Raw genomic sequence first — 461,373 nt, 5'->3', positions numbered from 1 at the left:
CACCCCTGGGGTCAGGCCCTGTTCTTCGATGGCGCACTTGAGGAATGCCGCCCGGACGCCGGTGTCGGCGATGCCTTCGGTCAGGTCCCGGGTGAACAGGGTCACCAGGGGTTCGGGGATGTCGAACAGCAGGCCGGGGCCGCTGTAGTGGAACTGGAACGGGATCTCGTTGTAGGTGTACAGCCCGGTGGCGACGACGATGTTGAGCTCGGTCCGCGCGGCGATTTTCTGGATTCGGGGGATGTAGCGTCCCAGGCCGATGACGGTGGGGTCGAAGATGGTGTCGATGCCCAGGCCCTTGAGTTCGTCGAGGTCTCGCACGGCGGCGGCGATCTTCTCATCTTCGTCCCAGTCGTCCTGGTAGTTCTGCCGGTACTCCTCGCCGAGCACGAAGATGTGTTCGTGGACCAGTGTCCTGCCCAACTCGGCGGAATCGATGGGGCCGGTGACTGTTTGTACGGTGCTCATGGGTTGGCGAACCCTCCACGTGATCGGCGACAGTGCCAGAGTGCGAGTGAGGTGGATCACTCGTTAGGCTGTGATGGTAGTTGAGGTCGAGTTCAAGTTCAAGGGCCCGGCGGTGGCGGACGGCCACCATCAGGGTCGGGAATCGAGGTACACGGATGTCGCGAGTACTGGTGGCCAATCGGGGCGAGATCGCCCTGCGCATCATCGCCACCGCCACCGAACTGGGGATGGAGACGATCGCCGTGTACGCGGCGGACGACGCACACATGCCCCATGTGAGGGCGGCGTCGACCGCTGTGGCGCTGGACGGTTCGGGTCCGTCGGCCTATCTCGACCGGGCCGCCGTGGTTGCCGCGGGCCGAGATCACGGCGCCGACCTGGTTCATCCCGGATACGGGTTCCTCAGCGAGGACGCCGATTTCGCCGCCGACTGCGCCGCCGCCGGACTCACCTTCGTGGGCCCCGATCCGCGGGTACTGCGCACTTTCGGCGACAAGGTGAGCGCCCGCGCCGCCGCCGTCGCCGCCGGGGTGCCGGTACCGGCGGCTACCGCATCCGCGATCGACGAGGCCGGCGCGGCGGAGTTCCTGGCCGGACATCCCGGCGGCGTCATGATCAAGGCCGTCGCCGGCGGCGGTGGTCGCGGCATCCGTCCGGTCACCACCGCGCGGCAGCTGTCGCAGGTGTTCGGGATATGTGCCGCCGAGGCCCGCGCGGCCTTCGGCAACGGCGACCTGTTCGTCGAGGAACTGTTGCCCGCCGCCCGGCACATCGAGGTGCAGGTGGTTGCGGCACCCGACAATGACGGTGGCACAACCGCTCTGGCGATAGGTGACCGTGATTGCAGCGTGCAGCGCGGGCGGCAGAAGCTCATCGAGGTCGCGCCCGCGCAATGGCTCGACGACGACCTGCGCGCCGCACTGCACCGCGCGGCCGTCGAACTGATCGCCGGCGGCGGCTACCGGGGCCTGGCCACCGTCGAATTCCTCGTCACCGCCGACAGGTTCGTCTTCCTGGAGGTCAATCCGCGGATCCAGGTGGAGCATACGGTCACCGAGGAGGTGACCGGCGTGGATCTCGTGGAGGTGGGTCTGCGTATCGCGCAGGGCGCCACGATCGCCGAACTGCTCCTGCCGCAGGGGATGGCGGCGAACGGCGGGATCGTCTCGGGGGCGTGCGCACGGGCCTGCGGCGTCGCGATACAGACGCGGGTGAACACCGAGACCGTGGCCGCGGACGGCGCGCGGATCGGCGCGGTGGGCACGCTCACCGAATTCGTCCCGCCGACCGGACCGGGGGTCCGGGTGGACACCTTCGGCAGGCCGGGCCTGGAGATCGGCGCCCGCTATGATTCGCTGCTGGCCAAGGTCATCGCGCATACGCGGGCCGGGGACATCGCCGCATGCTGCCGCAAGGCCGCGGCGGCGCTCGATGCCTTCACGATCGCCGGAGTCGACACGAACGCCGCCGCACTGCGCGCGATTCTCCGGGACGAGGAGTTCGTCTCCGGGCCGGTGACCACGACCTATCTGCAGGGGCGGTCGACGGAAGGGGCCGCGACCGCGCCGGCGACACCCGCTGAGCCGGTCCCCGACCCCGACACCGACCCCGGGGAACAGGTGGTGCGGGCACACCTGACCGGGATCGTGGTCGAGGCCCCGGTCACCGGCGCCGCCGTGGCCGCCGGTGCGCCGTTGGCGGTGCTCGAGGCCATGAAGATGCAGCACGTGGTCTCCGCCGACCATCCGGTGACGGTGGCGCGATCGCTTGTCGAGGCCGGTCGCACGGTAGGTGTCGGTGACCCGCTCGCGGTGGTCCGCCGCACCGGCGGCGCCGGAGTGGATGAGGTGGCCACCGAGGTCGACCCCGATCACGTTCGCGCCGACCTCGCCGAGGTGCTGGCCCGGCGCGCACGGACCGCCGACGCGGCCCGGCCCGAGGCCGTGGCCAGACGGCACGATGCCGGTCGCCGGACCGCACGCGAGAACATCGACGACCTGATCGACGCGGGGAGCTTCGTGGAGTATGGCGCCCTGACGCTGGCCGCCCAGCGCGGTCGCAGATCGGAGGCGGACCTGATCGCGAACACGCCCGCCGACGGGTTCGTCGCCGGACTCGCGACGATCGGCGCCGACGTCCACGGCGCTGCGGCCGCCACCGCCGCGGTCATGTCATACGACTACACGGTGCTGGCGGGTACACAGGGGATGCGCAACCACGCCAAGACCGACCGGCTGCTGGAGGTGGTGCGCCGTAAGCGGATTCCGCTGGTGCTGTTCGCCGAAGGTGGTGGGGGCCGGCCCGGGGACACCGACGCCAACGGCGCGTTCGGCCTGGAATTGGGCACCTTCCGGGCTCTGGCCGGGCTCCGGGGCCGGGTGCCGACCGTGGCCGTGGTGTCCGGGCGCTGCTTCGCCGGGAACGCCGCGCTCGCCGGGGCGTGCGACGTGCTGATCGCCACGCCCGAGGCGAACATCGGGATGGGTGGGCCGGCGATGGTCGAGGGCGGCGGCCTCGGCGTGTACCGGCCCGAGGAGATCGGCCCCATCGACGTGCAGACGCGCAACGGTGTGGTGCATGTGGTGGCCGGCGACGAGGCAGAGGCCGTCGACATCGCCCGCCGGTATCTGTCGTACTTCCAGGGGCCGGTGGCCGACTGGACCGCACCCGACCCGGGTCATGCCCGGCACGTGGTGCCCGAGAACCGGTTGCGGTCCTACGATGTGCGTGCCGCGATCGACGCGCTCGCCGACGTCGGCTCCGTGCTCGAGCTTCGTCGTGACTTCGGGGCCGGGGTGGTGACCGCGCTGATCCGGGTCGAGGGAGTGGCTTACGGGGTGGTGGCCAATTCGAGTCTGCACCTGGGCGGGGCGATCGACGCCGAGGCGTCCGACAAGGCCGCGGACTTTCTCAACCTGTGTGAAAGTCATCAGGTTCCGCTGGTGATGCTCTGTGACACACCGGGATTCATGGTCGGTCCGGATTCGGAGACCGAGGCGACGGTGCGCCGCTTCGCTAATCTGTTCGTCGCCGGGGCGCGGCTGACGGTGCCGTTCGGGATGATCATCCTGCGCAAGGCCTACGGGCTCGGCGCGATGGCGATGGGTGGCGGATCATTCCACGCCCCCGAGTTCACCGTTGCCTGGCCGACCGGCGAGGTGGGGCCGATGGGTCTGGAAGGTGCTGTGCGGCTGGGCTTCCGAAAAGAACTCGAATCCGCCGACCCGGCCGCGCGCGAGGAGTTGTTCGCCAATCTGGTGGCCCTGGCCTACGAACGCGGCAAAGCGCTGTACGCCGCCACCACCTACGAGATCGACGACGTCATCGACCCCGCCGCATCGCGGGAGTGGATACGGCAGCTGGGCCGACACGGCGATCGGTAGCGGCCGGCTCGAGCGAACCGGCGGCGTTGTCGCCGGTCACCAGTTGGGGGTCCGCCAGCCCCGGCGGATCCCCCGTGAGTCGGGGCCGGGTGCGGCGGGCCTGGTCTCGGCCCCTGGCGGCGCGGCCGGGCGCGGCGGACGCACCACCGGGCCGGTGTCGGCCTCACGCATCTGCTGTTCGACCGGACCGGCCGCCGGGTCGAAGGTATCCAGGTCGAGCATCCGGGCGTGGATCACATTCCGGTTCCGCAGCGCCGACCGCACCGCGCGATGCAATCCGTCCTCCAGGTACAACTCGCCCCGCCACCTGACCACATGCGCGAACAGATCGCCGTAGAACGTCGAATCCTCGCTGAGCAGCCGGTCCAGGGCCAGCACGGTGGTGGTCGTCGACAACTCGTCGAGGCGGAACTGGCGGGGCGGGATCGTCGCCCAGGTACGTCCGGACACGTCGTGGTCGGGATAGGGCTTGCCGTCCTGAACCCGTTTGAAGATCATCGTCTCCCAGCTCCTCGGTCGTGTCGGTAGGGGCCGACCACAATTGTGTCCGGTGGACATCCTCCCGGTCGGGGCCGCCCGGCGCAGCCCGGACGGCGGTGACCGACCACAGGTTCGCCGATGCGGGGTGGCCGGTGGCTCCGGGGATCACGCTACTGTCAGCGCGCCGAACCGGGGGGCTCCCACGCGCCGGGAGTGTGGGTCATCGTGCCCGGCGACACCGTTTCGTAGAATGGTGCTCTGTCCGCGATCGGGAAGGCGTGAGGAGGTGGGTGCGGTGTCGGTGACCGACGACCGGCGATTCGCTATCCTGCGCGCGATCGTCACCGACTACGTGTCCACCCAGGAACCGGTCGGCTCGAAGAATCTGGTCGAACGGCACAAGCTCGGCGTGTCCAGCGCCACCGTACGCAACGACATGGCCGTGCTCGAGGCCGAGGGCTACATCGCCCAACCGCACACCAGCTCCGGCCGGGTGCCCACCGACAAGGGCTACCGGCTGTTCGTCGACCGCATCAGCGAGGTCAAGCCGCTCTCGCCGGCCGAACGGCGCGCGATCCTGTCGGTGCTCGACTCGGGGGTCGACCTCGACGACGTGCTCCGGCGGTCGGTGAAACTGCTCGCCCAGCTCACCAGGCAGGTCGCGATCATCCAGTATCCGGTCCTGTCCGCGGCGACGGTCCGTCACCTCGAGGTGGTGTCCCTGTCGCCGTCGCGGTTGCTGCTGGTGGTGATCACCGACAACGGGCGCGTCGAGCAGCGGATGGTGTCCCTGTCGGCCGACATCGACGACGACGACAGCGCCCGGCTGCGCGACATGTTCTCCACGGCCCTGCACGGTCAGCGCCTGGAGGCGGCGTCGGCGGCGGTCGCCGAACTGGCCAACCAGGCACCTGATGACATCCGGCACCATGTGGTGCGGGTGGCCACCGTGCTGGTGGAGACGCTGGTCGAACGCGGCGACGACAGGCTCATTCTCGGCGGTACCTCCAACCTTGCGCGGTCGGCATCGGACTTCACCCCGTTGCTCGGCGGGATGGACTCGGTTCTGGAAGCGCTCGAAGAGCAGGTGGTGGTGCTCAAACTGCTCGCGCACACCCAGCAGGTGGGCGGGGTCACCGTGCAGATCGGCGAGGAGACACAAACGGCGAACCTGCGGGGCACCGCCGTCGTGTCCACCGGGTACGGTGCATCGGGAACCGTGTTCGGCGGCGTCGGTGTGGTCGGGCCCACCCGGATGGACTATCCGGGAACCATCGCGTCGGTCGCAGCCGTTGCCAAGTACGTCGGCGAGGTGCTCGCCGAAAGGTGAACAGGTGCTCCGGGCCTGAGGATTTCGAGCCGCCGGACACGAAAATTGGTCAAGAACTGAGGACGAAGACAACCGTGGCACGTGACTACTACGGAATCCTGGGCGTTTCCAGAGATGCGAGCGATCAGGAGATCAAGCGCGCCTATCGCAAGAAGGCCCGCGAGCTGCATCCCGATGTCAATCCGGGCCAGGAGGAACAGTTCAAGGAGGTCAGCACCGCGTATGAGGTGCTCAGTGACCCCGACAAACGCCGTATCGTCGACGCCGGTGGCGACCCGCTGGCCGGTCCTGGTGCCGGTGGCGGCGGTTTCGCCGGCGGCGGCCTGGGCGATGTGTTCGATGCGTTCTTCGGTGGCGGCGGTGGCGGTTTCGGCGGCGGCCGCGGGCCCAAGAGCAGGGTACGGCCCGGCGAACGCGCCTTCGTCAGCGTCCAGCTCGACCTCGCCGAGTGCGCCACCGGTGCGCAGAAGGAGATCACCGTCGACACGGCGATCCTGTGCGATCAGTGCAAGGGAGCCGGTACGGCGGGCGAGTCCAAGCCGGTGACCTGTGGAATCTGCCACGGTGCCGGTGAGATCCAGGCCGTGCAGCGTTCGTTCCTCGGCCAGGTGATGACCGTGCGCGAATGCCCCACCTGCCACGGTGTCGGCGAGGTGATCTCCGACCCGTGCGGCAAGTGCGGCGGCGACGGGCGTGTCAAGTCCCGGCGCACCATGAGTGTCAAGATCCCGGCCGGTGTCGAAGCCGGAATGCAGGTGCGGCTCACCGGCCAGGGCGAGGTGGGCCCGGGCGGGGGACCCGCGGGCGACCTGTACGTGGAGATCACCGAGAAGCGTCACGACATCTTCGTCCGCGACAAGGACGACCTGCACTGCACCGTCACCGTCCCGATCGCCGACGCCGCGCTCGGCGGTGAGGTGGTCGTCGACTCGATCCTCGGCGATCCGGTGACGATCGCCATCCCGCAGGGCACTCAGCCAGGTCAGGTCGTCAAGGTTCGCGGCCAGGGCATGCCGCACCTCAACACCGGCGTACGCGGTACCCTGCATGCGCATCTCGACGTGGTGGTACCTACCAAGCTGGATCCGGCACAGACGGATTCGCTCCGTGCTTTCCAGGGGTTGAGCGGTGTGTCGCCCGCCGTCGTCGACGCGTCGGTGGCAACCGCGCCGGGTGGTTTCTTCTCCCGGCTGCGCAACGCGTTCGCGACCCGCTGACCAGATGAGCGCGCCACTGTTCTGGGTGGAGTCGGTACCCTCGGCGGGCTCGGAGGTACTCGTGAGCGGACCCGAGGGCCGACATGCGGTGACCGTGGTGCGCGTCCGCGCCGGGGAGATGATCCGTATCGGTGACGGCCACGGATCGGTGGCCGAATGCGAAGTCGTCGAGGTACTGGGCAAGGACCGGCTACGTGCGAAGGTCCGGACGTTCACCTACACCGACCGGCCGCGACCCTCGGTGACCGTGGTGCAGGCACTGCCTAAGGCCGAACGTTCCGAACTGGCCGTCGACCTGGCCACCCAGGCCGGTGCCGACCGTATCGTGCCGTGGCAGGCGGCGCGGTGTGTGTCGCGGTGGGCGGGCAAGTCCGACAAAGGCGTCCGCAAATGGGAGCAGGCGGCCGAGGCGGCCGCCAAACAGGCCCGTCGCGCCTGGGTCCCGGAGGTCACCGCCCTGGCCGGCACCACCGATGTGCGGGCCCGGTGCGCGGCCGTGGTCGCCGCCGGCGGCGTCGTCGCGGTGCTGCACGAGGAGGCCACCACCGGCTTCGCGACGCTGCCGCTCGCACACGCCACGGAGATCGTGCTGGTGGTCGGGCCCGAGGGCGGGATCGACGAGACCGAACTGGCCGACCTGACCGCCCTGGGCGCCAGGGCCGTGCTGCTCGGTCCGGAGGTGCTGCGCACCGCCACGGCGGCGGCGGTAGCGCTGGGTGCGATCGGTGCGCTGACATCGCGGTGGCCCCGATGACGGCCGCCCGGACTCCGGTCAACCGGATCACGGTGACCTACGGTGATTCGCCGTCGACGTTCGGCCACATCTACCACGCGACGTCGGCCCCGGCCGGCACGATCCCCGGCGGCCGGATGCGGCCCGTCGTGCTGATCCACGGCGGATACTGGTCGGACGAGTTCTCCCTGACGATCCAGTCGGCGATCGCCCGGCAGTACGCGCAATCCGGTGCGCTGGTGTGGAACATCGAATATCGCCGCGTGGGTCAGGCCGGCGGCGGCTGGCCCGGCACCGGCCGCGATGTTCTCGCCGCGATCCGGGCACTCGACGATCTCGTACCGGCGGCCCTCGATCCACAGGTGGCGCACCGGGTGGACTGGTCGCAGGTGGCGGTGGTGGGCCACTCGGCCGGCGGACAGCTCGCCGTGTGGGCGACGGCGCAGCTGCGTGCGCGTACCAGGCACTGCGTCATCAGCACGGTGATCGCCCAATCGGCGGCCCTGAACCTGGAGGCGGCGGCCCGCGCCGGCAGTGAATCGGTACGCCGGCTGATCGGCCGCCCCTACGAGGAGGCGCCGCACCTGTACCGGGAGGCATCGCCGTCGGCGCAGGAGCCGTTCGACGCGCACGTGGTGGCGGTGCACACCGCCGACGACGAGGCGATCCCGCTCGTCGTCAGCCGCCGCTACGTGGAACTGATGACCGAGCGCGGCCAGTCGGCCGAGCTGGTGGTGGTACCGGGTGAGGGACACAGTGCGTTCTGCGATCCGCGCAGCCGGGCGAACCGCGAAACCGCACGTCTGCTCGGCATCTGAGCGCCCCGATATCGACTCCTGGTTGTGCGCCGTCGCGGGTTAGACTGACTTTCGCCCCTCAGTATCCGTTTCGAGCAGTATCAAGGAGTGATCCAGTACGTGAGTGACGACAACCCCGATTCGTCCGGACATCACGACCGGCCGTCTGCGGTCACGTCGACCACCGACATTGCTCCTGACGTGGTTTTCGCTCTGCTCGGCACACACGACGAGAACCTGCGCGCACTCGAGAGCCTGTTGCCCGCCGACATCCACGTGCGCGGCAACCGCGTCACCATGAGCGGGGCGCCCGAGGACGTCGCCGGTTCCGAACGCGTCCTGGGTGAGCTGCTCGATCTGGTGCACCGTGGTACCCCGCTCACCCCTGATCTGGTGCGCAACAGTGTGTCGATGCTTTCGCAGAACACCGGCGACTCACCGGCCGAGGTGCTCTCGCTCGACATCCTGTCCCGTCGCGGCAAGACCATCCGGCCCAAGACACTGAACCAGAAGCGCTACGTCGATGCCATCGACAAGCACACCATCGTGTTCGGGCTCGGACCGGCCGGTACCGGCAAGACGTACCTGGCGATGGCCAAGGCCGTGCAGGCGCTGCAGGCCAAGGCGGTCACCCGCATCATCCTGACCCGGCCGGCCGTCGAGGCGGGCGAGCGCCTGGGCTTTCTGCCCGGCACCCTCAGCGAGAAGATCGACCCGTATCTGCGTCCGCTGTACGACGCGCTGCACGACATGATGGATCCGGAGAACATCCCCAAACTGATGGAAGCCGGGGTGATCGAGGTGGCCCCACTGGCGTTCATGCGCGGGCGCACCCTCAACGACTCGTTCATCATTCTCGACGAGGCGCAGAACACCACCGGTGAGCAGATGAAGATGTTCCTGACCCGGCTGGGTTTCGGTTCCAAGATCGTTGTCACCGGCGACATCAGCCAGGTCGACCTGCCCGGTGCCTCGCAGAGCGGCCTGGCGGCGGCCACCCGCATCCTCGAGGGCGTCGATGACATCCATTTCGCACAACTCACCAGCGCCGACGTCGTGCGGCACCGGCTCGTCGCCGACATCGTGGACGCCTACGGGCGCGCGGAGTCGCAACTGTCGGGCAATCGTGCGACGCGGCGTGCCTCGGCCCAGGGACGGCGTTCATGACCATCGAATTCGCGAACGAGTCGGGCGTCGACGTCCCCGACCAGCTGATCATGGACTCGGCGCGTTTCGCGATCGCCGCTCTGGACGTGAACCCGGCGGCCGAACTGTCGGTGCTGTGCGTCGACCTGGACACGATGGCCGACATGCACGTGCAGTGGATGGATCTGCCCGGGCCCACCGACGTGATGAGTTTCCCGATGGACGAACTGGTGCCCGGCAGCCGGCCGGACAGTTCCGAACCCGGACCGGCGTTGCTCGGCGACATCGTGCTGTGCCCGGAGTTCGCGGCGCGCCAGGCCAAGGAGGCGCGGCATTCGTTCGAGCACGAGCTGTCGGTGCTCACCGTGCACGGCGTGCTGCATCTGCTCGGCTACGACCATGCCGAACCCGATGAGGAACGTGAGATGTTCGGGCTGCAGGCCAAGATCATCGACGAGTTCTACGCCGATCGCCATCGCACCGCACAGCGTGCGCGGCAGTCGGCCAAGGACGACAGACTGCTGAGCAACATCGGTTTCACCGAAGCCGGTGACGCCCGGCCCACCACCCCGCGAGCCGAGGAAGAGGACGGGCGGTGAGCACACCCGGCGACCTGTGGATGATTTTCGCCGCGGCGGTCGCCATGGGTGTGGGCGGGTTGTTCGCCGCCATCGACGCCGCCGTCTCCACGGTGTCCGCGGCCCGGGTCGAGGACCTGGTCAAGGACAGACGGGCCGGGGCCGCGCGACTGGAGAAGATCCTCGATGTGCGCGGCGTCTACGTCGGTCTGGCCGTGCTGCTGCGAGTGGCGTGCGAGACGACGGCGATCGCTCTGGTCGCGGTGGTTCTCACCGATTCGGCACTCGGCGTGGGCTGGGGGCTGGTGGTCACGGTGGCCGCGATGGCGGTGATCTCCTACATCGCGGTCGGGGTGGGGCCGCGCACGCTCGGCCGCCAGCACGCCTACTCCATCGCACTGGGATCGGTGTTCCTGTTGCAGACACTCGGTGTGCTGTTCACACCGCTGACCCGGTTGCTGATCCTGCTCGGTAACGCGGTCACACCGGGCAAGGGTTTCCGCAACGGGCCGTTCGCCACGGAAGTGGAGTTGCGTGAGGTCGTCGACCTGGCCGAGGCGAGTGGGGTGGTGGCCGCCGACGAACGCCGGATGATCCAGTCGGTGTTCGATCTCGGCGACACCAACGCCCGGGAGGTGATGGTGCCGCGCCCGGAGATGATCTGGATCGAGGCCGATAAGACCGTCACCCAGGCCGCCAATCTCGCTGTGCGTTCCGGCCATTCGCGGATACCGGTGATCGGGGAGAACCCCGATGACATCCTGGGCGTGGTGTATCTGAAAGACCTGGTCGCCCATTCGCTGACCGCTTCCGGTGGGCCGGCCGCGGTTCGTGCGACCGATCGGACCGTTACGGATTCGGCGGTTCCCGTGTCCGCGGTTCCGGTGTCGGCGCTGATGCGGCCCGCCGAGTTCATCCCCGACTCCAAACCGCTCGACAAGGTGCTGGCCGACATGCAGCGCACCCGTAACCACATGGCACTGCTGGTGGACGAGTACGGCGGCATCGCGGGCCTGGTCACCATCGAGGATGTGCTGGAGGAGATCGTCGGCGAGATCACCGACGAGTACGACACCGATGAGGTGGCACCGGTCGAGGAACTCGGGGACGGCGGCTATCGGGTGTCGGCGCGGCTGCCGGTGGAGGATCTCGGTGAACTGTTCGATCTCGACATCGATGACGACGAGGTGGAGACGGTCGGCGGGCTTGTCGGCCTGAAGCTGGGCAGGGTGCCGCTGCCGGGTGCGCAGGTGGAGGCCGAAGGGCTGTTGCTGACCGCCGAGGGCGGTCCCAATCATCAAGGTCGGCAACGGATCACCACGATACTCGTGCGGCGGGCGGTCGAACCCGACGCGGCGTCCGACGACCCGGATTCCGGGGACGCCGCCGACCGCCACCGGCGCAAGGAACCGCACGGCCGCAAAGAACCGCATAAGGAACAGTGATGAGCACACCCGCCCCTGAGGACGACAAACTGATCGTGCTGGCCCGCGGCGCACTTGCCCGTGCCGAAGCCGCCACCGGTGCTTCGGTGCGCGACGGCGACGGCCGCACCTACGCCGGTGCGCCGGTGGTCACCCGGGCGCTGACGCTGACCGCGCTGCAGGTGGCGGCGGCCACCGCGCTGTCGAGCGGTGCGCGGTCGATCGAGGCGGCGGTGATCGTCGGAGGCGACGGGCTTGATCCCGGGATCGGGCTGGTCACCGAGATCAGTCCGGACGCATACACACTGATCACCGACCTGAAGGGATCTGTGGTGTCGAAGGTGGTTTCCCGATGAGCGGCGCATCGCCCGCGGCGGAGTTCCGTTCGGGTTTCATCTGTTTCGTCGGCCGGCCCAATACCGGCAAGTCGACGCTGACCAATGCGCTCGTCGGCGAGAAGATCGCCATCACCTCCAACCGTCCGCAGACCACCCGGCACACCATCCGCGGCATCGTCAACCGTGACGACGCGCAGCTGATACTGGTGGACACACCCGGTCTGCACCGGCCCCGGACCCTGCTCGGGCAGCGGCTCAACGACCTCGTGCGCGACACCTATTCGGAGGTCGACGTGATCGGGGTATGCATCCCGGCAGACGAGGCGATCGGTCCCGGCGACCGCTGGATCGTGAAACAGGTCCGCGAGATGGCGCCGCGCACAACGGTCCTCGGCGTGGTCACGAAGATCGATCGGGTCACCCCGGACAAGGTGGGCGAACAGCTGATCGCGCTGGCCCAGCTCCTCGGCCCCGACAGCGAGGTGATCCCGGTGTCGGCGAAGTCGGGTAAACAGCTCGACGTGCTCGCCGACCTGCTGGTCTCGCTCGTCGAGCCGGGCCCGGCGTTCTATCCCGACGGGGAGCTGACCGACGAGCCCGAACAGGTGCTGATGGCCGAGTTCATCCGCGAGGCCGCGCTCGAAGGCGTCCGCGACGAACTCCCGCATTCGCTGGCGGTGGTGATCGAGGAGGTCATCGACCGTGAGGACCGCCGCGACGATCAGCCTCCCATGGTGGATGTGCATGCGATCCTGTACGTCGAACGGGACAGCCAGAAGGGCATCATCATCGGCAAGAAGGGTGCCCGGCTCAAAGAGGTGGGCACCACGGCGCGCACCCAGATCGAGAAGCTGCTCGGCACCAAGGTGTATCTCGACCTGCACGTGAAGGTGGCCAAGGACTGGCAGCGCGATCCCAAGCAGCTGCGGCGGATGGGGTTCTGAGGCCGGTTGTGCGCCCACTGGTCCGCGCGCACCGCATAATGGCACGGTGCGGGTGTATCGGGACGAGGCGGTGGTGCTGCGGCAGCATAAGCTGGGTGAGGCCGACCGCATCATCACCCTGCTGACCCGCGATCACGGTCTGGTGCGGGCCGTCGCCAAGGGCGTGCGGCGTACCCGATCCAAGTTCGGTGCCCGGCTCGAACCATTCGCGCACGTGGACGTGCAGCTGTACCCGGGCCGCAACCTGGACACCATCACCCAGGCGCACACCATCGACGCGTTCTGTGATCTGATCGCCGCCGACTACGGCCGGTACACCACCGGTTGCGCGATCGTGGAGACCGCCGAACGGCTCGCCGGTGAAGAACGCGCTCCCGCCGCCCGGCTGCATCAGCTGACGGTGGGCGCGTTGGCCGCACTCGCCGAGGACCGGCGGCCCAGGGAGCTGATCCTGGACGCGTTCCTGTTGCGGGCCATGTCGTACGCGGGGTGGATGCCCTCGCTGTGCGAGTGCGCCCGGTGTGGGCGTCCCGGGCCGCACCGGGCCTTTCACGTGGCCGCCGGTGGTGCGGTGTGCCTGCTGTGCCGACCGACCGGCGCCGCGACACCGGCGCCCGGCGTGCTGGAGCTGATGGACGCGCTGTATCGCGGTGATTGGGCCGCCACCGAGGGGGTGGGCGAATCGGTGGGCCGGCAGGCCAGCGGGCTGACCGCGGCCCATCTGCAATGGCATCTGGAGCGGCAGCTGCGAACCCTGCCGCTCATCGAACGTTCGGCGCCGCATAGTGTGGGGTCCTGAGCCGGTATGGACCCCACCGGTGCGGCCCGGCGCGTGCATCGTCGCGAGGGCGGCCGATCTCGGCGGGGTCGGAGTCAGGGCCGGCGTGCGGAGAGGAGCCGATGGAGATGGCGTTACGTCCGGGGCGGCGGGTGACCGAGCCCGTCAGGCAGGTCCGTCCGCCCGACCCGCATCCCAGTGGCGCCGTAGCGCCGGCGATCCCCGCCCAATTCGTGCCCAGGCATGTGGCGCTCGTGATGGACGGTAACGGCCGGTGGGCACAGGAGCGGGGTCTGCCGCGCACCGAAGGGCACAAACGCGGTGAGGCAGTGCTCATGGACGCGGTGTGCGGCTGTATCGAGCTGGGTGTGCAATGGCTTTCGGCGTATGCCTTTTCGACGGAGAACTGGTCGCGCAGCCCGGAGGAGGTGAAGTTCCTGATGGGCTTCAACCGGGATGTGATCCGCCGCCGCCGCGACGAGATGAACGAGATGGGGGTGCGGGTGCGCTGGGCCGGACGTCGGCCCCGGTTGTGGCGCAGCGTGATCCGCGAACTCGAGGTGGCCGAGGAACTCACCGCCGACAATACCGTGATGACGCTCACGATGTGCGTCAACTACGGTGGACGTGCCGAAATCGCGGATGCGGCAAAGGAAATCGCCCGGCGTGCGGCGCGGGGTGAGATCGACCCCGAGCGCATCACCGAGGCGTCGTTCGCGAAATACCTCGATGAGCCCGACATGCCGGACGTCGACCTGTTCCTGCGCCCGTCGGGGGAGCAGCGCATCTCCAACTTCCTGCTGTGGCAGTCGGCCTACGCCGAGATGGTGTACCAGGAGAAGCTGTTTCCCGACTTCGACCGTCGCGACCTGTGGGCGGCGTGCCTGGAGTACGCCGAGCGGGACCGGCGTTTCGGTGGTGTGACACAGTGACGGGCGGGACCGATCCCGTCGACCTGGTACGACGGATCGCCGGGATCGTCGGTCAGCTCGGCGAGGTGGTGAGCGTCGACGAAGAGTCGGTGGTGGTCACCGTCGGCGCCACCCGGGCATCGCTGCGGGTGCTCGCGCTGGCCCCCGGCCTGGACGTGGTGAGCGTGATCCAGTTGGTGGCCGACCGGGTCACCAACTCGGAGGCGTTGCGGGACATGATCGAAACCGCCGGTAGTGGCCTCAGTTTCGGGTCGCTGCGGCGTTCGGATCCCGAACACCCGATCACCGATGTGCTGCTCTACTACACCTTCCCGGCCGGAACACTGGCCGACGACGCACTGCTCACGTTGCTGCACATCGTGCTGTCGTCGGGCGCCGATCTCGCCGAGGCGGTGGGATAGCGGCGGTGTCCGGTGACATCGGTTGTCGCACGGGGTTTCGAGGCTCATCGCCTAGCGGCTCTTCGCGCCTCAACCGGCGTGGGGTCGGCTTGCCTGGGCGGGGAGACGGCGACGTTTCAGCCGGTTGCGATGGTGCAGGTGGGGCAGTAGCCGAACACCTCGACGGTGTGGTTGATGCCGGTGAAGCCGTGCTCGGCGGCGACCCGCGCCGCCCATTCCTCGACCGGCTCGGCCTGAACCTCGACGGTGGTCCCGCAGGTACGGCACACCAGGTGGTGGTGGTGGCCGGCCGAACAGTGGCGGTAGCGGGTCTCCCCGGAGCCGTCCCACAGTGCGTCGATCTGTCCGTCCTGGCTGAGTGCCTGCAGGTTGCGGTAGACGGTGGTCAGGCCGATCGATTCGCCGCGCTGCTTGAGCTGATCGTGTAGTTCCTGGGCCGACAGGAAGTCGTCCGAGGCGGAGAGGGCGTCGGCGATGGCGGTCCGCTGGCGGGTCGAACGGACACCGGTGACGGGTCGGGCCTTGCCGGTGCCGTCGGGGTCGGTCACCGGTGTGCCCGTGGGGTGCCGGCGATTCCGGGGACGGCCGCGGACCTGTTCGACTCGGACCTGTTCGACTCGGACCTGTTCGACTCGGACCTGTTCGACTCGGACCTGTTCGACTCGGACCTGTTCGGCTCGGGCTCGTTCGGCTCGGACGCGTGGACCAGGGCGTCGGTGACGATGTGGGCGAGGTGGTCATCGACCAGCTCGTACATGATCTCGCGCCCGTTGCGGCGGCCGCGGACCACGTCGGCATCCTTGAGGACCCGCAGGTGCTGGCTGACCAGCGGCTGGCTCAGGCCGAGCTCACCGACGAGTTCGTGGACACACCGCGAACCCGAACGCAGGCTCAGCACGATCCCGATACGGGTGGGCGATGCCAGCGCGCGCAGCAGTTCGCTCGCCGCCTCGCGGGCGGCAGGGCCATCCGGGGTGACCGGTGTGCTCATCGCGATCCTTTCGGGGCTTGGGTTGTGACCAGTTTAAAGGAAATCGTTTTCAACCGGGACGGCACAGGTCGGGGCCCGAGTTTCGGGCGGTACCCTGTATGGGTTGCCGTTCACCCCACTACTCATCGGAGATCAGTTAGCCGTGGCCCCGCAGTCGAAAGTCGATGCCGTCGTCAACCTCGCCAAACGCCGAGGTCTGGTGTTCCCGTGCGGGGAGATCTACGGCGGAACACGCTCCGCCTGGGACTACGGCCCACTCGGTGTGGAGCTCAAGGAGAACATCAAACGGCAGTGGTGGCGGTCGATGGTGACCAGCCGCGATGACGTCGTCGGCCTGGACTCGTCGGTGATCCTGCCGCGCGCGGTGTGGGAGGCGTCGGGCCACGTCGAAGTGTTCACCGATCCGCTCGTCGAATCGCTGTACACCCATAAGCGCTACCGTGCCGACCACCTCATCGAGGCGTACGAGGCCAAGCACGGCCACCCACCGGCCAACGGCCTCGCCGACATCAAGGACCCGGAGACCGGCCAGCCCGGCAACTGGACCGAACCCAAGGCGTTCAGCGGCCTGATGAAGACCTACCTCGGTCCCGTCGACGACGAGGAGGGGCTGCACTATCTGCGGCCGGAGACCGCGCAGGGCATCTTCGTCAACTTCAAGAACGTGATGACCACCGCCCGCAAGAAGCCGCCGTTCGGTATCGCGCAGATCGGCAAGAGCTTCCGCAACGAGATCACCCCCGGCAACTTCATCTTCCGCACCCGCGAGTTCGAACAGATGGAGATGGAATTCTTCGTCAAGCCGGGTGAGGACGAGCAGTGGCATCAGTACTGGATCGATCAGCGATTCGCCTGGTACACCGGCCTCGGAATCGACGCCGACAATCTGCGCCTGTACGACCACCCCAAAGAGAAGCTGTCGCACTACTCCAAGCGAACCGTCGACGTGGAGTACAAGTTCGGTTTCTCGGGCAACCCGTGGGGAGAGCTCGAAGGTGTGGCCAACCGGACCGATTTCGACCTCAGGACGCACACCGAACACTCCGGCGAGGACCTGTCGTTCTTCGACCAGGCCTCGGGGGACCGGTACACCCCGTTCGTCATCGAGCCGGCGGCCGGGCTGACCCGTTCACTGATGGCCTTCCTGTGCGATGCGCTCACCGAGGAGGAGGTGCCGAACGCGAAGGGCGGCACCGATACCCGAACGGTACTCAAACTCGACCGGCGGTTGGCGCCGATCAAGGCCGCGGTGCTTCCGCTCTCGCGCAACGAGCAGCTCTCGCCCAAGGCCCGCGATCTGGCGGCCGAACTGCGTAAGCACTGGAACGTCGAATTCGACGACGCGCAGGGTATCGGCAAGCGTTACCGCCGCCAGGACGAGATCGGCACGCCGTTCTGTGTGACCGTCGACTTCGACACCCTCGACGACCAGGCGGTCACGGTGCGCGAGCGCGACACCATGGGGCAGGAGCGGGTGGCCCTGGACAAGGTCGTCGAGTATCTGGGCGGCAAGCTCGTCGGCATGTGACGGGTCCGGTCGTCACCGGTTCGGCCGGGTCGCCGTGCGGTATGTGGGCCTGTGAGTCGCCGCGACCGGTGGTGTTCTGTCATAGTTGACCAATCAAGGTGATCGTCGCGGGCAATGGCGAGGACGAGGGGTCCACGATGCCACGACGGAGTGAGAGCGAGTAAGTCATGGCCGAGAGCGGCAAGGTTGTCCACTACGACCCGAATCGGGGATTCGGGTTCCTCGCGCCGGACTCCGGTGGCGCCGATGTGTTCTTGCACATCAACGACATCGACATCGATGAGGGTCTGCTCAAGCCGGGCGCCAAGGTGTCCTTCGACGTGGAGGACACCGACCGCGGTTCCAAGGCGACCAATGTGGCCGTGACCGAACCGGCCGCCGACGACGGACCGAGCGGCCGGCCGAACCGCCGGGACGACCGCGACGGCGGCCATCGTGGGCACGACCGCGGTCACGACCGTGACCGTGGACACGACAGGGGTCATGACCGTGGCCCGCGTCGGCCACGCGGCGGGTCCGGCTCACTCGACGCGGCGGTCTTCTCCGAGGAGATCACCGAACTGCTTCTGGACTCGGCCGACGACCTGACCGCGGCACAGATCGTGGCCATCCGCCGGCGGGTCACCGACTTCGCCGTGGCCCGCGGCTGGGTGCTCGACTGAGCACACGCGATACTGGGCCCATGCTCAACCCGGCACTCGCACCCGGTGCACCGGCGACCGCCTACTACGGCGAGGAAGCGGTCGAACGGATCGTTCCCGAGGCCGCCAAGGTGGCCGGTCTGCCCGGCACCCGCACCGATCACCGCAGCGACCACGCCCGTGACCGGGCGCGGGTGCTGCACTGCGCCGCCCTGCGCCGTCTCGCCGACAAGACGCAGGTGGTGGGTCCGCGCGAAGGTGACACGCCGCGTACCCGGCTCACGCATTCGCTGGAGGTCGGCCAGATCGGCCGGGGCATCGCGATCGGGCTCGGCTGCGAACCCGACCTCGTCGAACTCGCGGGCCTGGCCCACGACATCGGGCACCCGCCGTACGGGCACAACGGCGAACGCGCCCTCAACGCCTTTGCCGCCGACCACGGCGGATTCGAGGGAAACGCGCAGAACCTGCGGATCCTGACCCGGCTCGAACCGAAGATCGTGTATGCCGACGGCAGCAGCGCCGGGCTCAATCTGACGCGTGCGTCGCTGGACGCCACACTCAAGTATCCGTGGACGCGTCGTCCGCCGAAAGTAAAGTTCGGTGCCTACGACGACGACAAGCACATCCTGGACTGGATTCGCCGCGACGCCCCGGAGAACACCAAATGCCTTGAGGCGCAGGTGATGGACTGGTCCGACGATGTCGCGTACTCGGTCCACGACCTCGAGGACGGGGTGATCTCCAACCGCATCGACCTGCGTACCCTGGCCGACCCGAGCGACCAGCGTGCGCTGGCCGAGATCGGGATGATGGAGTTCGACGGTCTGGAGGAGAACGCACTCATCGACGCCTCGCAGCGGTTGTCGAGGATGGAGATCGTCAAGGCGGTCGGCGCCTTCGACGGCACGCTCGACGCGTCGGTGGCGCTCAAGCGGCTCACGAGCGAGCTGATCGGCCGGTTCGCGTCGGCCGCCATCGAGGGCACCCGCGACGCGGTGGACCGGCGGCCGGTGAGCCGTTATGACGCCGATCTCGTTGTCGATCCGCTGGTGGCAGCGGAGGTGGCGACGCTGAAAACGCTTGCGCTGCGCTATATTTTCTCCAACGAGCGGCACAAGGCCAACCAGGCCCGCCAGCGCGAGCGTATCCATCGGGTCGCTGAATGGCTGACCGTCGCCGCGCCCGGCGGGCTCGACCCGATCCTGGTGCCGATGTGGGAGGCCGCGGACACCGACACCGCCCGGATGCGGGTGATCGTCGACCAGATCGCGTCGATGACCGAGGGGCGCCTGGAGCGTACAGACAAACAGAACTCGGGTGCTCAGGCGCACCTGGGATAGCCCCGCCCCGCCTACCCGGCGTGGGCGAGGTCGACGACCAGTCGCGTCGGATTGGTCAGCGAGGTGACCCGCACCGCCGGCTTGTCGGCGTCGACGCCGATGAAACCGACTGCCTCACCTTCAAATACGCCGGTCAGGTGCACCTGCTCCACGGTGTGGACCCCGTCGACCGGGTTGGGGCCGGTGTACTCGTCGACGCCGGTGTCCATCGGGTAGCCGAGGCCGATGAGCACCACCTGCAGCACGCTCCGCCCGCGCACGGTGATCGGCGCACCGCTGCCGGGTCGGGTGGGCTCGTCGGTGTAGTCGACCCGCCAGCCAGGGGTTCCCGATCCGCCCAGGTCGAACACGACCCGGTCGAAACCGTCGTGGTGACCGACACGGATGCCGGTCACGCTCAGCGCCGCACCGTCCGATGCCCGGTGGGTCGTGGGGACGGTTCCGGTGGGGGCCGCATCCCCGGTCGTGCCCGCGTTGCCGGCGGAGCCCGTGTTCCCGGTGCTGTCGGCCGGAGGTGGATCCGACGGTGTGACGGTGTGGGTGGCGGTCACTGTGGCCGGTGACCGGTCACCGCCGTCGTCGCAACCGGCCGCCAGCAGGACGGCGGCGGTACCCAGAGCGATCACCCATCGTGTGCTGTACATATCTCCGCTATACGCCCGAATCGGGCGCGGCGACAGGGATGTCATTCGCCTGATCGGGCCCGTCGGTACTGTTGTTCGCCTGGTCCGTGTTGTTCGCCTGTTCGAGGATGCTCTGCAGGTACTCCCGTGGCAACCGGCCGCCGGAGAAGTCGACCAGACGCCCGAGCGGGACCGATGCCATCATCGCGGCCACGTCGGTGCCCAGCGATCCGCCGGATGTGTCCTGGTCGCCCTGTGCGTCCTCGCGCGTCCCGCCGAACAGTGCGTCGGTGAGCGGCTTGACGGCCTCGGCCGCCGCCGGATCGGCGGTCACCTCGGCGATGGTCGACTCGAGCGTCAGCGGGAGGCGGACCGCGTCGCCGGTGACCTCGACACCTGCGGTGAGCCGGATATCTCGACTCGATGATCCGACATACACTGTATAAGAACCTGATTCGACTATGAAATCGTGAATGCGGGTGTCCCAGTAGGCGATGTCCCCGCGGGTAAGCAGGATCGACACCGGTACCGACTCGCCCGCGGCGACACCGACATTGGCAAATCCTTTCAGCTCGCGTGGCGGACGGGCCACCGACGACGTGTCGGCACCGAGATACACCTGGACGATCTCCCGGCCGTCGCGGTCCCCGGTGTTTGTGAGCCGCAACGTGACCCGGATGCCATCGGCTCCGGACTCGACGGCCAGGCCGTCGTACCCGAAGGTGGTGTACGACAATCCGTGCCCGAACGGGTAGGTGACGTCGAGTCCGCGTGCGTCGTACCAGCGATATCCGATGAACAGGCCCTCGCCGTAGCTGACATGACCGTGCTCGCCCGGGAAGTTGAGGAACGCCGGGGTGTCCTCGATCCGGCGGGGCAGGGTCTCGGCGAGTCGCCCGGACGGGTTGATGTCACCGAACAGGACGTCGGCCAGAGCGGAGCCCACAGCCTGCCCGAGCAGCGCGGCGTCCAGGACGGCGGGAGCATCGATCACCGAAACCTGAACCGCACCACCGTGACACAGTATTACAACGGTCCTCGGGTTGGCGGCGAGCACTCGCACCGCGAGAGCGATCTGGTCGTCGGGCAGGTCGATGGTGGTGCGGTCGAAACCCTCCGATTCCTGGGCTTCGGCCAGACCGAGGAACAGTACGATGGTGCTCGCCGACCCGGCCAGGGCGATCGCCTCGTCGGCCAGCAGCGGCGCAGCCTCACGGCCGGTGCTGTATCCGGCGGCGAACCGAACCTCGCGGCCGGTCCGGGCGCGGATCGCCGCCAGCGGGGCATCGACACCGGTGGCGTTCACATGCGACGACCCGCCGCCCTGATAACGCGGCTCGACGGCCAGTGCCCCGATGACCGCGATATCGTCCTCCGGGGTGAGGGGGAGCAGGTTCTCGTCGTTGCGCAGCAGTACCACCGCCTGCGCCGCGATCTCGCGGGCCAGGGCGTGATGGGCGTCGAGGTCGACTGGGCCCGTGTCGGGTACGGCGGCGGCGGCCGCACCGGCCCTGACCGCCAGATCGATCACCCGGCCGGCGGAGGTGAGCAGATCGGCGGCCTCGAGGGTGCCGTCGGCCACCGCCTCGGCGACCAGGTCGTCGCCGGCCGGGCCGCCGAACGGCATCGTCAGATCGAGTCCGGCGGCGACGGCGCTCACCCGGTCGGCGACAGCGCCCCAGTCGCTGACGACGAGTCCGGTGAAACCCCACGCCTCGCGCAGGATTGTGGTGAGCAACTCGCGGTTCTCGAACGAGTAGACACCGTTGATCTTGTTGTATGAGCACATCACCGTCCACGGCGACGCGGTGCGCACGACATGCCGGAAAGCCCGCAGATACAACTCGTGGAGGGTGCGCTCGTCGACGTCGGCACTCACCCGCATCCGGTCGGTCTCCTGGTTGTTGGCGGCGAAATGTTTGAGCGAGGTGCCCACGCCGCGGCTCTGCACACCGTCGACGAAGGCGGCCGCCATCTGCCCGGTCAGCAGCGGATCCTCGGAGAAATATTCGAAATTGCGGCCCCCGAGCGGGGAGCGCTTCAGGTTGATGCCGGGGCCGAGCAGCACCGATACCCGCTGGGCGCGGGCCTCGTCGGCGATGGCACCACCGGCGCGGCGGGCCAGATCGGGATTCCAGGTCTGCGCCAGCGCCACCGCCGGCGGGAAGCAGGTGGCGGGCACGCTGCCTGCGACACCGAGATGGTCGGCGGGACCGTCCTGTTTGCGTAGCCCGTGCGGGCCGTCGGTCAGCATGATAGACGGCACACCGGCCACGCTCTTGGTGGTCCAGAAATCCTGCCCGCTGGTCAGCTGGGCCTGTTGTTCGATGGTGAGATCGGCTGCGTTCGGAGTGTTGTCGGCCACGGATACGACCGTATCGCGTGATGCGGTCCGCCGGGCCCGGTTGTGCGCGGCCGGTCGCCGGACCGGAGGGAGCCGGTCCGCCGGCGCGGGTCCTACAATGGCTGCGTGCCAGGACGAATCCCCGATCGTGATATCGCCGCGATCCGCGAGCGGACACACATCGAGGAGATCATCGGCGACTACGTGGCCCTGCGGCGTGCAGGCGCCGACTCCATGAAGGGTCTGTGCCCGTTCCACGACGAGAAGTCGCCGTCGTTTCACGTTCGGCCCAACCGGGGACTCTTTCACTGCTTCGGCTGCGGGGAGGGCGGCGACGTCTTCTCGTTTCTGCAGAAGCAGGAACACGTCTCGTTCGTCGAGGCCGTCGAGCAACTGGCCGACCGGATCGGCTACCGCATCAACTACGAGGGGGGCGGCACCGCGATCGCGGTCAGCCGCGGCACCCGGGCCCGCTTGGTGGCCGCCAACACCGCGGCGCAGAAGTTCTACGCCGAGCAGTTGCAGAGCCCGGCGGCGCAGAAAGCCCGCGACTACCTGACCGAGCGTGACTTCGACGCCGCCGCGGCCCGCGGTTTCGGGTGCGGATATGCCCCCGACGGCTGGGATGTGATGACCAAAGCCCTTCTTTCGCAAGGGTTCACATTCGAGGAGCTCAAAGAGGCCGGGCTCTCCACCGAAGGGCGCAGGGGCCCCGTCGACAGGTTCCGTCGTCGGCTGCTCTGGCCGATCCGCAACCTCGGCGGAGACGTGATCGGGTTCGGGGCCCGGAAACTGTTCGACGACGACAACCTCGGCAAATACATGAACACGCCGGAAACCATGCTGTACAAGAAGTCTCAGGTGCTGTTCGGTCTCGATCACGCCAAGAAGAACATCGCCAAGGGACACCAGGTGGTGGTCGTCGAGGGATACACCGACGTGATGGCGATGCACCTGGCCGGAGTGACCACCGCGGTGGCCTCGTGCGGCACCGCATTCGGCGAGGAACACCTGTCGCTGATCCGCCGACTGATGATGGACGACTCGTACTTCCGTGGTGAGGTGATCTACACCTTCGACGGCGACGACGCGGGAAAGGCCGCCGCACTCAAGGCCTTCGAAGGCGAACAGAGCATTTCCGGACAGACGTTCGTGGCGATCGCCCCCGACGGCATGGACCCGTGCGAGCTGCGCCAGCGCGGCGGGGACGGGGCGGTACGCGATCTGATCGCGCGCCGGGTACCGATGTTCGAGTTCGCCATCAAGGCGCTGCTGTCCGAACATGACCTGGACACCGCCGAGGGCCGCGTCCACGCGCTGCGCGACGCGGTGCCGGTGGTGGCACGTATCAAGGACGTGAGCCTGCGCGATGAGTACGCGCGCCAGCTCTCGGGCTGGGTGGGCTGGGAAGACGTGGCGCAGGTGCTCGGCAGAGTGCGCCGGGAAAGCGCGGCTCACGGCAAGGGAGCCGGACGCAAGGGCCAGCGTCCCACCCGTGGCCGCGCCGCCGTGCCGGAGGCGGCCACCCCGCCGATGGGTGTCACCCCGCGTGCCGACGACCCCGCGCTGTGGCCGCAGCGCGAAGGACTCAAAGCGGCCCTGCAATACCCGGGAATCGCCGGCACCATCTTCGATTCACTGCCCGAGGACTGCTTCACCGACCCGTCGTACGCTCTGATCCGGGCGGCGATCGCGCAGGCGGGCGGATGTGCGGTGGGCCTGAGCGGGGTGGGGTGGACCGACGCGGTCACCCAGCACATCGATGACCCGGTGGTCGCGTCGTTGGTGACCGAGCTGGCGGTGGAGTCGATGGCGGTCGAGGAATCGGCCGTACCGCGCTATGTCACCAGCGTGCTCGCCCGGCTGCAGGAGGTATGGGTGGGCGCGCAGATCGCCGACATCAAGTCACGGCTGCGGCGGATGTCACCGGGGGACGACCCCGACGGATACAACGCCGTCTTCGGTGATCTGGTGGCCCTCGAGTCGTACCGGCGCAGCCTGCTCGACCAGGACTGACCCGCCGCCGGGCATCTCCGGGACACGCGCCGGTGTTCCGGGGACACGCGCCGGTATTCCGGGGACACCCGACGGGCTCGTCGCCCGAGGGGCGGACCGGGCGGGATCAGAACGGGCGGAAGCTGACCGGCGCCTTGGTGTCCTGAGTGCGGTCGGGCACGCCGTGGGCGGACAGGGTGCGGATCGAGCAGCGGTTGACCTTACAGTTGATCTTGCCCGACACGGCCTTCACCTTGATACGGGTGCTGAACTTGCCGCCGCGGATCTCGTTCGGGCGCAGCCACTTGGTCTCACCGAACGAATCCTGCTTGGTGGGACCGTACTTGTTGTCCTGTGCCAGGCCGACGTAGATGCCGAAGTTCTTGCCGGAGAAGTTCTTGCCGCTGACCGTGATCCACTCGCCGTTCGGGTTGAGGTTGCGCGTCTTGGACACGGTGATGGCGGCGTGCGGAGCGGCATCGGCGACCGATTCGACGGCGATTGTCCCGCCGAGGGCGATACCCGCGGCGAGAACGGCTGCGCCCGCCCGGCGGGCGGAAGTGAGGGAAGTGTGCATGACGCGAAGGCTACGCTTACCGATTCCGCCTTTTCCAGCCGGTTGACCGAACTCACAGGAAGTGTGCCGGACTTGCCGGAGTCGCGCCGAAAGCGGTGCGGATCGAAGGCATTACGCACCGGTGGGGGCCGGTGCCGCCGGTAGGGTCCGGCCCGGCGGGAACCCGGATCAGGCCGCCTGTGACGACCGGATGCCCGGGCGGATCTCCTCCGGGAACATCGGGCGATGCGGATCGTCGGAGTTGTACACGCAGCCGCCGGCGTAGGTGTGCCGTCCCGTGCAGCGATCGGGTGTCGGGCGGACTTTCCCCCAGATGTATGTGATCGGTCCCGTCATCGTGTCTCCCTCCTGAACCGGGCGCCCGGGCCGGGGCGTCGCCGGTTCTGTCAGTGTGCGGCGTCGGCGATGTTTGTGCAGGTCCCGACGTGTGAAATCACGTGCGAGGGGCTGGTGAGACCGGCGTCACCGTGACGGCCGTGGAGGCGAGGGGTTGTGCTTTCGGCCATATCGACAGCCTCGACGGATGGGTACCGCGACAGCTGATCGACATCGCACCCGACCATCCGATCACCAAACACCTGAGCGTCGGCCAATGGAAGGGCAGCGGCTGACCCGATGGTGCGGGGGTGCGGGGTAGGAGGCGTGGTCGTCGGGTAATGTGTCGATGCCTGGGGAGTTAGCTCAGTTGGTCAGAGCCGTCGACTCATAATCGATTGGTCGCGGGTTCAAGCCCCGCACTCCCCACCATCTTTCCCGCGTCGACGCGGGCGTGAGCTCCGCAGCCCTGCGGGACGACACCGTCATCCCGCAGGGCTTTGCGCAACCTCGCCGCAGCACCTTGCCGACCGCGGCGGCGGAGCGGTCGGGGCGGGGCCCCAGCTGCGGTGCGGGGTCCTCAAAATCGGTATTGAGCAGGCGTTTTGTTGTCCAGAGTGTTCATAGGCTAGAGTCATCTCTCGGTTCGGGTGACACCGGCGAGAGTCGGAGCCACCGGGATCAAAACAATCCCCCATAGCTCAATTGGCAGAGCATTCGACTGTTAATCGAACGGTTACTGGTTCGAGTCCAGTTGGGGGAGCATGAGAAAGCCCCTCACCTGCATACACAGGTGAGGGGCTTTCTCGTTCTCGGGGCTGACTCACGGTTTACCCACTGACAACGACATGGACCGTCAGCTTGGATGAACATCGATGTAGGTGCGGTCCGTGGCGCGTGCTGAGGATCCGGCCGCGCCTTGCGCTGTTGCTACAGGTCCACTTCCGGCTTCACGGCATCAGAATCGGTGCGGTGATCCCCGCGATGGACTCCGACAGCGCGTCAGTCCCCGTGCGTCTCGTCGTTGGTATACTTGGTTGGATCCGGTCCGGCGACCGGCTACCCACTCATGTCGGCATTTCCTCGTAGGTGTCAGCGACGATCGCGTCGACTTCCTGGCACACGTTGTTCTCGGCCAGGGACACGATGCCGTCGGTGAGCGCATCACCCCAGGCGAGTCCGATCCGGTTGTGGATCGCGGCGGTCAGGTTCTGAATGTCGTTGTACACAGCATCCACGAGCACCGACGCCAGAGTGCCACCATTGCGGGCGAACTCGATCTGCCGGCGCTCGTACTCGCCCTGCGACAGCCCACCACCGAGCGGGAGGATTTTGACCCCGCTTGTCGGCGCCCGCATCGCGGCCGAGGATGACCGGCGGGCGGAGCATCCCAATTGCGGAACTTCACCGTCCGGTTGGTGTGCACGAGGGTCGCGAAATTCAACCTCGTCGGTATCGACGAACTTCTTCGGAAACAGCTGCGTAAGCTGCGTGTTCGACGGCGACGGAACATTCTGCGCGAACGTGGTGATCGCATCGAGCGGGACGGGCCCGTCGAAAAACAGTGCCATGATTCATACCCTCCCTAGGAACCCGAAACGAGGTTCTCGAACCGGATCTGGACCAGGTCGGCGGCGCCGGCCGCGTCGATCGGGAACGGCAGCTTGGCCGCGTCGACGAACCCGTGCACCAGCACCCCGGAACCGACATGGGTGGCGGTGGTGCCGTTTGACCGGATCACCCGGCAATCGGCGAACAGAATCCCGGCCGCGTCCTCGGTGCCGTTGGATGCGCCCGGATCGTAGGGGCCGGCCTTACCGGTCGCCTCGACGATCCCGACCACGGTCCCGGACCGGATGTACCCGTTCGGGTAGTGCGTTGCCGGAGTCGGAACTTGTCAAGGGGTTTGAGACCAGCGGGTGTTAAGCGGCTGCCGGATTTGTCGGTTCTCGGTCCTCCTGTTCGGGTTGGTTGATCCATGCTGCTTCGGGCATCTCGAGGATCTTCGGGGCGGGGTCGTTTGCACCGCTGAATCGTGCGGGCGTGGTTTGGCGGGCCTGGGCGAGAGTGTCCGAGCGTAGCGCGGCAACGGTCGGTGCATGGCCGTAGTGCACGTCGGCGGGCGTGTGCAGACCGATACCGCTGTGGTGGTGGGCGTGGTTGTACCACTCCACGAACTCGGCCATGAACTTTCGCGCGTGTTGGAGCGACCCGAATCGGGTCGGGAATACCGGCGCGTATTTCATTGTCTTGAACCAGGCTTCGCTGTACGGGTTGTCATTGGACACGTGCGGTCGGGAATGCGATTTGGTGACGTGCAGGTCGGCGAGCAACTCGGGCACCGTCTTCGAGGTCATCGAGGTCCCGCGATCGGCGTGCACCACCTGCGGGATGCCTTGGATGGCAAACACCTCTTGCATCATTTCCTTCGCCAGCGGACCGGATTCATGGGCGTGGACGTGCACTCCGACGATGTAGTGGGAGTAGATGTCGATCATCACGTACGCGTCGTAGTACACCCCGTGTGCCGGGCCGGCCAGTTTGGTGATGTCCCAGGTGTAGACCTGCTGCGGCGCGGTCGCCACCAGTTCCGGGATCGCCGTCGACCGATGCGTGGCCAACCGGCGGCGTTCTTTGACCTGCTTGTTCTCACCCAAGATGCGATACATCGTGGAGATCGAACACAGGTAGCGGCCCTCGCCGAGCAGGGTGGCATACACCTGGGTGGGTGTCGCGTCGACGAAACGGTCACTGTTGGGCACCGCCACCACCGCCGCACGTTCGACCTCATCGAGTCTGTTCACCGGCTCCACACGGTCGCGAACCCGTTGTGCCACAGCATCACAGAGCTCATCGCTGGCGACGGGTGTGGAGGCGCGGCGGGACATGGTGACTCGCGACAGGCCCGTCAACCGGGCAGCGGTACGCCCGGTGGTGCCGGCGGCGATCAGGTCGGCGAACGCGGTCATCACCGCTTGCCGCGTTTGGGTTCGGAATCCGCGCTCTTGGAGATCTGCTCCAAGAGCGCGTGCGCTCTTCCCATGATATCGAGGGCTGTCTGGGTGGTCTCCAACTTGGCGTTAGCCTCAAAATTTTGTGGGGTGGCGGTCGGTTGCCGATGGCCCGATTGGGTGGTCTGGGGACCTGACTTCGGGCCGAGGCCGTGAGGAGTGTGCCGAGGCGTCGGTGGGCGTTGGGGTTCACGGCCCCGAAATGTGGTCCTTTCGGTGTTGGTTGGTCGGGTTGGTTGGGTGGTCAGCGGGGGTTGGGTAGGGTGTCCAGCCGGGTGAGTGCGGCCAGTAGTAGGTGTATGCCGGGTGCGTGTGTGGCGAGTTTGAGTCGGGTGCGTCGGGCGTGTCGGGTGGTCTTGGCGGCGATGGAGAACAGGTGCAGTCGTAGTTTTTTCGGTTCCCAACGGCGTGCGGTGGTGCCGTCGAATCCGAGGAGTTGGGTCCAGGCGATCAGTTCGCAGGCGAGCATGACTATGGCGCACCAGATGCGGTTCTGGTCGAAGCCGTGCAATGGAAGGTTTGTCAGGCCACAGTCTTTCGCGTTGCGGATGCGGTCCTCGCAGCGGGCACGACGACGGTGGCGCAGTTCCAGTGCGGCGAGCTGACCTGTGGTGGTGTTCGTGGCGAAAGCGGTCAACCGCATTCCGTCGGAGTCGGTGTAGCGCAGTTGCGCCCCTGGATGCGGGTGTTCTTTGCGTACGATCACGCGTATACCGTCGGGCCAACCCGACAGGTCGAGCACGCCGGTCAGCTCAGCCACCCACGCCCCGTCGCGTTCGGTGCCGTCGCTGTCATAGGCCGGTGTCCACGCCGCAGGTTGGAGGCGGTCGATGACGGTGGCGATGGTCTCGGTCAGCCCGAACCCGACCGAATAGGACAGGCGCCGACGGGTCAGGTAGTCCAGGAAATCGTGTGTGCCACCAGCGGAATCGGTGCGGATCAACACGCTTTTACCCACCCGATACCCGCCGGTGCCCCGGATCTGTGTCAACGCTTGTTCGACGACGGTGATGTGGTCGGCGGCGGTGTTGGAACCAGCGTTGCCCGGGCGTAGCTCGATTGCCAGGGGTTCACCGGTACCCTCGCCCTGGTGGTCGACGAACGCGCACAACGGGTGGAACCCGAATCCTTTCTTCCACGTCGCGGTGGCCTGCTGCTTCTCCGAATGGGCGGTCACCAACGTGGCATCGAGATCGATGATCAGCGGTGCACGGGCATCACGGCCATGATCAGGGGCACCCTCACCGGCAGCGGACCACGCCGTCGCACGCGCGGCTGCGCGTGCGGTGTTGATCGCCGCCAAAGCTGTGGTGGCATCGGCGGCCAACGTCGAGACCAGCCGTGACACCGTCGGATCGGAGGCCACCGGCCCGAACACACCCGGATCGGTGCGGACCTGGTTGATGTCGGCCAGGCAGTCCCCACCGATCGCGACCGCCACGGCCAGATCAGCGATGATCTTGCCCGGATCATGGGTTGCCATCGGCGCACGCCACGGCGCCAATGCCTGTGACAGTGTGCTGGTCAGACCAGTTTTGTGCGCCGTACGCAGCAACACCACAGCCCCCGCATGCGACACGACACCGGTTCCTGAACCATCTACCGACACTGACGGGTACGGCGACGTAGACTTACTCACCTGAATGGTGCTCCTCGATCTGGTCTGTTTGGAACCTTCGCAAGTTCAATCATCCCAGGTCAGGGCACCATTCTTTGTTAACGACACGGAATTACCGTGAAAGGCCCAGGCTAGGTTCCGCGCCATCGCTGCTTGACTCGCCGAGTCGAGCGTCTTGATCTCCGCAGGAATCCATCCCACACCGTCGTGGAGAATTGAATCAGGGCGACGGATGTCGTTGTCGCGCTCTACCGAGATGATCCGGTGATTGCCGGTGTCGCGCAGCCAATCGGCAGCAACCTTCTCCTTGGGCAGGAAGTGTCTGTCGGGCGAGCTTTCGGGTGCCAAAAACGGCGCCAGTTGCCGGTCAAGTCCCGCGTAGTGGTGTAGCTGATTGTGGTCCTTCGTAGGTGGTCAGGCAGGTAGTTGGATCAGCGGGTCGGTGTTCACCTCCGGCGTGTGGTCGGTGTCGGTGACGGTCAGCCGACAGCGGCTGAGCACTTCGAGGCCGAGGTAGCGGCGGCCTTCGGCCCATTCGTCGGTCTGCTCGGCCAGCACGGCGCCAATGAGACGGACGATGGCATCGTGGTTCGGGAAGATGCCTACGACGTCGGTGCGGCGCCGGATCTCGCGGTTGAGTCGTTCTGTGGGGTTGTTGGACCAGATCTGGCACCACACGTCATCAGGAAACGCGGCGAATGCCAGGAGATCTTCGCGGGCGTCACCGAGGTGTTCGGCCACTTCGGGTAGGCGGTCTTCGGTGTATTCGAGCAGCCGGTCGAACTGGGCGTTCACCGCCCCTGCCGTGGGCTGGTCATAGACGCTGTGGAGCATCGCTTTGACCGCTGGCCACATCGACTTCGGACACACCGCCATCAGATTCGCCGCGTAATGGGTGCGGCAGCGTTGCCAGGCAGCTCCGGGCAGGTTCGCCGCGATCGCCTCGACCAACCCGGCATGGGCATCAGAAGTCACCAGGCGGACCCCACCCAGGCCGCGGGCGACCAGGTCAGCGAAGAAGGTGTTCCACGACGCCTTGGTTTCGCTGGTGGCGACCTGCATGCCAAGCACTTCACGGTGCCCGTCACCATTGACTCCGGTGGCCAGCAGAACGACGGCTTTGACGACCTGCTTGTTCTCCCGGACCTTGATCGTCAGCGCATCAGCGGTGACGAACGTGAACGGGCCGGCCTCGTCCAGTCGGCGATGACAGAACGCTGCGACTTGTTCGTCGAGATCCTCGGCCATGCGCGAGACCTGCGACTTCGACAACGAATCGATGCCCAAAGTCTTGACCAGCTTGTCCATCCGGCGGGTCGAGACCCCGGCCAGGTAGCAGTCGGCCACGACGGTGATCAGCGCCGACTCGGCGCGCTTGCGGCGTTCGAGCAACCACTCGGGAAAATAGGTGCCAGAGCGCAGCTTCGGCACGGCGACGTCGATCGTGCCCACACGGGTATCGAGAGGCCGGTGCCGGTATCCGTTCCGGTGATTGATGCGTTCTTCGGACCGGCGGCCCCACTCGGCGCCGCACACAGCGTCAGCATCGGCGGACAGCAGGGCATTGATCATCGTCTGCAACAGCTCACGCATCAGATCGGGCGAGGCCTCAGCCAGGGCTTGGCCAAGCAAGCCAGCAGGGTCGACAATGTGGGGTGCGGTCATCGTGATGACTCCGTTCGAGGATTCTGTGGAAGGTTGACTCGAAGGATCACACGGTGACCGCTTCCCTGCCCGACAGCTACACGCTGTCAGTTACGGTCCTGGTCACCGAGTTACACCACTCTATGGAGCACTACTTCAGTTGATCGCACGGGCAATTTCATGGGCCCCAAACAATCGGTTCTGGCTCCTGCCGGTTATCTCCACCAAGACCCCGTGGCTTACTAGCTTTGCTATCGCTTGATTGGCCGCTTCGAACGTCTTGCCTATTAGAATGCTTGCGGTTCGTACATCTATTACCGGGTATCCGATCAGGATCTCAGCAATCTCAATCGCTGAACCACGCATCCCGGCGGCGCGCAGCTCGGAAATCATACGATCACGAATCGCCATCAGATGCTGTATCTTATGCAAACCCTCGCGGGCTTGTACAGCTACCGCGTGCGCAAATAGCTCAACCCATGGACTGAAGTCGCCGGTAAGGGTCACATCCATCAACCCCCCTTGGTATTGATCGCGTCGGCTTTCAAACCATGGCGCAATGTTGAGAACGGGCCAGCGCAGCTCGCCCGCTTTCATGAGCTGAAGCATCGACACCAACCGACCCAGGCGCCCATTTCCGTCACCGAACGGGTGTAATGTCTCAAACTGGTAGTGAGCTATTGCTACTTTTGCGACGACCAATAGATCAGTTTCTGCGGCGACCCAGTCTTCCCACGCGCTCACGCCTGCCACCAACTGATCACCGGGCGGGCATGGAACGAATCTGGCCTGTTCGATTGGCCGGTTGTCGGCACCGATAGCGACCTGGTGTGGGCGAATATCGCCAGAGTCAGCAGTTTCACCGCGCGTTCCGCGAACAATCATGTGCTGAAGTGCGCCCAGGTACGCGCGACTGATACGACGGTCAGTGATCTGAGCGCAGGCGGCTTCTGTGGCTGCGACGTAGTTCCGAATCTCACGTTGCTCGGAAGACATCTGACGATCCTCTAGGAAGTCCGCTTCTAGCACATCGTCGAACGACGCGTAGGTACCTTCAAGGGCAGAGGTGCTGGCAGCCTCCTTGCGGATGATCGGACGAACCAGGATCTCGGGTCGTAGTAACTGAGCCACAGCTTCATCCAGTCGAGCGACAGCCGCACCGGCGGCGGCCGCCTTGGAGATGGCACGTGGCGTCAAGGAGGGCATCTCGGGGAGATCGTTAGGTAAGTAGGCCCAGTACTTCCACTCCTGCATCGTTCGTGGATCTATCCCCGAGATGGGCACCAGCTCGCCAATGGGAGACTCTCCGATCGCCTTCACGTCCATAATTCAAGATTAACTCAATTTGCTTGAATCACTCGCGCGGGGTGCAACGTAGCTTGAACGGTAGCCCGTCACGTTCAAGATATGTAACACTTGCTTGAATCACGCCCGTGCATGTTCGAGCATCTGATCGATTGCCCGAGTAGGAAGCGGCCTCGCTCGTTGACCCAGTAGAACCATCCACCAGGAGAGATTCCCATGTCACAGCACCATCCATCACGATCCTGGCGCGGTTGCGCCATGTGCAAACCACACAAGCGCCGTGGTGTCGGCCGCGCCGGACGTGACCCGTTCGCTGTTCGCCGGCGACTCGGTATCGCACGCCGCTACTCGCGTCACCACTGACCGTGGCCCGGCCGCCGCTGCCCCTGGGCACCTGGGGCAAGATCACCCGCACCGAGGTCGGACCCCGGCGGTGGCGGGCCCGCGCGAGCTACCGCGACTACGACGGCCGCACTCGCGTAGTCGAGCGCTTCGACACCAGCGGCGCCCGCGCCGAACGTAAACTCCTGGCCGCGCTCACCGACCGCGCCACGCCCGCGTCGAGACGCGGTATCACTCGGGACACCACCATCGTCGACCTCGCCGACGCATGGATCGCGGCACGCGAGGCCGAAGGAAACACTGAGACCGCAAACGATCACCATGTACCGGCAGTCCATCGACCGGCACGTCCTTCCAGCCCTCGCCGACGTGCGCGTCGGGGAAGCCACCACCGGCCTGCTCGACGCGGTCATCCGCGCCATCGCATCCACCTCGCAGGGCAAGACCGCGCGTGTCGTGCTCACCGGCATGCTCAGTATGGCCGCACGCCACGACGCCGTCGACCATAATCCAGTCCGCGAAACCACACCGCGGACCGTCGCGCCCGCGGCGGCGCGGGCGCTGACCGTCGACGAGGTCGCGCATCTGCGCCGCAATGTCACCTCGTGGGCCGGATCCAACCGCGCCGGACCCGCACGCGGAATGGATCTACCCGAGATCGTCGACCTGTTGCTGGGAACCGGCGCGCGCATCGGAGAGATCCTCGCGCTGCGTATCCCGGACTGCGCGCTCGGGGGCGACCCACCGACCGTCGAGATCACCGGCACTATCGTCGAAGGGAAGCGCCAGCCGGCGCCGAAAACCGACTACAGCTACCGCCGTTTGGTGTTGCCGGGGTTCGCCGCGACGGCGCTGCGCCGGCAGATCGGGCGCGGGCTGCCGACCGACGCCGACGAGCTGGTGTTCCCCTCACGCGTCGGCGGGCCGCGCACCCCGGCCAACGTGCGCAGGCAGCTGCGCGAAGCGCGCAAGGACCGGCCCGGCGACCCCACGGACACCACGTTCGACTGGGTGAGCCCAAAGGCGTTCCGCAAGACGGTGGCAACCGCGCTCGCCCGCGCGGAAGACATCGACACTGCGGCCGCGAGCTCGGGCACTCCGGGTCGGCCGTCACGCGCCGGCACTACCTGGAACGCGCCAGGCTCGGACCGGACGCCCGCGCGGCCCTCAGCGAGTTCTCGCCGGTGGTGGACGCGGGCTGAAAAACCCACCGAAAACCCACGGTTTACCCACTGAAAATGAATGAGAATCACCGCAAAAACTGCACACCTGCGAACAGCCGTACCTGTTTAGAACTTCTGTGACCTGCGCTGATGAGAATAATGGGAACGGTGAACGCCGCAGTACCCTGGCGAGGTTCTCGAACCGGATCTGGACCAGGTCGGCGGCGCCGGCCGCGTCGATCGGGAACGGCAGCTTGGCCGCGTCGACGAACCCGTGCACCAGCACCCCGGAACCGACATGGGTGGCGGTGGTGCCGTTTGACCGGATCACCCGGCAATCGGCGAACAGAATCCCGGCCGCGTCCTCGGTGCCGTTGGATGCGCCCGGATCGTAGGGGCCGGCCTTACCGGTCGCCTCGACGATCCCGACCACGGTCCCGGACCGGATGTACCCGTTCGGGTAGTGCGTTGCCGGAGTCGGAACTTGTCAAGGGGTTTGAGACCAGCGGGTGTTAAGCGGCTGCCGGATTTGTCGGTTCTCGGTCCTCCTGTTCGGGTTGGTTGATCCATGCTGCTTCGGGCATCTCGAGGATCTTCGGGGCGGGGTCGTTTGCACCGCTGAATCGTGCGGGCGTGGTTTGGCGGGCCTGGGCGAGAGTGTCCGAGCGTAGCGCGGCAACGGTCGGTGCATGGCCGTAGTGCACGTCGGCGGGCGTGTGCAGACCGATACCGCTGTGGTGGTGGGCGTGGTTGTACCACTCCACGAACTCGGCCATGAACTTTCGCGCGTGTTGGAGCGACCCGAATCGGGTCGGGAATACCGGCGCGTATTTCATTGTCTTGAACCAGGCTTCGCTGTACGGGTTGTCATTGGACACGTGCGGTCGGGAATGCGATTTGGTGACGTGCAGGTCGGCGAGCAACTCGGGCACCGTCTTCGAGGTCATCGAGGTCCCGCGATCGGCGTGCACCACCTGCGGGATGCCTTGGATGGCAAACACCTCTTGCATCATTTCCTTCGCCAGCGGACCGGATTCATGGGCGTGGACGTGCACTCCGACGATGTAGTGGGAGTAGATGTCGATCATCACGTACGCGTCGTAGTACACCCCGTGTGCCGGGCCGGCCAGTTTGGTGATGTCCCAGGTGTAGACCTGCTGCGGCGCGGTCGCCACCAGTTCCGGGATCGCCGTCGACCGATGCGTGGCCAACCGGCGGCGTTCTTTGACCTGCTTGTTCTCACCCAAGATGCGATACATCGTGGAGATCGAACACAGGTAGCGGCCCTCGCCGAGCAGGGTGGCATACACCTGGGTGGGTGTCGCGTCGACGAAACGGTCACTGTTGGGCACCGCCACCACCGCCGCACGTTCGACCTCATCGAGTCTGTTCACCGGCTCCACACGGTCGCGAACCCGTTGTGCCACAGCATCACAGAGCTCATCGCTGGCGACGGGTGTGGAGGCGCGGCGGGACATGGTGACTCGCGACAGGCCCGTCAACCGGGCAGCGGTACGCCCGGTGGTGCCGGCGGCGATCAGGTCGGCGAACGCGGTCATCACCGCTTGCCGCGTTTGGGTTCGGAATCCGCGCTCTTGGAGATCTGCTCCAAGAGCGCGTGCGCTCTTCCCATGATATCGAGGGCTGTCTGGGTGGTCTCCAACTTGGCGTTAGAGTGGGCCAGTTCCTTTTTCAACCGTGCGATCTCGGCCTGCTCGGCAGTCAACCCCGACCGGCGAGGCGCCCGCGACACCGCAAACATCATCAGCGCCTGAGGACCCCGGCATCACGCAGCCGCCGCCACTCACTCATCAACGACGAATACAGGCCCTCACGCCGTAGGTAGGCGCCGCCCTCGCCGGTCTCACACGCCTTCTCATAGGCCGCGAGGTAGCGCAGCTTGTCCTCGGCGGTGAAGCTGCGGCGCCGCCGCGGCCCGCCGTCCCCGCCCGGGGACTGTTCACTACTACTGCTCATCACCCCATTATCCGGGCCGGTGATAGTGGAAACAGATATCGATACTCATCCTGATCTCGCCCTGCCAAAACGAAGACTTGCTACCAAGCGTTGGTCTCAACTCACCCTGACAGACAGGGAACCCAGCGCCGCGCCGTCTGAGGGCGGCGGCTGGTTGTTGTTGCTCTGACCCCACTGCCGGGAGGGCCCGGGCTGCGCGCCCACGAAGGTCGCCAGATGCGCCCGCAGGCCCGCAGTGTCGAACGTGCCGTCCGAACCGAGGAACTTCGACGCATCGGTCATCGCCAGCACCGCCTTCTGCTGCTCCGGCGACAACCCCGAACCGGCGACCGTGGCCTCGAGCAGTTGCCCGGCCATCTCTCCGCGTATCTTCGTCTCCGTCGCAGCAGTCGCCTCGGCGGTGGCCAGCTCACGCGCGTCGGCGATCGCCTTGTCCGCGGCCGAGAGCTGCTCACGTTCGAGCTCTGCCACCCGATCGGCTGCCGCTTTCGCCGCCTCCGGGGTGATCCCGCCGAACTTCTTGAGCTGCTCGGCCTTACGCCGATCGTGATGCTTGAAGTAGGCGAGCTGCTGCTCGACCGTCATCTCCGCGATCGGCGTGTTCTCCGGAAACCCACGATCCACCGGCGGCTGCTCGCCGCCCTGGTCGCCGGCGGCCGGCGGTGCGCCACCGTCGTGGTCACCGCTGGCGCCGATGACGGGCCAGATAGGACCACGCTTGGAGAAACCAATCGCCCGAACACCGGTGATCGGGTGCAGTGGCAATTCTTGGGGCATGACAACAACCCCTCATGTCGAGGGGAATGAACAAACGAGATGCCCGATGACGGGCGAAACCCCTCACCCCGGACCGAGGGAGGGGAAGACCTGTAGATATAAAAGAACCCCGCACCCAATGGGTTACGAGGTTCTCGGTGCGCCTTGTGTGGTTCCTATGATGCGACCGCGTGACGGTCGCGCAAGGTGCGAATCGCCGCCAGGGTCTCCTGCGTTGATCGTGCACCGGGTCGGAGCATCCGCCGGGCCAGGTCCTCAATACTGTCGACGGCGCTATCGCTAAGGGTCACTTCATTCTGAACTGCGGTGTTCACCGCAGCGAGAAATTCCAGAAGACTGTCGCGATAGTCGGGGACTTCATCGACGCCGACTGCGGCATACAGAACGCGTGTGGCTTCGAAACAGTCCATACGAGTCATCCTACCCCTCGTCCGGTTCCCACGCGTTCAGGAAGCGCAGGTCGAGCGGCACCAGCCCTCCATCTCGTCCGTCAGCGTCGTTGCGACGAACTTCATCCCCGTTTACCGGGTGGACAGTGCGCGGGGTGCCCCAGCGGTCAACTGCTACGTCGGCAATCACTCGATTGCTGCCAATATTCACGAGCCCGCGGAAAACGTATGACTGGTGCACTTCATCCAATCTGACCATTGCGTAGTTCGCCAGCACCGCGTCATGGACCTCTTGCAGGTCCGCCAGCGAATCAACGGCAACTGGAAACTTGGTAGCGCGAGGGACCCTTGAATCGTGACGGTGCCCGCCGCCCGAATGCCCGGTGCCTCTGAAGTGCTCCTCATCCCACTCTCCGAGCTCCGCGATGTCGTCGCGGCGGAACGGTACCCAATCGGGGAACTCGCGGCCACCCGGATCACCAAAACCTGTCCGGCCTCCGCCAGTCCCGTCATCACCGCCACCACCACCGCCTGCGGTCTGCCCGCTGCGACGATTGGCGTCTTCATCTCGCGCTGGCCGCTGTGGCGGCACGCTCGACTTCCGAGGCATCGCCCCGGGCGACGGGCGGCTGGCGCCAACCCCCGCGGCCTCTAGGTGTACTTCCCCGTGAGGTTGTGAACGCGGTCTGAGGGGACTTGGCCTCCGATTCCGGTGTGGGGTCGGTGGTGATTGTAGTGGTGCAGCCACGCGGTGTAGGCGGTGGTGCGTTCGGCTTCGCTGGTGTAGGGGCGGGCGTAGGCCCACTCGGCGGCCAGGGTTCGGTTGAAACGTTCGACCTTCCCGTTCGTCTGCGGCCGATACGGCTTGGTCTTCTTGTGCTTGATCCCGGTCTCGGCCAGTGCCTGGGCGAACGCGTTGGAGCGGTAGCAGGAACCGTTGTCGGTCATTACCGCGGTCACTTCGACGCCGCGCTCGGCGAAGAACGTGTTGGCGCGCCGCCAGAATCTGGCCGCGGTCTCTTTCCGTTCGTCGTCGAGGATCTCCGAATACGCCACCCGGGAGTGGTCGTCGACGGCATGGTGCAGGTAGCGGTAGCCCCGCGAGTGCGGTGCTCCCGAGCGTGCTGCCCGGCCACGGGCCACACCGGCAGTACGGTCCGCGGCCGATCCGCGACCATGAGCACGCCAGCCACCACCGTCGGGGATTCGGCCTTGCTTCTTGATGTCGACGTGCACGAGTCGTCCGGGCCGGTCGACCTCGTACCGTTTCGGTTTCGGTCTGCGCACCGGTAGTCCGGTGGCCTGGTCGATGTTCGACAGCAGCGGCATCCGGTAGCGCTCCAGGACCCGACCGACCGTCGAACGCGCGATACCCAGGTGATAGGAGATCCGGTGCGGTCCCCACCGGCGGGAGTAACGCAGGCAGATGATTCGTCGTTCGGTGCGTCGGGGCAGCCGGGCCGGTGAGCGGGCGGGGCGGGAACTGCGGTCGGTCAGGCACTGGCCGGCGCGGTAACGGTCGGCCCACCGCTTGGCCGTGGCCGGCGAACACTGGAACCGTTCGGCAGCGCGCCGCAAAGACCAGCCCTCATCGATGATCAGGGAAGCAAGACGGCGACGCCCCTCGGGCGTCAACGGTGCGTTAGCGTGAGTCACGAAGACCTCCGTGGCTAGATGGTGAGTGTGGTAACCCACATCCTGCCCGGAGGTCTTCGCCTTACCTCAGATGTTCACAACGTGTCGGGGAAGTACATCTAGGTCGTTGCGGACGGTCTGGTCCGACACTCCGAGCGTCTCTGCGATCTCGGCAGTCGACGCTCCGTCCCGATGCATCTTGGCGGCGAGCTTGCGTCGAGCTGAGGTGGCCCGGGCGCGTTCCTCGCGGGTCTTGTGCGCGGCCTTGGGCACCAAGACCGCGCCGAGCTCGCCGTGCTCGTCGACCTGGTAGCGGGTACGCACCAGCGCCCGCCGGTAGTTGCCCTGTGCGTCGCCGTACAGGCGGGCCAGATCCTCATCGTTGACCATCTTCGGGTCGAAGTCGGCGGTGATCGCCGCGACCGTGCAATGGCACCCCGAGTGGATCGGTTTCAGGTCGCCGATGTTGTAGCGGCGGTTCGCCGCGACCAGACATATTCCGCACGAGCCCCCCTTGGCCAGCTCCGGGTGCACGATGCGCCGGTACCCGAGGACCTTGTCGTCGAGGTCGGCAGCCTGCGCGAGGGCCTCATGCTCGGCGATCCGCTGAGCGAGCATCAGGTTGTCGTCGATGACGCGCGCCAGGCGTTCCTCGGCGGCGGTGTTCGCCTCCACTTCTCACCGGTGGTCGACGCGGTCTGAAAGACCCGCCGAAAGCCCACGGTTTACCCACTGAAAACGAATGAGAATCACGGCGAGAACCGCGTCGCGTATGACACAGTGTGGCGTGGATGTTGACGCACTCAGGGACTCTGATCCGGTGACCGCCGCGAGTCGGGTGCTCGGTGCGATCCTCACCGTCGGTGAGGTTGTCGCGCGGATCGTCGAGGTGGAGGCGTACGGGTCGCCTGCGAACGGTCCGTGGCCCGATCCTGCCGCACATTCGTACCCCGGACCGACACCGCGCAACAGGGTGATGTTCGGGCCGCCCGGAGTGCTGTACGTGTACCTGAGCTATGGCATTCATCGCTGTATGAATGTCGTGTGCGGGCCCGAGGACACCGCGTGCGCGGTACTGCTCAGATCGGCGGAGATCATCGAGGGAGCCGACGTGGTCACCGCCCGGCGGCCGGGTGCACGCCGGGCCGCCGACCTTGCGCGGGGACCGGGAAATCTGGGACGGGCACTCGGAATCGAGCTGTCCGACAACGGGACCGAACTCTTCGATCCGGCGTCGCCGATCAGGCTGGAGTTGCGGGGTGTTCCTTCATGGGCGGCAGGGCCCCGCGTCGGTATCAGCGAGGCGGCCGACCGCCCCTGGCGTCTCTGGTTCCCCGACTCGCCCGCTGTCTCCACCTACCGTCGCAGCCCCCGCGCTACTCCGCCCGACACCGGTGTTCCCGCGTAGCCGCTTTCTATATGAGCCAAACGGATCCCATTGGCGTTCAAGGAAGTCGTTGCGCGCGAACGGGGCAGATGTGACGGGGTAGGTTTGGCGTGTGGAGGATGAGCTGATCGCGTTGGTGAATGTGGCTCGGGGGGCGGACGGGCTGGGGTGGGTGCGGGCCCATGCGGGGCTGGCCGGGTTCGCGAGTTCGCACGCCGAGCGGCTGGCCGACGAGCTGAATCTGTACCACCAGGATCTGACGCCGGTGCTGGAGTCCACCGACCTGAACTGGGCCGCCGAGAACATCGCGTGCGGTCAGCCCGACGCCGCCACCGCACACCTGGCGTGGTGGAACTCGCCCGGGCATCGGGTGAACATCATGAACCCGGAGTTCGACCGGATCGGTGTGGGTGTGTCCCAGGGGCGCAACGGTACGTACTTCTACGTCCAACTGTTCGGTCGGGCGGCCCCGGCTTGATCGTCGTGACAGCCGGTCGTCGTGACAGCTAGTGGTCATCTCCGTTAGTTCGTCGGGGGTCACGCCGCTTGGCGGAGGGTGCCGTCGTTGTTGAGTCGGTTGAGGTGGCGGTTGAGGTGGTCGCGGGTGTATTTCCAGCCGAAGGGTTCAGCGTTCTGGTTGTAGCGGTCCTCGAAGGCGAGGATTCGTTGCGCGAGGTCATCGAGGTCGGTGAAGTCGCCGGTGGTGATGGCTTTGCGTTGCAGGATCGAGAAGTAGATCTCGACTTGGTTGAGCCACGAAGCGTGTACGGGCAGGTGCACCAGGACCGCGCTGGGGAACGCCTCACGCATCCGGTCGATCGATGCCTGCCCGGCGTGGGAGGAACCGTTGTCGACGATCCAGAACACCCGCTTCGCTGAGGCATACGGTTCCTGGGTCATCACTTGTTTCACGAGGTGGGTGAACGGCACGATCCCGGTCTTCGGTGCTGTCATTCCATGCACCTGGGCGTGGTGGACGTCGTAGGCAGCGAAGTAGGCCAGCGTGCCACCGCGGCGGTACTCGAACTCGACTCTGCGTGGTTGCCCTGGTGCCGCGGGTGTTTCGGGGTGACGCCGCCTGAGGGCTTGCAGCTGGGACTTCTCATCGGCGCTGATCACGTATTCATCAGCGCCGAGCTCGACACCGTTGTACTGCCGTTGGTACAGGTCCAGCACCGGACTTGCTTTGACCGCGAAGTCGGGGTCGCGGGGAAAGATCCAGGACCGATGCTGCCACGGCTTGATCGCATCGGCGGCCAACCACCGGCCGATCGTGGACGGCGAGACTGGCCGCACCAGCCCGGCCGCAACCGCGTGTGTGCTGAGTTCGGCGGTCGACCACCTCGTTAACGGCAGATCGTGGTCGGCCGGTCGCGTGCACGCGAGTGCTTTGACCTCGGCAACCTCGACCGGGGTGAACACCGGTGGCCGCCCTGATCGGGGCCGGTCCTTAAGCCCGTCAAGACGCTGCACGCAGAAGCGATGTCGCCAGCGGCGGGCGGTGTCCTCGCAGACCCCCACGTCGCGGGCAATCTGGGCGTTCGCGACACCGTCAGCAGCAGCGAGCACGATCCGGGCACGCAGCAGATCGCGATGGGGGCATTTCGCGGCGTTCGCGCGGCGTGTCAGGACATGTCGTTCTTCATCGGTGAGGACCACGACGTCAGCACTGGTGAGAGTCACATCCATTTCTGACGCTCCGAGCCGCCGGAGGCCAAGACGCCACGCCGACACCGAACAGATCAAGGCAGCACATGACGATGCCACGATGATGAGAATCATGGCGAAGATCCCCGACTCGACCCAGACCTCGCTACGGCAAAAGCTCCTGGCCCGCGCCGCCGAACGCTGGCCCCAGATCCAGACCCTGCACACCCGCTACCGTGCGGGGTTCGCCTACATCGACGCCACCCTCACCGACGGCGAGGAGGTGAAGCTATGCCGGCTGCGCTACGCCGGATCGGCCAACCAATGGGGCTTCGCGATCTACCGCGCCAGCCACAACGACTACGAACAAGCCGTCCTCCCCACCGGCTGGCCCTCAGGCACCCCCGAGCAAGCCCTCGACACCGCCTGCGGCCTCTACCTCAACGACCCCACCACCTGGCTCCCAGACCCCCGACGAACTAACGGCGATACCCACTAGTCCCAGATTCCGGTGGCCTCCAGATGTCTGGTGAGACGGGCAGCGCCATCGGTGAACTGGCGGCGGGTCTGTTCGATGATCTGCTCGCGGTCGCCCGCGCGGTAGGCGGCGATGAGTTTGGCGTGTGAATCCACCGCGACCTCACCCCACTCCGGGTCGGTCGCATACAGCTGAGCGGGGGTGTAGCGGGTGGCGCTGAGCAGGAACCAGGACAGCTTGTCGCTGTCGGCGACCAGGTTGTGGATGCGGTGGAACTCGAACTCGGCGTCGGCCACCTCCGGTCCATCACCCGCGCGGACCGCGGCGGACAGCTTCTGGTTGCACCATTCGAGCTCACCGATTTGCTCGGGGGTGATCGCCGCGGCGGTACGCAGCGCCAGGCGCACCGCGATCTCGCACTGCAGCCAGAACAGATCTTCGACATCGACACGGCTCAGGTCGGCCACGATGTAGCCGCGGTGAGGGGCGAGGTTGACCATGCCCTCCCCGCGCAGGGTGAGCAGGGCCTCGCGGACCGGGGTGACGCTCACCCCGAGCCGCGAGGCCATGTCGTCCATCCTGACGAACTCGCCGGGCCGGATCTCGGCGGTCATGATCGCGTGACGCAGGTGGGCGGCGACCTCCTCGGACAGCTGTGGGCGTTTGCGGATCTTGCCCGCCGATGTCCGGCTGCCGGAGATCTGAGCCGATGCCGTGGGTTGTGCCGTCCCCTGACCCGGCGCGCCTCGACGCGGTGCCACCTTCATGTGCCTACTTCCCATGCGTTCGCGACCCGGCGGTCACCCGGTCTACAGGCCGAAGGTCTTGCCGATGATGTCGCGCTGAATCTCGTTGGTACCACCGTAGACAGTAGAGATGATCGAGGCACGCATCATCGCCTCGGCGTCGAACTCCGTGGCGTAGCCGTAGCCGCCCATCATCTGCATCGCGTCGATGGTCATCTTCTTGGACGTCTCGGTCGCCTTGAGCTTGGCCATCGATGCCTCACGCGGGAGCAGCTTGTCCGGGTTGTCGTCGGCCTTGCGGGCCACCGAGTACACGAGCAGTCTGGTGCACTCGATCTCGGTGGCCAGATCGGCCATCCGGTGGCGCAGTGCTTGGAAGGTGCCGATGGGCCGTCCGAACTGTTTGCGTTCAGTGATGAACTGCAGCGTCTGCGCGAACGAGCGTTCGGCCAGACCGAGCTGCATCGCGGCCAGGATGAGCCGTTCGGTGTTGAGGCCGGCCATCAGCTGGTTCCAGCCGTTGCCGACCTGTCCGACGACGGCCGAATCCGGCAGGAAGCAGTCGGTGAAATACAGGTCGTTGACCTCCCGGCCACCGAGGGTGTCGATGCCACGGATCTCCAGGCCGGCGGTGCCCGCGGGGACGTGGAACTGGGTCAGTCCCTCATGCTTCCGACCGCTCTTGTCGGTGCGGGCGATGAGCAGGATGGACCGGGCGAAGTGCGCATTGGAACACCACGTCTTCTGCCCGTTGATCAGCCAGCCACCGTCCACTTTATCGGCGCGGCAGGTCAGCGCGGCCACATCGGAACCGGCTTCGGGCTCCGACATCGACACCGACAGCGAGTCGCCGGCCACGACGCCGGCGAGCACCTCGCGCTTGAGGTCCTCGGCGGCGAACTTCTGATAGCCGGCCGCGGTGATCAGGGTGGGACCGATACCGCCGATCGGGGCGCCGCCGCGCAGACATTCCTCCAGCAGAATGCACAGCTCGACGTTGCCCGCACCCGCTCCGCCGTACTCCTCGGGCACGACGATCCCGGTCCAGCCGAGTTCGGCCATCTTCTTGTACAGGTCCTGTGAGTGCAGCTCGGCGCCGTGATTTGTCAGCACATCGCGCTGGGCTCGGGTGCCGGTCTCGCGTTGGCAGAAGTCGGCGACGGAGTCGGCGAACGCGCGTTGTTCGGCGGTGAACGCAACCATGGGGGTCCTTCCGGGACAGACGGTGCGGCCTCAGTGGCCGCGGATGATCGTGAGGCTGACTGTAGAACATATATCGTATATGTTCTACCCGGAAAGAGTGTTCCACATCTCATGGACCACGTACCGTGAACCGAACGAATCAGACACACGAGGAGATGCGATGACTTCCACAGACCTGTCGGGTGATGCCCAGCGCCGTATGATCGACGGCCGTGCGGCCGAGCCACTGCGCTCGCGGCGCAACAACTGGAACAATCAGGTCCGCCGACATGCACTGACCACGCCCGACGGGCCCGCCCTCAAGTACGCGGGCAAGGTGACAACCTGGTCCGAGCTCGACGCCCGCTCGCATGCGTTCGCCGCCGCCCTGCACCGGCGCGGTGTCGGCTTCGGTGACCGGGTGCTTCTGCTCATGCTCAATCGCTCCGAGTACGTCGAGGCGATCTTCGGTGCCAACATTCTGGGTGCGATCGCGGTGCCGGTGAACATCCGGATGGCACCCGCCGAGATCGCGTTCCTGGTCGCCGACAGCGGGGCCAAGACGGTGGTCACCGAGACGCTGCTCGCGCCGCTGGCCGGAGCGGTCCAGGCCGCCGCGGGTCTGGAGCAGATCATCGTCGTCGGTGGATCGGAGTCGCCCGATCACCTCGACTACGAGGAACTGCTGGCGGAGGGGGCCGACGATCTGCCGGAGATCGACGTGCCCGAGGAGTCGGTCGCGCTCATCATGTACACCTCGGGAACCACCGGAAAACCCAAGGGTGCCATGCTGACCCATCAGAACATGCAGGCGCAGGCGGTGACCTGCCTGCGGGTACTGCAAACCAGCTCCGACGATATCGGCTCGATGGTGGTGCCGATGTTCCACATCGCCGCGATCGGTGCGATGTCGGCGTTGTTCTACATGGGTGCGCTGTCGGTGATCCACCCGCTCGGTGCCTTCGACCCGGACGAACTGCTCGACGCCCTCGAAGCCGAACGCACCACCTCGATCTTCCTGGTGCCGGTGCAATGGCAGGCCGTGTGCGCGGCACAGCAGGCCAGGCCGCGTGATCTGGCGTTGCGCATCATCAGCTGGGGTGCCGCCCCGGCGTCGGATACCGTGCTCAAGGCGATGGATGCGACCTTCCCGCAGGCGCTCAACGTCGCGGTGTTCGGCCAGACCGAGATGTCGCCGATCACCTGTGTGCTCGAGGGCAAGGACGCGCTGGCCAGGCTCGGTTCGGTGGGCAAAGTGATTCCATCGGTGACCGCGCGCATCGTCGACTCGGCGATGAACGACGTCGCCGACGGTGAGGTCGGTGAGATCGTGTATCGCGGACCGAATCTGATGCTCGGCTATTGGCAGAACCCCGAGGGCACCGCCGATGCGTTCCATGACGGTTGGTTCCACTCCGGTGACCTGGTGCGGCGGGACTCGGAGGGATTCATCTACGTGGTCGACCGTGCCAAGGACATGATCATCTCCGGCGGTGAGAACATCTACTGCGCCGAGGTTGAGAACGTGCTGTACTCACACCCGCGGATCCTCGAGGCGGCCGTGATCGGGCGGGCCGATCCCAAGTGGGGCGAGGTCCCGGTGGCGGTGGTGGTCGCCAACGACGGTGGCGATCTGACTCTCGCGGACCTGGAGGAGCATCTGAATGCCAACCTGGCCCGCTACAAGCATCCGAAGGATCTCGTGCTGGTCGCGGAGCTGCCGCGCAACGCCAGCGGCAAGATCGTCAAACCGGCGCTGCGCACGTCGTACGGAAGCAAGGACGCGGGGTTGGCGGACCACGCGGTGTAGGGAAGTTCCCGGCCGGTGCATCGACAACTAGAACACGTTCCATTTCCGTCGAATAGTGGCTAGGGTCTTCCTATGTCACCCGCCGACGTCGGCGGGGCGCGGCGCGGGTGCCGCGTTATCGATGTGGAGGTAAGTAGTGAAGACCAAAGGTGCGCTGATCCGGGCACACAACGAGCCCTGGGAGATCGAAGAACTCGACCTGGGCGATCCGCGTCCGCACGAGATCAAGATCCGCATGGAAGCCGCGGGCATGTGCCACTCCGACCATCATCTGATGACCGGCGGCATTCCGATGGGCGGCTTTCCGATCCTCGGAGGCCACGAGGGCGCCGGCGTGGTCGTCGAACTCGGCGAGGGGGTCACCGACTTCGAGGTCGGTGACCACGTCGTGCTCTCGTTCATCCCGTCGTGCGGCAAATGTTCCTCGTGCAAGCGCGGGTTGGCCAACCTGTGCGACATGGGGGCGCTCCTCCTCCAGGGGGAGGCCGTGTCGGACAATACGTTCCGCATTCACACCGCGAAGGGTGAGAATGTGTACCCGATGACACTGCTGGGTACCTTCTCGCCGTACATGGTGGTGCACGAGGCGTCGGCGGTGAAGATCGACAAGGACATCCCGTTCGAGGTGGCCGCGCTCGTGGGTTGCGGCATACCCACCGGCTACGGATCGTCGACGCGTAGCGGCGACGTCCGGCCCGGTGAGGATGTCGCGATCGTCGGCGTCGGGGGTGTGGGTACCGCCGCACTGCAGGGTGCCGTCATCGCCGGTGCCCGGTACGTGTTCGCGATCGACCCGGTGCCGTGGAAGCGTGAGCAGGCGCTCAAATTCGGTGCCACGCACGCGTTCGAGTCGGTTGCCGAGGCATCGGCGAAAATCGCCGAACTCACCTGGGGGCACATGTGTCACAAGGTGATCGTCACCGTCGGCGAGGTGCACGGCAAGGATGTGGACACCTGGATGGGCATCACCGCCAAGGCGGGTACCTGTGTGCTGACCGGGATGGGCAACATGATGGACAGTGAGGTGACGCTGAATCTGGCCATGTTGACGCTCCTGCAGAAGAACCTGCAGGGCACCATCTTCGGTGGGGCCAACCCCAAGCTCGACATCCCACAGCTGCTGTCGATGTACAAGGTGGGCAAACTGAACATCGAGGACATGATCACCCGGCAGTACCGACTTGACCAGATTAACCAGGGTTACCAGGACATGCTCGACGGGAAGAACATCAGAGGTGTGATCCGGTACACTGAAGAAGATTGGTGATCGTATATCCGGTACGCTCACTGATGTGCCAAGTCTGGAATCGCTGAGCACCTGGCCCGTCGGCTCGGTATCGGCGGCGATCATCACGGCCGACGGCGTTGTCGAGGAGTACGGCAACACGTCGGCCGTTTTCTCGCTCGCCTCGGTCACCAAGCTACTCGTCGCGCAGGCCGTACTCGTCGCGGTGGAGGAGGGGGCGATCGAACTCGACTCCCAGGCGGGACCGCCCGGGTCCACGGTCGCCCATCTGCTGGCGCACGCATCCGGGCTGGCCTTTGCCACGCGGGATATCGAGGCGCCGGTCGGAACCAGGCGTATCTATTCGAGTGCCGGCTTCGAGGTCCTCGCCGACACCGTGCAGGAGGCCACCGGTATCGAATTCGCCGAATACCTGCGGCAGGCGGTCTGCGAGCCGCTCGGGATGGCCTCGACGCAACTCGCCGGGCCGGCCGGGCACGGGGCGCGGTCGAACGTCGACGATCTGGCGCGGTTCACCCGCGATCTGCTGAGTCCTTCGGTGCTGTCCGGGAAACTCGCCGGACAGGCGCGCCGGGTGTGGTTTGCTGGTTTGGACGGGTTTGTGCCCGGCTACGGCAAGCATCGGCCCAACGACTGGGGATTGGGGTGCGAGATTCGATCACACAAGGCGCCACACTGGACCGGTCGGCACAACTCGCCGGATACTTTTGGGCATTTTGGACAATCTGGCACTTTCTTGTGGGTCGATCCTGCGCTGGGTGCCGGATGCGTGGTACTCACAGATCGTGACTTCGGATCGTGGGCCAAGCCGCTGTGGGGAGACTTCAACGATAGTGTTGTCAGGAGTCTCACTGAAAACTAGCGCAACACACGCCACTTGAGGCACAATAGGCAACAGTAGTAGTTCCGGGGTATCGACGAGGTGTGTTGGGGAAGACGTTCCTCGTCGAAACCCGGAGGTGAAACCAGTGCGCAATCTGAATCAGTTTGCGGAACTGACGACAGGAGTGGTGTACATCCACTCCGCGCCCGTCGCGCTGTGCCCGCATGTGGAGTGGGCCTTGTCGTCGACGCTGAATGCGCGCGCGAACCTCAAGTGGGGGGCGCAGGAAGCGGAAGTAGGTCTGCAGCGGGCCACGGTCGATTGGACCGGACCCGTCGGCACGGCCGCACGACTTACCGTCGCGTTGCGTGAATGGTCCGCGCTGCGCTTCGAAGTCACCGAAGACGCCAGCGAAGGCGTGGACGGTGAACGGTACAGCTACGTACCCGGCCTCGGCCTGTGGCGTGGTTCCATGAGCGCCAATGGCGACGTGGTCCTCGGCGAGATGCAGCTGCGTACTCTTCTCGACTCCCAGCCCGACGGCTCCGGTCTTGCCGGCGCCATCGAAGCCGCCCTCGGCACCGCATGGGACGTCGCCCTGGAGCCCTACCGCATCGGGGGAGCGGGTGCCGAAGTCACCTGGCTCACCCAGAGAGTTGGATAGGTGGTGGGCCTCTCCGCTGCGCTTATCACCACTCTTCCCTCGTCGCACTCGGTAGCAAGCTCCCTCGCACTCCTCAATCCAGAGCGGCGACGCTCTGAACCCAACACCGCGACCGAGATCGTGACCAATAATGTAGGGCCTCTCACCAGCTGGTGAGAGGCCCTGCATCACTTGCGCCGCATCTTGGCCGCGTGTTGTGGGTCGGAGGCGGAGCGTCGCCGCTCTGGACCGAGGAGAGCGCCGGGGGAGCTTGCGAGCCCGCACGAACGACGAGGAAGAGCGGTGGTAGGCGCAGCCGGAGAGCCCACAACACAATTACAAGGGTATGTTCTTGTGGCGGCCGCGGCGGGCGGGGGCGGCGGCCAGCGCTTCGGCGATGATGCTGCGGGTCCTGGCGGGGTCGATGATCTCGTCGACGACGCCGATGGACTGGGCGCGGCCGACACCGCCCGCGATGGCCTCGTGTTCGGCGGCGAGGCGGTCGTGGAGGACTTCGCGTTCGTCGTCGGGGGCGGCGGCGAGGGCCTTCTTGTGCAGGATGCCGACGGCGGCCTTGGCACCCATGACGGCGACTTCGGAGCCGGGCCAGGCGAATACGGCGGTGGCGCCGAGCGCACGGGAGTTCATGGCGATATAGGCGCCGCCGTAGATCTTGCGGGTGACGAGGGTGACGCGGGGAACGGTGCACTCGGCGAACGCGTGCAGCAGTTTGGCTCCGCGGCGCACGACACCGTCCCATTCCTGACCCACGCCGGGCAGATAGCCGGGTACGTCGGTGAGGACGATCAGGGGGATGCCGAAGGCGTCGCACAGCCGGACGAAACGCGATGCCTTCTCGGCGCTTTCGGAGTTGAGGCAGCCGCCCATGCGCAGTGGGTTGTTGGCGATGACGCCGACGCTGCGGCCGGCGAGCCTGCCGAATCCGACGACGATGTTGGGCGCCCATTTGGCCTGGATCTCCTCGAACGAGGAGATCGTGGTGTCGCGGTCGGAGTCGAGCTGAGTGTCGAGAAGTTGCTCGATGATGGGGTGCACGTCGTAGGCGCGGCGTGGTGATTCGGGGAGCAGTGCGCGCAGATCGCTGTCGCCGGCGGCGGCGTGGGCGGAGTTGAAATTGCCCTGCCGGCTGAAGGTGGACACGAGACGGCGTGCGCGCCGGTAGGCGTCGGGTTCGGAGTCGGCGACGATATGGCAGACACCGGACTTCTTGCCGTGGGTTAGTGGACCGCCGAGCGATTCCATGTCGACATCCTCGCCGGTCACGCTCTTGACGACGTCGGGTCCGGTGACGAAGACCCGGCCGGCGGGGGCCATGATGACCACGTCGGTGAGCGCGGGCCCGTAGGCGGCGCCACCGGCGGCGAAGCCGACGACGACGGAGATCTGCGGGATGTAACCCGATGCGCGCACCATCGCCTCGAAGACGCCGCCGACCGCGTGTAGCGCCTCGACGCCCTCGGCCAGCCGAGCACCACCGGAGTGCCAGATCCCGATGACCGGGGCCTGCTCGGCGATGGCGGTGTCGATGGCGTTGACGATGTGCTTGCACCCGACGATCCCCATGGCACCGCCCATCACGGTGCCGTCGGTGCAGTAGGAGACGGTGCGCACACCGTTGACCAGGCCGACGGCCGCCTGCACTCCCGATCTGTCGCGCGGGTGAAGCAGCGACATGGTGCCTTCGTCGAAGAAGTTGGTGAGGCGCAGCAGCGGATCGCGAGGATCCGCTGAGTCTTCACGGCCGTGGATGGGAGCCAATGTGGTCATCGGTGTCTCCTGGGGGATGTCGGGTGTGGGTGCGGCCCTCAGTAGCGGCCGAAGGCGATCGCCACGTTGTGGCCGCCGAAACCGAACGAGTTGTTGAGGGCGTACTCGATCTGGAGAGACCGGGGCTCGCCGTGCACCACGTCGAGGTCGATCTCGGGGTCCTGGTTGTCCAGGTTGAGGGTGGGCGGAATGACGCCTTCCTCGATGGATTTGACCGTCAGCGCCGATTCGAGCGCCCCGACTGCGCCGATCGAGTGGCCGAGGGCCGATTTGGGTGCGTAGATCGCGGCGTGGTTTCCGATTGCCGAGTGGATGCCGACGGCTTCGGCGGTGTCGCCGATGGGCGTGGCGGTGGCGTGCGCGTTGACGTGGGTGATGTCCGATTTGGTCAGGCCCGCTGTCTGCAGGGCCCTGACCATCGCGCGGGCGTTGCCCTGACCGCTGGGGTCGGGGGCGACGAGATGGAAACCGTCGGAGGTGATTCCGGCGCCGAGGACGCGGGCATGGATGTGTGCGCCGCGGGCCTTGGCGTGGTCCTCGCGTTCGATGATCAGCAGCGAGGCCGCCTCGCCGAACACGAACCCGTCGCGATCCTTGTCGAACGGCCGCGATGCCGCTGCCGGGTCGTCGTTGCGGGTGCTCAGCGCCCGCATCATCGAGAACGCGGCGATCGGCAGGGCCTCGATGCGACCCTCGACGCCGCCGCACATGACCATGTCGGCGTCGCCCATGACGATGTGCCGCCACGCGTGTGCGATGGCCTCGGCGCCCGACGAACATGCGGACACGGGCGTGATGGCCCCTGCGCGGGCTCCGATATTGAGCGCTGCCACCGCAGCCGGCCCGTTGGGCATACCCATCTGTACCGCCAGCGGCGATACCTTGCGGTAGTTCTTGGTCTCCCGCATCAGGACGGTGTTCTCGACCATCGAGTCGCTGCCGCCTTGGCCCGTGCCGATGATGACCGCGAGGCGTTCGGGGTCGACGTCGGGGGTGCCGGCCTGTTCCCACAGGCGTTTGCTCATGACGTGCGCGACGCGCTCGACGTAGGCCATCCGGCGTGCCTCGACCCTGCTGACCTCGTCGGCCGGATCTTGCACGAGGCGGCCACCGATGCGGACCGGCAGGTTGTATTCCTCGATGAACGGGTCGGTGAGTTCGCGGATGCCGCTCTCACCCGCCAGCAGGTTCTTCCAGGTGGAGTCGAGATCTTCCCCGAGGCTGGTGGTGGCCACCATCGAGGTGACCACCACGCTCGGAAAGTTCCCACCCAGAGTGGAGTACTCGCGCAGGGAACCGCTCACTTGTCAGGCGTCCTTTTTGTCCGCGTCGAGGGTCGCTGCGATGGCGGCTGCGGCTTCGGGGTTCTCGGACTCGAGCTTCTGGATGTAGGCGACGGCGTCGCCGACGGTGCGCAGTCCGGCGAGGTCCTCGTCGGGGATCTTCACGCCGTACTTGTCCTCGGTCTGGACGGCGATCTCGACCATGGACAGCGAATCGATGTCGAGGTCGTCGACGAACGACTTCTCGATCGTCACCTCGGACGGCTCGATGCCGGTCACCTCCTCGACGATCTCGGCGATGCCGGCAATGAGTTCTTCCTGGGTGGCGGCCACTATGTGGCTCCCTTCTGGTGGGTGTTGCTGGTTGTTTGGTCCGGAGCAACCCGCGCCCACGCGTCATCGGCGGGGACGGGCGCTTGGATGACCGGGGACCGGTCTCCGGGTGATCACGGCCGGCGGAGGCCGCGATCAACTATCCAAGTTCGGTGAGGGTATCGAGATCCTCGGGCGTCTTGAGTGCGCGACCGGGAATCCCTTTCAGTTCTCGTCGGGCGATACCGACCAATGTCCCGGCGGGCGGCAACTCGACGATGGCGGTGGTGCCGAGTTCACGTAGTCGGGCCGAGCACAGGTCCCACCGCACCGGGCGGGTGACCTGCCCCACGAGTTTGTTCAGCGCGTCGGCGCCGTTCGTTACAGGTAGGCCGTCGGAGTTGGACAGCAGGGTGGTGGCCGGGTCGGACGGGGTGATCGCCGCGGCGGCCTCGGCGACGGCCTCGCGGGCCGAGGCCATGTACTCGGTGTGGAACGCGCCGGCGACGGCGATCGGGCGGACGCGGGCCCTTTCCGGCGGGTTGGCGACGAGTTCGTCGATCGCCTCGACGGCACCGGCGGCGACGATCTGGCCGGCGGCGTTGCGGTTGGCCGGAATGAGGCTGAGCTCGTCGAGGCGGGCCAGGACGGCCTCCTCGGCGCCGCCCAGCACCGCGGCCATCGTGGTGGGTTCGGTAGCGCAGGCCTGCGCCATGGCGTCGCCGCGCACTGCGGCCAGGGTGACGGCCTCGTCGGCGCTGATCACGCCCGCGATGGCGGCCGCGGTGAGCTCACCCACGGAGTGGCCGGCGACGACGGTGTCGGCGGGCAGGGTGCCGCGTTTGGAGAGTTCGTCGTAGGCCAGCAGCGATGCGGCGACGATCAGGGGCTGCGTGACGGCAGTGTCGGTGATCTCGTCGGCGGTGGCGGTGGTGCCGAGCCGTTCGAGGTCCAGGCCCGCGAGTTTGGACCAGGTGGCGAGCTGATCGCGGACTCCCGGCAGCTCGAGCCATGGGGCGAGCATTCCGGGCGTTTGTGAGCCCTGTCCGGGCGCGAGGATCGAAAGCACGTGACCAGAGAACACCTTCGTGACGGGATTTGTGGGTGCTGTTGAGCATGAACCTTACCGCATCGTTTTGTAGGAACTCTACAAAACGCCTTGTTGCGGACTCTTCTCGTCATAGGCCTGTGATGTGTTACTCAGTCGTGCCTTCATCTATAGTGCTGCGGCAAAGGCATGACAGGACTGTGACATGTGTTACTTATGTGGTTATTGTGGTGGATTTGTTTCCTAAGCGTGTCAAACGTCCTACTGTGCTCGCGACCCGCAGGACGTAGGCGTCGCGGGCGTTGGTCGGGTCACGTCCTGTGATGTCTGCAATTTTCTTTAGGCGATATCGGACAGTATTCGGGTGGATGTATAGACCCCGCGCGCAGGCCTCGATCGACCCACCCGAGTCGAGATACGCGTCGAGGGTCGGCACCAGCGTCTCACCACCCCTGACCAGCGGCTCGATCAACATGGCGGTCATGGTCTCGATGGCCATCGGGTCGCCGTTGAGGGCACGCTCGGGCAGCAACTCGGAACTGTGCACCGGCCGCGGTGCGTTGGGCCAGCCCGGCACCGCACTGATCGCCGCCATCGCCTCCAGGGCACTCGCGTGGGCGCTGCCGAGATTGGGGGCGGTCGGTCCGATCACCACCGCGCCGTCGGCGAAATGACGGAGCAACGCCACCGCGAACCGCTCGGTCGGATACAACGGCCCACTGATGATTGTCACCAGCAGCGAACCCTGCACCACCGACAGCGCCGACCGGTTGAACGACTTGGCCGTCGAATGAATGGACAACGGCACCGAGACGTTCTGCTCCGGTGGTGGGGCACCCACGATCACCGTCGCGGGGGCGTCCGAGGCCCAACTCAGCGCCGCGGCGCGCGAGAGCAGCTCCGGGCCGCTGTCACCGCGGACCACGGCGTCGACCACCAGCGCCTCCAATCGCGAATCCCACGCGCCGCGGGACTCCGCCGCCGACGCGTAGATGGCCGCCGCGGCGAATCCGATCTCGCGGCCGTACCGCAGAATGGCCTCCGTCAGCGCCCGCAGCTGGGCGTCGTTGCGGGCCAGGGCGGGCAGCCAGGTCTCGAAGAACTCCATCGCCACCCGGACCATCTCGACCGTCTGCAACAGCGAGATGCGTCTGGCCAGATCCTGTGGCACCTCCTGGAATGCTTCCACGGTGAACTTCACATCACCCTCGGAGTCCTGCAACCACTCCACGAAGTTCACAACAGCGGTCTGGACCACCAACTGAACACTGGCCCGCTGGGCGGCGTCGAGTTCGGCGAAATACGGCAACTGCTCCTGCATCGAACCGATCGCCTCGGTCGCCAGCCGGCCGCTGTACTGCTTGAGACGGCGCAGCAGTCCGTCCGCGAACGCCTCGTGCAGGGTGTCGTGCGCGTCGGTGGTGGTGACGAAGCGGTTGCTGCGGATACGCGGCGCCGCCGATCGAGGGCCGGACTTCTCGGGCATGTTCCCAATGTAGGTCGTGCGCAAGGCTGTGCGTCGGGCATCGGCCGGTGGGCCCGAAGACGGTTCCGGGCCCACCGGACGATGCCGGACGGGTTACGCGCTGCCGGGGTCGCTGGTCTGTGCCGGAGCGGCCGTGACGTCGGTGATCCGGTACTTGTCGGCCGCTGCGGCGGCCACCGAGACGTCGAGGTGTCCGTCCCGGGCGAGAGCGACGAGCACCGCCACCACGATCGACTCGGCGTCGACGTTGAAGAACCGGCGGGCGGCGGGCCGGGTGTCGGAGAATCCGAACCCGTCGGTGCCCAAGGTGAGATAGGTGCCGGGCACGTACGCCCGGATCTGATCGGTCACCCCGCGTTCGTAGTCGCTGACTCCGACGAACGGGCCCTCGGCGGACGAGAGCGCCGTGGTCAGGAACGGCTGCGCCACCTCGGACCCGGGTTCGCGTACCGAGTCGCGGTCCAGGGCCCGGCCGTCACGGGCCAGTTCGTTCCACGACGTCACCGAATACACGGCGGCGCCCACATCCCACTCGTCGGCCAGGATCTGCGCGGCGCGCAGCGCTTCGGGCATCGTCACCCCGGACACCAGGATGTTGGCCGGATGCTTCTTGCCGACCGGGGCCGACATATACCGGTAGATGCCCTTGAGCAGGCTTTCGACGTCCACGTCGTCGGGCTGCGACGGTTGCAGGATCGGCTCGTTGTAGACGGTGATGTAGTAGTAGATGTTCTCCGGGTTGTCGCCGAACATGCGCTTGAGTCCGTCGGCGATGATGTGGCCGAGCTCATAGGCGAAGGCCGGGTCGTAGGCGACCACCGACGGGTTGGTCGCGGCCAGCAGATGCGAGTGGCCGTCGGCGTGCTGCAGACCCTCACCGGTGAGCGTGGTACGCCCGGCGGTGGCGCCGATGACGAAACCGCGCGCCATCTGATCGGCCGCCGCCCAGAAGTTGTCGCCGGTGCGCTGGAAGCCGAACATCGAATAGAAGATGTACAGCGGGATCATCGGCTCGTCATGGGTGGCGTAGGAGGTGCCGACGGCGACGAATGAGGCCGTCGAACCGTCCTCGTTGATGCCCTCGTGCAGGATCTGGCCCTGAGCGCTCTCCTTGTAGGCGAGCATCAGATCGGCGTCGACCGAGGTGTAGAGCTGCCCGTTGCGGTTGTAGATCTTGAGTGTCGGGAACCAGCTGTCCATACCGAAGGTGCGTGCCTCGTCGGGGACGATCGGTACGATGCGGTGGCCGATCTCCTTGTCGCGCAACAGGTCCTTGAAGATGCGGACCAGTGCCATGGTGGTGGCCACCTGCTGTTTGCCCGAGCCCTTGGCCGCGGTCTTGAGCGCCCGCGACACATCGGGGTGCAGCGGCTTGGCGGTGGTGCGCCGACTCGGCAGGAAACCGCCGAGCGACTTGCGCCGATCGAGCATGTACTGGATCTCGGGAGCATCCGGCCCCGGGTGGTAGTACGGCGGCAGGTACGGATTCTCCTCGAGCTGGGCATCGGTGATCGGGATCCGGGTGCTGTCGCGGAAGTCCTTGAGATCGTTGAGCGTCAGCTTCTTCATCTGGTGGGTCGCGTTGCGGCCCTCGAAGTGTTTGCCGAGCGTGTAGCCCTTGATGGTCTTGGCCAGGATCACCGTCGGCTGCCCCTTGTGGGCCATCGCCTTGGCGTAGGCGGCGTACACCTTGCGATAGTCGTGGCCACCGCGTTTGAGGTTCCAGATCTGCTGGTCGGTGAGGTCCTTGACCAGGTTCTTGGTGCGCGGGTCACGTCCGAAGAAGTGCTCCCGCACGAATGCGCCGTCGTTGGCCTTGTAGGTTTGGTAGTCGCCGTCGGGGGTGGTGTTCATCAGGTTGACCAGTGCGCCGTCACGGTCGGCGTGCAGCAGGGCGTCCCATTCGCGGCCCCAGACCACCTTGATCACGTTCCAGCCGGCCCCGCGGAAGTACGCTTCGAGTTCCTGGATGATCTTGCCGTTGCCGCGTACCGGGCCGTCGAGGCGTTGCAGGTTGCAGTTGACGACGAAGGTCAGATTGTCCAGACCCTCCAGCGCGGCCATGCTGGCGTACGCGCGCGACTCCGGCTCGTCCATCTCGCCGTCACCGAGGAACGCCCACACGTGCTGGTCGGAGGTGTCCTTGATACCGCGGTCGTGCAGGTAGTGGTTGAACCTGGCCTGGTAGATGGCGTTCATCGGGCCCAGACCCATCGACACCGTGGGGAACTCCCAGAACTCCGGCATCAGGTGCGGGTGCGGATACGAGGGCAGGCCGCCGCCGAGCCCGGCGTGGCTGCGTTCCTGCCGGAAACCGTCCAGGCGGTGCGCGTCGAGGCGGCCCTCCAGGAAGGCGCGGGCGTAGATGCCGGGGGAGGCGTGTCCCTGGACGAAGATCTGGTCACCGCCGCCGGGGTGGTCCTTGCCGCGGAAGAAGTGGTTGAAACCGACCTCGTACAGCGACGCCGACGAGGCGTACGTAGAGATATGACCGCCGACGCCGACCCCGGGACGCTGGGCCCGGTGCACCATGATGGCCGCGTTCCAGCGGATGAACTGCCGGAATTTGCGTTCGAGATCCTCGTCGCCGGGGAACCACGGCTCGTTTTCGGTGGGGATGGTGTTGACGTAGTCGGTGGAGGTCAGGGCGGGGATCGAGACGTTCTTCTCGTTCGCACGCTCGAGCATGCGCAGCAGCAGATAGCGGGCACGGCCCGGGCCCGCGGCGGTGAGGAGCTGGTCGAACGAATCGAGCCATTCGCCGGTCTCTTCCGGGTCGATGTCCGGCAGATACGACGCGACACCTTCGCGGATGACCCGCACGCGGTTCTTCGCGGCTTCGGTGGTGGGCATCGACTGATTCAACTGGTCGGTCACGTTGCTGACAGCTCCTCGTTTCTCGGCCGGCGCATCTGGTGGTCGCCGGCGACTCGGATCACCCGGCCCGGTGGAACCGGTGCCGACCGATCGTGCTGTGGGTTGATCGTGTTGTGGTCGATCAATGGAACCGGCGTCGTGATGTGGGCCACGCCGGTTCCATCCAATATCGTGCCCCATTTCGTTCGGAACGTCGTTGTTACCGTGCGGTACGCGAGGTTGGTCACGACGAAAGGCCCAAATTCGTCCGCAGGTCGCCCGTGCGTCTTGCCCCGGCGACCTCTAGGCTGTTCCTATTGTCAGATATCGCCGGGAGAATGTCCCGGTGGATACCGAACATCGAGAACTTGGGAGGTCGCGCGCGGTGGTTGCCGCCACAGAGTCCGGTAATACCGAAGGGGAGAGCCCGGCACAGGTCGGACGCAAGCTGGGTTTCACTCTCGGCCTGGTCGTCCAGGAACGCGGCTGGGACGAGGACACCGACGACAAACTCCGTATCGCCATCGAGGACGCGATCGACGCCGAGATGCTCGACGAGGATTCCGACGACGTCGCCGACGTCGTGGTCCTGTGGTGGCGCGATGACGACGGAGACCTGGTCGACGGCCTGATCAATGCCATCGCCCCGCTCGCGGACGACGGGTTCGTGTGGGTGTTCACGCCGAAGACAGGCCAGGACGGCTACGTCGACCCGGCCGACATCTCCGAGGCCGCCTCGACGGCCGGCCTCACGCAGACGAGCGTGGTCAATTTCGGCACCTGGTCGGGTTCGCGGCTGGTGCAGCCTAAATCGCGGACCGGCAAACGAGCATGAGCGGTCCGCTCGCGGTGGGTGGGCAGGCACCGGAATTCGAACTGCGCGACCAGAACATGCGGAAGGTGTCGCTGTCCGCGTTACGCGCGGACCGCCGCGTCCTGCTGGTGTTCTTCCCGCTCGCGTTCACCGGCACCTGTCAGGGCGAGCTCGGCCATATCCGGGACAACCTCGACTCGTTCAGCAACGACGAGGTGACCACCGTCGCCATCTCCGTCGGACCCCCGCCCACCCACAAGGTGTGGGCGTCGGCGCAGGGTTTCCTGTTCCCGATCCTGTCGGACTTCTGGCCGCACGGGGAGGTGGCCCGGGCCTACGGGGTGTTCAACGAGACCAGCGGATACGCCAACCGCGGCACCTTCCTCGTCGAGCGTGACGGCACCATCGCCTTCGCCGACGTCATCGGCCCGGGGGAGTCCCGCGATGAGGCGGTCTGGACCAAGGTCCTGGCCGCCGTCTGATCGCCGGACCACGCGCTTGGTCCCGCCCGGCGAGACGGACGGGTCTCCACCACCATCGTCGCGGGGCGATCGACATCCCATGGGTCAGGGTCGCCGAGTCGTCGGCAATGGATGTGACGTCGACTCCGACGGTATGCTAGAAGACTCGCCGACTCACCTCACGTCCGGCTGACCGGCGGGTGCATTCCGGGCAAGCTGTCGATGTCCGCCGCTCGTGGTGATTGCCGGTGCCCCGGACGGGCACAGCCGACGCGGCGGCTCAGCCGACGTCGGTTTCGGTTCCGGGGGTGACCCGGAGCAGGCCGCGGTAGGCCTGGGCGGGGGTCATCTGGCCCTGTACGACGGCGGCGACGGTCTCGGCGATCGGCATCGCGACGTTGAACTCGGTGGCCAGTTCCAGCACCGTCGGCGCGGTTTTGGCGCCCTCGGCGACCTGGCCGAGTTCGGTGACGGCCTCCTCGGTGGTGCGTCCCTGGGCGAGCAGTTCGCCGAGGCGGCGGTTGCGGGAGCGGGGGCTGGTGCAGGTGGCGATGAGGTCGCCCATGCCGGTGAGCCCGGCGAACGATCGGGGATTGGCGCCCATCGCCTCACCCAGACGGGTCATCTCGGCCAAGCCGCGGGACAGGACCATGGCCCGCGTGTTGTCGCCGACGTCGAGACCTTCGGCCATGCCGCTGGCGATGGCGACGATGTTCTTGAGGATGCCGCCGAGTTCGCAGCCCAGGACGTCGTCGTTGCGGTACACACGAAAGACCTTCGAGGTGAACAGCGGTTGCAGCGCGGTGGCCACCCGCTCGTCCTCGGTGGCGATGACGGCGGCCGCCGCCTTGCCCTCGGCGATCTCGCCCGCGATATTGGGGCCGGCCAGCAATCCCACCGGATGACCGGGCAGGCATTCGGCGATCACCTCGGTCGGCCGGCGCCGCGTTCCCGGTTCCAGTCCCTTGGCCAGGGAGATCGCCGGCACCCACGGTCGCAGTTCGGGGGCGAGCGGTCCGAGGGTTTCGCGCATCGCATGCGAGGGGATACCGACGGCCAGCACATCGGCGAAGTCGGCGAGTTCGGCCAGGTCGGTGGTGGCACGCAGCGAGTCGGGCAGTGGTATGTCACCGAGGTACCGGCTGTTGCGTTGCCGGGTGTTGATGTCGTCGGCTGTGGCGCTGTCTCGGGCCCAGACGAGGGTGGGGGTGTTGCGGGCGGCCAGCGCGGCGACCGAGGTTCCCCACGACCCTCCGCCGAGCACGGCCACTCTCAATGAACGGGACAACCTTCGACTCCTTCGTTGGGGGTTCGTCGAGTCATTGAACCGCACGGGACGCCCGATCACGGCCGGTTTCGGAGATCACGTGGGCGTCGGCGAGATCACGCCGCCGACGCGTGCGAGCGGGCGGGCGGGGGCGCCACCGGATGGGGACGGCCGGTGTCGTCGCTCCCGGTGAATGTGGCCTGCACCTGAAGCCACATCGCCAACGTCTGGCAGCCGGTCACCTCGGCGTCGGTGAGCGGGGTTTGCCCGTACGGCGTGGCCGCGTACGAGGTATGTTGTCCGCCTTCGGTGTTGGCCAGTCGAACCCGATGCCAGCCGAGTGTGCGTGGCAGATAGCCACGAACCTCGCGCCAGGCGGTGGCGATCCGCCCAGGATCGCGGCGCCACTGTTCCGGTGATACCGAGGTGGCATCGGCGTTCTGAAGGTCGTTGTGAGACAATCGTTCCCGTATCTGCGACCACCATCTCAGAGGGTGATGCAAGGACATGGTGCCGGTGAGATCGGCGATATCGCGCAGCAAGGAATCCGGGCTCGCGTTGCAGATCATGTCGTTGCGGGCACCGATCCAGAACACCGGGACCGAGGCGGGCAGCGGCTCGCCGGGGCCCGCCACACCCCAGCCGTGGCAGCCGGGAACACCACCGGGCGGCTGGTGCGGGTCGGCGACCAGGCCCATGCCGATGATCGGCTCGCACTGCCCGGCGGTCAGGGCGGCGGCGAATCGCCGCACCACGACCGCGCCCTGCGAATAGCCGAGCAGCGCGACATCCCCGGCGCACTCGCCGAACGCGGCGGCCAGGTTGGCGACGCCGCCGTCGACGCTCTCGGCATAGCTGAGGCCGTCGCGCTGCGGAACCGGACCGTAGCTGGCGGCATACGGCACCCATTGCGCGGTGAACCGGTCGTCGAGGCAGTCGGTGACCGCCGACAGCAGACCGATGACCTCGGTGCGCGAATCTCCCGCAAACGACTCGCCGGTGCCGCCGACGGCCAGGACCGTGATACCCATGAAGCCGATGGTGCGCCCGCATCCGTGGAAGGGGGCAAGACCAGGCTGAGCTTTCACTGTGAATGGTGATGGCCGCAGGCATCGTGCGGGGCGGCCCCGGACCTCCGACAGGTGCCGGGGCATCGGTACGCCGAGGGTGACAGCTCTCCCGATCGTCCGTTTTCACAGTATCGGGTAGGCGTCGGATCAACGAGTCAGGGCCGGTCCCCCCGTAGTGGAAAACCGGCCCTGACCTGCGAAGTCGGTGCGCGCAAAGGGATTTGAACCCCTGACCGCTGGTGTGTAAAACCAGTGGTAATCGTGTTTTCGCAGGCTGAGAGCGTTTTCTCAGCGGGGAGTGGCGGTACCCACCAGGGGGTTTCGTGAGAATCGGCGCAGGGTTGTGTCAACTCTGTGTCACATCGGGGCGGTGACACAGAGGACGTGACGCCTGTTCAGGCGGCAGTTGGCGCGGCGGGTGGTGCGCGATTCGGTGGGCGGTAGAGCATGGAGGCATGACCGATGACACCGCAGCCTCCCGCCCTTCTGCTCTCGACATCGTGAGGGCCTTTGCCGACGACGGCGGCGATCTCATCGCGCTCCATCGGCTCGCGCGGGCGCGAGCTGGCGGTGCCGTCGAGCTGAGCGGGCCGGGGAGTGCGGTGAGCCTCGTATGGGGGCAAGGGCGGGACGAGGCGGCGCTGACGCAGCTCGCGAGGGCGGCGAGGATCGAGGCTGTCGAGAGGGCTGCGCTGGCGGCTGAGCGGGCGTCTGACGAGGAGCTGGACTGAATGAGTGAGGCCCCCGGGAAGGTGTTCCCCGGGGGCCTTACTGGTGGGTGGGTCAGCCCACTTGGCACGCGTGCCTGTCGAGCCTGTCGCCGAACGCCTGTGCCTCGGCGGGCAGCTCCGCAAGCGGAACGCACGCCGAGCAACGCAGGCCGCTGAATAGCGACGCGCCCCGGTACTTGCAGCAGCTACACCGCTCCTGCCAAATCTGGTCGGCCTTGTCTGTCACCCGACCGCTGCGCAACATCATCTGAATCACCCCCTCCCCTCAATCCTTGGCGACCCACCGGGGGCCGAGCAGCGAGCCCTCCGCCGGGATGGGCACGCCCATCACTTCGCTACGCATAGTCTCCACCAGCCGGTCGAGCAGTTCCTCGGCGCGGTCCTCGGGCACTTGCAGCAGCAGCTCGTCGTGGATCGGCATGACGAGGTACTGGCCGAGTCCGGCGTCCTCGCACCGGAGGATCGCGTGGACCAGTACGTCGCGGCTGAGCCCCTGGATCACCACGTTGAGCGCCTTCCAGGCGTCGCCGGGGTCGATAGCTTGAATCCGTCCGGACGGCAGCCGCCAGATCGGGCGTCCGAGGTCGGTGGTCTGCGGAGTCAGGGTCTCACGCGCCCAGGTGCTGAGCGCCGGGTACATGCGCCCGTACGCGTCCAGTGCCGCGTTCACCGCGTCCAGGGGCAGCCCGGCCTGCTCGGCGAGGGCTTCGCCCGCTCCGCCGTACATGCGCCCCAGCACCACGCTCTTGACCGCGCCCCGGTCGGCCTTGGACGCCTGGGGGCCGTGCAGATCCCAGGCCATGAGCCAGTAGGGGCACCGGGTCCGGGGGTCCTCGCCGCCGGCCAGCGGGGCGGTGTAGAGCGGGAGGAGGCCGGGATCGCGGGTGATCGCGGCGGCGACGCGCATCTCGATGGACGAGAAGTCGGCGCTGATGAACGCCATGCCGGGGTCGGCAATGAAGCACTCGCGCACCTGCGCGGCTGCGCTGCGGCTGGGCAGGTTCTGGAAGTTGGGGTCGCTGCTGGACATGCGCCCGGTGCGCGCCTTGATGGTGTCCACCGTCGGGTGGATGCGCTCTCCGCCGGAGCGCAGGTAGCGGGTGAAGTACGTTTTGAGCAGCTTGTCGGCGGTGCGCCAGGCGAGCAGCGGCTCGGCCAGCCGGGACCCGAGCGCGGCGTACTCCGCGAGCGTCACGCTGCCGGTGGAGCGTCCGCCCTTGTCGGTGAAGTGCGGGGGCATGGCCTCGCCGTCGAGGAACGTCACAATGTCGGCGGCGCGGGAGGGGATACCGGTGAACCCGGCGGCGCGCATCTCGGCCAGCGCGGCGTCCTTCCCGCGTTGGCAGTCGTCCCGCCGAGCGACGGTAAAGTCGCGGTCGAGCCGGACTCCCCGCAGCGTCATCTCGGCGGCGATCCGGGCGACCCGATGCTCGGTGTCCACGACCTCGCCCAGCGCCAGACGGGCGATGGGTTCCAGCACCGCGACCAAGCGCGCGCTGTCGGCGATGTCAGCGGCGGCGTACGCGATGAACGCGATGTCAGCGAGGTCGATCTGCGCCCAACCGTTGTCCCCCGCCGTCGGGTCGGGGTTGTCGTAGACCTTCCACTGTTGGCTGAGGCCCTTCCACTTGTGCGCCGCGAAGGCGGCGTCGAGGTCGGCTTTCGCGTCCGCCGACACGGCAGAAGCACCGCACCAGGCCCTCGTCTGCGACTTCAAGTCCCGGTATCCGAGATCGGAGGTGGGCGGCTCGATGAGACTGGTCAGGATGTAGGTGTCGGCCATGCGGTCCCAGATCGACGGCAGGGAGTCGATGACCCCGACGCGGGCCAGGCGCACGGTGTCGTACGCCGCATTGTGGGCGGTCCACCGGACCGCCTCGTCGTTAAGCAGGTCGGCGGCGGCGTCCAGGGCGTTCGCGTCGGAAGCGTCGAGCACCAGGATCACGCGGGAGGTACCGAGCTGGATCGTGCGGACCGCTTCGCGCGGGTCACCGAGGTCGAGTGCGTTGGTCTCGATGTCCACGGCGGCACGCTCCCTGGGGTGCGCGGCCAGGTCTGCGCGCAGAAGCACGACTGCCTCGGACAGGTCGTCGCCAGTCGGGTACGCGTACACGTCGGCGTTGTGCAGGCTCAGGGGCTTCAAGTCAGGCTCCAATCAGGGCGGTGAGGGTGGCAGGGTCCAGGACGCTGCTGTAGGCGGTCAGGTCGGGGGCGAGGGTGAAAAGGTCGCGGTAACGAACGGCGACGTGCTCGTGCGATACCAAAACGCGCGCGAGGTGCTGCTCGGCGCGGGCAAGGTTCTGTTCGGCGTCGGAGAGGGCTATCTGCTCGGCAACGCCCGTCGCCTTCTTCGCCGCCGCACGGGTGGCGGCGGCTACGGCGGTCGTCGCGGTCTTGACCGCCGTCTTGGCCGTCCGCAGCTCCCGGTCCGCCGCGTCCTTCTCCCTGCGGCGTTCGGCGCGCTCCGGCTTCGGGACGAACACCCCGCCGTAGGGTGCCCAGTGCTCGACCGTCGGCACCACGTCGCCGCGTTCCAGCCGGTGCTCGCGCAGGGAGATACCGAGCGCATCGAGCGGGACGATCATCTGCCGGAGATATGCCCGGTACCGCTCCGGGGCGACTCCCGCCGCCTTGGCGGCGTCGGTCAGCCTCCACAGGGGGCGTGCCTCGGCTGCGGCCTGCGGAGCGGTCATACCGGGTGGCACAGCCGGGCTGATACGGATGATCGTCGGCAGCACCGGGGCCAGCAGCGCGAAGCCGGGGTGCTGGGCGCAGATCGCGTCAGCGGCGGTCTGCGCCAGCTCCAACGCGGCGGCGGTCATGGGGTAGCTCCTTCGTGCGGGAACAGGATGGGTCGCAGGTGGGCGTACGGGTCGGTCGCGCCGGTGTTCCAGTCCCGGTGCGGAAGCACCCGGACATTCAGGGCGCGGGTGCGCTGAGCACCGACGCGGATTTCCTGCACGGCGGGGAGCTGGGTCAGCCGCGACGCGAACTTGTTGCGCCCCATCGGCGTACGGGCCCCCTCGTCCCGGCACCAACGCTCGAACGCGAAGTAGAGGTGGCTCAGCGTGGCTGATCCGGGCGTGCCGGGGTCGTCCATAGCCCCAGGTGCGGGGGCCGACCGTCGGCGTCGAGAGCGGTCTCGGTGGTGCATGGCACGGTGACCGATGCGACGAAACGGGCGACCCGATCCGCGCCTGAGCGGAAGGTCTCGACGACTTCCGGGTGCGGTACCGGCGGGGTCCCTGGGTGCCGCACGAACCGGTTGAAGATGCCCGACATCTCGGCCAGCAGCCGGGCTTCCAGGGTCATGTCCTCAGAACCCAGGAAGCTCTTGACGAAAGCCACGGGGATCATGCGTGCGAACGCGGCCCCGCCCTCTGGGAGCGACGGAATCTCGTTAGACGAGAAGGCGAGCGTGGCCGTGTTTCGGAACCCGAACATGTCCTTGTTCTTCGGGTTGGCCTGAATCTGGTCACCACCCGTGAGCTGCTTGAACACGCCCAGGTCGTCGGTGTCCGCGCCCGGGAGGTCCGCGCACGAGTTCAGTAGCTTGCCGTACAGATTCACGCTGTAGTGCTCGCGGTGGAGCTGCTGCAAAGCCACGGACGACGTGCGTTCGGGGCCGGCGATCTCGGTGAGCAGTTTGAGCAGCATGCTCTTGGCCGTGCGCGGCGGCCCGACCAGCATGAGGGCGAAGCGCGGCATGGCCGACGGGTCGATCATCTGCCGACCGATGGCGTCGATCACCGCCGCCTGTTCCGGCCCGGCGCGGTCGATGATCCACTCGTCGTAGAGCGGGCACGTCGCCGCCGGGTCGTACTCGATCGGGAGTTGGATCGAGGATCGGTACTTCGGGTCGTGCGGCAGGAGCTGACCGGTGTGCAAGTCCACCATGCCGTTGCGGACGTTCACCAACGGCTCCGGCATGAGCCCGTCGGGGAGGACGACTCCCCGCACTTCGGCGTACGACCGGCACTGATCCTCGACCGCCTGCACACGGCCCGGCGTCTGGTCATCGAGCAAGGTGAGCCGGACGACAGTGCGCAGCGGGGATAGGTCGTCCAGATAGACGCCCTGCTTGGAGTACATGGCGACCGGCGAGCGCACCCCCTGGATCAGGTGGTACTGCTCCATCGCGGCGCGGGCGAGATAGTCAGGCCGGATCGCCCCGTCGGCCCAGTAGGGCTCGGTCAGCAGGAGCGCGCGGCGGGTACCGTCCGCCCCCGCACGGGCCGGAGCATTGGTCGTCTTGGCCCTCGGCTTGACCGGGGCGGGGGCGCTGATCGCGTACTCGCCGAGCGTTTCCAGCTCCCGGCCACGCCGCTCGCGGGGGTGCCCGGCGAGGTAGTCGTCCAGGCCCTCGGTGCCGGTGACGGGGAGCTGGACGAACCGCACCGACCTCGCACCCGCGCCCTTGACGTTCTTCCCCAGCAGCTCGGAGGCGGCGTACACACGCGCGTTGGTGCGGGCGTCGGCGTCGGGGATCACGATGACTTCGCGGCCCCGGAAGCGGGCGAACAGCTCCACCGGGACACCGCGCGTCCAGGAGTCGATACCGGGAATACCGATGACCGTCGCGTACCCTGCCCCGGATGGACGGGCCGCGAGCGCGGCAGCGGCGGCGCGAGACTGCTTGGTGCCCTCCACCAGCCAGACCGGGTGCAAGCGCCGACCGGTGTCGGCGATGATCCCGTACGACAGCACTCCCGGGGCGTCGGCTACCTCGGCGTCGCCCTCCGCGTCCGGGCGGCGGGGGCCGATGTACTTCATCGGTCGCCCGGTCGAGTCTGTCGGCGGGGTATGCGGGTTGAGCTGCCAGATCGCGGTGCCGTCGGCCTGCGTCCAGATGAACACCAGCCCGGTGCTCGAAGCATCCTCGCGCGCCCGGACCCACTGCAAACCCTCGGGGAACTCGGTGTCGGCGTCGTAAGAGAACGCCGCGCCGGGATGGGCGTCGAGCCAGTCGCCGTCTACGGCGTGCGCGACCAGGTGGTCGCGGTCGGCGTCGGTGAGGATTCCGGTCTCGGACACGGGAACCGCCTCTCAATCAGTAGGAATCGCGGGATCAGTGCCGGTCGGCGGCGTCGGCCTGCTCGTAGGCGTCCACGGCGTCGGACACCTGGTCGGCCAGGTCGTCGAGGCGCGAAAAGTCGGGGGCGACGGCTTCCGCGACGGTGCGGAGAGCGTCGGGCAGGTGGTCGGCGACGCGCGGGAGGGCATCGTCCACGCGTCCCAGCTCGGCCTCAGCCCGGTCGCCGGACACGGCGATCTCGCTGAGCACGTCGCGCAGTTCGTCGGCGGCGTCGCGGAGCCGGTCGGCGAGAGCGGTCCACTCCTCGGCGCTCGGCACGGAGTCGTCGCCGGTCTGTGCCCCGCGATCCTGGTCGAGCTGCGGGGCGCGGCTGATCGGCTTGCCGACGAACCGGACGCACTCGGACCAGAGGAAGCCGTGACGAGTACCCGGGGCGGTGAGCATGGGCCGGGGGTGCGCCGGGATGATCCCGGCTTCGACGCCCTCTCGGATGGTGTTCTCGCGGACACCGAGACGTGCGGCCAACTCGGCGACGGTCAGGTACGCCTCGTATTCGGTATTCATGGCGCTTGCTCCTCCTGGGGCTTCGGTAGCTGCCGCCTCGGTGGCGGTACCTACATCTTGTGCCCGTTCATCGCCCAACGCCACTAGCAGAATTACACGGAGTATCTACAATGTTTGACGTTTTACCAGCAGGAATAGACAACTTCGCGAAGTTGAATCGCCTCGTCAGGGGTGTTTCCCCGACCACAAGATGTAGTGCTGGAGGCGCACTAGCCTGGGCCTTTCACGGTAATTCCGTGTCGTTAACAAAGAATGGTGCCCTGACCTGGGATGATTGAACTTGCGAAGGTTCCAAACAGACCAGATCGAGGAGCACCATTCAGGTGAGTAAGTCTACGTCGCCGTACCCGTCAGTGTCGGTAGATGGTTCAGGAACCGGTGTCGTGTCGCATGCGGGGGCTGTGGTGTTGCTGCGTACGGCGCACAAAACTGGTCTGACCAGCACACTGTCACAGGCATTGGCGCCGTGGCGTGCGCCGATGGCAACCCATGATCCGGGCAAGATCATCGCTGATCTGGCCGTGGCGGTCGCGATCGGTGGGGACTGCCTGGCCGACATCAACCAGGTCCGCACCGATCCGGGTGTGTTCGGGCCGGTGGCCTCCGATCCGACGGTGTCACGGCTGGTCTCGACGTTGGCCGCCGATGCCACCACAGCTTTGGCGGCGATCAACACCGCACGCGCAGCCGCGCGTGCGACGGCGTGGTCCGCTGCCGGTGAGGGTGCCCCTGATCATGGCCGTGATGCCCGTGCACCGCTGATCATCGATCTCGATGCCACGTTGGTGACCGCCCATTCGGAGAAGCAGCAGGCCACCGCGACGTGGAAGAAAGGATTCGGGTTCCACCCGTTGTGCGCGTTCGTCGACCACCAGGGCGAGGGTACCGGTGAACCCCTGGCAATCGAGCTACGCCCGGGCAACGCTGGTTCCAACACCGCCGCCGACCACATCACCGTCGTCGAACAAGCGTTGACACAGATCCGGGGCACCGGCGGGTATCGGGTGGGTAAAAGCGTGTTGATCCGCACCGATTCCGCTGGTGGCACACACGATTTCCTGGACTACCTGACCCGTCGGCGCCTGTCCTATTCGGTCGGGTTCGGGCTGACCGAGACCATCGCCACCGTCATCGACCGCCTCCAACCTGCGGCGTGGACACCGGCCTATGACAGCGACGGCACCGAACGCGACGGGGCGTGGGTGGCTGAGCTGACCGGCGTGCTCGACCTGTCGGGTTGGCCCGACGGTATACGCGTGATCGTACGCAAAGAACACCCGCATCCAGGGGCGCAACTGCGCTACACCGACTCCGACGGAATGCGGTTGACCGCTTTCGCCACGAACACCACCACAGGTCAGCTCGCCGCACTGGAACTGCGCCACCGTCGTCGTGCCCGCTGCGAGGACCGCATCCGCAACGCGAAAGACTGTGGCCTGACAAACCTTCCATTGCACGGCTTCGACCAGAACCGCATCTGGTGCGCCATAGTCATGCTCGCCTGCGAACTGATCGCCTGGACCCAACTCCTCGGATTCGACGGCACCACCGCACGCCGTTGGGAACCGAAAAAACTACGACTGCACCTGTTCTCCATCGCCGCCAAGACCACCCGACACGCCCGACGCACCCGACTCAAACTCGCCACACACGCACCCGGCATACACCTACTACTGGCCGCACTCACCCGGCTGGACACCCTACCCAACCCCCGCTGACCACCCAACCAACCCGACCAACCAACACCGAAAGGACCACATTTCGGGGCCGTGAACCCCAACGCCCACCGACGCCTCGGCACACTCCTCACGGCCTCGGCCCGAAGTCAGGTCCCCAGACCACCCAATCGGGCCATCGGCAACCGACCGCCACCCCACGAAATTTTGAGGCTAGATGGTTGATTCCTTGAAGGTGCCGTCGGCAACGAGGTAGGCGGAGGGCTTCAAGATCAATGTGTGACGAAAGAACTCGAAACCCTCCTGACTGAACTCTATGTCCTCATCGACGACCACGTCGTCGAACCCCGCTCGGGACGCGGCCGGCGCCCGCTGCTCTCCGATGCCGAACTGCTCACGCTCGCGGTAGCGCAGGTGTTGCTCGGGTTCGACAGTGAACGGCGTTGGATCCGGCACGTCCACGGCAACGAGCAACTGCGCGCACTGTTCCCGTATCTGCCGGGCCAGTCCGACTACAACAAGCGTGTCAGGGCTGCACGAGGGTTGCTGTGCAAGACAATTCAGGCGGTGGCACGGCTCTCACCGTCGTGGTTCGACGACCTGTGGATCACCGACGCCACCCCGGTTCCGTGTGGCATGTCAAGGGAAACGGTCAAGCGGTCCGGCCTGGCCGGGCACGCCGGATACGGCTACTGCGCGTCACACTCGCGTTTCTACTGGGGCTTGAAGTTGTATCTGGTGTGCGCCGGCGACGGGATGCCGATCATGTGGTGCCTGGCGCATCCGAAGATCGGTGAACGCGAGGTGGTGACCGCGCTGCTCGAACGCGATCACCACCTCATCCGCTCCGGGCAGGTGCTGCTCGCCGACAAGGGCTTCTCCGGAAAGACGTTCGCTGCCACAACCGCCGCGATGGGCCTGCGGTTGCTGCGCCCGGACCGCAAGGACGAGACCTACCGCAACGGCAACCTCGGCGGGGTGCGGCAGTGGATCGAATCGGTCAACCAGACCCTCAAAGGGCAGCTCGGCCTGGAGAAACACGGCGGCCGGACCACCCACGGAGTGTTCGCCCGAGTGAGTCAACGCCTCCTGGCGATGTCCGCCGGCATCTGGCACAACTGGACCACCGGCATCACCACCAAACGATCCCTGATCGCGTACGACCACTGACCGCGTCCAAGGAATCAACCATCTAGTGGACTTGGCCACAGTTTGATAACGGCGACAGGTTCTGCGGCTCGCGTCACCAGTTGCCCCAGAAGGAGCCGCACAGACGGGCGGACGAGGACTCGGCGGGAAAGTTGCCCGGACGTTTCCGCAGGTCAGAGCCCTTATTCACTACCTTCCGGGCAACTCTGCAAAATAGTTGCCCTACTAGTTTGCCCGCACATTTCCGCAGGTCAGAGCTCCTATTGACTACCTTCCGGGCAACTAGGGCAACTATTCCTATACCTATGTGTGCGGGAAAGAATGTTCGTGTGGCGCGACGAGAAACGCGTTCCCGTATATAGCCGGTAGTGCCGAAAAGTTGCCCGCTGCCCGGAACACCCACTTTCGCCCGGATTCTGTACTCTGACCTGCACAAATCGCCCGGGCAGCTTTGGTGCCTCAAACGGGCCGAAAATCAAGAGTTGCCCGGAAAGCGGTGCACGCCGACGTGGCTTCGATCCTCCGCGTGGGGCGCGAGGCCCGAATCCACCTGGTGATCGCCACGCAGAACTCCGGGTCCAGGCGGATGATCGTGGACGCCGACACCGGTCAGGCCCGCAGCTTCCAGTCGTACTGGCAGTACAGCCCCGGTACGACCGAGCTGGCCGACGCCCCCGACTCGGCCATCCGCGAGGCGTGGGCCGCGACCGCCCAGGTGCTCGGCACCCGTGGCCGGACCGCGCCCCGGGTCGCCCCGCAGGTGGACGGCCAGGAGTTCCGCGACCTCGACGTGGAGGAGCTGCGGGACCTCGCCCCGGTGCTGCTGGACACCCCGACCGGACCGGACCCCGATGCCGCCCAGTACGGCCCGTCCTCGCCCTCGTGGCTCGGTGCCGCCGCCCTCGACGCGGGCTCCGGCATGGACTGGGACACCGGCGGCACGCCGCCCACCCCCACCACTTCCTTGACGCCCGACGCCGTACCCCGCACCCCGGCCCCGCCGGAGCCGAGCGCCGAGGGACTGGGGGGCGCTCGTGACGCAAATGCGCCCGAGACGATCTCGCCTCTGCCGCGCTGGCGAGCCTGATGCTGGGCCCCCGGCTGAGGGCACTAGCAGCCGCCGAGCTGACGAGCCTGCTGCGGGATTCCACCAACGATGAGCCGGTGGCCGGGGGCGACGCGGCACCCGCTTCCGCAGCCGATGACGACGGCTTCACCGACCTCCTGGCCGGACTCGATGACCTCCTGAAAGGGGACCACTGATGACTACCCACACCCCGCCGCCGAGCTACGTCGGCGTCTCGATGACGGCCACTCAGGCGGTCATCGCCACCGTGACCCCGGGCCTGGCACGCGACGGCGGGGGACTGCTGGCACAGGCTGTCGATCCCGCCGCTGTGATCCCGCGCACCGAACGCGGGCGTCGGCCCCACGTCGCCCGCGCGCTCGATCTGGGCGGGCGGATCGGCGCAGCCCTGGCCGCAGCCCTCGACACCGCCGGGATCGGCTGGGACTGCGTGGACCGTCGCACGCTCGCCGCTGCGGTCCACGGCGACGCCGGTGCAGGCGAGAGCACTCTGTCGCTGCACTCGGCGGCGATGTACGGGGAGGTCGCCGCCGGCGGGAAGGGCCGCGCCGGACAGGCACTCGATCTCGCCGTGCTGGCCGCGTACGCCGCCGGAGCACTCGATGAGCAGTCGTGGTCGCTGCTGAGCACCGCCGACTGGCCGGGCTTCGAGGGCGTGGAGGCTGCGGAGACCGGGGACTCGACACCCCCAGCCACAACCGAGCCGGAGCAGTCGGTGGACGAGCTGATCGCTGCCATCGTCGCCCGGCCCGAGGCTCCCCGCGAGCAGGTGGAGGCCGCAGCCAAGCTCCTGGACACCGACGCCCTGGACCGGGTGCTCGACAAGGCGGCGGGAGGTGGTCGCCGGGCCGCACTGGTCGCGGCCATCGAGTCCATCGGCGAGCCCCGGCTGGGAAGCTCTGGAGCCATCGCAGGTGCGCTGCTCATGGCCGCGCAGGGCACGACACGCGAGAGTGCGATCCGGGCGGCACTCGGCCTCTGACCGGGGCAGACCCCCGGCACCTGATCGCAGGGGCCGGGGTTCTAGCTAGTTGTACTTCCCCGACACGTTGTGAACATCTGAGGTAAGGCGAAGACCTCCGGGCAGGATGTGGGTTACCACACTCACCATCTAGCCACGGAGGTCTTCGTGACTCACGCTAACGCACCGTTGACGCCCGAGGGGCGTCGCCGTCTTGCTTCCCTGATCATCGATGAGGGCTGGTCTTTGCGGCGCGCTGCCGAACGGTTCCAGTGTTCGCCGGCCACGGCCAAGCGGTGGGCCGACCGTTACCGCGCCGGCCAGTGCCTGACCGACCGCAGTTCCCGCCCCGCCCGCTCACCGGCCCGGCTGCCCCGACGCACCGAACGACGAATCATCTGCCTGCGTTACTCCCGCCGGTGGGGACCGCACCGGATCTCCTATCACCTGGGTATCGCGCGTTCGACGGTCGGTCGGGTCCTGGAGCGCTACCGGATGCCGCTGCTGTCGAACATCGACCAGGCCACCGGACTACCGGTGCGCAGACCGAAACCGAAACGGTACGAGGTCGACCGGCCCGGACGACTCGTGCACGTCGACATCAAGAAGCAAGGCCGAATCCCCGACGGTGGTGGCTGGCGTGCTCATGGTCGCGGATCGGCCGCGGACCGTACTGCCGGTGTGGCCCGTGGCCGGGCAGCACGCTCGGGAGCACCGCACTCGCGGGGCTACCGCTACCTGCACCATGCCGTCGACGACCACTCCCGGGTGGCGTATTCGGAGATCCTCGACGACGAACGGAAAGAGACCGCGGCCAGATTCTGGCGGCGCGCCAACACGTTCTTCGCCGAGCGCGGCGTCGAAGTGACCGCGGTAATGACCGACAACGGTTCCTGCTACCGCTCCAACGCGTTCGCCCAGGCACTGGCCGAGACCGGGATCAAGCACAAGAAGACCAAGCCGTATCGGCCGCAGACGAACGGGAAGGTCGAACGTTTCAACCGAACCCTGGCCGCCGAGTGGGCCTACGCCCGCCCCTACACCAGCGAAGCCGAACGCACCACCGCCTACACCGCGTGGCTGCACCACTACAATCACCACCGACCCCACACCGGAATCGGAGGCCAAGTCCCCTCAGACCGCGTTCACAACCTCACGGGGAAGTACAGCTAGTTGGCTAGATCACGTCATCGGTTGACGTTGCAGTCTGTAGGCGGTGGAGAGAGACATATCGCTGTTTCCGAACAAAAGCCGAACCGAGCCCCTTACTGCGATTGGGAATCGCGGCAGGCAACGTCCGGTGGTCCTGTGCGCCAGGCCCACTCAGAAGAAAGACCTGGTACTCGCCAGATTGCTTCCACCCCTGTGCCCGGCTCGTTTGAATGACCGAGGCGATCTTGCGGTCGTTCTTATCGTTGGACTGCGCGAGGCGAGCTGCCTCGTGGTCGGTCCAGGTCACGTTGTCACGCCGGTGTCTGATCTTGGGCACCTCTGGCTGGATCGCCCTGTCCGCATAGAAGGCCAGGCGCTCGGTCTCCTGGAACGCGCGATTTGGCTGACAAACGTATGCCTGGACCATTTGGTAGAGGGGCCATGCGTCATTGGCCGGGACCACCAACGTGTCGATGACGCTGTGGGGGCGCGCCCGATACACCGCGTCGGTGCGGTCCACACTTTCGATCCACTCGACGGCTGCCGTTCCAAGAAACGATGCCACGCGGTGCATACGTCGAACCTCGAAAGGAACATCAACGTTGAGCATCGAGTCGTGGTGCGCGATCCTATTCCGCAGCTTCCTTAATGCCTCCAGTTCCCTCGAAACATCCGCTCGCCGCCCACTCGACCCGGGGAACGCCTTGAACAGCGCGGTACGCCAGAGGTCGTCGTACTTGTTCCCAGTCATCTGCGTCCAGAACCCGAAGCTCATTGCAGCGACGATCTGGTGCCGCGTGTCCTTACCGTTTGGACGCAGCCTACTGCGTTCCGTTTCAATCAGGCCTGCCATCGCGGCTGATGCCGGTGGTTTGCGGAGGAACCAAGGGATGCCGACTGCCTCATCCTTGAAGTGTTGTGCCAGGGTGCGGTCTATCGAGTTCCGTATCATCACTTCAAGGTGGGAGAACAGCTCGAACATCGCCATCGACATCGAAGCACTCCACTCATAGAGCAGGAGGGCGTCGTCGGGATCGTCGCCAGAGTGCCGAAGGTATGGGGCGAACCTCCCCGGCGAGAGCAGCACCACGACATCATCAGTTGAGAACGACATGGCGCGATGGTAGCTTGGTTGATGAACGCCCCGGACCCGCCTCTGATTCATTGCGAATCATGCGCCCGGGGCTTTGTACTTCCCCCCATCTCCCTCCCACAAACCACCGGATAGAGGACTGGTGACCAGCGACCGGGTGCCCGCAGCATCGGCCCAGCTCGCCCGGTCCCGGTTCCCCGTCCCGATTCCTCCTCCGTCCCGCTACTCGATGTCGTACCCATACGGGACGATCCCGGCATGACCACCACCTCGGCTCCCGTCTCCGGCCAGCTCCTCGGCTACGCCCGCGTCTCGACCACAGCGCAGGACGAGTCACTACAGCTCGACGCCCTGGCCGCAGCCGGGGCCGAGCGCGTGTTCACCGACCGGATCACCGGGTCGGTGCTCGACCGGCCCGGCCTGGACGAGCTGCTGGCCTACTGCCGCAGCGGCGACACCATCGTCGTCTACTCCCTGTCGCGACTCTCGCGCTCGACCCGTGACCTGCTCCGGCTGGCCGACGAACTGGCCGCGCGCGGCGTGGGGCTACGCAGCCTCACCGAGCCCGTAGACACGAGCACGTCGAGCCCCTACGGGCAGTTCACGCTGAGCCTCCTCGGTGCGCTCGCGGAGCTGGAACGCGGCATCCTGCGTGAGCGGACGCGGGACGGCGTGGCTGCCGCCCGAGCCCGTGGCCGCGTCGGTGGTCGCCGTCCCGTCGATCCATCCAAGGTCTCCGCAGCCGCCGACCTCGTGGCCGCTGGAAGGTCGGTGGCCGAGGCGGCGAAGATCGTCGGGCTTGGACGATCCACCCTTTACCGCGCACTCCGGGACGACCGCCACGAGACGGTCCCGACGTAACCGTCGGGGTCTCTCTGCCCGGCTCCGGCACCCCCGGAGCGGATGTACTCAGTCCGCGTGAATCGTCCAGCCGGCTCCGTCACATCCCCTCCAAACTCCGGGTGATCCGCAGCCTCGACACCCCGGCCCGAGGGAGTCGGGTGTGCGGTGCACAATGGGCTGCCGCGACGGTGGACCATCAAAGCGGAGACGCCAGGCATAGGTTGGTAAGGAAGTATAGGTAGATAAGGAATCGGATATAGCGCCCCTACGGCTGCCCTGCCGCAGCTCATCTGGGCTGCTTTTCCCCGCCCTACGGCACTCGGTGCAGGAGGGTGGCGGAAACCTTCTGCCCGAGGACTCCGCTCCGCGAGCGATCTCGCAATTGGTCAGGCTCACAGCGCTATTCGCGGAAATGGTGGCGAGTCCAGCCGCTCGCGGCGTGGCCCTACGAGCCCCCCTACGGTCGTTCCTACGGCGATTCCTACGAGCCCCCCTACGGTCGTTCCTACGGCGATTCCTACGAGCCCCCCTACGGTCGTTCCTACGGCAATTCCTACAGACTGGCCTGGCCTCAGAAGTGGATGGGCATCGGACAGGCAAGCGCAGATCGTAGCGAACCTCGTGCGCGACAGGCACCCGATTGCGCGCTGGGTTGATGCTGACCCGCTCTGGCGCGACGCGAGTGGGCAGCGGGTGAACAGGCACTGAGGGTTCGGTCAGGTGGCGCGGTGAACGGTCACGGTATCGAGCCGCCGGTGAACCAAGGACACGGTGCCCAGCACGTCGAGAGCGTCGTGCTCGGACAGCGCCCACTCAACCCTCGGCTCATGCGCCGAGGGGTTCAGGCGCGAAGGCGGGTGCTGCGCTGCCTCAGAGTCGGTGGTGGTGCGCGTTGTGCGCGACACCCGGCCATCGTTGAGCACCTTCAGTCCAGAGAGGGAAAGCACCTGCTTCAGACTGTCCCGCGCCGTCGCGGCTTCGGCGCGGTGAGCGAGGGTGCGGTCGGGCTTCATCGCCTCCTTCACCAGAGCCACTAGCGGGCGACCATCACCCTGCCGGTTCTGCTTGATCCGCCGCGAGGCATCGATCCGCCGCCACTTGGTGCCGTCAGCAATCGGCAGCGGCAGACCGGTGTCGATGAGGAGCTGGTTCACCTCGGTACCGGTGTAGAGGTCGCCGATGGCGCGTGAGACCGCCTCGATGGTTCCTGCCGGGAACGGCGGGATGTGTGTACGGTCAGTCATCGCCGAGGAGCCGCCTGATGGTCTCGTTGATCTCCGCGCTGACTCCCTGCTCCGCTATGCCAGCGGCCACGAGCTTCCGTGCTGCCTGGAACGTACGCGCACCTGTCACGTCCACGGCTGCGGCCACCTCAGCAGCATCTACTCCGAGCGCGGCAATGCGCTGGTGTAGTTCACTCGTTGGGTCGAACTTCGGGAACGGCACGAGGAACACATACTTGTCGAAGTGACGGGCACCGAACAACCCGAGAGTCTGTAACGGCTTCACCCTCGCCAGAAGTTCAGCCGAGTTCAGGACCGCGCACAAGTAGTTCGCTTCGGCTTCTGAGGCCACAGACGACCAGTAGAGCGACGTGTCGATCACGGCCCTCGGGTCCTCGATGACCGTTGCGGCCAAGGTGTTACCGGCCTTCGTGTAGACGACCCGCCGGTGCGCGAGCGGGAACTGCGCGGAGAGCTGCCCGTGGTAGTCGATCCGGTCCAGCAGCCGCGACCGATCCTGAGATGGCTTGTCCTTCTCCCAGGCTGCTTCTGCGGGCTCCCACCACGAGAGGAGGCCCGGGGACTGTTCGATCTCCTCTGCACTCATCAGTTCATCCATCACCGGGAGTACCGCTTTTCGAGGTCTCACCGAGCGGAAGGGCAGGATCGTCTCACCGAGATAGACGGGGCGGACGAATCGACTCTCGACACGAGCTTGGAGCGAGGGCAGCGATTTCCACGGTTCCTTCTCCAACGTCGAGCGATGCGACACCACTGCGACGCGGCCCGCACCCGCACCGAGCGGCCCGGCCGAAGTCTCCGTGACGAACAGACATACTCGCGGCGCGAGTACCGCGCCCTGACGGAATAGGTTCTTGTACGGCGACGTGGGAACCTCAGCCCCGGCGGCGTGCGCCACGATTCTCCCCGGCGCAGTGGTGATCTTCGCGCTCGCTTCCGCCCAAGGAACGTCAGCACGCGGCAGGCGACCAGTCCAACAGACTGTCTCGGACGGCAGAGGTGCCGGTATCGCTGACCGGTCGCCAAACACGACACAGGAGACCATCGGGAATCCCGTGGTCGCGTTCGCCAGGTCCCAGCTCTCCGCGAATCGCACCGCAAGAGGCTCTGACGTGCGGGTCTCCCACTCACCCGTACGGAAGCCTGTATGCGGCTTGCGGGTGAGTATCCCGTGGGGCATGACGAAGGCGAACCGGCCTCCGGCCCGTAGATACAGCTCTACTGCGCGGACGACGAACAGTGTTGAGAGGTCCCGGCTAGAAGCGCCGAGGCCACCGGTGAGCAGGTTCCTCGGCTTCGCCAGGTTCTTGTAACGCTCCTGCATGTTGGCCGTCATCTTGGAGTACCGCAGCCAGGGCGGGTTGCCGACCATCACGTCAACTCGGTTGGCTGGCTCGGAGAGCCACAACGGGCGAATGAGGTTGCGGACGTAATAGCCCCAGATGTGGTTGCGCCCGGTGCGGTGGAGCGCGCGCATGGTCGAGAACGTCGTCGTCAGCACCTTGCCTTCGTCCTCGGTCACCCCGAAGTTCTTCAACACCGGGTCGATCAGTTCCACGTCGGTGCGCATGAGCTTCCCGTTCTTGAACACGCGAACGTCGAGTGCCCGGTCGGCCATTTCGGTGACCAGGCGGTCGAACCTTCCGGCATCGGCGAGCACGCTGCGAGGGAACACGAGGTCGTCGCCGAACAGGACGCCGCCGCCTTCGACCAGCTCATCGCCCTCGGTCGCCACGGTGACCAGTTCCCCGCCGTCGATCAGGTCGCGGCGCTGCTCCCATTGCATTGAGTCGCCGAGGTAGACGGGGATCGTGAGGGGGCCGCGATCCGGGTGCTGAATCCGGTCCAGGCCAATCGCCAGCAGGTAGGTGACGCGGGCTAGGGTCACTGCAACCGGGTGTACGTCCATCCCGACGACCTGTGCCGTCACATGGTCGAGGGCCTTGTTCGGAGGCGCGCCTCCGGCCTCGGCGGCGTCGAGGTACCGGCGGATCGCATGGAACAGGAACGTGCCCGAACCGCAGCTAGGGTCCGCGACCCTCATGTTCAACGGGTCGGTAACTGTCTCGTGGACCACGCGGTCCGCCAGCCAGTCCGGGGTGTAGTACTCGCCCAGTCGCTCGCGTTCCTGCGTCGGTATTACCGACTCGTACAGGATTTTCAGAACGTCGTGTTCGACCTCGTTCCAGTTGAACCGGGACAGCCGACGGCCCAGCTCAGAGACGAACGTGCCACCGCCTTCGACCTGGGTTACCCAGTCGAAGAAGTCGGCCTCGATGACGCCGTGAATCTGGGATGCCTGGAACTCCGAGCCCGAGATGAGCTGAACGGGGCTGAGCGGTCCATGCGGGGAGATGTCCCAGCCGATAGCGGCGTGGGCGATCAGCTCGGCGGTGACCACCAGCAGCGTGTGGTTGATGAACAGGTCAGGGTCGTCGGTGAACTGCTTGCCGAACGCCGTGCGCAGGAGCTTGGCCCACAGCTCGCGCTTCAACTTCACTTCGGGATGGTCCTTGTTCGCCTCGTAGAGCGCGGCGAGCGAGGCGTGGTCGAGGTGGTGGCCGGGAGAGTCCGCGCCGAGGCGTTCCTCGATCTCAGCCGGGGTGGGCTTGATCTGCTCGCGCGTCGCCATGACCGATTCGAGCCAGACCAGCAGTCGCTCGGCGTCGGGGCGCTGCGGGGTCAGGGCCAGGTCGGAAACGTAGGCCAGCTCCCCGTCAAGGAGGTGATAGAGCCGCCAAGTCGTGCCGTCGGTCAGGATTCCGACGTACCGGCTGGCGAGTTCGGTGGTGCGCTGCTGGACGTACCCGGCGAGCTGACTCTCGTACTCGGCCAAGTTCCCGACTCGCAGGTCCTTCTTCACCTCGATGACGACGTGCCCGGCTTCCACGTCGATCCGGCGGCGAGTGCCGTCGGCGACCGGCGACTCCATCTTCCGCGCGTCGGACTCGTCCAGGCCGAGGGGCGCGAGCGTCAGCAGGGAGTAGATGTCGGCTTGGATTTCCGCTTCGGGGCGCACGGGCTTGCGGGAGGCAAGGCGCGAGACGATCCCCTCGATCACTTCACTAGGCACTACGTCACCGTATGCGAGGTGGCTGGTCCCCTCCGGGACGCGAGCCGTGGCGGTGTCGGCGAAGGTCTGTCGTGTCCAGGGCCGCGCATAGGCTGGGGACATGGCCCGATCCGTCCTTTCGCAGTCCAACGGTGAGTTCTGGCTGGCCGACGGGATCGGCGAGCACATGCGGGGGCAGTTGGAGCTACCCGTAGGCGACCGAGCGTCGGTGGTCCTCGACGGGGTGATCCCCGACGATCCAACAGTCACCGTAGAGCGGACCGGCCCCACGACGACCACGACGACACTCTCTGCTGACCCGGAGAAGCACGTCCAGGCGTTCGCGCCGCGCGATCTGCACGGGGTCCTCGACACGAGCGAGCAAGTGAGTCTGGTCGAGGCCCGCAACCACGGAGGGTCCGGGCACTTCGGTGCGCCCTTCTTCGAGCCGGACGCGGCGATCTTCGGAGCCCACGTCACCCGTGACCAGCCCTACACTGCGATCCGCTTCCGGCTCGATGATCCCTCCTGGCTGGTACACCTGACCGACGGCGACAGCGCCGTGGTGCCCGACGATCACTCGATACTGCGGGCCGAGGTCACCGACGGAACCGCCTGGCTCGTCTACGAGTCGGCGCAACCAAGCGACCTCGACCAGCTCATGCGCCGGGCCGTCTCTGGCTGTCGGGCTCTCGCGTGGCTGGTCCTGGACAGGCAGCTCGTCGTCATGCGGACCCAGGTGCGAATCAGCGACGGCCCGTGGCTGCGCGTCCACGGCGCGAACTTCGAGCACGAAGAACCTGTCGAGTGGAAGAAGCCCCTGCTCGACCCAGCGCTGCTCACCGTCGAGAAGTTCGCCGAGTGGATCGCCATGCACTCTCGCCTGGACGGACTCGACTGGGCGGTGATGGAGCTGGATTCCGATCGCCCGGTAGAGGTCCGCGCGATGCTGGGAACCACGCTCATCGAGGGCTTCCACCGGCGGCTCCCGTTCCCTCAGAAGCGGTTCCCCGAAGCGTCCAAGAACGCGCTTCGGGCGATCAGGAGTGCGGCTACCGCTGCCGCTGAGGCCGAGGCGCGTAAACACCAGGGCGTGGACCCCGAGGCCGTTCGGGAGGCCGTACGCGCCGCCGTAGGACACCTGGGCGATGTCGGATTCAGCGCCCGGGTCCGGGACATGCAAGCCGAGGTCGCCGACGTGGTGCCGGACCTGATCGCGGCGGTGCCTGACATCGCGCAGCTCTACAAGAACGCGCGGAACGATCTGGCCCATCATCTCCGGCCTCGGGACGGAGTACATGGCGCGTCGTTCCTGCGGTGGGCGGCGTCGGCTCACTCGCTGCCGTGGTTCCTCCGCGCGTTCCTACTGACGCGTGCCGGGTACGACCACGCTGCACTCGCAGAGGCCATCGACAAACGCGACCGATACCAGTACGAGTGCGCGAACACCCGGGCGTTCCTCCGTGAGTTGCAGCGTGTGGAAGCCGAGACACAGTGATGCCTGGCGACGACGACGAACGCCCCGAGTACGCCGAGGATTTCCCGGACGGCACCGGGGCGTTGCCCGAGGCCGTGCGCGAGTTCCTGGCCGGGGAGCGTGCGTACTGGCGGCAGGTGCGCGGGGACCCCGGGCCGGAGCAGCCGGACCACGCCGAGGCGCTGCGGGAGATCGAGAAGCGAGTCGCACTTGAAACGGGGTACGGCGATTGGGTCGGCATGGACCCGACGCCGCGCCTCGACCTGTCAGAGCTGGACGAGCGGCCAGAGTAGATCACCTGCCTCGGTGTGGCACGGGTACCCCTGCTCTCCGCAGCGCGCTCGCCGCGTTCAGGGGTCCCCGGCGGTCGCTGCCGGTACACGGGATCACGAGCGGCCTGACCGGCTCGCCGCAGCGGTCGGTCCATCCGGGCGGGGGTACCAGGCGCGGGTGCCGCCGCCCGTGCTGCACAGTCCAGCCGTGAGCCTCGGCGGCGCGGACGAGCGGGCGGAGGTCCGGGTCCACGCGGCGGGTCACATCGTCTCCCAGCGCTGCGCGGGGTCCCCGATTTGGGTCCATCCGCAGCAGTCACAGTCCCAGTAGCCAGCCTCGTCCTGCTCGCCGACGAGGGCCAGGAGGCCCGCCGCTTCGAGGAACGCAGTGACCCGCAGCTCGTCCTCGGCATCGAGGTGGCTGGTGTCCGCGTTCGCCGCGACCACGGAGCATGAGAGGCAGAGGCGGTAGATCATCAGCGGACCCGCTTCCCGCGCTTAGTGATGAGGCCGAGGCGGCGCAGGAGGCCGTGGGCGGTGCGGGGGTGCCCGGCGATGATGAGGCCCTGACCGAGCAGCCAGGGGTCGAGCGGATCGGCGTCATCCTCGGTCAGCTCGCGGCAAAGGGCGTAGACGGGGCCGAGGCCGAGGTGTCCGGCGGCTACGTCGGCGAGGAGGGTGAGGACGGGCTGCTCAGGGCCGAGGGCGTCGGCTACCCAGGCGGACAGCTCGGCTTCGTCGTCGGTGGCCGGAGGGTCGCCCCAGAGCGCAGCGCCGGTGCTCACAGGATCACCGGCTCGGCTTGCAGAGTCGCCGAGAGGATGTGCTGCATCTTGGAGGCCAGGAACTCGTCGCTGATCCCGTCGGTGATGGTCCGCTGCCGGGCGTTGTAGAGGTCGATCACGTCGGGGCGGGCGTCGAGGAGGACGGCGCGGTACTGGTCGATCACGGCGGCGACGGCGGACCCGGAGCATGTGCCGAAGGTGCTTCCGGCAACGGACATGGAGAGATGGTCAGCGATCAGTCCGTCGGCGAGGGCCGTGGCGCACTGGATGAGTGCGGGAGGGCGGCAGGTGTGGTGCTCGGTCATGGGCTCATAGTGCCGCCGAGCGGTGACAAACTGGGCCGTCAGCGAGGGCAGCGGGCGTCACGTCCTAGCCCTGGTCAGACGGCGCGCGGGGCGGGTACCGTGGGGCTGTCCTCTCGTAGCAAAGCGGACGACTGAGCCCCGCAGACACCCCCTGGTTGCGGGGCTCAGTCATGCGGCGGCGATACGCTGAGCGAGCTACGAGAGGGAGGGACGATGCCTCGGCTGCCTGCGCACATCGAGCGAGTCGCGCTGCCCTCGGGGGCCGTGCGCTTCGAGGTCCGGCCCGCCGGGCTCGATCCGGCGACGGGTCGCCGTCGCCAGTTCCGGCGGCGGTTCCGCACGGTGGACGAGGCCCACGCGTTCTACGTCGAGATCGCTGGGGACCCGGTGCAGGCGACCGTCCGCGCCGACCGGGGGCGCGGCTCCCGCACGTTTGTGCAGGAGGCCGAGGACTGGCTGCTCACGCTGCGGAAGCGAGCACGCTCGACGGTGGACGGCTACGGGTACGACTTGAAGCGTGCCTACCCGTACCTGGGTGACAAAAGGGTCCGCGACATCACCGACCGCGACGTAGAGGAGATGGTCACCGCGCTGCTGGATCGCGGCCTGGTGGAGACCACGGTGGACGCGACGCTGACGCGAGTGCGCCAGGTCCTCCGCTGGCTGGTGCAGCGACACCAGCTCACCTACAACGCGGCGGAGCACGTCGAGGGGCCGAAGGTCTCACGGGATCACTACGAGGGGCTGCGCGACGCGATACCCGACGCCGACCTCGCCGCGATCTATGAGGTGATCGACGGCGACCGGTTCGGGCACCTGTGGCGGCTGGCGCTCCTCGGCCTGCGCCGGTCGGAGCTGGCAGGTCTGCGGTGGCGGGACATAGACCTCGACGCCGACCCCGCCACGGTGTCGGTAGCGGTGCCGCGTACCGCCGTGCGTGGCGGCGCGGATGAGAGCGACGGCAAGAACGAGACTTCGATCAGGACCCTCCCACTACCGCAGGAGGAGGCCGAGGCGCTGAGGGCCGCGTGGGACCGCAAGCTGCGGGACATCGAGCGGCAGGGACGCCGCTACCGTCCGACGGACCTGCTGGCCGTGTCCGTCGGCGGAGTGCCCCGGAATCCTTCGACGTTGAGCAAGGACTGGGCCGCGATGCTGCGGAACGCGGGGCTGCCGCACGTCCGGCTGCACGACGCCCGGCACACCGCAGCCTCGTCCATGCTGGCCCGGGGGATCGACCCGGCCACGGTGGCGGCGTGGCTCGGCCATGCGAACGCACGGGTGACATTGGGCGTGTACGCGCACTCGAACCCGGGCCGTCTCGTAGTGGTGGCCGAGGGTTTCCACGACAAGCCGGAGCCCGAGAAGAAGCCAAAGAAGCGCAAGCCATGAAGGCTGATTGACGAGTGACACGCGAGTGTCACCGCAGGTCGTTAGGTCGCTGATTGTGTCAACTTGTGTCAACTTCACCGCTCCGGGCGCTCGGCCCGGTTGCATATCCGCTGGTCAGATGGTGCGCGCAGTAGGGATCGAACCTACGACCGCTGGTGTGTAAGACCAGAGCTCTACCGCTGAGCTATACGCGCGGGCGGCACGCACAGATGCGCGCACCAACGTAAGAATCTAGCGGTTCTCGCGCCACGGCCCAAACCGGCAGGTCGGACACGAGAGCGATCAGGCACTTGTGATCGACCTGCGGTAGCGTTCGGCCAGGCGGTCGTGCTCCTCGGCGAGGGCGGCGCATTCGACGCGCAGCGCCTCGGGTTCGAGGATGTCGAAGTCGGCGTTGAAGGCACGCAGCCAACGGGCGATCGAGGTCAGGGATTTGCTGTAGACCCGGAGTTCGCACGCGGAGTCGTCGCCGGATTCGATGGTGGCCCATTCGTCGGAGACCATCGCGGCGATGTCGGTCAGAGGTGCGTGGACGCGCACCCTGGCCGTCGCCGCGCGGTGCACGGCGCCGATGCTGCGGGCCAGGTAGGCGCCCGCGCCGCCCTCGGGAAGTTCGCGGGGCGAGAACCGGGGGCCGGTGGGCGTCTTGGGTTCCATCCGGTCGATACGGAACGATCGCCAGTCCGCCCGCGCGAGATCCCAGCCGATCAGATACCAGCGTGAACCGTTGCGGACCACCCGATACGGTTCGATGTCGCGGCGGCTTTCGGTGCCGTCGGCCTTGCGATAGTCGAAACGCAGCCGTTCGTGGCGGTGGCAGGTGGTGGCGATGTCGGTGAGCCGGTCCGCCGGGATCGACGTCCACGACGCGTTGCGGGGCACCGAATCCACCGACAGTGCGTCGAGGCGGTGCCGCAGCCGCGACGGCATCACCTGGCGCAGCTTGGTCAGCGCCCCCGCCGAGGCGTCCTGGATACCGGCGATACCGCCCGCCGCCACCGTGTTCAGGCCGACGGCGACGGCCAGCACCTCCTGGTCGTCGAGCAGCAGTGGCGGCATCTCGGCACCCGCGCCGAGCCGGTAGCCTCCGCCGACACCGACATTGGCCTCCACCGGATAGCCGAGGTCGCGCAGTTTGTCGATGTCGCGGCGGACGGTGCGGGTAGTGATGTTCAGCCTGTTCGCGAGCTCGGGGCCCGTCCACTCCTGCCGCATCTGCAGCAGGGACAGCAGGCGCAGTAGTCGTGCCGACGTTTCCAACATGCGGTCATCCTGCACCACCGGGCGGACGATTACTGTCCGCAATCGGCGGCAGACCGGAATGTACCCGCGATGGTTCCGGATCCCGCAGAACCGGGCGTGAGCCGAAGGCACGGACCTGTTCCCCGACGACCAACGACGACGGGAGGGCGTCGGACAGGAGTCTGCGCACCAGGGCCGGGTCGGCGTCGAGGGGGCCGTCGGAACCGACGATGACGACGTTGCCCGTGCGCCGCCCCTTCAGCATCGACGGATCGGCGATGATCGCGGTGTTGGCGAAGGTGTCGGCGACTGTGGCGACCTCGGCGCGGGCCCGGCGCAGGGTGCGGTCGTCGCCGCAGTTGGCCAGATACAGCCCGCCCGGGGCGAGGACCCGGTGGGCGTGGCCGGTGAACTCGCGGGTGGTCAGGTGGTCGGGGGTGACGGCGTCGCTGAACGCATCGCGCACAATGACGTCACGGGAGTCGTCGTGCGCGGCTTCGAGAACCTCGCGGGCGTCGCCGACGCGGATGCGCAGCAGCGGCGACCGGGGCAGGGCGAACCATTCGCGGACCAGCCGGGCGAGTGTGGCGTCGACCTCCACCGCCACCTGCCGGGCGTTCGGGTAGCGGGCGGCGAGGTAACGGGGCAACGAGCAGGCCGCACCGCCCAGGTGCAACACCCGCAGGGGCGCCGGCGGTTCGTGTCGTTGCTCGATGACCGCGACCATCTGCCGCATGTAGTCGAAGTCGAGCAGCAGCGGATCGTCGGGGTCGATGTGGGAGCTGTGCGCGCCGTTGATGGTGAGCAGCCAGCCGCCCGCGATCAGGTCGGGGGCCAGTTCGCAGGTACCCGAATCGATCTGGTGAACGCCGGTCACCGGGGCCGGCTGGGTCTTGGACATCCGGGTCAGTGTAGTGGCGGGGTGGCCGGTGTTACGCTCACGCCCCGTGGGCGTACGGATGGATTCTGTTGCGGTGGGTGTCGTCGCGGGCTACGCCGCCGACCGGATACTCGGCGATCCGCGGCGCTACCACCCTGTCGCCGGACTCGGCCGGGTGCTCGGCGGCCTGGAGCGCGCGCTGTACCGGGACTCGCGGAGCGCGGGCCTGGCGCACGTCGCGCTGGCCGTCGGCGGTGTGGCCGTGACCTCGGCGCTGCTGACCGGGCGGCTGCGGCGGACAGAACCCCTGCTGGTGGCGGCCGCGACATGGGCAGTGCTCGGCGGTACCACGTTGGCCGCTGTCGGCGAGCAGATGGCCGACAGTCTTGACGCCGGCGATCTGGAGGCGGCCCGCGCGTTGATCCCGAGCCTGTGCGGGCGTGACCCGAACTCCCTGGATGCCGACGGCATGTGCCGGGCCGCGGTGGAGTCGATCGCCGAGAACACCTCCGACGCCACGGTCGCCCCCGTCCTGTGGGGTGCAGTCGCCGGTGTCCCCGGCCTGCTGGCCTATCGCACCGTCAACACCCTTGACGCGATGGTCGGCTACCGGTCGCCCCGGTACGAACGATTCGGGTGGGCGAGCGCCCGGCTCGACGACCTGGCCAACTTCGTTCCCGCGCGCGTCGGCGGCGTGCTGGCGGTGGTGCTGGGACCGGATCCCGCGGCGTCGTGGGCGGCGTGGCACCGCGATGCGCACAACCATCCGAGCCCCAACGCCGGAGTCGTGGAGGCCTCGTTCGCCGGTGCGCTCGGTATCGGGCTCGGTGGGCGCACCGTGTACGCGCACGGGGTGGAGATGCGCCCGGAACTGGGTCGCGGGCACGCACCCGGACCCGTCGACCTGCGGGCGGCCGTGCGGTTGTCACGCCGGGTGCAGACCGGTGCCGTGGCGGTCGCCGTCGGCTACCGGGTGGTGCGGGCGGTGTTCAGCCGCCGTAGCGCCGGCTGAGTTTCTCGCGGACCGCCGCCGCCGAATGCTGCGTGTCGGGGCCGTGCCCGATGCCGGTGCTCTCGCCGGTGTGCGCATCGGCCGGCACCTCGGCACCCGAGGCGGCCCGACGCATGTCGGCGCGGGCCCGGGCCCGTTTGGAGGCGACCCGCTCCGGATCGTCGCCGGAGTCACCGGAGTCGCCGGAGACGGGGGCCGCGGCGCGACGGCGGTGTTTGAGCTCGGACCAGATGAAATAGCCCAGACCCAGCGGTGCCATGATCCCGAACGCGAGCCACTGCAGGCCGTACGACAGGTACGGTCCCGAGTCGAGTTGCGGCAACGCGATGGTGCCGAGCGATCCGGGCATGCCGGCCGACAGTTGCAGGTAGAACGGATCGAAGGTCAGCGCGGCGGCGGCACCAACCTCGGCGGGGTCGATGGTGTACACCGCCGGGGCGCCCGCCTCCTGGTGGGCGCCGCGTCCCGGTGAGGTGCCCTCGGAGGCGCGGATACGTCCGGTGATGGTGGTCCGGCCGGACGGCGCGGCGGGTACGTCGGTGACGGCCCGGGTCTGTTCGGGCCGCACGTAGCCGCGATTGACAAGCACCACCCGGTCCGACCCCGCCACCGCGAACGGGGTGAGAACCTCGATCGCCGGCCGCTCCTCGGCCGACCGCAGCCGCACCAGTACCTGCTTGCCGGGCAGGTAGTTGCCGGTGACGGTGACCGCCCGCCACTCGGTGTCCTTGTCGAAGGGGGCACCGGCGCGGGCGACCTCGTCGAGAGGGACGGCGTCGGTGGCCACCGCCTGCTTGATGAGGTCGTTGCGATGTTCGGTATTCGAGTTCTTGCCGAGTTGCCACGGTGCCAGCAGCATGAAGCAGGCGGCGGCGAAGGCGATCACCACCACGCCCAGGACCAGCCATCCGGGCCGAAGGAATGTTCGCAGCACATGCACCCCTCAACGGTACCGACCGGACGAGGGTGGGTGTCGAGGGTGTCGGGACACGGTCGTTCGCGTTCCGCACCGGATCGCGGTATCGGCGGTAGCGTCTTCCTCGTGCGTGACTTCCTTTGCCGCGAATGCGGCCAGCGGCTCTCCTTCGAGAACAGCCTGTGCCTACATTGCCAGTCGCCGCTCGGCTTCTGGCTCGAGACCAGGAGCATCTACACCCTCGACGATTCCGGGAAGGTTGAGGTTGACGACATACTTCTGGACAAATGCGCCAATGCGGTGGTGGCGCAGTGTAACTGGCTCATCGAATGGACCGGTCACCCCGAACTGTGCCCGTCGTGCGCGCTGACCCGCACCCGGCCCTCCGACGCCGATCAGGAGGCACTCAAGGCGTTCGGGCAGGCCGAGTCGGCCAAACGCAGACTGGTGCTCGAACTCACCGAACTCGGCCTGCCGATCTCCGGCTTCGAGGGCAACCCGGTCAACGGCCTGGCCTTCGACCTGCTCTCCAGCGCATCGGAGTCGGTAGTCACCGGCCATGCGAACGGGGTGATCACCCTCGACCTCGCCGAAGGCGATGACGTGCACCGCGAGCAGATGCGCGTCGAGCTCGCCGAACCGTACCGCACGGTGCTCGGGCACTTCCGGCACGAGATCGGTCACTACTTCCAGATGGTGTTGGTCGACGACGCGGCACGCCCGGGTTTCGAGGCGCTGTTCGGCAATCCGGACGAGGACTATCAGGCAGCGATCGACCGGCACTACTCGGAGGGCGCGCCGCAGGGGTGGGAGCAGAATTACGTGTCGTCGTACGCGACGATGCATCCGGCAGAGGATTTCGCCGAGACGTTCGCGCACTACCTGCACATCCGCGACACCCTCGACACCGCGGCCGCGTTCGCGATGGCGCCGGCCGGTTCGACCCTCGACAGCGATCTGCCGGGCGATGTGGGCTTCGACCGGATCATCGAATGGTGGCTGCCGTTGTCCTGGGCGCTCAACCAGATCAACCGGTCGATGGGGCATCCGGACATGTACCCGTTCGTGCTCGCCGGTCCGGTGCTGGACAAGATCCGGTTCGTACACAGCCTGATCAGCTCGGACTAGCCGGGCAACCGGCCCCGGTCGCGGGCCCTGACGGCCGGGCCGGGAGCCTGAGATGGCCCGCGGCTACAGTTCGTCGAGCGCAGTGGTGGTCCAGTCGATGAGACCGGGGATCGCGGCCTCGATCTGCGCCCGGGTGTCGGCGAAGTCGGCGGGCGTGCCGTAGTAGGGATCGCTCAGGTCGAGGTCGGCGGGGTCCGCGGTCGGGTCGAAGCTGCGTAGCAGACGTACCCGGTCACCGAGGCGCTTGCGTTCCAGATCACGGACATGCCCGTGATCGGCGGCCACGAACAGATCGGCGTCGAAGTGTTCGGGCGAGAGTTGGGCGGCGACGTGATCGTCGGGGTAGCCGTGCGCGAGCAGTTCGGTGCGCGCCCGGTTGTCGGCGGGTTCGCCGGTGTGGAATCCGCTGGTCCCGCAGCTGCTGACGCGGACCCGGTGGTTGAGGCCCGCGTTCAGGAGTGCGGCCCGGAAGATGTTTTGGGCCATCGCCGACCGGCAGATGTTGCCGGTGCAGACAAAGCAGATATGGAGGTCGTCGTCAGACACTGTGCATTTCCTCTGGCAGTTCGCAATCGCTGGCAGGTTATGGACATAACACGCGCACTATTTAGTACAACAACTGAAGTTTCATATGAGAAATTACCGGCCGGGGGCGCGGATCCCCGCGCGACTGGACCATGGTGTCGGGCGTCACACTCCGAGTAGGGTACGGAGTTCGGGAACCGAACGCACACCCCAGGCCGCGGCCCCGGCCTCGCCGTCGAGCGCGTAACCCCAACCGACCTGGATCGTCGCGATGCCGAAACCCGCCGCGCCCTCGATGTCATGGAACCGATCGCCGATCATCACCACCGGCGCGTCCACGGCCCCCGTGCCGTCGACGGTCACACCCAGGCCGGCGAGCGCGTACGCGATCACATCCGACTTGTGGCGGCGCGCACCGTCGTCGGAGGCACCCGCGATCAGCTCGAAATGCTGCGCGAGGCCGAAATGATCAAGGATCTTGACGGCTGTCGCCTGATTCTTGGACGTGGCCACCGCCATCCGGCGACCGGCCGCCGACAGATCCGCCAACAGCTGGGCCATCCCGGCGAATACCGCGTTCTCCAGATATCCGACACTGGTGTAGCGCTCACGATAGGCGGCCATGGCCGCGGCCGCCACCGGTTCGTCCAGCCCCAGGGTGCGCAAGGTGTCGAGCATCGGTGGCCCGGCGATCCCCGCCACGACCTCCTCCGCCGCCGGCGGCAGCCCGACGGCGGCGAGCGCATGGGCGAAGCTGTTCGCGATCCCGGCGAAACTGTCGGTGATGGTGCCGTCGAGGTCGAGCAGGAGCGTCGTCGCGACATCGTGCGGCGGCGCGGCCCGGTCGGGAGTGACCCCGTCGGGTGTGATGCGGTCCGATGGGCTTTTCTGCACGCCCTCTATCGTGCACGTGTGGAACGGCTCAGGCACATCGAGGGCACCGAATCAGGACATCTCTGTGGATACGGTATGGTATGGCACCGCCGCTTCCGGCCGCCGGCCACACGGCCGCACCGGTGGAAAACGGCGGGGCACGGTCGATGAACGGACGGTCGATGAACGGACGGTCGATGAACGGGGAACTGTTCGCGCTCGACCGGCACGGCGACAGCGACAGTGAGGCGGGGCTGACCGACTTCGCGGTGAACGTCCGGCCGGGGCCGCCGCGGTTCGTTCTGGACGCCCTCACCGCGCGCCTGCCCGACCTGGCGCGGTATCCGACCGCCGGTGACGACGCGCGTGCCGTCGACGCCGTCGCACGGGCGCACCGCCGGACCCCCGGCGAGATCCTGCTGCTCTCGGGTGCGGCCGAGGGTTTCGAATTGCTGCCGAGGCTGGGGGCGCGCCATGCCGCGCTCATCCAGCCGTCGTTCACCGAACCGGAACTCGCCTTGCGGTCCGCCGGAATCCCGATCACCCAGGTGGTACTCGACCGTCCATGGCGACTCGACGCCGACGGTATCGCCCGGCTGATTCCCGCCGACGCCGACCTGGTGGTGATCGGCAATCCGACCAACCCGACGTCGGTGCTGCATCCGGCCGACGTCATCGAGGCCCTGCGGGCACCGGGGCGGCTGGTCGTCGTCGACGAGGCGTTCGCCGACCTCACCCTCGACCCGGTGTCGGGGGAGCGGGAGCCGCAGTCGGTTGCCTCGCGGCGATGGCCGGATGTGATCGTGCTGCGCAGCATCACCAAGACGTTCGGCCTGGCCGGTCTGCGCGCGGGGTATCTGCTGGCCGACCCCGCGATCATCGACCGGCTGTCGATGGGGCGGCGTCCGTGGGCACTGGGCACACTGTCGCTGGTCGCGCTCGCCGAATGCGTCGGCCCGCGAGGTGAGCGGTACTGCCGGAAGGTGGCCGCGGAGGTCGCCGAGCAGCGCTCCGATCTGATCGCGGGTCTGCGTGAGCTCGGTATCGAGCCCGCCACCACACCCGAGGCGTCGTTCGTGCTGATCGAGGTCGACGACGGGCTGGGGGTGAAGCGGCGGCTGTTCGAGCAGGGGATCGCGGTGCGCAGTGCCGCCAACTTCGTCGGCCTGGGGCCGGGGTTCCTGCGATTGGCGGTCCGCGACCGGCCGACGACCGCCCGGCTGATCGAGTCGCTGCGGGCCGGTGGGTGAGGTTGTCTGGCGGGTGACGTTGTGAACCATCCGGGTCGGTGACAGGGTGAGGAACCATGAGTGAGAACACGGTCCGGACGCTCGCCGACGTCATCGGCGTCCTCGACGAGGCCTATCCGCGCCGGCTCGCCGAATCCTGGGACTCGGTGGGACTGGTGTGCGGAGACCCCGCGGAATCGGTGACGCGGGCACTGGTCTGCGTCGATGTCACCGATCGGGTCGTCGACGCGGCCGTCGCGTCCGGGGCGGACCTGATTCTCGCTCATCATCCGCTGCTGCTGCGCGGCGTCGACTCGGTGGCCGCCGACACCCCGAAGGGCCGCGTCATCCACCGGCTCGTACGGGCCGGGATCGCGCTGTTCACCGCCCACACCAACGCCGACAGCGCCCGCCCAGGGGTGTCCGACGCGCTCGCCGCCCGGTTCGGCCTGCTCGACACCGTGCCTTTGCGGCCGCTGCCGGCCCGCCCGATGGACAAATGGGTGGTGATGGTTCCCGAAGGCAGCAGCGACCAGGTGAGCGAGGCGATGTTCGCCGCCGGTGCCGGTGCGATCGGTGAGTACCGGGACTGTTCGTGGTCGGTGACCGGCATCGGCCAGTTCGAGCCGCAGGCGGCGGCCAACCCGGCGATCGGGGTCATCGGGAGACGCGAACGCGTCGACGAGGCGCGCGTGGAGATGGTCGCCGAGCGGGGGCTGCGCAACCGGGTGCTCGCCGCGCTGCGCGCCGCGCACCCGTACGAGGAACCGGCCTTCGACATCCTCGAACTCGCCGAGGTCGACAGCGAACTGGGTCTGGGACGCATCGGGCGGCTACCCGGACCGGTGACGGCCGCCGAGTTCGTGGCGCTGGCCCAACGAGAGCTGCGCGGGCCGTGGGGAGTGCGTGCCGCCGGTGATCCGGCGACCGTGATCGAGGCCGTCGCGGTGTGCGGCGGCGCCGGCGACTCACTGCTCGGTGCGGCTGCCGCCGCCGGCGTCGACCTGTATCTGACGGGCGATCTGCGTCATCACCCGGCCGACGAGGCCATCCGTGCCGGCGGGCCGGTGCTCGTCGACGCCGGGCACTGGGCGACCGAGTTCCCGTGGTGCCGGGGTGCCGCCGACCTGTTGCGTGGGCGCGCGGGGATCGTTGCGCAGGTGTACCCCGAACCCACCGATCCGTTCGGGATGTACTGCGGCCCCGGGCTGTGATCGCGGTGGACCGGGCGCGCGATGTGCCCGGTGAACGGCAGGTGACACAATCGATCAGTTGACCGTTGACTTCCGACAAGAAAGCAGGCCCCGATGAAGGCTGGTTCCGGCGCACAAAGGCAGCTCCTCGATCTGGCTGATCTTGATGCTGAGCTGGCTCGCATCGCACACCGCGCGCGGACGCTGCCCGAGGAGGCCGAGCTCGCCGTACTGGCCGAACAGCGCGACGCCGCGCGCGGCGACCTCGTCCGCGCCGAGATCGCCGCAGAGGACCTGGACCGCGAGTACCGGCGCATCGATTCCGAGGTCACCGGGATGAGCGCGCGCGAGGCGAAGGACACGGCCCTGCTGCAATCGGGAAAGCTGGCACCCAAGGCGCTCACCGAACTGCAGCACGAACTCGCCGGCCTGGGCCGGCGGCGGTCGGTGCTGGAGGACGAACTGCTGGCGGTGATGGAACAGCAGGAGGCCCTCGGCGCCGAGGCCGAACGTGCGCAGGCCACGGTCCTCGACATCGAGGCCAAGGTCGCCGAGGCCACCGGCCGCCGCGACGCGGCTCTGGCCGGGCTCGACGGCGAACGTGAGGTGAAGGCACAACGCCGCGCCGAGGTGGTGGCGCTCGTCGACGAGGCTCTGCTGGCCGTGTACGACCGGCAGCGCGCGCAGGGCCGGGCCGGTGCGGCGTTGCTGCGGGCCCGCCGGTGCGGGGGCTGCGGCATGGAACTCGACCGTGGTCTCATCGGGCAGATCAGCGCGGCCGCCGACGACGAGGTGGTGCGGTGTGACGAGTGCGGCGCGGTCTTGGTGCGCACACCCGAGTCGGGGCTGTAGATGGCCGGGCCGAAGTCGACGCCGACCTGGCAGGGGCAGCGGCAGGAGCCGACACGTCTGGTGCTGTTGCGGCACGGGCAGACTCCGCTGTCGGTGGAGCGGCGCTATTCCGGTCGCGGCAACCCCGAACTGACCGAGCTGGGCCGCGCGCAGGCAGCCGCGGCGGGTCGGCGGCTCGGTGCCGACAGTTCCATCTCGGCCATCGTGTCGTCGCCGTTGGCGCGGGCGACCGCCACGGCTCGCGCCGTCGCCGACGTCAACGGGCTCGATGTGGAGGTTGTCGACGGCCTCACCGAAACCGACTTCGGTGAGTGGGAGGGGCTGACTTTTCTCGAGGCCGCCGGGCGCGACCCGCAGGTGCACCGCGAATGGCTGGGCGATGTGACGCTGCCGCCGCCGGGCGGGGAGAGCTTCGCCGCCGTGGCCGGGCGGATCGGGGACGTCAAACAGTCCCTGCTGCAAAGGTTTCCGGGCCGGACAGTGCTTGTCGTCTCGCACGTGACGCCGATCAAGACACTGCTGCGGGATGCCTTGCGAGCCGGGCCCGAGGTGCTTTACAGCATCCATCTGGATCTGGCATCGGTATCGATCGTCGAGTTCTACCCGGACGGTGGTTCGGTGGTGCGACTCGTCAACGACACGAGCCACCTCTAGGGCGTGCTCCGGTCTCCGGCGGCCCGTCGCGGTGGTCTATCCTTGCAGGGCGAACGAGTCGGCCGGGCGGCCGCGGCGCACGGAACGACCGGTCACCGGGGATGCCGAGCGCCGAGGAAAGTCCGGACTCCACGGAGCAGGGTGGTTGTTAACGGCAACCCGGGGTGACCCGCGGGACAGTGCCACAGAAAACAGACCGCCGCCGGCACCTCGGTGCCGTCGGTAAGGGTGAAACGGTGCGGTAAGAGCGCACCAGCGACGCGGGTGACCGCGCCGGCTCGGTAAACCCCACCCGGAGCAAGGCTGAAGCCCGCACCACCCGGTGCGGGTGCGCAGGTGTTCGAGGGCTGCTCGCCCGAGCCTGCGGGTGGGCCGCTTGAGGTACCCGGTGACGGTGTGCCCAGATGGATGGTCGCCGCCCACGCCTGGCGTGGGCACAGGATCCGGCTTACAGGCCGACTCGTTCGCTCTGGCGCCGCCCGCCGCACCCGGTAGGGTGGGGCAATGTCTGGATTCGCTGTCGTCGCCGCCGAATGCGTTGCGCTGACCCGTCCGGTGACGTGAGCGGGCAGCAGGTATCCATCGTTCCTAGCGAACTGCTGCGGAAGTTCGGCAGCGGAGCGATGAGCAAGGGCACCCGGTATTCCAACACCGACATGATCATCGACTACGGCTGGAACGCGCGCGGTGAGCTGACCGGCCGGTGCCGCGGCTCGGGTCGGGAGATCTATCAGGTGACTGTCGCGTTCACCGGGGCGCCGTCGTCGCGGACGGTGCGGATGGCGATGTGTTCGTGTCCTGTCGGGCTGAACTGCAAACACGCGGTGGCGCTCCTGCTGGTGGCGGGCCGAGCCGGGGTGCGTACATCGGTACCCGAGGTGTCCTGGCGGACGATGCTGTCGGCGGTGCTCGACGACGCTTCGCCGGGCTCACCGGCCGTGCCCGAGACCCGGCCGCTGGCGTTGCACATAGGGATGACTGCCGCGCCGCGGTACGCCACCCGCATGTCGGGAGACACCGCTCCGACGTTGACGATGGCGCCGATGACCATGGGTAAACGAGGGCGGTGGATCAAGACCGGTGCGTCGTGGAGCAACGTCCTCGATGCCTATAACCGGGACTTCGCGCCCGCCCAGAAGGCCGCGATGTCGGCGTTGTACCGCGAGTTCGTCGGCAACGCCTACAGTCACGGTGCCATCGACACACTTCGGCTGACCGGTGCACCCGCCACGATATGGCCTCTGCTGGACGCCGTGGTGGAGGCCGGCGTGTCGCTGACCGTCGACGGCGGGCTCACGGCGAACGCCGTGCGTCTGGCCACGGGACGACTGCGGTACACCCTGGCCGCCCACGAATCGGGTGCTCGGCTCACCGCGGCATTCGAGATCGATCCGCCGTCGAGCGGCGGAGCGGAACAACAACTTTCACCCGGCGACGTCGGTGGCTATCTCGGCCCCGACGCCCGCCGGTCGCATGGGCTGTGGACCGTGGACGGCGGCACCCTCGTCCTCGCCGGATTCGATCCGGTGCCCAGCCCCGCCGAACTCGACGCCGTCCGCTCCGACGCACAGGTGTTGATCCCACAGGAAGACCTGCCCGAATTCGCCGCGCAGGTGCTGCCTCGACTGTCCCACGTGCGCAGCATCGAGGTGCGCGACGCCGAGCTGTTCGCGCCACCGCGAATCGAGGGTCCGTTCGTGACGCTGACATTGACGGCGGAGTCGGCCGGCGGTGCGCGACTGTCGTGGAGCACCGGCTACCGGGTCAACGACACCACGCACCTGTTCGATCCCGCGGAGCGAGTCGGCACGGGATACCGGGATCAGGCCGAGGAAGACGCACTGTGGCAGTCGGTCCGGCCCGAACTGTCGGCGACGGCGTGGGTGTGCCGCGGCTGGGTAGCCGATGCGACGGCGCACTGGCAGCGTCGGCAGCATCGCGAGCACTCCGCGCTGATCGTGGGGGAACTGGGCCTGCTGCGCAGCGGCCGACCACTCGCCGACGTGATCACCGATGCCGACATCGAAAGTCTGCGATTGCCGGTGTCGTTGTCGGAGGTCGAGGCGGCGGTGCTGTGCGTGGAGGCGCTGCCCGAACTCGAGGCGCATCCCGACATCGTCGTCGACAATCGGCTCGGTGTCGATTATCGGGCGGCACCGACCCCGCCCAGCATCGAATTCTTCGCCGACGCCGGCGAATCGGGCGATGACGGGAATCTCGGCAATGACTGGTTCGGTCTCGGGATCACGGTGACCGTCGGACCTGTGCCGGTGCCGGTCGCCGACATCATCCGCGAGATCGTGTCGGGCGCGACGCACATGCTCGTCGGTGACGGCGTGTACTTCCCGCTCGACACCCCCGAACTGATGAAGCTGTCCGAATTGCTCGCCGAGGCGCGAGCACTCGGCGAGATCGAATCGGGCAAAGTGCACACCGCCAGCCTGAACGCGACATTCTGGGAGGAACTGCTCGCGCTAGGCGTGGTCGACGAACAACTCGCCCGGTGGCACAAACGGATGGCCATGCTCGCCGACGCCGTGCCGCCGCACCCGGTCGACCCACCCACTGAACTGTGCGCGCAGCTCCGCGACTACCAACAAGCCGGGTTCGACTGGTTGAATTTCCTGTGGGACAACGGACTCGGCGGCATCCTCGCCGACGACATGGGTTTGGGCAAGACCGTGCAGACCCTCGCGCTCATAGCCCGTGCCGTGGCCGAGGACGCCGATGCGAGCTTCCTGGTGATCGCCCCCACCAGCGTGGTGGCCAACTGGGCGGCCGAATGTCGCAAATTCGTTCCGGACCTGCGGACGGTCGCGGTGACGGGCACCGAGGCCAAGACCGGGCTGAGTTTCGCCGACCAGGCCACCGGTGCGAACCTGGTGGTCACCTCGTACACGCTCCTGCGGCTGATGTTCGATGAGATCAACGAATTCCACTGGAGCGGAGCGATATTCGACGAAGCTCAATTCATCAAGAACCATGCCGGAAAAACGCATCAGTGTGCTCGGCGCATCGACGCCGGCTTCAAACTCGCCATCACCGGCACTCCGATGGAGAACAACCTGATGGAACTGTGGTCGCTGCTGTCGGTGACGGCCCCCGGGCTGTTCCCGTCACCGACCGCTTTCACGGACTACTTCCGCAAACCCATCGAATCGCATTCGGCACCTGAGCGATTGGGAGTGTTACGCCGACGGATCAAGCCGGTCATGTTGCGTCGCACCAAGGATCAGGTGGCCATCGACCTGCCGCCCAAGCAGGAGCAGGTGCTGACTCTGGAGCTGTCGGCTCGGCACCGCAAGATCTACGACACCCGGCTCGCCCGGGAGCGGCAGAAAGTCCTCGGGCTGCTCGGTGACTGGGAGAAAAACCGGTTCCAGGTGTTCCGTTCGCTCAGCGTGCTGCGCCAGCTCAGCCTGCACGCCATGCTCGTCGACGACACCCACCACGGTGTTTCATCGGCGAAGGTCGAATATCTCACCGAACAATTGCCCGAACTGATCGCCGAGGGACACACCGCACTCGTCTTCAGTCAGTTCACCCGGTTCTTGCACATCCTCACCACGCACCTGGACAAGGTGGGCATCGCCTACAGCTACCTCGACGGGTCGATGAACGCCGCTCAGCGCGCCGACGCCGTGGCACGGTTCACCGGCGGCCGGACGCAGGTGTTCCTGATCAGCCTCAAGGCCGGCGGTTTCGGACTCAACCTCACCGAGGCCGACTACTGCTTCGTCTGCGATCCGTGGTGGAATCCGGCCGCCGAGGCGCAGGCCGTTGACCGGGCACATCGCCTCGGGCAGCAACGCCCGGTCACCGTCTACCGGATGGTGTCGGCCGACACCATCGAAGAACGGGTAGTGGCCCTGCAGGAACGCAAACGAGCCCTGTTCGACGCGGTTGTCGACGACGGTGAACTGTTCGGGACCACGATCAGCGCCAACGACATCCGGGACATGATCGGCTGACGTCGGCTGCAGGATTCGTGTCCCGCGTTCAGAACTGTGTCCCGCGTAGTGGTTGTCGCGATATCCGATACGCGGGACGTATATCGGGACGCGAGAACTCAGGCGTCGGATGGCAACGGCGCTGTTCGGCTGAGTGTGAGCCAGGTGGTTGCGAGCTGCTCTGGTGGGCATGGCTTCTCGCCGGACCCTCGTGCCCCTCGCTCGCTCGTCGCTTCGGCCTCGGGGATCACGTGGACCCGCACGACACCATTATCGGCGGGCGAGCCCGGGGCGGTGCTGCGGCGCGGATGTAAGACTGGTAACCATGACGGTGGTTGACGAATTGCAGGCTGACCGGTTCCGAACGGAGTTGATCGGGTACTGCTACCGGTATTTCGCCTCATACGCCGAAGCCGAGGACGCGGTACAGGAAACGTTGACTCGGGCCTGGCAGCACGCCGATGAGTTCCGTGACGAATCGTCGCTGCGGACCTGGCTGTACCGCATCGCCACCAACATCTGCCTGGACATGGCCAAGGCCCCGCAGCGGCGGACACTGCCGATGGATCTGTCGGGACCCGGCGCCATCCCCGACGATCCGACGGCCCTCACGACCCTGCCCGAAGCCACCTGGGTGGGACCGATCGCCGACGCCGCGCTCACCACCGACCCGGCCGATGCGACCATCGTCGGCGAGTCGATCCGATTGGCTTTCATCACCGCGCTGCAGGTGCTGCCACCACGCCAGCGGGTCGTTCTTATTCTGCGGGATGTGCTTGGGTGGTCGGCCCAAGAAAGTGCGAAGCTGCTCGGATTTTCCGTTGCTTCGGTGAATTCGGCCTTGGCTCGCGCCCGCAAGACGTTATCCGACGCATCCGGGTCCGACGCATCCGGCGGCACCCGCCCGGTCAGTGCCCGGGACCCGGCCCAGCGCCGCCGTGACCAGGAACTGCTGACCGCGTACGTCGCCGCCTTCCGGGCGTACGACGTAGACCGTCTGGTCGAACTGCTCGCCGAGGACGCCACCTTCTCCATGCCGCCGTTCGAACTATGGCTGCACGGCATCGACAACATCGAAAGGTGGTGGCGCGGACCGGGCCAGGTGTGCCGAAACTCACGCACCATCGTCACCGCCGCCAATGGTCAGCCCGCTGTCGCCGTCTACCACGACAACGGGACCGGGCTCTGGTTACCGTTCGCGATCCACGTGCTCGACACCTCCGACGACGCGATCACCGGCATCACCCATTTCATGGGCATCGAGGTGTTCGACCAGTTCGGGCTACCCGAGAGCGTCGTCGAAGAATAATTCCCGCCCGTCACCGATCAGATGTGCGGTGCCGCGTCGTCTACATCTATGAGACGGGTAACTGACCCGCTCCCGACGACAAGGAACTCTCATGGCACGCACAGTGAGCGCCCACCTCTTTCACTCGATCAACGGTGTGGTCGAAAGCCCCGACCAGTGGCAGTTCGACTGCTTCGGAGCCGAAGAAGGCCAGGCAATGGGCGCAGCGATCGGCGACGTCACCGACGTGATCATCGGCCGCAAACTCTGGGACGAATGGCGTGAATACTGGCCCTGCGCCGACGACCCGTTCGGCGCCTGGATCAACCCCGTCCGCAAGCACGTCCTATCGCGCACACTGACCGGCGAAGTGCCGTGGAACAGTGTCGCCATCGACGGTGATCCGATCGACTATGTGAAGGCGCTCCGCGCACAAGGTGATGGCGGAATCTCGGTAGCGGGCGGCATCGACACCGTGCGGTTGCTGTTCCTCGGCGGCGTCGTGGACACGCTGACCCTCACCACTCATCCGGTGGTCGCGGGCGTCGGACGGCAGCTCTTCGACGATTCGGTGCCGACGACCCGCCTCGCCCTGGTGGACGCCGTCCCCACGGCCGCCGGAAATGTGATGCACACTTACACGTTGCGCGCGGACAACTGATCGAGGACGAGACAACCATGGCCACCTATACTTTCGACGCGTTCTGCACCGTCGACGGATTCGGCTCGTACAACGAGGACGGCGACTGGGGCGGGTACTGGGGTAAGCAGACCCAGGAGTTCCTGGACCACCGCCTGGCCCAGTACCGCGAGAGTGTCCGACTTGTGCTTGGCGCCAACACTTTCCGATCGTTTCAGCGGTACCTGGGTGGCATCACCCCGGAATCGGCGGGCGATGACCCGGTGAACGCCGCGATGAAGTTTCTGCCGACAACGGTGTTATCAACCACTCTCACCGGCCCGCTCGACTGGCCCGACGCGACGCTCGTCGCGGGTGATGTGGTCGACGCCGTCGCGCGATTGAAGGAGCAGTCGAGCGTGTCATTGCGGTCTCATGGCAGTCTCCGATTGAACCGTGCCCTGATGGCCGCCGGTCTGGTCGACATCGTTCAGTTGACCGTCTTTCCGGTGATCTCCGGAACCACCGGCTCCGAACCGATTTTCGCCGGTGCCGCAGACTTCGACCTCGAACTGCTCGGCAGCACCACATTCGACGGCGGCATCGCCGAACTCATCTACCGCCCCACGCGACGTTCGTGAAGGAACGCTCCCACGGAACTCATGATCGGCTTCAGTACCGCACTCGACCGCGATCGCCGCCGGGCTCGCAGACCGCTTCCGGTGATGGTGTTCCCGGTGATCACCGGCAAGACCTGTCCGTACCGCGTCATCTGATCAGTCAGCGCCGTGATCGACCGGGGGTATGCCCGCGACTGGGCCGAACTTGTTACCGTAGCTTGGGTGAACCCCGATCCGGTGGAGGTGTACAACGAGGTGGAGGACACCGACGAATCACGGTCGACCGCCATCCTGCTCGACGCAATGCTCGCCGAGGCACAGAAGTCCGCATCCGAACGTGCCCTCGACCGATTGCGCATGGCTTTCGCGGGTACCCGGAAGACTCAGGCAGAGGTAGCCGACCGGCTTGGCACCTCACGTACCCGACTCAACTCCTACCTTCCCGGAAATGTCACGCCGCCGGTGGACGTTCTTGTCGCGGTAGAGGAGCTGGCTTCCGAACGGCGCGCACCGTCGTCGGCCGCGATGCCGGTGCCGCGTTGACGAGCCACGACCGGTCCGGTGCGCCGACGGTGCCACTCGCCGAACAGGAGCGGCTATCCGGCGACAGCGTGCGCCGGGTGGCGATGCCGATGATCTACCACTATCTGGGGGACAAGCGATTCACGTACGCGCTGCCGCGGGCCCTCGCGCTGCAGATCCTGCACCCGGGCAATGCGGCCGGCCTGGTCCAGCATGTGCACGGCGGTTTGTGGGCGCACAAGCAGCGCTCGGTGGGTCAAATGGTGTACATCGCCTACAGCAACCGGGATCTGCGGTCGGTGATGCGCAGTGCCCACGTGCACGTCAAGGGCAAGGACTCGTCGGGAGCCCGCTATCATGCGCTGAATCCGGAACTGTTCCATTTTCAGCACGCCACCTACGTCGACGCACTGTTCTTCTCGATCGAGCATTTCCACCATCGGCTCAGCGCCGGGGAGAAAGAGGAACTCTATCGGCAGTGCTGTCTGTGGTACGGCAAGTACGACATCTCCGACCGGGCGGTACCGGCAACGTACGGCGAATTCCAGGACTACCTCGAGGATTACTGTGCGCGCGAGCTCCGGCTGAGCCCGGAGGCCGCACAGTTGCGCGAACAGGTACTCAATCCGAATACCTGGTATCCGCGGAAGGTGCCGACCGCCGCGATCCGGGCCATGCTGCATCCGCGTGCCGCCGAATTGCTCGACATCGCACCGTCCGGGCGAGACCGCGCCTCGCTCGCCGCGTTTGCGGCAAAGGCCAAGACCCAGGCGGCATTGAGCAGCGCACACCGACGTCTCATACCGCCGGCCCGGCATGATCCCGACAGCTGACCGGTGCCGAGGCAGCGCATGACGGCGTTCCCACCGACTTGATCTCTTCGTACAAGTACTGAGCGGTAGCTCTCGCCAACGATGGAACGGTGCTGAAGAAGACCACAACTGTCCGTCGGGGCTACCTCGCCACGGTCGCGGTAGCGATCATGCTCGCAGTCGCCGGCATCGTCTTGCTGCCCTCCACCCAAACCCGGTTGCTCACCGACGGGATGACGGCCGATTCCGCCGAATCGGTGCGCGCGGCGGCGCAATTGACGGAGCATTTCCCGTCGGCACGGCCCGATATCGTGCTGGTCCTGACGCCGGGGCGATCGGGCGCCGACGCGGTCGGCGGCGTTCTCGACGACGTGCGATCGGTGACCGGCGTACGCGAGGTCCACGCCGTACCGGCCGACGGCCCGGTGGGCAGCAGTCTGGCCTTGGTGAGCCTGACACCGGGCCTGCCCACGCACGACGTCGCCGACATCGCCGATACCGTTCGCGACATCGGTGACCGTGCCGGCGTGCGGGTCGCCGCGACCGGCGACGGGGTGATCGACGGATCCATCGACGTACTCGCCGAGGACAGCCTCGTACGCGCCGAACTGTTCGCCGCGCCGATCGTCGCGCTCATCCTGCTCGCCGTCTTCGGATCGTTCTGGGCCGCCGTCATACCGCTGCTCGCCGGCGGCATCGCGGTGGCCATCGCCATGCTCGGCCTCAACCTGCTCACCCGGATCACCGATGTGTCGACGTTCGCGCTCAACCTGGCCACCGCCATCGGCTTCGGTCTGGCCATCGACTACAGCCTGTTCCTGGTCGTCCGCTGGCGCGAGGGCAGACAACGCGGGCTCTCACCCGAGGCCGCCCGTGCGCTGGCCGTGCGGACCTCCGGGCGCACCATCGTCTTCTCCGGGATGACCGTGGTGATCGCGATGGCCGCGCTGCTGGTGTTCCCCGGATACTTCCTGCCGTCGCTGGCCTACTCCGGCATTCTCACCGTCACCGCGGTCATGGCGGTGACCATCTGCATCGTGCCCAGATTGCTGGTACTGCTCGGTGATCGCGCGACCCGGCGGTACACGTGGAGCCGCTGGGCCAGTGTCGAACGCGAACCGGAGACCGCGTCGGGATCGCCGTCGATCACGCGGTCGTGGGCGACGGCAATCGTGGTGACCGCTGCCCTGGTGGCGGTGGCGGCGCCGTTCCTCGGTGCGCACTTCATCCTGAGCGACTACCGGGAGCTGCCACCGGGCGAGCCCGCCCGCGTTGCGGCCGAACAGATCCGAACCGATTTTCCGGAGGTGGGGCAGGGTTCGATGGATGTGGTGTTCGATCGGGCCCCGGGCGCCCGGAGATCGGCCGAAGCCGCCGAGCGGATCGCCTCGCTCGACCACGTGGCCGCCGTCGCGTGGAGTGGCGGCACCGCGCGCCGGTCCGGCGACGGTCCGGTACGGCTCACGCCCGCCGACGCGCGGCATCGACACACCTTCGTATCGCCGGACGGCGCGGAGTGGATGCGGGTCGATCTCACCGTCGACCCGGGATCACCGGAGGCGGGCGCGCTGCTGCGGCGGGTCCGGGAAGAAGTCGCCGGGTCCGGCGGCCTGGTCGGCGGACCCACCGCCGAGGTTGTCGACACCACCGACGGGCTGCGCTCGCGTCTTCCGTATGCGATCACCGCGATCGTCCTGGTCACCGCGGTGCTGCTGTTCCTGCTCACCGGTTCACTCGTGCTGCCGCTGCTCGGCGTCGTACTGTCGGTGCTGTCGCTGGGCGCCACGTTCGGGCTGCTCGTGCACATCTTCCAGGACGGGAACTTTGCCGGACTCCTCGGCGGGTTCACCGCCTTCGGCGCGATCAACGTCTCCGCGCCGATCCTGTTGTTCTGCATCGCCTACGGGCTGTCGATGGACTACCAGATGTTCATCATGGCCCGGATCGCCGAAGAACACGAGTCCGGCCGGTCGGCCGACGAATCGGTCCGGGTCGGCATCGCCGTGACCCGCCGGGTCATCGGTGCGGCGGCGATCCTGATCTCGGTGGTGCTCGCGGCGATGGCCACCTCGGGGCTCACCTACCTCAAGATGCTCGGGCTCGGACTGGCCGTGGCGGTGCTGGTCGACGCGTTCGTGGTGCGGCTGTTTCTGCTGCCCGCGGTGATGCGGATCTGCGGGGAGGCCGTCTGGTACCGGCCACGGCTGCTCGACGGTGTGTACGGTCGGATGCGGCTGTCGCACGAGAGCTGACGGCGGTGAGGTGTCTGCGTGGCCGTGGACGGCACGGCACCGGTGAACGGGGGTCGATGTCCGAGGCACAGCGCTTCAGCGGCGACTACTTCGACTTCGGTGCGAGCGCCGTGGTCTATCGCGGCACCTTCACGCCGACCGCGCCCCATCGGCACTACGCCATCCAGTTGATCGACTGCCCGCAGGGGATCGACCTGCATCGGGGTGAGGACGCGCTGACCGGGGTGACAGGTGTCGTGATCGGCTCCGGTGTGCCGCACCAATTGCTCTCGTACGGCCGTGCGACGGTCACCTACGTCGCACCGCACACCGCCGCCGGGCGCCGGATCGGCGAATGGATCGAGCGCCACGACGATCCTCGTGCCGGAGAGCGCCCGGCGCTCGGCGCGGCGCGGTCGGTGGACGTCGCCGCCGATTCGGTGGCCGACGAGATGGTGCTGTGGATCGGGCGGCGCATCAGTGACAGCCCGACCACAGCGCTGCAACTGTCCGAGGTCGCCGCGGAATTCCACCGGTCGGCGCCCTCGGTGCGCCGTATGCTGGCCACCGGCCTGGGCGTGAGCTATTCCCAGATCGTGCAGTGGGAACGACTGCGGCTGGCGATAGATCTCATCGCGGCGGGCAGCGGATGCACCGACGCCGCCACGGGCGCCGGGTTCTACGACGGTCCGCATTTCAGCCGGGTCTGCAAGGCGATGCTCGGCATCGCGCCGAGGTTGATCGAACTGCGTCACGTCCGGCCGGCGCCTTTTGCCATCCGGGCCTGGGACGACCTGCCCGATCCGCGGATCGGCCGGATCGACGGCCGGGGGCACTAAGGTCGGTGATTATGCATCGTCGTTTCTGGGCACCCGACATCGACTTCGACGCCATCCGCACCGAACTCGGGGTGGTCGAGGACTACGGCGACGACGCGCTCGCCGAGGCGCGGGGCGCCGTCGACCGGCATGCGGGGGAGCGTGAGGACCGCACCGATCTGCCGGTGGTGACCATCGACCCGCCGACGTCGATGGACCTCGACCAGGCCGTGCACATCGCCCGGGACGGCGATGACTTCGTCATCGACTACGCCATCGCCGATGTCGCCGCGCTCATCGAACCAGAAGGCGCGCTCGATGCGGAAAGCAGGCGGCGCGGCACCACCGTGTACTTTCCGGACGGATCGGTTCCGCTGCATCCGCGGGACCTGTCCGAAGGCGCCGGATCGCTGCTCCCCGAGCAGATCCGGCCGTGTGTGCTGTGGACCATCCGGGTGTCGGCGGCGGGGGAGCCGGTGCAGGTGCGGGTGCGCCGCGCCACGGTGCGGTCGGTGGCCAAGCTCACCTACGCCGGTGTGTACGCCGACGCCTGCGCCGGGCGGCTGCACCCGTCGATCGCGGCGTTACCCGACTTCGGCGAACTCCGCGCCCGGGTGGCACTCGACCGCGGGGCCGTCGACCTCAACCTGCCCGACCAGGAGGTGGTGCGCGGGGACGGCGGCTGGTCGGTGCAGCTGGCCCCGCGTACCCCCGCCGACGGCTGGAACTCGCAGTTGTCGCTGCTCACGGGAATGTGTGCGGGAAGGATCATGGCCGATGCCGGCGCCGGGCTGCTGCGCACCCTGCCTCCGGGCACACCGGAGGCGGTCGGCACGCTCCGGGCCACCGCGGCGGCGCTCGGTGTGCCCTGGCCGGACGGCCACTCGCCCGGCCGGTTCCTCGCCGGCCTGGCCGCCGACGAGCCGTCGACGCCGGCGCTGATGAACGCGGCGACCTCACTGATGCGGGGTGCGGACTATCTGGTGCTCGGCCGCAGCGCCGACGGTGTGCTGATCGACGCGATACGTGACGAGCCGGTCACCGACGAGGACACCCGGCACGCGGCGATCGCCGGACAGTACGCACACGTCACCGCCCCGCTGCGCCGTCTCGGCGACAGGTTCGCCACCGAGGTGTGTCTGTCGGTGACCGCGGGAAAACCGGTGCCGGATTGGGTGGATCGCGCGCTGCCGTCGCTGCCGAAGGCGTTGCGGTCCGCGGACTCGCTGAATTCGGCGGCGGACCGGGCCAGTGTCGACCTGGCCGAGTCGATAGTTCTGGAAGGCCTGATCGGGCAACGCTTCTCGGCGGTCACCATCCGGGCGGCGAACGGAAAGAGGCCGGCCGAGGTGTACATCGACACCCCGGCCGTCATCGCGCCGTGCGACGGCGAACCCGAGCCCGGCCGCCGCCTGGACGTCGAACTGTCGGCGGCTGACCCGGTGCGGCGTCAGGTGCGGTTGCGTCCCGTCACAAATCCTTGAGGACCGAGCTGTAGGTGCCGATGGCGCGCTGCATCGCCGCGGCCTGCCGGGTGTCGACGCGGCCGAGAACGAACAGATCCCTCGGCTCGAGCCGGAGTTCGCCCGACTGGGCCTGGGCCACCAACTCGGCGATGCGCTGCCGGTTGATGAGCGCGTCGTTGACATCGCCGAGCGCCGTCTGGATCACCTTGGCCACCTTGCCCGCCCGATGATGGTGCTTCTTGCCCAGCGGTGCGACCGCGTCGACCCGGTAGCGCAGCCGTTTGGCCTTCTTGCGCACCACATGCAACTGTTCGAGCCACTCGTCCGAGCCTTCGGGCAGGGCGGCCAGCCGGTTCTGTTCCTGCCGGATCCGCTTGCGGCTGCGGCCGATCGACTTGTCGGCGGCCGCCTCGGCGGTCGCCTCGGCGAGCGGGCCGGTGGGCGGATCGGCGATCAGTTCGTCGATGTCGTCGAGCAATGCGAAATAGCGGTCGGAGTTCATCGCCGCGTGCGCCACGCGCAGGGCCCGCTCGTGACCGATCTCCTCCTGACCGACCAGTGCCGCCCGCAGCGCGTCGGACACGTCCTCACCCTCCAGCAGTGAGATGTCGATGTCGATCTGCACCTCGCTGTCGCGGGCGTCGCCGAGAATGCGGGCCAGCAACCGGAGTTCGCCGTCGAGGTGGGTGGTCTTCTCGTCGTCGAGCACACCCTTGAATCCGGTGAGCACACTGCGCAGCCGCCGCGAGGACACCCGCATCTGGTGTACCGCGTCGTAGGCGTCGACCCGCACCTGCGGGTCCCACGCGAGGAGCGCGTTGCGGTGGGTTGCCAGGTCGGTGAGCACCAGGTCCAGTGCGGTCGGGTTCTTTCCGAGTCCGGGCACCGTGTTGGACACCGCCGGGGTGGCGCCGATGGCCCGGGCCAGCTTCGAGGCGCTCGACGGCTCGCGGCCACCGGCGCGGGTCAGCATCCGCGACGCGGCCTTGAGGAGACGATTGTTCCCGGTGTCGCCGAGCAACTCGAACTCCCACTCCGCCCACTGGCTGCTGTGCCCGCCGGGAAGCAGCGACTGGGCGGTGACCAGATCGGCGGCGAGTTCGGCGATCGGCTCGTCGCCCGCACCGAGCAGCGTGGTGACGGTGCGCTGTGTGGAGATCACGGCCACCGGGATCAGCGGTCGGCTGCGGATGAGCACACGCACCGGATCGGTGAGCGCGGTGGGTGGGGTCACCTCGTCGGGAGCCTCGTCGAAGCCGACCTGGAGTTCGCGGCGGGCTCCGGCGATCGCGGTGGGACGCTTGAGATGCCAACCCGAATCGTGGCCGCCGGTGCGTCGCCGCATGGTGATCTTGTTGCTCGCCAGGTCGAGGTTCTCGGTGTCGAAGTAGGTGGCGTCGAGCTGGAAGGTCTCGGGTTCGCGGGCGCCGACCACACCCGGCAGGACTCGGAGGTCGGGGGCGTCGGTACTCGCGTCCACATCAAACTTGAGTTCGACTTCGATCTGTTCGGATGCTGCCACCGCGACTCCTTTGTGCTGACCCCACCGCCGGCGACGGAGAGTGGGATTGTGTGGCGCGACCGCGAACCGGCCACGTTGTCCGATTCTAACCGGTGCGGGGTGGCGTCCCGGGCAAGCGCCGACCGATGGTCAGCGGTCGGCGAACCGGTCGGTGGCCTCGATGAGCTGGTGTTTGATGCCTGGTTCGTAGGAGGCGTGCCCGGCGTCGTCGACGATGTACAGTTGCGCCGCCGGCCACGCCCGGTGCAGATCCCACGCGCTGCGCGCCGGGCACACCACGTCGTAGCGGCCCTGCACGATGACGCCGGGGATGTGGCTGATGCGGTCGATGTCGGCCAGCAGCTGTCCGTCGGTGAGGAATCCGCCGTGGGTGAAGTAGTGGTTCTCGATGGTCGCGAACGCGAGATCGAACCGGGACCCATCGGCGCCGGAATCAGATTGGGGGAGAAGGTGACTGGTTGACTGCTCCCATGCCGTCCACGCCGACGCCGCCCGCCGCGCCAGCTCGCGGTCGTCGGAGGTCAGCAGCCGGTGATAGGCGGCCACCAGGTCGCCGTCGCGTTCGGCCTCCGGGACGGGCGCCAGGTACTCCTCCCACCGGTCGGGGTAGATGTTGGCGGCGCCGCCGTTGTAGTACCAGTCGATCTCGCTGCGGCGCAGCAGGAAAATGCCGCGCAACACCAGTTCGGTGACCCGTTCGGGATATGTCTGGGCATAGGCCAGCCCCAGCGTCGAACCCCATGACCCGCCGAACACCTGCCACCGTTCGATGCCCAGATGCGCACGCAGGGCTTCCATATCGGCGATCAGGTGGTCGGTGGTGTTGACCGACAGATCGGCCCCGTCGGCGATGTGTGGACGGGACTGTCCGCAGCCGCGTTGATCGAACAGCACTATCCGGTACCGGTCGGGGTTGAAGAAGCGGCGCTGGTCGGGGCCCGTGCCGCCGCCCGGCCCGCCGTGCACGAAGACGACCGGTTTGCCCTCGGGCGATCCCGAGGTCTCCCAGTACATGAGCTGACCATCGCCGACATCGAGGAGCCCGGAGTCGTAGGGTTCGATCGTAGGGTAGAAGTCGCGCATGATCAGTCTCATCTGTGCGTGGTTGGCGGGGAGTGGGGGTGTACCCGAATTCGCAGGTGAACGTTACCGCATCTGTCCGAATCCGAAAGGGCCCTGCCGCAGGGTGCGTCCGGTCGGACGACACAGTTTCGGACCGGCGACGGCGGCGCCGACGGTGGCGGGCAGACGATCGCTTGCCGCACGGATCGGCCGGTCGGGCTCCCCAGCATTGTCCGGTATGTCATACCGTGGGCGGTGCGGGTGCGCACCGGACGGTTCGCGCCCGACCGGATCACCGGCGGCGAAAGGATGAGCGTGACCTTTGAGACTCGCGGTGCGCCGCGGCGCGCCGCCTGGGGCGGCCGGGGACAGCCGGAGGATCCGCGTTCGCAGATCATCGAGGCCGCCGTTCGCTCGCTCGCCTCGCACGGTCTGGAACGGATCTCGCTGACCGTCATAGCGCGCGAGGCCAGGGTGTCACGGCAGACGGTGTACAACTACTTCTCCACCAAGGAGGAGATTGTCGAGATCGCACTGGAACGGGCGGTCACCGACGCAGGCGATCGTCTGGTCGCCCTGGCCCGCGCGGCCGGCACCGCCGGCGATTTCGTCGTCGAGTTGTGTCTGTCGGTGGTCCGCGAGTTCACCGCCAACCCCGCCATCTCCCCGATGATCACCGTCCTGGAACAGCCGGACGCCCGGCGCCGGCTGCTGGCGCCGGAGGCGCTGGCCATGGCGCGTGGCTACCTCGAGCCGGTGCTGGAACATCGCCCCGACCGTGCCGGCGACCTGGATGAGATGACCGAGACCTTTTTGCGTTTCGTGGTTTCGCTGATGACCTTCGAGGGCCCGTCGGGCCGCAGCGAGGACGGGCTGCGCGGATACCTACGCCGGGTGCTGGTCCCGGCCATGGGGCTCGGTGACGGGGCCGACCCTTATCGACCGGGTGTGATTGACCGAGCATGATTGACAACTAAGACTGCAAGTGTCAATCTCGTCGCTGTAGGTGTTCTGAATCACAAGCAGGGGGCGGTCGATGACGGCGCTGGAAGTACGCAGGATTCCGTTCGACTTCGGCGACGACCTGCCGTTCGTATGGAATCCGCGCAATGTCGCCTTCTCCACGTTCATGAACGTCGTGTCGGTGTACGCGGTGGCGTTCGAGAAGATGATCGTCGCCGCGGTCCGCGAGGCCATCCCGCTCATCGACGACGAGGGGGCGGCGCAGGAGGCCAAGGACTTTCTCCGGCAGGAGGCGCAGCATTCGGCGTGCCACCGTCGGCACCTCAAGGCGCTGGTGCGGCACTATCCGGGTCTGGAGCAGACCTTCGACGCCGTGATCGCCTCCTTCGACGAGATCACCGAGACCCGCTCGCTCGAGTACCGCCTGGCCTACATTGCCGACCTGGAGGCGACGTTCACCCCCTTCTTCAAACTGCTACTGGACAACGAGGACGTGCTGTTCCGCCCCGGTGACGACAGGGTGTCCTCACTTCTGTTGTGGCACTTCGTGGAAGAGGTGGAGCATCGCAGTTCGGCACTGGTCATCTATGGCGCCGTCGTCGACAGTGACTGGTACCGGGTGCGGGTGCTGCCGTCGGTGCTGCGGCATCTGCTGGCCGCCGCGCGGATCGTCGCCGACGGAATGAACGAACACGTACCCTTCGCCGAACGCGGGATGGACGCGCACGACATCAAACCGGCGCTGAGTATGCGGACCGCGCTGCTGTCGCGGATTCCCGGCGTCACGCCCAAGACCGCGCCGGTGCTCCCGGCGCTCGGCGAGGTGCCATGGCGGGAGAAACTCGTCAGCGGATTTCGGATCATGCTGAGCCAGACCCCGTTTCACGATCCGGCCACAGAGCCGCTGCCCGATTTCGCCGACATCTGGTTCGAACGCTACCGGCGCGGCGGCGACGTCGCGCACTGGTACGGCGCGTCCGACGCGGCGGCCGACCGCCGTGGGGATGCCTAGATGGCCGGTCCCTGTCCCGACGACTTCGCCGCGATGGCCGACGAACTCGGATTCTCCTGTGCCGACGTGCAACCGCTGGTGAATGTGCGCAACCCGCTCGGGCTCGAGAACTGGACGCTGCCTGTCGTCGAGGCGCTGTTGGTGTCGTTGGCGATCGCCGCCGCGGTGCACGCCGTCCGGCGGTGGCGGGCCGGCGATGTGACGCCTTCCGCGCTATGGCTCGGCTCGGTGGTCTACCTGCTGGTGATGGAGCCGCCGGTGTACTTCCCCGCGCAGTTCGGTATCGCCGATCACCTGAAAACAGCGTTCGTGCACAACGTGTTCACCGTCGAGTTCATGTTCGACCGGATGCCGCTCTACATACTCTGCCTGTACCCGGCGATGGCGGTGCTCAGCTATGAGTCGGTGCGCAGTCTCGGGGTGTTCCGCAGGCGGGGTGTGCTCATCGGCGCGGTCTGCGTCGGTTTCGTGCACCACTGTTTCTACGAGATCTTCGACCAGCTCGGCCCGCAGCTGAGGTGGTGGGCGTGGAATCCCGATGAGAAGAACATCGCGGCGGTGATCGGATCGGCGCCGGTGTCGAGTGTGTTCATGTTCGCCACCGTCGGTCCGGCCGCGCTCACCTACCTGGTCCGCACGCTCGTCACCGACCGGCCGGCGCGCGGGGGGCTCGGCGTGCTCGGGGGTGTGGTGCTCAGTGGTGTGCTGACGACGGTCGTCGTGCTGATCGCCGGGATCCCGGGAATCGTCGCGGGCATGATCGGTGGCGACCCCGACACCACCGCGCAGACTGTGGTCATGATGGCGTTGGTGGCCGTCTTCGCGGCCGTCGCGTTGAGCGTGCTGCCCACCGAATGGCGGCGCAATCGGTCCGCCGGCGCGGGACCCGGTGAGGGCGGGCATTCCGAGGATGACACCGCACGCCCTTACGCGGTTGCCGCGGCGGTTGCGTACTGCGTGGTCTTCGCCGTCCTGTGGGCTTCGGAACTTCCCGGCCTGCTGTCGGGTTCGGTGGACGAGCGGCTCGCCGCGAACGTGCCGTACACGCTGGCCTGCTTCGTGCTGGTGATCGTGTTCACCGCCGCCGTGGCGACCGGCGGCCGGGTGGACGCCCCGCGCGAACCGGCCGTGGAGAGCGAGACGGTGTGACGGCCGAGCCCGAGGCCCTTGAGATCACGGGTGCGGTGGGAGACGCCGAGGCATGTTCACAGTCGTATCGGCGGCGATCCGGCGATACGATCGCCAGGTGACCAAACGGCTGACTGTGGTGCTGTTGTGTTGGGTGACCGTGTTGTCGATGGGTGTGATCGCCGGTCAGGGACGCGCGGACGCGGCCCGCTGTCCCGACGTCGAGGTGATATTCGCCCGCGGAACCGCCGAGACGGCGCCGCCCGTCGGACTGACCGGGCTCGCGTTCAGTACTGAACTGCGCCGGCTGCTGCCGGGCAGGAGTGTGAACGTCTGGGGAGTGCCCTACAAGGCCAGCGCCCGGTTCAGTGACCGGCGGTACGTGGCGCAGACCGCGATCGACGGCATCAACATGATCCAGCGGCGGATGGAGCGGATCGCCTCGGCATGCCCCAGGACGAAGATCGTGCTCGGCGGCTACTCGCAGGGGGCGGTGATCACCACCTACGCGACGTCGTCGACACCGGTGCGGCTGCCCGCGAGGTACGAACGCGAGCTGACCGGACTGCCACCGGTGCTGCCCACATCCGTGGCCGGACACGTCGCGGCGGTGGTGCTGCTCGGTGCTCCGTCGGACCGGTGGATGCGTGACATCGGCACTCCGCCGCTGCGCGTCGGCACCGCGTACCGGGGCAAGACCTACCGGTACTGCATCCCCGGCGACACCATCTGCAACGGCACCAAGGTCGGTCAGCCCAACGCGCTGCACGTGCTGTACGGGCCGGGACCGGTGAGCGTGGCGGCCGCCCGTTACGCGGCGCAACGCATCAGGTAGTACCGCCGCCCGCGCCCGGCGCGGCGCGGGTTCGTCCGGCGCCGGGGGTCGGGGTGCGTAGCGAACCGAGCCTGCTGAGCGTTCGTGCGACGTCGGGCGGTGGGGCCGGGGCGTCCAGAATGCGGCCGGGTGGTCCCGCAGAGTGGACGTCGAGCCGGATGTTGCGGTCATGCAGGATGTCGACGAGGTTGGCCAACCGCATCAGCGGGTCCCGTTCGGCCGAGGCGAGGTCGGGCACCCCGGTGATGGTGATGGACTCGAAAGAGTCTGCGAGCCAGAGGTATTGGTGCGATCCCACCGGACGTTCGCAGAGTTCGGCGAAGGTGAGGTGTGCTGCCCGGCCGGTCACTCGCAGCGCCATCAGCTTGATCCCGCCGGCGCACAGCGGTACCGGTGTCGCCGGGGTGCCGGTGTTCTCCGGCGGACCGCAGATCCAGGAGCCGGAACCGAACCCACGTTCCGGAGGTCCCGCGAGCGTGCGATAGTCGGGTCCGCCGGCGATGTCGACCACGGTCATCGACCCGGTGATGATGGTGATGGCCGGGGCGAAGCGACTGTGGAACAACGGGTTCGGCATGAGATCGGCGGGGGAGTAGTTGCTGGTCGCGATCACCAGCGTGCGGCCGTTGCACAGGTTGCCGAGCATCTCGGTCAGGTAGATCGCGTCGGCGACATCATGGACATGAAACTCGTCGAAGAAGACGGCGTCCGTTGGTCCGATGACCGATCGTATCGCCTCGGAATGCGATCGCCCCGAGTGCGCGATATGTGACTGGACCCCGGCCAGGAAATCGTGGAAGTGGACGCGAGTCTTGTGTTGCGTCGGGATCGCGTCGAAATACAGGGTGGCGAGCGCGGTTTTGCCGCGACCGGTGGTGCCGTGCAGATAGTAGCCGCAGTCGGTCGGCCCGCTGAGGCGGTCAATGGCGTGGCGCTGGGCGTCGTCGAAGCCGATGCCCGCGTGGGCGAGGGCATCGCGGAACCGAGGTGCGGTCCGGGCGGCCAATGATGTGACCGGAGAACCGCGGAATCGTCGGCGTCGATGCATGACACCACCTCCATTACTCTATATTTGTAGAGTAATGGAACGATGGCAGTTGAGACGAGGAGGGTGCGATGCCACGACCGGGGGACAGGCGCCCGCTCATCACCGACCATGCGATCGCGGTTCTGGCCGACGGTGGCGCGAGGGTGCTGACCCATCAGGCCGTCGACCGGCACGCCGGGCTGGCCGCGGGTTCGACGTCGTACTACTTCCGGACCCGGCAGGCGTTGGTCGAAGCCGTCGTCGAACGGATCCGGCATCACTCACGTGCGGCATTCGAGGATGCGCGGTCGCAGGCGGAGGAACCGGTCACGGTGGAGGGGGCGGCGGAGCTGATCGCCGGGCAGTTGGGGCATCTCGCCGACGGCCGGCGCGATCAGGCACTCGCGGTGTTCGCGCTGCTCGGCGAGGTGCGTGAACACCGGGAGCTGCGACAGTCGCTGATGCGCTGCCTGTTCTCGGTCGAATTGGCCGCCGGGCTGTTCCGGTCCTTGGGCAGTGATTCACCCCAGGCCGACGCCGCCGATCTCGTCGACCTGCTGACGGGACGGCTAGTAGGAATGCTGTTCGGCGACGGTGACCTCTTGCCCGAGCAGGTGCGGGAAACGGTTGCCAGGTTCGTGCGGCGGTGCGCCGGCGGCTATGCGGGTGCGACCACGTGAATCCCGGCAGTGGTTGCCGCCGGTGCGAGTTCGGAATCGTAGGTGAACACTCGTCGACCCCCCTTGTGCGGGCCGGGCGAGCGGCACCGGCGGCGTCGATCACATCGTTGCCGCCGGTGCACGTCGTGCGGTTGGCCGCGACCGACAGCAAACCTTGCTGTTTGCTGTCGGATTTCGGAGCAAACAGCAAGGTTTGGGGACTGGAACTCAGTAGGAGTGTTCGGGGCCGGGGAAGGCGCCCCGGCGGACCTCGTCGGCGTACTGTTCGGCGGCCTTGCGCAGGTCGCCGCCGACATCGGCGAAGCGTTTGACGAACTTGGCGGTCTTGCCGTGGGTGAAACCGGCCATGTCCTGCCAGACGAGGACCTGGGCGTCGGTCTCGTTGCCCGCGCCGATCCCGACGGTGGGGATGGTGAGTTTGCGGGTGATCTGGCCGGCGAGGTCGGCGGGAACCATCTCCATGACGACGGCGATCGCGCCGGCCTCCTGGACTGCGATGGCGTCGGCGATGAGCTGATCACCGGCGTCGCCACGGCCCTGGACGCGGAAGCCGCCGAGGCCGTTGACGGACTGCGGGGTGAACCCGATGTGTGCGACGACGGGAATTCCGGCGGCGGTGAGCGTGGCGATCTGATCGGCGACGCGTTCGCCGCCTTCGATCTTCACCGCATGCGCGCCGGTCTCCTTGAAGACGCGCGTGGCCGATTCGAGGGCCTGCCGCGGGCCCGCCTCATAGCTGCCGAAGGTGAGGTCGGCGACGACCAGGGCGTGCGGGGCGCCGCGTACGACGCCGCGGATCAGTGGGATCATCTCGTCGAGCGTGACGGGGATGGTGGTGTCGTAGCCGTAGACGACGTTGGCGGCCGAGTCGCCGACGAGCAACACCGGAATGCCTGCCTCATCGAAAATGCGGGCGGTGGAATAGTCGTAGGCGGTGAGCATCGACCACTTCTCGCCGTCGGCCTTCATCTGCGCGAGGTGGTGTACGCGCATCGCGCGACGGGGCTTGGCCGAATCGGTGGGGGTGGCACCGTAAACCGAGGTTTCGGACATCGCTGTCTCATTTCGTTCCTCGAGTCCTGCGTCGAGCAGGTACCCGGGCGGGTAGGACACCACGTATTGTCCACCTGCCGAACGCTCGTTCACACCCGTCGGAGCTGTGGTTTTACTCACATCACCGGCCCGGTTCCTGCGTGGCCGTAGACCTGCGCGCCGACCGCGCGATCACGCCGCGAGACACCCGCCCGTGGGGCGAAACGCCATTGCGAACCGGTTGATCCGGCGCCCTGCGGTGTCTCACACCGACGCTTCGCACCGGTGAGACGGGCATGGCGAAGTTGTCCTATATGGTGAGATCTCTTTAGCAAAGTTGCAGGTTATCGCATCGGAATTGTGAATGTAACACGGATTTAACAGGTGACTCCTAGTGTCCGATGGCATGGATCGCCAAAAGGAATTCGTGCTCCGGACCCTCGAAGAGCGTGACATCCGATTCGTTCGATTGTGGTTCACCGACGTCCTCGGATATCTGAAGTCAGTGGCGATCGCCCCCGCCGAACTTGAGGGTGCCTTCACCGAGGGCATCGGCTTCGACGGCTCCGCCATCGAAGGGTTCTCGCGCGTCTCCGAAGCGGACACCGTCCTCAAACCCGACCCGTCCAGTTTTCAGATCCTGCCCTGGACCACCTCCAACGGTCGCCACCATTCGGCCCGCATGTTCTGCGACGTGGCCATGCCCGACGGCACGCCCAGCTGGGCCGACTCCCGCCACGTCCTGCGCCGTGGACTCAACCGCGCCGCCGACCTCGGCTTCAGCTGCTACGTCCACCCCGAGATCGAGTTCTTCCTCCTCAAGGACGCGCCCCTGGACGGCACACCGCCGACCCCCGCCGACCGCGGTGGCTACTTCGACCAGGCCGTGCACGACGCCGCACCGCACTTTCGCCGGCATGCCATCGAGGCATTGGAGTCGATGGGCATCTCCGTCGAGTTCTCCCACCACGAGGGCGCGCCCGGCCAGCAGGAGATCGACCTCCGGTACGCCGACGCCCTCTCCATGGCCGACAACGTGATGACCTTCCGCTACGTCATCAAGGAAGTGGCCATCTCCGAAGGCAGCACCGCCACCTTCATGCCCAAACCGTTCAGCGAACATCCCGGCTCGGCCATGCACACCCACATGAGCCTGTTCGAAGGCGACACCAACGCCTTCCACAACCCCGACGATCCGATGCAGCTCTCGGACACCGGCAAGAAGTTCATCGCGGGCATCCTGCACCATGCCAACGAGATCAGCGCCGTCACCAACCAGTGGGTCAACAGCTACAAGCGCCTCATCCACGGCGGTGAGGCGCCCACCGCCGCCAGCTGGGGACGCGCCAACCGGTCCGCCCTCGTCCGGCTGCCGCTGTACACGCCCAACAAGGTGTCCTCGCGGCGCGTCGAGATCCGCAGCGTCGATTCGGCCTGCAATCCCTACCTGGCCTTCTCCGTACTCCTGGCGGCCGGCCTCAAGGGCGTCACCGAGGACTACGAACTACCCGACGAAGCCGAGGACGATGTGTGGGCGCTGACCCCCGCCGAACGACGCGCGATGGGTTACAAGGAGCTCCCCGGCAGCCTCGCGGAGGCGCTGGTCGCGATGGAGGAGTCCGAACTCGTCGCTGAAACCCTCGGCGAACACGTCTTCGACTACTTCCTGCGCAACAAGTGGACCGAGTGGAACAACTATCGCAGCCACGTCACCCCGTTCGAGCTCCGCAACTACCTGCCGCTGTAATTGTCGGTGGATAAACATGTGGTCGTCTCGGGGACGGCCTGGTGCGGTGACTGCGTGTAACCAGATCGCAACGGGTTGGGGGGACCGGCTACGGTTTTGGGTGTGAGTACCTTGTACGGACGTGGCAGTGTGCCCAGCGCCGGACGTCTCGGGCTGCTCGACAGTTCCGCGGCGGCCAACCTCGCGATGCTGGGGTGGAGCAACGAGAAGTCGGTCGATGTCTTGTGGTCGTTGTCCCGGGCCCCCGACGCCGACCTGGCATTGCGGGCGTTGATCCGGCTGCAGGACGCGGCCGGCGCCGAATGGGCCGATATCGATGCCGAACTGCGCACCGACAAGGGGTTCCGCGGCCGGTTGTTCGGTGTTCTCGGGTCCTCCGATGCGATCGGTGACCATCTGGTGGCGGAGACGTCGAGCTGGCGCCGGCTCCTGTCGGCGGATCTGCCCGACCGCGACGAACTGTTCCGGCAGATGCTGGCGTCGGTCGGCGCCGAACCCGAACCCGGCGAGTTGGAGAAGGGCAACCTGGTCTACCGGTCCGCCATCACCGGTCCCAAAGCTGTTGTCGCGCTGCGTACCGCCTACCGCAGTCTGCTGCTCGAACTCGCCGCGCACGACGTCGCCTCGACCGTCGAGGACGAACCGGTCATGTGGTTCCCGCAGGTGGGCGCCTACCTCGCCGACCTTGCCGACGCCGCGCTGACCGCGGCCCTGGCCGTCGCCCACCGGGAGGTGTTCGGCGACAAGCCGATCACGGTGCGCCTGGCGGTGATCGCGATGGGCAAATGTGGTGCCCGCGAGCTCAACTACGTCAGTGACGTCGACGTCGTGTTCGTCAGCGAACCCGCCGACGGCAAGACCGCGCGGGTGGCCGGTGAGATGATGCGGGTGGGTACGCTCGCGTTTTTCGAGGTCGATGCCGCGCTGCGGCCCGAGGGCAAGGCCGGCGCACTCACCCGGACCCTCGAATCGCATCTGGCCTACTACAAGCGCTGGGCCAAGACCTGGGAGTTCCAGGCGCTGCTCAAGGCCCGGCCGATGACCGGCGACATGGAACTGGCCCGCGAATACTACGAGGCCGTCAACCCGATGGTGTGGCAGGCCGCCGAACGCGACGACTTCGTCCCCGAAGTGCAGGCGATGCGTCGACGCGTGGAATTCCTCGTCCCCGAAGAACTGCGCGACCGCAACCTCAAACTGGGCAGGGGCAGCCTGCGCGATGTGGAGTTCGCGGTGCAACTGCTGCAGATGGTGCACGGACGCGTCGACGAGAGCCTGCGTGTGCAGGCCACCGTCGACGCGCTCGCCGCACTCACCGCCGGCGGCTACGTCGGACGCGACGACGGCGCCAACCTGAATGCGTCGTACCAGTTCCTGCGGCTGCTCGAACACCGGTTGCAGTTGCAGAAGCTGAGCCGCACGCATCTGCTGCCCGAATTCGACGACGACGCCAACATGCGCTGGCTCGCCCGGGCGGCGCACATCCGCCGTGAAGGCGACAAAACCCCGACCGACGTGCTGCGGGCCGAGATCCGGCACCAGAGCCTGCGGATCCGCCGGCTGCACGAGAAGCTGTTCTACCGTCCGCTGCTCGAATCGGTCATCCACTTCAACGCCGACGAACTGACCCTGAGCAGCACCGCGGCGCAGCGGCGACTGGCCGCGCTGGGATACGCCAAACCCGACCGGGCGCTCAGTCACATCAGGGCGCTCGCCTCTGGGGCGGGCCGCCGCGGGCAGATCCAGCTGTTGATCCTGCCTCAGCTGCTCGAACTGATCGGCCGTACCCCCGACCCCGATGCCGGTCTGCTCAACTACCGCAAACTGTGCGACGAACTCGTCGACCAGGACTGGTTCCTGCGACTGCTGCGCGACGACGGCGTGGTCGCCGAGCGGCTCATGAAGCTGCTCGGCACCTCCGAGTACATCGCCAACCTGCTGATGCGCTCACCCGAGACGATCCGCCTGTACTCAGACGGCTCGGACGGACCCAAACTGTGTGAACAGCAACCCGAGGACGTGGCGAAGGGGCTGATCGCCTCCACGGTGCGCCAGGCCGACCTCAAACGCGCGGTGGCCGTCGCGCGCTCGCACCGGCGCGCCGAACTGGCCCGTGTCGCCTCCGCCGACATCCTGGGCATGATGGACGTGCCGCAGGTGTGCCGTGCGCTGTCCTCGGTATGGGCTGCGGTGCTCAACGCCGCGCTCACCGTCGTCATCGACGAATCCGTCCGCCAATCGGGCACACCGGCGCCCGCCCGGATGGCCGTCATCGGAATGGGCCGGCTCGGCGGGGGTGAGCTGGGCTACGGCTCCGACGCCGACGTCCTGTTCGTCTGCGATCCCGACCCGGGCGTCGACGAGGAGACCGCCGTCAAATGGGCCCGGACCATCGCCGAGAACGTGCGCACCATGCTCGGCTCGCCCAGCCAGGACCCACCGCTGGAGGTGGACACCGGGTTGCGCCCGGAGGGACGCAACGGCCCGATCGTGCGCACCCTGGCCTCCTATGCCGCCTACTACGAACAGTGGGCCCAGCCCTGGGAGATCCAGGCGCTGCTGCGCGCCCACCAGGTGGCCGGCGACGACGAGCTCGGTATCGCCTTCCTGCACATGGCCGACCGCATCCGCTACCCCGAGGGCGGGGTGTCCGGTGACGCGGTCAAGGAGATCAGGCGCATCAAGGCGCGTGTCGATTCCGAACGGCTGCCGCGGGGCGCCGACCCGATGACACACACCAAACTCGGCCGCGGCGGACTCGCCGACGTCGAATGGACCGTGCAGCTGCTGCAGCTCAAGTACGCGCACCGCTACCCGGCCCTGCACAACACCTCCACACTCGAATCGCTTGATGTCATCGGTGCGGTCGAACTGCTGGCCGAAAACGATGTCGCCATGCTCAAGGAGGCGTGGCTGACCGCGACCAAGGCACGCAACGCGCTGGTCCTGGTGCGCGGAAAGCCCGTCGACCAGCTGCCCGGACCCGGCCAGCAACTACGGCAGATCGCGTTCGCGGCAGGCTGGGCCGAGGATGAGGGGGCCGAGTTCCTGGAGCACTACCTGCGGGTCACCCGCCGGGCAAAGGTCGTCGTCCGCAAGGTGTTCGGTGCCTGACGACGCCCGGGGGGTGCTGTGGCGCGGGCTACGCGTCGCGGTGCTCGTCGCGGGTGCGGTGATGGTCGCGGCCACCCTGTTCGCGATCCTGCTGCACTATGTGCCGTTCACGCGGCCGACGCTGATCGCGCTCACCAGCGGGGTGCCGTTCTTCCTCGGCACCGCCGTCGTCTCGATCGTGATCTTCGCCGGACTCAAGCAGTGGATCGCCACCGGTGTGGCCGCCGTCGTCGCGGCGGTACTCGTCCAGACCCAGGTTCCGCTCTTCGTGGGCACCGATGCCCCCGACGGACCGACCATCACCGTGGTCTCGGTCAACCTGCTCAAGGGCAACGGCGACCTGAGCGCGGTGGAAAAGCTGGTCCGCGACAGCGGCGCCGACATCCTGTCGCTGCAGGAGGTCACCACCGAATGGCTCGACAAGGCGCGGGTCAGCGGCCTGGCGCAGCGCCTGCCGTTCGAACAGTCCGAGGTAGTCCCGTTCGCCGCCGCGGCCGGGTCGGCGCTGCTGAGCCGCACTCCGCTGCGCGACCGCGACATCATCGATGACACCGCGTTCAAGAATCTGCGCGGGGTCACCGACCTGCCCGGCGCTCGCGCCACCCGGGTATTGGCGATCCATCCCGCCGCACCCACCGGCGACGGCCGGGACTGGGTACACGACACCGACACCATCAAGGCCTACCTGCACGAGCTCGGCGACGGGCCGGTCATCGCGGCCGGTGACTACAACGCCACCTGGGATCAGGCGCGCTTCCGCGGATTCCTGCGCCATGGGTTCGCCGACGCCGGCGAACAATCCGGGTCCGGCTTCCTGCCGACCTATCCCACCAACGGCCGACTCGGGAACCGGCCGGTCGTGGCCATCGACCATGTCGTCATCAAGGGTTTCGTGGCGACCTCGGTGCGCACGCACTTCGTGAAGGGCTCCGACCATCGGGCCATCGTGGTGAAGCTCGTCGCGGCCTGATATCCGGGCACCCGGGGTGGGGGATATTCCCGACGGCGGGGCACCTGACACCGGGCACCGGCCTGTGAGGTTCCGTTCAGTTCGGGCCCCGGGGTTTCGGGAGACGCCGGTGCCTGGTATTTCTTGTCACATCATGAGCACTGTTTCCCTGGGCGAACGGCCATCCATCTCCACGAGCCTGCGCGATGCGACCGCGACGGCGCACGAACGCGCCGAGCGCTCCGATTTCATTGACGACCTCATGGCCGGCCGCCTCGACGTGCGGGCCTACAGCACCCTCGCGGCCCAGCTGTACTTCGTCTACCGTGCGCTCGAAGAGGTGGGTGACGATCTCAACGCCGCTGACGACACCAAACCCGTCGTCGCACCCATCTTCGACGAGCGCCTGCGCCGGCTGCCGCGCCTGGCCGCCGATCTCGACGTGCTCGGTGTGGACATCAGCACGGTGGAACCGCTCCCGGCGGTCACCCGCTACGTCGCGGCGATCGACGCCACCCGCGCTGATCCCGCGCGATACGTGGCACACCACTACACGCGCTACCTCGGTGATCTCAGCGGCGGTCAGGTGATCAAAAGCCGGATGATCTCGCACTACGGCATCGACAAGGACGCGCTGACCTTCTACGCCTTCGACGGTATTGACAAGCTCAAGCGCTACAAGGACGGCTACCGCGACGCACTCGACGGCCTGCCCATCGACGAGGCCGCCCACGGTCGCCTGCTTGACGAGGCCGTGCGCGCGTTCGAGTTCAACGAGGCGCTCTTCGCGGAACTGACCGCCTGATCGGAGAGGTCAGAGAACCTCGACGACCTCGCCCGCCTTCAGCACGATCTGATTGCGGTCATCGGAACTGAGCACCAGTTCGATCAGTCGGTCGTTGGTGCCGTGTGGATGATTCGTCCGGACTGTTCCGTGCCAGCCCGCGATGGCGATGCGGTCTCCGGGAGCCAGGTCGTCGGCGAAACGTGTGCGGTACATAACTTGATATTTGCTTGTGTGATCTGGGTGCGGCAGGGCACAAGGTCCCCTGCTGACCAGGAAAAACACCCCTACCCTGCGGTACGGAACGGCCGACGGTACAGAACGGTACGCGGCGCGGGACTGTCCGGGGCACGCAACGACAAAGCCCGCCCAGCAGATGTGCTGGGCGGGCCCTGTGCTGTACTGCGCGCGGAAAGACCGTGCGATCAGCAGCCCGTACGACTCAGTGCTCAGCAGTCGTAGTAGAGCGCGAACTCGTAGGGGTGCGGACGGATCTGCACCGGCTCGATCTCGTTCTCACGCTTGAGCGCGATCCAGGTCTCGATCAGGTCCTCGGTGAAGACACCACCTGCGGTGAGGTATTCGTGATCCTCTTCGAGCTTGTCGATGACCGCGGCCAGCGAGGTGGGGGCCTGCGGGATACCCTTGGCCTCCTCCGGCGGGAGCTCGTAGAGGTCCTTGTCGACGGGCTCGTGCGGCTCGATCTTGTTCTTGATACCGTCCAGGCCGGCCATCATCATCGCCGCGAACGCCAGGTACGGGTTGCCCGAGCTGTCCGGGCAACGGAACTCCAGGCGCTTGGCCTTCGGGTTGTTGCCGGTGATCGGGATACGCACACAGGCCGACCGGTTGCGCTGGCTGTAGACCAAATTGATCGGTGCCTCGTAGCCGGGGACCAGACGCTTGTACGAGTTGATGGTCGGGTTGGTGAACGCCAGCAGCGACGGAGCGTGGTGCAGGATGCCGCCGATGTAGTAGCGCGCCAGATCCGACAGGCCCGCGTAGCCCGACTCGTCGTGGAACAGCGGCTTGCCGTCCTTCCACAGCGACTGGTGGGCGTGCATACCCGAACCGTTGTCACCGAACAGCGGCTTGGGCATGAACGTGACGGTCTTGCCGGCCTGGTAGGCGGTGTTCTTGATGATGTACTTGAACAGCAGCACATCGTCGGCCGCGTGCAGCAGGGTGTTGAACTTGTAGTTGATCTCGGCCTGGCCGCCGGTGCCGACCTCGTGGTGACCGCGCTCCAGGGTGAACCCGGCATTGGTGAGGTTGGTGGACATCTCGTCGCGCAGATCCACATAGTGGTCGTACGGCGCGACCGGGAAGTAGCCGCCCTTCGGGCGGACCTTGTAGCCCAGGTTGGGGCTGCCGTCGGGATCGGTCGGCGAACCGGTGTTCCACCAGCCCGACTCCGACTCGATCTCGTAGAACGTGCCGTTCATCTGCGAGTCGAAGGACACCGAGTCGAAGATGTAGAACTCGGCCTCGGCGCCGAAGAAGCAGGTGTCGGCGATGCCGGTGGAGGCCAGGTAGTCCTCGGCCTTGCGGGCGACGTTACGGGGGTCGCGGGAGTAGGCCTCACGGGTGAACGGGTCGTGGACGAAGAAGCTCAGGTTCATCGTCTTGGCCTTGCGGAACGGATCGATCCGCGCGGTTGCCGGGTCGGGCAGCAGCATCATGTCGGACTCGTCGATCGACTGGAAGCCGCGCACCGAGGAGCCGTCGAACGCCAGGCCTTCCTCGAACACGTCCGCGGTGAACGCCGATGCGGGGATCGAGAAATGCTGCATCACGCCGGGCACGTCGCAGAAGCGGATGTCGACGTACTCGACGCCCTCCTTCTTGATGCCCTCTAGTAGTTCTTCGTTGCTGCTGTACACCGTCCGGTGACTCCTTCGTGATCGGTTGCCGGGTTGCCGGCGCCGGGAGCGAAACGCGCGTGCACCCCGGTCTCAGCGGTCCGCTGCGACCGTGGCGCCCACTCGCCTCATCCGCCACCGAGCTTCCAGCAGCGGATCTCAAGTCAGAACGCTATGGAGCCGAGGTTGCCCAGGAGTCAAGCCTATGTTTCCCCTGTGTTACGTCGGCGGGCTCTGGTTCTGGCGCTGTCAACACTATTCCTCCGGGCGCTCCGATGTGGTGCCGATCGCCGGTCTGTCGCGGGGGTGAGCGGACACCCGGTCGGCCTCTACTATGGACGCCATGGGTCGAGTAACCGGATCATGGCTGTCGGGTCCCCAGATCGGCAGCCCCGAAGACGTCGAGTACCGGGGAGCTGATCTGGGTCTGCCCGAGTCCGGCCCGGGATCGCTGGCCACCGGCTGGACGCGGGTTCTCGGCCTGCTCGTCGACTGGATCCTCGCCTACGGGGTGAGTCTGCTGTTCGTCCCGCTCGACTCGGCCTACCTGGGTACCGCGGTGCTGGGCGTCTGGTTCGTGATCGGGGTGGTGGCCGTGTCGATCTTCGGTTTCACCCCCGGCCAGTTCGTCGTCGGGATGCGCGTGATGCGCGTCGACCTCGGCACCGAACGCGCCACCGCCGAGGTGACCGGCACCACCGCGCCTGCCGCCGTCGGGATCGTCCGGGCGATCGCCCGGCAGGTACTCATCGTGTTTCTGGTACCCGCGCTGATCAACGACTACAACGGCCGCGCGCTGCACGACCGGGGCACCGGCACCGCGCTGATCCGCACCCGCTGACCCGCGGGTGGCGCAACCGCGACGGCGGGTGCCGTTGGCACCGCACCCATGTGATGTGCTTGGGTAGCACGAATGGGGAGAATCGCAGGTTTTACGCTGTTCGGCCTCGGCGTCGTCAGCGCTCTCGTCATGGCGCTCATCGCGGCCGTGGCGGTGCCGGTCCAGCTGAACGGCACCTCATCGAGGATCACGCTCAAACAGGTGGAGGCGGGCGAGTCCATCACACTCACGTCGATGCCCGCGCAGCCGGACAACCGCTGGGAGAACGACGCCACCACGCTGTTCGGACAGTCACGCAGCGTGAAGTACCTGATGATCCGCACGGCCGACGCCGACATGGCGATCGTCGCCGGGTTGTCGAGCGACCAGGGGCCCGCGCCTATCATGGCCGTCGACCCCACCGACGGGAAGCCGCTGTGGGACGCACCCAGTCCGGTCCTGGCCACATGGTGCGCCATCAGCCGGGACAAGAAGCTGGCGTGCCTGCGGAACGACAGCAACTCCGCGAGCTCCACCCAGGTCGCGTTCATCGACCCGGCCGACGGCTCCGAACTACGCACCGTCACCGTCACGGCACCCGGAAGTGCCAAGATCCAGCGCGCCGGCAACGGATTCGTGGTGTGGACCAGAAAATACGACTCCGACGGCAACAAGTCGCAGGCCTCGATCGCCTGGGTCAGCTCCGACGGCGCAAAGCAGTGGAACAGGCAGCCGCGGATCGGCCAGGACGACCTGACCCTGTCCGAAGCCGGCAATGTGGTCGCCGTCCGCGAAGACACAAAGTCGGCGTCGGTGTATCAGATGGACACCGGCGCGCTGCTGTACGACTCCACCGACGACAAGTTCGCCTTCACAGAGGAATCGGACAAGAAGAGCCGCATCGGCAGCGTGGATGTGTACATGAGCGCGGTACCGCACGCCGGGGGATTCGCGGTCAGCTACCGCTCGATATATCAGTCGGTGATCAAGTTCTACGACAGCAACGGCATCCACATCAAGGACATCGACGACATCCAGCTCCCGTCCTACGCCGACGGCACCGAAAGCGCGGCCGTGGTGTTCCAGCGGGAGGGCAAGAGCTCCGACTACACCACCGGCGTGATCAGGACGACGGACCATTCGGTGCTGTGGGAGGACTCGGCGGGGTTCACCTATTCCACTGACGTCGAGACCGTCGCCGGTACCTTCGTGGTCGAAAGCGATTACGAGAACGACGAGAAGAAGTGGCAGGTGTACAAGCTCGCCGACGGTGCCCGTCTGGCGACCTTCACCACCAGCATCTATCAGAAGATCGTCGGCAGTGACGGAGAACGGATCGTGTTCGACGGAGACCGCACCTCGGACGAACCCGGTCCCGGCGCGATAACCGCGTACGACAGCGTCACCGGAAAAGAGGTGTGGCGCGTCAAGTCGACCGAAAGCGCAGACGACGTCAACCTGCGGATGGTCGGCCCGTACCTGTTCTGGTACAACGCGAGCACCGGCACCCGTCAGGCATCCCTGATCCGCTACGGATAGCCGATCCACCGCGCGCGGTGATGCCTACGATGTCGCCGGTTACGTCAGTCGATGCTGACGATGTCGCCGTCGACGACCTTGCCGAGCAGGTCGACGGACGGCGGACCGGTTTCGGCTCCGTTCGCCGAGTCGTCACCGCCGCCCTGTGCGTAACTGGCGTGGACCGCCACACACCTGTCGCCGGCCTTGCCGCGGACCTCACCGGACTGCACGCCGCTGCTGGTACGCACCGTGGTGCTCCACAACCAGGAGCCGTCGCCGCCGCACCGCCCGACCGTGGTGATGGTCAGGAAGTTGGCCCCACGCGAGGACGAGCCGAGTTGCGCGGAGGTGAGGGCGTCGGTCAGTCCGGCGAGGTCGCGGTCATCGCCCTTCGGGGTGAGCAGAACCGTACCGTCGGCCTCGCGCGCCTGCCAGCCGCTCGGTGGTTGCACCTGCACCGTCGTGCCGCCGGCGAGGGTGAACTCCTCGCCGGCCGGATCGGACATACAGGCGGTCAGTGCGCCCGCGCAAACCAGGATCACCCCGACCGCGCCGGCCGTTGTCCTGCACGAGTCGGTGATGTGCATGCGCGGTCCTCAGCTGCGCCGACGGGCGGTACGTTGCATACCGCGCATCTTGGCGCCGGTGGGCAACGGACCCTTCGGCATACCGGCCGCACCCGACTTTCCGCCCAGCGCCTGCAACCTGCCCTCGAGTGCGTCGATACGTTTGCCGTCGATGTTGCGGGGCAGCTTGTTGATATGCCGTTCCAGCTTGGACAACGGCACCTGACCCTCGTCGTTGCCGACGATGATCTCGTAGATGGGGGTGTCGCCGACGATGCGGGCGGCCTTCTTCTTCTCCTGTGCGAGCAGTTGTTTGATGCGGCCCGAGTTGCCTTCGGCGACGAAGATCACCCCCGGTTTACCGATCACCCGGTGCACGGCGTCCAGGTGCGAGGTGCCCACCACTGCCTGCTTGACCCGCCACTGACCACGCATGTTGCCCAGCGCCCACCCGGCGGCACCGGGTTGTCCCTCGGCCTTCTTATACACCGAGCTCTGTACGCGGCGGCCGAACAGGATGAACGCGGCGAGCACACCGAGCACGATGCTCAGCGGGATGAACAGCCACGGTGCGCCGATCAGGAAGCCCACCAGGACACCGAGCGCGACGACCAGCAGGAATGCCCCGACCATGTACGGGATGAGGCGCTTGTCGTCCTTGCGTTGCATCTGGAACGCCTGCCAGAGCTGCTGACGCCGTTCTTTCGACGCCTGCTTACGTGCCTGTTTGGCCGCGGCCTTCGCTTCTTTGCTGACCGCCGACTTCGCCTTTGCCATGGTGGTCAGTTTACGTGGTGGGCCCGGCTCCGGGTGGCCGGGTTCGCCCGCTGCGAACGGTCCGTCAGCGAGCCATGCGGGCGAGCACGCTCGATGCCTCCTGGCTGGCCGTACCCTCGGCGGCCAGATGCACCAGCGACTCGGACAGCTCCCGCCCGTGCCGGGCCATCGCCTGCGCGTACAGGCGACCGGCGCGGTAGGACGAGCGCACCAGCGGCCCGGCCATCACCCCGGCGAAGCCGAGTTCCTCGGCGAACCGCGAGTGTTCGACGAACTCCTCCGGCTTGACCCAGCGTTCCACCGGATGATGCCGGGGAGAAGGGCGCAGGTACTGGGTGATGGTGACGATGTCACAGCCGGCCTCGTACAGATCGGTGAGGGCCTCGCGGACCTCCTCCGGGGTCTCACCCATCCCCAGGATCAGATTCGACTTGGTGACGAGACCGACATCACGTGCCGCGGTGAGCACGTCGAGGGACCGTTCGTAGCGGAAGGCCGGCCGGATGCGTTTGAAGATGCGCGGCACCGTCTCCAGATTGTGCGCCAGCACCTCCGGGCGGGCGTCGAACACCTCCGCCAGCAGATCGGGTTTGGCGTGGAAGTCGGGGATCAGGTTCTCCACACCCGTACCCGGGTTGAGCCGGTGGATTGCGCGGACCGTCTCGGCGTACAGCCAGGCGCCCTCGTCGGGCAGGTCATCGCGGGCCACGCCGGTGATCGTCGAATAGCGAAGCCCCATCGCCTGCACGCTTTCGGCGACGCGGCGCGGTTCGTCGAGGTCGAGTGCGGCCGGTTTGCCCGTGTCGATCTGGCAGAAGTCGCAACGCCTGGTGCACTGCTCCCCGCCGATCAGGAACGTCGCCTCGCGATCCTCCCAACATTCGTAGATGTTGGGGCAGCCCGCCTCCTCGCACACCGTGTGCAGGCCCTCCCGCTTCACCAGACCCTTGAGCTCGCTGTACTCCGGGCCCATCGTGGCCCGGGTCCTGATCCACTTGGGTTTGCGCTCGATGGGGGTCTGGGCGTTGCGGATCTCCAGGCGCAGCAGCTTGCGGCCGTCCTTGGGTGCGGGGGATGCGGGTGCGGGGGATGCGGGTGCGGGGGATGCGGTCGCGGCGGCGGCGGTCTCGGGCGCGGTGGGACCGCAGCCGCCGGAACCGCAGCAGCCACCCGCGTCGGATGACGACCGGCCCGGGCCGACATCATGCAGGGGGAGTGGACGGATGTCGGGGGTGGCTGTCACTGTGCTGATCCTACGCGCGTCGGGGACATCGGGCCCGGGGCCGCGGTGCCGTGGATATCTGGGTCGGGGGTGGGCCGGATGTCGGTGGCAGCGGGGTTGCCGACCCGACCGGGGGAGGAAGGACGCGGAGCGTCCAGCGCCTCGGCGATCCGGGCACACACGTCGTCGATGACATCGGTCACCGAGAGCGGCCGGTGCAGTTCACGGGCGAGTGAGGTGACGCCGGCATCGGCGATGCCGCAGGGGACGATCGCGGCGAACGCCGACATGTCCGGGTCCACGTTGAGCGCGAAACCGTGCAGCGCCACACCCCGGGCCACGCGGATACCGATCTGACCGAGCTTCCGCTCGCCGGCATCGTCGCTGATCCACACCCCGGACCGGCCGTCGACACGTCCGGTGACGACGCCGAGACCGGCGCACACCGCGATGAGCGCCGACTCCAGCCGGCGCACGTACTCGACCACGTCGAGCGGTTCGGCGAGCCGGATGATCGGGTAGCCGACGAGCTGACCGGGGCCGTGCCAGGTGATGCGGCCGCCGCGGTCGACGTCGATGACCGGCGAGCCGTCGGTGGGACGGTCGGAGTCCTCGGTGCGTTTGCCCGCGGTGTAGGTGGACGGGTGCTCGAGCAGCAGCAGCACGTCGTGATCGAGGATGCCGTCGGCCCGCTCGGCCGCGAGCCGGTGCTGCAGGTCGTAGGCCTCACGGTAGTCCACGACGCCGAGCCGGCGGATCTCGACGGGGCCGGCGCTCATACGCACGCCGCTGCCCAAGTACGTGTCGGGGTCAGGCACCGGCGTACTCCAATGCCGCGTCGATGTCGGGATGGGCGAAGGTGAAACCGCTGTTGGTGAGCACCTGCGGTACAACGCGCTGGGAATACAGAATCATTTCCTCGGCCATTTCACCGCCGAGTCCGCGCACCACGAAACCCGGCACGGCCAGCCGTGCCGGGCGGTGCAGCGCTGAGCCCAGCGCCTTGGCGAAAACGGTGAACCGCACCGGATTGGGCGCGCACAGGTTGACCGGACCGGTGATGTTGTTCTCCAGGATCGTCACGATCGCCGCGATCTCGTCGGGCAGCGTGATCCAGGAGAAGTACTGGTCGCCGCCACCCACGGTGGCACCCAGACCCATCCGGAACAGCGGCTTGAGCCTGCCGAGGAGCCCGCCGCGCGCCGAGAGCACCGGGGCGGTGCGCAGCAGGGTGACGCCGGCCGAACCGGTGGCCGAGGTGGCCGCGTCCTCCCAGTCCCGCACCACCTCGGCCAGGAAACCCGTTCCGGCCTGGTCTGTTTCGACCGCGGCACGCGATCCGGTGTCGCCGTAGTATCCGGTGGCGCTGGCGTTGATGAACCTCGGTACCCCGGCCGTGGCGACTGCCTCGGCCAGCACCTCGGTGGGGGTGATCCGGGAGTCGCGGATCTCCTGCTTGAAGCGGCCCGACCAGCGGTGATCGCCGATCCCGACGCCACCGAGCCCGATCACGGCCTCGACCCCGGTCAGGGCTTGCGGGTCGACCCCGAACGTCTCCGGATCCCAGTGGTGTTCGTCGGCCTCCCGCGCCTGCCTGCGTACCAGGCGGGTCACGGTGTGGCCGGAGCCGCGCAGGGTGTCGACGAGAGCTGAACCGATCAGCCCCGCCGACCCTGCGACGGCAATCCTCATGGCCGCTACAGACCCAGATCCGCGGCGAACGACCCGCTCTCGAGTCGCTTCTTGACAGTGGTCAGGAAACGTCCGGCGTCGGCGCCGTCGATCAGCCGGTGATCGTAGGTCAGCGGCAGGTACGACATTGAGCGGATGGCGATCACATCGGAACCGTCGGGTTCGGTGACGACCACCGGGCGTTTGACGATCGCGCCGGTGCCGAGCATGGCCGCCTGCGGCGGAACCAGGATCGGGGTGTCGAACAGCGCGCCCTGGCTGCCGATGTTGGTGATGGTGAACGTGCCACCGGCCAGTTCGTCGGGCTTGAGCCCGCCCGAACGGGCGCGGGCGGCGATGTCGGCGATCGCCCGGGCCAGGCCGGCGATCGACAGATCGTCGGCGTTGTGGATGACCGGGGACAGCAGACCCTGCTCGGTGTCAACGGCGATACCGAGGTGCACGTTGCCGTAGTAGGTGATCTCCTTGGCGGCCTCGTCGATGGACGCGTTCACATTCGGATGCGCCTTGAGCGCCTCCACAATCGCCTTGGCGATGAACGGCAGGAACGTCAGGTTGACACCTTCGGACGCCTTGAAGGACTCCTTGGCGGCCTTGCGCAGGGCGACGATCTTGCTCATGTCGACCTCGAAAACCTGCGTCAGCTGCGCGCTCTCCTGCAGCGATTCGCGGGTCTTCTTGGCGGTGATCTGGCGGATCCGGTTGACCTTCTGGGTCGTTCCGCGCAGCGCTGCGAGTTCGGGCTTGACCTCGGGGGCCGCGGCCGACTCGGTCGGTGTGCCCGCCGCGGGTGCGGCGGCGGGTGCGGCCGGGGCCGGAGCCGGGGCCTTGGCGGCCTCGGCCGCCGCCAGCACGTCCTGCTTGCGGATGCGACCACCCACACCGGTGCCCTTGAGCGAGTTCAGGTCGATGTTGTTCTCCGCGGCCAGCTTGCGCACCAGCGGGGTCACATACGGTGTCGACTCGATCGTCGGCGGGTCGGCCTTGACGACGGTCGCCGACTCGGCCGGTGCCGACACAGTGGGTGCCGGTGCCGGTGCCGGTGCCGGCTCGGGTGCGGTTGCCACTGGCTCGGGTTCGGGCTCGGGGGCCGGGGCCGCGGGTGCGGCGGCCGGGACGGCACCGGCCGCACCGATGATCGCCAGCTTGCCGCCGACCTCGACTACGTCGTCCTCCTCGGCGAAGATCGCCAGCAGGGTGCCTGAGACGGGCGCGGGGATCTCGGTGTCGACTTTGTCGGTGGAGACCTCAAGCAGCGGCTCGTCCGCGGACACCTCGTCGCCGACGGCCTTGAGCCAGGTGGTGACGGTGCCCTCGGTGACCGATTCGCCGAGCGCCGGCATGACGACCTCGGTGCCCTCGGTGCCCTCGGTGCCCTCGGCGTCCGAGGCCGGTGCGGCGGGCGCGGCTGCGGGTTCGGCTGCCGGTTCGGGTTCGGGTGCGGCGGGTTCCTCGGCGGCGGGCGCGGCGGGAGCGGGTGCGTCGCCGGCGGACTCGGACGGATCGCCGATCAGCGCCAGCTCACCGCCGATCTCCACCACATCGTCCTCCTGTGCGACGATCTTGATCAGCACACCGGACGCGGGAGCCGGGATCTCGGTGTCAACCTTGTCGGTCGATACTTCGAGCAATGGCTCGTCGGCCTCGACCGTGTCTCCCTCCTCCTTGAGCCACCTGGTCACTGTTCCTTCGGTGACACTTTCACCCAGGGCGGGCATCTGGACGGAGAAGGCCATCGTTGTTGACTCCTCAAACTCAAAACTTGACACGTTGTTGACGGGCAAATTGTGTGCGGGTCGGCATCGGCGGGTGGTCGACACCTCGGGATAGAACCCTACCCGTGTTCGCTTATGGACATGTGATGTGCGGTACTTACCGCCCGGGCAGTTCGGCAGCCGGCCACTCGGTTGCACACCTCACCGCCGGGCGGCGACCGGTGAACAGAGCTCAGCCGTTGGCGGCGACGTCCTCGAGAACGGCCAGGATCGTGCGGACCGGTACGCCCGTACCGCCCTTGGGGTTGTAGCCCCACGGACCGCCGGTGTTGAACGCGGGACCGGCGATGTCGATGTGTGCCCACTGCACGTCGGCGGGCACGAACTCCTTGAGGAACACACCCGCCAGCAGCATCCCGCCCCAGCGCTGGGAGCCGGCGTTCACCAGATCGGCAACCCGCGAATTGAGCTCGGCGCGCAACTCTCCCGGCAGCGGCATCGGCCAGGCGTTCTCGCCGATCTCGGTGGACAGGCGTGCCACCCGGTCGCGGAACTCGTCGGTGCCCATCACGCCGGGGGTGCGGGTGCCCAGGGCCACCATCTGCGCACCGGTGAGTGTGGCGGTGTCGATGAGGTAGTCGGGGTTGTCCTCACCCGCCCGGACGATCGCGTCGGCCAGGATCAGCCTGCCCTCGGCGTCGGTGTTGATGATTTCGACGGTGGTGCCGCCGTACTGCGTGAGCACGTCACCCGGCCGCTGCGCGGTGTGCGAGGGCATGTTCTCGGCCATCGGCACGGTGGCGATGACGTTCACGTCCAGCTTGAGTCTGGCGGCCAGGATCGTCGAGGCGATCACGGCGGCGGCGCCACCCATGTCGGAGGTCATGTTCTCCATGCCGGCGGGCGGCTTGAGCGAGATGCCGCCGGTGTCGAAGGTGATGCCCTTGCCCACCAGCGCGACCGTCTTGGCGTCCTTGCCGGCGTTGTGGGTCAGCCGGACCAGCCGGGGCAGGCGGGAGGACCCCTTGCCGACGCCGACGATGCCGCCGTAGCCGTTCTTCTCCAGCTCGGTGTCGTCGAGGATCTCGACCTTCAGTCCGGCACCGCCGGCCAGGATGCGGGCCCGGTCGGCGAACTCCTGCGGGTAGAGATGGCTCGGCGGGGTGTTGACGAAATCACGCGCCAGCGCCACGCAGTCGGCGACGGCGGCGGCGTGGGCGAGTTCGGCCCTGGCCTCCTTGCTCCGCTCCTCCACGAGCAGGGTGACCGACGACAGCGGCGCCTTCTTCGACCGCGACTTGTCGGAGCGGAACTCCTCGAACCGGTAGGCGCCGAGGAAGAATCCTTCAGCGGCCGCGGCCAGGTTCGCATCCGAGAGTGTGGTGGCCACCGAGTCCCGGCCGTCGAGGGAGCGCGCGACGATGCCCGCGGCCTGTCGTACCTTGTCGGCGTCGTCGAGATCGGTTGCCGCGCCCAGGCCGACGGTGACGATCAGCTCGACCGGAACCGAGGCCGGGGCGGGGAAGCGGTGCACCTCACCGTGTTTGCCGGTCGCGCCGAGTGCCGCCAGCGATGCCGAGATCTGTTCGGCGGCGGCGTCGTCGAGGATTCCGTCGACGGTGACGAGGGTGGGTTCGCCCGTATCGCCGTCACCGTCGCCGTCGGTGGATTCGGGGCCGATCAGGCCGAGAACGAGGACCGTGTCGTCGGCGTCGATGGTGGCGGACAGGTGCAGTTCGGGGCCGCGGACGCGGTCGAAGGAGTCGTTCTTGCTCACCCGGTCAACTCTGCCACAGCGGACACACCGAGCGTCGAGGTTGCGGCCGTCGCCGGTCCGGGTGGGCGGAACGGCACGGGAGATCGGATGGACCCAGTAGCCTAGAGCGCCATGAGTGAACTTCTGGACGGGCCGATCGCCGACCGGCACATCGCGCTGGGTGCGAGTTTCGCCGAGTTCGGCGGCTGGAACATGCCGGTGTCGTACGCGGGCACCGTCGCCGAGCACACCGCCGTCCGTGAGGCGGCGGGTGTCTTCGACGTCAGTCACCTCGGCAAGGCTCTGGTCGCCGGTCCGGGGGCCGCTGACTTCGTGAACTCGACGCTGACCAACGACCTGGGCAAGATCGCCCCGGGCAAGGCCCAATACACGTTGTGCTGCACTGAGTCCGGGGGTGTCGTCGACGACCTGATCGCCTACCTGGTCGGCCCGGACGAGGTGTTCCTGGTGCCGAACGCGGCCAACACGGCGACCGTCGTCGAGGCACTGCGCGCCGTCGCACCCGGGTCGATCACGATCACCGACCAGCATCGCGAGTACGCGGTGTTCGCGGTGCAGGGCCCCCGTGCGCCCGAGGTCCTGGAAAATCTCGGACTGCCCGCGGACATGGAGTACATGGCGTTCGCCGACGCCGAACTGTCCCTGCCCGCCGGCGCGGTACCGGTACGCGTGTGCCGGACCGGCTATACCGGCGAACGTGGCTTCGAGATCCTGCCGCGCTGGTCCGACGCCGGCCCGGTCTTCGACGCGCTTGCCGAGCAGGTCGGCGCAGTCGGCGGACAACCCGCCGGACTCGGCGCCCGCGACACCCTGCGCACCGAGATGGGCTACGCGCTGCACGGGCACGAACTGTCCACCGCGATCACCCCCGTACAGACGCGGGTGGGCTGGGCCGTCGGCTGGGACAAGCCCGCCTTCTTCGGCCGCGACGCCCTGCTCGCCGAGAAGGCCGCGGGTCCCTCGCGGCGCCTGTACGGGCTGCGCGCCACCGGACGCGGCATCCCGCGCGAGGGTTGCTCGGTGACCGCGGCCGACGGAACGCCGATCGGCACCTGTACCTCGGGTACGTTTTCGCCGACCCTCAAACACGGCATCGCGCTGGCGCTGCTCGACACCGCGTCGGGCGTGCGCACGGGCGACGAGGTGGCGATCGACGTCCGGGGACGTGCGCTGGCCTGCGAAGTGGTGATCCCGCCGTTCGTCACATCACACGTCTGAACCGGACAGCGCCGATCGTGTATGCGGGTCGGCGGAAATCAGTTGGCCCGCGGCGATAAGATGGTCCGATGACCTTGCAGTTCAGCCGTACCGAACATCCGCACCCCGTCTCGGAGGGGCGGCGCTCGGAAATTCTCGCCGCACCGGGATTCGGGCAGTTCTTCACCGACAACATGGTGATGGTCGACTACGACGTCGACCGGGGATGGCACAACGCGCAGGTAAAGCCGTACGGCCCGATCGCCCTCGATCCGTCGGCGATGGTCCTGCACTACGGCCAGGAGATCTTCGAGGGTCTCAAGGCCTACCGCCAGCCGGACGGTTCGATCGCCGCCTTCCGCCCCGAGGCCAACGGCGCGCGTCTGCAGCGTTCGGCCGAGCGCCTGGCCATGCCGGCGCTGCCCATCGACGACTTCATCGGCTCGCTCAAGGCGCTGCTCGACGCCGACAACGCGTGGGTGCCCGAGGCCGGTGGCGAGGAGTCGCTGTACCTGCGCCCGTTCATGTTCGCCTCGCAGGCCGGTCTCGGCGTCAACGCGCCGTCCGGGTCGTACCTGTACTCGGTGATCGCCTCCCCGGCCGGTGCCTACTTCGCCGGCGGCATCAAGCCGGTGAGCGTGTGGCTGTGCACCGAATATGTGCGCGCGGCCCCGGGTGGTACCGGTTTCGCCAAGTGCGGCGGCAACTACGCCGCCGCGTTCCTCGCCCAGCAGCAGGCCACCGCGCAGGGCTGCGATCAGGTGATCTGGCTCGACGCCATCGAGCGCCGCTACATCGAGGAGATGGGCGGCATGAACCTGTTCTTCGTGTTCGGGTCGGGTTCGGACGCACGCCTGGTCACCCCGGAGCTGAGCGGTTCGCTGCTGCCCGGGATCACCCGTGACTCACTGCTCACCCTGGCCGCCGACGCCGGATTCGGTGTCGAGGAGCGCAAGATCAGCACCGAGGAACTCCGCAAGGGGGCGGCCTCGGGCGACATCACCGAGGTGTTCGCCTGTGGCACCGCCGCGGTCATCACGCCCGTCGGCCGGGTTCGCGGGGTCGGTGAGGATTACACCATCGCCGACGGACAGCCGGGTGAGGTCACCATGGCGCTGCGCGACACCCTCACCGGCATCCAGCGCGGCACCTTCGCCGACACCCACGGCTGGATGACCCGCCTGCACTGACGACGTATCGAGGTCGCTGTCGATGCCGGCATACGGGATCGACGGCGGCCTCACTGCGACCGGCTACCGACCCGCTTCGGGTGACTTACGACTGAAAGCCGCCGAACGGGGTGACCCAGAGCGTCGTCGAGCGTACGAAGCTGAACGGCGACGCGCCGTTCAGGTCCGCGAAGCAGTGCACGAAAGTGTAGTAGCGGTACGGCAACGGGTGAAGCTGCGGAACCGCCGCGAGCGTGACGGACCCGGTTCTGACCGTGCGTTGTTTCACGATGCGGTTGGTGTCGAAGCCCCAGGGCAGGGGATCAGGGATCCACAGTTGGCATTGGATCGGGCGGCGGGGGAGATTGTGGACGTGTACGACGACCGCCCCGTTCGACACCTCGAATCCGGCCTGGGGAGGGGTTGCGGCGTCGGCGCGAGAGGGTACCGACACGAGTAGCGCTCCTACGAGCGCCACCAACAGCGCGGGGGCCTGGGCCCGGCATATCGTGAGGGGAGTCCTTGCCATCATGCCTCCTGGAAGGTCTGTGACGCCGCGAAGCCGCCGACGGGGGTTTGCTATCGGATGAGGATACCGACGAGAGTCATCGCCAGGCCCAGTTCGATGGCCGCGCCCAGAACATCGCCGGTGATGCCGCCGATGCGGCGGGCACAGTGCCGCGACAGCAGCAGTATCGATGCCGCCACGACCACGAAAGTCGTTGCCGCGGCCACAGCGTGGGCCGCGTCGTAGCCGCCGGGCCCGGCGGCGCCGAGCGTGGCGGCGCCGGCCAGGAGGATGATCGGCCAGACGATCAGCGACCGTCGCTGTGTACCGGCGACGATCGCGCCGAATCCGGTGGCGGCGGCCGGGCCCAGCCCGCGCCGACACGCGAGGACTGCGGCGAAACGGCCCACCACGACCGCGAAAACGATGTCGTACCAACGATGCTGGTCGGTGAGCGCGGCGAAGCCGACGGCCTGCACCGCACCCGCCGCGACAATCGCCGCCGCACCGAACGGCCCGACCGAACCCGACTTCATCACCTCGGCGACCCGCTCGGGAGGTCCGTAACAGCCCAGTCCGTCGACGGTGTCGGCCAGGCCGTCGACGTGCATGCCGCGGGTGATCAGGGCCAGACCCACCACCAACAGCACCCCGATCAGCGCCGTCGGCAGCGCGGTGTGGGACAGGCCGAACGCCGATGCGGCGGCGACGGTTCCGAGGAGGGCGCCGACGACGGGGACGGCCGTGATCACCGCGCCGCCGGTGCACCGATCCATCTCGACGGTAGGGGTGGGCACCGGCACGACCGTCAGCCAGCTGACGGCGACATGGATGGCGCGGACGGGGGAGTGGTGCTTCATCGGAGTGGCCTCAGCCGCCCGAGACACCCGCCTCGCCGAACGTCGCCATCGAGGTGAGTACGTCGATCGCCGACTGCACCACCGGCAACGCCAGCATGGCCCCGGTGCCCTCGCCGAGCCGCATCGACATCTCCAGGATCGGATCCAGATCGAGATGTTCGAGCGCGAGCGAATGGGCGGGTTCGGCCGAACGGTGCCCGGCCACCCACCACTGTGCGGCACCCGGCGCCAACTGCTCGGCGACCAGCGCCGTCGCGGTGACGATGACCCCGTCGACGATGACCGGCGTCTTGCGGACCGCGGCCTGCGCGAGGAACCCCGCCATCGCGGTCAGGTCGGCACCCGCGACGGCGGCGAGCATCGCGAGCGGGTCGTGCCGGTGTCTGCGCACCCGGCGCATCCCGTCGCGGATCGCGGCGGTCTTGCGGATCCAGCCGGCGTCGTCGATACCCGAACCCCGGCCGACGACCTCCACCGGTTCGCGGGAGGCGATCGTGCCGACCAGGATGGCGGCCGGGGTGGTGTTGCCGATCCCCATCTCACCGGCGATGAGCAGGTCGGCGCCGGAGTCGACGAGACTGTCGGCGATGGCCCGGCCGGCCGCGAGCGCCCGGCGCGCCTCGTCGAGGCTGAGCGTGTCGGTGATCCGCAGATCATCGCTGCTGCGCCGCACCTTGAAGGCGGAGATCGCCGGGTCGGTGTCGGCGTCGACGGAGATGTCGGCCACATGCACCGTCGCGCCGGCCCGCCGGGCCAGCACGTTGATAGCGGCACCGCCGTCGCAGATGTTGGCCACCATCTGTGCGGTGACCTCCGGCGGATACGCCGACACGCCGTCGCGGGCGACGCCGTGGTCGCCCGCGAACACCACGACCCTGGGCGCGCGCAGCGGATGCGGCGGGCACATCCCCTGGCACGCGGCGATCCAGGTGCCCAGATCTTCGAGCCGGCCGAGCGATCGCGGCGGTTTGGTGAGGGTGAGCTGCCGGGCGCGGGCAGCCTCGGCCGCGTCGTGATCGGGCGCGTCGATCGGGGGGAAGATCTCGGCGTCGGCGGGGTCGACGGGCCGCGCGGGTACCGGCAGGGCGCCCGTCCGCTCCGCCCCGTACCTCTGATGGTCCGGCCCCTGATCGGGGTGCCGGTCCGCGTTGTCGGTGCGGGCGGGGCCCGCGGTGACCGTCGGCCCGCCGTCGACCGGCAGTGTCACGGTGGGTACAGGAACGGCGGGCACAGGAATGGCGGGCACAGGAACGGTGGGCACAGGAACGGTGGGCACAGGAATGGCGGGCACAGGAACGGTGGGCACAGGAACGGTGGGCACAGGAATGGCGGGCACAGGAACGGGCGCCGCGTGAACAATGTCCGCCGCGTCGGCGGCGGGAAGCGCGCCGTCGACGGTCGCACCCGGCAGTTCCAGCACCCGGCCGGCCACCACCAGCAGCACCCGGTCGCAGACCCGGGCGATCCGCGCGTTGAGTGCACCCAGATCGTCCTGGAAGCGGCGCCCGGCAGGGGTCATCGGCACCGGGGCCAGACCCACTTCCGGACTGATCAGCACCAGGTCCCCGGTGAAGGCGGCCACCGCCGCCGCGAACGCCGCCGCCGCGTCCTCGATGTCGCGGGCGGGATCGTCCCAGCCGGAGACGGAGTCGACCTGCGCGGCGACCCAGTTGCCGAGGTCGTCGACGAGCGTCGGCGTGGCCGGATCGTCGGCGAGCGCGCGCGCCACATCGGAGGTCTCGACGGTCCGGTAGCGCTCGCCGCGGCGTTCGCGGTGTGCGCGCACCCGGGCCACCCATTCGGTGTCCGACGACGTGGTCGGGCCGGTGGCCAGATAGCGGACCCGCGGGTGGGCGGCCAGGAGTGCCTCCCCGTGGGCCGACTTACCCGACCGCACCCCGCCCAGGATGAGGGTTCGTGTTCCGGTCATGCGCTCAGACCGGGTCACCGGCCGACACGCGCGGTCGCGGCGCGCGCATCCGGCGCAGCTGCATCGCCCGGCTGAACGAATACCAGCCCAGCTTGAAACCGCCGTCGGCGCTGTCGGGGAAGCGCTCGCGGACCCGACGATTGACCAGGCGGCCCAGGATCACCGCGTCGACCACCATCAAGATCACGAACAGCAGCAGCACGATGTTCATGATCATCGGATAGTTGACCGAGATCGGCGTGAACATGAAGAAGATCAGCACGATCGCGAACGGCATGAACAGACCGGCCAGGTTGCGCCGCGAGTCGACGACGTCGCGGGTGAATCCGCGCACCGGACCCTGGTCACGGGGCATCAGGTAGCGCTCGTCGCCGGCCATCATCTTCTCGCGCTGTTCGACCCGCCGGGCCCTGCGCTCGTCGGACGCGGCGCGCTTCTCCTCGCGCGTCATCGTCGACTTGAGTTCCTTCTTGCGGGCCCGCGCCTCGGCCCTGGTCGTCGGTGCCGGGGTCACCGGGCCACGCCTGCGGCCCTGCGCCTCCCGCCGCGACGGGGTCGGGCGGCCCTTGCCGGGTGTATAGGCACTGCCCTTGCCGGTGGCGGACTCGTCCGCCTCGGCGGTGTCCGCCGCCGCCTGTTCGTCGTCGGTTGGCGAAGGGGCGTCGTCGTCCTTTTTCCATGGCAGTTTCACGCGTTCGAGAGTAGGCGATTCTGTCCTGCCGATGTGCGCGGACCTCCCTATACTCCGGCTATGACTCAGCCCATGCCCGAGCCCATGACCGTGCTGGTGGCACCGGACTCCTTCGGCGATACGCTCACCGCCGTCGCCGCCGCCGAATGTATCGCCGCCGGCTGGCTGGCGGCCCGCGCAGCCGACACCGTGCTGCTGGCGCCCCAGTCCGACGGCGGGCCCGGTTTCGTGGAGGTGCTCGCGTCCCGGTTCGGCACGGTCCGCACCACCAGGGTGTGCGGCCCGCTCGGCGCCGGAGTCGACGCGCGGTGGCTGCTGGATACCGGACCGCACGTCGCGACCGCTTATCTGGAATCCGCGCAGTGCTGCGGCCTGCACCAGCTCGGCGGCGCGCCGACCCCGCGCACCGCGCTCGCCGCCGGCACCGAGGGGCTGGGCGAACTGATCGCGGCCGCCCTCGCCGCCGGGGCACGGCGGCTGGTTATCGGGCTCGGCGGCAGTGCCACCAGCGACGGCGGAGCCGGCCTGATCGGCGCGCTCGGCGGGCCCGGTGCCGCCCGGGAACTGCTGGCCGACACCGAGATCGTGGTGGCCTCCGACGTGGAGAACCCCCTGCTCGGACCGCTCGGCGCGGCATCGGTGTTCGGACCGCAGAAGGGGGCCGATCCGGCCACCGTCACCGAGATCGAGGACCGGTTGACCTCGTGGTCGCGGGTGCTCGCCGAGATCGCCGGGCGCGATGTCGGCGAACTTCCCGGGGCCGGGGCCGCGGGTGGGCTGGGCGCGGCACTGCTGGCGCTGGGCGGTCACCGGGTGTCCGGGGCGACCGTCGTCGCGCAGGCCACCGGCCAGGCCGAGGTGCTGGCCGCGGCCGACCTGGTGATCACCGGCGAGGGCAAGTTCGACTCGCAGACGTTGCGCGGCAAGGTCGTCGCCGCGCTCACCTCGGCCGCCATCGGCCGCGGAGTACCCGCGGTCGTCTTCGCCGGGCAGGTCGTGCTCGCGGCCGACGAGATCGCCGACGCCGGGATCACCGGGGCCTACGCGATCGTTGACCGAGCCGGTTCGGTCGAGCTGGCGATGTCGGATGCGGCCGCTCAGCTGACGGGCCTGGCCACCGATGTCGCCGCCCGGTGGAGCGCGCCGGGGGAGCAGGACCGGGACAGCAGGACCGGGCCGGGCGGGTGGGAATAGCCGGGGAGGGGGAATAGCCGGGGAAAGGGTACCGTTGACGCTGAAGACCCCCGCTCGAATGCACGAGGAGCAGAGCACATGACCGTTGCAAACGAATCCGGCGCCGTCACGTCGACCGGCGTCATCCTGACCGAGGCGGCCGCGGGTAAGGCCAAGGCACTGCTCGATCAGGAGGGCCGTGACGACCTGTCGCTGCGCATCGCCGTCCAGCCGGGTGGTTGCGCTGGACTGCGCTACCAGCTGTTTTTCGACGACCGCGCCATGGACGGTGACCTGACCGCCGACTTCGGCGGCGTCACGCTGTCCGTCGACCGGATGAGCGCGCCGTACGTGCAGGGCGCCACCATCGACTTCGTCGACACCATCGAGAAGCAGGGTTTCACCATCGATAACCCCAACGCCACCGGCAGCTGCGCCTGCGGCGACTCGTTCAACTGACGTCCCGCTGCACCGGCCGCACCCCCGTGCCACGGGGGTGCGGCCGGTGCAGCGTCACGGGCGGGTAGCGTGGGATGCCGTGACTATCGTCGTATGTGGGTCCATCGCGACCGACCACCTGATGACCTTTCCCGGCAAGTTCTCCGAGCAGTTGCTGCGTGATCAGCTCGAACACATCTCGCTGAGTTTCCTCGTCGACGATCTGGTCGTCCGGCGCGGCGGGGTGGGCGGCAACATCGCCTACGCCATGGGCCAGCTCGGCGGTTCGCCCGTGCTGGTGGGCGCTGCCGGAGCCGACTTCGACGACTACCGCCGGTGGCTCGAGGGCAGCGGTGTCGACTGCGGTGCCGTGCGGATCTCGCAGGCCCACCACACCGCGCGATTCACCTGTACCACCGACGAGACGATGGCGCAGTTGGCCACCTTCTACCCGGGCGCGATGAGCGAGGCCCGCGAGATCTCGCTGCGCGAGCTGTTCGCCGGGCGCGGCACCCCCGAACTGGTGCTGATCGGCGCCGACGATCCCGATGCGATGCTGCGGCACACCCGCGAATGCCGTGAGGCGGGCGTGCCGTTCGCCGCCGACCCGTCCCAGCAGCTGGCCCGGCTCGACGGCGAGCAGGCCCGCGAACTCATCGACGGTGCGCGGTACCTGTTCACCAACGAATACGAATGGGGTCTGCTGCAGCAGAAGACCGGTCTGTCCGAGGCGCAGGTCGCCGGGCTGGTCGGCACCCGCATCACCACCCTCGGCGGCAACGGCGTCGACATCGTCGACGGGCAGAGTGTGCACGTGGCCGTCGTCCCGGAGATCGAGAAGGTCGACCCGACAGGTGTCGGCGACGGATTCCGTGCCGGTTTCCTCCTGGGTATCAGCAAGGGCCTGTCGTACGAGCGGGCCGCCCAACTCGGCTCGATGGTCGCGGTGCTGGTCCTCGAAGCGGTCTCGACGCAGGACTGGTCGTGGGACCGCGACGCCGCCCTCACCCGGATCAAGGGAGCCTACGGCGAGGACGCTTCCGGTGAGATCGGTGCCGTCATCTGACTCGTCCGGTACCTCATGAACGAGTCCGGGACCGTCCGTCGCAATGTGCGACGGGCGGTCCCTGACTTATGCGCGGTCAGAGACGGACCGGATAGTCGTGGTCGGTGATCGCCGGCACCAGCGTCTTCTCGACGAAGATGGCATGCCACACCATGAAGATCAGGATCGTCCACAGGCGGCGGCTGTTGTCGACGGTTCCGGCGCGATGCTCGCCGAGCATCGCCACGACCACGCTCTTGTCGAAGATGTGGTCGGTCTGCGAGGCGGCGATCGTCTCGTGCGCCCAGTCGTACATCTCGGTACCGGCGAGCCAATGCCGGATCGGCACCGGGAAGCCGAGCTTGCGGCGGTGCAGCACATGCGGCGGAACGATCTGCTCGAGCGCTTTGCGCAAGGCGTACTTGGTGGTGCCATGGGCGATCTTCTCGTCGAAGGGAAGCGTCTCGGCGACCTTGTACACCTCCGCGTCCAGGAACGGCACGCGCAGTTCCAGTGAATTGGCCATGGTGATCTTGTCGGCCTTGACCAGGATGTCGCCGCGCAACCAGGTGAACAGGTCGATATGCTGCATCCGGGCCACCGGATCCCACCCCTGCGACTGGGCGTAGATCGGCGCGGTGACATCGGTGTGCGTCCACTCGGGACGGTAGTCGCGCAGCACGGCGCGTAGCCGGGCGTCGTCGAAGCTGCGGGCGTTGCCGTAGTAGCGGTCCTCCAGCGTGAGCGAGCCACGGTGCAGCAGACTCTTGCCCCGCGTGCCCTCGGGGATACGGTCGGAGACCTTGCCGGCCAGCCGTCGCAGGGCGGTGGGCAGTTTGTCGAAGGCACTCAGCGACAGCGGTTCCTTGTAGATGGTGTAGCCGCCGAACAACTCGTCGGCGCCCTCACCGGACAGCACCACCTTGACGTGTTTGCGCGCTTCCTTCGCCACGAAATACAGCGGCACCAGGGCCGGATCGGCCACCGGGTCGTCGAGATACCAGACGATCTCGGGGATGGCCGCGATGAACTCGTCCGGACCGACGACCTTGACCACATGCCGGGCACCGATCGCCTCCGCCGACTCGGCCGCGACATCGACCTCCGAATAGCCCTCCCGCTGAAAACCGGTGGTGAAGGTGATCAGGTCCGGATTGTGCTGGATGGCCAGCGCCGCGATGGCGGTGGAGTCGATACCGCCGGACAGGAACGAGCCGACGGTCACGTCGGCGCGCATGTGCTTGGCCACCGAATCACGCAGCACCTGGGCGATCTCGTCGTAGCGCGACTGCCGGGTCGCCTCGGTGACCGGCCGCACCGCGAACTGCGGTGCGAAGTAACGCCGCGCCGACGGTGCCGAACCGGGTGTGAGTGTCGCGTACGTTCCCGATTCGAGCCGGCGGATCGAACGGTGCAGGGTCTCCGGTTCGGGAACGTACTGCAGCACCGTGTAGTGCTCGGTGGCGCGCGGATCGAGATCGGGGGACAGGCCGATCCTGTCGATCAGCTCCAGCAGGCTCTTCTTCTCGCTGCCGAATACCGTCCCACCCGGTCCGGTTGCCAGGAACATCGGCTTGATGCCGAACGGGTCGCGCGCCAGGAACAGTGACCGATTGTCGGTGTCCCAGATGGCGAAGGCGAACATGCCGCGGAGCCTGCGGACCGAATCGGGTCCCCAATGGTGGAATGCGGCGACGATCGCCTCGCCGTCGCCCTCGGTCCGGAACACCGCGCCCTCGTCGCGGGCCAATTCGGCGCGCAGCTCGAGATAGTTGTAGATCTCGCCGTTGAAGACCAGTGCATAGCGCTCGGGATTGTCGGGCGGGCCCCAGCGCAGCGGCTGATGTGATGCCTCGATGTCGATGATCGAGAGGCGGTTGAAGCCCAGGACGATGTGCTCGTCATGCCATGTGCCGGGTTCGTCCGGGCCGCGGTGGCGCATGCAGTGCGAGGCCGCCGCCACGAGGCCGACCGCGTCCGAGGGGGTGCCGTCGGCGTTGCGTGCGGCGGAGCCGTCGGAGGTCAGAAGGCCGAGCAGTCCACACATTGAAGGCAATTCCTCACGTCAGGTCGGGTGTCGGGGTGATAGGACGGGGCCCGGCGCCGTGGTCGGCCGGGTGAATCCGACGGGTCGAGTATGCCGCAGTCGGCGCCGCACCCGCGTGTCGGCCACGCGCTCGCCCGTGCCGGGACAGCCGCGCGAGCCGTCCCGGATGGGCCCGGGCCGCGGCGCCGGGAGTGTCGGCCGCTCCCGCCGCACGTGGCCGGATCGGCCTGGTCATGCGCCATACCCGCCCCAATCACGAAAGGTTCGCCGGGTTGGTCTACGCTGCGTAGTACTAGGTGCGAGAATTGTGGTGTGCCGAGAGCCCATTACTCGGCGCAGCGCGGGAGTTTTCGCACCGCGCGGGTCATGTGGCACGGCAACTCGGACGGCTGGAACAGCCTTTCCGAGCGAGCAGGAAGGCGTGAAATTGGCACACGGTGGACGGCCCCGGACGAGGCATGTCTCATCTGCGGCTCCGAATGCACAGCAGCCGCAGAGCGCGAAGCGGCCCCGGATCGTGAAGCAGATCGGTCTGGTGGTTGCGCTGGGTCTCGGCGCGCTGTTGATGTCGGGGTGTGATGCCCACGACGCGATGCGTTTCGGTTGGCCGGAGGGCGTGACCTCCGAGGCGAAGGACATGGAGCACCTGTGGACGTGGTCGGTCATCGCCGCCCTTGTCATGGGCATCATCGTCTGGGCCCTGATCTTCTGGACCATCACCTTCCACCGTCATAAGGACGGGGAGGATGAGTTCCCCAAGCAGTTCGGTTACAACGTTCCGCTGGAACTGGCGTACACCGCGATTCCGTTCGTCATCATCGCAGTGCTGTTCTACTTCACCGTCGTCGTGCAGAACGACGTCGAGAAGAAGCAGGACAATCCGACCGTCGTCGTCGACGTGACGGCGTTCCAGTGGAATTGGAAGTTCGGCTATCAGCAGGTCACCCTCGCCAGCGGCGAAAAGCTCGATCTGCTCGAGCGCAAGGGCAACCCCGACGAGATCGAGAAGGGTTCGGCCGGCGGCGACAACAAGACCCCGTTCGACGTCCAGGTGCCCGAGAAGCTCGAACACGACGGCCATGAGACCGACGAGGACAAGCCGGGACCGGCCGGTGGACGTGACGACGACGTCCGCAACTACCTGAACTTCGACACGATCGAGACAGTCGGTAGCTCGACGGAGATCCCGGTGCTGGTCCTGCCGGTGGGTGAGCGTATCGAGTTCGACGTCAAATCCGCCGACGTCGTCCACTCGTTCTGGGTTCCCCAGTTCCTGTTCAAGCGCGACGTGATGCCGTTCCCCAAGCAGAACCATTCCGACAGCCGCTTCCAGGTGTCCAAGATCGAGCGCGAGGGCGCATTCGTGGGACGCTGCGCGGAAATGTGCGGCACGTTCCACTCGATGATGAACTTCGAGGTCCGTGCGGTGCAGCGGGACGTCTTCGACCGCTACATCCAAGCTCGCCAGAGCAATCCGGAGTGGACCAACGGCCAGGCACTGGAGTACGTGTGCCAGCAGCCGGAGTCGGTCACGACGGTGCCCTTCGAGACCCGGCGCAAGACCGGCGGTGACACCCCCAAGGATCTTGGTGACGCGGACAACACCACGCTCGCCAACTGCACGATCGGAGCCAACAGGTGAAAATCGAAGCCAGGCTTTTTGAGCTCCTGACCGCGTTCTTCTTCCTCGCGGCGATCGTCTACACGATCTGCACGGCGTTCTCCAGCCGCGATGTGGAGTGGGCCGGTGTCACGGCGTTGTTCTTCAGTGGTGGCCTGACCCTGCTCGCGGGCACCTACTTCCGGTTCGTCGCACGCCGCGTCGAGATCCGGCCCGAGGACTACGAAGAGGCCGAGATCGAGGACGGCGCCGGCGAGCTCGGGTTCTTCAGCCCGCACAGCTGGTGGCCGATCGCGTTGGCGGGCGGTGCCGCACTGTTCGCCGTCGGCTTCGCCACGGGTAACTTCTGGTTCTCCATCTTCTCGGCGCTCATCATCATCGGCACCTCCGCGGGCATGGTTTTCGAGTACCACGTCGGTCCCGAGAAGCACTGACACCAGACCTGTCGCCGGCATACCGGCACAACTGAACAACTCCGGCTCACACCGCCCCAGATGAGTTCTGTGGGGCGGTGTGAGCTTTATATCCGTCCATTGTGCTGCTCAGGGTCCCTTGTAGGGTCCTCCTGGGGATTCTTTCTCGCGGGCGAGGGCGCGGCCAGGCCCGTCGTCGTCCGGCTCCGACCATGTGCGACCGGCCTCGGGGAGTGCGGGGCTCGACGGGTACGGAAATCTCATATCCGTATCGGCGAATAGGCTTTCCGTGGCGGTGGTTGAATATGGGTATGACGCACGACGCCGAACAGACCCAGCCCGAACTCAGCCCCCCCGAACTCAGCCCCACTGAGTGGGTGCGCAAGCAGACTGAGGAGATCCTCAAGGCCGGCACCACAGCGGCCGTCGACATCATCAACCGCCCTGTCGTACTGTTCACCACCACGGGAGCCAAGTCGGGAAAGAAGCGGTATGTGCCCCTCATGCGGGTCACCGACGGCGACAAGTACGCGATGGTGGCCTCCAAGGGCGGCGCATCGACACACCCGTCGTGGTACTTCAACGTCAAGACGCACCCGCGGGTCACTGTGCAGGACGGCGACACCGTCGTCGAGAAGACCGCGCGCGAGGTATCGGGCGACGAGCGTGCCCACTGGTGGGAGCTCGCTGTGAAGGCCTATCTGCCCTATGCGGAGTACCAGACCAAGACCGACCGGCTCATCCCGGTGTTCGTACTGGAGTAGGTCCGTACCGGAGCCGAATCCGCCAGTGCCCGAATCCGCCAGTGCCCGAATCAGTTGGCGCCGAATCGGTGTGCGCCGAATCAGCCGTGATCTCGGGGGAGCGGACAACAACACCGGGGCGGTCCGATGATCTCGGACCGCCCCGGTTTCTTGTTGCGTTGAGGGAGAGCTAGCTGAGCGGATTCCCGCCCTTGGCCTGCAGCTCCTGCAGCGCCTTCTTCTCCTCGTGCTCGTGCTCGTGCTCGCGCTCGATGTTGCGCCGCTGCTCCTCGATCGGGTCGGGCGACAGGATCGACCCCGTACCGGGCGCACCCGCGGATCCGAGCTTGTTCATCCGCTTCGGCAGGGCCGCACCCTGGTAGGGGAGCGGGATCGGGTGACCGTGGCTGTCGACCGGGCCGAGCGGCTGATGCAGCTCGATGTACTCGCCCTTGGGCAGGCGGGTGATGATGCCGGTCTCGATGCCGTGGGCCAGAACCTCGCGGTCGCTGCGCTGCAGCGAGAGCGCCCAGCGGTAGGCGATGAAGTAGGCGATCGGCGGCACGATGATCAGGCCGATACGTCCCATCCAAGTGGTCGCGTTGAGCGAGACATGGAACTTCAGCGCGATCACGTCGTTCATACAGGACAGCGTGAGGATCGCGTAGAACGACAGGGCCATCGCGCCGATACCGGTACGCACCGGGGTATCACGCGGACGCTGCAGCAGGTTGTGGTGCGCGGTGTCGCCGGTCAGCTTCGACTCGATCCACGGATAGCCGAACAGACCCACGAACAGGACGCCGATCACCACGACCACCCAGAAGATCGCCGGGATGGTGTAGTTGCCGAGATACAGCTCCCAGGCCGGCATCAATCGAGCCAGACCGTCCGTCCACATCATGTATATGTCCGGCTGCGAGCCGGCCGACACATGCGCCGGATTGTATGGACCGATCGTCCACACCGGGTTGATCTGGAACGCACCCGCCATGATGGCCAGCACACCGGTGACGATCGCGAACATCGCACCGCCCTTGGCGGCGAACACCGGGAGGATCCGGACACCGACGACATTGGTCTCGGTGCGGCCGGGGCCGGGGAACTGGGTGTGCTTCTGGTACCAGACCAGCGCCAGGTGAACACCGATCAGCGCCAGGATGATGCCGGGGAACAACAGGATGTGCAGCACGTACATACGCGGGATCACGATGTCGCCGGGGAACTGGCCGCCGAACAGAGCCCAGTGAATCCAGGTGCCCACCAGCGGGATACCGAGCACGATGCCCGACATGGCGGCGCGGACACCGGTGCCCGAGAGCAGGTCGTCGGGGAGCGAGTAACCGAAGAAGCCCTCGAACATCGCCAGCAGCAGCAGCACACAGCCGATGACCCAGTTGGCCTCACGCGGGCGGCGGAACGCGCCGGTGAAGAAGATGCGGGCCATGTGGATGATGATCGACGCCGCGAACAGCAGAGCCGCCCAGTGGTGGATCTGGCGCACGAACAGGCCGCCACGCACCTCGAACGAGATGTCCAGGGTGGTCTCGTACGCGCGGGTCATCGTCACACCCTTGAGCGGGGTGTACGCGCCGTCGTAGATCACGTGTGCCATCGACGGATCGAAGAACAGGGTCAGGTAGATACCCGAGATCAACAGGATGACGAAGCTGTACAGCGCCACCTCACCCAGCATGAACGACCAGTGCGTGGGGAAGACCTTGTTGATCTGCCGACGGATACCGGGCGCCATATGGTAGCGCTGGTCCATTTCGTTGGCCTGTGCGGCCAGGCGGTTGCTCATGATCGACGCTCCCAGAAGGCCGGTCCGACAGGTTCTGCAAAGTCTCCCGCGGCAACCAGGTAGCCCTGGTCATTGACCGTCAGCGGCAGCTGGGCCAGGGCACGGGCGGCCGGTCCGAAGATCGGCTTGCCGTACTCCAGTGCGTCGAACTGCGACTGATGGCACGGGCATAGAATGCGATTGGTGCGCTGCTCGTACAGCGAGGTGGGGCAGCCGAGGTGGCTGCACACCTTGGTGTAGGCGAAGTAGTCGCCGTAGTTGAAGTTCTCCTGGCCCTTGCGCTTGGTCGCCCTGGCCGCGTCCTCGGGACGCAGGCGGATCAGCATGACCGGGTTGCTCACGTAGCGAACGCCTTCGAGCAGCAGGTGGCGGGAGTGTTCGGTCTCGCCGAGGCCGTCGGACACACGCCACGGGAACACCGTCTCCATGCCGCCGGCGTCGAGATCCTCCGGGCGGACCAGGGTCACCTGGTAGGGGTTGCCGGTGTCGCGGCGCAGGAAGACCGTCTCGGTCGGGTCGGCCTCGTTGTACTCCGGTGCCCAGTGGGTCATCCACAGCGGCGACCGCTTGCCGTCGGCCCACGGGTTCTTGATGAAGCCGCCCAGACCCGCGACCACACCGGTCAGTGCGAGCGAGCCGAAGGCGAACAGGCCCGAACCGATGATCATCTTGCGGCGGGGGAGGGTGGAACTCTCCAGGGAGTCGCTCAGTTCGGCGCCGATGGTCTTGCGATCGACCTCCGACGAACCCGCGCCCTCACCGTCGTGACGGTCCTGGACCGAGATCTCGGCGGGGATGAACTTCTTGGTGAACACCACCATCGCGATACCGATCGCCAGGATCGACACACCGAAGGTGATTCCCAGCAGCGGGGTGTTCAGGGTGTAGCGCCAGTAGTTGTCGGAGCCGGGGAGTGCGAACTCCCAGTGGTTCCAGATGAAGATGACGAAGCACGCCAGGGCGGAGATGCCCGAGACTGTCAGCCAGATCGCCACCTGACGCTCGGCCCGCTTCTCCACGCCGGTGCCGGGCTCGGGATACCGGTCGGCCCGGTGGATGATTTCGACGCCGTCGAGGTTGGTGCCGAGTGTGACCAGTTCTTCCTTGCTCATCTGGTCCAGCTCGTCCTGCGATGGCAGGTCCTTGTCGTTTGATCCACTCATGAGCGCGATCCCATCCACATTGCGCCGATGACGATGGCGACGACACCGATGGCCCACATGACCATGCCTTCGCTCACCGGGCCGAAGCCGCCGATGCCCAGGCCGCCTTGCTGCTTGGTCTCGGTCACGTACTTGACGAATCCGATGATGTCTTTCTTGTCCTCGACCGAGAGCTGCCGGTTGGAGAACCGGGGCATGTTTTGCGGTCCGGTGAGCATTGCCGTGTACAGCTGCTGCTCACTGACACCATCGAGGGTCGGTGCGAACTTGCCCGAGGACAGGGCGCCGCCGCGACCGGTGAAGTTGTGGCACGAGGCGCAGTTCAGCCGGAACAGCTCGCTGCCTCGGCCGAGGTTCTCGCCGCGCAGGGACTTCTGCGCGATGACGGGCAGGCCGGCCTCGTCCTTCTTGATGTTGCCGTCGGCGTCACGCTCGTAGATAACTTGCGGGCCGCCACCGTTGGACTGGATGTACGCACCGAGCTGGTCGATCTGCGCCTTGGTGAACTTCGCCGGCTTGCGCAGCGCCTGTGCCTCACCACGTGCGGCGGGCATACGGCCCGAGGACACCTGGAAGTACACGGCTGCGTCGCCGACGCCGACCAGCGAGGGTCCGCGATCGCTGACGCCCTGCAGGTTGGCACCGTGGCAGGTGATGCAGGAGGTCTCATAGAGCTTCTTGCCGTCGGCGATGAGCGCCGCGCTGGACTCGTCGGCCGTGGCCACCTGCGGCTTGGGTGAAAGCACCGCGGCGATGAGTCCCGCGAGCACGAGGCCGGCGAGCAGAAGGATGGTGCCGCCTGCGCGACGGCGGAGTTTACGACGGGACTTGGCTTTACGTGCCGCCGACGGAGTGGACCCGGCATCGGCGGTCGACGTGGCTGCGCCGGCCCCTGCTGCGCCGAAGTCCACGTCGTCGTTATCCGACGGTCGCGGTGGAGATGAACTCATCTGTGACTCTCTACTTAAGCGGACGGACTGTTTTTCTCTGTGTCCGGGATGTGGCTGACGGTGTTGGCTGCGCAGCCGGCCCGGGCTGAACTACCGGATGAAGTAAATGGTGACGAACAGGCCGATCCAGACGATGTCGACGAAGTGCCAGTAGTACGACACGACGATCGCGGCGGTGGCCTGAGCCGGTGTGAACTTCGAGAGCTTGGTCCGGATCAGCAGGAAGACAAACGCGACCAGACCACCGATGACATGCAGGCCGTGGAAGCCGGTGGCCATGTAGAAGACCGAACCGTAGGCGCTGGAGGAGAGCGTCGTGCCGTGCTCGACGAGGTGGTAGTACTCGTAGGCCTGACCGGCGACGAAGAAGGTGCCCATCGCCAGGGTCAGTACGTACCAGCGGCGCAGGCCGAAGACATCGCCGCGCTCTGCGGCGAACACGCCCATCTGGCAGGTCACCGACGACAGGATGAGGACCGTGGTCACCGGGATTGCCAGACCGAGATTGAGCTCGGTGGGCTCTGGCGGCCAGCCCGATGCCGAATTGGCTCGCGCGACAAAGTACATCGCGAACAAGCCGGCGAAAAACATGAGCTCACTCGACAGCCACACGATAGTGCCGACACTGACCATGTTGGGTCGGTTCAGTGAGTGCACGCGCGAGGTGATGGCTGTCCCTTGGGTACCTACGGCGCTAGTCACAAGTGAAGTATGACGGTTCGTAGTAAGCGCTGACCACTCGGGTCATCAAATTGCCCAAAGAATTTGTTCCCGTGCTGGTCCGGGCCCGGATCGGGGGTGCGATCGGCGTGTCCGGCCGGGCGTGATTTGCTTCCTGGTATGACCGAGCTTCCTGAGCCCAGCAGATGGCATCGGCTGCGGGCACTGTTCCGCCGTGGCAACGATACGGACGCGCTGACGTCGGTCGACGACGAGCGGATCGTGGTGGTCGCCGAATCCGCCGACGAGGCGGTGGCCAGTTCCGAGGTGCTCGGCCCGTCGCCGTGGCGCTCCGGCCGGCCCGCGGTGCTGCGACACTTCCTGGTCGTGGCGGTCGGCCGGGAGGAGGACGCGGTCCGGATCGCCACACTCAACGGCTACGTGGTCGTTGACGGCGCGGCCGCACCCCCGGGCACGACGGCGGTGGCCGGACCGCCGGCGTCGGTCACGCTGGCGGTGGCCAAACTGGAGGTGTTCACCGCCGTGGACGTGTCCCGCGAACGCGCGCGGATGGCGAGCCTGGCGTCGCGGCACCAGGGGAGCGTGCTCGGCTGGCAGGTGTTGCAACTGCCCGGGTGAGGTGCGGCTGCCGCCGCCGACGGGGCCCCACTACTGTGGACACCTGTGAGCGCCACAACCCATACCTGGCCGCAGATCCTCGGCCGCGTCACCGACGGCATCGACCTGTCCGCGGAGGAGGCGGCATGGGCGATGAACGAAATCATGACCGACTCGGCCACCGGCGCGCAGATCGCCGCCTTCGGCGTCGGCGTCAAGATGAAGGGCGCCGCGGCCGCCGAGCTGAGCGGATTGGCCTCGGCGATGCTGTCGCACGCCAGCCGCGTCGATGTGCCGCAACGCGCCGTCGACATCGTCGGGACCGGCGGCGACCGATCGCACACCGTCAACATCTCCACGATGACCTCCATCGTGGTGGCCGCGGCCGGCATTCCGGTGGTCAAGCACGGAAACCGCGCCGCCTCGTCCAAGAGCGGCGGAGCGGACGTCCTCGAAGCGCTCGGTGTCACCATCTCGCTCGGGCCGGACGCCGTCGCCCGCTGCGTGGCCGAGGTGGGGGTGGGCTTCTGCTTCGCACCGGTGTTTCACCCCGCGTTCCGTTTCACCGGCCCGCCGCGCAAGGAGATCGGGATCCCGACGGTCTTCAACGTGCTGGGGCCGCTGACCAATCCGGCGGCCCCGTCGGCCGGTCTGATCGGCTGCGCCTTCGCCGATCTGGCACCGGTGCTGGCGCAGACGTTCGCCGGGCGCGGGACGTCGGCGCTCGTGGTGCGCGGCGACGACGGGCTCGACGAACTGACCACCACCACCACCTCACACGTATGGCAGGTGGTGGGCGGAACGGTCACCGAGCTGTCGGTCGATCCCGGGGCACTGGGTATCGCGACGGTGGAACTGTCGGCGCTCCAGGGCGGCGACGCACAGGTGAACGCCGGGATCGCCCGCGAACTGCTCGACGGCCGGACCGGTCCGGTGCGCGAGGCCGTTCTGCTCAACGCGGCGGCCGCGATCGTCGCGTTCGAACAGACCGAACCGTTCACCGACGACACCCTGACCTCGGCGCTGTCCGGCGCCCTGGATCGGGCCGCGTCCGTCATCGACTCGGGTGCCGCCCGCGAGCTGCTCGGGCGCTGGGTGCGGTTGACCGCCGAGCTGGGCAGCGCCCACTAGGGTTGGCAGCATGATCACCGCCATCGTCCTCATCTCCGCCGACGTGCACCGGATCCCGGAAACCGCGCAGGCGGTCGCCGACATCCCGGGTGTGAGCGAGGTGTATTCGTGCGCGGGCGACGTCGATCTGATCGCCAAGATCAGGGTGCGTGACCACGAGCAGATCGCCGAGGTTGTCACCGCGAGGATCAACCGCCTGCCCGGCGTGACCCGCAGTGCCACCCACATCGCGTTCCGCAGCTACTCCAGCTCCGAGGTCGAGGGCGGATTCTCGATCGGCGAGCAGTAGTCGCGGCGCACCGCCGCCGGATCCTCATCGCCGGGCCTGTCGGGCCAGTCGCGCCCAGTGGAGGCTGCGCGCGGCGCCGAACGCCGGAAGTGCGATGGCGTCGGTCGCGGACACGATCCGGGCACCCGGATCGGTGATCCATCGATAGATCAGTCCCGCCTCCTCCGGCGGTGCGCCGCACAACGGGCCGGGATCGGGTGCCACGGTCTCCGCCGCCGCCACCAGCGCCTGCACCACCGGCATCGGGGGTACCCCACGACGGGCCACGCCCGCGCCGGCCAGCCGGCCGTGCCGGATCACGCTCAGCTCCCAGCCACCGCACTCGTGTGGTCTGGCGACGACGAGCTCTCCCACCACGCACAGCGCGCGCAGTCGCTGACACAGGGCCAGCGTATGGATCATCGCAGCCGTGCGGTCCCGCTGCCTGGCCGCCGACTCGAACATCTCGGCCGCCGCCAGCCGCGTCACCTCCGCCACGGCCGCGGTCACGATGTCGTCGCTCTCGCCGAACATCACCGCGCGCGCCCGCATGACGCGAGCGGCGTAGTCGGTCGGCGTCAGCGGTGCCGGTGAGGCGGCCCGGCAGCCGCCGATCATCCGTCCCGACGAGTCGGTGCGGCACCAGTGGTGGGTGGCGCCGCGACGCAGCGCGGTGCAGGTCCGCAGGCCCGCACCCGCCGAGATCAGATCCGCGACGGCGGCGGCCACGGATCTGTCGGAGAACGGACCGACCGCGTCGTCGGTAGGCGCGCGGCGCACCGTGAGCCGTGGGAAGCGGTCGTCCGACAGCACCAGCCACCAGCCGCGCCGCGGCTGCGTCGAACGTCGGTTGTAGGCCGGTGCGTGGGCGGCGAGCAGCCGCAGCTCACGCACCCCGGCCTCCAGTCCGTGCGCGCACTCCACGTGGTCGACACGCACGGCCAGCCGCACCATCTCGTCGATCCGGCGCCGGGGGTCGGTTCCGGCGAAGTACGACAGCACGCGGCGGCGCAGGTTGACCGCGGTCCCCACGTACAGCACCTCATCGGCGGGGCCGCGGAACAGGTAGACACCGGGACGGGTGGGCAGGGCGTCGGCCAGATGCCGTTTGGCGGCCAGACGGGTCGCGGTCTGCGAGCGGTAGGCGGTGAGTTGCCCGATCGTGCGCACCCCCTGATTGCCGACCCGCTCCAGGAGCCGGTGCAACACCTCCACGGTCGCGCGGGCGTCGTCGAGCGCACGGTGGGTCGGTCGCACCGTCACGTCGAACAGCTCGGCCAGTGCCGACAGGCGCACCGACGGGGCCTCGTCCCGGCTCAGGATGCGGCGGGCCAGCGTGACCGTGCACAGGGGTGCGGGAAATGTCCATGGAACCTGCAACCGCTCGGTGCCCCGGCGCAGGAAGCCTATGTCGAACCGGGCGTTGTGGGCGACGAGGACGGCGCCGCGGGCAAACTCCAGGAACGACAGCAGTGCCTCGCTCTCGCACGGCGCATCATGCACCATCGCCTCGGTGATCCCGGTGAGCGAGACGATGTGCGGTGGGATCGGCATACCGGGATCGACGAGGGTCGCGAACTCGCCGACCACCTCGCCGCCCCGGATTTTCACCGCGCCGATCTCGGTGATCCGGTCGTCGACCGGGCTGCCGCCGGTGGTCTCCAGGTCGACCACCACGAGCGTGGCCTCGAACAGGGACAGATCCTCGTCGTCCGGGCGCACCTGGCCGTCGGCGCCGAAGAACGAATCCGGGTCGTCGAGATCGGCGAAGCTCAGCTGCTGGTGCACCGTTCGTACATTAGTTCGGCCCTGCGACATGTCCGGTCCGTGCCCAAGCGCCCTGGGTGTGGAGACGGACCCGGGTGTGGAGACGGACCGGGTGTGGAGACGGACCGGGTGTGGAGACGGACCGGGGCGCTGCCGGGGTGGCACGGAGGTGATGTGCGGGCGGCCGACCGTGTCGTACCTATGTTCTAGTGTCTCGGTCAATCGCCGGTCCGGGACCGGCGGTGCGGGGGTACCGACGGCGAAAATGAGACGGAGATTACATATGCTGATCGATTGCAACGGGTGCCCGGGGCATCCGGCCGCGTGTGAGGGATGCATGATGCAGGTGCTGTTACCCACTCCTATCAGCGGAGACGTCGGCGGGTCGGGTCAAGCGCGGGTAACGGATCGTGTGTCGTCCGCCGACCGTGAGATCTCATCGGCCATCGAAGTTTTCTCGCTGGCTGCAATGGTGGCACCTATGTCTGCACGATCTGCAAGAGAATGTATCTCGCCAGTTCAAGGCCATAATTCGACCGGAATCCAGAAAGCGCTGCGGGCCGGCTGATGGACGTGAAAAAATTTGTTCGTCCGACCAGTGGACAGAAGGCCGTTTGATTTCGTAACCTTTCTGAGACATTTGCGGAGCGTCATACTCCACTCGGAGTGGTCCGCGAAGGTCACCGCTTAGTCATCCACCAGGATGAACCGGGGACCCACCGGTTTCGGATCGTCGTTCACGGCGGCCCGAATTGGGGTGAATCGCCACTGTCCACCCGGACGGGGCGTAGGGCAATTTCTTCCGCCCGAACCCGACAGCTAACTCGGTAGGCGGTTCAGGGAGAAATAAGAAGGAGAACGTTCTTCGTGGCCAAACATCGTTTGGAACAGCCTGCACGGACCGGCAAGCTCGCCAAGTCGGCACTGATCGCCGGGTCGCTTTCGATCGGCTCACTCGGTGTTGCCGCGGGCGCGGCGGAAGCCGCACCGGTAACCATCCCGAACCTCGGGACCTTCGAGATTCCGGGTATCAACGAGAAACAGATCCCCAAGGAACTGCGCGAGTTGTCGGCCAAGATCGCGCCCAAGGTCGCGCCGAACACCCACGGCAAGATCCGCCCGCGCACCGTCCTCGCCCCGAGTGAGTCCACCGGCGAGAAGGCCGTCCGCTACGCCTCGACCAAGATCGGCTCGCCGTACTCGTACGGCGCCGCGGGCCCGAGCGCGTTCGACTGCTCCGGCCTCGTGTACTGGTCCTACCAGCAGGCCGGCAAGGTCATTCCGCGCGACAGCTACGGACAGCTCGGCGGCGGTCACGCCGTCAACTACGCCGACGCCCAGCCCGGCGACGTCCTGATCTTCAACGGTGGCGGCCACGCCGGCATCTACGAGGGCAACGGCATCTTCATCCACTCCTCGACCTACGGTGTCCCCGTGCAGCGCGACAGCGTCAAGGAATGGAACCTGGTCGGGGTCCGGCGCTACTGAGACTACGCTCGTACCGGCGGGCCCCGTGCCCGCCGGTGATGAGCATTCCGGCGATGACTCGTCCGGTGTCGGATCGGTTTCTGACAGGTGATCGGCCTGCAACCCGTCGTTGAGAAGAGTCGGGCGAGGAGAGTGGCAATAGTGGTACCGGAGGGGGCACGGCCGACATCGGTCGGGTGTCGCGATCGCCTCGCCATGTGGACAACAGCCCAGGAAGCGATCCGCCCGGCCGTGCCGCGGCTGTTGGCCGCCGTCACGGCCCTGATGGTGGCGGCCGTCACGATGACGATGACGGCCGCACCTGGCCGCACCGAACCCACCAGTTCGGCCGAGCAACTGCTCGTGCGCTACAAGAAGCTCGCGCGCGAGTCGGAGCAGTCCGCCGAGGCGATGCACAATGCGCAGATCGAGTACGACAAGCAGCGCAAGATCGCCCGTGACGCACGAGCCCGGTCCACACAGGCCGATCGTGTCCGCAACGACGCCGTGCGTGAGTTGGCCCGGTATCAACAGACCGTCAACGTGCTCGCCCGCGCCGGTTCCAAGGGGGCGCGCGTCAACCGCCTGTACGCGGTGCTCGTCAGCGACTCGCCGCAGTCGCTGCTCGACCAGATGTCCGGTCTTGAGGTCCTGTCGCGGCAGACCGCGGCCAACCTGCGCGGGCTGACCAAGGCCAAGCGGGAGGCGAGCTCCACCAAGGACGCGGCCGACCGCAAGGCGGCGGACGCCGACAAGGCGATGGCCAAGGTGTCCAAGACCAAGGGCGACCTCCAGTCGAAGCAGAGCACCCTGCAACTGCAGGCGATCCAGGTGCGCACCATCTACGAGTCGATGACCGGAAAGCAGCTGGCGGCGCTGCGCGGTCCGCGATTCACCTTCGACCCCCGGCTGCTGCCCAAGGGGACCGCCTACACGCTGGCCGCGGTCCAGTCGGCACTCACCAGGATCGGCGATCCTTACGTCTGGGGTGCGACCGGGCCCGATCAGTTCGACTGCTCGGGTCTGATGGTGTGGGCCTATCGGCAGGTCGGAAAGACGCTGCCGCGGTCGAGTCAGGCGCAGATGGGCGGCGGGACACCGGTGGACCGGTCCCAATTGGAGCCCGGCGACCTGATCATCTACTACCCGGACGCCTCGCACGTCGGGATGTATGTGGGCAACGGGTATGTGATCCACGCCTCGACGTTCGGTATCCCCGTCAAGGTCGTGCCGGTCGACGACGCGGGCCCGTACAACACCGCCCGCCGGTACTGAACGCCCAGACGTGCCCGACAATCCGGACGTGCCGAAAAGTGCCGATATACCCGATAACACGCACGTGCTTCACGCCGATCTCAGCCGTCGCAACCGGCTGACCGCGGCGGTGGCCGCGCTGCTGGTGGGGGCCGCGCTGGTCACCGGATGCTCAGGCGACGATGATGCGCTGCCGATTCCGTCGGGTGAGGTGACAACCACCACCAACCCCAACGTGTACGAACAGAACCGCGCAGAGGGTGTCAGCGCGTTGCTCGACGACCTCTCCGCGGCTCTCACCGCAGGCGACTCCGCCGCGTTGGCCCGGCTGATCGACCCCAGCGCCACCACGGTCTTCCGGACGAGACTGGAGACAGCGGCGGCGAACTTCGGGGCACCGGCGCCTCGCCCCACCAGTTCGTCCCGAACCCCTGAACCCCGAACCACTGAACCCCGAACCACCCCGCCCCAAACCACTACGCGATCGCGGGGGACGGGCGCCCCCAGTACCAGCGGCGGGTCGGCGGCACCGGAACCGGTCCGGACCTCCGCACCGGTCACCACGCCCGGCCCGTCCACGACAGCTCCGCTGCCCGACGACTCGCGGGGATCGGCGTTGCGCCCGGCGACCCTGCGGTATCAGCTCGTCCTTTCCGACGAGGCGGAAACCCAGGCGCCCGAGGCCGTCACCGACAAGCTGACCGATCAGGGCAGCTCCGATGTGTGGGTGGCCCCCGTCGACCTGCACTACGCACTCGGCGGCGCACGGGCCCCGGGCATCGACGAACCCGAGCTCGTGAGCTCCGAACAACTGGTGGTCGCCCGGTACGACGACAGCTGGAAGGTGGTGGGCGATGCCACCCTCGTCGGTGGGAGCGCGCCGCCGACGATGCTCTGGGAGCTGGCCGGCCTGCGCGTCGACGATGTGCCGACCAGCGGGGGCACGTCGGTGATCGCGTCGTATCAGGGCACCGCCGACACCGTCGAGCGGGTACGCGGCCTGCTGCCCGCGGCGGTGTTCGCCGTCCAATCGTTCTGGGGGACCGACTGGCCCCGCAAGGCGGTGATCGTCGTGACCCGGACACCCCGACAGTTCACCACGGTCTCGGGAGCGCCCGAGGCCGACGGCGCGGCCGCCGCGGCGACGGTGTTCGCCGGAATCGACGCCGACGGGACCGTCCGCGGGCAGCGCGTGGTGCTCACCCCGAATGCCCAGCGGATCCCGGCACCGGCCCTCGGCGTGGTGCTGCGGCACGAGCTCTCCCATGTCGCCACCCGGTCGATCACCTCCACCAAGGCGCCTCTGTGGGTCACCGAGGGGTTCGCCGAGTACGTCGGACGCAAGCAGACCTACCGGCGGATCGCCGACGCCGCCCCCGATCTGGCCGCCGAGGTGCGTTCGGGGTCGGTGCCGCGCACCCTGCCCGTCGACGCGGACTTCGCGGTCTCCGGTCTGCGGGCCGGTGTGGCCTATCAGACGGCCTGGTCATTGTGGGCGTTCGTGGCAGGCCGTTTCGGGGAGGGCACGCTCAAGAAGCTCTATCGCACCGCCGCCGCGGGCGATGCGTCCGCCAGTACCGGCGCGATCGCCTCGGTACTGAAGATCGACCCCGGTGACTTCGTCGCGCAGTGGCGGCGCTGGCTCGTCGCGGAAACCCGCTGATGCGCCGGACCCTGCTGGTCACCAACGACTTTCCCCCCCGGCCGGGTGGTATCCAGTCCTACCTGGAGAATCTGGTGGACCGCCTGCCGCCCGATCAGGTGGTGGTGTACGCCCCGCGCTGGCGTGGCTGCGAGGAATTCGACGCGCGCGTCCCGTACACCGTTATCCGGCACCGCACCACACTCATGCTGCCCTCGCCGTTCGTGGCGTTCCGTGCGGCGGCACTCATCCGTGCCCACGACATCCACACGGTGTGGTTCGGCGCGGCCGCGCCCCTGGCCGTGCTGTCGCCCGCGCTGCGCAGGGCCGGCGCCCGCCGGATCATCGCCTCCACGCACGGACATGAGGTGGGCTGGTCGATGCTGCCGGCCGCCCGGCAGGTCCTGCGGTTCATCGGCACCCACACCGATGTGATCACCTACGTCAGCAAGTACACCCGTAGCCGCTTTTCGGCGGCACTGGGTGCGCAGGCGGCCCTGGAGTACCTGCCGCCCGGTGTCGACATCGACCGCTTCACCCCTGATCCGGTTGCCCGGCACCGGATCAGGCAGCAATTGGGGATCGTGGACCGGCCGACCGTCCTGTGTCTGTCCCGACTGGTTCCCCGCAAGGGTCAGGACTCGCTGATCCGTGCGTTGCCGGCGATCGTGCGTGAGATCCCCGACGCGGTACTGGTGATCGCCGGCGGCGGACCCTACGCCGAGAAACTGCACGAGTTGGCCCGGACGAGTGGGGTCGACGACCACGTCGTATTCGCCGGATCGGTGCCCGTCGCCGATCTCGCGGCGTTTCACGCGATGCCCGATGTCTTCGCGATGCCCTGCCGCACCCGGGGCCGGGGGCTGGATGTGGAGGGTCTGGGCATCGTCTTCCTGGAGGCGTCCGCCTCGGGAATCCCGGTGGTGGCCGGTGATTCCGGCGGTGCGCCCGAGACGGTGGTCGACGGGGTCACCGGCCATGTCGTCAACGGACGTGACATCGACCGGCTCGCCGCCACCCTCGTGGCGATCCTGCGCGATGCCGACAAGGCCCGCGAGATGGGTCGCGCGGGAAGGCAGTTCGCGGTCGACCGCTGGCAGTGGCGGCACATGGCCGCGCGCCTGGACCAACTGCTGTGAGGGTGACATGGCGCCCGCTCGCAGGCGTCCCCTACTTCTGGTAGATCGCCTCGATGTCGGCGCTGAACTTCTCGGTGACCACGTTGCGCTTGACCTTCAGTGTGGGGGTCATCTCGCCGGACTCCTCGCTGAAGTCGGTCGAGAGGATGCGGAACTTCTTGATCGCCTCGGCGTGCGAGACCGTCAGGTTGGCCTCGTCGACCGCGCTCTGGATCTCGGCGTGCAGGTCCGGATCGTCGGCGAGATCGGCCACGGTGGCGTCGGCGGGTTTGCCGGCGCGTTCCTTCCACGACGGGAACGCCTCGGCGTCGATGGTGATCAGCGCGCCGACGAACGGCTTGGCCTCACCCACCACGAGGGCCTGCGACACCAGTGCCGAGGCGCGGATCACGTCCTCCAGGCCGGACGGGGAGACATTCTTGCCGCCGGCGGTGACGATCAGTTCCTTCTTACGGCCGGTGATCTTGAGGAAGCCCTCGTCGTCGATGGTGCCGATGTCGCCGGTGTGGAACCAGCGTTCGGTCTCATTCCCCGTCGGCGCGCTCGCGGTCGCATCTCCCGTCGCTGCGCCGCTCGCCCGGGTCTCGATTGCGGCGTCGGTGGCGGTGGGGTTGTTCCAGTAGCCGCCGAACACGACGCCGCCGTGCAGCATGATCTCGCCGTCCTCGGCGATGCGGGCACTGTTGCCGGGCAGCGGCCGCCCGACGGTGCCGATCTTGACCGCGCCGGGGGTGTTGACGCTGAACGCGGCGGTGGTCTCGGTCAGGCCGTAGCCCTCGTACACCGGGATCCCGACGCCGCTGAAGAAGTGACCGAGGCGGGCCCCGAGCGGCGCCCCGCCGGAGATGGCCATCTCGCACTGTCCGCCGAGCGCGGTGCGGAGCTTGCCGTAGACGAGCTTGTCGAAGAGCAGATGCTTGCCCTTGAGCACGATCCCCGCGCCACCGTCCTGCTGCGCCTGCGAGTAGGCGATCGCCGTGTCGGCGGCGGCGTCGAAGATCTTGCCCTTACCGCTGTCGTGGGCACCCTGGCGGGCGGTGTTGAACACCTTCTCGAACACGCGCGGCACCGACAGGATCGCGGACGGACGGAAGTTGCCGAACTCGGGGACCAAGTTCTTGATGTCGGAGGTGAAGCCGACCGAGGCGCCGCCGTCGATCGCCACGAGGGTGATGGCGTGCGCCAGGACGTGGGCGAGCGGCAGGAACATCAGCAGCCGCTTGCCCGGTTCGAGCTTCTGTCCGATACCGGTGGACAGCGCGGCCCGGCACTCGGAGAGCAGATTGGCGTGCGTGAGCACACATCCCTTGGGGCGGCCGGTGGTGCCGGAGGTGTAGATGAGCACGCCCGGATCGCTCGAGCGCAGCGATGCCCGGCGGGCCGCGACCTCGTCGTCGCCGATGCGGGCACCGAGCTCGGTGAGTTCGGCGATCGCGCCGAGGCCGTCGCCGGCGTCGATCTGGAATGCCCGCACGCCCGCGGCCGAGGGGGCGGCGTCGAACTCGGCCCGGTGACCGGCATCCTCCAGCACGATGGTGGTGGCACCGGAGTCGGTGAGGATCCATTCGATCTGGGTGGTCGAGGACGAGTCGTAGATCGGTACGGGCACCGCACCGGCGGCCCAGACGGCGACGTCGATGAGCATCCATTCCAGGCGGGTGCGACACAGGATCGCCACCCGGTCGCCGGGCTGGACACCCGAGGCGATGAACCCTTTGGCCAGCGCGGTGACCTGTGTCACGACATCGGCCGCCGAGACCGGTAGCCACTGAGTGTCGCGCTTGTCGAGGAATACCGCCTGGCCGGGGGAACGAGCAGCGATGTCGAAGATGATGTCGGTGCAGTTCGCGTCGTCTGCGATCGTGAAATCGGCGGGAACGCTGTATTCGGTGGTCAAGGTCGGCCTTTCGTCGCGGCGCTGTCGGTAGGCGTCCATCCGGGTGATCCGTGCTGGTCATCACGAATCGTAGCCTTATGATGCACGTCACTGAACGAACTTTGTACTTGCGAGTAGATCTGCGGAGTCCGCGTTCCGGACGAACAGGACATGAACCTCAAACTGCCGAGGTGTCTATCGGGTGCGCGGCGGGATATGTGAAGCTATGGGGTGTGACGAGCATTCAGGTGGCGGACCAGACCTTTGTCGCCGCAGCCCCCGAATTGGCGGCCGACGTCGTCGGCGACCGGGCGTCGTGGCGACGCTGGTGGCCGGACCTGCGGCTGGAGGTCGTGGAGGACCGAGGCGCGCAAGGCGTGCGGTGGAAGGTCTCGGGACCGTTGACCGGCACCATGGAGATCTGGTGCGAGGCGGTGCTCGACGGGTTCGTGCTGCACTACTTCCTGCACGCGGAACCCGTCGCCGCGCCACCCGCCGAACCGCGGGAGCTCACCCGTGTGCTCGCCGACAGCAACAAGGCCCTGCGGGTCGCCGGCAAGGTGATGTCGTTCGAGGTCAAGGACCGACTCGAACGGGGCAGGGCGGTCGGGGCCCCGGCCACCGCCCGGTCCGGGACCGCGTGATGGCCGACAGGACACAACGATCCGTCGTCATCGGTGCCGATCCCGGGCAGATCATGGCGGTGATCGCCGATTTCCCGCGCTATCCCGAATGGGTGTCGGCGGCGCGCGCGGTCGAGGTGCTTGAGCGCCTGCCCGACGGGCGTGCCACGCAGGTGCGTTTCGAGCTCGACGCCGGCGTCCTGCAGGACAGCTACGTCCTGGCCTACGAGTGGGGCTCCGGCGGCACCGAGGTGTCCTGGCGGCTGGTGAGCAGCGACCTGCAACGCGATCAACGCGGGCGCTACGTGCTCAGTCAGCAGGTCCCCGGTTCCACCAAGGTGACCTACGAGCTGATGGTCGACCTGCTGGTGCCGATGATCGGTCAGCTCAAACGCAGGGCCGAGAAGGCGATCACCGACATCGCGCTCAACGAATTGAAGAAGAGGGTCGAAGGCTGATCGATCTGACGCCCATCCACATCATCCTGGGGCCCGGGGGTGCGGGAGTGTCGTCGGTCGCCGCCGCCGCCGCCCTGCGGGTGGCCCGATCCCACCGTTCCTCCCGATCACCGGTCGTACGGCCCGCCACCGGCGACAACGACACCCTGCTGATCACCGTCGACCGCCTGTCGAAGACCGCTGGCAGGCTCGGGGTGTTCCGGCGTGACGGAGAGGCCGTCCAGGTCTCCGAAGGGCTGTATCTGCTGTCCTTGGACCGGCTCTCGCTGCTGGAGGAGACCTGGGCACAGTTCAGCTCGATCCTGGCCGAGGCGACGGCCCGGTCATCGGTCCGGCTTCCGGGCATGGGTGCGGTCACCGGGGTCGCCTCGGGCGAGTTGATCCACTTTCCCGGGATCGAGGACTTTCTGCTGCTGCGACGTGTGCGCGACGAGGCGACGCGCGGGCGCTGGCGCCGGATCGTGCTGGACTGCTCCGGTGGCGGCGACGCGATGGCACTGCTGCGGGCGCCCACGGTGCTGCATCAGATGATCAACCGCCTCTGGCCGAGGCATCTGCGGATCGCCGCGGCCGCCGAACGTCCGGTGCTGGCGCAGGTGTCGGCCGCGGTCGACACGATCGACACCGACTGTCTGGACGTGGCCGAACTGATCCGCGACCCGGCGATCGCGGCGGTGACGCTGGTGGTGACCGCCGACGATCGCGGTGCCGGACTGCTGGAGTCCGTCCTCGCCACGATCGACCTGATGGGTGTGGCCCTGCGGTCGGTGGTGCTCAACCACGCCGGACCCCCGCCGGGCGATCTCCACACGCTCCCGGACGACCCCCACACGCTCCCGGACGACGACGAGACGGCCGGGGACGCGACGGCCGGGGACGCGGCAACGGCAGCACCCGATCGGGTGCTGCGACAGATGCGGTCCGTGCTCGCACCCGACGAGGCCGACGGCGTGCGGGTCCACGAAGTGGGCACCCGGCCGCACGCGCTGGACAAGCCGGCCCGGCTGCGCAAACTGGACATCGGCCTCGACGAGCCGTCCGGGCACGGCCACGGATCGTCGTTGGTGCGGGTGCGCACACTGTCGGGCAGCGGAGTGGACTCCCGGTTCGAGATGGCCTGGCGCCAGCGGCTGCCCGACCCGGATTCGTTCGGGCTCGGCCGTGCCGGGGATGACCTGCTGGTGACCGTCGACGGATTCCGGCATCCGGTGCGGCTGCCGTCGGTGCTGCGCCGTTGCGAAGCCATCGACGCGCACTGGGACGGCGAGCGGCTGCGGGTGGTGTTCGCGCCGGATCCGGCCGTGTGGCCGGTCAGGTAGCGGCCCGCCGCCGGTGCGCCGACAGAACCGGAAACCGAGCGCTACTTCGTCCACGCACGACGGTCGGGGTAGCGTGATCACACCGGCCGGGGGCACATGATCACCACGATCGTCCGGAACGGTTGTCGGGGGACTCCGAATCCGGTCGGCGCGCGCCGACCGCCGCAGGACTCGGCCCGGCACGCCGATCCGACCCGGCACATGATTCTCAAGGCCCGGGAACACCGGCCGGACACGTGAGGACTCGGCACACGACGATGAGCAGCAACGGCGAGGACACCCGGGACGCCCACGAGAGCTCCTCGGCCGCGGGTGCGGCAGGAGGCACGGACATCGTCCGGGACCTGCTACTGGGCCTGGCGGCCAACATCGACACCATCGCGGCGATGTTCGCCCCGTCGGGACACCCCGCATCGCGCCCACCCGTGCGCGATCGCGCCACCCACGGTACGTCGTCCGGGCCGATCGCTGGAGCCGCGGCATCATCGACACCGGGATCATTCGGTGCCGCGCCCTCCGGGGGCCACGGTGGGCAGGTGCCGATCGGCGACTATCTCGCCGAGGCATCCGGGGAGATCGCCTCGCTCCTGGCCGAACTCGGTGATCTGCTCGCACGGCTGCTGTCGGCGTTGATCGCGGTCCTGGAGGCGGTGGTCCGGGCATTGCAGTCGGCGCCCGCACAACCGGCCGGGCCGCGACCCCAATCCGCGTACTCGCCGATCTCGGTGCGCATCGACCGCGGATCGGCAGCGCACGGCGCGCGCGGGACGTACGGTTTCCATGACACGGCGGGCGGCCGCGCGCATCCGGAGCCCGGCGTCATCGGAGTCGACCCGGACGAGGAGACGTGATGGGGACTTTGACGATCGGCATCGATATCGGCGGCACCAGTGTCCGGGCCTCCGTCGTCGACGACCGCGGTGCGATGCTCGACACGCTGCGCGCAGCCACCCCGCGGACCGCCGCCGCGCTCGAACACTGCCTGGATCGGCTTGTCGGCGAACTGGTGTCGCGGTGGGCGGTCAAGGCGGTGGGATTGGCGATCGCGGGCTTTCTGACAAGGGACCGGCAGATCGTCCGGTTCGCACCGCACCTGCCCTGGCGTGAGGCGTCGGTGGCGGCGGACATGTCGGCGCGGATCGGTCTGCCGGTGTTCACCGAACACGACGCCAACGCCGCGGCCGTCGCCGAATTCCGGTACGGCGCAGCCGCGCGCGGACACAATTCGCTGGTGCTGGCCATCGGAACCGGCATCGGTGCCGGACTCATCCTCGACGGCGAGATCTATCGCGGCAGTTTCGGCGTCGCCCCCGAACTCGGACATCTGACGATCGTGCCGGGCGGCCGCCGGTGCTCGTGCGGCAAGGCCGGCTGCTGGGAACGCTATTGCAGCGGAACGGCACTGGTCGACACTGTCATCGAATTGCTGGCCGACGGCGACTGGGGACGCAGCGCGCTGGCCGCCGACGTCGCCGCCGACCCGGGATCACTCACCGGCCGCCGGGTCGCCCGCGCCGCCGCCGACGGAGACGCCGTCGCCGTCGCCGCCTACTCGCAGCTCGCGCTGTCGCTGGGGCAGGGGCTGGCCATGATCGCCGACATCTTCGACCCGGACCTGATCGTGCTGGCCGGTGGTGTGGGTGCCTCCTCGGGGCTGTTCCTCGATGAGGCCCGCGAACACTACGCCAGGCTGGTCACCGGCTCCGGCTACCGGCAGCTGGCCCGGATCAGGGGCACCCAGCTGGGTGAGGCCGCGGGTGTGATCGGCGCGGCGGAAGTGGCGCGGCAGGGGATCGGGGCCACCGACCCGCGGTTTGTCACTGTTGCCGCGCCCACCCCCATCCGTGCGCTCGGGGAGCCGGGCCGTCGGTGATCAGGTCGGTCGGCGATCGGGGCCGACACCGCCGGGTGCCCCGGCGCGAGGCCGGGTAATGTTTCTCGGGAGTTGAAACGGCGCGGCGACAGGGAGCACGGGGATGTGGTACTACCTCTTCAAATACGTTTTGCTGGGCCCGATTCTGCGAGTCATCGGGAGGCCGCGCATCGAGGGCCTGGAGAACATTCCCGACACCGGGGCGGCCATCCTGGCCAGCAATCACCTCGCGGTGATGGACAGTTTCTTTCTGCCGCTGATGGTTCGGCGGCGCATCTACTTCCTCGCCAAGAGCGAGTACTTCACCGGAACAGGGCTCAAGGGCGGCTTTCAGCGGTGGTTCTTCACCGCGGTGGGACAGATCCCGATCGACAGGTCCGGCGCGCAGGCCGCGGCGGGTGCGCTGACGGCCGCGCGATCTCAGCTCGACAAGGGTGAACTGATGGGGATGTACCCCGAGGGCACCCGGTCGCCCGACGGCCGTCTCTACAAGGGCAAGACGGGCCTGGCCCGGATCGCGCTCGACGCCGGTGTGCCGGTGATCCCGGTCGCGATGATCAATACCCACAAACTGAACCCGCCTGGTTCCGTGCTGCCCAGGCCCGCCAAGATCGTGGTGAAAGTGGGTAAGCCGCTCGACTTCTCGCGGTACGACGGATTGCAGGGCAACCGGTTCATCGAGCGGGCCATCACCGACGAGATCATGTACAGTCTGATGGAGCTGTCCGGGCAGCAGTACGTCGATGTGTATGCGGCGTCGCTGAAAAACAAGCCGGCACAGTCGGATTCGCCGTCCGATGGCGGCAGCACCCCGGCCGCCGCGTGACGGTCGCCGCATGAAGTTCTTCTACGACACCGAGTTCATCGAGAACGGTTCCACCATCGACCTGGTGTCGGTGGGCGTCGTCAGCGCCGACGGACGCGAGTTCTACGCGGTATCAACCGAGTTCAACCCGGATCGGGCCGGTGACTGGGTACGCGCCAATGTGCTGCCCAAGCTGCCCTCACCGTCCTCGCGGGCCTGGCGATCGCGCAGCGCCATTCGTGATGACCTGCTCGAGTTCCTCACCGCCGACGGATCCGACATCGAACTCTGGGCCTGGATCGGCGCCTACGACCACGTGGCCATCTGCCAGCTGTGGGGCACCATGACCGCGCTGCCGCGGCCCATGCCGAGATTCACCCGCGAACTCAAACAGCACTGGGAATCATCGGGCAAACCGCCGCTGCCCCCGGCACCCGACGACGCGCACGACGCCCTCAGCGACGCCCGCCACAATCTGCGCCGCTGGGAGGCGATCGAGGCGGCCGGATTCATCACCCGCTGACATCGGGTGCCCGGCGACCGTCCGGTCGGCCCGGTGACCGGACCCACCGATCAGGTCGTCTACCCTGGTCTGGTGGTGAACTGGACCGTAGACGTTCCGATTGACGAGCTTCCCGAACTGCCCCCGCTTCCTGGTGACCTGCAGGCACGGTTCGACGACGCGCTGAGCCGACCCGCCCTGCAGCAGCCGAGCTGGCCGCAGGACGAGGCACGTAAAATGCGCACGGTACTCGAGAGCGCGCCCCCGATCTGCATGCCCGCCGAGGTCGAATCGCTGTCCGCGCAGCTCGCCGAGGTCGCCGAAGGCCGGGCGTTCCTACTGCAGGGCGGTGACTGCGCCGAAACGTTCGCCGCAAACACCGAACCCCACATCAAGGCCAACATCCGGACTCTGCTGCAGATGGCGGTCGCGCTCACCTACGGTGCCAGCGTGCCCGTGGTCAAGGTGGCCCGCATCGCCGGCCAGTACGCCAAACCGCGCTCGGCCAACACCGACTCGCTCGGCCTGCTGTCCTACCGGGGCGACATGGTCAACGCCTTCGAACCCGACGAGCAGGCCCGCGTACACGACCCGTCCCGACTGGTGCGCGCCTACGCCAACGCGGCCGCCGCGATGAACCTGGTGCGCGCGCTCACCAGCTCCGAAGCCGACCTCTACCGCGTCCACGACTGGAACCGGGAGTTCGTCCGGACCTCGCCCGCCGGAGCACGCTACGAGGCGCTCGCCGCCGAGATCGACCGCGGCCTGCGGTTCATGGACGCCTGCGGGGTCAACGACTCCAGCCTCAAGAGCGCGGCGATCTTCGCCTCGCACGAAGCGCTGGTCATCGACTACGAACGGGCCATGCTGCGGCTGGCCGACCACCCCACCGGCGGCGATGACAAACGACTCTACGACCTGTCGGCGCACTTCCTGTGGATCGGCGAACGCACCCGCCAACTCGACGGCGCCCACATCGCCTTCGCCGAACTCATCGCCAACCCCATCGGCGTGAAGATCGGCCCCACCACGACCCCCGACGAGGCCGTCCAGTACGTCAAGAAGCTCGATCCGCACAACACGCCCGGCCGCCTCACCCTCGTCGCCCGGATGGGCAACGGCAAAGTGCGCGAAGTCCTGCCCGCCATCGTCGCCGCCGTCGAAGCCACCGGTCACAAGGTGATCTGGCAGTGCGACCCCATGCACGGCAACACCCACGAATCGTCCACCGGATACAAGACCCGGCACTTCGACCGCATCGTCGACGAGGTGCAGGGATTCTTCGAAGTCCACCGCGCCCTCGGCAGCCACCCCGGCGGAGTCCACGTCGAACTGACCGGTGAGGACGTCACCGAATGCCTCGGCGGTGCGCAGGACATCTCCGACCTCGACCTCGCCGGCCGCTACGAGACGGCCTGCGATCCGCGACTGAACACCCAGCAGTCGCTGGAGCTGGCATTCCTCGTCGCCGAGATGCTCCGCGGCTGACCTCACGGCACCGGCACTCCCGCCCGCGCACAACGCCCGGGAGGTGACCGCCGGTGCTGGCCCGGCCGGTCAGTGGAACAGGCCGCCGCCCACCCACCAGCCGAGACCGCCGACCGCCAGCGCCACGAGCACCACGGTCAACAACCACATCACCGTCGTCAACGTCGACGCGGCCGCCTTGAACGTCGGCAACTCGACATCGGCGACGACATCGGCGTCAGCCGACCCGGACACGTCCGGCTCCCACACGGCCGACCCCGACATGTCCTGACCCTCCCCTGACACAACCGCCGACCCCCGGCGATCGGCGTCAGGCCCGCCCGGCGCACCAACCGGATCGGCCGGCATGCTCAGCGCAACCGGCGCCGGCGGACCCACCGGCCTCCGCACCCCGGCACCACCCGAACGATCCGCCAGACCCGACGGAACATGCGGTTGCGTCTGCACCGCACGATTGCGGGCGACCATCATCCGCTCCGCCGACCGGCGCGGCGCCGGAACCGTGAACGCGGGCAAACCCAACTCGTCAGCCGCCCGCACAATCGCCTCCTGCATCGCGAACCCATCCGGATAACGCAGAGCAGGATTGCGCTCGGTCGCCCGCAACACCACCTCGTCCAACTCCTCCGGCACCCCCGCGATCACATCACCAGGAGCGGGCACGTCATAACTGAGCCGCTGATAGGCCAGCGATAGCGGCGTATCACCCCGGAACGGCGTACGGCCGGTCAGCATCTCGAAAAGCAACACCCCGGTCGAATACACATCACTGCGCGCATCCGCCGTCGTCGACTCCACCTGCTCCGGCGACAAATACGCCGCAGTCCCCAAAATCACACTCGCCGACGTGACACCGGCCTCCGCCACCGCCCGCACCAAACCGAAATCGGCGACCTTCACCTCACCGTCATCAGAGATCAGCACATTCTCCGGCTTCACATCCCGATGCACCAGACCCGCCCGATGCGCGGTCCCCAACGCGCCCAACACCGGATCGGCCACCGCCACCACCGCATGCGGCGGCATCGGACCACGCTCACGCAACAACTCGCGCAAACTGCCGCCCTCGACCAACTCCATCACCAAAAACGCGATACCGTCATCGACACTCTGGTCGTACACCGCCACCAGCCCCGGATGACGCAGACCGGCAACCGCACGCGCCTCGAACTCGAAACGGCGCAAAAACAGCGAATCCATCCCATAGCGGGCATCCATCACCTTGATCGCGACCGCACGAGCCAACCGCAGATCCATACCCAGATACACCGCCGACATGCCACCCCGGGCAATCAACGCGTCAATCCGGTACCGGCCCTCCAGGGCCGTGCCGATAAGTGGATCAGCGGAAGCGGTCACGCAACAAGAATCTACCGGTGCCACGGTATCCTTATTCGGTGGCATCACTACCGCTGTCCCCGGGCACCACCCTGCCCGACGGAACCGACACCCTCACCGTCGACCAGGTCGCCGGACACCTCGGAGTCTCCGCCAACCGGGTACGTACACTCATCCGCGACCACAACCTCTTCGCCGTCTCCGCATCCGGCCAACCCGCGATCCCCGCACTCTTCTTCGACGACGACGGCATCGCCAAGCACTACACCGGCCTCGTCGACGTCCTCCTCGACGGCGGATTCACCCGCGACGAAGCACTCCGCTGGATGTTCACCACGCTCGACGACCTCGGCATCCACCCCGCCGAAGCCATCCACACCCACTCAGCCCGCGAAGTGATACGGCGCGCCCAAGCCCTGGCGCTGTAATATGGCGCCCCCTCGCAGGCTCGGGGATCGCGGGTCCTGCGGGCCCGGAGTCGTGTTCTTCCCTCCTCGTTCGCGCGGGCTCGTTCCTCACCCGGCTCACTCGTCAGTCCAGAACACGACGGCCCGCCGTGACATGGCGCCCGCTCGCGGGCTCGCGGATCGCGGGTCCGGCGGGCCCGAGGTCGTGTTCTTCCCTCCTCGTTCGCGCGGGCTCGTTCCTCACCCGGCTCACTCGTCAGTCCAGAACACGACGGCCCGCCGGACGGTGTAGGTGGCACCCGCTCGCCCGCTCGCCGATCGCGGGTCCGGCGGGCCCGAGGTCGTGTTCTTCCCTCCTCGTTCGCGCGGGCTCGTTCCTCACCCGGCTCACTCGTCAGTCGTGGTGGTCAGCAGGGCGGCTGTGGCTACGGTGAGTTTGCGGGGGGTGGACACGACGGCGCGGGTGGACATCACGGCGTAGCCGGAACGTTCGATCTCGCACAGGATCTCGGCATAGGTGGCGGCCGCGACGGCGATCGCCGGCCGGGTTCGGCGGGGGAGCGCGGCGATCCCGAACTCCGCCTTCCGATAGATGTCCCGGTTGACGGCGATCAGATGCGCCAGTGCCCGGCGCAGCGGCGCCGACGTGGAGCCGGCGGCCCGGCAGCACCGCAGATGCGCCTCGTCGACACCGAACGCCGCCAACTCGTCGAGCGGCAGATAGATGCGGTCACGGTCGAGGTCCTCGGCCACATCACGCAGAAAGTTGGTCAGCTGGAAGGCGTCACCCAGTGCTCGTGCCGACGCCCGCACCCGGGCATCCGGGGCGGTGACCCCGAGGATCGGCAGCATCTGCTCACCGATGATCGCTGCCGAACCGTCGGTATATCCGGCCAGCTCGGCCAGAGTGCGATAGCGATTGCAAAACACCTCGGACCCTGGTGCGTCCATTCGCATCGACCGCAGAAAGGCGTCGAAAGTCCGCACCGGGATGTCGAACCGCCGAACCGTGTCTGCCAGCGCGGCCAGGATCTCCGACAGCGGATCATCCGGATCCGGACCGTCCGACAACGGCTCGCCACCAGTGCCGATCACCGAATCGAGCAGCATCGCGATCCTGTCGAGCTCGGCGAGCCGGACATCGTCGGGGACATGGCCGCCGGACACGTCGACGATGTCGTCGACGTAACGGGCGAAGCCATACAGCGCGTATGCCGCGAACCTGTTCTCGTGCGGCAACAGTGACGCCGCCAGGTGGTAGGTGCGGCCGTGCCGGGCGATCAGGTCGGCCGCGCGGTGATATCCGCGCGCCGCCTGCGCCGACGGACGCGGGACGATCATGTCGCGTCCGCGCGCCGGCACGGACCGGTCAACCGGCCCAGGCGCAACGGATCACGACGGGTCAGCGACACCGCAGCCAATGCCGAAAGAGACAGCGCTACAATCAGATACGGCGGACGATAGAACCAGATCGAGTCGTCGGGCTGGAACACCACCAGCATGAACGTCGAGACCCCCACCACGACCGTCCGCACCAGGTCGGTCAGGGTGAACGCGGCCGCCAGACACAGCGCCCAGGTGTAATACCAGGGCAGTGTCGACGGTTCCAGAAGCAGCACGGCCACCATCGCCCACACCATGCCGACCACCGCGGACCGCTCGTCCCGGCGGCCCCACCACCACAGCCCGACCAGGATCAGTGCCAGACACACCGCGCCCACACCGCGGGTCACCGGCAGCACCTCCTGCAGATTGAGGGCGGTGAACGGGGCGGCCGCCCAGGTGACGAGATGGGCGACGGCGGTGGGGACGGTGAACCAGTTGATGATCCGGTCGGCCCAGCCCAAACCGTGCAACCAGCCGAACCCGAGCCCCAGAAGTACCGTCCACACCCCGAACACCGCACCCGGGATCGCGGCGACGAGTGCGAACACCCGCAGCCGCACACCCATCGGCAGCCGCACATCACCAGGTAGGTGCACCCCCAAAGGCGCCGCGGGCCCGGTGATCGCGCCGGCGGCGGCCTCACGATCCGAACGCAGGTGCGAGAGCCAGATCCACACCACGAACGGGATCGCGATACCCGCGGTGATCTTGATCGACGCCGCCACCCCCAGCATCGCAAGCCCCGCCACGTGCCGGCGCCGCAGCGTCAGCACCACGCCGGCGACCAGCACCCCCATCATCAGCAGTTCCACGTGCGGCCCGCCCACCAGATGGATCAGCACCATCGGATTCAGCAGCGCCAGCCACAATCCGGCCTGCGGGGAAGCGCCGAAATGTGTTGCCAGCCGCGGGATCGCCCACAACGAGAGGAACAGGCCCGGCAACAGCACCAGCCGCATCGCCAGCACGCCGAGGATCACATGGTCGCCGGTGACCTCCACGACCGCCCGGCCCAGACCCATGAACAGCGGTCCGTACGGGGCGGTGGTGGCCGTCCACACCTGCGCCATGCTGTCGAGCAACGGACCCGGATAGTGCGCGGGACCGTCGGTGTATGGGTCGAAACCCTCACGCAGCACCGCCGATTGGGCGAGGTAGGCGTACACGTCGCGGCTGTACAGCGGTGCGGTCACCACCAGCGGTGCCGCCCACAGCAGCACCGCGCGCCGCAGCGACGACACGCTCAGCGACTCGTCGTCGGCGTCGGCGGCGTCACCGACGCGCGCGATACGTCTGCCCAGCCGGACCCAGGCGTACGCCATCGCGGCCACCCCGCACCAGAACACGATGGCCGACAACGTCTTCCCGTGACCGTAGGACACCCAGGCCAGTCCGGAATCGGTCACCACCGGTGAGTTGCGGGGCAGATCGCCCATCCCGAACCCACCCAGGCACACCAGCAGCGCACCCACGGCGCCCAGACGCAGGTCCCGCCGGGTGGCCGACGCACCGGATTCGGGGCGCGGCGACCGAACGCAGTTCGCGGAAGTCATGATCCGAGAACCCGGGCGGCGGCGAGGCGACCCGAGATCAGTACCGGCGGAATGCCCACACCCGGGATCGTGCCGGCACCGGCCAGAAACAGATTCGGCAGCGACGGCCATCGGTTGGGGGTGCGCAGCGGACCGGTCTGGGTGAGGGTGTGCGCGGCCCCGAAGGGGGTGCCGGCGGGCAGCCCGGCGCTCGCCCATGTGCGTGGCGTATCGACCCGGGCGATCCGCAGACCGCCGGCGATGCCGTGGAAGCCACGGGATTCGAGGGTGCGCAGACATTCGGTCACATACGGGTCGGTGATCGACTCCCACGCCAGGTCGGCGGTGTGCAGGTTGGGACACGGCGCGAGCACCGACACCGCCTCCACCAGAACCGAATCGGCGTCGGCGGCGATGTACCGGTCCGGGTCGGAGAAGGCGGGCCGGGTGATGAGGAACGACGGATCGCGCATCAACCGGCCGGACTTGCCGATCAGGTCGTCGAACGTCTCGGCCCATGCCGCACCGAAGCTGATGGTGTGGTGGTGTCCCGGCCAGCCGGCGGTCATCGCACGCGGCGCGGTGCCGTGTACGACGACGGCGCTGGGGGAGTACCGCACTCCGCGCCACCGCGGCCCCCTCGGCAGGGGCCGTCCGAGCAGATCCGCCACGGCCGGCGGCGGCACGGTCGCGATCACCGCATCGGCCGGAAGTCTCTCGCCGCCGGCGACGGTCACCCCGCGTACCAGGCCACCCTCGCGCACGATCCGGGTCGCGGCCGTGCGCAGGCGCAGCCGCCCGCCCGAGTTGACGAGCGCGTCGGCCAGCACGGCACCGATCCGGCCGATCCCGCCGCGCGGATGACTCAGTCCGCGCCCGATGTCCATCTGCGCGATGACCTCGTAGATCGCGGCGGCACGCTGTGGGGGCACCCCCGCGTACAGCGCCTGGAAGCTGAACATCCGTTGCAGCCGTTCGTCGTCGATGAACGAGGCCACCTTCGACGACATGCTGGTCAGCCCACCCAGGCGGATCAGGGCGGCGGCATCGGTGAGGGTCCGGCGGTCGGCCAGGTCGCTCGGCCGGTGGAAGTTCCGGTCGATGAAGGTGTCGAACTCGGCGTCGTAGAGGTCACCGAGCCAGCCGAACAGCCTTCGTACCCCGGCGCCTTCGCGTCCCCCGAGCTGCGCCGAGACGGCGTCCCCGGCGGCGGCGGCGCCGCGCGGCAGGGTCAGTTCGGTGCCGTCGGCGAATGTGGCCACATAGGTGGGGTCGACCGGCACCAGATCCAGCCGCCGCCATGCCTCGTCCGGCGCCACCCCCACCTCGCCGAGCGCCTCGACGATGAGTTCGGGCATCGTCAACACCGTCGCACCCGTGTCGCACAGTGGTCCCGGCCCACCGCCGGTCAGGATCCCACCGGACAGGGGACCGGGGGTCAGCGTCTCCGTGCGGACCAGGCCTCCGGGTACGTCCTCACGTTCGACGACGGTGACCTGGCAGCCCGCGCCCCGCAGCCGCAGGGCCGCGGTCAGCCCCGACAAGCCGGCGCCGATCACCACCACCCGCCGGGTCCGGTGCGGGCTCACCGTTGGCGGTGCCCGAGACGATGCCCGAGGGCGGACAGTTCGGACCGGACCGAGCCGTCGACGTTCAGCGCGGCGATCGTGGCCTGGGCGCGTTCGTCGAGACGGTCGATGCGCTGCTCCATGTCGGCGACCGCGCCGACATCGACCAGGATGGACCGGGCCCGGACCAGTTCGTCGGTCGACAGCTCACGGCCGATGAGACCGCGCAGCTCGCCGCCGGTGGCCGCCCCCGCCCGGTTCAGTCCGACCGCGATCAGCGCGGTCCGCTTACCGGCGACCAGATCGTCGCCCGACGGTTTGCCCGTCTGCTCGGGATCACCGAACACCCCGAGCAGGTCGTCGCACAGCTGGAAGGCGATACCGAGATCGTGGCCGACACTGCGCAGGGCGTTGATCAGCGCCGGCGAACCACCCGCCAGAGTGGCGCCGAGCTCGAGCGGGCGGGCCACGGTATACGCGGCGGTCTTGAACTCCATCACCCGGTAGGCCGCGCTCACCGACTCGTTCCCGCGGCTCTCGTTGACGATGTCGAGGATCTGGCCGCCGAGGACTTCCGTGCGCATCGCCGCCCACACCGCGCCCGCCCGGCGGGCCGCACCCCGGCGCAATGCCCCCGCCGGGAGTTCCTCGGCGACACCGACACCGTGGAACAGGTCGTCGGCCCACGACAGTGCCAGATCACCGATCAGGATCGCCCCGGCCATCCCGAACGCCGAAGGGTCACCGGACCAGGCCGCGTCGGTGTGCGCGGTCTCGACGGCGCGATGGATGGTGGGACGGCCGCGCCGGGTGTCGGAGCGGTCGATGATGTCGTCGTGGATGAGTGCGCAGGCCTGGATCAACTCGATCGCCGCCCCGGCCCGCAGCGCTTCCGCCGGATTGTCGCCGTCGCCGGGAGCGGGCGAGCGGCCCACCTCGGACACCCCGCAGCGCCAGCCCGCGTACAGCAGGGTGGGCCGGATGCGTTTGCCACCGTTCATCGTGAACTCGCGCAGCATCGTCGCCGCCTCGCCGACCACCGGGTCGATGGCCGCCGCGTGCGGGATCACCCGGTCGAAGAAGTCGCTGAGCACACCCCCGACAGAGTCCGGTACGTCATCGAGTCCTGCGGGTGCGGCGAATTGATCGACCGGGCGTGCGGATGTCACGGCTACAGGCTAGCGGTCCGCCTCGGTGGAGGTGCCGGACCATTCCGTATGATGTGCCGGTGACCACCAACTCGACGTCTCTGTCGATCGTGGACAGGTTGTCGGCGCCGCACCGCGGCCCGATCCCGTTCTCGGTCGAGTTCATGCCGCCGCGTGATGCCGAGGGCGAAGAACGGCTGTGGCGTACGGTCCGCACGTTCGAGCGCCTGGGTCCGGCCTTCGTGTCGATGACTTACGGCGCCGGTGGATCGACCCGTGATCGCACGGTTCGCATCACCGGCCAGCTCGCCTCCCAGACCACCCTGCTGCCGGTGGCCCATCTCACCGCCGTCAATCACAGCATCGACGAGCTGCGTTCGCTGGTCGGGGCGTACGCGGCCCAGGGCATCACCAACATCCTCGCGCTGCGCGGTGATCCGCCCGGAGATCCGTTGGGTGAGTGGGTCAGGCATCCGCGGGGGCTGACCTACGCCGAGGAATTGGTGCGGCTGATCCGCGACCTCGGTGACTTCCACGTGGGCGTCGCCTCCTTCCCGGAAGGCCACCACCGCGCCCCCGATCTCGAACAGGACACCCGGGCGCTGGTCGACAAGCTGCGGGCGGGGGCCGAGTACTCGATCACCCAGGTCTTCTTCGACGTCGAGCACTATCTGCGTCTGCGTGATCGCCTGGCCGCGGCCGATTCGGAGCAGGCGGCCAAGCCGCTCATCCCGGGCATCATGCCCATCACCTCCCTGGCCAGCGTCCGCAAGATGGTGTCGCTGTCGGGGTCGGTGATACCGGTCGACGTGGAGGCACGGCTCGCGGCAGCCGCCGGCACCGGCGATCAGGAGGACCGCGCCGCGGTTCGTGCGGTCGGGATCGACCTGGCCACCGAATGGGCGCAGCGGCTCATCGCCGAAGGTGCGCCCTGCCTGCACTTCTGCAGCCTCAACTTCGCCAAGGCCAGCACCGAGGTCCTGGCCCGTCTGGGAGTCGACATCACCTCGGCCGTGCCCGTGGTAGCTGGATAACAAGCCCGCGGGCGCGAGCTTGCGAGTGGGCGCCATGTCATGATCGGAACGGCTTGTGGCCCACGATCCGCGAGCTTGCGAGTGGGCGCCATGTGACACCGTAGACGGCCAGGCCGACGATCAGCGCCCAGAACGACGAGCTGATCCCGGCGATGGTGGTTCCGGAGGCCGCGACGACGAAGGTGATCACCGCCGCGGTGCGGCAGTCGGCCGGCCGGCTCACCGACTCGTCGACGAGCGCGGCGCGCAGTGATGACCCCAGCGTGCCCAGCAGTCCCAGACCTGCCACGGTGGCGATGATCTCGGCGGGTGCGACCGCCAGAAAACTGATCAGCGCGCTGGTGGTGACGGCGAGCGTCAGATATGCGATGCCCAGGGTCGCCGACGTACGCCACCGCTGCGCGGGATCGGGATGCGATTCGTCCGATGCCGGCAGTGCGGCGGTGATGGCGGCGAGGTTGACCGCGTGCGCACCGAACGGGGCGGCCACCGCCGAACCCAGGCCGGTCGCGGTGAGCGCGGCACGCCACGGGACGGTGAATCCGTACGAGCTCATGATGGCGACACCGGGAACGTTCTGCGCCGCCATCGTGACTATGTACAGGGGGAGCGCGATGCTCACGACGGCCGACCAGGTCAGTGACGGCATCGTGGCCGCGGCCTCGGGCAGCCAGTGGATACTCGGGGCGTCCCCGGTGATCGCGTCGTGGGCGACCACCACCAGCGCGGTCACGAAGGCTGCGACGATGGCCCACCGGGGTGAGAGCACGAATGCGGCCAGCCACACGATCAGGATCGGGGCGACCTGCGCCGGATATTCGGCGACCGCCGACACCGGAGTCAGGCACAGGTCGAGCAGAATGCCCGCGAGCATCGCCTGCGCGATCGGTGCGGGGATGGCCGCCACGAGCCGGCCCAGTCCGGGCCACAGTCCGGTGACCACCACCAGCAGCGCGGCGACGATGAACGCACCGACCGCCGCCGCCCAGCCGCCGGTGATCTGGCCCGCGCTTACCAGCACCGCCGCGCCGGGCGTCGACCACGCAATCGTCAGCGGCATGCGGTATCGCCTGCTCAACCACAGACTGACCACTCCGATGGCGAAACACAGCGCGACCAGGCCGGTGGTGGCCTGTCGGCGGTCGGCGCCGACGGTCTGCAGTCCGGTCAGCACCACGGCGAATGTGCTGGTGTAGCCGATGAGGGCCGCGGCCACACCGGTGATGACCGAATGTGCGGTGTGGGAGCGGGATCCCTGCGCGCTCAACGGGCGGCCCGGCTATCGGGTACGTGATCCGATCGATTTTCCGGAGGGCGGCGCCGGCCTGCCGGGACGCGGGGCGGTGCTTTTCGACTGGTAGGCGAGCACGATCACCGCACCGACGGCGAGCAGACAGATGGCGCCGAAGAACACCGACCAGCTCGGCAGTGCCGCGGTGGCCGGGTCCGCGTATTCGGCGTCCGCGGTGAAATCGGCGCCCTTGCCCATGGTCGGGGACCAGGACACCGAGGTGTCGCTGATCTGTTCCCCGTTGGTGGCGCTGATCGGCCCGCCGAAGGTGATATTGACCTCCAGATAGTCGCGGTTGGTCAGCAGACCTGTCAGGTCGGCCGCGCCCCGGAAACGCACGATGTCATCGCGGCGGGTCGCCGACAGATCCACGCTGACGCCCGTGTCGCCGAACGAGTCGGCGATGACATCGCCGAGCTGGGCCAGTTGTCCCATGGTCAGGTCGGCGAACGATGCCGTGGTGCCGGCCAGCCGCAGCCGTGCCGCCGGGTTCTTGTCGCCGTCGGCGGACGGTGCTGTGGTGGTGTTCTGCTCGGGTTCCTGGGTGAACTCGGACACGCTGACCTGGTCGGTCATCGAATCGGGAATGTCGAACTGGGGCGTGCCCGCCGGATTGTCGGGCGACGAGGCGGCCACGATGGATCCGGAGAACCGGTCTCCGACGGTGGTGGAACGCTCCAGACAGCCGGTCAGCAGGGGCGAGCACAGCATCAGCGCGGCGAGCGCGAGCAGTGCCACCGAGGGCCTGGACACCGAGGGCCTGAACCCCGAACGGCCGACGGTGACACGGGGTGTGGTGACGGGACCGGAGGACGAGTGCACCCGATCATCGTGCCAGATGTGCCACCACCGGCGTACCGTGCGCCGCACCGGTTTTGTGTGCCCGGGCGAGCGGAAGAGGCGCGGGGCGGTCATTGCGCCGTCGTGGCGGTGCTGGCAGCATCGTCGGCTGTGGCACGTGTGTTCGCGCATCGGGGTGGCTCCGATCACGGCGGTCGGGAGAACTCACCGCCCGCTTTCGCGCGGGCATTGCGCGCGGGTGTGGACCTGGAATCCGACATCCGGCTCTCGAGGGACGGCGATCCGGTGCTGATCCACGACGTGTTCACGGTGATCGGCACGGTCCCGGTGGTGCCGGCCGTGCTCTCGGCCGATGCCCTCGGCACCGTCGGGGTGCTGCGGATGGCTGATCTCTATCGCGTGTTCGGCACCGATTTTGACCTGAGTGTCGACGTGAAGGTGGCGGGTGCGGCGCTGCCCGCGATCGAGGTGGCGCGCGCGGCGGGCGCGGTGGAGCGCCTGTGGCTGGTGCATGAGGACCTGAACCTGCTGCGGGCCGTCCGCGCCCGGGAACCCGCGGTTCGGCTGGTGCACGAGGCGACCGCGACGACCCGTGAGGCGCCCGGCTTCGACCACGAGAAGTACCTGGACTCGCTGGCCGCGGACCGGATCGATGCGCAGAACTCGCCGCCGGAGGCATGGACGGCCCACGGCGTGGCCGCCGCACACGCACGCGGGGTCGCGGCCTTCGGATCGTTGCTCAACGATCCCGTACGACTGGCCCGTGCCGTGGAATTGGGCTTGGATGCGGTCTACACCGATGACATCGGCATGGCCACGGAGATCCTCCGATGATACCGGCGATCATTCCGGCTCGGTGAGCGATTTCTCGATCAACGCGATCTGCTCGTCGGGGTCGGCCGCGTCGGCGTCGGAGGCGTTGGCGAGCATGTCCACGTGGGGCCTGATCCGTCCGGTGCCGTCGACGATGTCGGCGACCTGTGTCCGGATCGGCCTGGGCAGTCGTCCCACCTGCAGTGCGTAGGTGTATCCCAGGTCGCGCGTGTCGGCGGAGGTGACGTCGAACTTCGGCTTGACCGTGGGCGGGTTGAGTTTGCCCAGCACGGTCCGGACGGCAGAGACGGCCTTGCCGCATTTGGGGTCCCGGGGCTCAGCGGCCTGCTGATCATCGTTGGAGACCGCCGCGACGACCACCGAGTCGTCGGAGTAGGTGACGGCGGCGCACGCGTCCGCGTTGAGGAAGCGGTACTTGTCGACGTTGGAGCCCTGATCGTTGCCGACCCATTCGGCGATGGTCCGCGGGTAGAGCACCTGTGGCGCGGCATCGAGCACCAGGAGCGTCAGGGTTTCCTTCTCGTTGGTGGCCCGGCAACCGCGAGGTCCCGCACCACTCATGGAGACATCGGTCCATGTCCTCGAATCGAATCCGAGGTCGCGCACACCGGCGGCGTTGAGTCCGGTGCACGGCTCGAAGTCGGTACCGTCGTTGCTCGCGCTGATCCGCTTGTCGACCGGGTTGGGGATGGCGTCGGTCTCGTCCGAGCATCCTGTCAGCACACCGGCACCGAGTGCGGTCACGGCAAGGGCACATACGGCGACCTGTCGGCGACGACGCGACATCGACGTGGCTCGAAGCGATGTGATCTCACCAGGCATCGGTTTCGACCGTCTTTCATGAACGCTCGGGGTGGAGCTGGGGGCATGCGGGAACAACAAGTGAGGCTAGCATTACCTAGCTATCGGGCCGACGGGTGCCGGGTAAGTGCCTGCCCGGGGTCATCGCCGGTCGGTCGCCACCGCCGCCTCCACCGGCGGCAACGGTAGGGGCAACGGTCTGCCGAGGAAGGCGAACGGCCGCGGGTCGCCGGCGAAGGTGAAATGCCGCAGGACGTCGGCAAAGCCCATCCGCCGGTACAGTGACCACGCCCGATTGGGGCCCGCAGGGTTCTCCGGGGTGGACAGCAGGACCGATGCCTCGGGTCGGTCGGCCAGTAGCCGGGTGAGCAGATGGCGGCCGATGCCCCGGCCCTGCGCGGTGGGGTGCACGTGGAGTTCGGTCAGCTCGAAGTAGTCGGCGGTGACCCGTTCGATGTAGTCGCCGGGGGCTCCCGCATGCCGCAGTCCGTACCGCAACTGCTGGTTCCACCACTGGTCGGGCGCGCCGCGGTAACCGTAGGCGATGCCGACCAGGAGTTCGTCCTCGGCGAGTGCGACGGGCGGGGCCAGCCGCCGCGCGGCGGCCCACGGGGCCGAAGCGTCCCGGTGGCCGACGCGTGCGACGGCTCCGACGGCCCGCCAGCCCGGCCGGGTGATGTGTTCGCGCCACAGCGGTGCGCGGTGCGCCTGGGTCCCGCCCGGGTAGTTCATGGCGGTGACGTACACGTCGAGAGCGGGGTCGAGCCAGATCCGGGAATCCTGCCCGAGAAGGTCGACGAGACGGATCGTCACGGTGTGGGCGTCCTCTCCGGTCTGATCGTTGCCGCCACGCCTTGCCGACGTGCGGATGTCTGGCTATTATTGAATACGTCGAACGGATGTTCGATGTCCTGGCCTCCGCAAGCCGCACATCAACTCCTCGACATCACCGCGCGCAGGTGCGCCGGCCGCAAGGCCGACCACGTGCGCGGTGAACGTGGCGTGCGGTGCGGCGATGGGCGAGGGAAGCGCGCATCCCCGCACCGCACCCCGGCGTCGCGCCGGTGCGGCGACCGGTCATGGCGTTCCCGGCCGGAGTGCTTTCGCGGTCGGAGTGCTTTCGCGGTCGGAATGTCGTACCCCCGGAGCGACGATGGCCTTGCGTCGGCGGTTGAACGCCGATCGTGCCGGTTCGGTATCGAGGGAGGTGTGGACATGACTGGTCGGCAGGTGGTCATCGACCCCGTGATCGTCGATCGTGCGCGAGGCATGCTCGAGCGGGCGCACGTGCTTCGCGACAACGCCGACGGCGTGCCTGACGATGCCGAACGGTTCCGGCAGTATTACCTGGCGGCTCTGCGCGCGGCGGGGGCGGCCCTGGCGGTGTACGAGCCCCGGGTGATCCCGGTCCGCTCGCGGCGCGGTTCGCGGAGTGCGTGGAAGCGGATCGGCCTGCTGATCCCGGAACTCGCCGAGTCCGCGCGGCGCATGGACGAGAGGTCATCCACGCGGATGAACATCGAAGCGGGGCTTACGCGGACCGTCCCGCCCGGCGATCTCCATGCGCTCAGGGGCGAGCTGCTCGATCTGCTCGACAGGGCCGAAAGTCTCGTTGTGGCATACGAGCAGGGCAAGCTGGCGCATCAACGGCCCGCGGGCATATATACTGCATGACAACCGTGTTACATCAGTCGGTTTCGTCCCTGCCCGTTACACTCGATCTGTGGTTCCGTCATGATCGTCGGCTCTGCCGTGATCGGCATCGGCACCGCGCGATGGGTGCGTGCTCCGGGTGTCGATGAATACGTCTGATGTACTGGTGGTCGCGGGGGCCTTCACCTCGTATCATGAACAGTAGGGCTGCGTACGCCAGGGCGCGGCAACGGTAATTCGTCCCGCGGCAGCTGTGACGGACGATCAGCAGGAGTAAGGAGGGTCGGTGCCACTCTCGGAGCACGAGCAGCGGATGCTCGAAGAGATCGAGAACGCTCTGTATGCCGAAGACCCGAAGTTCGCGTCGAGCGTCAAGAGCCGACGGCTCGGAAAGGCCGACGGACGACGTCGACTGCAAGCGTTCGCCGTTTTCGTGATCGGCCTCGTCCTGCTTGTCGGAGGCCTCGCGATCGGCCTCAAGATCGGTGGTTTCCCCATCGTCAGCCTCATCGGCTTCCTCGTCATGTTCAGTGGCGGTCTCCTCGCACTATGGGGAGGAGCTCGGCCCACTCGTGGTGCGGCAGGTGCGGCCACGGACACGAATGCCGGAGGAGCCAGGTCCGCGAGTCCGGCCAAGCGAAGTCTTTCCGATCGCATGGAAGAACGCTTCAACCGGCGGTTCGAACAGGACTAGCCTGCGCGGTGAGCGCATACATAACGTCGGCGAGAGCCGCACATCCACCGGATGTGCGGCTCTCGCCGTTCGGCGTTCCATCGAGGTCTCCCGCCCCACCCGGCATTCCCCACCCCGCCCCACTGAAACGCCCCACTTCTCCCCACCTGGCCGATAGGACGGGCAATCAAGGCGATTTCGGTGTCACTTTCAGCCCTCTAGACACATTCACCACACCTGTATCGGAATTTTCGTCATCGGCGTGTCGCTGTCGAGGGCTACATTTTGCCGCCCTGAACTGCGAGTTTCTGATCGGTGGAGGCGGAACGGGGGGTCAGCGGGGTGGAAAGTGGGGCAAAGTGGGGTACAGTGGCAGCTACCGAGCACGAGTGACCTTGTTGCCCGAACTTGGTGGGTGTGTGAGGAGGCGGCATGTCTGCGCGACTTGTCGGCACCTACACGCCAAAGATGGACGACAAGGGGCGACTGACGTTGCCGGCAAAGTTTCGCGAAGCACTGGCAGGAGGGGTGATGGTCACACGAGGCCAGGACCGCAGCCTGTCGGTGTACCGGCTGGAGGACTTCGACATCGTCGCGGACCGACTGCGGGAAGCATCGCGAAACGATCCTGAGGCCAGAGCCTTCCAGCGCTACTTCTTCGCCAGTTCCGATGAGCAACGTCCCGATGCCCAAGGGCGGATCTCGCTGTCCGCCGGTCATCGGGAGTATGCCGGCCTGGTGAAGGAATGCGTGGTGATCGGTGGTTTCGATCATCTGGAGATCTGGGATGCCCACACATGGAACAACTACCAAGGACAACACGAAGAGAACTTCTCGGCCGCAAACTCCGCGGCGCTGGATTCACTGTTGTAGTCGGCTCACCCGCACATCACGAATAGGTGTCACCGACTGGGCAGGGTCTGCCGGTGCGGTGAGGCCTCGGCCCGGAGCGACCCTGGCGTACTTCCCCAACGCCAGGTGCGTGTCCGGACCGAGACCTCTTCGCGCCGGGCCCCTCGTCGAGAACACATCACGCGGACGTTCGCGGCGCCCTGTGTCCGCGGCCTGCCCTCGACCGTGCCCACGAGATCCGATTCCGGTAAGGCCGAAGGGGGCGCCGAATGACCGATCAGCCTCCACACCCGTCCGCGGACCACGGTCACGTCCCGGTGATGGTCCAGCAGATGATCGACCTGCTGGGACCGGCGCTGCCCGTGGGTGGAGCCGGTTCGGACTCGTCACCGGTCCTTGTCGACGCGACCCTCGGCGCCGGGGGACATGCCGAACTCGCCCTGCGCACCTATCCCCACGTCACGGTGATCGGCATCGACCGCGACGAGTCGGCGCTGGCGATCGCCCGTGCCCGGCTGGCCGACTTCGGTGACCGGATCTCCTTCCACCACGCGCGATTCGACGAACTGCCCGAGGTGGTCGCGGCCGGCGGACACACCCGGATCGACGCCGCGCTGTTCGATCTGGGCGTGTCGTCGATGCAACTCGACCGACCGGACCGGGGGTTCGCCTACGCCGTCGACGCCCCGCTGGACATGCGGATGGATCCGTCCGGCACGCTCACCGCCGCCGACATCCTGAACACCTACTCCCACGGTGAACTCGCCCGCGTCCTGCACGAGTACGGCGAGGAGCGCTTCGCCGGAAAGATAGCCTCGGCGGTGCTGCGTGAGCGGGAACGCGAACCGTTCACCAACAGCGCCAGGCTCGTCGCGCTGCTGTACGAGACGATTCCCGCGGCCACCCGGCGGACGGGCGGGCATCCGGCCAAGCGGACGTTCCAGGCGTTGCGGATCGAGGTCAACAGTGAGCTCGCCGCATTGTCGGAGGCGTTGCCGGCGGCTCTGGACCTGGTGCGTGTCGGCGGCCGGGTCGCGGTGATGAGCTATCAGTCGCTCGAGGACAAGATCGTCAAGCGTGAGTTCGCCGTGCGGACGGCCTCGCGCACCCCGCCCGGGTTGCCCGTCGAATTGCCGGGCAGCGGACCGGAGTTCGCGCTCATCACGCGCGGTGCGGTCCGACCGGACGATGACGAACTGCACACCAATCCACGTTCGGCCCCGGTACGTGTCCGGGTGATCGAGCGAATCGAGGAGAAGGGCTGACCCTATGACCCTCCTGCACGACAAGGCGACCAGAACCCGGGGTGCGGCCACGGCGGCGACCACGACGACCGGCCGCAGGGCAGGCCGGACGGCCGGTGGTGAGCGGGCGAGCAGGTCGGCACTGGCACAGCGTGCGATCGACCGTCGCAGCCGCCGGATCGCCCGCGGTGGCGATGCGGCGGCCTCGCGCACCGGCCGCGTCCGTCGCATCCCCTTCGTGGTTCCGATCGTGATCGTGCTGGTCGCGGGACTGGGGCTGAGTCTGTGGCTGTCGACCAAGGCGGCGCAGGACTCCTATCGCCTCGGCGTGGCGCGCAACGAGAATCAGAGCCTGTCCGATCGGGTGGATACCCTCAAGCAGACCTTCGAATCCGGAGATTCGGCGACGGCGCTCTCGGACAAGGCCGGCAAGCTCGGGATGATCCCGTCGGACAATCCGCCGCGGATGATCGTCGAGGGCAACGGAACGCGCCGGGTGGTGGGGCAGCTGTCGCCCGCGCAGGGGCGGTCGCTGCCGTCCATCAACGACACCGCCAAGACCGAGGACCCCCTCGACAAGATCGACAAGACCAAGGTCGACGACTCGAACGGACTGGACGGCAACGACAACCCGTCCGCATCGTCACAGACCCCGGCGGCCGATACCAACTCCTCCGGTGCACAGTCGAATTCGCCGTCCACCCGGACGCCGGAGACGTCGGGCACCACCCTCGCGCCCAACGTTCTGCCGACGGCTGTGAGCAACCCGCCGGGCGGAAATTCGGGGCAGTCGGGGTAAACCGATGGACAATTGCCAACCATGACACGAACCACCTCTGATCGGTCGGGTAGCCGATCGGCCGGCGGCTGGGGCAGTGGTTCGGCCGTGCTGTCGGGCAGGCGGGAAGCCCGGTCCGATCCCGCCGCACCCCGCGCGCGCGGCGGTGCGTCGGGCACGGGCGGACCGGCCGGGCCGCGATCGGACGACGATTCCACGGGCACAGGAGGATTCGCCTTCCGCGCCAAGATCGCCGGAGCCGCCATCATCCTCGCGGTGATCGTGGTGGCCGTGCGGATGGTGTTCGTGCATGTCATCGATGCCGGATCGTTGTCGGCCGAGGCCGCCCAGCAGCGTGAATACACTCAGGTCCTGTCGGCCAAGCGCGGGGCCATCCTCGATCGCAACGGCCGACCGATCGCCTACACCGACGAGGCCCGGTCGCTGACGTTCCTGCCCAACGCGGTCCGCAAGAGCATCGCCGACGCACATGCCAAGGATTCGACCGCGCCCGAGGTGAAGACGCGGCTGGCCGAGATCGCCAAGGGCGTGTCCTCGGCCCTGGGCGGATCGATCAGCGAGGCCGATCTGTTGGCAAAGCTCAACAGCACCAATGACTTCGAGTACCTGGCCAGGTCGGTGAGTTCGGAGGTCAGTGCCCGTATCACCGAGGAGTTCCCCGAGGTGGGCGCCGACCCGCAGCAGATCCGCCTGTACCCCGGTGGCTCGCTGGCCGCCAACATCGTCGGCGACGTCGACTACGACGGTCAGGGCTTGCTCGGCCTGGAGGCATCCATGGAGCCGGTGCTCGGTGGCACCGACGGGTCACGCACCTACGACCGGGGTTCGGACGGCGCGGTGATCCCGGGCAGCACTCGCAACGCGCACCCGGCTATCGACGGCAAGACCGTGCGGCTCACCATCGACTCCGATGTGCAGTGGTACGTGCAGACGGCGGTGGCACAGGCCAAGGATGCCTCCGGCGCCAAGAACGCCTCGGCGGTGGTCCTCGACGCGCGCACCGGTGAGGTGCTGGCAATGGCCAACGACAGCACCTTCAACGCCTCCGAACCGCTGTCCGAACAGGAGAACGCCAACCTCGGCAACCCGTCGGTCACCTCGCCGTTCGAGCCCGGATCGGTGGGCAAGCTGGTGACCGCGGCGGCGGCCATCGAATACGGGCTGACCACGCCCGACCAGGTGCACCGGGTTCCCGGTTCCATTCAGCTGGCCGGTGTCACGGTCAACGACGCCTGGGCGCACGGACCCGAGCCGTACACCACCACCGGAATCTTCGGGAAGTCGTCGAACGTCGGCACCCTGATGCTGGCCAAACAGGTCGGTGAGAAGCGTTTCGCCGACCTGCTCGCCAAATTCGGCCTCGGCACCCGGACCGATGTGGGGCTGCCGGGCGAGAGCGCCGGCACCGTACCCGCCCTGAGCCAGTGGTCCGGCGGCTCGTTCGCCAACCTGCCGATCGGTCAGGGCCTGTCGATGACGCTGCTGCAGATGACGGCGATGTATCAGGCCATCGCCAACGACGGCCTCCGCATCCCGCCGCGGATCATCATCGACGAGGGCACCGGCGCGCACAATTCGTCCGGCGCCGACGACACCCATCCGCGGGGTGTGCGGGTGGTGAGCCCGGCGACCGCCAAGACGGTCCGGAACATGTTCCGCGCGGTCGTCCAGGACGATCCGATGGGCGTGCAGGTGGGCACCGGCACCAAGGCCGCAGTTCCCGGCTACCAGGTCTCGGGCAAGACCGGAACCGCGCAGCAGGTCAATCCCGATTGTGGCTGCTACTCCAACGACTCCTACAACATCACCTTCGCCGGCATCGCGCCCGCCGACAACCCGCGGTACGTCATCGGGATCATGCTCGACAACCCCAAGCGCAGTTCTGACGGGTCCGGCGGACAGTCGGCGGCACCGCTGTTCGCCGGCATCGCCTCGTGGATGCTGCAACGCGACAGGGTGCCGCTGTCCGCGCATCCGGCGCCGCGACTGGTGCTGCGGGCGGACTAGGGACACGCACTCTGCCCGGCCGCGCATCCGGGAACTGTCAGCGAGAATGCGCCCCGCCGGTGGGGGTGCGGATGGGAGCCGTGGGGTGTCGGTATCGTGAGTTGTCCGTCGGCGGCGGAACGGCGGTTCACCGCACACCACGGGCGCTCGTCGGCGATCCCCGGCATGTGCGGGCCCGACGCCCGGCCGGGTGCCGCGAAACGTCCATCACCAGCAAGACAGCCACCAGCAAAACAGCCACCAACAGAACAGCCGACACCAACAGCGACCACCCGCCGGACCGCGAGCTCCGGTGCGGGAAAGAGTGCGGAGAGGAGATCGCATGGCCTCGAATCGCCGTCCGCGTAACCAGGGCGCCCAGGGCAAGGCCCGCTCCGGCGGACCGCGCAGGCCACGCGTCGTCGCGCCGACCGAGGTATCGGTACTGTCCGCGGCGACCGGTGCGCGACTCGACCTGATCGGCGCCGACGGCCACGACGCGCAGGTCACCGGCGTGACCCTGCGTGGCCAGGATGTTCAGCCCGGAGACCTGTTCGCGGCACTTCCCGGTGCCAACACCCACGGCGCCAGGTTCGCGGCCGCGGCAGTGGAGGCGGGTGCGACCGCCATCCTCACCGACCCGGCGGGCAGGGCCGAACTGTCCCGGACGCTGCCACCGGACGCCCGCTGCGCGGTGCTCATCCACCCGGACCCACGGCGCATCCTGGGGGCGGTCAGCGCCCGCATCTACGCCCACCCCTCGCAACGTCTGAAACTGATCGGGATCACCGGTACATCGGGCAAGACCACCACGGCCTACATGGTGGAGGCAGCCCTGCTGGCCGCCGGCCGATCGGTGGGGTTGATCGGTACCGTCGGGACCCGGATCAACGGTGTGGCCGTGCCCAGTTCGCTGACCACCCCCGAGGCACCCACCCTGCAGGCGGTCCTGGCCGCGATGGTCGAGGACGGGGTCGACTCTGTGGTGATGGAGGTGTCCAGCCATGCGCTGGCGCTCGGCCGGGTCGACGGCGCACATTTCGCGATCGGCGCCTTCACCAATCTGTCGCAGGACCATCTCGACTTCCACGAGACGATGCAGGCGTACTTCGACGCGAAGGCGCGGTTGTTCGCCGCGGGCTCGCCCACACACGCGTCGCGCGCGGTGATCTGCGTCGACGACGAGTGGGGCCGGCGGATGGCCGAGGTCGCGCGCGGTGCGGCGACCGGGTCACGACCGGATCCGGTGACCGTCTCCACCACCGGCGTGGGCGCACATTGGGGTGCCGGTGCGCCGCGGGTGGCAGCCGACGGCAAACAGGTGGTGACGGTGACCGGTCCGCGCGGCGTGCGGTACGAGCTGACCGTGCCGCTGCCGGGCGGGTACAACATCGCCAACGCACTCACCGCGCTCGCCATCGCCACCGGCGCCGGTGTGGCGACCCCCGTGGCGATCGGGGGGATCGCGGAAACCCGCGTGCCGGGTCGGCTGGAGCGTGTGGAGCGGGGGCAGGGGTTTCTGGCGCTCGTCGACTACGCGCATAAGCCCGGCGCGGTCGAGGCGATGCTGGCCACCTTGCGCGCCCAAGTGAACGCCGGTGGCCGGGAGTCCGGTGTGCCCATCGGCGGCCGCGTCGCGGTGGTGCTCGGCGCCGGTGGCGACCGCGACACCGGCAAGCGTGCGTTGATGGGTGCCGCCGCGGCCCGCGGTGCCGAACTGGTGGTGATCACCGACGACAATCCGCGCAGCGAGGAGCCGGCGGCGATCCGGTCCGCGGTGATGGCCGGTGCCCGGGGGGTCCCGGCCGCCGATCGCCCCGCAGGTGCCGTCGACATCCTGGAGGTCGGTGATCGGCGCGCCGCCATCGCCACCGCCGTCGAGTGGGCCCGACCGGGCGACATCGTGGTGGTGGCCGGAAAAGGACACGAGACCGGTCAGGAGATCGACGGCGTGAAGCATCCCTTTGACGACCGGGTCGAACTCGCCGCCGCAGTCGACGCGCTGGGGGCCGCCCGATGAGCACGGTGACGATCCTGTCGGTCGACGCCCCGGCCGGCGTCGCCGAGATCAGGGAGCTGCTGCGGACCGCCGCCCAACTACGTGCCGGTGCCGTGCCGGTGGACGGGCCGGTGCGGATCTGGGCGTTGATCGGTGAGCTGGAACTGCCCGCCGATACGTCCGCACCCGATGGTCGCAGTGAGAACGAACGCGTCGTCGAGCACGATCTCGTGGGTCGGCTGGTGGTGCGTCTGGCCATCGACAAGACCCTGTGCGTCGGCGGCTCCCGATCGGTGCGCGCGCTGTACCAGGGCGCGATCATGGAGGGTTCGTGGGGCGACGAGGTACGGATCGTACCGGATGCCGCGCAGGCGCTGGAGATGACGGCAGATGAGGATGACGAGTCGTGGCGCCCCCGGGCCGGTGACATCGTGGTGGTCGCCGGACCCGCAGAACTGGTTGATGTGGTGCGGCAGTGGCCGACGGTGCTGGGATACGAGCTGGACTGGGCGGCCGGCGGTGCGTCTGGGCCCGGTGATGAGTAGATGGAGTACGACGTGACGAGCTGTGCGGGCGAGAATGACCGCCTGGGACCGATGCGGCTGCCCGGTCGGCCGGAACGACTGACGGGCGGGGAGCTGCTGTGACACAGATTCTGATCGCCGGAGGCATCGCGCTCGCGGTGTCCATCCTGTTGACGCCGGTCCTGATCCGGCTGTTCTCGCACCGCGGCTTCGGACAGGAGATCCGGGTCGAGGGCCCGCAGAGTCACCAGACCAAACGCGGCACGCCGTCGATGGGCGGGGTGGCGATCATCGCCGCCCTGTGGGCCGGATATTTCGGATCGCACCTGGTGGCGTGGGTGACCGACAGGGAAGGGCCCACCGCCTCGGGTCTGCTGGTGCTGGGTCTGGCCACGGTACTCGGTGGTGTCGGTTTCCTCGACGACATCATCAAGATCCGCAAACATCGCAACCTCGGCCTGAACAAGACGGCCAAGTCGGTCGGACAGTTCGTGGCCGCGATCCTGTTCGGCGTCCTGGTGCTGCAGTTCCGCAACGACGCCGGATACGCCCCGGCCAGCACCACGCTGTCGTACGTGCGCGACATCGACGTCATGAAGATGGGTTCGGTCGCGTTCGTGGTGTTCTGCTGGCTCGTGGTGGCGGCCTGGTCCAATGCGGTCAACTTCACCGACGGTCTTGACGGTCTCGCCGCCGGCTCGATGGCGATGGTCCTGGGATCGTACGTGCTGGTCACGTTCTGGCAGTACCGCAACGCCTGCGCGGGCGGGCCGAAGTCGACGGCGGAGATCACCTCGGGCTGCTATCAGGTGCGTGACCCGCTGGATCTGGCGGTGGTGGCGGTCGCCGGCGGCGGAGCGTGTCTGGGATTCCTGTGGTGGAACGCGGCACCGGCGAAGATCTTCATGGGCGATACGGGTTCGCTCGCGCTCGGCGGCATGCTGGCCGGGCTGTCCATCACCACCCGCACCGAACTACTGGCCGTGATCATCGGCGCGCTGTTCGTCGCCGAGATCATGTCGGTGGTCATCCAGATCGCATTCTTCCGCACCACGGGGCGCCGGGTGTTCCGGATGGCGCCGTTCCATCACCACTTCGAGCTCGGCGGCTGGGCGGAGACGACCGTGATCATCAGGTTCTGGCTGCTCACGGCCATCGCCTGCGCACTGGGCCTGTCGCTGTTCTACAGCGAGTTCGTCACGGGCGGCTGACATGTCGTCCGGAATGCGGAGGACACCGATCGTGGAGCTGACCGTCGGCGAGGTCGTCGTCGGCGGCGCGGGGGTCGCCGGCTCGTCGGCGGCCCGGCACCTGCTGGCGGCCGATGTGCCGGTGGTCGTCGCGGACACCAGGTTCGCCGACGCGCAGGATGCCGGTGTTCCGGTCGCGGCGGAGCTGCGGGCGGCGGGTGCCCGGTGCGTCGGGATCGATGAACTGCTCGCCGACCCGGGGTGGACCGACCGCACCGGTCTGGTGGTCGTCTCGCCGGGTTTCGCGCCGACGCATCAGCTGGTCGTGGCCGCCGCCGCGGCCGGCGTACCGGTGTGGGGTGAGGTGGAACTGGCCTGGCGGATCGATCGGGCCGGCTGGTTCGGCACGCCGCGCACCTGGCTGGTGGTGACCGGTACCAACGGCAAGACCACCACCACCTCGATGCTGGAATCCATCGTCTCGGCGGACGGCCGGGTGGCCGCGGCCTGCGGGAACATCGGTCTGCCGGTGCTGGACGCGTTGGCCGCCGAACCCCGCGCCGAGGTGCTCTGCGCCGAATTATCGTCCTTTCAGCTGCACTGGGCGCCGTCGATCGTGCCGGATGCCGGTGTGGTCCTCAACGTCGCCGAGGACCATCTCGACTGGCACGGCTCATTCGGCGCCTATCGGGACGCCAAGGCGACCGCCCTGCACGGGCGGGTCGGCGTCGTCGGCCTCGACGACGCGGTGGCGTCGGGGATCGAGACCGGAACCGCCACCCGCCGCGTCGGCTTCACGCTGGCGGCACCCGATGCCGGACAACTCGGCGTCGACGACGGGGTACTCGTCGATCGGGCGTTCGGGGCGGGCCGGCTGATCCCGGCGGCACAGGTGCGCCCGGCGGGCCCGTCCGGCTGCTCGGATGCCCTGGCCGCCGCGGCACTGGCATTGGCGGTGGGCGTCGCGCCGTTGTCGGTGACGGCCGGACTGACCGACTTCACCCCGGCCGCACATCGCGGCGAGGTCGTCGAGACCATCGACGGAATCGATTTCGTCGATGATTCGAAGGCCACCAACCCGCATGCGGCGCGGGCGGCGATCGCCGCCCACGACCGGGTGGTGCTCATCGCGGGTGGACTGCTCAAGGGTGCCTCGGTCGATGATCTGTTCGTCGAGATGCGTGATCGGCTCGCCGGGGCGGTGGCGATCGGCACGGATCGGGACGTCATCATCGACTCGATTGCACGACACGCCCCAGATGTCCCAGCTGTCACAGTGTTCACAGGTGACGATGGTGCGGTGAATGTGCAGCGATTCGTCGCCGGAGTCCCGGTTGCCGAGAACCCCGGTCCCGCCGGGGCTGAGTCCCCGGCCGATCTGGTGATGCGGCACGCGGTGCGCCAGGCGTGGCGTCTGGCGGTCGAGGCGAACAGCGCTCCGGGCTCAGAACCGGTCGAGGCGGTCCTGCTCGCCCCTGCCGCGGCCTCGCTCGACATGTTCGCCGGCTACGGCCGTCGCGGCGATTCGTTCGCCGTCGCGGCCCGAGGGCTGCGGGGTACGGACGTATCGGCGTCGCGATGACGTCCGCGTCGTCGGCGCAGCGGGGTGTCCGCGCACAGGTCACCTCGGTGACCATCGCGGTACGGGAGGTTGTCGGCAGCCTGTTGAGCCGGCCGCTGGCCTCGTACCATCTCGTGCTGGCACTGGCCGGAACGCTCACCACGATCGGCCTGGTGATGGTCCTGTCCGCATCCTCGGTGGAGGGCTACTCCAAGGAAGGGTCGGCGTACGGGCTGTTCACCACCCAGCTGGTGTTCGCGCTCATGGGTGTGGTGGTGTTCTACCTCACCCTGTGGATGCCGGTGCGCATGTTCCGCAGGCTGGCCGCGGTGATGATCACCGTGACCACAGTGCTGCTGGTGCTGGTACTGATCCCGGGCATCGGCATCGAGAGCTACGGTGCGCGCCGGTGGTTCACCGTGGCGGGGCTGTCGGTGCAGCCGTCCGAGTTGGTCAAGGTCGCGCTCTGCGTGTGGGGCGCGCATGTGCTGGCCGCCCGCCGCAAGGAGAACGCGGGCCTGAAGGAACTGCTGATTCCGCTGCTGCCGATGGCAGTGCTGATCTGCGTCCTGATCATGCTCGAACCCAACCTGAGCACCACCATCACCATCGCCATCATCGTCGCGGCACTGCTGTGGTTCTCCGGGCTGTCGCTGGCCGCGTTCGGGTCGTTCGCCGTGATCGGTGCCGCGCTGGCGGTGCTGCTGTCCCTCGTCGCCGGCTACCGGTCCCAGCGCGTCATGAGCTTTCTCGGGCATATCGACGATCCGCAGGGTGCCGGCTACCAGTCCAGGCAGGCCGGGTACGCGCTGGCCAACGGTGGGGTCTTCGGTGAGGGCCTGGGTCAGAGCCGGGCCAAATGGAACTACCTGCCCAACGCGCACAACGACTTCATCTTCGCGATCATCGGCGAGGAGCTGGGATTGCTCGGCGGGCTGATGGTGGTCGGGCTGTTCGGGCTGTTCGCCTATGTCGGATTCCGCATCGCGTCGAGATCGGTCGACCCGTTCCTGCGGCTGTTGACCTCCACCATCACGGTGCTCATCGTCGCCCAGGCATTCATCAACATCGGGTATGTGATCGGGATCCTGCCGGTCACCGGTATCCAGTTGCCGTTGGTGTCGGCGGGCGGTACGTCGGCGCTCACCGTGCTGGCGATGCTGGGGCTGATGGCGAACGCCGCCCGCCACGAACCCGACGCGGTCGCCGCGCTGGCCGTAGGCAGGCGCACCGGACGCACCCGCTGGGCGCGGTTGCCCGCACCGGTGCCGTACCGGGCGGCGCGGGTTCCCACCCAGCGCGGGAAATCGCAGCGCACCCAGGACACCCACAGACGCGAGGGCGGACAGGTTCCGTCGGCACCGGCCAACCGTCCGTCCGCCGCACGTGGCGGCTGGTCGTTGGGCCGGGGCGGGACACCCCGGTCGGCCGAGCGCACCACCGGCACCCGCGGCGCGGCAACGCGCCGGGCGCGGGGGGCGACGGGCCGGGCGCGGGGGGCGACGGGCCGGATGAATGTGGGCACCGGCACAGATGGCGCGAGCGGATGGGAGCGGACCGCGCGGCTGCGGATCGACTACCGTACGGGGTACAGCGCCAACCTCCGGGCAGACCCGGCCCCACGCACACAAGGCCGGGAGCGCCGGGGCGGTGGACGCTACTCCGCGTGACCGGTCTCACCGGGCAGGCACCACAGCAACCGGAAATGGAGCGGTAGTTCAGTGACGAGTTCGGGAACGGGTCCGACCGGATCAGGATCGATCGGCCCGAGCGAGCGAAGCGACGGGGGAATGTCGAGCGAGCGAAGCGACGGGGGAATGTCGAGCGAGCGAAGCGACGGGGGAATGCCGCGCGAGCGAAGCGACGGCGCCGGCGGGTTGTCGGTGGTCGTGGCCGGCGGCGGCACCGCCGGCCATATCGAACCCGCGCTCGCGGTGGCCGACGCCGTTCGCCGACTCGATCCGTCTGCCACGATCACCGCGCTGGGCACCACCCGTGGTCTGGAGACCACCCTGGTACCCGAGCGGGGGTACACGCTGAAACTGATTCCGCCGGTGCCGTTGCCGCGTAAGCTGAACAAGGACCTGATCGGGCTGCCGGTGCGGTTGGTGCGTTCGGTGGCGGCGACCCGGGCGGTGCTCAAGGAGGTCCGCGCCGATGTCGTGATCGGATTCGGCGGCTATGTGTCGTTGCCCGCTTATCTGGCCGCGCGCATGTATGTGCGATCCGGCCGGCGGATTCCCATCGTCATCCATGAGGCCAACGCCAGCGCCGGAGTGGCCAACAAGGTCGGCGCGCGGTTCGCCGACAAGGTGTTGGCCGCGGTGCCCGATTCGGGACTCGACGCGCAGGTCGTGGGTATGCCGGTGCGCGGTGCGCTCGTCGAACTCGACCGTGCGGCGCTGCGTGCGCAGGCCCGGCACTATTTCGGGCTGGACGATGTGCCGACGCTGTTGGTCTTCGGTGGCTCGCAGGGTGCCCAACGGATCAATGACGCGGTGGCCGGTGCCGCAGAGGCGCTCGGTGCCGCCGGGATCGGGGTGCTGCACGCCTACGGGCCCAAGAACTCGATCGAGCCGAAGTCCCCGGACGGCGCCCCGCCGTATCGCGGTGTGGGGTATCTCAAGCGTATGGATCTGGCCTATGCGGCGGCAGATCTGGTGATCTGCCGGTCCGGGGCGATGACGGTGGCGGAGGTTTCGGCCACCGGTCTGCCCGCCGTCTATGTGCCGTTGCCACACGGGAACGGCGAGCAGCGGCTCAACGCTGTCCCGGTGGTCGAGGCCGGTGGCGGGGTGCTGGTCGATGATGCCGACATGACCGTCGAGTGGGTGGCCGAGCACGTTCCGGCGATGATGGCCGACAGCGGTGCGCTGGCGGCGATGTCGGCGGCGGCGTCGGCGACGGGTTCGCGCGACGCCGCGGAGGCCGTGGCCACGGCGGCGCTGGAGCTGGCACGGGGCAGGCGATGACCGGCGGGGAGTCCGGCGGCGTCCACCGGGACCGGCCGCTGCCCGTCGGATTGCGGCGTGTGCACATGGTCGGTATCGGCGGGGCGGGCATGTCGGGTCTGGCGCGCATCCTGCTGGCCCGCGGCGGCCAGGTGTCGGGGTCCGACGCGAAGAACAGCCGCGCCATCCTGGGGCTGCGCACCCGGGGTGCGCGGGTGCAGATCGGGCACGATCAGTCGGCGCTCGATCAGCTTCCGGGCGGACCGACGGCGGTCGTCACCACGTACGCGGCCATCCCCAAGACCAATCCCGAGCTCGTCGCGGCCCGTTCGCGGGGCATCCCGGTGTTGCTGCGGCCGGTGGTGCTGGCCGAGTTGATGGCCGGTTTCCGCACGCTGCTGATCGCCGGCACCCACGGCAAGACCTCCACCACATCGATGTCGGTGGTCGCTCTGCAGCACTGTGGGCTCGATCCGTCGTTCGCGGTGGGCGGTGAGCTGAACGAGTCGGGCACCAACGCCCACCACGGCACCGGCGATGTGTTCGTCGCCGAGGCGGACGAGAGCGACGGTTCGTTGCTCGAATACCGGCCCGACGTGGTGGTGGTGACCAATATCGAGGCCGATCATCTCGATCATTTCGGCACCCGCGAGGCGTACGTCGAGATCTTCGACCGGTTCACCGAATGTATCGCCGACGGGGGCACTCTCATCGTCTGTCTGGATGATCCGGGGGCGGCGGCATTGGGCGGACGGTGTGCGCGAACGTTGCGTGCGCGCGGCGTCGAGGTCGTCGGATACGGCGAGGGCACCTATGCCGAGTCGGCGGCCGAGGTGCCCAATGTGGCTGTTCTGGAGGAGTACACGCCACGTGTCTCGGGGGGAGCGGCACGGGTGCGGTTCGCGGAGACGATTGCCGGAGATGAGCGGCGGACACTGCCACTGTCGGTGACGCTTCCGGGAAAGCATATGGCGCTCAACGGAATCGGTGCGGTTCTGGGCTGTGTCCTGGTCGGCGGCGGCCTCGGGGCGGTACTGGCGGGCATCGCCGCGTTCGGCGGTGTGCACCGGCGGTTCGAGGTGCGCGGGATTGTTGACGACGTGGCCGTGGTCGACGACTATGCCCACCATCCCACGGAGGTGCGTGCGGTGTTGACGGCGGCGCGTGACGTGGTGGCCGCCGCGGCTGAGGCGGCGGCCCGCGATCGCGGGCCGGGTGCCCGCCCGCCCGGCCGTGTCCTGGCGGTCTTCCAACCGCATCTGTATTCGCGGACGGTTGATTTCGCGCATGAGTTCGCCGCCGCTCTCGATCTGGCCGACGAGGTGTTCGTGGCCGACGTCTACGGTGCGCGTGAGGCACCGCAGCCGGGTGTCAGCGGTGCGACGATCAGTGATCTGCTCAGTGTTCCGGGCCGGTTCGTCGCCGACCTGTCGGCCTTGCCTGAGTTGGTGGCGCAGCGGGCGCGTCCGGGTGACATTGTGTTGACGATCGGCGCCGGGGACATCACGATGCAGGGTCCGGAGATCCTGGCCGCGTTGGCCGACCGGCCGGACGGGTCACGGACGCAGGTGGGGGAGCCGGCGGGATGATCGGCCGCACGGCGCTGCGCCGGCGGGGACTGATTTGGACGGTGCTCGCCGTCGTGGTGGTTGTCGGTGGCGCGGTGGTCGCCTACTACACGCCGCTCATGTCGGTGCGCAGCACCGAGGTTCTCGACAACCGGGTAGTCTCCGAGAGTGAGATTCTCGCGGTCGCCGATGTCACGCAGGGGACGCCGCTGTTGCGGGTGGACACCGCGGCGGTGGCGCGGCGGGTCGCGGCGATCGAATCCATCGAGTCGGCGCGGGTGCAGCGTTCGTATCCGTCGACGCTGACCATCTCGGTCGTCGAGCGACGACCCGTGGTCCGCATCGTCGACGGTGGGACCACGCAGATCCTGGACCGTCTCGGAGTGGCGTATCTGACATTCGGCGAGGGCACGACGATCCCCGCGGAGTTCGCGGCGCTGCCGCGGTTCACCACCGCACATCCGGGTCCCACCGACCCGACGACCAAGGCGGCGGTGTCGGTGGTGGCAGACCTGCCGGCGTATCTCACCCGGCTCCTGGTGTCGGTGGCGGCGACCTCTCCGGTCGACATCGAGCTCGCCCTCAAGGGCGAGCGCACCGTGGTCTGGGGCGACAGCGATCGGGGAGAGGAAAAGGCCAGGGCACTCAAGAACTTGTTGACACGTAAGGGAACGCTCTATAACGTATCGAGCCCTGACTTCCCGGCCTTCAAGTGACCCTGGTCTCAGGTAGCCGTGTTCGCGGTGTCCGACAAGGCGAAACGGGCACCGTTGAGGCGAATTCGTTGAGCAACTTCGCGACACGCCGCGCCGTTACTGGCTCATCGGCCGCGACGTGCCTAGCGTCGTGACCAACACGGAACTACTTGACATAACTCTAAGTCTATGGTTGAGGTTTAGGGTTTACCGGAGGGTTATCCAGATCCCGCCGTCACGGAACCTCCGTCCGCAGCTGCAGCTACAACACCGATGAGGAAGGCGATGGATATGACGCCACCGCACAACTACCTGGCCGTGATCAAGGTCGTCGGCATCGGCGGCGGCGGCGTCAACGCCGTCAACCGGATGATCGAACAAGGACTCAAAGGAGTCGAGTTCATCGCGATCAACACCGACGCCCAGGCGCTCCTGATGAGCGATGCCGACGTCAAGCTCGACGTCGGCCGTGACTCCACGCGCGGACTCGGCGCGGGTGCCGATCCGGAGGTGGGCCGTCGTGCTGCCGAGGACGCGCGCGACGAGATCGAGGAGCTGCTCAAAGGCGCCGACATGGTGTTTGTGACCGCGGGCGAGGGTGGTGGCACCGGCACGGGCGGTGCGCCCGTCGTGGCCCAGATCGCGCGCAAGCTCGGCGCGCTGACTGTCGGGGTCGTCACCCGACCCTTCTCCTTCGAGGGCAAGCGCCGCGGCAACCAGGCCGAGAACGGCATCGTGGCGCTGCGCGAATCCTGCGACACCCTCATCGTGATCCCCAACGACAGACTGCTCCAGCTCGGCGACGCCCAGGTGACCCTGATGGACGCCTTCCGCAGCGCGGACGAGGTGCTGCTCAACGGCGTTCAGGGCATCACCGATCTGATCACCACCCCGGGTCTGATCAACGTCGACTTCGCCGACGTCAAGGGCGTCATGAGCGATGCCGGCAGCGCGTTGATGGGCATCGGCTCGGCCAGGGGAGAGGACCGGGCCAAGAAGGCCGCCGGATCGGCCATCAACTCGCCGCTGCTGGAGGCATCGATGGAAGGTGCCCGGGGCGTCCTGATCTCGATCGCCGGCGGCAGCGATCTCGGCCTGTTCGAGATCCATAACGCCGCCACGCAGGTGCAGGAGGCCGCGCACGAAGATGCCAACATCATCTTCGGAACGGTCATCGACGACAACCTCGGCGACGAGGTGCGGGTCACCGTGATCGCAGCCGGTTTCGACGGCGGGCCGCGTCAGCGGACCGAGACCCCGGCGGCTCCGGCCAAGGCGGCGACCACCACGGCCACCACGACGCGGACCGGAGTGGTCGGCGCGGGGCAGGCCGGCAGCGTCGGCCGGGCCCCGGCCACCGATCCGCTCTTCGGTAAGGCGCCGACATCCGGCGATCCCTTCAGCACCAACGAGGAGGCACCCCGCGCCAACAGTGTGCGGATCGACGACGACGACGTCGATGTGCCGTCTTTCATGAAGCGCTGAGGCCCGTCCGACCCCGATGATGAACGGCATGTCCGGATCCACCACAGGTGCCAGGTCCGGGAGATCGACTCCCGGACCCGCCACCGTGCGGCGTGTCGTCACCACTCGTGCCGGAGGCGTGTCACGGCCTCCCTACGACTCCTTCAATCTCGGTGACCACGTCGGAGACAATCCGGCGGCGGTCGCGGCCAACAGGCGCAGGCTGGCCGACCACATCGGTCTGCCGCCGTCGTCGATGGTATGGATGGAGCAGATTCACAGCAGGAACGTCACCATCGTCCGCGAGCCGACCGCCTCCGCGGTGCCCGCCACCGACGCCCTGGTGACCACCGCCGCGGGGCTCGCGCTGGTCGTGTTGACCGCCGACTGCGTGCCGGTCCTGCTCAGCGACGACGAGGCGGGTGTGATCGCCGCCGTCCACGCGGGCCGGGTGGGTGCCCGGATCGGCATCATCGGCGAGGTGTTGCGCGCGATGATCGAACTCGGCGCGCGCCCCGATCGTATGGGTGCGCTGCTCGGACCCGCAGCCTCCGGTGCCCGATATGAGGTGCCACTGCCGATGCAGCGCGATGTGGAGGCACATCTGCCGGGCAGCGCCTGCACCACCACCCGCAACACTCCCGGACTCGACATCCGTGCCGGGGTGCACCGGCAACTTCTCGACGCGGGCGTCGGGGCGGTGGCGGTCGATCCGCGGTGCACGATCGCCGATTCCAGCCTCTTCAGTCACCGCGGGGGCGCGCCCACTGGCCGGCTCGCGTCGGTCATCTGGATGGAGGGCTGACGTCGATGAAGGCCGGTCAGCCGCTCTGCCCGATCTGGGCCGGTGATCGTCCTGACCGGCAGTTCCGCTCCCGCGCAACAACAATCGGTGCTGCGACCGCATGTGTCGGGATCGTGAATACCGGATCGAAGATCGTTGGTGATGCCTGCGTGTCGGTCGCCGCTCCGGCGGTGAGACGGCGCTAGTCTCTCATTAATCACATCGGTCACATAAGAACCATCAAGCACTGTGACAACAGCTTCAACTTGTGTCGCGACGATCGGAGACCCGCAATGACCACAATGCAGAAGTTCAAGGCATATTTCGGCATGGTGCCTCCGAGCGAGTACGAAGACGACTACCTCGAAGAGCCCGGCGCGCCCCTGCGTGCCGTTCGTGACCGCGGCTACGACGACTACGACGATTACCGCGACTCCGACTACCGCGACTCCGGATACCGCGACAGCGACTACCGGGAACCCGACTACGCCGACGGCGGCTACCGCGACAGCGGCTACCGCGACGCCGACTACCGCAGCGGCGCATTCGCCGACGGAGCCCGCGGCGCCGACTACGGCTACGATGACGACCGCCGCCACGACGAGCGTGGCTACGACAAGCCCGAATACGCCTATGCCGGAGGACGGCACATCAACGAACCGAACGAGCGCCTGCGCCAGCCCGCGCGCCTCGAACCGCTCCAGCGCAGCGCCTCCGCCACCCTCCGCACCACCAACACCCGCCCCGGCGTCGGTGACCAGCACGAACTCGACCGGATCTTCGCCGACGGGCCACTGCACAAGATCACCACCCTGCGGCCCTCCGACTACAGCGAAGCCCGCACCATCGGCGAACGCTACCGCGACGGCAGCCCGGTCATCATGGACCTGGTCAACATGAGCAACGACGACGCCAAACGACTCGTCGACTTCGCCGCCGGTCTGGCCTTCGCGCTCCGCGGCTCCTTCGACAAGGTCGCCACCAAGGTCTTCCTGCTCTCACCCGCCGACGTCGACGTCACCCCCGAGGACCGGCGCAAGATCGCCGAAACCGGCTTCTACAACCACTGAATTGCTGGTTGGTCTGCTGACAGGCCGGGCCCGTGCATCGTCTTCCCTCGTCGCTCACCGGTCGCAGGCTCCCGCTCGCTCCTCGGTCCGTCGCCCGACCGACCCGCCCGACCGACCCGCCGGAACTCCGCAAAATCGGCACCGCGTTGAGACGTGTACCGACCGATCAGGCAACCTTGTGTTGTGACCACCTTCTATCTGGTTCTCTACTACATCCTGTTCGTGTACTGGCTCCTGCTCCTGGGCCGTCTCGTGGTCGAGCTGGTGCGTTCGTTCGCACGTGAGTGGCGGCCCACCGGAATAACGGTGGTGATCATCGAGGCCGTCTTCACCGCCACCGACCCGCCCATCAAACTTCTCCGGCGGCTGATCCCGCCGATCCCGCTCGGTCCCGTGCGCCTGGACCTCTCGTTGATGATCGTCATGATTGTTGTCATCATCGGGATGCGAATCGCGCAAGGTGCCGCGAACTCGTCCGGGACCGCACTCGCGCTCGTCCTCTGACGTCCTCTGACCGGTGACCGGTCGCCCAATTGCGCGTTCATCGCGACCCACCGAACCCGAAACTGGGCAACTGGCACTATAGATGTCATGATCGAGTCACTATTGTATTTCGAGACTGCATCGATCCGATGTGACAGATGGGGTGGGTGTGACAGTATGGCGCCGGAGTGACAAATTTTGACTGATATGAATTGCTAGTAGTGTCAAACTGTAGGGGTGGCGTTTGGCCGAGGATGTGGACCTGACCGGGTCCCGTTCCTGCGGGTCGCTCACCCGGTGGCCCGGACTCCGATAGCCTGGACCACGAGAACATCGAGATACTTACGAACGAACTCGAGACGACAAGCGGCCTCGAGACGAGAATGAGGGGACCGACATGCGGCTGACACCAGCTGATGTGCATAACGTCGCGTTCAGTAAACCGCCGATCGGTAAACGCGGCTACAACGAGGACGAGGTCGATCAGTTCCTCGATTTCGTCGAGCAGGAACTGGCCCGGCTGATCGAAGAGAACTCCGATCTCAAACAGCGGGTCGAAGAACTCGAAGCCGATCTCGCCGCCGGTGGCGGCGCCGCCGACGACCAGGCGGGCGACGAGCAGACGCAGGTCCTCAAGGTTGCACCCCCGGTACCCACGGAGGTGGCCCCGGTCGCGGCGGCGGCGGCACGGCCCGGCGCCGTCGACCAGGACGCCAGCCTGCGTGCGGCCAAGGTTCTCGCCCTGGCCCAGGACACCGCCGATCGAGTGGCCGGCAGCGCCCGGGCCGAGGCGGACACGCTTCTCGGTGACGCGCGCACGCGGTCGGACACCATGGTCAACGAAGCCCAGGCCAAGGCCGACGCCCTTCTCTCCGATGCCCGTCAGCGCTCCGAGGCCATTCTCGCCGACTCGCAGACCCGATCGGAAACCCAGCTACGCCAGGCGCAGGAACGCGCGGATGCACTGCAGGCCGACGCCGAGCGCAAGCATTCCGAGATCATGGGCACCATCAACCAGCAGCGCACCGTTCTCGAAGGCCGCATCGAACAGCTCAAGACGTTCGAACGCGAATACCGCACCCGCCTCAAGACCTATCTCGAATCGCAGCTCGAGGAGCTCCAGCAGCGGGGTAGCGCAGCACCGGTCGAGAGCGGCTATCCCGCCGAACAGCAGAATTCCGGCGGATACTCCGCGGGTTACACGAACTGACCGGGAGAACAAGGTAAGGCATACATCGTGCTCGCATTGGCACTTGCCGCCACACTGATCGCGTTCGTCCTGCTGATTCTGGGACTGGTGACCGGCACGGTCTGGCTCGCTATCACTTGTATCCTCGTGTGTCTGGGCGGTCTGGGATTCCTGATCGCCGACGTCATCGGATCGGCTCGTCGCGCGCCCTCACGCAGCGTCGAGCAGATGGTCGGGGCATCGGTCGGCGGTCGTCGGGCGGCCTCCACCAGCGCCCTCACCGATGACGGTTCCCTCGACGACGAGGCGGAGGAGGTCGGTGGCACACCCGTGCGTCACCGGCCGGGCGGACCCCGCGGGGCCACCCGCTCGGGCTCGATCCCGGCTCAGCCGCGTTCTGTCGTCGTGCCCACCGCGGCCCCGGCGTGGAACGATGCGGCCGCATCGGGTCCTCGGGCGTTCGCCGACGTCGAAGAACCAGCCGCTCGTGAACCAGGCGTTCGGGCATCGGGGCCGGGGAATGCCTCGACGCAACGCCTCGGGGCACCGACGGCCGGACCATCCGCTGTCGGTGGCGCCGGCCAGGGCTCGATACCGGCCGGCCTGAACGGCCCGGTACTGGGCAAGCAACCGGACGTGGCCGGCTATGGCCAGCCCGCACCGACACCGCCGCGACCGCAGTCCGCGCCCCCGTCGGGTCGGCAGCCCGCACCTTCGCCGGGTCGCCCGGCCGGTGGCTACGACGACTACCTCAGGTCGGTCGGCGGTCTGCCGGAGGCCCCGCCACAACGGCTGGTGCCCCCGCAGAATCCGCAGCCGCACAACCTGCGGCCGACAAGCCCGCAGCAGCAGAACCCGCAGGACGGCCGTACCGACACATGGGGTGGCCAGCCCACGACCGGTGGTGTTCCGCAGCCACCGCGACCGCAGTACCCGGCGCCCGGCGCCCGGCGTGGACAGTTCGGTCCGGTCGACGGTCCGAGCACCAACTCGCAGGAGACCCCACGTCCCTGGTTGCCCTCGGCCGCATCCGAGCAGCCCGGCCGGCCGGACAGTGACACCGCGGGTGCGCCCCCGGTGACCGGTCGTCGTCGCAAGATCGACCCGCTCGATCCGGAGTGGCGTCCTGGTACCTGAACCGGCTGCGGCGACAGCGCCGCAGCAACGAACCCTGACCAGGGAAACCGCCTGAACAGGGAAAACCGATTGTGTAGCGCTGCTCGGCGGCGCTACACTGTCGTTTGCACCGAAGGGCCCGGCACAGGGCACGCAGCGGTGCGCGCGTCGATCCGGCCATCACCGGGGAGCACCTGGAAGAACGGGACCGCCCACCGCAGTCCTCACTAGACCCAGGCGGGTAGCGGCCCGTCACAGCCGCAGGTGTGTGCATCGCCGACCACAGATGCGCAGACCGTGGAGGGGTGTCGCCGTGTGCGACGCAAGCGGGGTGGTACCGCGCCCGGTGTCGGGAGACGACACCGATGCGTCCCCGTGCAAGCACTCTCGCGAAGAGCCGACAACCGATGCGGCACTTCGAGAGTTCGGCACGAGGAGGCACTGTGACAGACACACCCGGGGACAACGCACACCCCCAGCACAACACCGCTGTCGGCGGCGTCGGACGCACCTACCCGCTCGTCGACCTCACCGGCGGAACCGGCCGCACCGCGCCCAGTTTCCCCGACGTCGAAAAGCTCGTCCTGGACTACTGGCAGGCCGACGGCACCTTCGCGGCGTCCATCGACAACCGCGCCGACGCCGACGAGTTCGTGTTCTACGACGGACCGCCGTTCGCCAACGGTCTTCCGCACTACGGTCACCTGCTCACCGGCTATGTCAAGGACGTGGTGCCCCGTTATCAGACGTTGCGCGGCAAGAAGGTCGAGCGCCGCTTCGGCTGGGACACACACGGTCTGCCCGCCGAACTCGAAGCAGAACGGCAACTCGGCATCACCGACAAGTCCGAGATCGAGACGATGGGCGTGGAGAAGTTCAACGACTTCTGCCGCGATTCGGTTCTGCGGTACACCGGCGAATGGCGCAACTACGTGACCCGCCAGGCTCGGTGGGTCGACTTCGACAACGACTACAAGACGCTTGACCTCGACTTCATGGAGTCGGTGATGTGGGCGTTCAAACGCCTGCACGACAAGGGGCTGATCTACCAGGGCTACCGGGTGCTGCCGTACTCCTGGTACGAGCAGACCCCGCTGAGCAACCAGGAATCCAAACTCGACGATGCCTACCGGATGCGGCAGGATCCGGCGCTCACCGTGCGGATGCCAATCGTCGCCCCCGGAAACCCGCTCGACGGTGTGAACGCGCTCATCTGGACCACCACGCCGTGGACCCTGCCGTCCAACCTGGCCGTCGCGGTCCATCCCGACGTCGAGTACGTCCATGTCAAGGCCGCGGACGGCCAGGACTACCTGCTCGCCAAGGCACGGCTGGGGGTGTACGCCAAGGAGTTCGGTGAGGTCACCGAAGTGGCGACCCATCTGGGTCGCGACCTGGAAAACCTCTCGTACACACCGCCGTTCGACTTTTTCGTCGGGCATCCGAACGCGCACCGGGTGCTGTTGGCCGACTACGTCACCACCGACAGCGGTACCGGCGTCGTGCACCTGGCACCCGCGTTCGGTGAAGAGGATATGGACGTGGCCGCCGCCAACGGCATCGAGGTGGTCCAGCCCCTCGACCAGGGTGGCAGGTTCACCTCGCAGGTGCCGCCGTATGACGGCCTGATGGTCTTCGACGCCAACCCGGTCATCATCAAGGACCTCAAAGCCGCAGGAAAGGTGTTGCGGCACGAGACCATCGAGCACTCCTACCCGCACTCGTGGCGGTCGGGACAGCCTCTCATCTACATGGCGGTGCCGTCCTGGTTTGTGGCGGTCACCCCGATCAAGGCGCGCATGCTGGAACTGAACCAGGAGATCACCTGGGCACCCTCGCATATCCGCGACGGCCAGTTCGGCAAATGGCTTGAGGGAGCACGTGACTGGAACATCAGCCGCAACCGGTACTGGGGTGCGCCCATCCCGGTGTGGGTGTCGGACGCCCCCGAGTTCCCGCGCGTGGACGTGTATGGCTCGCTCGATGAGCTCGAACGCGACTTCGGCGTGCGCCCGACCAACCTGCACCGTCCGTACATCGACGAGCTGACTCGACCCAATCCCGATGACCCGTCCGGTCATTCGACGATGCGTCGGGTGCCGGAGGTGCTCGATTGCTGGTTCGAGTCGGGATCGATGCCCTACGCGCAGGTGCACTACCCGTTCGAGAACAAGGGCTGGTTCGACGGGGGGTCGGCAGGGGATGGATCGCACGAAACCGCGCACAATCCAGGTGATTTCATCGTCGAATACAACGGGCAGACCCGCGGCTGGTTCTACAACCTGCACGTGCTGGCCACCGCCCTGTTCGACAGGCCCGCGTTCAAGAGTGTGATCGCGCACGGCATCGTGCTCGGCGACGACGGTCAGAAGATGTCCAAGTCCAAGCGCAACTACCCGGATGTCAACGAGGTCTTCGACCGCGACGGCTCCGACGCGATGCGCTGGTTCCTGATGGCATCGCCGGTGCTGCGCGGCGGTAACCTCATCGTCACCGAACGGGGTATCCGCGAAGGTGTGCGTCAGGCGCTGCTGCCGCTGTGGAATGCCTACAGCTTCCTGCAGCTCTACGCCGACCGTCCGGCCGCCTGGCGCACCGACTCCGAGCATGTGCTCGACCGGTACATCCTGGCCAAGCTCGCCGCCACGCGGGAGACGATGACCGAGGCACTCGACGTGTACGACATCGCCGGTGCGTGCGAGGCGTTCCGCGAGTTCGTCGAGTCGTTGACCAACTGGTATGTGCGCCGGTCGCGGTCGCGGTTCTGGGCCGGGCAGGACACCGAAGGTGACGCCTTCGACACCCTGTACACGGTGCTGGAGGTGGCGTGCCGGCTCGCCTCGCCGCTGCTGCCGCTGGCCACCGAGGCCATCTGGCGGGGCCTGACCGGGGAACGCTCGGTGCACCTGACGGATTGGCCGTCTGCCGACGAGGTGCCCGCCGACGCGGATTTGGTGGCCGCGATGGACGAGGTGCAGGCGGTGTGTTCCACGGCGTCGAGTGTGCGCAAGGCAAACAAACTGCGCGTGCGCCTGCCGCTGCCCGGACTGACCGTGGCATCGCCCACCGCCGAGCGGTTGCGTCCGTTCACCGATCTGATCGCCGACGAGATGAACGTCAAGTCGGTGACCCTGGCGACCGACGCCGACAGGTTCGGCCGGTACGAGCTGACCGTCAACGCCCGGGCCGCCGGACCGCGTCTGGGCAAGCAGGTGCAGCAGGTGATCAAGGCGGTCAAGGCCGGGAACTGGTCGGTACGAACAGAACCGGACGGCACCGAGGTGGTATCGGCGGGTGGCGTCGACCTGGTCGAGGGCGAGTTTTCCCGCAAACTCGTCGCGGTCGAACCGGATTCGACGGCGGAGTTGCCGGGCGGCGGCGGTCTGGTGGTGCTCGACACCGCAGTCACCGAGGAACTGGAGGCCGAGGGGTGGGCGAAGGATCGGGTACGTGAGCTCCAGGATGCCCGTCGCTCACTGGGTCTCGATGTCTCCGACCGCATCGAGGTGCGGCTGGTGGTGCCCGCCGAACGGCTCGAGTGGGCACAGCGGCACGCCGGGCTGATCGCCGGCGAGGTCCTCGCCGTCGTCTTCGACGTGGTATCCGCCGAATCGGATTCCGGTGCCATCGAACTCGGTGACGGCGTCACCGCCGACATCACCAAGGCCGACGCCTGACAGGTGCGCCTGTTCGGGCAGCGGTGCCGCAGTGGGGCTTTCCCCCGGCGGCACCGCTGCCTCGTCCTCAGCTACCGCAGAATCCGGGACAGCAGGAGGCAGATCTGCGCGTCGAACAACGTCTCCGGGTGCCGGAACGTATCGGTTCCGTACTGCCCGAACACTTCCAGGCTGACCGCTCCGATCAGGATGGCCCACAGTGCCGATCCGGCGGCGACCACCGGATCGGGCAATTCGAGGTCGAATTCGTCCCGGATCACATCGAGATCCACCGACAGTTCGGTGGACGCGGCCGGTAGATCCTCGGACACCAGCCCGCGTTCATACGCGCCGCCGAGCTCACGTAACAGGGTCGCGACCACCCGCGTGCCGGGGAGTACGGTTCGTTCGGCGGGCGCCGCGTAGCCGGGCACCGGGCTGCCGTACAGTAGGGCCCAGCGCGCCGGATCATCGACGGCCCAGAGTCGTACCGCCGTCGCCACAGTCAAGAGCCGCGCCCGCGGATCGTCGCGGACCTGCGTGAGCGCCGCGTCGACGGTGTCGGCGAGGTCGGTGTACCCGTCCACCAGCAATAGGGTGAGCAGATCGTCCCGGCTGGGCACGTATCGGTACACCGCCGACGACACGATGCCCAATTCCCGGGCGATCGCCCGCAGCGACAGTCCCGCCGCTCCGTGTGTGCGCAGGTGGCTGCGGCCGAGGTCACGGATCTGCCGTTCCATCGCCTCCCGGTTGGCCGCCCGGCCGCGGCCGGGCTTCGGCGTGTCGTTCGTGGTCACTTCCCGATCATGCCAGAAACGAGAGCGGTGCTCTTGCAATTGCCGGAGTCGGGGCGCACACTCATAGCGAGAGCAGCGCTCTCGAACATCCCGAACCGGATCAGCACCTGAGGAGGACCGCATGAACACCGCCGCCCACTACGTCCCGCCGACCCGAACCGACCGAGTCTTCAATGCCGTCGTCGGCCGGCTCGCCGCGTTCGGCATCAACCTCGCCGGTGCCCGGACGCTGACCGTCACCGGGCGGACAACCGGACGGCCACAACAGATCCCGGTGAATCCACTGACATTTGACGGCGCCGAGTACCTGGTCGCCGTCCGCGGCGAGACGCAGTGGGTCCGCAACGTGCGAGCCACCCCGATGGCCCAACTGGGCCGGGGGCGCACGGTGCGCCACATTGTGCTGACCGAAACTCCGGTGGCCGACCGCGCCCCGATTATCGAGGCATACCTCGGCAAGTGGGGCTGGGAGGTGGGCCGGTTCCTGCCCGACGGTCTGGCCCCTGGTGCGACGGTCGACGAGATCGCCGCCCACGCCCACAAACTCCCCGTGTTCATCGTGTGCCCCGCCGACTGACGGGGGACCGACCCCGCACCGAATCATGCGTGCACCGAACTACGATGGCGCTGTGCCCTATTCATCCGATGACGAACGCGGCGCGCGCTGGGTGATGCACCTGGACATGGATGCGTTCTTCGCCTCCGTCGAACAGTTGACCCGCCCGACGCTGCGCGGACGCCCGGTTCTGGTCGGCGGGCTCGGCGGTCGGGGAGTGGTCGCCGGGGCGAGCTACGAGGCGCGCGCGTTCGGTGCCCGTTCGGCGATGCCGATGCATCAGGCCCGGCGCCTGATAGGGGCGGGCGCGGTGGTCCTGCCGCCGCGCGGGTCGGTGTACCGCAAGGCCAGCGAGCGTACATTTTCTATTGTGCGCGAGGCGATTCCGGTGATAGAGATGCTCTCATTCGACGAGGCGTTCGGCGAGCCGGTCGAACTGGTCGGCGCTTCGGTCGCCGAGGCCACCGCGTTCGCCGAGACCATCCGCACCCGGATCAGGTCCGACACGGGCCTGACCGCGTCGGTGGGATTCGGCAGCGGTAAGCAGATCGCCAAGATCGCCTCCGGCATGGCCAAACCCGACGGCGTACTGGCTTTGGCACCGAGCGCCGAACTCGGCTTCCTGCACGCACTCCCGGTTCGCAAACTGTGGGGGATCGGCCCGGTGTCGGGGGACAAGCTGACCCGGCTCGGCGTCGACACCATCGGCGACTTCGCCGCGCTCTCCGATCTGGAGGTGTCCTCGGTTCTGGGCGTCACCCTCGGTCCTACGCTGCACCGCCTCGCCCAGGGCATCGACGACCGGCCGGTTGCCGAACGCGCCTCCGCCAAACAGATCAGTGCCGAATCGACGTTCCCGGAAGACATCACGGTGCTGTCGGGACTGCGGGCCGCCCTTTCCAGAGCTGCCGCCGACGCTCATCGCAGACTGCTCGCCGACGGCCGCGGCGCCCGCACCGTGGTGCTCAAACTCAAACGCGCCGACATGTCGATTCTCACGCGGTCGGCAACCCTCGGATCGGGCACCACCGACCTCGACGTCCTGACCGCGACAGCCCAGCGTCTGGCCCTCGACCCGGTGGAGATCGGCCCGATCCGCCTGGTCGGCGTGAGCTTTTCGGGTCTCACCGACACCGAGCAATACGCCCTGTTCGACGACCTCACCACCCCGGCCGGTCCGGAGGCGTCCACCACGGCAACCGAACCGGTATCCGAAGGGGTGGTGAGTGTGCAGAAGGGCGATCCGGGCACGACCGAATGGGTGACGGGCGCCGATGTCGTCCACGCCGAACACGGCCACGGCTGGGTGCAGGGCGCCGGCCACGGCGTCGTCACGGTCCGCTTCGAAACCAGCGCAACCGGCCCCGGCCGCGCCGTCACCTTCTCGTCCGCCACCTCCGAACTTCGCCGGGCCGACCCGCTCGACAGCCTGGTGTGGGTGTAGGTCCGATCGGGTTTGTGCGCGCCTCTCGGTCGCGGAACCAATGGACCACGTGGCGGTCGAACGTATTCGACCCACTCCGATGCCGTTGTGCCGGACGGCGGCCCGGCTACTCCGGGTCACTGGCCCGGAAGAACTCGGCAATGTCGGCGGCGTCGTAGCCGGCGCCCAGCAGTACGGCCAGGGCGATGCGGGCCTGCGGCGCACGGAGCCAGCGGGAGATGATGGCGCCGGCCCGTTCGAGATCGACGGCGCCACCGCCACCGCCGTAGGTGGGGACGATGGGGCCGTACGGGACGCGACTGGTCACCACCACCACCACGCCGTCGTGGACGGCCCGGGCCACCTGTGCGGTCACATCGGGGTGGGTGTTGCCCGAACCTGTTGCGGCGAGCACGATTCCGGCGGCGTTCTGCGAAACGGCCGCGGCGATGATGCCGGGCGACACCCCCGGATACAGTGTGAAGGCGTCGACCCGCGCGTGACCCACCGCGGCCACGTCGGCCTCCACCAGCGGCCGCGGCAGATCGGGATGGGCGGTGTCGAAGGCGATCGGATTGTCGGTGGACACCTTGAAGATGCCTCGGGCCGACCACATCCGGCCGCCGAGGACCACCAGGGTGCCTTTGCCCCGCGAGGACGGGTCGGCCGCCACCCGCAGCGCGTCCTCGATATTGCGTGGCCCGTCGGCCTCGGGCGTGTCGGCCGGAAACTGGGCACCGGTGAACACCACGGGCCGTTCGTCGGCGTGGAACAGGTCGGCGAGGTAGGCGGTCTCCTCCATCGTGTCGGTCCCGTGCGTCACCACGACGGCGGTCACGGCCGGGTCCGAGAGCGCGGCACCGATCGCCCCGACGATGGCGAACCGGTCGGCCGAGGTCATCGCCGAACTGTCCACCGACATCAGGTCGACGGGCGAGACGGCGATGTCGGGCAGGGGTTCGCCGTGCGGCGCGGACAGGTCCGGCACAAGATCGGCGGCGGCGAGTGCGGGGACCGCGCCGTCTGCGGTGGTGGTGGCGGCCACGGTGCCGCCGGTGGTGAGCAAGACGATCGTCGACGCTGCCATGAATCCACCCTGTCGGCTGCGGGCGGCGCCGTCAACAGCAACCCGGACGATCGGGATACACCGAAGCAACCCGGACGATCGGGATACACCGACCTTCGGTGGTGCCGTTCACTCCTTCAGATACCCTCAGCATCGTTTGGCATAGTGGTGTGAGCTCAGGAGCCGGGGGACAGTCGCTGACGGCTGGCTGCCCCGCCCGTGCCGCAACGATCGAAGGACAGTGAGGGAGATTCGGTGAAGTATCCGAAGTTGATTACGGCAGCAGTCATTGCGGGATCCATAGCGTTGGTGTCAACCGGTTGTGGTTCCGACGACGATGACGCGCCACTGCCCACCACGACCGCGGCCCAGACGTCGGCGTCGACTGACACGAGCGGCACCGACGCCGGTGGTTCCGATGCCGGCGACGTGACCGATGCCACCGTGAAGCCGTCGGTCGCGACTCTGAACACGATGCTCTCGACGGCGCTGGACCCCGACGTCGACAGCTCCGAGAAGGTCGACCTGGTCGAGGGCGGTGAGAAGGATCCGGCCATCTTCGACGCGCTGGTCAAGCTCGTCGAGGAGAACCCCGACGTCACCTACAAGATCGTGCCGCCGGTGACTTCGGCCGGACCCAACAAGGCCACCGTCAAGGTGCAGGTGAAGCTGCCCGACAACCCGGCCACCAAGATCGACGCGGGCATCACCTATATCGACGGCCGCTGGAAGCTGGCGCAGTCCACCGTGTGCGGTCTGGTCGGCATGAGCGGGGACGTCACCACAAAACTCTGCCCGGCAGCGAGCTGATCAGGGTCTTCGAATAGCCGCGACCCCGGCAGTGGTGGGTCGCATGGGCCGCCGTCGAACCGGTGGGTACACCGAGCGATCAGCGTGCCCGCCAGTTCACGGTGGCCCCCGTGCGTTGCACGATGGGCGCCGACTCGTCTGAGCCGACCAGTTCGCGCGCCCCGGTGAGGGTGAGGGCGGCGTGGTCGGGCAGGGCGCGCCCGAGATCGACGGTGACCGTCCCGGTGCCCTCGTTGGAGTAGCGCCGCAGCGTGATGGTCTCGCTGGTGCCCGGGACCGCGAACACCGAGTTGATCGGCGTCTCCTCCAGGGTCACGCCGAGCACCACCCGGTTTCCCGTCCACGATGTCAGCGTGATCGTCATCACCTGCGTGACGGTCACCGCCCCGCTGATCGAACGCTGTGAGGTCCACACCGCACCGACCCCGACGGGCACGGTGGGCAGTGCGACCGACACCTGCAAGGCCTGCACCAGTGACTGCTCGATGGCGTGCCGGGCCTCGGGCCCCGACGACCCGGTGGGCAGCAGACGCAACGAGATGGGCATGATGCCCGGGCCGACGGCCATCCCGGCCCGGCCGCCTTCGGCTTCGGCGAGTTGTTCGTCGAGTGTTGGATCGGGTGAGGTCGGTGTCGCCAGCGTCATCTCGACGTCGGTGGAGTCCTGACAGCCGAATCGGGCGGTCAGTGGAATGTTGACGGTCTGGCGGCGATCGTCGATCCCGTCCTGGACGGTCCGCGACACGGCGGTGGAGGTGACCGACACCGTGGTGGTCTGTGGGGTGGCGCGCTCGGGGGCGGCCGCCGGAATCTTCCGGGGCTGTGCTCCGGGGTCGGTGACGGTGATCTTGGCCGGTGCGACCGGGATCGGATCGACGTCGGAGCGGCCGGAGGTCGATTCGGCGGCGCAGCCGGTGGCCGAGGTTTCGGTCGCGGCGGTGTCGTCGTCCTCGTCCGAGCCGCACGCGGAGAGCGCGAGGGTCAGCGCACACGCGGTGGCGGCCGCGATCGCCGGCACGGCCGCCCGCCGACGGGTCCGTGCGGCGGGCGCGTCGGTGGCTGACACGGAACGGAGCGACACACGCGCAATCGGGGGCACGGGGCCAGACTATTGCAGGACTACACTATTGCAGGACTACGGGATGATGGACAGGTGGATGAGGACCCGATGAGCGAATCGCCCGGTAGCCCGGCCAGAGAAGCGGCGCCCAAGCTCGAAGCGCCCAGACAAGACGCACCCGGTGACACCGACACCGACACCGGCGGCATCGACGACAACAGCACCGACGACAACAGCACCGACGACAACAGCACCGACGACAACAACACCGGCTACAACAGCACCGACGACAACGACACCGGCTACAACAGCACCGACGACGGCGGGAGCACCGACGGCGGTCGCGCCCGGCGCACCCTGGCGATGCTGGCGGCCATCGCGCTGACCGTCATCGGTCTCGACCAGGTGACCAAGGCGCTGGCGGTGGCCAACATCGACCCGCGCGATCCGATCAGGGTTGTCGGCGACACCGTCACACTGACCCTGGTCCGCAATAGCGGCGCCGCCTTCTCGATGGCCACCGGCTACACCTGGGTGCTTACCCTCGTCGCGCTCGTGGTGGTCATCGGCATCCTGCGGTACGCCTCCCGACTGGTCTCGACGTGGTGGATCGTCGGCATCGCGCTCGTCCTGGGCGGCGCGATCGGCAACCTCATCGACCGCATGCTGCGCTCTCCGGGCCCGCTGCGCGGTCACGTCGTCGATTTCGTGTCGGTCGGCTGGTGGCCGGTGTTCAATGTTGCGGACTCGGCCGTCGTGTGCGGTGCGATCCTACTGGTGGTGCTGTCGCTGCTGGGCTACGAGTACGACGGATCGCGCACCGGATTCGCCGCCCGTGGCCTGTCGGAAACCGGTACCCATGCCGAGAACGGTGAGAACGATGCGTGAGTCCCGGATGTTGCCCGTCCCCGACGGGGTCGACGGGATGCGGGTGGACGCCGGTCTGGCCCGCATCCTGGGTCTGTCGCGTACCGTCACCGCAGGTCTGGCCGACGCCGGTGATGTGACCGTCGACGGCGTGGAGGTGGGCAAATCGCACAAGCTGGCCGCGGGGTCGCTGTTGCATGTGGTGTTGCCGGCGCCCGCCGAACCGCTGCGCGTCGAGCCGACCCCGGTCGAGGATCTCGATGTCATCTACCACGACTCGGACATCGTGGTCGTCGACAAACCGGTCGGCGTCGCCGCGCATCCGTCTCTGGGCTGGAGCGGGCCGACGGTTATCGGTGCGCTGGAGGCCGCGGGCTTCCGCATCTCCACCTCCGGCGCCCACGAACGGCAGGGGATCGTGCACCGCCTCGACGTCGGCACCTCCGGTGTGATGGTGGTCGCCGTCTCCGAACGCGCGTACACACTGCTCAAACGGGCGTTCAAACAGCGCACCGTCGACAAGGGCTATCACGCCGTGGTGCAGGGGCACCTCGATCCGCCGATCGGCACCATCGACGCCCCGATCGGCCGTCACCGCGGCAACGACTGGAAGTTCGCGGTCACCGCGAGCGGCAAGCCCAGCATCACCCACTACGAGACGCTGGAGATGTTCGCCTCAGCGTCGCTGCTCGACGTGCATCTGGAGACCGGGCGCACCCATCAGATCCGGGTGCACTTCTCGGCCCTGCACCACCCGTGCTGCGGCGATCCCACCTACGGTGCCGACCCGACGCTGGCCGCCAGACTCGGCCTCGAACGGCAGTGGCTGCACGCCAAGACCCTCGGCTTCGCCCATCCCGCCGACGGCCGCCGCGTCGAGTTCAGCAGCGACTATCCCGACGACCTGCAGCACGCCCTCGACGTTCTGCGCGGCAGTTGAATCGCGTCCCGGCCGTGGGCGATCGCATGTCCACCCAGCCCCAACCATCACCCTGGCGTGCCCGTCGTGCGATGTCGCAGCAGGCGCCTAGAGTGGGTGAAGCCCCGACGCACGACCGCGTGCGGTACCCGACTGGTGAGGTGACCTGACTCCGTGACCGATTCCTTCGTTCACCTGCATAATCACACCGAGTATTCGATGCTCGACGGGGCGGCCAAGGTGTCGCCGTTGTTCGCCGAGGCCACGCGGTTGGGGATGTCGGCGATCGGGATGACCGATCACGGCAATATGTTCGGGGCGTCGGAGTTCTACAATTCGGCGGTCAAACATGATGTGAAGCCGATCATCGGGATCGAGGCGTACATCGCGCCGGGTTCGCGGTTCGACACCAAACGGGTGTTGTGGGGTACCCGCGATCAGAAGTCCGATGACGTGTCGGGTTCGGGTGCCTACACCCATATGACGATGGTCGCGGCCAATGCGACGGGTCTGCGGAATCTGTTTCAGCTCTCCTCGTTGGCCTCGATCGAGGGCCAACTCGGCAAGTGGGCGCGGATGGATGAGGATCTGATCGCCGCCCACGCCGAGGGGATCATCGCCACGACGGGGTGTCCGTCGGGTGAGGTGCAGACCCGGCTGCGCCTGGGCCATGACCGCGAAGCTCTCGAAGCCGCCGCGAAGTGGCAGGAGATCTTCGGGCCCGAGAACTTCTATCTGGAGTTGATGGAACACGGTATCGAGATCGAATCGCGGGTGCGTGAGGGTCTGCTCGATGTCGGCCGCAAACTCGGCATCAAACCCCTTGCGACCAATGACTGCCACTACGTGACCCGGGAGCACGCCTCCTCGCACGAGGCGTTGCTGTGTGTGCAGACCGGTAAGACGCTGTCGGATCCCACCCGGTTCAAGTTCGACGGTGACGGTTACTACCTCAAGTCGGCGCAGGAGATGCGGGAGTTGTGGGACTCCCAGGTGCCGGGGGCGTGTGATTCGACGTTGGAGATCGGTGAGCGTGTCGAATCCTATAAGGATGTGTTCACTCATCGGGATCGGATGCCGATCTTCCCGGTTCCGGACGGCTATACGCAGGAATCGTGGCTGAGCCGGGAGGTGTTCGCGGGGCTGGAGCAGCGCCGGTTCGCCGGGCGCAGTGTGCCGCAAGAGTACTTGGATCGTGCCGAGTACGAGTTGCGGGTGATCAACCAGATGGGGTTCCCCGCCTACTTCCTGGTGGTCGGTGACCTGATCCGGCATGCCCTGGAGGTGGGGATCCGGGTGGGTCCGGGTCGTGGTTCGGCTGCTGGGTCGTTGGTGGCGTGGGCGTTGGGTATCACCAATATCGATCCGATTCCGCATGGTCTGCTGTTCGAGCGGTTCCTCAACCCCGAGCGGGTGTCGATGCCCGATATCGATATCGACTTCGACGATCGTCGCCGCGGTGAGATGGTGCGTTATGCCACCGATCGGTGGGGTTCTGACAAGGTCGCCCAGGTGATCACGTTCGGCACGATCAAAACGAAGGCGGCGATCAAGGATTCGGCGCGGGTTCAGTTCGGGCAGCCGGGTTTTGCTATCGCGGACAAGATCACCAAGGCGTTGCCGCCGCCGATCATGGCCAAGGACATTCCGGTGTGGGGTATCACCGACCCCGATCATGAGCGGTTCTCCGAGGCAGCCGAGGTGCGGACGCTGATCGAGACCGACCCGGATGTGAAGAAGATCTACGACACCGCGCTCGGGCTGGAAGGTCTGATCCGTAACGCGGGTGTGCACGCGTGTGCGGTGATCATGTCGTCCGAGCCGCTCACCGATGCGATTCCGGTGTGGAAGCGGGCCCAGGACGGTGCGATCATCACCGGCTGGGACTACCCCTCGTGTGAGGCCATCGGTCTGTTGAAGATGGACTTCTTGGGTCTGCGGAACCTGACGGTGATCGGTGACGCGCTGGAGAACATCAAACTCAACCGCGGAATCGACCTGGACCTCGACAAGCTGCCCCTTGAGGACGACAAAACCTACGAACTCCTCGCCCGCGGCGATACCCTCGGCGTCTTCCAGCTCGACGGTGCGGCTATGCGTGATCTTCTGAAACTGATGCAACCCACCGGTTTCGAGGATATCGTCGCCGTCCTCGCGCTGTACCGGCCCGGGCCGATGGGTGTGAACGCCCACACCGACTACGCCAAACGCAAGAACGGCCTGCAGGACATCAAGCCGATCCACCCCGAACTCGAAGAACCGCTCCGGGAGATCCTCTCCGAGACGTTCGGCCTGATCGTCTACCAGGAGCAGATCATGCAGATCGCGCAGAAGGTCGCCGGGTATTCGCTCGGCCAGGCTGACCTGCTTCGTCGCGCGATGGGCAAGAAGAAGAAGGAGATTCTCGACGAGGCGTACGGCGGATTCGCCGACGGCATGCGCGGCAACGGATTCTCCCAGGCTGCGATCACCGCGCTGTGGGATACGGTGCTGCCCTTCGCCGGCTACGCGTTCAACAAGTCGCACGCCGCCGGATACGGCCTGGTTTCGTTCTGGACCGCCTACCTCAAGGCCAACTATCCGGCCGAGTACATGGCGGGTCTGCTGACCTCGGTCGGCGACGACAAGGACAAGGCCGCGATCTATCTCGCCGACTGCCGCAAGCTCGGAATCACCGTGCTGCCACCGGATGTCAACGAATCCCAGCGCAACTTCGCCGCCGTCGGCGCCGACATCCGGTTCGGTCTCGCCGCGATCCGCAACGTCGGCACCGGTGTGGTGTCGTCAATCCTGTCCGCCCGCGAGGAGAAGGGGAAATACACGAGTTTCTCCGACTACCTCAACAAGATCGACGTGGTGGCCTGCAACAAGAAGGTCACCGAATCACTGGTGAAGGCGGGTGCCTTCGACTCGCTGGGTCATCCGCGCAAGGGTCTGTTCCTGGTTCACAGTGACGCCATCGAATCGGTTCTCGGCACCAAGAAGGCCGAGGCCGTCGGGCAGTTCGATCTGTTCGGCGACGCCGGCGGCGGCGCCGATGATTCGATGGCCGATGTGTTCGCGGTCAAGGTGCCCGATGAGGAATGGGACACCAAACACAAGCTGGCCCTCGAGCGGGAGATGCTCGGGCTGTACGTGTCCGGCCATCCGCTCGCGGGTGTCGAGCACGCCATCGCCCAGCACACCGACACCTCGATCACCTCGCTGCTGGAAGGCAACATTTCCGACGGCGCGCAGATCACCATCGGTGGCATCATCTCGTCGGTCACCCGCCGCGTGAACAAGAAGGGCGAGCCGTGGGCGGCTGTCACCCTTGAGGACATGGTCGGCGGTGTGGAGGTGTACTTCTTCCCGCGTGCCTTCCAGACGTACGGGCTCGACATCGTCGCCGACAACATCGTGCTCATCAAGGCGCGCGTCAACATGCGTGACGACTCCATGATGATCAGCGCCAACGACCTGGTCGTACCCGACCTGGCCACTGCCGGAGCCACCAAACCGGTCAGTCTCACCCTGCCTGCCCGCATATGTACCCCCGACCGGGTGCAACAGCTCAAACAGGTCCTCACCAGGCATCCCGGTATGGCCGATGTGCATGTCACCCTCGTCAGCGATCAGCGGCAGACCCTGCTGCGATTGACCGAGAGCCTGCGGGTCACGCCCAGTTCGGCACTGATGGGCGATTTGAAGGCGCTGTTGGGACCGAGCTGCCTCACTTCCTAGCGAGGTGCCTGCGGTTTCAGTCACACCTGTCCAGAAAGTTCGGCTAACCGAAGATTTGTGTCCTAGAATGATGGGACCCGATTCTGGAGGCCCGCCATGACCACGATCATCGAGGTGATCGATACCGCCCGGAGTCCTCGCGTGTACGAGACCGTCGACATCGCGGGCGTGGCGTGGCCGGTGTATAAGGTGCGTGCGCTGGTCGTGGCCGTGATCGCCGCGCTGATCGCGTTCGTGCTCACCGGATCGGGCGAGGTCACCATGTGGGCCTCGGCCCTGTCCCTCACCACCCTCTGGTGGGTCGGCCGCCGCACCTGATCCCGCCCCCTGCCGCCCACCCGCACACCGACGGTGAGACCATGTAACCCGTGAGTGTGCAGCGATCGGCAGACGTCGACCTTTCGTCGGCATTGGGTGTGGCGAACGTGGAAGCGGCCGCGATGCGAATCGCCGGCGCGGTGGCCCGCACACCGCTGGAGGCCTGCCCACGCCTGAGCGCCGACACCGGTGCGCAGGTCTATCTCAAACGCGAGGATCTGCAGACGGTGCGGTCCTACAAGATCCGCGGCGCGTACAACGTGATGGCCCAGCTGTCCGAGGAGGAACTGGCCAAAGGCGTCGTCGCTGCGAGTGCCGGCAACCATGCCCAGGGCGTCGCGTACGCCTGTCGGTCGATGAAGGTGCGTGGCCGGATCTACGTCCCTACCACCACCCCTAAACAGAAGCGCGACAGAATCCGCTGGCACGGCGGTGAATTCGTCGAATTACTGGCGGTCGGCGACACCTACGATGCCGCCGCCGCGGCGGCGCAGGCCGATGTGATGAGCTCGGGCACCACCTGGATTCATGCATTCGACGATGTCCGCACCGCGGCGGGGCAGGGCACGATTGCCCTTGAGATCGTCAAACAGCTCGGCAGGGTTCCCGACTACGTGATCACCCCGGTCGGTGGCGGCGGGTGCCTGGCCGGTATCGCCTCGTACCTGCGCACGATCAGCGACGAGGTGACGATCGTCGGCGTCGAGCCGACCGGCGCGGTGTCGCTGGCGGCGGCGCTGGCCACCGGCGGCCCGTACACGCTCGAGACGATCGACTCGTTCGTCGACGGCGCCGCGGTCAAACGCATCGGCAGTCTGGGCTACCGGGTGATGTCGGGGATGGGGGCCGCGGTCAGCGAGCATCCGGTCCTCGACGCGATCGGCATCACCTCCGGAGTCGAGGTGAAGCCGGCCGGTCCGGTGACACTGGCGGCCGGTGCGGCGTATGTCACCCACGTCGATGAGGGTGCGATCTGTTCGGCGATGCTCGACCTGTACCAGCACGAGGGCATCATCGCCGAACCCGCGGGTGCCCTGGCGGTGACAGGACTGAGTGAGATCAACATCCCGGCGGGCGCCACCGTCGTGTGCCTGGTGTCCGGCGGCAACAACGACATCTCCCGCTACGGCGAGATCATCGAACGTTCCCTGGTCCATCAGGGGCTGAAACACTATTTCCTGGTGCATTTCCCGCAGGAACCGGGTGCGTTGCGCCGTTTCCTCGACGAGGTACTCGGCCCCGACGACGACGTCACCCTGTTTGAGTACGTCAAACGCAACAACCGCGAGACAGGGGCGGCTCTGGTGGGTATCCAGCTCGGCGAACCCGCCGGGCTGGCAGGTGTGATGGACCGGATGTCGCGTTCCCGGCTGAACTGCGAACGCCTCGAACCCGGCACCCCCGCCTACGACTACCTCACCTGATAAGTGAGGATAAGCGATCCCATGTCCTCACTTATCCGATAACTGAGGATATGGTGGATTGATGTCCTCACTTACCGGTGATCTTTCACCCTGGCCGACGGTGACCTGGGCCGAGGTCGAGTGGCGGCCGACAATCCCGCGCGATCTCCTGACCCGTGCGCAGCGCGAGCGCTACCGCGGACCGTATCGGGCGGCGGTCGTACCGCCGATTGCCGACAAGGTGCCCGTCGTTGCTCCGGACATCGTCGCGGCGGCCCTCGAAGCGTCGGCAATGGTGTCCCGGTTCGACGCCGATCTGGGCGACGAGGTCGCACCGTTCTCCTCGATCCTGCTGCGGTCGGAGTCGGCATCGTCCTCGCAGATCGAGAATCTGTCGTCGGGTGCCAAGCAGATCGCGCTGGCCGAACTGGGAAGCCGGGACAAGCGCAACGCCACCGCCGTCGTCGGCACTGTGGCGGCGATGCGCGCCGCGATCGGCCTGGCCGACAGGCTTGACGGTGACGCGATCCTGGCCATGCACCATGCGCTCATGGAAGATCAGGACCCTGACATCGCGGGGCGGTGGCGATCGGATGCGGTGTGGATCGGCGGCACAAGCATCGGACCGCACGATGCCGATTTCGTGGCGCCGCAGGCAGAATCGGTCCCCGGACTCGTCGGTGACCTCGTGGCCTTCGCCCGGCGGACCGATGTGGCCCCGCTGATCCTCATCGCCGTCGCCCACGCGCAGTTCGAAGCCATCCACCCGTTTCCCGATGGCAACGGACGCACCGGGCGCGCGCTGATCCAGTCGATGATGCGCCACTACGGCCTCACCACGAACGTGACCGTTCCAGTCTCTGCCGGGCTACTGCAGAACACGCAACGCTACTTCGATGCCTTGGATGCGTACCGGCACGGCGACGTCACGCCCATCGTCAGCGCCGTCGCCGGGGCTGCGCAGGTGGCTGTCGGCAACGGTCGCCTCCTGGTTGCCGATCTCCGTGGCGTGGCGGACTCGTGGGCGGCGCGGTTGCCATCGCGGCAGGGCTCGGCATCGCGGCGACTGCTTGACGTGCTGCTACGCCGGCCGGTCATCGATTCGGACACCGTCGCAGCCGAATTGGGAATCAACATCGGCAATGTCGGCCGCACCGTACAACCGCTCGTCGAGGCCGGAATCTTGCGCGAGTTCACCGGTTTCAACCGCAACCGGATGTGGCACGTCAAGGAAGTCACCGACGCACTCGACGCTTTCGCGGACCGCGCCGCTCGTCGCCTGAGCTGATCAGCCATATGAGGAGGGCCGATGAGGTGTACCAGCGATGATGTCGACGACGAACTGATCGAGAGCATACGTTCGCGCTTGGGTGAGGGACTGTCCACGCGAGCGATTGTCGATCGGGCGCTCAGGGAACTCGACCGTCGGCTCAAACAGGACGAACTCGCGGACATGACAGCGGACGGAGGGTTCGCGAGAACGGACGCACTTCTCGATCCGTCGGTGCGGGCGCGTGCCAGAAGGCGAGTGGCGTTTGACCCGGATGCCGCCACTTTCAGGGGTGGCTTGGCGTCTGTAAGAGTGGCTACGTGAGCTGGACCGGTCGGGTGAGAACACTGACCGCGTAGGCGTCGGGTTCGGCGCTCGCGCGGGCCGGCGGCGTCCCCGTACGGGACCAGACAGCGGACCGGCCCGCCGTCACCGAGTAGCCCTCACCTGTGGCTCCGGCGAAGCTCGCCATCACCACCGGTACGCCGCATTCGGCTGCGATTGCTCGTGCACGACGTTCTTGCTCGTCGAGTTCGTGCTCGTGGTGGACGACGCCGCACGCGTACACGTCGATTTCGGCGACCGCCAGCGAGTGGGTATACACGTCGTCACCGGTCCTTACCTTTCTAGATGGGGTGACCGGAGACCTGTGGTTTCGTAGGCTGTGAGTTGCCCTGGGGCTCCGGGTATGGCTGTCATCGTGTTGCTGGTGGGTACAGCTGAAGGAGAATGGCCGCCCGGTGTCCTGCGACGACTCGACCGCTGATTGAGAGACGCGATGCGATCGCTGTGTAAGGACACGCCGGGGATGTCGTCTGCAGGGATTCCTACTGTTCACCAACGACTCCGGAGGTAGGCACGAATGGCGAGACAAGTATGGGCCGGTGTCGACGCCGGTAAGACCGCGCATCACTGCGTTGTAATCGATACCGATGGGGAGCAACTTTTGTCGCGGCGGATCGACAACGACGAACCCGCCTTGACTGACCTGATCGCCACGGTCGGCGACATTGCCGCCGGTGGCGAGGTCACCTGGGCGATGGACCTCAACGCCGGCGGCGGGGCACTGCTGATCGCTTTGCTGATCGACGCGCAACAGAGGCTGCTTTATCTGCCCGGCAGGACCGTGCACCACGCATCGAAGGGCTACCGAGGTGACGGTAAGTCCGACGCTAAGGATGCGGCAGTCATCGCCGATCAGGCGCGGATGCGCCGCGACCTGCAACCCCTGCGCCCGGGTGACGACATCGCGGTCGACCTCAGGATCCTGACCGCCCGCCGGGCAGACCTGGTCGCCGACCGCACCCGTGCAATCAACCGGATGCGCGCCACCTTGCTGGAGTTCTTCCCTGCGCTCGAGCGAGCCATCGACTACAGCAGTTCCAAGGCCGGGTTGACCTTGTTGACCGGCTACCAGACCCCCGATTCGATTCGCCGTATGGGCCACGCACGACTGGAGGCCTGGTTGCGTAACCGCAAGGTGCGCAATGCAGCCGCGGTCGCGCAGACCGCCATGGACGCGGCGCATCAGCAGCACGTCACGGTCCGCGGTCAGCAGGTCGCCGCGCAGATCGTGGCTCGGTTGGCCAAGGAGGTGATGACCCTCAACAGCGAAATCAGCGACACCGAAGCGCTGATCGAGGACCGATTTCGCCGCCACCCGCACGCCGAAATCCTGACCAGCATGCCCGGCTTCGGGACCATCCTGGCCGCAGAGTTCCTCGCCGCCACCGGCGGCGACATGACCGTCTTCGGCACCGTCGACCGCCTCGCTGGCGTCGCGGGCCTGGCACCAGTTCCCCGCGACTCCGGCCGGATCAGCGGCAACCTGCACCGGCCGCGGCACTACAGCCGCCGACTGCTGCGTTCCTGTTATCTCTCCGCGCAGGTTGCAGTACACCGCGATCCCGTCTCGCAGGTCTACTACCAACGCAAACGCCGCGAGGGCAAGACACACGTGCAAGCAGTCATCGCGCTCGCACGCCGTCGTCTCAACGTTCAATGGGCCATGCTCCGCGACCAGAAGCCCTACACCACAACCGATTCCGCAACCCACGTCCACGGCGCGGCCGCCTGACAACACCCTCCGATTCTCACCCCCTCTGGGGCTTGACAACTTCATTGAGATTCTCCTTGCAGATCGCCAACCCGACCCGCCAACCTTTGACATCGATGACAGATGGTCCTGCACCGGGGGTGAAGTGCGCGGATTCGACACCGCCCAGAGCGGACTTGATGTGGGCAATCGAGGTGCCCGTGGCGTCAATCCTCAGCATCGCGATTGCTTTCGCTCCTTGATAAGTCACCGGTGCCCCGACGATCGCGACACCGTCGGTTCGGGCGCACGCGGACACGATCGGTTCCAGCGCGTCGGCATCATGATCCGGCGAGAGGGCTAACGCATCGTAGCGGTACCCGGTCAATGAGAGTTCCGGAAAGACAACCAGATCCGGTGTAGCTACGTCGATGACGTGTGCGTGTGCCCGCACCGTCGACGCGAGATCGGCAACGTGTGGCTGGGCGGCGACAACGCGCAGCCGCGACTGTGGCGAGGTCATCTGCCCAGTGTGCCCTGCCTGAACGGAAGTTTCGTAGACCGTGTGTTCCCGCGTCGTGAACTTCGTCCTGCGAATTGGATATCGCGACATTTGATCAGCGGGACGAAATCGACGACGCGGGAAGGTGATCAGTCTTCTACGTAGCTGGTCCAGGTGATGGGGTCGGGGTTGTTGCGTGGGCGGGTGCGGTTACGTGTCGGCCCCCCGCCGGGGTCTCGCTTCGCGTTGGCGGCCGATCACGTAGCGGCCGGGGGCGATCCCGGTGGCGCCGTGTTCGGGGTGGATGAGGTAGGCGACGGTGCCCGCGTCGAGAATGCCGAGTGCGAGGGTGCGCCGATCGTGGACGTGCGAATACCAGGTGCAACAACCTTGGTCGGCGACCAGGCTGTGCGGGTTGCCGCCGCCGGCGCTGCGGAGCAGTTCGATACCGGACGTCGGGACGGTGACGGCACGAGACGAGGGACCGGCAGTGACGGTGTCGGCGAGCAGGTGTTCGGGGACGACGATCAGATCGCCTTGTGCCTGGAGGCCGTCGATGACGGGGATCGACACACTGGTGTCGAGATAGTCCAGAACGTCGAGTCCGGAGAGCTCGGTCAAGGTGGCCAGAGTCAGTGCATTCATGTGGGTACCTGTGGTTGTCGGGAGTAGGTGATCAGGTGCGGCGGACGAGACGGGCGTAGTCGGCGCCGCTGATGCCGTACGTCCAGCCCGCCGCGGAGGGCGCATCGGAGATATCAGATGGCACGTGCAGTCCGTAGCGGCGACGATGACCGTCTCGTTCGAGAGAACCGTTCTCCACCAGCAGAAGTCGTTCGCCATTGAGCCAGACGAGCGGGGTGGAGTACAGGGTGAGCGACTGTCCGGGGTTGCCCGGATCGGGAGCGCTGCTGATGAGGGCGAGGTCGGCGGCGGCGAGGAAGTCGTCCCAGTCAAGTCGTTCGATGGCACACCGCCGTCAATCAGGGTGGTCTGCAACGATTCCCAGACAGTTGCCTCGATGATGTGTCCGGGCGGGGCGCCGGATCGTGCGGCGTCATCGGGCTTCTGGCGACGAAAGCGTGGTGGGGTCAGTCGGTGACTCGGCGGCCGATAGCTACGGTGTGCGCGGCCAGGGCCAGGCCACTGCCAGTCTCGTGGTAGTCGCCCCAGGCCAGGGCAACCGCGACGTTCAGCGGCACGCCGACCGGCTTGGTGCCGAGGTTGCAGACGATGCTCCATGATCGGCGATGCATCGCGAACCAGCCGGCGTCGGCGTCGTAGGTGACGGTCACCGATGCGAAGCTGCCGTCCGATAGCTCGGATTCACTGCTGCGCAAGGAGATCAGCGAACGGTAAAAGTCGAGCATCGCGGCGTGCTCGGGCTGCGCTGGTTCCGACCAATCGAGCGTCGACCGCCGAAAGGTTTCGGGGTCCTGTGGGTCGGGGACGTCCTCGGTGTGCCAGCCGTGTTCGGCGAACTCGGCGCGACGACCGGTGCGCACCGCATCGGCGAGTTCGGGTTCGGGGTGGGAGGTGAAGTACTGGAACGGAGTTCGTGCCGCCCACTCCTCACCCTGGAACAGCATCGGGGTGAATGGTGAGAGCACCACCAGTGCCGCTGTGATGGCGATCTGTCCGGAGTCGAGATAGGCGGTCGGGCGGTCACCGATGGCGCGGTTGCCGATCTGGTCGTGATTGCAGGTGAAGACCACGAGCCGGGACGCGGGCACGTGATCGACCGGGATCGGCCGGCCGTGATGCCGTCGCCGGAACGACGAATAGGTACCATCATGGAAGAAGCCGCCGCACAGCACTTTTGCCAAGCACGCGAACGACCCGAAATCGGCGTAGTAGCCCTGTCGTTCACCCGACACCGCAGCGTGGATGGCGTGGTGCACGTCGTCGTCCCACTGTGCGTCGAGACCGAAACCGCCGGCGGTCCACGAGGTGATGAGTCGTGGATCATTCAGGTCGCTTTCGGCGATCAACGACAGCGGCCGGCCGAGTTCGTGTGACAGCTCGGCGACCCGCACCGACAGTTCTTCCAGAATGTGGACGGCACGATGGTCGACGAGCGCGTGCACTGCATCCAGACGCAGCGCGTCGGCTCCGAAGTCGTGAAACCACCGCAATACACTCGCCATGATGTAGGCACGCACCTCGTCCGAATCGGCTTCGGCGAGGTTGATCGTCGAACCCCAATTATTCGCTCCGCCGGTAAAATACGGGCCGAACTCCGGCAGGTGGTTTCCGGATGGGCCGAGATGGTTGTAGACGGCGTCGACGATCACCCCGAGACCACGGGCATGGCAGGCATCGACGAACCGGATCAGACCATCGGGGCCACCGTACGGTTCGTGCACCGCGAACCAGCCGACACCGTCGTAACCCCAGCCGTGTTCACCGTTGAATGCGTTGACCGGCAACACCTCCACGAACCCCACACCCAGTTCGACGAGATGATCGAGGCGGTCGACCGCAGAATCGAATGTGCCGCCCGGTGTGAAGGTGCCGATGTGCAGTTCGTAGATGACATCACCGTCCAGTGCCCGACCCGACCATGGCGCCGGAGCCGGGGGAGTGTGCACCTGCGACCAGCCGTGCACGCCTTCCGGCAGGCGCAGTGAACGGGGATCGGGCACCGGATCACCGCCGTCGACGGCAAACGCGTATCGCACGCCATCGGCCGGGGAACCGAGCTCGCCCGCCGTCTTTGCGGGAACCGACCACCAGTCGTCGTCGTCGCGAACCAGGCCCACTACTCGAACCCCATCGGGCAGCTCGACGTGTAGGTCGACATGCTGCGCGAGAGGCCCCCACACGGCGATGTCGGCGATGGTCGTGGGTGCCAGCGGATGCCAGGAAGAAGAACTCACTCCCTCACGCTATGCCCACGTGGCGTCGGGTGCACGGCTTCGCGGCGGCGCCTCTGGTCTGAAGCTATCGCCCGCCGGGTACTACGTGGATAACCGCACCCGACCGGGCGAGTCCGTCGGATATGAATCCGTCTGCCGGTGGTCCGTCCGAGTGAGGTTTCGTATCCACTGGTTCACGTGCGTTCCAGGATGGCGACGGGGGATTGTGCGCGCAGGTCGGCCAGGAGTGCCTGGCCGGTGAACGTTCTGCCGGTGGTGGGGTCTGTCCAGGTGCCTGCCGGCAGTTGAACCGTGGTTCCCGACGGATCGAGCCGGTGGGTACAGCGAGCCGTTACCACCACCACCGATCCGTCGCCGGAGCCGCGGGCGAATGCGACCACGTGGGTCGCGGCGGGACCGTCTGCGGTGAGCGGCGTGTAGCTGCCGCCGGGGGCGAACGACGATGGATGCCGGCCACGTATCGACAGCGCCAGTCGCACCAGCTCCGTCTTCTGATCCGGGGCGCGCGAATAGTCGACGGGGCGGCGGTTGTCGGGGTCGACCAGCGAATCGTCCCACCATTGGGTGCCTTGATAGATGTCCGGAACACCGGGGCCGAGTATGGCGATCGCCTTGCGGGCCAAGGACTCCCGAATCCAGGTGGGAGCGATGAGGCCGACGAAGGTGCTGATTGCCGTGGCGACGGATCCGGTGGTGACGGTATTGATCCAGACGCTCAGCTCGGTCTCGAACGTCGCATCGACGGCGGTCCACGTCGTACCGATACCGCCTTCCCGGGCGGCCTTCCGGGCGTAGTCGTGCAGCCGGCGACGTAATGGAGCCTCGAGAGCGTCGTCGGGTATTCCGTCGGCGTCGACCGGCCACACACCGATGATGTTCTGCAGCAGGAAATATCCGGTCAACGGTTCCGGCGGCGGGGCGTCGCGCCAGACGCGGCGAACCAGAATGCTCCACCGCTCCGGCACCTGCGCGATCGTCGCGATTCGGGCGCGCACATCCTCGCCGCGTTTGGTGTCGTGGGTCGATGTCGCCGTCAGCGCCGCCGGCCAGTCGCGCGCACGTGCGATGTTGATGTCATGGAACTGGCCGGGGGACATCGCCGGCCCGGCCGGATCGCCACCGACCTCCTGCGCCGACACCAGCCGCGCGGTCCGGTAGAAAATACTGTCCTCCACGCTCTTCGCGGTCACCGCACCGCAGGTCTGCGCCAGCCGCGAGGACACCCGCCCCGGCTGCGCCGTCAGTTCGGCGATGGCCGCGAGCGCGTCGGCGAGGTGCGGCCGGTCGGCGATCACCCGGTCGGCGGCGTACAACAGCCGTCGCCGCAGCGACGGATAGTCGGCCCGGTACACACCCAGTTCGGCGATCAGATGGGCCGAGGCCTCGGCGATCCGGGCCTCGGGCAGGCCCTGGCCCGTCGGCAGCGACGAGGCGATCGCCCGGACCAATCGGCGATGCTCGGACGGGAACATCTCGGTGAGGGTGAGCAGCTTACGGGACTGTTCGGCCTCGGTGATCCACACGGCGTCACCGGGATTGCCGACGATCCGGTCGTGGATCTCGGCCAGCTCCACCACACCGGCCGACGGTGTGAACACCGCGTCGATGACCCGTAACTGCTCGTAGCCGGTGGTACCGTTCACCGGCAGCGTCGGTTCCAGCGCCTCGTCGGTGGCCAGGATTTTCTCGATGTAGATCAATCGTTCGTCGCCGAGCAGCTCGCGCAGGTTGCGCAGGTAGTCCTGCGGATCCCACAGCCCGTCCGGATGATCGACCCGCACACCGTCGATAAGGTCGGCCATCAACAGGTGGGCGATCCACTCGTGCGTGGCGGCGAACACCCGCGGATCCTCCTGCCGCAGACCGGCGAGCTCGTTGACGGTGAAGAACCGCCGATAGCCGACGAGTCCGGAGTTCCACGGCACCAGCCGGTAATGCTGCCGGTCATGGACCTGCGCCGCGGTGCCTCCCGCCGTAGCCTCGGCGACCGGAAACGCGTGATCGAAGTACCGCAGAACCGAACCATCGTCGTCGGTGGTCAGATCCTCCGGCCCGGCATCGGTGCCGAGCACCGGCAACGCGATCTTGCCGTCGGCGCCGTTGTCCACGGAGAAGTCGACATCGAAGAAGTCGGCGAACTCCGAACCGGCTCCCTTGGCCAGCAGATCGGCGAACCACGGATTGGCCATCGCATCGGCCACCCCGGTGTGGTTGGGGACGATATCGATGATGATCCCCAGACCGAGTTCGGTTGCGGCGCCGCGCAGCCGGGTCAAGCCATCGATGCCGCCGAGAACCTCCGCCACCCGCGGCGGCGGCACCCAGTCGTAGCCGTGCGTCGAGCCTGGCATCGCGGTCCCGATCGGCGACAGATACAGATGGGACACACCGAGATCGGCGATATGCGGCAGAACCGCGATCACATCGTCGAACCCGAAATCAGGCGTCAACTGGATTCGGTAGGTCGCCACCGGGTGTCGCAGCACCATCAGGATGTCTTCCGCAGCACCAGCACCGACCTGCCGCGCACCGGCAGCGCCTCCTCCGCGGCCGCCGACACCTCGGTGTCGCCGGTGGGGTGCGCCGTATCGAGCACACCCTCCCAGGTCAGCCCGTACCACGACGGTGGTAGATGAAAGTCGATCATGTCGTGGTGGGCGTTGAAGCAGATGAAGAAACTGTCGTCGGTGATCGTGCGGCCGCGGGTGTCGGTTTCGCCGATGCCGTCGCCGTTGAGGAACACCGCCAGCGACTTGCCGAACCCGCTGTGCCAGTCGTCGGTGGTCATCTCCTGCCCCGCAGGCGTCAGCCACGCGATGTCGAGGGTCTGGTCGCCCCACCGGATCGGATTGCCCGCGAAGAACCGGCGCCGGCGCAGGACCGGATGCCTTGTCCGCAACGCGATCGCCTTGCGCGTGAACGTCAGCAGATCGGCGTTCTTGTCCGTCAGTGACCAGTCCATCCACGCCAGCGGCGAATCCTGGCAGTACACATTGTTGTTGCCCTGCTGCGTGCGGCCGATCTCGTCGCCGTGCGCGAGCATCGGGGTGCCCTGCGACAGGAACAGGGTGGCCAGGATGTTGCGCTGCTGGCGCCCGCGCAGATCCAGGATCTCCGGATCGTCGGTGGGGCCCTCCACACCGCAGTTCCACGACCGGTTGTGACTTTCGCCGTCCCGGTTGTCCTCGCCGTTCGCCTCGTTGTGCTTTTCGTTGTACGACACCAGATCCCGCAGCGTGAAACCGTCGTGCGCGGTCACGAAGTTGATGCTCGCCAACGGCCGCCGGCCGGTGGCCTCGTACAGATCCGACGACCCGGTCAGCCGGGATGCGAACTCGCCCAGCGTCGACGGCTCGCCACGCCAGTAATCACGCACCGTGTCGCGGTACTTGCCGTTCCACTCCGTCCACTGCGGCGGGAAATTACCCACCTGGTATCCGCCCTCGCCGATGTCCCACGGCTCGGCGATCAACTTCACCTGACTGATCACCGGATCCTGTTGCACGATGTCGAAGAACGCCGAAAGCCGGTCCACATCATGCAGTTCACGCGCCAATGTCGATGCGAGGTCGAACCGGAAACCGTCGACGTGCATCTCCAGGATCCAGTACCGCAATGAATCCATGATCAGCTGCAACACATGGGGATGCCGGGCGTTGAGGCTGTTGCCGGTGCCCGTGTAATCCATGTACATCTCGCGGTTGTCGTCGACGAGCCGGTAGTAGGCATGGTTGTCGATGCCGCGGAAGTTGATGGTCGGGCCCATGTGGTTGCCCTCGGCGGTGTGGTTGTACACCACATCGAGGATCACTTCGATTCCCGCCTTGTGGAATTCGCGGACCATCGCCTTGAACTCGGTGACCGCCGCCGCCGGGCGATCCGGGTCGGACGCGTACTCGATGTGCGGAGCCAGAAAGCCGAACGTGTTATAACCCCAGTAGTTTCGAAGGCCCTGTTCGCGCAGCACGGTGTCCTGCATGAACTGGTGTACCGGCATCAGTTCGATCGCCGTGATGCCCAGCTCCGTCAGATGGTCGATGATCGCCGGATGGCACAGCCCCGCGTACGTGCCGCGCAATTCCTCCGGAACCTCCGGATGGGTGGCGGTCATTCCCTTGACGTGGGCCTCGTAGATGATCGTCTGATGGTACGGATGTCCCGGGGTGTGATCGTTCTGCCAGTCGAAATACGGATTGATCACCACTGACAGCATCGTGTGGCCCAGCGAATTGAGCTGTGGCATGGCCGGATCCGATGATGCCGGCGCCGCCGCATCGTCGGCCGCGGGCTCGGTATCGTCGTCGCCGGAATCGGGGACCGGTGTGGCGTCTTCCACCGCATCGACCAGGACATCGGTGCTCGGCTCCGGTGCGAAGTCGGCCACCGCACCGGAATCCGAGGTCACCGGATCATCCTGGGTCGGGTCGTCCGGAGTCGGGGCGTCCATAGTCGGATCGTTGTGGTCCGGATCTGTTGCGGCAGAATCAGTCACGGTCCGGGTGTCGCCCGGGTCCGCGGAACCGGAATCGGGATCGGTGACGTCGGGTGAGGACTTATCGGCCGCGTCGGGTGAGAACACCTGCGGCACCGGCACCTCCGGTGTGGCGTCCCCGTCCGGTGTGGCTCGGTCTTCGATACCGGGTTCGGCCTTCTGGGCCAACCTGTACGAGAACAACGAGGCGTCCCCGTCGAATTCACCGTGAAAGGCCTTGCCGTACGGATCGAGCAGCAACTTGCTCGGGTCGCACCGCAGACCCGCCGACGGATCGTACGGTCCGTGCACGCGGAAACCATAGAACTGGCCGGGGCCAACATTCGGCAGATAGCCGTGCCAGCAGTAGCCGTCGACCTCCTCGAGCCTGATCCGGCGCTCATTGCCGGCGTCGTCGATCAGGCACAGGTCCACCGCCGTGGCCACCTCGGAGAACAACGAGAAATTGGTGCCCGCACCGTCGTATGTGGCACCCAGCGGGTACGGCGTACCCGGCCACACCTGAACAGGCGGGGGTTTCGGACTGACGGTATCGGCCGGTCCGCCGGGCTGTGCGGGCTCGGTCGATTCCGCGCTCGGTGCATCCATGGGAGAACCCTATCGGTGATGACCGCACCGGTCATCTCGACCAGCACATCTCACCCGCCGCCCGGTGTCACCGACCCGCCCAGTCGAGGGCCAGGCCCATCTGGCGTTCGACTTCGTCGGTCAGGCTGCGCACATACGTGGCGCTCAGATGATGCCAGTCCTTGTACACGATGATGTTGCCGATGATCGCCGGACAGAGCGGGTCCGGGACACTGCCCGGCCGCTGACACACCCCGTCGGACACGTCGAGCGGATGGAACAGGGGACGGGTCGCCGCCACCGCCCGCGCCGGATCGACATCCAGTAGCGCCGAGACGCGGCGGGTCGCGCAGTCGGTGGCCGAACCTCCGTCCGCCAGGCATGTCGGTGTGTCGATCCCGCCGTGACTGTTGTGCGGCCACGGCGTGTCACGCATCCCGAAGATGGGGATGCCGGCATCGAGGAAGGTATCGAAGATGGGCAGATAGTCCGGCGGCACCCAGTCGCCGAACGCGGTGTCGTGGGGGCGGGTCGAGGTGGTGAACACCGCGTCCGGCCGGTCTTCGAGGACCCGCTTCACGACCCGCTGCCCCCACTCGTAGCACTGCGGATACGGCACACCGCGCTGCTTGGGTTCGGGATCGGTCGACAGCGGGCAGCCCATCTTCAGGTACGTCTTGACCGTGAAGTCGTTGCGTTTGCCGATGATGTTGAGCGCGGTGATCCACATCTCCGAATGCGAACCGCCGACCAGTGCGATCGTCTTGCTGCCGTTCGGTGCGCCATAGGTGCCGACGTGGATCTCGCCGTCGGTGAAGTCGCTCATGAATCCGTCGGTGGAGGTCTCCGGATAGTCGTGCAACACCTTGAGCGGCGACGGCTGCGGGGCGACCGCGGGTACGGGTACGCCGTGCAGAAATGCCCGCGCACCCGGATACACGGCCGGATCCAGATCGCGGGTGTCGACGACGGTCGCGGACACGTGATGCTCCCACGCCTTGATGCCCACGCCCGCCACCATCGTCAGCAGTACCAGGACCGCCGACACCACCGCCCGATAGGAGAGCCAGGCGACACGGCGCGATGCGTGCCGCGGTCCGGCCCCACCACGCAACGGATCTTCGACATACCGTTTGGTGAGCCAGGCCAGGGCGATCGAGACGGCCAGCAGGCCGACCCCTTCGAGCACACCGGCCTCGTCCGCACCACGCCAGGACAGGTAGAAGATCAGCAACGGCCAATGCCACAGGTACAGCGAATAGGCGATCGATCCCACCCATACCGGCCACCGCCCGGCCAGTAGCCGATTGACCTCCGGCATCGGTCGGGGTCCCTCACCCGGACGGCTCGTCTCCTGGGCGACGGCCCCCGCCCAGATGATCGCCAGCGTCGCCCCGACCGGCACCAGCGCCATCGGCCCCGGATACTCATCGACGCCGTCGATCCACCACCCGCACGAGACGATCAGTGCCAGTGCCGCAACGGTGACAACATTGCGCACCATCCGGTGCACGCGCATCGTCGGCAGCCAGATCGCGAGCAGACCGCCGGCCAGTGGTTCCCACACCCGGGCGAAGGTGTCGAAGTAGTTGAACGGCTGGTTGATCGCCATCCGGTGCTGCGCCCAGGCGAATGAGGCGGCAGCCACCGCGAGCACGGTCGCGCCGATGATCGTGCGGATCACCGTGGGCCGCGCCCGCGGCGCGAGCACCCTGGCGCCCACCTTGAGCAGGCCGGCCAGAGCAAGTGCCGTCACCAGCGTGACCAGGAAGAACTGACCCTGTACCGCCATTGACCACACGTGCTGCAGCGGGCTGTTCGCCGAACTCGCGGCCAGGTAGTCCTGCGAGTTCCAGGCCAGATACCAGTTCTGGTAGTACAGCGCACTCGCGATGACCTCGCGGCCGACGTTCACCCAGCGTGTCTGGGGAAAGATCAGCACCGTCAGTACCGTGACCGCCAGCAACATCGTGAACAGCGCGGGAAGCAGTCTGCGTAGCAGCCGTGACAACCGGGGCCAGGGATTCAGTGTGGCCCCGAGGCTGACGCGCGGCGCGTGCGCGCCGATCGCGTGCCGCAGCAACGACCCGAGGAAGAAGTACCCCGACAGCGCCAAGAAGACGTCGACACCGCCCGATACCCGGCCGAACCAGATGTGGAAGCACGCGACCAGCATGATCGCCAGCCCGCGCAGTCCGTCCAGATCGGTTCGGTGGGCGGGCACAGCCTTCGGGGCCGGCACCTGGGCGCCGGTTTCCACAGCGTTGGGGGCTGCCACGTTGTGCCTCAGTCCTCGGTATGTTCGGGTGCCGACGGCCGGGTCGGCCCGGACCCGAGGGGTGCGCGTGCCGACCCCTATCAACCTACCGGGCGAACGTGCCCGAGCAACGGCGGGACATGCCCCGAACACACCTGGACCCCGGCGTCGTCCGTGTGATTCTCACCCCGCCGATGTCGCATTCGCCCGTGTGCGGGCACCGTCGATGATCACCCCGAGCGCGTCGGTGAACTCCGTGGTGAAGTCCCGGCCCGACGGTCCGGTCACCGCCAGCCGTTCCATCTGGGCGCGGGTCTGTTCCTCGATCGTCAGGCCCAGCACCAACTGGCACAGGGCTGTCGACACGCCCCGCGCATCCCGCTCGGCCAGGCCGGCCCGTCGTGCGGCCGCCGCGATCTCGTCGGCCACCTCGGTCGTCGACAGGCCGCTGGCCCAGCTCGACGACACCACCTCGGCGCTGTCCGGCACGGCCAGCAGCGCCGCGCGCATCCCGGTGGCCAGCCACGCCAGGCGTTCGTCCCACGGCAACGATTCCGGTGCCGGGGCGATGTCGCCGAGAATGTCGTCGGCGAGGGCGGCCAGCAGCGTCTGTTTGTCGGTGAAATGCCAGTACAGCGCGTTCGGCCGAACACCGAGTTCGGTGGCCAGTCGGCGCATCGACAGGTCGGCGAGGCTGTGCTCGGTCAGGATGCCGCGGGCCGCGAAGAGGATGTCGCCGCGCGTGTTGCTCACGGGTACAGGGTAGGGGATCGGGACCGCCTCCTGTACGCCGTACAGGTATCGCCTGTACAGTGTTCAGGACGCCGGTACGGCAGCCCCGCACCCGGCCCCGGCCCCGGCCCCGAATCTCCCCGATTCCCGATCCCGTACGAAGTGAGGCACCACCCGTGGACGAGGCCACGATCAGCAGGATCGACGCCGAGCACATCTGGCACCCCTACGGTGCCGTGCCCGCGGCGTCGGTCCCGCTCGTCGTCGACCACGCCGAAGGTGTGCGACTACACCTCGCCGACGGCCGTACCGTCATCGACGGCATGAGCTCGTGGTGGGCGGCCATCCACGGCTACCGCCATCCCGTCCTCGATGCCGCCGTCACCGCCCAGCTCGACTCGATGTCGCACGTCATGTTCGGCGGTCTCACCCACCGGCCGGCGGCGGAGCTGGCGCGGCGGCTCGTCGAGCACACCCCCGCCGGGCTCGACCGGGTGTTTTTCTGCGACTCCGGTTCGGTCTCGGTGGAGGTGGCCGCCAAGATGGCCATTCAGTACTGGCGCAGCCGCGGTCGCGGTGAACGCACCAAGCTGCTCACCTGGCGCGGCGGCTATCACGGCGACACGCTGACGCCGATGAGCGTCTGCGACCCCGACGGCGGCATGCACGCCATGTGGCGGTCGGTGCTCCCGGCGCAGGTCTTCGTACCCGAACCGCCGGCGCTCGGCGGCACTGACGCCGACGCGGACGCCTATGTCGCACTACTCGACGAGGAGATCGGTTCGCATGCGGCGGAACTGGCCGCCGTCATCATCGAGCCCGTGGTGCAGGGCGCCGGCGGCATGCGCTTTCACGATCCTCGGCTGCTGCGCGCGCTGCGCGAGATCTGCGACCACCACGACGTGCTGCTGATCTTCGATGAGATCGCCACCGGATTCGGCCGCACCGGAGAGCTTTTCGCCGCCGATCACGCAGGCGTGGCCCCCGACGTCATGTGCGTCGGCAAGGCACTCACCGGCGGCTACCTCACCCTCGCCGCCACCCTGTGCAGCGCCCGGATCGCCGAGACCATCAGTGCCGGTGAGGCCGGCGGCCTCGCGCACGGCCCCACCTTCATGGCCAACCCGCTGGCCTGCGCCGTCGCGGTCGCCTCCATCGACCTGCTGCTGGATTCGCCGTGGCGCCACCGGGTCGCGCAGATCTCGGCCGGACTCACCGCAGGCCTCGACCCGTTGCGCGGCGTGCCCGGCGTACGTGATGTCCGGGTGCTCGGCGCCATCGGCGTCGTCCAACTCGACGCGCCCGTCGACATGACCGCCGCGACGGGGGCCGCCGTCGACGCCGGTGTCTGGTTGCGCCCCTTCCGCGACCTCATCTACACCATGCCGCCGTTCCTGTGCACCGACGGCGATATCGCCGCGATCTGCGCGGGTGTCACCTCGGCGGCCACGGCGCGGCATCTCGTGTCGCCGTCCCCGGGAGAGAATCGATGACCACTGCCATACCCGGCCCCGTACACACCGACGAGGCGTTGTCCTGGCTCGTCGACGCCGGAATCGCGCGCGCCGAGGCGGGCCTGCACCGCGAACCGTACGTCCGTGACGCGGACCGCCCGCTGATCAACCTCGCCTCCAACGACTACCTGGGGCTGAGCACCCACCCGGATGTCATCGCCGGGGCGCACGCGGCGATAGACCTGTGGGGCACCGGGTCCACGTCGTCGCGGCTGGTGTGTGGCACCACCCGTCTGCACTCCGATCTGGAGAACGAGCTCGCCGACTTCCTCGGTGCGCCCGCCGCGCTCGTGTTCTCCTCGGGCTACCTCGCCAACATCGGCGCCATCACCGCGCTCGCCGGTCGGGGTGGTCTGATCGTCAGCGACACCGGCACCCACGCCTCGCTCATCGACGGCTGTCGGCTCTCGCGCGCACGGGTCGTCGTCGTCGACCGGGGCGACCACGAGGCGGTCCGCTCGGTGCTCGCCGAACGCACCGAGACCCGAGCCCTCGTCGTCACCGACTCGATCTATTCCGTCGACGGTGAACCCGCACCGATCCGTGAACTGTACGCCGCCGCCCGCGATCACGGCGCCGCGCTGCTCGTCGATGAGGCGCACGCGCTCGGTGTCCGGGGTCCCGGCGGGTCGGGTCTGGTCGCCGAATCCGGCGTGGCCGGTGCGCCCGACCTCGTCGTCACCGGGGTGTTGTCCAAATCGTTCGGTGCGCAGGGTGGCCTCGTCGCCGGCAGCGCCGTGCTGCGTGGGCATCTCATCGACACGGCCCGCACCTTCATCTTCGACACCGGCCTCAACCCGGCCGCCGCCGGAGCGGCACTGGCCGCGCTGCGTCTGCTGCGGGCCCGGCCCGACTATCCGCAACGGTTGCGTGCCAACGCGGTCCGGCTCGCCGAACGGTGTGGCGCGCCCACCCCGTCGGCGGCGGTGATCTCGCTGATCGTCGGCGATCCGCACAAGGCGGTCGCCGCCGCGCTGGCCTGCCGGGAACGCGGTGTGCTCGTGGGCTGCTTCCGTCCGCCGTCGGTCGAGCCGGGCACCTCCCGGTTGCGGCTGACCGTCCGGGCCGACCTGGACGACGCCACCCTCGACCACGTCGGTGACGTGGTCCTGGAGGCGTTGCGCGAGGTAGGGGCGACGGTTCGGTGAGCGGGCGGATCCTGGCCGTCACCGGAACCTCCACCGACGTCGGCAAGACCATTGCGACCGCGGCACTGGCAGCGGCCTTCGCGGATGGTTCGGTAGCGGTCTGCAAACCGGTCCAGACCGGGATGCGGCCCGGCGAACCGGGCGACCTCGCCGTGATCGACCACCTTGCGGGGCCGGTGGCGACGGCTGAATGCGCCCGCTACCCGGAGCCGCTCGCGCCCGAGACCGCGGCGCGGCGTGCCGGAGCAGAACCGGTGGACCTGCCCACGATCATCCGTACCGTCTTCGGGCTGTCCGCCGCGCACGACCTGACCCTCGTCGAAGGCGCGGGCGGGATCCTGGTGCGGCTCGCCGAGAACCTGACGCTGCTCGATGTCGCCGGCGCAGTCGACGCCGAGGTGATCGTGGTGGTCCATCCGGGTCTCGGCGCGCTCAATCACGCCGAACTGACCGTCAGCGCGATCCGCGCCTGCGGACTCACCGTCGCCGGACTCATCATCGGTTCGTGGTCGGCCGAACCCGACCTGGCCATGATCTGCAACCGTGACGACCTGCCCCGGCTCACCGGTGTGCCGGTGATCGCGGTCATCCCCGGCGGTGCCGGCGCGCTGAACCCCGCAGACTTCCGGCACGCCGCACCCACCTGGTTCGATCCCCGCTGGCTCGACCGGCACACAGCTTTCCCCACATCAACAGACCACCCCATGACAGGAGTTCTTTCGTGACCCAGGCACCCGTCCGCCCCGGCGACATCAGCGACGACATCGCGACTCGCGACATTCTCGACGTAGCCCGCGAGCAGGTGCTCGAACGCGGCGAAGCGCTCGACTACGACCAGGTACTGCAGGTGCTGCGCCTGCCCGACGAGCGGCTCACCGAACTGCTGCAGCTCGCCCACGACGTGCGCATGCAGTGGTGTGGTCCCGAGGTCGAGGTCGAGGGCATCATCTCGCTCAAGACCGGTGGCTGCCCCGAGGACTGCCACTTCTGTTCGCAGTCGGGTCTGTTCGAGTCGCCGGTGCGCACCGCCTGGATCGACATCCCGTCGCTGGTGGAGGCCGCCAAGCAGACCGCCAAGACCGGGGCGACCGAGTTCTGCATCGTGGCCGCGGTTCGCGGTCCCGACAAGCGCCTGCTCAGCCAGGTGGCCGCAGGTATCGAGGCCATCCGCAACGAGGTCGACATCCAGATCGCGTGCAGCCTGGGCATGCTCACCCAGGAGCAGGTCGACCAGCTGGCCGCGATGGGTGTGCACCGCTACAACCACAATCTGGAGACCGCCAAGTCGCACTTCACCAAGGTCGTCACGACCCACACCTACGAGGAGCGCTGGGACACGCTGCGGATGGTGCGCGAGGCCGGTATGGAGGTGTGTTGCGGCGGCATCCTCGGTATGGGGGAAAGCATCGAGCAGCGTGCCGAGTTCGCCACCCAGCTCGCCCAGCTCGAACCCGACGAGGTGCCGCTGAACTTCCTCAACCCGCGCCCGGGTACCCCGTTCGGCGATCTGGATGTGTTGCCCGCATCCGAGGCGCTCAAGGCCGTGGCCGCGTTCCGTCTCGCGCTGCCGCGCACCATCCTGCGGTTCGCCGGCGGGCGCGAGATCACCCTCGGTGACCTCGGCGCCAAGCAGGGCATCCTCGGCGGCATCAACGCCGTCATCGTCGGCAACTACCTGACCACGCTCGGCCGTCCCGCCGAGGACGATCTGGATCTGCTCGTCGATCTGTCGATGCCGATCAAGACGCTGAACGACACCCTCTGATGGCGGTCGATCCGGTGGGTGTGGCCGCCGGCGGGGGAGCGGCTCCGGCGGGCGGCACTAGAGTGGCGGACATGGTCGACACGCCACGCCGCAGGCGCACGGTCCCACCTGGGTCGTCCGCCGCCGGCGTCACCACCCCGGAGCACCACATCCCGGGTCCGCTCGCCGAGCCGTGCAGGTTCGGCGTCTTCACCGGCATCGAGCTGGAGTTGCAGTCACCCGATGCGATCCCGCCCGCCGCGCGGCTCGGGCTCGAACCCCCGCGCTTCTGTGGTCAGTGCGGTCGCCGGATGGTGGTGCAGGTGCGTCCGGACGGGTGGTCGGCGCGGTGTTCCCGGCACGGCGACGTCGATTCGACGGAAATGTATCACCGATGACCGGTGCGCCGACCGTGGTGGGAATCGCGGCCCGGTCGGGTGTTCACCGGCCTCCGCGATCGGCGCTGGTCGCGGTGATGTGTGCGATCGCGTTGCTGGGGGCGGCCGTTGGTGCGGTATGGGCGATGATCACCCCGACCGTCACCGGCCGGGTGCTCTCGGCGCAGTACGCGGAGATCATCGGCGGCGGCGACTCCGCCGAATACGAGTCGATGGCGTGGCTGGCGGTGCTGCTGTTCGTGTTCGGGCTGGTGGCCGCAGTGATCGCCTGGCTGGCCGCGCGGCCCTGGCGCGGTCCGGTCGGATATCTGGCGCTCGGTGTGGCCACGGTCGCCGGGTCGGTGATCGCCGCCGTGGTCGGTGATCGGCTGACGGCATGGCGATTCGACGACCCGAAGACGTTGCCGGTCGGGGCCACCTACGAGTTCGGCGCCGAGCTGTTCGCCGAACACTGGTGGACTCTCATCCCGTCTCCGTGGGTGCTGCTGATCTGCGCGCCGTTCACCGCGACACTGCTGTATCTCGTGTTCGCCCTGTCCAGTGCCGACCCGGATCTGGGGGTCGGCGATCTGCCGGTGGAGGCCGGGGACCTCACCCCGGCATCCTGATCCCGGTTGTCGGGCCGGGTGTGCACGTCCCTGGTCTGTGTGTCCCCCGGGGACGCACCGTCCGGTCACATCGGCGGTCGCAGCGCCGCGAACTCGTCGGTGACCCTCAGTTCGGAATCGGCGAACCGATACAGCGCGGGCGGTCGGCCCCCGCTGCGGCCGGTCTTGCCGACGGTGCCGGTGGCCACCACGACCGCCCGCCGGGACAGTACCCGCAGCAGATTCGTCGTGTCGACCATGTAACCCATTGCCGCACAGTATATTTCAGACAGCTCCGACATCGCGAACCGCTCCGGCGCGAGGGCGAAGGCGATGTTGGTGTAGGAGAGTTTCGCGGCGAGCCGGTGGCGGGCGGCATCGATGATCTCGCCGTGGTCGTAGATCAGTGCCGAGGCCGCCCGGTCGGGGGTGTCCACCTGTGCCCATACCGCGCCGTCGGGCAATGTGGTCTCGGCGTCGCTGGGCAGCAGGCCCAGATAGGTTGAGGCGATGGTCCGGGTATCCGGGATCCGGTGCGGCGCCGAGAACACCGACAACTGTTCGAGGTGGGCCAGTCCCGCGACATCGAGATCATCGGCCAGATGACGTCTGGCGCTCTGGGCGAGGGTTTCCTCCGGCCCGACGTCGCCGCCGGGGAGCGCCCACGGGCCGCCCGGCGCGCCGGTGGCGCGGGATCCGCCGTTGTCGTTGTCGCGGGCGCCGTTGACATCGTGCAGCAGCACGCACAGTCGGGGTGTGCCGTCGTCGCCGATCGTGCGCACCTGGAACACCGCGCTGAGCACCTCCACGCGCAACGGCTGACGGTCGGGGGCCTGCGGCGCCGGCCGATCGCCGGCCGGCGGATGGGCGGGCTCATGCGGCATGGCGTCGATTCTAAGGTGCGATGCCCGATTCGCGGCGACGTGCCGGCGGGTCGGGTCGCACGTGGTCACGCGCCGATGGCGCGCGCGATCCGCGGCCACGACAACCGCATGTCGGCGGCGAACAGACCCCATGAATGCGAGCCCTGGGCCCGCGCCGAGAACGTGTGCGCGATCCCGAGTCCGGTCAGGCGCGCCGACATGTCGGCGGTGCACCGGCGGGTCACCGCCTCGATGATGCCGCCGCCGGCCAGGCCCGCGAGCCGGTCGCCGACCCTGCCGTCGATCCGGCCGGGAACTCCTGACGCTGCCGAGAGGAAGATCGTCTTGCCCCGCAGCGCGGCGGCGTTGCGGGTCGGATCGTGTGCCGCCCACCGCGGGCCGGGAGGCCCCCACATGTTGCCGATGTTGCCGCCCTGGCGGGTCACCATCGCCACCACGGCCGCACCGCCGAGTGGCCCGGTGGTGCCGGGGCAGCCGCTGTAGGAGGCGACCGCCCGATACAGGTGCGGTGCCTGGATGGCCAGGTCGAGGGCCGGGCCGCCCGACATGGACACCCCGCTGATGGCGTTGACGCGTGTGGTGCGCAGTGCGCCGTCGACGATCGGCGGGAGTTCGCGGGTCAGGTATGTCTGCCACTTGTTGCGGCCCAGAACGGGGTCGTCGTGGTCCCAGTCGGTGAACAGGCTGCCGCGCCCGCCGATCGGCATCACCACGTTGACCCGTTTGTGGGCGAAGAATCCCGGGATGTCGGTGTTGTCGTACCAGGAGATGCCGTCCTCGGCGCCGCCGAGTCCGGGCAGCATGTAGAACGTCGGGGCGCTCGGTGTGCCGGGCATATGCAGGACCCGGTTGTGGATCACCTTTCCCATCGACGGCGAGTACACCGCGAGCATCGACTCGCGCGGGGTGTGCTCGGTCAGCGACATCAGCCGCGCGGCGTTCGCGTCGCCGGGGGTCGCGACCAGTCCCGTGGCGGCCACCAGCAGCGCGATGACCAGCGTGAGAGGACGGGTGACGGGATACCCCGGCCGGGGCCTGCGCCGACTGCCGGGCGTCCGGTCGCCGGTGTTTCCCGGACCGGTGGGCGGTTCACCGCGGTGCCGTGGTGCGGGTGGGGCAGGAGTGGGCGGTTCCATACTCACCAGTGTCGTTACGCACGTGGCAGAAGTTAGCGAAGCTATCGATTTGTTAGTGATCCGTTATCCCGGTATTCCGGATGTGCTACCTGCCGGGAATGGTCTGTCTGTGAGCGGTGTTACGATGAGCAGAGTTTTCGACCATGAGTCGAAAACCCTCGGCGATTCGACACCGATGAGCCGAACACCGGGTCGGCGGCCATACGGCCAGGACGGTCGAACGAAGGGCCGGCCCGCACAACAGCCCTTGCTCGTGAGGAGTGACGATGAGCATCACCAGCGACCGCCCGGCGACAACGCCCGGAATCGGATTGATCGATGCCGAATGGGTGGACGGACCCGGCGGCTACACCGGCGTCGAGCCCACCGCCGAATGGGCCGAAGAGGTACGCAGGCTCGCCCGCGCCCGCAACGCCACACTGCTCGCCCACAACTACGAACTGCCCGAGATCCAGGACGTCGCCGATCACGTGGGCGACTCGCTGGCGCTGTCGCGGATCGCCGCCGAGGTCGACTCCGACGAGATCGTGTTCTGCGGCGTGCACTTCATGGCCGAGACCGCCAAGATCCTCAGCCCAGACAAGCGGGTGCTGATCCCCGACGCGCGCGCCGGCTGCTCGCTCGCCGACTCCATCACCGCCGACGAACTGCGCGAATGGAAGGCCGAGTTCCCCGACGCCGTCGTCGTGTCGTATGTCAACACCACCGCGGCGGTCAAGGGGCTCACCGACATCTGCTGCACGTCGTCCAATGCCGTCGAGGTCGTCGCCTCGATCGACCCCGACAAGGACGTGCTGTTCCTGCCGGACCAGTTCCTCGGCGCGCACGTCAAGCGCAAGACCGGCCGCGACAACATCCACATCTGGGCCGGTGAATGCCACGTCCACGCCGGCATCAACGGTGACGAACTGACCGAACAGGCCGAGAGTCACCCCGACGCGGACCTGTTCATCCACCCCGAATGCGGTTGCGCCACATCGGCTCTGTACCTGGCGGGGGAGGGCTTCGTGCCCGCGGAGAAGGTCAAGATCCTCTCCACCGGCGGCATGATCGACGCCGCCCGTGAGACCAACGCCAAGCAGGTTCTGGTGGCCACCGAGATCGGCATGCTGCACCAGCTGCGCAAGGCCGCCCCCGGCATCGATTTCCAGCCGGTCAACGGCCGCGCCGCATGCCCCTACATGAAGATGATCACCCCGGCCGCGTTGCTGCGGGCGCTGCGCGAGGGCAAGGACGAGGTGTTCGTGCCCGACGACGTCGCCGCCAAGGCACGGCAGAGCGTCGAGCGGATGATCGCCATCGGCAACCCGGGATCCGGGGAGTGACGGTGGCCGGTGCCTTCATCGGCCAGGTGGCGGCGGCCGAGCTCGGAGACCCGGTCACCGACGAGGTGCGCGCGCTGATCCGTACGGCCCTCGACGAGGACCTGCGATACGGGCCCGACGTCACCTCGATGGCCACGGTCGCGGCCGACGCCGTGACCGACGCCGCAGTCGTCAGCCGCGGCGACGGTGTAATCGCCGGTGTGCCGGTGGTCCTCGCGGTATTCGACGAGGTGATCGGGGTGGGCGAGTACACGGTGACCGCGCAGGTAGCCGACGGTACGCGCGTGGGGCGCGGCGACGTGGCACTCGCCGTGCACGCGCCCACCCGGGCGCTGCTCACCGCCGAACGGACCGCACTCAACCTGATCTGCCATCTGTCCGGGATCGCGACCACCACGGCGCACTGGGTGGACGAGCTCGACGGCACCGCGGCCCAGGTGCGTGATTCCCGAAAGACGTTGCCGGGGTTGCGCTCTCTGCAGAAGTACGCGGTGCGCGCCGGTGGCGGCGTCAACCACCGGCTCGGACTCGGCGATGCGGCCCTGATCAAGGACAACCACGTCGCCGCGGCCGGTTCGGTCACCGCCGCGCTGAACGCGGTCCGCGCCGCCGCACCCGACATCCCGGTCGAGGTGGAGGTCGACTCGCTGGCGCAACTCGACGAGGTGCTGGAGCTGACGCCGCAGCTGGTCCTGCTGGACAACTTCGAGCCGTGGGCCACCCAGATGGCGGTGCAGCGTCGTGACACCCGCTCGCCGGAGACAAAACTGGAGAGCTCGGGCGGCCTCACCCTCGACGTCGCACGTGACTACGCCCGTACCGGTGTCGACTACATCGCCGTGGGTGGCCTGACCCATTCGGTCACCGTGCTCGATCTGGGCCTGGACATCCCTGTCTGACCCGCGTGCGGCGCGGTGTGCCGGCGTGAACCGCTATTGGTATGTGGCACAGCCGTAGGTTAGGGTTGCCTAATCATTCGGACGAGTGCGGGGGTGGCGAGAATGTTCAAGCGTCTTGGTCGACGGGTCGTGGTGCCGGTCGCGGTCGCGGCGACGGTCGCCGGGGGACTTCTGGTGGCCCCGGACGCCGACGCGGCTCCGCAGCGCGATGCCGCGGCGCGCTACTGGGAATCGCTTCCGGCCCCGACGGTGCCCCAGCAGCCCGGATATCGCATCACCGGCTACAATATCGGCAAGGGCAACTATCGCGGTGCCTTCGACCAGGAGACCGGGCATCTGTGGCTGACGAACGTCTCGCCGATGGACGGCGCCTCCGAATCGGCGATCCTCGAAGTCGACCCCGCCACGATGCGACTCGAACGGCGCATCCAGATCACCCAGAAGGCCAAGAACACAGCACACGGCACGATCGCCGCACAGTACGAGATCGGTGTCCCGAAAACCGGCAACACGGTGTGGACCACCGCCGCGGCGGTCGGCGAGGTCAACGTGTGGGACAAGACCAGCGGCCAGCGACTCAAAAACATCACCGGCGTGCCCCACGCCCACGGGGTCGTGTTCGCCGAACATCTCGGCGTCGCGATCGTGTCGCAGAACAATCCCGGCGGCCTCAAGTTCTATGACCTGAAGACCTTCGAGTATCTGGGTCAGGCGGTCATGCCGCGCGGCGACGCCAAGCAGGATGAGATGGGTGCCGGGCTCGAGATCAGCGACGACTCGGCAACCGGGGCCACGGTCACGGTCACCTCCTACTATTCGAGCCTCACCCAGTTCCGGATCACCCGACCCGGCGGCAAGGTCGTGAGCAAGATCAACTGGAACACCAGGCAGCCCGGCCCCGAGGGGCATGGCAGCGTCGCGCTCGACACCCGCCGCCACCGCGTCTACGTCAACCATCTGTATCTCGGCCTGGTCCAGGTCTACGACCTGCGCACCGGCCGGCACCTGCGTGACGTGCTCACCGGCACCGGCACCAATTCGATGGTGGTCAGCGGCGGCACACTGTACGCCGCCAACTACTTCGCCGGATACATCTCGGTCATCGACCAGAAGACCTACGGCGTGACCCGGCTGATCACCACCGGTCTGCTGCCGAACCAGCTCCTCGCGTGGAAGCCGAACACCTTCCTGGTGATCGACAAGTCCAGCGCCGTCCTCGACGGTGGATATGCGCAGAACCGCGGCGTCGACCGGATCTGGAAGGTGCGCCGGATCTGATCCGCGCACACCGGACGGGTGGCGAGGCGACTGTCCGCGCACCGGTACGCTCGCACACATGACCTTCGAGGGTTTTCCGGAAGCCGCACTCGACTTCTACGACGATCTGGAGATCGACAACTCGAAGGTCTTCTGGGACGCGCACAAGGACACCTACCGCGACGCGGTCGCCGCGCCGATGACCGAACTGACCGGTGCACTGGCCGCCGAGTTCGGTGAGGTCAAGGTGTTCCGCCCGTACCGGGACGTCCGCTTCTCCACGGACAAGACGCCCTACAAGACCCACCAGGGGGCGTTCGTGGCGGTGGCCCCGGCCACCGGCTACTACGTGGAGATCTCGGCACCGGGTGTCCGGGTCGCCGCAGGCTTCTACCACGCCGAGGCCGAGGTCCTGGCCGCCGTCCGGCAGGCCATCGACAGCGACCTGTTCGGCCCCGAATTGGAGACGATTCTGGCGACACTGACGAAAGCAGGCTGGGAGGTCGGCGGCGACCAACTGAAAACCGCACCGCGCGGCTGGCCGAAGGATCACCCCCGCATCGGCCTGCTCCGGCACAAATCCATCACCGTGGCAAAGGATTACGGTTTTGATCCGGTCATCCACACGGCCGGTCTCATCGATCGGGTCCGCAAGGATTGGCGTCAGACTCGGCCGCTGGTCGACTGGATTCTCGCCCACGCCGCCTGACCGGTGTCGGGACCCGGGAATGTGCCCATCCCAGATCCCGGCTTCGATATCGGCCGGATCGTCGACGGGCCCCCCGGCCCGCTGCTTCATCGACGCCTCTATCAGCGGCACCGCCAGAACCGCTGTTGCCGCAAGTTCTTTCCGGGTGACGGGAGAAGTGCACCCGATTATCTGGAGTGCCGCTATGGTGCCGGATCGGATCGGTGTCCGGGTCGGTTACGAGATAGCACTCGTTGACGATCAGGTTGAGCACCGCGAGCACCCAGATTGTCGACGACAGTCGCCGCCTCGGTACCGCACAGCCCGCCGTCGAACACCTGGTGACGCCCTTCTAACCCTGATCGGTCAATGCTCGGCCGATCATGCCGGACGCGGCGCAGTACCGACCGCCAGCTATGTGCTTGATCAGTGATCGGGTCGCCTCTTGTCCTACGGGCTGCCGTCGTGATTGCGGTCGACACCAACCTTCTCGTCAGGCCCGAAGCGGCAAACAACAACGACGACTGTTCCCGTGGGGGTGTTGAGCGCCGCACCTGACTGTTCGACACAGCCAAAGGCTGTGATCCAGTGCTACGCTGATTCACATGGCTAATCGGAATATCACGCTCTCACTGCCCGAGGAGCTGGTGCGCAAGGCGAAGGTGCTCGCGGCGGAGCGTGATACGTCGGTGTCGGCATTAGTTGCCGAGTTGGTCGAACACATGGCCGGTGGCGTCGATGACTATGACTCCATGTGGGAGAAGGAAATCGAGCGCATGTCCGGTGGGACGGCCATGAAGGTCGGGGATATCACCTGGACGCGTGACGAGTTGCACAGGCGATGACCCACGAGTTCGTCGACACGAATGTTCTGCTCTACGCCTACGATCAGGGTGGCGATCGACGGCACGGTGTGGCGTCGGCTCTGATTGCGGAGTTGGGTCGTGCACGTGCAGGCGTGCTCAGTGTCCAGGTCTTGCAGGAGTTCTATGTCAACGTCACACGCAAGGTCGAGGTCCCGCTGAGTGCTGCCGACGCGCAGGAGACTCTGCGGGCGCTGACCCGTTGGCCGGTGCATTCGCCGCTGGCCCACGATGTCATCGCTGCGGCCGAGATCGCCGACTCCACGCGGATCTCGTTCTGGGACGCGATGGTGATCCGAAGCGCGAGCCAGATGGGCTGCCGGGTTCTCTGGAGCGAAGACCTCAACAGCGGTCAGTCGATCGCCGGTGTCGAAGTCCGCAACCCGTTCGGAACGCGGTAGGACCAACGTTCCCGCTCAACCGCATCGTTGCGCGGGAACGCCCCGTCATCGCCCGTATGCGTGCGGACGCACGCAGATCGTGTGCCGACGCTCAACGTCGCTCAGGTCAGGGTGGTGCGGATCAGGTCGAGGTTGGCCCGCATGCCCTCGCGCCACGTGGCCATGCGGTTGGCGATGATGCGGGACTCCTTGGCCGGGGCGGCCGCGATAAACTCCGACAGGCGGGACGGGCCGGGGCCCAGGCGGGCCCATTGGCGGATAATCGTGCCCTTGCCCGACGGCTCGACCTCGAATGCCCATGTCGCCCACGGCCTGCCGCCACCGGCGGGGCCCACCACCCACGCCCAGCGCCGGCCGGGGTCGACCTCGACGATCTCGCATTCGCCGATCCAGGTGCCCAGACCGTCGGTGGTGTTGGTGCCGCGGAACCTGGCACCCACCGCCACTCCGGGATCGCCGATCCATTCCGCGGACGCCAGTTCGCCGGCGGCGCGGGTGGGCAGGCCGATGTCGGTCACCAATTCCCACACCTGGTCGGCGGTGGCGCCTTCGATGAGTGTGGATACCTCGACGGTCGGTGCGTCCCGGTACAGCATGTGTCCTCCTCGTGGGTGCTGATCGTCGGTGCCTGCCCGGCGGTGCGCTGTGTGGCGCCCCGACGGCTCCCGCGCCGCGATCGCGGTACCGCAACCGTAGCCAACGCGGACATCCCCCTCTGTGACGGCGGTCATGGTCGGACTACGGTGCGAGTATGGCGAAGAAGAAGTGGAAGGACCTGACCAGTCGGCAGAAGGGGGTGGTCGTGGCGACCACGACGATCGACACCGGGTTGCGCACCTGGGCCGGGCGTGACCTCGCGAGCCGCACACAGGAGGAGGTCAACGGCCCGAAGTGGGCGTGGGGGCTTGGGCTGGCGATGGTGAATTCCGTCGGAATCCTGCCCGCCGTCTATCTGATCTGGGGGCGTAAGCGAGTGTCGCAGTAGGACGGCCGGGAGTCGTCGGCATCGACGTTCAGACGATGCCGACGACGATCGGCGGGGTCGGTGACGGTGTCCGCGGGGGCACCGGGGTGGGCGCATTCGAAAACGGGTAGCCGCACCACATATCCTGGGAAAGTCAACCCCGTCCAGCCAGGAGATCCCATGCTCGCCCGAACCGACCTGCGCGGTAGCACCCCGACGCTCGCCGAATTGCGTCGCGCCCTGCCGCGCGGTGGCACCGATGTCAACGCCGTCCTCGACGTGGTGACGCCGGTGGTCCATCAGGTCGCCGAACGCGGCGCGCGAGCAGCGCTCGACTACGGGGCCAGGTTCGACGGCATCGCGCCGGGCTCGGTGCGGGTGCCGGCCGATGTCATCGCGAAGGCCGCCGCCGACCTCGACGACTCGGTGGGCGAGGCGCTGCGCGAATCGATCCTGCGCGCCCGCAAGGTGCACGCCGACCAGCGCCGGGCCACCACCCGCACCGACGTCGTCGACGGCGGCACCGTCAGCGAGAAGTGGATTCCGGTGCGCCGGGTCGGGCTGTACGTGCCCGGCGGTAACGCCGTCTACCCGTCGAGCGTCATCATGAACGTCGTCCCCGCCCAGGAGGCCGGTGTCGGGTCGCTCGTGGTGGCCTCGCCGCCGCAGAAGGACTTCGGCGGCTGGCCGCACCCCACCATCCTCGCCGCGTGTGCGCTGCTGGGCGTCGACGAGGTGTGGGCGGTCGGCGGCGCACAGGGCGTGGCGCTGCTCACCTACGGCGGTGTCGACACCACCGGTGAGGTGCTCGACCCGGTCGACCTCATCACCGGTCCCGGCAACATCTACGTCACCGCTGCCAAACGCCTGTGCCGGGGTGTGGTCGGCATCGATTCGGAGGCCGGACCCACCGAGATCGCGATCCTGGCCGACAGCTCCGCCGACGCCGGGATCGTCGCCTCCGACATGATCTCGCAGGCCGAACACGACGTCCTCGCCGCATCGGTGCTGGTCACCGACAGCGTCGAACTGGCCGACGCCGTCGATGCCGCACTGGAGGTCCAGGTCGCGGCCACCAAACACCGTGAACGGGTCACCACGGCGCTGAGCGGCAAGCAGTCCGGCATCGTCCTGGTCGACGACCTCGACGCCGGGATCGCCGTCGTCGACGCGTACGCCGCCGAACACCTGGAGATCCAGACCCGCGACGCCGCGGCCGTCGCCGATCGCATCACCAACGCGGGCGCCATCTTCGTCGGCCCGTACGCGCCGGTCAGCCTCGGCGACTACTGCGCCGGCTCCAACCACGTGCTCCCGACGTCCGGCTCGGCGCGGTTCGCCTCGGGCCTGTCGGTGCAGACCTTCCTCAAGGGTGTGCACGTCATCGACTACGACGAGGCCGCGCTGCGTGAGGTGGCCGCCAAGGTCGTCACCCTCGCCGATGCCGAGGATTTGCCCGGCCACGGCGATGCCGTCAAGCAACGCTTCGCCCCGACGGGTGTCATAACAGAGGTGCGCGCGTGAGCACACCGACGATCCCGGGATCGCGGATCACTGTCGAGGATCTGCCGATCCGCGACAATCTGCGCGGCAAGAGCGCCTACGGCGCCCCGCAGCTGAAGGTTCCGGTGGTGCTCAACACCAACGAGAATCCGCACCCGCCCTCGCGCGCACTGATCGACGACGTCGCCGAATCGGTGCGCGCGGCCGCCGCCGAACTGCACCGCTACCCGGACCGCGACGCGGTCGCCCTGCGCACCGATCTCGCCGACTACCTGTCGAAGGCCACCGGCACCGCGCTCGGCACCGACAACCTGTGGGCGGCCAACGGCTCCAACGAGATCCTGCAGCAACTGCTGCAGGCGTTCGCCGGGCCGGGCCGCACCGCGATGGGATTCGTGCCGTCGTACTCGATGCACCCGATCATCTCCGCCGGCACCGACACCACCTGGGTGCCGGCCACACGCGCCGACGACTTCGGCCTCGACATCGAGGACGCGCTCGCCGAGATCGAGACGCACAAGCCCGACGTCGTGTTCGTCACCTCACCGAACAACCCGACGGGCGGGTCGACGGGCATCGACGACCTGCGCCGCATCATCGAGGCCGCCCCCGGCATCGTGATCGTCGACGAGGCGTACGCCGAGTTCTCCGGGCAGTCCAGCGCGGTCACGCTCATCGACGAGTTTCCGGCCAAGGTGGTGGTGAGCCGCACCATGAGCAAGGCGTTCGCCTTCGCCGGTGGTCGGCTCGGCTACCTCGCCGCATCGCCGGCGATCATCGAGGCGATTCTGCTGGTGCGGCTGCCGTACCACCTGTCGGTGGTCACCCAGGCCGCCGCCCGCGCGGCGCTGCGCCACGCCGACGACACCCTGGCCGGGGTGGCCGCGATCATCGCCGAACGCACACGTGTCGCGGCGGCACTGACCGGTCTCGGCTACGACGTCGTCGACTCCGACGCCAACTTCGTCCTGTTCGGGCGGTTTGCGGACGCACCGGCAAGCTGGCAGCGTTACCTCGATCGTGGCGTCCTGATCCGCGACGTCGGCATCCCCGGCCGGCTGCGTGCGACGATCGGGTTGGCCGAGGAGAACGACGCCTTCCTCGACGTGAGTCGGGAGCTGGCGGCAACAGATCTGGAGAATGTTTAGGTGTCCGCGACACAGCCCACGCCCGGCCCACAGCCCGCATCCACCACCCAGGCGCGTGAGCCGCGCATCGCACGGGTCGAGCGCACCACACGCGAGTCGTCGATCACCGTCGAACTGAACCTCGACGGCACCGGTGTCACCGACATCTCCACCGGGATCGCCTTCTTCGACCACATGCTCACCGCGTTCGGCCAGCACGGCAGCTTCGACCTCACGGTCAAGGCCGAGGGCGATATCGAGGTCGAGGGCCACCACACCATCGAGGACACCTCGATCGTGCTCGGGCAGGCACTCGGGCAGGCGCTCGGCGACAAGAAGGGAATCCGGCGGTTCGGTGACTGCTGGATCCCGATGGACGAGAGCCTGGCCCACGCCGCGGTCGACGTCTCCGGCCGTCCGTACTGCGTGCACACCGGCGAACCCGACCACATGCTCGGCGCCGTCATCGGTGGCTACCCGGGCGTCCCATATTCGACGGTCATCAACCGGCACGTCTTCGAGGCGCTCGCCATGAACGCGCGGATCGCGCTGCACGTGCGGGTGTTGTACGGCCGTGACCAGCATCACATCACCGAGGCCGAGTTCAAGGCGGTGGCGCGCGCACTGCGGGCGGCCACCGAATACGACGCACGAGTGACGGGCATCCCGTCGACGAAGGGAGCTCTGTGACAGCCGCTGTCGCGATCCTCGACTACGGTTCGGGCAATCTGCGTTCGGCGCAGCGTGCGCTCGAACGTACCGGTGCCGACGTCACCGTCACCTCGGACATGCGGGAGGCGCTCGACTGCGACGGTCTGGTGGTGCCCGGCGTGGGCGCCTACGAGGCGTGCATGAAGGGCCTGCATGAGGTGCGCGGGGAGCGGATCATCGGCCGCCGACTGGCCGGTGGCCGGCCGGTCCTGGGAATCTGTGTCGGCATGCAGATCCTGTTCGAGCGCGGCGTCGAGTTCGGGGTGGAGACGAAGGGCTGCGCCGAATGGCCCGGTGCGGTCACCCGGCTTCCGGCCGCGGTGCTGCCGCATATGGGCTGGAACACGGTGCGCGCCCCGCAGGATTCGGTCCTGTTCGACGGAGTCGACGCCGACACCCGCTTCTACTTCGTACACTCCTATGCCGCGCAGACCTGGGAAATGGACAACGATGGCACCGCGCTGGCCGCGCCCGCACTGACCTGGGCCGAACACGGCGGACCGTTTCTGGCGGCCGTGGAGAACGGTCCGCTGTCGGCAACCCAGTTCCACCCGGAGAAGTCCGGCGACGCGGGCGCGCAACTGCTGCTCAACTGGGTGCGGAGCCTGCGATGAACACGCAGGGCAGATCGCGGGGATCGGGTACGACGGGGCGAGCGCAGCGACGGGAGACGACCGACGCGCCCGGGTTCTCCTTCGCCAAACTCGCCCTCTACTCCCTGGGCTCGGGGGTGCTGGTCCTGCTGGTGTCCATCCCGATCATCATGGTGCTGACCCGGGTGTCGTCGGTCGCGGCGCTCGTTGTCGGCCTGCTCGCGCTGGTCCTGATGGTGGCCGTGATCGGCCTGGTGTCGCACCGGATGATCTCGGCCGTCGAACGTCAGGTCCGCGGCGAATCCGGCGCCGACGGCTTGGGAGACACGCCCTAATCGTCGGTGCCCGGCCCTCCCGGGCAGATTGTCTTTCCGCTCTCACCCCTCACAGAACAGGAACACCACAACCGATGGGCACAACCCTCGAACTCCTCCCCGCAGTCGACGTCGCCGACGGGCAGGCCGTCCGGTTGGTGCAGGGTGCGGCAGGCACCGAAACGTCGTACGGATCGCCCCGCGAGGCGGCGCTGGCGTGGCAGCGCGACGGAGCCGAGTGGATTCATCTGGTTGATCTCGATGCCGCATTCGGCAAGGGCAACAACCGTGAACTGCTCGCCGGTGTGGTCGCCGAACTCGACGTCAAGGTGGAGCTGTCCGGCGGTATCCGTGACGACGATTCGCTGGCCGCGGCGATGGCCACCGGCTGCACCCGCGTCAACCTGGGCACCGCCGCGCTGGAGAATCCGGACTGGTGTCGCACGGCGATCGCCGAATACGGCGACCGGATCGCGGTGGGCCTCGACGTGGTCGCCGAGGGCGACTCGTGGCGGCTGCGCGGGCGTGGCTGGGTCACCGACGGCGGCGACCTGTGGGAGGTCCTGGACCGTCTCAACGCCGACGGCTGCGCCCGCTACGTGGTCACCGACGTGTCCAAGGACGGCACCCTCAAAGGCCCCAACCTGGCACTGCTCGCCGAGGTCGCGGCCAAGACGTCCGCGCCGATCGTCGCCTCCGGAGGTGTATCGGCTGTGGAGGATCTGGTGGCGATCGCCGGGCTCGTGCCGCAGGGTGTGGAAGGCGCGATCGTCGGCAAGGCCCTGTACGCGGGCCGCTTCACGCTGCCCGAGGCGCTCGGGGCGGTGGCCAGGGCGTGACGGCCGACCTGGACTATTCGCGGCTTCTGCACGTCGCCGGATCGATCCTCGACGGTGCCGTCGGGGAATTCCGCGACGGGGTGGGCGCGCCCAGCGCGGTGGCCAAGAGTGCCACCGACTTCGCCACCCAGGTCGATCTGGATCTCGAACGCCGCCTGACCGCAGAACTGGCCGAGCGTACCCAGATCCCGGTGCACGGCGAGGAGTTCGGCGGCCCCGACCTCGACACGGGCGCGGTGTGGGTACTCGACCCGGTCGACGGCACGTACAACTACTCCACCGGCGTGCCGCTGACGGGCATCCTGCTGGGGCTGCTCGTCGACGGCGACCCGGTTCTCGGGTTGACGTGGCTGCCGCTGCAGGATCGCCGCTACGCCGCACATGTGGACGGTCCGTTGCTCGTCGACGGCGAGCCGGCGCCGTCCCTGACCGGCACCGCGCTGGCGACATCGGTGCTCGCCTACGGGCCGTTCAACGCCGCGCACGGCGGCCGGTTCGCCGGCGCCGTGCGCGCGGATGTGGTGCGGGCCCTGAGTTCGCGGGCGGCGCGCCTGCGGATGACCGGCAGCACCGGCGTCGATCTGTCGTTCACCGCCGCAGGCATCTTCGGTGGCGCCGTCATCTTTGGTCGGCACGCCTGGGACAACGCGCCCGGAGCGGCACTGGTGCGGGCCGCCGGTGGTGTGGCCACCGACCTGGCCGGGCGGCCGTGGACGGTGAACTCGTCGTCGCTGGTGGTGGGTGCGCCCGGCCTGCACGCCGAACTGATGGAGGTCATCACGGACGCGTCCGGTGGCCGATGGAACGAGGACGCGGAATGAGAAGAGTGGTCACATGCCAGTAGCTGTCCGGGTCATTCCCTGCCTCGACGTCGACGACGGTCGTGTCGTCAAGGGTGTCAACTTCCAGAACCTGCGCGATGCCGGCGACCCCGTCGAACTGGCCGAACGCTACGACCGCGAAGGCGCCGACGAACTGACGTTCCTCGATGTCACGGCGTCGAGTTCGGGCCGCGCCACCATGGTGGACGTGGTCAAACGCACCGCCGACCAGGTGTTCATCCCGCTCACCGTGGGCGGTGGTATCCGCACCGTCGACGACGTCGACACGATGCTGCGCGCCGGCGCCGACAAGGTGAGCGTCAACACCGCCGCCATCGCCCGGCCGGAGGTGCTCGACGAGATGAGCCGGCGGTTCGGGTCGCAGTGCATCGTGCTGTCGGTGGACGCGCGCACCGTGCCCGACGGACAGCCCCCGACCCCGTCGGGCTGGGAGGTCACCACCCACGGCGGCCGCAAGGGCACCGGCATCGACGCCGTCGAATGGGCCCGGCGCGGCCAGGACCTCGGGGTGGGGGAGATCCTGCTCAACTCGATGGACGCCGACGGCACCAAGGCGGGTTTCGACCTGCGGATGCTCAGGGCGGTGCGCGCGGCGGTCACCGTCCCGGTCATCGCCAGCGGCGGTGCGGGCAAGGTGGAGGACTTCGCCCCGGCCGTGCACGCCGGTGCCGATGCCGTGCTCGCCGCATCGGTGTTCCATTTCGGTGAACTCACCATCGGCCAGGTCAAGGACGCGATGCGCGCCGACGGCATCACGGTCCGATAGGAGGAGAATCCCGATGGCACTCGATCCGGAGCTGAGCACCAGGCTCACCCGAAACGACGACGGCCTGTTCGCGGCGATCGCGCAGGAACGCGGCACCGGCGTCGTACTGATGATGGCGTGGATGGATGACACGGCCCTCGAACGCACCCTCGACACCCGGCGTGCCACCTACTGGTCGCGGTCTCGTCAGCAGTACTGGGTGAAGGGCGAGACGAGCGGCCACTTCCAGACTGTGCACGACGTGCGTGTGGACTGCGACGGCGACACTCTGCTACTGATCGTCGACCAGGACGGCGCGGCCTGCCATACCGGCAGCCACAGCTGTTTCGACACGTCTTCTCTCCTTCCCGGAGTCACCGCCCCACAACCGACGTTCACCCCAGAGAGCGCAGGAGCAGACCCATGCCCTTGATCCAGATCTCCCAAACACCCGGCATGTCCGATCGCATCAAGCGTGAGACGATCGCGGCGGTGACCGAGGCGTACGCCCGCGCCACCGGCAAGAATCCCGACTCGGTGTGGGTGACGATCAACGAGATCCCGCGCACCCAGTGGGGCGTCGGCGGCGAGCCGCTCGGATGAGCGCGCCCGCTGAGACGACGTTCGAGGAGTTCGCCGACCTGGCCCGCGATCATCGGGTGGTCCCGGTGGTCCGCAAGGTGCTCGCCGACGCCGAGACACCGCTGTCGGCGTATCAGAAGCTGGCCGGTGACCGTCCCGGCACGTTCCTGCTCGAGTCCGCGGAGAACGGCCGGTCGTGGTCGCGGTGGTCGTTCATCGGTGCCGGTGCGCCGTCGGCGCTGACCGTCGCCGACGGTGAGGCGCACTGGTGGGGAAGTGTGCCCGAGGGCGCACCCACCGGCGGCGATCCGCTGCAGGTGCTGGGCGCGGCCCTGGAACTGCTGGCGACCGACCCGTTGCCCGGTTTGCCGCCGCTGACCGGCGGGTTCGTCGGTTTCATGGCCTACGACATGGTGCGCCGACTGGAGAATCTGCCCTCGACCACCACCGACGATCTGGGTCTGCCCGACCTGGTGATGTTGCTGGCCACCGACATCGCCGCCGTCGACCACCACGAGGGCACCATCACGCTCATCGCCAACGCCGTCAACTGGGACGGCACCGACGATCGGGTGCACGAGGCGTACGACGACGCGATCGCCCGGCTCGACAGGATGACCGGGGCGCTGGCCGCGCCGCTGGCGTCGACGGTCGCGCAGTACGACCGGCCGGCGCCCGAGTACGTGGCCCAGCGCGATGTCGACGAGTTCGGCGCGGTGGTCCGGTCGCTGGTCGGTGAGATCGAGGCCGGCGAGGCGTTCCAGGTGGTGCCGTCGGTGCGGTTCGAGATGGAGACGACGGCCGACCCGCTGGATGTGTACCGGGTGCTGCGCGCCTCCAATCCGAGTCCGTACATGTATCTGCTGCGCATGCCCGGCGGGACGGGCGCGTCGGCGGGCACCGGTCAGGGCATCGCCCAGGAGCCGTTCACCATCGTCGGCAGCTCACCCGAGGCACTGGTGACGGTTGCCGACCGGGTCGTCACCACCCACCCGATCGCCGGTACCCGTTGGCGCGGTGCCACCGAGGAGGAGGACCTGCTGCTGGGCAAGGGTCTGCTGGAGGACCCGAAGGAGAACGCCGAACATCTGATGCTCGTCGATCTGGCCCGCAACGACATTGGCCGGGTGTGCAGGCCCGGGACGGTGAAGGTGTCCGACTACTGCCACATCGAGCGATACAGCCACGTCATGCATCTGGTGTCGACGGTGTCGGGCACCCTGGCCGAGGACCGGGCCGCGCTGGACGCGGTGACGGCGTGTTTCCCGGCGGGCACTCTCAGCGGTGCGCCGAAGGTGCGGGCGATGGAACTGATCGAGGAACATGAGCTGACCCGGCGTGGCCTCTACGGCGGCATCGTCGGCTATCTCGACTTCGCGGGCAACGCCGATACCGCGATCGCGATCCGTACCGCGATCCTGTCGGGGGACCGGGCGTTCGTGCAGGCCGGTGCGGGTGTGGTCGCCGACAGTGACCCGGCGTACGAGTACACCGAGGCCAAGAACAAGGCGATGGCGGTGCTGAACGCGATCGCGGCGGCGGGCACGATGCGCCGGGTGGGAAACCCCTCGTGAGTGCCGGCGACACCGATCCGTCCGCGGCGGACCCCACCGCAGACCCGGACCCCACTGCAGACCCGGACCCCACTGCGGACCCGGACACCACTGCGGACACGTCTCCCGCCACGGCGGGGGGCACGACCGATCCCGGACCCGCCCCCGACGCCCAGCGCCGGACCCGCCGGACCAAGATGATCGCGGCCTTGTTGCTCGCCGTCGCCGCCGCCGTGTTCTGGGCCGCCGCGCAGCTGCACTGGTGCCGGGTGGAGGCCGAACCGTTCGACGGGTTGACCGACCAGCGCGCGTTCGAGGTGAAGGGTTCGGCGTGGAGTCCGTGGCTGACACCGCTCGCCCTCGTGTTGCTGGCGGCGATCGCCGCGGCCCTGTCGGTAAGGGGCTGGGGCCTGCGGCTGATCGCGATCCTGGTGGCTGCGGGCGGAGTGGTGGCGGCCGTCCCGGTGATCTCGTTGCTCACCGACGGTGCCGACGCCGGCTATGCCGGTGACGTGGCCGACATGCCCGATCGCTATCAGGTGTTGTTCGTCGACGTCAACGAGTGGGCGGTGTCGACCGTGCTGGTCGGTGCCGCCGTATGCGTGGCGGCGGGTGTGTTCCTGCTGCGAGCGGCCCGCGGCGGCGTTGCGCCGGCGTCGAAGTACCGGACCCCGGCGGCCCGCCGCGACGACGCCGAACGGGAGATCTTCCGTCAGTACGAGGAACGTAAGGCGGCACAGAACCGGACTCCCGCTGACCGGGACCCCGACGGGCCGGAGCCCGCCGAACCCACGCCCGGCGGTGCCAGCGAGCGGATGCTGTGGGACGCCCTCGACACCGGTCTGGATCCGACGGAGCTGGACGTCGGTGGCGATCCGCGCCCGGACTCGGGCGGCCGTTAGATGACCTCGTATACCCGCGCTCACCCGGAATTTCCGGTGCGTCTACCCTTAACCCACATGCACCAGGCGAAAGGGGTCGAGCACTCGTGAGCACGCCGACCGTCCTCGACTCGATTATCGAGGGAGTCAAGGCTGACGTCGCCGCCCGCGAAGCCGTGATCGACTTCGCGGCGATCAAGGCGGCCTCGGAGAAAGCCGCACCACCCAAGGACGCCGCTGCGGCGCTGCGGCTACCCGGCATCGGGGTGATCGCCGAGGTCAAACGCGCCTCACCGTCGAAGGGGGAGTTGGCCTCCATCGGCGACCCCGCTCAGCTGGCCAAGGCCTACGAGGACGGCGGTGCCCGCATCATCAGCGTCCTGACCGAGCAGCGGCGGTTCCGTGGCTCGCTGGCCGACCTGGACGCGGTCCGCGCCGCGGTGTCCATCCCCGTCCTGCGCAAGGACTTCATCGTCGGCCCGTACCAGATCCACGAGGCCCGCGCGCACGGCGCCGATGTGATCCTGCTGATCGTGGCCGCACTGGAGCAGAATGTGCTCGCCTCGCTGCTCGACCGCACCGAAAGCCTCGGCATGACCGCCCTGGTGGAGGTGCACACCGAGGAAGAGGCCGACCGGGCTCTGCAGGCAGGGGCGTCGGTCGTCGGCGTCAACGCACGCAACCTCAAGACCCTGGAGGTCGACAGGGACTGCTTCGGCCGGATCGCGCCGGGACTGCCCACCGAGGTGATCCGGATCGCCGAGTCGGGTGTGCGCGGTACCGCCGACCTGCTGGCGTACGCCGGGGCGGGCGCCGATGCCGTGCTGGTCGGCGAGGGCCTGGTCACCAGTGGTGATCCGCGGGCCGCGGTCAGTGAACTGGTGACCGCCGGAACGCACCCGTCGTGCCCCAAACCGGTTCGCTGAAACCGGTTTTCACGTCCACCCAGTTTTATTAGTTTGTGCCCCAGGTAGTTCTAGGGTGTGATCAGTCGTACCGGGGGCGATGTCGCCGGTGTGACGATGAGGAGTCCGCGAGGTCATGACCGGTAACGATGAGACGGCCGATTTTCCCACCGCCAGCACGGGATTGACCACACGAACCAGCATCGAGCCCGACGCCGGCGGTCATTTCGGCGTGTACGGCGGCCGGCACGTGCCCGAGGCGCTGATGGCCGTGATCGACGAGGTCACCGCCACCTACGACAAGGTGCGCTCGGACGACACCTTCCTCGCCGAACTCGACCGGCTGCAACGGCACTACACCGGACGGCCCTCACCCCTGTACGAGGCGACCCGGCTCGCCGAACACGCCGGCGGTGCCCGGATCTTCCTCAAACGAGAAGACCTCAACCACACCGGATCCCACAAGATCAACAACGTGCTGGGTCAGGTGCTGCTCGCGCACCGCATGGGCAAGACCCGGGTCATCGCCGAGACCGGCGCCGGTCAGCACGGCGTCGCCACCGCCACCGCCTGCGCGCTGCTGGGCATCGGATGCGTCATCTACATGGGCCGCGTCGACACCGACCGGCAGGCCCTGAACGTGGCCCGGATGCGGCTGCTCGGCGCTGAGGTGATCGCCGTCGACAACGGCTCGGCCACCCTCAAGGACGCCATCAACGAGGCGCTGCGAGACTGGGTCACCAACGCCCACAACACCTACTACTGCTTCGGCACCGCCGCCGGCCCCCACCCGTTCCCGGCAATGGTGCGCGACCTGCAGCGCATCGTCGGCCTCGAAGCGCGGGTGCAGATCCTCGAACAGGCGGGCAGGCTGCCCGACGCCGTCGTCGCCTGCGTCGGCGGCGGATCCAACGCGATAGGCATCTTCCACCCGTTCATCGACGATGCCGCGGTACGCCTGGTCGGCTACGAGGCAGCCGGTGACGGTGTGGAGACCGGGCGGCACGCGGCCACCTTCACCGGCGGCTCACCCGGCGCGTTCCAGGGCGCCTACTCGTACCTGCTGCAGGACGACGACGGGCAGACCATCGAATCGCACTCCAGCTCCGCGGGCCTGGACTACCCCGGGGTAGGCCCCGAACACGCCTACCTCAAGGACATCGGCCGCACCGAGTACCGGCCCATCACCGACACCGAGGCGATGGACGCGCTCGCGCTGCTGTCCCGCCGCGAAGGCATCATTCCGGCGATCGAATCCGCGCACGCGGTCGCCGGCGCGCTGCAACTGGGCCAGGAACTCGGCGAAGGCACCATCATCGTGGTCAGCCTGTCCGGCCGCGGCGACAAGGACGTCGACACCGCGGGCCGATGGTTCAACCTGTTTGAGCCGCCGCCGTCGGAGAACGACGCACACGCCGTCAGCAACGCAAGAAAGCAGTCATGAGCACCGAACCAGGCACCTTCGCGCCGGCCCCCGCGTCCACACTCGCGTCGGTGTTCGCCCGCTGCAAGGCCGAGGGCCGCAGCGCCCTCATCGGATACCTGCCCGTCGGCTACCCGACGGTTGAGGGATCCCTCGAATCGTTCCGGACAATGGTCGAGGCCGGATGCGACATCATCGAGGTCGGTGTCCCGTACTCGGACCCGGTGATGGACGGGCCCACCATCCAGGAGGCCGCCGAACTCGCCCTCACCAACGGCGTGCGGGTCCGCGACGTGTTCACCGCCGTCAAGGCCATCACCGACGCCGGTGGTGCCGCCGTGGTCATGAGCTACTGGAACCCCGTCCTCAAATACGGGGTGGACCGGTTCGCCCACGACCTCGCCGAGGCCGGCGGCGCGGGTCTGATCACGCCCAACCTCATCCCCGAGGAAGGCGCGGCATGGCACGAGGCCTCCGACAAATACGGCCTCGACCGCATCTACCTGGTCGCGCCGTCGTCGACGACCGAACGGATCGCGCTCACCGTCGACGCCTCCCGAGGCTTCGTGTACGCGGCCTCGACGATGGGCGTGACCGGAGCACGCGACAACGTCTCCAACGCCGCCCCCGAACTGTGTGCGCGGGTGCGCGACTATTCGGAGATCCCGATCGGGGTCGGTCTCGGTGTCCGCAACCGTGAGCAGGCAGCGGAAATCGCCGCCTACTCCGACGGCGTGATCGTCGGATCGGCACTGGTGACCGCCGCTCACGCGGGCCAGGACCGGCTACGTGAACTCGTCGCCGACCTCGCCGAAGGGGTACGCGGCCACCACAGTGTCTAATCGCCGCTGTGTCTCATCGCCGCTGTGTCTCATCGCCGCTGACGGCCCTCGGGTCCCCGTTCTTCCTCCGTCACTCGCGCGGGCTCCTTCGTCCAGAACGGGGCCGGGCCGTCACCGGCATGCCGTCCATTAGTGTTGGCAGGCGTGACAGTCACACCCCTGGCCTACATTCCCAGCCCCGCGCAGGGCGTATGGCATCTCGGCCCCGTACCGCTGCGTGCCTATGCCCTGTTCATCGTTCTCGGCATCGTGATCGCGGTGTGGTGGGGTGGCCGCCGCTGGGTGGCCCGCGGTGGCCGTGAGGGTGACATTCTCGACATCGCTATCTGGGCGGTGCCGTTCGGACTGATCGGTGGTCGGCTCTACCACGTCATCACCGATTGGAAAACGTACTTCGGTGACACCCCGGGCGACGGCAAGAGCGCCGTCGACGCCCTGCGTGTGTGGGAGGGTGGGCTCGGCATCTGGGGCGCGGTGGCCCTGGGGGCGGTCGGTGCCTGGATCGGCGCCCGCCAGTACGGCATCAAACTGCCTGCCTTCGGCGACGCGATCGCCCCGCCGATCCTGCTGGCGCAGGCCATCGGCCGTCTCGGCAACTACTTCAACCAGGAACTGTACGGCCGCGAAACGGACGTGCCGTGGGGCCTGAAGATCTACGAACGCGTCGACGAGTTCGGCAACCGCGACGCCATGAACGGGGTGTCCACCGGCGTCGTCGAGAAGATCGTACATCCCACGTTCCTGTACGAACTGCTGTGGAACCTGCTGGTGGTGGTGATCCTGGTGATCATCGACCGCTATGCCCGCATCGGGCACGGCAGGCTCTTCGCCCTGTACGTCGCCCTGTATTGCGTCGGCCGGCTCGGGGTGGAACTGATGCGTTCGGATCCGGCGACCGAGATCGCCGGGATCCGCATCAACGTGTTCACCGCCTGCATTATCTTCGCGATCGCCGCCGCGTACTTCGTGATCGCCCCGAAGGGGCGTGAACAGGGCCTGAGCATGTACCGCGAGGCCAAGGCGGCCGAGCTTGAGGAACTGGGCCACGTCGGCTATGTCGACGAGTTCGAGTACTACGACAACGAAGACGAGGCCGACCGCGAAGACCACGGTAAGGACGACGACGAGGGTGGCGCGCGGGAACCGTCGCAGTCCGGCGTCGACCCGCACGATGCCCTCACCGAGGCCATCGCCCGCCACACCGGCAACACCGGTGCGACCCCGGTGATCACCGACGCACCCGAGGACGACGCCGACCCGGAGACGGAGGCCGCCGCCACGGACGCGACACCGGACCCCGAAGAGGAACCGGACCCCGAAGAAGAACCGGACGACACCGACCCGGCGGAACCCGATGCGGAACCGGACGACACCGACCCGGCGGAACCCGATGCGGAACCGGACGACACCGAGCCCGGATCCGAGGATAAAGCGCCCCCATCCGCAGGCTGAGGTGCGACGAGGCGTCGGCCGATGAGTCCCGAAGCCACGTGAGATGGCGGTGTGGCGGGTTTCGGGGTTCTCCCGCCGGACCTGCGGCGACGGGGCGGCGTCGTGTGGTTCACACCCGAAGCGACCGACGCATCGGCCGACATTGGGTTAGAGTTGAGAACGCTACTCGACCACGGTATTTGACCAGCCCTCACATACCCTCTTGTGGTTGGCGAGTGGTGCTCATGCTCCACCGGACAGTGTTGTCCAGAGGATGCCGGTACATATCGGCGTCGGCGACACGGTGCGTCGCCGACGCGCTCGAGTGTGGAGGTCTCGATGCTATTTTCTGCGCTCCCCGAGAAACAGGGTCTGTACGACCCGGCTCAGGAAGTCGATTCGTGTGGTGTCGCGATGGTCACCGACATCTACGGCCGCCGCACCCATTCGATCGTCGCCGACGGCCTGTTGGCGCTGGAGAACCTCGAACACCGGGGCGCGGCCGGAGCCGAGCCGAACAGTGGTGACGGCGCGGGCATCCTGATCCAGTTGCCCGACGAATTGTTCCGTGCGGTAACCGATTTCGACTTGCCCGCGCCGAGTGCGACGGGGCAGAACACGTATGCGGCGGGCGTGTGTTTCCTTCCCGCCGACCCGGAGCTGCGGAGGATCGCGGTGCAGCGGGTCACCGATCTGGCCGCCGCGGAGGGCATCACCGTGCTCGGCTGGCGTGACCTGCCGGTGGACCCGCGCCGAGCCGATGTCGGGGCCACCGCGCTGGCGTGCATGCCGCACATGGCGCAGCTGTTCGTCACCGTCGATCCGTCGTTGGGCCATGACCGGCTCGCCGGAATCGACCTGGACCGGGCGATCTATCCGTTCCGCAAGCAGGCCGAGCGGGTTACCTCCGAGATCGAGGACGCCGGAACCGGACTGTATTTCCCGTCGCTGTCGAGCCGGACGATCGTGTACAAGGGCATGCTCACCACGATGCAGTTGCCACTGTTCTACGACGACCTGCGCGACAAGCGGTGCACCAGTGCGATCGCGATCGTGCATTCACGGTTCTCCACCAACACCTTCCCGTCGTGGCCGCTGGCGCATCCGTTCCGGTTCGTCGCGCACAACGGTGAGATCAACACGGTGCGCGGCAACCGCAACCGGATGCGGGCGCGGGAGGCGATGCTGGCCACCGACCTCATTCCCGGCGATTTGTCGCGGGCGTTCCCGGTCTGCACGCCGGAGGCGTCGGATTCGGCGTCCCTGGACGAGGTGCTCGAACTGTTGCACCTCGGTGGCCGGAGCATCCCGCACGCGGTGATGCTGATGGTGCCGGAGGCGTGGGAGAACGTCACCGACATGGATCCCCGGCGCCGGGCGTTCCTGCAGTTCAACTCCTCGATCATGGAGGCCTGGGACGGTCCGGCATGTGTGACCTTCACCGACGGAACGCTGGTGGGGGCGGTGCTCGACCGCAACGGTCTGCGTCCGGGCCGCTGGTGGCAGACCCGTGACGGCCGCATCATCCTGGCGTCCGAGGCCGGTGTGCTCGACGTGCCCGTCGATGACGTGGTGGCCAAGGGCCGGCTTGAGCCGGGAAAGATGTTCCTCATCGACACCGCGCACGCCCGGATAATTCCGGACGAGGAGATCAAGGGCGACCTGATGAACGCGGAGGCGTACGGCGAGTGGTTGCACGCCGGTCTGCTCGACCTCGCGACGCTCCCGCAGCGCCCGGTGTATCAGCCGAACCATGACACGGTGGTGCGCAGGCAGGTGTCGTTCGGCTACACCGAAGAAGATCTGCGGGTGCTGCTCACGCCGATGGCGTCGTCGGGGTACGAGCCGCTCGGGTCGATGGGCACCGACACCCCGGTGGCGGTGCTCAGCAAGCGTTCGCGGCTGTTGTACGACTATTTCGTCGAGCTGTTCGCACAGGTCACCAACCCGCCGCTGGATGCGATCCGGGAGGAGATCGTCACGTCGATGGCGCGGGTGATGGGGCCCGAGCAGAACACGCTGCAACCGTCGGCGGCGTCGTGCCGGCAGATCTTGGTGCACGGCCCGGTCCTGGACAATGTGGGGCTGGCCAAGATCGTGCACATCAACGACGACGGCGAGCATCCCGGGCTGGCCGCCACCGTGCTTCACGGCCTGTACGAGGTGGACAAGGGCGGCGCGGGGCTGGCGGCGGCGCTGGCGGATCTGCGCGAGCGGGCGAGCGCGGCCATCGCGCAGGGCTATCGGACACTGGTGATCTCGGACCGGCACACCGACCGCGAGCATGCGCCCATCCCGTCGCTGCTGGCGACGGCCGCCGTTCACCACCATCTGGTGCGTACCAAGGAACGCACGAAGGTGGCGCTGGTGGTGGAGTCCGGTGACGCCCGCGAGGTTCACCACATCGCGCTGCTGGTGGGGTTCGGTGCGGCCGCGGTCAACCCGTATCTGGCGATGGAGTCGATCGAGGATCTGATCAGCGAGGGTGAGCTGATCGGGGTGCGTCCGGCCAAGGCGGTGCGCAACTATGTCGAGGCGCTCGACAAGGGTGTGTTGAAGGTGATGAGCAAGATGGGTATCTCCACCATCAGCTCGTACACCGGCGCGCAGGCGTTCGAGGCCGTCGGCCTCTCGTCGGAGTTGGTGCGTGAGTACTTCACCCGGACCGTGTCCCGGATCGAGGGCGTGGGCCTGGACGAACTCGCCGAGGAGGTGCGGATCCGCCATCATCGGGCGTTCCCGGAGAACCCGACCGAGCAGGTGTATCGCCGCCTCGACGTGGGCGGGGAGTACCAGTACCGGCGGGAGGGTGAGCTACATGTGTTCACCCCCGAAACGGTCTTCCTGTTGCAGCACGCCACCCGGACCGGGCAGGCGGAGGTCTTTGCGCAGTATTCCGACGAGGTGGACCGGCTTTCGCGTGCCGGTGGCACCCTGCGCGGGCTGTTCGAGTTCGATCTGAGCGAGCGGGAACCGATTCCGCTCGATGAGGTGGAGCCGGCATCGGAGATCATGAAGCGGTTCAACACCGGTGCGATGAGCTATGGATCCATCTCGGCGGAGGCGCACGAGACGATCGCGATCGCGATGAATCGGATCGGGGCGCGCTCCAATTCGGGTGAGGGTGGCGAGGACACCGACAGGCTCTACGATCCGCAGCGGCGCAGCGCGGTCAAGCAGGTCGCCTCGGGCCGGTTCGGGGTGACCAGCGACTATCTGATCAACGCCACCGATATCCAGATCAAGATGGCGCAGGGCGCCAAACCGGGTGAGGGCGGGCAGCTTCCGGCGTACAAGGTGTACCCGTGGATCGCCAAGACCCGGCACTCCACGCCCGGTGTGGCGTTGATCTCGCCGCCGCCGCATCACGACATCTATTCGATCGAGGATCTGGCGCAGCTGATACATGATCTCAAGAACGCCAACGCGCAGGCCAGGATTCACGTGAAGCTGGTCAGCGCGGTGGGTGTGGGTACGGTGGCCACCGGGGTGTCCAAGGCGCACGCCGATGTGGTGCTGATCTCCGGTCACGACGGCGGTACGGGCGCCTCGCCGCTCACCTCGCTCAAACACGCGGGCACACCATGGGAGATCGGTTTGGCCGATGCCCAGCAGACGTTGATGCTCAACGGTTTACGTGACCGGATCACGGTGCAGTGCGATGGTGCGCTGCGTACCGGCCGCGATGTGATCATGGCGGCACTGCTCGGTGCCGAGGAGTACGGATTCTCCACCGCCCCACTGGTGGTCAGCGGCTGCATCATGATGCGGGTCTGCCATCTCGACACCTGCCCGGTGGGGGTGGCCACGCAGAACCCCACGTTGCGGGCCCGGTTCACCGGGCAGGCAGAACACATCGTCAATTTCTTCCGGTTCATCGCCGAGGATGTGCGTAAACATCTGGCGCGGTTGGGGTACCGCACTCTCGACGAGGCGATCGGGCAGTCCCAGCGGCTGCATACGGATGCGGCGTTGGCACATTGGAAGAGCCAGGGGCTGGATTTGTCGCCGATCTTCCGCCGGGTGCCCGACGCCGGTTCGCCGCGCCGGATCACCGGCCAGGATCACGGTATCGACCGGGCGCTCGACAACACCATCGTGCAACTGGCCGAGGGCGCGCTCAGCGATGCCCGGCCGGTGACCGTCGAGCTGCCGGTGCGTAACGTCAACAGGACTGTCGGCACCCTGCTCGGTTCGGAGGTGACGCGGCGTTACGGTGCCAAGGGTCTGCCCGAAGATACGATCACCGTCAACCTCATCGGTTCGGCCGGTCAGTCGCTGGGTGCTTTCCTGCCGCCCGGTATCATCATCAACCTGGCGGGCGATGCCAACGACTACGTCGGCAAGGGCTTATGTGGCGGGCGTATAGTTGTTGCACCGCATCAGGATTCATGGTTCGTGGCCGAGGATCAGGTGATCGCCGGCAATACCATCCTGTACGGGGCCACCTCGGGTGAGGTGTACCTGCGTGGCCGGGTGGGTGAACGGTTCTCCGTGCGCAACTCGGGTGCGTGTGCGGTGGTCGAGGGTGTGGGCGATCATGCCTGCGAGTACATGACCGGCGGGCGGGTGGTGATCCTCGGCCCGACCGGCCGCAATCTGGCGGCGGGCATGTCGGGCGGTATCGCCTTCGTCTACGATCTCGATGCCGACAAGGTCAACAAGGCACTGGTGACGCTGATGCGGCCGGACCCCGACGACCTGCTGTGGCTGTACGACACCATCGCCACCCACACCAAGCTCACCGATTCGTCGGTCGGGGCGTCGATGCTGGCCGACTGGCCGCGCCGGTGCCTAGGTTTCACCAAGGTCATGCCCAGCGACTACAAGCGGGTTCTCGACGCGGCCCAGATCGCCGAGGCCGAGGGGCGTGACGTCGATTCAGCGATCATGGAGGCGGCACGTGGCTGATCCGCGCGGATTTCTCGAAGTTGCCAAGCACGAGGCCGGGTACCGGCCGGCGGATCAGCGGATCCACGACTGGGGCGACGTGTACGCGCACCCGGCCGATCCGGCATTGGAGTTGACCGATGTCTCCGACCAGGCGCGGCGTTGTATGGATTGCGGAATTCCGTTCTGCCATTCGGGAAGTGCGGGATGCCCACTGGGTAACCTGATTCCCGAATGGAATGATCTGGTGCGCCGCGGCCGGTGGGATGCGGCCAGTGCCCGGCTGCACGCCACCAACAACTTTCCCGAGTTCACCGGCATGGTGTGTCCGGCGCCGTGCGAGGCGGCGTGCGTGCTGTCGATCTCGGAGCCGGCCACCGGTGGCAGCGTCACCATCAAACGCATCGAGAAGACCATCGCGCACCGGTCGTGGGACGACGGCTTCATCCGCCCGGAACCGCCCGCGGCCCTCACCGGCCGGACGGTGGCGGTGGTCGGTTCCGGCCCGGCCGGTCTGGCCGTGGCGCAACAGCTGACCCGGGCCGGTCACGAGGTGACCGTGTACGAACGCGACGACCGGATCGGCGGGTTGCTGCGGTACGGCATCCCCGAATACAAGCTGCCGAAGTCCGACATCGACCGCCGGGTGGCGCAGATGGAGGCCGAAGGCACCACGTTTGTCGTCAATTGTGATGTGGGAACGGATATCTCGGTCGACGACCTGCGTGGTGGGCACGATGCGGTGGTGCTGGCGATCGGTGCGATGGCCGCCCGCGACAACCCGGTGCCCGGACGTGAGCTGGACGGTGTCCATCTGGCGATGGAACATCTGGTACCGGCCAACCGCGAATGCGAGGGCGATGGCCCGAGCCCGATCTCGGCGGCCGGCAGGCATGTGGTGATCATCGGCGGCGGCGACACCGGAGCCGACTGCCTGGGCACCGCGCACCGGCAGGGCGCCGCATCGGTGGTGCAACTGGACTACAACCCCGCACTGCCCCTCGACCGCGATGATTCGCGCTCGCCGTGGCCCACGTGGCCGTTGGTGATGCGAACCTCGTCGGCACACGCGGAGGGTGGCGAGCGCAAGTATCAGGTCGCGGTGCAGCGGTTCACCGGCGACGCCGACGGCAAGGTGACCACGATGGTGCTGGCCGAGGTTGCCGTCACCCGCGACGCCGACGGCAGCAGATCGATCACCCCGGTGGGCGAGGAGTTCGAGATCCCTTGTGAGTTGGCATTGTTCGCGATCGGATTCGAGGGCGTGGAGAAGGGTCCGCTGCTCGCCGGGCTCGGGGTGGCGCCCAACCGGCGTGGCGCCCTCTCGTGCGGCAGCGACTGGCAGACCGACGCACCCGGCGTATTCGTGTGCGGAGACGCGCACCGGGGCGCCTCGCTCGTGGTGTGGGCGATCGCCGAGGGACGCTCGACGGCTCGTGCGGTGGACCGGTTTCTGATGGGCGCCTCCGACCTCCCGTCGCCGGTGAAACCCGCCGCGCTGCCGCTGAGCGTGCGATAGCGGGGTCCGGTGACGGCGTGCGGATGAACAACAGCTGAATCCTCCGGGCGACTGCGGCCGCGGCGATGCGATCGCGTGGAGATGCCCATCCGACGGGACTAAGGTAGCCAAGGTGACGATGCGACGAACGAAAATTGTCTGCACGATGGGGCCGGCCACCGACTCCGACGAACGGATTGTGGACCTGGTGCGGGCCGGCATGGATGTGGCCCGGCTCAACATGAGTCACGGCAGGCACGAGGACCACGCGCAGATGTACGCGCGTATCCGCAGGGCCACCGACATCACCGAGAAGGCGGTCGGCATCCTGGCCGACCTGCAGGGACCCAAGATCCGCCTGGGCCGATTCGACGGCTGCGACGGAAAGACCGTGTGGGAGAACGGCGAACAGGTCCGGATCACCGTCGAGGACGTTGACGGCACCCATGACCGGGTCTCCACCACCTACAAGGGACTCGCACGCGACGCCGTGGTCGGGGACCGGCTCCTCGTCGACGACGGCAAGGTGGGGCTGATCGTGGCCGGTATCGACGGAAACGACGTGATCTGTACGGTCACCGAGGGTGGCCCGGTCAGCAACAACAAAGGCATCTCGCTGCCCGGCATGAACGTGTCGGTGCCGGCGCTGTCGGAGAAGGACATCGCCGACCTGGAGTTCGCACTGCAACTGGGCGTCGACATGGTCGCCCTCTCGTTCGTGCGCAGCCCGTCCGACATCGAGCTGGTCCACGACGTGATGGACCGGGTGGGCCGCCGGGTGCCGGTGATCGCCAAGCTGGAGAAGCCCGAGGCCATCGACAACCTGGAGGCGGTGGTCCTGGCGTTCGACGCGATCATGGTCGCCCGCGGCGATCTCGGCGTCGAGTTGCCGCTGGAGGAGGTCCCGCTGGTGCAGAAGCGGGCCATCCAGATGGCCCGTGAGAACGCCAAGCCGGTGATCGTGGCCACCCAGATGCTCGATTCGATGATCGAGAACTCACGCCCGACCCGCGCCGAGGCCTCGGATGTGGCCAACGCGGTACTCGACGGCGCCGACGCGGTGATGCTGTCCGGTGAGACGTCGGTGGGCAAGTGGCCGGTGGAGGCGGTGGCCACGATGGACAGGATCGCCAAGGCCGTCGAGGGTGGTTCGCGCGAAGTGCCGCCGCTCTCACACGTGCCGCGCACCAAGCGGGGCGTGATCTCGTTCGCCGCCCGCGACATCGGCGAACGTCTGGAGGTGAAGGCGCTCGTCGCGTTCACCCAGTCCGGTGACACCGTCCGGCGTCTGGCCCGGCTGCATTCGCGACTGCCGCTGCTTGCGTTCACCCCGTTGCAGGCGGTCCGTAGCCAGCTCGCCCTGAGCTGGGGCACCGAGACGTTCATCGTCAATCATGTGGAGAACACCGACAAGATGGTCGAGGAGGTCGACATGCAACTGATGCGGATCGGCCGCCTCAAGGACGGCGACGTGGTGGTCGTGGTGGCGGGCGCTCCGCCGGGGACGGTCGGCTCCACCAACATGATCCATGTCCACAAGATCGGCGAGAAGGACCACTGAGTCAAGGACCACTGAGTTGTTGCGGTGGGTTCGACCCTGGTGACCCGTGCTGTCCCTGTTCGCCGATAGGCTGACGGCATGTCAGTGGAGCAGTCCGACGACCTTGGGCAATTGCTGTCGATCCTCGATCTGGAGCGTCGGGGCGACGATCTGTTCATCGGCCGGAATCCGCCCCGGGTGAGTACCCCGCGGACCTTCGGCGGGCAGATGCTGTCGCAATCGGCGGTGGCCGCCGCACGGTCGCTGACCCGCGGCGCACCGCCGGTACACGCCCTGCACGCCCACTTCATCCGTGGCGGCGATGTGCACAAGCCGATTGAGTATCACGTGCAGCGTTTCCGCGACGGCAAGTCGTTCGCCAACCGGCAGGTCACCGCCGTGCAGGACGATGAGGAACTGTTCACGGTGCTGGTCGCGTTCCAGGACACGCTGGCGGGCCTCGAGCATGCGGTGGACATCCCGCAGGCGCCGCACCCGGACGAACTGCCGACGATGGGCGAGCAGTTCGCAGGCTATGAGGACAAGATCACGACCTTCGTCGACGCCCTGCACCCGATCGACGTGCGCTTCGCCAACGACCCGAGCTGGAAGCTGCACACCGCCGGACGCAGCCTCGACCACAATCGGGTGTGGATGAGGACCGACGGTCCGCTGCCCGACGATCCGGTCCTGCATGTGGCGGCGATGTGCTACGCCTCCGACACCACGGTGCTCGACTCGATCATCACCACGCACGGCCTCTCGTGGGGATTCGACAGATTGTTCGCCGCCACCGTCAACCATTCGATGTGGTTCCATCGCGCGTTCCGGTTCGACGACTGGCTGTTGTACGCCACCGAATCCCCGGTCGCGGCCGGCGGCAGGGGACTGGGTTCGGGCCGCTTCTGGACGCGGGAGGGCGCACTGGTGGCCTCGGTGACGCAGGAGGCATTGGTCCGGCACTTCCCGCGCAAGTCCTGACGACGCCGATCCGCTGCCGCGACAGGGATACTACTGCGACAGGGATGCTAGCGCGACAGGGATACTACTGCGACAGGGATACTACTGCGGCGGGGATTTCAGTGCGGCAAGGCTTTCCGGGTCGGGTCCGGGGTCACCCCAGGTGGATCGGATCAGTGTCCACGGGTCCGCGTAGCGTCCGGGTTTGCCACGGTAGGGTGAGCGGTGCTTGAGCACCGCCCGGATGATCGGGGTGCTCGCGGTCATCGCCAGACGCTTGGCGCCGCCCAGTCTGCCCCGGGCCATCAGTTCACCGAAGGTGGTGTTCTGAAACTCCAGTACCCGCTGGGACTCGGTGCAGTCCATCCAGTCGGTGGCGAACCAGGCCGTGTCGTCGGCGGGATCGCCCGGACGACCGTGGCTGCCCATCGCGCCGCCGATGCCCAGCGAATCACCGGCGGCCTTCACCAGCGGGCCCTGCACATGCCGGTGCGTGTCGTCGCCGCCGATCAGATACTCCCGGCGCGTCTGGGTGGTGGTGACGGCGTTGGCGAACGCGGTCGCCACGTCCGAGGCCGCCACCGACTGCACATGGCCGTCATTGGGCAGCACCGCGTCGAGTTCGGCGAGCCGGGGGTTGGCGGTCAGCAGGCTGTCGGGCAGCACACCGCCCAGCCGCAGGATCACCCATTCCAGTCCCGAGTTGCGCACGATCGTGTCCGCTTCGGCCTTGTGCCCGCCGTACAGGTCGCCCGGCGCGATCGGGGTGTCGGGGCGCAGCATGCCGCGCCCGGCGTACGGATTGCGCGGACCGTAGACCGCGATGCTCGATGTCTGCACGAAGCGCGGGGGATCGGCCACACCGGTGGCCGCCTCGACCAGGTTGCGGGTGCCGCCGACGTTGACGGCCCGGGCGAGTTCGCGGTTCTCGTAGCAGAACGGCGGAATGACGGCGGCCAGGTGCACGATCGCGTCGGGTGCGGTGCGGGTGACCAGCGCGTTGACGGCATCGGCATCGGTCAGGTTCACCCATTCGACGGCCAGGGTGCCCGGCGCGTCGTAGGTGTCGGCGGAGAGTTGCCTGATCGTCTTGCGGCCCGCCGGGGTGTCGAGGTCGGTGGCGGTCACATGGTGGCCCCGCGAGCGCAGCGTGGCGACCGTCGCCTTCCCCACTAGTCCACACGCGCCGGTGACGAGGACACGGATGCCGGTCGGTGCCATACAGTTCTCCTACTTCGCTGCGTCGTCCCGGGCCGGGACGGCTGTCGCTGACCACCCTATCGGGGCGCTCAGACCCGCAACACGGCCTTTCCACCCAGTGCTACTCGCCGGCGCGGCGCGAGGTCGAGGCGATACAGCGTCGCCCAGAACGCCAGCAGCGCCAGCACAGTCGTGGCGGCGGCGAGCAGCTGCGAGCCCAGCAGGAACCTGTCCGAGGACACCCAGTCCAGTGGTGTCCGGTTCCATCCGTCGTAGATCACCAGCACCCCGGCCGCGAATACGGCGATCGCACCGGTGGCGAGTGCCGCGAGCGCGGTGTTGCGCAGGACCGTGTTGCCGTCGCCGGGGGCGACCACCTGCAGCCGGATCGCGCCGCAGGCGGTGAAGACGATCAGCACCACACACGCGACGGCCACCGCGACCATGTTGGCGCCGACCGTGTCGGAGAACCGGTGCCATTTGGCGACGACGGTGTAGGTGCTGATCGCGGTGGCCCCGATCACCCCTGCGATTCCTACGATGCCGCGCAGCCGGTAGGGCACCACCAGCAGTAGCGCGCACACGATGCTGGCGGCGATGGCGCTGTGCCCACTGGGGAAGCTGTTGTGATCGGGTGCTCCGGTCGCCGTGAGCAGACCGGGCCGGGTCAGTTCCGATTTGAGCGGCTGGGCCACGACCTGACCACCCACGACGATGGCGGCACCGGCGAGCGCGAGCAGGGGACGCCCGCGCAGCAGGGCGATGGCGGTGACGACGATCGTGGTGATGATCAACGACCCGATCGACATCTGGGAGAGGAAGTCACCGGCCCGCAGCCGGGCGTTGCTGCCGATCTGATCGGCGCCGGCCAGTGCGTAGTCCTCGATCGTCTGGCCGCGTTGGGTGCGCACCATCAGGTAGTAGGTGCCCGCGCACACGGATACGGCGACCACCAGCAGCACACCCCACCGGATACAGGCGCGCATCGACCCGTTCTCCACGTCGTGGGGGTGCGGGGGGTCGTAACGCATCGGGATCCCTTCTCGGGTCACTGCCGTGCGGGGCACCGCATCGGCGCGGCGTGCGGCCGCGGCGGGTGATCGCCCCAATGGGCATTGCTTCAGTGGGTATTGCTTGGGGGTATTGCTGGGGACTCCGGCGGGTGGCCGGTGATTCCCGACATTGAAGGATAGTCGGCGCAAGGGTAGTCGGCGCCGCCCGCACCGCACACGGCGTGCACCTGCCGGGCGACACGCCCTAGTCTGGACGGGTGCCGTCGACGCAGGTGGTCCCACTGTCCGAGCTGGTGCCGCTGCCCGGCGGCGTGTTCGGGATGGGGTCGGACAGGCACTATCCGGAGGAACGGCCCCGGCACGATCGCCGGGTCGCGCCGTTCGCCATCGAACGACACCCCGTGACCAACGCCCGGTTCGCGCGGTTCGTGGCCGAGACGGGTTACCGGACCGTTGCCGAGGAACCCATCGACCCCGAGGATTTTCCCGGCGCCGATCGGGCACAGCTGGTGCCCGGCGCACTGGTGTTCACCCCGACGGACGGTCCCGTCGACCTGGGCGACTGGAGCCGATGGTGGCGGTGGGTGCCGGGTGCGTGCTGGCGTTCGCCGCGGGGCCCGGGCAGCGGCGTCGACGATCTGCCCGGGCACCCGGTGGTGCAGATCGCCTATCGCGACGCGCAGGCCTATGCCCGGTGGGCGGGCCGGCGTCTGCCCACCGAGGCCGAGTGGGAGTACGCGGCATGGGGTGGGCGCAGCACCGAGTACGCCTGGGGTGCGGAGCTGCGGCCGGGTGGCCGCGCGATGGCCAACACCTGGCAGGGTCGATTTCCCTATCTCAACGAGGGCTGGGGGTCGACGTCGCCGGTCGGCACGTATCCGGCCAACGGTTTCGGTCTGTACGACATGATCGGCAACGTCTGGGAGCGGGTCGTCGACGTGTTTGTGCCGCGCCATCCTGTGGCCGACGGTCCGATCGTCGATGCCGGTGGACGCCCGGACCTGCTGGCACCCACCACCTCGCCCCGGGTGATGCGGGTGACCAAGGGTGGATCGTTTCTGTGTGCGCCCGAGTACTGCAGGCGCTACCGTCCGGCGGCGCGTTCGGCTCAGTCCGACGATTCGGCCACCGGGCATCTCGGGTTCCGGTGCGCCGCAGATCTGTGACGACCCAGATCTGTGACGACCCAGATCTGTGACGGGCCAGGTCGCGGTGTCGATCCTGATGTATGAAACCGGTTGGTGTGACCGCGATCGTACGCGCTACCGTGAATGACGTGTCAGGGATAGCGGATTGGCTCGAAGGCATCATCGCCGACGTGCCGTCGTGGGCGGTGTACCTGATCGCTTGCGCCATTGTCTACGTCGAAACAGCGACGCTGGTGATGGGTTTCATCCTGCCGTCGTCGGGGATAGTGCTGGCGGCGGGCGTCGCGGCCGCCGTCGGGCCCACCAACATCGGGTGGCTCGTGGTCTCCCTGTGCGTGGCGGCGTTCGCCGGCGATCTCACCGGCTATTGGATCGGCCGGGTCAGCGGACCCCGCATCATGTCGTCGACGGCGGGCCGCCGATTCGGCGGTGAACGCTGGGTCAGGGCGCAGAATCGGGTGAACGAGCGGGGGATGGTCGCAGTCGCGACCGGGCGCTGGTTCGGCTTCGTGCGTACGCTGATGCCGCCGGTGGCGGGTATCGTGCGGATGCGGACCGCCAACTTCGTGATCGCCGACGTCATCGGTGTGGTCTCCTGGGGCACCACCATCTCACTCGTCGGCTACTTCGCCGGCGCCCAGCTCGGCGCCACTCTGATGTTGTCCATCGGGGTGACGATCGTGGTGGGGCTGGCGATCTGGTGGACGGTCAACCGGCTCCGGCGATCGGGGCCGGTTCTGCCGGAGGGGGTCGGGGATTTGTCCCAGGAGCGTCCGGTCAGCCGCTGACACCCGCGCCGGCCGCACCCAGATAGCGGTGCAGCAGTTCGCCGCCGGCCCGCGCGGACGAGCCCGACCATGCCACCGCGCCACGCTGCAGGATCAGGCAGTGATCGGCGAATGCGATGGCCTTGGCCGCGAACTGTTCGATCATGATCACCGCCACACCCGCGTCGAGCGCGGCTCGCAGGCCGTCGAAGACCGCGTCGACCAGCATCGGCGCCAGTCCCAGCGACATCTCGTCGGCGATCACCAGTCGCGGATTCACCATCAGCGCCCGCGAGAGCGACAGCATCTGCTGTTCGCCGCCCGACAGGGTGCCCGCGGTCTGCTTGCGCCGTTCGGCCAGCGCGGGGAAGAACCCGAACGCGCGGTCGAAGGCCTCGGCGGGGTCGATCTTGTCGACGGACAGCGCCAGCCGCAGATTCTCCTGCACGGTCAGTCCGGGGAAGATGCCACGCCCTTCGGGCAGATGCACCAGGCCCGCGCGCCGGATGGCGGTGGCAGAGGCGCCGGTGATGGTGCGTCCGGCGAACTCGACGCTGCCGCCGGTGGTCGGGATCAGCCCGGACAGCGCCCGGGCCAGCGTCGACTTGCCCGCACCGTTGGGGCCGAGGACCGCCACCGCGGATCGGGCCGGTACGTCCAGGGATACCCCGAACAGTGCCTGCGCCGGACCGTAGCCGGCGGTCAGGTTGTGGACCCGCAGGAGTGGGGCGGTGTCCGGCTGGGTGTCGGTCATGACTGTGCCTCCTGTGCGGGGGTGACGTCGGCGCCGAGATAGGCGGCACGTACGGCGGGATCCTCGCGGATCTGATCGGGTGTGCCGGCGGCGATCTTCACGCCGAAGTCCAGGACGTGCACCGAGTCGCAGATGCGCAGCACCAGCTCCACGTCGTGTTCGACGAACAGCAACGACACGTCGTGGGTGGCCACCACCTGCTGCAGCACGTCGGCGAGTTCGGCCGTTTCGGTCACGTCCAGTCCCGAGGACGGTTCGTCGAGCAACACGAGCCTGGGCCGCACCGCCAGTGCGCGCGCCACTTCTACCAGCCGGCATGAGCCGAGCGGGAGGTCGCCGATCCTGCGGTGCGCGATCGGTCCGAGCCCGAGGGCGTCGATGAGGGAGTCGACGCGGGCGGTCTCGTCGGCCGGTGGGCGGCGCAGACCCCGGCCGGTGATGGCGTCGGTCCACAGTCGTGCCCCCGAGTGCCGGACCCGGTCGGCCAGGACGACGTGCTCGCGCACGGTCAGCGTGGTGAAGAGTTCGGGATGCTGGAATGTGCGTGCCATGCCGCGCCGTGCGCGGGCGCGGGCGGAGGTCCGGGTGATATCGGTGCCGTCGAGTGTCACCGTGCCCGCACTGGGGGTGAGCAGTCCCGACAGCACTCCGAACAGAGTGCTCTTGCCGGCACCGTTGGGTCCGACGAGGCCGACGACGGAGCGTGGCGGGACATCGATCGACACGTTGTCGAGTGCGACGAGGCCGCCGAAACGCATCGTCACATCGCGGGCGGACAGTCGTGCCGGGAGCGATACATCGGTGGTTGCGCTCATGCTGACGTGCCTCCGATCACCTTGTTCGGGGAAGAATCCGGGTCCGCCGCATCCGGCGGTGGGGCGGAGCGCCGGAGCCGTTCGACCACACCTGTCGCGGCGTCGCCGAATTGGGCGATGACCCCTTCGGGGTTGCGGGCCACCATGATCGCGCCGAGACCGAACAGGATGGTGGGTACCTCCGCCAGATCCGAGGGCAGATAGTTGTCGAAGACGGCGGGCATCAGGTAGAAGAGCACGCCGGCCACCAGTGCGGCGACGATCGACCGCGATCCGACGGTGACCAGGACGGCGAGCCACACCAGGCCGTGGAACGGGCTGAAGCTGTCGGGCAGGGTGGAGCCGAAGTTCATGGCCAGGAAGCCGCCGCCGACGGCTGCGACGAAGGTGGCCGGTGCGGTCAGCAGGATCTTGACCGTGGCGATGCTCAGGCCGATGGTGCGCGCACCGTTCTCGCTCCACCGCACGGCGCTGATCGCCAGGCCGGTGGTGGAGCGGCGCAGATTGGCCACGAGGATCGCGGTCACCGCGAACACCACAAGTGCCAGATATGCGAATGATGTGCTGTCGGAGACGACGTCGGGACGCAGCAGCGCCACGCCCATGCCGTAGTTGGCGATGCTGTCGGTGGTGAACACGAGTGTGGTGACGAGCAGGCCGAAACTGAGGGTGACCAGCGCGACATACAGGTCGCCGAGCCTGATGGTGAGGATGCCGATGAGCACGCCGACGGGCGTGACGAGCAGGGCGGCCACGACGATCGCGAGCAGGGCGGGCAGACCGTGGTCGGTGGCGAGTTCGGCGGCGATGATCGCACCGAGTCCGGCGAAGGTGATCTGCGAGAGCCACACCATGCCTCCCTCACCGACCAGCAGTGTGTAGGAGAGCATGGCGATGGCCAGACAGATGCCGGCGGTGACCCGGGCCGTCCAGTACTCGTCGAGGCCCAGCGGTGCGATCGCGACCACCACGAACACCACGGCCGCGGCGATCACACCGGGCTGGCGCCACACCGGTACGGCGGTGAGGTCTCTTGTCGTGGTGGAGTTCTCATCAGCCTGGGTACTGATCGACCGGTCCAGTCCGCCGCCGCTGACCAGATCACCCGCCTGCCCGCGGAAGGCGTGATAGATCAGGAACAGCAGCATCAGCACGAACGGCACGCCGGGTACCAGTTTGGCCGCCACATCGCTGTCGGCGTTGACGAACTTCTGCACCACGCCGGTGACCACGCCGATCATCAGCGCCACCCCGATCGCCACACCCAGGTGGCGCAGCCGGGCCGCCACGACCGCCGCGAAGGCGGTCGCCATCAGGCCGGTCATCGCCTCGGCGGACAGGCCCGCGGTGGGGGCCACCAGGATGCCGGCGAGTCCGGCCAGCACGCTGCTGGCCGCCCACACCCCGACGGAGACCCGGCCGGGGCTGATGCCATTGAGGGCGGTCATCGCCTCCGAGTCGACCAGGGCCCGCACCTTCAGTCCCACCGAGGTGAACCGCAGGAGGCCGATGCCGGCGACCAGCACCACCACCAGCCCGAGGTAGGTGGCGATCTGATCGCCGTTGACGGCGGTGTCGAAGACGGTGATCACCCCCAGCGGGCGCGGTGCGAGGCCGGGTGCGGTGGGGTTGGTGAGGGTGCCGAAGATCAGGTTCACCAGCGGCGGCAACGCCACCGACAGGCCGATCGTCGCGACCAGCTTGACCGGTGTGGAGCGCAGCCGCAGGTGCCGGAACAGCACCGCGTAGAGCACGATCCCGAGCAGCGGCGCGAAGACGCCGAGGCTGACCACCGCCGAGGCGAGGATGCCCCAGCCCTGCTCGGTGTTGAGGAAGTAGTAGCAGCGGGCCACGGTGTAGGCCATCGCCGCGAACGACAGGTTGAAGATCCCCGAGGCCACATAGGTGATCACCAGTGATCCGGCGGCGATCGCGTAGATCGCGCCGAGTGAGAGACCTACCAGCACGTACGAGAGCACACGTACCCCTCCGCAATGTCGTCGACGGTCCGATCGGGGTCTGGTCCGCCGGATACTGGTGGTTTCCCGATCGCTGCATGTTAACGTGACGGATGACACAACAGTTGTCAACTCCGAAAGGGCAACAGTAAGGGTCTTCCAGACTGGTGGCCACTGTGGGTTCCGATGTCGGAGGCACGTGTTTTCGTTGAAGGCTGGTGAGGGTTTTGCGAAAGACTGCTGTTCGGGCCGCCGGTGTGCTCGCCGCGGTGACGATGATCGCGACGGCGTGCGGCGGCGGTGACGACGGCACGTCCGCCGGTGAGTCGGTCAGGGTCGGTCTGCTGATGTCGCAGAGCGGTCCGGCCAGCGCCGCGTTCAAGGGCGTCGACCAGGCCATGCAGGCGCGGTTCAAGGCATACCGGGATTCCGGCGGCGCATGCTCGTCCACCGAGTTCAACCTCGTCACCGCCGACGACCAGTCCGGTCCGCAGGGCGCGCTCGCCGGTGCGCAGAAGCTGATCCAGCAGGACAAGGTGTACGCGATGGTCGGCATCTCGTCGTACTTTTTCGGCGCCGCGCAGTTCGTCACCACCACGGGCGCATCCACTCCGGTGATCGGCGGTGCCTTCGACGCCGCGCCGCAGTGGCTGCAGTCCGGCAACAACCTGTTCGCCGCCGCGCCGAAGGTCCCTGACTATGACAAGACCTACTCGACGATCGGGGAGTACTGGAAGAAGCTCGGCGTCACCAAGGTGGCGGCGGTCTCCTACGACACCGAATCCTCTCGCAAGGGCGCCGAGCAGATCCTGCGCTCGGCGGACAAGGCCGGTCTGAGCCGTGGCCTGTTCTACGACAAACTCGCCCTCGGTTCCAGCGATGTGGGCTCGATCGTGCTGGGTATCAAGAATTCCGGGGCACAGGCGGTGTTCCTGCCGGTCAACCCGGAGACCTCGATGGCCATCATCGCCGGTCTCAGGCAGTCCGGGGTCACCCTCAAGAGCGTGATGTCGGCGTCGGGTTACGGCGGTGACCTACTGGCGTCGGCACCCGCGGTCAAGGGGGCCCAGGGGATGACCTTCATGCCGCAGTTCACTCCCGTCGAGTTGAACACCCCTGCCACGCAGAAGTATTCGGAAGCACTGAAGAAGTACGCCGGATCGGCCACCGGCATACCCACCTTCGGTCAGACCTACGGCTGGTGGGCGGCCGATCTGCTGATCTACGGCCTGGAGAAGGCGGGCTGTGATGCCTCGCAGGCCGACTTCATGACCACACTGCGCGCCGACGAGAACTGGGACGCCGGTGGTCTGTTCCCGCTCAAGCGCAGCTTCACCGACATCTCGCCCGACCGTGAGTGCTACTTCCTGATAGACCTGGAGGGCGAGGCCTTCGTGCCGCGCAAGGATGCCTCACCGGTCTGCGGTGATGTCATCGGGTAAGCGCCGTGATCGCCTGATCGCCTGATCGCCTGATCGCCTGAGCGGCGACCGGATCGGCCCGCTGCCCCCACTTCACGAATCGGGGGCGGCGGGCCGATTCCGTTGTCCCGTCCGTGTGGTGGCCGGCGGGGCGGCCACCACACGGACGGGACAACAGGGGGCCGGTGCCGCTATGCGGCCCGGGTCGTGGTGCGGCCCGATGTCAGGAAGGCGATGACGGCGATGACGGCCGATATGCCCATCACGACGGCCATCGGGGCGGCGGTGTCCTCGCCCCCGAGTCCGACCAGCGGGGAGACGACGGCGGCCAGCCCGAACTGTAGGGCGCCGAGCACGGCCGATGCGCTGCCGGCGGCGGCCGGCACGGCGCCGAGCGCCAGCGCGGTGGCGTTGCCGAGGATCAGGCCGAGGGAGGCGATGGCGAAGAACAGTGGAACGCTGAGCCAGATGGGGTCGACACCGGCGGCCACGAGCAGGGCCAGGGCCGCGACTCCGGTGGCCATGGCTGCGACGCCGGTGGCGAGCATGCCGCGCGCCGAGCGGACCGCGGCGAGCCGGGCCGCGACACCGCTGACGATCATCAATGCGAAAGCGTTGCAGCCAAACATGATTCCGTACCATATGCTGCTCAGGCCCATCATGTCCTGATAGACGAACGGCGAGGCGGAGATGTATGCCATCATGACCGCGAAGGAGAACCCGAAGGTCAGGGTGTAGGAGAGGAACTCGCGCGAGCGCAGCGCTTCGTACGGTGAATCACTCTGTGCTCGGAGCGCTTTCAGTTCCGCACGGCGTGCGGCCGGGAGGGTTTCCCTGATTCCGAATAAGACGCACACCACCATGATCACGGCCAGCCCGAGAACCACGGTGAGAATACCGCGCCAGCCCAGCGGATCGACCAGGAATCCGCCGATCATCGGCGCGATCACCGGGGCGATGCCGCCGACGATCATCATCAGGCTGAATGCCCGTGCCGCGGCCTTGCCGCGGGCCACGTCCGAGATGACGGCGCGGCCGATGACCATGCCCGCGGCACCTCCGATGCCCTGAAACAGCCGGGCCGCCACCAGGATCGAGATACTCGGGGCGATGACCGCGACGATGCTCGCGACCACGCACAGCACCGCTCCGATCAGCAGTGGCCGTAGCCTGCCGAACCTGTCGGAGAGGGGTCCGAAGATCAACTGCCCGATGGTGATTCCGACGAGAAAGGCGGTGAGGGTGAGCTGGACCGCGGATGTAGAGGTGGATAGGTCCTCGGCCATCGAGGGGAAGGCCGGCAGGTACAGGTCGATCGACAGAGGGGCCACCGCGGAGAGCAGGGCGAGGATGAGGAGAAGTCTGGTCGTCAGTGCGCTGTCGGTACCGGACGGGCGGTCGGGGATCGATGGTGTGTCCGTCGTGGACTCGGTGGGTGTCTGCTGCATGTGCCGTCGATTCTTGGGGAGGGGGTCGGTGGTGATATAGTTATTAAAACATAACTACTTGCCGGATGTAAAGCATTCAGGTACGCGAGGATCTGGTGTACCCGACCTGATGTGTAGGTGACCTGATGTGTAGACGGCCCGATGTACAGTTCCGGAGATGGCGATGCCCGATGCGACAACACCGGTGACAACCCCGAGCGGCCCGGCCGGGGCCACGGCACTCGGATCACCCACGCCGGACGTCGGCACAACCGATTCGGTGCCGGCCGAACTGGCCGACGCGATCTTGCGGGTGGCACGAGAACTCGAGCCGCGATCGCTGGCCGTGTCCGGTCTACCGCCGCTGACCGGTACCGAGGCGACGGTGATGCGGTGGGTGCACCGCAACCCCGGCTGCACACCGACCGAGGTCGCCGAGGCGACCGGACTGCAGCGCAGCAACATCAGCACGGCGCTGCGCAGCCTGACCGCCAAAGCCCTGGTGGAGCGCCGCCGCCGCGGTACCGATTCCCGTCAGGTCAGCCTCGACGTGACCGACACCGCGCGCGCGGGGATCGCGATGCTGTACGCCACCTGGTCGGAGATCGTGGGCGAGGCGCTGGGCGAGCGCTCCGGCCAGGCGGGTGCCGCCCTGGCCGTACTCGAACTGGTCGAGGACCATCTGCGCCGTTCGCGATGAACTACTTGCCGGGCTCGGCGCTTGAGATCCGCTGCGTGCGGTTGTACAGCCACGCCAGCGAACCGGCGAACACGATCACCCCGAGTGCCTGGGCCCACTTGTCGAATCCGTCGCCCACGATCTGCAACACGCCGTCGTCGCTGGTCGCGGCGACGATCCCGGCGAAGACCACACCGAAGAGTGCCTCGCCGACGATCAGGCCGGTGGCCAGCAGCGTGCCCATCCGCTTCTTGTGCTCCACGTTGCCGCCCGAACGCTCGGCCCACCTGTTGTAGAACGCGCCCAGGAACGCGCCGACCGGGATGATCAGCGTCACCGCCATCGGCAGGTACATGCCCATGCCCACGGCCAGGGGCGGCAGCCGGAACCGTGTCGTGCGGGCCAGGACCTCGTCGATCACGATGACCCCGGCCCCGATGAGCGCGCCCACACCGATGAGCGCCCAGTCCAGGTCGCCGCCCAGAACGCCCTGGGTCAGATCCTTGAGCAGACCCGCCTGCGGGGCGGCCAGCGAGTCCTCGGTTTCGCCGGGGGCGCCGACGAAACCGAAAGCGTCGTACATCAGGCTCAGGATCGGCGGGATCACCGCGGATCCGAACAACACCCTGATCACCAGTGCCACCTGCTGTTTCCACGGGGTGGCGCCCACGAGCTGACCTGTCTTGAGGTCTTGCAGGTTGTCGTTGGAGATGGTGGCCACACCGAACACAATGGCGGCGGTGAATAGGGTGAACGCGACGAGTGCCTGGATGTGGGTCTCGTCGGTGTCGCCGAAGGTCGCCTTGATCAGGATGGCGGCGATCAGCACCACCAGGATGCCCACACCCGAGATGGGGCTGTTCGACGATCCGATGAGCCCGGCCATGTAGCCGCAGACGGCGGCCACGGCCAGACCGATCACGAAAACGAAGACGACGCTGACCGTGATGATTCCGGCCGAACCGCCACTCAGGACCGTGTCGTGGGCGAAGTCCCACAGCATGAACGCGATCGGGATGAGCAACACCAGAATGGTGCCGCCGACGATGGTGACCGGGATATCCCGTTCGGTGACGTCCACGCTGGCGCCCTCGCGCCGTGCCCGGGTCGACTGCATCGCCGAGGTCATGCCTTGGACGATCGGGCCCATGATCTTGGCCAGGGTCCAGATCGCGGCGATCGCGATGGCGCCCGCACCGATGAGCCGCACTTCCTGGCTGAACACCGAACCGATCACATCCGACAGCAGGTCTCCGGGCGTGGCCTTGTCCTGTGACTTGATCGGCAGCAGCACCGCGTACGAGATCAGCAGACCCACCAGCATCGCGATGCCGACGGCGACACCCACCAGGTGGCCGATTCCGATGAGCGACATCAGGATTCCGGCGTTGAACAGGGTGCCGCCGGTGCCGATCTTCAGCGTGCCCGACACGGTGTCGCTGATCACCTTGAGCTTGGTGAGCAGTGAATATGCCGCCGACGCGACGGCGCCGAGCAGGATCACCCGCAACCCGGCCTTGTTCTCCGCGGCACCGGTCGTCGAATCGCCGACCTTGAGTACCTCGGCCGCCGCCACACCCTCGGGGTAGGGCAGATCCGATCCGGTGACCAATGCCCGCCGCAGCGGGATCGAGTACATGACGCCCAGGATGCCGCCGATCGCGCAGACCGCGACCGTCGTCCAGTACGGGAAGCCCGTCCACCAGCCGATCATCACCAGGCCCGGGATCACGAAGATGATCGCCGAGAGCGTGCCGGCGGCCGATGCGATGGTCTGCACGATATTGTTCTCGATCACCGAGTGATCGGCGAAGTAGCGCAGGATCGCCATCGACACCACGGCGGCGGGAATGGCGGTGGCGAAGGTCAATCCGACACGCAGACCGAGATAGACGTTGGCGGCGGTGAACACCAGGGTGATGACGCCGCCGAGGACGATTCCGCGAAGGGTCATCTCCTTGACGGTGGTCGTCGCGGGGATTCCGGTCCCGGGTGTTTCGGTTGAGGACATGGAGGTCCGTCCTTCGGGCTCTCGGGCCGTTGTCCGGCCGGCAGGTGAGGCACTGCGTCATTCCGTGTCCTCACACTAGGGCCGAAGAGGCCCGGACGTACGGCAAACACCCCGGGAACGACGGAAGCCGCCCGAGGTGGCGGCTTCCGTTTCCGATTTGTCCAAAAATTATTGCGGTGAGTGCTTTCCGGCACCGGGCACCGTTCCCGGCGGATCCAATGGCCGCAGATTCCACGCGCCTCCACCGGTCAATTCGAGCAACTGGGTGTGGTGCTGGTCGGTGGTGCTGCGGTGGCTGACGGAGATCAGCACCGTGTCGGGTCGTTCGCGCCGGATCAGTGAGTACAACTCGAACTCCAGGCCCTCGTCGATCGCCGAGGTGGCCTCGTCGAGGAATGCGACCGCGGGCTTATTGAGCAGAATGCGGGCGAACGCGACACGTTGCTGTTCGCCGGGTGACAGGACCGCGGCCCAGTCGGCCTCCTCGTCGAGCCTGCCGACCAGATGCGACAGGAAGACCTGTTCCAGCACCGCCCGGATGGAATCGTCGCCCACCGATTCCGGTGACGCCGGGTAGGCGACGGCGGTGCGCAGATCGCCGAGCGGAATGTAGGGGATCTGCGACAGGAACAGCGTCGACTCGCCGGGACGGGCGAACTCGCCGGAGACGAACGGCCACAGACCGGCCAGGCCGCGCAGCAGGGTGGTCTTGCCCGAACCGGACCGTCCCTTGATGACCAGCGCGTCGCCCGGATGTAGTGACAGGTCCAGCTCACTCACCAGCTCCACGCCATCCGGGGTGGAGGTGGTCACCTTGCGCACTTCGACGCCGCGTTCGGTGTCCACGGTGGCGATCTGGGGGAGCTCGCGAGACTCGTGGTTGGCCTGTTCGAGGCCGTCGAGACGGTACAGTGACGCCCGCAGGTCGGCGAACGAGTCGAATGCCTCGCGGAAGAACGACAGCGAGTCGTGCACGTTGCCGAACGCCGATGCCGTCTGCGTCATCTCGCCGAGCTTGATCTCGCCGGCGAAGAATCGCGGTGCCTGAATGATGTAGGGGAAGACCGCCGACGCCTGATTCACCACGAAGTTCCAGCCGTTGAACTTGAGTGAGCGGAACACGACCTGCCAGAAGTTGACGACGATCGACGCGAACCGGTCGAGCAGGCCGCGCTGCTCGGTGTCGGCGCCCCGGTACAGCGCCACTTTCTCGGCGCCGTCGCGAAGCCGGACCAGTGAGTAGCGGAAGTTGGCCGCGAGGCGTTCGCGCAGGAAGTACAGCCTGATCAACGGGTGGCCGAGCCAGAACGCGACAATCGTCGACACCAGGACGAACAGGTACACCATCCACACCATGGCGTGCGGTACCTCGGTGCCGAAGATGTCCATGGGGCCGGACAGTTCCCACAAGATCTTGGTGAATGTGCAGATGGTGATGATGGCGGGTATCACGCCGTTGGTCGACGATCCGCCGGACCCGAACACCAGCCTGCGGCTCGAGGCCGACACGTTGTCGATATCGATCTCGATACGCTGGTCGGGGTTGTCGACGCCGGGCTGGATCTTGGCATCGTCGCCGTCGATACCGGTGTTGACGAACCGGTTGCGGTAGAACGCCAGTCCGGTGAGCCAGTCGGTGGTGACACGGGTGGTCATGAACTGCCGCAGCCGTACCTCGAACATGCTGCCCAGGTACAGCTCGACCAACGTGCGGACCACGTGAATGGTCGCCAGCAGCCCGAACAGCCACAGCGAGTTCCAGAACATGTCCTCGGCCTGGTCGAGGGCGGTGCCGTCGCCGTTCGATATCGCCTCGGCCGCGCCTTGCAGGGCGTTGAACATGTCGCGGCCCTGGTAGGACAGCACCACGGTCAATCGGACACCGATCACCATGAGCAGCATCAGCACCACCACCAGCACCCACGCACTCACCCGGGTGTCGCGGCCGGTGAAGAATCCACCGGCCGCGCGCCAGTACTGACGGCCCCAGAGCGTCGTCCGGGACAGGACGAAACCGGCCACGAGCAGGCCGATCATCGAGTAGCTGAACATAATGGCGATCCAGCGGAGCGACGTCAGAAACTCCGATCCCCAGTCGATGCTGTATTCCACGCGTTCCCCATCTGTCCGGTCGGGCGGTTGACGGCTGCCGAACCGGCAGATGGCGGGAATCTTAACCCGGCCACGGCGCGCGCTACCGGGCAAAGGGCCCATTGCGCCGGTGGGTGCGAAAAAGGAGCGTGCAACGACCGGTGCCGTCGACATCGTGTGTCACGACGTCGACGGCACCGGCGGGCTGCAGAGAAAGGTCTTTTGGAATTATTCGGCGAACCGTGTTTGTCCTGGTCACCATTGCGTTGTACCCGAGAGTAGACCGCCCTCGACCAGCGCGCCAGCAAGCTAAGTCTTACCTAACTTTGCTGGTGAGGATGGGTAACGGCCGTCTGTGTGCGGCCCGGGCGATCGGCGGGCGGGCGATCGGTGGGTGAGGGGCTCTCGATCGCGTCGGAATTCATCACGAGCTCGGGGTCCGGCTCCCGGCGCGAGGTGTCCTTGAGGTCGACGCCCGAACGGCCCAGCGTGCGCGCTCCGGCCAGCAGCGCGGCGGTGACCGCGGCCGCCGCGGCGTAGCCGAGCCCGTCCGGCGGGTGGATGTTGGAGACGCAGTTGCGGTCGGCGTCGGTACGGCCCACCCGCGGCCGGTGCGTGAGGTAGATGCCGAGGCTGTCGGCCACCGACAGTCCGGGACGCTCGCCGATGATCATGATCAGCGTGGTCACCCCGAGAGCCGAGCCGATGTGGTCGCCGAGCGCAACGCGCGCCTGGGTCGCGATGACCGGCGGCGCGATCGTGTACCGGCCGCCGAAGGTCTCGAGCAGGGCTGCGACGAGTGCGTGACCGTGGTCGGCGAGTGCGCGCGGCGACAGTCCGTCGGCCAGCACGACGCCGACATCGGCTGCCGCCGAGGGGAGTTCGGTGCCGTCGGCGGGTTGTCGACCGAGGTCAGGGCGGCGCAGATACTCCCCGCGTGAGCGCGCTTTGCTGGCCACGAGAAGCGGTTCGCCCAGCCCCAGGCCGGTGAGTGAAGCCGCGAATCGGTCGGCGTCGAGAGGGTCGTGGACGGCGTCACGGGCGGCCGCGTGCGCCGCGGTGAACTCGAGCACCCGGGAGGTGGGCAGCGAGTTGCCCGCGCGGCCGAGACCGATCCGGGCCCGGGTCGTCAGCCGCAGGTCGGTCCACACGTCGGGTGCGCCCGCTGCCGGGGGGCCCGTGTGCGGCGTGGTCACGGTGCCGCCGCCAGGGCCAGCAGGGGTGAGGTGGCCGGGTCCACCGGCAGGATCCGGCCGTTGCTGTCGGCCATACCCAGACCGGCCAGCCACTGTTCGAACTCTGGTGCCGGCCGCAGGTTCAGTGCCCGACGCACGTACAGCGCGTCGTGGAAGGACAGGCTCTGGTATCCGAGCATCACGTCGTCGGCGCCGGGGACCGCGATCACGAATGCGGTCCCGGCCACCCCGAGCAGGGTGAGCAGGGTGTCCATGTCGTCCTGGTCGGCCTCGGCGTGGTTGGTGTAGCAGACGTCCACCCCCATCGGCAGCCCGAGCAGTTTGCCGCAGAAGTGGTCTTCGAGACCGGCCCGGATGATCTGTTTGCCGTCGTAGAGGTACTCCGGCCCGATGAATCCGACGACGGTGTTGATCAGCAGCGGCTCCAGCGCGCGGGCCAGGCCGTAGGCGCGGGTCTCCAGCGTCTGCTGATCGACGGGTCTGCCACCGGTGCCCAGGTGTGCCCCGGCCGACAGCGCCGACCCCTGGCCCGTTTCCAGATACATGACGTTGTCGCCGACGGTGCCCCGGTTGAGTGAGCGCCCGGCCTCGTTGGCCTCGGTCAGCATCGGCACGCTTACCCCGAAAGCGCGGTTGGCCGACTCGGTTCCGGCGATCGACTGAAACACCAGATCCACCGGCACGCCCCGTTCGATCAGTTCGACGGTGGTGGTGACGTGTGAGAGCACGCACGACTGCATCGGGATGGAGAAGCGTTGCCGGATGTCGTCGAGCAGGTGCAGCAGATCGGCGGTGGCCTGCGGTGAGTCAGTGGCCGGATTGATGCCGATGACCGCGTCGCCACAGCCCATCAGCAGCCCGTCGAGGGTGGCGGCGGCGATGCCGCGCGGGTCGTCGGTGGGATGATTGGGTTGCAGTCGCGTCGCGATCCGGCCGGGTAGGCCGATGGTGGTGCGGAACGCGGACCGCACCCGGGCCGCCGAGGCCACCAGGATCAGGTCCTGGTTGCGCATGAGCTTGCTTGTGGCCGCCACCATTTCGGGCGTCAGACCTGGTGCGACGGCGGCATAGCGTTCGGCGGCGTCCTCCCGGGCCGCCGTCTCCAGCAGCCAGTCGCGGAATCCGCCGACGGTCAGATGCGACACCGCGGCGAACGCGTCGCGGTCGTAGGTGTCGATGATCAGCCGCGTCACCTCGTCGGTTTCGTACGGCACCACCGGCTCTTCGAGGAGTGTGGCCAGCGGAACATCTGCCAATTGCCAAGCGGCGGCGGCCCGTTCGGCATCCGAGGTGGCCGCGCAACCGGCGAGCTGATCACCGGAGCGCAGCGGCGTGGCCTTGGCCAGGAGTTCGACGATGCCGTCGAACTCATACGTCGTCCCCGCGATGGTCTGGACAAATCTCATCGAAGGCCACCTTCCGGGACTACCGATGCCGGAAGTCTACGTGCGCCGAGGCATCCTCGCAGCCCAAGACCGCCCCTCCTGCTGGTGGAGGTGTGCGGAGCCGCCGGCTTCGAGCGGTGTCGGCCGCCCCCTTTTCGCCGGTTGGGGTGTGAGGAGCAGCCAGGCGGCGAGCCTCGAAACCCGGTGAGACGACGGTGTTCGCGGGCTCATCAACCGATCTCACCCGTCGATCCGCCGCCGACCCACGGCAACAGCGACACCCGCCACCACGACGACAAGCACGATCACGCCGACGACGAGCAGGAACGGCCCGGCCATCATGCCCGCGATGGTGACGTCGGAGTCTGTGTACACGACCCGCCGGTAGGGCGAATCATCGGCGGCCGTGGCGAACACGAAATCGGACGAAATAGATTGCGGAGCGGTGACTGTCGTCCGGACCGTGGTGAGGTGCCGGCCGTCGGCGAGTCGACCGGAGTACAGGGTGCGCACCTGTTGCCGCGCGGTGTCGGCGTCGGTCCGGTCCTGGCGGTGATCGGCGAGCACGTACAGGTCGACCGTCTGGGTTCCGGTGGCCGCGGCCGACATCCGCATCGGGTACACGAGCTGATCGGTGTCGAACTCCATGCGGATCGGGTCCAGCGGCCCGGACAGCGCGGTGGGGGAGGTCAGTGCGATGGCCACGAACGACCACCGTTCGGCCACATACGGTGCCAATGCCGAGATCACGGCGGGCTTGAGTTGGTAGCCGTTGTCCGACAACCATTTCCGCAGGCCGTCCAGGTCGCCGCCGGTGAGTGTGGTGATGTCGAGGGGGCCGAGCCGGACGCGGGCGACGACCTGCGGATCGGCGGCTCCGGCGGCACTCGCGGGCGCCCGGGCACCGGCGGTGGCACCGTCGTCGTCGGTCGACCGCGACCACCAGTGCCGTCGGGTTTCGGTGCGGGGCGCGCTGATCTTCTCGTAGTCGTCGAACAGTGCGCCATCGCCGGCCGATACGGTGGCGGGTGTCGGTGTGGGGACGATCAGCGCGGCGTCCGATCGCACCGATCGCATCGACAGCCGCATGTCGATGGTTTCACGGTTTCCGGTCTTCGACACGATCGCCGTCTCCCGGTTGACCTGAGCGGCGGCGTCGTTGCTGGCGATCGCGCCGCAGGCGCACGCCGCCGCCGGTGATGCGATCAGCAGTCCCGGAATCGCGAAGAGAAACGCGAGGGTGAGACGTAGCAGATGGGTTGGCATTGCTGGTCCTTCGTCCGGCGGCTGCGTCCCATCCCAGCAGAGGCGGCGCTCCCGGTCACGCCGCCCGAACGGAATTCATTCGGTCGGCGCACCGGGAGCACCGGTCACTTCAGGACCGGCGAACCCATCGGCAGTGTGGGGCCGCCGGCCGCGGTCGACACGACGTCGACGAACAGGTATACGCCGATCGCGGCGGGGAGGACGTGGCACAGGGGACACGGCGCGGTAAGGCATAGTTGTACGCGTGTATTTTGTCGGACTCGACCTGGCGTGGGGGCAGCGCAAGCCCACAGGTGTCGCGATCGTCGACGACGCCGGGTCGCTGGTGTCCGCGACCACGGCCGGTGATGACGCGAGTATCCGAAAGGCCGTGGAACCGTATGTCGCCGGTGACTGCCTGGTCGCCATCGACGCGCCGCTGATCGTCGTCAACCCCAAGGGGCAGCGTGAGGCGGAGCGGCGACTCAATGTCGATTTCGGCAGATTTCAGGCCGGCGCGCATCCGTCCAATACCGGCAAGAAGGAGTTCGCCGGTATTCCTCGCGCGGCGGCCATCGCCGAGTCTCTCGGTCTGGACCCGGATCCGGAGTCGACAGCGGCCAGGCGTGCGATCGAGGTCTACCCGCATCCGGCGACGGTGGTGCTGTTCCGCCTCGGACGAACCCTGAAATACAAGGCGAAGACCGGTCGGAGTTTCTCACAGCTGCGGGCCGAGCTGTTACGGCTGATCGAGCACGTCGAGGCCCTCGCTCATGCGAATCCGCCGCTGCGGGTGAGTGATTGCGAGGACTGGTCGCAACTGCGGGAGACTGTCGAATCCGCGCGGCGCAAGAGTGACCTGCGGCGCGCCGAGGATCCGGTGGATGCGGTTGTCTGCGCGTATGTGGCGCTCCTGGCCACGCGCAGACCCGATGACGTGACCATCTACGGCGACTTCGAGACCGGCTATATCCTCACCCCGACCTTGCCGCACGATCTGTTGCCCGCACCGGCGGAGACCACCCCGGGTGCGATCGCCGATGCGGTCGTGGCCTACACCGAGCGTCGGCCGGCGCTGGAACAGTCGACGGCGCGCTACCTGGCCAGGTTGATCAACCTGCTCGACGACGCCGGCATCAACTATGTGACGGTGTCCGGTCGCACCAAAACCGTTGCGTCCTTCGCGGGTAAGGCTGACCGGCACGTCGACGGCCGGCACGTGTACACCGATCCGCTGTCGGAGATCACCGATCAGATCGGTGTCCGGGTCATCACCTACCTGTACGACGATGTCGCCGTCGTCGCCAATCTTCTCGCCGACGAGATGCGGCTTCTCGATGATCGTGACATGGGGCAGCAAACGGCGAGCGAGGGTCGTTGGGGGTATGCGAGCCGGCACCTGCTGGTTGCGCTCGAAGGCGAGCAGCTTCCGGCGTCGGTACAGGTGCGGACGATCCTGCAGCACGCGTGGGCCGAGTTCGAACACGACATTCGCTACAAGGGGTCGGTGTCCGAGGACGACGCGCCCGACCTCAACCGGCGTTTCGCGTTGGCGGCGGGCCTGCTGGAACTCGCCGACCGGGAGTTCTCGGCGATCCGGGAGCGGTTGCTGTCGGCCGAACCGTCCGAGCCGGGCATCGAGGTCACCGACGACCCGCGGATCCCGACCCCGGTGCTGGCAACGTATCTGGGTACCCGGTTTCCCGACGCGGGTTGGTCACGTACCGACCATTACGCCTGGATCTCCGGGCTGCTGCTCGATCTGGGAATCGATTCGCTGGAGGCGCTGGAAGGGGAGCTGGCCGGGGTCGACACCGACGCCGTCGACGCGGCGATGGGTTACCGCTATCCCGCGGGTGCGGTGCGCCGTCTCGACGATGCGCTCCTGGCCGCATTCGGCGACCGGTACGTCCGGTTGGACGGCAACGCGCACCGAATCCTCTTGTTGGAGAACCGATTGGTGAAGCTGAGCGGATCCGACAGCTGATCGCGGACCGGCCGGGCCGGGGAGCCGTGCGGCTGATCAGGCGGCCGATGGTGTGCACCGGATGTCCCACACGCCGATCGCGGCGACCGAGATCACCGAGAAGACGGTGAACAGCGCCAGTCCGACCGCCGCGATGATCGGTACGGCAGCGTGGTGATCAGTCCGCCGCCGAGTAGCGGCTCGTAGCCAACGGTGTCCGCGACCGAAGGGGTCTTGTGGACCGAATCCGAGAGGTCTTGTTGTCGGGCGGGGCTATTCGATGTCGACGCCGCGATTCTTGAGCCACACCTGCGGGTTGATCTTGGTGCCGTCCTTGTCCCAGACCTCGTAGTGCAGGTGCGGGCCGGTGGACTGTCCGCGGTTGCCGACGGTCGCGATCTGTTCGCCGGCCTTGACCTCCTGGCCCGCCGTCACGAAGCTCTGGTCGACATGGCCGAAGACCCCGATGGTGCCGTCGTCCTGCTGGACCCGTACCCACTGGCCGAAGCCGGAGGCGGGACCGGATTCGAGGACGGTGCCGTCGGTGACCGCGTAGACCGGCGTGCCGATCTCGTTGGCGATGTCGACGCCGTAGTGCTGGACGCCCCAGCGGGCGCCGTAGCCGGAGGTCACCGTGCCGTGGACGGGCCGCACTGCGGTGTGCTTGTGGGGAGTCGGGAGCTTCCGGGGCAGCAGGTCCTGCAGGGCCTTGTCGATCGAGGCCGACAGATCCGCGTGGGTGGCCAGGTCTTGCGCGTGGGCCGTCAGATCCTCCACGCCCGGCAGTGTGGCCAGCGATCGGAGTGTCGACAGCGCGGGGTCCGTCTTGTAGTCGGTCGTCGGGGTCGACGGATGTGCGGCCGCCTGTGCCGCACCGCCCGCGGCCAGCCCGATCGCTCCGGCCAGTGCCACGGTCGCGCCGGCGACGGTGGTCGCGGACGCCGACGAGTTCTTGGCGGCGCGGTGCTGTCCGGCCCGGCGGCCGCTCGACGAGGCGCCGCAGAGCAGCAGGTCGGCCGGGAGGATCTTCGCGTCCGGGATGGCGGCGGGGGAGTTCGGTCGGTGTTGTAGCACTGTATCGGTCCGCTCGTCGTAGATAACATTTTGATCTCGTCATGGACACGGTGAGGTTACTACACATCACGGATGGAAGGAAAGGGCTTTGAGCGTGCCCGTGAACTCGAGGCATTCGGGTTCCTGTAACTCACCCTCGCAAGCTCTGGGAAGATCAGCTGGACAGCGGGTTTCGCTGTGGTCGAGTGATGTGACCGCATATCCGGACGCGCCCGATCAGTCGACGCCGATTCGCCCATTCCAGATCCTGTTTGCGGCGTCTGCGGCCGTGGATGTGGAAGGTGGCCCGCCGTCGCACCGCAGTCCGACTCCGTCCCCGGGAGCCGAGAGGTGCCGATACGAACTGAGTTTGCTGCCGAACCCGGTTTCCGGGATCAACAGCAACCTCAGAGGAAGTTGTGCCCTCGGTGAGACTCGAACTCACACTGGACGGGTTTTGAATCCGTTGCCTCTGCCAATTGGGCTACGAGGGCATCCTCGCGGCCCCGGTGTGCGGCGCCGCGGTTGTCCACATTAGACGATGAGCCGGATGCGTCGCCAACCGGTACTCTGCTCGCCATGGCCAGGGTGGCCACCTGGGGTGATCGGCACGTCTGGGGAGGCGGCCGGCGCCGTGAACCGGGGCTGGGTGAGGAGGAGAAGTGACGGTGACGCAAGAGACTGCGACGGGTGGCGATACCCCCGCGACCACGCATCGGGTGCTGGTGGCCGAGGACGACTCCCTGATCCGGATGGATCTGATCGAGATGCTCCGCGAAGAAGGCTATGACGTGGTGGGGGAGGCACCCAACGGCCAGGTGGCCGTCGAACTCACCGAATCACTCCATCCGGATCTGGTCATCATGGACATCAAGATGCCGGTCCGCGACGGTATCGACGCGGCCAGCGAGATCGCCGCGAAACGTCTTGCTCCGGTGGTTATGCTGACGGCTTTCAGTCAGCGTGATTTTGTGGAGAAGGCTCGCGACGCGGGTGCGATGGCGTATCTGGTCAAGCCGTTCACCAAGGCCGATCTGGTGCCGGCGATCGAGGTGGCGGTCAGTCGCTATCAGGAGGTCAAGTCGCTGGAGTCCGAGGTCGCGTCCATGCAGGACCGGCTGGAGACCCGGAAACTGGTCGAACGCGCCAAAGGGCTGCTGATGGAGAAACAGAACCTCAGCGAACCCGAGGCGTTCAAGTGGATCCAGCGGGCGGCGATGGACCGTCGCACGACGATGAGGGCCGTCGCGCAGGTGGTGGTCGAAACGCTGGGTGCCCCGGGCTGACGCCGCCGCTGCGTCCCTGACCGGGCCGGGCATCCGGCGCGGCGTTAAATCTGTGCAACACGCCGCCGTCGGCTGCGACTTTGCGCGCAGAACCTGCGCGGGAGGCGGAGTTTCGGGTTAAGTTTTCCGTCAGGTCTCTTCCGGACCTCACGACGTTCGCGTCGTGCGGCAGAATTGAGAGGTGTGAAACATGCATCGTCGGATGACGACGGGTGCTCTCGCGGTGACGATGGCAGCTGTCCTCGCCCTGTCCGCGTGTAGTTCCAAGGACGACTCGGATTCGGATTCGGGCACGAGCACCTCGGCGGGTACGAGCTCAGGTCTGATGATCGCGCCGCTCGCGCAGATCGACACCAGTGGCAACGAGGTGGAGGCGGCGGCCGAGTCGGACGCGCTGAGTCCGGCCGGTGATGGTAAGGCCACATGCGACCCGACCACCATCGCGATGGCCGGAGCGCTGACGGGCGCCGACGCCGCGCTCGGCATCAACATCCGCAACGGCGCCCAACTCGCCGTCGACGAGCACAACAGCGCCAACCCGGACTGCACGATCACGCTCAAGACCTACGACACCGAGGGTGACCCGCAGAAGGCGACTCAGGTCGCGCCGCAGATTGTCAACAACAAGGACGTCGTCGGCCTCATCGGACCGGCGTTCTCCGGTGAGACCAAGGCCACCGGCGGCATCTTCAGCCAGGCGGGTCTGGTGTCGGTGACCGCATCGGCCACCAACCCGGCGCTCACCGACAATGGCTGGAAGACGTTCTTCCGCGGTCTGGCCAACGACGACGTGCAGGGCCCGGCGGTCGCCAAGTACCTGACCGGCACGGCAGGCAAGGAAAAGGTGTGCGTGGTCAAGGACGACACCGAGTACGGTGCGGGCCTGGCCAAGGCGGTGATCGCGTCCCTCGGTGATGCGAGCATCAAGAGTTGCGAGGGCGATGTGAAGAAGGGCGAGCGCGACTTCTCGGCGATCATCTCGACCATCACCGGTGCCGAGCCCGACGCGGTGTTCTACGCCGGCTACTACTCGGAGGCCGCCCCGCTCGCCGAGCAGCTCAAGCGCGCCGATTCCTCGATCACGTTCGTCTCCGGCGACGGCGCGAACGACCCGCAGTTCACCGCGCTGGCCGGCAGCTCCGCCAAGGGTGCGCTGCTCACCTGCCCGTGCGGTCCGGCCCCCGACAAGTTCAAGGAAGCCTACGAGTCGAAGTTCAAGCAGGCGCCGGGCGTGTACTCGGTCGAGGCCTACGATCTGGCGACGATCCTGATGAAGGGCATCGCCGAGGGCAAGACCACCCGTGCCGACCTGCTGGCGTTCGTCAAGGACTACCAGGGCAGCGGTCTGGCCCGCGAGTATTCGTGGACCTCGACCGGCGAACTCAAGTCGTCGCTGATCTGGGTTTACGAAGTCAAGTAACGACCAGAGGTAGGTGTACATCGGTGCACCCGGGTGCGAGTATCTCGTCCCGGGTGCACCTGTGTGCGGACCACGATATTTCGGCTGAAAGGTACGCATGATCGCGTATTCGTTGGCCGAGTCGACGTCGGTGGTGGCTTCGACCATCGGCTTCGATCTCGGTGCGTTGCGAGACGGATTCTGGACACTCACGATTCAGGGACTTGCCTACGGTTCGATCTACGCCCTCGTCGCGGTGGGCTACACGCTCGTCTACGGCGTGCTCAGACTGATCAACTTCGCGCATTCGGAAGTGTTCATGCTCGGCATGTTCGGCCAGTACATCGGCCTGATGCTGCTGGGTTTCCGGCCTCAGGGCGATGTGTGGAGCGAAGGCACGCTGATGACCATCGCCTATCTGTTGCTGGCCGGGCTGATCGGTATGGCCGTCTCGGGCACCACCGCGGTCGGTCTGGAGTTCGTCGCGTACCGGCCGCTGCGAAAACGCAACGCCAAACCGCTCGCCTTCCTGATCACGGCGATCGGCATGTCGTTCGTGCTGCAGGAGTTTGTCCACTACGTGTTGCCGAAGGTGCCGACAGATCCGCGTCTGGGCGGGTCGAGCCCCCAGCCGGCGATCAAGCTGGTCCAGCCGACCGAGCAGTTCACCGTTTTCGGCGCATCGGTCACCAATGTCATCCTGATCATCGTGATCGCGGCGATCGGATTGGCCGTGGGCGTCGACTTTCTCATCAACCGGACCCGGCTGGGACGTGGCATCCGTTCGGTCGCACAGGATCCGGAGGCGGCGCTGCTGATGGGTGTCTCGCGCGAACGCATCATCATGGTGACGTTCCTGATCGGCGGTCTGCTCGCCGGTGCCGCGGCGTTGCTGTATACCCTGCACGTCCCGTCGAATGTCGTCTACTACGGCGGTTTCATCCTGGGCATCAAGGCGTTCTGCGCGGCGGTGCTCGGTGGTATCGGCAATGTGCGCGGAGCGTTGCTCGGCGGCCTGTTGCTCGGTGTGATGGAGAACTACGGATCGGTCGTCTTCGGTAATCAGTGGAAGGATGTGGTGGCGTTCGCGCTGCTCATCCTGGTGTTGATGTTCCGGCCGACGGGCATCCTCGGTGAGAAACTCGGGAAGGCACGCGTATGACGAATTCGGACCCGACCGTTCCCGTGGCCGCCGCCGCACCGCGCCGCGGCGTGGGCGATGCGATCCGCAGCTGGTGGGACAGGCAGTCACGGCCGGCCCAGTGGGGTGTCGGCGTCGTCGCATTCGCCGCGCTGGCCCTGCTCCCGGTGCTCGACCCGCCGCTCATCTCCACCACCGCGACCGACTTCGGCGCCACGATGGCGCAGTTCGCGATGGTCGCACTCATCGCGATCGGCCTGAACGTGGTGGTCGGGCAGGCGGGTCTGCTTGATCTCGGGTATGTGGGTTTCTACGCGGTGGGCGCCTATGTGGTGGCGCTGCTGACCAGCCCGGCCAGCCCGGTGTGGAACAGCGTCGACCACGGCATCTTTTCCGGGCCGTGGGCGTGGCTGGCGTGTATCCCGCTGGCCATTGTCATCACCGGCATCACCGGCGTCATCCTGGGCACGCCGACGCTGCGGGTGCGCGGGGACTACCTGGCCATCGTCACCCTGGGTTTCGGTGAGATCGTGCGGCTGCTGGCCGACAACCTCAAGGAGGTCACCAACGGTCCCGCCGGTCTGCAGGGGGTGCTGTTCCCGGAACTGGGTACCAGCGCCGACAAACCCGACGGCGTGTTCTCGGTGCAGAACAACGACCGGATCAACTCGGGCATCTGGTGGTACTGGCTGGCGCTGCTGCTGGTGGTGATCGTGTTGCTGTTCGTCGGCAACCTCGAACGCAGCCGCGTCGGACGATCCTGGATCGCGATCCGCGAGGATGAGGACGCCGCCGAGATCATGGGTGTACCCACGTTCAAGTACAAGCTGTGGGCGTTCGTCATCGGTGCCGGCATCGGCGGCCTGTCCGGCGCCGTCTACGCCGGGCAGGTGCAGTACGTCGATCCCAAGGCGTTCACCGTCATCAATTCGATGCTGTTTCTGTGCGCGGTGGTCATCGGCGGTCAGGGCAACAAACTCGGCGTGATCGTCGGCGCCTTCATCATTGTGTACATTCCCGCGCGGGTGCAGGGCATCGAGGTGGGCGGACAGTCGCTCGGTGACTTCAAGTACCTGTTCTTCGGTTTGGCACTGGTGGCGCTGATGATCTTCCGTCCGCAGGGGCTGTTCCCCGCCCGCGCCCGGCTGATCACGTTCGGACGGCAGGTGTACGCGGCGGCGCAACGTGTCGGCGATGCCGCCCGACGGGACCCCGGTCCGCCGGGGGAGGGCGGGGACCCGGTCGTGGGCGCGCAGAAGGAGGTCACATCGTGACGCACCGCTTCCCCGACGATCCGCGCGAGCCGGCCCGCCCCGTGTGGCAACCGCCCGGTACCGGGTCCGGCGCCGACGGTGTGGCTGACGGAATCCATCAGGTCGTCGAGTCGCCGACCGAGCAGGTGGCCGAGGTGCTCGCCGATCCGCTCGCGACGACGGTGGTGGATCCGGTGGCGATAGACCCCGCCCTGGCCGACCCCGAACTGGTTGCCGAGGTCGTCGCACCGCAACGCGACATCGTGACGGCCGAAGGCGATGCGCTGCTGCAGGTGCGGGACCTGACCGTGGAGTTCGGTGGCCTGGCGGCACTGAGCGATGTCTCGTTCGACATCCGGCGGGGCGAGATTCTGGGTCTGATCGGGCCGAACGGGGCGGGAAAGACGACCTGCTTCAACGCGATCACCGGGGTGTACACACCCACCCGCGGTACCGTGTCGTTCGACGGAGAACCGCTCCGGAAGCTCAAGCGGCACAAAATCACCCGCAAAGGCATCGCGCGCACGTTCCAGAACGTGCGGCTGTGGGGCGAGATGACGGCGCTGGAGAACGTGTGCGTGGGCACCGACGCCCGGCACAAGACGTCGGTATGGGGGGCGACGTTCCGCACCCCCCGGCACTACCGGGAGGAACGCGACGCCGTCGACCGCGGCATGGCGCTGCTGGAGTTCGTGGGGATCGCCGCGCGGGCCACGGAGAAGGCCGCCAACCTGCCCTACGGCGACCAGCGCCGCCTGGAGATCGCGCGGGCGTTGGCCACCGAACCGAAACTGCTGTGCCTGGACGAGCCGGCGGCCGGATTCAACCCCAGTGAGAAGTCGGCACTGATGGGATTGATCAAGAAGATCCGCGACGACGGGTACACCGTGCTGCTGATCGAACACGACATGCGTCTGGTGATGGGAGTGACCGACCGCATCGTCGTCCTCGAATTCGGCCGCAAGATCGCCGAGGGCACACCGCGTGAGGTCCGAGACAATCCGGCGGTGATCGCCGCCTACCTGGGAGTGCCCGATGACGAAATCGTTTGATGCCGGATCCCGAGAGGCGGTACCCGGTGATGATGGGACACCCGGCGGTCCCGGGCCGAAGGCGCCGGTGCTGGAGTTGCGCGATGTGGTGATCCACTACGGGCGGATCAAAGCGCTGCACGGGATCTCGCTGAGCGTGCAGGCCGGTGAACTGGTCACTCTGCTCGGCGCCAACGGCGCGGGCAAATCGACCACCATGCGTGGCATTTCGGGGCTCAACAAACCCACCGAGGGGTCGATCCGCTTCAACGGCGAGGACATCACGACACTCAAGCCGCACGAGCGGGTGGCCCGCGGCATCATCCAGGTGCCCGAGGGGCGCCGGATCTTCCCCGGCATGACGGTGCTGGAGAACCTCGACATGGGTTGCTACGGAAGGAAGTTCGAATCCAAAGCGGCTTACGCCGAGGCGCTCGACGAGGTCTTCGGGTTGTTCCCGCGCCTGGGCGAACGCCAGAAGCAGTACGGCGGAACGATGTCCGGCGGCGAGCAGCAGATGCTGGCCATCGGCCGCGCCCTGATGGCCCGGCCCAGCCTGCTGCTCCTGGATGAGCCGTCGATGGGGCTGGCGCCCATGGTGATTCGGCAGATCTTCGAGATCATCGCGAAGATCAACGCCACCGGTACCACGATTCTGCTCGTCGAGCAGAACGCGCAGCAGGCGCTCAGTCGCTCCACGCGCGGCTACATCCTGGAGACCGGGTCGATCACCAAGGAGGGCCCGGGCCGGGAACTGCTGCACGACGACGCCGTCCGGGAGGCCTATCTGGGCGTGGCGTAGGGTCTGTCGGCACGGCGGGTCAATCACAAAGTCTCCCAGTAAGTCACCGCTTTCGGCATCGGTGGTGCGGGTCCAACGGCCCTGCATCACGGTGCGGCCGGTGAGCACACTGAGAAGTGCGTAACCCGCCCTCATCAGGAGACGACGATGACCATCACCACACGTGAGAACCACACAGTTCAACCGCTTGCCGCCCTCGGCGCGTTCATCGCGATGATCGGTTTCTCCGCGGCACCGTTCGCGGTGACCGCATTGGCATTCGGCGAACCGGCGACGGCGTGGATCGCCGCGGCCATCGCGGTGGCCGGTCTTCTCGTCGGCGGTGTGCTCATCACCAGGACCACCCGCGCGGTGCATCATCTCGCGCTGATCCCCGACGTCACCGACGAGGAGGCTGCGCAGTACCGCAGACTGCATCCGCACCCGGCGGTCTGATCCCGCCGTACGGCACACCACAGACCACCACGAGCGCAGCCCGTCGGAGACACCGTCCCGGCGGGCTGCTGTGTATCTGGCCCGGCCCACACGTCCTAGACTGGTCCGGGTGAGTCCCGCCAAGAGTGCCGCACCCGCCCAGAGTTCGTCCGCCCGCACCGCGTCGGGCAAACCGGTTCTGATGCTGCTCGACGGCCATTCGCTGGCCTACCGGGCGTTTTTCGCGCTGCCCGCGGAAAATTTCACGACCAACACAGGGCAGACCACCAACGCGGTGTACGGCTTCACCTCGATGCTCATCAACCTGCTGCGCGACGAACAACCCACCCACGTCGCGGCTGCCTTCGACGTATCCCGCAAGACCTTCCGTTCGGAACTGTTTCCCGAATACAAGGCGCAGCGGGCCAAGTCGCCGGAGGAGTTCGGCGGGCAGGTCGAACTCACCAAAGAGGTGCTCGGTGCGCTGGGGATCCCGGTGATGGCGATCGAGGGCTATGAGGCCGACGACATCATCGCCACGCTCGCCACGCAGGCCGCCGAACGCGGTTTCGACGTTCTCGTCGTGACCGGCGACCGGGATTCGCTGCAACTGGTCGACGACTCGGTGACCGTCCTCTACCCGAAGCGAGGGGTGTCGGAGTTGACCCGGTTCACCCCCGAAGAGGTGGAGAAGAAGTACGGCGTCACCCCCGCCCAGTACCCCGACATCGCGGCGTTGCGCGGCGACAACAGCGACAACCTGCCCGGCGTGCCCGGCGTCGGTGACAAGACCGCCGCCAAATGGATCCGCCAGTACGGCTCGCTGACAGCGCTCGTCGACCACGTCGACGAGATCAAGGGCAAGGTGGGTGACTCGCTGCGCGCCAACCTCGCCTCGGTGCAGACCAACCGGCATCTCACACAGCTGGTGCGCGACATGCAATTGCCCGCCGGCCCCGACGAACTGGCGCTGGTCGGGTGGGATCGTGAACGCATCCACACCCTGTTCGACGAGCTGGAGTTCCGGGTGTTGCGCGACCGCCTGTTCAACACACTCGCGTCGGCGGAGCCGGAGGCCGAGGCCGGGTTCGACCTGGACGGATCGGTCCTGGGTGAGGGCGAGGTGGGTCCCTGGCTCGACGCGCACGCCCGCACCGGACGCACCGGCATCGCCGTGTCGGCGCCGCGCCGGGTCGTCGACGCAGACCCGTCCGGTATCGCCATCGCCGCCGCCGACGGCGCATCGGCGTATATCGCGATCCCCGCGATCGGGCAGGCCGACGAACAGGACCTGGCGCGGTGGCTCGTGGACGAGGACGCGCCCAAGGCCTGTCACGAGGCCAAGTGGGCGATCCACGCGCTGCGGGTGCGCGGCTGGACGTTGCGGGGGGTCACCAGCGACACCGCGCTCGCCGCCTACCTGGTACGCCCCGGTCAGCGCAGCTTCGAACTCGATGACCTGTCGTTGCGGTATCTGCGCCGCGAACTCAAGGCCGAGGGAACCGACGGTGACGGTCAGCTGACGTTGCTCGACGCCGATGGACTCGACGCCGACGGACAGGACGAGACCAAGGTATTCGAGCATCAGATGCTGCAGGCGCGGGCGGTGGCCGAACTGGCCGACGCGCTCGACACCGAGTTGGACCAGATCGATTCACGGTCGCTGCTCACCGACATGGAGCTGCCGCTCACCGTTGTCCTGGCGGATCTGGAGTCGGCGGGAATCGCGGTGGACACCAAGCATTTCCAGGAACTCGAGCAGCAATTCGCCGATCGGGTCCGGGCCGCCGCGGACGCGGCCTACGAGGTGATCGGGGAACAGATCAATCTGGGTTCGCCCAAGCAGTTGCAGACGGTGCTGTTCGACAAGCTCGACATGCCCAAGACCAAGAAGACCAAGACCGGCTACACCACCGACGCCGACGCCCTGCAGAGTTTGTTCGAGAAGACCGAACATCCGTTCCTGGCGCACCTGCTCGAGCATCGTGACGCCACCCGGCTGCGGGTCACGGTCGAGGGTCTGCTCAAGTCGGTGGCCGACGACGACCGCATTCACACCACCTTCAATCAGACGGTCGCGGCCACCGGACGGTTGTCCTCGACCGACCCGAACCTGCAGAACATCCCGGTGCGCACCGAGGCCGGTCGGCAGATCCGGCACGGTTTCGTGGTCGGGCCCAACGCCCGCGGCACCGAGTTCGAGACCCTGATGACGGCCGACTACAGCCAGATCGAGATGCGGATCATGGCGCACCTGTCGGGCGACGAGGGTCTGATCGAGGCCTTCAACACGGGTGAGGACCTGCACAACTTCGTCGGTTCGCGGGCGTTCGGCGTGCCGATCGACGAGGTGACCACCGAGATGCGGCACCGGGTCAAGGCCATGTCGTACGGACTCGCGTACGGCTTGAGCGCCTTCGGTCTCGCCGCGCAGCTCAAGATCAGCAGGGACGAGGCCAAGGCCCAGATGGACCAGTACTTCGCCCGGTTCGGCGGGGTTCGCGACTATCTGCGGCATGTGGTCGAGGAGGCCCGCACCAACGAGTACACCGCGACGTTGTTCGGTCGCCGACGGTATCTGCCCGACCTCAACAGCGACAACTGGCAGCGCAGGCAGTCGGCCGAACGGATGGCGCTCAACGCGCCCATCCAGGGCACCGCCGCCGACATCATCAAGGTCGCCATGATCAACGTCCATAAACGTCTTGCCGCAGAAGGTTTGTCGTCGCGAATGCTGTTGCAGGTACACGACGAACTGGTGGTGGAGGTGGCTGCCGGGGAACGCGACGCCGTGGAGACGCTGGTGCGTGAGGAGATGGGTTCGGCGATCACCCTGTCGGTGCCACTGGAGGTGTCTGTCGGTTTCGGCAGGTCCTGGGACGACGCGGCCCACTGATGGCCATCGTTGAATCATCCTTGGGTACAGCGTCTTCCGACGGCGGTCTGCAGATCGGAGTGATGAACGGTGACGGCATCGGCCCGGAAATCGTGCCCGCGGCCGTCGCTGTCGCCGACGCGGCGGCCGCGCGCGCCGGAATCCGGATCGACTGGGTGGAACTGCCTTTCGGCGCCCGGGCCATCGAATCCCACGGCACGCCGATCCCGGACGAGACACTCGAGGCACTGTCCGGGCTCGACCTGTGGGTGCTCGGCCCGCATGACTCGGCCGCCTACCCGGCAGGTTTCGCCGCCGACCTCACCCCGGGCGGGGTGATCCGCAAGCGATTCGACCTGTTCGCCAACCTGCGTCCCGCACGGGCGCTGCCCGGCGTCGCCGCCACCGCCCCCGGCATCGACGTGCTGATCGCCCGGGAGAATTCCGAGGGTCTGTACGCCGACCGCAACATGGCCGTGGGCAGCGGCGAGTTCATGCCCACCCCCGACGTCGCGCTGTCGGTGGGGGTGATCACGCGGGCGGCGACCGAACGGATCGCCGCCGAGGCGTTCCGGGCAGCACGCGGCCGTTCGGGACATGTGACGATCGTGCACAAGGCCAACGTGCTGCGGCTGACCACCGGCCTGTTCCGTGATGTGTGTCGTGAGGTGGCCGTCCGGTACCCGGACGTGCGGGTCGACGACTTCCATGTCGACGCGATGGCCGCGATGCTGGTACGCCGGCCGGAGCAGTTCGATGTGGTGGTCACGGAGAATCTGTTCGGCGACATCCTGTCGGATCTGGCCGGTGAACTCGCCGGTTCACTGGGTATCGCGGCGTCGGTGAACTGTTCGTCGAGCCGGGCGATGGCGCAGGCGGCGCATGGGGCGGCCCCCGACATCGCCGGGCAGGGGATCGCCAACCCCGTAGCGATCATCGGGTCCACCGCGATGCTGCTGCGGTGGTACGCCGATCGCACCGGCCGGGCCGATGTGCGCGCGGCCGCCGACCGGATCGACACCGCGGTGGCGACGACGCTGGCGGCCGGGGTGTGCACCCGGGACCTCGGAGGGGTGGCGACGACCGCGGGATTCACCGAACGGGTGCTCGCCGACATCGCGACCTCGTAGGTCTCGCGATTACCGCCACCGTGGTCGTCGGATGGCCGGCGGCCAGGACGTGGGCCCGCCGGATCGCGCCGCGCGCGTTCAGGCGATAGGGCGGCGGGCCGAGTACTCCGCCGACGTAGTGTTGAGTGTAGGCTGCCCTTACTATGCTGTTGCCTGTAGTGCGGTCCACCGCACGTGCCGTCCGTCGGCCGACCGCGGTCCTGGCCGGAGTGCTCACCGCTCTGCTCACCCTGTCGGTGTTCGTCTCCTCACCCGCCACGGCCGACCCCCGCAGCGACGCCGCACCCCGAAACCATGCCGTGCCCGGAAGCGATGACGGACGGCTGCACTCGCTCACCCACATCGGCGACAACCTGTGGCAGGCCACCGCGTATTCGGCGGCGATGGACGCCGAGATTCCGCTGAGTATCATCCGGCCGGCGGGCACCCCCGCCGGTGCGCCCACGTTTTATCTGCTCAACGGTGCCGGCGGCGGCGAGGACGGGGCCAACTGGCTGGCCCAGACCGACATCCTGAAGCTCTTCGCCGACAAGCGGGTCAACGTGGTCATCCCGCAGAAGGGCATCGGCACCTACTACACCGACTGGATCCGCCGAGACCCGGTGATCGGGCAGCCGATGTGGCAGACATTCCTGACCCGGGAACTGCCGCGCGCGGTCAACACCTCCCTGCGCACCAACGGCGTCAATGCCATCGGCGGCATGTCGATGTCGGCCACTTCCGTGCTGAATCTGGCGATCGCCGCGCCCGCGCTGTATCAGGGTGTGGCCGCCTACAGCGGTTGCGCGCGCACCAGCACCCTCGACGGATACTCGGCGGTACGCGGCACCGTGTACATGGCCAACAAGGCCAACACCGACAACATGTGGGGGCCGTTCGGATCACCGCTGTGGACGAAGTACGACCCGTATGTCAACGCGCACAAGCTACGTGGCCTGTCGCTGTACCTGTCCAGTGGCACGGGGACGGCCGGGCGGTACGACAAGCCGGGTTTGCAGGCGCCGGGTGCGCCCTCGCTCGGCGAACAGGTGGTGGTCGGCGGCTTACTGGAGGCGGCGGCGCACAACTGCACCTCGGCGATGGCCGCCAGACTCAGGCAGTTGGGGATTCCGGCGACCGTCCATCTCTCGGACAGCGGCACCCACTCGTGGCGTTACTGGCAGGACGAATTGCACCGGTCGTGGCCCACTGTCGCCGCGGCTCTGCGTCGCTGAGTGGTGATGGTGATGAGTACACGCCGTGCCGGTGATGACACCCGACCCACAATGTCCGGTTCAGGATTTATGTACGAAGATCATGCTGGCGCAGGAGATGTCACCGCGGCGCAGATCTGGCGGGCGGTGGCCGCCCGGCGCGCGGACGAGATCGCGGTGCGCACACCGGACGAATCGGTGACCTTCTGCGGTGCGCTGACCGTCGCCGACAGACGAGCGGGTCTGATCGCGGCGGCGGTACCCGAGAGATCCCGGCCGGTCGCGATCGATGTCGAGTCCGATGTGGATTCGGTGTTGTCCGTGCTCGCCGTCCTCTGTTCGGGACATCCGGTGATCGTCCTAGATCCGTTCCTGCCCGAGGCCCGGCGTGAGCGCATCCTCGCGCTGTCGGGCGCCCACCTGCTCACCGCCGACGACCTGCGTGCCCCGCTACTCCAGAACGACACAGCACCCCCGAACGACACAGCATCCCCGAACAACACAGGTCACCCGGAACACACAGGTCACCCGGAACACACAGGTCACCCGGAAGACACAGATCACCCGGACAGCACCGGGATCGAACTACCGGTGGACATCGGGCCCGATGACCCCGCCACGCTCATCTTCACCTCCGGTTCCACCGGCGAACCCAAAGGTGTCGTCCACGCGCAGCGCTTCTGGGTCAATCAGGCCACCGACGGCCGCGTGTTCCTGGGTCTGGGACCCGACGACAGCGCGGCGACACTGCTGCCGCTGAGCTTCGGCGCCGGATTCGACTGCGTGATGATGACCTTGCTGAACGGGGCGCGGCTGCTGTTGTGGGACGTGCGCCGGCGAGGTGTCGACGGTCTGCGCGACTGGCTCGACGAGCAACAGGCCACCACGGTGCACTGCACCCCCTCGCTGCTGCGGTCCTGGCTGCCCGACGCCCGCGCGGACACATCCGCGGACCAGGCCGATCCGGGCGCGATGCGCGCCGTCGACTCCGTGCGGTTGCTGACGACCTGTGGTGAACCGGTGCACAGCGGCGACGTCGACCGAGTACGCGCCCATCTCATGCCCGGCGGCGTGTTCTGCAGTTGGTCGGGGTCCTCGGAGACCGGAAATCTGGCGTTCAACCGTTTGCCCGCGAACCGCGCCCATCCTCCGGGTGTCATCGCGGTGGGCACCCCCGCTTCGGACAAGCATGTGCGGATCGTCGGCGAGGACGGCGCTGATCTGCCCGCCGGGTCCGCGGGGGAGGTGGTCATCGAATCGGCTCACATCGCCCTCGGCTACCACGGCGCACCCGAACTCACCGCCGCCCGGTTCACCGACCTCGGTGCCGGACGACGGCGCTACCGAACCGGTGACCTGGGCAGGTTAGACGACGAGGGGCGGCTGCATCTGCTCGGCCGTAAGGACGACGCGGTCAAGATCCGGGGCTATCTCGTCGAGCCGATCGAGGTGGAGGTGGCCATCCGGGCACTGCCGTGGACGGCGGATGCGGTGGTGACCGCCGACCGCTCGGCACACACGCTCGTCGCCCACGTGGCCGTCGATCCCGACCTGTGGTCGCCGTCGCCGGCCGAGATTCGTACCGAAATGTCGAAGACGGTGCCGCCCTGGATGATTCCCCGCGATGTGGTGGTGCTGGCCGAACTGCCGCGCAACGAACGAGGCAAGGTCGACAGGGCCGCACTGCCGCCGCCGCCCGAGCGTGTGCCTGAGCCGGTGCGCGGGCTGACCGAGGCCGATCTGGCCAACCTGTGGCAGGAGATCCTGGCCCTCGACGTGGTCGGCCGCAACGAGGATTTCGTGGCCCTCGGCGGTGACTCGCTGGCGGCGGCCACTATGCTGCGGCGGGTCGCCGATCGCTGGCTGGTCGAGATCGCCACCGCGGATTTCGCCGCCGAACCGACGATCGCGGCACTGGGCGCGCTCCTGGACGCCGCCAGCGAGACCCGCGCCCGCACCGAAGGCGTCGGATCGATCACCCGCCTGCGTTCGGGCACGGGACGTCCGCTGTTCATCGCGGCGGGTGCGGGCAGTCCGGCGGCCGGGCTGCTGCCGCTGGTTCGTGAGCTCGCCGGGGACTATCCGGTGTACGGGCTGCAGGCGCACGGACTCGAGCGCCGAGGCCGGGCCGACCGGTCCATCCGGGCCGCGGCCCGGCGGGCGGTGCGCGACATCCTGGCCGTGGAGCCCGCCGGACCCTATCGGCTGTGCGGCTATTCCTATGGCGGCTTCGTCATGCTTGAGGCGGCCACGATCCTTGCCGGGCGCGGCGCCGAGTGTGAATCAGTGGTACTGCTGGACCCGATCTTCGAACCCGAACTCCTCGCACGGGTGACCGGCGGGGCGGTCGATCCGGCCGCTACGGCCCCGGAGCGGGAGGCGCTGCCGGACCGCACCGGTACGGGCGAGGCCGACCGCGAGCCGCCGGGACCGCGTGAACGGGTGTCGATCCTGTGGAACCGGGCGCTCATGAGTGCGCTGGTGGCCACCGCTGGTCTCGTGCGCCTGCCGACGGCCGTGCAGTGGACGGTGTTCTGGGACCTGGGCAGGCAGCAGATCAAGCGTCACAGGCCCGCCGTGTACCCGGGTTCTGCGGTGGTGGTGATGGCCGACGCCAACTCCGGTGACGCCGCCACCTGGGACCGGCTGGTGGCCGGTGGGCCGATCGTGGTGCGGGTATCGGGAGACCATCATTCGATGCTGCGCCCGCCATTGGTGCGCGAAACCGCGAAGGTACTCGCCGAGGCCGTCGCGACCGGACACGAGGGTGCCCGGGGAGAGGACACACAGGGGGAGGACTCGGTATGAGCAGAACGGTGATCGCGGTGGTCACCGCGTTCGAACCGAGCACGGAGATCATCGACGTGATCGACCGTGTGATCGGGCAGGTCGACTCGGTGATCGTCGTCGACGACGGATCGCCGTCGCTGCTCGCCGGCGCCGACGATCGGGTCCGCACCATCCTCGACACCCTCGCCGGCCGGGGCGCGACGGTCATCGAGAGTCCGGAGAACAGCGGCATCGCACACGCGCTGAACGCGGGTGTGCGCCGAGCGCTCGATCGCGGTGCCGATGCGGTGCTGACCCTCGACCAGGACACGTTGATCGAATCGGACTACATCGAGAAGGTGCTCGCGCATCTCGCGCTCGCCGACTCGCTCGCGGTGCGGCCGGCGATGGCCTCGCCGAGCCTGATCAACGACGACGTGGCGCCGTTCTGGTTCGCGGAGCGGGGTTTGACACTGGCATTCGAACCGATCCAGTCCGGACTCGTCATCACCCGCGAAACCTTTGACGAGGTAGGACTTTTCGAGGATGAGCTGTTTATCGACTGCGTCGAGACCGAGTTCTATCTGCGGGCGCGGGCGCACGGTGCGCACGCGCTGATCGTGCCGGGCACGCGGATAGCGCACAAGCTCGGAAAGTCGGTGGTGTGGACGCCGCCCCGGTTGCTGCGACCGCTGTTGCGCGGGCCCGGCAGCACACCGGCGCCGTTGGAGTTCTCGGTGGATGCGCCGTTCCGGCACTACTACATCGCCCGGAACCGCCTGGTCCTGTATCGCCGCTACTGGCGCACCGAACCATTGTGGTGTGTGGTGTCGGTGGCAAAGGACATGCTCAGCCGCGGTCGGGCGATGCTGATCGGTGATGCCCGACGGTCCCGGATCTATCTGTCGCTGTCCGGGGTGTGGGCCGCGCTGGGCGGGCAGACGGGCCGGGTTCCCGAGCGCACGCTGCGGCGGGCGGCGCGTCTGTGAGCCGGCGTCCGGCGGGCCCGCCGGCGGTCGAGCGTCGGTCGCGACGGAACCGGGGTATACCGGTCCTGGTGTCGGTGGTGATCCCGGTGCACAACGGTGTCGATGTGATCGATGAACAGTTGGCGGCACTCGCTGCGCAGACCTACCGACACCCCTTCGAGGTGGTCGTCGCAGACAACGGTTCGACCGACGGGCTGCGCGCTCATCTCGACGATCACCCGCTGGCCGGCAGGTTGCGGCTGCGCCGGGTGGATGCCTCGGGCATCGCCGGTGCGTCGTACGCGCGCAATATCGGGGTGGACGCGGCCGACGGGGACTTCATCGCCTTCTGCGACGGTGACGACCGCGTCTACCCGCAGTGGCTCGACGAGTTGACCGCTGTCGCCGCGTACAGCGATGCGGTCGGGGGAGCGGTTGAGATCCATTCGCTCAATTCGTCGGCGGTGCAGAGCTGGCGGCAGATGCTGCCGCCGGAGGTGCCGTACGAGATCCCCGGGTTCCTGCGGGTCTCGCCCACCTGCAATCTGGGGGTCTGGAAGGACAGCTTCGGTAAGGTCGGCGGTTTCGACATCTCCTACAACCGCGGCGGTGAGGATGCCGATCTGGCGATCCGGGTGCAGCTGGCCGGCGGCGTGCTGGGTCACGCGCCCAAGGCGCTGGTCGCCTATCGTCTGCGCGAGACCCTGCGCGGTATCTGGGATCAGTCGGTGATGTGCGGAGAAGGTGATGTGCGGCTGTACGCGGACTACCGGCACTACGGGATGCCGCGGCGCAAATGGTATGCCACGGTCGACGTGGTGCTGTACGTGATCATCCGCAACCCGCTGCTGCCGACGGTCCTCACACGGGTGCCCACCGGCCGTTGGCTCTTTCAGGCGGGCAACCTGCTGGGCCGGATCAAGGGCAGCATCGCGCACCGCTGCTACTACGTGTGACCGGATGCCGCGCGCGGGCGGGGCGGCCGGTCGGTTCGCGTCCCCGTTCAGGGTTGAATTCAGTTCAGGGTTGAGGCCTTCCGGTACCCGGCCAGTGTGGGGCCGGTGAAGACGATCAGCAGCGCCGCCGACCACAGCAGCGTCAGGACCAGTGGCCGCAGCACCTCACCCTCGGTCGCCAGGGCACGGATGGTGTCGATGGTGCAGCTCATCGGCTGATACTCGACGATGGGCCGCAACCATGACGGGTAGGCATCGGCGGGCACGAATCCGGTGTTGAAGAACATCGCCAGCTGTGTGCCCACCGCTGTCCATTCGACGATGTGCGAATCGCGGCTCAACAACGCCAGTGCGGTGACCATCATCGAGAACGACAGTCCGAACGTCAGTGCCACCGCGATGATCGCGACGAATCCCACGGGGCCGCTGTGGATCCGGAAGCCGACAGCGGTACCCATCAGCAGGACGGCACTCACGGTGATGACGATGCGGACCGATTCGGCGATCAGTCGGCCAAGCATCGCCGACGCCCGGTGTGCCGGGAGCGTCCACATTTTGCTGAGCAGGCCGGTGCTCTGTTCGCGGCGCAGACCCAGACCGCTGATCGAGGCCCCGCTCATCGCGCCGACCAGCGCCACCATCGGGACCATCCCGAACGCGCTGGAGACGCCCGAGTGCGCGCTGACCGAACGATCGAGCACCAGCCAGAACAGCAGCACCATCAGCGCCGGAAACAACAACGACTGCAGGAGTGTGACCGGGTCGCGGGACCACTTGACGAGGATGCGCCGAGCCTGGATCACCGCACCATGCCACAGTGCGCGCGCGGTCGGTTCGGCGGTCCAGGCGTCGCGTTCGGGGAAGCTCAGTGCCGAGGTGTCGGCGATGACGTCGGTCAGCTCACCGCCCGGGTCGGCGGTTCCGGCGTCCCCGGGGGCCGGCTGTGCGCCGCTCACAGGTAGGTCCGTCGGCGGGTCTGGATGTGGTGGGACCACACGACGAACACGGCGCCGAGCGCGCCCAGCCAGATCAGGGCGGGTACGGCCGTATGCAGGGTGGGCACTCCGTCGGCCAGTTCACGCATGGTGGAGGAGAAATGGGACACCGGCTGGTTGCGGGCGAACGGCCGGGCCCACTCGGGGAACCCGGATTCGGGGGCGAAACCGGTGGACACGAGCCCGAGTACCAGCTGTGGCAGCACCAGCAGCTGGGAGGTGGATTCGGCGTTCTTGGCGGTCATTCCCAGGCAGTCGGCCCCGATAGCCAGCACCAGTCCCACGAGCATGCTGAAGGCGATGAACATGATCGTGTCGAGCGCGTCGCCGTTGAACGAGAATCCGAGTAGCGTCCCGAAGGTCAGGGCGGCGGCGATGGACACCACCGCGCGGATCGCCGAGGTGCTCATGCGGGCGGACAGGGGGACCAGCGGGTGCACCGGCATTGCCGCCAGCCGCCGCGTCATACCCCGCATCTTGTCGAGGGTGGCCCGCTGCGCGGCCGCGACAGCGGTGAATGCGACGGCCTGCAGGACGATGATCGGCATGATGAACTGCGCGTAGTCGATACCCTGGCCGGCCATGATCAGCCGCAGCGGCAGGTAGAAGCCCAGGGCGAACACCAGCGGCATGATGATCGCGACGAGGAACTCGCCCTGCGACCATGCCGAGCGCAGCGCCCGGGCGGTCATGGCACGCAACTGCCGCCAGAACGGCCCGCTGTTTTCCCAGGCGCTTGGGTCGGCCCGGTCGGGCCAACCCAAGCGTTCACCGCTGACCGCGGTGGCCGTGGAGCGGACGATCACCGGCTACCGCCGGTGTGCGGGTCTGCGGTCAGGGTGAGGAACACGTCGTCCAGCGATGGGCTGCGCAGGCCCACGTCGAGCAGTTCGATCCTGGCCTCGCGTGCGATATCGATCACCTGTCCCATGGTGTCGACGCGGTCGGGTGCGGTGAGGGTGACCGTGCCCGTGTCGCTGACGGTGCACCGGTGATCGGTGCCGAACCGGGCGACCAGCAGATCGCGCAGAGCCGGTGCGCCGGACGCGTCGGCCGGCACGGCCTCGCAGTAGGTGCCGCCCACCTTCTCCTTGAGCTCGGCGGCGGTGCCCTCGGCGACGATTCGGCCGTGGTCGATCACGATGATGTTGTCGGCGAGTTGGTCGGCCTCGTCGAGGTACTGGGTGGTCAGCAGGGTGGTGATGCCGTCATTGCGCAGCGCCGCCACGAGCGACCACACCGCCTGACGGCTGCGCGGATCGAGGCCGGTCGTGGGTTCGTCGAGAAACACGACCTCGGGTTTCACGACGAGACCGCAGGCGATGTCGAGGCGCCGGCGCATACCGCCGGAGTAGGTGTCCACCGGCCGCCGGCCCGCGGCCACCAGTCCGAACCTGTCGAGCAGATAGTCGGCGCGCGTCTGCGCGCTCTGCCGGCGCAGTCCCTGCATCCGGCCGAAGAAGATGAGGTTGTCGCGGCCGCCGAGGGTCTCGTCCAGCGCGGCGTACTGGCCGGTCATCGAGATCGATGCCCGCACCCCCGCGGCATCGGAGAGCAGATCGTGACCCGCGATGACGGCGGTACCCGAATCCGGGGTGATCAACGTGCCCAACGTCGAGACGAGGGTGGACTTGCCCGCCCCATTGGGACCGAGAATGCCCAGGATGGCACCGCGGGCCACGTCGAAGGTGATATCGCGCAGTGCGGTGACCTCACCGAACGACTTGGTCAAACCCACGACCCGCACCGCGGGTTGCTCCCCCGCGTCCTCGGGAGGGCGGACGGCGACAGTCATCACACCTCGTCTTTCCATTGAGCCGGCGGCCGTGCGGGAGGCGAACGGGGTCGCGATCGCGCCGCGCGGAGCATGTATCATGTACAGCTATGCTTTAGGTTAGCCTGTGCTAAAACAGGCCATCCGATGCCCCTAGAGGTCGCCGACCGACCACTGTAACCGAACATCCTCCACTCCTGTTGGGAAAAGCTGGACTACGTTGACGCGCAATGAGCTTGGTGCACAACCACACGACAATCGTGTACCGGGGGACGCGGAGTCTGCGGCCCGGTGCATGGTGCCGCTGTCCGCGGCGCAGCGCAGTATCTGGTTCGCGCAGCAACTCACTCCCGGCACACCGTTCACGATCGCGCAGTACATTGACGTCAGTGGCGACCTCGATGTCAGTGTGCTCTCCGCGGCCGGTCGTCGGGTCGCCCGGGAGTTCGGTACGACGATGGTGCGGTTGGTGCCCGCCGCCGACCCGGCGGACGCCCCGGTGCAGTTGATCGACGATTCGCTCCATGCCGACACCACGCATCTGGACTTTCGCGGACACATGGATCCGGAGGCCGTGGCCCGGGCCTGGATGGATGCGGAGTTCCGGCGCCCGCTGGATATGTTCACCGACCGGCTCATCAAGTCGGCCACATTGCGGATCGCCGATGGGCGCTACTTCTGGTACACCCGTGTCCACCACATCCTGCTCGACGGGTACGGGGCGGCCGCGTTCACCGAACGGGTCGCCGAGGTGTACACGGCGCTGGCGTCGGGGACAGACGTGGCGCCGTCGCGTGCGGGCACGTTGACGGACCTGTACGAGGATGATCTGAAGTATCAGTCGTCGTCGCGATTCGAACGTGACCGCGAACACTGGGTTGAGCGGGTGGCCGATCTGCCCGCGCCGATCCGGTTGGGCGGTGCGGCGACCGGACCGCGCTCACGCACCGTGGGTGACTGCCTCGACCCCGATCTGCAGCGCGATGTGACGGCATTCTGCACCGACAACGAGGTGACTGTCGCGGCCGTGGTGACTGCAGCGGCAGCCCTGTACATCGCCCGGATGAGCGGTCACGACGATGTGGTCCTCAGTCTTCCGGTCTCCGCGCGGACCAATGCGCTGCTCCGTAGGTCCGGTGGCATGGTGTCCAATGTGGTGCCCATCCGCACCACGATCGATGCGCATACGACGGTGGCCGGGTTCGTCGCGCGGGTCACCCATGAGCTCAGCGGTGCGTTGCGCCACCAGAGGTTCCGGGTGGAGGACATGCGACCCGGGCAGTCGCGTGGCTCGTCGGCCGAACCCGGCGGTACCCGTGGCTTTTTCGGACCCGCGATCAACATCATGATGTTCCGCAGCGCGATCGGGCTGGGTGAGTTGGTGGGAAGCGGCTACGTCCTCAGTACCGGGCCGATAGATGATCTGTCCTTCCTGGCGTACACCGGCGGCGGCGAACTGCGCGTCGACCTCGAAGTCAACGCCACGGCATATTCGATTGCCGAGCAGGAGGCGCACCACCGACGTTTCCTCACCGTGCTGGCCCGACTGGTGCGATCCGCACCGCACGCCCGGGTGCGCGGACTGGACGTGGTCGCACCACAGGATCGGACGTGGACGGTGCCCGCCCGCGGTCCGGAGGCGACCACGGCCCGGCCGCTACCGGAAATACTGCGTCGGGTCGCCGACGCCCATCCGGCGGCAACCGCACTGGTCAGCGGTGATATCAGTTTGCGCTACGACGAACTTGCCCAGCGGGTACGCAGACTGGCGAGGGTGCTCATCGCACAGGGGGTGGGCCCCGGAGTGGGTGTTGCGGTCCTGCTGCCACGCGGCACCGGTTCGGTGACCAGCACGTTGGCGGTCCTGCTGGCCGGCGGGGTGTTTGTGCCGATCGATCCGGCCCTGCCCGACGACCGCATCGGCTATCTACTCGACAACAGTGCGGCCGGGTTCGGAATCACCGGTGCGGACGGCATATCCCGGCTGGCCGCCGCGTCACTCACCGGAGCCGTGCGGTGGCTGGATCTGGACGACGACACCGTGCGCGCGGCATATCGGGCCGCCTCGTCCGACCCGGTGACCGACGCCGACCGGCTCCGGCCGCTACACGCCGACGATCCGGCCTATGTGATCTACACATCCGGGTCGACAGGGTTGCCGAAGGGCGTGGTGGTCGCCCACCGCGGCCTGGTGTCGCTGGCGACCGAACAGGCCCGGCGGTGCGGCGCGGTGCCGGGTTCGCGTATCACTCATTTCGCATCTCCGAGCTTTGACGCCTCGGTGTTCGAACTGCTGCTCGCCTTCACCTCCGGCGCGGCCCTGGTGGTGGTGCCGCCGGACATATACGGCGGTGCGGAACTGGCCCGGATGTTGCGGACCGAACGCATCACCCACATTGTCATGACGCCGACGGCACTCGCCTCGGTGCCGAGCGCCAGTGATTCCGCCCCCGGCTTTCCCGACCTTGAGGCGGTGATCGTCGGCGGCGAGGCATGCCCTGCCGAATTGGTGACGCGGTGGGGGACCACCCACCGGATGTTCAACTGCTACGGCCCTACGGAGACGACGGTGATCGTCACGGTGGCGGGCCCGCTGGAGCCTGCGCGCGCGGTGACCATCGGATCACCGATCACCGGGACAACCGCTGTGGTGCTTGATCATTGGTTGCAGCCGGTCCCGGTGGGGGCCACCGGTGAACTGTATATCGGTGGTGCGGGTGTCGCGATGGGCTATCACCGCAGACATGCGCTGACCGCTACTCGATTTATCGCCGATCCGTTCGGCCCGGCCGGTGCGCGCATCTATCGCACCGGCGACCTGGTGCAATGGGGTGCCGATGGTGAGTTGATCTACCGTGGTCGCGCCGACCGGCAGGTCAAGATCCGTGGCTTCCGTATCGAACTGGGTGAGATCGATGCGGTGATGGGCGCCGTCGCCGGCGTGGACCATGCGTTCACCGAACCCAAAACCATCGGTGGCACATCAGAATCCGGCGCCCGCAGCGTCCTTGTCGGGTATTTCACCGGGACGGCGCGGCCGGAGTCGATCCGGGAGAGGCTACGGGCGGCGTTGCCGGCGCATATGGTGCCCGCGGCAGTTGTGCACCTCGACTCGGTGCCGTTGACGTCGGCCGGCAAGCTCGATGTCGAGGCGCTGCCGGTGCCGACGATGCAGGCGGCGCAGTATGTGCCGCCGCGATCGACCGCGGAGGAATCGGTGGCCGCGGCCTTCGCCGTCTGCACCGGAGCCGGGCGGGTGGGGCGCGACGACGACTTCTTCGTACTCGGTGGTGACTCGTTGATGGCCACCCGGCTGGTGTCGATGCTGGCCGGTGAATTGGGCGTCGACGTGCCGGTGCGCTGGGTTTTCGAATCCCCGACGGTCGCCGAGCTGGCCCGCAGGCTCGTGGACTCGGGTGCCCGTACGGTGCCGGATCTGCGCCCGGTCACGACCGACGCCGACCTGGTGCCGGTCTCACCGCAGCAGAAGCGCATGTGGATCATCAACCAGTTCGACGTCGATTCCGCGATGTTCAACATCCCGCTGGTCGTGCGGTTGCGCGGTCCGCTCGATGTTGCGGCGCTGTCGGCGGCGGTGGCCGATGTGGTCGAGCGGCACGATACGTTACGCACCAGCTATCCGGACGGACCGGACGGGCCGATCCAGCAGGTCCTGCCCGCGGCGAGCGCCGGGCACATCCACGCCGGTGTCCGGACACCCGAGCAGGTCGCCGCAGGTGACCTGGATCATCGGATAACCATGTTGGCCACCAGGGGATTCGACGTTTCCGCGCAGGTACCGCTGGCCATCACCATGCTGCGGACCGCCGCGGACGACCACACCTTCGTCTGTGTGGCCAACCACATCGCGGCAGACGGATCATCGACGGCGCCGTTGGCGCGCGACCTTGCCGTGGCCTATCATTCCCGAACCCGGGGCAGGGCGCCGGACTGGCCGCCGTTGCCGGTGAATTACCGCGACTACACGCGCTGGCATCACGAGATGATGGGCGACGAGTCCGATCCCGAGTCGGTTGCCGCCCGGCAATTGGAGTACTGGCGGAGACAGCTGCAGGGGCTGCCCGATGTGCTGGCCCTGCCGACCGATCGCCCGCGGCCGGCTCATGCCGGCAACAGCGGTGGTCACCTGCGGTCGGCCATCGAGGCACGGGTTGCCGAGCGGCTGCGTGGCGTGGCGGTGTCGACGGGCACCACTCCGTTCATGGTCGCGCACGCGGTGCTCGCCGTGATGCTATCCCGGCTTACCGGGTCCGGCGACATCGCCGTGGGCACCCCCGTTGCCGGCCGAGGCCATCGGCATCTGGCCGATCTGGTCGGAATGTTCGCGGGCACAGTCGTACTGCGCACGGAGGTGCGCGGCGGACAGAGTTTCGCCGAACTCCTGGCCGTGGTGCGCGACACCGACCTCGCCGCCTTCGAGCACGCCGACATCCCGTTCGACCGGCTGGTGGATCTGATCAAACCGCACCGCTCGGCCGCATACCACCCGCTGTTCCAGGTCGGCTTCTCCTACCAGAACCTCGGGCCCGCAAGCTTTTCGCTCGACGGCATCGAAGCCGAGATCATCGAGCCGGAACTCGGTGTCGCGAAATCGGATCTGCACCTGACTCTCGTCGAGGACGGTGTGTTGGGGTCCGCCACCGGTGGCGGCATGGTGGTGCAGTGGGACTACAACCGGGATCTGTTCGACCACACCACCATCGAACGCTGGAATCGGTTCTGGGCCGAATTGCTGACAGCCGCACTCGATGCCGTCGACACCCCGGTCGGGGATCTCGCGACGGCCGGGGACAATTCCGCCGGCGTCCTCACCGGCGCGGTCAGTGGCCGCCGCGCGACGACGCTGACCGCACTGCTGGCGCAGTCGGTCACCCGGAACGCTTCCGCACCCGCCATCTGGGTCGACCGGACCGGTTCCGAGATCACCTATCGCGACCTTGGCCGGCGGGTAGATCTACTGGCCCGGCAACTGGTTGCCCTGGGGGTGGGACCCGAGGTCAGGGTGGCGGTGGCCATCGAACGGTCGGCCGAATTGATCGACGCCGTGCTTGCCGTCGTCGGTGCGGGCGGCGCCTATGTGCCGATGGATCCAGGCGCTCCCGCCGACCGTAACGCGCTGGTGTTGCGGTCCGCCCGCCCGGCGCTGCTCCTGGTGGCGGGCGGGATTCCGGACGGTTTCCCGGACGGTTCGGTCCCGACGCTGGACGTGACCGAGGTGACGGACCCGGGTCCGGCCGGGGGCCATCTCACCGCGCCGAGTCCGCAGAACACGGCATACGTCATCTACACCTCGGGATCCACGGGCATCCCGAAGGGGGTGGCGGTGTCCCACGGTGCGATCGCCGCCCAGCTGTCGTGGAAGGCCGGCGCCTTTCCGGTGGGTCCCGGCGACACCCTCGTTCTCAAGACCGCCCTCACCTTCGACCTGTCGGTGTGGGAACTGTTCTGGCCGTTGCTCAGTGGCGCCCGACTGGTGGTGGCCGCACCGGACGGTCACCGGGACCCACGGTACATCGCGGACCTGATGGTCCGGACCGGTACGACCGCCGCCCACTTTGTGCCGTCCCTGCTCGACGCCCACCTCGACGCCCTGGACGACATGGGAGCGCCTGCGCACCGGCTGGACCGGGTGCTGTGCATCGGCGAGGCGCTGACCCCGGCGACGGCCGGCCGGGCGCGGGATGCGCTGCGGGCGCGGGTGTTCAACCTGTACGGTCCCACCGAGGCCGCAGTGGGCATCACCTGTCACGAATGGGGTTCGGCGGCAACGGTCTCCGGGTCCGGTGCGGTCGCGACCTGGGCCACGGTTCCCATCGGTGCGCCGGTCGATGATTCGGACCTGCTGATCCTGGACGACCGCCTCCATCGGACCCCCGTCGGGGTTGCGGGAGAACTATATCTGCGTGGCGTGCAGTTGGCCGTGGCCTATGAGGGGCGCCCCGACCTGACCGCTGCACGGTTCATCGCCGATCCACACGGGAGCGGCGGCCGACTGTACCGCACCGGAGATCTGGCGCGTATTCGTGTAGATGGATCGTTGGAGTATCTGGGCCGCAACGATTTTCATGTCAAGATTCGCGGCCAGCGGATTGAGCTGGGGGAGATCGAAGCCGCGCTCGCCGCCCACCCCGCGGTGTCGGCGGCGGCAGTCACGGCACACGACAACGAACTCGTGGCCTACCTTGTGCCGACCGACACCACGGCGTGGGACGGTGAGAGGATCCTGCGCGACCTTGCCGCGCGTGTCCCGTCGTATATGGTGCCTGTCACGGTGGTGACCCTCGAGGAACTGCCGCGCGGTATCCACGGAAAGGTCGATCGGTCGGCGTTGCCACAGCCGCCGCGCAGGAACCACGCCTATATGGCGCCACGAACCGGCACCGAACAAGCACTGGTGGCGTTGCTGTCGGATCTGGTCGGTGGCGGAGCAGCCGGAGCCGAACCGTTGGGCATAGGTGACGACTTCTTCGACAGAGGAGGCAACTCCCTTCTTGCCGCACGGCTTTCGGCCCGCATCACCGACACCTTCGGGGTGTCCGTACCCGTCCGGACGATCTTCGAGGTTTCGGTGATCGGTGACCTGGCGGCCCGGATCGACGGCCTGGTGGCCGATGACCGTCCACTCCTGAGCCGGCGGGACCGGCCGGCGCGGATCCCGTTGTCGCGGGCCCAGCGCCGGATGTGGGTGCTCGACCAACTGGAACCGGGCAGCGGCCTGTACAACCTGCCGATGGCGTTGCGTGTCGACGGCCCGATCGACCTCGCGGCGCTCGATGCCGCGGTGCGCCGCCTGCTCGATCGGCATGAGGTGCTCCGCACGATCTACCCCGCGGCCGACGGTGTGCCCTATCAGCGGATACTCACCACCGACGACGCGCTCGCGGGTGTGGATCTGCTGACGCACCGCACCGTGACGTCTGCGGACGTGCCCGCACAGATCGCCCGTATCGCCGCCCGAGGATTCGATCTGGAGCATGCGATACCGTTGCGTATCAGTGTGCTTCGCGTATCGGACGACCGGCATGTGGTGGTCGGCGTCGTCCACCACATCGCCGCCGACGGGTGGTCGATCCGGCTGCTGATCGCGGATCTGCTCGCCGGATACGCGGGGGCGGGCGGTGCCGCGGCCGCACTGCCCGTCGACTACGCCGACTATGCGCTATGGCAGGCGGCACTACTCGGTGACGACCGAAGTCCGCGCCATCACAGCATCGAACGACAGCATCTGCATTGGCGCCGTACCCTTGCCGGGTTGCCGGGGCCGCTCGAGCTGCCGTTCGACCGGCCCCGGCCGGCGCACCCCACCCGGCACGGCGCAACCGTCGAGTTCACTGTCGACAAGGCATTGGTGACCGTCGCCGACGCGTTCGCGCGGGAACGGCGCGCCACCCTGTTCCACCTGATACACACCGCTTTCGCAATTCTGCTGTCGCGACTGTCGGGGTCGTCCGACATCGTGATCGGCACACCGGTGTCGGGGCGGGCGAGCGGCCTGCTCGATGACGTCGTCGGGATGTTCGTCGAAACGGTGGTGTTGCGCACCCGGCTGGACGTCGACGGCACCGTCGAGGCGGCGCTGGCCGATGTCTGCGCGGTGGATATCGCGGCTCAGGAGAACTCGGAGATCCCGTTCGACGATATCGCGGGCGAATTCGAATCCGATCCGGGCGGTGCACATCACCCGGTCTTCCAGGTGATGCTGGCCGCGGGTGATCCGGTACCCGAAACACTGTCCGTGGGGGACGCGGCGACGGGGGATGAATTGACCGCGACCCCGCTGGCCGCCGACATCCCGCTGGCCCGTTTCGACCTGCAGCTGACCGTGGACATGCCCGCCGATCCCACGGTCGTGAACGGGATGCGGGGACGGTGGACGTACGCCACCGACCTGTTCGACGGCGCCACGATCGCCGGACTGTCCGACATGTTCATACGCGTACTCGGTGCCCTGATCGACGCGCCGCAGGCACCGGTGCACAGCGTCGACATCCTGTCCCGGGAGCGGATCACCGACATCCTGACGCGGTGGTCCGTGGGTCCGGCACCCGTCGCCGACCCGTGTCACCGCACCGTGCCGGATCTGCTGGCGGCGGCGCAGTCGCGTACCGCCGCGGCCACCGTCACCGATGCGGCGGGCACCATCGCGGCCTCCGAGTTCCGGCAGCGGGTCGCACGCACCGCACGTGCTCTGATCGGTCGGGGAGTTGCGCCCGAAGATGCTGTTGTGGTGGCTGTGCCACGGTCGGTCGACATGTTGGTGGCGATCCACGCGGTGGTCGCGGCGGGCGGTGCCTATGTGCCGGTCGACCTGTCACAGCCGGCGGCCCGGGTGGCGGCGACGCTTGCCGTCGTCGACCCGAAAGTGGTTCTGGTTCCGTCCGCAGACGCGGTGAAGCTACCCGCACCGTGGGCGGGGCGAGTGGTGGATTCAGGCGACCGGCATCTCGCGTTCGATGACGCGGTGGTCGCCGACATCGACCGCAGGGCACCACTGTTGCCGACGCATCCGGCCTACATACTGTTCACCTCCGGGTCGACCGGAACCCCGAAAGCGGTGAGCATCACCCACGAGGCGATGGTCAACCGCCTCGACTGGATGCAGCGCCGCCACCCGATCGGCACACCCGATACGGTCCTGCAGAAGACCCCCGTCACATTCGACGTCTCGATGTGGGAGTTGTTCTGGCCATTTACATCCGGAGCGTCAACGGTCCTTGCCCCGCCGGACGCGCACAGGGACCCGGTGGTGTTGGCGGACCTGATCGCGGCTCACCGGATCACGGTGATCCACTTTGTCCCGGCGATGCTCGACGCGCTTCTCGCCGCACATCTCGACGACGGTGACCTGACCACGTTGCGCCTGGTCTTCACCAGCGGTGAGGCACTCGGGGCGCGCTCGGCAGCCGAGTTGCTGCACCGGACGTCGGCGCATCTGCACAATCTGTACGGCCCGACGGAGGCTGCCGTCGACGTCACCGCGGTCCAGCTGTATTCCGATGACCTCGTGTCCCGGCCGGTGCCGATCGGCCGGCCCACCGCGGGCAACCGGGTTTACGTACTCGACGCCCGATTGCGCCCGGTCGCTGCCGGGGTGAGCGGTGAACTGTACCTCGGCGGTGTGCAACTCGCCCGCGGGTATCACTCCCGACCGGACCTGACCGCCGCCCGGTTCGTGGCCGCCCCGTGGGGTGACGGGGAACGCCTCTATCGGACCGGCGATGTGGTCCGCTGGCGGCGTGGACCGTCACCGCTCGGCGGTCCGGTGCTGGACTATGTGGGCCGCAGTGACTTTCAGGTCAAGATCCGCGGCCAGCGGGTCGAACTGGGTGAGATCGAGGCCGCGGTGCTGACCCACCCGGATGTCGCGTCCACGGCGGCCGTCGTGCACCAGACACCTGTCGGGCCCACGCTTGTCGCCTACGTGGTGGTACCCGGCCCCGACGCGCAGGCACAGGCTGCCGGTATCCGTACCCACGTCGCGGGTGTCCTCCCGGACCATATGGTGCCCACCCACGTCGTACTGCTGCCGCGGCTCCCCGTCACGGTCAGTGGCAAAGTGGACCGCCGGGCGTTGCCCGCGCCGCCCGCCGCAACGATCACCCGGCGCACCGGTGGCGGCACTTCCGCCCGCTCCGCAACAGAGGCCGCCGTTCTCGGAATCGTCCGGGGACTGCTCGGCGCGGAGGTCGATGTCGACGACGACTTCTTCGACATCGGCGGCAACTCGCTGATCGCCACCCGCTTGGTCGCGGGAATCCACACCGCTTTCGGTGTCCGGATGCCGGTCCGGACGGTTTTCGACGCCCGCACCAGTGCGGCGATCGCCGCCGCAGTGGACGCCGCGGACGTTGCCGTCGCTGTTGAACGCAGGCCACGTCCAGAGCGGATTCCTTTGTCGCCCGCACAATCCCAGATGTGGTTGCACAACCGGATCGACCCGGACTCGACCGCCTTTTTGATCGTGGCGCCCCTGCGGCTGCCCGTCCGCCTCGAATCGGTGGTACTGCGCGCGGCGATCGGGGACGTGCTGGCCCGGCACGAGATCCTGCGGACCGTGTATCCCGAGACCGCCGACGGCCCGGTGCAACGCATCCTCGCTGTGGACGACTACGCACTCGACGATGTGCTGCGGGTCCTTGACCCGCGGACGCCGGTAGGGCAAACCCGGCCGTCGCCCGACGAATGTGTGCGGGCCGCACTCGGAACTCGCTTCGACCTCACCACCGACCTGCCGTTGCGGGTGATCGTGCAGCCGGCGGGCGAACACACGCATCTGGTGCTCGCGATCCATCACGTCGCCGCCGACGGCTGGTCGCTCCGCATCCTGGCCACCGATCTGACCAGTGCCTACCAGGCGCGACTCGGCGGCGGGGCACCGGCATGGACGCCGCTGCCGGTGCAGTACGCCGATCATGTGCTCGCCCGGGCCGCGGACCTCGGTGACCCCACCGATCCCGATTCGGCGCTGGCGCACCATCTGCGCTACTGGCGGGACGTACTCGCCGACGCGCCCGGACGCGGCGCCCCGGAACCGGACGGCACCGGCGGTCCGGCCCACGTCCACCGGCTGCACATCGACGACAAGACACTGACCGCGGCCGACCGGCTTGCCGCGCGTCACGACACCACCCGCTTTGCCGTGCTGCACGCCGCGCTTGCGGTCACGCTCAGCCGGTCGGGTGCCGGCCGTGACGTCATCATCGGTACCCCCGTCGCCGGCCGGTCCGACGGGGACGTCGCCGACCTCGTCGGCATGTTCGTCACGATGGTCGCGTTGCGCTCCGATGTCGACCCCTTGCACGGTTTCGGTGCGCTGGTGGCGCGGTCCCGCGATACCGTCATCGACGCGCTCGACCATGCGGACGTCGACGTCGAGGACGTGATCGATCATCTCGCGATACCGCGGGACGGCACGCGACATCCGCTGATCGGGGCCACCCTCACGGTGACCGGTGACCGGCATCCGGCCACCGGATCGGACACCGCAACGGTGGTGGAGTCGGTGACGCGGCTGGACCTGCCGGTGGCCCGCTTCGATCTTGAGTTCACGGTCACCGAGACGGCGGACGGTGGCATGGAGATCAGTGTCGTCCACCGATCGGCGGCCTACCGCAGCGAGACCGCCGCTCTTCTGCTCGATCGGCTTGGCCATATCTTGCCGACGGTCTGCGCCGCCGCGGACCTGCCGTTGCGGGAACTGGATATGCTGACTCCGGCCGAACATGCTGCGGTGAAATCACTTTCCGGGTCCGCGCCCGCGCGGCCGCGGTTGCTCGGCGATGTACTCGGTACGCCCGGATACCGACTCGCCGGCGCCACCCGGTCGGGTGAATGGGTGACCTGGGATCATCGCACTCTCGATACGTTCACGTGCCGCCTCGCCCGGATTCTGGCCGGCCGCGGCGCGGGTCCGGAAACCGTTGTGGCGCTGTGTATGGCGCGATCGGTCGAATCTGTCGCGGCGATGCGGGCGGTGGCCGTCACAGGCGCCGCGTTCGTACCCGTCGACCCCGCCTATCCGGCCGACCGGATCGCGTTCATGCTCGCCGATTCCGGTGCCATGATCATCGTCACCACCGCTGCCGATCAGGCCCGGCTGGCCGGCGCGGCCGGTGAGTTGCTCGACACCGCAATCCTTGCCGACGATCCGGCGTTGTCTGTCCCGGAACGTTCCGAACGTCCCCACCCGGTCGTGGTGCCGGGTGTCGCGCACATCGACCAATTGGCGTACCTCATCTACACGTCGGGGTCGACGGGTACGCCCAAGGCGGTGGCGGTCACCCACCGCGGCATCGCGTCGTTCGTGGCCGAGCAACGTCGCTACGGTGTCGGTCCGGACAGCCGCGTCCTGCATTTCGCCTCGCCGAGCTTCGATGCCGCGCTCCTGGAGGTACTGCTGGCCGCGGATGCGGGCGCGACCACTGTCGTCGCGCCCGGTGACATCTACGGTTCGGACGAACTGACCGAGTTGCTGCGCCGTGAGGCGGTCACCCACGCCTTCCTCACACCCGGGGTGCTGGGCACCATCACGCCGTCGGCACCGACCACCGACCCGCTACCGGCGTTGCGGACCGTCATCGTCGGTGGCGACGCCTGCCCACCGCAGACCGCCCGGCAATGGATCGCGTTGGGCAAGCACTTCTTCAACGCCTTCGGACCTACCGAGGCGACGGTGATGGCCACCGTGTGCGGTCCGCTCGCAGCGGACGACACCGAGCCGATGACTATTGGGCGCGGCATCGTCGGCACCGGAATCCGGGTGCTCGACGACGTGCTGACGGACCACTCACCGGGGGTCGGCGGTGAACTGTACATTTCCGGGCCGGGCCTGGCCCGCGGCTACCACCGGCAACCCGCGCTCACCGCCGCCACCTTTGTCGCCGATCCAGACGGTCCGCCCGGATCGCGTCGCTACCGCACGGGCGACCTGGTGCGGCAACTCATCGATCATCGTGGCGAGGTCACACTCACGCATCTGGGCAGAGCCGACCAGCAACTGAAGATTCGCGGTCACCGCATCGAAACCGGTGAGGTCGAGACAGCCGTACGTGGCTACCCGGGTGTCGGTGGCGTGGTGGTGACGGGTGTGCCCGGTCCCGACGGGACGCTGGTGTTGGCCGGCTATGTGGCACCCACCCGGCCGCACAGCGGTTCCGGCGCGGCCGGTGTACTCGACCGGGACGCATTGCGTACCTATCTCCGCGGCCGGCTGCCCGCGTATGCGGTGCCGACGGTGATCGTCCTGGTCGATACCATCCCGCTCACCACGTCGGGCAAAGTCGACCGACGGTCGTTGCCCGCACCGGAGTTCGCCGAATCCGCCTACACGGCACCGACCACCGCAGCCGAGTCCGTGATCGTGCATGTCTTCGCCGACGTCCTTGACCGCGACCGGATCGGGGTGCACGATAGCTTCTTCGATATCGGCGGTACGTCATTGTCGGCGGCTCAGGCGGTCGCCCGGATCAGATCCGAGTCGGGCCGCGAGATTTCCGTACCCGACCTCTTCGACGCGCCGACACCTGCCGAACTCGCCGCCCGGCTGGCGGCGTCGGTTCAGGTCGACGGTCCGGTTCTCGGCGCGCTCGCACGGTCCGGGCCGATCCCGTTGTCGCCCGCCCAGCAACGAATGTGGTTCCTCAACAGATTCGACCCCGGCGCGCTCACCGAGAACATCCCGGTGGTGCTCCGGATATCCGGCGACCTGGATGTGGACGCGTTGCGCGCGGCATTGGCCACGCTGGTGCATCGGCATGAGGCGTTGCGCACGATCTACCCTGATTCCCCGGACGGGCCGCATCAGCAGATTCTCGACACCGGACGGGCCGGGGTGGAACTCGACGTCGTGCACGTGGATCCGGGAACGATGGGCGACGCCGTCCGCGCCATCACCGGCACCTGTTTCGATGTCACCGCTCAGGTACCCGTCCGGGCGGCCCTGCTCGCCGACCGCGACCTCGCCGAAGGTGACCGTGGCGACGTCATGTTCGTGCTGGTGCTGCATCACATCTGTGCCGACGGACTGTCCGTGGTGACCCTGGCGGCCCAACTCGCCGACGCCTACGCGGCACTGCGTGCCGGTCGGGAACCAGACCGCACGCCGCCGCCGGTCCAGTACGCCGACTTCGCGATCTGGCAGCGCGCACTGCTCGACGATCCGGCCGGGGGATCGGCGACCGCGCTGGCAGACTGGCGTGACAGGCTCGCCGGGGCGCCGCCGGTGGCAGACCTGCCCGCCGACCGACCTCGGCCGATCCGCCCCACCGGCGCCGGCCGGCGCATCGATTTCGCCGTCGATGCCGACCTGTACGCACGCGTCAGGGATTTCGCGACACAACGCGGTGTAACCCCGTTCATGGTGGCGCACACCGCATTGGCGATCCTGCTCGGCCGGATCGGCGACAACCGCGACGTGGTGATCGGCACCCCGATCGCGGGCCGCGGTGAACAACACCTCGACGGGGTGGTCGGGATGTTCGTCAACATGCTGGCCCTGCGCACCGTGATCGACAGCGGCGCCACCGGCGAGGAGGCGCTCGCGCAGGCACGGGCCGCGGCCCTGCACGGATTCGCCCGCGCGGCCATCCCGTTCGACCGGATCGTCGAATCATTGGATCTGCCGCGGACCGCGGGCCATCATCCGGTCTTCCAGGTGGCGTTCTCCTTCCAGAACCTCGGCCCGGTCACCATGGCGTTACCGGGCGCGCACGTCGAGGTGGTCGACGACGACCAGGAGATCGCTGAATTCGATCTGCATCTGACGCTGGCCGAGAACTGGGCGGGGGCCGGTCAGTCCGACGGTCTTGCCGGCCAATTAGTCTATGCGACAGATATTTTCGATGAGATAACGGCGGCTGGGCTGGTCCGTCGGTACGTCCGGCTACTCGATGCGCTGCTTGAGCGGCCGGACCGTGCGGTCGGTGAGCTGCCGCTCCTCGATGCCGATGAACTCCGTCGCCTGACCACCTCGGCGCCCGCGCCTGATCACCTCGAATCGGGACTCGCCGACGCCTTCCACGCGCAGGCACAACGTACCCCCGACGCCGATGCGGTGGTGGCAGCCGGGCAGGTGGTGAGTTACCGGGCCCTCGCGGAGCGGGTCACCGCACTCGCGGACACCCTGACGCGTCACGGCGTGGGGCCCGAGGACCGCGTCGCCATCACCGCACCCCGTGGCCTGCACCAGATTGTCGCGATGTACGCCGTCGCGACCGTCGGCGCCGCCTACGTTCCGGTGGACCTGACAGCGGCGGCGCGCGCGAGTCTGATCCTCGACGCCGCCGACCCGACACTGATCCTGGGCGTCGGACCGGTGGACGTCGCCGACCGCCGGTATCTGGACCTGGCAGCGCCCATGTCGGAGCAACCGCCGTCGACGGCGTCCCCGGCAGGCAGCCGACCCGACAACACCGCCTATGTGTTGTTCACCTCCGGGTCCACCGGAGTACCCAAAGGCGTGAACGTCGGTATCGCCGCGGTCACCGAACAACTCCGGTGGATGCAGCAGCGGTACCCGATGGGAGAGGGTGACACGGTCCTGCTCAAGACGGCAGCAGGATTCGACCTGTCGGTGTGGGAGTACTGGTGGCCGCTGCGGACCGGCGCCCGGATCGTGGTGGCCGATGCGGGCACCGAACGGGACGGGCGTGCGGTTCTGGCCGACCTCGTCGGGCACCGGGTGAGTGTGCTGCCGACGGTGCCGTCCGGGTTGGCGATGGTGCTCGACGCGGGCGCCCTGCCCGACACCCTGCGGACGGTCCTGTGCATCGGCGAGGAACTGCCCGGTGATCTGGTATCCAGATTCCGTGACACCGGATCGGTTGCGACGCTGCATAATCTGTACGGTCCTACCGAGGCGGCCGTGAGCGTCACCGGTCATGCGGTCACCGGGCCGGACGCGGCAGACGGAGGGCCGGTGCCGATCGGCGGTCCGCAGCCGTCGGTGACGATCAGGGTGCTCGACAGCAGACTGCAACTCGTACCCGACGGTGTCGCCGGTGAGTTGTACCTCGGCGGGGTGCAGGTGGCGCGTGGTTACCACGGTGATCCCGCCCGGACCGCCGCCGCCTTCGTGGCCGACCCGATCGACGGTTCCCGGATGTACCGCACCGGCGATCTGGTGCGTCGGCTGAGCGACGGCAACCTCGTCTACCTCGGCCGCACCGACCGGCAGTTCAAAATCCGTGGTTTCCGGATCGAACCGGGGGAGATCGAGGCGGCGCTGCGCAGCTGCGCCGGAGTCACCGACGCGGTGGTGACCACCGTGCCCGGCGCCGGTGGATCGGATCGGCTGATCGGATTCGTCACCGCATCCGGTGCGCCGGATGTGTCCACCGGCTTCGCCGATGCGGTTGCGCGCGCGGTCGCCCACCGGTTGCCAGGCTACCTTCGACCAGAAGTACATGTGCTCGAACGACTTCCGTACACCAGTACCGGCAAGGTGGACCGGAATCGGCTGCCCCGGCCGGCACCTGTCCGGCGGGCGTACCAGGCCCCGGCGACCGAGCTGGAACACCGGGTGGTGGGCGTGGTCGCCGAGGTCACCGGAGCCGACCGCGTCGGCCTGGCCGACAACTTCTTCGCTCTCGGTGGCAACTCGCTGTCGGCGACCCGCGCCGCTGCCCGGCTGGAAGCCGAACTGGCCTGCCCGATACCGGTGCGGGCGCTGTTCGACGCGGCCGACATCGCCGACTTGGTGGCAGCCGTCGCCGCACTCGTCGACACCGGCGGCCCGGACGCTGCGCCACTGGCCCGGACAGCTGATGACAGTCCGGCCCCGCTCGCACCGGCACAACGGCGGCTGTGGGAATCGGTCCGGGCAGGGTCGGGCGGCGACTGGAACGTCCCGATGGCGATCCGATTCACCGGCGACCTGGACATCGCGGCCGTCGAAGCCGCCGTATTCGACCTGGTCGACCGGCACGAGGCGCTGCGCACCCGGTACCGCGACGAGGGGACCGGGCCGCAACTGGTCGTCCTGCCGACCGCGGAGATCATCGACACCGTGCGGCAGGGGTTGATCCCGGTCGACATCGCCGAGGACAGACCGGCCGATGCGCTGGCCGATGCCGCGTCGTTGCCGCTCGACGTCGAGAACGGGGTTCCGATCGGAATCCGGTTGCTGCGCCTGCGGTCCGACGTCCACATTCTGGTTCTGGTGATTCATCACCTGAGCTTCGACGGGCAGTCGATGGCGCCGCTGGCCCGCGACGTGCTGACCGCGTACGCGGCCCGCCGGGACGGGACGGCACCCGAGCTGCCCGAACCCACGGTCAGATACGTCGACTACGCGCGGTGGCGCAACGCACTCCTGGGTACACCCGCCGCACGCACCGACGAATTCCGGCGCCAGTTGGCGTACTGGGCCGGCATCTTCGGTGACGGCGGTACGGGCGCGACACCCGCTCCGGCACTGCCCACCGACCGGCCGCGCCCCGACGTCTGGGACGCCGACGGCGCGACGGTGCGGTTCACCATCGGTACCGACCTGCACAACGCGATCGACCGTTATGCCCGCGATCGGTCGGTCGGTGTTTTCGCCGTCCTCCAGGCGGCGTTCGCGATCGTGCTCGCCGATCTCGGCGGCAACCCCGACGTCCGCGTCGCCACTTCCAGTGGCAACCGCGCGCATCCGGCTCTCGCCGGTGTGGTCGGCAACTTCGCCGAAGACGTCCCGATGCGATTGGACGCCGGTGACGCACGCCGATTCACCGATCTGGTCCGGGACGTCCGCGACCAATTGCTCGGCGGCCTCGCACACCCCGACATCTCGATCTTCGACCTGATCGATGCCTGCGGACTCACCCGAATCCCCGGCGGATCGGTGGGAAATCCGTTCTTCTCATCGACACTGATCCTGCAACATGCCGATCTCGGGGATGCGGCGCTACTCCAACTCGATCTGGGAGGTGTACGCGTGGCTCGTGAGGAGATCCCGAAGATCACGGCGAAGCACGACCTTGAATTCACCCTGCTCGAACTGAGTGACAACGAGCTGCCGGCAGGTATCGAGGGCACGATCATCTATCCGGTAGCCCTGTTCGACCGGCCGACCGTCGACGATGCGGCGCGACGGCTGCTGGCCGTCCTGGAGGCGGCGGTGGCCGGTGACGTACCGGACAGCACGGTCGCGCGGTTGCGGTCGCTGCTGTGAGGGGCGTGTCGGTGGTGATCGCCTACTATCGGGGCCTGCCGGATCTCGACGTGCAACTCGACGCACTGGCCGCACAGGACTACGACGGCGACTTCGAGGTCATCGTCAGCGACAACGAGGGCAGCGACGCCCTGTGCGGTCATATCGACTCCCACCCGCTACGCGGACGGCTCCGGCTGCGCCGCGTCGACTCATCGGGTGTGCCCGGGACATCTCATGCGCGCAACGTGGGAACGCGCAGCGCAGCATACGATTTCATCGCCTACTGTGATCAGGACGACGCCGTGTGTCCGTCCTGGCTGCGGGCGATGACGGCGGCTGCGGCCGATGCCGATCTGGTTGGCGGCCCCGTCGAATCGGCCACCCTCAACGACCCGGTGGTGGCGTCCTGGCGAGTGCTGCCCGGCCCCGAAGAGCCGTTCGTCGCCGCCCGATTCCTGCCCATCACATTCGGTTGCAATCTCGGTATCCACCGCGCGGTTTTCGACGCCGTCGGCGGCTGGGATGAGAGCTATCCCACCGCCGGCAGCGACGTCGAGTTGTGCTGGCGGATACAGACATCGGGCTACCGGTTCGGCTATGCCCAGGACGCGATGGTGGCCTACCGGTTTCGCACCAGTATGCGGGAATCGTGGCGGCAGACGGTGGAATACGGACGCGAAGATGCCCGGGTAGCCAAACAATACGGTGCGCCGGGCCGGCAGTGGTGGTGGTTGCCGGCCCATGCGGCCGTGGTGGTCGGGCTATGCCCGGTGTGGCCGTGGGCGTGGTCGCGCCGGCGCCGCGGCGAATGGGTGTGGATCACCGGCAATCTCGTCGGGCGGCTGTGGGGCAGCGTCAAATACCGCGTCGTGTACATCTGACCGTTCACCCCGGTTTGTGGGAACAGAAGATTGCGGTACCCGGAAAGTAGCTACCGCGCAACGGACTCCACTGTCCCCATGTTTCGGTGAATCCGTCGGGCCACTCGGGTTCGACGATGTCGTCCAGGATCAGTCCGGCGGCACCGATTTCCCGGACCCGGTCACCGATCGTGCGGTGGTGTTCCACATACGTGACGTGCCCGTCGTCGTCGGTCTCCCGGTACGGCGTCCGGCTGAAATAGGGGATCGACACGGTCAGCCCCGCCGGGCCGGGGTCGTCGGGAAACATCCACCGCATCGGATGGTTGATCGAGAACACCCAGCGGCCGCCCGGCCGGAGCACCCGTGCCACCTCGGCCATCACCCGTGCGGAGTCGGCGACGAACGGGATCGCGCCGAACGAGGAGAACGCGATGTCGAAGGAGTCGTTGGCGAACGGCAGCGCTTCGGCGGTCGCCTGGATCAGGGGAGTGGGTGAGTCGTCGCCGGCGATGGCCCGCAGCCCGTGCCGCAGCATCTCCCGCGACAGGTCGAGGCCGATCACGTGCGCACCGTGGGCGGTGAGCCAGCGCGCGCACGGCGCGGAGCCGCAGCCCACCTCCAGGACCGTCCTGCCCTCGACCGGGCCGAGCAGTCCCGCTTCGGCCTCGGTGAGGCCCTCCGGGCACCAGCGGAACTCGCCTCCGGGCCGGGCGGCGCCCAGAAACTCGCCGTGCTCGTCGTGGTAGTCGTCGGCGTCCTGATCCCACCACCGGCGGGAGGCCTGCTCGCTGACCGTCGAGTCGATGTCCTGGAGGGGGCCCGGCAGACGGGCCGGCGGGTCGGCCTGCGCGTCGGTTGCCGGGTGTTGCTGCTGGTGGGTGGGCTGATCGGGGTTCATGGCGACTATCAGTGTAGGAGTCCGTACCGGGCCGAGGCCCGGTGGCGCGGCGTATCGGCGATAGTCGCTGGTCGTGGCCGGTGGAGGGCGCATTTGCCCAGGACAATACGCCTGGAGTAGCCTTGATTGCGCGCGCGTACGTTTTTGCGCGTGGTTCGGAGCGTTCTCACCACCGGTCCGGTCGCATGACCGTCGGGGGCGTGGCGCCGCGAGCAACATCAGACATTTCAGTACCTACTACAACCCTGTCCGGAGCAACTCAACATATGTCGTCCCCCACGATTTCCTCGCCGCAAGTAGCCGTCAACGATATCGGCTCGGCCGAGGACTTCCTCGCCGCCATCGACTCCACGATCAAGTACTTCAACGATGGCGACATCGTGGAAGGCACCATCGTCAAGGTGGACCGTGACGAGGTTCTGCTCGACATCGGTTACAAGACCGAAGGCGTCATCCCGTCCCGCGAACTGTCGATCAAGCACGACGTCGATCCCTCCGAGGTCGTCAACGTCGGTGACGAGGTCGAGGCGCTGGTCCTCACCAAGGAGGACAAAGAAGGCCGCCTGATCCTGTCCAAGAAGCGCGCTCAGTACGAGCGGGCCTGGGGCACCATCGAAGAGCTCAAGGAGAAGGACGAGGCCGTCAAGGGCACCGTCATCGAGGTCGTCAAGGGCGGCCTGATCCTCGACATCGGTCTGCGTGGCTTCCTTCCCGCCTCGCTGGTGGAGATGCGTCGTGTCCGCGATCTGCAGCCGTACATCGGCAAGGAGATCGAGGCCAAGATCATCGAGCTCGACAAGAACCGCAACAACGTGGTCCTGTCGCGGCGCGCCTGGCTCGAGCAGACCCAGTCCGAGGTCCGCAGCGAGTTCCTGCATCAGCTGCAGAAGGGCCAGGTCCGCAAGGGCGTCGTGTCCTCGATCGTCAACTTCGGCGCGTTCGTCGATCTCGGCGGTGTCGACGGCCTGGTGCACGTCTCCGAACTGTCCTGGAAGCATATCGATCACCCGTCCGAGGTTGTCGCCGTGGGCGACGAGGTCACCGTCGAGGTTCTCGACGTCGATCTCGACCGCGAGCGTGTGTCGCTGTCGCTCAAGGCGACTCAGGAAGATCCGTGGCGTCAGTTCGCCCGTACCCATGCCATCGGCCAGATCGTGCCGGGCAAGGTCACCAAGCTCGTGCCGTTCGGTGCGTTCGTCCGCGTCGACGAGGGCATCGAGGGTCTGGTCCACATCTCCGAGCTGGCCGAGCGTCACGTCGAGGTGCCGGATCAGGTTGTCGCCGTCGGTGACGACGCCATGGTCAAGGTCATCGACATCGACCTGGAGCGTCGCCGGATCTCGCTGAGCCTCAAGCAGGCCAACGAGGACTACACCGAAGAGTTCGACCCGTCGAAGTACGGCATGGCCGACAGCTACGACGAGCAGGGCAACTACATCTTCCCCGAGGGCTTCGATCCCGAGACCAACGAATGGCTCGAAGGCTTCGAAACCCAGCAGAAGGAATGGGAAGCCCGCTACGCCGAGGCCGAGCGTCGTCACAAGATGCACACCACCCAGATGGAGAAGTTCGCCGCCGCTGCCGCCGAGGCCGCAGCCGCACCGTCGGACTACTCGTCGTCGTCCTCCGAGGGCAGCCGCGGCGGTTCGTCGTCGTCCTCGACCGGCGCATCGTCGGGTGGGTCGCTGGCCAGCGACGAGCAGCTTGCCGCTCTGCGCGAGAAGCTGTCCGGCAACGCCTGATAGGCTCCGCCACAACACCAACAGCGCCCCGGCTCCTCCGAGCCGGGGCGCTGTTGGTGTTGCCCGGGCCATCGTTGCCGGGGTGATCGCTGTGCGGGTGATCGTTGCCCGGGGTGATTGTCGATCAGGGCACGGGCACCGAGACGTCGTCGTGGACGACGTACCAGGCGCCGACGACGCGGCAGCCGGCCGCGGGCCGGTCCACGCGCGGCGGGTCGAGCCCGGCCGGGCGTGTCTCGCGGCCCCACAGCGGCTCCTGGCCGGGGCCGGGCCAGATCGCGGTGATCGTCGAACCCAGGGAGGCACCGTCGGCGTCGAAGCGTTCCACCCACGCCCACACGTTCCAGGCGGGTCCGTGCGGATTGCGGAACTCGACCGCATGATCGCCGTCGCACCCGGTGAGCCGGATGTTGGTCGGGGCCAGGACGGTTCCGCGATATCCGGAGTATCGCTTGAGCTTCTGCGTCCAATCCTCCGGGTCGCCGATGACCGGGGTGCACCGGGGATCTGTCGCGTCGTTGTGTTCGCGCACCAGGGTTTCGGTGTGCCGCTGCCGGTACCCGGCCCCGATCGGTCCGATGTGCCCGAGTCCGGAATCCGCGAACGGGCGGCCGGCACCGTCGGCGACGCGGACATGTCCGGAGAACTGGGCGGGCGTCGGGTACGGGTTGATCATGTCGACCACGAGTTCCACGGTGTGGGGGCCGGTTTGCTCGCACCGGACCACATCGACGAGCGGTCCGGACACCTTTACCGGGATGTCGCCGCGAGAGAGGTTCGACTCGTCGGCCCGGTCGTTGTCGCAGCCCCCGAGCAGCGCACTCGCACCCATCAGCAGGCACGCGCCGACCCGTGATGCCGCAGATGCCGGGGAGGCGGTGGTGCGGTGCGCTCGGCGCCCGGTCCGCGCGGGGACGGTCATCACCCCAACGTAACGCGATCGTCACGACAGGCATCGGGTGGCCGAATGACCGGCGTCACGACATATGTTCTGTTGACAATAATTTTCAGTAACGGGTTGAATGTCGTGCGTGTCCAATTTACGAACAATGACCTTCCGAAGTGCCACGCTGGCGGTTGCTCTGGTCTGCGGCCTGGCCGCCTGCGGTTCTGCTGACTCCGAGGACGGTGGGCCTTCGTCGTCGGCCAAGGCCAAGGCCACTGAACAGTCCGGTCCCACCCCGCGACTGGCGCTCAGTTATGACGGTGGCGTCCTGGTGCTCGACGCCGGGTCGCTGAAGCAGGTCGCCGATCTGCCGGTGGAGGGTTTTATCCGGCTCAACAGCGCAGGTAACGGCCGTAACGTCTTTATCTCCGAGGCGAGCGGGTTCGGGGTTGTCGACATGGGTACCTGGACCGATCAACACGGTGACCACGGACACTCCTACACCGCAGCCCCGGCAATCACGGACCTACGATTCGGTGGGGATGAGGCCGGACACGTGGTTCCGCATGACTCCAGAATTACCCTGTTCAGTGATGGCACCGGCGAGGTGAACGTGGTCGAGCCCGCCGAACTGCTCGAGGGTAAGGCGAAGTCGACCAGCTTCACGGTCCCCGAGCCACACCACGGGGTGGCCGTGTCGCGTGCGGACGGCAGTCTCGTCATCAGTGTCGGCAACGAGGACTCGCGCAGCGGCGTCGCCATCCTGGACAAGGATCGCAAGGAGATCGCGTCGAATGACCAGTGCCCGGGTATCCACGGTGAGGCAGCGGCCGCCGACGGCGTGCTGGTGTTCGGGTGTGAGGACGGGCTGCTCATCGTCACAGGCAACGACATCCGCAAGGTGAAGAGCCCCGACTCTTATGGGCGCATCGGCAATCAGGCCGGAAGCGAAGAGTCCCCGGTGGTTCTCGGTGACTACAAGACCGACAAGGACGCGGAGAAGGAGCGACCCAACCGGTTCACCTTGACCGACACCCGAACCGGTCAGTTGCGCGTGGTGCCGTTCTCGGCCAGCTACAGTTTCCGCGGACTTAAGCGCGGACCCGATGGCGAGGCACTGATTCTCGGTACCGATGGCGCGTTGCACGTCATCGACCCGTCGACCGGCCAGGTGTCGGCGACGATTCCGGTGATCGATGAGTGGCGCGAACCGGACAAGTGGCAGGATCCGATGCCGAATCTGTACGTCCTGGGTTCGACTGCCTACATTTCCGATCCGGCTGCCAAGACGATTCACGCGGTGGATCTCACCACACGCACGGTGGTCGCCGATGCCGACCTCCCGCAGCCCACAATCGAACTGACCGGCGTCACCGGCTGACTTCGTTCACGATACGCTCCGCCGCAGTGCGCGCATCCCGAGACAATCGGGGGCACTCACGGTTTCGGTGCTATCGGCATCTGCCAGACTGGACGATGTGATCAGAGTGGGATTGACCGGTGGGATCGGGGCAGGCAAGTCGACGGTGGCGGCCACTTTCGCCGAACGGGGTGGTTACCTCATCGATGCGGACAAGATCGCACGTGAGGTGGTCGCTGTGGGGTCGGACGGCCTCCGGCAACTCGTCGAGGCGTTCGGTGCGGACATCCTGGCCGCCGACGGTTCGCTCGACCGTCCCGCACTCGCGGCCAAGGCCTTCTCCGACGACGAACAGCGGCAGAAGCTGAACTCGATCACCCATCCGTTGATCGGTGCGCGTACCCAAGAACTACTCGATGCCGCGGGCGCCGATGCGATCGTGGTGCAGGACATCCCGCTGCTGGTGGAGAACCATTCGGCGCCGTTCTTCCACATCGTCGTCATCGTCGGCGCCGACGCGGAACTGAGGGTGCACAGGCTGACCACCTCGCGTGGACTCGACGAGCAGGACGCGCGGGCACGGATCGCGGCCCAGGCGACCGACGAACAGCGGCGTGCGGTGGCCGACGCCTGGCTGGACAACTCCAGCACCCCCGATCGGCTTGCCGAGGCGGCGGCGCGGCTGTGGGATGAGCGGCTGGTGCCGCTGGAGGCGGGCGTTCGTCTGGGCGTGCCGGCCACTCCCGTCGCCGCGCTGGTCTCCCAGGATCCGAACCCGGCATCCCTCGGGACACGGCTCACCAACCGGCTGTGGGCCTTGTGTGGCGCGAATGCTACGGCGGTGGAGGTGATATCGTCCGAGCCGGTCACGAGGTTGCGGGTGACGGCCCGCGCGGGGGCCGAGCCGGAATTGGAACAGGCACTCCCGCCGGGTGGATTCGTTGCGACGGCGCCCGGCGAGTACGCCTCGGCAGACCCGGGCCGCCCGGCCGTCGTCACGATCGGCGACTGACCTGCTGTCGGCGGGCGTGTGACGGTGGTTCACCCCGAACCCGCCGACGGACACCGCTGACCGAGAGCGCGTCCGCGCGTCCGCGATGACGCATCCGGAGCTGTTCGGTTCGCCGAAGGTTCGGCCGGAGAACGGGCGTGATTCGCTCAGATCGGCACCGCCGTCCGGGTCGTCCTCAGGCCCCACTGCGGATCGGCCAGGGTGCGGATGTTGCGGTCACGGCTGTGGTGTCACCGGGGCACGACAGCGCGGTGTACGAACTGTCCGGACCGGATCCGCTGTCCTTCGATGAGGCTGTGCGACTGGTCGGGGCGTGTCGGTCAGCTCCTGTCGAGCCAGGCCAGTGGCTCGCCGGCCTGGGCGTCGAGCCAGTCCTGGATCCGATGGCCGTGTTCGGCGGCACCCACCAGCGCCCTGGACGCGGCGAACACGGCTGCTTCGGCGTCCGCGACGGTCACCAGCCCCGCCGAGCAGGCGTCGAAGAGCTCGTCCACATCGATCAGCCGCAAGTGGTGCGGCGGAACGTCGATGAGGTCGAGATACCAGTCGACGGCGTGCCATCGACCGGCGGCGTCGGGTCCGTGGAACCGGCCGACGTCCAGATAGAGCCGCTGACCGGCGCGATACCCCTCGGTGAAGTGGAATATGTTGGCCCGCAGGCCGAGCGCGGGAAGCAGCCAGCTCTCCAGGTGGGAGAATCGGGTGTGGTCGGCGGTCCGTGACATATACAGCCCGTAGTCGGTTTCACGATATTCCAGCACCGGGCGCACAAACCCCTTGTTGTCGGTGTTGGTCATCGCCGGAACGTCGAAGATCTCGTACTTGGGTGGGTGTGGTGCGTCGGTCATGGCTGCGACAGTATCGGTAAGCATCTGATCGGGGAGTGTCCGAAGCGGCGGTGGTGTGCGCTCGGACGACCGGCCCCGTTGTGTTGGGTGGTCCGGTGAGATCTCATCGACCTATTGAGGAACGGAATCGTCCGTGTTCGGGTCTACGCTTGCCTCATGGCCTTTGCAGCAGAGCGTCCGGTGATCGCACATTCGGAGTTCCGGCCCGTCGGTGAGATCGAACGCATCGGCGGCGAGTTCGAGGTGGTCAGCCCGTACGACCCGTCCGGTGATCAGCCGCAGGCGATCGACGACCTCGAACGCCGACTGAAGGCGGGGGAGAAGGACATCGTGCTGCTCGGTGCCACGGGTACCGGGAAATCGGCCACCACGGCCTGGCTCATCGAGCGGGTGCAGCGGCCCACGCTGGTGATGGCGCCGAACAAGACCCTCGCCGCCCAGCTGGCCAATGAGTTGCGAGAGATGTTGCCGGGCAACGCTGTCGAGTATTTCGTCTCATACTACGACTACTATCAGCCCGAGGCGTACATTGCCCAGACCGACACCTACATCGAGAAGGACTCCTCGATCAACGACGATGTGGAGCGGTTGCGGCATTCGGCCACCTCCAACCTGCTCTCGCGCCGCGACGTGGTGGTGGTGGCGTCGGTGTCGTGCATCTACGGCCTCGGCACGCCGCAGTCCTATCTGGACCGCTCGGTCGAACTGGCGGTGGGTCAGGAGGTGGACCGTGACGCGCTGCTGCGCCTGCTGGTGGACGTGCAGTACACGCGCAACGACACGTCGTTCACCCGGGGCGGATTCCGGGTGCGCGGCGACACGGTCGAGATCATCCCGTCGTATGAGGAACTCGCGGTGCGGATCGAGTTCTTCGGCGACGAGGTGGAGTCGCTGTACTACCTGCATCCCTTGACCGGGGACGTTGTGCGCGAGGTGGATTCGCTGCGAATCTTTCCCGCCACCCACTATGTCGCGGGGCCGGAGCGGATGGAGAAGGCGATGGCCGGGATCGAGGCCGAACTTGAGGAGCGCCTCGCCGATCTGGAGGCCAAGGGCAAACTGCTGGAGGCGCAACGGCTGCGGATGCGCACCACCTATGACCTGGAGATGATGCGTCAGGTGGGGTTCTGCTCGGGTATCGAGAACTACTCGCGGCATATCGACGGTCGGCCGGCGGGCAGTGCCCCAGCGACGCTCATCGACTACTTTCCTGACGATTTTCTGCTGGTCATCGACGAATCGCATGTGACGGTGCCGCAGATCGGGGCAATGTACGAAGGCGATATGTCCCGTAAGCGCAATCTCGTGGAGTATGGTTTCCGGCTGCCGTCGGCTGTCGACAATCGGCCGCTTACCTGGGACGAGTTCGTCGATCGAATCGGGCAGACGGTGTACCTGTCGGCCACGCCGGGCGCGTACGAACTCGGGCAGGCGCAAGGGGAGTTCGTCGAGCAGGTGATCCGGCCGACGGGCCTGGTCGACCCGGAGGTCATCGTCAAGCCGACCAAGGGGCAGATCGACGATTTGCTGCACGAGATCCGGCTGCGCACCGAACGTGACGAACGAGTCCTGGTGACCACGCTCACCAAGAAGATGTCCGAGGATCTGACCGACTACCTGCTCGAACTGGGTATCCGGGTCCGCTACCTGCATTCGGAAGTCGACACATTGCGCCGTGTCGAACTGCTGCGTCAACTGCGTACCGGTGAGTACGACGTCCTGGTCGGCATCAACCTCCTGCGTGAGGGCCTGGATCTGCCGGAGGTTTCGCTGGTGGCGATCCTCGACGCCGACAAGGAAGGATTCCTGCGGAGCACCACCTCGCTGATCCAGACGATCGGCCGGGCCGCGCGCAACGTGTCCGGGCAGGTCCACATGTACGCCGACAAGATCACCGACTCGATGCGCCATGCGATCGACGAGACCGAACGTCGCCGCGAGAAGCAGATCGCCTACAACACGGCGCACGGGATCGACCCGCAACCCTTGCGCAAGAAGATCGCCGACATCCTCGACCAGGTATATCGGGAGGCCGACGACACGGTGGAGATCGGCGGATCCGGGCGCAACGCCAGCCGGGGCCGGCGCGCCCAGGGTGAGGTGTCCAAGGCCAAAGGCAGCTCCGGGGTGATCGAGAAGCGCGACACGTCGACGATGCCCCGGGCCGAACTGGCCGATCTGGTGGGTCAGCTCACCGAGCAGATGATGAGCGCGGCCCGTGACCTGCAGTTCGAGCTGGCCGGGCGGTTGCGCGATGAGATCGCCGATCTGAAGAAGGAACTGCGAGGCATGGACGCCGCCGGTATCCGGTGATCGGCCCGGCGGGCCCGGTGGGCCGATCCGGTCCGTGCGACACACACGACGCGCCGCTGTGCTGATCACCACGAATTGACGACAAAACTGTTGCGCACCCGCTAATGTCGCGGATCAAGGGGTTTTGCGGGGCCGTGTGCCCTCGTGTACCCGGTCGGCCCGTGGGCCGGCAGCTCGCTGACTGATGGAGGAATGGATGAGCGCATACCAAACGATCGTCGTAGGCACCGACGGTTCGGAGTCGTCTTTGAAGGCGGTGGAACGTGCGGGTGCTCTGGCCGGAAACGGCACGCTGGTGATCGCATGTGCCTACCTTCCCAACGACAAGGGCCCGGGTGAGGCGGCCGACATCCTCAAGGGTGACGCCTACCAGATCCAGGGTTCCACGCCCACCGAAGAGGTGCTGCGGACCGCCAAGGAACGCGCAGTCAAGGCCGGTGCCTCCGATGTGGTGCTGCGCCCGATCAAGGGTGCCCCGGTCGACGCGCTCCTGCAACTGGTCACCGACGTGTCGGCGGACCTGCTGGTGGTGGGCAACCGTGGCCTCAACTCGATCGCGGGACGCCTGCTGGGCTCCGTGCCGTCCGATGTCGCACGCAAGTCGGCATCGGACGTGCTGATCGTGCACACCACCTAGACACCAGATGTCCCGGCAGGTCGCATACCTGCCAGTTCTTCGGGCAGCGGCTCGTCGTGCACCACGACGAGCCGCTGTGTCGCGCGGGTGAGGGCCACATAGAGATCGCTGTGGCCACGCGGGGACTGCCGCAGGATCGCGGCCGGTTCCACCACCACCACATTGTCGAATTCGAGGCCCTTGCAGGCCAACACGGTCAGCACCCGCACCGAGTCCGGGTGTTGCCCGGTGAGCGCCTCGGCGATGGCGGCGCACTCGTCGTCGGGTGCGATGATCGCGGTGAGTCCCGGCCAGTCCGGGTCGATTGCCGCGACCGCCGCCGACAAGCTCCCGGCGGCGATCGCATAGGGCTCTATCCCGTTGCTGCGCAATGATGTCGGCGGCGAATGCTCCGGATTGATGTGGTGCAGCACGCGATTGGCGTACCGGGTGATCTCCGCGGGCGTCCGGTAGTTGACCGTGAGCTCCCGCAACTGCCAGCGTTTGGCCACATACGGTTCGAGTACGGCCTGCCACGATCGGGTACCGGCGAGGTCGCCGGTCTGCGCGGTGTCACCGATGATCGTCATCCACCGGTTGGGGATACGGCGCATCACCATGCGCCACGCCATCGCCGACAGTTCCTGCGCCTCGTCGACGATGACATGCCCGAACGCCCACTGCCGGTCGCCGACGGCACGTTCGGCGGTGGTCAGGTTACGGCGCCGCGTCTGACGTTCGGCGAGTTGTTCGGCGTCGATCAGGTCGTAGGCCATCAGAATCTCCGGATCGAGGTCGTCCTCCAGATCCTGGGGTGCCGAACCGGTGAGGATGTCGAGCGCCTCCTGTGCCTCGGCGAGCCGCCGCCGCCACTGGGCGCGCTGCTCGCGCTCGTCGTCCTCGGTGCCGAAGCCGATCAGCTCGGCGATCTCGTCGAGCAAGGGGACGTCGGCGGGGGACAGGTCGGCCCCCTCCGGTAGCGGCGCCGTGGTCCGGTGCAGTGCCCGGCGGTCGTCGTCGGACCAGCCGGGTGTCGCCCGGCGGATCGCGGCCGGGTCGGCATACAGGTCGCGCAACACATCCAGCGGTGTCAGCGTCGGCCAGAATCGCAGTAGTTCCCGGCGGATGTCGGGGTCCTGGGCCATCTCGTCCCGGATGTCGGCGATGTCGCCGGGGCTCAGCAACTGTGAGCCGTCGAGCAGGCTCGCGCCGATGGTGCGGGCATGGGCCTGGGCCAGGCCGTCGAGTCCGGCCCGCAGGAAGATGCGCTGTCCCTGGTTGTGTGCCTTGCGCGAGCCGCGCGCCTTGGCGCGGGCCTCCTTCACCAGATCGGAGGTGATGCGCACCTGGTAGGTGTCGAAGGTGACCGGCACCGGCCTGGTGGGCAGGGACTGGTAGCCGCGCACCGCCCGCTTGATCACATCGACCATGCGCGGATCGCCCTTGACCGCCATCGTCTCGCGACTGTCACCGGCGCCGGCGCGCACACCGGGGAACAGGTCGCCGACCGTCGAGAGCAGCACCCCGGACTCGCCCAGCGACGGCAGCACCTGGCCGATGTAGTTGAGGAAGTCGTCGTTGGGGCCGACGATCAGGATTCCGCTGCGCGAGAGGGTGTCGCGGTGCGTGTACAGCAGGTAGGCGGCGCGGTGCAATGCGACCGCCGTCTTGCCCGTGCCGGGCCCGCCCTGGATGACGGTCACCCCGCGGTGGGTCGACCGGATGATGATGTCCTGTTCGCGCTGGATGGTTTCGACGATGTCGGTCATCTCGCCGGTGCGTGCCGCGTTCAGGGCGGCCACCAGCGCCGACTCGTTGACCACGTCGCCGTGCGCGGTGACGGTGTCGGTGGCGCGCTCACCGGTCAGGTATTCGTCGTTGATCGCGCGCACCATGCGATTGCGCGTACGGATGTGGCGGCGCAGCTCCACCGACTCCGGGGCCGCGGGGGTGGCGAGATAGAACGGACGCGACAGCGGGGCCCGCCAGTCGAGCAGCAGCGTGCTGTCGGCGGCATCGTCGTCGAGGATGCCGATCCGGCCGATCCGGCGGATTTCGCCGTCGTCCAGGTCGAGCCGACCGAAATACAGATTGTGCTCGGCGGCATCGAACTTGGTCAGATCGTCGGTGTAGAGGCGCTCGTACGACTCGCGTTCGGACAGTGCCTGCGGGTTGTCCTCGGTCTCCCGCAGCGCCTCCGACAACCGCCGACGCGTGTTGGCGCGCATACGGTCCAGTCGTGCGTAGGTGAGGTCCAGATGTGCCTGTTCCTCACCGACCGGGTCGTCGGCTCCCACACGTGCGGCGGCGCCGGATGCTTCGCGATGGGTCGGCCCTGCGTCGGGGGCCGTCCGTGATTGTTCGAGTGTCACCGGTCGTTCGAGTGTCACTGTCGATCTGAACCGCTCGTGGCCACGGCCTCGGCGCCGGCCGCACGGGCCTTGCGCCACAGTCGCCGTCCGTCCTGGGCCTTGTCCGCCGCTGCCTCGGCGACCGTCGTGGCGAGCCCGCGTGCGGCCTGCGTCACCTCCGGAGCCCGATCGCGGGCGGCCTGAGCGACCTCGGGAGCCCGTTCGCGGGCCTTGGCCGCCACGTCCGCGGCATCGGAGACAAGTCCGCGCGCGGCCCGGGCGATCTGGGGTGCGTGGTCGCGTGCCTTGGCCGCGACGTCGGCTCCGCGCTCTTCGAGGGCGTGCACGGCGTCGTGGACGAGCACGGAGGTGTCGGCCGACCGGTCGGCCACCGTCTCGACGCCCGCGGCGGTCTTCGCGCGCAGGGAGTCCCAGGCGGAGACCGTGCCGCTCGCGCCCACCGGGAGGGCCGCGACCACCGTTTCGGCGGTGCGGCGTCCGCGCCAGGCGAGCGAGGGCTTGCCCTCGGTGTCGGCGGCGGCGATCAGCAGACCACCGAGCAGGCTCACGTTTTTGACGAACTGGGTGCGCTGTTGCGCCTTGAGCGCCGGATCGGTCTCGTTCCAGAAAGCGTGGCCGGCGACGGTGGTGGGGACCAGCGAGCCCGCCAGGATCGCTGCGGCCGGACGGGGAAATCTGCCGCTCGCGAACAACAGGCCGGCGGCGATCTGTACGGCGCCGTTGATCCGGATGAGGGTTTCGGCGTCGGTCGGCACCTTGGCGGTCATCGCGCCGGGCAGGGCCTGGACGGATCCGTCGATGAACCCTTGCGCCACGGCGGCCTTGCCCGCGGGATTGCGGAGGGCGTCGACACCTCCGGCGACGAATATGGATGCGAGCATCGGCCGAGCGATACGGCGGAGAATCATGCGATCACGACCTTCGTTGGGTGAACTTCGTGTGTCACATCCGTGCCCGGTTGCCGGACGCGGATTCGATCCACTTTACCCGCGTTCGGGCGCGCGCCACCGGGACGATGGTCGTGATCGGCCCACCGGGCGCTCACCAACCGCGACTGCGCCACTCGTCCAGGTGCGGTCGTTCGGCGCCCAGGGTGGTGTCCTTTCCGTGGCCCGGATAGACCACGGTGCTGTCGGCGTAACGGTCGAAGACCTTGGTCGAGACGTCGCCCAGAAGGATCTCGAAATCACCGTCCTTCCAGGTCTTCCCGACCCCGCCGGGGAACAGGCAGTCACCGGTGAACAGGTGCACGGTGTCGCCGTCGGTCAGGGCCAGCGCGATGGAACCGGGGGTGTGCCCGACCAGATGGATCGCGTCGAAGGTGAGATCACCCACGATGATCCGGTCACCGTCGTCGACCAGCCTGTCCGGTACGACCGGCAGTTCGGCGGCGTCGAGGCGACCTGCCGCAGTCGGCACCCGCAACGCGGCGGTGACCTCGGCCAACGCCTGCCAGTGGTCGAAATGGTGATGTGTGGTGAACAGGAGCGTCGGATGCCCATCGGTGGCGGCGACGGTCGCCAGGATCCGGTCGGCGTCGTTGGCGGCGTCGATGATGAGCTGATCGCCGGTGGCCCTGCTGGTGACCAGGTACACGTTGTTGTCCATCGGACCGACGGACAGTTTCACGATCGTCGCCGAACCCAGTGTGCGACGTTGCGGTTCGGGCGATCCGGACAGGTCGCCGGTGTAGGTGTCGGAGATGCTGGCGGGCTGCGAGGTCATGCCGAAAGGTTATCGCGCGGCACACCCCGGCAGGCGGGGTACAGTGGAGAGCCGATCGCACGTCTGTTCGCCTGATGAGTTGAGGAAGTGCCAGTGGTAGACCGGCTGATCGTTCGCGGGGCGCGCGAGCACAACTTGCGCGGAATCGACGTGGACCTGCCACGCGACAGTCTGATCGTCTTCACCGGATTGTCCGGTTCGGGGAAATCGTCGCTGGCCTTCGACACGATCTTCGCCGAAGGACAGCGCCGCTATGTCGAATCGCTGTCGGCGTACGCGCGGCAGTTCCTCGGGCAGATGGACAAACCCGACGTCGACTTCATCGAGGGGCTTTCGCCCGCGGTGTCGATCGACCAGAAGTCCACCAACCGCAATCCGCGCTCCACCGTCGGCACCATCACCGAGGTGTACGACTATCTGCGTCTGCTGTACGCGCGGGCGGGCCGGGCGCACTGTCCCGAGTGCGGCGAACCGATCGCCAAACAGACGCCGCAGCAGATCGTCGACCAGGTGCTGGACATGGGTGAGGGCACCCGTTTCCAGGTGCTCGCGCCGGTGGTGCGCACCCGCAAGGGCGAGTTCGTCGACCTGTTCGCCGAACTCCAGACCCAGGGCTTTTCGCGTGCGCGCGTCGACGGGGTGGTACATCAGCTCACCAGTCCACCCACGCTGAAGAAGCAGGAGAAGCACGACATCGAGGTGGTCGTCGACCGCCTCGTGGTCAAGTCGTCGGCCAAGCAGCGGCTCACCGACTCGGTGGAGACCGCGCTGCGCCTGGCCGACGGGATCGTGGTCCTGGACTTCGTCGACCGTGAGGACGACGACCCGGAGCGCGAGCGGCGGTTCTCCGAGCGGATGGCCTGCCCCAACGGGCACCCCATCGCGATCGACGATCTTGAGCCGCGGTCATTCTCGTTCAACTCGCCCTACGGCGCGTGCCCGGACTGCGACGGCCTGGGTGTGCGCAAGGAGATCGACGAGGATCTGGTGGTGCCCGACCCGGACCTGACGTTGAGTGAGGGCGCGATCGCGCCGTGGTCGAGCGGACACAACGCCGACTACTTCCTGCGGCTGCTGTCCGGACTCGCCGTCGAGATGGGTTTCGACGTCGACACCCCGTGGAAGAAGCTGCCGGTCAAGGCGCGCCGGGCCATCCTGAGCGGCAGCGACCACCAGGTGCACGTCAAGTTCCGCAATCGCTACGGCCGCACCCGCTCGTACTACACCGAATTCGAGGGGGTGATGTCGTTCCTGAGTCGCCGGATGGATCAGACCGAGTCCGAGCAGATGAAGGAACGCTACGAGGGGTACATGCGGGACGTGCCGTGCCCGGCCTGTTCCGGTGCCCGGCTGCGGCCCGAGATCCTGTCGGTGACCCTCGACCATCCGACGCTGGGTGAGAAGTCGATCGCCGACGTGTGCGCACTGTCGGTGGCCGATTGTGCCGACTATCTCGACAGTCTCGCCCTCGACGAGCGGCAGCGGGCCATCGCCGGACGTGTCCTCAAGGAGGTGCAGGCGCGCATCCGGTTCCTGCTCGACGTCGGCCTCGAATACCTGTCGCTGGCACGTGCCGCGGGTTCGCTGTCCGGTGGCGAGGCCCAGCGCATCCGGCTGGCCACGCAGATCGGTTCAGGCCTGGCCGGTGTGCTGTACGTGCTCGACGAGCCGTCCATCGGGCTGCATCAGCGCGACAATCGCCGGCTCATCGAAACCCTCACGCGTCTACGCGATCTGGGCAACACACTGATCGTCGTCGAACACGACGAGGACACCATCCGCGCCGCCGACTGGATCGTCGACATCGGCCCGCTGGCCGGCGAGCACGGCGGTCAGGTGGTCCATTCGGGCAGCTACAAGGATCTGCTGAAGAACCGCGCATCGCTGACCGGGGCATATCTGTCGGGTCGCGACACACTGCCGGTGCCCGAGATCCGGCGGCCGCGCGACCGCAAGAAGCAACTCACCGTGGTCGGTGCCCGTGAACACAACCTGCGCGGCATCGAGGTGTCCTTTCCGCTGGGGGTGCTGACCGCGGTCACCGGGGTTTCCGGGTCCGGTAAGTCGACCCTGGTCAACGACATCCTGGCGACGGTGCTGGCCAACAAGCTCAACGGTGCCCGGCAGGTGCCCGGCCGGCACACCCGTGTGAAGGGGCTCGAGCACCTCGACAAACTGGTGCAGGTCGACCAGTCGCCGATCGGCCGCACCCCGCGGTCCAACCCGGCCACCTACACCGGGGTGTTCGATAAGATCCGAACCCTGTTCGCCGCCACCACCGAGGCCAAGGTGCGTGGCTATCAGCCGGGCCGCTTCTCGTTCAACGTCAAGGGCGGCCGGTGCGAGGCGTGTGCCGGCGAGGGCACCATCAAGATCGAGATGAACTTCCTGCCCGATGTGTACGTGCCGTGCGAGGTGTGTCACGGCGCCCGGTACAACCGCGAAACCCTCGAGGTGCACTACAAGGGCAAGACGATCTCCGAGGTGCTCGACATGCCCATCGAGGAGGCTGCCGAGTTCTTCGAACCGGTCACCTCCATCCACCGGTACCTGCGCACGCTGGTCGACGTCGGTCTGGGTTATGTGCGACTCGGGCAGCCGGCGCCCACCCTGTCCGGTGGTGAGGCGCAGCGCGTGAAGCTGGCCGCCGAACTGCAGAAGCGATCCACCGGCCGCACCGTGTACATCCTCGACGAACCGACCACCGGACTGCATTTCGAGGACATCAAGAAGCTCCTCACAGTGATCAACGGTCTTGTCGACAAGGGGAATTCGGTGATCGTCATCGAACACAACCTCGATGTCATCAAGACCGCCGACTGGATCATCGACATGGGGCCCGAAGGTGGTGTCGGCGGTGGCACGGTGGTCGCCGAAGGCGAACCCGAGGACATCGCCGGTGTCTCCGAAAGCTACACCGGCAAGTTCCTCGCCGAGATCCTGAAGGTGCCGGCCGTCGGCGCCGGCCGCTGAGTGGATCGTCGACGGTGGTCAGCGCGCGTTCGCGCCGGTGCGGCGCAGGAGGACGACCCCGTCCTTGACCGATGCGGTCTGGTGGCCGTCGGGGCCGGTGGCCTCGCGGGTGCGGACCTGCTGCGTCACCACCTCCCACCCGTGCTCCTCGAGGGCCAGCTCGGCGAGTTCCTGGGCGGGTGTCAGCAGATGCCGGATCCGGTCGCCGAATGCGGTGTCGTCGTTCTCGGCGCCGTGGTGGTGGCCCGCCCACGGCGGGATGTCGCCGGGGTTCTCGAAGACATGGGAGATGATCAGCATGTGGCCGCCGGGACGAATCCGGTCGGCGGCCCGGCGCAGGATCCGGGTGCGCGGCAGCGCGACGGCGGAATGGAAGAAGGTGGCCGTCACCAGATCGAAGGTGTCGTCGGTGGTCCAGGTGGTCAGATCGTCGGTGACCCAGGTGATCCTGTCGCCGACACCCTTCTCCGCGGCGCCGGCCGCGGCCCGGGTCGTCGCACTCGCGGAGATGTCGACCGCGGTGACCCGCCAACCGTGTTCGGCCAGCCACACCGCGTCGCCGCCCTCACCGCACCCGAGTTCCAGCACGTCGCCGCGTGAACCGTCCGGCAACGCGGACACGACCTCTGTCATCGTCGGGTTGGCCCGGCCCGACCAGCGGCGTTCACGCTCGGCGTACTGATTTTCCCAGTGGTCGGCGGCGGACTCCTCCGGTTCGGCCCCGCCCGCGACGGCGAGATCGAAGTCCTCTGTGACCAGCGCCATGTTGACCGCGCCGCCGGTCATCGCCCCGGCCCCGATGCTGATGGGGACGTTGGCAAACGGGCTGACGACATTGCCGATCGCCCAGATCCGTGGGTGGCTGGTCTGCCCGGTGGCGTCCACGTCGATAAAGCTGCCCACCGGGTTGCCGGCACGCCTGAGACCGAGATCGTCGAGGAACCCGTCGTGTGGACATGGTCGGGGGGAGACGAACATCGCGTCCAGCTCGAGCAGGCGACCGTCGGCCAGGCGCACGCCCGTCAGTCCGTCGCCGTCGCCGACGACCTCGGTGACCGGCACATCGATCAGTTCGACGCCCCGGGACCGTAGCCGTGCCTGTGCTTGCGGTTCGATCGCACCCAGTGCGGCCGTGAGGAAGACCACATGATGACTCCACTGCCGGATCAGTTCAGCCTGGTGCAGCGACATCGGTGAGGTGCCGAGTACGGCCAGCCGCCGGTCGCGGACCTCCCAGCCGTGACAGTACGGGCAGTGCAGGACCCGGGTTCCCCACTGGGCATCGATTCCGGGGATGTCGGGCAGTCTGTCGGTGAGGCCGGTGGCCACGATCAGTGCCCGGGTGGTCGGTGTGTCGCCGTCGGCCAGGGAGACGCGCAGGCCCAGGTCGTCGTCGACGACCCCGGTCACCGACCCGTCGCGGACGGTCACGTCGCAGTCGCTCACCTCATCCCTGCCCCGGCGTATCAACTCGGCGGGGTCGGTCCCTTCCTGTCCGAGGACCCCGTGCATGTGTGCCGCGAAGCGGTTGCGGTGACTGCCCGCGTCGACCACCAGCACGCGCCGGCGGGCACGTCCCAGCAGGAGAGCCGCGGAGAGCCCGGCGACCCCGCCGCCGACGATGATGACATCCCAATGTTTGCTCATGGGACCAGTCCACCCGGCAGTATGGAACAATTGCAAACGTATTTGCTGAATTGGCAAAGGAGTGCCGGATGTCGGTAGACGTCAAGCAGATCGGGGCCCGGCTGCGTGTGCTGCGGCGTGGCCGGGGATGGACGCTGGAGGAACTCGCGGCGAAGGCGGAGATGTCGACCAGCACGCTGTCGCGGCTGGAGTCGGGCAAGCGGCAGGCCGGCCTCGAGCTGTTGGTACCGCTGACCCGGGAGCTCGGCATCAGTCTCGATGACCTGGTCACACCGGTTGTCCGCGACCCACGGATCCGCCGGCCGGTGATCCACCGGGACGGCCTGGTCATCGCGCCGCTCGCGCCGGAGGGAGCACCGGTCGGGACGTACAAGATCACCTACCCACCCGTTCGCGACGCGCCCGAGCCGCGGGTGCACGACGGCTACGAATGGCTCTACGTCCTGTCCGGCAGGCTTCGTCTGCTGCTGGGCGACCAGGACCTGATCCTCACCAGGGGGGAGGCGGCCGAGTTCGACACCCGCGTTCCGCACAGTATGTCCGCCGCGGGTGGCAGGCCCGCGCAGGTGTTGAGCATCTTCAACAACGACGGGGTGCGGATGCATACGCACACCGCGCCCGGCCAACAAGCGTGAGCCTCGATGTCGTTTCCGGTGCGGATCGTTCCGCAGGAGTTGCCCGGCAGATGTGCCTGACGTGACGGCGATCGGTGGGACGCTCCCACGACGCATCCCCACCGATCGCCGGTATCGCGGTGGCTACGGGCGCCAGGACCCGGCCTGGCCGTGCACCGCATGATTCATCCGGTTCCACGAATTAATCTGTGCGACAGCGATGATCAGGCCGGCGAGCTGCCCCTCGGAGAACTCGGCCGCCGCCCGGTCCCATAGCTCGTCGCCGAGCGCCTCCGGGTGCCCGGGCAACAGGGTCAGTTCCTCGGTGATCTCCAGTGCGATCCGTTCGGCGCCGGAGTAGTACGGCGCGTGCCGCCACACACCGACGGCGAACAGCTTCTCCTCGCTCGCGCCGAACCTGCGGGCAAGTCGCCAGTGGCCGTCGACGCACACACTGCAGTAGTTGAGCCGGCTCGCGTGCAGATGGACGAGTTCGAGGAGTTCGGGGGACAGGCCGGTGGCCTCGACGGCCTTGCCGATCGCTTGCATGGCGTCGGCGACGCCCGGTAGGACGTAGGCGGGGGCGGTCATACGGGGTGCGGACATCTCGGGTTTCCTTCGGATCGTGTGCGGGGCTGTCACACCTGGTTCGGTCGCCCCGTCATATCTGTGACGGATGACCGCGTGCAGTTGTGACACGAAGGAATGGGAGATCGATGGAGCCGGCAGTTTTCGAGAACGCGCGCCCCCGGCTGGTGGCGCTGGCAACCAGGATGCTGGGGTCCGGTGACGACGCGCTCGACGCCGTTCAGGAGGCGTGGCTGAAGGCGGCGCGCGCCGATTCGGCGGACATCGACAACGTCGAGGCCTGGCTGAGCACCGTGACCTCGCGGGTGTGTCTGGACATGCTGCGGGCCCGGCGTGTCGTGACCGACGTGGCCGAGGTGGAGGTGGCCGCGGCGGGTCCGGGGCCCGAGGAGCTGGCCGCGCTCGCCGACAGTGTGGGGGCCGCCCTGAGTGCCGTCCTCGATGAGCTGGGGACCGCCGAGCGGGTGGCCTTCGTCCTGCACGATGTGTTCGCGGTGCCATTCGGGGAGATCGCCTCGGTGATCGGCAGGTCGCCTGCCTCGACGCGGCAGCTCGCGAGCAGGGCGCGGCGCCGGCTGGCCGGACACGGGGACCCGACCGGAGTCGTCTCCGCCGACCGGGGGCCGGCGGTGAGGGCGTTCATCGCGGCCTCACGTGACGGAGACTTCGATGCCCTCGTCGAGTTGCTCGACCCGGACGCGATCTTTCGCACCCACTCCGACGAGGCCGATCCGGCGGTGATCGTCGGCGGTACCGCGATCGCCGAGGCGTTCCGCGGGCGCGCCGTCACCGCCTACGCGGCGCTGCTCGACGGTGTCGTGGGTATCGCGGTGCCGATCGGCGGTCCGGTGCTGCTGGTCACCGAATTCACCTTCGGTGCGGGCGGCCACATCGCGGCGATCGACACCACCCTGCGCCGAGCGGAACTGGAGGTGATGGACATCCGCGCGCTCGGGGACTGAACCGGGTCAGGCTCCGCCCATGGACCTGCGGATCTCGTCGAGTTTCTTCTTCGCGGCCTCGTTGCGTCTGCGCAACGCGTCGTCGGCCTGGTGTCCTTCCGCGGACGCCTCGGCGAGTACCTCCGAACCGATGGCGGTGGCGACGCGTTTCTCGATCTTGTCGCGGACGAAGTCGAACGAGGGCACCCCGGCCTCCGAGTAGTCGGGGTCGGGCAGTGTCGGCGCGGCGCCCGCGTAGGGGGATACCGGGGCCGGGGATGCCGGGGAGGTGACCGGCGGTTGCTCGACGACCTCGGCGTCGACGATCCCGGGATCGGTGCCGCCGGGCGATTCAGGTGTGCTCACACCGACCAGCGTACGTGCGCCGCGAACGGCCGCGGGGCTATCCGCGAACCGGTCCGGTGTACTTCTCTCCCGGGCCGTCGCCGGGGGCGTCGGGGTAGGCGCTCTTCTCGCGGAAGGCGAGCTGCAAGCCCTTGAGTCCGTCGCGGACGGGGGCCGCGTGCAGGCCGAGATCGGCCTTGGCGGCATCGACCAGACCGGCGAGCGCGGTGATCAGCTTGCGGGCCTCGTCGAGGTCGACGGTGTCGTCGGCGGCGCCCTCGGCCAGGCCGAGCTTTTCCGCGGCGGCGCTCATCAGCATGACGATGGACTTGGTGATGACCTCGATGGATGGAATATCGGCGAGGTCGCGGACGTTGTCACGATCGGTCTGCTGCCGTTCGTCTCCGGCGCCGATGACGTCGCCGTCGGGTGTATCCCCAGGTGACGAATAGGAGTTTGAGGTCATGGCTGCTAGACTCCCACAGTACGACCGCCCCGGTTCTTGCCGGGGTCGCAAGTGGAGTTCCGCTCCCACCGTCACGACACGGCGATTCTCGCCGAAGTTGTACGGTCCGGTTCCCAGCCGAACCTCGTCGCATCGCAGTCGATGCACGGGTTCGGGCCGACACACGTGTCGGTGAACCGGTCGGTATCGGAGCCCTGTGGACCATTCGTCCCGGGGCTCTTGTGCTGAGTGCCTCGCTCCCGCGGCCCTGTCGAGCAGCCCCCGGTGGTCACCATGAAAGTTTTGATCAAGGAGGCCCCATCAGCACTGAGACCCGCATCAACGAGCGCATCCGCGTACCGGAGGTCCGTCTTGTCGGGCCCAATTCGGAGCAGGTGGGCATCGTGCGTGTTGAAGATGCGCTTCGTCTGGCCTACGAGGCCGACCTGGACTTGGTAGAGGTCGCGCCGGACGCCCGTCCGCCGGTCTGCAAGATCATGGACTACGGCAAGTTCAAGTACGAAGCGGCCCAGAAGCAGCGCGAGGCGCGCCGCAACCAGCAGATGACCGTCATCAAGGAGCAGAAGCTCCGCCCGAAGATCGACGACCACGACTACGAGACCAAGAAGGGTCACGTCGTCCGGTTCCTGAAGGACGGGTCCAAGGTGAAGGTCACCATCATGTTCCGCGGACGTGAGCAGTCCCGTCCCGAACTCGGATTCCGTCTGTTGCAGCGTCTGGGCAACGACGTCGCCGAATACGGGTTCGTCGAGACCTCAGCCAAGCAGGACGGCCGGAACATGACCATGGTGCTGGCCCCGCACAAGGGCGCCAAGACCCGCGTCAAGGCCCAGCAGGAGCGCGGCGCCAAGCCGCAGCCGGGCCCGGACGGCGACGCACCGACCAGCTAGCCACATCAGCGCGTCGGCGGCGGTATCGCCGACGTCATACGCAGTCCCTGCGAACGAGAACGCACCGCGTGACCGGCGCGTGTTCCCGCTCGCTCGAATGAAGGAAGATTCATGCCGAAGAGCAAGACCCACAAGGGCACCGCGAAGCGATTCAAGGTGACCGGCAGCGGCAAGATCGTGCGCCAGAAGGCCAACCGCCGCCACCTGCTGGAGCACAAGTCGTCGCGCCGCACCCGCCGTCTCGACGGTGTCGCCGTCGTCAGTGAGAACGACGCCCCCCGCATCAAGCGCCTGCTCAACCGCTGACCCGCGGCCCGCTTGAGACCAGATTTCTGACGAACTAGAAGGATTTAAGACATGGCACGCGTGAAAAGGGCCGTCAACGCCCAGAAGAAGCGCCGGACAACCCTTGAGGCCTCCAAGGGCTACCGCGGTCAGCGGTCGCGGCTGTACCGCAAGGCCAAGGAACAGCAGCTCCACTCGCTGACCTACGCCTACCGGGACCGCCGTGCCCGCAAGGGCGAGTTCCGCAAGCTGTGGATCGCGCGCATCAACGCCGCCGCCCGCGCCAACGACATCACCTACAACCGCTTCATCCAGGGCCTCAAGGCCGCCGGAGTCGAGGTGGACCGCAAGGTGCTCGCCGACATCGCCGTCACCGACCCCGCCGCCTTCACGGGCCTGGTCGAGGTCGCCCGCAAGGCGCTGCCGGCCGACGTCAACGCACCGGCCGCCTGATCGGCCGGTTGTCATAGACGACAACGTTTCCCGACCCGCGACGGATGTTCTCAGCGAACGTTCGTCGCGGGTCGTCGCGTATGCGAAGCTGCACCGTCCGTCGGTACGCCGCGACGAGGGGCGCTTCCTGGTGGAGGGCGCCAACTCGGTGGCCGCCGCGCTGGCTGTCGGCCGTGCTCTGGTCGTGCTGGTGCGGTCCGGGGACGCCGAACGTCACCACGGTGTGCTGGCCGACGCCGCATCGCGGGGTGTGGACGTCGTGCAACTCACCGACAAGGCCGTCACCAAACTGTCCGAGGCCACGACGCCGCCGGGCATCTTCGCGGTGTGTGAGCTCCTGGACGCCGATCTGACCGAGGTCCTGGCCGCCCAACCGCGACTGCTGGCCGTCGCCGTCGAGGCCCGCGAACCCGGCAATGCCGGTACCATCATCCGCTGCGCCGACGCGATGGGCGCCGATGCCGTTGTCCTGCTGGGTGATTCGGTAGACCCGCACAACGGAAAATGTGTCCGGTCCAGTGCTGGCAGCGTGTTCCATCTGCCGATCATCCGGGAACGGTCGATCGCCGACGGCCTGAACCGGATTAGCGTCGCCGGCATCACCACCCTGGCAACGGCCGCCGACGGCGAACTGTCCCTCGATGATGCCGAGGGCGTGCTGTCCCGGCCCACCGCATGGTTGCTCGGCAACGAGGCGCACGGACTCGCCGACGAGGTGCTGGCCGCCGCCGACCATCGCGTCTCCATCCCCATCCGTGGCCGCGCCGAAAGCCTCAATATCGCCGCGGCGGCCGCCATCTGCCTCTATGAAAGCGCTCGTGTCCTGGCACGACGGTCGGCCTGAATGTTGTAGGGGTCGTATGGGGACGCCATGGCTCGGACCGCTTCGTCGGCCTGCGGCCTGGCCGTTGTCGTCGGTCGACTAGTCTTTATGGGGTCCAATCGGGCACACCCAGCGACAACACGAGGAGATCGCCGACCGTGGCCAACTCTGACGCCCCCACCGCCGACGGAACGTGGACGTTCCCGGAACCGGCCGAGCTCGACGCCGCCGCGTCGGCTGCGATCGAGGCGTTTGCCGCTGCCGCCGATCTCGACGCCCTCGCCGAGGCGAAGACCGCCCATCTGGGCGACAGGTCGCCGATCGCGCTCGCCCGCCGCGCCCTGGGCAGCATTCCCAAGGACCAGCGATCCGCCGGCGGCAAACTCGTCAACGAGGTGCGCGGCAAGGTGAGCGCCGCCCTCGACGCGCGCACCGAGGTGCTGCACGCCGAACGCGACGCCGCGGTGCTGGTCGCGGAGTCGGTCGACGTGACACTGCCGAGCGGCCGTCGCCGCGTCGGCGCCCGGCATCCCATCACGGTGATCGCCGAGCAGGTGGCCGACGTGTTCATCGGCATGGGCTGGGAGATCGCCGAAGGCCCCGAGGTGGAGACCGAGCACCACAACTTCGACGCCCTCAACTTCCTGCCCGACCATCCGGCCCGTTCGATGCAGGACACCTTCTACATCGCACCCGAAGGCTCCCGGCAGGTATTGCGCACCCACACCTCACCTGTACAGGTGCGCTCGATGCTAACCCGCGAACTGCCGATCTACGTGGCCTGCCCGGGCCGCACGTTCCGTACCGACGAACTCGACGCCACCCACACCCCGGTGTTCCATCAGATCGAGGGCCTGGCCGTCGACAAGGGGCTGACGCTGGCCAACCTGCGCGGAACACTGGAGGTGTTCGCCAAGGCGCTGTTCGGTCCCGACACCACCACCCGGATGCGGCCGAGCTACTTCCCGTTCACCGAGCCGTCCGCCGAGGTCGACGTGTGGTTCCCCGGCAAGAAGGGCGGCGCCGGCTGGGTGGAGTGGGGCGGCTGCGGCATGGTCAACCCGAACGTGTTGCGGGCCAGTGGAATCGACCCCGACGTGTATTCCGGGTTCGCGTTCGGTATGGGCCTGGAACGTACTCTGCAGTTCCGCAACGACCTGCCCGACATGCGCGACATGGTCGAGGGCGACGTCCGCTTCACCCAGCCGTTCGGCCCCGCAGTCTGACCACGACCACCACTTTTCGACGAAAGTAGCTGACTTCACGTGCGTGCTCCACTGTCTTGGTTCACCGACGTTCTCCGGCAGGGCGACCCGGCCTGGTCGGCCACCGCGGAGGAGGTCGACGCCGGTTTCGTGCGCGTCGGTTTCGAGATCGAGGACATCGAACCGTTCCCGGAGATCACCGGCCCGCTGGTCGTCGGCCGGGTCGAATCGATCGAGGAACTGACCGAGTTCAAGAAGCCCATCCGGTTCTGCCAGGTCGACGTGGGCGAGGAGCAGCCGCGCGGCATCGTGTGCGGCGCCCGCAACTTCGCCGAGGGTGATCTGATCGTGGCGGCGCTGCCCGGTGTGGTGCTCCCGGGTCCCTTCGAGATCGCCGCCCGCAAGACGTACGGGAAAACCTCCGACGGCATGATCTGCTCGGTCGCCGAGATGGGAATCGGTGCCGACGCGTCGGGCATCCTCGTGCTCGCCCCGGGCACCGCCGCGCCGGGCGCAGACGCCCGCGAAGTGCTGGGCCTGGCCGACACCGCCATCGACATCAATGTCACCCCCGACCGCGGTTACGCGTTCTCGGTGCGTGGCCTGGGCCGGGAGCTCGCGGGCAGCTTCGGGGTACCGTTCGTCGATCCGGGCGCCGATCGCCCGGCACTCGCCCATATACCGGACGGGCAGGACGGCAGCCGCGCCGCGTGGCCGGTGGTGATCGAACCCGATTCGTCGGCCACCCGGTACACCGCCCGTGTCATCACCGGTGTCGACGCGACGGCCGTGTCGCCGTGGTGGATGCAGAAGCGTCTGCTGGTGGCCGGGATCCGCCCGATCTCGGCAATCGTCGACATCACCAACTACGTGATGATCGAACTCGGTCAGCCGCTGCACGCCTTCGACGCCGACAAGATCACCGGCACCGTCACGGTCCGGTCGGCGGCACCGGGGGAGAAGCTGACCACCCTCGACGGTGCCGAACGCGCGCTCGATCCCGAAGATGTGGTGATCGCCGATGAGTCCGGGCCGATCGCCCTGGCCGGTGTGATGGGTGGTGGCTCCACCGAGGTGTCCGGCGAGACCACCACGGTGCTGCTGGAGTCGGCGACGTTTGATCAGGTGCGGGTGTTCCGCACCGGCAAGCGGCACAAGCTGACCTCGGAGGCATCCAAGCGGTTCGAGCGGATCGTCGACCCCGAGATCACCGTCGCGGCCTCCGATCGTGCCGCCGAGTTGATCGTCGAGATCGCGGGCGGGAAGATCGCCTCCCCGCTGGCCGGTGTGCGCGTCGACACCGAGCCCGCCGTCCCGATCACCATCGCCGCCGACGAACCCGACCGGGTTGCCGGTATCACGTACGCGCCGGGCACCACCGCCAACCGCCTGGCCGAAGTGGGTTGCGCCGTGTCCGGCACCGATCCGCTGACCGTCACCCCCGCGTCGTGGCGTCCCGATCTGCGTCAGCGCGCCGATCTGGTCGAAGAGGTGCTGCGGCTGGAGGGCCTGGAACTGATTCCGGCCATCCCGCCGCGGGCGCCCGCCGGAACCGGGCTCACCGCCGCCCAGCGGCGCCGTCGCGGCATCGGGAAGGTGTTGGCTGTCGACGGTTTCACCGAGGTGCTGCCGTACCCGTTCATGCCGGCCGGGGTGTTCGATCAGTGGGGTCTGGCTGCCGACGACGATCGCCGTCGCACCGTCAAGGTGCTCAACCCGCTCGAACGGGACCGGCCCGAACTCAACACGACGCTGCTGCCGGGTCTGCTGGAGATGACGACCCGCAATATCGCTCGCGGACAACGGGATCTGGCGCTGTTCACTATCGGTCAGGTAGTCATCGCCGGCGACAACGTGGCTGCCGTCGATGCCCTCGACGTCACAAAGCGCCCCGACGACACCCAGATCGCCGCCCTCGACGCATCGTTGCCGCACCAGCCGCTGTATGTGGCCGGTGTGCTCACCGGCCTGCGTGACCCGGCGGGCCCGTGGGGTGCCGGCCGCGCCGCCGACTACCTCGACGCCTTCGAAGCGGTCCGCACCGCCGCCGGTGCCGCCGGTGTCGAGATCGAACTGTCGGCCGTCGACTTCGCGCCGTGGCATCCGGGCCGTTGCACCGCCGTCATCGTCGACGGTGTGACCGTCGGCCATGCCGGTGAACTCCACCCAGCGATCCTGGAACGTGCGGGGCTACCGAAACGGTTGTGCGCCTTTGAGATCGATATCGACGCGCTGCCCCTCACCACGGTGCTGCCCTCGCCCAAGGTGTCGGTTTTCCCGGCAGTCCTGCAAGACCTCGCCGTCGTGGTCGAGGCATCGGTGCCGTCTGCCGATGTCGCCGACGCCCTACGCGACGGTGCCGGCGAACTCCTCGAGTCACTCGAACTGTTCGACGTCTTCACCGGCGACCAGGTCGGCCAGGGCAACAAATCCCTCGCCTTCGCACTGCGCTTCCGCGCCGGTGACCGCACCCTCACCGAGGACGAGGCTAACACTGCCAAACTCGCCGCCGTCGAAGAAGCGGACCGGCGGATCGGCGCTCGGCTGCGCTGAGTACTCGCACGAGCCTTCGTGGCCGGATCGCAGACCGTAGCGGCCTGTCTTGACGAACTTCCTCAGTAGGCGAATCGCCGAACGGCAATGTAGCCGGAAAATGTCAGAGGCATCTGCATTCCTTGTATGTCACAGAACTCGCTGGTGCCGATCCCAACGCTGGGGCATCCTCCCGCAGGACAAGTGGTCACGGACACTTCAGAGGCCGGAACTCGCCGGTGATAGACGACGCGACTTCATGGACGGATTCAGGCCAGCCGATCTTCGGGTACCTGTCAAGGCAACTTCGTCTGCTAGGTGTACTTCCCCGTGAGGTTGTGAACGCGGCCTGAGGGGACTTGGCCTCCGATTCCGGTGTGGGGTCGGTGGTGATTGTAGTGGTGCAGCCACGCGGTGTAGGCGGTGGTGCGTTCGGCTTCGCTGGTGTAGGGGCGGGCGTAGGCCCACTCGGCGGCCAGGGTTCGGTTGAAACGTTCGACCTTCCCGTTCGTCTGCGGCCGATACGGCTTGGTCTTCTTGTGCTTGATCCCGGTCTCGGCCAGTGCCTGGGCGAACGCGTTGGAGCGGTAGCAGGAACCGTTGTCGGTCATTACCGCGGTCACTTCGACGCCGCGCTCGGCGAAGAACGTGTTGGCGCGCCGCCAGAATCTGGCCGCGGTCTCTTTCCGTTCGTCGTCGAGGATCTCCGAATACGCCACCCGGGAGTGGTCGTCGACGGCATGGTGCAGGTAGCGGTAGCCCCGCGAGTGCGGTGCTCCCGAGCGTGCTGCCCGGCCACGGGCCACACCGGCAGTACGGTCCGCGGCCGATCCGCGACCATGAGCACGCCAGCCACCACCGTCGGGGATTCGGCCTTGCTTCTTGATGTCGACGTGCACGAGTCGTCCGGGCCGGTCGACCTCGTACCGTTTCGGTTTCGGTCTGCGCACCGGTAGTCCGGTGGCCTGGTCGATGTTCGACAGCAGCGGCATCCGGTAGCGCTCCAGGACCCGACCGACCGTCGAACGCGCGATACCCAGGTGATAGGAGATCCGGTGCGGTCCCCACCGGCGGGAGTAACGCAGGCAGATGATTCGTCGTTCGGTGCGTCGGGGCAGCCGGGCCGGTGAGCGGGCGGGGCGGGAACTGCGGTCGGTCAGGCACTGGCCGGCGCGGTAACGGTCGGCCCACCGCTTGGCCGTGGCCGGCGAACACTGGAACCGTTCGGCAGCGCGCCGCAAAGACCAGCCCTCATCGATGATCAGGGAAGCAAGACGGCGACGCCCCTCGGGCGTCAAAGGTGCGTTAGCGTGAGTCACGAAGACCTCCGTGGCTAGATGGTGAGTGTGGTAACCCACATCCTGCCCGGAGGTCTTCGCCTTACCTCAGATGTTCACAACGTGTCGGGGAAGTACAGCTAGGCGGTCCGGATGCTGGGCGTCGTATTGCTGCATCACGGTTGCATCACTTAAGATGCACAGATGAGGACCACTGTTGAGCTGTCCCCGGAACTTCATCAGCGGGTTGTCGAGTTGGCCCGGTCCAGGGGGCAGTCGCTGTCGACGACGCTCGCGGAGTTGACGGTGCGCGGATTGTCGCACCTGGATGAACCGCTCCGCATAACTACCGACGAGCGGTCGGGGTTTCCTGTGGTCAGCATCGGCAGGAGGGTCTCCTCGCGGGATGTCGCGGACGCATTGGACGACGAGTGACGACGTATCTTCTCGATGCGAATGTGCTGATAGCGCTCACGATCGTCGAACACGAGCACCACGCGCGGGCATCGGTGTGGGCAGCGGGCGTGGAGCGGTTTGCAGTCTGTCCGATCGTGGAGGGTGCCTTGGCTCGGTTCCTGGTGCGGATCGGCGAAAAGCCGGATACTGCCGTCGCGATCCTGCGTCAGGTGCGCATGAGGTCCGGATTCGAGTTCTGGCCCGACTCGCTGTCGTACGCCGACGCCTCCCTTGGTCATGTCCGTGGTCACCGCCAGGTCACCGATGCCTACCTCGTATCGTTGGCCGCTGAGCGTGGTGGAGTGCTCGCAACCATGGACGAGGCGTTGGTGAGGGTTGTGCCACAAGGTGCAGTTCGGGTCCCACCTCTCTGAGAGCTACGCGGTGTGGGCGGTGAGGCGGAGGGCGTCGATCAGGTAGTCGGTGGTTCGGGAGTTGGTGACGGTGAGCCGGAAACCGTAGGTGCCGCACTCCTTGCCGATGACGCCGATGCTGCGCAGTAGGCGACCGACAGCGATGCCGTCAGCGCCGGGCAGGTATACGAAGTTCGCGTGACTGGGCAGGACGAGGCAGCCGAGATCGGTCAGGGCCACGGTCAGCCGGTCGCGTTCGGCGCGCATGGCCTCGACCCGCTGCCGTAGCTGCGGCTGGGCGGCGAGCGCGACCGGGACCGCGTATTCGGCGGCCGCGTTCACGGCGAACGGTACTTCGTGGTCGCGTGGCTCGGCGATGGTTTCCGGAATGCCGAAGGCATAGCCCGCGCGTAGTCCGGCGAGGCCATATGCCTTCGAGAATGTGCGTAGCACAACGACATTCGGATTCACCTCGAACAGGGACGTGGTGTCCGGCGGGTTTTCCTGGTATTCGACATAAGCCTGATCGAGGATCACCCGCACACCCGACGGGACGGCCCGAAGGAACGCGCGCAGCTCTGTGTCGTCGACGATGGCGCCGGTGGGATTGTGCGGTGAACACAGGATCACCGCGACGGTATCGGGGCCGATGCGCGAGCGTAGCGCGTCCAGGTCCGGGACACCTGATGGGGTGAGCGGCGACGGGTCGAGCGTCGCGCCCAGCATCCGGGCGAGAATCGCGAAACCGTCGAAAGTCGGCATCGGGGTGGCGATCCGGGGCGCGGCCGTCTCAGCTCGGGTCACACAGTCCTGCAAGATCGCGAACGCCACCGCGGTTCCGCCCGCGCCGACCGTCACCGCCGCCCGGTCAAGTCCGAGATGGGTTGCGATCGTTGCCCGTAGACCGTCGGGCAGGAACTCCGGGTATCGGTGGGCGTTCGACGCGTGTTCGGCCAGCGCCGCCGCCACCTCAGGCAGTGGCGGATATGCCGATTCGTTGAGGTCACAACGGGCCACCACTGGCGCAGCGGCGGGCCGGAGAACCACAGCGGTCACGACCGCCCGGCCCAGCGCACCGCACCGGCTGCGGCAAAGTCACCTGCATGCGCGAACGCCGCCATCAGCACCACATTTCCGTCGGTGATGCGCCCGTCGTTGACGGCGGCGTCGAGGGTCATCGGGATGCCGACGGCGAACAGGTTGCCGCACTCGTCGAAGGTGTCCGGATGCCGCTCCTCGGGAAGTTCCAGCGCGTCGCGCCAGTTGCGGAGGAAAATGCGGTTGGGCTGATTGGTGATGAACGCATCCAAGTCAGCGGTCTTGACCCCGATGTGGTCGGCGACCTCATACGCTACCTCGGGCACCAGACGGTTCCCTCGGGCCAGCACTTTCGCGATCTTCGCCTCGGTGAATCCGACGTGGATCTGGCCGGGTCCGGCCTCCCAATACTTGCGTTCGGGTGAACTGACTGCCGTCATATCGGCCGAATACTGGCCGTAGGAACGGCACACCGTGTCCAGCACGGGGCTGCCCTCATCGGACAGGGTGAGGACGGCGACCGCCGCGCCGTCACCGGGAATCGACGCCTGCGCTTTGCCACGTACCTGTTCCTGGACGAAGATCTGTCCGGCACTGTTCTGTGCCAACCCGATCAGTGCCTTACGCGCTCCGCGCGCTCGGAGCAGGTCACCGGCCAGCTCGAGGAGAAGGATGAATGCGGCGCAACCGCCGTTGTGGACGTCGAGCACCGCTTGCGGGCGCAACCCGAGCCGGTGCGCCACCTCGCCGACGCAGCCGCGCACCGGAACCTCCGGTAGCTGACTGTGGGTGAGTACCACGTCCACGTCGGCGAGATAGTCGCTGCCATGTCTGTCGGTGAGAACCTTTGCGGCCGTGACGATCATATCCGCCGACGTTTCGCCGTCGGCGGCGTGATGACGGAACGACGGCGACCGGAACATCACGTTGCCGGCCAGTTCGTCGGTCTCCGCGTACTGGGCGAAAAACTCTGCCGGGACCCGATTCTCGGGTCGATAGGTGGCCAGGTCGGCGAGCCGGAGGGTGGGGGCGGTGCTCACGAGCGCATCCAATCAGGGGTCAGCGGAAGGCCATTGCGGTGGCGATATTCGGCGATTGCGGTCAGGTTGTCGAGCTCGATCTGGTGTCCCGCCCAGAACATGTCCCACAGGTCGCCGACCCATTCCTCACGGCCCGCCGGTGCGGTCTCGGGGAACGGATTGTCGTCATAGAAGGGGTGTCGGCAGTTGTTCCACAACACCACCGAACCCGGCTTGTTCAGGACTGTCCGGGCGTCGACGACGCGCATCAGGTAGATCATCCACAGGTGTTCGCCCTGATCCCACGCGCAGTGGTAGTCGACGGTCATCGCCTCCGGGTTGGCCTCGGTGCGCACATAGATCTTGGTGTCGGCATTGAGCATGTCGTAGCCCGCCCACACGTCGGGACGTTCGGTCCGGGTGAACCCCCTGGTGCTGTAGGTCCATTCCTCCAGCGATCGGGTGTCGGAGAGCCATTCGTAGAGTTCGCGCGGCGGCGCGTCGACGTATCCCTGGACGGGGCAGAACTTTCCGTAGATCTGCTGATGCGGGTACACCGAGCGGATCTTGTCCACCACCAGCGCGGTGTTGGCGGCCCGGGGATGGGTTTCCACCCGGAACACGCCGTCGAGTGGTTCGGAGATGTCGGCCAGTGCCGGGTGGGAAGAGGCGGCGGGCTCGGGTGGCGGGGACATATCGGTGGGGGATTCTTCTGTCATGGGGTGTGTGCTTTCTCAGAGAAACGGTGCGAACGGGGGGATTTCGTCGGGGTCTACGTCGATGACGAGGCAGGTGGGGCCCGCGGCGGTGAGCGCGTCGGGGCAGGCCGCGGCCAATCCCGCGGCGTCGGTGGCGTGAAAGACTTTGATGGCGGGGAACATCGCCGCGGCGCCGGCGGCGATGTCGGCCGGGCCGAAGCGGTTGAGGCCGGGGGTATCGGGGAAGTAGAGGCGTTCGCGGGTCACGCACATCGCGTGTGCGTTGTTGTTGAGCACCACCAGGGTCAGCGGTGCGTCGTATTCGGCGGCGGTGTGCAACTCCATGCCGTGCATGAAGAACGAACCATCGCCGGTGATAACCACGGTTCGGGTGCCCGTGTCCAGTGCGGTGCCCAGTCCGGCACCGATCGCGTGCCCCATCCCTCCCATGCCCAGCGCCACCTCGAACCGGTGGTCACCGAACGGCAGGTAGTGGATGGATGCCGCGCCCGTGTTGCCCGCGTCGGCGAAGACCGCACAGCCGGGCGGCAGGTGGGCGCCGATCGTGTCGATCACGGTGCGCATGTCGAGGGGGTGGGCGGTGGCCGGGGTCGACAGGTGCTCGAGCCTTACCGTCGGCCGCGGCGGTGGTGCGGTGAGCAGGCAGGCGGTGCGTTCGATCACCGAATCGAGGAACCCGCGCAGATCGTCGCAGGGGACGTGGTCGGTGACCCCGGGGGTGCGGGGCGGCCACGACCCCACGTGAACCGTCTCCGTGTCGGCGATGAGGGCGTCGAGCCCGGCGCGGTCGGTCAGCGACATGCGGCAGCCCAGCACCAGCCACAGGTCGGCGGCGGCGAGGGCCCGGTGTGCCGACGGATGGCCCATCACCCCGGTGACCCCGGCGCACCGGCCGGGTACGGCGAGGTCGCGTCCTCCGGGTGCGACGACGACCGTGGCCCCCACCAGGGCGGCGAGCGCCTCGACCCGGTCCCGTAACCGCAGGCGGGATGCTTCCTCGCCGGCCCAGACGCAGATCCGGCCGGCGCCGGCCAGTTCGGCCAGTCGTTCGGCCAGGTCGTCCGGTGCCGGTTCGGCCGCCCGCCGGGGGTGCGGCGGTGACGTGGTGGCGACATCGGGGGCCGGTGCGGCCTGCACGTCCTTCGGAATCACCAGTGCCGCGGGCAGCCCGCGACGCAGCGCGTCGGTCACGGCGGTGAACGCGCCGTCGAGCGCGCCCGGGTCGTCGACGACGGCGTACGCGCCGACCACTCCAGAGAGCACCGCCGCGAGATCGATGGTGTCCGGTGGGGTCAGCATGTCCTGGAACCCGCCACGGCCGACCGTGGGGCGGGGTGCGGTGCCCAGCAGGGCGAGCACCGGCACCCGGCTGTCGTAGGCCTCGGCGAGTGCGGGGACCACGTTGAGGGCACCGCCACCGGAGGTGGTGAGTACGGCCGAGACACCGCCGCCGATGCGCGCGGCACCGTCGGCCATCGCGCCGGCGGCGAACTCATGCTTGGCGATCACCGGGGTGATCCCGGGGTGGCGGACGGTGGCGTCGAAGATGTCTTCGGCGTTGGCGCCGTGCACACCGAACAGCGTGGAGATACCGAGCTGTCGCAGTCGCTCGACCACCCGGTCGGCGACGGTGGGCGACAGCCCGTGGAGCACCGTGTTCACGCGCGGCTAGTGCGTCGCCACGAAACGGTCCATCGTGCGTTCGGCGATCGCCGCGATGGTCAGCGAGGGGTTGACCAGACCGACCTCACCCGGCATGAACGAGCCGTCGACGACGTACAGGTTGTCGTAGCCGTGGACGGAGCCGTTGAGGTCGGCCGCCTTGTTGATGACCACACCACCGAGTCCGTGATAGGTGCTGGCGGAACCGAAGCCGGCGAGCCGGGACACGATCGGAACCCCGCCGGCGCGCCGCGCGAAGTGGTTCGCGAAGGCGTTGCCGCGGCGGTCGAGGATGCTGCTGTGTTCGGCGAACGGATAATTCAGCACGGCACTGCCCGTCGACCGGTTGTAGTCGATGGTGCCGCGTTCGGGGCTGAACACCTGGATGAGGTTGGTGGTCAACAGTTTTCCGCCGGGTGCGGGTAGTGGGGTGGAGTGGTAGACCATCGACACCGGACCGCCGGAGAAGTCGTCGTCGTAGAACCGGCCGTAGCCGGGACCGCCCTGGACCGGTCCGTAGTCGTCGGTCAGCCCGGTGCGGGCGGTGAGGAAGTCGCCGTTGGCGCCGAATCCGTCGCCGATCTTGCCGGACAGTTTGGGCAGGTGCCCTTTCGCCCGTGCCTCGACGAGCAGGCGGGTGGTGTGGAACGAGCCGGCGCCGAGGAATAGGTAGTCGACGTCGGCGGTGACCACGCGCACGGTGCGGTTCTGGTTGTCGATCTGGCGGGCCTTGACGATGAAGCCGGGCCGGTTGCCGCGGGGCCGGATCTCGAATACCTCGTGCATCGGTTTGATTGTGACGTTGCCGGTGCGTTCGGCGGCGGGCAGGTAGTTGTGGTCGGTGGAGTTCTTGGCGCCGCTGTTGGCGCCGAAGCCCATCTCGCCGATGCTGAACGACGGGGTGGCCCGGCCGGCGAGTTCGGCGCGCACGATGTCCCAGTCGACGGCGTACTCGAAGGTGCGTAGTTGTGCGCCGTAGCGGCGGACGGTCTTGGCCCATGAGCGTGCGCCCACATAGTTGGGGTGGGCGAGGATGTCGGCGGGCAGCTTGCTCGCGTTGAGCATCTTGAGGACTCGCGGGTAGTACTCGCGCAGCAGTCCGTCGTAGTCGGTGCCGCCCGGGAAGACGTGCTCGAAGTCCTGTTTGCGGGGGGTGGAGGTGAATGCGCCGAAGACGAGCGAGCCGCCGCCCACGCCGGCCCCGTACACCGAGTCGATGCCGTTGCCCTTGACCTGGTCGAGCAGGCCCGGATATTTGGCCACGGGCACACCGGCCGGTCCGCCCAGGCTCACCTGGCCGGCGAACCAGGAGGCGCGGCCGTCGAGATTGCGGATGCTGGGGAAGGTGTTGCCGTCCTTGCGGATGTCCCAGCGCCGTCCGCGCTCGAAGACGGTGGTACGGAACCCGGCCTGGCCGAGTCGGAGGGCGGCGACGGAGCCGCCGAATCCGGTGCCGATGACGGCGGCGGTCCTGCCCTGCTCGTCGGGTGCCGCGAATGCGGAGGTGCGTGTGGCGCCGAGGGCACCGAGTGCGCCGAGTCCCGCGGTTGCCTGTAGGACACGTCGACGGGATACCGGTGTCACCGGAAAACGATCTGAAGTCACCAGGAGAAACTACCGGGATGACGGCGAGTTAGGAAGACCTAAGTTGTGCTCAGGTGTGCAATGAGCAAAGGAAGTTGCGACCGGTTGATGAATTGATTTGCATCGTTGTGCATAATGATTTCATGACGATCAGAGTGGCTGTCGCCGGTGCCAGTGGCTACGCGGGCGGGGAGATCCTGCGCCTGCTCCTCGGACACCCGCGTCTGCGATCGGGTGACCTGGAGATCGGCGCCCTCACGGCGGGCGGCAACGCCGGCAGCTCGCTGGGCACCCAGCATCCTCATCTGCTTCCGCTGGCCGACCGGATCCTGCAGGAAACCACTCCCGAGACCCTGGCCGGGCACGACGTCGTTTTCCTGGGGCTGCCGCACGGACAGTCGGCCGAGATCGCCAACGCCCTACCGCCTACGACCATCGTCGTCGACTGCGGTGCCGATTTTCGGCTGCACGACGCCGCCGACTGGGCGCAGTACTACGGCGGTGAGCACGCCGGCACCTGGCCGTACGGTTTGCCCGAACTGCCCGGCAACCGGGAGGTCCTCGCCGCCGCCGCGCGGATCGCGGTGCCCGGGTGCTACCCGACGGTGTCGATTCTGGCGCTGCGGCCCGCCATGGCCGCCGGCCTCATCGAACCGCACGTCACCGTCGTCGCGGTCAGTGGCACCTCCGGTGCGGGCCGCTCACCCAAGGTGGACCTGCTGGCATCGGAGGTCATCGGCTCGGCGCGGGCCTACGGTGTCGGGGGGGTGCACCGGCACACCCCGGAGATCTCGCAGGCGCTTTCGGTGGCGGCGAACCTGCCCGTGACCGTGTCGTTCACGCCGGTGCTCGTACCCACCTCGCGGGGCATCCTGGCCACCTGCACGGCCAAGACCACCGCATCCGCCGACGAGGTGCGGGCCGTCTACGACAAGGCCTACGCCGACGAGCCGTTCGTCCACCTGCTGCCCGAAGGTCAACTGCCCGCCACCGGCACCGTCATCGGTTCCAACGCGGTGACCCTGCAGGTGGCCGTCGATGAACGCGCCGGAACGCTCGTGGTGGTCGGTGCCATCGACAACCTGGCCAAGGGCACCGGTGGTGCCGCGGTGCAATCAATGAACCTCGCCCTCGGTTGGGATGAGACCGAAGGGCTGTCAACCGTGGGAGTGGCGCCGTGACCGACAGTGAGAATGTGACAGACAGCGAGAATGTGACAGACAGCGAGAATGTGACAGACAGCGAGAATGTGACAGACAGCGACAATGCGACCGACAGTGGCAACATCGATGTGAGCAGTGGCGCCGCGGCGGATCGGATCGAAGGGGGAGCGCCCCTCGATGCGCCCCGCATCGTCCGCGGCCAGGGTGTGACCGCACCCCTGGGCTTTCGGGCCGCTGGGTTGGCCGCGGGTATCAAGAAGTCCGGAAAGCCCGATCTCGCACTGGTTTTCAATGAAGGGCCGGAGTACGCGGCGGCCGGCGTGTTCACGCGCAATCAGGTGAAGGCCGCGCCGGTCCTCTGGAGCAGGCAGGTACTCACCGGCGGGCGGCTCCGCGCGGTGATCCTCAACTCGGGCGGTGCCAACGCGTGTACCGGACCGGGCGGTTTCCAGGACACTCACCACACGGCCGAGGCGGTTGCCCGGACCCTCAGCAACTGGGGCACCGAAACCGGGGCCGTCGAGGTCGCGGTCTGCTCCACCGGTCTCATCGGGGACCGTCTGCCGATGGACAAGGTGCTGGCCGGGGTGACCGAGATCGTCCACGACATGGGCGGCGGACTGTCCGGCGGCACCGATGCCGCGCACGCGATCATGACCACCGACACCGTCCCCAAACAGGTTGCGCTGCACCATCCGCAGGGCTGGAACGTAGGGGCGATGGGCAAGGGCGCGGGCATGATGGCCCCGTCGCTGGCGACGATGCTGGTGGTGCTCACCACCGACGCGGTGGCCACCGCCGACCAGCTCGACTCCGCGCTGCGAGGCGCCGCCGGCAAGACCTTCGACCGGCTCGACATAGACGGCTCCACCTCCACCAATGACACCGTGCTGCTTCTTAGTTCGGGTGCGAGCGGGATTCCCGTCGAACAGACCGACCTCGACGCCGCGGTGTTCGCGGTGTGCGACGATCTGGCCGCGCAGATGCAGGCCGACGCCGAGGGCGTGACCAAACGCGTCGTCATCACCGTGACCGGTGCTGTCACCGAGGACGACGCGGTGACGGTGGCGCGGGCGGTGGCCCGCGATTCGCTGGTAAAGACCGCGCTGTTCGGTTCCGATCCCAACTGGGGCCGGGTACTGGCGGCCGTGGGTATCTCCCCGGTCACCGTCGACCCGGACGTCATCGCCGTCTCATTCAACGGACAGGCGGTGTGCCGCAACGGATACGGCGTCGACGGCGCCCGCGACGTGGACCTGTCGGGGCAGGATATCGACGTGATCGTCGATCTCGGGCTCGGCGACGCGACGGCCTGGGTGCGCACCACCGACCTGTCGCACGCGTACGTCGAAGAGAACTCGGCGTACTCCTCATGAGCGACAGCGGATTCACCGCCATCGACAAGGCCGCGGTTCTCGCCGAATCCCTTCCCGCACTGCAGGAGTTGCATGGCGCCACCGTCGTGGTCAAATACGGTGGCAATGCCATGGTCGACGAGCGGCTCAAAGCGGCCTTCGCCGCCGACATGGTGTTCCTGCGCGCCTGCGGCATGCATCCGATCGTGGTGCACGGCGGCGGCCCGCAGATCTCGGCGATGCTCAAACGCCTTGGCCTGCAAGGAGAGTTTCGCGGCGGATTTCGTGTCACCACCCCCGAGGTGATGGATGTGGCGCGGATGGTGCTGTTCGGTCAGGTCGGCCGCGAACTGGTCGGCCTCATCAACACCTACGGGCCGTACGCGGTCGGCATCACAGGTGAGGACGCGCACCTGTTCACCGCGACCCGGCGCACCGTCCAAGTCGACGGGGTCACCACCGACATCGGACTGGTCGGCGACATCACCTCCGTCAACACCTCGGCGGTCCTCGATCTGGTCGCCGCCGGGCGGATCCCCGTCGTCTCGACGATCGCTCCCGACAAGGACGGGGTAGTGCACAACATCAACGCCGACACCGCCGCCGGAGCACTCGCCGAGGCACTGGGCGCGGCCCGGTTGGTGATGCTGACCGACGTCGAAGGTTTGTACACCGACTGGCCGGACCGCTCGTCGCTGGTGTCCTCGATCAGCACCGCGGACCTCGCCGAACTGTTGCCGACACTCGATTCGGGCATGATTCCGAAAATGGAGGCCTGTCTGCGCGCCGTCGACGGCGGCGTCCGGCGGGCCCACGTCGTCGACGGACGGGTCCCGCACGCCGTGCTCGCCGAACTGCTCACCTCCAGCTCGGCCGGAACCCGCGTGGTTCCCGGCACCCCCGTGTAACGGTCACCCATATCGCTCCGAACGGAACAACTCATGACAACTCTGCGGCAGCGGTGGTCGGCATCGCTGATGAACAACTACGGAACCCCGCCGCTCGCGCTGGTCGGGGGACAGGGTGCGGTGGTCACCGACGCCGACGGACGCGAGTACCTCGACCTTCTCGGCGGTATCGCGGTCAACGCCCTCGGCCACGCGCACCCGGCGATCATCGCGGCGGTCACCGACCAGCTCGGCATCCTCGGCCACGTGTCCAACCTGTACGTCAATCCGCGCGTCGTCGAACTCGCCGAGCGGCTGCTCGACAAGTTCGGACACCCGGGCCGCGCCTTCTTCTGCAATTCGGGTACCGAGGCCAACGAGGCCGCGTTCAAGCTCGCCCGGCTCACCGGCCGGTCCGAGATCATCGCCGCCGACAGGGGATTCCACGGCCGGACCATGGGCTCGCTGGCCATGACCGGGCAGCCCGGCAAGCGGGCGCCGTTCGAGCCGATGCCGCCGGGAGTGCGGTTCGTGCCGTTCGGTGACCACGACGCGCTCGACGCCGCGGTCACCGATCGCACCGCCGCGGTCATTCTCGAACCGATCCAGGGCGAGGCCGGCGTCATCGTCCCGCCCGCCGATTATCTCGCCCACGCCCGGCGGATCACCGCGGAGCGGGGTGCCCTGCTCATCCTCGACGAGGTGCAGACCGGGGTGGCCCGCACCGGGCCGTTCTTCGCCCACCAGGGCGTAGGCATCGTCCCCGACGTACTCACGCTGGCCAAGGGGCTCGGCGGTGGGCTGCCGATCGGGGCGGTCCTGGCCACGGGCCCGGCCGCCGACCTGTTCGGCCCCGGCCAGCACGGCACCACCTTCGGCGGAAACCCGGTGGCCGCCGCCGCCGCGCTCGCGGTCATCGGGGTGATCGATGACGAAGGACTCTGCGAGCATGTCGCGTCGGTGGGCAAAACCATCGCGGCCGGTATCGAGGAACTCGGCCACCCGCTGGTGACCGGTGTCCGCGGAGCCGGACTGCTGCTGGGTGTCACCCTGGCGCAACCCATCTCGTCGGCGGTCGAGGTGGCGGCGCGCGATGCGGGCTACCTGATCAACGCACCCGCACCCGACGTGCTGCGGCTCGCCCCGCCACTGATCCTCACCGAGGACCAGGGCACACGCTTCGTCGGTGCACTGCCGGCGATACTCGACGCCGCACAGCAGGCGACCGGTGACAAGGAGGCAGGGCAGTGACCCGGCACTTTCTGCGTGACGACGACGTCACCCCCGACGAGCAGGCGCGGATCCTAGAGCTGGCGGCCACCGTCAAGGCCGACCCGTTCGGTATGCGGCCACTGGAGGGCCCGCGCGGGGTCGGGGTGATCTTCGACAAGAACTCCACCCGGACCCGGTTCTCGTTCGAGCTCGGCGTGGCCCAGCTCGGCGGTCACGCCGTGGTCGTCGACGGCACCACCACCCAACTCGGCCGCGACGAGACCATCGAGGACACCGCTCGCGTGCTGTCCCGGTTCGTCGAGGCGATCGTATGGCGCACCTCCGGACATGAGCGGCTCGAGGCGATGGCCTCGCAGGCGACCGTTCCGGTGGTCAACGCGCTCTCGGACATGTGGCATCCATGTCAGGTACTCGCGGATCTGCAGACCATCATCGAGCACAAGGGCAGAACCGCGGGCCTGTCGATGACCTATCTCGGTGACGGCGCCAACAACATGGCGCATTCGCTGGCGCTCGGCGGGGTGACCGCCGGAATGCATGTGACGATCTCGGCGCCCGAGGGCTTCGACCCCCACCCGGCGGTCATCGAGGCGACCCGCGACCGCGCCGCGGCGACCGGCGGATCGGTCGCCGTCGAACGCGATCCGCGTACCGCGGTGGCCGGGGCCGACGTGCTCGTCACCGACACCTGGGTGTCGATGGGGCAGGAGAGCGACGGCAAGGACCGGCGCGCGCCGTTCCGGCCGTACCAGATCAACGCCGACCTGCTGGCCCTGGCCGACCCGGAAGCGATCGTGCTGCACTGCCTTCCGGCCCATCGTGGCGACGAGATCACCGACGAGGTGATCGACGGGCCCGCCAGCGTCGTCTTCGACGAGGCCGAGAATCGGCTGCACGCGCAGAAGGCCCTGCTGATCTGGTTGCTGGGGCAGTAGTGACAGCCGCCGACACCTCAGAGGGAGCACCGGCCGGGCGCCTGCCCGAATCGCGGCTCGCGCACACCCGGGCGGGCAGGCACGCACTGATCGTCACGCTCCTGTCGTCCAGACAGGTCCGCAGCCAGTCGGCCTTGCAGAAACTACTGGCCGCCGAGGGCGTGGACGCGACGCAGGCGACCCTCTCGCGTGATCTGGACGAGCTGGGCGCGGTCAAACTGCGCGCCGCAGACGGAGGGGCCGGCATCTACGTCGTTCCCGAGGACGGTTCCCCGGTCCGCGGGGTTGCCGGTGGAACCGACCGATTGGCCCGACTGCTGTCGGAATTGCTGGTATCCACCGACGCCAGTGGCAATCTTGCTGTCCTGCGCACCCCGCCGGGCGCCGCGCATTACCTGGCCAGTGCCATCGACCGGGCGAGTCTGCCCGACATCGTCGGCACCATCGCCGGCGACGACACGATCCTCGTGGTCGCCCGCGAACCACTCGACGGCGCCGAACTGGCGCGGCGAATCGAGGGTCTGGTGTAAAGCCGAACCCGAACCGATCGCCCGCCGCCGGCCGGCCCGGTGACCACTGCCTGGGGGACGGCGTCCCCCGAACACTCACTAGACTTCTCCCGACACCTAAGGAGCGCACAGACCATGACCGAACGCGTTGTTCTCGCCTACTCCGGCGGCCTCGACACCTCCGTCGCCATCAGCTGGATCCAGAAGGAGACCGGCAAGGAGGTCGTCGCCGTGGCGCTCGACCTCGGCCAGGGCGGCGAGGACATGGAGGTTGTCCGGCAGCGTGCCCTCGACTGCGGTGCTGTCGAGGCCGTCGTCGTGGATGCCCGCGACGAGTTCGCCGACGACTACTGCCTGCCCGCGATCACCTCCAACGCCCTCTACATGGACCGCTACCCGCTGGTGTCGGCACTCTCGCGCCCGCTGATCGCCAAGCACCTGGTGCAGGCCGCCCGCGCTCACGGCGGCACCGTCGTCGCCCACGGCTGCACCGGCAAGGGCAACGACCAGGTGCGGTTCGAGGTCGGCTTCGCCACCCTCGCACCCGACCTCGAAGTTCTTGCACCGGTTCGTGATTACGCCTGGACCCGGGAGAAGGCGATCGCCTTCGCCGAGGAGAACGCGATCCCGATCAACGTCACCAAGAAGTCGCCGTTCTCCATCGACCAGAACGTGTGGGGACGCGCCGTGGAGACCGGCTTCCTCGAAGACCTGTGGAACGCGCCCACCAAGGACGTCTACGACTACACCGACGACCCGACGCTCAACTGGCAGTCGCCCGACGAGGTCATCATCAGCTTCGACAAGGGTCGTCCCGTCGCCATCGACGGCCGCCCGGTCAGTGTGCTGGAGGCGATCGTCGAACTGAATCGTCGTGCGGGCGCTCAGGGCGTCGGTCGCCTCGACGTGGTCGAGGACCGGCTCGTGGGCATCAAGAGCCGCGAGGTATACGAGGCGCCCGGCGCCATGGTGCTGATCCGGGCACACGAGGAACTCGAGCACGTCACCCTCGAACGCGAGCTGGGCCGGTACAAGCGGCACACCGATCAGAAGTGGGCCGAGCTGGTGTACGACGGCCTGTGGTTCTCGCCGCTGCGACGTTCGCTGGAGGCCTTCGTCGACGCCACCCAGACTCACGTCAGCGGCGACATCCGGCTGGTGCTGCACGGCGGCCACATCGCGGCCACCGGCCGGCGCAGCAGCGAGTCGCTGTACGACTTCAACCTCGCCACCTACGACGAGGGCGACAGCTTCGACCAGTCCGCCGCCCGTGGTTTCGTTGAGCTGCACGGGCTTTCGTCAAAGATCTCGGCCAAGCGGGACCTGGGGCTGTGACCGGGAACGCGGCGTCCGGCGGTTCCACCAACGAGGGTTCGCTGTGGGGTGGCCGGTTCGCCGACGGACCGGCCGCGGCCATGGCCGCGCTGAGCAAGTCGACGCAGTTCGACTGGGCGCTGGCCCCGTATGACATCGAGGCGTCGAAGGCGCACGCCCGGGTACTCAACAAGGCCGGACTGCTCGTCGACGACGACCTGACCGCGATGCTGGCCGGCCTCGACCGGCTCGCGGCCGATGTCGCCGACGGTACGTTCGCGCCCGCCGACTCCGATGAGGACGTGCACGGGGCGCTCGAACGCGGACTCATCGACCGCGTCGGCGCAGAACTCGGCGGCCGCCTGCGGGCCGGTCGGTCACGAAACGATCAGGTGGCCACACTGTTCCGGATGTGGCTGCGCGACGCGATGCGCCGCGTGGGTGCCGGGGTGCTCGACGTGGTGGAGGCGCTCACCGCCCAGGCGGCCGCGCACCCCGACGTGGTGATGCCGGGCAAGACCCACCTGCAGGCCGCTCAGCCGGTGTTGCTGGCGCATCACCTGCTCGCGCACGCCCAGCCGTTGCTGCGTGATGTCGACAGACTTGCCGACGCCGACCGCCGTACCTCGGTGTCCCCGTACGGGTCCGGGGCGCTGGCCGGATCCTCGCTCGGACTGGACCCCGCGGCGATCGCAGCCGATCTCGGGTTCTCGGCGGCCGCCGAGAACTCGATCGACGCCACCTCGGCGCGCGATTTCGCCGCTGAGGCGTTGTTCGTGTTCACGATGATCGCGGTCGATCTGTCTCGGCTCAGCGAGGAGGTGATCATCTGGAGCACACCGGAATTCGGGTACATCACTCTTGCTGATGCCTGGTCCACCGGCAGTTCGATCATGCCGCAGAAAAAGAATCCCGACGTCGCCGAGCTGATGAGGGGCAAGACGGGACGTCTCATCGGTGACCTGACCGGTCTGCTGGCCACGCTCAAGGCGCAGCCGCTGGCCTACAACCGGGATCTGCAGGAGGACAAGGAACCGGTTTTCGACGCGGTGGCCCAGCTCGAACTGTTGCTGCCCGCGATCACCGGGCTGGTCGCCACCCTGGTGTTCCACGCCGACCGGATGGCCGAATTGGCGCCCGCCGGCTTCACTCTCGCCACTGATATCGCCGAATGGCTTGTCCGGCAGGGTGTCCCGTTCCGGGTGGCGCATGAGGTCGCCGGTGCCTGTGTGCGTGAGGCCGAGTCGCGTGGTGTCGGGCTCGACGAACTCGACGACGAGGTGCTGGCCTCGATCAACCCGGCACTGACCCCGGACGTGCGGGACGTGCTGACGGTGCGTGGGTCGATCGAGTCTCGGAATGCGCTCGGTGGAACCTCGTCGACGCAGGTCAGGCGGCAGTTGGAGGTCATCGGCGCTGCCCTGCCGGACCTGCGTTCCCGGTGGTCGGGAGCCGGTCGGCCGTAGTTGCCCGGACACGGTGCGCGGTGGGCTACAGTGAGCCGGACGCCCGTCTCGTGTGGGTCGCTTGAGCAAGTAGGGAGCCAGTGAATATGGTCGGATTCGGGATACCAGGTGTCGGCGCGGCCATCGACAAAGTGCTCGCCACCGCCCAGAACGGGCTCGAAGTGCTGCGCTTCGGGGCACTCGACACCGGAATCGAACCGACCCCTTTCGTCGTCGTGGAAAACGAGCCGATGTTCCGGCTGCGGCGCTACTTCCCCGACGAACCGGGCACCGGGCCGCACGCGCTGCTGATCCCGCCGCTGATGGTGGCGGCCAACGTGTACGACGTCACCGAGGACAACGGTGCGGTGTCGATCCTGCACCAGAGCGGGATCACCCCGTGGGTCATCGACTTCGGGTCGCCGGACGTCGAGGAGGGCGGTCTCGAACGCAACCTCGCCGACCATGTGCTGGCGGTGAGTCGGGCCATCGACCTGATCGTCGAGACGACCGGCCGGGACATCCATCTGTGCGGCTACTCGCAGGGCGGGATGTTCGCCTATCAGGCCGCGTCGTACCGCGATTCCAAGAACATCCTCAGCATCAGCACCTACGGCAGTCCGGTCGACGTGCTGGCGGGGCTGCCCGTCCCGCCGGCCATCGTCGCGCCGCTGTCGGAGTTCCTCGCCGACAACGTGGTCGGCAGGCTCTGGATCCCAGGATGGATGTCGCGCACCGGGTTCCAGATGCTCGACCCGGTGAAGACGATCAAGGGCCGCATCGAGTTCATGCGCAAGCTGCACGACCGGGACGCCCTGCTGCCGCGTGAGGAACAACGCAGATTCCTCGAGGTCGACGGGTGGGTGGCCTGGTCGGGGCCCGCGATCGCCGAGTTGCTGCGACAGTTCGTCGCGCACAATCGGATGCTGTCCGGCGGGTTCGTGATCAACGGCGAACTCGTCTCCCTCACCGAACTCACGATGCCGATCCTGGCCTTTGTCGGCACCGCCGACGACATCGGGCAGCCGGCCTCGGTCCGGGGTATCGTGCGTGCCGCATCCCGCGCCGACGTGTACGAATCGACCATGCCCGTCGGTCATTTCGGATTGGTCGTCGGTACCGCCGCCGGTGCCCACTCGTGGCCGACCACCGCCGCCTGGATCAACTGGAACGAGGGAGTGGGCCCGAAGCCCGACGGCATCGAGCCCATGGCCGAACCCGCCGAGCGCGGGCACGGTTCCGGCGTCAGTCTGTCGTCGCGGGTGACCCACGGTGTGGGGTCGGTGGCGATGGCCGGTGCGCACCTCACCAAGGACCTCGCGGGGGTGGCCACCTCGCTGCAGCGGACAACGGTCGCGTTGGCACGGGAATCGGCGCGCAGCGTGCCGATCATGCTCAGCAGGATGGACGACATCCGGCCCGATACGCGGGTGTCGCTGGGCAAACTGATGTCGGAGAACACCAGACGCGGCGGCGCCAAGGAACTGTTCCTGTTCGAGAACCGCGTGCTGACCCGGGCTCAGGTGAACACCCGCATCAACAATGTGGTCGCCGGACTCATCCAGTGCGGGGTCCGGCCGGGCGCACCCGTCGGTGTGCTCATGGAGACCAGGCCGAGCGCGCTCGTCGTCGTCGCGGCACTGTCGCGCCTGGGGGCGGTCGCGGTGATGCTCTCACCCGACGGTGACATGGGCGAGATGTTGCGGGTGGCGCACTGCGCGGCCATCGTCGCCGATCCGGACAACCTGGCGACGGCACGTGAGCACTGTGGTCATGTGCTGGTGCTGGGTGGCGGCAGTGGCCAATCGCGCATTGTCATCGAGACCGATGACGACACGGTGATCGACATGGAGCAGATCGACCCGGACGCGGTCGAGATCCCGGCCTGGTACCGCCCGGATCCGGGAGTGGCCGGCGATGTGGCGTTCATCCTGTTCACCAGGTCGGACGGCAAACTCAATCCCTGGCGGGTCACCAACCGTCGGTTCGCGATCTCCGCCTTCGGGGCGGCGTCCGCGGCGGCGCTGACCGAACGCGACACCGTGTACTGCCTGCCGCCGCTGCATCACGCCTCGGGCCTGCTCACCACGCTCGGTGCGACTGTGGCCGGTCGGTCGAGGATCGCCCTGTCGAACGCGATCGAACCGGAGACGTTCGCCACGGAGGTACAGCGCTACGGCGTGACTGTGGTGTCGTACACGTGGTCGATGTTGCGTGAGGTGATCCGCGCCGACAATCTGGAGATCAACCGGTACAACCCGATCCGGCTGTTCATGGGTTCGGGGATGCCAGGAGGTCTCTGGGACGACGTCACCGAGGCATTCCCGAGGGCCCGGGTGCTCGAATTCTTCGCCACCGCCGACGGTTCGGTGATGCTGGCCAACGTTGCCGGCGATAAGGCCGGCGCGATGGGGCGACCGCTTCCGGGCACCAACGAGGTCGAACTGGCCGCCTACGACGTCCTCGATGACCGGCTGGTCATCGAGGATTCGGGCTTCGTACGCAGGGCCGACCCCGGCATGCCGGGACTCTTGCTCTCACGGGCGTCGCACCGTTTCGACACCAACGGCACCGTGTTGCGGGGCGTGTTCGCCCCTGGTGACCGGTGGGAGGTGTCGGGTCAGTTGTTCGTGCGCGACGTCGACAACGATCTGTGGCTGGTGTCGGCGCTCGACAGAGTGATCCGCAGTGCCGACGGCCCGATGTTCGGTCCGCCGGTCGAGCATCATCTGTCGCAGGTCGCCGGGGTCGATCAGGTGGCCGCGTACGCCGTCGGGAGGCCGGGGACCCAAGTCATGGTGGCGGCGTTGACATTGCGGCCGGGCGCCTCGCCGGACTCGCTGACAGCCACGTCGTTGCGGATGGGGCTCGGCGAGATGCCGGCGTTCCTGCGGCCGCATCTCATCGTCGTGGTCGATGAGATCCCGCTGTCGAGTTCGTACCGGCCGCTGACCGCCGCCCTCGGCGCCCGGGGACTTCCCGAGCCGGATTCCCCGAAATCGCCCGGAAAGGTCTGGTTCCGCGACGAGGTGGGCCGGTATCGGCGGTACACCAGCAGTGCGGCGGCCGAACTCGACTGGTCGCAACCCACACTGCGCCGCCCGGACCAGGTGTCCGTGGCACACTGACCGCGTGACCGATCACGACAGCAGATCGAATTCAATGAGAGGAATCGGGTGAGTACACGAGCGCAGCAGATCCCGCAGGTGGTCCGGGAACGACTGGTGTGTCCGCAGGACCACGGGCAACTGCTCGATGCCGGTGATGAGCTCTACAATCCGCGTCTGCGCCTCGCCTATCCGATCGACGCCGACGGCATCCCGGACATGCTGGTCAGCGACGCGCGCGCGGTCACCGACGACGCCGAGCACGAGCGCCTCACCGCATCCGCATGACCCGCAGCCCGGTGTCGGGGGACATCGGGTCCGGTGACTTCGGCGCGGATGGCAGGATTGACCCGTGACGACAGAGCAGATCCAGCCCTCCGAGAACACCACCGCGCCCGCCCCGGCCGGCCTCGACGGTGGGACCGACAGCATCATCGACGAGCTCACCTGGCGCGGGCTGATCGCCCAGTCGACGGATCTCGATGAGCTTCGATCCGTGCTCGCGGCACCGATTTCGCTGTACGCCGGATTCGACCCGACCGCGTCGAGTCTGCACGCGGGGCACCTGGTCCCGCTGCTCACATTGCGGCGGTTCCAGCTCGCGGGCCACCGTCCCGTGGTCCTCGCGGGCGGTGCGACCGGCCTTATCGGCGATCCGCGTGAGGTTGGGGAGCGGACCATGAACTCGGCCGACACGGTCGCGGACTGGGCCGGCCGCATCGGTGACCAGCTGCGCAGATTCGTCACTATCGACGACTCGGCCACCAGCGCGGTGCTGGTGGACAACATGGAGTGGACCTCGCAGCTCAGTGCGGTCGACTTCTTGCGTGACCTCGGCAAGCACTTCTCCGTCAACGTGATGCTCGCGCGCGAGACCGTCCGTCGTCGGCTGGAATCGGACGGCATCAGCTACACCGAGTTCAGCTACGTGCTGCTGCAGTCCAACGACTTCCTCGAACTGCGTCGCCGGTACGGCTGCGTGCTGCAGATCGGTGGATCGGATCAATGGGGGAACATCGTCGGCGGCGTCGACCTGATCCGACGCGTGGACGGGGCCGGAGCGCATGCGATCACCGTGCCGCTGGTGACCTCGGCCGACGGGAAGAAGTTCGGCAAGTCCACGGGCGGGGGAAGTCTGTGGCTCGATCCCGAACTCACCAGCCCGTACGTCTGGTACCAGTACTTCGTGAATACCGCGGACGCCGATGTGGTGCGCTACCTGCGGTGGTTCACCTTCCTGAGCCGCGACGAGATCAACGAGCTCGAGCGTGCCACCACGCAGACGCCGCACCTGCGTCTGGCGCAGAAGACGCTCGCCGCCGAGATGACCACGCTCATCCACGGTGCCGAACATACGGCGGCAGTCGAGCTCGCGAGCCAGGCGCTGTTCGGTCGCGCCGAACTCACCGATCTCGACGAGGGCACACTCGCCGCGGCTGTGGGGGAGACCCGGGTGGCCGAGTTCGCCGGCGAACGTCCGACGATCATCGAGCTGCTCGTCGCCACCGGATTGTCGGAGAGCAACAAGGCCGCGCGCCGGGCAGTGGACGAAGGCGGTGCGTACGTGAACAACCAGAAGATCGTCGACGCGGACTGGCGACCACAGAACCCGGACCTGCTGCACGGTCGATGGCTGGTGGTACGTCGCGGCAAGAAGAGCTTCGCCGGCGCACGGTTTACCTCCTGACCAGGCGATTTGACCTCTCGTTCGCGTCTGTGTAACTTAGTTGAAGCATCGCCGAGAGCAACCGCCCCGGAATCAAGCGAAACCGGGCGAGCTTGGCTGTCTGAGACCGAAAGGTTCGGACGGGTCCTGCCGGACGTGATCACCAGAACCGAACAACCGTGACTTGCGAAGCGGAGATCGGGTCTGTTAGGCTGGAGTGGTTGCCCCGGAGTGGGTGGCGGTTTCCAAGTGTTTGTGAGCAGTGCTTGCTGATGGTTGCCTCTTTGTGGGGTGGTGTTGGTGGGTGTGTGTTCTTTGAGAACTCGATAGTGTGTGACAAACTTTGTTTGATGCCAAATTTTTTTGGTAGTCAAAATTTTTTTGAATGCCAGTTTGTTTTTTTGAGGATTTTTTGGTCAGGTTTTTCTCTCTGGTCTGAAGAATTGTGTTGAAACTGTTTGGTTTCAGTGTTTTTTCATGGAGAGTTTGATCCTGGCTCAGGACGAACGCTGGCGGCGTGCTTAACACATGCAAGTCGAACGGAAAGGCTCCTTCGGGGGTACTCGAGTGGCGAACGGGTGAGTAACACGTGGGTGATCTGCCCCTGACTTTGGGATAAGCCTGGGAAACTGGGTCTAATACCGGATATGACCTGCCCTTGCATGGGGGTTGGTGGAAAGCTTTTGCGGTCAGGGATGGGCCCGCGGCCTATCAGCTTGTTGGTGGGGTAATGGCCTACCAAGGCGACGACGGGTAGCCGACCTGAGAGGGTGATCGGCCACACTGGGACTGAGACACGGCCCAGACTCCTACGGGAGGCAGCAGTGGGGAATATTGCACAATGGGCGCAAGCCTGATGCAGCGACGCCGCGTGAGGGATGACGGCCTTCGGGTTGTAAACCTCTTTCACCAGGGACGAAGCGCGAGTGACGGTACCTGGAGAAGAAGCACCGGCCAACTACGTGCCAGCAGCCGCGGTAATACGTAGGGTGCGAGCGTTGTCCGGAATTACTGGGCGTAAAGAGCTCGTAGGCGGTTTGTCGCGTCGTCTGTGAAATTCTGCAACTCAATTGTAGGCGTGCAGGCGATACGGGCAGACTTGAGTACTACAGGGGAGACTGGAATTCCTGGTGTAGCGGTGAAATGCGCAGATATCAGGAGGAACACCGGTGGCGAAGGCGGGTCTCTGGGTAGTAACTGACGCTGAGGAGCGAAAGCGTGGGTAGCGAACAGGATTAGATACCCTGGTAGTCCACGCCGTAAACGGTGGGTACTAGGTGTGGGTTCCTTTTCACGGGATCCGTGCCGTAGCTAACGCATTAAGTACCCCGCCTGGGGAGTACGGCCGCAAGGCTAAAACTCAAAGGAATTGACGGGGGCCCGCACAAGCGGCGGAGCATGTGGATTAATTCGATGCAACGCGAAGAACCTTACCTGGGTTTGACATACACCAGACGCTGGCAGAGATGTCGGTTCCCTTGTGGTTGGTGTACAGGTGGTGCATGGCTGTCGTCAGCTCGTGTCGTGAGATGTTGGGTTAAGTCCCGCAACGAGCGCAACCCTTGTCCTGTATTGCCAGCGGGTTATGCCGGGGACTTGCAGGAGACTGCCGGGGTCAACTCGGAGGAAGGTGGGGATGACGTCAAGTCATCATGCCCCTTATGTCCAGGGCTTCACACATGCTACAATGGCGCGTACAGAGGGCTGCGAGACCGTGAGGTGGAGCGAATCCCTTAAAGCGCGTCTCAGTTCGGATTGGGGTCTGCAACTCGACCCCATGAAGTCGGAGTCGCTAGTAATCGCAGATCAGCAACGCTGCGGTGAATACGTTCCCGGGCCTTGTACACACCGCCCGTCACGTCATGAAAGTCGGTAACACCCGAAGCCGGTGGCCTAACCCCTGTGTGGGAGGGAGCTGTCGAAGGTGGGATCGGCGATTGGGACGAAGTCGTAACAAGGTAGCCGTACCGGAAGGTGCGGCTGGATCACCTCCTTTCTAAGGAGCATTGGCACTGTCGTGGATCATGCCCGAATGTGGTGTGCCGCGGTCATGTTCATGGGTGAAACATCAAACACATCCTGTTATGCCGGCTGTGCACTAGACGTGTGTGGTGGGTGGGGTGAGTGTTCTGGGTGACTGGGATGCTGGTTGTTGCACACTATCGGGGTTCTGAGGGAACACGCAGTGATGCGGGTTGTCTTGGCCTGCTGTTGGGTTGCTGGTGGTGAGGGTTCCTGTGATGGGGGCCGGAGTTGGTGGCTGGTGGTGGGTGTGTGTTGTTTGAGAAGTGCATAGTGGATGCGAGCATCTCATCAGTGATGATCGATGTGCCCTGTGAGGGGTTGTTGGTTGTTGTTGATGGTATGAATATTGCAATTTCATTTTTTGAGATAGTGCTTTTTTGGCGTCTACATTCGTGTCTTTGCCGGCAGTCTTCGGGTTGTGTGGTGGGGGTGTGTTTGTAGGTGTTGTTGTAAGTGTTTTAGGGCGTTCGGTGGATGCCTTGGCACCAGGGGCCGATGAAGGACGTGGTAGGCCGCGATAGTCCTCGGGGAGTTGTCAAACGAGCTGTGATCCGAGGGTGTCCGAATGAGGAAACTCAGCACCAGTTATGTGGTGTTACCCGCCCGTGAATGTATAGCGGGTGTGGAGGGAACGTGGGGAAGTGAAACATCTCAGTACCCATAGGAAGAGAAAACAAGTGTGATTCCGTGAGTAGTGGCGAGCGAAAGCGGATGAGGCTAAACCATGCGCATGTGTAACCGGGTAGGGGTTGTGTGTGTGGGGTTGTGGGGTTCATCTTCCCGGATCTACCTGTCCGGGCGTGAGTGATAAAATCATGGGTTAGGTGAAGTGGCCTGGAATGGTCCGCCGTAGACGGTGAGAGTCCGGTAGTCGAAAGCCTGTGGTCTTGCGTGATGGATGCCCAAGTAGCAGCGGGCTCGTGGAATCTGCTGTGAATCTGCCGGGACCACCCGGTAAGCCTGAATACTTCCTGGTGACCGATAGCGGACTAGTACCGTGAGGGAAAGGTGAAAAGTACCCCGGGAGGGGAGTGAAATAGTACCTGAAACCGGACGCTTACAATCCGTCAAAGCCTGTGAGTTCTTGAGTGGACTGTGGGTGATGGCGTGCCTTTTGAAGAATGAGCCTGCGAGTTAGTGCTCGGTGGCAAGGTTAACCCGTGTGGGGTAGCCGTAGCGAAAGCGAGTCTGAATAGGGCGCAATGTCGGAGACATTATGTCTTGTGACTGTAGTCGCCGGGTCTAGACCCGAAGCGGAGTGATCTACCCATGGCCAGGGTGAAGCAGCAGTAAGATGTTGTGGAGGCCCGAACCCACTTCAGTTGAAAATGGAGGGGATGAGCTGTGGGTAGGGGTGAAAGGCCAATCAAACTCCGTGATAGCTGGTTCTCCCCGAAATGCATTTAGGTGCAGCGTCACATGTTTCTTGCTGGAGGTAGAGCTACTGGATGGCCGATGGGCCCTATCAGGTTACTGACGTCAGCCAAACTCCGAATGCCGGTAAGTGAGAGTGTGGCAGTGAGACTGCGGGCGATAAGGTTCGTAGTCGAGAGGGAAACAGCCCAGATCGCCGGCTAAGGCCCCTAAGCGTGTACTAAGTGGAAAAGGATGTGGGGTCGCGAAGACAACCAGGAGGTTGGCTTAGAAGCAGCCACCCTTGAAAGAGTGCGTAATAGCTCACTGGTCAAGTGATCCTGCGCCGACAATGTAGCGGGGCTCAAGTACACCGCCGAAGCCGCGGCACTCACACAAGTCATCGGCACATCCTTGCGGGGGTGTGTGTAGTGGTGTGGGTGGGTAGGGGAGCGTCCTGCATCCGTGGAAGCGCCGGAGTGATCCAGGTGTGGAGGGTGTGGGAGTGAGAATGCAGGCATGAGTAGCGAAAGACAAGTGAGAAACTTGTCCGCCGGATGACCAAGGGTTCCTGGGGCAGGTTAATCCGCCCAGGGTGAGTCGGGACCTAAGGCGAGGCCGACAGGCGTAGTCGATGGACAACGGGTTGATATTCCCGTACCCGTGTATCCGCGCCCAATAGCGAGGCAATTGTACTAAGTGCCCAAATCCCAAGAGACCGCCTTCGGGTGGCTGGCGGGTGCTGCGCACGACCTTGGTTGTAGTAGTTAAGCGATGGGGTGACGCAGGAAGGTAGTGGGGCCAGTGAGTGGTTGTACTGGTGTAAGCCTGTAGGGCGAGACATAGGCAAATCCGTGTCTTGTGTGCCTGAGAGGTGATGCGTAGCCGGTGAGGCGAATTCCATGATCCTATGCTGCCGAGAAAAGCCTCTAGTGAGTTGGTACATGGCCCGTACCCCAAACCAACACAGGTGGTCAGGTAGAGAATACTAAGGCGATCGAGTGAACTGTGGTTAAGGAACTCGGCAAAATACCCCCGTAACTTCGGGAGAAGGGGGACCACTGCTGGTGAACACTGTTCGGTGGGAGCTGGTGGTGGTCGCAGAGACCAGAGAGAAGCGACTGTTTATTAAAAACACAGGTCCGTGCGAAGTCGTAAGACGATGTATACGGACTGACGCCTGCCCGGTGCTGGAAGGTTAAGAGGACCGGTTAGTGCCCCTTGTGGGTGCGAAGCTGAGAATTTAAGCCCCAGTAAACGGCGGTGGTAACTATAACCATCCTAAGGTAGCGAAATTCCTTGTCGGGTAAGTTCCGACCTGCACGAATGGCGTAACGACTTCTCTGCTGTCTCAACCACAGACTCGGCGAAATTGCAGTACGAGTAAAGATGCTCGTTACGCGCGGCAGGACGAAAAGACCCCGGGACCTTCACTATAGCTTGGTATTGGTGTTCGGTTCGGTTTGTGTAGGATAGGTGGGAGACTGTGAAGCGGTCACGCCAGTGGTCGTGGAGTCGTTGTTGAAATACCACTCTGATCGTATTGGACTTCTAACCTCGGACCCTGATCGGGTTCAGGGACAGTGCCTGGTGGGTAGTTTAACTGGGGCGGTTGCCTCCCAAAATGTAACGGAGGCGCCCAAAGGTTCCCTCAGCCTGGTTGGCAATCAGGTGTTGAGTGTAAGTGCACAAGGGAGCTTGACTGTGAGACGTACATGTCGAGCAGGGACGAAAGTCGGGACTAGTGATCCGGCACCTACGAGTGGAAGTGGTGTCGCTCAACGGATAAAAGGTACCCCGGGGATAACAGGCTGATCTTCCCCAAGAGTCCATATCGACGGGATGGTTTGGCACCTCGATGTCGGCTCGTCGCATCCTGGGGCTGGAGTAGGTCCCAAGGGTTGGGCTGTTCGCCCATTAAAGCGGCACGCGAGCTGGGTTTAGAACGTCGTGAGACAGTTCGGTCTCTATCCGCCGCGCGCGTTAGAAACTTGAGGAAACCTGTCCCTAGTACGAGAGGACCGGGACGGACGAACCTCTGGTGTGCCAGTTGTTCCGCCAGGAGCACTGCTGGTTAGCTACGTTCGGAAGGGATAACCGCTGAAAGCATCTAAGCGGGAAGCCTGTTCCAAGATGAGGTTTCTCACCCCCTTAGAGGGGTTAAGGCCCCCCACAGACCATGGGGTTGATAGGCCAGAACTGTAAGCACAGTAATGTGTTCAGGTGACTGGTACTAATCGGCCGAGGACTTACAACAACACCCACACACAGTGTGGGCCATAATGACCATGTAACGCATCCACTATGCACCTCTGAAACAACACACAACACACACAAGTGTGTGTGTGACAATTTCACAAATTTTGCGGCGGCTATAGCGGTGGGGAAACGCCCGGACCCATTCCGAACCCGGAAGCTAAGCCCACCAGCGCCGATGGTACTGCACCCTAACCAGTGTGGGAGAGTAGGACACCGCCGCAATCACACCCCATTGAGGCCCCAACACACTCGTGTTGGGGCCTCAATGCATGTGTCCTGACCCGAGCACACCGTCCCCCACCGGAGTGGGTGCCCCCTCCGGTGGAGCTGACGTTGAGAGAGCATAGATTATCAACCATGAGTGACCGCAAGCCCCAACGTCGTGACGATCGAGGTCGTAGTTCGCGAGGCCGAGACACCCGGGGTCGAGATTCGCGAGGTGGAACCAAGCGTCCCGCAGCCCACACCGAACGACCCGACGAGCCGGCGCTACCCGATGACGTGGCGGCGAGTGATCTCGACGCGTCCGTACGTCAGGATCTGCTCTCGCTCGACAAAGCGAACGCGGAAAGCGTCGCCCGACATCTGGTGATGGTGACGCGACTGCTCGAAGAGGCCCCGGTGCTCGCCCTCGAACACGCCAGAGCGGCGCGTCGGCGCGGAGGCCGGGTCGGACTCGTCCGCGAGACCGCAGGTATCGCGGCATACAACGCCGGGGAATGGCAGGAAGCGGTCTCCGAACTGCGGACCGCCAAGCGGATCACCGGAAATTCGGCACTGCTGCCGCTCATCGCGGACGCCGAACGAGGTCTCGGTCGAGCTGATCGTGCGATTGAGATCGCCCGGAGCGAGGAAGGCCGGTCGCTGACGGGTGAGGAGGCGACCGAGATGCGGATCGTCGAAGCCGGTGCACGAATGGACCTGGGTGAACCGGAGAAGGCTCTGGTGACGCTGCAGCTGGAGAATCTGTCGGTCGGACAGGCCGGAACCGGGCCTGCCCGACTGTTCTACGCGTACGCTTCGGCACTCCTGGCGGCCGGACGCCGGGACGACGCGGTCACCTGGTTCATGAATGCCTCGGCGGCCGATGTCGATGACGTGACCGACGCCGAGATGCGTCTGGTCGAACTCGCCGACCCCGACTTCGACCCCGATCTCGGGTATCAGGAGGGCGTCGATGGCAGTAGTGCGGCGGACGACGGCGCCGACGGCGATCCTGTGACGGCCGATGCGGACCGGCGGGTTCCCCACAACCCGGCCCCCGAAACCCCGGCCGGCGATGTCGCCCCGGCCGCGCCCGCTGCCGGACCCTCCGTGCGGGAGCAGGTTGCAGAGGTTCCGGCCGCGGACCCCCCGGTAGCCGAGGAACCCCCGCTCGCGGCGGTGTCGGCGACAACAGGGGTGGCCGAGTCGTCACCGGTCGTGGCCGACACCGAGGTCGTGCCCGTCGGCGGATCAGCGGCGCAGGTCGACGGCGACGAGTCGCCGGAAGAACCCGAGAGCGGTGAGCCCGCGCCGGAAACGGTGATGGCCTCGTACGACGCGCTGCTGCTGGATCTGGACGGAACCGTGTTCGGTGGTCACGCGCCCATCGTCGGTGCCCGTGAGACCTTGGCGCGTGCCGAGATTCCGCAGCTCTTCGTCACCAACAACGCCAGTCGCCGTCCGGCAGAGGTCGCCGAGCATCTGAACGAGCTCGGCTTCGAGGCCGGACCCGAGCAGGTGGTCACCAGCGCGCAGAGCGGTGCGCAGCTGCTCGCCGAGCATCTGGAGCCGGGCTCGCGGGCACTGGTCATCGGGTCGGACGGCCTGGCGCAAGAAGTGCGCGAAGTGGGGATCGGCGTGGCGCGGAGTGCCGACGACAAGCCGGACGCGGTGATCCAGGGCTATTCCGCCCACATCGGCTGGGCCGAACTGTCGGAGGCGGCGCTGGCCATTCGCGCCGGTGCGCTGTGGGTGGCCACCAACATCGACGCCACGTTGCCGTCGGAACGGGGCCTGCTCGTCGGCAACGGATCGCTGGTCGCGGCGGTGGCCAATGCCACCGGCAAGACTCCGCTGGTGGCCGGTAAACCGGCGGCGCCGCTGATGATCGATGCGATCCGGCGCAGCGGTGTCAATAATCCGCTGGTCGTCGGCGACCGACTGGACACGGACATCGAGGGTGCGCACACCGTCGGGCTCGACAGCGTGCTCGTGCTGACCGGCGTCAGCACGGCCCGTGACCTGCTGGCCGCGCCGCCCGAGCAGCGCCCCACATATGTGGTTGCCGACCTGCGCGGACTGTACCTGCCGGTCGACCTGGTGCGGATCGTCGCACACGAGGGCTGGCAGATCCGGATCGACGGCCATGCGGTAACCGTCGTCTCGGCGGGCGGACCGGTGGAAAGTCTGCTGCCGAGCCTGGCGGCGGCCGTATGGGCGTCCGGCGAGAGCATTGACCACGAGGAGCTCACGGTCTCCGGGGCCGACGGCACGGCGAGCGAGATGCTCCACCGACTCGGTTTCGGCGTGGTGGGTTAACGAGAACCGACGATGAGCGACTTCACCGAACATTCCGAGCACCCGGTCGTGGACCGGGTGCGCGACCTGCTCAACCAGGTGGATTCCTTGCAGCAGACCGGCGGCGAGGCGTTCGACCTGGTGGGGCTGGCCCGGCAGGGCGCGCTGCTCGAACGCGCCCATGAAGAACTGACCGAGGCGCTCGAAGGCGTCGAGCGTCGATGAACCGAGCAGGGTCGATGAACCGATCGGGGTGCCGCGTACCACGTCCGGCGAGGTGGGTCTGAATGGCCGCCCGCGCCCGGCTCGACGCCGAACTGGTCCGCCGCGGGCTCGCGCGTTCGCGTGAGCAGGCGCGCGAGTTCATAGCGGCCGGAACGGTCAAGGTCAATGGCGTGGTGGCCGCCAAACCCGCCACCAATGTCGCCCGCGACACCCCGATCGTCGTCGTCGACGCACCGTCGGACGACTGGGCCTCGCGTGGGGCGCACAAACTGATCGGTGCTCTGGATGCGTACACCCCGGATGGCTTGACGGTCGCGGGGCGTCGCTGTCTCGACGCCGGAGCCTCCACGGGTGGCTTCACCGACGTGCTGCTGCGGCGCGAGGCCCGCGAGGTCGTCGCGGTCGACGTCGGCTACGGACAGCTGATCTGGCGTCTGCAGAACGACGAACGCGTCGACGTGCACGACAGGACGAACGTGCGGGCCCTGACACCCGACCAGATCGGCGGCCGGGTCGAACTGGTGGTGGCGGATCTGTCTTTCATCTCGTTGTCGCTGGTTCTGCCTGCGCTCGCCGACTGTGTCGAGCCGGGCGGCGACCTGCTGCCGATGGTCAAGCCGCAGTTTCAGGTCGGGAAGGACCGCGTCGGCGCGGGCGGTGTCGTGCGAGATCCCGCGTTGCGCATCGAGGCCGTCGCCGAGGTGGCACGCGATGCCGCGGCCCTGGGGTTACGTACCCGCGGCGTGGTCGCCAGTCCGCTGCCCGGCCCCGCCGGCAACGTGGAGTACTTCATCTGGTTGCACAAGCCCGACATCGCGCTGCACAAGCCCGACATCGCGCTGCCCGAGTCCGACATCGCGCTGCCCACTCCAAGGGAGGCAACCCGCACCGGCGACATGTCGTCGTCGGCCGATAGGGTCGGAGACCGGAGTGCTTCGGCGCGCGAGATGCGGGTCGATCCTGAGATCATGGCGATGATCGTGGCCGCGGTCGAGGCCGGGCCTCGCTGATCACGTACCGGCCTGTCAGCGAGCGTGAGGTTGTCGACGAGCGTGAGATGTCGATGAGCATGTGGTGCCGGCGGGCACGGAGTACAGACGAGCACGGCCGCACCGGCGGAGCGTCCCGCCCGGACGCGTCACCGACACGGCCGTGCATCATGGCGAACGGAAGGACAACAGTGGACGGTGACAGGTCCGGTGGCACTCATCGGGAATTCCTGGTGGTCGCGCATACGGGGCGCGCGATCGTCACCGAAACCACCGCCGCCATCGCCCGGCATTGTGCCGCGGCCGGAGTGACGCTGCGGGTGATCGACCACGAGACCCGCAGCTTCGTGCCGGGTGTCGACTTTCCGACGGGCGTCGTCGAACTCGGGCCCGAACTGCCCGAAAGCTATCCGGTGGACCCGGCCGATCTGCGTGACCTCGGCGCCGACGTGGAGGTGACCAGCGGCGATCAGGGCTCGGCGGAGGGCTGCGAGGTGGTGATCGTGCTCGGCGGGGACGGCACCTTCCTGCGTGCCGCGGAATTGGCGTACGCCGCCGACGTTCCGGTCCTGGGCATCAATCTGGGGCGCATCGGGTTCCTGGCCGAGGCCGAGGCCAACAGCATCGACGAGGTGATGGTCCGGCTGGTCAACCGTGACTACCGGGTGGAAGACCGGATGACCCTGGACGTCACGCTTTCCGATCCGGCCGGCCCGGAGCGGGTTCTGGGGCAGAGCTGGGCGCTCAACGAGGTCGCGCTGCAGAATCGCACCAACCACGGTGTTCTGGAATTGGTGACCGAGGTCGACGGCCGCCCGGTGTCGGCGTTCGGTGCCGACGGTGTGCTGGTGTCCACGCCGACGGGCTCCACCGCGTACGCCTTCTCCGCGGGCGGCCCGGTGATGTGGCCGGATCTGGAGGCGATCCTGGTGGTGCCGAACAATGCGCACGCCCTGTTCGCCAGGCCGATGGTGACCAGTCCGCGCTCACGGATCGCCTTCGAGATCGACAAGGCGGGCCGTTCGGCGATCGTGCTGTGCGACGGCCGCCGGCAGTTCCAGGTACCGCCGGGCGCCCGGATCGAGATCGTGCGCAGTTCACGGGCGCTGAAGTGGGTGCGAATCAACGCCGAACCGTTCGCCGATCGGTTGGTGACCAAGTTCAAACTCCCGGTCGAGGGCTGGCGGGGGAGGCAAAGATAAGCATGCTCGAAGAGCTGACCATCGAAGGTCTCGGCGTCATCGAACGCGCCTCGGCCCGGCTGCATCCGGGTTTCACGGTGCTGACGGGCGAGACGGGCGCGGGCAAGACGATGATCGTGACCAGTCTGCACCTGTTGTCCGGCGCCCGGGCCGACGCGGGCCGGGTGCGCACCGGCAGCGCCAAGGCGATCGTCGAGGGACGGTTCCGGTTGCCGTCCGGTGCCGGCGAGATCGTGGAACTGGTGTCCTCGGCGGGCGGTGAGGTCGATGACGACGACTCGGTGATCGCGGTGCGCACCGTCACGGCCGACGGCCGTTCGCGGGCCCATGTGGGGGGCCGGTCGGTACCGGTGGGCGTGCTGGGGCAGGTCACCACGAGTCTGCTGACCATCCACGGCCAGAACGATCAGCTGCGGCTGCTCAAACCCGAACACCAGCGCAGCGCCCTCGACACATTCGCGGGCGCGCCGGCGGTCAAGGCGCTGGCAGCCTACCGTGCGGCGCGGGAACGCTGGACGGGAATCCTTGACGAACTCGAACGCCGGCGCAACAGTGCGCGTGAACTCGCCCAGGAAGCGGACCGGCTGCTGTTCGGTGTCGGGGAGATCGATGCGGTCGGTCCGTCGCCGGGGGAGGACATGGAGCTCACCGCGACGATCCGGCGACTGACCGACCTGGAGATGATCCGCACCACCGCGGCCACCGCGCACGGCATCGTGGCCGCCGAGGGGCAGTCGGTGATCGACGGCCTCGGGCAGGTGCGCTCGCTGCTGGAGTCGTCCTCCGACGACACTCTGCGTGGCCTGCTGCCGCGGGTCGCGGAGGCACTGACCGTGGTCACCGATGTGGGTGGCGAGCTGACCGGATTTCTGTCGGATCTGCCGACCGATGCCGAATCGCTCGACCACTTGCTCACCCGCCAGGCCGAACTGAAGGCACTGGTGCGTAAGTACGCGCCGGACATCGACGGTGTGATCGCCTGGCGCGATGACGCGCGGGCAAGACTGGCCGAGATCGAGGATCCGGCGGGTTCGGTCGAAGAACTCGAGGCCGCGCTGGCCGGTGCCACGGACACACTGGCACAGGCGGCCGGCAAGCTCACGGCGATTCGGCTGAAGGCCGCCGATTCGATGGGCAAGAAGGTCTCGCGTGAACTCGCCGGGCTGGCGATGGGCGAGTCGATCATCACGGTGGCGGTGACCGGCGATCCGGCGTCGGCCGAGGACCGGCTGGCGATCGACTGCGGGGGCCGGATGCTGCACGCGGGGCCCAGCGGCACCGACCGTGTCGAGTTCTCGCTGGTGGCCCACCGGGACGCCCAGCCCCTGCCGATCGCCAGGTCGGCGTCGGGTGGTGAGTTGTCGCGGGTGATGCTGGCGCTCGAGGTGGTGCTGGCCGAGCCGACCAGCGGATCGATCATGGTGTTCGACGAGGTCGACGCCGGGGTCGGCGGTGCGGCCGCGGTGGAGATCGGGCGCAGGCTCTCGCGGCTGGCCCGCGCCCACCAGGTGATCGTGGTGACCCATCTGCCGCAGGTGGCGGCCTTCGCCGACAACCATGTCGTGATCGGTAAGCAGGTCCGTTCCACCGGATCCGGCAAGAATGGCGCCTCCGGCAAGGTGACCAGTACGGTGCGCACTCTGGACCGGTCGCAGCGGGTGGCGGAGCTGGCCCGGATGCTCGCCGGGCTCGGTGATTCCGACACCGGCCGGGCACATGCCGAGGAGTTGCTGGCCACCGCGGAGTCCGAACGCGGCACCGGGGCGCAGGACGGTCGCGAACGCGCCGGGTAGTGGCCCCCGAGTGTGGGCGAGGCCGCAACAGATGGTGTTGATGTGACAAAAGTTGCAAAAGTTGCGGCGCGCCTCCACGTCGGATGCGTCATGCGGGGCAATCATTGCCCACATGAAGATGCCTGCTCTGCTCACGCGTTCGACCGAAGCTCTTCCTGGTGTGATCGGAATCGCCAGGATCGATACGAATACCCGGCGGCTCCTCGGCCGCGTCGGCCCCGGCGACATCGCCATCCTCGACGAGGTCGATCTCGACCGGGCCACCGCCGACCGGCTGGTCGCGGCCGGTGTCGTCGCCGTGGTCAACGCCTCCGAATCCATCAGCGGCCGCTACCCCAACCTGGGGCCCGAGGTACTGGTGGCCTCGGGCATCGTCCTGCTCGACAACACCGGACCGGAGGTGTTCAAGCGGGTCAAGGACGGCGCCAAACTGCGTGTCGACGACGACCACCTGTACATCGACGACGACCACCTGTACATCGGTGACAAGCGCCTGGCACACGGCACCCAGCTCGACGAGACCGAGATCGCCGACATGATGATCGACGCCAAGCTGGGCATGGTCGATCACCTGGAGGCATTCTCCGGCAACACCATCGAGTTCATTCGCAGTGAGTCGCCGCTGCTCATCGACGGCGTGGGGGTTCCCGACCTCGACGTGGACCTGGCGGGTCGCCATGTGGTGATCGTCGCCGACGGCCTCGACCACGCCGCGGATCTGCGTTCGCTCAAACCGTTCATCAAGGAGTATCAGCCGGTACTCATCGGTGTGGGGGCCGGTGCCGACACGCTGGTGAAGGCGGGCTACTCGCCGGCGGTCATCGTCGCCGACCCCGACGACCTCAAGACCCAGACCCTCAAATCCGGTGCACAGCTGGTGCTTCCGGCCGACACCGACGGCCATGCACCGGGCCTGGAACGTATCCAGGACCTCGGGATCGGCGCGACCACGTTCCCGGCCGTCGGTTCGGGGGCCGACCTCGCGCTCCTGCTCGCCGATCACCACGGCGCTGATCTGATCGTCACCGCGGGCTGCGGCGGTGATCTCGACGACTTCTTCGACCGGTCGCGCAGGGAGAGCAATCCGTCGATGTTCCTGACCCGGATGAAGGTCGGGGCCAAGCTGGTCGACGCCAAGGCCGTCGCCACGCTGTACCGCAGCCGGGTGACGGGAACGGCGATCGCCTTCGTGGTGCTGGCCGCGCTCATCGCCATCATCGCCGCGATCGTGCTGTCCAGCACCGGCGGCGAGTTCTGGGACTGGACCGTCACACAGTGGGATCAGCTGGTCGAGTGGGCGCGGGGAGTCTGGAACCGTTAGCGCATGATCTCATTGCGTCAGCACGCGATATCCCTGGTCGCGGTGTTCCTCGCCCTGGCCCTGGGCCTGTTCCTCGGCTCGGGATTCGTCGGTGATCGCGTCAACTCGTTGACCGGCACCACCCGTGACCGCATCGGCGACCTGGAGGACGAACGCGACCAGCTGAACGAGAAGCTCAACTCGGCCGACAGTTTCGACCAGGCGATGGCGCCCAGGCTGATCGACGGCACGCTCGAACGGCGGTCGGTACTGGTGGTGACGGTCCCCGGCGTGGTCGATTCCGATGTCGACACTCTCAAGGAATCGGTCGCCGATGCCGGCGCCACGTTCGCCGGTCAGATCCAGATCTCCGACCGTCTGGTCGGCGACACCGAGTCGGCCAAACTGCGCACCATCGTCGACCAGACGATTCCGGCGGGAGCCCAGTTGCGCGCCGACTTCGTCGACTCGGGGTCCAGGGTCGGTGATCTGCTGGGCACCCTGACCCTGCACTCGGACCAGTCGCGGGCGGTCTCGGTCAACGATTCGCGTATTGGGCTGCAGGCCCTTCGCGAAGCCGGGTTCATCGGCTATGTCGACAACGCGATCACACCCGCCGACCTGGTGCTGGTGATCACCGGCGGCGCGTACGGCAAAGATTCGGGAGCGCGGGGACAACTTGTCGGCAGGCTCGCCGCGGCGATGGCCGCGCGCGGTCAGGGCGGCGCACTCGTCGGCCGCACCGGGTCCGCGACCGGTGGATCGCCGATCGCGGTCGTGCGTTCGGATCCGGCGCTGCGCAATGCGATCTCCACCGTCGACAACGCCGATGTGCCCACCGGAAAGATCACCACTGTGCTCGCGCTCGCCGAGGAGGGCCAGGCGCGCACCGGCGCCTACGGCATCGGCCCCGGCGCGGTGGCCGTCACCGTCGGGGTGCGGCAGTGACCGGCCGCGCAGGGGGACCGGCCGCGCATTGCCTCCGGGTGCTCCGCGGGTACCGACCGGAATACGTGGGCCCGCACTGGTGCTACTGTGAAGTCCCGTAGGTAAGCAGGTTTCGAGCCTGATTCATCCTGACGGGAGACGCATTGCGACCACTGCGCCACGTGCACGCGGGCACCAAACATATCTTTGTGACGGGTGGTGTCGCCTCATCGCTCGGTAAGGGACTCACCGCTTCCAGCCTCGGCCAACTGCTGACCGCCCGCGGTCTGCGGGTGACGATGCAGAAGCTGGACCCGTACCTGAATGTCGACCCCGGCACGATGAACCCCTTCCAGCACGGCGAGGTCTTCGTCACCGAGGACGGCGCCGAGACCGACCTCGACGTCGGTCACTACGAGCGGTTCCTCGACCGAAACCTGTCCCAGTCGGCGAATGTGACCACCGGGCAGGTGTATTCGACCGTCATCGCCAAGGAACGGCGCGGCGAGTATCTCGGTGAGACCGTGCAGGTGATCCCGCACATCACCGACGAACTCAAGTCCCGGGTCCTGGCGATGCGGGCACCCGACGAGAACGGCGATGTTCCCGACGTGGTGATCACCGAGATCGGTGGAACCGTCGGCGACATCGAGTCGTTGCCCTTCATCGAGGCCGCCCGGCAGATCCGGCACGACGTGGGCCGCGACAACGTGTTCTTCCTGCACGTCTCGCTCGTCCCGTACCTCGCGCCGTCGGGTGAGCTCAAGACCAAACCAACCCAGCACTCGGTGGCCGCGCTGCGCAACGTGGGCATTCAGCCCGATGCGCTCATCCTGCGCTGTGACCGTGACGTTCCCGAGGGACTCAAGGCGAAGATCGCGCTGATGTGCGACGTGGACGTGGAGGGCTGCATCTCCACTCCCGACGCGCCGTCGATCTACGACATCCCGAAGGTGCTGCACGCCGAAGGGCTCGATGCCTACGTGGTGCGCAAACTCGATCTGCCGTTCCGCGACGTCGACTGGACGGTGTGGGGCGAGTTGCTCAAGCGGGTGCATGAACCGCGCGAAACCGTCCGGATCGCGCTCGTCGGCAAGTACGTCGACCTGCCCGACGCCTATCTGTCGGTGACGGAGGCGATCCGCGCGGGCGGGTTCGCCTGCCGGGCCAAGACGGAAATCAAGTGGGTGCCGTCGGACGAGTGCGCGACCGCTGAAGGTGCGCAGGCCGCACTCGGCGATGTCGACGGGATCCTGGTGCCGGGTGGTTTCGGGATCAGGGGCATCGAGGGCAAACTCGGTACGATCGAGTACAGCCGCCGCCGGGGTGTCCCGCTGCTCGGACTGTGTTTGGGGTTGCAATGCGTGGTGATCGAGGCGGCGCGCTCGGTGGGGCTCGATGAGGCCAGTTCCACCGAATTCGACCCCGACACAAAGTATCCGGTGATCTCGACGATGGCCGACCAGGAACAGATCGTGGCCGGTGAGGCCGACCTGGGCGGCACCATGCGGCTCGGCTCGTACCCGGCGAAGCTTGTCCGCGGTTCGATCACCGCCGAATCCTACGGTGCGCTCGAGGTCACCGAACGGCACCGGCATCGATTCGAGGTCAACAACGCCTACCGCGACAAGATCGCGCAGTCGGGGCTGGTGTTCTCGGGCACCTCACCCGACGGCCACCTGGTGGAGTTCGTGGAGTATCCGCGAGCGCAGCATCCGTTCCTGGTGGCCACCCAGGCGCACCCCGAACTCAAGAGCCGGCCGACGCGTCCGCATCCGCTGTTCCGGTCGCTGATCGAGGCGGCGCTGAAATACAAAGCGGCCGAGCGACTTCCCGTCGACTTGGGGGACTACGACGCGGGTGAGCCGGAGCGGGCCGAACAGGCCGGCACCGACGCCGCCGGCGGTAGCGAGGACACACAGGGATGACCGAGCCGGGATCGCATGATTTCGCGGTGCGCGGGCAGCGCACCGTCTACTCCGGTGCGATCCTCGCCCTGCGGGTCGATCAGGTCGAGATGCCGGGTGGGCGCATCGCCGAACGCGAGGTCGTCGAGCATCACGGTGCCGTCGCCGTGGTGGCTCTCGATGACCGCGGCCGGATGGCGATGGTGCGCCAGTACCGTCACCCGGTCGGCCGTCGGCTGCTCGAACTGCCCGCCGGGCTGCTCGACGGCGGTCCGGCCGAGGACCCGCTGACGGCGGCGCAACGTGAACTCGCCGAAGAGGTGGACCTGGCCGCCGATTCGTGGCAGGTTCTCACCGATCTGGTGCTGTCGCCGGGATTCACCGACGAGGCGTTGCGGGTGTATCTGGCGCGGTCGCTGCACGCGCTGAGCCCGGCCGAGCGTCGCGACGAAGAGGCCGACATGGCAGTGGAATGGGTTGCCCTCGACGACGCCGTGGCTCGGGTGCTGGCCGGGGACATCGTCAACGCGACCGCGGTGGCGGGGATTCTCGCGGCATCGGCGGCGGTCACCGGCGGCGCGGCCCTGCGCGGTACATCGGCGGCCTGGACCGATCAGCCCACCGCGCTGCAATCCCGCAAAGCAGACCACCCCTGACAGTCATGAGCCTGTCCGACGATATCGGCCGCTACCTCGATCACCTGACGGTAGAGCGGGGCGCGGCGGCCAACACGGTCAGCTCGTACCGGCGAGATCTGCAGCGCTATGCCGACTACCTCGCCGGCCGGCGGACCGACCGGCTCGCGGACGTCACCGGCGGCGATGTCCGCGAGTTCCTCGTCGACCTTCGCCGCGGCGACGCCGAACGTGGAGTGGTGCCACTGGCCGACAGTTCCATCGCACGCACCCTGGTGGCCGTTCGCGGTCTGCACAGGTTCGCGGTCGCCGAGGGTTGGGTCGATGTGGATGTGGCCCACGAGGTGTCCCCGCCCCGCACCGCCAGACGGCTGCCGAGGTCGTTGCCGATCGATCAGGTCGCGGCGATCCTGGAGGCCGTCGGAACCGACGGCACCCCGCGGTCGCTGCGTGACCGTGCGCTGCTGGAGTTGTTGTACAGCTGCGGCGCGCGGATATCGGAGGCGATCGGTCTCGACGTCGACGACCTCGACACCGATTCGCGTGCGGTCCGGCTGCGCGGCAAGGGCGGCAAGGAACGGATCGTCCCGATCGGCGGTCCGGCGGTCGAGGCACTCGAGGCGTACCTGGTGCGGGGGCGTCCGGCGCTGGCGATCGCCGGGCGCGGCGGCGTGGGTCCGGGCGTGTTTCTCAACGCCCGAGGGGGCCGGTTGTCGCGGCAGAGTGCTTGGCAGGTGCTGGTATCGGCCGCGGAACGGGCGGGGATCGGCGAAACCGTGTCGCCGCACACACTGCGGCACAGCTTCGCCACACATCTTCTCGACGGCGGTGCCGATGTACGTGTGGTTCAGGAACTACTCGGGCACGCCTCGGTCACCACCACGCAGGTGTACACACTGGTGACGGTGAACACGATGCGTGAGGTGTACGCGACAGCACATCCGCGTGCCCGATGATTCGCGAGAGTCGTTCGCGGCGATTGTCGGCGATACGTGAAGATCAGTCGTCGTGAACCTATTAGGCTGGACAATCGGAGCTACCAAGTACTTCATGTCGCGCCATGCCGACCCGAGCCATGCCGACCCAACCGACGAAGGGAGCGCGGGGGACGTGACAATTGACAGCGGGAACCTGGACGGAGCCTCAACGCCGTCGGTGCCCGCACCGGAACCGTCCGTACCGCAACCCGCACCGGAGCAGCCCGCACTCGACTCGATCCTCGCCGACGAGCCCACGGCGGACACCGCCGACACCACCGACACGGCCGGGCCACCAGAGGTTCCGCTCGGCCCGACCGGCCGCCCCTACCGGCAGATCCCCGATCCGGCACCTCTGGACAAGCACGGTCCGGCGACGGTGATCGCCATCTGCAATCAGAAGGGCGGCGTCGGCAAGACCACCACCACCATCAACCTCGGCGCGGCGCTGGCCGAATGTGGTCGTCGGGTGCTGCTCGTCGACCTCGACCCGCAGGGTGCGCTGTCGGCGGGTCTCGGGGTGCCCCATCACGAACTCGACGCGACCGTGCACAACCTGCTGGTGCCGCCGCAGATGCCGATCGACGAGGTGCTGATGCGCACCCGGGTCGACGGCCTCGACCTGCTGCCCAGCAACATCGACCTGTCGGCGGCGGAGATCCAGCTCGTCACCGAGGTGGGACGCGAGCAGTCCCTGGCCCGTGCGCTGCACCCGGTCCTCGACCGCTACGACTTCGTGCTCATCGACTGCCAGCCGTCGCTGGGTCTGCTCACCGTCAACGCGCTGGCCTGCGCCGACAGCGTGCTGATCCCGATGGAATGCGCGTACTTCAGCCTGCGCGGGCTGGCGTTGCTCAACGACACCGTCAACAAGGTCCGCGACCGGCTCAACCCCAAACTGAAACTCAGCGGCATCCTGGTGACGATGTTCGACTCGCGCACACTGCATGCGCGTGAGGTGATGGAACGTGTGGTCGAGGTGTTCGGCGATGTCGTGTTCGACAGCGTCGTCAACCGCACCGTGCGGTTCCCCGAGACCAGCGTCGCGGGTGAGCCGATCATCTCGTGGGCACCCAAGTCCGCGGGGGCCGCGGCATATCGCGCGCTGGCACGCGAGGTCATCGCCCGCGATGTCGGCCTCGTCTGACCACGCCCCGGTGCGCGAGAACCCGGCGCTAGAGAACCCCGAGCTCGACAACCCCGAGCTCCAGAACGAGACACCCGAGAACGCGGCAGGGGGGTTCGGGCCAGGTGGGTTCGGGCCAGGTGGGTTCCGGGTGCGGCTGGCCAACTTCGAGGGGCCGTTCGATCTGCTGCTGAACCTGATCAGCCAGCATCGGCTCGACGTCACCCAGGTGGCGTTGCACGCGGTGACCGACGACTTCATCGCCTACACCCGCACACTCGGCGAGCAGTTGACGCTGGAGCAGACCACCGAGTTCCTGGTGGTGGCCGCGACGCTCCTGGACCTGAAGGCCGCCCGCCTGCTGCCGGCCGGCGAGGTGGACGACGCCGAGGATCTGGCGCTGCTCGAGGCACGTGACCTGCTGTTCGCCAGGCTGCTGCAGTACCGCGCCTACAAGCAGGTGGCCCAACTGTTCGGTGAGCTCGAAGCTGCTGCGTTGCAACGCTATCCGCGGGCGGTGTCGCTGGAGGATAGATTCAACGGGCTGTTGCCGGAGGTCACGCTCGGCGTCGACGCGGCACGGTTCGCCGAGATCGCGGCGGCAGCTCTGACACCGCGTCCCGTACCGACCGTCGGACTCGGCCATCTGCATGTGCCGAAGGTGTCGGTGCCGGCTCAGGCCCGGGTGGTGATGGCGATGCTGATCGTCGAACCAGGAACGTGGCTGACATTCGGCGAGATCGTCTCCGGCTGTGATGGCCCGTACGAGGTGATCGGGCGGTTCCTGGGTCTGCTGGAACTGTTCCGGGAGCGCGCTATCGCCTTCGAGCAGCCCGAGGCGCTCGGCGAACTCAAGGTCAGCTGGACCGGTGAACGCGCGCCGGACGAGGTAAATCTCAGTCGGGGAGAGGAAGACTACGAGTGAGCGACGATTCCGACAGCAACGACGGCCTGAGTGGTGGCGGCCTGAGTGGTGACGATCTGGGCAGGGACGATCTGGGCAGGGGCGGACCGGGCGGCGATACCCCGGCCGGGGACGCTCAAGGCCGGGACACCGGCGCGCTCGACCTGGGCGTCGACCAGGACACCGTCGAAGAGGCGGAGGTGAGGCTCGACGACAACGAGCTGCGGGCCGCGCTGGAGGCGGTCCTGCTGGTTGTGGACACCCCCGCACCGGTCGCGGACCTGGCTCGCGCCGTCGACGAGGACCAGGACCGGGTCGCCGCGCTGCTGCAGCAGATGTCCGCCGACTTCGGTGTCGCGCGCAGCGGATTCGACCTGCGGTTCGCCGGCGACGGCTGGCGGTTCTACAGCCGCGCCGACTACGCGCCCTACGTCGAACGTCTTCTGCTCGACGGGGCACGGTCCAAGTTGACGCGCGCGGCGCTGGAGACGTTGGCGGTGATCGCCTACCGGCAGCCGGTGAGCCGGGCCCGGGTGAGCGCCATCCGCGGCGTGAACGTCGACGGGGTGGTCCGCACACTGCTGGCGCGCGGCCTGATCAACGAGGTCGGCACCGACCCGACGACCTCGGCCACCACCTACGGCACCACCGAGATGTTCCTGGAACGACTGGGCCTGGCATCGTTGACCGAACTGCCCGATCTGGCGCCGCTGCTGCCGGACGTGGACGTGATCGATTCGCTCGATGAGGAACTGCTCACCGATCCTCGATTCGCCAAACTCGATGCCAAGGGGTCACACTCGTCAGGAGAGAAAACACCGGACGACGGCCTGTCGTCGTCCACAGAATGAGAGATTCATATGGCATCCGCTAGCCGAGACGGCACACCGGGCCCGCGTAAACGCGCTGGTCGTTCCACATCTTCATCCACCGGGGGACAGCCCGCGCGGGGGTCGCGCAAGACGGGGCAAGGCAAGTCGGGCAAGGCCGGTTCCGGGTTCCCCAAGGGTGCCAAGGGCGCCGCAGACGCCGGTCGGTCCACCAAGAAAACCCACCGCAAGGGCACATCGAAGCCCGATGTCGCATCGGGCAAGGTGCGTTTGAACAATGCCCGACTGGCCCGGCACCAGATCGCCGAAGGCGGGGGTGACGGCGGCGCGTCGTATGTCTCCGACGGGGTGCGGCTCCAGAAGGTGCTCGCACAGGCCGGTGTCGCCTCGCGGCGCGGCGCCGAGGAACTGATCGCGGCCGGCCGGGTCAGCGTCGACGGTGAGATCGTGATCGAGCAGGGCCTGCGGATCGACCCGAACACCGCGGTGGTGCGTGTCGACGGCTCGCGCGTCATCCTCGACGAGGACAAGCTGTATCTGGCGCTGAACAAGCCGCGCGGCATGCAGTCGACGATGGCCGACGATCAGGGCCGCCCGTGTATCGGTGACATCGTCGCTGAACGGGTGATGGCCGGTCAGCGCATGTTCCACGTGGGTCGCCTCGACGCCGACACCGAGGGTCTGCTGTTGCTGACCAACGACGGCGAGCTGGCGCACCGCCTCATGCACCCGTCGTACGAGGTGCCCAAGACCTACATGGCGACGGTGAAGGGCGAGGTGCCGCGCACTCTGGCCCGTACGCTGCGCGCCGGTGTCGAACTCGACGACGGTCCGGTGAAGGTGGACTCGTTCACCATCGTCGACGTCAACAACGGTGCGTCGCTGGTGGAGATCGTGCTGCATGAGGGCCGCAACCGCATCGTCCGGCGCCTCATGGAGGAGGTCGGGTTCCCGGTGCGCCGACTGCTGCGCACCCACGTCGGCGAGGTCGCGCTCGGCGATCAGCGTCCCGGCAGCCTGCGGGTGCTCGGCCGCGATGAGATCGGCGGTCTGTACAAGGCGGTCGGCCTGTGAGCGCGGCGCCGGAGGCGTCCGCATCGGCCGGCGCGGCGGAGGCGGACGTGACTCGCGTCGTGGCCATTGACGGGCCCGCGGGTACCGGAAAGTCCACCGTCTCCAAGCTTCTCGCGAACCGGGTGGGCGCGCAGTGCCTCGACACCGGCGCGATGTACCGCGCGGTGACACTCGCGGTGCTCGACCGTGGTGTGCCGCTCGATGATCCGAAGGCGATCGCCGAGGTCATGCCCGGCGTCGACGTCGACGTACTCGTGGATGCGGACGGGACCAATCGGGTGTTCCTGGACGGCACCGACGTCTCGGACAGGATCCGCACGGCGCAGGTGTCCGCGGCGGTGTCGGCGGTGTCGGCGGTGCCGGCGGTGCGCACCACTCTGGTGGCACTGCAACGAAAGGTGTCGCAGGGACGGTTCGTCGTCGTCGAGGGCCGCGACGTGGGGACCGTGGTGTTCCCCGACGCCGGGCTCAAGGTGTTCCTGACCGCCACCGCCCAGGCGCGTGCGCAGCGTCGGCACCTGCAGAACCTCGACCTCGGGCAGTCCAGCGATTACGACGAGGTGCTGGCGGCGGTCAACCGACGCGATCACCTCGACTCGACCCGTGCGGTGTCGCCGCTGCGGGCGGCCGACGACGCGGTCCTGATGGACACCAGCGACCTCACCCTCGACCAGGTGCTCGACGAACTGACCCGCCTGGTTCAACAGCGGATCGGAGCACCGCAGTGACCGACAATCTTGACACCGACCTGGCACAGGTAGCCGGTGACGGCACGTGGTCGGATGAAACCGACTGGGAAATAGGGGAGTTCGCCGACGGTGAGGAGTCCGGTGCCGGTGGTCCGGTGCCGGTCGTGGCCATCGTCGGCCGCCCGAACGTGGGCAAGTCGACTCTCGTGAACCGTATTCTCGGCCGCCGCGAGGCCGTTGTGGAGGATATTCCGGGCGTCACCCGCGACCGGGTGTCGTACGCGGCGAGCTGGTCGGGTAAACGGTTCACCGTCGTCGACACCGGCGGTTGGGAGCCCGACGCGAAGGGCCTGCAACAGGCCGTCGCCGCGCAGGCCGAGCTGGCGATGAAGACCGCCGACGCGATCGTCGTGGTTGTCGATGCCACTGTTGGCGCCACCGCCACCGACGAGGCCGTCGCGAAGGTACTGCGCCGGTCCAAGACCCCGGTCCTGCTGGTGGCCAACAAGATCGACAGCGAACGGCAGGAGGCCGAGGCGGCCGCGCTGTGGTCGCTGGGGCTGGGGGAGCCGTATCCGGTGTCGGCGGCGCACGGCCGCGGAGCCGGCGACGTGCTCGACAAGATCCTTGAGGTGCTGCCCGAAAGCCCCCGCGAGGGACCTGCATTGGGCGGTCCGCGGCGCGTCGCGCTCGTCGGCAAACCGAATGTGGGCAAGAGTTCGCTGCTGAACAAGCTGGCCGGGTCCGAACGGTCGGTGGTGGACAATGTGGCCGGTACCACCGTCGACCCGGTGGATGAGCTTGTCGAATTGGGCGGCAAGACCTGGCAGTTCATCGACACGGCCGGTCTGCGCCGCAAGGTGCGAACCGCGTCGGGTCACGAATACTATGCCTCGCTCCGTACCCGTTCGGCGCTCGACGCCGCCGAGGTGGCGATCCTGCTGATCGACGCGTCGGAGCCGATCACCGAACAGGATCTGCGGGTGCTGTCGATGATCATCGACAGCGGCCGAGCGCTCGTCATCGCGTTCAACAAGTGGGATCTGGTCGACGAGGACCGGCGCTACCAGCTGGACAAGGAGATCGACCGCGAGCTCGCTCGGGTGCCGTGGGCGCGGCGGGTGAACATCTCCGCCAGCACCGGCAGGTCCGTGCAGAAGCTCGTCCCGGCCATCGAGGGTGCACTCGAATCGTGGGACAAGCGGGTGTCGACCGGCCAGCTCAACAACTGGCTCAAGGACATCATCGCCGCCACCCCGCCGCCGCTGCGCGGTGGCAGACAGCCGCGAGTGCTGTTCGCCACCCAGGCCGCGACCCGTCCGCCGACCTTCGTGCTGTTCACCACGGGCTTCCTGGAGGCCGGCTACCGCCGCTTCCTGGAGCGGCGCCTGCGGGAGGAGTTCAACTTCGACGGATCGCCCGTGCGGATCAACGTCCGCGTACGCGACAAGCGGGAGCAGCGCCGGCGGAAATGACGTCCCCGCACTAGGTGCTAAGCCCTGATCAGGCGACACCGTAGCCGGTTGTGTCAGGTCGAATTGCGGTGTAGCGCCAGCGGAGTCACTTTGCTGATGAACTGGAAATCCCTGTCACGCTCGAAAAGTATAGTGCTGGTCCGAACGGCGATCGCTGCGATGAGACAGTCATTGAGGCTACGTAGTGGGTGCCCGATCCGTCGAACGGACGCGAAGATCTGGGCTGCTGCCCGATAGTCGACCAGCGGCTCCACCGGAAGGGTGGGGAAGCTATTGGTGAGTTGGGATATCAACGCATCCCGGCGCGGATTGTCCGCACCGGCGAGCAGTTCCATCGCAATCGGTTCGGTCATCCTCAGGTCGGCACCGGAATCAATAAGAGATGAGAGTTCGGTGACGACGGGGTCGTCGGTGTCGCGGAGGTACTCAATCCACACCGACGTGTCGACAAGGATCACCGGCCTTTCCACGGGTCCTCGGCGGCGCGTAGTTCATCGAGGTCACCCTTCCATCCGATTCCCCGAAGTTCATGCAGAAACTGTGTGGTCAGGGGCACGCCGACGAGGCGGCGCAGGGCAAGGTCGACGGCCTCCTTCTTTGTGGAGACATTGAACCTCTTGATGACCTCGGCGACGAGGTCATCATCAAGATCGATGTTTGTGCGTGTCATACACAAATCGTACACATCACATGTGTTTCCACGAGGACGTGAGAAGTGACTCTGTGGTTCTCTGCATGCGTCCGCGTCAGGAGTGGGTTGTATAGGGGTGGTGCGCGAGGCTCTGACCAGGCGATTAGTTGTTTTCGGCGCGGTGGGCTAATGTCTTTAACGCCTCGTGAGAACGATGGCAACGGGCTGTGGCGCAGCTTGGTAGCGCACTTGACTGGGGGTCAAGTGGTCGCAGGTTCAAATCCTGTCAGCCCGACAACTGAATTAGCACGTCAGAGGCGGTTTCCGAGAAAGTCGGGGACCGCCTCGACTGGTCTCTCGGCCCTCAAGTTGCCAAGAACTTGCCAACGGCCGGGAAGGTTGCCACCGGATCACCCGTAAAGGGCGGTGCCAGCGGCCCGCAAGTCGTCCGGCTGCGCGTCGCTGTAGATCGAGAGCGAGACCGCCGGGTCGTGACCGTGCCACCCCGCCGTGATGTGAACCGGGATACCCGACGCGAGCATGAGGCTCACGCTGGTGTTGCGCAGACCCTTGAGCGGGATACGGCGCAGCCCGGCCCGCTCACGCAGCCGCCCGAACTCATCCGAGTACCACTCGGGCCGGACCGGCGAACCGTCCTCATGGGTCGCGACGAGCTGGTCGTCGGACCAGGGCAGACCGAGCGCCAACGCCTCGGCACGCTGCCGAGTCTTGAGCGTGCGCAGCGCCTCGGCGAGTTCGGCGGGCATGGGCAGGTCTCGACGGCTGCGCCGCGACTTGGGTAATCCTTCCTCGGTCCCGTTGCCGATCGCCACGCGACCCCGTCGCACCTTGAGCACGTCGCCGTCGATGTTCGACCAGCGCAGCCCTAGAACCTCGCTGCGCCTCATGCCGTAGCAACTCAGCAGCCAGCACGCGAACAGCCGATGATCGGCGACCGAGGCACGAAACGCCGCGACCTCGGCGACGGTCCACGAGCGAGCAGCGGGGTCGTCGTCGTGCTCGGTGATCGGGTCGGCGGGCCGCTCGACCAGCGCGATCACGTTGCGCGGTAGTGCGCCCTGATCGACGTAGCTCTGTACCACCGAGGTCAGAGCCTTGAGCGTCGCGCGAACGCTCACCGGCTTGACCCCGCGCGGCGCAGCGTCCGAGGTAGCGGCGTCAGCGAGCACGTACACCGCTCGGCGCGGCCGAGTGACCCGACCGGCGCGAATGAGGCCCGATAGGCAGGTGTGGACGTCCTCACCGGGAAACGTTGCCTTGAGCGTCGCCGCTGAGACACCCTCGGGGTGCTCAGCGATCACGTCGACCACTCGGCCCATGAGGGAGCCGGGCCGGGCGTGCTTCGGCGAGGTCCGGCCCTCGGTGAGCAGCCACTCGACCAGCGCGTCGCCGTCGCGCTTGGTGAGCTGCGCGAGCTTCTTACCGCCCATGTGTCGACATACCGGCTTGAGGTCGTTCCGGTAGCCCTCAAGGGTGATCCGGCGGATACCGCGACGCCCGTCGAGCCATGCGTCGCACGCCTCGGCGACGGTGAGGTCGGTCTGTCGCGAGTAGCGCCCGGCGGCGACCTCGCTGGTAATCCGGCGGTACTCGCGCTGCGCCTCGGCCTTGGTCCGGTAGGTGAATCGCTGCCGATCTCGGGAGCCGTCGGGCTTCACCCCGACGTCGGCCTGAAACCAGTAGCTCACCCGGCCGTTCTTCGCGGTGTGCTTGTTGATCGGCTCGCCACGGCGTGCTTTGCGCTGCGTGTCGGCGGTGGTCATCGTTCGGTCTCCTTGGTTGTGGTGTCGGTGGTCGCGCGTGGCCCGGCGTAAAGGCCGAGCTTGCGAGCTTGTTTGAGCCAGCGTTCGACAGTCGAGAGTGGCGGCGGGCCGTCACACTCGGGCCAGCTCGCGGCGCGTGCCTGGACACCGCGCGCGATACTGCGCCGCTCGGGGTCGGTGCCCGCGTCGCGAGCTGCGGCGGCGACACGGGCATAGAACGCGGCTGACTTCGGCGGTCGACCTCGCCGCCGCTTCGGCGGTGCGGGCACGAGCAGCGCGTCGGGTGCCTCGCGGCTCGACAGGGTGAGGTCGACGTCGGCCGGGTCGAGGCCGAACCGCTCGGCGAGGGCTGCGCGCATACGGTCGGCGGCTGCGCGGTCGTGCGCCGTGCCGTCTCTCCGGTCGTGCTTGGCTGCGATCCTCGCGAGCCGGTCGACGGGCGCGGCCATGAGATCGCGGGTTTCGACCGGCGTGCCGGGCTCGATAGCTGCGAGGCGTAGGTCGGCGAGTTCGGGCGGGTCGCTGCCGTCGAGCAACGCGACGTCATAGGCGAAACGGTGCTCGGCGAGGGTGACGCGATACGGGCGCGGCGAGTCCGGCTGTGTCTCAACGGAAACGACGTCACCCCGTACGGACCCCAATTCATCGGGCGGCATTTAATGACCGTTCTCTGAGTGTTCTGGACAGTACGTAATCAGAGTACAACGGACGTATGACCAAGCACCAGACAGACACGAGCGCAGCTCTCGACCGGATCGCCAGCAGCCCGACGGCCGACGTCGAGGACGTCGCCGCTGTGTTCGGTGTGGGCCGGTCGACCGCCTACGCGGCCGTCAAGGCGGGCGAGTGGCCCGCGATCCGAGTTCGCGGTCGCGTGCGAATCCCGACCGCGTGGGTTCGGGGGCAACTGCACCTCGACGTTGCCGAGCCTGCGACGGCGTAACAGACCACCAAGCGCACGGCGGGCGATCGACGGGGCCGGGGTCTGGCTTCGGGCCGCTTGGCCCCGTCGATCCCAATTATCAAGCGAGGGAATGACTTTGAGTACCAATGAAAGCGGCCGCCCGAAGTGGACTAAGGGCGGCCGCGACGAACCCGAGGGCGGGGTCGACGTCGATTCTACCGCGCTCACGGGCGATCACGAGAGTCCGTTCCCGGCCGATCCGCCGACCGCACGCGCAACCGCCGAGCGTGAAGCGGCGACCGAGGCACGCCTCAAGCGGTGGGCCGGTTGCCGGTTCGCGGTCGCCGATCTGCCGACGTCGGCGCACCTGTGGGCACGCAAGCTCGCCGACAAGGTCGAGCGCGCGACAACGCGTTCGGGACCGGGAGCAAACCGCCGACCCTGTTCGTCGCGGGCGACAAGGCGGTGACCGCCGGTGCGACCGACTCACAGCTCGCCGCACTGACGCCACTCGACACCGACGCGCTACGTGCGCTCCAGCTCCAGGCCGCCGGAATCGCCGCCGACGTGCGCAATCAGGTGGCCGAGGTTGCGCGAAAGCTCGCGGTCGAGCGCAGCGCTGCCGACGTCCAGATCGTCGGCCGGGTCAACCTCGCCGAGTACGAACCGGAATCTACGCGGTGGGTCGTGGCCGACCTGCTCGCGCGCGGCGCAGCTCTCGGGGTGTTTGCCGAGCGGAAGGCCGGAAAGACAACCGTGGTCGAGGAACTGGTGCACGCTGCCCTCGATGGCCTGCCGTTCCTCGGCAAGTACCCGGTGACGCTGCCTGAGGGCTGCGGCGTCGTCCTATTCGACACCGAAATGCCCACGGCCACCTTGCACACCCACTACCGGCAACGCGGCGTGGTCAACCTCGACCGCCTCGACCTGCGCCCGCTGCGCGGCCGTGAACGCGCCCTCGACGTGCGCAGCGACGCCGTACGCGCCCGCTGGTGCGACGAGATCGAACCGGGCTCGCTGATGGTGGTCGATTGCCTCTACACCCTGTTCGGCGCGCTCGGCGTGAGCGAGAACAGCGACGAGGTGGTCGAGATACTGGCAGGGCTGCGCGCCCTGGCAACCGAGGCTGACGCGGCGGCGCTGGTGTTGGTGCACCACCTTGGCAAAGACACCGAGCGTGGCGCACGCGGACACAGCTCGATCGAGGGCTTTCCCGACGCGATCGTGAATATCGAACTCGACGGCCCGCCTGCCTCGGATACGCCGCGCGTGCTGCGGGCGTTCGGTCGCGACGTCGAGATCGAACCCGGTGTTCTGACACTCGGTGACGACCACCGCCTGACCATCGGCGGTAACCCACGGGTCGAGCGCGTTGCCGCCGGGCACCGCGCCGACGACAACGCGACGTGGTCGCTCATCGAGGCTCACCCCGGGCTATCGGTGCGTGGTCTGTCGACGTTGCCCATCGAGGCGCGCGGGAAGCTTTCGCGCGATCGAATCCGCACCGCCGTCGACCGCCTCGCGCTGACAAACCGGGTCACGAACAAAGGCACTCCCGCCGCGCCGGAGTGGCACGCAATCACGCCGCTCGACCCGTTCGAGCTGCCCTCGATCGAGGGGGCATGAGCGGTGTCTTATCGACGGCTCGAACGCGAGAACCCGCCCGCGCACCCCGCGCACCCTCTGACCTGCGCAAACGAAACAACACCTCCCGTGTCGGTGTTGGTCTGCGCGGAGTGCGCGGGCGTGCGCGGATCGGAAGGCCGCGCACCTGTTTGCCCTGTTCACAGCCTATTTCCCCTGGTCAGTGAGCGGCGGTGCGCGGCGCTGCGTGCGAGGGGTGCGCGGGGTGTACGGCCCCCCTAGGGGGCCGCGCACCCGGCCACCCCGGCGCGCACCCCTGCCAGACGTCCACCAATCACTACCGATTAGAGAGCTGCGAACCCATGACCTGACCCCGACGACTCACCCGACACACAGCCCGCCATACCCGAGGGAGCAAACCGAAATGAACGACCTGCACGAGCAAGGCCGAGAGCGGCGGCGGCGAGAAGCTGCGGCCGAGCTTGGTCTCACCGTCGACGGCGAGCCGCTACCGCCGAGAGCGTCGCTCGACCGAGCACGCGACGCGGCCGACGTTGTCGACGGCTACCGAGATGCCGCCGAGATCGCCTCGACGTTGGCAGCGGTGTCGACCGCTGAGAGCTGCGAGCGAACCGCTGACGCTCTGGAGTCGATCGCCCGATCGCTGGCCGTGCTCGCCGAGGCGACGACCCGATGAGCGCGCCGACGACCGACGAGGTGTTCGACCTCGGTCGCGAGTTCGGAGCGGCGGTGCTCGCCCAACCGGGCGACCTTGACCACGACGCACTCACTGCACGCCTTGCGACCATCGTCGGCTACGTCGCCGCCGGTCGCCTCGACCTCGCCCGCTCGGCTGTCCGCTCTGGCCCGTCCGAACTACCCCCGATGGAAGGAACCACCAATGTCTGACCCCACGCAACAGCGCCCCGACGCCGAGGAACGCACCAAGGCCGTCGAGGCTGTGACGCTGCGACGAACTGGCTTGTCGTGGCGCGAGATCGCCGACCAGCTCGGCTATCGCGATGAGTCCGGCGCACGGAAGGCCGCGACCCGCCTACTCGGCCGGGTCGAGGTCGAGGCCGTCGGCGAGCTGCGCGAACTGGAAGGGCAGCGCCTCGACGCGCTACAGGCGGCGCACTGGAACGCGGCGCTCGCCGGTGACGTCGACTCGACCAAGGTCGTGCTCGGCGTGATCGACCGCCGGTGCCGCCTGTTCGGCCTCAACGCGCCCGATCGTGTCGAGGTCGGCTCGACCGTCACCGACGCCGAGTTCGCCGAGGCGGCGGTCGGCCTCATTGCGGCGCTGCGCCCCGATATGGCGGCGGCGTTGGCGGGCACGCTGCCCGGTGCCGCCCGTTCGGCGGTGCCCGAGGGAAACGGGACCGGCGAGACGGTTTTGCCCGCGAGCGTGGCGCACAGCGCCGGGAACGACGATGAGCCCGAGCCGTGGGCCGACGTCGATGGACCCACCGAACCCGTTGTGTCGCAACAGAACACCGACACCGACGGCGTTGTCGAGCCCGAGCCCGAACCCGCGCCGGTCATTCCGCCCGCTGGTCGTCCTGATCTCGCGCGTCGCGCTCCCGAGCGGTACGGGCCGCCGGTTGCTCTCGGCGGTTTCAGCCAGCGCCTCGGCGGTTCGCGACCCGTCACCGTCGTGCATAACCAGCCGTAAGGCACTGGACAACAACGAATTAGGAGGAATCATGCTCACACTTCGCCGAGGCGGTTCGACAGCGCCGACGACCCCGCGACCCGACCGAATCACGCCGCCGAGCCCTGCTCGACCCGGTCGGCTGACCCCGCCGAAACCGCCCACGCCGAACCGACCGAAAGGGCAGCACATGAACCAGGACGAACAGCGCGAACGGCGGCGGCGACACGTCACCGTCGAGTACGGCGGCGAGTTCTCGCTCGCCGACGAGGTGCGCGAGATCACCGCCCCGCTGGCCGAGCAGATCGTTGCCGCGCCCGCCCCGGCCACGTTCCGTCTCGCGGTCGACCGCCTGGTCGCCGAGGTCGAGGCGACCGTGTGGGTCGCGACGCAGATGGTGGCCGAGGTCGACGCCGCGCGCCGCACGCGGCATATCGAGCGAGTAGAGGATCGCCAGCGAGCAATGACGATCCTCGCTGAGCAGGTGCAGCGTCCGGCTGCGCCCGAGATCACGGCGACCGACGTAGTGAGCGGTACGTGGTCCGCGCAGCTCACCGCCTACGCCGAGACCGTGACCGACGATCTCGGGGCGCTGCTCGGCCGGGCGGTGCGACCTGGCTACACCCGAGGCCGCTTGTCGGCCAGCGAGCGCCTGGTCGAGGCACTGCGCGGCGTCGATCGCGAGGCGGCGGCGATCTTGCGCAAGATCGAGCGACCGATCGAAACGACCCGACCGGCTACGCCGTCGGGTATGTCGGCCGCCGACGAACTGCGGGCGCTCGGGGTCAAGCTGTGAGCGCCGAGTACCTACGCGCCTGCTCTGGCTGTGGGACGCCGACGATCCGCTATCGCGGCACCGTTCATGGCTTCACCTGCGATAAGTGCATGTCGGCACGGATCGGCCTCGACCGGCCGCCGACCCGCCAGCAGCGCAAGGCCACTCACTACCTCGAAGGACACAGGCGATGACCAAACACACTGTTGACCGAGCACAGCTTGCGGTCGCGATCCACGAGAGTGCTCACGCCGTCGTCGGCCGGGTGATGGGCTTGACCGTGCGGCGCGCCGTGATTCATGAGCCCGACGAGCACGGCCACGCCGGACGCTGCGAGTTCAGCCGCGCGCCCCTCGGGACGCCCGACGTTGTCGATCTCGCCGGTACGGTCGCCGAGCTGCGGTTCGAGCACGGCCCGAGGTTCAGCGCCTACGCCGTGACCGACCGCCTCGGCGTTCATCGCGACGACCGCCGCGCGCTGGTCGCGAGCGGCGACCCTGGCACGCTCGACCGCACCCGTCGCCTGATCGAGACGACGTGGTCGCCGATCGCCGAGCTTGCCGCAACCCTCTACGGCTTTGGCGAGGTCAGCGGCGAGCAGGTCGACGCTGCGCTCAAGCTGAGCGAGTACGACGACGAGAGCACCATGCAGCTCTCGGCGATCCGCGCGGGTACCTGGCCCGCCGCCCGGCCGATCGTGCCCGGCGGCGGCGAGCTGTGGCGGCTGCACCAGAGCTGAGCCACGAACCCACACCGACCCCGTCGAGGCGATCTCGACGGGGTCGGTTCGTTTGTGGGCCAGCGTGCCGAGAGCTTGCCAAGAGGGCTACGCACGAGCGGGACGGGCCAACACGAGCGGGACGGCTAACCGGCTCTGACCTGGAGTACATGAGACGAGATGGACTGTGTAACAGGCAATCCGGCTCCCTGGGGGTCAAGTGGTCGCAGGTTCAAATCCTGTCAGCCCGACGTCGTGACCAGCACTTATGTGCTGGATCAGGGGTATCGCGCAATCGCGGTCCGGTTCTCCACTTGGGGCACCGGACCGTTTCGCGTTCTCGGCGGCTTCTGCGAACGACTCGGCACCGACGTCGGCCGGGATCGGCCGGGGGTCGGGTAGTGCCACGCGGCCGTGAGCGTGCGGGGGTCGAACTCCACGCCGATACCCTACGGAGCGCCGCTTGTCTGTCTGGGTGTGCGCTCAGGTTCAAAAGTCATGTCAGGTCGACATCTGCCACGACGCTTCCGGTGTCCCCGGTGACGGGCGGTCACGTCACGGGTGTCCGCGGCTTCGCATCTGACACATCGGTGGACTCGTCGGTGCCTGCTGCGGAGCGGTTCACGCTGGCGAACTGGGGCCTGCTGGGTTTCGCGATGCTCAGCAGCCCGACCGCCGGTGAGGCACTTCACGTCGCACTACGAACTTTGCAGATCGGCAATCGATTCATCGATATCACCGCCGGATTCACCCAGTCATCAGCGCGGATAACGTTCCGGCACAAGCACCTTCCTCCCGACGTGCGAGACTTCCTGCTCGAACGCGATATCGTCATCGTCTTTGGCGTCATCGTGTTGCGGTGTATGAGTCCGCAACTGCTCGACCGACTCGGAGACTCACGCTTGGAACTGGCGCTCCCCGGCGACCGTGCGGCGAAGATGACCGACGGAATGACGGCGATGCTTGCCGATCTCGCGCACAATCCGATGCGGCATTTCCGGTTCACCGCAGACCGCCCGGCCACCGAACTCACGTTTCCGCTCGACCTGCTTGCCGAACCGATGGCGATGCCCGATCCGGCGACCGCGGCCCTGTGCGAACAGCATTGTCTGGACCTCGTACAGAATCGGCTCAACCGCGGGCAGCTCGCCACCAGGGTCCGTGCGATTCTTCTGCAGGAGATCCGCGCCGCGACCACCGCCGGCGAGATCGCGGCCAGACTGAACATGGACGGGCGCACCATGCGCCGCCGACTTGCCGAAGAGGGAATCACCTTCCGCACCCTGCAAGAGGAGACACGCTGCGCGTTGGCGATCGATATGCTCGATGTTCTCGATCTGACTGTCACCGAGACCGCGACCCGCCTCGGATACACCAGTTCGGCGGCGTTCAGCAGATCGTTCACCCGATGGACCGGCGTTCCGCCCAGTGCATATCGCCGGTCGTGATGAGGTCCCAGGTGTAAAGTCCCGCAGGCCTGCCGGTCGGCAACAGCGCACAAGCGTGTCGGCTCGTCGGTAGTCTCAGGTGTGTGCCACGCGAGGGTGAACCGCTGAACAAGCTCGGATTTCTGACCATCGGACGATTCGCTGAGAATGACCCGCGTGCCGGACATCTGGAGACGCTGAACATCATCGAGCGGGCCGAGCGGCTCGGATTCGACAGTGTCTGGTTGCGCGATCGGCACCTGCAGTTCGGGATCTCCTCGCCGGTGGTGATGCTGGCCGCGGCGGCGGTGCGGACCAGCCGCATCGAGTTGGGGACGGCGGTGATTCCGCTCGGACTCGAGAATCCGTTGCGCCTGGCCGAAGATCTCGCGACGGTCGATCTGCTCAGCGGCGGCCGGCTCAATCCCGGTGTGTCGGTGGGAACCCCGATGCGTTACGACGATTTCAAGGCGGCGCTGTACCCCGACTCCCACGACGTGGAGGATTTCTCCAAACGACGGGTGATCAGACTGTTGGACTGTCTGCGTGGTGAGCCGGTCAGTGACTTCGAGGGGACGGTCGGGATCGAGGTGTTCTCGCGCCGGGTCCAGCCGCACGCGCCCGGGCTCGTCGACCGGGTCTGGTACGGGGGCGGCCGGGACTCCGCCGAGTGGGCCGCCCGGAACGGGCTGAACTATCTGACATCGTCGGTGGTGACCATCGAGGGCACCCACTCCCGCGACTTCGCGACCATCCAGGGCGAACACATCGACGCCTACCTCGGGCAGGTGCCGGACCCGTCGTCGGCGCGGGTATCGCAAGGGTTGGTGGTGATTCCGACGGATTCGGCAATCCCTGACCAGGTGCGCCGCTACCGGGCGTACGCCGAGTCACGACGCGAACGGACACTGTCGCCACAGGGTCCGCGCGGCGTCCTGTTCTCCCCGGACTATGTGGGGACCTCCGCAGAATTGGCCGAGCAGTTGTATGCGCACGCGGGGTTCCGGCGCGCCTCCGAGGTGGCCTTCGCACTGCCCTTCAGCTTCGAACCGGACGACTACGAGCAGATCGTCGAAGATCTTGCCGGCGCGCTCGGGCCGGCGTTGGGATGGACTCCGAAGACCGCCTGACAGGTTGGTGACCGGAGCAGCCGCCGAACCATCATCGGCCCTGGTCGGCGCCGAAATCACGCTCGTCCGACGTCCCCGTGAGGTCAGACAAGAGTGACAAACAACACTGTAGGTACGCCTTACCTAAGTACGTGGACTGGTCTAGCCTGCGTTCAGGGAGTTGCCAGCTTATACACAGAACACCGTCAGCAAACTGTCGATGTTGCCCCATGTGTGCCGGCGAGGAGGGGTTGGGCTCGATGTCTGCTGTGATCAACAAGCCGAGCGATGGTGCGGTGCTCGGCAGGGCAACAGCACGACGGCTCGACATTCAAGGTCTGCGCGCGGTCGCGGTGCTGGTCGTTGTGCTCAATCACATCGGCGTCACCGGTTTCGGCGGCGGCTTCGTCGGCGTGGACGTGTTCTTCGTGATCTCCGGGTACGTCATCACCCGCATGCTGCTGCGGGACGGCCAACAGCACGGCAGGGTTCGCTTTCTGGACTTCTACGCCAAGCGCGCCCGCCGGATCGTTCCCGCCGCAACGCTGATCATCGTGCTCACGGTCATCGCGGTCTTCGAGCTGACCAACTTCCTGCGCGGCGCGCGCGTGCTGCCCGACGCGACGGCGGCGTCGTTGTTCCTGGCCAATCTGCACTTCATCGCCAGCGGCAGTGAGTACGCGATGCTCGGTGCCGATCCGTCTCCGCTGCAGCACTATTGGTCACTCGCGGTGGAGGAGCAGTTCTATCTGGTCTGGCCTGTGGCGATCGCCCTGACCACGGTGCTGGTCGCCCGGACCAAACTCACCCTGCGGCCGGTGCTGCTGGTGGTGTTGGTCGTCGTCACTGCCGCAAGCTACCTCCACTCCATCGTGCTGACCGCCGACAACGCCACCGCGGCCTTCTACTCGCCGTTGACCCGATTTTGGGAGCTCGCCATCGGGTGCGTCGTCGCGGTCGTCGCGCCGTATCTCGCGCCCAGGATCCCGGTCCACATCGCCGCCGCCGTCGGCTGGGCGGGCATCATCGCCATCGCCGTCTCGGTGGTCACCATGTCGGAGGACGGATTCCCGGGGGCGATCGCGGCGATTCCCGTGCTCGGAGCGGCGGCAGTTATCGTCGCCGGGATCGTGCCCACGCAGGTGGGGCCGGCGGGCGTCCTGGGGATGGCTGTTCCGCGTTACATCGGCGACATCTCGTACTCGCTCTATCTGGTCCACTGGCCGATCTGCGCCATTGTGGCGGCCCGCTACGGCGCGGACTTCTCCGCGCTCACGCAGGTGCTTCTGCTCGTCGCCACTTTCGCCGGTTCCGCCGCGATGTATCACGCCTTCGAGGATCCGATCAGGCGTTCGCGGTTTCTCGCGGCCCGGCCGTGGGCGAGCCTGGCGATCATTCCCGCGTGCATCGCGATCGTTTTCGCGGTAGCGGCATTTGAACGTTACCGGTGGGCCATCGACGTGCCCCTGGTTCAGCACCTGTTCTGAGATCTCGGCCTTTTTTCGGCCGTGGAACTTGATTGGAAGGATTCAGTGGTACCGGTGACTGTTTTTACCCGGAGATTTGTGGTGGCCACAGCGCTGTGCGCCGCACTGGGATTGTCGTTGACGGCCTGTCAGGCGGAGAAGTCCGAGCCTCAGGGCTGGGATTCGAGCGAGGTGACCAGCTGGGCGATCGACGAGCCCGTCACCGAGGCCGACGTACTCGCCTCGGTCGAGGCCGCGACGACGCTCAAGGAGCTGCCGAATAAGGTACGCAAAGCGGACCTGGTAGCGGCCAGTGGTGACGACCAAAAGGCATGGGCGCTACCGAATTGCACGCCGACGATCGATCAGACCAAGCTCGATGACCTCGGTCCGTGCACCATCGGCGACCTGGAGAGCGAACGCAAGATTTTTGTCGTCGGCGATTCGGCGGCGGCGATGTGGTACGGCGCGTTCGATCTGCTCGGTAAGCGCACAGGCTGGAAAGTCGTCATGCTCACCAAGAACAACTGCGGGCCCGCTTCGCTGACCTACTACCAGTGGCAGCGTGGGCGCACATTCACCGAGTGCACCGAATGGCAGAAGTGGCGCACCGGGGTGATGCAGACCGAACAACCGGAGATCGTTGTGCTGACCGGCTGGTACGGCGGAAACCTCGGGCCGGGCAAGGAGGAGACCCCGCAGGTGTGGCGGGAGGGTCTGGTGAAGACCGTCAAGCTGCTCCCCGAAACCAGCAAGGTGGTCATGCTCGGGAATACGCCGCATCCGGCGACGCCGCCGGCCGAGTGCGTGGCGAGCAACCCGAACGACCTTCCCACGTGCGCTTCGGACCCGGCACAGGCAGTTCCGGATCAGACTGGCTGGTCGGGTGCGGCGAAGGACGTGGACGCGACCTTCATCGACGTCACTCCCTGGTTCTGCGCCGACAGCTGCCCCGCGATCATCGGCGATCAGATCGTGTACGCGGGCAAGAACCACATCACCCAGAAGTACGGGCGCTACGTGTCGGGGTCCATCGAGGCGAAGATGGCGCCGCTCCTGGGCAAGCAAGCGTAGCCCGGACGCCGCCGGAGTGGTCGACTACGCGGGAGCAGCCCGCGTCGCCCGCTCCGGCGGTCGCCGAACGAGTGCGGTGACCAGGACGAAACTCAGACTCACCAGCAGGATCCACGAGCTGAACTTGCCGATGTGGACCAGCTGTCAGCTGCGGGTCAGCAACGGCACCAGTGCCGCGGTCTTCTCCGGGGTCCAGCCGGGCGGCTGCAGGATCTGCGCCCACGCGTAGGGGATCGCGGAAAGGAAGTGGTGGCCGTGGCCGTCAGGGACATCGGTGGAGATCGCCATGTCGGCGGACACCTGCAGGAAAGTAACGAACGGAATCCAGCGGGTGGACGCCAGCACGTCGCGGCCGCGCTTCTCCTTGAGCCAGTCGGGCTTGTTCAGAATGAGCCGCGGTGACCACCAGGTGATCGGGTCGGAGGCGTGCTGCAGGTAGACCACGCGCGCGTCGGACCACGGCGCGTCGGGCCGGGCCAGGTCCTCGGGGTCGGCGATGAATCGGACCTTGGAACCGTCACGGTAGATCGGCAGCCACTGCGGGCTGCCGTCATCGCGATTGGCGGTGGCATCGTTCCACACGGTGTTGCTGAACGTCGGACCGACGAACAGTGCGCCGTCGGCGCGCGCGGTGATCGACGGTATGGTGCCGAACGCCGCCTCGCCGGCGAACGAGCCCAGGCTTTCGCCGAACACCACGATCCGGGGCCGCTCATTCAGCGGCAGTGCACGGATCCGTTCGTCGACGGCCTCGAACAGGGCCAGGCCCGCCTTGCGTGCCCGATCCTGGTCGGCCAGGAATGACAGCCAGCTCGGCAGGAACGAGTACTGCATGCTGACGGTGGCGATGTTGCCGTTGTACATGTACTCGATGGAGTCGACGGTGGCCCGGTTGATCCAGCCGCTGCCGGTGGTGGAGCCGATGGCCACCACCGCGCGTTTGAGGCCGCCGGTGCGCTCGAGTTCGCGGGCGGCGAGTTCGGCACGGTCGTACACGTCGTCGGCGGAGTCCAGGCCCGCGAACACCCGGATCGGTTCGACCGCGGGAGTCTTGTTGAACTCGGCCAACTGTTCGGTGGTGGGTCCGCTGCCGATGAAGGTGCGGCCCTGCCTGCCCAGCGAATCCCAACTCATCAGCGATTCGGGTCCACCCGAACGCAGCCGTGAGGTGGTGGGTTGGGTGTCGGCCTGCGTCTCGTTGTTGGCGGCGGCGAACGCACCGTTGAGCGCACGCATCGAATAATCGACGATCACGCCGTTCACCAGGAATACGGTGATCAGGACGACGATCGCCGCGGCGACGGTGCGGGCCACGCGCGGCGGCAGGAAGCGCCGACTGAACGTGCCCAGCCATCGGATCAGCGCCGCCCAACCACGGCCGAGGGCCATCAGGAAAACGAAGACGATGATCGCGATGACGGCGATCGTCGGATAATTCCAGCCGCGGAGGTGATCGACCCCCATGATGTCCCGGATCTCACTTTGCCAGTCGGAGAACCAGATACCCATCGCGATGGTGCCGATGACGGCGACGATGCCGAAGCCTGCCCACACCCGAACGCCGGGGGACGGCCAGCGGGTTTCGCGCGAGATCATGTACCGGACCACCCAGGCGCCGAAGACGCCGAGACTGTAGCCGAGCGCCGCCGACGCCCCGGTGACGATGCCCTGGAACAGGGGGCCGCGCGGCAGCAGCGACGGGGTGGCCGACAGCCACGCGAAGATCATGGCGACGACCACACCGGTGAACTCGAAGCCGGCCGCCCGTTCCATCCATCGGCGTGGCGGGGTCTGAGCGGCCGCGCCCTCACCGGTATCGGTCCGGTCCTGCTCATTGCTGTCCGGCTTCGGGCTGTCCGGTTTCAGGCTGTTCGGGTCGGTGCTGTCCGGGTCGTCGGCGTGGTCCCGCTGCTCGGTCGTGGGCATGTGGTGAATTCTCTCCCTATGGGATGTGTCCCACACCGATGTACCAAGTGCGGCTGTGTGAATGAAGCAGGAGGAAACAGTATTGCACGGCATTTGACGCTGGTAGAGGCCGAACGGCGGAACCGTGACGGCACCGATACGGGTGCGCCCGCCCTTGCCCGATTGTTCGCGGAATGCCGGGCGCACTCCGGTAGCGTACGTCCTGATGCCTAACGACGATACGACGCCAGCGCAGTTGTCCTATGAGCAGTTCGGGCGACGCTTTTTCGAGATCGCCGTGACCGAGAACCGTATCGGCGCGGCGTTCACACCGCTGGCCGGTGAAGACCTGGAGATCGGGCCACTGGCCACCGGACCCGGCGGTGTGGTGAAAGTTCAGGCCAACGTGGCTGTCGGCCGGCCGGTGATCACCCGCTACGTCAACGAACTGATCACATTCAAGGTGCGGTTGCCGCTGTCGGTGAACCTGGTGGTGGATCTGCGGGTCGATCGCCTTCGGTACGACGTGACCGGGGTGGTTCCGCTCGACCTCACGGTCCGTGCGGTCGACCCGCTGGCCATCCATATCGACGTCGTCCCGCCCCGCGCGCGTGATGTCCGGGTGGGGGTGGCCTCGCACGGTACCCGCGCCGAGGTGATTCGTTTCGTCGCCCAGGTCGACGACGAGATCAAGCGCGTCATCGCCAAGCATGTGGCGGAGCAGGTCAAGTCGCCGCAGATCCGCCAGGCGTGCACCATCGACATCGCGCACGAACTCGACAAGGTGACGCTGGCCTGACCGCCGCGGGGCGGCGGCCGGTCACAGCGCGAACAGCTGATTCTGCCGGGGAACGGTCGCGGTCCAGCCGAGTTCGCGGTCCAGTCTGGTTCGCAGGGTGTCGGCGGCCTGCGGTTCCCCGTGCACCACGAACGTGCGACGGGGAGGTTGCCGGAAGCCCGATGCCCAGCGGATGAGTTCGTCGGCGTCGGCGTGTGCCGACAGCATTCGTAGATTGGCCACCTCGGCATGGATGGGTATCCATTCGCCGTGGATCTTCACGTATCGGGCACCGGAGGCGATCGTCCGCCCGCGCGTGCCCGGCGCCTGGTAGCCGGTGATCATGATGGTGTTGCGGCGGTCGGGGGCGAACGCCTTGAGATGATGCAGCACCCGCCCACCGGTGGCCATCCCGCTCGCCGACAGGATGATCTTGGGGGAGCGGTCGGCACTGATCCGCATCGACTCCTCGACCTCACGGGTGTAGACGGCGATGGCGCACATGTCCTCGTACACGTCGGGGTGCAGCCGGTGATCGGCGTGATGAGTGCGCAGCAGGTCACTGGCGTTGATCGCCATTGGGCTGTCGAGGTAGACGGGAACATCGGCAAGTCTTCCGGCGCAACGCAATTGCCACAGGTAGTACAGCAGGGTCTGTGCCCGCCCGACAGCGAAGGCCGGTACCACGACGGTGCCGCCGCGCTCGACGGTACGGTCGATCACCCCGGCCAGCACGTCGAGGGGGTCGGACGGCTCGTGCAGACGGTCGCCGTATGTCGACTCGATCAGCAGATAGTCGGCGGCCCGAACCGGTTCTGGGTCGAACATGAGCGGATCGTCGTAGCGGCCGAGGTCACCGCTGAACACGATCCGCCGCCCGTGCCAGGAAAGCTCGACGGTCGCCGCGCCGAGGATATGTCCGGCGCGACGGAAGGTGATCGTGGGATCACCCTTCGTGCCAACCGATTTGGCCAGGGAGACACTCTTGCCGAAAGGCTGCGGGCGAAAGCGCTGCACGGTGCGTTCGCAATCCTTGCTGTCGTACAGCGGCAGCGCGGGCGCATGTCTGGTTGCCTTGTGCTTGTTGAGGAACGCGGCGTCCTTCTCCTGAAGGTAGGCACTGTCGCGCAGGATGATCCCGCTCACCGACGCGGTGGCCGCGGTGCAGAACACCGGGCCGCCGAAGCCGTCGCGGACCAGACGCGGCAGGTATCCGGTGTGGTCGAGGTGCGCGTGGGTGATCACCACCGCGTCAATACTCGACGGCTCGACCGGCAGCGGCGCCCAGTTGAGTTCTCGGAGGTTCTTCACTCCCTGAAACAGACCGCAGTCCACCAGGATCCGGTGCCCGCCCGCCTCAAGCAGATGCTTGGACCCGGTGACCGTGCTCGCCGCGCCGAGGCTGGACAGGGACAGTTCCGCTGGGGATGGGGTAGCGCCGCCGGTGGCCATCACTCCAGTGTCGCAGAACCCGGCGTCGCCGTGCCCACGGGTGCGTCGCCGATCGGCAACGATCGGTGGTCACACCCGGATCCGTGTTCGCATTCGGATCGGTGTTCGCACCCGGATTGTTGTTGGGAACTGCCGGTCCGGGCGCCGACGGCGGCGGGCGGGCTCGTCCGGGCACGCACTGCCGCGAGTGCGAAGCCGATGATCGCGATCGCGCCGACGGTGGTGCCCCAGGTGAGGTGCTCGCCCAACAGGACTGCGGCCCAGGCGATGCTCAGCACGGGCTGGACGAGCTGAATCTGACTGACCCGCGTCATCGGGCCGATCGCCAGGCCCCGGTACCAGGCGAAGAAGCCCAGGAACATGCTGACCGCACCCAGGTAGCCGAATGCCGCCCACTCGGTGGGTGCGGCCGACGGCGGGTGATCGAGCGCTGACCAGGCGGTCAGCGACACCATCACCGGCGAGGCGAGCACGAGCGCCCACGAGATCGTCTGCCAGGCGCCGATCCGGGTGGCCAGCAGTCCGCCCTCGGCGTAGCCGACGGCCGCGGCGATCACCGCGCCCAGCAGCAGCAGATCCGAGGTGCCCGGTGAACCGGCACCCGCGTGGGCGACGGCGAAGGCGACGGTCGCGCCCGCGCCCAGTGCGGCACAGACCCAGAACCGGCGGGGCGGGTGCTCGCGTGTGCGCGCCACGGCGACCAGTGCTGTCACGGCGGGCAGCAGTGCGATCACCACGGCGCCGTGACCCGCCGACGCCGTCGACAGTGCGAAGGTCGTCATCAGCGGAAAGCCGAGCACCACACCGGCGGCGACGACGGCGATGCGTCGCCATTGCCCGGGTGAGGGAATGGGGGTCCTGGTGACCGCGAGAAGAAGGGCTGCCAGCGTCGCGGCGAGCACCGCGCGCCCGGCACCGACGAACAGCGGTGACATCGCGTCGTGCCGGACGGCGATCCGGGTGAGCGGGACGGTCAGGGAGAAGGCCGCGACCCCGACGAATCCCCACAAGGGTCCACCGGTGCGGCGGGGTAATCCACCCGACGATAGCGGTGCGGTCAGTTGAACAGTAGTGCTACTCGAATACTTCACCTCTGACGATATCACTGAGGGGACTGGTTGAGCAGCCCCCGCAGTGCCGTACCGATGACCCGCGTCGCATCCGGTAGCCGGGCGGGATCGGGCGCGGCGAAGTTCAGCCGGACGAACGGCCCGGACGGCTCCGACGGAAACCACTCGTCCCCGGCGGCGATGACCACCGCGTGCCGCTCGCACTCGCGCACCAGCGCACCCGCGTCGACCTGGTAAGGCAGGCGTGCCCAGATGTTGAGCCCGCCCCGCGGCGGGCGGTCGACGGTCAGTTCGGGGACATGATCGTGCAGGCAGTCCATCAGCAGGTCCCGCCGTATGCGCAAGGCCTCGGTGAGATGCCTGCGGTGGGTGCGCCATGCGGGGGACAGGACCACGTCCAGCGTCGCCGCCTGCAGGATCGGGCTGACATACATCGCGTCGGCGCCGTGGTAACCGGCGATGCGTTCGCGGACCGGGCCGCGCGCGATGATCGCGGCCACCCGTAGCGCGGGCGAGACGCTCTTGGTGAGTGAGCGCACGTAGATGATGGTGCCGGTGTCGTCGGCGGACGCCAGCGGAATCGCCGGAACGTCGATACCGAAATCGTGGGCCCAGTCGTCCTCGATCATGAACGCGCCCCGCTTCCGCAGAACCGCAAGAACGCGGTCGCGGGCATCGGCCGACCACAGCGCGCCGGTCGGGTTGGCGAAGTTCGGCTGGGCGTAGAAGACGGTGGCACCCGAGCTGTCCAGGGCCCTGGACAGGTCGTCGGGATCGGGGCCCTCGGGTCGCGAGGGGATCGGGACGATTGTCGATCCGGCCTGGGCGGCGGCCGCCATCGCACCCCAGTACGTCGGTGATTCCATGACCACCGGGCGGCCCGGGCCGACCAGGGAACGCAGCACCGCGCATACCCCGCTCTGGCTGCCGGGGACGACGATGACATCGCGTGCGGCCGCGGCGGTGACGTCGTGCGGGGTGGTCTCGGACAATTCGGCGGCGAACCAGGTCTGCAGATCGGGCAGGCCGGCGGCCGGTGCCCGGCGCAGCGCCGCCTCGCCGCGGGAGGCCCGCACCAGCGCTGCCCGGACAGCGCGTTCGGGCAGCAACTCGCGTGCCGGATACCCCGAATGCAGGCCGACCGCGTCGGTGGGAATGTCACGCAGGGGCGTTGACAGTGTCGGTATCCGCTCGGCGGGTGCACCCAATGTGTTGGTCTGCCAGCCGAAGTCCGGCGGGCCGGGTCGCGATGGTCGTTGCCTGACGAAGGTTCCGGACCCGGGTCTGGCCTCCACCAGGCCCATCCCGGCCAAGGTGTGCAGCGCCTTCTGTACGGTCACCGGGCTCGCCGAATGCCGGGCCGCCAGTTCCCGGCTCGACGGCAGCTGGGTACCCGGCGCGACCGTGCCCATCCAGGTCCGCAGGTCGGCGACGATGCGGTCAGCGCTACTGATTGTCACACGAGGAAACGATACCGCTATCGTGCGGCTCGGACGGTCAGGACTCGTGGCGGGGCTCCACGGTCACCTTGATGGCCTCACCCTTCTTGACGATCTGGAAGGCGTCGAGTACGTCGTCGAGGGGGATGTGCCGGGTGATCAGATCCTTGACCGGCACCTGCCCGGTGGAGATGTACTCCAGCGCGCGCTTGTTGTGCTCGGGCGCCGAACCGTTGGCGCCGTGAATGTGGAGCTGACGGTAGTGCACCAGGTTGGAGTCGCAGGTGATGGTGGGGTCGGTCTTGGGCAGGCCGCCGAAGAACGAGATGCGCCCGTTCCTGGCGGCCATCGAGATAGCCTGCTCCTGAGCCACATTCGCCGCGGTCGCGGTGATCACCACGTCGGCCCCGCGGCCGCCGGTCAGTTCCATGACCCGTTCGACGACATCGACCTGGGAGCCGTTGATGACTTCGTCGGGCTGCACGGCGTCGGCGGACATCTGCAGGCGTTCGGCGTTGACGTCGACGAGATAGACCGGTCCGGCCTTGTGGACCCCGCGCGCGATGCGGATGTGCATGCAGCCGATGGGGCCCGCGCCGAACACCACCACGGTGTCGCCCTCCTCGATACCGAGCAGTTCCTGGGCGTTGATGGCGCACGCGAACGGTTCGGCGGCCGAGGCCTCGTCGAAGCCGACGTTGTCGGGGATGCGGTTGAGTCCGTCGACCTTGAGGACCTGGCGCGGAACGATCATGTACTCGGCGAATCCGCCGTCGTACTGGTATCCCACCGAGGTCTGGTTCTGGCACACCGCCATCCACCCTTTGCGGCATTCGTGGCAGTCGCCGCACGGTACCGCGGCGATGACCTGCACCCGGTCGCCGACCTGCCAGTCGCTGCCGTAGGCGGCGTTGACCTCGACGCCGATCTCGACGATCTCGCCGGCGACCTCGTGCCCGGTGATACGCGGCGGGGTGAGGTTCTGGTGGCCGTTGTAGAAGATTTTCACGTCGGTGCCGCAGGTGGAGCAGTTGCGCACCTTGATCTTGACCTCATCGGGTGCGCAGACGGGCTCGGGAACGTCCTCTAGCCGGACGTCTTCGGGTGCGTAGAAGCGCAGTGCCTTCATCTGGGTCGGTCCTCTCGTGTTGCCGATGGCTGGCATGCGGAAGCGTGTATGTGTTCTTGACCACTGTAAACCCAAGACGGGCATAAAGCCACCGATCTTCACGCCCAAACATGCCCGACTGCTTGTATCTGGCGGGCTATATGGGCATACTTGGTCGTATGTGACTGGCATCACGTTGATGAGAACATACGTTGATGAGAACAGAGGAGTAGAAAGTGTCAGCAACCACCACGGCCTCTGGGTCCCCGAGCCCGGGATCCGCGCCGCGGCCCGGACTGCGCGTACGTGTGCAGAAGCTCGGAACCGCGCTGTCGAACATGGTCATGCCCAACATCGGTGCCTTCATCGCCTGGGGCCTGCTCACCGCGCTGTTCATCGAAACCGGCTGGCTGACCGGCATCTTCGGCTCACTCGACCAACCCGACAGCTGGGTCGCCCACATCGGCGGGTGGGGTGAGTACTCCGACGGCGGCATCGTCAGCCCGATGATCACCTACCTGCTGCCGCTGCTGATCGGCTACACCGGCGGCAAAATGGTCTACGACGTGCGCGGCGGCGTGGTCGGGGCCATCGCCACCATGGGTGTGGTCGCCGGCGCCGACGTCCCGATGTTCCTCGGTGCGATGATCATGGGCCCGCTCGGCGGCTGGACCATCAAACGCCTGGACGGATTGTGGGAGGGCAAGATCCGACCGGGCTTCGAGATGCTGGTCGACAACTTCGCCGCCGGCATCGACGGCCTGATCCTGGCGGTCGTCGGCTTCTTCGGAATCGGGCCGATCGTGGAGAACCTCACCGACTGGGCGGGCGATGCCGTCGACTTCCTCGTCGACCACGACCTGCTGCCGTTGACCTCGATCCTCATCGAGCCGGCCAAGGTGCTGTTCCTCAACAACGCGATCAACCACGGGGTACTGACTCCGCTCGGCACCAACCAGGCACTCGAGGATGGCAAGTCCATCCTGTTCCTGCTCGAGGCGAATCCCGGACCCGGTCTCGGACTTCTGCTGGCGTTCACCGTGTTCGGCAAAGGCATGGCCAAGTCGTCGGCCCCCGGTGCGGCCATCATTCACTTCTTCGGCGGCATTCACGAGATCTACTTCCCCTACGTGCTGATGAAGCCCAAGCTGATCGCCGCGACACTGCTCGGCGGTATGGCCGGGGTGTTCACCAACGTCATCTTCAACTCGGGTCTGCGTGCTCCGGCCGCCCCCGGGTCGATCATCTCGGTATATGCGCAGACCGCGGGTGACAGCTACCTCGGGGTGACACTGTCGGTCGTGATCGCCACCGCAGTCTCGTTCGCGGTCGCCGCGTTCCTGCTCAAGACCGACAGTGCCACCGACGACGGTGACCTGTCGGCGGCCACGGCCTCGATGGAATCGATGAAAGGCAAGAAGTCGTCGGTGGCCTCGGCGCTCACCGGTGGTGCTGCCGGTGCGCGCGGCCCGATCAAGAACATCGTGTTCGCCTGCGACGCGGGTATGGGGTCATCGGCGATGGGTGCCTCGGTGCTGCGCAAGAAGGTTCAGCAGGCCGGGTTCACCGACGTCACGGTGGTCAACAAGGCGATCGCCAATCTCACCGACACCTTCGATCTGGTGGTCACCCACCGTGACCTGACCGAACGTGCTGAGCAACGCACACCGTCGGCGATCCACGTGTCGGTGGACAATTTCATGGGCAGCCCGCGGTACGACGAGATCGTGGAAACGCTCACCGAAACCAACTCGGCCGCGCCGGCATCCATAGCGGTTCCGGCACCGGGCGCCGCACCCGTGTCCGGCGAACCGGAGCCGGTGCACGCGGCCGGCAGACACGCCGCGGCGGCGGGCGATGCGACCGCGACGCGCAACGACATCCTGGCACTGAATTCGATCGTGCTGCGGGGGACGTCGAGGACTGCCGACGAGGCCATCGAGGAGGCGGGCCGGTTGCTGGTGGCTGCCGGTGCGGTGGAGGAATCCTACGTGGCGGCGATGCACGACCGCGAACGTTCGGTTTCGACGTTCATGGGCAACGGACTGGCGATCCCGCACGGCACCAACGAGGCCAAGGGCGCGATCAACCGGACGGCGATGTCGTTCGTGCGCTACGACGAGCCCATCGACTGGAACGGCAAGGAAGCCGAGTTCGTCGTCGGTATCGCCGGCGCGGGCAAGGATCATCTGGCGTTGCTCAACAAGATCGCGCAGGTATTCCTGAACAAGGAAGACGTGGCCCGCCTGCGCGCGGCGCGGAGCCCGGAGGAGATCCGGGCGGTCCTGGCCGACGGTGACGACTGATCGGGTGAACGTGGGGTGATCAAGGGGTCGGTCCTGTGACCGTGCGGCCCGCTGCGACGCGGCATCGGCGAGTACCGTGACGTCGGTGGATTCCGAGACACGACAGAACCGGATCATCGAACTGGCCCGCGCGCGGGGCCGGGTCGAGGTGGTCTCGCTCGCCGAGGAACTGCAGGTGGCGAGCGAGACCATTCGCCGTGACCTCAAGGCACTGGCGTCGCGGCGGCTGCTCAAGCGGGTGCACGGCGGCGCGGTGCCCGCCGAGACCGCGGCCTTCGAATCGGGGCTGGAATACCGCAGTCAGGTCGATCTGGCGCAGAAGGAACGCATCGCGCAGGCGGCCGCTGGCCTGCTTCACGGCGCCGAAACGGTGTATCTGGACGAAGGTTTCACACCCCGCCTGATCGCCCACCAACTCGCCGATCAGCGGTTGACGGTGGTCACCTCCTCGCTGCTGGCGGCCGAGGCGCTCGCGCACAGCACCACCGTCACGGTGCTGCTGCTCGGCGGACGGATGCGCGGACGCACACTGGCCACGGTCGATCAGTGGGCGGTCGACGCGCTACGCGGGCTGGTGATCGACGTCGCCTTCCTCGGCACCAACGCCGTCTCCCGCGAGCACGGGCTGACCACCTCCGATCCGGCGGTGGCGGCGGTGAAGAGCACCGCGGTCACCGTGTCACGCAGATCCGTTCTGGTGGCGGCGCATTCGAAGTTCGGCCTGAGCAACTTCTGCCGATTCGCCGACGTGAGCGATTTCGAGGTGATCGTCACCGGTACCGAGCTCGGCTTCGCCGAGGCCACAACCTACGAAGCGCTCGGTCCGACCGTCCTACGGGTATGACCCGGCCGCGATGTCTTGGGACGGTCGCCGCGGGTATGCCACGCTGGTCGTATGACTGACGATCTCGCCGAGCGACTCATCGACGCCCAGGTCGCGTTCAGCAAGCGGCAGCTGCTGGACCCCGGACTCTTTCACACACTTGTGAGCGACGAGGTCGACCTGGTGCTGAAGGAGGCGGCCGGGCTCACGCTGGGTGAGGTGGTCACCCCACAGATGATCAAGGACACCGCGGTCAAGTTCGCCATCCAGATGCCGCTGGAAGGGTCCATCCCCGAACTGGTCGGGGAGATCGCCGGGCGGCTGTATCGCCATTCGGTCAACGACCACGTGCGGCTGGACGATGTCGTGGACGCCAAGACCTTCGACGAACTCGCCGCCGCAGTCGCCGACCTCGACGTGGTCCGGCGGGTGGTGCGCGAGGTGATCGACAGCCCCGTGACCATCGACGTGTGCGTCGACGTCATCACGCACGCCATGGATCGCGTGGTCACCCGAGCACGTTCCTCGGGCGAGGCCGGTATCCGGGCCAGGGTCGGCGGCACCCTGGCCGGACTGGCCGTGCCGGTGCTGCCTGCGATCGAGACCGGGGTGGAGAAGATCACCCGCAGTGGCGCGTCGTTCGTCCTTCGCTCGGCGGGGGAGGAAACCGACACCGCGCTGGTGGAATCCGCTCATGAGCTGTGGCGCAACCGCTCCGGCGAGGCGGTCGGCCGATTCCGTGAACTCGTGACCGCCGACGACGTCGAGGATCTCGTGGTCGTGGTGTTCGAGTTCTGGAAGGCCTTCCGTGACACCGACTACTTCCGGACGCTGCTCGGCGAAGGCGTCGACCACTTCTTCGACAAGTACGGCGACACCGGTCTGGTGGATCTGATCGCCGACCTGGGTATCGAACGCGACGACCTGGTCGAGGAGGCGATGCGATTCGGGCCCCCGATCATCGCTCACCTCAATGAGCGGGGCATCCTCGACCGGATCCTGCGACGCCAGTTCGCGCCGTTCTATCATTCGCCGGAGTTCCGGGCGGCCCTGCAGGGCTTCGCCCCTTCATGACATCGAGGGCTTAGCCACCGAGTGATCTGGGAAGGGAGACCCGGATCTGGGGGGCCGCGAACCGCGCCCGGGGTCGGGGCGAAGTGGCTGTCGCAGTGCGCCTGTAGTGTGGCGCGGGTGAGTTCGAGCGCCCAAGGCAACAGCCCATCCACCCCGTCCGCCCGCGCCGTCCCCGGTGTCAAAGCCGTCACCGCGCGCATCGCCGAGGAACTGCAGGTCGGTGAGCACCAGGTCATCGCGACCGTCACGATGCTCGACGAGGGTTCGACGGTCCCGTTCATCGCCCGCTATCGCAAAGAGGTCACCGGCGGCCTCGACGACGCGCAGCTGCGCGCCCTCGACGAGCGCCTCACCTACCTGCGTGAACTCGACACCCGGCGGGCGGCGATCATCTCGTCCATCGACGAACAGGGCAAGTTGACCCCGGAGCTGACGGCCGCACTCAACACCGCCGACACCAAGGCCCGGCTCGAAGACATCTACCTTCCGTACAAGCCGAAGCGGCGCACCAAGGCGCAGATCGCCCGTGAGGCGGGGCTTGAACCGCTCGCCGACGCGCTGCTCGCCGACCCGGGCATCGACCCCGCCGTCGCGGCGGCGGCATACGTCGGCGAGGCGGTCGCCGACCCGGCCGCCGCGCTCGAAGGCGCCCGGCACATCGTCATCGAACGTGCCGCAGAGGACGCCGAACTGGTCGGCGCGGTGCGCACCAGGTTCTGGGGGCAGGGTGCGCTGCGCACCGAGCCGCGATCGGAGGAGGTCGCCGCGAGCGCCGCCGCGCAGAAGTTCCGGGACTACTTCGAATTCTCCGAACCGCTCACCGAGGCACCGTCGCACCGGGTGCTGGCGGTCCTGCGCGGGGAGAAGGAAGACATCCTGTCGGTGACACTCGACGGCGGTGAGGATGCCGAGTACCAGGTGATGATCGCCGACGCGCTCGGTGTCGACCTCGCGGCGGGCGCCCCGGCCACGCCGTGGCTGACTCAGGCCGTGCGCTGGGCGTGGCGCACCAAGCTCATGGTCACCGCGTCCATCGACGCCCGTACGCAGTTGCGCCAGCGCGCCGAGGATGAGGCCGTCACCGTTTTCGCCCGCAACCTCAAGGATCTGCTGCTGGCCGCACCGGCCGGCGCCAAGGCCACCCTCGGACTCGATCCCGGATTCCGTACCGGCGTCAAGGTGGCCGTCGTCGACGGCACCGGCAAGGTCGTCGACACCGGGGCCGTCTTCCCGCATCAACCGCGCAATCAGTGGGATCAGTCCAAGGCCGCCCTCGCCGCGCTCGTCGCCCGGCACGGGGTAGAACTGATCGCCATCGGCAACGGCACCGCCTCCCGCGAGACCGACGCCCTGGCAACCGAACTCGTCAAGGAAATCGCCGCCGCCGGCCACCGGGCCCCGGCCAAGGTGATGGTGAGTGAGGCTGGGGCCTCGGTGTACTCGGCGTCCGAGTACGCCTCACGGGAGTTGCCCGACCTCGACGTGTCGATCCGCGGCGCCGTCTCGATCGCGCGCCGGTTGCAGGATCCGCTGGCCGAGCTGGTCAAGATCGACCCCAAGTCGATCGGCGTCGGTCAGTACCAGCACGACATCACCCCCGGAACGCTCGCGCGCAGCCTCGACGCCGTCGTCGAGGACGCGGTCAACGCTGTCGGCGTCGACCTGAACACCGCGTCGGTGCCGCTGCTGTCGCGGGTCTCCGGGGTCACCCGGACCCTCGCCGAGTCGATCGTGTCCCATCGTGACAGCAACGGCCCGTTCCGGAGCCGGTCGGCGCTGCTCGACGTCTCCCGTCTGGGACCCAAGGCGTTCGAGCAGTGCGCCGGGTTCCTGCGGATCCGTGACGGACAAGATCCCCTCGATGCCTCGGGCGTACATCCGGAGTCCTACCCGGTGGTCCGCAAGATTCTCGACCGTTCGGGTATCACCCTGGCCGAACTGATCGGCAACGAGCGGGCACTGCGCGGTCTCACCCCGGCCGAGTTCGCCGACGACACCTTCGGCGTGCCGACGGTGACCGACATCTTCGGTGAGTTGGAGAAGCCGGGCCGTGACCCGCGACCGGCGTTCACCACCGCCACGTTCGCCGCCGGTGTGGAGAAGGTGGCCGACCTCAAGCCGGGCATGGTGCTCGAAGGCGTGGTCACCAATGTCGCCGCGTTCGGCGCGTTCATCGATATCGGCGTCCACCAGGACGGGCTGGTGCACGTCTCGGCGATGGCCGACAAGTTCGTGTCCGACCCGCACGAGGTGGTCAGGTCCGGAGAAGTGGTGCGCGTCAAGGTGATCGACGTCGACATCGACCGACAGCGGATCGGTTTGTCGTTGCGCCTGGACGACGAGGTGGAGTCCGGCGGTAAGGGTGGGGCCAAGCCCCGCAACCGCGGGGGTTCGCCGAACCAGGAGCAACGCGGCCGTCGCGGATCGGGTTCGGGTGGTCGCGGTGCGGACAGCGATCAGGGCGGCCAGCGTGGCCAGGGTGGACAGCGTGGACAGGGTGGTCAAGGAGGCCGCGGCGGTGACAGACGCGGCGGTGCCAAGAACGGCGCGGACAGGCGTGGTGACCGTTCGGGAGGTAATCGCCGGAGCGAACCCGGCGGTTCGATGGCGCAGGCGCTCCGCGATGCCGGGTTCGGCCGCTGAGCCCGGCGGTACCGGCGACGGGGGAGAGCGATCGATGCCCGCCGCCGGGACCGCCTCGGCGTCAGTCGATGTCAGATGAGTTGAGTAGCCGTCGCCGGGTGGCCACCAACGCAATGTCGGGGCGATCGGCCCCGAACCGCTCGACGCTGTCGAGCAGTTCCACCAGATGACCCGCGTCGGGGCTCACCGCGGCCACCCCGATCGCGGCGCGGCGGTGCAGGTCGAGATGGTCCACCTCGGCGGCGGTTACCGCGAACCTGCGTCGGATCTCGGCGAGGAGCGGTTTGGTCACCGAACGCTTCTGCTTCAGTGAGTGCACGTCGCCGAGGAGATAGTCGAATTCGATCCAGCCGATCCACATAGCGTGCTGAACCCTACCGTGTCGGCAGACCGCTCGGCACCCGAATTATGTGCCCAGACCTGGTCACCGCTGCGCGGCCAGGGATGCGGTGAGCCGCTCGGCCAGGCCGGGACAGTCGCCGACGTCGATGCCGAAGCGGCTGTCGAGCACCTCCAGGATCTCGCCGGCCGAGCCGAGGGTGGTCTTGACGCTGTGGCCGTCGCGGTGATGTTCGGTCAGCTGGTCACCTGCCAGGTTCAGCCTGCTCGTCGCCGTCACGATGGCAACGGTCGCGCCGGCCACGAAGCGCGAACCCGGATGGGTCGAGGCGTACCAGGCTCCGACCAGGGCGTCGACCGGTGGTCGCGGAACGGGTGTGAACAGGTACAGCGGCCGCCACTGCCCGCCGATCCGTACCTGCATGCTCAGCTGGCCCGGCACCTCCGGGTCGACCGGATGGTTGTCGGCGGGGTCGATGGCGACGATGCGGAAGTCTTCCAGTTCGGTGGCCTGCGGTTCGTCGAGCACGAACCGCAGCGGGTTGGGTGGCGTGCAGCCACCGAAACCCACGTCGACGAGATAGCGTTCCTCGTCGCCCGGAACCGCGACGGCGAGGAGCTTGTGGGTTTCGGCGGGCATCGGTCCCGGCTCACGCATCCACACCACCCGCCCGGCCAGCGGCACCACGTCAAAGCCGAGCGAGGTCAGGACCGCGTCGAGCAGCCCGTTCTGCTCGAAACAGAAACCACCGCGCCGACGGTCGATCATCTTGCGTGCCAACGCCGGTGGATCGAGGTCGGCCACGGGTATCCCGACGTACGGGTCCAGGCCCTCGAACGCGATGGAACGCACATGGGCGGCCACGATGGCCGACAACGTCTCGAACGTGGGCGGCGGCAGGGCAGGATCGGTGGGCCCGGCGCCGGTGAGCAGTCCGATACGCCGCAGGTAGCGGCCGATGTCGACGGGGAAGCTATCGGTGTGGGCAGGCATGACAGCCGATCCTAGTCTCAGCCGAGTCCCGCCCCGAGCCATCACTCCCCGGTCGATGACCGGGGCACGATCACCGGCGGCTCAGTGATCACCGCCGATCAGTGATCACCGCCGACCAGCACCGCCACATGATCGGGAACGTACTTCGACAGCGACCGCGGCGGGCGATGATAGTTACCGGTCTCGATCGGGTGCTTGGGCAAGGTGACCTTCGGCCGGGGAACGTCGGTGTAGTCGATGGTGGAAAGCAGATGCGAGATCATGTTGAGCCGTGCGTGCTTCTTGATGTCGGACTCGACGACGTACCAGGGGCTCATCGCGGTGTCGGTGTGGACCATCATCTCGTCCTTGGCGCGCGAGTACTCCTCCCAGCGGTACACCGATTCCAGATCCATCGGGCTGAGCTTCCATTGGCGCACGGGGTCGTTCATCCGCGCCCGGAATCGGCGCAGTTGCTCGTCGTCGGACACCGAGAACCAATACTTGCGCAGGATGATGCCGTCGTCGAGCAGCATCTGCTCGAAAATCGGTGTCTGGCGCAGGAATCGGGTGTGCTCCTCGGGTGTGCAGAACCCCATGACCTTCTCCACGCCGGCCCGGTTGTACCAGGACCGGTCGAGGAGCACGATCTCACCCGGTGCGGGCAGGTGCGCCACATAGCGCTGGTAGTACCACTGGCCCTTCTCGCGGTCGGTGGGGGCGGGCAGCGCGGCGACCCGGCAGATACGCGGACTCAGGTATTCGGTGATCCGTTTGATGGTGCCGCCCTTGCCTGCTGCGTCGCGGCCCTCGAAGATGACCACGATCCGGGCACCGGTGGACTTGACCCACTCCTGCAATGAGACCAATTCCGTTTGCAGGCGAAACAGTTCGGCCTCATACACCTTGTTGGAGATCTTGGATTCCTTCGACTTCTTACGCGATTTCGAGCCCATCCATCGAGCTTAGGGCAAACCCGCGGCGTCCGTGCCCTCAATCAGGACCACGGTCCGGGGTCCGTCCTTCAAGGTCAGCTCGGGGCCGTCCAACGACCACGTGAGGGGCTTGTCGGTGAAGTCGGCGAGCCAGGCGTCCGCGCCGTCGCGCGGTGGCGGACAGGCCATTTGCGTGGAGGCCAGCGTCCCGAACGTCAGCCTCGTCGGGTCGACCGTCACCGTTCCGATGTGCTGATTGCACCCGGCTGTCAGGCTCACCCGGCCTTCCTCGGGAAAGGTGATCACCAGCGGGCCGTCGCCGGGGATCGCGGCACCGTCGACCGACGTTGAGGTAAACCGCTTGCCCACCAACGAGTTCGACGTGGCAGTGTGCACGACGACCTGCGTGGTGCTCGAGTCCGAACTGGTGACCGTCGATGAATTGCCGCACGCAGCCGCGCCGAGCACGACAAAACCGGTGGCCAGGAGTGTGCCGAGCGATCGGGTCAAATGCACCATAGGGACTAAGGTAGACCAGCGCACCCACGCCTCGGTGCCACTCGGGACGGCGACGTTCCGATCCGGTACGACACTTCCGCACAGGACCGCATGATGACCAGGACACGCACCCCGCCGATCGCGGTGACCGCGAGGACCGAGTACCTCGACAGGACACATCGCGCCCTGCTGTTCGCGCAGCTGGTCCTCACCGGACTCGCGGTCGCCACCCTGGTGACGCTCAATATCCTGGGCACCGAACCGGTTGTCTCGACGGCCGTCGTCGGCGGGCTGATCGGCGTCGGCCTGCTCGCCGGGGCGGCTGGGCGCTACCGCCGCAGGCACGCGGTACTCGTCACCGTCGACAGCGACACCGTCTATTTCGGCAACGAGCACCACCACCTCGTCAGCAGGCCGCTGTCCGAGCTCGCCGCCGTCGACTTCCGGCCGATTGCCACCACGACCTCGACGATGTCCACCGACCGTGCACGCGATCTGAGGGTGGCCGGCCATCCGGTGCTGCGGCTGATATTCGTACGGGCACCCGAAGAGTCGGCCGACGGCATACCGGCGGGCTGGGTCCGCCCGGCGCAACCGGTCGAAGAGGTGTGGGACGTCGCCCTCGATCCGGCCGATCCGGTGGCCGCGGAGATCGTTTCGCGGCTCGGTGCGGTGGTGCCGCGGGGTGGCTCGGCGGCACCGGCCGACCCCTGGCGTGCGGAGCCGTCCGACCCGACGCCCGCCGACGGTGCACCGTCACCGGACTCGGACGGGCCGCGGATCGGCGACGCCGGAAGCGATGCCGCCGCGATCCGGCTGTGGGAGGATTCGGTCCGCCGGCACGACGCGGTGCTCATCGCCTACGGCCGCTACGAACTCGACACCGAATCGCTCCTGCGGTTTCCGGCGGTCACCGACGTCACCCGCGACGAGGTGCAGACCTTTCACGACGCGCTCGATGACGCGAACGCGCTGCGCAGCGACGAGTATCCGGCCGATCGTGCCCGCGCCGAGGCCTACCAGACGGCGGTGCGCGGGCTGCGCCGCGCGTGGGTGGCGTGCGAGAGCGCCGGCCGGGCCGCGGGGACCGGCTACCTAGACGCGCCCACCCGCAAGGACCTGGGGACCGCGCTCAAGCTCTACCGGCACGCCGAGGCCAGCCCGGTCGCGGCCGAACAGGCCACCTACTACGGGCGGGTGCGCGACATCGTGACGACGCTGACCGAGCAGGCCCAGATCCATCCGCCCCGGACGGTGATCGACGAACTCAACTCGGTCACCCGCCGTGCGCTCGAGGGGGGCACACCCGGCGGCTGATGCCCGCACCGGCTGCCCGTACCCACGCGCGGCGGCCGGGACGGGTCAGCGCACGCCGGCCCGGAGGAAGCGGCCGTCGGGGCTGTACGTTCCGGCCGACGCGTCGTCCCTGGTGAGCTGGACCAGGATCCGGACGGACCCGTCGCGCTGGAATGTGGACCACATCAACAAGTTGACGGCGTTGCGGTCGAACGCGTCGACACGGCCACGTCTCATCGCGTCGTCGCGGACCGCCTCGAAACGCGCGCGGGACACGTCGTCGACGGAGAAGTCTCCCGGTGCGGTCGAGGTGGTGGCACGAGAGGTGATCCGCGGCAACTCGCCCGGGGCCAGCACTATCGATCCGCTGCGTCGTGGCAACCGGTACTCGACATACACCCCGCCACTGTTCTGGATGCTTCCGGCGAACAGGATCGGGGTGCCCTTGGCGGTGCCGCGGATCTCGAACCTGGTGAGCGCTGTGCTCCCGAACGGAACCTTCGCGCTGCGCAGCGCCCGGTGGATCAGGTCGAACGACACGGCGAGATCGCCCGGATCGAAGATCTGCGCGACGATTCCGTCGGCGGTGGCCTCGATCGTGTTCAGGTTGCTGCCGGTGAACCGCGCCTGCCAGCGTGGATCGCCGTCCCTGTCGGGTCTGCGCATGTCCAGATCCGCGATCGTCGCCGCGGGATCGACCTTGACGGCCTCGGTCTCCATCGCCGCGGCCATCGTGCCGATATCGGCCGACATGAGCTCGGACAGGTCGAAGGTGTCCCGACCGCGTTTGTCGGTCGCCTCGCGGCGTGGGTCGGCCCAGCCGACACCGTTGATGTAGTGGACGGTCACCGCCTGACCGGTCGCCGGATCGTAGATCTCGGCGCGGTCGGATCCTCCCCGGTCGAACCACACGCCCAGCAGATTGGCCCCTGCCGAGGGGCCGACGGTGCCGATCCGGTCGGCCAGGCGCCGGCGCCGCTCCGGATATCCGAGCGTGCGGTCCGCGTCGTCCCCGGCGGGTGAACTGCCGGCGCCCACGGTTCGGGGCAGCGACAGGTCCGGCCCGTCGACCCGCCACACGTCTTCCGGCACGGCGAACACCGCGACGAGTGCGGTGACCACGGCGATCGAGGCGTACAGGAGGGCGCTCGGGCCGGGATAGTCGTCGAACTCGGGGGTCGTGGCCGATCTCCGGGGCAGATCGTGCGGAGGGATCGCGGTGACGGGGTCGGCGACCAGTGCCCGGGCGTCGCGCTCATGCATCGACGTGATCCAGCGGGCCTGGTACGGGGTGTCGCCGGGTGGGGCGACGAGCGCGGACACCAGTGTGGGCTGATCGGCGCCGGTGCGCAGGCTGCTTCTGGTCATCGCGTCCACACGGACCGGTACCGACACCCGATCGAAGGCGCGGCGGAAGCGTGGCAGTTCCGAACGCCCGGTGGCCGCGGGTACCAGTAGCACACCGCCGACGATCGGCGGCGTGCCGAACACGACGGCGGCCCACCAGGGGTTCGCGGCTCCGATCCCGACTCCGCAGGCGATCAGGATCCCGGCGAGAAGACTCCGGACGATCCGGCCGGTGCGCGGGTTCACCCGGCCGTACGCCCCGTGACACATGTCGCGATGATCATCGGGCACCTTCCGGGTGTGCGTCCTGCGCAGGGCGGATGCCCTGGTCGACTGAGTGTAATAGTGCCCCGGGCAGATGCCGCGCCGGATCGCGCTGTGCGTACCCGCGGAGTGCGAGCCACGTCGAACGGTACCGTGGACCCCGAACATTGGGCCGGGGCACCGCCGGAGCGGGCGGTGCACGTGTGGAGGAGATTTTCTCGGTGGGAAAGCTGACAAACAGCATGTGGCGGTTGTTGGGATCGCAGAGCACACGCAACCAGTCCAAGTCGCTGTCGCTGATCGCCGAGGCGAACACGCAGTCCTCGTGGGCCGAGGGCATCGCCGAAGCAGATGTCGCCGAGACCGCGCGGTCGCTGGACATGGCGGACAAGACCGGCCGGGCACAGTTCCTGGCACTGGTCCGCGAGGTGTCCGGGCGTGCGCTCGACATGCGTGCCTTCGACGTCCAGTTGCAGGGTGCGTTGCGCCTTCTGGAGGGCGACGTGGTGGAGATGGCGACCGGCGAGGGCAAGACGCTCTCGGGTGCGATCGCGGCCATCGGATACGTCCTGTCCGGTCACCGGGTGCACGTCATATCGGTCAACGACTATCTGGCCACCCGTGACGCCGAGTGGATGCGGCCGCTGTTCGAGGCCTTCGGTATCGAACTGAGCGCGGTATCGGAGAACTCGACCTCCGACGAACGCCGCAGCGCGTACGCCGCCGACGTCACCTACGCCTCGGTCAACGAGATCGGTTTCGACGTCCTGCGCGATCAGCTCGCCGTCACCGAGGATGCCCTCGTCTCGCCCGTACCCGACGTCGCGATCATCGACGAGGCGGACTCGGTGCTCGTCGATGAGGCGCTGATCCCGCTCGTGCTGGCCGGATCGACGACGGCACACGTGCCCGACCAGGCCATCCACGATGTCGTCGCCCGGCTCAAGACCAAGCACTACGAGATCGAGACCGACGGCCGCAACGTGACCCTCACCGATGAGGGTGCCGCGTTCGTGGAGGATGAACTCGGCGGTATCGACCTGTACAGCGAGGCGCACGTCGGCACCACCCTGGTCCACGTGAACATCGCCTTGCACGCCTACTACCTGCTTGAGCGCGACGTCCACTACATCGTCCGCGACGGCGGTGTGCATCTGATCAACGCCTCACGCGGCCGGGTGGCGCAGCTGCAGCGCTGGCCCGACGGCGTACAGGCCGCGGTGGAGGTCAAGGAGGGTCTGGCGCAGACCGACCCGGGCGAGATGATCGACACGATCACGGTCCAGGCGCTCATCGGCCGCTACCCGCGGGTGTGCGGTATGACGGGCACCGCGCTGGCCGCAGGTGAACAGTTCCGTCAGTTCTATTCGTTGCTGGTCTCGCAGATCCCACCCAACACCCCCAACGTCCGCGTCGACGAGGTCGACCGCGTGTATGACTCCAAGGCCAACAAGGTCGAGGCGATCGTGGCGTACGTGAAGGAGGTGCACGAGACGGGTCAGCCGATCCTGATCGGTACGCACGACGTCGCCGAATCGGAGGAGCTGGCCTACTTCCTGGACAAGGCGGGGGTGCCGTCGGTGGTGCTCAACGCCAAGAACGACGCCCAGGAGGCGGCGATCATCGCGGAAGCGGGCAAGCTCGGCGCGGTCACGGTGTCGACGCAGATGGCCGGCCGCGGCACCGACATCCGGCTCGGCGGTTCGACCGGGGACGACACCGCGCGCGAGGAGGTGATCGAGCTCGGTGGGCTGTGTGTGGTCGGTACCGGCCGTCACGACACCGAACGTCTTGACGATCAGTTGCGCGGCCGCGCGGGCCGTCAGGGCGATCCCGGCCGTTCGGTGTTCTTCTCCAGCCTCGAAGATCCGGTGGTCACCCGCAATCTGGCGTTCAAACGTGACCCGGTGGCCCAGTCCGAGGACGGGTCTATGGGGGCCAAGGGTGTTGAACTGATCAAGCAGGCCCAGCGGATCGCCGAGGGCGTGATGCTCGAGCTGCATGCCAACACCTGGCGCTACAACAACCTGGTCAATCAGCAACGTGACATCGTCGTGCACCGCCGCATGCAGGTGCTGACCACCGATACCGCCGCCGAGGAACTCGCCGAACTCGAATCGGACCGGTACAAGCAACTCGTCGACGGGACGGCCCCGGACAGCACGGACACCGACAGCACGGACACCGACAGCACAGACACCGACAGCACGGACACGGACGCCGGGGCCGCCGACAAACCGGCACCGGTGTCCACGGAGGTGCTGTCGCAGGCGTGCCGGGAGATCGTGCTCTTCCACCTCGACCGGGCATGGACCGATCATCTGGCCTTCGTCTCCGATGTGCGGGCCAGCATCCATCTGCGCGCCATCGGCAAGCAGAGCCCGCTCGATGAGTTCCACAAGCTGATCCTCGACGAGTTCGCCTCGCTGCCGGCCGAGGCCGTCGACGCGGCCCGCAAGACCTTCCGTGAGGCCACCATCACCGAGGACGGCGTCGAACTCGACGATCTCGGTCTGCACAGGTCGACGTCCACCTGGACGTACATGGTGCACGACAACCTATTTTCGTCGGGAGGTGCGAAAGCGTTGCAGGGCATCATCGGTATCTTCCGGTGACCGAGCACACCGGCGCGTCGTCCGGGAGTATCGACCGATCCCGGATCGTGACGGTGCCCAACGCGCTCAGCGTGCTGCGCCTGGCGCTGATCCCGGTGTTCGTGTGGCTGTTGCTGGCGGAGGAGGCCGACGGGTGGGCGTTGGCGATCCTGGTCGTCTCCGGTGCCAGCGACTGGCTCGACGGAAAGCTCGCGCGGCTGCTCGATCAGTCCTCGCGGCTGGGGGAGTTGCTCGATCCCGCGGCCGACCGGCTGTACGTGGTGATCATCCCGCTGGCCTTCGGGTTCCGGGAGATCCTGCCGTGGTGGCTCATCGGTGTCATCCTGGCGCGCGATGTGCTGTTGTTCGCGACGGCGCCGCTGCTGCGAAGTCGTGGCCATCTGGCGCTGCCCACCCTGTACATCGGCAAGGCGGCGACCTTCGCCCTGATGAGCGCGTTCCCGTGGCTGCTGGCCGGGCAACTCGACTCGGTGGTGGGTACCGTGGCCTACCCGATCGGCTGGGCGTTCCTGATCTGGGGCGTCGGAATGTACCTGTGGACCTTCCTCCTGTACTGGTATCAGACGATCCTGGTGGTGCGAGCGCCCCGTATCGCGTGAGTCGAGTACGCATACCGGCCCACGCGGTCGCCGCCGATGGCCTAATGTCCAACCCGACGTCTCGCGCGGCCGATGCCGCACGAGACAAGCGAGACGAACAACGAGAAAGGTGCAGATCCGGTGAGTGAGAGCATCGTCCCCGACAACCTTCGTTATACGGCCGAACACGAATGGGTGCTGATTACCGCTCCCGACACCGTGCGGGTGGGTATCACCGACTACGCGCAGGGACAACTCGGAGATGTGGTCTTCGTACAGCTGCCCACCGTCGGCGATGCCGTCGAATCGGGTGAGTCGTTCGCCGAGGTCGAGTCGACCAAGAGTGTGTCCGATATCTACGGCCCGTTCGCCGGTTCCGTGGCCGCGGTGAACTCCGACCTCGACGCCGCGCCCGACCTGGTCAACTCCGACCCGTACGGTGCCGGCTGGCTCATCGATATCACCGTCGGCGCCGACACCACCGCGCAGACGCTGGTCGACGCGCTGCTCGACGCCGATGGGTACCGCGCCGTCATCGAGGGTTGAGCGCCGGACCGGACAAGTCCTGTCCGTCAGAACAGGTCCGGGGCTCTCCGGCCGGCTCGTGGACGATCGGGAATCGGTCACTCCGGACTCCGTAACCACACAGGACACACGTCCGGGCACGCTATGATCGTCCCTATCCCCGTCGGGACTCCGTCACCGGCGTCACGATGGGGGCTGGTCCGCGGTGTGGTCACGACATCGAATGGCCGATGTGGACGTCTCCGAGGTCGGTGTACCGGCCGGGTGGGGCGCCACTGTAGGTTGGCTAAGCGGTTTCGCGGAGCACATCCGTCACCGACACAGAGGCGGCTACGCGCGGCACGTCCGGTCAGGGGGACTCCCGGGTGTTATGCGAGCAGGCCGAACACAGAGAAGGAGAATCGTGAGCGACTACGACAAGGAACTCGAAGCACCTGTGGAGACCACGTCGGTCTTCCGCGAGGAGTTCATCAAGGAACTCGACGCGGGTGCGGGTGCGGGTGCGTCGGGCGAAAGCGCCGACACCGCGGTGGAGCGTCTTTCGCCCGGTACCGCACTGCTTGTCGTCAAGCGGGGACCCAACGCGGGATCGCGATTCCTGCTCGACCAGGCGACCACCTCCGCCGGTCGGCACCCCGACAGCGACATCTTCCTCGACGACGTGACCGTCAGCCGTCGCCACGCCGAGTTCCGGCTGGGCGACAACGAGTTCCAGGTGGTCGACGTGGGCAGCCTGAACGGCACCTACGTCAACCGGGAACCGGTGGACACGGCATCGCTGAGCAACGGCGACGAGGTTCAGATCGGCAAGTTCCGGCTGGTGTTCCTGAGCGCTTCCCGGTCCGGCGACACAGGCGCATAGTCGTCGTGACGGCATCGGCGGCAGGGCACCGGGGCGAGATGACCCCGGGTTCGGGATTTCGGAGCGAGCAGGCACCGTCCGGCGAGCATTCGATGTCGATCGGGGCGGTCCTTGCGCTTCTGCGTGAGGACTTCCCCGAGGTATCGATCTCCAAGATTCGTTTCCTGGAGTCCGAGGGTCTGATCACCCCGGAGCGGGCACCGTCCGGTTACCGGCGTTTCTCGCAGGCGGACTGCGACCGGCTGCGCTTCGTCCTGACCGCCCAGCGCGACCGCTACCTGCCCTTGAAAGTGATCAAGGAGCAGCTCGATGCCATGGACACCGGTGTCGGCGGGGTGGGACACGGCGGTACGCGGCTGTTGTCGTCGGCTCGTAGTGCCGTCGCCCCGGCGACGGACTTCGGTGCCCGGGGCGGTCGGGTCTCGCGTGAAGAACTCATCGACCGGACCGGCGCCGATGCCGCGTTCATCACCGAACTGCAACGCAACGGTCTGCTGGCGGTGGGCCCGGCCGGCTACTACGACGAGGACGCGGTGCGTCTTGTCGAGGCGGCCGCGGCCCTGGTCAGCTACGGCATCGAGACCAGGCATCTGCGTGCGTTCAAATTGTCGGCCGATCGCGAGGCCGGTCTGGTCGCGCAGATCGCCAGTCCGATCGCCAAGGGCCGGGGTACCGGTGCCCGCGACCGGGCCGAAGAACTCGTGCGCGAGATCGCCGCACTGTCGGTGACACTGCACACCCAGCTTGTCAAGGCCGCGCTACGAGGCGCCCTCGACTGACACGACCGGCGGCCGAACACGGTGTAGCGTCAAAGACAAGCACCTAATCCCAGGAGGTCCCGAAATGGGCGAGATGCGGGTCGTCGGCATCCGGGTTGAGCCGCCGAACAGCCAGCCGGTGCTGCTGCTGCGTGAGATCGACGGGCAGCGATACCTCCCCATCTGGATCGGGCAGAGCGAGGCGGCGTCCATCGCATTGCGGCAGAAGGGGATCGAGCCACCCCGGCCGTTGACACATGATCTGATCGTGAACCTCGTCAGCGCTTTTGAGCGCCAACTGCTTGAAGTCCGGATCATCGACATGCAAGAGGGTACGTTCTACGCCGAGATGGTGTTCGATGACGATGTCCGGGTGTCCGCGCGACCGTCCGATTCGATCGCCGTCGCGTTGCGCGTCGGTGTGCCGATCGTCGCCGACGAGGAGGTCCTGGCGCATGCCGGTCTGCTGATCCCGGAGGAGGACGGCACCGACGAGGCCCCGGCCAAGGAGGACGAGGTCGAGAAGTTCCGCGAGTTCCTCGACAGCGTGTCACCGGACGACTTCAAGGCCAGCGGCGGAGCCTGAAGATCACGAATCAGTCCCTCTGGGATAACGCTAAGATCTATTTGTGAAATTGTGATATTTCCCGTTCGGCGTGCCGCGCCGCTCCGGGCGTGTTGGGCGGCTACCGTCGGAGTCGCGACACCATGACGTGTCGTCCCCGAGATCGGTGACCCCGGGCGTACTCTGTAGTCCAGTATGCCGGACCTCACCCGGACAGGTACCCGGATGAGGCCGATCTGAGCGTTGCGAGGAGTCTGAAGTGCGCGATCAGCAGTTCGGTCGGGATGATGATGAGGCGACGGCCTCCGAGGTCGTCGGGTCCGGTGTTTCCGGAGCCACGGATGAATCGTCGGCGGTGGAGGCCCGTCCGCTGACGCCGGGCCAGGGACGTTTGAGTGATGTGGCGCCGGGTCTGTTCCCCAATGACGTGATTCCCGACGACCTGGTCGGCTACCGGGTTCCCACCGCCTGCCAGATCGCCGGGATCACCTACCGGCAACTGGACTACTGGGCCCGTACGTCACTGGTGGTGCCGTCCATCCGCAGCGCCGCCGGTTCGGGCAGCCAGCGCTTGTACTCCTTCAAGGACATCCTCGTCCTCAAGATCGTCAAACGGCTTCTCGACACCGGGATCTCGTTGCAGAACATCCGGGTCGCCGTCGACCATCTGCGTCAGCGCGGAGTCGAGGACCTGGCCAAGATCACCTTGTTCTCCGACGGGACGACGGTCTACGAGTGCACCTCGGCCGAGGAGGTCGTCGACCTGTTGCAGGGCGGTCAGGGTGTGTTCGGCATAGCCGTCAGCGGCGCCATGCGTGAGCTGACCGGCACTATCGCCGACTTCCCGGGTGAGCGTGCCGACGGAGGTATCAGCGATCCCGCCCCGGAGGACGAGCTCGCGGCCCGCCGCAAGAATCGGACCCGCCGCACCGGCTGAGGACGTACCGGCCGGTGTGACGGGGGTCGCTTGCTTGTGAGCTGACGCGATGATCCCGTTAAACTGATCGGACGTCGCACCGTCACGGGAGAGCGTCGCCCACCTCAGGGTGAGGGCGGCCGCCGAAGGAGCAACACCTCCTCGTCAAACTCTCAGGCACCAGGACCGTGGGGGATGACGATGTCTCTGGAAAGTGACGGTGAAGCCGTCCGCCCATGGTGAAAGGGCCGGTCTGCCGGCCTGAAACTCTCAGGCGTCCGAGAACCGGAGTGTACCGGTCAGGACACGACAGAGGGGGAGGGCCCATCGGTCGACCGCCGCGTCGACCGCAGCCGAAGGGTGCCGTCACCGATGTCCCAGCCGTTCATCGATCGCCACGTAGGACCGGACGCGTCCGAAACCGACACGATTCTCGCCACGCTCGGACTGGCGTCCCTGGACGAGCTGGCCGCCCGCGTGGTCCCCGCGGTGATAGCCGACAGCCACGACGACAACGGCCTCGATGCGCTCGCGGCCCCCATGACCGAGGATCAGGTGCTGGCGCACCTGGCCGAGCTCGCGCATCGCAACGTGGTCGCCCGGTCGATGGTCGGCCTGGGCTACTACGACACACACACCCCGCCGGTGATCGTGCGCAACGTGCTGGAGAATCCCGCCTGGTACACCGCGTACACCCCCTACCAGCCCGAGATCAGTCAGGGCCGGCTGGAAGCACTGCTGAACTTCCAGACGATGGTGGCCGACCTGACGGGGCTGGAGGTGGCGAACGCGTCGATGCTCGACGAGGGAACCGCAGCGGCCGAGGCGATGACGCTCATGCGCCGCGTCAACCGGTCGCGGTCCCCGCGCCTGGTCGTCGACGCCGACCTGTTTCCGCAGACCCGGGCCGTCATCGCGACGCGGGCCGAACCGCTGGGCATCGAGCTGGTCGAGGCCCGTCTGCTGCCGGATCTGCCGGGACGCGGCCTGCCCGAAGGTGACTTCTTCGGCGTGATCATGCAGGTGCCGGGCGCATCGGGCCGGATCGTCGACGCGGCACCGATCATCGCCGAGGCACACGAGCGCGGGGCGCTGGTGTCGGTGGGCGCCGACCTGCTGGCGCTGACACTGATCACGCCGCCCGGCGAACAGGGCGCCGACGTGTGCTTCGGCACCACGCAACGTTTCGGTGTGCCGATGGGCTTCGGCGGACCGCACGCCGGTTATCTGGCGGTCCACACCACCCACGCGCGCCAGCTGCCCGGGCGGCTGGTCGGGGTATCCAAGGACGCCGATGGCAACCCCGCCTACCGGTTGGCGTTGCAGACCCGTGAACAGCACATCCGCCGGGAGAAGGCCACCAGCAATATCTGCACCGCGCAGGTGCTGTTGGCCATCGTCGCCGCGATGTACGCCTCCTACCACGGCCCCGCCGGCCTGCGCGAGATCGCCCGCCGCACCCACGGATACGCGGAGAAATTGGCCAACGGCCTGACCACCGCCGGCTACCAGGTGCAGAACGCGCGATTCTTCGACACCATCACCGTCCGGACCCCCGCTCAGGCACGGGCCATCGTGGCGCGCGCCAAACGCCACGACAACGTGAACCTGCGGTTGGTCTCCGGTGACCTGGTGGCCATCTCGTGCGACGAGACCACCACACTCGACGACGTGGCCGCGGTGTTGCGGGCCTTCGACGCCGAAGGTGTGCTCAGACGTGACGACGTGGGTGCCTTCGCGCAGCCCGTCGAGACCCGGACCAGCGAATACCTCACGCACCCCGCGTTTCACCGGTATCACACCGAGACCGCGATGATGCGCTATCTGCGCGCGCTGTCCGACAAGGACATCGCGCTGGACCGGAGCATGATCCCGCTCGGATCGTGCACCATGAAACTGAACGCCGTCGCCGAGATGGAGGCCATCACCTGGCCGGGTTTCGCGCGGCTGCATCCGTTCGCGCCCTGGGCCGACACCGAGGGCATCCGCGAACTCATCGCGACACTGGAGAAGTGGCTGGTCGCGATCACCGGCTACGACAAGGTCAGCCTGCAACCCAACGCCGGGTCGCAGGGCGAGTACGCCGGACTGCTGGCGATCCGCGGCTATCACCGCAGCCGTGGTGACCACGGGCGCGATGTCTGCCTCATCCCGTCGAGTGCGCACGGCACCAACGCGGCGTCGGCGGTGATGGCCGGCATGCGTGTGGTGGTGGTGGCCTGCCGGGAGAACGGCGATGTGGACGTCGATGATCTGCGGGTCAAGATCGAGGCACACCGCGAGTCGCTGGCCGCGATCATGATCACCTACCCGTCCACCCACGGGGTGTTCGAGCACGACATCGCCGAGATCTGCGCCCTTGTGCACGACGCGGGTGGGCAGGTGTACGTCGACGGCGCCAACCTGAACGCACTGGTCGGGGTGGCCCGGCCGGGTCGTTTCGGCGGCGACGTGAGCCATCTGAACCTGCACAAGACGTTCTGCATCCCACACGGCGGCGGTGGTCCGGGTGTCGGCCCGGTCGCGGTCCGCTCCCATCTGGCGGAGTTCGTGCCGGGCCATCCGCTGGCCGACGAGCTGCCGGGCACCTCGACGGTGTCGGCGGCGCCGTACGGTTCGGCCTCGATCCTGCCCATCACCTACGCATACATCGCGATGACCGGTGCGGACGGGTTGCGCCGGGCCACGCTGACCGCGATCGCCTCTGCCAACTACATCGCGCGCCGACTGGGCGAGCACTACCCGGTGCTGTTCACCGACGGCGGTGGCGACTCGGACGGGGCACAGGGAGCCGACGCGCAGGGCTTCGTGGCGCACGAGTGCATCCTCGATCTGCGCCCGCTCACCAAGGAGACCGGCGTGACGGTCGATGATGTGGCCAAACGACTGGCCGACTACGGGTTCCACGCCCCGACGATGAGTTTCCCGGTGGCCGGAACCCTGATGGTGGAGCCCACCGAGAGCGAGAACCTGGCCGAACTCGACGCGTTCTGCGAGGCGATGATCGCGATCCGCGGCGAGATCACCCGGATCGGTGCCGGCGAATGGTCCGCCGACGACAATCCGTTGCGCGGTGCCCCGCACACGGCCGAATGCCTGGTCGCCGAGTGGGAACACCCGTACTCGCGCGAGGAGGCCGTGTACCCGCTGGGTCTGCCGTCCGCGGGTGCCAGGGCCAAGGTGTGGCCGGGTTCCCGCCGGATCGACGGCACCTACGGCGATCGGAACCTGGTGTGCAGTTGCCCGCCGATCGAGGCCTTCGCCGACAACTAGGATTCGGCCGGCCCGCCGCCGAACTAGCGGTAGACCAGCTTGTTGACGGTGACGGCGGCGGCGTTCTCCGGGGCGGGCATGGGGTTGGGGGTGCGGGGGAAGCTCACCGTCGCGGTCGCCGCTGGGAGGGGGGCGTCGCCGCGGAATCCGAGCGCGGTGAGTCGGCCGAGCTGCCGGGGGGTGGTCACAAAGTCGAAGAACTCGGCGACCCCTTCGGATGCCTCCGTCGGCACCTGCTCACCGGCAAGTCTGATCAGCGGATAGTCGGCGATCGGGGTGGGGCCGTCGGGGACGATCTGGGTCACCCTGGCGGTCGTGTCGTCCTTGGTCAGCTGATACAGCTCCTGCTCGGTGATCGGGACCGCCCGGATCCGGGACGTCGTCAGATCCGATCCGATCGCCGTGAGCGCCGAGGCCGCCGTCCCGTCCGGGGTGTCGGGGGCGCCGTTGATGAGGGCGTTGACGACCGAGGTGGTCCGGGGGAGGGCGGCGTCGGCGGCCGTCAACGGTCCGGTGGACTGGGTGATCGACGAGGTGACAGCCTGTGCGGCCAGACTGGTGGCATCCGATTGCGCGCCCCGCGGCATCGCCATGCGCAGCGAACCGATACCGGGCAGCCCGACCGACGACAGGCTGCCGTCGGTTTCCTGCAGCGTGGGCAGCTGACTCCACTGCAGACCGTTCTTGACGGCGTCGCCGAGTTGCGGCTGCACCGCCAGCACCACGGGTGTGGTGACCAGCGAGGCGGGGGTGCCCTCGATCGCGCCGGAACGGGCCGTCGCCAGCTCGGCCGACCAGATGGTGGACTGGGGAATCCAGGCCGCGGGCCGGGCGCCCATCGACGCCGTGTCCCAGGTGCCGGCGAGTCCGTTCAGAGTCACCCTGGCATCACCGGCGCGCACGTTGATCCGGATGCACCGGTCTCGCACGACGGGGTTGGTGCCGGCGAATTCGGTGGCCGCGGCCGTCAGGGCCGGCGCGATGTCGGGGGAGACGACGACCGCGACGGGCAGTTCACCTTTGACGCACGAGCGTGCCGCGGAGTTTCCCTCGTCGTCGGATCTGCCGGCGAAATGCTGCCAGGCCACGACCATTGCGACGATGATCATCACCGTGATGATGCCGAATAGCAGGCCTCGGCTCACGCCGCGCCGCTGCGGTGCCGAATCGTCCCCGTCGCGGTCTCTCCGGTGCTGTGCCAACTACCGTGCCTTTCGCGTTCGTGCCCAACACCGGGTTACCACTCATGTGTTCCCATCGGTTACGGGACCGGGCCGACCACCTGTCGACAGTACGACTGGTGGCCGGCCCGGCGGAATCACGACTGCGGCCCGTTCATGACCTGGCAGTCACGAATCAGGCGTTGGCTGCCTTGTATTCCCTCCGCTTGCGATGCAGGATCGGCTCGGTGTAGCCGCTGGGCTGCTTCGTACCTTCGAGGATAAGCTCCTTCGCGGCCTGGAAAGCGATATTCGACGCGAAGTCCGGTGCCATCGGCCGGTAGTCCGGGTCGTCGGCGTTCTGCCGGTCGACGACGGGCGCCATCCGCTCGAGGGCGGCGACGACATCGTCGGCGGTCACCACGTCGTGCCGAATCCAGTTGGCCAGCAGCTGGCTGGAGATGCGCAGGGTGGCGCGATCTTCCATGAGCGCGACATCGTGGATGTCGGGCACCTTGGAGCAGCCGACGCCGTGGTCGATCCAGCGGACCACGTAACCCAGGATCGACTGGCAGTTGTTGTCGAGCTCTTCCTTCTTCTCCGCATCCGACCAGTTGGTGTTCGGGGCCAGCGGGATGGTCAGGATGTCGTCCACCGACGCGGGATCACGCTTGGCGATCTCGTCCTGGCGTTCGAACACGTCCACCTGGTGGTAGTGCATGGCGTGCAGCGTCGCGGCGGTGGGCGAGGGCACCCATGCCGTGGTGGCACCGGCGCGCGGCTGACCGATCTTGGTCTCCACCATCTGCGCCATGAGATCGGTCATCGCCCACATGCCCTTTCCGATCTGGGCCTTGTGCTGCAGGCCCGCGTGCAGGCCGGTGTCGACGTTGAAGTCCTCGTAGGCGTTGATCCACTTCTGCTGCTTCATCTCGCCCTTGCGGATCACCGCACCCGCCTCCATCGACGTGTGGATCTCGTCGCCGGTGCGGTCGAGGAAACCGGTGTTGATGAACACGACCCGGCTCTCGGCGGCCTTGATCGCGGCCTTGAGGTTGACCGTGGTGCGGCGCTCCTCGTCCATGATGCCCACCTTGAGGGTGTTCTCGGGCAGGCCCAGGACCTGCTCGACACGACCGAACAGCTGGGCGGTGAACGCGACCTCGTCGGGGCCGTGCATCTTCGGCTTGACGATGTAGATGGAACCGGTCCGCGAGTTCTGCTTGCCCTCCGGGGCCAGTCCGTGCTTGCCGATCAGGGCGGTGAAGAGCGCATCCTGGATGCCCTCGGGGACTTCGTTGCCGTCGGCATCGAGGATCGCCGGGTTGGTCATCAGGTGGCCGACGTTGCGGACGAACAGCAGCGACCGGCCGTGCAGGTTGAATCCGGAGCCGTCGGGGGCGGTGTACTCGCGGTTGTCGGCGAGCACGCGGGTGAAGCTCTTGCCGCCCTTGCTGACCTCTTCGGCCAGATCGCCCCTGTTGAGGCCGAGCCAGTTGCGGTAGCCGACCACCTTGTCCTCGGCGTCGACGGCGGCGACCGAGTCCTCGAAGTCCATGATCGTGGTGATGGCGGACTCCAGGACGACGTCCTTGATTCCGGCCGGGTCCGTCCGGCCGATCGGGGAGGCCGGGTCGATCTCGATGTCGATGTACAGGCCGTTGTTGCGCAGCAGCACCGAGGTGGGGTCGGCGGCGTCGCCGCGATAGCCGGCGAAGGCCGCCGGGTTGGCGAGCGCGGTGACCTGGTCGCCGGTGGTGACCTGCAGTGCGCCGTCGACGACGGCCAGGCCGGTGACGTCGGCATAGCTGCCCGATTCGAGCGGAACCGCCTGGTCGAGGAAGTTTTTCGCGTAGGCGATGACCTTGTCGCCGCGCACCTTGTTGTAGGCGCCGACCTTCTCCGCACCGTCGGTCTCAGGGATCACATCGGTGCCGTAGAGCGCGTCGTAGAGCGAACCCCAGCGGGCGTTGGCGGCGTTCAGCGCGAACCGGGCGTTGAGGATCGGCACGACCAGCTGCGGTCCGGCGGTCTCGGCGATCTCCGAGTCGACGCCGCGGGTGGAGATCTGGAAGTCCGCGGGGACATCGACCAGGTAGCCGATCTCGGTGAGGAATGCCTTGTAGGCGGGGAAGTCGACGGCGCCGGGGTGATCGCGGTGCCACTGGTCGATCTTGGCCTGCAGGTCGTCGCGGATGGCGAGCAGTTCGCGGTTGCGGGGAGCCAGATCGTTGATCACGCCGGCCGCGCCCGACCAGAACGCATCCTGCTCTACCCCGCTGCCCGGCAACGCCTCGTTATTGATGAAGTCGTACAGGACGGGTTCGACCTGCAAGCCGTGGACGTTGATCCGGTCGGACATGGCTGCCTCTCTTCGATGTCACCGCGGGCGGGTCCTTCGGCGGTACCCGACGCGGGTGGTGGGTGGGGCGGAACTGACCGCCACAATGCTACTCGCCGGTAATTTAGTGGTGTCGGCGCAGTGTGTGGTGGTCGCAATTCCGCGTAGTCGATCCAGAATTGATTCTCGCAGAAGCCTGCCTCGATCGGCGATATCCGATTGGCGGCGCACATACTCGGCCCGGCCTGCCGGGGTTTCCACGCAGACGGGGTCGTAACCGAGCGCGGTCAGGTCGTACGGACTCGCGCACATGTCGAGTTCGCGGGCATTCAGGGCCAGTCGGAAGGCCTCGAATGTCAGATCGGACTCGATAAGGGGAATCATACGCAGACACGTCCGGTACAGATCCATCGTGGTGTGCAGGCAGCCGGGCTGCTCGTCCCGCAATTGTGACGCACGTGACAACGGGCGTTCGTTGAGCGGTTCGGCAGCCGGGGTGAAAAACCGGAAGGCGTCGAAGTGGGTGCACCGCAACGGCATCGACTCAACCACGGCGTCGGTGCCGGCCGCGCCCAGCCGCAGCGGGAGACTGTGCCGGGGACGGTCGGTGCGGAACACCATCGCCCACTCGTGCAGCCCGAAACAGCCGAGCCGGGCGGGCCGGGCATTGGTGGCCGACAGCAGGTCGACGGCCGTCCGCAGGGCCTCGGCACGCTCGACCACCAGTGCCGGATCGGCCTGCACGCCCTCGGGGCCGCGAACGTAGCCGGGCAACCGCAGGTACTCGTCGGCATCGTCGAGGGCGACGCCCAGACCCGGATGCCACCGGGTGACGTGGGCCGGCCGCGACCCGTAGTAGGTGAACAGGAAGTCGACGACCGGGTGTTTGCGGCCCGATCGTCGTTCCCGCAGATAGGGGCCGATCAGTGCGTCCACCCGGCCGGTGTGCGCGGCGCGCGACGCCCGCCACCGCTCGCCGGCCAGGGTGGTCGTCACCGTCGGCATCACTGCGTCGAGGCGGTCCGGCGCACTACGCGGTGACCTCCGACCGGTCCCCGCCCCACAGAGTGTGGAACGAGCCGGGCTTGTCGGTGCGGCGGTAGGTGTGCGCGCCGAAGTAGTCCCGCAGACCCTGGGTCAGCGCCGCCGGCAGGCGATCGCTGCGCAGGGCGTCGTAGTACGACAGGGACGAGCCGAAGGCGGGCACCGGAATGCCGGTGGCCGCGGCGGTGGCGACCACCCGGCGCCAGCTGTCCACGCCCGCCTCGACGGCCTCGCGGAAGTACGGGGCCAGTAGCAGGCTCGGAAGCTGCGGGTCCTCGGCGTACGCCTCGCGGATGCGGTTGAGGAACTGTGCCCGGATGATGCAGCCGCCACGCCAGATGGTGGCCAGGGCGCCCGGGTCGACGTCCCAGCCGTACTCCTTGCTGCCGGCCGCGATCTGGTCGAAGCCCTGGGCGTAGGCCACGACCTTCGAGGCGTACAGCGCCGCGTGGATGTCGTCGATGAAGGTGTCCTTGTCGGTGGGTGCCGCGGCGAGGGTGCCCGCCGACAGCCCGGCGGCGGCCTTGCGCTGCTCGGTGGAGCTCGACAGCGCGCGGGCGAACACGGCCTCGGCGATACCGGTGGTGGGGATGCCCAGATCGAGCGCGGACTTCACGGTCCAGCGTCCGGTGCCCTTCTGGCCCGCCTCATCGACGATCACGTCGACCAGCGGCTTGCCGGTCTCGGCGTCGACCTGCGCGAGAACCTCGGCGGTGATCTCCACCAGGTAGCTCTCCAGTGCACCGGTGTTCCAGCGTGCGAACACGTCGGCGATCTCGGCGGTGGGCAGGCCCAGGACCCGGCGCAGCAGGTCGTAGGCCTCGCCGATGAGCTGCATGTCGGCGTACTCGATGCCGTTGTGCACCATCTTGACGAAGTGGCCACTGCCGTCGGGGCCGATATGGGTGCAGCAGGGCACGCCGTCGACCTCGGCGGCCACCGACTCCAGAAGTGGGCCCAGCGACTTGTAGGACTCTGCCGGACCGCCGGGCATGATCGCCGGTCCGTTCAGCGCGCCCTCCTCGCCGCCGGAGATGCCGGCACCGACGAAGTGCAGTCCGCGTTCGGCCAGGGCCTTCTCGCGGCGGATGGTGTCGGTGTACAGCGCGTTGCCGCCGTCGATGATCACGTCGCCGGGCTCCATCGCGTCGGCGAGACTGTCGATGACCGCGTCGGTGGCCGCTCCGGCCTGCACCATGATCAGGGCGCGGCGGGGACGTTCGAGTGCGGCGACGAACTCCTCGATGGTTTCGCTGCGGATAAAGCTGCCCTCATCCCCGTGTTCGGCGAGCAGGGCGTCGGTCTTGGCGACGCTGCGGTTGTGCAGGGCAACCGTGTATCCGTTGCGAGCGAAGTTACGGGCGATGTTGGAGCCCATGACGGCCAGCCCGGTGACGCCGATCTGAGCTTGTGGCGTCGCGGTGTCGGTGCTGGCAGCGGTTTCAGGAGTGGTCATGGACACAATCCTATGGGGTCACCCGGTACGGTGTGCCGTGGCCCGTTCAGGCTGCGGCGAACAGCCGTGACAGCTCGGTGAGCCAGGGAATCGCGACGGCGAGTGTCGGCACCACCAGGATGGCCGCCGCGGCGGTGTACGCGGCCGCGGACACCCAGCGCGGGGACTGCCGATCACGCAGACGATGCACCCGCGTGAGGGTGGTGGGTCCGCCGACGGCCATCGCGCCGCGCGGGGCGACGGCATCGGCGCAGGCGACCAGCGCGCGCCCGAGGGTGGTGGGGGTGGTGGCGGCGACGGCCTGGTCGTCGGCGAGGGCCTCGACCAGCAGTTCGACCGATCCGAGTGCCGACTTGCTGCGCACGAAGCGGGGAAACGCCTCGTGGAGGGCGATGAACGCCTCCAGGACGAGGTCGTGGCGCGCCCGCAGGTGGGCGCGTTCGTGGGCGAGGACCGCGCGCAGCTCGTCCTCGGATAGCCGGGCGATCACGCCCTCGCTGATGACGACGCGCTGACGCAGGCCCGGCAGACAGTAGGCCAGGGGCGTGTCGACGTCGATCATGCGCACATCGCGGTCGAACAGCGAGTTGGCCGCCGAATGGTCGCAGCGGTCGAGCAGATCGATCAGGTGCCGATGGGCGGCCCGGCGGGCGCGCGTACGGACGCCGACCCGGATGGTGGTGTAGAACAACCGCACACCGATGACCAGGGTGATGGCCAGGACGGTGACCGAGACGACCCACAGCGGCAATCCGATACGGTCGATCTCCTTGAGCGGATTGGTCGTGGGGGCACCGTCGGGACCGGGCTCGAGAAGGTTGGACGCGATCGCGAGGCCACAACTGAACGTAGACAGCACCGCGGCCAGGGCTATTGCCTGCCACAGAGTCATCGCGGCACGTGGCGCCTTGATCTGCCAGCGTGCACGGGAAAGTAGTTCCGCGGCGGGACAGATCAGGATCACGGTCACGACACCGAAGATCAGGGCGGTCATCGGGTCATCCTTGAGCTGTGTAAGGGAGGGCACGGTCGGCCGGTCACGTCAGTTATGTCACCGGGACGTCCGTGTGCACAAATCTAGCCTGTGTGATCGTGATCGCGTGCGGCTTCGAGCGCATCGAGCGCGTCCCGGAGCGCGGCGGCCTCCTCGGCACCGACCCGCCCGACGAACGACACCAGTGCCGCGTGCCGCGATCCGGGGGCGTCTGCCTCACTGAGCGCATCCACCATGAGGCTGGCCACGAGGTCTTCGCGCGGATGGGTGGGCACGTACTTGTGGGCCCGGTCATCGCGGATCTGGGTGACCAGGTTCTTCTTCGCCAGACGCTGCAGCACGGTCATCACCGTGGTGTAGGCGAGGGAGCGATTGCGTGACAGCGAGGCGTGAACCTGGCGAACGGTCTGCGGCTGAGGGCTGCCCCAGAGGGCATCCATCACCGCTCGCTCCAAGTCACCCAAACCATTCATCTTTCTCATGTTACTGCGTTCCTCCCTTGAAGCTTTGGTGTGCCCGCGGTGGTTGTCCTGCGCGCGGTCCGGATGGTGCGCGACGGGGGACGGTGCACCGTGTTGTTGTTGCTGGTCAGTCGGCCTTTCGAGCGATCTTGTCCGTGGGCTTGACAACCACGGTAAGGGTAGCCTACGTTAACTACAACGTCGGACCGCGCGAGAGTCCTGAGGGCTGCAGAGACCCCCGGTCCACGTCACGAAAGGCCCTACCTCTCCAACGAGAGGTAGGGCCTTTCGGTTCCCCACGAAGTGTTTTTCTCCCGCGCTGTGCGAAATACCACTCGCCGGAGTGTCCGCGACGCCGCTACGCCGGTGCGAACCTTCGATTCGGTGACTTGCGCCACATGTATCGGGGGCCGGTCCGTCTGAACGGTCAGGCGGGGACGTGCTCGGTGATCGGGACCGACTCCTCCTCGGGTTCGGGTGCGCGACCGTGCAG

The 461,373-nt window shown here is 67.5% G+C and carries 393 protein-coding genes, 5 tRNA genes, 3 rRNA genes, 1 other RNA gene, 2 pseudogenes and 2 riboswitches (2 of these 406 only partly in view); of the genes and pseudogenes, 252 read left to right on the top strand and 152 right to left on the bottom strand.

The genetic code is table 11. From position 1 onward, the window contains the following. Positions 1–468, bottom strand: the beginning of a protein-coding gene (locus GII31_RS14220) for a phosphotriesterase family protein (RefSeq protein ID WP_213244072.1). Its footprint begins 492 nt before the window's first position; only the first 468 of its 960 coding nucleotides appear in the window; it begins with the start codon at positions 466–468; its stop codon lies off the left edge, out of view. Positions 469–623: 155 nt separating this feature from the next. Here GII31_RS14220 and GII31_RS14215 point away from each other — a divergent pair, with 155 nt between their 5' ends. Continuing rightward, complete coding sequence (locus GII31_RS14215; protein ID WP_213244071.1) at positions 624–3,851, top strand: carboxyl transferase domain-containing protein; 3,228 nt, start codon at positions 624–626, stop codon at positions 3,849–3,851. A gap of 36 nt (positions 3,852–3,887) precedes the next feature. Here the strand turns inward: GII31_RS14215 and GII31_RS14210 are convergent, their stop codons facing one another. Further along, positions 3,888–4,349 (bottom strand): type II toxin-antitoxin system VapB family antitoxin, encoded by a 462-nt coding sequence (locus tag GII31_RS14210; RefSeq protein WP_213244069.1) that lies wholly within the window; start codon positions 4,347–4,349, stop codon positions 3,888–3,890. A gap of 277 nt (positions 4,350–4,626) precedes the next feature. Between GII31_RS14210 and hrcA the strand changes: the two genes are divergently transcribed. The 12 genes from hrcA (at position 4,627) to GII31_RS14150 (ending at position 14,949) form a co-directional block, all read left to right on the top strand. Beyond that, positions 4,627–5,661 carry a heat-inducible transcriptional repressor HrcA gene (gene hrcA, locus GII31_RS14205; protein WP_213244067.1) on the top strand — a complete coding sequence of 345 codons (1,035 nt, stop codon included), beginning with the start codon at positions 4,627–4,629 and terminating at the stop codon, positions 5,659–5,661. A 74-nt stretch (positions 5,662–5,735) separates the two neighbouring features. Then, positions 5,736–6,878, top strand: a complete 1,143-nt coding sequence (dnaJ, locus tag GII31_RS14200) for a molecular chaperone DnaJ (RefSeq protein ID WP_213244065.1) — start codon at positions 5,736–5,738, stop codon at positions 6,876–6,878. Positions 6,879–6,882: 4 nt separating this feature from the next. After that, positions 6,883–7,632: a 16S rRNA (uracil(1498)-N(3))-methyltransferase gene (locus GII31_RS14195; RefSeq protein WP_213244063.1), complete on the top strand. Its 750-nt coding sequence runs from the start codon at positions 6,883–6,885 to the stop codon at positions 7,630–7,632. Beyond that, positions 7,629–8,429: an alpha/beta hydrolase family protein gene (locus GII31_RS14190; RefSeq protein WP_213244061.1), complete on the top strand. Its 801-nt coding sequence runs from the start codon at positions 7,629–7,631 to the stop codon at positions 8,427–8,429. The genes GII31_RS14195 and GII31_RS14190 overlap by 4 nt, the downstream gene beginning before the upstream one ends. A gap of 99 nt (positions 8,430–8,528) precedes the next feature. Then, positions 8,529–9,575, top strand: coding sequence for a PhoH family protein (locus tag GII31_RS14185; protein WP_213244059.1), 1,047 nt, complete (start codon positions 8,529–8,531; stop codon positions 9,573–9,575). After that, a complete protein-coding gene (gene ybeY / locus GII31_RS14180; protein ID WP_213244057.1) occupies positions 9,572–10,153 on the top strand; it encodes an rRNA maturation RNase YbeY in 582 nt (193 codons plus the stop codon). The genes GII31_RS14185 and ybeY overlap by 4 nt, the downstream gene beginning before the upstream one ends. A 20-nt stretch (positions 10,154–10,173) precedes the next feature. Then, a complete protein-coding gene (locus GII31_RS14175; RefSeq protein WP_213250412.1) occupies positions 10,174–11,577 on the top strand; it encodes a hemolysin family protein in 1,404 nt (467 codons plus the stop codon). Further along, positions 11,577–11,912: a cytidine deaminase gene (locus GII31_RS14170; protein WP_213244055.1), complete on the top strand. Its 336-nt coding sequence runs from the start codon at positions 11,577–11,579 to the stop codon at positions 11,910–11,912. Before GII31_RS14175 ends, GII31_RS14170 begins: the two co-directional genes overlap by 1 nt. Further along, positions 11,909–12,838, top strand: coding sequence for a GTPase Era (gene era, locus GII31_RS14165; protein WP_213244053.1), 930 nt, complete (start codon positions 11,909–11,911; stop codon positions 12,836–12,838). Before GII31_RS14170 ends, era begins: the two co-directional genes overlap by 4 nt. A 46-nt stretch (positions 12,839–12,884) precedes the next feature. Beyond that, entirely contained in the window at positions 12,885–13,637 is a 753-nt protein-coding gene (gene recO / locus GII31_RS14160) for a DNA repair protein RecO (RefSeq protein ID WP_213244051.1), read from the top strand. A 107-nt stretch (positions 13,638–13,744) separates the two neighbouring features. Then, positions 13,745–14,548, top strand: coding sequence for an isoprenyl transferase (locus GII31_RS14155; RefSeq protein WP_260839998.1), 804 nt, complete (start codon positions 13,745–13,747; stop codon positions 14,546–14,548). Continuing rightward, positions 14,545–14,949, top strand: a complete 405-nt coding sequence (locus GII31_RS14150; RefSeq protein ID WP_213244047.1) for a hypothetical protein — start codon at positions 14,545–14,547, stop codon at positions 14,947–14,949. The genes GII31_RS14155 and GII31_RS14150 overlap by 4 nt, the downstream gene beginning before the upstream one ends. Before the next feature lie 116 nt (positions 14,950–15,065). Here GII31_RS14150 and GII31_RS14145 read toward each other — a convergent pair whose 3' ends face one another. Beyond that, the gene (locus GII31_RS14145; protein ID WP_213244045.1) at positions 15,066–15,497 is read right to left on the bottom strand and encodes a Fur family transcriptional regulator; all 432 of its coding nucleotides are present in this window, start codon (positions 15,495–15,497) and stop codon (positions 15,066–15,068) included. After that, complete coding sequence (locus GII31_RS14140) at positions 15,494–15,940, bottom strand: ArsR/SmtB family transcription factor (RefSeq protein WP_213244044.1); 447 nt, start codon at positions 15,938–15,940, stop codon at positions 15,494–15,496. The genes GII31_RS14145 and GII31_RS14140 overlap by 4 nt, the downstream gene beginning before the upstream one ends. Positions 15,941–16,082: 142 nt before the next feature. On the opposite strand from GII31_RS14140, the gene GII31_RS14135 reads away from it, so the two are divergent. The 3 genes from GII31_RS14135 to GII31_RS14125 all read left to right on the top strand — a co-directional run bounded on the left by GII31_RS14135 (position 16,083) and on the right by GII31_RS14125 (position 19,452). Then, entirely contained in the window at positions 16,083–17,468 is a 1,386-nt protein-coding gene (locus tag GII31_RS14135; RefSeq protein WP_213244042.1) for a glycine--tRNA ligase, read from the top strand. A gap of 167 nt (positions 17,469–17,635) precedes the next feature. Next, positions 17,636–18,130, top strand: a complete 495-nt coding sequence (locus GII31_RS14130) for a cold-shock protein (RefSeq protein WP_213244040.1) — start codon at positions 17,636–17,638, stop codon at positions 18,128–18,130. A 20-nt stretch (positions 18,131–18,150) separates the two neighbouring features. Beyond that, entirely contained in the window at positions 18,151–19,452 is a 1,302-nt protein-coding gene (locus GII31_RS14125; protein WP_213244038.1) for a deoxyguanosinetriphosphate triphosphohydrolase, read from the top strand. Positions 19,453–19,463: 11 nt separating this feature from the next. Here GII31_RS14125 and GII31_RS14120 read toward each other — a convergent pair whose 3' ends face one another. Next, positions 19,464–20,096, bottom strand: coding sequence for an AMIN-like domain-containing (lipo)protein (locus tag GII31_RS14120; protein ID WP_213244036.1), 633 nt, complete (start codon positions 20,094–20,096; stop codon positions 19,464–19,466). Positions 20,097–20,103: 7 nt separating this feature from the next. After that, the gene (locus tag GII31_RS14115; protein WP_213244035.1) at positions 20,104–22,440 is read right to left on the bottom strand and encodes a glycoside hydrolase family 3 C-terminal domain-containing protein; all 2,337 of its coding nucleotides are present in this window, start codon (positions 22,438–22,440) and stop codon (positions 20,104–20,106) included. Between the two features lie 105 nt (positions 22,441–22,545). On the opposite strand from GII31_RS14115, the gene dnaG reads away from it, so the two are divergent. After that, complete coding sequence (gene dnaG / locus GII31_RS14110; RefSeq protein WP_213244033.1) at positions 22,546–24,435, top strand: DNA primase; 1,890 nt, start codon at positions 22,546–22,548, stop codon at positions 24,433–24,435. A 106-nt stretch (positions 24,436–24,541) separates the two neighbouring features. Here the strand turns inward: dnaG and GII31_RS14105 are convergent, their stop codons facing one another. Both GII31_RS14105 and GII31_RS14100 read right to left on the bottom strand, forming a co-directional pair. Next, positions 24,542–24,991 carry a hypothetical protein gene (locus GII31_RS14105; RefSeq protein ID WP_213244032.1) on the bottom strand — a complete coding sequence of 150 codons (450 nt, stop codon included), beginning with the start codon at positions 24,989–24,991 and terminating at the stop codon, positions 24,542–24,544. A gap of 168 nt (positions 24,992–25,159) precedes the next feature. Continuing rightward, positions 25,160–25,327, bottom strand: a complete 168-nt coding sequence (locus GII31_RS14100) for a hypothetical protein (protein WP_213244030.1) — start codon at positions 25,325–25,327, stop codon at positions 25,160–25,162. Between the two features lie 140 nt (positions 25,328–25,467). Here GII31_RS14100 and GII31_RS14095 point away from each other — a divergent pair, with 140 nt between their 5' ends. The 3 genes from GII31_RS14095 (at position 25,468) to GII31_RS14085 (ending at position 26,069) form a co-directional block, all read left to right on the top strand. After that, on the top strand, positions 25,468–25,602 hold the full coding sequence (locus GII31_RS14095; RefSeq protein ID WP_260839997.1) for a hypothetical protein: 135 nt from the start codon (positions 25,468–25,470) through the stop codon (positions 25,600–25,602). A gap of 59 nt (positions 25,603–25,661) precedes the next feature. Continuing rightward, positions 25,662–25,738: transfer RNA gene (locus tag GII31_RS14090), tRNA-Ile, on the top strand. A gap of 258 nt (positions 25,739–25,996) precedes the next feature. Then, positions 25,997–26,069, top strand: a tRNA-Asn gene (locus GII31_RS14085). A 304-nt stretch (positions 26,070–26,373) separates the two neighbouring features. Here GII31_RS14085 and GII31_RS14080 read toward each other — a convergent pair. From GII31_RS14080 to GII31_RS14050, 7 genes and pseudogenes are all read right to left on the bottom strand, one after another. After that, positions 26,374–26,877, bottom strand: coding sequence for a hypothetical protein (locus tag GII31_RS14080; protein WP_260839996.1), 504 nt, complete (start codon positions 26,875–26,877; stop codon positions 26,374–26,376). 14 nt (positions 26,878–26,891) lie between these two features. Beyond that, positions 26,892–27,164 (bottom strand): head decoration protein, encoded by a 273-nt coding sequence (locus GII31_RS14075; RefSeq protein ID WP_260840511.1) that lies wholly within the window; start codon positions 27,162–27,164, stop codon positions 26,892–26,894. Between the two features lie 64 nt (positions 27,165–27,228). Continuing rightward, positions 27,229–28,299, bottom strand: a pseudogene (locus tag GII31_RS14070) (transposase); the annotation flags it as partial. Between the two features lie 262 nt (positions 28,300–28,561). Further along, a complete protein-coding gene (locus GII31_RS14065; protein ID WP_260839989.1) occupies positions 28,562–29,956 on the bottom strand; it encodes an IS1380 family transposase in 1,395 nt (464 codons plus the stop codon). A gap of 45 nt (positions 29,957–30,001) precedes the next feature. Continuing rightward, entirely contained in the window at positions 30,002–30,283 is a 282-nt protein-coding gene (locus GII31_RS14060; protein WP_213244020.1) for a hypothetical protein, read from the bottom strand. A 66-nt stretch (positions 30,284–30,349) separates the two neighbouring features. Next, on the bottom strand, positions 30,350–31,600 hold the full coding sequence (locus GII31_RS14055; RefSeq protein WP_213244018.1) for an IS256 family transposase: 1,251 nt from the start codon (positions 31,598–31,600) through the stop codon (positions 30,350–30,352). A 135-nt stretch (positions 31,601–31,735) separates the two neighbouring features. Next, positions 31,736–32,905: a Fic family protein gene (locus GII31_RS14050; RefSeq protein ID WP_213244016.1), complete on the bottom strand. Its 1,170-nt coding sequence runs from the start codon at positions 32,903–32,905 to the stop codon at positions 31,736–31,738. A gap of 642 nt (positions 32,906–33,547) precedes the next feature. On the opposite strand from GII31_RS14050, the gene GII31_RS14045 reads away from it, so the two are divergent. Next, complete coding sequence (locus GII31_RS14045; RefSeq protein WP_213244014.1) at positions 33,548–34,462, top strand: tyrosine-type recombinase/integrase; 915 nt, start codon at positions 33,548–33,550, stop codon at positions 34,460–34,462. On the opposite strand, the gene GII31_RS22615 is transcribed toward GII31_RS14045, so the two are convergent. The 7 genes and pseudogenes from GII31_RS22615 to GII31_RS14015 form a co-directional block, all read right to left on the bottom strand. Then, a complete protein-coding gene (locus GII31_RS22615; RefSeq protein ID WP_407649982.1) occupies positions 34,394–34,837 on the bottom strand; it encodes a head decoration protein in 444 nt (147 codons plus the stop codon). The two genes, GII31_RS14045 and GII31_RS22615, sit on opposite strands and share 69 nt — an antisense overlap. Before the next feature lie 64 nt (positions 34,838–34,901). After that, positions 34,902–36,366 (bottom strand): annotated as a pseudogene (locus GII31_RS14040) (IS3 family transposase). A gap of 96 nt (positions 36,367–36,462) precedes the next feature. Then, entirely contained in the window at positions 36,463–37,143 is a 681-nt protein-coding gene (locus tag GII31_RS14035) for a hypothetical protein (protein ID WP_213244010.1), read from the bottom strand. Positions 37,144–37,298: 155 nt separating this feature from the next. Next, entirely contained in the window at positions 37,299–37,553 is a 255-nt protein-coding gene (locus GII31_RS14030) for a hypothetical protein (RefSeq protein WP_213244008.1), read from the bottom strand. Between the two features lie 10 nt (positions 37,554–37,563). Beyond that, on the bottom strand, positions 37,564–38,124 hold the full coding sequence (locus GII31_RS14025; RefSeq protein WP_213244006.1) for a hypothetical protein: 561 nt from the start codon (positions 38,122–38,124) through the stop codon (positions 37,564–37,566). 59 nt (positions 38,125–38,183) lie between these two features. Further along, complete coding sequence (locus GII31_RS14020; protein WP_260839994.1) at positions 38,184–39,188, bottom strand: IS481 family transposase; 1,005 nt, start codon at positions 39,186–39,188, stop codon at positions 38,184–38,186. Between the two features lie 66 nt (positions 39,189–39,254). Continuing rightward, entirely contained in the window at positions 39,255–39,842 is a 588-nt protein-coding gene (locus GII31_RS14015; protein ID WP_213244002.1) for a helix-turn-helix domain-containing protein, read from the bottom strand. Between the two features lie 97 nt (positions 39,843–39,939). Between GII31_RS14015 and GII31_RS14010 the strand changes: the two genes are divergently transcribed. Both GII31_RS14010 and GII31_RS14005 read left to right on the top strand, forming a co-directional pair. Next, a complete protein-coding gene (locus tag GII31_RS14010) occupies positions 39,940–40,575 on the top strand; it encodes a DNA-3-methyladenine glycosylase (RefSeq protein ID WP_213244000.1) in 636 nt (211 codons plus the stop codon). Between the two features lie 91 nt (positions 40,576–40,666). Continuing rightward, positions 40,667–41,032: a CAP domain-containing protein gene (locus GII31_RS14005; RefSeq protein ID WP_260839993.1), complete on the top strand. Its 366-nt coding sequence runs from the start codon at positions 40,667–40,669 to the stop codon at positions 41,030–41,032. 59 nt (positions 41,033–41,091) lie between these two features. Here the strand turns inward: GII31_RS14005 and GII31_RS14000 are convergent, their stop codons facing one another. Beyond that, complete coding sequence (locus GII31_RS14000; RefSeq protein ID WP_246221877.1) at positions 41,092–42,243, bottom strand: IS630 family transposase; 1,152 nt, start codon at positions 42,241–42,243, stop codon at positions 41,092–41,094. Positions 42,244–42,334: 91 nt separating this feature from the next. On the opposite strand from GII31_RS14000, the gene GII31_RS13995 reads away from it, so the two are divergent. Further along, positions 42,335–42,700 carry a hypothetical protein gene (locus GII31_RS13995; RefSeq protein ID WP_213243997.1) on the top strand — a complete coding sequence of 122 codons (366 nt, stop codon included), beginning with the start codon at positions 42,335–42,337 and terminating at the stop codon, positions 42,698–42,700. Here GII31_RS13995 and GII31_RS13990 read toward each other — a convergent pair. Beyond that, positions 42,697–43,446, bottom strand: coding sequence for a GntR family transcriptional regulator (locus GII31_RS13990; protein ID WP_260839992.1), 750 nt, complete (start codon positions 43,444–43,446; stop codon positions 42,697–42,699). The two genes, GII31_RS13995 and GII31_RS13990, sit on opposite strands and share 4 nt — an antisense overlap. Before the next feature lie 42 nt (positions 43,447–43,488). Continuing rightward, positions 43,489–44,628: an acyl-CoA dehydrogenase family protein gene (locus tag GII31_RS13985; RefSeq protein ID WP_213243994.1), complete on the bottom strand. Its 1,140-nt coding sequence runs from the start codon at positions 44,626–44,628 to the stop codon at positions 43,489–43,491. A gap of 160 nt (positions 44,629–44,788) precedes the next feature. Here GII31_RS13985 and fadD5 point away from each other — a divergent pair, with 160 nt between their 5' ends. The 4 genes from fadD5 (at position 44,789) to GII31_RS13965 (ending at position 49,150) form a co-directional block, all read left to right on the top strand. Beyond that, positions 44,789–46,417: a fatty-acid--CoA ligase FadD5 gene (gene fadD5 / locus GII31_RS13980; RefSeq protein WP_213243992.1), complete on the top strand. Its 1,629-nt coding sequence runs from the start codon at positions 44,789–44,791 to the stop codon at positions 46,415–46,417. 136 nt (positions 46,418–46,553) lie between these two features. Beyond that, positions 46,554–47,684 (top strand): NDMA-dependent alcohol dehydrogenase, encoded by a 1,131-nt coding sequence (locus GII31_RS13975; RefSeq protein ID WP_213243990.1) that lies wholly within the window; start codon positions 46,554–46,556, stop codon positions 47,682–47,684. A 25-nt stretch (positions 47,685–47,709) separates the two neighbouring features. Further along, the gene (locus GII31_RS13970; protein WP_213243988.1) at positions 47,710–48,525 is read left to right on the top strand and encodes a serine hydrolase domain-containing protein; all 816 of its coding nucleotides are present in this window, start codon (positions 47,710–47,712) and stop codon (positions 48,523–48,525) included. A 106-nt stretch (positions 48,526–48,631) separates the two neighbouring features. Continuing rightward, the gene (locus GII31_RS13965; RefSeq protein WP_213243986.1) at positions 48,632–49,150 is read left to right on the top strand and encodes a DUF3145 domain-containing protein; all 519 of its coding nucleotides are present in this window, start codon (positions 48,632–48,634) and stop codon (positions 49,148–49,150) included. Positions 49,151–49,465: 315 nt separating this feature from the next. Here the strand turns inward: GII31_RS13965 and GII31_RS13960 are convergent, their stop codons facing one another. The 7 genes from GII31_RS13960 to GII31_RS13930 form a co-directional block, all read right to left on the bottom strand. Then, positions 49,466–50,917: an acyl-CoA carboxylase subunit beta gene (locus GII31_RS13960; RefSeq protein ID WP_260839991.1), complete on the bottom strand. Its 1,452-nt coding sequence runs from the start codon at positions 50,915–50,917 to the stop codon at positions 49,466–49,468. A gap of 38 nt (positions 50,918–50,955) precedes the next feature. Further along, the gene (locus GII31_RS13955) at positions 50,956–52,221 is read right to left on the bottom strand and encodes a KasA/KasB family beta-ketoacyl-ACP synthase (protein WP_213243976.1); all 1,266 of its coding nucleotides are present in this window, start codon (positions 52,219–52,221) and stop codon (positions 50,956–50,958) included. A 3-nt stretch (positions 52,222–52,224) separates the two neighbouring features. After that, complete coding sequence (acpM, locus tag GII31_RS13950; protein WP_213243974.1) at positions 52,225–52,533, bottom strand: meromycolate extension acyl carrier protein AcpM; 309 nt, start codon at positions 52,531–52,533, stop codon at positions 52,225–52,227. A gap of 139 nt (positions 52,534–52,672) precedes the next feature. After that, positions 52,673–53,581, bottom strand: a complete 909-nt coding sequence (locus GII31_RS13945) for an ACP S-malonyltransferase (RefSeq protein WP_213243972.1) — start codon at positions 53,579–53,581, stop codon at positions 52,673–52,675. 193 nt (positions 53,582–53,774) lie between these two features. Further along, positions 53,775–55,046, bottom strand: coding sequence for a PucR family transcriptional regulator (locus GII31_RS13940; RefSeq protein WP_246221876.1), 1,272 nt, complete (start codon positions 55,044–55,046; stop codon positions 53,775–53,777). A gap of 93 nt (positions 55,047–55,139) precedes the next feature. Then, positions 55,140–57,899, bottom strand: a complete 2,760-nt coding sequence (gene aceE / locus GII31_RS13935; protein WP_260840510.1) for a pyruvate dehydrogenase (acetyl-transferring), homodimeric type — start codon at positions 57,897–57,899, stop codon at positions 55,140–55,142. A 20-nt stretch (positions 57,900–57,919) separates the two neighbouring features. Next, the gene (locus tag GII31_RS13930) at positions 57,920–58,150 is read right to left on the bottom strand and encodes a hypothetical protein (RefSeq protein ID WP_213243966.1); all 231 of its coding nucleotides are present in this window, start codon (positions 58,148–58,150) and stop codon (positions 57,920–57,922) included. Positions 58,151–58,287: 137 nt separating this feature from the next. Between GII31_RS13930 and GII31_RS13925 the strand changes: the two genes are divergently transcribed. Both GII31_RS13925 and GII31_RS13920 read left to right on the top strand, forming a co-directional pair. Then, positions 58,288–58,737 (top strand): DUF3052 domain-containing protein, encoded by a 450-nt coding sequence (locus GII31_RS13925; RefSeq protein WP_213243964.1) that lies wholly within the window; start codon positions 58,288–58,290, stop codon positions 58,735–58,737. Further along, positions 58,734–59,198 carry a peroxiredoxin gene (locus GII31_RS13920; protein WP_213243956.1) on the top strand — a complete coding sequence of 155 codons (465 nt, stop codon included), beginning with the start codon at positions 58,734–58,736 and terminating at the stop codon, positions 59,196–59,198. The genes GII31_RS13925 and GII31_RS13920 overlap by 4 nt, the downstream gene beginning before the upstream one ends. 259 nt (positions 59,199–59,457) lie before the next feature. On the opposite strand, the gene GII31_RS13915 is transcribed toward GII31_RS13920, so the two are convergent. Next, entirely contained in the window at positions 59,458–60,465 is a 1,008-nt protein-coding gene (locus GII31_RS13915) for an NAD(P)H-dependent glycerol-3-phosphate dehydrogenase (protein ID WP_213243955.1), read from the bottom strand. Positions 60,466–60,560: 95 nt separating this feature from the next. Then, positions 60,561–61,475, bottom strand: coding sequence for a PE-PPE domain-containing protein (locus GII31_RS13910; RefSeq protein WP_213243953.1), 915 nt, complete (start codon positions 61,473–61,475; stop codon positions 60,561–60,563). 494 nt (positions 61,476–61,969) lie between these two features. Between GII31_RS13910 and GII31_RS13905 the strand changes: the two genes are divergently transcribed. Then, positions 61,970–62,245 carry a hypothetical protein gene (locus GII31_RS13905; RefSeq protein ID WP_213243951.1) on the top strand — a complete coding sequence of 92 codons (276 nt, stop codon included), beginning with the start codon at positions 61,970–61,972 and terminating at the stop codon, positions 62,243–62,245. A gap of 265 nt (positions 62,246–62,510) precedes the next feature. Here GII31_RS13905 and GII31_RS13900 read toward each other — a convergent pair whose 3' ends face one another. From GII31_RS13900 to GII31_RS13880, 5 genes are read right to left on the bottom strand one after another with little or no spacing between them, the layout of a single operon-like run. Beyond that, the gene (locus GII31_RS13900) at positions 62,511–64,388 is read right to left on the bottom strand and encodes a DNA polymerase (RefSeq protein ID WP_213243949.1); all 1,878 of its coding nucleotides are present in this window, start codon (positions 64,386–64,388) and stop codon (positions 62,511–62,513) included. A 1-nt stretch (position 64,389) separates the two neighbouring features. After that, entirely contained in the window at positions 64,390–65,067 is a 678-nt protein-coding gene (locus GII31_RS13895) for a hypothetical protein (RefSeq protein ID WP_213243948.1), read from the bottom strand. Then, the gene (locus tag GII31_RS13890) at positions 65,064–65,252 is read right to left on the bottom strand and encodes a hypothetical protein (RefSeq protein WP_213243946.1); all 189 of its coding nucleotides are present in this window, start codon (positions 65,250–65,252) and stop codon (positions 65,064–65,066) included. The genes GII31_RS13895 and GII31_RS13890 overlap by 4 nt, the downstream gene beginning before the upstream one ends. Positions 65,253–65,308: 56 nt before the next feature. Continuing rightward, entirely contained in the window at positions 65,309–67,279 is a 1,971-nt protein-coding gene (locus GII31_RS13885) for a phage/plasmid primase, P4 family (RefSeq protein ID WP_213243944.1), read from the bottom strand. A 34-nt stretch (positions 67,280–67,313) separates the two neighbouring features. Beyond that, a complete protein-coding gene (locus tag GII31_RS13880) occupies positions 67,314–67,844 on the bottom strand; it encodes a helix-turn-helix domain-containing protein (RefSeq protein ID WP_213243942.1) in 531 nt (176 codons plus the stop codon). A 323-nt stretch (positions 67,845–68,167) separates the two neighbouring features. On the opposite strand from GII31_RS13880, the gene GII31_RS13875 reads away from it, so the two are divergent. The 6 genes from GII31_RS13875 to GII31_RS13850 all read left to right on the top strand — a co-directional run bounded on the left by GII31_RS13875 (position 68,168) and on the right by GII31_RS13850 (position 73,890). After that, positions 68,168–69,562: an IS1380 family transposase gene (locus tag GII31_RS13875; RefSeq protein ID WP_260839989.1), complete on the top strand. Its 1,395-nt coding sequence runs from the start codon at positions 68,168–68,170 to the stop codon at positions 69,560–69,562. 237 nt (positions 69,563–69,799) lie between these two features. Continuing rightward, complete coding sequence (locus GII31_RS13870; protein WP_213244400.1) at positions 69,800–70,690, top strand: IS982 family transposase; 891 nt, start codon at positions 69,800–69,802, stop codon at positions 70,688–70,690. Between the two features lie 487 nt (positions 70,691–71,177). Further along, positions 71,178–71,756, top strand: a complete 579-nt coding sequence (locus GII31_RS13865) for a hypothetical protein (RefSeq protein WP_213243937.1) — start codon at positions 71,178–71,180, stop codon at positions 71,754–71,756. After that, complete coding sequence (locus GII31_RS13860; RefSeq protein WP_213243935.1) at positions 71,756–71,932, top strand: hypothetical protein; 177 nt, start codon at positions 71,756–71,758, stop codon at positions 71,930–71,932. Before GII31_RS13865 ends, GII31_RS13860 begins: the two co-directional genes overlap by 1 nt. Beyond that, positions 71,932–72,738 (top strand): hypothetical protein, encoded by an 807-nt coding sequence (locus tag GII31_RS13855; RefSeq protein ID WP_213243933.1) that lies wholly within the window; start codon positions 71,932–71,934, stop codon positions 72,736–72,738. Before GII31_RS13860 ends, GII31_RS13855 begins: the two co-directional genes overlap by 1 nt. 147 nt (positions 72,739–72,885) lie before the next feature. Then, positions 72,886–73,890 carry an IS481 family transposase gene (locus GII31_RS13850; RefSeq protein WP_260839988.1) on the top strand — a complete coding sequence of 335 codons (1,005 nt, stop codon included), beginning with the start codon at positions 72,886–72,888 and terminating at the stop codon, positions 73,888–73,890. A gap of 4 nt (positions 73,891–73,894) precedes the next feature. Here GII31_RS13850 and GII31_RS13845 read toward each other — a convergent pair whose 3' ends face one another. After that, positions 73,895–74,983, bottom strand: coding sequence for an Abi family protein (locus GII31_RS13845; RefSeq protein WP_246221875.1), 1,089 nt, complete (start codon positions 74,981–74,983; stop codon positions 73,895–73,897). Between the two features lie 237 nt (positions 74,984–75,220). Between GII31_RS13845 and GII31_RS13840 the strand changes: the two genes are divergently transcribed. Beyond that, positions 75,221–75,823 (top strand): recombinase family protein, encoded by a 603-nt coding sequence (locus GII31_RS13840; RefSeq protein WP_213243928.1) that lies wholly within the window; start codon positions 75,221–75,223, stop codon positions 75,821–75,823. A gap of 698 nt (positions 75,824–76,521) precedes the next feature. Here GII31_RS13840 and GII31_RS13835 read toward each other — a convergent pair. Further along, complete coding sequence (locus tag GII31_RS13835) at positions 76,522–77,049, bottom strand: hypothetical protein (protein ID WP_213243927.1); 528 nt, start codon at positions 77,047–77,049, stop codon at positions 76,522–76,524. After that, a complete protein-coding gene (locus GII31_RS13830) occupies positions 77,042–80,122 on the bottom strand; it encodes an N-6 DNA methylase (RefSeq protein ID WP_213243925.1) in 3,081 nt (1,026 codons plus the stop codon). Before GII31_RS13830 ends, GII31_RS13835 begins: the two co-directional genes overlap by 8 nt. Before the next feature lie 100 nt (positions 80,123–80,222). Between GII31_RS13830 and GII31_RS13825 the strand changes: the two genes are divergently transcribed. Both GII31_RS13825 and GII31_RS13820 read left to right on the top strand, forming a co-directional pair. Beyond that, positions 80,223–81,599, top strand: coding sequence for an ApeA N-terminal domain 1-containing protein (locus tag GII31_RS13825; RefSeq protein WP_213243923.1), 1,377 nt, complete (start codon positions 80,223–80,225; stop codon positions 81,597–81,599). Next, entirely contained in the window at positions 81,599–81,871 is a 273-nt protein-coding gene (locus tag GII31_RS13820; protein WP_213243921.1) for a hypothetical protein, read from the top strand. The genes GII31_RS13825 and GII31_RS13820 overlap by 1 nt, the downstream gene beginning before the upstream one ends. 240 nt (positions 81,872–82,111) lie before the next feature. On the opposite strand, the gene GII31_RS13815 is transcribed toward GII31_RS13820, so the two are convergent. The 3 genes from GII31_RS13815 to GII31_RS13805 are packed head-to-tail and all read right to left on the bottom strand — an operon-like array spanning position 82,112 to position 82,940. After that, entirely contained in the window at positions 82,112–82,327 is a 216-nt protein-coding gene (locus GII31_RS13815) for a hypothetical protein (RefSeq protein ID WP_213243920.1), read from the bottom strand. Continuing rightward, positions 82,327–82,635 (bottom strand): hypothetical protein, encoded by a 309-nt coding sequence (locus GII31_RS13810; protein WP_213243918.1) that lies wholly within the window; start codon positions 82,633–82,635, stop codon positions 82,327–82,329. The genes GII31_RS13815 and GII31_RS13810 overlap by 1 nt, the downstream gene beginning before the upstream one ends. Further along, positions 82,632–82,940, bottom strand: a complete 309-nt coding sequence (locus tag GII31_RS13805; protein ID WP_213243916.1) for a hypothetical protein — start codon at positions 82,938–82,940, stop codon at positions 82,632–82,634. Before GII31_RS13805 ends, GII31_RS13810 begins: the two co-directional genes overlap by 4 nt. A gap of 213 nt (positions 82,941–83,153) precedes the next feature. Between GII31_RS13805 and GII31_RS13800 the strand changes: the two genes are divergently transcribed. Next, positions 83,154–84,332, top strand: coding sequence for a tyrosine-type recombinase/integrase (locus tag GII31_RS13800; protein WP_213243914.1), 1,179 nt, complete (start codon positions 83,154–83,156; stop codon positions 84,330–84,332). Positions 84,333–84,451: 119 nt separating this feature from the next. On the opposite strand, the gene GII31_RS13795 is transcribed toward GII31_RS13800, so the two are convergent. The 3 genes from GII31_RS13795 to GII31_RS13785 form a co-directional block, all read right to left on the bottom strand. Beyond that, positions 84,452–84,526, bottom strand: a tRNA-Val gene (locus tag GII31_RS13795). A gap of 88 nt (positions 84,527–84,614) precedes the next feature. After that, entirely contained in the window at positions 84,615–85,595 is a 981-nt protein-coding gene (locus GII31_RS13790) for a helix-turn-helix transcriptional regulator (RefSeq protein WP_260840509.1), read from the bottom strand. Between the two features lie 4 nt (positions 85,596–85,599). Beyond that, on the bottom strand, positions 85,600–86,475 hold the full coding sequence (locus tag GII31_RS13785; RefSeq protein WP_246221874.1) for a spermidine synthase: 876 nt from the start codon (positions 86,473–86,475) through the stop codon (positions 85,600–85,602). 58 nt (positions 86,476–86,533) lie between these two features. Between GII31_RS13785 and GII31_RS13780 the strand changes: the two genes are divergently transcribed. After that, entirely contained in the window at positions 86,534–87,466 is a 933-nt protein-coding gene (locus tag GII31_RS13780) for a cobalamin biosynthesis protein (protein WP_213243911.1), read from the top strand. Here GII31_RS13780 and GII31_RS13775 read toward each other — a convergent pair. Next, positions 87,444–88,406 (bottom strand): SURF1 family cytochrome oxidase biogenesis protein, encoded by a 963-nt coding sequence (locus GII31_RS13775; protein ID WP_213243909.1) that lies wholly within the window; start codon positions 88,404–88,406, stop codon positions 87,444–87,446. The genes GII31_RS13780 and GII31_RS13775 overlap by 23 nt on opposite strands. Positions 88,407–88,508: 102 nt before the next feature. Here GII31_RS13775 and GII31_RS13770 point away from each other — a divergent pair, with 102 nt between their 5' ends. Next, positions 88,509–89,510 (top strand): zinc-binding metallopeptidase family protein, encoded by a 1,002-nt coding sequence (locus tag GII31_RS13770; protein WP_213243908.1) that lies wholly within the window; start codon positions 88,509–88,511, stop codon positions 89,508–89,510. A 63-nt stretch (positions 89,511–89,573) separates the two neighbouring features. Here GII31_RS13770 and GII31_RS13765 read toward each other — a convergent pair whose 3' ends face one another. Together GII31_RS13765 and GII31_RS13760 are read right to left on the bottom strand one after the other, a co-directional pair. Next, on the bottom strand, positions 89,574–90,056 hold the full coding sequence (locus tag GII31_RS13765) for a low molecular weight protein-tyrosine-phosphatase (RefSeq protein WP_260839987.1): 483 nt from the start codon (positions 90,054–90,056) through the stop codon (positions 89,574–89,576). 144 nt (positions 90,057–90,200) lie between these two features. Beyond that, on the bottom strand, positions 90,201–90,905 hold the full coding sequence (locus tag GII31_RS13760) for an HAD-IA family hydrolase (RefSeq protein WP_213250403.1): 705 nt from the start codon (positions 90,903–90,905) through the stop codon (positions 90,201–90,203). Positions 90,906–91,090: 185 nt separating this feature from the next. Between GII31_RS13760 and cobC the strand changes: the two genes are divergently transcribed. From cobC to GII31_RS13690, 14 genes are all read left to right on the top strand, one after another. Then, entirely contained in the window at positions 91,091–92,158 is a 1,068-nt protein-coding gene (gene cobC / locus GII31_RS13755) for an Rv2231c family pyridoxal phosphate-dependent protein CobC (protein WP_260839986.1), read from the top strand. A 56-nt stretch (positions 92,159–92,214) separates the two neighbouring features. Further along, entirely contained in the window at positions 92,215–93,351 is a 1,137-nt protein-coding gene (locus GII31_RS13750) for a Nif3-like dinuclear metal center hexameric protein (protein ID WP_260839985.1), read from the top strand. 93 nt (positions 93,352–93,444) lie between these two features. Next, positions 93,445–94,182: a zinc ribbon domain-containing protein gene (locus tag GII31_RS13745; protein WP_213243899.1), complete on the top strand. Its 738-nt coding sequence runs from the start codon at positions 93,445–93,447 to the stop codon at positions 94,180–94,182. After that, positions 94,183–94,836 (top strand): histidine phosphatase family protein, encoded by a 654-nt coding sequence (locus tag GII31_RS13740; RefSeq protein WP_213243897.1) that lies wholly within the window; start codon positions 94,183–94,185, stop codon positions 94,834–94,836. It begins immediately after the preceding gene. Positions 94,837–94,890: 54 nt separating this feature from the next. Beyond that, positions 94,891–95,303: RNase P RNA component class A (gene rnpB, locus GII31_RS13735), an RNA gene on the top strand. A 156-nt stretch (positions 95,304–95,459) separates the two neighbouring features. Continuing rightward, a complete protein-coding gene (locus GII31_RS13730) occupies positions 95,460–98,807 on the top strand; it encodes a DEAD/DEAH box helicase (protein ID WP_246222313.1) in 3,348 nt (1,115 codons plus the stop codon). Positions 98,808–99,111: 304 nt separating this feature from the next. Beyond that, a complete protein-coding gene (locus tag GII31_RS13725; protein ID WP_213243895.1) occupies positions 99,112–100,095 on the top strand; it encodes a sigma-70 family RNA polymerase sigma factor in 984 nt (327 codons plus the stop codon). Between the two features lie 91 nt (positions 100,096–100,186). After that, entirely contained in the window at positions 100,187–100,735 is a 549-nt protein-coding gene (locus tag GII31_RS13720; RefSeq protein ID WP_213243893.1) for a dihydrofolate reductase family protein, read from the top strand. A gap of 17 nt (positions 100,736–100,752) precedes the next feature. Beyond that, positions 100,753–101,334 (top strand): dihydrofolate reductase family protein, encoded by a 582-nt coding sequence (locus GII31_RS13715; RefSeq protein ID WP_213243891.1) that lies wholly within the window; start codon positions 100,753–100,755, stop codon positions 101,332–101,334. Between the two features lie 201 nt (positions 101,335–101,535). Beyond that, entirely contained in the window at positions 101,536–101,856 is a 321-nt protein-coding gene (locus tag GII31_RS13710; RefSeq protein WP_213243889.1) for a helix-turn-helix domain-containing protein, read from the top strand. Beyond that, entirely contained in the window at positions 101,853–102,668 is an 816-nt protein-coding gene (locus tag GII31_RS13705; RefSeq protein ID WP_246221873.1) for an oxygenase MpaB family protein, read from the top strand. Before GII31_RS13710 ends, GII31_RS13705 begins: the two co-directional genes overlap by 4 nt. Positions 102,669–102,757: 89 nt before the next feature. Further along, positions 102,758–104,899 (top strand): MMPL family transporter, encoded by a 2,142-nt coding sequence (locus GII31_RS13700; RefSeq protein ID WP_213243887.1) that lies wholly within the window; start codon positions 102,758–102,760, stop codon positions 104,897–104,899. Positions 104,900–104,955: 56 nt separating this feature from the next. Continuing rightward, positions 104,956–105,717: an AraC family transcriptional regulator gene (locus tag GII31_RS13695; protein WP_213243885.1), complete on the top strand. Its 762-nt coding sequence runs from the start codon at positions 104,956–104,958 to the stop codon at positions 105,715–105,717. Between the two features lie 11 nt (positions 105,718–105,728). After that, a complete protein-coding gene (locus GII31_RS13690; protein WP_213243883.1) occupies positions 105,729–107,180 on the top strand; it encodes an RNB domain-containing ribonuclease in 1,452 nt (483 codons plus the stop codon). Here GII31_RS13690 and GII31_RS13685 read toward each other — a convergent pair. Together GII31_RS13685 and pip are read right to left on the bottom strand one after the other, a co-directional pair. Next, positions 107,167–108,684: a CYTH and CHAD domain-containing protein gene (locus GII31_RS13685; protein ID WP_213243881.1), complete on the bottom strand. Its 1,518-nt coding sequence runs from the start codon at positions 108,682–108,684 to the stop codon at positions 107,167–107,169. The genes GII31_RS13690 and GII31_RS13685 overlap by 14 nt on opposite strands. A 129-nt stretch (positions 108,685–108,813) precedes the next feature. Continuing rightward, on the bottom strand, positions 108,814–109,767 hold the full coding sequence (gene pip / locus GII31_RS13680; RefSeq protein WP_213250389.1) for a prolyl aminopeptidase: 954 nt from the start codon (positions 109,765–109,767) through the stop codon (positions 108,814–108,816). Between the two features lie 294 nt (positions 109,768–110,061). On the opposite strand from pip, the gene GII31_RS13675 reads away from it, so the two are divergent. The 4 genes from GII31_RS13675 to GII31_RS13660 all read left to right on the top strand — a co-directional run bounded on the left by GII31_RS13675 (position 110,062) and on the right by GII31_RS13660 (position 113,684). Further along, on the top strand, positions 110,062–110,712 hold the full coding sequence (locus GII31_RS13675) for a TetR/AcrR family transcriptional regulator (RefSeq protein WP_213243879.1): 651 nt from the start codon (positions 110,062–110,064) through the stop codon (positions 110,710–110,712). A 70-nt stretch (positions 110,713–110,782) separates the two neighbouring features. Beyond that, on the top strand, positions 110,783–111,721 hold the full coding sequence (locus GII31_RS13670) for a metal-dependent hydrolase (protein ID WP_213243877.1): 939 nt from the start codon (positions 110,783–110,785) through the stop codon (positions 111,719–111,721). Further along, a complete protein-coding gene (locus GII31_RS13665) occupies positions 111,722–112,870 on the top strand; it encodes a hypothetical protein (protein ID WP_213243875.1) in 1,149 nt (382 codons plus the stop codon). It begins immediately after the preceding gene. A gap of 97 nt (positions 112,871–112,967) precedes the next feature. Beyond that, a complete protein-coding gene (locus tag GII31_RS13660) occupies positions 112,968–113,684 on the top strand; it encodes a cutinase family protein (protein ID WP_213243873.1) in 717 nt (238 codons plus the stop codon). Here the strand turns inward: GII31_RS13660 and zapE are convergent. Beyond that, positions 113,677–114,732, bottom strand: a complete 1,056-nt coding sequence (gene zapE / locus GII31_RS13655) for a cell division protein ZapE (protein WP_213243871.1) — start codon at positions 114,730–114,732, stop codon at positions 113,677–113,679. The genes GII31_RS13660 and zapE overlap by 8 nt on opposite strands. 68 nt (positions 114,733–114,800) lie before the next feature. On the opposite strand from zapE, the gene GII31_RS13650 reads away from it, so the two are divergent. Next, entirely contained in the window at positions 114,801–115,391 is a 591-nt protein-coding gene (locus GII31_RS13650; protein ID WP_213243869.1) for a TetR/AcrR family transcriptional regulator, read from the top strand. A 207-nt stretch (positions 115,392–115,598) separates the two neighbouring features. On the opposite strand, the gene panB is transcribed toward GII31_RS13650, so the two are convergent. Continuing rightward, positions 115,599–116,444: a 3-methyl-2-oxobutanoate hydroxymethyltransferase gene (gene panB / locus GII31_RS13645; RefSeq protein WP_213243868.1), complete on the bottom strand. Its 846-nt coding sequence runs from the start codon at positions 116,442–116,444 to the stop codon at positions 115,599–115,601. 385 nt (positions 116,445–116,829) lie between these two features. Here panB and glnA (GII31_RS13640) point away from each other — a divergent pair, with 385 nt between their 5' ends. From glnA (GII31_RS13640) to GII31_RS13625, 4 genes are all read left to right on the top strand, one after another. Next, complete coding sequence (gene glnA / locus GII31_RS13640; RefSeq protein WP_213243866.1) at positions 116,830–118,170, top strand: type I glutamate--ammonia ligase; 1,341 nt, start codon at positions 116,830–116,832, stop codon at positions 118,168–118,170. A gap of 111 nt (positions 118,171–118,281) precedes the next feature. After that, a complete protein-coding gene (locus GII31_RS13635) occupies positions 118,282–121,284 on the top strand; it encodes a bifunctional [glutamine synthetase] adenylyltransferase/[glutamine synthetase]-adenylyl-L-tyrosine phosphorylase (protein ID WP_407649979.1) in 3,003 nt (1,000 codons plus the stop codon). Further along, a complete protein-coding gene (locus GII31_RS13630; RefSeq protein WP_246221872.1) occupies positions 121,277–122,254 on the top strand; it encodes an endonuclease/exonuclease/phosphatase family protein in 978 nt (325 codons plus the stop codon). The genes GII31_RS13635 and GII31_RS13630 overlap by 8 nt, the downstream gene beginning before the upstream one ends. Before the next feature lie 133 nt (positions 122,255–122,387). Further along, positions 122,388–123,038, top strand: a complete 651-nt coding sequence (locus GII31_RS13625; RefSeq protein ID WP_213243855.1) for a biliverdin-producing heme oxygenase — start codon at positions 122,388–122,390, stop codon at positions 123,036–123,038. A 9-nt stretch (positions 123,039–123,047) separates the two neighbouring features. Here the strand turns inward: GII31_RS13625 and GII31_RS13620 are convergent, their stop codons facing one another. Both GII31_RS13620 and glnA (GII31_RS13615) read right to left on the bottom strand, forming a co-directional pair. Beyond that, a complete protein-coding gene (locus tag GII31_RS13620) occupies positions 123,048–123,233 on the bottom strand; it encodes a hypothetical protein (protein WP_213243853.1) in 186 nt (61 codons plus the stop codon). Positions 123,234–123,466: 233 nt separating this feature from the next. Further along, positions 123,467–124,900 carry a type I glutamate--ammonia ligase gene (glnA, locus tag GII31_RS13615; RefSeq protein WP_260839984.1) on the bottom strand — a complete coding sequence of 478 codons (1,434 nt, stop codon included), beginning with the start codon at positions 124,898–124,900 and terminating at the stop codon, positions 123,467–123,469. A 322-nt stretch (positions 124,901–125,222) separates the two neighbouring features. Here glnA (GII31_RS13615) and GII31_RS13610 point away from each other — a divergent pair, with 322 nt between their 5' ends. Then, on the top strand, positions 125,223–125,720 hold the full coding sequence (locus tag GII31_RS13610; RefSeq protein ID WP_213243850.1) for an RDD family protein: 498 nt from the start codon (positions 125,223–125,225) through the stop codon (positions 125,718–125,720). Positions 125,721–125,792: 72 nt separating this feature from the next. Beyond that, on the top strand, positions 125,793–127,238 hold the full coding sequence (locus GII31_RS13605; RefSeq protein ID WP_213243848.1) for a PQQ-binding-like beta-propeller repeat protein: 1,446 nt from the start codon (positions 125,793–125,795) through the stop codon (positions 127,236–127,238). A gap of 44 nt (positions 127,239–127,282) precedes the next feature. Here GII31_RS13605 and GII31_RS13600 read toward each other — a convergent pair whose 3' ends face one another. The 7 genes from GII31_RS13600 to GII31_RS13570 all read right to left on the bottom strand — a co-directional run bounded on the left by GII31_RS13600 (position 127,283) and on the right by GII31_RS13570 (position 134,969). Then, complete coding sequence (locus GII31_RS13600; protein ID WP_213243846.1) at positions 127,283–127,807, bottom strand: hypothetical protein; 525 nt, start codon at positions 127,805–127,807, stop codon at positions 127,283–127,285. Positions 127,808–127,816: 9 nt separating this feature from the next. After that, complete coding sequence (locus tag GII31_RS13595) at positions 127,817–128,563, bottom strand: DUF4191 domain-containing protein (protein WP_213243843.1); 747 nt, start codon at positions 128,561–128,563, stop codon at positions 127,817–127,819. A 64-nt stretch (positions 128,564–128,627) separates the two neighbouring features. Continuing rightward, positions 128,628–129,611 carry a lipoyl synthase gene (lipA, locus tag GII31_RS13590; RefSeq protein WP_260840508.1) on the bottom strand — a complete coding sequence of 328 codons (984 nt, stop codon included), beginning with the start codon at positions 129,609–129,611 and terminating at the stop codon, positions 128,628–128,630. A gap of 191 nt (positions 129,612–129,802) precedes the next feature. After that, positions 129,803–130,564, bottom strand: a complete 762-nt coding sequence (gene lipB / locus GII31_RS13585) for a lipoyl(octanoyl) transferase LipB (RefSeq protein ID WP_213250383.1) — start codon at positions 130,562–130,564, stop codon at positions 129,803–129,805. A gap of 31 nt (positions 130,565–130,595) precedes the next feature. Beyond that, on the bottom strand, positions 130,596–131,477 hold the full coding sequence (locus GII31_RS13580; RefSeq protein ID WP_213243841.1) for a TIGR01777 family oxidoreductase: 882 nt from the start codon (positions 131,475–131,477) through the stop codon (positions 130,596–130,598). A gap of 5 nt (positions 131,478–131,482) precedes the next feature. Then, positions 131,483–133,213, bottom strand: a complete 1,731-nt coding sequence (gene sucB, locus GII31_RS13575) for a 2-oxoglutarate dehydrogenase, E2 component, dihydrolipoamide succinyltransferase (RefSeq protein WP_260839983.1) — start codon at positions 133,211–133,213, stop codon at positions 131,483–131,485. A gap of 211 nt (positions 133,214–133,424) precedes the next feature. Then, positions 133,425–134,969: a leucyl aminopeptidase gene (locus GII31_RS13570; RefSeq protein WP_213243837.1), complete on the bottom strand. Its 1,545-nt coding sequence runs from the start codon at positions 134,967–134,969 to the stop codon at positions 133,425–133,427. A gap of 111 nt (positions 134,970–135,080) precedes the next feature. Between GII31_RS13570 and gcvT the strand changes: the two genes are divergently transcribed. Together gcvT and GII31_RS13560 are read left to right on the top strand one after the other, a co-directional pair. Continuing rightward, on the top strand, positions 135,081–136,187 hold the full coding sequence (gene gcvT / locus GII31_RS13565; protein WP_213243836.1) for a glycine cleavage system aminomethyltransferase GcvT: 1,107 nt from the start codon (positions 135,081–135,083) through the stop codon (positions 136,185–136,187). Positions 136,188–136,255: 68 nt separating this feature from the next. Next, a complete protein-coding gene (locus GII31_RS13560; protein ID WP_213243835.1) occupies positions 136,256–137,356 on the top strand; it encodes a branched-chain amino acid aminotransferase in 1,101 nt (366 codons plus the stop codon). Positions 137,357–137,441: 85 nt separating this feature from the next. Here the strand turns inward: GII31_RS13560 and GII31_RS13555 are convergent, their stop codons facing one another. The 4 genes from GII31_RS13555 to GII31_RS13540 all read right to left on the bottom strand — a co-directional run bounded on the left by GII31_RS13555 (position 137,442) and on the right by GII31_RS13540 (position 141,324). Beyond that, positions 137,442–137,789 carry a hypothetical protein gene (locus GII31_RS13555; protein WP_213243834.1) on the bottom strand — a complete coding sequence of 116 codons (348 nt, stop codon included), beginning with the start codon at positions 137,787–137,789 and terminating at the stop codon, positions 137,442–137,444. Positions 137,790–137,914: 125 nt separating this feature from the next. Next, positions 137,915–138,703, bottom strand: a complete 789-nt coding sequence (locus GII31_RS13550; RefSeq protein ID WP_213243832.1) for an adenosylcobinamide-GDP ribazoletransferase — start codon at positions 138,701–138,703, stop codon at positions 137,915–137,917. A gap of 10 nt (positions 138,704–138,713) precedes the next feature. Next, complete coding sequence (gene cobT / locus GII31_RS13545) at positions 138,714–140,633, bottom strand: nicotinate-nucleotide--dimethylbenzimidazole phosphoribosyltransferase (RefSeq protein ID WP_260839982.1); 1,920 nt, start codon at positions 140,631–140,633, stop codon at positions 138,714–138,716. Positions 140,634–140,637: 4 nt separating this feature from the next. Further along, entirely contained in the window at positions 140,638–141,324 is a 687-nt protein-coding gene (locus GII31_RS13540; RefSeq protein WP_213243828.1) for a DUF3043 domain-containing protein, read from the bottom strand. An 84-nt stretch (positions 141,325–141,408) separates the two neighbouring features. On the opposite strand from GII31_RS13540, the gene GII31_RS13535 reads away from it, so the two are divergent. The 3 genes from GII31_RS13535 (at position 141,409) to GII31_RS13525 (ending at position 144,001) form a co-directional block, all read left to right on the top strand. After that, a complete protein-coding gene (locus tag GII31_RS13535) occupies positions 141,409–142,518 on the top strand; it encodes a glycerate kinase family protein (RefSeq protein ID WP_213250380.1) in 1,110 nt (369 codons plus the stop codon). A 78-nt stretch (positions 142,519–142,596) separates the two neighbouring features. Next, positions 142,597–142,956, top strand: coding sequence for a HesB/IscA family protein (locus tag GII31_RS13530; RefSeq protein ID WP_213243826.1), 360 nt, complete (start codon positions 142,597–142,599; stop codon positions 142,954–142,956). Between the two features lie 79 nt (positions 142,957–143,035). Then, positions 143,036–144,001 carry a carbohydrate kinase family protein gene (locus GII31_RS13525; protein WP_213243824.1) on the top strand — a complete coding sequence of 322 codons (966 nt, stop codon included), beginning with the start codon at positions 143,036–143,038 and terminating at the stop codon, positions 143,999–144,001. Between the two features lie 76 nt (positions 144,002–144,077). Here the strand turns inward: GII31_RS13525 and asnB are convergent, their stop codons facing one another. Beyond that, positions 144,078–146,027 carry an asparagine synthase (glutamine-hydrolyzing) gene (gene asnB, locus GII31_RS13520; protein WP_213243822.1) on the bottom strand — a complete coding sequence of 650 codons (1,950 nt, stop codon included), beginning with the start codon at positions 146,025–146,027 and terminating at the stop codon, positions 144,078–144,080. 427 nt (positions 146,028–146,454) lie between these two features. On the opposite strand from asnB, the gene ctaC reads away from it, so the two are divergent. The 3 genes from ctaC (at position 146,455) to GII31_RS13505 (ending at position 148,825) form a co-directional block, all read left to right on the top strand. Beyond that, complete coding sequence (gene ctaC, locus GII31_RS13515) at positions 146,455–147,669, top strand: aa3-type cytochrome oxidase subunit II (RefSeq protein ID WP_407649977.1); 1,215 nt, start codon at positions 146,455–146,457, stop codon at positions 147,667–147,669. Continuing rightward, positions 147,666–148,082, top strand: a complete 417-nt coding sequence (locus tag GII31_RS13510; protein ID WP_213243820.1) for a cytochrome c oxidase subunit 4 — start codon at positions 147,666–147,668, stop codon at positions 148,080–148,082. The genes ctaC and GII31_RS13510 overlap by 4 nt, the downstream gene beginning before the upstream one ends. A gap of 290 nt (positions 148,083–148,372) precedes the next feature. Continuing rightward, entirely contained in the window at positions 148,373–148,825 is a 453-nt protein-coding gene (locus tag GII31_RS13505; protein ID WP_260839981.1) for a nitroreductase family deazaflavin-dependent oxidoreductase, read from the top strand. A 169-nt stretch (positions 148,826–148,994) separates the two neighbouring features. On the opposite strand, the gene qcrB is transcribed toward GII31_RS13505, so the two are convergent. From qcrB to ctaE, 4 genes are all read right to left on the bottom strand, one after another. Further along, the gene (gene qcrB / locus GII31_RS13500) at positions 148,995–150,608 is read right to left on the bottom strand and encodes a cytochrome bc1 complex cytochrome b subunit (RefSeq protein WP_213243818.1); all 1,614 of its coding nucleotides are present in this window, start codon (positions 150,606–150,608) and stop codon (positions 148,995–148,997) included. After that, entirely contained in the window at positions 150,605–151,771 is a 1,167-nt protein-coding gene (gene qcrA / locus GII31_RS13495) for a cytochrome bc1 complex Rieske iron-sulfur subunit (protein ID WP_213243816.1), read from the bottom strand. The genes qcrB and qcrA overlap by 4 nt, the downstream gene beginning before the upstream one ends. After that, the gene (qcrC, locus tag GII31_RS13490) at positions 151,768–152,721 is read right to left on the bottom strand and encodes a cytochrome bc1 complex diheme cytochrome c subunit (RefSeq protein WP_213243814.1); all 954 of its coding nucleotides are present in this window, start codon (positions 152,719–152,721) and stop codon (positions 151,768–151,770) included. The genes qcrA and qcrC overlap by 4 nt, the downstream gene beginning before the upstream one ends. A gap of 90 nt (positions 152,722–152,811) precedes the next feature. Next, a complete protein-coding gene (gene ctaE, locus GII31_RS13485) occupies positions 152,812–153,423 on the bottom strand; it encodes an aa3-type cytochrome oxidase subunit III (RefSeq protein ID WP_213243812.1) in 612 nt (203 codons plus the stop codon). Between the two features lie 138 nt (positions 153,424–153,561). Here ctaE and GII31_RS13480 point away from each other — a divergent pair, with 138 nt between their 5' ends. The 3 genes from GII31_RS13480 to GII31_RS13470 are packed head-to-tail and all read left to right on the top strand — an operon-like array spanning position 153,562 to position 155,419. Further along, entirely contained in the window at positions 153,562–154,020 is a 459-nt protein-coding gene (locus GII31_RS13480; RefSeq protein WP_213243810.1) for a hypothetical protein, read from the top strand. 45 nt (positions 154,021–154,065) lie between these two features. Next, complete coding sequence (trpD, locus tag GII31_RS13475) at positions 154,066–155,130, top strand: anthranilate phosphoribosyltransferase (RefSeq protein WP_213243808.1); 1,065 nt, start codon at positions 154,066–154,068, stop codon at positions 155,128–155,130. Positions 155,131–155,140: 10 nt separating this feature from the next. Next, positions 155,141–155,419 (top strand): Lrp/AsnC family transcriptional regulator, encoded by a 279-nt coding sequence (locus tag GII31_RS13470; RefSeq protein WP_213243806.1) that lies wholly within the window; start codon positions 155,141–155,143, stop codon positions 155,417–155,419. Positions 155,420–155,443: 24 nt separating this feature from the next. On the opposite strand, the gene GII31_RS13465 is transcribed toward GII31_RS13470, so the two are convergent. Continuing rightward, the gene (locus GII31_RS13465; protein WP_213243805.1) at positions 155,444–157,216 is read right to left on the bottom strand and encodes a DEDD exonuclease domain-containing protein; all 1,773 of its coding nucleotides are present in this window, start codon (positions 157,214–157,216) and stop codon (positions 155,444–155,446) included. A gap of 623 nt (positions 157,217–157,839) precedes the next feature. After that, positions 157,840–158,014, top strand: a riboswitch (cyclic di-AMP (ydaO/yuaA leader). Between the two features lie 18 nt (positions 158,015–158,032). On the opposite strand from GII31_RS13465, the gene GII31_RS13460 reads away from it, so the two are divergent. The 4 genes from GII31_RS13460 (at position 158,033) to GII31_RS13445 (ending at position 162,667) form a co-directional block, all read left to right on the top strand. Then, a complete protein-coding gene (locus GII31_RS13460) occupies positions 158,033–158,653 on the top strand; it encodes a C40 family peptidase (protein WP_213243803.1) in 621 nt (206 codons plus the stop codon). A 195-nt stretch (positions 158,654–158,848) separates the two neighbouring features. Next, positions 158,849–159,907, top strand: a complete 1,059-nt coding sequence (locus GII31_RS13455; protein ID WP_407649818.1) for a C40 family peptidase — start codon at positions 158,849–158,851, stop codon at positions 159,905–159,907. Between the two features lie 64 nt (positions 159,908–159,971). Beyond that, positions 159,972–161,549, top strand: coding sequence for a hypothetical protein (locus GII31_RS13450; RefSeq protein WP_213243799.1), 1,578 nt, complete (start codon positions 159,972–159,974; stop codon positions 161,547–161,549). Further along, positions 161,549–162,667, top strand: a complete 1,119-nt coding sequence (locus tag GII31_RS13445; protein ID WP_213243797.1) for a glycosyltransferase family 4 protein — start codon at positions 161,549–161,551, stop codon at positions 162,665–162,667. The genes GII31_RS13450 and GII31_RS13445 overlap by 1 nt, the downstream gene beginning before the upstream one ends. A 31-nt stretch (positions 162,668–162,698) precedes the next feature. Here the strand turns inward: GII31_RS13445 and GII31_RS13440 are convergent, their stop codons facing one another. Further along, positions 162,699–164,603, bottom strand: a complete 1,905-nt coding sequence (locus GII31_RS13440) for an AMP-dependent synthetase/ligase (RefSeq protein WP_213243795.1) — start codon at positions 164,601–164,603, stop codon at positions 162,699–162,701. Between the two features lie 173 nt (positions 164,604–164,776). On the opposite strand from GII31_RS13440, the gene GII31_RS13435 reads away from it, so the two are divergent. From GII31_RS13435 to GII31_RS13400, 8 genes are all read left to right on the top strand, one after another. Beyond that, a complete protein-coding gene (locus GII31_RS13435; protein WP_246221870.1) occupies positions 164,777–165,187 on the top strand; it encodes a hypothetical protein in 411 nt (136 codons plus the stop codon). Further along, on the top strand, positions 165,187–165,624 hold the full coding sequence (locus tag GII31_RS13430; RefSeq protein ID WP_260839980.1) for an SRPBCC family protein: 438 nt from the start codon (positions 165,187–165,189) through the stop codon (positions 165,622–165,624). The genes GII31_RS13435 and GII31_RS13430 overlap by 1 nt, the downstream gene beginning before the upstream one ends. Continuing rightward, a complete protein-coding gene (locus tag GII31_RS13425; protein ID WP_322973073.1) occupies positions 165,600–166,943 on the top strand; it encodes an ArsA family ATPase in 1,344 nt (447 codons plus the stop codon). The genes GII31_RS13430 and GII31_RS13425 overlap by 25 nt, the downstream gene beginning before the upstream one ends. A gap of 257 nt (positions 166,944–167,200) precedes the next feature. Beyond that, positions 167,201–167,794: a hypothetical protein gene (locus GII31_RS13420; RefSeq protein ID WP_246221869.1), complete on the top strand. Its 594-nt coding sequence runs from the start codon at positions 167,201–167,203 to the stop codon at positions 167,792–167,794. Further along, a complete protein-coding gene (locus GII31_RS13415; RefSeq protein WP_213243791.1) occupies positions 167,794–168,816 on the top strand; it encodes an ROK family protein in 1,023 nt (340 codons plus the stop codon). Before GII31_RS13420 ends, GII31_RS13415 begins: the two co-directional genes overlap by 1 nt. Before the next feature lie 103 nt (positions 168,817–168,919). Then, positions 168,920–169,642: a lysophospholipid acyltransferase family protein gene (locus tag GII31_RS13410; protein WP_213243789.1), complete on the top strand. Its 723-nt coding sequence runs from the start codon at positions 168,920–168,922 to the stop codon at positions 169,640–169,642. Positions 169,643–169,652: 10 nt separating this feature from the next. Continuing rightward, positions 169,653–170,144, top strand: a complete 492-nt coding sequence (locus GII31_RS13405; RefSeq protein WP_213243787.1) for a polyadenylate-specific 3'-exoribonuclease AS — start codon at positions 169,653–169,655, stop codon at positions 170,142–170,144. 72 nt (positions 170,145–170,216) lie between these two features. Then, positions 170,217–171,611, top strand: a complete 1,395-nt coding sequence (locus GII31_RS13400; RefSeq protein WP_213250366.1) for a class II 3-deoxy-7-phosphoheptulonate synthase — start codon at positions 170,217–170,219, stop codon at positions 171,609–171,611. A 69-nt stretch (positions 171,612–171,680) separates the two neighbouring features. Here the strand turns inward: GII31_RS13400 and GII31_RS13395 are convergent, their stop codons facing one another. Further along, entirely contained in the window at positions 171,681–172,970 is a 1,290-nt protein-coding gene (locus GII31_RS13395; protein ID WP_213243785.1) for a protein kinase domain-containing protein, read from the bottom strand. 38 nt (positions 172,971–173,008) lie between these two features. Here GII31_RS13395 and GII31_RS13390 point away from each other — a divergent pair, with 38 nt between their 5' ends. Further along, positions 173,009–173,377 carry an Rv2175c family DNA-binding protein gene (locus GII31_RS13390; RefSeq protein WP_213243783.1) on the top strand — a complete coding sequence of 123 codons (369 nt, stop codon included), beginning with the start codon at positions 173,009–173,011 and terminating at the stop codon, positions 173,375–173,377. 366 nt (positions 173,378–173,743) lie between these two features. Here the strand turns inward: GII31_RS13390 and GII31_RS13385 are convergent, their stop codons facing one another. From GII31_RS13385 to GII31_RS13370, 4 genes are read right to left on the bottom strand one after another with little or no spacing between them, the layout of a single operon-like run. Next, complete coding sequence (locus GII31_RS13385) at positions 173,744–174,697, bottom strand: phytoene/squalene synthase family protein (RefSeq protein WP_213243781.1); 954 nt, start codon at positions 174,695–174,697, stop codon at positions 173,744–173,746. Next, positions 174,694–176,295: an alpha-(1->6)-mannopyranosyltransferase A gene (locus tag GII31_RS13380; protein WP_260839979.1), complete on the bottom strand. Its 1,602-nt coding sequence runs from the start codon at positions 176,293–176,295 to the stop codon at positions 174,694–174,696. Before GII31_RS13380 ends, GII31_RS13385 begins: the two co-directional genes overlap by 4 nt. After that, positions 176,292–177,863, bottom strand: a complete 1,572-nt coding sequence (locus tag GII31_RS13375) for a phytoene desaturase family protein (protein ID WP_213243778.1) — start codon at positions 177,861–177,863, stop codon at positions 176,292–176,294. The genes GII31_RS13380 and GII31_RS13375 overlap by 4 nt, the downstream gene beginning before the upstream one ends. Beyond that, entirely contained in the window at positions 177,860–179,011 is a 1,152-nt protein-coding gene (locus GII31_RS13370; protein WP_213243776.1) for a polyprenyl synthetase family protein, read from the bottom strand. The genes GII31_RS13375 and GII31_RS13370 overlap by 4 nt, the downstream gene beginning before the upstream one ends. Between GII31_RS13370 and GII31_RS13365 the strand changes: the two genes are divergently transcribed. Further along, complete coding sequence (locus GII31_RS13365) at positions 179,005–180,024, top strand: methylenetetrahydrofolate reductase (protein WP_407649817.1); 1,020 nt, start codon at positions 179,005–179,007, stop codon at positions 180,022–180,024. The two genes, GII31_RS13370 and GII31_RS13365, sit on opposite strands and share 7 nt — an antisense overlap. A gap of 37 nt (positions 180,025–180,061) precedes the next feature. Here the strand turns inward: GII31_RS13365 and GII31_RS13360 are convergent, their stop codons facing one another. Together GII31_RS13360 and GII31_RS13355 are read right to left on the bottom strand one after the other, a co-directional pair. Then, positions 180,062–181,291: a benzoate/H(+) symporter BenE family transporter gene (locus GII31_RS13360; protein ID WP_213243772.1), complete on the bottom strand. Its 1,230-nt coding sequence runs from the start codon at positions 181,289–181,291 to the stop codon at positions 180,062–180,064. A 12-nt stretch (positions 181,292–181,303) separates the two neighbouring features. Then, a complete protein-coding gene (locus GII31_RS13355) occupies positions 181,304–182,137 on the bottom strand; it encodes an LppM family (lipo)protein (RefSeq protein ID WP_213243770.1) in 834 nt (277 codons plus the stop codon). Between the two features lie 129 nt (positions 182,138–182,266). Between GII31_RS13355 and GII31_RS13350 the strand changes: the two genes are divergently transcribed. Beyond that, positions 182,267–182,950 carry a glycerophosphodiester phosphodiesterase gene (locus GII31_RS13350; RefSeq protein WP_213243768.1) on the top strand — a complete coding sequence of 228 codons (684 nt, stop codon included), beginning with the start codon at positions 182,267–182,269 and terminating at the stop codon, positions 182,948–182,950. Between the two features lie 9 nt (positions 182,951–182,959). Here the strand turns inward: GII31_RS13350 and GII31_RS13345 are convergent, their stop codons facing one another. Both GII31_RS13345 and GII31_RS13340 read right to left on the bottom strand, forming a co-directional pair. Continuing rightward, the gene (locus GII31_RS13345; RefSeq protein WP_213243766.1) at positions 182,960–183,694 is read right to left on the bottom strand and encodes a DUF3558 domain-containing protein; all 735 of its coding nucleotides are present in this window, start codon (positions 183,692–183,694) and stop codon (positions 182,960–182,962) included. A gap of 198 nt (positions 183,695–183,892) precedes the next feature. After that, on the bottom strand, positions 183,893–184,564 hold the full coding sequence (locus GII31_RS13340) for a GNAT family N-acetyltransferase (RefSeq protein ID WP_213243764.1): 672 nt from the start codon (positions 184,562–184,564) through the stop codon (positions 183,893–183,895). Positions 184,565–184,966: 402 nt separating this feature from the next. Here GII31_RS13340 and GII31_RS13335 point away from each other — a divergent pair, with 402 nt between their 5' ends. From GII31_RS13335 to ileS, 21 genes are all read left to right on the top strand, one after another. Beyond that, a complete protein-coding gene (locus GII31_RS13335; RefSeq protein WP_213243762.1) occupies positions 184,967–185,425 on the top strand; it encodes an SAV_6107 family HEPN domain-containing protein in 459 nt (152 codons plus the stop codon). A 265-nt stretch (positions 185,426–185,690) separates the two neighbouring features. Beyond that, positions 185,691–186,098, top strand: a complete 408-nt coding sequence (locus GII31_RS13330; protein WP_213243760.1) for a DUF3040 domain-containing protein — start codon at positions 185,691–185,693, stop codon at positions 186,096–186,098. A gap of 411 nt (positions 186,099–186,509) precedes the next feature. Continuing rightward, positions 186,510–186,950: a division/cell wall cluster transcriptional repressor MraZ gene (gene mraZ, locus GII31_RS13325; protein ID WP_213243758.1), complete on the top strand. Its 441-nt coding sequence runs from the start codon at positions 186,510–186,512 to the stop codon at positions 186,948–186,950. A 248-nt stretch (positions 186,951–187,198) separates the two neighbouring features. After that, on the top strand, positions 187,199–188,194 hold the full coding sequence (rsmH, locus tag GII31_RS13320; RefSeq protein ID WP_213243755.1) for a 16S rRNA (cytosine(1402)-N(4))-methyltransferase RsmH: 996 nt from the start codon (positions 187,199–187,201) through the stop codon (positions 188,192–188,194). A 4-nt stretch (positions 188,195–188,198) separates the two neighbouring features. Then, positions 188,199–188,972, top strand: coding sequence for a RodZ family helix-turn-helix domain-containing protein (locus GII31_RS13315; RefSeq protein ID WP_213243753.1), 774 nt, complete (start codon positions 188,199–188,201; stop codon positions 188,970–188,972). Between the two features lie 21 nt (positions 188,973–188,993). Beyond that, the gene (locus GII31_RS13310; RefSeq protein ID WP_213243751.1) at positions 188,994–190,979 is read left to right on the top strand and encodes a peptidoglycan D,D-transpeptidase FtsI family protein; all 1,986 of its coding nucleotides are present in this window, start codon (positions 188,994–188,996) and stop codon (positions 190,977–190,979) included. 322 nt (positions 190,980–191,301) lie between these two features. After that, positions 191,302–192,978: a UDP-N-acetylmuramoyl-L-alanyl-D-glutamate--2,6-diaminopimelate ligase gene (locus GII31_RS13305; RefSeq protein ID WP_213243749.1), complete on the top strand. Its 1,677-nt coding sequence runs from the start codon at positions 191,302–191,304 to the stop codon at positions 192,976–192,978. Beyond that, entirely contained in the window at positions 192,975–193,502 is a 528-nt protein-coding gene (locus GII31_RS13300) for a UDP-N-acetylmuramoyl-tripeptide--D-alanyl-D-alanine ligase (RefSeq protein ID WP_213243747.1), read from the top strand. The genes GII31_RS13305 and GII31_RS13300 overlap by 4 nt, the downstream gene beginning before the upstream one ends. Before the next feature lie 98 nt (positions 193,503–193,600). Further along, positions 193,601–194,692 (top strand): phospho-N-acetylmuramoyl-pentapeptide-transferase, encoded by a 1,092-nt coding sequence (gene mraY / locus GII31_RS13295; protein ID WP_213243745.1) that lies wholly within the window; start codon positions 193,601–193,603, stop codon positions 194,690–194,692. Between the two features lie 13 nt (positions 194,693–194,705). Continuing rightward, entirely contained in the window at positions 194,706–196,253 is a 1,548-nt protein-coding gene (gene murD / locus GII31_RS13290; RefSeq protein WP_260839978.1) for a UDP-N-acetylmuramoyl-L-alanine--D-glutamate ligase, read from the top strand. Continuing rightward, positions 196,250–197,902, top strand: a complete 1,653-nt coding sequence (ftsW, locus tag GII31_RS13285; protein ID WP_213243730.1) for a putative lipid II flippase FtsW — start codon at positions 196,250–196,252, stop codon at positions 197,900–197,902. The genes murD and ftsW overlap by 4 nt, the downstream gene beginning before the upstream one ends. Before the next feature lie 147 nt (positions 197,903–198,049). Beyond that, a complete protein-coding gene (murG, locus tag GII31_RS13280; RefSeq protein WP_213243728.1) occupies positions 198,050–199,204 on the top strand; it encodes an undecaprenyldiphospho-muramoylpentapeptide beta-N-acetylglucosaminyltransferase in 1,155 nt (384 codons plus the stop codon). Beyond that, positions 199,201–200,772 (top strand): UDP-N-acetylmuramate--L-alanine ligase, encoded by a 1,572-nt coding sequence (murC, locus tag GII31_RS13275; protein ID WP_213243726.1) that lies wholly within the window; start codon positions 199,201–199,203, stop codon positions 200,770–200,772. Before murG ends, murC begins: the two co-directional genes overlap by 4 nt. Next, on the top strand, positions 200,769–201,467 hold the full coding sequence (locus tag GII31_RS13270; RefSeq protein WP_213243724.1) for a cell division protein FtsQ/DivIB: 699 nt from the start codon (positions 200,769–200,771) through the stop codon (positions 201,465–201,467). The genes murC and GII31_RS13270 overlap by 4 nt, the downstream gene beginning before the upstream one ends. A gap of 270 nt (positions 201,468–201,737) precedes the next feature. Beyond that, a complete protein-coding gene (gene ftsZ, locus GII31_RS13265) occupies positions 201,738–202,931 on the top strand; it encodes a cell division protein FtsZ (protein WP_213243722.1) in 1,194 nt (397 codons plus the stop codon). Positions 202,932–202,959: 28 nt separating this feature from the next. Then, positions 202,960–203,715, top strand: a complete 756-nt coding sequence (pgeF, locus tag GII31_RS13260; protein ID WP_213243720.1) for a peptidoglycan editing factor PgeF — start codon at positions 202,960–202,962, stop codon at positions 203,713–203,715. 272 nt (positions 203,716–203,987) lie between these two features. Then, positions 203,988–204,764, top strand: a complete 777-nt coding sequence (locus GII31_RS13255) for a cell division protein SepF (protein ID WP_213243718.1) — start codon at positions 203,988–203,990, stop codon at positions 204,762–204,764. A gap of 183 nt (positions 204,765–204,947) precedes the next feature. Further along, a complete protein-coding gene (locus tag GII31_RS13250) occupies positions 204,948–205,268 on the top strand; it encodes a YggT family protein (RefSeq protein WP_213243716.1) in 321 nt (106 codons plus the stop codon). A 376-nt stretch (positions 205,269–205,644) separates the two neighbouring features. Continuing rightward, positions 205,645–206,457: a DivIVA-like cell division protein Wag31 gene (gene wag31, locus GII31_RS13245; protein WP_260839977.1), complete on the top strand. Its 813-nt coding sequence runs from the start codon at positions 205,645–205,647 to the stop codon at positions 206,455–206,457. Between the two features lie 27 nt (positions 206,458–206,484). Beyond that, positions 206,485–207,573 (top strand): hypothetical protein, encoded by a 1,089-nt coding sequence (locus GII31_RS13240; protein ID WP_213250919.1) that lies wholly within the window; start codon positions 206,485–206,487, stop codon positions 207,571–207,573. Between the two features lie 422 nt (positions 207,574–207,995). Next, entirely contained in the window at positions 207,996–211,229 is a 3,234-nt protein-coding gene (ileS, locus tag GII31_RS13235) for an isoleucine--tRNA ligase (RefSeq protein ID WP_213243712.1), read from the top strand. Positions 211,230–211,300: 71 nt separating this feature from the next. Here ileS and GII31_RS13230 read toward each other — a convergent pair whose 3' ends face one another. Next, positions 211,301–211,951, bottom strand: coding sequence for a TetR/AcrR family transcriptional regulator (locus GII31_RS13230; RefSeq protein WP_213250363.1), 651 nt, complete (start codon positions 211,949–211,951; stop codon positions 211,301–211,303). A 178-nt stretch (positions 211,952–212,129) separates the two neighbouring features. On the opposite strand from GII31_RS13230, the gene GII31_RS13225 reads away from it, so the two are divergent. Beyond that, entirely contained in the window at positions 212,130–212,585 is a 456-nt protein-coding gene (locus GII31_RS13225; RefSeq protein WP_213243710.1) for a nitroreductase/quinone reductase family protein, read from the top strand. Positions 212,586–212,610: 25 nt separating this feature from the next. After that, complete coding sequence (locus GII31_RS13220) at positions 212,611–214,008, top strand: DNA polymerase IV (RefSeq protein WP_407649816.1); 1,398 nt, start codon at positions 212,611–212,613, stop codon at positions 214,006–214,008. A 106-nt stretch (positions 214,009–214,114) separates the two neighbouring features. Here GII31_RS13220 and GII31_RS13215 read toward each other — a convergent pair whose 3' ends face one another. Continuing rightward, positions 214,115–215,074, bottom strand: coding sequence for an asparaginase (locus GII31_RS13215; protein WP_213243708.1), 960 nt, complete (start codon positions 215,072–215,074; stop codon positions 214,115–214,117). Between the two features lie 288 nt (positions 215,075–215,362). Here GII31_RS13215 and GII31_RS13210 point away from each other — a divergent pair, with 288 nt between their 5' ends. After that, a complete protein-coding gene (locus GII31_RS13210; protein WP_322973072.1) occupies positions 215,363–215,863 on the top strand; it encodes a hypothetical protein in 501 nt (166 codons plus the stop codon). Between the two features lie 79 nt (positions 215,864–215,942). Here the strand turns inward: GII31_RS13210 and GII31_RS13205 are convergent, their stop codons facing one another. Further along, the gene (locus GII31_RS13205; protein WP_246221866.1) at positions 215,943–216,929 is read right to left on the bottom strand and encodes a hypothetical protein; all 987 of its coding nucleotides are present in this window, start codon (positions 216,927–216,929) and stop codon (positions 215,943–215,945) included. 102 nt (positions 216,930–217,031) lie between these two features. On the opposite strand from GII31_RS13205, the gene lspA reads away from it, so the two are divergent. The 6 genes from lspA (at position 217,032) to GII31_RS13175 (ending at position 225,441) form a co-directional block, all read left to right on the top strand. Beyond that, positions 217,032–217,811, top strand: a complete 780-nt coding sequence (lspA, locus tag GII31_RS13200) for a signal peptidase II (RefSeq protein WP_246221865.1) — start codon at positions 217,032–217,034, stop codon at positions 217,809–217,811. After that, a complete protein-coding gene (locus GII31_RS13195) occupies positions 217,804–218,730 on the top strand; it encodes an RluA family pseudouridine synthase (protein WP_213243704.1) in 927 nt (308 codons plus the stop codon). The genes lspA and GII31_RS13195 overlap by 8 nt, the downstream gene beginning before the upstream one ends. Before the next feature lie 153 nt (positions 218,731–218,883). Further along, complete coding sequence (dnaE, locus tag GII31_RS13190) at positions 218,884–222,432, top strand: DNA polymerase III subunit alpha (protein ID WP_260839976.1); 3,549 nt, start codon at positions 218,884–218,886, stop codon at positions 222,430–222,432. A gap of 96 nt (positions 222,433–222,528) precedes the next feature. Continuing rightward, positions 222,529–222,750: a hypothetical protein gene (locus GII31_RS13185; protein ID WP_213243700.1), complete on the top strand. Its 222-nt coding sequence runs from the start codon at positions 222,529–222,531 to the stop codon at positions 222,748–222,750. Positions 222,751–222,872: 122 nt separating this feature from the next. Further along, the gene (gene ilvA / locus GII31_RS13180; protein WP_246222311.1) at positions 222,873–224,174 is read left to right on the top strand and encodes a threonine ammonia-lyase IlvA; all 1,302 of its coding nucleotides are present in this window, start codon (positions 222,873–222,875) and stop codon (positions 224,172–224,174) included. A 61-nt stretch (positions 224,175–224,235) separates the two neighbouring features. Further along, positions 224,236–225,441: a Fic family protein gene (locus GII31_RS13175; RefSeq protein ID WP_213243698.1), complete on the top strand. Its 1,206-nt coding sequence runs from the start codon at positions 224,236–224,238 to the stop codon at positions 225,439–225,441. A 298-nt stretch (positions 225,442–225,739) separates the two neighbouring features. On the opposite strand, the gene GII31_RS13170 is transcribed toward GII31_RS13175, so the two are convergent. After that, a complete protein-coding gene (locus GII31_RS13170; protein ID WP_213243694.1) occupies positions 225,740–226,027 on the bottom strand; it encodes a hypothetical protein in 288 nt (95 codons plus the stop codon). Positions 226,028–226,285: 258 nt separating this feature from the next. Between GII31_RS13170 and GII31_RS13165 the strand changes: the two genes are divergently transcribed. Next, positions 226,286–227,500 carry an IS110 family RNA-guided transposase gene (locus GII31_RS13165; RefSeq protein WP_213243249.1) on the top strand — a complete coding sequence of 405 codons (1,215 nt, stop codon included), beginning with the start codon at positions 226,286–226,288 and terminating at the stop codon, positions 227,498–227,500. 16 nt (positions 227,501–227,516) lie between these two features. On the opposite strand, the gene GII31_RS13160 is transcribed toward GII31_RS13165, so the two are convergent. The 8 genes from GII31_RS13160 to GII31_RS13125 all read right to left on the bottom strand — a co-directional run bounded on the left by GII31_RS13160 (position 227,517) and on the right by GII31_RS13125 (position 238,908). Then, complete coding sequence (locus GII31_RS13160; RefSeq protein ID WP_213243692.1) at positions 227,517–227,981, bottom strand: carbon-nitrogen hydrolase family protein; 465 nt, start codon at positions 227,979–227,981, stop codon at positions 227,517–227,519. Between the two features lie 189 nt (positions 227,982–228,170). Further along, positions 228,171–228,605 carry a hypothetical protein gene (locus GII31_RS13155; protein WP_213243690.1) on the bottom strand — a complete coding sequence of 145 codons (435 nt, stop codon included), beginning with the start codon at positions 228,603–228,605 and terminating at the stop codon, positions 228,171–228,173. Positions 228,606–228,636: 31 nt separating this feature from the next. After that, positions 228,637–228,783, bottom strand: a complete 147-nt coding sequence (locus tag GII31_RS13150; protein WP_213243688.1) for a hypothetical protein — start codon at positions 228,781–228,783, stop codon at positions 228,637–228,639. 268 nt (positions 228,784–229,051) lie between these two features. Next, entirely contained in the window at positions 229,052–230,839 is a 1,788-nt protein-coding gene (treZ, locus tag GII31_RS13145) for a malto-oligosyltrehalose trehalohydrolase (RefSeq protein ID WP_246221864.1), read from the bottom strand. 173 nt (positions 230,840–231,012) lie between these two features. Beyond that, positions 231,013–233,328, bottom strand: a complete 2,316-nt coding sequence (treY, locus tag GII31_RS13140) for a malto-oligosyltrehalose synthase (protein ID WP_213243686.1) — start codon at positions 233,326–233,328, stop codon at positions 231,013–231,015. Next, on the bottom strand, positions 233,328–235,919 hold the full coding sequence (gene glgX / locus GII31_RS13135) for a glycogen debranching protein GlgX (protein WP_213243684.1): 2,592 nt from the start codon (positions 235,917–235,919) through the stop codon (positions 233,328–233,330). Before glgX ends, treY begins: the two co-directional genes overlap by 1 nt. 67 nt (positions 235,920–235,986) lie before the next feature. Further along, positions 235,987–238,176: an acyltransferase family protein gene (locus GII31_RS13130; protein ID WP_260839974.1), complete on the bottom strand. Its 2,190-nt coding sequence runs from the start codon at positions 238,174–238,176 to the stop codon at positions 235,987–235,989. A gap of 162 nt (positions 238,177–238,338) precedes the next feature. Beyond that, positions 238,339–238,908, bottom strand: a complete 570-nt coding sequence (locus tag GII31_RS13125) for a TetR/AcrR family transcriptional regulator (protein WP_213243682.1) — start codon at positions 238,906–238,908, stop codon at positions 238,339–238,341. A 155-nt stretch (positions 238,909–239,063) separates the two neighbouring features. On the opposite strand from GII31_RS13125, the gene GII31_RS13120 reads away from it, so the two are divergent. The 6 genes from GII31_RS13120 (at position 239,064) to GII31_RS13095 (ending at position 244,299) form a co-directional block, all read left to right on the top strand. Continuing rightward, entirely contained in the window at positions 239,064–240,380 is a 1,317-nt protein-coding gene (locus GII31_RS13120; RefSeq protein WP_213243680.1) for an adenosylmethionine--8-amino-7-oxononanoate transaminase, read from the top strand. Beyond that, positions 240,377–241,549 (top strand): 8-amino-7-oxononanoate synthase, encoded by a 1,173-nt coding sequence (locus tag GII31_RS13115; RefSeq protein ID WP_213243678.1) that lies wholly within the window; start codon positions 240,377–240,379, stop codon positions 241,547–241,549. Before GII31_RS13120 ends, GII31_RS13115 begins: the two co-directional genes overlap by 4 nt. After that, positions 241,546–242,274 carry a dethiobiotin synthase gene (gene bioD, locus GII31_RS13110; protein ID WP_213243676.1) on the top strand — a complete coding sequence of 243 codons (729 nt, stop codon included), beginning with the start codon at positions 241,546–241,548 and terminating at the stop codon, positions 242,272–242,274. The genes GII31_RS13115 and bioD overlap by 4 nt, the downstream gene beginning before the upstream one ends. Next, on the top strand, positions 242,271–243,314 hold the full coding sequence (bioB, locus tag GII31_RS13105) for a biotin synthase BioB (protein ID WP_213243674.1): 1,044 nt from the start codon (positions 242,271–242,273) through the stop codon (positions 243,312–243,314). The genes bioD and bioB overlap by 4 nt, the downstream gene beginning before the upstream one ends. A 71-nt stretch (positions 243,315–243,385) precedes the next feature. Next, entirely contained in the window at positions 243,386–243,691 is a 306-nt protein-coding gene (gene bsaP, locus GII31_RS13100) for a biotin synthase auxiliary protein BsaP (RefSeq protein WP_246221863.1), read from the top strand. Next, positions 243,688–244,299, top strand: coding sequence for a DUF2567 domain-containing protein (locus GII31_RS13095; RefSeq protein ID WP_213243672.1), 612 nt, complete (start codon positions 243,688–243,690; stop codon positions 244,297–244,299). Before bsaP ends, GII31_RS13095 begins: the two co-directional genes overlap by 4 nt. 65 nt (positions 244,300–244,364) lie before the next feature. Here GII31_RS13095 and GII31_RS13090 read toward each other — a convergent pair whose 3' ends face one another. Continuing rightward, on the bottom strand, positions 244,365–245,162 hold the full coding sequence (locus tag GII31_RS13090) for an NUDIX hydrolase (RefSeq protein ID WP_246221862.1): 798 nt from the start codon (positions 245,160–245,162) through the stop codon (positions 244,365–244,367). Between the two features lie 65 nt (positions 245,163–245,227). Next, entirely contained in the window at positions 245,228–246,298 is a 1,071-nt protein-coding gene (locus GII31_RS13085) for an alpha/beta hydrolase (protein WP_213243670.1), read from the bottom strand. Between the two features lie 266 nt (positions 246,299–246,564). On the opposite strand from GII31_RS13085, the gene nadA reads away from it, so the two are divergent. From nadA to GII31_RS13050, 6 genes are all read left to right on the top strand, one after another. Continuing rightward, positions 246,565–247,623: a quinolinate synthase NadA gene (nadA, locus tag GII31_RS13080; protein WP_213243668.1), complete on the top strand. Its 1,059-nt coding sequence runs from the start codon at positions 246,565–246,567 to the stop codon at positions 247,621–247,623. 2 nt (positions 247,624–247,625) lie between these two features. After that, positions 247,626–248,522: a carboxylating nicotinate-nucleotide diphosphorylase gene (gene nadC, locus GII31_RS13075; RefSeq protein WP_213243666.1), complete on the top strand. Its 897-nt coding sequence runs from the start codon at positions 247,626–247,628 to the stop codon at positions 248,520–248,522. Between the two features lie 102 nt (positions 248,523–248,624). After that, positions 248,625–249,800 carry a YncE family protein gene (locus GII31_RS13070; RefSeq protein ID WP_213243664.1) on the top strand — a complete coding sequence of 392 codons (1,176 nt, stop codon included), beginning with the start codon at positions 248,625–248,627 and terminating at the stop codon, positions 249,798–249,800. Positions 249,801–249,858: 58 nt separating this feature from the next. Further along, complete coding sequence (locus GII31_RS13065) at positions 249,859–250,488, top strand: DUF2461 domain-containing protein (protein ID WP_213243662.1); 630 nt, start codon at positions 249,859–249,861, stop codon at positions 250,486–250,488. Positions 250,489–251,072: 584 nt separating this feature from the next. Continuing rightward, positions 251,073–251,312: a DUF6364 family protein gene (locus GII31_RS13055; RefSeq protein WP_213243660.1), complete on the top strand. Its 240-nt coding sequence runs from the start codon at positions 251,073–251,075 to the stop codon at positions 251,310–251,312. Next, positions 251,309–251,731: a PIN domain-containing protein gene (locus GII31_RS13050; protein ID WP_213243658.1), complete on the top strand. Its 423-nt coding sequence runs from the start codon at positions 251,309–251,311 to the stop codon at positions 251,729–251,731. Before GII31_RS13055 ends, GII31_RS13050 begins: the two co-directional genes overlap by 4 nt. A gap of 101 nt (positions 251,732–251,832) precedes the next feature. Here the strand turns inward: GII31_RS13050 and GII31_RS13045 are convergent, their stop codons facing one another. Next, complete coding sequence (locus GII31_RS13045; RefSeq protein WP_213243656.1) at positions 251,833–252,327, bottom strand: SRPBCC family protein; 495 nt, start codon at positions 252,325–252,327, stop codon at positions 251,833–251,835. Between the two features lie 155 nt (positions 252,328–252,482). Here GII31_RS13045 and GII31_RS13040 point away from each other — a divergent pair, with 155 nt between their 5' ends. The 21 genes from GII31_RS13040 to GII31_RS12940 all read left to right on the top strand — a co-directional run bounded on the left by GII31_RS13040 (position 252,483) and on the right by GII31_RS12940 (position 275,895). Beyond that, a complete protein-coding gene (locus GII31_RS13040) occupies positions 252,483–252,716 on the top strand; it encodes a DUF5652 family protein (protein WP_213243654.1) in 234 nt (77 codons plus the stop codon). 159 nt (positions 252,717–252,875) lie between these two features. Beyond that, positions 252,876–254,219, top strand: a complete 1,344-nt coding sequence (gene hisD, locus GII31_RS13035) for a histidinol dehydrogenase (RefSeq protein WP_213243652.1) — start codon at positions 252,876–252,878, stop codon at positions 254,217–254,219. After that, a complete protein-coding gene (locus tag GII31_RS13030; RefSeq protein WP_213243650.1) occupies positions 254,216–255,346 on the top strand; it encodes a histidinol-phosphate transaminase in 1,131 nt (376 codons plus the stop codon). Before hisD ends, GII31_RS13030 begins: the two co-directional genes overlap by 4 nt. Beyond that, positions 255,347–256,015: an imidazoleglycerol-phosphate dehydratase HisB gene (hisB, locus tag GII31_RS13025; protein WP_213243648.1), complete on the top strand. Its 669-nt coding sequence runs from the start codon at positions 255,347–255,349 to the stop codon at positions 256,013–256,015. It abuts the gene before it with no gap. Further along, positions 256,012–256,650 carry an imidazole glycerol phosphate synthase subunit HisH gene (gene hisH, locus GII31_RS13020; protein WP_213243646.1) on the top strand — a complete coding sequence of 213 codons (639 nt, stop codon included), beginning with the start codon at positions 256,012–256,014 and terminating at the stop codon, positions 256,648–256,650. The genes hisB and hisH overlap by 4 nt, the downstream gene beginning before the upstream one ends. Then, positions 256,647–256,964: a hypothetical protein gene (locus tag GII31_RS13015; RefSeq protein WP_213243644.1), complete on the top strand. Its 318-nt coding sequence runs from the start codon at positions 256,647–256,649 to the stop codon at positions 256,962–256,964. The genes hisH and GII31_RS13015 overlap by 4 nt, the downstream gene beginning before the upstream one ends. A 74-nt stretch (positions 256,965–257,038) precedes the next feature. Continuing rightward, complete coding sequence (priA, locus tag GII31_RS13010; RefSeq protein WP_213243642.1) at positions 257,039–257,782, top strand: bifunctional 1-(5-phosphoribosyl)-5-((5-phosphoribosylamino)methylideneamino)imidazole-4-carboxamide isomerase/phosphoribosylanthranilate isomerase PriA; 744 nt, start codon at positions 257,039–257,041, stop codon at positions 257,780–257,782. Continuing rightward, entirely contained in the window at positions 257,779–258,603 is an 825-nt protein-coding gene (locus GII31_RS13005; protein ID WP_213243640.1) for an inositol monophosphatase family protein, read from the top strand. The genes priA and GII31_RS13005 overlap by 4 nt, the downstream gene beginning before the upstream one ends. A 13-nt stretch (positions 258,604–258,616) precedes the next feature. Next, positions 258,617–259,390 carry an imidazole glycerol phosphate synthase subunit HisF gene (gene hisF / locus GII31_RS13000; RefSeq protein ID WP_213243638.1) on the top strand — a complete coding sequence of 258 codons (774 nt, stop codon included), beginning with the start codon at positions 258,617–258,619 and terminating at the stop codon, positions 259,388–259,390. 13 nt (positions 259,391–259,403) lie between these two features. Then, positions 259,404–259,802, top strand: coding sequence for a phosphoribosyl-AMP cyclohydrolase (gene hisI, locus GII31_RS12995; protein ID WP_213243636.1), 399 nt, complete (start codon positions 259,404–259,406; stop codon positions 259,800–259,802). Continuing rightward, a complete protein-coding gene (locus GII31_RS12990; protein ID WP_213243634.1) occupies positions 259,793–259,972 on the top strand; it encodes a tautomerase family protein in 180 nt (59 codons plus the stop codon). Before hisI ends, GII31_RS12990 begins: the two co-directional genes overlap by 10 nt. Next, positions 259,969–261,525, top strand: a complete 1,557-nt coding sequence (locus GII31_RS12985; RefSeq protein WP_213243633.1) for an anthranilate synthase component I — start codon at positions 259,969–259,971, stop codon at positions 261,523–261,525. The genes GII31_RS12990 and GII31_RS12985 overlap by 4 nt, the downstream gene beginning before the upstream one ends. After that, a complete protein-coding gene (locus GII31_RS12980) occupies positions 261,522–262,406 on the top strand; it encodes a TIGR02234 family membrane protein (protein WP_407649815.1) in 885 nt (294 codons plus the stop codon). Before GII31_RS12985 ends, GII31_RS12980 begins: the two co-directional genes overlap by 4 nt. Positions 262,407–262,492: 86 nt before the next feature. After that, the gene (trpC, locus tag GII31_RS12975) at positions 262,493–263,311 is read left to right on the top strand and encodes an indole-3-glycerol phosphate synthase TrpC (RefSeq protein ID WP_213243631.1); all 819 of its coding nucleotides are present in this window, start codon (positions 262,493–262,495) and stop codon (positions 263,309–263,311) included. Positions 263,312–263,426: 115 nt separating this feature from the next. Further along, the gene (gene trpB / locus GII31_RS12970; RefSeq protein WP_260839973.1) at positions 263,427–264,734 is read left to right on the top strand and encodes a tryptophan synthase subunit beta; all 1,308 of its coding nucleotides are present in this window, start codon (positions 263,427–263,429) and stop codon (positions 264,732–264,734) included. Then, positions 264,731–265,555 carry a tryptophan synthase subunit alpha gene (trpA, locus tag GII31_RS12965; RefSeq protein ID WP_213243628.1) on the top strand — a complete coding sequence of 275 codons (825 nt, stop codon included), beginning with the start codon at positions 264,731–264,733 and terminating at the stop codon, positions 265,553–265,555. Before trpB ends, trpA begins: the two co-directional genes overlap by 4 nt. A gap of 144 nt (positions 265,556–265,699) precedes the next feature. After that, positions 265,700–267,007: a prolipoprotein diacylglyceryl transferase gene (gene lgt, locus GII31_RS12960; protein ID WP_410172084.1), complete on the top strand. Its 1,308-nt coding sequence runs from the start codon at positions 265,700–265,702 to the stop codon at positions 267,005–267,007. 318 nt (positions 267,008–267,325) lie between these two features. Continuing rightward, entirely contained in the window at positions 267,326–271,897 is a 4,572-nt protein-coding gene (gene gltB, locus GII31_RS12955; RefSeq protein WP_260839972.1) for a glutamate synthase large subunit, read from the top strand. Next, a complete protein-coding gene (locus GII31_RS12950; RefSeq protein WP_213243625.1) occupies positions 271,890–273,395 on the top strand; it encodes a glutamate synthase subunit beta in 1,506 nt (501 codons plus the stop codon). Before gltB ends, GII31_RS12950 begins: the two co-directional genes overlap by 8 nt. 118 nt (positions 273,396–273,513) lie before the next feature. After that, positions 273,514–274,935, top strand: coding sequence for a pyruvate kinase (gene pyk / locus GII31_RS12945; protein WP_213243623.1), 1,422 nt, complete (start codon positions 273,514–273,516; stop codon positions 274,933–274,935). A 78-nt stretch (positions 274,936–275,013) separates the two neighbouring features. Continuing rightward, positions 275,014–275,895 carry an acyl-CoA thioesterase gene (locus GII31_RS12940; RefSeq protein WP_213243621.1) on the top strand — a complete coding sequence of 294 codons (882 nt, stop codon included), beginning with the start codon at positions 275,014–275,016 and terminating at the stop codon, positions 275,893–275,895. A gap of 81 nt (positions 275,896–275,976) precedes the next feature. Here the strand turns inward: GII31_RS12940 and GII31_RS12935 are convergent, their stop codons facing one another. Beyond that, complete coding sequence (locus tag GII31_RS12935; RefSeq protein WP_213243619.1) at positions 275,977–277,095, bottom strand: NAD-dependent epimerase/dehydratase family protein; 1,119 nt, start codon at positions 277,093–277,095, stop codon at positions 275,977–275,979. Positions 277,096–277,163: 68 nt separating this feature from the next. Continuing rightward, the gene (locus tag GII31_RS12930) at positions 277,164–278,105 is read right to left on the bottom strand and encodes a phosphatase PAP2 family protein (protein WP_213243615.1); all 942 of its coding nucleotides are present in this window, start codon (positions 278,103–278,105) and stop codon (positions 277,164–277,166) included. A 302-nt stretch (positions 278,106–278,407) separates the two neighbouring features. Here GII31_RS12930 and GII31_RS12925 point away from each other — a divergent pair, with 302 nt between their 5' ends. Together GII31_RS12925 and GII31_RS12920 are read left to right on the top strand one after the other, a co-directional pair. Then, positions 278,408–279,253 carry a formylglycine-generating enzyme family protein gene (locus GII31_RS12925; protein WP_213250330.1) on the top strand — a complete coding sequence of 282 codons (846 nt, stop codon included), beginning with the start codon at positions 278,408–278,410 and terminating at the stop codon, positions 279,251–279,253. Between the two features lie 110 nt (positions 279,254–279,363). Beyond that, positions 279,364–280,023: a DedA family protein gene (locus GII31_RS12920; RefSeq protein ID WP_213243613.1), complete on the top strand. Its 660-nt coding sequence runs from the start codon at positions 279,364–279,366 to the stop codon at positions 280,021–280,023. Here the strand turns inward: GII31_RS12920 and GII31_RS12915 are convergent. Genes GII31_RS12915 through GII31_RS12905 form a run of 3 tightly spaced genes read right to left on the bottom strand, consistent with a single transcriptional unit; the run spans position 280,013 to position 283,550 of the window. Next, positions 280,013–280,756 (bottom strand): ABC transporter ATP-binding protein, encoded by a 744-nt coding sequence (locus GII31_RS12915; protein ID WP_213243612.1) that lies wholly within the window; start codon positions 280,754–280,756, stop codon positions 280,013–280,015. The two genes, GII31_RS12920 and GII31_RS12915, sit on opposite strands and share 11 nt — an antisense overlap. Continuing rightward, positions 280,753–281,571, bottom strand: a complete 819-nt coding sequence (locus GII31_RS12910; protein ID WP_213243610.1) for an ABC transporter ATP-binding protein — start codon at positions 281,569–281,571, stop codon at positions 280,753–280,755. The genes GII31_RS12915 and GII31_RS12910 overlap by 4 nt, the downstream gene beginning before the upstream one ends. After that, a complete protein-coding gene (locus tag GII31_RS12905; protein WP_213243608.1) occupies positions 281,568–283,550 on the bottom strand; it encodes an ABC transporter permease in 1,983 nt (660 codons plus the stop codon). The genes GII31_RS12910 and GII31_RS12905 overlap by 4 nt, the downstream gene beginning before the upstream one ends. Positions 283,551–283,756: 206 nt before the next feature. On the opposite strand from GII31_RS12905, the gene GII31_RS12900 reads away from it, so the two are divergent. Next, the gene (locus tag GII31_RS12900; protein ID WP_246221861.1) at positions 283,757–284,971 is read left to right on the top strand and encodes an ABC transporter substrate-binding protein; all 1,215 of its coding nucleotides are present in this window, start codon (positions 283,757–283,759) and stop codon (positions 284,969–284,971) included. Between the two features lie 170 nt (positions 284,972–285,141). On the opposite strand, the gene GII31_RS12895 is transcribed toward GII31_RS12900, so the two are convergent. Then, positions 285,142–286,398 (bottom strand): multidrug effflux MFS transporter, encoded by a 1,257-nt coding sequence (locus tag GII31_RS12895; RefSeq protein ID WP_213243606.1) that lies wholly within the window; start codon positions 286,396–286,398, stop codon positions 285,142–285,144. Between the two features lie 157 nt (positions 286,399–286,555). Between GII31_RS12895 and GII31_RS12890 the strand changes: the two genes are divergently transcribed. Further along, complete coding sequence (locus GII31_RS12890; protein WP_213243604.1) at positions 286,556–287,077, top strand: MarR family winged helix-turn-helix transcriptional regulator; 522 nt, start codon at positions 286,556–286,558, stop codon at positions 287,075–287,077. 1 nt (position 287,078) lies between these two features. Here the strand turns inward: GII31_RS12890 and GII31_RS12885 are convergent, their stop codons facing one another. From GII31_RS12885 to GII31_RS12865, 5 genes are all read right to left on the bottom strand, one after another. Then, on the bottom strand, positions 287,079–289,067 hold the full coding sequence (locus GII31_RS12885; protein ID WP_260839970.1) for an OPT family oligopeptide transporter: 1,989 nt from the start codon (positions 289,065–289,067) through the stop codon (positions 287,079–287,081). A 168-nt stretch (positions 289,068–289,235) separates the two neighbouring features. After that, positions 289,236–291,179 carry an ABC transporter ATP-binding protein/permease gene (locus GII31_RS12880; RefSeq protein WP_213243601.1) on the bottom strand — a complete coding sequence of 648 codons (1,944 nt, stop codon included), beginning with the start codon at positions 291,177–291,179 and terminating at the stop codon, positions 289,236–289,238. Positions 291,180–291,478: 299 nt separating this feature from the next. After that, positions 291,479–292,354, bottom strand: coding sequence for an ethanolamine ammonia-lyase subunit EutC (eutC, locus tag GII31_RS12875; protein WP_213243599.1), 876 nt, complete (start codon positions 292,352–292,354; stop codon positions 291,479–291,481). After that, the gene (locus GII31_RS12870; protein ID WP_213243597.1) at positions 292,351–293,760 is read right to left on the bottom strand and encodes an ethanolamine ammonia-lyase subunit EutB; all 1,410 of its coding nucleotides are present in this window, start codon (positions 293,758–293,760) and stop codon (positions 292,351–292,353) included. The genes eutC and GII31_RS12870 overlap by 4 nt, the downstream gene beginning before the upstream one ends. Before the next feature lie 219 nt (positions 293,761–293,979). Continuing rightward, positions 293,980–295,005 (bottom strand): DUF2330 domain-containing protein, encoded by a 1,026-nt coding sequence (locus GII31_RS12865; RefSeq protein WP_213243595.1) that lies wholly within the window; start codon positions 295,003–295,005, stop codon positions 293,980–293,982. A gap of 244 nt (positions 295,006–295,249) precedes the next feature. On the opposite strand from GII31_RS12865, the gene relZ reads away from it, so the two are divergent. After that, a complete protein-coding gene (relZ, locus tag GII31_RS12860) occupies positions 295,250–296,971 on the top strand; it encodes a bifunctional ribonuclease/(p)ppGpp synthase (protein WP_213243593.1) in 1,722 nt (573 codons plus the stop codon). A 252-nt stretch (positions 296,972–297,223) separates the two neighbouring features. Here relZ and GII31_RS12855 read toward each other — a convergent pair whose 3' ends face one another. Both GII31_RS12855 and GII31_RS12850 read right to left on the bottom strand, forming a co-directional pair. Then, positions 297,224–298,024: a M23 family metallopeptidase gene (locus tag GII31_RS12855; protein WP_213243591.1), complete on the bottom strand. Its 801-nt coding sequence runs from the start codon at positions 298,022–298,024 to the stop codon at positions 297,224–297,226. 399 nt (positions 298,025–298,423) lie between these two features. Then, positions 298,424–298,497, bottom strand: a tRNA-Leu gene (locus tag GII31_RS12850). Between the two features lie 168 nt (positions 298,498–298,665). Between GII31_RS12850 and GII31_RS12845 the strand changes: the two genes are divergently transcribed. From GII31_RS12845 to GII31_RS12785, 13 genes are all read left to right on the top strand, one after another. After that, complete coding sequence (locus GII31_RS12845) at positions 298,666–299,289, top strand: ANTAR domain-containing response regulator (RefSeq protein ID WP_213243589.1); 624 nt, start codon at positions 298,666–298,668, stop codon at positions 299,287–299,289. A 190-nt stretch (positions 299,290–299,479) separates the two neighbouring features. Next, positions 299,480–300,709, top strand: a complete 1,230-nt coding sequence (locus GII31_RS12840) for a branched-chain amino acid ABC transporter substrate-binding protein (protein ID WP_213243587.1) — start codon at positions 299,480–299,482, stop codon at positions 300,707–300,709. Between the two features lie 97 nt (positions 300,710–300,806). Continuing rightward, the gene (locus GII31_RS12835) at positions 300,807–301,850 is read left to right on the top strand and encodes a branched-chain amino acid ABC transporter permease (protein ID WP_213243585.1); all 1,044 of its coding nucleotides are present in this window, start codon (positions 300,807–300,809) and stop codon (positions 301,848–301,850) included. After that, the gene (locus GII31_RS12830; protein WP_213243583.1) at positions 301,847–303,103 is read left to right on the top strand and encodes a branched-chain amino acid ABC transporter permease; all 1,257 of its coding nucleotides are present in this window, start codon (positions 301,847–301,849) and stop codon (positions 303,101–303,103) included. Before GII31_RS12835 ends, GII31_RS12830 begins: the two co-directional genes overlap by 4 nt. Positions 303,104–303,195: 92 nt before the next feature. Beyond that, complete coding sequence (locus GII31_RS12825) at positions 303,196–304,134, top strand: ABC transporter ATP-binding protein (protein ID WP_407649976.1); 939 nt, start codon at positions 303,196–303,198, stop codon at positions 304,132–304,134. Beyond that, positions 304,118–304,915, top strand: a complete 798-nt coding sequence (locus GII31_RS12820) for an ABC transporter ATP-binding protein (RefSeq protein ID WP_246221860.1) — start codon at positions 304,118–304,120, stop codon at positions 304,913–304,915. The genes GII31_RS12825 and GII31_RS12820 overlap by 17 nt, the downstream gene beginning before the upstream one ends. Positions 304,916–305,062: 147 nt before the next feature. Next, the gene (locus GII31_RS12815) at positions 305,063–305,350 is read left to right on the top strand and encodes a hypothetical protein (RefSeq protein ID WP_213243581.1); all 288 of its coding nucleotides are present in this window, start codon (positions 305,063–305,065) and stop codon (positions 305,348–305,350) included. 109 nt (positions 305,351–305,459) lie between these two features. Beyond that, positions 305,460–308,225 carry a DNA polymerase I gene (gene polA / locus GII31_RS12810; RefSeq protein WP_213243579.1) on the top strand — a complete coding sequence of 922 codons (2,766 nt, stop codon included), beginning with the start codon at positions 305,460–305,462 and terminating at the stop codon, positions 308,223–308,225. Then, entirely contained in the window at positions 308,225–309,334 is a 1,110-nt protein-coding gene (locus tag GII31_RS12805) for an isocitrate/isopropylmalate dehydrogenase family protein (protein ID WP_407649814.1), read from the top strand. The genes polA and GII31_RS12805 overlap by 1 nt, the downstream gene beginning before the upstream one ends. A 143-nt stretch (positions 309,335–309,477) precedes the next feature. Further along, positions 309,478–310,548 (top strand): alpha/beta hydrolase, encoded by a 1,071-nt coding sequence (locus GII31_RS12800; RefSeq protein WP_213243577.1) that lies wholly within the window; start codon positions 309,478–309,480, stop codon positions 310,546–310,548. A 69-nt stretch (positions 310,549–310,617) separates the two neighbouring features. Next, a complete protein-coding gene (locus tag GII31_RS12795; protein WP_213243575.1) occupies positions 310,618–313,335 on the top strand; it encodes an AMP-binding protein in 2,718 nt (905 codons plus the stop codon). Continuing rightward, the gene (locus GII31_RS12790) at positions 313,332–314,285 is read left to right on the top strand and encodes a glycosyltransferase (protein WP_246221859.1); all 954 of its coding nucleotides are present in this window, start codon (positions 313,332–313,334) and stop codon (positions 314,283–314,285) included. Before GII31_RS12795 ends, GII31_RS12790 begins: the two co-directional genes overlap by 4 nt. 68 nt (positions 314,286–314,353) lie before the next feature. Continuing rightward, positions 314,354–315,220, top strand: a complete 867-nt coding sequence (locus tag GII31_RS12785; RefSeq protein WP_246221858.1) for a glycosyltransferase — start codon at positions 314,354–314,356, stop codon at positions 315,218–315,220. Between the two features lie 59 nt (positions 315,221–315,279). On the opposite strand, the gene GII31_RS12780 is transcribed toward GII31_RS12785, so the two are convergent. Genes GII31_RS12780 through GII31_RS12770 form a run of 3 tightly spaced genes read right to left on the bottom strand, consistent with a single transcriptional unit; the run spans position 315,280 to position 318,010 of the window. Next, entirely contained in the window at positions 315,280–316,176 is an 897-nt protein-coding gene (locus GII31_RS12780; RefSeq protein ID WP_246221857.1) for an ABC transporter permease, read from the bottom strand. Next, positions 316,173–317,021, bottom strand: a complete 849-nt coding sequence (locus GII31_RS12775; protein ID WP_246221856.1) for an ABC transporter permease — start codon at positions 317,019–317,021, stop codon at positions 316,173–316,175. Before GII31_RS12775 ends, GII31_RS12780 begins: the two co-directional genes overlap by 4 nt. After that, positions 317,018–318,010: an ATP-binding cassette domain-containing protein gene (locus GII31_RS12770; RefSeq protein WP_213243573.1), complete on the bottom strand. Its 993-nt coding sequence runs from the start codon at positions 318,008–318,010 to the stop codon at positions 317,018–317,020. The genes GII31_RS12775 and GII31_RS12770 overlap by 4 nt, the downstream gene beginning before the upstream one ends. A gap of 274 nt (positions 318,011–318,284) precedes the next feature. On the opposite strand from GII31_RS12770, the gene GII31_RS12765 reads away from it, so the two are divergent. Together GII31_RS12765 and GII31_RS12760 are read left to right on the top strand one after the other, a co-directional pair. After that, the gene (locus GII31_RS12765) at positions 318,285–335,663 is read left to right on the top strand and encodes a non-ribosomal peptide synthetase (protein ID WP_260839969.1); all 17,379 of its coding nucleotides are present in this window, start codon (positions 318,285–318,287) and stop codon (positions 335,661–335,663) included. Then, positions 335,660–336,526 (top strand): glycosyltransferase family 2 protein, encoded by an 867-nt coding sequence (locus tag GII31_RS12760; RefSeq protein ID WP_213243569.1) that lies wholly within the window; start codon positions 335,660–335,662, stop codon positions 336,524–336,526. Before GII31_RS12765 ends, GII31_RS12760 begins: the two co-directional genes overlap by 4 nt. 4 nt (positions 336,527–336,530) lie before the next feature. Here GII31_RS12760 and GII31_RS12755 read toward each other — a convergent pair whose 3' ends face one another. Beyond that, a complete protein-coding gene (locus tag GII31_RS12755) occupies positions 336,531–337,406 on the bottom strand; it encodes a class I SAM-dependent methyltransferase (protein WP_213243567.1) in 876 nt (291 codons plus the stop codon). A gap of 266 nt (positions 337,407–337,672) precedes the next feature. Between GII31_RS12755 and rpsA the strand changes: the two genes are divergently transcribed. Next, a complete protein-coding gene (gene rpsA, locus GII31_RS12750) occupies positions 337,673–339,148 on the top strand; it encodes a 30S ribosomal protein S1 (protein ID WP_213243565.1) in 1,476 nt (491 codons plus the stop codon). A gap of 124 nt (positions 339,149–339,272) precedes the next feature. Here rpsA and GII31_RS12745 read toward each other — a convergent pair whose 3' ends face one another. Next, positions 339,273–340,070, bottom strand: a complete 798-nt coding sequence (locus GII31_RS12745; RefSeq protein WP_260839968.1) for a hypothetical protein — start codon at positions 340,068–340,070, stop codon at positions 339,273–339,275. Between the two features lie 127 nt (positions 340,071–340,197). Here GII31_RS12745 and aztD point away from each other — a divergent pair, with 127 nt between their 5' ends. Beyond that, positions 340,198–341,415, top strand: a complete 1,218-nt coding sequence (gene aztD, locus GII31_RS12740) for a zinc metallochaperone AztD (RefSeq protein ID WP_246221854.1) — start codon at positions 340,198–340,200, stop codon at positions 341,413–341,415. Positions 341,416–341,512: 97 nt separating this feature from the next. After that, complete coding sequence (coaE, locus tag GII31_RS12735; RefSeq protein ID WP_213243561.1) at positions 341,513–342,406, top strand: dephospho-CoA kinase; 894 nt, start codon at positions 341,513–341,515, stop codon at positions 342,404–342,406. A 320-nt stretch (positions 342,407–342,726) separates the two neighbouring features. On the opposite strand, the gene GII31_RS12730 is transcribed toward coaE, so the two are convergent. Then, a complete protein-coding gene (locus GII31_RS12730) occupies positions 342,727–343,254 on the bottom strand; it encodes a DUF402 domain-containing protein (RefSeq protein WP_213243559.1) in 528 nt (175 codons plus the stop codon). 156 nt (positions 343,255–343,410) lie between these two features. Here GII31_RS12730 and uvrB point away from each other — a divergent pair, with 156 nt between their 5' ends. After that, positions 343,411–345,567: an excinuclease ABC subunit UvrB gene (uvrB, locus tag GII31_RS12725; protein ID WP_213243550.1), complete on the top strand. Its 2,157-nt coding sequence runs from the start codon at positions 343,411–343,413 to the stop codon at positions 345,565–345,567. Between the two features lie 196 nt (positions 345,568–345,763). Continuing rightward, positions 345,764–346,204: a universal stress protein gene (locus GII31_RS12720; RefSeq protein ID WP_260839967.1), complete on the top strand. Its 441-nt coding sequence runs from the start codon at positions 345,764–345,766 to the stop codon at positions 346,202–346,204. Here the strand turns inward: GII31_RS12720 and GII31_RS12715 are convergent. The 3 genes from GII31_RS12715 to GII31_RS12705 all read right to left on the bottom strand — a co-directional run bounded on the left by GII31_RS12715 (position 346,201) and on the right by GII31_RS12705 (position 350,280). Then, positions 346,201–348,480 (bottom strand): HelD family protein, encoded by a 2,280-nt coding sequence (locus GII31_RS12715; RefSeq protein WP_213250309.1) that lies wholly within the window; start codon positions 348,478–348,480, stop codon positions 346,201–346,203. The two genes, GII31_RS12720 and GII31_RS12715, sit on opposite strands and share 4 nt — an antisense overlap. An 89-nt stretch (positions 348,481–348,569) precedes the next feature. Continuing rightward, a complete protein-coding gene (locus tag GII31_RS12710; RefSeq protein WP_322973021.1) occupies positions 348,570–349,436 on the bottom strand; it encodes a DoxX family protein in 867 nt (288 codons plus the stop codon). A gap of 160 nt (positions 349,437–349,596) precedes the next feature. Further along, positions 349,597–350,280 (bottom strand): MBL fold metallo-hydrolase, encoded by a 684-nt coding sequence (locus tag GII31_RS12705; RefSeq protein WP_213243544.1) that lies wholly within the window; start codon positions 350,278–350,280, stop codon positions 349,597–349,599. Between the two features lie 93 nt (positions 350,281–350,373). Between GII31_RS12705 and uvrA the strand changes: the two genes are divergently transcribed. After that, positions 350,374–353,253 (top strand): excinuclease ABC subunit UvrA, encoded by a 2,880-nt coding sequence (uvrA, locus tag GII31_RS12700; RefSeq protein ID WP_213250305.1) that lies wholly within the window; start codon positions 350,374–350,376, stop codon positions 353,251–353,253. Between the two features lie 18 nt (positions 353,254–353,271). On the opposite strand, the gene GII31_RS12695 is transcribed toward uvrA, so the two are convergent. Further along, entirely contained in the window at positions 353,272–354,900 is a 1,629-nt protein-coding gene (locus tag GII31_RS12695; protein WP_213243542.1) for an SAM-dependent methyltransferase, read from the bottom strand. A 68-nt stretch (positions 354,901–354,968) separates the two neighbouring features. Between GII31_RS12695 and GII31_RS12690 the strand changes: the two genes are divergently transcribed. After that, positions 354,969–355,535, top strand: coding sequence for a helix-turn-helix domain-containing protein (locus tag GII31_RS12690; RefSeq protein ID WP_213243540.1), 567 nt, complete (start codon positions 354,969–354,971; stop codon positions 355,533–355,535). Between the two features lie 123 nt (positions 355,536–355,658). On the opposite strand, the gene GII31_RS12685 is transcribed toward GII31_RS12690, so the two are convergent. Beyond that, positions 355,659–356,120 carry a carboxymuconolactone decarboxylase family protein gene (locus tag GII31_RS12685; protein ID WP_213243538.1) on the bottom strand — a complete coding sequence of 154 codons (462 nt, stop codon included), beginning with the start codon at positions 356,118–356,120 and terminating at the stop codon, positions 355,659–355,661. 110 nt (positions 356,121–356,230) lie between these two features. Here GII31_RS12685 and GII31_RS12680 point away from each other — a divergent pair, with 110 nt between their 5' ends. Further along, a complete protein-coding gene (locus tag GII31_RS12680) occupies positions 356,231–357,064 on the top strand; it encodes a sigma-70 family RNA polymerase sigma factor (protein WP_213243536.1) in 834 nt (277 codons plus the stop codon). A 6-nt stretch (positions 357,065–357,070) separates the two neighbouring features. On the opposite strand, the gene GII31_RS12675 is transcribed toward GII31_RS12680, so the two are convergent. Then, positions 357,071–357,409: a PspA domain-containing protein gene (locus tag GII31_RS12675; protein ID WP_213243534.1), complete on the bottom strand. Its 339-nt coding sequence runs from the start codon at positions 357,407–357,409 to the stop codon at positions 357,071–357,073. 37 nt (positions 357,410–357,446) lie between these two features. Further along, complete coding sequence (locus GII31_RS12670; protein ID WP_213243532.1) at positions 357,447–357,854, bottom strand: DUF1844 domain-containing protein; 408 nt, start codon at positions 357,852–357,854, stop codon at positions 357,447–357,449. A gap of 299 nt (positions 357,855–358,153) precedes the next feature. Here GII31_RS12670 and infC point away from each other — a divergent pair, with 299 nt between their 5' ends. The 6 genes from infC (at position 358,154) to pheT (ending at position 364,063) form a co-directional block, all read left to right on the top strand. After that, complete coding sequence (infC, locus tag GII31_RS12665) at positions 358,154–358,744, top strand: translation initiation factor IF-3 (protein ID WP_213250302.1); 591 nt, start codon at positions 358,154–358,156, stop codon at positions 358,742–358,744. A gap of 111 nt (positions 358,745–358,855) precedes the next feature. Then, the gene (rpmI, locus tag GII31_RS12660; RefSeq protein WP_005178720.1) at positions 358,856–359,050 is read left to right on the top strand and encodes a 50S ribosomal protein L35; all 195 of its coding nucleotides are present in this window, start codon (positions 358,856–358,858) and stop codon (positions 359,048–359,050) included. A 51-nt stretch (positions 359,051–359,101) separates the two neighbouring features. Beyond that, entirely contained in the window at positions 359,102–359,482 is a 381-nt protein-coding gene (gene rplT / locus GII31_RS12655) for a 50S ribosomal protein L20 (protein WP_005189871.1), read from the top strand. Between the two features lie 13 nt (positions 359,483–359,495). Then, positions 359,496–360,326, top strand: coding sequence for a TrmH family RNA methyltransferase (locus GII31_RS12650; RefSeq protein WP_213250299.1), 831 nt, complete (start codon positions 359,496–359,498; stop codon positions 360,324–360,326). 137 nt (positions 360,327–360,463) lie between these two features. Next, positions 360,464–361,531 (top strand): phenylalanine--tRNA ligase subunit alpha, encoded by a 1,068-nt coding sequence (gene pheS, locus GII31_RS12645; RefSeq protein ID WP_213243530.1) that lies wholly within the window; start codon positions 360,464–360,466, stop codon positions 361,529–361,531. Between the two features lie 39 nt (positions 361,532–361,570). Continuing rightward, a complete protein-coding gene (gene pheT, locus GII31_RS12640; RefSeq protein WP_213243525.1) occupies positions 361,571–364,063 on the top strand; it encodes a phenylalanine--tRNA ligase subunit beta in 2,493 nt (830 codons plus the stop codon). A gap of 293 nt (positions 364,064–364,356) precedes the next feature. Here the strand turns inward: pheT and GII31_RS12635 are convergent, their stop codons facing one another. Further along, the gene (locus GII31_RS12635) at positions 364,357–365,361 is read right to left on the bottom strand and encodes an IS481 family transposase (RefSeq protein ID WP_260839966.1); all 1,005 of its coding nucleotides are present in this window, start codon (positions 365,359–365,361) and stop codon (positions 364,357–364,359) included. A gap of 162 nt (positions 365,362–365,523) precedes the next feature. Here GII31_RS12635 and GII31_RS12630 point away from each other — a divergent pair, with 162 nt between their 5' ends. Beyond that, positions 365,524–365,754: a hypothetical protein gene (locus GII31_RS12630; RefSeq protein ID WP_213243521.1), complete on the top strand. Its 231-nt coding sequence runs from the start codon at positions 365,524–365,526 to the stop codon at positions 365,752–365,754. Continuing rightward, positions 365,751–366,149 (top strand): TA system VapC family ribonuclease toxin, encoded by a 399-nt coding sequence (locus GII31_RS12625; RefSeq protein WP_213243520.1) that lies wholly within the window; start codon positions 365,751–365,753, stop codon positions 366,147–366,149. The genes GII31_RS12630 and GII31_RS12625 overlap by 4 nt, the downstream gene beginning before the upstream one ends. A 3-nt stretch (positions 366,150–366,152) precedes the next feature. On the opposite strand, the gene GII31_RS12620 is transcribed toward GII31_RS12625, so the two are convergent. From GII31_RS12620 to GII31_RS12600, 5 genes are read right to left on the bottom strand one after another with little or no spacing between them, the layout of a single operon-like run. Then, entirely contained in the window at positions 366,153–367,184 is a 1,032-nt protein-coding gene (locus tag GII31_RS12620; RefSeq protein WP_246221853.1) for a pyridoxal phosphate-dependent aminotransferase, read from the bottom strand. Then, entirely contained in the window at positions 367,181–368,206 is a 1,026-nt protein-coding gene (locus GII31_RS12615; RefSeq protein ID WP_246221852.1) for a 3-oxoacyl-ACP synthase III family protein, read from the bottom strand. The genes GII31_RS12620 and GII31_RS12615 overlap by 4 nt, the downstream gene beginning before the upstream one ends. After that, positions 368,203–368,880: an SRPBCC family protein gene (locus GII31_RS12610; RefSeq protein ID WP_246222308.1), complete on the bottom strand. Its 678-nt coding sequence runs from the start codon at positions 368,878–368,880 to the stop codon at positions 368,203–368,205. The genes GII31_RS12615 and GII31_RS12610 overlap by 4 nt, the downstream gene beginning before the upstream one ends. 39 nt (positions 368,881–368,919) lie before the next feature. After that, the gene (locus GII31_RS12605) at positions 368,920–370,566 is read right to left on the bottom strand and encodes a thiamine pyrophosphate-binding protein (protein ID WP_260839965.1); all 1,647 of its coding nucleotides are present in this window, start codon (positions 370,564–370,566) and stop codon (positions 368,920–368,922) included. A gap of 6 nt (positions 370,567–370,572) precedes the next feature. Continuing rightward, a complete protein-coding gene (locus GII31_RS12600) occupies positions 370,573–372,171 on the bottom strand; it encodes a GMC oxidoreductase (RefSeq protein ID WP_246221850.1) in 1,599 nt (532 codons plus the stop codon). Positions 372,172–372,293: 122 nt separating this feature from the next. On the opposite strand from GII31_RS12600, the gene argC reads away from it, so the two are divergent. From argC to der, 30 genes are all read left to right on the top strand, one after another. Then, on the top strand, positions 372,294–373,331 hold the full coding sequence (gene argC / locus GII31_RS12595) for an N-acetyl-gamma-glutamyl-phosphate reductase (RefSeq protein ID WP_213243518.1): 1,038 nt from the start codon (positions 372,294–372,296) through the stop codon (positions 373,329–373,331). A gap of 104 nt (positions 373,332–373,435) precedes the next feature. Continuing rightward, positions 373,436–374,689 carry a bifunctional glutamate N-acetyltransferase/amino-acid acetyltransferase ArgJ gene (gene argJ / locus GII31_RS12590; RefSeq protein WP_213250285.1) on the top strand — a complete coding sequence of 418 codons (1,254 nt, stop codon included), beginning with the start codon at positions 373,436–373,438 and terminating at the stop codon, positions 374,687–374,689. Further along, complete coding sequence (gene argB, locus GII31_RS12585) at positions 374,686–375,576, top strand: acetylglutamate kinase (protein WP_213243517.1); 891 nt, start codon at positions 374,686–374,688, stop codon at positions 375,574–375,576. Before argJ ends, argB begins: the two co-directional genes overlap by 4 nt. 33 nt (positions 375,577–375,609) lie before the next feature. After that, entirely contained in the window at positions 375,610–376,806 is a 1,197-nt protein-coding gene (locus GII31_RS12580; protein WP_213243511.1) for an acetylornithine transaminase, read from the top strand. Beyond that, positions 376,803–377,723, top strand: coding sequence for an ornithine carbamoyltransferase (gene argF / locus GII31_RS12575; protein ID WP_213243508.1), 921 nt, complete (start codon positions 376,803–376,805; stop codon positions 377,721–377,723). The genes GII31_RS12580 and argF overlap by 4 nt, the downstream gene beginning before the upstream one ends. Further along, complete coding sequence (locus GII31_RS12570) at positions 377,723–378,253, top strand: arginine repressor (RefSeq protein WP_260839964.1); 531 nt, start codon at positions 377,723–377,725, stop codon at positions 378,251–378,253. Before argF ends, GII31_RS12570 begins: the two co-directional genes overlap by 1 nt. A 114-nt stretch (positions 378,254–378,367) precedes the next feature. After that, positions 378,368–379,567 carry an argininosuccinate synthase gene (locus GII31_RS12565; RefSeq protein ID WP_213243504.1) on the top strand — a complete coding sequence of 400 codons (1,200 nt, stop codon included), beginning with the start codon at positions 378,368–378,370 and terminating at the stop codon, positions 379,565–379,567. Next, entirely contained in the window at positions 379,564–381,012 is a 1,449-nt protein-coding gene (gene argH, locus GII31_RS12560) for an argininosuccinate lyase (protein WP_213243502.1), read from the top strand. The genes GII31_RS12565 and argH overlap by 4 nt, the downstream gene beginning before the upstream one ends. 86 nt (positions 381,013–381,098) lie before the next feature. Beyond that, complete coding sequence (locus GII31_RS12555) at positions 381,099–384,119, top strand: AMP-binding protein (RefSeq protein WP_213250282.1); 3,021 nt, start codon at positions 381,099–381,101, stop codon at positions 384,117–384,119. Between the two features lie 48 nt (positions 384,120–384,167). Then, entirely contained in the window at positions 384,168–384,386 is a 219-nt protein-coding gene (locus GII31_RS12550) for a Trm112 family protein (RefSeq protein ID WP_213243500.1), read from the top strand. Positions 384,387–384,528: 142 nt separating this feature from the next. Next, positions 384,529–385,785 carry a tyrosine--tRNA ligase gene (tyrS, locus tag GII31_RS12545; RefSeq protein ID WP_213250278.1) on the top strand — a complete coding sequence of 419 codons (1,257 nt, stop codon included), beginning with the start codon at positions 384,529–384,531 and terminating at the stop codon, positions 385,783–385,785. Positions 385,786–386,238: 453 nt separating this feature from the next. Then, positions 386,239–387,760: ribosomal RNA gene (locus GII31_RS12540) — 16S ribosomal RNA — on the top strand. Between the two features lie 476 nt (positions 387,761–388,236). After that, positions 388,237–391,399: ribosomal RNA gene (locus GII31_RS12535) — 23S ribosomal RNA — on the top strand. Between the two features lie 107 nt (positions 391,400–391,506). After that, positions 391,507–391,623 (top strand): 5S ribosomal RNA (gene rrf / locus GII31_RS12530). Together the 16S, 23S and 5S rRNA genes form the textbook arrangement of a ribosomal RNA operon. A gap of 135 nt (positions 391,624–391,758) precedes the next feature. Then, positions 391,759–393,924 (top strand): HAD-IIA family hydrolase, encoded by a 2,166-nt coding sequence (locus GII31_RS12525; RefSeq protein ID WP_260839963.1) that lies wholly within the window; start codon positions 391,759–391,761, stop codon positions 393,922–393,924. A 12-nt stretch (positions 393,925–393,936) separates the two neighbouring features. After that, positions 393,937–394,128 carry a hypothetical protein gene (locus GII31_RS12520; RefSeq protein WP_213243496.1) on the top strand — a complete coding sequence of 64 codons (192 nt, stop codon included), beginning with the start codon at positions 393,937–393,939 and terminating at the stop codon, positions 394,126–394,128. A 62-nt stretch (positions 394,129–394,190) separates the two neighbouring features. Further along, a complete protein-coding gene (locus GII31_RS12515; protein ID WP_260839962.1) occupies positions 394,191–395,138 on the top strand; it encodes a TlyA family RNA methyltransferase in 948 nt (315 codons plus the stop codon). A gap of 170 nt (positions 395,139–395,308) precedes the next feature. Then, the gene (locus tag GII31_RS12510) at positions 395,309–396,319 is read left to right on the top strand and encodes an NAD kinase (protein ID WP_246221849.1); all 1,011 of its coding nucleotides are present in this window, start codon (positions 395,309–395,311) and stop codon (positions 396,317–396,319) included. 2 nt (positions 396,320–396,321) lie between these two features. After that, complete coding sequence (recN, locus tag GII31_RS12505) at positions 396,322–398,112, top strand: DNA repair protein RecN (protein WP_213243490.1); 1,791 nt, start codon at positions 396,322–396,324, stop codon at positions 398,110–398,112. A gap of 118 nt (positions 398,113–398,230) precedes the next feature. Further along, positions 398,231–399,433: a putative cytokinetic ring protein SteA gene (gene steA / locus GII31_RS12500; protein WP_260840505.1), complete on the top strand. Its 1,203-nt coding sequence runs from the start codon at positions 398,231–398,233 to the stop codon at positions 399,431–399,433. Positions 399,434–399,436: 3 nt separating this feature from the next. Next, positions 399,437–400,360, top strand: coding sequence for a copper transporter (locus GII31_RS12495; protein ID WP_213243488.1), 924 nt, complete (start codon positions 399,437–399,439; stop codon positions 400,358–400,360). 143 nt (positions 400,361–400,503) lie between these two features. Then, complete coding sequence (locus GII31_RS12490) at positions 400,504–402,267, top strand: CTP synthase (protein ID WP_213243485.1); 1,764 nt, start codon at positions 400,504–400,506, stop codon at positions 402,265–402,267. Beyond that, entirely contained in the window at positions 402,264–402,902 is a 639-nt protein-coding gene (locus GII31_RS12485; RefSeq protein ID WP_213243483.1) for an NUDIX domain-containing protein, read from the top strand. Before GII31_RS12490 ends, GII31_RS12485 begins: the two co-directional genes overlap by 4 nt. 5 nt (positions 402,903–402,907) lie before the next feature. Continuing rightward, positions 402,908–403,837 carry a site-specific tyrosine recombinase XerD gene (xerD, locus tag GII31_RS12480; protein WP_213243481.1) on the top strand — a complete coding sequence of 310 codons (930 nt, stop codon included), beginning with the start codon at positions 402,908–402,910 and terminating at the stop codon, positions 403,835–403,837. A 259-nt stretch (positions 403,838–404,096) separates the two neighbouring features. Further along, entirely contained in the window at positions 404,097–405,005 is a 909-nt protein-coding gene (locus GII31_RS12475; protein ID WP_246222306.1) for a ParA family protein, read from the top strand. Then, on the top strand, positions 404,989–405,909 hold the full coding sequence (locus GII31_RS12470) for a segregation and condensation protein A (RefSeq protein ID WP_213243477.1): 921 nt from the start codon (positions 404,989–404,991) through the stop codon (positions 405,907–405,909). The genes GII31_RS12475 and GII31_RS12470 overlap by 17 nt, the downstream gene beginning before the upstream one ends. Beyond that, positions 405,906–406,739, top strand: coding sequence for an SMC-Scp complex subunit ScpB (gene scpB, locus GII31_RS12465; protein ID WP_407649813.1), 834 nt, complete (start codon positions 405,906–405,908; stop codon positions 406,737–406,739). The genes GII31_RS12470 and scpB overlap by 4 nt, the downstream gene beginning before the upstream one ends. Positions 406,740–406,748: 9 nt before the next feature. Next, positions 406,749–407,792 (top strand): pseudouridine synthase, encoded by a 1,044-nt coding sequence (locus GII31_RS12460; RefSeq protein ID WP_213243475.1) that lies wholly within the window; start codon positions 406,749–406,751, stop codon positions 407,790–407,792. Next, the gene (cmk, locus tag GII31_RS12455; protein WP_246221848.1) at positions 407,789–408,520 is read left to right on the top strand and encodes a (d)CMP kinase; all 732 of its coding nucleotides are present in this window, start codon (positions 407,789–407,791) and stop codon (positions 408,518–408,520) included. Before GII31_RS12460 ends, cmk begins: the two co-directional genes overlap by 4 nt. Continuing rightward, positions 408,517–409,956, top strand: a complete 1,440-nt coding sequence (gene der, locus GII31_RS12450; protein WP_213243473.1) for a ribosome biogenesis GTPase Der — start codon at positions 408,517–408,519, stop codon at positions 409,954–409,956. Before cmk ends, der begins: the two co-directional genes overlap by 4 nt. A gap of 53 nt (positions 409,957–410,009) precedes the next feature. Here der and vapC read toward each other — a convergent pair whose 3' ends face one another. Together vapC and GII31_RS12440 are read right to left on the bottom strand one after the other, a co-directional pair. Continuing rightward, the gene (gene vapC / locus GII31_RS12445) at positions 410,010–410,414 is read right to left on the bottom strand and encodes a type II toxin-antitoxin system VapC family toxin (protein WP_213243471.1); all 405 of its coding nucleotides are present in this window, start codon (positions 410,412–410,414) and stop codon (positions 410,010–410,012) included. Then, positions 410,411–410,626, bottom strand: a complete 216-nt coding sequence (locus tag GII31_RS12440) for a type II toxin-antitoxin system VapB family antitoxin (protein WP_213243469.1) — start codon at positions 410,624–410,626, stop codon at positions 410,411–410,413. Before GII31_RS12440 ends, vapC begins: the two co-directional genes overlap by 4 nt. Positions 410,627–410,808: 182 nt before the next feature. Here GII31_RS12440 and GII31_RS12435 point away from each other — a divergent pair. Next, positions 410,809–410,882 (top strand) — tRNA-Pro (locus tag GII31_RS12435). Between the two features lie 115 nt (positions 410,883–410,997). Here GII31_RS12435 and GII31_RS12430 read toward each other — a convergent pair. Together GII31_RS12430 and GII31_RS12425 are read right to left on the bottom strand one after the other, a co-directional pair. Beyond that, entirely contained in the window at positions 410,998–412,371 is a 1,374-nt protein-coding gene (locus GII31_RS12430; RefSeq protein ID WP_213243467.1) for a site-specific integrase, read from the bottom strand. Continuing rightward, on the bottom strand, positions 412,368–413,027 hold the full coding sequence (locus GII31_RS12425) for a hypothetical protein (RefSeq protein WP_213243465.1): 660 nt from the start codon (positions 413,025–413,027) through the stop codon (positions 412,368–412,370). The genes GII31_RS12430 and GII31_RS12425 overlap by 4 nt, the downstream gene beginning before the upstream one ends. A gap of 56 nt (positions 413,028–413,083) precedes the next feature. Between GII31_RS12425 and GII31_RS12420 the strand changes: the two genes are divergently transcribed. From GII31_RS12420 to GII31_RS12360, 13 genes are all read left to right on the top strand, one after another. Next, positions 413,084–413,314 (top strand): helix-turn-helix domain-containing protein, encoded by a 231-nt coding sequence (locus tag GII31_RS12420; protein ID WP_213243463.1) that lies wholly within the window; start codon positions 413,084–413,086, stop codon positions 413,312–413,314. Between the two features lie 97 nt (positions 413,315–413,411). Continuing rightward, complete coding sequence (locus tag GII31_RS12415; protein ID WP_260839961.1) at positions 413,412–413,744, top strand: hypothetical protein; 333 nt, start codon at positions 413,412–413,414, stop codon at positions 413,742–413,744. A 98-nt stretch (positions 413,745–413,842) separates the two neighbouring features. After that, positions 413,843–414,901, top strand: coding sequence for an AAA family ATPase (locus GII31_RS12410; RefSeq protein WP_260839960.1), 1,059 nt, complete (start codon positions 413,843–413,845; stop codon positions 414,899–414,901). Positions 414,902–415,283: 382 nt separating this feature from the next. Next, a complete protein-coding gene (locus GII31_RS12405) occupies positions 415,284–415,556 on the top strand; it encodes a hypothetical protein (RefSeq protein ID WP_213243460.1) in 273 nt (90 codons plus the stop codon). After that, on the top strand, positions 415,553–415,768 hold the full coding sequence (locus GII31_RS12400) for a hypothetical protein (RefSeq protein ID WP_213243459.1): 216 nt from the start codon (positions 415,553–415,555) through the stop codon (positions 415,766–415,768). Before GII31_RS12405 ends, GII31_RS12400 begins: the two co-directional genes overlap by 4 nt. Then, complete coding sequence (locus GII31_RS12395) at positions 415,761–416,534, top strand: hypothetical protein (protein WP_213243457.1); 774 nt, start codon at positions 415,761–415,763, stop codon at positions 416,532–416,534. Before GII31_RS12400 ends, GII31_RS12395 begins: the two co-directional genes overlap by 8 nt. Positions 416,535–416,703: 169 nt before the next feature. Then, complete coding sequence (locus GII31_RS12390) at positions 416,704–417,309, top strand: hypothetical protein (RefSeq protein WP_213243455.1); 606 nt, start codon at positions 416,704–416,706, stop codon at positions 417,307–417,309. Between the two features lie 169 nt (positions 417,310–417,478). Continuing rightward, a complete protein-coding gene (locus GII31_RS12385; RefSeq protein ID WP_213243454.1) occupies positions 417,479–418,027 on the top strand; it encodes a hypothetical protein in 549 nt (182 codons plus the stop codon). Positions 418,028–418,261: 234 nt separating this feature from the next. Next, entirely contained in the window at positions 418,262–418,408 is a 147-nt protein-coding gene (locus tag GII31_RS12380) for a hypothetical protein (RefSeq protein ID WP_213243452.1), read from the top strand. Positions 418,409–418,608: 200 nt separating this feature from the next. Beyond that, positions 418,609–419,454 (top strand): helix-turn-helix domain-containing protein, encoded by an 846-nt coding sequence (locus tag GII31_RS12375; RefSeq protein ID WP_213243450.1) that lies wholly within the window; start codon positions 418,609–418,611, stop codon positions 419,452–419,454. 83 nt (positions 419,455–419,537) lie between these two features. After that, positions 419,538–420,563 carry an LLM class flavin-dependent oxidoreductase gene (locus GII31_RS12370; protein ID WP_213243449.1) on the top strand — a complete coding sequence of 342 codons (1,026 nt, stop codon included), beginning with the start codon at positions 419,538–419,540 and terminating at the stop codon, positions 420,561–420,563. A gap of 239 nt (positions 420,564–420,802) precedes the next feature. Continuing rightward, positions 420,803–422,029 (top strand): acyltransferase family protein, encoded by a 1,227-nt coding sequence (locus GII31_RS12365; RefSeq protein ID WP_213243447.1) that lies wholly within the window; start codon positions 420,803–420,805, stop codon positions 422,027–422,029. Between the two features lie 81 nt (positions 422,030–422,110). Next, positions 422,111–423,082: an SGNH hydrolase domain-containing protein gene (locus tag GII31_RS12360; protein WP_246221847.1), complete on the top strand. Its 972-nt coding sequence runs from the start codon at positions 422,111–422,113 to the stop codon at positions 423,080–423,082. Positions 423,083–423,226: 144 nt separating this feature from the next. Here GII31_RS12360 and GII31_RS12355 read toward each other — a convergent pair whose 3' ends face one another. Beyond that, positions 423,227–425,008 carry an alpha/beta hydrolase gene (locus GII31_RS12355; protein ID WP_246221846.1) on the bottom strand — a complete coding sequence of 594 codons (1,782 nt, stop codon included), beginning with the start codon at positions 425,006–425,008 and terminating at the stop codon, positions 423,227–423,229. A 205-nt stretch (positions 425,009–425,213) separates the two neighbouring features. On the opposite strand from GII31_RS12355, the gene GII31_RS12350 reads away from it, so the two are divergent. After that, positions 425,214–425,786 carry a hypothetical protein gene (locus GII31_RS12350; RefSeq protein WP_213243444.1) on the top strand — a complete coding sequence of 191 codons (573 nt, stop codon included), beginning with the start codon at positions 425,214–425,216 and terminating at the stop codon, positions 425,784–425,786. 21 nt (positions 425,787–425,807) lie between these two features. Here the strand turns inward: GII31_RS12350 and GII31_RS12345 are convergent, their stop codons facing one another. Genes GII31_RS12345 through GII31_RS12330 form a run of 4 tightly spaced genes read right to left on the bottom strand, consistent with a single transcriptional unit; the run spans position 425,808 to position 430,855 of the window. After that, complete coding sequence (locus GII31_RS12345) at positions 425,808–427,217, bottom strand: MBL fold metallo-hydrolase RNA specificity domain-containing protein (RefSeq protein WP_213243442.1); 1,410 nt, start codon at positions 427,215–427,217, stop codon at positions 425,808–425,810. Beyond that, positions 427,217–428,278, bottom strand: coding sequence for a DMT family transporter (locus tag GII31_RS12340; RefSeq protein WP_287384239.1), 1,062 nt, complete (start codon positions 428,276–428,278; stop codon positions 427,217–427,219). Before GII31_RS12340 ends, GII31_RS12345 begins: the two co-directional genes overlap by 1 nt. A 41-nt stretch (positions 428,279–428,319) precedes the next feature. Beyond that, a complete protein-coding gene (locus GII31_RS12335; protein WP_260839959.1) occupies positions 428,320–429,747 on the bottom strand; it encodes an aminotransferase-like domain-containing protein in 1,428 nt (475 codons plus the stop codon). Between the two features lie 37 nt (positions 429,748–429,784). Continuing rightward, positions 429,785–430,855, bottom strand: coding sequence for a zinc-dependent dehydrogenase (locus GII31_RS12330; protein ID WP_213243436.1), 1,071 nt, complete (start codon positions 430,853–430,855; stop codon positions 429,785–429,787). 317 nt (positions 430,856–431,172) lie between these two features. Between GII31_RS12330 and GII31_RS12325 the strand changes: the two genes are divergently transcribed. The 4 genes from GII31_RS12325 to GII31_RS12310 all read left to right on the top strand — a co-directional run bounded on the left by GII31_RS12325 (position 431,173) and on the right by GII31_RS12310 (position 437,680). Continuing rightward, positions 431,173–433,140, top strand: a complete 1,968-nt coding sequence (locus GII31_RS12325; protein ID WP_213250263.1) for a PTS mannitol transporter subunit IICBA — start codon at positions 431,173–431,175, stop codon at positions 433,138–433,140. A gap of 85 nt (positions 433,141–433,225) precedes the next feature. Then, the gene (locus GII31_RS12320; protein ID WP_213243435.1) at positions 433,226–433,984 is read left to right on the top strand and encodes a DeoR/GlpR family DNA-binding transcription regulator; all 759 of its coding nucleotides are present in this window, start codon (positions 433,226–433,228) and stop codon (positions 433,982–433,984) included. A 51-nt stretch (positions 433,985–434,035) separates the two neighbouring features. Continuing rightward, positions 434,036–435,037: a hypothetical protein gene (locus GII31_RS12315; protein WP_213243433.1), complete on the top strand. Its 1,002-nt coding sequence runs from the start codon at positions 434,036–434,038 to the stop codon at positions 435,035–435,037. 117 nt (positions 435,038–435,154) lie between these two features. Next, positions 435,155–437,680 (top strand): Tex family protein, encoded by a 2,526-nt coding sequence (locus GII31_RS12310; protein WP_213243431.1) that lies wholly within the window; start codon positions 435,155–435,157, stop codon positions 437,678–437,680. A 61-nt stretch (positions 437,681–437,741) separates the two neighbouring features. Here the strand turns inward: GII31_RS12310 and GII31_RS12305 are convergent, their stop codons facing one another. The 4 genes from GII31_RS12305 to GII31_RS12290 all read right to left on the bottom strand — a co-directional run bounded on the left by GII31_RS12305 (position 437,742) and on the right by GII31_RS12290 (position 440,446). Next, positions 437,742–438,041: a DUF503 domain-containing protein gene (locus GII31_RS12305; RefSeq protein WP_213243429.1), complete on the bottom strand. Its 300-nt coding sequence runs from the start codon at positions 438,039–438,041 to the stop codon at positions 437,742–437,744. 63 nt (positions 438,042–438,104) lie between these two features. Then, positions 438,105–439,013, bottom strand: a complete 909-nt coding sequence (locus GII31_RS12300) for an arylamine N-acetyltransferase family protein (RefSeq protein WP_213243427.1) — start codon at positions 439,011–439,013, stop codon at positions 438,105–438,107. 98 nt (positions 439,014–439,111) lie between these two features. After that, positions 439,112–439,948, bottom strand: a complete 837-nt coding sequence (ppk2, locus tag GII31_RS12295; protein ID WP_213243425.1) for a polyphosphate kinase 2 — start codon at positions 439,946–439,948, stop codon at positions 439,112–439,114. Between the two features lie 9 nt (positions 439,949–439,957). Beyond that, positions 439,958–440,446 carry an META domain-containing protein gene (locus tag GII31_RS12290; RefSeq protein WP_213243423.1) on the bottom strand — a complete coding sequence of 163 codons (489 nt, stop codon included), beginning with the start codon at positions 440,444–440,446 and terminating at the stop codon, positions 439,958–439,960. 90 nt (positions 440,447–440,536) lie between these two features. Between GII31_RS12290 and GII31_RS12285 the strand changes: the two genes are divergently transcribed. After that, positions 440,537–441,742 carry a hypothetical protein gene (locus tag GII31_RS12285; RefSeq protein ID WP_246221844.1) on the top strand — a complete coding sequence of 402 codons (1,206 nt, stop codon included), beginning with the start codon at positions 440,537–440,539 and terminating at the stop codon, positions 441,740–441,742. Positions 441,743–441,787: 45 nt separating this feature from the next. Here GII31_RS12285 and GII31_RS12280 read toward each other — a convergent pair whose 3' ends face one another. Further along, positions 441,788–443,338, bottom strand: a complete 1,551-nt coding sequence (locus tag GII31_RS12280; RefSeq protein ID WP_213243421.1) for a hypothetical protein — start codon at positions 443,336–443,338, stop codon at positions 441,788–441,790. A 215-nt stretch (positions 443,339–443,553) separates the two neighbouring features. Here GII31_RS12280 and secA2 point away from each other — a divergent pair, with 215 nt between their 5' ends. The 8 genes from secA2 (at position 443,554) to gcvP (ending at position 453,424) form a co-directional block, all read left to right on the top strand. Beyond that, entirely contained in the window at positions 443,554–445,947 is a 2,394-nt protein-coding gene (secA2, locus tag GII31_RS12275) for an accessory Sec system translocase SecA2 (protein WP_213243419.1), read from the top strand. Then, positions 445,944–446,546: a CDP-alcohol phosphatidyltransferase family protein gene (locus tag GII31_RS12270; RefSeq protein ID WP_213243418.1), complete on the top strand. Its 603-nt coding sequence runs from the start codon at positions 445,944–445,946 to the stop codon at positions 446,544–446,546. Before secA2 ends, GII31_RS12270 begins: the two co-directional genes overlap by 4 nt. 120 nt (positions 446,547–446,666) lie before the next feature. Then, on the top strand, positions 446,667–447,071 hold the full coding sequence (gene gcvH, locus GII31_RS12265; protein ID WP_213243416.1) for a glycine cleavage system protein GcvH: 405 nt from the start codon (positions 446,667–446,669) through the stop codon (positions 447,069–447,071). A 349-nt stretch (positions 447,072–447,420) separates the two neighbouring features. Then, positions 447,421–447,912, top strand: a complete 492-nt coding sequence (odhI, locus tag GII31_RS12260; protein ID WP_407649812.1) for an oxoglutarate dehydrogenase inhibitor Odhl — start codon at positions 447,421–447,423, stop codon at positions 447,910–447,912. A gap of 38 nt (positions 447,913–447,950) precedes the next feature. Then, on the top strand, positions 447,951–448,691 hold the full coding sequence (gene ftsR / locus GII31_RS12255; RefSeq protein WP_456071412.1) for a transcriptional regulator FtsR: 741 nt from the start codon (positions 447,951–447,953) through the stop codon (positions 448,689–448,691). Between the two features lie 64 nt (positions 448,692–448,755). Then, on the top strand, positions 448,756–449,256 hold the full coding sequence (locus GII31_RS12250; RefSeq protein WP_213243412.1) for a bifunctional nuclease family protein: 501 nt from the start codon (positions 448,756–448,758) through the stop codon (positions 449,254–449,256). 334 nt (positions 449,257–449,590) lie between these two features. Next, the gene (locus tag GII31_RS12245) at positions 449,591–450,172 is read left to right on the top strand and encodes a MerR family transcriptional regulator (protein WP_213250254.1); all 582 of its coding nucleotides are present in this window, start codon (positions 449,591–449,593) and stop codon (positions 450,170–450,172) included. A 75-nt stretch (positions 450,173–450,247) separates the two neighbouring features. Continuing rightward, positions 450,248–450,350, top strand: a riboswitch (glycine riboswitch). Positions 450,351–450,523: 173 nt separating this feature from the next. Then, positions 450,524–453,424, top strand: coding sequence for an aminomethyl-transferring glycine dehydrogenase (gene gcvP, locus GII31_RS12240; RefSeq protein WP_213243410.1), 2,901 nt, complete (start codon positions 450,524–450,526; stop codon positions 453,422–453,424). A 23-nt stretch (positions 453,425–453,447) separates the two neighbouring features. On the opposite strand, the gene GII31_RS12235 is transcribed toward gcvP, so the two are convergent. The 7 genes from GII31_RS12235 to GII31_RS12205 form a co-directional block, all read right to left on the bottom strand. Next, complete coding sequence (locus GII31_RS12235; RefSeq protein ID WP_213243408.1) at positions 453,448–454,533, bottom strand: type 2 periplasmic-binding domain-containing protein; 1,086 nt, start codon at positions 454,531–454,533, stop codon at positions 453,448–453,450. 247 nt (positions 454,534–454,780) lie between these two features. Beyond that, positions 454,781–456,946, bottom strand: a complete 2,166-nt coding sequence (locus GII31_RS12230) for a malate synthase G (RefSeq protein ID WP_213243406.1) — start codon at positions 456,944–456,946, stop codon at positions 454,781–454,783. 18 nt (positions 456,947–456,964) lie between these two features. Beyond that, entirely contained in the window at positions 456,965–457,930 is a 966-nt protein-coding gene (locus tag GII31_RS12225) for a 3-methyladenine DNA glycosylase (RefSeq protein WP_407649811.1), read from the bottom strand. A gap of 25 nt (positions 457,931–457,955) precedes the next feature. Then, the gene (gene gndA / locus GII31_RS12220; protein ID WP_213243405.1) at positions 457,956–459,425 is read right to left on the bottom strand and encodes an NADP-dependent phosphogluconate dehydrogenase; all 1,470 of its coding nucleotides are present in this window, start codon (positions 459,423–459,425) and stop codon (positions 457,956–457,958) included. A 46-nt stretch (positions 459,426–459,471) separates the two neighbouring features. Beyond that, positions 459,472–460,419, bottom strand: a complete 948-nt coding sequence (locus GII31_RS12215; protein WP_213243403.1) for a M56 family metallopeptidase — start codon at positions 460,417–460,419, stop codon at positions 459,472–459,474. 83 nt (positions 460,420–460,502) lie between these two features. Continuing rightward, positions 460,503–460,901 (bottom strand): BlaI/MecI/CopY family transcriptional regulator, encoded by a 399-nt coding sequence (locus tag GII31_RS12210; protein WP_260839957.1) that lies wholly within the window; start codon positions 460,899–460,901, stop codon positions 460,503–460,505. Between the two features lie 406 nt (positions 460,902–461,307). Then, a protein-coding gene (locus GII31_RS12205) for an ABC transporter permease (RefSeq protein WP_213243399.1) crosses the window boundary here: on the bottom strand, positions 461,308–461,373 show its final stretch. The gene runs 912 nt beyond the window's last position; the window shows 66 of its 978 coding nt (coding positions 913–978); its start codon lies off the right edge, out of view; it ends in the stop codon at positions 461,308–461,310.

The organism is Gordonia pseudamarae, assembly GCF_025273675.1.
In the GTDB taxonomy this organism is placed as follows: Bacteria; Actinomycetota; Actinomycetes; order Mycobacteriales; family Mycobacteriaceae; genus Gordonia; species Gordonia pseudamarae.
The sequence above is the reverse complement of the archived record's forward strand: the minus strand, read 5'-3'. Positions and strand labels throughout refer to the sequence as shown.

Excerpts from the sequence above, each read along its gene's own strand:
- GII31_RS13820 (WP_213243921.1), top strand. The coding sequence starts at position 81,599 with ATGCCTGGCGACGACGACGAACGCCCCGAGTACGCCGAGGATTTCCCG.
- GII31_RS13315 (WP_213243753.1), top strand. The coding sequence starts at position 188,199 with ATGACCCTCCTGCACGACAAGGCGACCAGAACCCGGGGTGCGGCCACG.
- GII31_RS13300 (WP_213243747.1), top strand. The coding sequence starts at position 192,975 with ATGAGCACGGTGACGATCCTGTCGGTCGACGCCCCGGCCGGCGTCGCC.
- GII31_RS14105 (WP_213244032.1), bottom strand. The coding sequence starts at position 24,991 with ATGCACACTTCCCTCACTTCCGCCCGCCGGGCGGGCGCAGCCGTTCTC.
- GII31_RS13015 (WP_213243644.1), top strand. The coding sequence starts at position 256,647 with ATGAACACGCAGGGCAGATCGCGGGGATCGGGTACGACGGGGCGAGCG.
- GII31_RS12440 (WP_213243469.1), bottom strand. The coding sequence starts at position 410,626 with ATGACACGCACAAACATCGATCTTGATGATGACCTCGTCGCCGAGGTC.
- GII31_RS13365 (WP_407649817.1), top strand. The coding sequence starts at position 179,005 with ATGTCACGGCTACAGGCTAGCGGTCCGCCTCGGTGGAGGTGCCGGACC.
- mraZ (WP_213243758.1), top strand. The coding sequence starts at position 186,510 with ATGTCTGCGCGACTTGTCGGCACCTACACGCCAAAGATGGACGACAAG.
- GII31_RS13895 (WP_213243948.1), bottom strand. The coding sequence starts at position 65,067 with ATGACCGCCGCCGCGTTGGAGCTGGCGCAGACCGCCGCTGACGCGATC.
- GII31_RS12390 (WP_213243455.1), top strand. The coding sequence starts at position 416,704 with ATGAACCAGGACGAACAGCGCGAACGGCGGCGGCGACACGTCACCGTC.
- bsaP (WP_246221863.1), top strand. The coding sequence starts at position 243,386 with ATGGTCGACACGCCACGCCGCAGGCGCACGGTCCCACCTGGGTCGTCC.
- GII31_RS12895 (WP_213243606.1), bottom strand. The coding sequence starts at position 286,398 with ATGCAGCAGACACCCACCGAGTCCACGACGGACACACCATCGATCCCC.
- GII31_RS13790 (WP_260840509.1), bottom strand. The coding sequence starts at position 85,595 with ATGTTGGAAACGTCGGCACGACTACTGCGCCTGCTGTCCCTGCTGCAG.
- GII31_RS13535 (WP_213250380.1), top strand. The coding sequence starts at position 141,409 with ATGACCGTGCTGGTGGCACCGGACTCCTTCGGCGATACGCTCACCGCC.
- GII31_RS13840 (WP_213243928.1), top strand. The coding sequence starts at position 75,221 with ATGACCACCACCTCGGCTCCCGTCTCCGGCCAGCTCCTCGGCTACGCC.
- GII31_RS13225 (WP_213243710.1), top strand. The coding sequence starts at position 212,130 with ATGAACACCGCCGCCCACTACGTCCCGCCGACCCGAACCGACCGAGTC.
- GII31_RS13990 (WP_260839992.1), bottom strand. The coding sequence starts at position 43,446 with ATGAAGGTGGCACCGCGTCGAGGCGCGCCGGGTCAGGGGACGGCACAA.
- GII31_RS14010 (WP_213244000.1), top strand. The coding sequence starts at position 39,940 with ATGACACAGTGTGGCGTGGATGTTGACGCACTCAGGGACTCTGATCCG.
- GII31_RS12230 (WP_213243406.1), bottom strand. The coding sequence starts at position 456,946 with ATGTCCGACCGGATCAACGTCCACGGCTTGCAGGTCGAACCCGTCCTG.
- GII31_RS13560 (WP_213243835.1), top strand. The coding sequence starts at position 136,256 with ATGACCTTGCAGTTCAGCCGTACCGAACATCCGCACCCCGTCTCGGAG.
- recN (WP_213243490.1), top strand. The coding sequence starts at position 396,322 with ATGCTCGAAGAGCTGACCATCGAAGGTCTCGGCGTCATCGAACGCGCC.
- GII31_RS12865 (WP_213243595.1), bottom strand. The coding sequence starts at position 295,005 with ATGCCAACCCATCTGCTACGTCTCACCCTCGCGTTTCTCTTCGCGATT.
- pgeF (WP_213243720.1), top strand. The coding sequence starts at position 202,960 with ATGTCCGGATCCACCACAGGTGCCAGGTCCGGGAGATCGACTCCCGGA.
- GII31_RS13835 (WP_213243927.1), bottom strand. The coding sequence starts at position 77,049 with ATGACTGACCGTACACACATCCCGCCGTTCCCGGCAGGAACCATCGAG.
- GII31_RS12710 (WP_322973021.1), bottom strand. The coding sequence starts at position 349,436 with ATGCTCGCATCCATATTCGTCGCCGGAGGTGTCGACGCCCTCCGCAAT.
- hisI (WP_213243636.1), top strand. The coding sequence starts at position 259,404 with ATGGCACTCGATCCGGAGCTGAGCACCAGGCTCACCCGAAACGACGAC.
- GII31_RS12405 (WP_213243460.1), top strand. The coding sequence starts at position 415,284 with ATGAACGACCTGCACGAGCAAGGCCGAGAGCGGCGGCGGCGAGAAGCT.
- GII31_RS12820 (WP_246221860.1), top strand. The coding sequence starts at position 304,118 with ATGACGAAATCGTTTGATGCCGGATCCCGAGAGGCGGTACCCGGTGAT.
- fadD5 (WP_213243992.1), top strand. The coding sequence starts at position 44,789 with ATGACTTCCACAGACCTGTCGGGTGATGCCCAGCGCCGTATGATCGAC.
- GII31_RS13940 (WP_246221876.1), bottom strand. The coding sequence starts at position 55,046 with ATGCCCGAGAAGTCCGGCCCTCGATCGGCGGCGCCGCGTATCCGCAGC.
- GII31_RS12815 (WP_213243581.1), top strand. The coding sequence starts at position 305,063 with ATGACCATCACCACACGTGAGAACCACACAGTTCAACCGCTTGCCGCC.
- cobT (WP_260839982.1), bottom strand. The coding sequence starts at position 140,633 with ATGACCGGAACACGAACCCTCATCCTGGGCGGGGTGCGGTCGGGTAAG.
- GII31_RS12395 (WP_213243457.1), top strand. The coding sequence starts at position 415,761 with ATGTCTGACCCCACGCAACAGCGCCCCGACGCCGAGGAACGCACCAAG.
- GII31_RS13405 (WP_213243787.1), top strand. The coding sequence starts at position 169,653 with ATGAAGTTCTTCTACGACACCGAGTTCATCGAGAACGGTTCCACCATC.
- GII31_RS12915 (WP_213243612.1), bottom strand. The coding sequence starts at position 280,756 with ATGACCGACACCCAGCCGGACACCGCCCCACTCCTGCGGGTCCACAAC.
- ilvA (WP_246222311.1), top strand. The coding sequence starts at position 222,873 with ATGCGAATCGCCGGCGCGGTGGCCCGCACACCGCTGGAGGCCTGCCCA.
- steA (WP_260840505.1), top strand. The coding sequence starts at position 398,231 with ATGCCTGCTCTGCTCACGCGTTCGACCGAAGCTCTTCCTGGTGTGATC.
- pip (WP_213250389.1), bottom strand. The coding sequence starts at position 109,767 with ATGCGCGACTTCTACCCTACGATCGAACCCTACGACTCCGGGCTCCTC.
- GII31_RS13550 (WP_213243832.1), bottom strand. The coding sequence starts at position 138,703 with ATGAAGCACCACTCCCCCGTCCGCGCCATCCATGTCGCCGTCAGCTGG.
- GII31_RS12210 (WP_260839957.1), bottom strand. The coding sequence starts at position 460,901 with ATGAGAAAGATGAATGGTTTGGGTGACTTGGAGCGAGCGGTGATGGAT.
- GII31_RS12315 (WP_213243433.1), top strand. The coding sequence starts at position 434,036 with ATGACTGACGATCTCGCCGAGCGACTCATCGACGCCCAGGTCGCGTTC.
- GII31_RS12795 (WP_213243575.1), top strand. The coding sequence starts at position 310,618 with ATGTACGAAGATCATGCTGGCGCAGGAGATGTCACCGCGGCGCAGATC.
- GII31_RS13845 (WP_246221875.1), bottom strand. The coding sequence starts at position 74,983 with ATGTCGTTCTCAACTGATGATGTCGTGGTGCTGCTCTCGCCGGGGAGG.
- GII31_RS12345 (WP_213243442.1), bottom strand. The coding sequence starts at position 427,217 with ATGGCCACCGGCGGCGCTACCCCATCCCCAGCGGAACTGTCCCTGTCC.
- GII31_RS12840 (WP_213243587.1), top strand. The coding sequence starts at position 299,480 with ATGCATCGTCGGATGACGACGGGTGCTCTCGCGGTGACGATGGCAGCT.
- GII31_RS13045 (WP_213243656.1), bottom strand. The coding sequence starts at position 252,327 with ATGCTGTACCGGGACGCACCGACCGTCGAGGTATCCACACTCATCGAA.
- GII31_RS13270 (WP_213243724.1), top strand. The coding sequence starts at position 200,769 with ATGATCGGCCGCACGGCGCTGCGCCGGCGGGGACTGATTTGGACGGTG.
- panB (WP_213243868.1), bottom strand. The coding sequence starts at position 116,444 with ATGTCCGAAACCTCGGTTTACGGTGCCACCCCCACCGATTCGGCCAAG.
- GII31_RS12225 (WP_407649811.1), bottom strand. The coding sequence starts at position 457,930 with ATGCCGACGGTGACGACCACCCTGGCCGGCGAGCGGTGGCGGGCGTCG.
- GII31_RS12800 (WP_213243577.1), top strand. The coding sequence starts at position 309,478 with ATGCTGTTGCCTGTAGTGCGGTCCACCGCACGTGCCGTCCGTCGGCCG.
- GII31_RS13195 (WP_213243704.1), top strand. The coding sequence starts at position 217,804 with ATGCGTGAGTCCCGGATGTTGCCCGTCCCCGACGGGGTCGACGGGATG.
- GII31_RS12325 (WP_213250263.1), top strand. The coding sequence starts at position 431,173 with ATGGTCATGCCCAACATCGGTGCCTTCATCGCCTGGGGCCTGCTCACC.
- GII31_RS13985 (WP_213243994.1), bottom strand. The coding sequence starts at position 44,628 with ATGGTTGCGTTCACCGCCGAACAACGCGCGTTCGCCGACTCCGTCGCC.
- GII31_RS12935 (WP_213243619.1), bottom strand. The coding sequence starts at position 277,095 with ATGGCACCGACCGGCATCCGTGTCCTCGTCACCGGCGCGTGTGGACTA.
- GII31_RS13230 (WP_213250363.1), bottom strand. The coding sequence starts at position 211,951 with ATGGAACGGCAGATCCGTGACCTCGGCCGCAGCCACCTGCGCACACAC.
- hisD (WP_213243652.1), top strand. The coding sequence starts at position 252,876 with ATGCTCGCCCGAACCGACCTGCGCGGTAGCACCCCGACGCTCGCCGAA.
- GII31_RS13410 (WP_213243789.1), top strand. The coding sequence starts at position 168,920 with ATGTGGTACTACCTCTTCAAATACGTTTTGCTGGGCCCGATTCTGCGA.
- GII31_RS12910 (WP_213243610.1), bottom strand. The coding sequence starts at position 281,571 with ATGAGCGCAACCACCGATGTATCGCTCCCGGCACGACTGTCCGCCCGC.
- era (WP_213244053.1), top strand. The coding sequence starts at position 11,909 with ATGAGCGGCGCATCGCCCGCGGCGGAGTTCCGTTCGGGTTTCATCTGT.
- pyk (WP_213243623.1), top strand. The coding sequence starts at position 273,514 with ATGCGACGAACGAAAATTGTCTGCACGATGGGGCCGGCCACCGACTCC.
- GII31_RS12285 (WP_246221844.1), top strand. The coding sequence starts at position 440,537 with ATGATGACCAGGACACGCACCCCGCCGATCGCGGTGACCGCGAGGACC.
- nadA (WP_213243668.1), top strand. The coding sequence starts at position 246,565 with ATGAGCATCACCAGCGACCGCCCGGCGACAACGCCCGGAATCGGATTG.
- GII31_RS13785 (WP_246221874.1), bottom strand. The coding sequence starts at position 86,475 with ATGTCCAAGACCCAGCCGGCCCCGGTGACCGGCGTTCACCAGATCGAT.
- rpmI (WP_005178720.1), top strand. The coding sequence starts at position 358,856 with ATGCCGAAGAGCAAGACCCACAAGGGCACCGCGAAGCGATTCAAGGTG.
- rpsA (WP_213243565.1), top strand. The coding sequence starts at position 337,673 with ATGTCGTCCCCCACGATTTCCTCGCCGCAAGTAGCCGTCAACGATATC.
- GII31_RS14215 (WP_213244071.1), top strand. The coding sequence starts at position 624 with ATGTCGCGAGTACTGGTGGCCAATCGGGGCGAGATCGCCCTGCGCATC.
- GII31_RS13480 (WP_213243810.1), top strand. The coding sequence starts at position 153,562 with ATGACCGAGCTTCCTGAGCCCAGCAGATGGCATCGGCTGCGGGCACTG.
- GII31_RS14050 (WP_213244016.1), bottom strand. The coding sequence starts at position 32,905 with ATGGACGTGAAGGCGATCGGAGAGTCTCCCATTGGCGAGCTGGTGCCC.
- murD (WP_260839978.1), top strand. The coding sequence starts at position 194,706 with ATGCGGAGGACACCGATCGTGGAGCTGACCGTCGGCGAGGTCGTCGTC.
- GII31_RS14120 (WP_213244036.1), bottom strand. The coding sequence starts at position 20,096 with ATGTACAGCACACGATGGGTGATCGCTCTGGGTACCGCCGCCGTCCTG.
- GII31_RS13670 (WP_213243877.1), top strand. The coding sequence starts at position 110,783 with ATGACGGCGCTGGAAGTACGCAGGATTCCGTTCGACTTCGGCGACGAC.
- aceE (WP_260840510.1), bottom strand. The coding sequence starts at position 57,899 with ATGCCCACCACCGAAGCCGCGAAGAACCGCGTGCGGGTCATCCGCGAA.
- lipB (WP_213250383.1), bottom strand. The coding sequence starts at position 130,564 with ATGAGCGCCGGCCCCGTCGAGATCCGCCGGCTCGGCGTCGTGGACTAC.
- GII31_RS12835 (WP_213243585.1), top strand. The coding sequence starts at position 300,807 with ATGATCGCGTATTCGTTGGCCGAGTCGACGTCGGTGGTGGCTTCGACC.
- GII31_RS12630 (WP_213243521.1), top strand. The coding sequence starts at position 365,524 with ATGAGGACCACTGTTGAGCTGTCCCCGGAACTTCATCAGCGGGTTGTC.
- GII31_RS13620 (WP_213243853.1), bottom strand. The coding sequence starts at position 123,233 with ATGTACCGCACACGTTTCGCCGACGACCTGGCTCCCGGAGACCGCATC.
- GII31_RS12215 (WP_213243403.1), bottom strand. The coding sequence starts at position 460,419 with ATGACCGCCCTGATCTTCGGTGTCGTGACCGTGATCCTGATCTGTCCC.
- GII31_RS13470 (WP_213243806.1), top strand. The coding sequence starts at position 155,141 with ATGATCACCGCCATCGTCCTCATCTCCGCCGACGTGCACCGGATCCCG.
- GII31_RS13860 (WP_213243935.1), top strand. The coding sequence starts at position 71,756 with ATGCTGGGCCCCCGGCTGAGGGCACTAGCAGCCGCCGAGCTGACGAGC.
- GII31_RS13995 (WP_213243997.1), top strand. The coding sequence starts at position 42,335 with ATGGCGAAGATCCCCGACTCGACCCAGACCTCGCTACGGCAAAAGCTC.
- GII31_RS12250 (WP_213243412.1), top strand. The coding sequence starts at position 448,756 with ATGGGCGAGATGCGGGTCGTCGGCATCCGGGTTGAGCCGCCGAACAGC.
- GII31_RS13065 (WP_213243662.1), top strand. The coding sequence starts at position 249,859 with ATGACCTTCGAGGGTTTTCCGGAAGCCGCACTCGACTTCTACGACGAT.
- GII31_RS12720 (WP_260839967.1), top strand. The coding sequence starts at position 345,764 with ATGAGCGCATACCAAACGATCGTCGTAGGCACCGACGGTTCGGAGTCG.
- GII31_RS13580 (WP_213243841.1), bottom strand. The coding sequence starts at position 131,477 with ATGAGGATTGCCGTCGCAGGGTCGGCGGGGCTGATCGGTTCAGCTCTC.
- GII31_RS13085 (WP_213243670.1), bottom strand. The coding sequence starts at position 246,298 with ATGGAACCGCCCACTCCTGCCCCACCCGCACCACGGCACCGCGGTGAA.
- GII31_RS13730 (WP_246222313.1), top strand. The coding sequence starts at position 95,460 with ATGAGCAAGGGCACCCGGTATTCCAACACCGACATGATCATCGACTAC.
- GII31_RS12765 (WP_260839969.1), top strand. The coding sequence starts at position 318,285 with ATGGTGCCGCTGTCCGCGGCGCAGCGCAGTATCTGGTTCGCGCAGCAA.
- GII31_RS12430 (WP_213243467.1), bottom strand. The coding sequence starts at position 412,371 with ATGACCACCGCCGACACGCAGCGCAAAGCACGCCGTGGCGAGCCGATC.
- gcvP (WP_213243410.1), top strand. The coding sequence starts at position 450,524 with ATGTCCCAGCCGTTCATCGATCGCCACGTAGGACCGGACGCGTCCGAA.
- GII31_RS13780 (WP_213243911.1), top strand. The coding sequence starts at position 86,534 with ATGGATTCTGTTGCGGTGGGTGTCGTCGCGGGCTACGCCGCCGACCGG.
- GII31_RS13445 (WP_213243797.1), top strand. The coding sequence starts at position 161,549 with ATGCGCCGGACCCTGCTGGTCACCAACGACTTTCCCCCCCGGCCGGGT.
- GII31_RS14170 (WP_213244055.1), top strand. The coding sequence starts at position 11,577 with ATGAGCACACCCGCCCCTGAGGACGACAAACTGATCGTGCTGGCCCGC.
- GII31_RS12805 (WP_407649814.1), top strand. The coding sequence starts at position 308,225 with ATGGCCATCGTTGAATCATCCTTGGGTACAGCGTCTTCCGACGGCGGT.
- GII31_RS12940 (WP_213243621.1), top strand. The coding sequence starts at position 275,014 with ATGTCAGTGGAGCAGTCCGACGACCTTGGGCAATTGCTGTCGATCCTC.
- GII31_RS13910 (WP_213243953.1), bottom strand. The coding sequence starts at position 61,475 with ATGGGTATCACGGTCCTGGCCGTCGGCGGCACCGGCGAGTCGTTTGCG.
- rplT (WP_005189871.1), top strand. The coding sequence starts at position 359,102 with ATGGCACGCGTGAAAAGGGCCGTCAACGCCCAGAAGAAGCGCCGGACA.
- GII31_RS13185 (WP_213243700.1), top strand. The coding sequence starts at position 222,529 with ATGACCACGATCATCGAGGTGATCGATACCGCCCGGAGTCCTCGCGTG.
- wag31 (WP_260839977.1), top strand. The coding sequence starts at position 205,645 with ATGCGGCTGACACCAGCTGATGTGCATAACGTCGCGTTCAGTAAACCG.
- trpB (WP_260839973.1), top strand. The coding sequence starts at position 263,427 with ATGACCGGTAACGATGAGACGGCCGATTTTCCCACCGCCAGCACGGGA.
- GII31_RS13090 (WP_246221862.1), bottom strand. The coding sequence starts at position 245,162 with ATGCCGCATGAGCCCGCCCATCCGCCGGCCGGCGATCGGCCGGCGCCG.
- GII31_RS12425 (WP_213243465.1), bottom strand. The coding sequence starts at position 413,027 with ATGCCGCCCGATGAATTGGGGTCCGTACGGGGTGACGTCGTTTCCGTT.
- GII31_RS12235 (WP_213243408.1), bottom strand. The coding sequence starts at position 454,533 with ATGATCATCGTCGCAATGGTCGTGGCCTGGCAGCATTTCGCCGGCAGA.
- GII31_RS13695 (WP_213243885.1), top strand. The coding sequence starts at position 104,956 with ATGTCCGAGGCACAGCGCTTCAGCGGCGACTACTTCGACTTCGGTGCG.
- GII31_RS13650 (WP_213243869.1), top strand. The coding sequence starts at position 114,801 with ATGCCACGACCGGGGGACAGGCGCCCGCTCATCACCGACCATGCGATC.
- GII31_RS12515 (WP_260839962.1), top strand. The coding sequence starts at position 394,191 with ATGGCCGCCCGCGCCCGGCTCGACGCCGAACTGGTCCGCCGCGGGCTC.
- GII31_RS13720 (WP_213243893.1), top strand. The coding sequence starts at position 100,187 with ATGGCACGCACAGTGAGCGCCCACCTCTTTCACTCGATCAACGGTGTG.
- GII31_RS13960 (WP_260839991.1), bottom strand. The coding sequence starts at position 50,917 with ATGACCACATTGGCTCCCATCCACGGCCGTGAAGACTCAGCGGATCCT.
- glnA (WP_213243866.1), top strand. The coding sequence starts at position 116,830 with ATGGATCGCCAAAAGGAATTCGTGCTCCGGACCCTCGAAGAGCGTGAC.
- GII31_RS13310 (WP_213243751.1), top strand. The coding sequence starts at position 188,994 with ATGACACGAACCACCTCTGATCGGTCGGGTAGCCGATCGGCCGGCGGC.
- GII31_RS13530 (WP_213243826.1), top strand. The coding sequence starts at position 142,597 with ATGACCGTTGCAAACGAATCCGGCGCCGTCACGTCGACCGGCGTCATC.
- GII31_RS13750 (WP_260839985.1), top strand. The coding sequence starts at position 92,215 with ATGAGTGAGAACACGGTCCGGACGCTCGCCGACGTCATCGGCGTCCTC.
- lspA (WP_246221865.1), top strand. The coding sequence starts at position 217,032 with ATGAGCGAATCGCCCGGTAGCCCGGCCAGAGAAGCGGCGCCCAAGCTC.
- GII31_RS14175 (WP_213250412.1), top strand. The coding sequence starts at position 10,174 with ATGATTTTCGCCGCGGCGGTCGCCATGGGTGTGGGCGGGTTGTTCGCC.
- GII31_RS12685 (WP_213243538.1), bottom strand. The coding sequence starts at position 356,120 with ATGTCCGCACCCCGTATGACCGCCCCCGCCTACGTCCTACCGGGCGTC.
- GII31_RS13905 (WP_213243951.1), top strand. The coding sequence starts at position 61,970 with ATGACCGATGACACCGCAGCCTCCCGCCCTTCTGCTCTCGACATCGTG.
- murG (WP_213243728.1), top strand. The coding sequence starts at position 198,050 with ATGTCGAGCGAGCGAAGCGACGGGGGAATGCCGCGCGAGCGAAGCGAC.
- GII31_RS13715 (WP_213243891.1), top strand. The coding sequence starts at position 100,753 with ATGGCCACCTATACTTTCGACGCGTTCTGCACCGTCGACGGATTCGGC.
- argB (WP_213243517.1), top strand. The coding sequence starts at position 374,686 with ATGAGCGACAGCGGATTCACCGCCATCGACAAGGCCGCGGTTCTCGCC.
- GII31_RS13855 (WP_213243933.1), top strand. The coding sequence starts at position 71,932 with ATGACTACCCACACCCCGCCGCCGAGCTACGTCGGCGTCTCGATGACG.
- sucB (WP_260839983.1), bottom strand. The coding sequence starts at position 133,213 with ATGGCCTTCTCCGTCCAGATGCCCGCCCTGGGTGAAAGTGTCACCGAA.
- GII31_RS14055 (WP_213244018.1), bottom strand. The coding sequence starts at position 31,600 with ATGACCGCACCCCACATTGTCGACCCTGCTGGCTTGCTTGGCCAAGCC.
- GII31_RS13165 (WP_213243249.1), top strand. The coding sequence starts at position 226,286 with ATGGCGAGACAAGTATGGGCCGGTGTCGACGCCGGTAAGACCGCGCAT.
- GII31_RS14195 (WP_213244063.1), top strand. The coding sequence starts at position 6,883 with ATGAGCGCGCCACTGTTCTGGGTGGAGTCGGTACCCTCGGCGGGCTCG.
- GII31_RS13055 (WP_213243660.1), top strand. The coding sequence starts at position 251,073 with ATGGCTAATCGGAATATCACGCTCTCACTGCCCGAGGAGCTGGTGCGC.
- GII31_RS13175 (WP_213243698.1), top strand. The coding sequence starts at position 224,236 with ATGTCCTCACTTACCGGTGATCTTTCACCCTGGCCGACGGTGACCTGG.
- GII31_RS14125 (WP_213244038.1), top strand. The coding sequence starts at position 18,151 with ATGCTCAACCCGGCACTCGCACCCGGTGCACCGGCGACCGCCTACTAC.
- GII31_RS12355 (WP_246221846.1), bottom strand. The coding sequence starts at position 425,008 with ATGCCCACGACCGAGCAGCGGGACCACGCCGACGACCCGGACAGCACC.
- ybeY (WP_213244057.1), top strand. The coding sequence starts at position 9,572 with ATGACCATCGAATTCGCGAACGAGTCGGGCGTCGACGTCCCCGACCAG.
- GII31_RS13040 (WP_213243654.1), top strand. The coding sequence starts at position 252,483 with ATGGCGAAGAAGAAGTGGAAGGACCTGACCAGTCGGCAGAAGGGGGTG.
- GII31_RS12330 (WP_213243436.1), bottom strand. The coding sequence starts at position 430,855 with ATGAAGGCACTGCGCTTCTACGCACCCGAAGACGTCCGGCTAGAGGAC.
- GII31_RS12365 (WP_213243447.1), top strand. The coding sequence starts at position 420,803 with ATGTCTGCTGTGATCAACAAGCCGAGCGATGGTGCGGTGCTCGGCAGG.
- GII31_RS12400 (WP_213243459.1), top strand. The coding sequence starts at position 415,553 with ATGAGCGCGCCGACGACCGACGAGGTGTTCGACCTCGGTCGCGAGTTC.
- GII31_RS12790 (WP_246221859.1), top strand. The coding sequence starts at position 313,332 with ATGAGCAGAACGGTGATCGCGGTGGTCACCGCGTTCGAACCGAGCACG.
- xerD (WP_213243481.1), top strand. The coding sequence starts at position 402,908 with ATGAGCCTGTCCGACGATATCGGCCGCTACCTCGATCACCTGACGGTA.
- ftsR (WP_456071412.1), top strand. The coding sequence starts at position 447,951 with ATGACCCCGGGTTCGGGATTTCGGAGCGAGCAGGCACCGTCCGGCGAG.
- GII31_RS12520 (WP_213243496.1), top strand. The coding sequence starts at position 393,937 with ATGAGCGACTTCACCGAACATTCCGAGCACCCGGTCGTGGACCGGGTG.
- GII31_RS13890 (WP_213243946.1), bottom strand. The coding sequence starts at position 65,252 with ATGGGGCGCAACAAGTTCGCGTCGCGGCTGACCCAGCTCCCCGCCGTG.
- murC (WP_213243726.1), top strand. The coding sequence starts at position 199,201 with ATGACCGGCGGGGAGTCCGGCGGCGTCCACCGGGACCGGCCGCTGCCC.
- GII31_RS13440 (WP_213243795.1), bottom strand. The coding sequence starts at position 164,603 with ATGGACGCCTACCGACAGCGCCGCGACGAAAGGCCGACCTTGACCACC.
- ppk2 (WP_213243425.1), bottom strand. The coding sequence starts at position 439,948 with ATGGGCTCGAAATCGCGTAAGAAGTCGAAGGAATCCAAGATCTCCAAC.
- GII31_RS12745 (WP_260839968.1), bottom strand. The coding sequence starts at position 340,070 with ATGACCGTCCCCGCGCGGACCGGGCGCCGAGCGCACCGCACCACCGCC.
- GII31_RS12460 (WP_213243475.1), top strand. The coding sequence starts at position 406,749 with ATGGCATCCGCTAGCCGAGACGGCACACCGGGCCCGCGTAAACGCGCT.
- GII31_RS12580 (WP_213243511.1), top strand. The coding sequence starts at position 375,610 with ATGACAACTCTGCGGCAGCGGTGGTCGGCATCGCTGATGAACAACTAC.
- GII31_RS13335 (WP_213243762.1), top strand. The coding sequence starts at position 184,967 with ATGACTGGTCGGCAGGTGGTCATCGACCCCGTGATCGTCGATCGTGCG.
- GII31_RS13385 (WP_213243781.1), bottom strand. The coding sequence starts at position 174,697 with ATGATCGTCCCGCGTCCGTCGGCGCAGGCGGCGCGCGGATATCACCGC.
- GII31_RS12470 (WP_213243477.1), top strand. The coding sequence starts at position 404,989 with ATGTCGGCCTCGTCTGACCACGCCCCGGTGCGCGAGAACCCGGCGCTA.
- GII31_RS13160 (WP_213243692.1), bottom strand. The coding sequence starts at position 227,981 with ATGACCTCGCCACAGTCGCGGCTGCGCGTTGTCGCCGCCCAGCCACAC.
- GII31_RS13600 (WP_213243846.1), bottom strand. The coding sequence starts at position 127,807 with ATGCACATCACCGACTCGTGCAGGACAACGGCCGGCGCGGTCGGGGTG.
- GII31_RS13605 (WP_213243848.1), top strand. The coding sequence starts at position 125,793 with ATGGGGAGAATCGCAGGTTTTACGCTGTTCGGCCTCGGCGTCGTCAGC.
- GII31_RS13610 (WP_213243850.1), top strand. The coding sequence starts at position 125,223 with ATGGGTCGAGTAACCGGATCATGGCTGTCGGGTCCCCAGATCGGCAGC.
- GII31_RS12830 (WP_213243583.1), top strand. The coding sequence starts at position 301,847 with ATGACGAATTCGGACCCGACCGTTCCCGTGGCCGCCGCCGCACCGCGC.
- aztD (WP_246221854.1), top strand. The coding sequence starts at position 340,198 with ATGACCTTCCGAAGTGCCACGCTGGCGGTTGCTCTGGTCTGCGGCCTG.
- GII31_RS12565 (WP_213243504.1), top strand. The coding sequence starts at position 378,368 with ATGACCGAACGCGTTGTTCTCGCCTACTCCGGCGGCCTCGACACCTCC.
- ftsZ (WP_213243722.1), top strand. The coding sequence starts at position 201,738 with ATGACGCCACCGCACAACTACCTGGCCGTGATCAAGGTCGTCGGCATC.
- GII31_RS13800 (WP_213243914.1), top strand. The coding sequence starts at position 83,154 with ATGCCTCGGCTGCCTGCGCACATCGAGCGAGTCGCGCTGCCCTCGGGG.
- GII31_RS12420 (WP_213243463.1), top strand. The coding sequence starts at position 413,084 with ATGACCAAGCACCAGACAGACACGAGCGCAGCTCTCGACCGGATCGCC.
- gcvT (WP_213243836.1), top strand. The coding sequence starts at position 135,081 with ATGAGTGAACTTCTGGACGGGCCGATCGCCGACCGGCACATCGCGCTG.
- GII31_RS13745 (WP_213243899.1), top strand. The coding sequence starts at position 93,445 with ATGAAGGCTGGTTCCGGCGCACAAAGGCAGCTCCTCGATCTGGCTGAT.
- qcrA (WP_213243816.1), bottom strand. The coding sequence starts at position 151,771 with ATGAGTGGATCAAACGACAAGGACCTGCCATCGCAGGACGAGCTGGAC.
- GII31_RS13595 (WP_213243843.1), bottom strand. The coding sequence starts at position 128,563 with ATGGCAAAGGCGAAGTCGGCGGTCAGCAAAGAAGCGAAGGCCGCGGCC.
- GII31_RS12555 (WP_213250282.1), top strand. The coding sequence starts at position 381,099 with ATGGTCGGATTCGGGATACCAGGTGTCGGCGCGGCCATCGACAAAGTG.
- asnB (WP_213243822.1), bottom strand. The coding sequence starts at position 146,027 with ATGTGTGGACTGCTCGGCCTTCTGACCTCCGACGGCTCCGCCGCACGC.
- GII31_RS13880 (WP_213243942.1), bottom strand. The coding sequence starts at position 67,844 with ATGAATACCGAATACGAGGCGTACCTGACCGTCGCCGAGTTGGCCGCA.
- GII31_RS14045 (WP_213244014.1), top strand. The coding sequence starts at position 33,548 with ATGTACCGGCAGTCCATCGACCGGCACGTCCTTCCAGCCCTCGCCGAC.
- GII31_RS13095 (WP_213243672.1), top strand. The coding sequence starts at position 243,688 with ATGACCGGTGCGCCGACCGTGGTGGGAATCGCGGCCCGGTCGGGTGTT.
- odhI (WP_407649812.1), top strand. The coding sequence starts at position 447,421 with ATGCGAGCAGGCCGAACACAGAGAAGGAGAATCGTGAGCGACTACGAC.
- GII31_RS12680 (WP_213243536.1), top strand. The coding sequence starts at position 356,231 with ATGGAGCCGGCAGTTTTCGAGAACGCGCGCCCCCGGCTGGTGGCGCTG.
- uvrB (WP_213243550.1), top strand. The coding sequence starts at position 343,411 with ATGGCCTTTGCAGCAGAGCGTCCGGTGATCGCACATTCGGAGTTCCGG.
- GII31_RS13505 (WP_260839981.1), top strand. The coding sequence starts at position 148,373 with ATGACGCACGACGCCGAACAGACCCAGCCCGAACTCAGCCCCCCCGAA.
- GII31_RS13665 (WP_213243875.1), top strand. The coding sequence starts at position 111,722 with ATGGCCGGTCCCTGTCCCGACGACTTCGCCGCGATGGCCGACGAACTC.
- GII31_RS12885 (WP_260839970.1), bottom strand. The coding sequence starts at position 289,067 with ATGTCCTCAACCGAAACACCCGGGACCGGAATCCCCGCGACGACCACC.
- GII31_RS13825 (WP_213243923.1), top strand. The coding sequence starts at position 80,223 with ATGGCCCGATCCGTCCTTTCGCAGTCCAACGGTGAGTTCTGGCTGGCC.
- GII31_RS12610 (WP_246222308.1), bottom strand. The coding sequence starts at position 368,880 with ATGTCCCCGCCACCCGAGCCCGCCGCCTCTTCCCACCCGGCACTGGCC.
- GII31_RS13725 (WP_213243895.1), top strand. The coding sequence starts at position 99,112 with ATGACGGTGGTTGACGAATTGCAGGCTGACCGGTTCCGAACGGAGTTG.
- GII31_RS13625 (WP_213243855.1), top strand. The coding sequence starts at position 122,388 with ATGAGCACTGTTTCCCTGGGCGAACGGCCATCCATCTCCACGAGCCTG.
- GII31_RS13215 (WP_213243708.1), bottom strand. The coding sequence starts at position 215,074 with ATGGCAGCGTCGACGATCGTCTTGCTCACCACCGGCGGCACCGTGGCC.
- GII31_RS13920 (WP_213243956.1), top strand. The coding sequence starts at position 58,734 with ATGAGCGGTCCGCTCGCGGTGGGTGGGCAGGCACCGGAATTCGAACTG.
- GII31_RS12705 (WP_213243544.1), bottom strand. The coding sequence starts at position 350,280 with ATGACCTCGCAGCCCGCCAGCATCTCCGACACCTACACCGGCGACCTG.
- GII31_RS13740 (WP_213243897.1), top strand. The coding sequence starts at position 94,183 with ATGGCCGGGCCGAAGTCGACGCCGACCTGGCAGGGGCAGCGGCAGGAG.
- GII31_RS12495 (WP_213243488.1), top strand. The coding sequence starts at position 399,437 with ATGATCTCATTGCGTCAGCACGCGATATCCCTGGTCGCGGTGTTCCTC.
- treY (WP_213243686.1), bottom strand. The coding sequence starts at position 233,328 with ATGGTGCTGCGACACCCGGTGGCGACCTACCGAATCCAGTTGACGCCT.
- GII31_RS13415 (WP_213243791.1), top strand. The coding sequence starts at position 167,794 with ATGGGGACTTTGACGATCGGCATCGATATCGGCGGCACCAGTGTCCGG.
- GII31_RS14155 (WP_260839998.1), top strand. The coding sequence starts at position 13,745 with ATGGCGTTACGTCCGGGGCGGCGGGTGACCGAGCCCGTCAGGCAGGTC.
- GII31_RS12870 (WP_213243597.1), bottom strand. The coding sequence starts at position 293,760 with ATGAGATTTGTCCAGACCATCGCGGGGACGACGTATGAGTTCGACGGC.
- GII31_RS14190 (WP_213244061.1), top strand. The coding sequence starts at position 7,629 with ATGACGGCCGCCCGGACTCCGGTCAACCGGATCACGGTGACCTACGGT.
- GII31_RS13815 (WP_213243920.1), bottom strand. The coding sequence starts at position 82,327 with ATGATCTACCGCCTCTGCCTCTCATGCTCCGTGGTCGCGGCGAACGCG.
- GII31_RS13690 (WP_213243883.1), top strand. The coding sequence starts at position 105,729 with ATGCATCGTCGTTTCTGGGCACCCGACATCGACTTCGACGCCATCCGC.
- GII31_RS13420 (WP_246221869.1), top strand. The coding sequence starts at position 167,201 with ATGAGCAGCAACGGCGAGGACACCCGGGACGCCCACGAGAGCTCCTCG.
- GII31_RS14210 (WP_213244069.1), bottom strand. The coding sequence starts at position 4,349 with ATGATCTTCAAACGGGTTCAGGACGGCAAGCCCTATCCCGACCACGAC.
- GII31_RS13115 (WP_213243678.1), top strand. The coding sequence starts at position 240,377 with ATGACCACTGCCATACCCGGCCCCGTACACACCGACGAGGCGTTGTCC.
- GII31_RS14130 (WP_213244040.1), top strand. The coding sequence starts at position 17,636 with ATGGCCGAGAGCGGCAAGGTTGTCCACTACGACCCGAATCGGGGATTC.
- GII31_RS13050 (WP_213243658.1), top strand. The coding sequence starts at position 251,309 with ATGACCCACGAGTTCGTCGACACGAATGTTCTGCTCTACGCCTACGAT.
- GII31_RS13430 (WP_260839980.1), top strand. The coding sequence starts at position 165,187 with ATGGCCGACAGGACACAACGATCCGTCGTCATCGGTGCCGATCCCGGG.
- GII31_RS12350 (WP_213243444.1), top strand. The coding sequence starts at position 425,214 with ATGCCTAACGACGATACGACGCCAGCGCAGTTGTCCTATGAGCAGTTC.
- GII31_RS14080 (WP_260839996.1), bottom strand. The coding sequence starts at position 26,877 with ATGGCACTGTTTTTCGACGGGCCCGTCCCGCTCGATGCGATCACCACG.
- GII31_RS12985 (WP_213243633.1), top strand. The coding sequence starts at position 259,969 with ATGAGCGCGCCCGCTGAGACGACGTTCGAGGAGTTCGCCGACCTGGCC.
- GII31_RS12280 (WP_213243421.1), bottom strand. The coding sequence starts at position 443,338 with ATGTGTCACGGGGCGTACGGCCGGGTGAACCCGCGCACCGGCCGGATC.
- GII31_RS12695 (WP_213243542.1), bottom strand. The coding sequence starts at position 354,900 with ATGAGCAAACATTGGGATGTCATCATCGTCGGCGGCGGGGTCGCCGGG.
- GII31_RS12525 (WP_260839963.1), top strand. The coding sequence starts at position 391,759 with ATGAGTGACCGCAAGCCCCAACGTCGTGACGATCGAGGTCGTAGTTCG.
- GII31_RS12670 (WP_213243532.1), bottom strand. The coding sequence starts at position 357,854 with ATGACCTCAAACTCCTATTCGTCACCTGGGGATACACCCGACGGCGAC.
- GII31_RS12290 (WP_213243423.1), bottom strand. The coding sequence starts at position 440,446 with ATGGTGCATTTGACCCGATCGCTCGGCACACTCCTGGCCACCGGTTTT.
- gndA (WP_213243405.1), bottom strand. The coding sequence starts at position 459,425 with ATGACCACTCCTGAAACCGCTGCCAGCACCGACACCGCGACGCCACAA.
- qcrC (WP_213243814.1), bottom strand. The coding sequence starts at position 152,721 with ATGAGTTCATCTCCACCGCGACCGTCGGATAACGACGACGTGGACTTC.
- GII31_RS13255 (WP_213243718.1), top strand. The coding sequence starts at position 203,988 with ATGACCACAATGCAGAAGTTCAAGGCATATTTCGGCATGGTGCCTCCG.
- GII31_RS12770 (WP_213243573.1), bottom strand. The coding sequence starts at position 318,010 with ATGACTGTCGCCGTCCGCCCTCCCGAGGACGCGGGGGAGCAACCCGCG.
- rsmH (WP_213243755.1), top strand. The coding sequence starts at position 187,199 with ATGACCGATCAGCCTCCACACCCGTCCGCGGACCACGGTCACGTCCCG.
- GII31_RS14035 (WP_213244010.1), bottom strand. The coding sequence starts at position 37,143 with ATGCCCCAAGAATTGCCACTGCACCCGATCACCGGTGTTCGGGCGATT.
- GII31_RS12305 (WP_213243429.1), bottom strand. The coding sequence starts at position 438,041 with ATGTGGATCGGCTGGATCGAATTCGACTATCTCCTCGGCGACGTGCAC.
- GII31_RS13805 (WP_213243916.1), bottom strand. The coding sequence starts at position 82,940 with ATGACCGAGCACCACACCTGCCGCCCTCCCGCACTCATCCAGTGCGCC.
- trpA (WP_213243628.1), top strand. The coding sequence starts at position 264,731 with ATGAGCACCGAACCAGGCACCTTCGCGCCGGCCCCCGCGTCCACACTC.
- GII31_RS13070 (WP_213243664.1), top strand. The coding sequence starts at position 248,625 with ATGTTCAAGCGTCTTGGTCGACGGGTCGTGGTGCCGGTCGCGGTCGCG.
- GII31_RS13465 (WP_213243805.1), bottom strand. The coding sequence starts at position 157,216 with ATGTCGCAGGGCCGAACTAATGTACGAACGGTGCACCAGCAGCTGAGC.
- GII31_RS12890 (WP_213243604.1), top strand. The coding sequence starts at position 286,556 with ATGGCGATGCCCGATGCGACAACACCGGTGACAACCCCGAGCGGCCCG.
- priA (WP_213243642.1), top strand. The coding sequence starts at position 257,039 with ATGGGCACAACCCTCGAACTCCTCCCCGCAGTCGACGTCGCCGACGGG.
- argC (WP_213243518.1), top strand. The coding sequence starts at position 372,294 with ATGACGATCAGAGTGGCTGTCGCCGGTGCCAGTGGCTACGCGGGCGGG.
- cobC (WP_260839986.1), top strand. The coding sequence starts at position 91,091 with ATGAACGGACGGTCGATGAACGGGGAACTGTTCGCGCTCGACCGGCAC.
- glgX (WP_213243684.1), bottom strand. The coding sequence starts at position 235,919 with ATGGATGCACCGAGCGCGGAATCGACCGAGCCCGCACAGCCCGGCGGA.
- GII31_RS12925 (WP_213250330.1), top strand. The coding sequence starts at position 278,408 with ATGGGGTCGGACAGGCACTATCCGGAGGAACGGCCCCGGCACGATCGC.
- zapE (WP_213243871.1), bottom strand. The coding sequence starts at position 114,732 with ATGCATCGACGCCGACGATTCCGCGGTTCTCCGGTCACATCATTGGCC.
- GII31_RS14000 (WP_246221877.1), bottom strand. The coding sequence starts at position 42,243 with ATGGATGTGACTCTCACCAGTGCTGACGTCGTGGTCCTCACCGATGAA.
- GII31_RS12730 (WP_213243559.1), bottom strand. The coding sequence starts at position 343,254 with ATGACCGACGCACCACACCCACCCAAGTACGAGATCTTCGACGTTCCG.
- GII31_RS14100 (WP_213244030.1), bottom strand. The coding sequence starts at position 25,327 with ATGACGGGACCGATCACATACATCTGGGGGAAAGTCCGCCCGACACCC.
- GII31_RS12990 (WP_213243634.1), top strand. The coding sequence starts at position 259,793 with ATGCCCTTGATCCAGATCTCCCAAACACCCGGCATGTCCGATCGCATC.
- GII31_RS12300 (WP_213243427.1), bottom strand. The coding sequence starts at position 439,013 with ATGCCTGCCCACACCGATAGCTTCCCCGTCGACATCGGCCGCTACCTG.
- hisF (WP_213243638.1), top strand. The coding sequence starts at position 258,617 with ATGCCAGTAGCTGTCCGGGTCATTCCCTGCCTCGACGTCGACGACGGT.
- GII31_RS13155 (WP_213243690.1), bottom strand. The coding sequence starts at position 228,605 with ATGAATGCACTGACTCTGGCCACCTTGACCGAGCTCTCCGGACTCGAC.
- GII31_RS12755 (WP_213243567.1), bottom strand. The coding sequence starts at position 337,406 with ATGAACCCCGATCAGCCCACCCACCAGCAGCAACACCCGGCAACCGAC.
- GII31_RS14030 (WP_213244008.1), bottom strand. The coding sequence starts at position 37,553 with ATGGACTGTTTCGAAGCCACACGCGTTCTGTATGCCGCAGTCGGCGTC.
- GII31_RS12385 (WP_213243454.1), top strand. The coding sequence starts at position 417,479 with ATGACCAAACACACTGTTGACCGAGCACAGCTTGCGGTCGCGATCCAC.
- gltB (WP_260839972.1), top strand. The coding sequence starts at position 267,326 with ATGCTATTTTCTGCGCTCCCCGAGAAACAGGGTCTGTACGACCCGGCT.
- qcrB (WP_213243818.1), bottom strand. The coding sequence starts at position 150,608 with ATGAGCAACCGCCTGGCCGCACAGGCCAACGAAATGGACCAGCGCTAC.
- GII31_RS13305 (WP_213243749.1), top strand. The coding sequence starts at position 191,302 with ATGGCCTCGAATCGCCGTCCGCGTAACCAGGGCGCCCAGGGCAAGGCC.
- GII31_RS14140 (WP_213244044.1), bottom strand. The coding sequence starts at position 15,940 with ATGAGCACACCGGTCACCCCGGATGGCCCTGCCGCCCGCGAGGCGGCG.
- ftsW (WP_213243730.1), top strand. The coding sequence starts at position 196,250 with ATGACGTCCGCGTCGTCGGCGCAGCGGGGTGTCCGCGCACAGGTCACC.
- GII31_RS13380 (WP_260839979.1), bottom strand. The coding sequence starts at position 176,295 with ATGACTTCCGCGAACTGCGTTCGGTCGCCGCGCCCCGAATCCGGTGCG.
- GII31_RS13455 (WP_407649818.1), top strand. The coding sequence starts at position 158,849 with ATGTGGACAACAGCCCAGGAAGCGATCCGCCCGGCCGTGCCGCGGCTG.
- GII31_RS12690 (WP_213243540.1), top strand. The coding sequence starts at position 354,969 with ATGTCGGTAGACGTCAAGCAGATCGGGGCCCGGCTGCGTGTGCTGCGG.
- GII31_RS12485 (WP_213243483.1), top strand. The coding sequence starts at position 402,264 with ATGACCGAGCCGGGATCGCATGATTTCGCGGTGCGCGGGCAGCGCACC.
- GII31_RS12930 (WP_213243615.1), bottom strand. The coding sequence starts at position 278,105 with ATGCGTTACGACCCCCCGCACCCCCACGACGTGGAGAACGGGTCGATG.
- GII31_RS13220 (WP_407649816.1), top strand. The coding sequence starts at position 212,611 with ATGCGTGCACCGAACTACGATGGCGCTGTGCCCTATTCATCCGATGAC.